The following is a 459,500-nucleotide window of genomic DNA, read 5'->3' as shown; positions in this document are numbered from 1 at the left end:
AACGGCGGCCGTAACTATAACGGTCCTAAGGTAGCGAAATTCCTTGTCGGGTAAGTTCCGACCTGCACGAATGGCGTAACGACTTCCCCACTGTCTCCAGGATATGCTCAGCGAAATTGAATTCTCCGTGAAGATGCGGAGTACCCGCGGTTAGACGGAAAGACCCCGTGCACCTTTACTGCAGCTTCAGAGTGGCATTAGGAAAGAGCTGTGTAGCATAGGTGGGAGGCTTTGAAGCATTGGCGCCAGCCGATGTGGAGCCATAGGTGAAATACCACCCTGCTGTTTTCTGATGTCTAACTACGTACCGTGATCCGGTACTGGGACCCTCTGTGGCGGGTAGTTTGACTGGGGCGGTCGCCTCCTAAAGAGTAACGGAGGCGCGCGATGGTAGGCTCAGGACGGTTGGAAACCGTCTGCAAGAGTGCAATGGCATAAGCCTGCCTGACTGCGAGACCGACAGGTCGAGCAGAGACGAAAGTCGGTCATAGTGATCCGGTGGTCCCTCGTGGAAGGGCCATCGCTCAACGGATAAAAGGTACGCCGGGGATAACAGGCTGATGATTCCCAAGAGCTCATATCGACGGAATCGTTTGGCACCTCGATGTCGGCTCATCACATCCTGGGGCTGGAGCAGGTCCCAAGGGTTTGGCTGTTCGCCAATTAAAGTGGTACGTGAGCTGGGTTCAGAACGTCGCGAGACAGTTTGGTCCCTATCTGCCGTGGGCGTCGATACTTGAAAGGAGTTGCCCCTAGTACGAGAGGACCGGGGTGAACATACCTCTGGTGTACCTGTCATCCTGCCAAGGGTGCCGCAGGGTAGCTATGTATGGACGGGATAACCGCTGAAAGCATCTAAGCGGGAAGCCTCCCTTGAGATTAGGTATCTTAGAGTCGTGATAGACCATCACGTTGATAGGCCGGGTGTGGAAGTGCGGTAACGCATGAAGCTAACCGGTCCTAATAACTCTGTTCACGCTTGATGAATCCCACCATCAACGACAGGCCTGATAATCATCAGGCCCAAGTTGATCAAAGAACGTCATCACAGCCAGACAAACAAACATCGATTAACCCGCAGGCCACATTGCTTGGTGGCCATAGCGTCTGTGACCCACCCGATCCCATCTCGAACTCGGCCGTGAAACCAGACAGCGCCAATGGTACTAACGCTCAAGCGTTGGAAGAGTAGGACGTCGCCAGGCATTGTAGCCTGCGGGCAAAAACCCATCACAATACATCAAATGCCGCTGCCGGACAAAATCCGAGCGGCGGCTTTCGTGTCTCTAGTCACCAGAGATACAACACAACGCGGGGTGGAGCAGTCCGGTAGCTCGTCAGGCTCATAACCTGAAGGTCGTAGGTTCAAATCCTACCCCCGCAACCAACATCCAAAACACTGCTATCATAAACGCTAAACGCCGCAGGCCTGCGCAGCACCTTGCTCAATGAAGGCGACCCGTGAGGGGCTACGCCGTCACTGAGCTTGATCCATTTATCTCAGCAATCTTTTGCAACATCGCTGATACGGTTCAGCAATCTGACTTCTGCAGACAGGTTTGAATAAGAATCAAACATAATGTTACGCAGGAGAATTCATGTTTAAACCGGGAGTAGGGCTGGCGCCTGTGTTGCTGGCCTGTTCGGCTTGTGCGCCTTCTGTGAATGCGACGCCGGTCAGCCAAGCCAGCGCAGTGCAGAATAAAGCTGTCAACACTTGCCAGTGGAGCAAACCGCGTTGCGCTGTGAAAACCAAAACTGCGACACAAAATCAGGTATCAGACAGCGAGGTTTCACACCGGCGTGACAGCTGTCTGTGGAAGAAGGTGCGCTGCAGGAAGCCTTAGCACTGCAAGGGCTCTATAGGCTCTTCCTTTCTATTGTTTTTCAATTGCCAAGTGCGAGCCTGTTTGATGCCTTCGACAACGACCATTTTTGCCCATATTCTCATTGCTGCAACCTCATTGATTGCGGCCCCCTTGGCGGCGCAGGCGCAATCATCGCCGGGTGTCTGGCTGGACGTTGTAAGCGATGAAAGAGTGCGTGGCCTGAGTTGGAGCGATGGCAAGGCGGCGGGCCAGATCTATGTGGATGTGCCGATAGAGGGGCCATTCAATATCTCGGCACAGGCCACCACTTTGCGCGGCGCTGTTCGTCACGGCGGGGCAGATGCCGGTTTTGATCTTGCCGCAACCTATTCGGATCAGGCGAACCTTGTCCGCTGGCATGGCTCAGTTGTGGGGCATGTGTTTGCTGGTGGGCAGGGCGATCTTGATTATGTTGAACTACAAGGAGGAGCGGGGACGACGCTTGGGCCGGTAGATGTAGATATTCTGGCCAGTTACGCCCCTTCGCAGGATACTCTCGGGGGCAGCAATTTCTATCGCCGGATTGAGGCGCGTGCGGGTATCTGGGGAACACCGGTTACGGTGAAAGCCCATTTTGGACGTTCTTCCGGCCATGTCGATGATATCCTCAAATCAGAACGTTTACGGCCTGGTGGTTCCTATAATGACTGGGGGCTTTCCGCCGAATATGCGTTGCCGATCATGACGTTGAGCCTTGGCTATAGCGATACTGATATCGCCCGTGATCAGATCCGCTTTCCGGCCTCTGCGGCGCATCATGATGCCGCCTTTGTGGCAGGCGCACATTTCCAGTTCTGACCTTGCATTTTCGAGGGTTGCACCGGGTACTTCTTTTCATTCTCTCAGGAACATCACGTGCTTGCTTTCCGTTGAATGGCTGAACCAGCACAATGGAGCAGCGTGATGGCCGATACGAGAATGGAAAGTGATACGATGGGCACCATTGCGGTGCCTTCGGAACGGCTTTGGGGTGCGCAAACGCAGCGCAGTCTTGAGAATTTTCGTATCGGTGGAGAGCGTCAGCCATTGCCGCTGATCCGAGCGCTGGCGATTGTGAAACGTTCTGCCGCATTGGCGAACCGGAACTGCAAATTGTTGGAGCCGGAATATTGCCAGAAAATCGTCGCAGTCGCAGATGAGATATTGGCCGGAAAGTGGGATGATGAGTTCCCGCTGATGGTCTGGCAGACCGGCTCCGGCACCCAGACTAATATGAATGTGAATGAAGTGATCGCCAATCGGGCCAATCAGCTTCTTGGCGGGGAGCTTGGCTCCAAATCTCCGATTCACCCCAATGACCATGTGAATAAGAGCCAATCGTCCAACGACACTTTCCCAACGGCGATCCATGTCGCTGCGGTGATGGAGATCGTCAAAACGCTGATGCCTGCGCTCGAACATTTGCATGACGGCCTGAATGCGAAAGCGGAGCAATGGGCGGATATTGTGAAGATCGGCCGCACCCACACGCAGGATGCAACCCCGCTGACATTGGGGCAGGAGTTTTCCGGCTATGCCACGCAGGTGGATCATGGCTTGAAGCGGATTGGTGCGTGCTTGCCCGGTCTGTATCAATTGGCGCAAGGTGGAACGGCGGTTGGCACTGGCCTTAATGCGCCGCAAGGCTTTGCCGAGCGTGTGGCGTTCGAAATCGCCAACTTCACCAACCTGCCATTTGAGACGGCACCCAACAAGTTTGAAGCGCTGGCTGCGCAGGATGCACTGCTATTTGCTCATGGTGCGCTGAACACTTTGGCAGCAAGCCTGTACAAGATTGCCAATGATATTCGCTTTTTGGGGTCTGGCCCGCGTTCCGGGCTTGGGGAATTGGCCCTGCCCGCGAATGAGCCGGGTTCCTCGATCATGCCCGGGAAGGTCAACCCTACGCAATGCGAAGCTGTGACTCAGGTGTGCGCGCAGGTTTTTGGCAATCATGCGACATTAACTTTTGCGGACAGTCAGGGCCAGTTCGAGCTTAATGTCTATCGCCCTGTGATGGCTTATAATTTCCTGCAATCGGTCAGGCTTCTGGCTGATGTCTCACGCAGCTTTACAGACCATCTGCTGAACGGGCTGGAGCCGCGCCGGAAGAATATTGAGCGAGGCGTGAAACAGTCGCTCATGCTGGTCACCGCTTTGGCACCTTCGATCGGTTACGATAAAGCGGCCAAGATAGCCAAAACCGCTCATGAGAAAGATATGACCTTACGGGACGCCGCGATTGAAAGCGGAGATGTGACCGCCGAAGAATATGACAAGATTGTGCGGCCGGACCAGATGCTGGGCCCAGATAGTCGTGCTAGCAAGGATTAGGCGTTTCAAGGAATTATCCGATTAATTGCCAACAGTTTATTTCCCAAGACTTGTGCGGGTTCGCGTGTGCTGAATGCTTTTTTAAAGGCATTGGCGCATCGGCTCGATGTGGTTTTTGAGTAACGTCACGCAATTGTAATCCCTCCGTAGCGTGACCGTAATGTGACTTCCCTAGGGGCGCATCAATCGCACAGGGGAATTGCATAATGAAAATCCGTAATCGGGTCTTAACGACCAGCGCAGCCATTTGCGCAATCGCTGTCGCCACTCCAGTCATTGCCGGTGAAGTGACCGGTGTCGTCATCGACAGTTCTGACACGATCGCGCTTCAGGCCGCGCAAATCAGCATCGTTGAACTGAACCGCGTTGCCACGACGCAGCGCGACGGCAGCTTTATCTTTGCTGACGTACCGGAAGGCACATATACGATCCAGGCCAGCTATATTGGCGCACCCACCAAGAGCATGACGGTGGAGGTTCCCGCCCATGGCCGGGTGCGTGCCGATTTCGCCCTGGGTTCTGCCAATGATAGCGAAATTCTGGTGATGGGGCAGGGCGCCAATCAGGCCTCTGCACTTTCGCGTAAACGCGCATCAGATGTGGTCAGCGACGTGATTACACGCGACGCAGCTGGCCAGTTTCCTGACCAGAATGTCGCCGAATCCATGCGCCATCTGCCTGGCGTCAATGTTCTGAACGATCAGGGCGAAGGCCGCTTTGTGTCGGTTCGCGGGCTTGATCCGGATCTGGTTTCCACTTCAGTGAACGGCGTGAACCTGCCATCGCCGGAAAGCGATGTTCGCTCAGTTGCGCTGGACGTGATTTCGAGTGACATCATCGAATCCGTTGAAGTGAAAAAGTCGCTCACACCGGATATGGATGCCGATACGATCGGTGCATCTGTGGACATCAAGACAACCAGCGCTTTCGACCGTAAGAAGAGCTATGTCAGCATCAAGGGTGAGGGCAGCTATAACCATTATTCAGAGAAGCTGACACCCAAGGGTTCGGTCGATTTCTCCACCCGTATCGGTGACAATTTCGGTGTGACGGGTGGTCTGTCTTACTACAAGCGCAAGTTTGAAACAGACAATATTGAGGCGGATAAATGGAAGCAGAAAGACGACCTCGTCTACGCACGGGAAGTTGAGTATCGCGACTATGATGTGGAGCGTACGCGGATCAGCGGTACGCTGAATTTCGATGCCCGCCTGTCTGACACGACATCGCTATATCTGCGCGGTTTGTTCAGCCAGTTTGACGATCAGGAATATCGCCGTCGCACTACCTTCAAGCTCGGCGATGCCAATGTTTCAGGCAGTGGAACAGATGTAATCTTCACGGACGCAGGCGATGACGGTGAGATTCAAGTCAATCGCGATATCAAGGATCGTTTTGAGCGCCAGCGCATCCGTTCTGTCTCCTTTGGTGGCCAAACTGATACCGGGGACTGGCATGCGAAATATTCCACCAGTTGGTCCAAATCTTCAGAAATGGAACATGGCTCGGTCGATACAGCCAAATTCCGGCATAAATTTAAGGATGATGGGCTCAAACTGGGGTTCGATTATTCTGACCCGCGCACTCCACTATATTCGGTTATCTCTGCGCCGGATTCCTTCTATGATCCAGCGGCCTATGGTCTCGATGATCTTGGGCTGACAGCACTTTCCGACTCTGAAGACACTGAATATGCAGCCAAATTCGATCTTGGCCGGTCTTTCGCTACCGATGATGGGGAGTTCACCATTCAGGCCGGGGCTAAGACACGCTGGCGGACGAAGAAGTATAATGCGACCAATGAAATCTACGAAAATGATGATTTCACGCTGGCAGATGTTGTTGGTGACCAAACCTATCGTTTGATCGACATGTCTCCAGTGGCCAGCTATCATGGCGCCACGAATTTCTTTTTCGACAATCGTGACAGTTTCGAACTGAATGAAGCGGATACGGCGTTTGATTCAAATGCCGATGACTATTCCATCGATGAGAACGTCAAGGCAGCTTACTTGCTGGGCCGATGGGACAGTTCCACTCTGCGTGCCATCGGTGGCGTGCGGTATGAGCACACCTATAATAACATCAATGGCAATGAAGTGCTGCTGGTCGAAGAAGGTGGCGCATTGCCAGATGGCACCACAGCCGAAGATGACACAGTCCTGGTGACACCGGTCAATTATAAGCGGAAATATGGCCAATGGTTGCCAAGCCTCAATCTGCGTTATTCATCGGATGACGCTCTGGTTTTCCGTCTGGCGGGTTATCGTTCGATTGTTCGTCCGAAGCTATCCAAACTTGCTCCTCGGTTCTCGGTTGAAGAAAATGATGACGGTGAACGTGATGGTGAATTTGGTAACCCCAATCTGAAACCCTTCGAAGCCTGGAACTTCGATGCGACGGCTGAATATTACATGTCGAACAATGGTGCGATTACGGCTGCATTGTTCTATAAGGATGTGAAGAATTTCATCGTCGATACGGTGCAGAAAAACGGTACCTGGCTTGGTATCGCCTATGATGATGCCTCTATTCCGATCAATGGGGACAGCGCCAAGGTCTATGGTCTTGAACTGAGCGCCTCACAGCAATTCACCATGCTGCCAGCGCCTTTTGATGGCCTGATCGCGCAGCTTAATTACACCTATACAAATGCCACCGGTAAGGTGCCGACGGATGGTGATATCAATGAATTGCGCGATATCACTCTTCCTGCAACGTCAAAGCACACCATGAATGCCACATTGGGCTACGATAAGGGGCCGGTTAGTCTGCGCTTGTCAGGGACTTATCGCGACAAATATCTCGATGAAATCGGTGATACGGCAGCAGAAGACCGTTATGTAGACAATCACTTCCAGCTCGATCTCAGCGCGAAATATCGCGTGAACAAGAATATCCAGTTCTTCTATGAGTGGGTGAATATCAACAACGCAAAGTATTTTGCCTATAATACTCTGGGCGACCAGAAGAACCTTTATCAATATGAAGAATATAAGTGGACAATGAAATTCGGTGCAAAGGTGAGCTTCTGATGCGTAAAACAACTTATCTGATGTTGGCGAGTGTTTTGGCGCTCGCTGCCTGCAACTCCTCTTCTCAACCAGCGGGTGAAGCTACGGCTGATGCAGCGGTGAGCGATGCAGTTGTTACTGTTCAGGCCAAGGGGGAAACGCAACCTGTTGGCACTGAGAATGAAGACGCGGCTGATGATCCGGCTATCTGGCGCAATGCTGCCAATCCTGATGGCAGCCTGATTGTTGCGACTGACAAGAAGGCCGGGCTGATGGTCTATGACATGACCGGCAAGCTGCGCTTTTCCGAAAGCTCAGGCCGGATCAATAATGTCGATCTTGCCGATATGGGCGATAAGGGCGTGATTGTGGTCGCTAGTGACCGTAACGATCCGAAAAATGCCGGTCTCGGCGTATGGCGGCTCAACACGGAAAAGGCTAGTCTCACGAAGCTGGGCACCGTACCCGGCGGCAAGGGTGAAGGTTACGGCCTGTGCCTTTGGAAGCATGGTTCGGATCTGATCGCTTATTCAGTCATGAAAGATGGCAGCGTGTCCGAAATTCAAATCACGCTGGGTGACAAGGACGCGCTGTCCACCAAAAACTTGCGCACCTTGAAAGTGCCGACTCAGGCAGAAGGCTGTGTGGTGGATCAGCGCGATGGTACTTTCTACCTTGGGGAAGAAGACGCTGGTATCTGGCGTTTCGCCCCTGGCGACTCAAAGGGCACAATCGTAGCGAAGGATGATGGCAGCAGGCTCGTTGCCGATGTGGAAGGCCTCGCCCTCCTTCCCAATGGCGATAAAGCTGGCTGGCTCGTTGCATCCAGTCAGGGTGACAATGCCTATGCCGTTTATACTCTTCCAGACGTTGCTTTCGCCGGTCGCTTCAAAATCGCGCAGGGCAAGTTTGGCTCTACTGAGGAAACCGATGGAATCGATCTGATTGGTGGTTCCTTTGGTGAATCTTACCCTGATGGTCTGTTTGTCGCGCAGGATGGAGAGAACGGCGACAAGGCGCAGAACTTCAAGCTCGTTTCCTGGGCTGACATTAGCAAGGCGCTTGGCCTTAAGTAATGGACGGGCGGGTGACTCTTTAAAGAATCACCCGCTTTACTCGCACGATTGGTACGATACCGTTACTCTAACGCATCTGCCATTTGTTCTGCATCCGGGGCTTTGCTTCTGTTAAAAGAATAGCCCGTGCGCGAAGGCTCCATCGCGGACGCTCAATAAACTGACCTATAATCGGCTTCTGCTGGATTTTTTTGGACTTTATCATCGTTCAAAAGGCCCATGCTGAAATGGGCTTTTACCCCTATTGGGGGCTGTGGCGTAATCGCCGCACTTGCGAAGCAAAATGAAGGTGGGCTGATCTACAGCGCCCGGAATTCCGTTCATCTTGTGGACCTTACATATATCCCCTGTTCATTATTTCGTTACACTCGGAACTCTATGGGGCGCTAATCATTGACGGGACACGATGCGCCGCAGAAGCGAGGGGACTATAACGGGATAATCTTTTTGTCGTTCACATAGTGGTTTTTCCGCAACAATCGAAATGCCGACCGATATTTGTTTATGGACGCCTTTCGAAGCAGTCGCTATGAGTTGCGGTGGCTATAGGTCTAATAACTATGAGCGCCCTTTAGTAAGGGCGGTCGCATCAAATTTCAGGCTTCTTAAGAAGAAGCTGAAATATCGAAAGCTTGCCCTTGAGTTTTAAGGGTGAAATGAGGGAGTTACACGGATGAACCGTAACCTTCGCCGTTTATTAACGGCTAGCGTGTCGATTGGCGCGCTAACGGCTACGCCGGCAATAGCCGAGCATATTCCAGCGGATCTAACTGATGGTTCGTATACAGGTGTGGCCGATACCAGCGGCACGCTGGTCATCAGCCCAATCGAAGTTGACACAGACGGTGATCCAGTTGTTGCTGGTCAAGTGGAGGGCTTCTCTGGAGTCATCTCACGTGACGGCACCGCTGCTTCTGTCGCAGACACTGCATCAGGTCAGTTCTCGCAGAATGTGACTACAGGCGCTGGCACAATCACCAACACCGACACGCATGTTCTTGCTGGCTATGTGACTGGTGGTGCTACTGGTTCTGCTACAGTTTCGGATGCGATCACCCAGGTGGTGTCTGGTACTGCCGCAGCAACGGCAGGCCTGACAAATGCTGGCACGCTCGGCGTTTATTCAACCGGTATGGCTGCCGGGGCAACGGCTGATGCCGATGCGACACTGGACGGCGGTATTTCGCAGGAAGCGACCGCTGGTGATACAGGCGATGCTTCTGCAAGCCTCACCAACGATGGTGCTTTGTCCTTCACCACTTTGGCAACAGCCGAAGGTGAGACGGCTGCTACAGCTGATGCGGCATCTAACGATCTTGTCAGCATCTCTGCAACTGCAGGTTCAGGCACTACCGACACGCAGAATGCTTCTGTCAGCCTGACCAATTCCGAAGAAGCGACGCTTGACATCGCAACAACCGGAACGGCTACGACAACTGATGGCAATGCTACGGCTAATGCTGGAATCAATGGCGCATTTGGCCTCACCGCTTCTGCTGATGATGTGGGCAGCGCATCGGCGACCTTCAGCAATGCAGGTTCGGCTAGCGTCAAGGGCAGTGCTTCTTCAACAGTGGCTGTTGAAACAGGTACGGCCACCGGTGATGCTGAAGCAGAATCCACGGTTACTGCTTTCAACCTGACATCGACCGCAAGTAAGCTTGGCGATGCGAAGGTTGCCATCAACAATGCTGGAACATTGGAACTTGGTTCCGCTGCAACAGCAACTGCTGATGATGCTGCAACCGCAACATCTTCGCTGACCGGTGGCTCTTTGTCTGCAACGAGTGCGGATGATGACGATCAGGTCGCTTCTGCTGTGATCGACAATGGCGGCACGCTGACGCTTGCTTCCACTGCAACAGCTTCGGGCTCGGCTGCTACTGCAACCGATAACGTAACTGGCTTCACGCAGTCTGCTACATTTAACAACGGCGGAACAATCAGCAGCCCGGCAACTGCAAGCTTCACCAATAGCGGCGAAGCAAGCATGTCTGGTGTGGCTTCTGCTACGGCTGCAGCTGGTAACGCTGGTGCAACTGTTAATGGTGGCCTTCTTGTTGATCAGGACGCTGGCTCGGAAAGCGCAGATGCTTCTGCAATCTTCGACAACAGCGGCACTGTGGGTTACACGCTAGCTGCTGACGCTACATCTGTGGATGGTTCCGCCGATGCGACGACCAGTTCCGCTGGCGTAATCGCGCAGAACAGCGAAGCTGGTACGCCAGGTGAAGCAACCTCCAGCCTCACCAACACCGGTGAACTGACCGCCTCGCTTGCTGCTGACGCCAAGTCTTCTGCTGACACTGGCACGGCTGGACCTGCTACAGCAACTGCTGAGTTCACAGCTAATGCGGTGGCTCAGGATGCAGACGGTTCTGCTGTCGTTGTCGACAACAGTGGCACATTGGCATTTGACGTTGCTGCCAATGCTCAGTCTGTCGATGATGCAGATGCAACAGCAACTTTCGGCAATTTTGCTGCTGTTTCCCAGAACGCAACTGGCACTGAACCAACTGCAACCTTCGCTAATGGTGCAGACGGTACATTCAGCGCTGCCGCTACGGCAACTGCAGACGCAGTGGATGCATCGGCAACTGCAGGCGCTAATGGTGTTATGCAGACGGCTGATACTGCTGATTTCACCAATGCTGGTGACTTCTCCGTTGACGCTAAAGCTCAGCTCGGTGTTGCTGGTGAAGATGGTGCTTATACTTCCACAGCGACCACTGCTGATGCTAGTGCAACGGCAAATGGTGTGGCCCAGAACATGGTGTCTGGTGGTGAAGCTAGCTTCACGAACGGCGGCACGTTCGGCGTTACTGCAACGGCTAATGGCCTGACCACCGCTGAAGAAGGTGCCACCATCGATCCTGCATCTCGTGCGCAGGCGCAGGCAGTTGGGTATCAGAACTTGGGTGCAGCTACGGACTTCGGTCTTACGCTGACCAACACTGGTGATTTCGCGACGACAGCTTCGGCTTCGGGCGTGAATGCTTCTGCTGCAGCAAATGGCATGGTCATTCAGGCTGCTGCAGATGGCGCTCCTGATGCAGTAACTACACTCCTCGACAACAGCGGTACGATCTCGGCCACTGCTGACGTGAAGGGTGGCAGTGCCGGTGCTGGTAACGATGATGCCACTGCTGTTGCAGTGACTGTCAACGGTGCCAATGGCGCAACTGTTCTGACCAACAGCGGCACGATCTCTGCAACCGCAAGCAACGATGGCAGCCAGCCAATCTTTGATCCGGCTGATGCAACTGTCATCACCGGTTACAATGACGTGGCCACTGCAACGGCTATCCTGTTCGACGGTGCTTCCGCTGGAGCAGGCACGGCAACGATCAACAACTCCGGTGCGATCATTGCTAAGCAGCAGAAATTCGACAATGACGGCGCTTTCGACTTCGGAACCGCAATCAATCTCGAAAATGCTCCTAACGCTGTTAATGTAAACCTTAACGGTGGTGGCTCGATCTACGGTAATGTTGAACTGTCCGATGACGATAATGTCACGGTTCAGAACGGCGAAACCTCCTTCGCAGGCATCATGAACTCCGGGGCAACCCCAGTTCTTGACGGCACGCTGACGATCGCTGGAACCCCAGCAGCTGACGCGCCAGAAGGTACTCCGACGGCTGGTACTTTGTACCTTGCTAATGATCCCGCTGATGCCAACGGTCCTTCAGTGGTCAATGTTGATACTTTCAATATTGGCGCAGGTGGTACGCTTGCTCTGGGTGTGACGGAAACAACCGCCCCTCAGGTTAATGCAAACAACGTTGATATCACGGGTGCCAACCTTGAACTTCGTCCGACACAGACTGGTCTTCTGGCCAATTCTGCGACTTACGAAGAAGTCATCACCTCTGGCACGGCTATCACCGGCGAGTTCGCATCGGTTGACGCCGGAACGATCTTTGCTGATGCTGCCGCAGTTTATCAAGACGACAACACAATTGACGTTACGCTCGATCGCGTTGCCTTCAACGATACTCGCTTCACTCTGACACCAAACCAGAGTGCAGTGGCTGGTGGTCTGGAACGTGCATACGATCCAGCTACGACTGCTGATATCCGTACTCTGTATGAAGCCCTTCAGGGTCTCGACAGCGCCGATACTTATACCGCTGGCCTGTCGCAGCTCACTGGCGCTCAGTATGCAACCTACATGCAGTCACTGAGCTGGATGGGTTCGCGCTTCAACGGCATCCTGTCTGACATGGGTCAGTGCGGCGCACTGATGATGGACAACAGCGCTCTTACTTGCCGCAATGGCAAGGGGAACATCTGGGGTACCGTCAACTATGCTCAGGGTGACATTGATACCGATCCTGCCATGGACGCTCCTGGCAACGACAGCGACCAGCTCTTCGCAGCTCTCGGTGGCGATGTCGCGCTTGGCGAATACGGTCTGATCGGTGTTGGTGTGGGCTATGTCCGCAACAACTCTGACTTCACCGGTGCCAACAACGTTTCCGGCAGCATTGACGGTGACGGCTTCCAGGCTGGTATCTACGGTGCCTATGACACTGGCAGCTACTATATCTCAGCTGCTGGTAGCTACTCACAGATGAATCTGGACTCCAAGCGGGCCATTTCTGTGGGCGCTCTGTCTGGTACAGCTACGGCTAGCCCGGATGCCAAAATCTGGAATGGCGGCGTCGAAATGGGTTATCGTATGCCGGTTGGTGAAAGCTTCACGCTTACGCCATATGTCGGTGTCGACTACGTCAATGTTAAGATCGATGACTTCGTTGAAAGTGGCGTAACGGGTGCAAACCTTGCTGTTACCGATGCTAAGGACGATTACTTCACCAGTGAAATCGGCCTGAAACTCGGTGCGAACCTTGGGACCCTGCGTCCTGAGTTCAAGGTTGGCTGGCGTCATGCTTACGAGTCCGACCCTGCAATGTTCACTGCGAACTTCGCAGGTACTCCAACCTCTTCGTTCGACATCTATGGTCCAGAGCGTGACAAGGATGCGATCGTTGCTGGTGCCAAGCTTGCTGCAAATGTAGGCGAACGCACTGCGGTTGAACTCGGCTACGAAGGCTGGATGGCTGATAAGCAGCAGGTCCACTCGGGCTTCATCACGCTGCGTCATCAGTTCGGTGCGACACCGGAAGCTGCTCCGCCGCCTCCACCGCCACCGCCACCGCCACCACCGCCGCCACCACCGCCGCCACCGCCACCACCTCCGGCTCCGGTGTGCAACAAGGGTCCTTACATCGTATTCTTCGATTGGGATTCGGCAGCGGTTACGCCTGAAGCAGCAACGATCCTTGACTCGGCAGTTACCGCATACGGCAACTGTGACAGCGTTCCGATCATGCTTGCTGGTTACACCGACCGTTCGGGTACAGCTAAGTACAACCTCGGTCTGGCAGCACGCCGTAACGAGAGCGTACAGAAGTACCTCACCGGTGCAGGTATCCCGGCATCGCAGATCACGAGCCAGGCATTCGGTGAAGCTAACCCGCGCGTACCGACAGCTGACGGTGTTCGCGAACTGCAGAACCGTCGCGTGGAAATCACTTACGGTCCGGGTTCCGGAATGTAAGCGAGCCACAAGGCTTGAAATAGAAAGGGCCGGGGGGAAACCTCCGGCCCTTTTCTTATGGCTGCTATCCAAGATCGGGCATGTATTCACATGCCTTGGGCGCTATGCTAGTTGTCCGATAAGAAACAATCGCCTCGAAAGACGAGAACATGAAGCAGAAGATCGTGAAACATTTCATCTCCGTTCAAACTGTTCACGAGGCTAGCCATGAGCTCCATCTGTATTCTTCAGAACTGTACGTTTCGTCACCCCGATAATTCCCTTTTCGTTGATAATTTAAGCTTTGCCGTTTCGGTGGGCGTAACGGGCCTGATCGGACCAAACGGCAGCGGCAAATCGACAATATTGCGGGCTATGGCGGGTGAACTGTTTCCTGCTGAAGGTCAGATCACCCGAAATGGTCGCATCAGTATCTTGCATCAAGAACTGAATGATGAACTGCCTTTTACGGAAGCGCTTGGCATTCATGAGCAGCTTGCAGTTTTGTCGCGTATTGTCGAAGGGCAAGGTGATGAGGACGATTTCGCCGCTGCAGATTGGACGCTAGAAGACCGTCTTGCGCAGATTCTGCGCCAGTTTGGCTTCAGTGAAGCAGACTTCACGCGCTTAGTCGGTAGTTTCAGTGGCGGTCAAAGGACCCGGATCAGCTTGATGCGGGTTCTGCTGGAAGAACCCGATCTCGTGTTGCTCGATGAGCCAACGAATAATCTCGATCGCGCAGGGCGGGAGCTAATTTTCAATTTTCTGCGGGATTGGAATGGCTCAGCCCTTATTGCCAGCCATGATCGCGAGTTGTTGGAGATTGTGGATTCTATCATCGATCTCGCTCCTCCCGAGCCGCGCCTCTTTGGCGGCAATTGGAGCGCGTATGTGGTTGAGCAGCAAGCCGAGCGGGAGCGACGGATCAAGGAGTTGGAGCACCGCAAGCAGGAAGTCGCAACGGCTATACGTCATGCGCAAACCTCCGCGGAACGTCAGGCGCGGCGTAACAAGACCGGCAAAGCTGCGGCTGGGAGGGGAGGGCAACCAAAAATCGTTTTGAACGCCATGGCCTCGCAGGCTGAAAACAGCAGTGGCCGGCTGCGCGAGCAGGCCGCTCAACAAATTGAGATGGCGCAGGCGAATTATGATCGTGCGCAACAATCTGTTGCGGTGGAGGACCCTATCCGCATCGCATTTCCGCGATCGCAACTCCCGGCAAATCGGCAACTTCTAACCTTAGAGCAGGTCACATGTGCGTTTGGAGAAACGCCATTATTTGGCCCTCTGAACTTCTCTGTCACAGGCCCTGAGCGGATCGCGATTGTGGGGCCAAACGGCAGCGGCAAAACAAGCTTGCTCAAGATCATAAGCGGCAAACTCGCTCCAACAGCCGGCAGAGTTATTGCAAAGCGCGAGCGATTTGCCCTGCTTGACCAACATGCGAGAGTGGCTGACCCTGAGCAATCCATCCTGCATAATGTGATGCGCCAAGCACCGGAAATGGGCCGAGGGCAGGCGCATGAAATATTGGCGCAATTCGGCTTCCGAAACACTTCGGCTTTGCTTGCCGTTGATACGCTGAGCGGGGGTGAGCGATTGCGCGCCTGTCTGGCGATGATGGCGCTCGCCCCTCAGCCGCCCCAACTGCTAATCTTGGACGAGCCAACCAATCATCTCGATCTGGAGACGATCAGCCTATTGGAGGCAGCGCTGAATGACTATGATGGTAGCCTGCTGGTTGTGAGCCATGATCGTGATTTTCTGGAAAATATCGGCATCACGCGCCGCCTTGTACTGCCACAAGGTGATGTTCAGCCAGTGTGAAAAGCCGCTATCTCAAGCGTCCCATTTGAGCTGTTTCCGGTAGATGGTCGAGGGGCTTATATCGAGATTCTTTGCCGCCTCCGTTACATTTCCCTGAGCACTTTCAATCGCGATTTCGATGATAAGCCGTTCCAACTCTGCTAAAGAGCGCCCATTGACCCAATCCGCAATGTTGGCTGCGGGTTGTTGCGGAGAGGGTGGCGTCGTTGAGCCGAAGGAGGCGTGTCCCATGGGTGCGCGAGCGGCAGGGGGCTCGATTTGCCGGATTTCCAGCAATTCACCCGTTCCGGTGACAACCGCCCTGCGCACGGCGTTTTGCAATTCACGCACATTGCCGGGCCAGCTATGGTGGCTCAGCCAGTTCAGGCTATCGGGGCTGAGATCCTTAAATTCGCGATGCTCGTCCTTCGCGAAACGTTCCATAAAGGCCCGAGCGATCAGTTCGACATCGTCGCCTCTTTCCCGCAATGCAGGAAGTTCAAGCGGGATAACATTGAGGCGGTAGAACAGATCTTCGCGGAAGCGGCCCTCCGCGACTTCCAAAGCGGGATCGCGATTGGTGGCACAGACGATACGAACATCGACAGGCTCTGGATGACTGGAACCGACTTTCTGTACCATTCCGGTCTGGAGAAAGCGCAGCAGTTTGACCTGAAGTTTCAGCTCCATCTCGCAAATTTCGTCCAGAAACAATGTGCCGCCGTGGGCTTCGCGGGCTGCACCGGGGCGATGCTCAACCGCGCCGGTAAAGGCTCCTTTGACATGGCCGAAAAGTTCTGATTCCAGCAGATTTTCGGGAATGGCGCCGCAATTGACGGCGATGAAAGGAGCGGTGGAGCGCCGGCCTGAACGATGGATCGCTTCGGCGGCGACCTCTTTGCCTGTCCCACTTTCGCCGGTGATGAAGATGGTTGCCTTGGAGTCCGCGACGTTTTCGATCTGGCGGTAAACCGCCTGCATGACCGGTGAACTTCCGATGAAACCCTGGAATTGATCCCGCTTGACCGATTTGCGGACCTGCTTGACTTCGCGCGCCAGTTGTCCGCGCTCTGCGGCGTTGCGGACGGTGGTGAGCAGGCGTTCCCCGGCGACCGGTTTTACAAGAAAATCATAGGCCCCAAGCCGCATAGCGCCCACGGCCCGGGCCAGCGACCCATCTGCGGTGACGACAATAAAGCTGGTTTCACCAAGCCTTTCCCGCCAGCTTTCCAGCAACTCAAGCCCATCCCCATCGGGCAATTGCAGATCAAGCAGTACAACATCAAACGCGGCAGTATCCAGAAGGCGCCGGGCTTCGGCAAGGGAGCCGGCAATATCGATATCATGCCCGGCCGCTTCAAGCTGGGCAGCATAGCTCAGCGCCAGCGAGGCGGTATCTTCGACAATCAGGACACGGGCAACAGTCATGCAACTACCTTGAAAGTGGCGCGCGATGGATCATCGCTGGTCATTGCCAGGAGCTTACGCGGGTCTTTGTAATGCGCCAAGGCCCCGCAGATGAGGCCGTGTGCAATATGGGCGAAAGGGCGATGCGACTGGTATTCGATAATCAAAGCACCATCTTCTTCTCGTGTAGACACTTGGGGAGGTTTCGCCTCAGGGTCCAGCAGCTTCACTTCCTGGTGAATATGGGTGCCGACATGACTGAGAATCTGATCAGCATTTTTGTAGGCTGCGAGTAATTCCGGATAGAGAACAGTGAAGCGGTGAAAGAGAAATTCTCCGTACTCTCTGCAAAGTTGCTGGGCCGGGATGGATGACAATTGGCTTGCTGCTTGCACCAAAGCATTCGCATATTGCGAAGGGTAGGTGGCTACCGTGGAAAAAGCGCCATTATTGGGCAGTTTGGCTTCCGCTATCACCTGTTCCAGAAATAGCGGGCCGCCCTTGCTTTCGACAAAGTTGAGCAGCTCGGTGAAAATGATACCCTTCATGGCACATGGCTCCAGAGTGTTTTGATCTGGGAAGCCAGCTGCAAAAATCGTGCCATCAATAGGGCACGCGATACCGCCATTTCATCACGCAATCATATTCGCATCCTGCAAAAAGGAATGCAAAATGCGAAAATATCTATGCATTTTGCATGAGGTGGCATGAGGATATTACGTATTTCTACCTAAGGCGGGTTTGGCACGCTTCTTGAAATCCCTCTGGCGAGGAACGGCACATCGCCAAGAGGAGAGCGTAATGAACAGATTGATGAACATGACTGCGATTGGCACGATGATGTTGACCGCTGCATGCGTTTCAGGCCCGGCACCGCAAAATTTGAACACTGCAAGCTGGGCACCTGGCCAGATCGCTACGGGTACGGGCCACCCTCAAGGGGATTGGGTCACGGTGGCACCTGTTGGCCGCGGTGCACCAAGCTGTGACTGGCGCCAGCCGCGTGAGCTGGATCAGCTGCGCCGCGCCGCGCCATCAGAATTTCTCAATCATGCCAGCCCGCTTGCCAGCGGCGACAGGCTGCGGATCGATGTGCTGGGCGATGCAGACCGCCTGTCAGGCAATTATGTTATCGGCAGCGATGGGGGCCTGACCATTCCGGGGATCGCGCCCATTAGGGCTGAGGGCCTGTCCGAAAGTGAACTGACGGCAATTATTCGCAGCAAGCTGGTAGCCGCCAATATCATTCGCCCCTTGCGCAATGCGGTTGAGCTTTCGCTGATTGAATCTGCTGGCATTTCGGCGGCGGTTGGCGGTGCTGTTTTTGCACCTGGTGCGGTTCGTGCTGGCGAACGTAATCCTGAAACCCGAATTGGTCTGAAAGAAGGTGCCATTCGCGGGGACAGCAATGTTGGCCGTTCTGTTGCCAGTGCGATCCGTGCTGCTGGTGGCGTCCGCCCGGATGCTGATGTCAGCCGGATCTATCTGATCCGGGGCGATGCCTATATGGAAGTGGACCTGTCTGGCCTGATCCATGGCTGGGCCTCACGCGATGTCAGTGTGACGACGGGCGACCGGATTATCGTCCCCAGCCGCAATTGCTTTGACCCTGAACTGGTCCGCCCCACACCGCTGACTATTCCGGGGATTCGGGTCTATATGTCCAACCTCACCCGTAGCGCGAACAACAATGCGGGCGCGGCGATTGGCAAGGAAACCACGTCGCTACCCTATGGCACGCGCCTGCTTCAGGCCTTGGTGGCCATGAACTGCGTTGGCGGGAGTTACATGGCTTCCGATCGCCGGGCGGTTCTCATCTCGCGTAACCCCATGAACGGGCAGAGCATCGTTGTTGAACGCGACATCGAAAAGCTTGTTCGTATGGCCGACCGCGATGCGGTGAACCCCTACCTCATGCCCGATGATGCCATCGCCTGTTATGACAGCCGTTGGACCAATCTGCGTGATGCCGTGGGGCTGGTCTCCGAAGCTGTCAGCACGGCTACCCCTGCAATTCTGATTGGCCAGGCGACAAACTGATGCATGGCACCTTACCCCTTTCCGCAAAACCGCGCCGTATCATGCGAGCATGGTGGATCGTACGCGATGGCCTGCCATCGGTTGGCCGTTATCGCCGTTATATCGTGGCGATGGGCGTGCCGCTTGGCATCATCTGGCTGCTGACCGCAGCCTATCTGATGATTGCGGCGGATCGTTATGATTCAAAGATGACCCTGATTCTCCCCGGATCTGGCGTGGGTGGTTCGATGAATGTTGAATCCATCGGTCAGGCGACGGGGAGCACGGCATCGGCCTTCTCCAGCACGACGCTCAGCCCGACTGAAAATTACAAGCGTTTGCTGATGTCTGATCTCGTTCTGCGCAATGCGGCACAGAAGGCGGGGGAGGATGCTGGTGGCTTCCCAGCCCCTGACGTCAAGCTGATCGACCAGACCAACCTGATTGAAATGCGCATGTCTGGCAAATCGCCAGAGCAAGCCAGGTTGCGGATGCAATCCCTTCGCACAGCCTTTCTGGAAGAGCTGGACAATCTCAGGGCTGATGAAGCTGAAAAGCGCGAGAGCGCCGACGCGGCCCGTATTGCCGAGCTGGAAGCAAAAGTGAATGTTGCCCAAAAAGAGCTGCTGGCATTTCAGGGGGAATCGGGTCTCGTTTCGCTTGACCAATTTGCAGGACGGGTTTCAGCTCTCGATGATTTGCGCGGGCAGGAACGTGATCGCCGTACGCAATTGCGTGAAAATGGCGCCATTGCCAGCCGGCTCGCCAGCACCTTGAAAGTTTCGCTTCCGCAGGCCCGTCAGGCTATGTTGATGAAAGCTGATCCGGTGTTTCAGGAATTATTGACACGTTATGCTAAGAGTGTGGGAGAAGGAACCGAGCAAGGGGCAACTTTAGGGGCTGCGCATGGCACAATGCAGGAACTGGGGGCAGAAGAGGAAGAATTGCGCAAGGCTTTGGCATCGCGCGGTGCGAACCTGTCTGGCCTTTCCCCTGCCAAGGTTCTCGCTTTTGCTGACTTGTCCCTTTCCGAAGGCCGTGGCCGTCTTATGGAAGCGTTCGTTTCGCAAGATAGCCGTCAGGCCGGTAGCGCAGCCGCGCTCAGTGAACTTCGCCGGCAGATCGCCGAACAGGAAGGCGCGGCGGATGAACTGGTCGAAAAAGCGTCCCGTCTGGCCGACCTTGTGCGCGATGTTCGGGTGGCTGAGGCCGTTTTCAGTTCCGCTCTGGCCCGTCTCGACACCAATAAGTCAGACCCTTTTGCATCCTATCCGCTGGTCCAGACATTGGAAGCACCCAGCCTTCCGCGCAGCAAGGCTGCTCCATCGCCCGTCATCGCCCTTGCCGGAGCGATGGGTGCCTCGCTCCTTATAGTTCTGGGATTTATGCTGCTGTGGATGCGCCAACCTATCATCCGGAAAATTTTGCCGAACATCTGATCGTCGGCACGATCAAGGCGACCTGGATATTATGGCTGGTCGGAGGGCTCTATCTCGCCGGACCAGCCATAGGATGGCTCCTCACATTTCAGGCTCTGGCGCGATATTATGTCGCGCCAGGGCTTTCTGCCAAGGATCGTCCGCCCGCAGTGCCTGTGCCGGTGTGCTTCTGGTTCCTGGGTATGGCGGCAATGCTGCTTATTCTCTGGGTGGGTCATGCCAATTATGATCTGGGGGCAGGCAAGACGATCAAGTCTTCGATCGGCTGGGCCAAGGGTTGGGCGCTGCTTGGCCTGTTTCCTTTTGCTGGTGCAGTGCTGCAAATCCGACCGGAGTTGATCTACCGCGCCGTTTGCAAGCTTGGTCTGCAAACCTTGTTTATCCTTCCGATTTTTCTGGTCGCGCCCTTTGTCGGGTTGCCGGAATTGCTGTGGGTTTCGCCGCTGAAAATTCTTGGCGGGTCTGGACCGGAATATTTCGCGGCCATCCTCTATACGATTGAACCGGGTGTGGGCACGCCGCGCTGGCAGTTCTTCGCACCTTGGTCGCCTGCTGCTGGAATGGTGGCTGTGATCCATGTGCTGCTGGCAGCGCAGGAAAAAGAACTGGTCTGGAAGGTGATTGGCATAGCGGCCGGGCTGGCCATCGCCATATTCTCGCAATCCCGCCTCGCTCTGGTAGCCTTGGTGGTGATCGCGCCCTTTTGCTTTGCTGCGGCGAAGATTGACCGCCCACTAACATGGATGCTGGCGGCACCAGTGGCCCTGTTCATTGGCTTTTTTGGCCCAGACCTGCTCGAATTTGCCAATAGGCTGATGAGCGACTTTTCATCTGCGCGGGCGGATTCCAGCCGGGTAAGGGCTGCATTGGGGCGAATTGCGGTGGATCGGTGGCAAACAGAAGCGCCGTGGTTTGGTCATGGCATTGTCGAAAACGGGCCGCATCTGGTGGAATATATGCCCATCGGCAGCCACCATAGCTGGTATGGGCTCTTATTTGTGAAAGGCCTTACCGGTGCGATTGCTCTGGCCATTCCGCTATCCATCAGTTTCGCGCTCTTGTTCTGGCGGGCGCGCTATAGTGGTTTGCAGCGGGCGGGCCTTGGTATGATTATGGTGATGGTACTTTACAGCTTTGGAGAAAATCTGGAGATGCTGGCCTATCTCACCTGGCCGGCGTGGCTGGTGATCGGCATGGCACTGGGTGAGCCTCTTCGGCCAGATAGCAAGAGCCTATCTGAAGCTGTTTTCACAGAAGAAAAAGTTGAAGAGCAAGCGCTGGCCGATACCGCGCATTGATCTCATCCCGGCCTGACAGCACATAAAAAGGAAGCCCGCTTTTCAGCGGGCTTCAAGGTGGCGACCCATAGGGCTCTTATCGTGCAGTTAGCGGCCCTTCGGCTCTTCCCGGTTGGCTTTGTTGGAGGTTTTTATGCCGCCCGGGGAAGGTCGGAATTTTCCATTTGCGCGGCGCAATTTGCGGCACGGCGGTAGAGATCGCTCCAGCCTTTAACGACCTCACGCTCAAAGGAGCGGGTGGCAATCCGGCCACGATGACCGAGATCAACCAGTGGCAGGCGCATGAAATGGCGAACAGCGCGTTCAATTTCGTCTGCTGTGCCAAGGGGTGCCACAGCGCCGGCGGGGCAGAATGGGTTAACCTGTTCTGGCAGACCATCAACATCCGCCACCAGAATCGGGCGTCCGGCCATGCGCGCTTCCATGGCGACTTGCCCAAACGCCTCCCATTCGGAAGGAACGATGAGTGCATCACACTCGGTCAAAAAGGCCGGCACATCCTCGATCATACCGTGGAAATGGATATGTGAGTTACCTGTGGCAGCAGCACGCATTGCAGCTTCATCTGGCCCTGTTCCACCAAGGTGTAGCTCAATCTCATCAGGGGCAAAGCGGCTGATCGCATGGATCAGAGCGATAAAGTTCTTGGGGCGGGCGAAGCGACCATAGGCCGCAAGGCGAAGCTGTTTACCGCTTGTACGGTGTTCCAGGTCCGGAACGTCGAGCAAGCCGGGACGGCTGGACCATGGGTGGATGACGGAAACCTTGGCATAGGGCAAGGTTGCTGCCTGACGGAGCCATTCTGCTTGCGCATGAGAGACGCAGATCACTTCGTTAAAGATCGCCAATGTCATTTCCAGCATGATCCGAAAGCGCCCGTTGGAAGACACACAATGCTCTTCAAAACTGCGCGTATAGGAATGTTCGACATGGACGAGCCGAGCAGTCGGATTGCGCAGGCGCAGGCTGATGAGGAACGGTATCCGTGACCAGGAAGGCGGGAAATGGGTGATGATCAGCTCTGCATCAAAACGTGGTGCGATTTTCGTACCCTGCTTGATCGGAATGACATCCGATTGGGCAAGTGATGCCAGTTCAGGCCGGCGATGGAGTAACATGCTACGTGTGACGCCACCCATGGCAAAGTCGTCGAGCAGATGGATTGCGCGGATCATGAGATAGCTCCTTTGAGATAGGGGGCGGCCAATTTGCTGAAACGTTCGGCGCCAAGCAGACTGGCTGCAAGAACCGCGCCACTCGTCAGGCCGGTTTTGACAGGTTCAGCGAAAGCCATTTTTGGAGACAAGGCCAGTGCTTCACCGAGCAGGGAGCGCGAAAAGCGTGCATCACCAAGCTGAACCGCTCGCCGGGCCAGATAGCGCAATTGATAGGCTCGGGCTGGAATACCATGTTTGGCGACCAGCTCCGGCGCATAGGTTTCGGTTTTGCGCAGCATCCGGTTCCAACTGAGATATTGCTTCACGATGTTGGCAGACAATGCACCGGCGATGATCCGATATTGGGTCAGCAGCCCTTCGATGCCTTCGAATTTGACACCATGCTTGGCAGAGAGGCGAACCCAGAATTCAATATCTTCGGACTGGCGGAAGCTTTCATCGAACCAGCACCGGCGCGATGGTTCGGAAGGGTCAAGTGTGGCGGTCAGTTCGATGGCTGAACGGCGCATAACAGCGGCGCTGCCATTGCCGACCGGGTTGCGGCAGAGGATCTGGGCGCTGTCAATATCGCGCAATTTAGGGCGCATGGCGACAGCGAGTGCCGCCCCGGAATGATCGATCATCTGCGAGCCGGAATAGCTTACACCGACCGATGGATTGGCTTCCAGATGGATATAGTGGAGGCGTAATTTGTCGGGGTGGAAGCAATCATCGGAATCAAGCAGAGCGATATATTTGCCGCGTGATGTGGCGATCCCGGTATTGCGTGCCCCGGCAAGACCTCTGTTTTCCTGGGCGACGATGCGAATGCGCGGATCGTCATAGGAGCAGGCGATTTCCATCGAACGGTCATTCCCGCCATCATCGACGATAATGAGTTCGAAATCGGTGAAGCTCTGAGCGAGAACGGAATCGATAGCCTGACCAATATAGGCTTCGACATTGAAGACCGGCATGATGACGGAGAAAACAGGATTGTGCATGGCCAATATCCTTTCAGGCAAAATCAGGCGAAGAGATGGGGGCGGATGGTGCGTGGAATGGCAGGGGAGAGGGCTGCTCCGAGGAGCGTCAGGCCGCCCCGCCGCATGTCATCGAGATAGGCCGCAGCGTTCAGCCGCATACCGTGGATGGCAAAACCGAGCACTGTCCGGGCCGGTGCGCCTGTGCGCAGCGCGCGGCGGGTGAGGTAGCGGCAGTAGACAGCTTCGGCCGCGCCGAGATCGATTTCATCGGCATAGAGTTCTGCCAGCTCGCGCCAGCCATTGAGCATGGCGCCGAGGTTGGCAGACAGACCGTTTTCGCTCATGCGATAGTCAACCAGCACCTTATCAATGCCGCACAATTCGCGGCCTGAAGCGATCAGGCGGGCGAGCCATTCCTGATCTTCGGCATGGTTGATGCCAGAACGGAATGGACCAACCTGACGAACAGTTTCTGTTTCAGCGACCAGGTTGGATGTGGTGCAAACCGGATTTTCAGCCAGGACATCGGCAATGGTCAGCGCAGCTTTGGGTACGGTGGACCAGCTACGCGGATCACACAATTGGCCATTGCGCTCTTCGCGAAAGGCAATGCCGGCAAAGCTGGCGCTCGATGAAGGGTTCGCCTTGTGAAATGTGTGGTGGCATTCGAGCTTCGCCGGGTGCCACAGATCATCAGCATCAAGAAAGGCGATGAACTTCCCGCGGGCCATTTCAATGCCAAGGTTGCGAGCATCCGATACACCGGCATTGCGCTGGTTGACGATCCGAAGGCGCAGGTCTTGTCCGCCCATCTGGAGAGCACGCAGCAAAGTGTCGTCGGTGGAGCCGTCATCAACAATGATCAGCTCGAAATCAGTGAAGGTCTGGGCCAGTGCGCTGGCAATCGAAGCTTCAATGGTAGCGCCTGCATTATAAGCGGGCATGACGATCGAGAACTGTGGAGCAATCATGACGTGGCTTCCTGTGTTGAAGGGGCGGTAGCTGGGCGCTGCAGGATGAGGCGCAGCATGGCGGGAATGAGAACAAGGGCGAGGCCAGCGGAATATCCGGCGCAAGCCAAAGCCATGGATTGTGTCGCCCCAGCGCTGAGGCCGGTCAGGCCAGCCAGAGTGGCAAGTGCAGAAAGGCTGGTTTCACGACCTGGGAGGGACTGGGCGCGATAGGCTGCACCGATCGCACTGGCGCAAAGCAGCGGCAGCGAGGCAAGGCACAGCAGAACAAGGTAAGGGGCTGCTGGAACCCACTCTTCACCAAAGAGGAGCGGAACATAGAGTGGAGCCAGCAGCCCCTGCGCCGCGACGATGGGGCAAAGCAGCAGGAGGCCGAGGGAGAATGCCTCACGCAGGTGCTTTGCCTGATCCTGACCGTCGCGGGCCCGGCACAGCTGAGGGAAAACAACAGTGCCGAATGCGGAAACGAGTGATTGGGTGATGCCGAGGCCGGCATTGAAGGCGAAATAATAGATGCCGAGTGCTTCAACGCCGAGCATGGAGCCGATGATCAGCTTGTCCGCCTGCAACCGCAGAGCACCCAGCAATTCGGAGCCAAGAATGGCAAAACCGAAGACGTGGAAGGCGCGCCATGAGGCGTAGCCAGCGGCTGGAACAGGGGCCCAGTGCATGGCACGGCGTGCGAGCAAGGCCCAGACTGGCGCGGTGAGCAATTTGGGCAGAACGATTGCCCATGCGCTCGGCCAGATCAGAACAAGGCTCAGCGTCAGAACATGATCGCACATCGTCTGGGTGGCATTGATACGTGCCGTCGCTGCGAGACGGCCTGCGCGCATCAGCAGAAAGACCTGCACCAGCCCCGGCGGCATCAGGATATAGACCGCTGAAAGCATGGCCAGCATGGCCGCGGCCTCATTCTGATCCGTCAGCCAATAGAGCCCACCAGCAACACAAAGCTGGATCAGGGCGACCGCTCCGCAGATGCCCCAGAACAACCGATAGGCGGTGTTGCAGAGCGCATCCAATTCTTCATCACAGGCGGCGATGATGCGCTGGCCGATACCGGCATTGGTCAGAACGCGGATCAATTCGAACAGACTTAATGCCGCAGCGGCTGTGCCGAGCAATGCAGGGTCTGTGCGGCGGGCAATAACCAGGATCGTGCCGATGCGAACGATCCGCGTTGCTGCTTCGGCAGAGCCGTAGGCAGCAAGGCCAGACAGCACGGGCCGAGCGCGCTCGGGCAGATACTGTATCAGGGCAGATTGAAACGAACGCATGACAATTCCTCTTTGGTTGCCAACGCTCTTTCAAGACCCGTGCCAATTATATAAAACACTGAAAAATATAGAAAAAGATAATTGTCCAATGTGATGTGAAGGATGATCGATGCAAATTGCATCATGCATTTTGCGAAATGCGAATATTTCCAATGCAAAATGCGAAAATTAAATTTGTCGATTTTTGCAAACTGCAGAGAAATCACTTAAGATATTGAAAATATAGAATAAAATAAAAACGGCACGATGCTTGCCCATGGGCTCTCACAACATTCGATGGAGAGTCCCAATGAAAGCCATGTCTCTTGAAAAAGGTGTCGTTCTTAATGGAGAACAAGCACTAAACCTGGTTACGCAGCGCAGCCATCTGACGCTCCGTCGGGAAAACCTGTTCGGTTTGCCCCTCATTCACGCGAAGCGTACGCAAATGGCTGATGAGATCATTCGCCGCGCTGCCTTTGGGGTGCGCACGACGATCAACTTCATTAACGCCCATTGCATCAACACGCTGTATCGCGATCAAGATTATCAGCGCGCGCTAGATGAAAGTGATCTGCTGCTCCCTGATGGAAGTGGCATGAGGATCGCTGCGAAATTGAGCAATGTTGCCATGGGTGACAATCTCAATGGGACCGACCTCTTCCCCGAAATCTGCGCTTCTGCAACTCGCAGCGGCCATGCGATTTATCTTTTGGGAGGTGCTCCGGGTGTTGCCCGTGACGCTGCCTCCACAATGCAGGATCGCTACCCTGGGCTTCAGGTTGGCGGCACGATGCATGGCTATTTCAAACCGGAACATGAAGCGGAGGTGATTGCAGAGATCAACGCATCTGGCGCTGATATCGTGTTCGTCGGCTTTGGCGTTCCGCTGCAGGAAAAGTGGATTGCCCGCAATCGTGAACGCCTCAACGCATCCATTGTTCTGGGGGTTGGTGGCTTGTTTGACTATTATTCCGGACGGATCGCACGGGCCCCTGCCTTGGTTCGTAAAGTGGGTTGTGAGTGGGCATGGCGCCTCGCCATGGAACCACGCCGCTTAGCCAACCGCTATCTGGTCGGGAATGCTATCTTCCTTGCCCATGCTGCTTTCGAAGCTGCTCGGGTTCGCGGATATGTGGAGAAAATTTCTCTGGGTATCAAACGGGCGCTCGACGTCACTTTGACGGCCCTGGCGCTTGTTGCTCTGCTGCCGATTTTCTGCGCCATTGCGCTGGCAATCAAGCTTGAGGACAAGGGCCCGGTATTCTTCCGTCAGGTTCGGGTTGGTGAACGTGGCCGCAATTTCCAGATGGTGAAGTTTCGTTCGATGAAATGCGATGCGGAAACACAGCGTGCTGCCTTGCTGTCCCAATCTGAAAGAGATGGCACTTGCTTCAAAATGAAGCGCGATCCGCGCGTTACACAGGTTGGCCAGTTTATTCGTCGGCTATCGCTCGATGAACTGCCTCAACTGTTCAACGTTCTGAAGGGGGAAATGTCTCTCGTTGGTCCACGTCCTGCCCTTCCGTGCGAAGCGGAGAAATATCGCGGAACTGAATGGGAGCGCCTCGCTGGCAAACCGGGCATCACCTGCATCTGGCAAGTCAGTGGCCGTGCGGAGATCCCTTTTGAGCGCCAGGTTATGATGGACCGGGATTATCTGCAGCAGCGCAGTTTGTTGACTGATCTCAGCCTGCTTGCCCGGACGCTTCCCGCAGTGGTTTCGGGACGGGGGGCCTATTGAGTGAATTCAAGCAGCAGGGTGTTCGGCAATATGCTGTTCAAACAGATCGCCGCAGGCCGTAACGGTCGCGGCGATCATTTTTTTCAATTGTGGCTGGAAGGATGTGGCCAGAGCAATTTCCTGCTTCCTGAACAATTCAAGGCAATCGAGCAGCCCCTCGGCACCAATGTTGAGCGCGACGCCTTTCAAACTATGGGCACAGTGGCGCACGGCTTCATGGTCTTTTGCCTCCACAGCATCGCTCAGCTCTTTCCCATAAGTCGTAAGGTCATCGCACACAGCATCCAGAAGCTTGCTGCGATAGCTGGCCGGAAGGGCAGTGAAGGCCTGGCAGAAGGCATCTTTGTCCAGTACACTGACTGGAGCTTCTGCTGCGATGTCCGGTGCATTCTGCAGCACTTCCTCCAGCGCAAAACGCAAAGCGTCACGGCGGACTGGTTTGCTGAGGCAGGCGGTCATTCCAGCAGCCAGCAAACGCTCGCGCTCGGCATGAAGGCTATGCGCGGTGATCCCGATGATTGGAACATGAGCGGGCGGGCCATCTAATTCGCGAATGGTGCGCGTGGCAGTTTCACCATCCATGACGGGCATCATGACATCCATCAGCACGGCATCAAAGGACTTCTCCTTGAGCCGTTCCACCGCCAAGGCTCCATTTTCGACCGTTTCAATATGGCAACCAAGGCTTTCAACCTGACTGCTGATAACATAGCGATTGGTCGGTGTATCCTCAGCCAGAAGGATGATTGGAATTCGCCCCGAAGGCATTCGCAAGTGATCACTTTTTCTGCCGTTTTGGCCTGTCAGCGGTGCTTCCAGCAAAGGCAGATGGAGATGTAAGATACCCGGCTCTTTGATCGTGATGGAGCCATCCATGCGTTCCGTTAATCGTTTGGCGAACCGCATCGCTGGATCACCGATGCTGGCTTTTTTGCTTTTCGCGAGGTTGGCCCATTGGCCTTGATCCTGCACTGTGATGGAGATGGCCAAACCCTCGTCCCAATCGGCCAGAACCGTTACATGTGACCCACTGTCCAGGGCGGAGCCGATCAGGCAGTCAGACAATTCGCGTAAGTTCTCGGGGTCAGCCATGATCCCTTCAGGCACGGTCGGGCTGATCGTGAGTGACAGGTTATCAGCAGTCGGGTGGAGTTCCTGCCAATAGCGCTGTGTTTCGCGCAAGGCGTTATGTGCATTGATTGCAATAGGGTGAAGCGTGATGGCTGGCCTTGTCCCTTCCGCTTCCTCCAGCAATTCGCCGATCATGGCGGACAACTGTCCGGCGGAGCGAGAGGCTACGTCAATCCGCCGCTTCTCCTCCTGTGTATGCGCATCAATGGCCAGAACTTCGAGAGAGCCGGTGAGTGAAGCGAGAGGTGTACGCAAATGATGACCGACAGCGGACAGGAAACGGTCGCGTGCCTGAAGCGCTTCTTCCGCCTGACTCTTGGCGATTTCCAACTGCCTGGTTGTGCGGTTGAGTTCCCGCACGCGGCGCTCTGCCCGAAGCTGCAGCGCTTTGACCTGACGTTCAGCTTTCCGGCTATTGGTAATGTCACGGACACTGCCATAGATGCTTTGAAGAGAGCCATCCTCGTCCAGCTCTCGCCGTAAGGACCAGCGAAGCCACCGTATTCCCCGCCCGGGGTGAATAATACGATGGTCAAACTCATGAGATATGCTGGCCGGTAGGTCATGCATGAATGCATAATAGGCTTTGAACACTCGTGCTTTGTCGAGCGGATGGAGCACGCTTACGCCGGATTCTACAGTGACATCCTTTTCAGGGTCGATACCGAGCAGCCACACCAACTCATCCGAGGAAGAGTAGCTTTCCCCACTTTGCCAGTGAATTGTAGCCATTCCGGCCGTGCGTTGTGCGTAAAGCAGTTTGGCGTTTTCAATGGTCAGGCGTTGAGCGAGATCTTCTTCACGGCGCTGCAATTCCCGATTGGCGAGATCCAGCTCCCGCATTCTTTTATCGAGCACGCTTTCGGCATCAATCAGTGCATTTTGTGCGCGATTGAGGCGGCGGGCCATGATTTCCAGCCGCTGTTCAACGGGCAGGTCGTCCAGTCCGGTATGTGTCACTGCCATTGGTGCCATCCCGCTTGCCCAAAGGATCGCCAGTCTGAGCGCAGGCTCTTCCCGGCGGAGCTATTGCTCTTCATACCTGCTGATATAGCGGATGATCGTGGATGCGCAAAATGTTGCGGCTTCGGGCCTCAGCTCAGTCTTTTACGAAGGGAGCGGTGTCGCTATCCCGAAAGGCATTTCCAGAATGATAGACCGGTTTCCAGGCATTGAAGTGTCAAATGTCAGACTGCCATCCAGTGACCGGGCCACTTTTTGGCAAAGGGTAAGCGTCATCTGAGCTTTGCGCAGAGCGTCATCTTTCCCGGCGGCATGAGCGCGCTGATCAAAAAGCAGATGGGTGCGCTCAGGCCCGATGGTTTCTCCGGATTCCGTGAGTGCAAAACGCAGATTGATTGCGCTATCGACTGCATCGCCGCAGGGCCTGCAGGTCAAGATTGTGTGCTTGCGACCACTATATTTCATCAGGCAATCAGCCAGATTGAGAAGTATTTTGAATAATCGCTTCTCGTCGCCAATCAGCCCGTAATGGCATTCATTTTCGATATTCAAGGAAACACCCTGCGGTAATGCCTTTTCAGCAAACTCGTCTGCGATCATCTGAAGAAGGGCTGAAAGATCAAACGGCTTTTTGAAAAGCTGTAACCCATTTCCCCCCAAATGGGCTTGAAGTGACGCAATCTCGACCTGGCTGGAGAGTGTTTTTACCGTCACTCCAATCTGCTGAATATTGCGGTCTCGTTCCAGTTTGGACGTTTGATCTTCCATGTCTTTCAAAAGATCAGCGACGCCTGCGAGCGGGGTGCGTAATTCCTGGGTAAGCTCCTGAAGCAGGTGAAGGCGTGTGTCTGCTTTGTCGGTAGCAACCGCCAGTTCTTCACTCAAAGCATCCGCATCCTGCTCAGCTTTGGCTAACTTTCTGGCGACCCGCCTGCGTTCGGCATCAATGAATGCAAGCGCGTTGCTGGCCCGTCGCTCAGGGTCATGAGGTTTAACAAACACCCCTTGGTTTCCAGCCGAATGGTAGGCGATGGTTTCGGCATAATCGGCTAAATTATCCAGCTTCCGTGCATTTCGCCTGAGCAGCAGCAAAAGTGGAGTAACCATGAAGAAGAACAGAAAAAATACAATGAATATGCCTGTTGCCAGTTCTGTCCACGTTTTGTGAGCTTTGATCAGTTGCTCGTGCTGATCAGGGATTTCCGTTTCTAAGGGAAGCGAACTGAATGTTGTCTGGCGAGAGGTGGACTGAGGCGCATCAATTGGTAGCGCGGTCGATTGTGCCGGGATGGAGATCAGCAATATGGATGCGGATAGTAATATCCGTATCTTAACAAAGGTTTGTGCAAGCAGAGAGGGGAGTTCGTTCATCAAAACATCAATAAAAACAGAGTTCTATGAGGAAAATGAAATTAGCCATGGGCAACAACAAATCTTTGCTATCAATGTCAGGATTAGCAAATTAATCTCTTACGTGCATTTGCAATATCGCTAGGAGGCAAGCAGTCAATATTCAGAAAAATATTTCTTATTGATCTGTTTTCAGTTTCTTCGATCGCTCAGCTTGGCTTGAGAAGCTGTGAATGCAAAGCGCTCCGATAAAGCCAATGATTGCACCTAGGATGGTATCCAGCAGGCGATCAGCCATGAGCATAGAGACGTGGCTGTCATGAAGGTTAGGTGCATCTGCCAGCAATATGGTGAGCGGCGTTATGAAGATCACAGCAAATCCATAATGGCGCACGATGGCGCTCTCGATGCAGAAGTTGAGCGAGGCAATCGCCAGGGCAACAATCCATGGATCATGGGCAAACGGCGCGATCATCCAGGTTGCACCAATCCCGATTAACGTGCCTACGCTGCGCTGAATCTGTCGGCTCCAGGCCTTGCGCATATTGATGCCCTGAATCACTGCAAGGCAGCTCACGGGGACCCAATAGGGCCGGCCAAGCTCCAATACATCCGCTGCGGCAAGCGACAGAAGAACGAACAATCCGGTCAATAGCGGCACGCGCCATTCGATTCCGGCTACTGTCTGTGGAACTGGTGAAACCGGCGCAATTTGCTTCACCTTCAAGGCATAGAGGCTGTATCCCCATGCGATAAGGCAGGACAGTGCCGCACTCGCCCCCATTACGGCTACTTTGACTGGCGCTTCGGAGAGGCTGCCCGGAGTATAGGCGCCAATGGCGGTGGTCATCACGAAGAACAGGCTTCCGGGCGGGATCAGTTGGAACCGGCGGCACAGTGCGGTCGTTACGACAGCCACCAGAAAAATTATCGGCAATGTCAGGCTGGGAATGACGTGGCACAGCAACCCCAGAGCATAGCACAGCGTCAGCATTGCGCCGCAGCCTGCCACTGCCAGCATCCGGCGCGGCAGAGCAAATCGTGGCAGATAGATAAAGGTGAGCGCGCCCAATGCCCCGATGACACCGAGGTCCATCCGGCTCAGAGCTGCGCCGACGGACAAGGGGATGAAGCTGGCAAGTGCCGCACTAAATGGCATTTGCCAGGGGCGGTCACTGGGCTGGAACGTCAGCAATTCGCGGCATTCGTGAGCAAGCCAGGACTGGATGGCCCCTCGGTTCACGCCGCTGCCGTTGTCGCGCCAAGCTGTGGGATAGTGATGGTGCGCCTCCCTCCAAAATCTGTCCGCAAAACGATCAGGCCGTTTTTCTCGAAATGATCGAGCAGGCGCCGAATACGACCTGATGAGCTGGTGCCATAGGCATGGGCCAGACGATCATCATCAGGGCAGGGCTCTTCCAGCAAAGCGGCAGCGACGATGAGCATATAGGGCGCAAGCAGGTCTTCCGGCACGGACTTGCCTAGGCGCATGGCCGTTTGACGCTGCTCTTCATTCAGATGATGCAAGCCGCCAACGGCATAAGCAAAACGGCGGCGAAATTCCGTCATGCCGAGTACGGTCCCGGCCAGCCGCTGCATACGGCAACGCACGGTGAAATCCTGATACACTCCTGCCGCAGACTGATATGTTGCATCCTCAGAAGCTGCCAGCTCACGCAGGATTTCATCGATGATATGCTGGCCTTCTTCCTCAGTAGGAGGAGGGTTGGCAGGATCATCTTCCACTTGCGTGAAAGCGGTGATCCGCTCCTCCATCTCTTCCGGGCTCTGCTGCGGTGGTGGTGGGGGTGGCGGTGGAGGAGGGGCCATTTCCTCCAGCTCTGCCATCAACAGCGCTTCCATGTCCTGCGGGGACGAAGTGGGGGGCGGGATCAGGCTGGACGCTACAGCGCGTGACGATGTGCGTACTTCGCCAATGCGCACCGACACTGGGCGGCGGCAGATGGCAGGCCCCAGTGCAAGGAAGCGGCCGCGTTCGAGGTCACGGATCTGTTCAGCCTGCCGGCGTTCCATGCCGAGGAGATCGGCTGCGCGCACCATATCGATATCGAGGAATGTACGGCCCATCAGGAAGTTGGAAGCTTCAGCGGCTACATTCTTGGCGAGCTTGGCCAGGCGCTGCGTGGCGATAATACCTGCAAGGCCCCGCTTGCGGCCACGGCACATGAGGTTTGTCATGGCAGCGAGCGACATGCGGCGGGTTTCTTCATTCACTTCGCCTGCCGCGGCAGGGGCAAACATCTGCGCTTCATCCACCACTACAAGGGCCGGAAACCAATGTTCGCGCGGGGCATCAAACAGGGCGGAAAGAAAGCCCGCGGCGCAACGCATCTGCTGTTCGATTTCCAACCCGTCCAGCGCCAGAACCACAGAGGCGCGATGTTCTCGAATCCGTGCTGCCAAAGCCGTGATTTCCCGGTCGCCATAAGCCGCGCCATCAATCACGACATGGCCGAAAGGTTCAGCCAAAGTCACGAAATCGCCTTCAGGGTCGATCACGACCTGTTGGACAAGGCCAGCGCTTTCTTCGAGCAAACGGCGCAGAAGGTGGGATTTGCCAGAACCACTATTGCCCTGAACAAGCAGGCGCGTGGCCAGCAGTTCTTCGATATCGAAGGTAACCTGCTTGCCTGTATTGTCTGTGCCGATGACGATCGAAGTGTCCACAAGGGGCTGATAGCGGGCAATTGCTTCAGCCCCAAGGGGTGGCGGCAGGTTTTCCCGAGGAATCACGGTTGTCGCAATTTCTCCGGCGAAATATCAGACGTTTTCAAGCACACGCTGGCCCGGACGCACGCGCATGGCTTTGCTGCTGGCCAGCGTCAGATCGCGCTGGCGAATAGTGGACATGAAGTGCCATGCACCGTTCACCGCCTCAGGCGTCAATTCCAATGACACATAGCCGCGCTGGCTTGTATCGGTGAAGGCAAGACCTGGATTGGCGTGGCGCAAGGCATTGGCCACATCGGCTGGTGCAGCCCCTGTGATATAGGTTTCAAAGCCGGGTGAGGTGACGCTATGTCCGGCAAATTCCACCCCAACCCGGTTTTTGCCATGCATGAGGTTATTACCCCAGGCATTGTGGCTGTCCCCCGCCAGTACGACCAGATCAGCATCGGCTGCCAATGCGGCTTCATACAGACGATTGCGGGCAACGGGGTAGCCGTCCCAGGAGTCAAAGTTGAATGGGAGACCCGCCTTGGCAGCAGCAGCACCGATTTCAGCAAATTGCCGAACCTGTGCCGGGGCATTTTTGGGAATCCAGTCCAGAGTTTCTGGTGGTGAACTGAGCGTGCCCATCACCACTTGTTGCGCCATGATCTGCCATTGCGTGCCGGACTTCTTGGAATTGGACAGGCCGTTAAACAGCCACTGTTCCTGATCCTGCCCCATCAGAGTATGCGATGGGTCCATCCAGACATTGTCGCGGAAATCGGTAAGGGCTTTGGCAACATCGCCGCCATTGGCCAATGCCTCCTTCAGACTGACCTGCTTGGTGCGCGCTGTCAGGCGGGTTTCGGTGATGAAGATCGTGGCCAGATTCCCGATCTGATAGCTATCCCACGGCTTGTCGGACACCGGAAGCCATTCGCGATAGGCCTTTTCAGCAGCAGCCTTGCGAACCGACCATGGGCCTTCCGTAGCGGGCTGATGATTTTCGGCACCACCCTTCCAGCTATCATTGGCGCTTTCGTGATCGTCCCAGCGGGCGATCATCGGGAAAGCCGCATGGAGTGCCTGAAGGTCTTCATCCATGCGATAGGCAGCATAGCGCAGGCGATAATCAGCCAGCGTCACAGTTTCATGATCCGGCTGGATCAAACGGCCTGGAACGATATGGGCTGCATCGGGATATGTACCGAGATTATACTCATAAAAGTAATCGCCGACATGGATCATCAGATCGATATCATTGCGCTTGGCTGCATGGCCATAAGCGTTGAACCAGCCATAACCCATGTTCGAACAGGAAAAGAGACCAATGCCGAAGCGGGAAATATCGCCCTGCGGCAAGGTGCGGGTTCGGCCCACCCGGCTTATGGAACCATCTGGTGCTACGAAGCGGTAATAGAACCAGCTATTGGCGGGCAGATCACCAATTGTGATCTTGGCTGTGTGATCTGCATCTCCGCGAGCGGTGACGTCTCCGCCACCAACAACCTGTGTGAAGCCCGCATCACGGGCGATTTCAGCCCTCAAAGTGGTGTCATTAGGCGCGACATAGCGCGTCCAGAGCAGCACGCTGTTCTGGGTCGGCTCGCCGCTCGCAACGCCATGGGAGAAGCCCCGCGCCGTCAGAATGGCGGCGGCTCCCGGCACCGAAAGTGCACCAAGGCCCAACATGCCGAGTTTGACGAGCGATCTGCGATTGATCGAAAGGTCCATCACCGTTTCCTTGTCTTCGCTCTGCTTCAGAACTTGGCTGTCAGTTCAACGCCGTAAAAGCGCGGTTCTGCCGGGATGAAGGTTGGAATGCCGAAGGCACCACCCGTATTGCCCGCATCCAGCAGGTAGTTCTTGTTGGTGATGTTGCGGCCAAAGGCAGCGATTTCATACCGGTCGTCAGCAAAGCTGAAACCTGCACGGGCGTTGACCAGCGTCACCGCATCCTGGCTGATCAGTTCGGAGTTTGGCACTTCGAAATAGATCTTGCTGCGATAGGTGACCGAAGGCGTTGCGAAGAAACGGACGTTTTCGGTGACAGGTGCATCGACAGTAAAGCCAGCGGCAGACTGCCATTCAGGCTGCAGGCGGAAGTGATCGCCGGCATAGATGCCATTGGCTGCCTTATTGTCGATACCACCATCGATATAGCCGACATTACCGAACAGGGTCAGCCAGGGGGTTGGGCGCAGATAGAGTTCTGCTTCAACCCCAAGGTTGCTGGCAGTGCCGGCGCTTTCAGTGATGGTATTGCCTGCGCTGTCGCGGCGGGAAACCTGGAAGTTATCATATGTCTGGTAGTAGACGCCAAGCGATCCGGACACGATGCCGCTCGCCAGTTTGACGCCCGCTTCATAGTTCCAGACATTTTCGGCCGGAATATTATTGATGTTAGGCACGGCCACGCCGTCCACCTTTTTAGCAGCAAGGCTTACGGTCGGAGAACGACGACCCTTCGAAATGGTGGCGTAGACGTTGACCTGAGGCGTGATGCGATAGAGCACGTTGAAACGCGGAAGCAATGCGGTGAAATCGCTTTTGCTTTCGAACGTTTCCCCATTGGTGTTGATTTGGCCGGGAATAAGCGAACTGCCCGTGATCACCGAATTGGGAACATTGGTGACATAGCCGGATTTGCGTTCTTCATAAAGGAAGCGCGCACCAGCAGTCAGTTCGAGAGCTGGCGTTGGAATCCATGTGGCGTCTGCGAAAGCGGAGTAGCTGGAGTTCTTGCCCTTGTTTTCGAAAACCGAAGAATAAGGAAGAACGGTAGCGGCGCCTTTTGTCAGTAAGGCAGTAGCTTGTGATGCGGTGACAGTGCCATCCGCTGCGATGCAGCCGAGGCCTGGAATGAGATTGGCCGCGCATTGCAGGAAGGTGCCTTCTTCCGAAGAGAAAGGTACGCGCTGGTAATTATTCTCGTAGAAAGCATTCCAACCAACAGAGCCGCGGAAATTATCGCTATTATAAGCGAAGCGGGTTTCGTGGCTGACCTGCCAGCCATGGGATTGTTCAGCAAATTCGAGATACCAGGCGGCAGACCCGTCGGCATCGAACACTTCATCACTGTCAAACTTGCGATAGCCATTGACCATAGTCATCGTCCAATCGCCGCCGAGATCCCAATTGACGGTCAGGTTGCCATCATAAACATCGCGGTGGAGGCCGAGCTTGTCAGAACCGAGCACTTCGCCAGACAGTGGCGATCCGGACAGATTGGCCGCGCCGAAGGGGTTGGCCGGGCCGTTGGCAGTGGGGTAGGTGCCGGAAATGAACGGCGTGCCAGAATTGCGCTGACGGTCATAGGTGCCGATCAGGTCAACCGTCAGATCGTCAGTCGGGGTGTAACGCAGCGAAGCGCGGATGCCCAATTGATCCTTGGCGTATAGATCGCCCTGTGTTGTGCTGAGGTTTTTCACATAGCCATCGCGCTTTTGCCATTCAAAGGCGACGCGGCCTGCCAGAACATCATTGCCCGCGTTGAGATGCCCGGAAAGCGTCTTGGCGTTGTAATTGCCGTATGATCCGCTGATTTCGCCTTCAAACCCTTCATGTGGCCGGGCGGAAATCATGCTGATTGCACCCACAGCTGATGCCGTGCCGAACAAGGTTGCCTGCGGTCCTTTGATGACTTCGACCCGCTCCATATCGTAAATGCCCTGATAAGAGCCGCGCGAGCGGGAAATATCGACCCCGTTATAATAGAGCGTTACGCGAGGGGCCTGCTGGGCTGAGCCGCTGTCTGATGTAATGCCGCGGATCACGATCCCCGGATTGTTGGCGCTCTGTTCCTGAATGTTAAGGCCGGGAACGTAATTGGACAATTCATCAAGATCGGTCACGCCGAGGTTTTTGATTTGCTCGCCGCTCATCGCGCTGATGGTCATTGGCACGTCAATTGCGCGCTGTTCGATTTTTTGTGCGGTCACGATGATCGAATTGTCATCCATTGTCGCGTCGGCTGGTGCATCTGCGGCATCTTCGGCGTGAGCGATGGCCGGAAGGGTCGAAACCCCTGAGAGCAGAATGGCGATTGCAGTAAGGCGGCGCATGTGAATTTTCCCCTTGGGACCCTGAAACATATTATGCTGGGCTGCCAATTGCGCGCAATCGGTTACATGTTGATGGCGGGACCGTGAAATTTTTGTGACGAATATATGGCTCAATGATGGCACTGTTAGGGCGGAGCAGAGCTGAGGCTTCGACCGATCAGGAGCTGAAATTGACCTTGCTCCTTCCACTCTGTTTTGCAGGAATATTGTGCCAATCTATTCGCAAGGCTTGCATCTTTTGGCGGAAATGCACAATTCCTTCTCCCAATCACCCCAGCAGCATGGCAGCACATGAAAATATTGATCGTCGAAGATGATGGCCCTTTGCGCCTGCTGATTGCGCGGACTTTGCGTGACCACGGCTTTGAAGTTGTGGGCGTTGCGACCTCCGCTGAAATGCGCCCCATTATAGAAGCCGAAGATGTCCAGCTTGTCGTGCTCGACATCATGTTGCCGGGTACCAATGGCCTCGACATCTGCCGCTGGCTGCGCGCGCGCAGTTCCATTCCTATTATCATTATCAGCGCTCGCGCGCAGGAAACGGACCGGATCGTCGGGCTTGAATTGGGGGCGGATGATTATCTGTCAAAGCCGTTCGGCCCCGACGAACTGGTGGCACGGGTGCGTGCTGTGTTGCGCCGGGTGAATGGCGAAGTCGCCACCGGGCCGCGCACCAGCCGGATCCGCTTTGAAGGCTGGACGATTGACCGTGACCGCCGCGAATTGCTCGCCCCGAATGATATTCAGGTCCCCCTGTCGGGCGCAGAATATGATATGCTGCTTACTCTGGCAGAAGCCGCCCAGCGGGTGGTGAGCCGGGACTTTCTCCTCGAACAATCGCGAGAGCGTTTTTCGAGCGCGTCTGACCGCAGCGTGGATGTGCTGGTCAGCCGATTGCGCGCGAAGCTTGGCGCTTACGACGGTCAGGCGATTATTAAGACGGTGCGCGGAGCCGGCTATATGTTCACCCCCGCGATTGAGCGCGAATGAGACGAATCCGCCTCTGGCCAAAGGGGCTGACAGGGCGAGTGATGATTGTCCTGCTTGCGGCTATCCTGGTTGAATTTGCCGGAACGCTGCTTTTATTCGGTGAAGCTGAGCGTCTGCTTTTGCGCAGTGGTCAGGCGCACCGCGTGGCAGAACAATTGGTGGTAGCCGACCGGGTTCTGAGGCTCACGCCGGAACGCAACCGCCCCTATGTCGCGCCGAGTCTTTCCACCCGACACGTCCGTTTTGCTCTGCATGACAGTGCACCTGCAGACCTGAATGAAACGCGCATATCCAACGCTGCGCAGCAGGAAATCATCTCATGGGAGCCATCTTTGCAAGGGCGGGTGTTGCGGCTGGGAATTACCCCGTCGATCAATGGTGAGATGCCCAACCGGCTGGTCGGTGCATTACAATTGGAAGATGGCAGTTGGGTCTATTTCCATTCGCGCGAAGCGATCAGCATCTGGCGCGCGCCGCTCAATTGGGTGATATCTCTGTTGTTTCTGGCGGGCGCAGTCCTGCTGGTGGCGGCATTGCTGGTGAGAACCATGGGCGCGCCGCTGCGTGCGCTGGCATCGGCAACCGATAGTATCGGATTTGCGGAGCAGCGCATCATTATCGAAGCCAGCGGACCGCAGGAATTACGCCGATTGGCGGAAGCTTTTAATGCGATGCAGGAACGGATTGAGGAATTGCTCGAGAGCCGAACACAGGCTTTGCTCGCCGTGAGCCACGATCTTCGCACACCGCTTTCTCGCTTAAAGCTTCGCCTGCATGGGCGGATGCGCCCGGAAGACCCGGAAGCGATGCGTGCGGATGTTGAAGAGATGCAGGCGATGCTCGATTCATTGCTTGAATATCTTGGGGGTGGTGACGGTACGCGCAATGACCCGCCAACGCGTACCAATCTGGCCGCTCTGGTGCAAACGATCGCGGAAAATGCGGAGGAAGCCGGCCATGATGTCCGCTGGGAAGGACCCGCACGGTTGGAAGCAGTGATTCAGATCAGCGCCTTGGGCCGGGCAATCACCAATCTCGTCGAAAATGCGGTGAAATATGGTGAGCGTGCCGAAATCCGTTATTTTCCAGAGGGCGAGCAGGCGGTGATTGAAGTCAGGGATCGCGGGCCGGGCATTGCCCAGGATATGTTGCCGCTTGTTACACAACCCTTCTTTCGCGCTGATTCGGCGCGCGCGCGGGATACAAAAGGCTTGGGGTTGGGCCTTGCCGTTGTTGACCAGATCATATCCCAACATGGTGGTGTGCTGGTTCTGGAGAACGTAGAAAACGGCTTGATTGCGAGGATTTCATTACCCGTTGAGGGCGGATCATTTTCCCGAAATCAGAAAAAAAAGAGCGGAAATATTTTGTTACGATTTTGATGCGTTGCAGCAACGTCGACCTCCTACCTCCTTCATCACAAACGCCTGCAATGGGCTTATAAATGGAGTTGAAGATGGAGATCATTGGTGGTGTTGCTCGCTTTCAGGGCGATGTCTTTCCTCAGCAGCGCGATCTGTTTCAGGCCCTTGCCCGTGACGGGCAAAAACCGAAAACCTTGATGATTAGCTGTGCTGACTCTCGCGTTGTACCTGAATTGATTACCCAGTCAGGCCCGGGTGAACTGTTTGTCTGCCGTAATGCCGGCAATATCGTTCCTCCCTTTGCCATGAAGAACGGCGGTGTTTCCTCGGCTGTTGAATATGCTGTGGTGGCTTTGGGTGTCAGCGAGATCATTATCTGCGGTCACTCCGATTGCGGAGCAATGAAGGCGTTCTTCAACCCTGAAGCGCTCGAAACCATGCCCAATGTGAAAGCTTGGCTGTCACACGCCGAGCCAGCGCATGAAGTTGTCCGTACCTGCTATGGTCACCTTGACCATGATGAGCAGGTACAGGCCATGGTGCTTGAGAATGTGGCTATTCAGCTCGTTCACCTGCAGAACCATCCTGCCGTTGCAGCCGGTCTCGCTGCAGGCAAGCTGAGCCTCCACGGTTGGTTCTTCGATATTGAATCCGGCACGATCAAGGCGCTCGATTCCAATGGTGAGTTCCGCGACACGAACAATCCGGATGATCTGCCGGTCGCAGTGCCTGCCCGCAAGCCCCGTTCTGTTTCCCGCATCGTGAAGGCTGCCTGATTATGCCACCATTGAAGCTTTTCTCTTCGGAGCAGGGCAAGGGCACGTTTGGCCGTGATTTCGCGGCGTCATTCGTCGTGTTTCTGGTTGCCATGCCCTTGTGCCTCGGTATCGCCATCGCATCCGGCGTTCCACCGGAACTGGGTCTGGTGACGGGTATCATCGGTGGGATCGTCGTAGGTTCTTTTGCCGGTTCACCGCTTCAGGTCAGCGGCCCTGCCGCTGGCCTCGCTGTGCTGGTGTTCGACATGGTCCAACGGCACGGCATCGCCGCGCTTGGGCCGGTTTTGTTGCTTGCCGGTATTTTGCAATTTGCTGGCGGTGCCTTGCGGCTTGGCCAGTTCTTCCGCGGAGTTTCCCCGGCGGTGGTACATGGTATGCTGGCCGGCATTGGCGCGATGATCGTATTACAGCAGATTCATGTGCTGATTGATGATACGCCGCGCAGCGATGGTCTGTCTAACCTGGCCGCTATTCCGGGGGCCTTCATGGGCCTTCAGGATGATGCGATTTCCGCGCTCATCGTCGGCCTGGCTACTATCGCCACGATGGTCGGCTGGGACAAATTTAAGCCTGCTAGTCTGAAGATGATCCCCGGCGCGCTGGTCGGTGTGGTTGTCGGTACGGGTGTGGCGATGGCTGGCAATCTTGCCATTCAGCGCATCAGCCTGCCAGAGAACATCGCCAGTGGACTGACTTTGCCGAGCGTTGAGAGCGTCTCAATGCTGTCTGATCCGGCTTTGATCGGCCTGGCCTTTGCATTTGCCTTTATCGCCAGCGCAGAAACTCTGCTCTCAGCGGCTGCTGTGGATCGGATGCAGGACCGTGTGCAGTCCAAGTTCAACAAGGAATTGAGCGCACAGGGTATCGGTAACTTTCTGTGCGGTATGGTCGGTGCTCTGCCGATGACCGGGGTTATCGTGCGTAGCTCTGCCAATGTGCAGGCTGGTGCAATGACACGCCTGTCCACCATCCTGCACGGGATTTGGATTTTGGGCTTCGTCGTGTTGCTGCCCTTCATTCTGGCTGAAGTGCCGACTGCGGCTCTGGGCGGTGTTCTGGTGATGACCGGTATCAAATTGGTAAAAGTTGACGATGTTCGTCATCTCTTCGCCCATTACGGTCCGCTTCCGGCTCTCATCTGGGCGGTGACCTTCACGCTGGTGGTTACTGTGGATTTGCTCACGGGTGTTGTGGCAGGTCTTTTGATGACGCTGATCGAATTGTTGCCGCAGTTCCGCAAGATGCGCCTCAAGATCGAGGAACGCCGCCATTCTGATGATGACCATGAAATCGCGCTGGAAGGCAAAGCGACAGCCATTTCTATCGGCAAGATCGCCAGCCTGCTGGACCGGCTTCCCAATAAAGGCCGCATCCGGTTGAATCTCTCACAGCTCGACTTTGTCGACCACACCATTTCAGAATTGTTCTGTGAAGCGCTCGTGCGGCGCAAGAACAAGGGCATGGATATTGAAGTTGAACGAGGCGGGAGCAACCGTCACGACAGGATAGCCAACGCTTTAGCCTGATAGCCGGAGGGGTTGGAAGAGGTCCCCTGCTTCTTCCTAACCCTTTACTCCCCCTCCGCTTCTTGTCCGGTGGTGCCAATAGGCACCGCCGGATTTTTTATGCCCACTTCAGGCTTGAAATCGGGAACTACGGGGGGTGAGTATGCTTTAGTGAATAAAATTAGTGTAAATATGGTTTAATTTCGCTTAATGATTGCGCCCGCCGCTAATAAACAGCGCATTCTAGTTGTGATGAATGGGCGGCATTGTGAGTTTTTGAGTGCGAAGACGTAAAGGGTTGCTTGTTAAGGAGCATGCTTCGCATTTTCAGAGTCGGGGGAAGCAGATAGTGGCTAGTAAAAGTCAGCCAGATTTTGAAGAGTGGGCGCTTAATTTTGATAAGTTCTATAAATCTGCTTCGCGCGCAGAAAGTGAGTTCCTGTTTACCCATCACATGGTGAAGGGCGCACGGCGCTGGCTTAATCTTGTAGATGAATTGTTGCGTGACGACGATGGACAATCGCGCGCGCGCTGGCAAACTTTGGCCGCTATCATATTTTCCGAAGGTCCCATTGCGACCCTCGACCTGTCTTACCGCATGGCCGTGCAATGGCCTACCCTTATCCGGACTTTGAACGAGCTGGAAAAGGATGGCATGATTGTACGAAAAGTTGACCCTGCTGACCGGCGCTCGCGCCTTATTTCTGCGACTGAGCAAGGCATTACGCTGTTTAATCAGGCGCAGGCTATTCTCGACCCCAAGCGTGAAGAAGTGCTGAGCGAATTCACAAAGGAAGAACTGGAACTCGGCGCCAAGGTGTTGAACCGCTTTGTTGTGAGCTTGGAAAAAAGCAAGTCGGCCATCTGACATCGCCGGGAAATGGCCTGTCAGGAAGCGGAAATCCTTTTCAGCATGTCGAAGAGCTGGTCTTTTTCCGCGCTGCTTAACTGGCCGAGCAGAACTTCTTCATGCGCTTCGATCCGGTTGAAACTCTCTGCCAGAATGCGCTGTCCCTCTTCTGTTAGATAAAGTGATAATGCGCGCCGGTCTTGCAAGTCAGTTCGGCGCTCCACCCATCCGCGTTCATTCATCTCATTGATGAGGCTGACCATGTTGGGGCGCTGAATGTCCAGCATTTCTCCAGCTTTGCCCTGATTGATTCCAGGGTTATCCGAGATCAGAGACAGCAGGCTGAAGGAAAGGTGACGGACACCTAAACCCTCTACCGAAGCAGTGAAGTCCTTGCGCAAAATTGTCCATGCACGGCGCAATTGATAGCCGAACAAATTTTCCAACGGCCCGAAGGATAGTGTTTCCGTGCCAGCATCAGTGCTGGGCTCAGGCATGGAGCTACGGCTGTTCGCGATGGTCTTTCCCCTTTCGACGCAGTTCGTAACGACAGTGATGCTTTTTGCCAAATCCCTCGCTTGCGAGCCTGTGAGATATCCGTTATGTCACATAACAATAAGGAGAATGCTTTGGTTCTGGCAAGGTCCTATGTGGCCTGCTTGCGGCATATCTTGGCGAAGTTTTGGAGAATAGGAGCGGGCGTCGCCCGAAATCACTTATGAAAACACAGGTTTGCATTATCGGCGCTGGTCCTGCTGGCTTGCTATTGGGCCACATGCTGCGTGCAGAAGGTATCGAATGTGTGGTTTTGGAGCGGCAAACGCCTGACTACGTCCTTGGCCGCATCCGGGCTGGTGTGCTGGAGCAGATCACCGTTTCTTTGATGGAGCGGCTGGGACTGGACCAGCGCCTGAAGGCCGAAGGCTTGCCGCATGATGGCTTTAACCTTGCCGATGGTGAAAGACTGATTCACATCGATATTGCCGGGCTGACGGGCAAGCATGTCGTTGTTTATGGCCAGACAGAACTCACCCGTGATCTGATGGATGCGCGTGAAGAACGCGGCCTTGAAGTGATCTATGAGGCGAAGGATGCCGCGCTATTCGATATTGAAAGCGATGCGCCTTATGTCACGTACCAGAAAGATGGCGCTGAGCACCGTATTGATGCGCGGATCATCGTGGGATGCGATGGTTTTCACGGACCAAGCCGGAAGGCCATTCCCAATACAGTCGGCAAGGAATTTGAACGCGCCTATCCGTTCGGCTGGCTCGGTATTCTGGCGGATGTTCCGCCTTGCAACCATGAATTGATCTACGCCAATCACGAAAGAGGTTTTGCTCTGGCATCCATGCGATCCGAAACGCGCAGCCGCTATTATGTTGATGTGCCGCTGATAGAAAAAATCGAAGATTGGTCGGATGACCGGATCTGGGATGAGCTTGCTATACGGCTTGGCCCTGATGCGGCCGCTCATATCACGCGCGGGCCCAGCATCGAGAAGAGCATTGCCCCATTGCGGTCCTACGTTTTTGCGCCAATGCGCCATGGCAGCTTGATGCTATGCGGAGATTCTGCGCATATCGTTCCCCCCACAGGTGCCAAGGGGCTGAACCTTGCCGCATCTGATGTGCATTATGCGGCTGATGCCCTCATCGCTTTCTTTAAGCGCAACAATGCCGATGCCATTCCGGCCTATTCGGACAAGGCGCTGGCCCGCGTATGGAAGTCGGAGCGGTTTAGCTGGTCTCTCACCAAGCTCTTGCATCGTTTTCCTGAAGATGGTCCGTTTGAGCGTGCTATGCAGATTGCTGAGCTGGATTACATCGCGTCGAGCAAGGCAGCGCAAACCAGCATTGCCGAAAATTACGTTGGCCTGCCGGTGTGAGTGATAGGTTGAGCCGCCCCAACAAGCGGTGACCAAACGGGCTGACTAGAGAAAGGTGACCTTGGCGGAGGCGCGATTTCAACGCGGTTCCGCCCCGTTCTCTTGGCGTGATAGAGGCTTTCATCAGCGCGACGAAAGGCCTCTGTCAGCGTCTCTTCCTTGTGGAAAATAGCGATCCCGAAGCTCGCCGTAACCATATGGTCATCGGGAATGTCCTTATGGACACTGGCGATGAAGAGACGGCGAATATTCTGCGCAAGAGCGGCTGCATTTCCTCCATTGTGCCCTGGCATCAGCAGAGCGAACTCTTCGCCACCAAATCTTCCAGCCATATAACCTGTGCCCTGCAATATGCTTGCGAAATTACGCAGGACTTCATCGCCTGCCAGATGGCCAAACTGATCGTTAACCTGTTTGAAGTGATCCAGATCGCATAGGATAAGTGCATCGCCTGACTTACTTTCTTCAGACGCGATTTTATCAAATGCAGCCCGGTTTAACAGGCCTGTAAGCAGATCTCTTTCCGCGTTCGTCCGGTGTTCTGTAATCACTTCGGTGATAACCCGGCTGACGATCGTCAATACGGTAATCATTGCAAAACATAAAATTGTTACAACTAGCTTGTTGGCAGCTGCTGAATTGACGACTTCGTAATATTTTGAATTAATTGGAAATATAAAAGGGTAAACGCTTGCTCTTATGAAAAAGATTGCTCCTATGCCGAATAATGAAGAAGCTAGAAATAAATTCTGCCATTTTGCTTCAGAAACGGTGGCGAGCAGATAGGTGCTTTTCCAGATGCCTAAAGCGCAAGCGAGTTGGAAAGGGATATTCTGGAGAATGTAGGGCGTTGGTGTATATAATATCGCAATGGATAAGGCCAGAAGTGATAAATTGAAGGCATCAACCCAATAATATTGCCGATTGTCATTCAACAATGCTGAGATAGAAAAGTTGATGCAGAAAACGGCTCCTCCAAGCAGAATGATGATGAAAGCGATATAGTCTGTAGAAGACTGAGCCACGGTGAGGGCCAGCGTTTCTATAAAACAGAGAACCATCGCTAAAAAGAGCCACCCCAGCACTCTTTTATGACTGCGTAAAACATAAAAAACAGCCATGCAGAGGGTCGCAAGCACCACGAAGATGCCCGCCTGTGCGAAACCGATATCAACCATAAAATTCACGGCGAAAACCCGCCCCCCCATTAATCCTTACGTCCCAGTAATATTAATAGATGTGATTGCTGAATGTTATTGTAGAATCGTCTCAATGGGAAGCGGTCTTGTAAATGATGAGGAAGAGGCAATGGTAAAGCTGAACTTTTCGGCTATTTGATGGTGAGTAGTTCAGTCGTCGCTGATGCTTTGCATATATTCGCGCTTGATGCCTTTGTGCGAATCTTCGTTGGCACCTTTCTTCCAGTAGCTGGAAAAGTAGAGTGCTTCGCGTGGTAGTTGTTTCTCTGCCACGAAGTAGCTGCGTAGCTCACGCATGGAGGTGAATTCGCTCGCAGTCCAGGCATAGACCGAACCTTCGGGCCAGCCCTGTTGCTGCAGGGTGTTTAGTAGCAAGTCAGGGTGCTCGCCGGGGGCGGGGTTGACCACCCAATGAAGGGTCACGCCTTCGGGGTGGGCGATGTCCTGCTTGTCATCCTCATGCTGAATTTCAAGAATGGCCATTCCTTTGGCATCATCGGGCAGCCGCTCCAGATTCACGCTGATCGCCGGAAGGGCCGACATGTCACCCGTGATGACATAATGATCGTAACCGGGGGGTAGTGGTTTGGCCGGACCGGGGCCGCCCACCATAATAGTATCACCAACCGAGGCGCTCAGTGCCCATTCGGTTGCTGGCCCGGCATGGCCTGCGACATCATGCATGACGAAATCAATATCCAGCGCGTCAGCCCGCTGAGCGCGGATAGTATAAGTCCGTACAACTGGCTTTTCCGATCCGGGTGCGGGCGTAAGCCTCAGTTTGACATATCCGCCTTCCTGCCCATCGGGAAAGCCTTCAAGGCCTTCTCCCCCGATGGTGACGCGGAGCATGTTGGGTGTGATCTTTGTCTTTGAGAGAACTTCCAATTGTCTTGGAGCAGGGCGTCCCTGGGGCATAAATTATCCCTTTATAATGTTATGGCATGGCACAGACTCTATTTGTGCCGGAGGTGCGATTGCACGGTGCCTTGAGGCAAGAGGTAATGCGATGGATTCGCATTAGCAAGGCGGATGCCCTGATTTGATACGCTCTGATACACTCCGACACCCCGTTTTTCCGTGGTTTTATTCTTGGATGTGAAAAAACACGCTAAATTTGGAATATTTATAAGAGATAGCAATTTTAGGGCTGACTATCCCATGGTGGCACCTTATCTAATTCGAGCAACCGTGACGAATGACAGAGCTTTTGCGGTGTGTGAGAGCGGTGGTGGCTACACCTGAGAAGGGTCGCTGAAGCCTCACGAAGTTAGAGAGGAATGAATGATGGACCATGATTTCAAACTGCTGATTAACGGTCAGGCTGTTGACGGCGCATCCAGCTTTGACGTTGTTAATCCTGCCACTGGCAAACCTTTCGCCCAATGCCCCAAGGCTGATGAAGCACAGCTCGATCAGGCTGTCGCTGCTGCACGGGCTGCTTTCCCTAAATGGGCGGCAACACCGGTTGAAGAACGCGCGGCCATGATCGAAAAGCTTGCCGCCGCACTTGAAGCGCGCGCGGCTGAATTTGCCAGTCTGCTGACGCAGGAACAAGGCAAGCCGACTGAGCAGGCGATGGGTGAAGTCATCGGCTGCACATTCATTCTGCGCGCTTTCCGTGATCGCCGGATCGAAGAAAAAGTCCTGCGCGATGAAGGTGGCAACAAGGTCATCGAACATCGCACACCCTTGGGTGTTGTAGCGGCCATCACACCGTGGAACTTCCCGCTCATCCTGATGATGAACAAGGTTGGCCCTGCGTTGATTACGGGCAACACGATGATTGTGAAGCCAGCACCGACGACCCCGCTCACCACTTTGCTGTTTGCTGAGCTGGCCAAGGATATTCTGCCCGCTGGCGTGTTCAACGTGATTTGTGACCAGAATGAACTGGGTTCCAAGCTGACTGGCCACCCGGAAGTGGACAAAATCGCTTTCACAGGTTCCACCGGAACTGGCAAGAAAGTGATGGCTTCGGCTGCTGCTATGGTGAAGCGTGTAACGCTCGAACTGGGCGGTAATGATGCGGCAATCGTGCTGGATGATGTGGACCCCAAACTGGTTGCGCAGAAAATCTTCGATGGTGCGATGACCAATGCCGGCCAGATTTGCGTTGCCATCAAGCGGGCTTATGTACCGAGCAACATCTATGACGAATTCTGCGAAGAAATCGCTCGTATTGCCAATGAAGCGATCACGGATGATGGTTCCAAGCAGGGTACGCAGGTTGGCCCGATCCAGAACAAGATGCAGTTCGACAAGGTTCGTGAACTTCTCGACGATGCGGCAGAGAAGGGCACTGTCCTTGCAGGCGGCAAGCCGCTTGATCGCGATGGTTATTTCATTCCGCCAACAATCGTGCGCGACCTTCCCGAAGATGCCCGCCTTGTGCAGGAAGAACAGTTCGGCCCGGTCCTTCCGGTTCTGAAGTATGATGACATTGATGACGTGGTGGCCCGCGCCAACAATTCCGACTTCGGCCTCGGTGGCAGCGTCTGGTCAAAGGATGTGGCCAAGGGAACCGAGGTTGCCAAGCGCATCGATACTGGCACTGTCTGGGTGAACCAGTTCCTTGCGATTGACCCGAATATTCCGTTCCGTGGCACCAAACAGTCTGGCCTTGGCGCTGAACTGGGTGAAGCAGGGCTCAACGAATATACGCAGGCGCATATTGTGAATGCCGTCGAACTGGCCTGATCGGTTAAGACGATAGCGGATGAAGGAGGGGCGGATCAGAAATGGTCTGCCCCTTTTTCGTGAGGCCTAAGTGCCGGGGCAAAATCCTTTCTAGCGGCGGCGGATACTGTAATCGATCCTGATTCGTACCCAGCTTCCCACCTGAAGTTTGCCACCAATGCGCGGCGGGCGGACTTTGAATTGCCAGGCAGCAGCCAGAACCGCGCGGGCAATATTGGAGCCTTGGGGATATTCGCCAACCGGAACACAGTCTTCCACGCGATAATCGGCCACTGTCCGGCAGGCGATCAGCCCCCAACCCGGACCTTGAGCGGTAGAAAGATACCCGCTCAATTCATCGTCGGTCGGTTCACGATACCATGATGCGGCATACAGTGGCTCACCATTCGGAGCTGTGCCGACAACAGCGGTATCAGGCGGCCCCGAAGCTGCCGGAGCTGCCGGCCCCATGGATGGCCCCATCCGCACACCGATCTTCTTCGTAGGGGCGGGCGATGGTGTGATGTCGCTGCGGATCATCTGATCGCTGGGTAATTGGATCGGTGGTGTTGGGGCGGGGTTTATTTTTGCGACTTGTGGTGTGGCAGGTCGGGGAGGTGAAGGTGCCGGTGTTTCTGCCTTGGGTTGGGGCTTTTCAACGTTCTTTTTTGCCGGTTCAGGATCTTTTGTGTCCTGTTCAGTCACCTTCTCAGCGGGAGGGCGAACGTCAAAACTACTCATCATCACTTCGGGCTGTTCGGGCTCTGAAATGCCCGACCCAAGAGTCAGCAGTACGATCAGCAACAGCGTTTCAACCGCCAGTGCAACAATCAGCGCAGTCAGCCGTGGTCCCAGGCGGGCGCGCAGGCGCTGATGCCAGGGCAAGTCAAAATCAGGAATCTGCAGAGACAAAAAGCATCGACTCCGAAAGCTATCAGACCAGGTTAAAGCGCCCCCTGCTGCAGTGGAATTGTCGATAGTGCGCGGCGATCTACAAGACAAGGCTTGCCTTGTCTAAGCAGGAGGGAACCTGCCATCCTTTGGAGAAGTTTTAGGAAAACAATTTGGAAATCAGATAATTAGAAAATGGATGGGCTGCTTGAGTTAGGGAATTTTTTTGAGCAATATCCGCCTCAATGTTGTCACAGCTTCTTTCAGGTCATCCCTTTCATGGTCAGAAAGTTCGGCCGAAGCGATGATACTTGATGGCACATCACGGGCTTCTGTCTTCAGTGCATGGCCTTTATCGGTCAGTTCGATCAAAACCCGACGTTCATCACTCGGGTCTCGTTCACGGAAGACAAACCCTGCTGCCGCTAAACGTTTAAGGAGCGGGGTGAGGGTGCCGCTGTCCAGCAATAATTTGCGGCCAATATCACCGACAGAGATGGGGGTTTCTTCCCACAAGACCATCATCACCAGATATTGTGGGTAGGTAATGCCGAGCGGCTCAAGCAGTGGGCGGTAGGTTTTAACAATCGCATTGGCAGATGCATAAATCGGAAAGCACATCTGCTGTTCAAGCTGCAGCATGGATTCACGATCTTCAACGTCGGCAGGTGATGCCATTCCGTTCTCACTCCCCTCAAGGCCATTATGACATATTGTGTCTTACGGCATTTCCCCTGTCATTACACGTAACACAGCGATTTAAATATCCAAAGATATCAAATATCATACGCTATGTTTCGCCCATATTTGGCACAACATGGCACAGATATTTGTGCTTTTTGATGAGCTTATCCGTAGTCATGGAAGCAAGCTGACGGCCTTCGGGATACGGTGAGCGGATAGGCCGTTGGGGAAGAAACAGCACGGCCTATAAACAATTTTGCTGCCGCACTGATATTCTCATCCCCAGCAGGCTCTGCATAACCTGCCCAGATTCAGATTGAATAAAGGAGCCATGCGTGGCCGAAAAGTTTTGCGATGTAGCTGTTATTGGAGCAGGGACTGCTGGTCTGGCGGCGGAACGCAGCGCCCGGCATAATGGGGCAAAGACTTTACTGATCGATCCGGAGTTTATCGGCACTACCTGCGCACATGTTGGCTGTATGCCCTCCAAATTGCTTATCGCTGCGGCACATAATGCGCATGAGGTGGCGAAATCTGACATTTTTGGCGTGAAGACAGGTAAGGTCGAAATTGACGGCAAGGCCGTGATGCGGCGCCTAAGGGCTGAGCGTGATAAGTTTACGGCAGCCACTCGCAAGAGCTTTGATCGCTTGCCCGATGGCATAATGATCCGGGCCAGAGCATGTTTCACTGGCCTCAATAGCCTGGCGCTGGATAATGGCGATACGATCAGTGCAAAGGCTATCGTGATCGCAACAGGGTCATCCCCGTTTATACCTGAACCATATCAGGCACTTGGTGATGTGGTTTTGACCAGTGAAACGATCTTTGAAATCGACAATCTGCCAGAATCATTGGCAGTTGTTGGTGGTGGCACGATTGGACTTGAGCTGGCACAGGCTATGGCGCGGCTTGGGGTGGAGGTCACTCTGTTTGAACGGTCTGACAGTATCGGAAGCGCCGGTGATGAACAGATCACGCAGGATATTCATAAGGTTATTTCCCGCGACCTCAGTTTGAAGCTGGGGGTTGATGTGACGCCTGAAAAGACGAGCGAGGGAGTTCGAATGCGCTGGACAGGGGCGAGCGAGGGGGAGCAGGCCTACGACAAGGTCCTGGTTGCCGTTGGCAGGCCTCCGAACATCTCCGGCTTGAATCTCAAGGCTACCGGCCTAGTGCTGAACGACAAAGGTCTGCCGGAATTTGACCGGCAGACCATGCAATGCGGTGATGCGCCTGTTTTCATTGCCGGGGATGGCAATGCTGATGTGCCCCTTTTGCACGAAGCATCAACGGAAGGGGCGATTGCCGGGCGCAATGCTGTCGCTTTTCCGGCTGTTACCTCATCGCGCCGCACGCCGTTTTTCTCGATCACTTTTACGGACCCGCCGATTGCGAAACTGGGCATCGGCCCCGACGAAACGACGGTTACCGGCTGTGCATCTTACGAAGATCAGGGGCGATCTAAAGTGGAGGCACGGGCAGATGGTCATGTTCGCCTCTATGCGGAACCCAAAGAGGGCGTTTTAACAGGAGCCGTGCTGTTCGCGCCCGGAGCGGATCATATGGCGCATCTTTTGATGCTGGCGATTATGCACCGTGTCACAGCGTCAGAAATGCTGGAGATGCCGTTTTATCACCCGACACTGGAAGAGGGATTGAAGTCTGCCCTGCGTGATATTTGCAAGGCTACACCCGTTGCTCTGCCTGAAGATCGTGACAGAAGTGATCCGCCGGGTGCCTGAATTACTCAGTGGGTAGGGCTGGCCGATTGAAAGTCAGCCAGCCTGCCGTTTCATTCTGCCGCTTCAGGAATGGCAGTTTTGCACATTCTCATAGGTTCTTCACCTTCCATTGCTTTCAGCCCGAAACGTTTGAGCATTTCTGTGTCGCGATCATCGCCAGAATTGGGCGCAGTGAGGAGGGTGTCACCGGTAAAAATGGAATTGGCGCCAGCAAGGAAACATAGGGCCTGGGTAGAATCAGACATGCTCTCACGGCCTGCAGACAGGCGAACCATGGAAAGCGGCATGGTGATCCGGGCCACTGCGACGGTGCGGACGAATTCGATTTCGTCAATCTTTGCAAGCGGCGTATCGGCTAGCATATCACCCAGAGGTGTGCCTTTGACCGGGACCAGCGCATTGACCGGGACGCTTTCAGGATGCTTCGGCAGGGTCGCCAGAGTATGAATGAAGCCCACGCGATCCTCGCGCGTTTCACCCATCCCGACAATCCCACCAGAGCATACATTAATGCCAGCGCTACGCACTGTGTCGAGCGTGTTCAGCCTGTCATCCATCGTTCTGGTGGTGATGACTGAATCATAACGTTCAGGCGATGTGTCGATGTTGTGATTGTAATAATCCAGTCCGGCATCGGCCAGCATATCTGCCTGTTTCGGGGTCAGCATTCCAAGCGTCATGCAGGTTTCCATTCCCATCGCCCGAACACCTTCGACGATCTGAACGATTTGCGGCATGTCACGATCTTTGGGATTGCGCCAGGCTGCCCCCATGCAAAAGCGCTGGCTGCCGGCATCTTTGGCCTGTGCCGCGCGCTGCAGCACTTGCTGCACATCCATCAGCTTGGTGGCCTTGACCCCGCTATCGGCATGAGCGCTTTGGGAGCAATAGCCGCAATCTTCCGGGCAACCACCTGTTTTGATGGATAGCAGCGTGCATAGCTGGATCTCATCTGCGCGGTGGTTTTCGCGGTGCACAGATGCGGCACGGAAAAGCAGTTCTGTAAAGGGAAGGTCGAACAACTCAGCGATCTGTGCGCGGGTCCAATCCTGACGGGGGGCATTCATTCGGTAATCTCCATCACACCTATGCCTCGCGCTATGGCGTTTTGAGAAGCGGGTGTCAGCCCGGCAGTATCATCATCTGGGGACAGAAACAGAGCTTTGCGGCGGACGGTTCAAGGCCTCAGCACCGATCTTACCCTTCCCGCCGTTGCGTTGCCTGCAATTGCGGGAAGGGTTTTAGGTGTGCGGTCAGACGGCGGGGCGGTTGGCGATCAGTTTTTCGACTACTTCCGGGTCTGCCAAAGTGGAAATATCGCCAAGATTGCTGGTGTCATTTTCCGCGATCTTGCGCAGGATGCGGCGCATGATCTTGCCGGAGCGTGTCTTGGGCAGGGCGGGTGCAAATTGCACCACATCGGGCGAAGCAATCGGCCCGATTTCATGGCGCACCCATTTGACCAGTTCCTTACGCAGCGCCTCATCATCAGCAGCACCTGCCACGGTTGTGACATAGCAATAAATGCCCTGGCCTTTCACATCATGAGGCATGGCGACGACAGCGGCTTCAGCGACCTGATCGTGCAGCACAAGCGCGCTTTCGATCTCTGCCGTGCCCATTCTGTGGCCTGAAACATTGATCACATCGTCCATCCGGCCCGTGATCCAATAATAGCCATCTTTATCGCGTCGGCAGCCATCGCTGGTAAAATATTTGCCTTTGAATGTGCTGAAATAGGTGAGGAAGAAGCGTTCCTCATCGCCATAAACGCCGCGCATCTGGCCGGGCCAGCTATCGGCGATCACCAGCGCGCCCTCTGCCACGCCTTCCAGCACTTTGCCTTCCGTATCCACGATTTCAGGTTTCACCCCGAAGAGCGGCATACTGGCACTGCCCGGCTTCAAAGCGTGTGCGCCCGGAAGAGGCGTGATCATGTGGCCGCCAGTTTCGGTCTGCCACCAGGTGTCAGCAATCGGGCATTTGCCATTGCCAACGACGTGATAATACCATTCCCACGCTTCGGGATTGATCGGCTCACCTACAGAGCCTAGCACGCGCAGGCTCTGACGGCTGGTCTTTTCCACCCATTCATTGCCTTCGCGCATTAAGGCGCGAAGGGCTGTTGGGGCGGTGTAAAGTGTGCTGACCTGATATTTGTCGACGATCTGCCAGAAGCGGGAGAAGTCGGGATAATTCGGTGTCCCTTCAAACATCACATTGGTCGCGCCATTGGCGAGGGGGCCATAGACAATGTACGAGTGGCCGGTGATCCAGCCAATATCAGCCGCACACCAATAGACATCGCCGGGGCGATAATCGAAGGCATATTGATGCGTCATGCTGGTCCACACAGCATAGCCACCCGTCGTATGCAGCACACCCTTGGGTTTGCCGGTTGATCCTGAGGTATAGAGAATGAACAGTGGATCTTCCGCGTTCATTTCTTCGGGTTCACATTCGGCCGGCTGATCAGCTACTGCTTGTGCCCAGGTAATGTCGCGCCCATCTTTCATCGGCACATCAGCACCGGTGACTTCCAGCATGATAACGCGATCGACCTTTGCGTGATGTTCCAACGCTTCGTCGACATTGGCTTTGAGCGGGATAGTCTTCCCACCCCGGCGGCCTTCATCGGCGGTGATGACAATATCGCTGTCGCAATCTTCAATGCGATTACCCAAAGCTTCGGGGGAGAAACCGGCAAAGATGACGGAATGGACCGCGCCAATGCGCGCGCAAGCGAGCATGGTAATGGCTGCTTCAGGCACCATGGGCATGTAAATCGTAACCCGGTCACCCTTGTTAACGCCATTTGCTTTCAGTGCGTTGGCGAAGCGGCAGGTTTCTTCATACAATTCTTGATAGGTGAGCGTGCGATTGTCTTGCGTGGGATCATCAGGCTCCCAGATGATTGCTGCGCGATCCCCATGTTCGGCAAGGTGGCGATCAAGGCAATTGGCGGAGAGGTTCAGCGTTCCATCTTCAAACCAGCGGATATGGAAATCCTGCTTGTCAAAGCTGGTATCCTTCACCTTGGTGAAGGGCTTGATCCAATCAATCCGCATGGCTTCTTCACGCCAGAAAGCGTCCGGCTCTTCGATTGATTGCTGGTATTTACGCCGGTAGGTTTCCGCGTCGATCAGCGCATTTTTCGCCCAATCGTCTGGCACCGGATAGACCTTGTTTTCCATAACCAACTCCCGAAATTTTACTTTCCCTCAAAGTAGGGAGCGTGTGCGTTTCGGGCAAGCGCGTGTGTCAGTTTTTTAGGGGAAGTCCGAGCTGTTGACTGTGCTCAAGTAGCTTCAGGCTTATGTTAGGAAGTTAGCTATCCATCTGCCACAAGGCATTAAGGGCAGGCACCAAATGAGCACGATGTTCTTCAGGAACGCGCGCCAGCAATTCCTTCTCAAAGGTTTCGATACGGATCTGCGCTTCCGCCAGCTTTTGAAGTCCCAGCTCTGTCATGTTGAGGCCGAGCGATTTTCCGTCGATCGGAACACGTTCGATCAGCCCAGCATCTTCCAGACCTTTGAGCAAGGGCACCATATTGGCCCGTCGAATATCCAGGCTACGGGCAAGGGCACTGCCGGTTACGCCCGGATTGGCGCTGATGAGAATGAGTGTTGAAGCATCTACCTGACGCAGGCCGATGTCTGCCAGCCGTGTCGCAAGTTCTGCCATTGTCGCTGTTGCTGCCCGGCGCAGCGCATAGCCTGGGTAATTGGGTAAAGGATCATGCATGAGAGCAACCATAGGAATGCTTGTTGCATATAACAATCCGGATCGTTATCCAGAATAGCAATAGAACATAACAATTTTTGATTCGAAAGTAAGGAGAGCCCAATGGCAATGCCATCTCAGCCAGATCCCCGCCCACAAGAAGAAACCGTCAAATATGAAGTGAATGACGGTGTCGCATGGGTATATTTCAACCGCCCGGACAAGCGCAACTGCATGAGCCCCAAGCTCAATCGCCAGATGAAGATTGTTCTCGAAGAGCTGGAATTTCGTGACGATGTAAAGGTTCTTGTTCTGACCGGTGAAGGCACTGCCTGGACTGCTGGCATGGATCTGCTCGAATATTTCCGCATGACAGAAGCAGAAGGCCTTGGGGCCATCCGCAAGAGCCAGCGTGAAAGCTATGGCTGGTTCGAGCGTCTGCGCTGGTATGAAAAGCCCACAGTTGCGATGATCAATGGCTGGTGCTTCGGTGGCGGCTATGGTCCGCTGTTCGGCTGCGACATTGCGATTGCTTCGGAAGATGCACAGTTCGGCCTGTCAGAAATCAACTGGGGCATTCTGCCCGGCGGTGGTGCATCCAAGGTTGCGCAGGAACTCATGCCGTTCCGTAAAGCCATGTATCACGCCATGATGGGTGAAAACCTGACCGGCAAGCAGGCTGAAGAGCAGGGTCTGGTTACCGAATGCGTGCCGGCTGATAAGCTCAAGGAACGCGTGCAGGAAATCTGCGATGTTCTGAAGAAGAAAGAAACGCACGCCCTTCGCGCCACTAAGTGGACGATGCGCCGCATGGTCGACATGACCTATGATAATGGTCTGGACTATCAGATCCGTGCGCAGGAAGCGCTGCACAGCTTTGGTGGTGCCGCAGCCCGCAAGGAAGCAACGAAGCAGTTCCTGGATGATAAGAAGTTCAAACCAGGTCTGGAAACTTTCGACGTTTCGAAGGTCAATAAGGACTAAGTCCGTTATATGGGTCGAGGTTATCCACCTCGGCCCATGCTTTGTTTTGACTATGTCCGAATGGACACTTGTTTGCGCTATTTCCCCGTTTTAGGGAAAGTGCAACAATTGATCACCCCGGGTCTTTAGAGGAGACGCGGGTTTAGCTTTGTATGGGAGATATGGCTGCCATGAGCGGTATTCGCTTCACCAATGAACAGATTGACCGCTTGCTGCGCCCGAAAAGCGTTGCGGTGGTTGGGGCTTCGGATCGTCACGGTGCGTTGGGGGCTACGCTGCTCAACAATCTCGTTCAGTATGAATTCGATGGCGATATCTATCCGGTCAATCCTAAGCGTGAAGCAATTCAGGGGCTGAAATGCTATCCTTCAGTGGTGGAATTGCCTGAGGGTGTGGATTGTGCGGTGCTTGCTATTCCGCGTCCCTTCGTGCTCGATACTGTGCGCCAGCTTGCGGAACGCGGTTGTGGCGCAGTGGTAATCTATTCCGCCGGCTTTTCCGAAGCTGGTGAAGAGGGCATGAAAGAACAGCTCGAACTCGGCGAAATCTCACGTCAATATGGGATGGTGATTGAAGGCCCCAATTGCCTTGGGTGCACCAACTATATTCAACGCGTGCCGCTGACCTTCGTTGAAACCAATATGAAGACCCCACCCAAGGGCACACGCGCTGTTGGTATCGCATCGCAATCAGGCGCCATTGCTGCCGTTCTTGCGACGGTTCTGCATCCGCGTGAATGCTATGTCAGCCACTCGGTTTCCACCGGCAATGAAGCCGCTAGCGGTGTTGAAGATTACGTCCAGTGGCTGGTGGATGATGAAGATACACATGTCATCGGCCTGTATGTAGAGACATTGCGCCGTCCCGAAGCCTTTATCCGTGCCGCCCGCCGTGCGCGTGCAGCAGGCAAGCCCATCGTGATGCTGCATCCGGGGAAGTCCAACAAGGCACAGGAAAGCGCTGCCACCCATACTGGCGCGATGGCTGGTGACTACCAGTTGATGAAGGCTAAGCTGACGCGTGAAGGTGTGATCTTTGCCGATACGCTGGAAGAATTGGGCGATATTCTCACCATCGCGCTGACTTGCCCAAGCCTGCCCGGCACAGGCATGGCGGTGCTGGGTGAATCCGGCGCTCTGCGAGGCCTGGCCTTTGACCTTGCTGAAGAGATCGGCCTGCAATTGCTGGAACTTCATGATGAAGACAGCCCCGAATTGCGCGCTGCACTGCCGGAATTTGTGCCGGTGTCCAATCCGCTGGACATCACCGCGGCAGGTCTTTCGGAGCCAGAGATTTATACCAAATCGCTGACTGCTTTGCTGGCAGATGATCGCGTGGGTTCGGTGGTTGCATCCATCATTCAGTCTGATCCTGTGACATCGGAGATTAAATTTCCGGCCATTATGAAGGTGCTGCAGGATGGCTCCTTCACAAAGCCTCTGGTCTTTGCCGGGGTGGATGAAGGCGCGACTGTTCCGCAACATTACATCGATGGATTGCGCAAGGTCGGTATTCCATGGTTCCCAAGCACGGAACGCGCATACCGGGCGATTTCTCGCCTTGCAGATCTTGCCAAGCGTGATCTGACGGATCGCTCTGCCCAGCCCCTCACTGTGGCAGGCATTGATGCATTGAACGGTGTTGTGCCCGAATATAAGGCCAAGGAATTGCTGAAGCCACTCGGTCTGGCATTCCCCAACAGCCAGTTTGCGGCAACGGCCGATGAGGCTGCAGCGGCGGCTGATGCTATCGGCTATCCCGTGGTGATGAAGGCGCAGGCTGCTGATCTTGGGCATAAGAGCGACGCTGGCGGCGTGCTGCTCAACCTGAAAACTGCCGATGATGTGCGCACTGCTTTCGGTCAGATATTCAAGAATGTCGAAGCCTATAATGCTGCGATCCAGCTTGATGGTGTTCTGATTGAAGCCATGGGCAAGATGGGCACCGAAATGATCGTTGGTGCCAAGAATGATCCGCAGTGGGGGCCGATTGTGCTCGCTGGCTTTGGCGGCGTGACTGCTGAGATCCTTCAGGATGTTAAGCTCTTCACGCCTGATTTGGGTGTAGATCAGGTCAAGGCTGGCCTGCTGGAATTGAAACAGGCAGCCATCCTTCAAGGTTACCGTGGCTCACCAGCACTGGATGTAGATGCCTTGGCTCAACTGATCGTACAGATAGGGCAGGTCATGAATGGCAATTCTGCCATCCGTGAAATTGACCTCAACCCGGTGATCATTCACCCCAAGGGTGAAGGCGTTGTGGCGCTCGATGCGCTGATGCTGGTTGAACAGGACTAATATTCACCTGATGAATAAACAAAAGGCCCGACGGGGAATATCCTCGCCGGGCCTTTTCTATGCCAACTATCGCGATTAGGCGTTTAGTGTTGCACCTTGCGGTGCATCGCTTCTTCCAAAACTTTCACCAACCGATCAGGTGGGCATGGTTTTGTGCAAGCCACGGCATGCGGATAACGCGTTGCGATATGTTCCGGTTGTACGTGCCCGGAATGGAAAATGATCGGCACACCTGCTTCTGTGAGCGTATCAGCAAGCGGGTAGACTTCTCCATCTGCCGTTCTGATATCCAATATCGCACAATCAGGCATGACACGATCAATCGCTACAAAGGCGTTTTCCGTGTCAGCATAAGGGCCTTCCAGCGTATAGCCGAGATCCCGAACAGTTTCAGACAGGTCAAGAGCGATGATGAATTCATCCTCTACAACCAAGACCGTGGGCCGGCTGAGATTATCAATCTTAAGCGCCATATTCCTACTCTTCCCTGCCTTACTGGCAGTTTGTTCAGTAAAAGAATGGGGCACGGTCCCATAAGTTCCCGTTTCAGGCGGTTTGGCGGCGTCTGAAACGGTCGATAAGGCCTTAAACCTTGCCAAATTTCGCCTCAAAACCAGCAGTGTCATTCTGGGCTAGAAAACGTGCTTGTTCTGGCCAGTTATCGCGCCGGATGCGGCCTTCAAAGCGACCAAGTTGCGCGTCAATCCGATCAATTTCGGCATCGTCCCATGCGGCAATCTGGGCAAAAGTGGAGATCCCAAGCCCGGCAAGGTGAGCGCTCAGCTTGGGGCCGACACCTTTGATCCGGGTCAGATCGTCGCCCTCAGCGGAGGCAGCTGGTTGCGGGCTGGTTGGTGCCGGGGTAGCGACGGGGGCAGGGGGCGCGACTTCCGCATCGTGGTCTTGCGTAGCCTCGGGAGCCACTTTGGCAGCTTCTGCCGCTGCGGCAACAGCTTCACCCGCTCCGGCCATGCCGATGGGTGTTGTGGGCGGAATTTCGGCGGCGAAATTAGCTGGTGACGCATCGATCAGCGCTTGGTTGCGCTTGGCACGGGTGCCTTCACCAGCCGCTTCTGTGTCGCCGTCTTTCTGGATGGTCGTCTTACGTGAAGCGACGAAAATCCACCAGGCCACGGCAATCCCGATGGCAAGGGCGATAAGGAAGAAAATCCAGTTCTGCTGGATCAATTCAGTCATTGTCAGTGCTCCCGACCGTGTCTGGGCTGCGTCCCCATATCATCCAGCCCAGCGCGAGCCCGACCATGAAGGTCACCCACAGCAAGACGAATAATTCCAGCCAGATTGGCACTGAACGCAACTCCTTTGATTTCCCGACTGTCCTTAGAAGCTGTGGCGGCTTTAGCCAAGTTCCCCGTCAGGTGACGAATATTGGTCTTAGTGCGGGCCAGGTGTATCGACGGGTGTCGGTTTGATTTTTGCCGTTTGAATGACTTCGAAGTCAATTCGGCGATTGGCTGGGTCAGCTGGGTTCAACCCATCAACAGGAACAGCGGAGCCAACCCCTTCGGCGCGGATGCTATCTTCTGGCAACCCTCTGGCAATCAGAGCATTGCGCACGCTTTCGGCACGGTCGCGTGATAGGATTTGATTGAGCTTTTCCGGCCCTGATTTGTCGGTGTGCCCTGTCACCAGAACAACGCTGCCAAGGCACGGGCGCAGGGCTTTGGCCACTTCATCAATCAAGCTGACGCTCGATGGTTGGATGGTTGCCGATGATTCTTCAAACCGGATAGTCCGGGCTGCCAATAGCGCTCTGACATCATCCTGGCAGTGGCGCGGATTGATGGGCGGTTCACCGCCTTCTGCAAGGCCGTTCCCATCGGCCCAGCTTATGCCGCCGACCCCTTTGGTTCGGGCAACAGCCTTTGCAATCTGGTCGCGCTTCTTTTCATTCAATCCTTCTCCCCCTTCAAGGACCGGATGGCGGCTGGGCGCCCCACCGGGAGAGCGGAAAACGGCTGTCACGACACCTTTGCCACCTGCCTCGGCAATTGCTGCTTCAGCGCGGCGCGACAGTTCATCGGTAATCGTTGGACCGGTCAATCTACCGCCGAGAATCGCCAGAACAAAAACAGCAAGGCTACCGATTAGGATGGCTAACAAAGGTCTGTGAAGCATGGGCCAGACCATAGCCTGCAATCTCACCTTCCGTCGAGGCTATCTGCTATTTTGACGAGTTGAACAAATTCCTGCCGCCAGAAATCGCTCGGCGTGCCGGCAAGTTTTTCGATATCATCATAGGTAAATTGTGCGAGCATAGGGTCTCCGCGCAATTTCTGGCCATAGGCGGCCACAGCTGCGACAAAGGCCATGTCGCCTGCTGCCGGGCGCGCTGTGTAGAGCATAGCGCTTGGCACAGGCCGTTCGATCAGTTTCGAAACCTCTCCATTCGGAAGCTTGTAACGTAGCTTTACAAAAGCCAGCTCGCTGTTGCTGGAACTGTCAGCTGCCGGTGCCGCAGGTTCGTACCGGCGTGGTGCAACCCAGCCTTTGGTTCCGGCCATGACCACTTCATATAATGCGGTGACCTGATGCCCGGCGCCGATATCGCCCGCATCCACTGCATCATTAGCGAAATCTTCTTCCCGCAGAGCGCGGTTTTCATAGCCGATCAGGCGATATTGGCTGATCTTTGCCGGATTGAACTCTACTTGAATCTTCACGTCCTTGGCGATGGTGAACAAGGTGGAAGACATTTCATCGACCAGCACTTTCTCCGCCTCCATCGCGCTGTCGATATAGGCGTAATTGCCGTTTCCATGATCGGCGATCTGTTCCATCATCGCTTCATTGTAATTGCCGGTGCCGAAGCCAAGCGTCGTCAAAGTGATCCCGCGATCACGCTCTTTCTCGACCAGTTCGATCAAGGCATCCGGATCGCGGATGCCGACATTGAAATCGCCATCGGTCGCCAGAATAATCCGGTTCACACCGCCTTCGATCAGATTGTCTTCCGCAATATTATAGGCCAGCTGCAAGCCAGCGCCACCAGCGGTGGACCCACCAGCATTGAGCGCATCGAGCGCGCGCCGGATTTTGCGCTTGTCATTTGTGGGGTCAAGGACCACCCCGGCAGCACCTGCATAGACAACAATCGAAACCCGGTCCTGAGCGCGCAAATTGTCTGCCAGTTTGGTGAGGGCAGACTTCACCAGCGGCAATTTGTCTGCACTGGACATGGAACCGGATACGTCCAGCAGGAATACCAGATTGGCAGGGGGGCGATTGTCTCGCGGAAGGTCATAGCCGCGCAATCCGATCCGCAGGAGGCGGGTGTCCGGGTTCCATGGGGTCATCGCCAGATCGGTGCTGACGGTGAAAGGCACCTCGCGATTTTGTGGGGCCGGATAATCGTAGCGAAAATAATTGATCAGTTCTTCAGTCCGCACAGCATCTTGCGGGGGCTTTTGGCCCAGCATCAATATGCGGCGGGTGTTGGCATAAGCCCCTGTATCGACATCGACGGAGAAGGTTGAAACCGGCTCTTGTGCAACAAGGTGAACCGGAGACACCTCTTCACCCTCATAGCGCTCGCGGCCCGGATTTTGCGGGATCTGAACCGCCGGAATATACGCGCCTTGCACAGGCGCGGCACGGATCAGGGCTGGAGGTGGTGGCGGCGGAGGCGGTAGGTTTTCCGTATGGCTCGAATCGGCACGATGCCCCGTTACTGTGACATCTTGCCCACCGTTTGTAGCACAAGCGGTCAGCACCAAAGCAAATGTACTGATAGCCAGTGAACCTTTACGCATCATTCCATCCCCTCATTGCAATATCTGTAAAATCAATATGAGGGGGTGAATGATGGCTGAATATTGAATCCAGTCTATTCGTCCGCTGTTTCGATCTTTTTACGAAACAACATGCGGTCTTCAGGGCCGAAACCTTTTTTCCAGACAATAAAGCCATAAGACAGCAGAATTAATGGAATGCCAAAGGCCAGTTCCGCCCATTCCGGCAAGCGCGTAACAAGGAACCCGACGGCGCAAGCGACGGCTACGGCATAGAGCAATGACCAGCGCCAATTGTTGATCGATTCTCCAAGGATGTGACCAAGCAGAAGCGCTTTCGCCAAAGAAGAAGCGCCCAGTGCCAGCATCAGGGCCAGCGCGGCACCGCCAGCACGGTAGAGGTCGCTCAGATCATAGGCGTCAGCCAGCAGCATCACGACCACAGTGAGAAGCGCCTGCAAAACAATGGTGCCGATGGAAATCCACAAATTGCGCAGTCTGGCGACATAAACCAGCGCGGCTTCTGAAACGACGGCGGTGGCGGCTACCACTTCGGCGGCTAGAAGGAAGCCCAGTGCGCCGGTTCCGCCAACGAAATTCGGACCGACGAGGCCCATCACCCCTTCGCCGGGTATGCCAAGCGAAAGCGCTATGCCGGCCTGTGCTGCGGTGATCCAGAAGCCCACCTGGCAGACCTGCCGGGCAATCGCGGCATAGTCTTTTTCTTTAAGCTTGCGGGTAATGACCGGGCCCAGAATCGGCTCAAAGCTGGTTTTGAGTTTTTGTGGCAGGCTGGCGACTTGTTGCGCAACGTAATAGACGCCCACCGCAGCAGGCGAGGCGAACAGGCCGAGAATGAAAATGTCGAGCCGGCGGGTGCCCCATTCGATCGTATCTGCTCCGGTCAGCGGCAAACCGCGAACAGTCAGGGCGCGCATTCTGGTGAAACTTGGCGACCAGTTTTGGGGCAGGCCATAGCGGCGCAGGAAAGGAATTGCAGCGGTCAACAATGCGGCATAGATCGACGCGAGATAAGCCAGCGACAAGCCGCCTTCCGGCAATACGAAGAACAGCAAGCCTGCCATGATCGAAATCGTCCATGGCTCCACCACCGCACGTGAGCGGACAGTGGTGGCGATGTCATAGCGATAGGCTTGGGCTGCCAACAGGATTTCGGTCAGTGCCAGCGCTGGGATGGCAAGAACAAGCAGCCTGTCCAGTTCCGTATATTCGCCGCTGGGAAACATCGGTGCCGGCACAAGCCAGAGGAACAGGCCCGCAATACTGCCCAGAATGAGAGCTGCCAGCATCCCGTCGCAAACGACCCCGGAGGCAACGCCGCCTCTGCGGTCATCTTCGTCACAATCATTTTCGGATAAACGCTGTGCCAATCCGCGCTTTTCACCGATGGTGCAGACCATGGCGACCAGTTCGACAATGATCAGCGCAGAAGCAAAACGGCCCAGCGAATCCGCGCCATACATACGGCCACCGATGAACAGGAATGGCAACCGCGCAACAAGGCGCAACAGAAAGCCGAAGAAATTCGTCCGGCCGCCCTTTGCCAGAGCTGCAATATCGCCGGAATCCTTCGATCCGGAGTCCGTGACAGGCGCTGGTTTTTCGTTCAAGCGGATGGGCCTTCCGAAGTCAGCGGGCGCGATAGAAGGCTGGAAGCCAGATCACGTGCTGCACCACCTTCAAGCAGGCGGCAGACAGCTTCAGTGATTGGCATAGCTACATTGTGCTGTCCGGCAAGTTCACGCAAAACCGGTGCCGTATAGGCGCCTTCTGCCACAGTTCGGCGGTCCGTCATGAGTTCTTCCGGGCTATGCCCTTCACCAAGCGCCTTGCCGAGCGAGAAATTGCGGCTGGCCGTGGAAGAGCAGGTCAGCACAAGGTCTCCTAACCCGCATAAGCCTGCTAATGTGTCGCGATCTGCCCCCAGAGCTTCGCCAAACCGCATCATTTCAGCATAACCACGCGCGATGAGCGCGGCGCGGGCATTCTGTCCCAGCTTGAGGCCTTCCACCACCCCGCAGGCAATGGCGAGAACATTCTTCACCGCGCCGCCAATTTCAGCACCGGCAAGGTCATCGGAGTAATAGGGGCGAAAATGAGGCCGGGCGATCGTGCTGGAAATGCGGTTCCATTGCGCTTCCCCGCCGCCGCAGGCCAGCGTTACAGCCGTGGGCATCCCGGCGACCACTTCATGTGCGAAGGTCGGTCCGGAAAGAACCGCGATATCGCTCGCAGGGGCAAGGGCGCGTGCTACATCGTTCATCAGGCGGAAGGTGCCGGCTTCTATGCCTTTGGAGCACAGCACGATGTCTTGCGGAAAATGCGGCATGGAAGACAGCACTTCGCCCATTTTCTGGGCGGGTGTCACCATTAGCAATATGTCGCAATTGGCCAGCCGGGTGATGTCATCTGTTGCCAGAATTGTTTCGGCAAGCTTGGCAGAAGGCAAATAGGTTGCATTGGTGTGGTGGTGGTTGATCTCTTCCACCAGAGTGCAATCTCGTGCCCAGAGCAGCACATGGCGACCATCGGAGGCGAGCATTTGGGCCAGCGCCGTGCCCCACGCACCGGCACCGATCACGCCGACCTTCGCTGCTTCACTCTCGCTCATGCTTTCACTCCAGCTCCGCGCACGGGTTCTGCATCAGGATCGAGCGGCCAGCGTGGCCGCGCGGCAATATCCAGCGGATCGCTATGGCCAAGAGTGAAATGTTCTACTCCTGCCCAGGCGATCATCGCTGCATTGTCGGTACATAGGGCGATTGGTGGTGCGACAAAAGAGACACTGCGATTTTCAGCAATAGTTTCAAGCGCCTGACGAATGCTGGTATTCGCAGCAACGCCGCCGGCAACCACCAGAGCGGTGATCGGGCCCATGGCATCCAGCGCGATGCGGAGGCGGTCAGTGATGCAATCCACTGCGGCTTGCTGGAAGCTCGCAGCGATATCGGCAGGCGTGTATTTGCCGCTCTCATGCGCGCGCAAAACCGCGCTTTTGAGGCCAGCAAAAGAGAAATGCACCTCTCCGCTGCCGACGAGTGGGCGCGGCAGGGGGACGGCTTTGGGATCGCCTTCGCGTGCCAGCCTCTCCATCGCTGGGCCACCGGGATAGCCTAGGCCGAGGATTTTGGCACTTTTATCAAAAGCTTCGCCCAGCGCATCGTCAATCGTGGTGGCAAGGCGCTGGTAACGGCCGACACCTTCCACCCGCAGAATCTGGCAATGCCCACCCGATACCAGCAGCAGAGCATAGGGAAATTCCAGCGAAGCATCCGCAAGACGCGGGCTCAAGGCATGGCCTTCCAGATGATTCACCGCGATAAGCGGCTTGCCTGATGCCATCGCCAATGCCTTGCCAGTAACAAGGCCGACCATCACCCCGCCAATCAGGCCTGGGCCTGCGGTGGCGGCAATGGCGTCCACTTGATCAAGCGTAACATTGGCATCGGACAGAGTTGCTTCTATCAGCGGGGCGAGCCGCTCCGCATGGGCGCGCGCAGCGATTTCGGGGACCACGCCACCATAGGGCGCGTGTTCTGCTTCCTGCGAAGCGATATGCTGGGCAAGTATGCACCTGTTGCCGTCCACCAGGGCGGCGGCGGTTTCATCGCAACTGCTTTCAAGGCCGAGGATCAGCGTCATGGCGGGTTCCACTGGACTGAAATGCGAATTAGGGCAAGCAAACGCATGACAAACCCATCGGAAAACCAGCCCCGCTTGCGACTGGGCACGCGCCGTTCCCCCCTTGCTATGGCGCAGGCCGAGCAGACTCGCGCAAGATTATGCGCGGCGCATGGGTGGGAAGAAAGCGCGGTTGAACTGGTGACAGTGCTGGCTAGCGGGGACAAGGTGCAGGACCGTCCGCTGGCGGAAATTGGCGGAAAAGCGCTCTGGACCAAAGAGTTGGACGCTTGGCTCGCGGAAGGAAAAATCGATGCTGCGGTCCATTCCATGAAGGATGTCGAGACTATTCGTCCGCCCGAATTGGAAATTGCGGCGATTCTTCCGCGTGCTGACAAGCGGGACCGGTTGATCGGCGCTGCCAGCATTACTGAACTGCCAGAAAATGCGGTTGTTGGGACCAGTGCACCACGCCGTGCAGCACAATTGCTTCACGCCCGCCCTGATTGCAAAGTGGTGATGTTCCGCGGAAATGTGGCGACCCGGATGGCCAAGCTGGCAGCCGGCGATGCACAGGCGACCTTCCTTGCCGCCGCCGGTCTGGAACGATTGGGAGAGGATGGTGTGGGCCACCCGCTCGATGCGGAAGAGTGGCTTCCGGCACCCGCGCAAGGGGCGATAGGCATTGAGATTCTGAGCTCTAACAGCGCCACAAAGGAACTGATTGGCGCCATAAACGACCCTAAGAGCGCCACAGAGATATTTGCTGAGCGCGCGCTGCTTTTGGCTCTTGGCGGCAATTGCCACAGCCCGATTGCAGCGCTGTGCGAATCGGATAGCGGCCACATTACGATGCGCGCCGCACTGTTCAGTCCGGATGGGGCGGAGCGGGTCGATGGCCAGTTGCGATTTGCTGTTGAAGACACTGACGGCCCGGCGCGATTGGCGCACGACTTGTTGGCGCGGGCGAGCGCCGGGATCATCGCCCATTTTTCAGGTCAGCCGTGAACGCTCTTCCGATAGTGTCCATCCGGCCCGAACCGGGCCTGTCTGCCACAGTGGCAGGGGGCGCGGCGGAGGGCTTTGAGATCATTGGCGCGCCACTATTTGCCATTCGTCCGCTTGTCTGGGAACTGCCGGATGTCGAGCAATTTGACGGGCTGTTGATCGGGAGCGCCAATGCCATTCGCCATGGCGGGGCATTGATCAATCAATGCCGCCACCTTCCTGTCTATGCGGTTGGCAAAGCCACGGCAGAGCTGGCCATTGAATGCGGCTTTCATGTGGCGCTGGTGGGCGAAGGCGGCTTGCAGAATGTGCTCGATAGTCTGGCAGGCGAGAGGCTTCACCTGCTGCGCATTACCGGAGTTGAGCACCGCCCTTTGTCAGTGCCGCCCAGCATCACCCTGACCGAACGCATCGCCTATACCAGTGAGGCTTTGCCTATGCCGGGAGAGCTGGCCGGTGAACTTGCAAAGGGCGGTATCATCATGCTCCATTCAGGTGCAGCGGCGCAGCATTTCGTGAAAGAATGCAACCGGCTGGGAGTGAACCGCAAGCTGCTCTACATCGCCGCTCTTGCACCACGTATTGCTGAGGCTGCGGGTGACGGGTGGGCTGGCCGCCACTGCGCCGCTGCGCCGAATGAAGCGGCGCTATTGGAACTGGTTGGCCAATTGTGCCATGATTTGCGTGAAGGTTGAGGGTCGGCGGGTGATAACCGGTCTTTAAGGTTTTACCCTAGGGGGTGTTCTGGCCGGATGTTCCGTCTAAAGGATGCAAATGGAAAGTGATCTGGAAGAGCGGCTCCGCGCACGCTCGCAACAGCGCAAGATAAAACGCATCGCACCCACAGTGGGGCTGGTCGTTGTTACCTTCATAACCGGTGCCGCACTGGCTTCCGCTGCCGCCTGGCATTATGCGCCGCAATGGATCGATCTGCGTGAACCTGCGGTAAAAGACGTCAACCCGTCGCCGGTCCCGGCAGGCGATCAGGCCCCTGCGGCCGGTCCCAATCCGATCTTTCCCCCGGCAAGCGAAAGCGATGATACGCGTAATGCGGTGGAACAATTTGCCCAGCAACAAGGCGGGATCGATCAGCGGGTAACGGCGATGGAACAGCGCCTTGCCAAGCTGGATCTTCAGGCGCAGGCTGCGTCGGGCAATGCTGCTCGCGCGGAAGGGCTGTTAATAGCTTTTGCGACAAGGCGTGCGATTGAACGCGGCGCACCTCTTGGCTATCTGGCGGATCAGCTTCGCCTGCGCTTCGGTGATGCTCACCCCAATGCTGTCCGCGCCGTGATCGAGGCGTCGCGTCATCCGGTAACGCTGGACCAGTTGATCGCCCGGCTGGAAGGTTTGGCGCCCGAACTGGTTGAAGCACGCAGTGAACGCAACACACTGGGCTGGTTGCAGGACCAGATGAAAAACCTCTTCGTGATAAGGTCAGAAGATACGCCATCGCCCGCACCGCTTCGCCGGCTTGCGCGGGCGAAGCTGTTTCTTGAAAGTGACCGGGTGGATTCGGCTATTGCCGAGGTCCGCAATCTCCCCAATGCGCAGCAGGCCAGCGGCTGGATTGCTGCGGCTGAGCGCTACTCTCACGCCCGCGAAGCACTGGACCTGCTGGAGATGACCGCCATCCTCGAACCGCGCAAATTACGCGATTCTGCGGGAAATGCGGTCGAGCAACTGAGCCCTGCCAGCATTGGTCCGGAAGACGCCAATTAGAAAATTTATTGTGGCTTGGCTTTCAGCAAGGCCAGCCCGAAACCGATAAAGATTACGCCAGTCATCCGGTTGAACATCCGTTTCATAGATGGCTGGCGGAGCACACGTGCCAGCGACTTCCCACCCATCGCATAGACGCCATACCAAAACACTTCGATCACCACGAAAGTGCCGATCAACACCGCGAACTGCGGAAGCTGGGGTGCTGCCGGATTGAGGAATTGCGGAAAGAAGGCCGCGGCGAACAGGATCAGTTTGGGATTGCTCACCGCGATCGCAAAGCCACCGCTATACAGTTTGGCCAGAGAATGTGAGGCGGGCAATTCATCACTGCCAACATCAATCGGCGCAATCTTTGCCCGCCATGATTTGATGCCGAGCCACAGAAGATAGGCAATCCCGGCATAGCGCAGCACTTCAAAGGCACCCGGGAGGGCAAGCAACATGGTGCTGAGCCCTGCGGCAGATCCGGCAAGAACAAGAATCATCGCAGTCAAGCAGCCGGCCATCGCCGCCGTAGTGCGCTTGATTCCCATTTCCACACTACGCGAGAGAATATGCAGCATATTCGGCCCCGGCGTTGCCGAAAGCAGGAAGACGGAGATGGCAAACAGCCACCAGCTATGAAGGGACATAGGATAGGCTCAATCGATTGTGTGGTAGGGCAGCGCGCGCCTTATTGTTCGCGCAGCAATTCCGGCAAGTCGCCAGACATGCCGCGCGCTTCGTTCATGAAGAATGTCTTCAACGGTGAGGTGCGTTGCACCACGGCCATACCCATGCGGCGGATGGCGCTGGGAAGCTTGCCGGGAATGCCGAACAGCCATGTCAGTGCATCGGTGGCAGCGGCGACGGAGAAACCATCGAGCGCGCGCCATTCTTCATAGCGTTTGAGCATTTGCGCATCGCCCGGTTCAAGGCCAAGCTTCATCCCGTCCACCAGTACGCTGACCAGCGTGCCGACATCACGAATGCCGAGATTAAGGCCCTGGCCTGCAATCGGGTGAATGCCATGGGCGGCATCGCCCACCAGCGCCAGCCGGTCTGCGGTGATCCGTGCCGTGTGCTGAAAGCTCAACGGATAGGAGCTACGCGGGCCGTTCATTTCCACATGGCCAAAAACGCCATGCATTTTCTTTTCGACTTCGGCGCGGAAGGCCGCATCGGAAAGCGCGAGATAGCCTTTGGCGTGGGCTTCATTCACCGTCCACACCAGCGCACTGCGATGCTTGCCATCTTTAGTGTCGAGCATGGGGAGCAGGGCGAAGGGGCCATCGGAATAGAAGATTTCCCACGCCACATTGTCATGCGGTTTTTCGTGGATGATTCCGGCGATCAGCGCGCGATGCTTATAGTCCCAATGGGCCAGTTGCAGCCCGGCTTCCTTGCGGGTGGGGGACTGGCGCCCTTCTGCGGCGACCATCAGGCTGGCTTCGAGCACAGTGCCGTCCGCCAGTGTGGCCGATACGCCATGTGGCCCACGCACACGCTCCACCACATCGGCTTTGGCATGCCAGTTGATGAGGGTATTGTCTCTGGCCGCTTCGAACAGAGCAAGGCGCAGGGTCTGATTGGCGAACATCCGACCGAGTGAGCCTTCATGCTCTTCCGGCTGGAAGTCGATTCTGCCGGGGCGCATGGCGTCCGTCACCGCGATGGAGGCAATCGGGCAGCCATGGGGTTCCAGCGCATCGGCAAGGCCGATATTGGTAAACAGATTCCAGCTCGCGGTAGAAATGGCCGAGGCGCGCCCGTCAAAATTGTCAGCAGTCAGCGCAGCCGGATCAGCCCGGTCCACCACATGTGAAGTGATGCCCTTTTTTGCCGCAGCCAGCGCCAGCGTCATGCCGACAAGGCCGCCGCCAAGGATCAGAAGATCACGTTTATCGCCCATATATTCTTCCAATCGATCCAAACCCGATTGGCCTTTCCATTGCCGGTTCAGCTTCTCTGCCCTAGAGCGGCCACCACCATGCGCGCAAGGATATTAGCCATGCTTAGATTGCTCGCCATTGCCTTTTCGGCATTGATCCTTTCACTGTCTGCCGCTCCCGCGCAGGCACGACAGAACAATATTGCTGCCGAACTGGTTGCAGAAGGGCCTGCTCAGCCGGGAAAAATTGTTTGGCTGGCGCTGCATTTCCGCCCTTCTGAGGGCTGGCATGGCTATTGGTCCAACCCCGGTGATGCGGGCTTTGGGATGGAGCTGGCATGGAAGCTTCCGGCCGGCTGGAAAGCGGGTGACCCGCTCTATCCGCTGCCGCAGCAACTCGTGATTTCGGGGTTGATGAATCACGTTTATGAAGGTGATTATGCGGTTCTTGTGCCGGTTAGCGTACCGGCCGGGGCCGTTGCCGGGCGCAGTGTGCCGATCAATGTCGAAGCCAACTGGCTCGCCTGCACAGACAAGATTTGCGTGCCTGAACGCGCCACGCTGACACAAAATATATCCATTTCGGATGGCTCAAGCGATGTCACCGATCCGCGTTTTAACGGCTGGCGCGCTGCGCTGCCGCCTCCGCTCGATCAAAGCGGGACATTCGCGCTGACCAAGGATGCGCTGCGGCTGGCTATTCCGCTGCCCGCGACGATGAAACTGGCTGACCCGCATGTTTTCATCGCTCAGACGCAACTGGTGGATTATACGGGGCAACAAAGCTTTCGCCGCAAGGGGGATAGGCTGCTGATTGACATTCCGCGTGAAGGTCTGGGTGATACGCCGGGCATGGTCAGCGGAATTTTGAAGCTTGATAATGATGGCAATGGCATCAGCTTCTCCGCCAAGCCCGGTGATGTGCCGACAGGTGGTGAGCTGGTCGCGGGCGGCAGTTCTTCCAGCGCCACGCTGGCTCCGCTGTGGGTGCTGCTGGCGGGTGCTTTAGCGGGTGGTCTGCTGCTTAATATCATGCCCTGCGTGTTTCCCATCCTCAGCCTTAAGGCGCTCAGCCTTGCACGGGCCGGGGAAAGCGAAGCAGAAGCGCGGCGTGAAGGGCTGGCCTATACTGGCGGCGTGATGCTGGCCTGCCTTGCATTGGGCGGTTTGCTGTTGGCCCTGCGGGCCGGAGGGAGCCAGATCGGCTGGGCCTTCCAATTGCAGGAACCGGGCGTTGTGGTGGCTTTGTTGGTTTTGGCGAGCGTGATTACGGCCAATTTTGCCGGCCTGTTTGAACTGCCCTCCTTCTCCTTCACCCGCAGCGGTGGACGCACAAGCGCCTTTGCTACCGGACTGCTGGCAGCCTTTGTGGCGACACCATGCACCGGGCCATTTATGGCCGCTGCGATGGGGGCAGCTTTGCTGCTGCCGTGGTGGCAGGCCTTGCTGCTGTTTGCGACCTTGGGGCTGGGACTGGGCTTGCCTTTCCTCGCACTCGGCTTTGTGCCGCCCTTGCGCCGCCTGCTACCGCGGCCGGGCAAATGGATGGAGGTTTTCCGGAAAGTTCTCAGCATTCCCATGGCGCTGACTGCCTTGGCTCTGGCGTGGCTGGCGTGGCGTTTGGGCGGGGGTGCCTATGTGGCGCTGGGCCTTGTTATCGCGGTGTGCGTGGGTGTAGCGCTGGCGGCTTGGTCGCGTGGAAAGCGGCCGCTGGTCTTTGCCGCTATCGCACTGACCCTGGTTGGCATTGTTGCGCTGCCCTTCGTGCAAACCTCCGGTGCGTCGTCTGAACAGGGTTTGCTCAAGGCTGAGAAATTCTCTCCCCAAGCGCTCGCCAAGGCGCGGGCCAAGGGGCCGGTGTTCCTGTGGTTCACCGCTGATTGGTGCCTGACCTGCAAAGTGAATGAGAATGTTGCGATTGAACGGGCCGCTACACGCGATGCGTTCAAGGCCAATGGCGTTACTGCGATGAGCGGTGACTGGACCCGGCGCGATCCGGAAATCACGCGCTTTCTCACTGAACATGGCGCAGCGGGCGTGCCGCTCTATCTGTGGTATCCGGCGGGTGGTGGTGATGCGCAGAAACTGCCGCAAGTGCTGACGCCCGATAGTCTGGTGGATCTGGCGAAAGGATCGAAATAGCGTCTCGTTCAGAGCAGCGACAATTGTGCTGAATCGTCCTCTTCCTCCGCCTGATCGGCCCCTTCCAGATTGCTGAGGGTGAGGCCCATCAGGCGGATTGGTTGCGGCAGGGGCAGTAAATCATTGAGCAGCACATGGCCGATCTCGGAAAATTCCGCTTTATCGGCCACCATCCGAGGCAATGATCGGGCGCGGGTGATAAGCTGGAAATCGGTATATTTGAGTTTCAGCGTCACGGTTTTCCCACGTGCCTCTGCCCGCTCGATCCGCTCCCACACCAGTTCGACAATCGTGTCGAGCGTTTCACGCAAGGCATTTTCCTCGTGAATATCTTCACGAAAGGTCCGCTCCCCACCCAGTGATTTGCGGATGCGATGCGGGCGAACAGGGCGCAGGTCAATCCCGCGTGCGGCTCGGAAAAGATAGTCTCCGAAGGAGCCGAAATGCGCACGCAAAAATTCACGGTCTTTGGTGGCGAGGTCAGCCCCTGTTTCAATGCCCAGTTTCGCCATCTTCTCCGCGCCGCGCGGGCCAACGCCGTGAAACCTGCGTATCGGCAGGCTCTGGACAAAAGCCGCACCTTGCCCCGGCCTGATAATGCAGGTTCCGTTAGGCTTGTTCTGATCGCTGGCCAGTTTGGCGAGAAATTTGTTGTAGGACACGCCCGCGCTGGCGGTGAGCTGGGTTTCGCGCAGAATATCAGTCCGGATCAGCTCCGCGATTCGTGTCGCTGATCCAATACCGCGAATGTCATCGGTGACATCCAGATAGGCTTCATCAAGGCTCAGCGGCTCCACCAGCGGCGTATAATGGTGGAAGATTTCCCGGATTTGCTGCGATACGGAGCGGTACACATCAAAGCGTGACGAACAGAAAATAAGGTCAGGGCATTTGCGCTTCGCGGTGACCGAAGGCATGGCCGAACGCACCCCAAACTTGCGCGCTTCATAGCTGGCTGCGGCCACGACGCCGCGCCCGGCAGAGCCGCCAACCGCCACGGGCTTTCCGCGCAAAGCCGGGTTGTCTCGCTGTTCCACGCTGGCGAAAAACGCATCCATATCGACATGGATGATTTTACGCAGGCCATTAGCCTCGCCTTCGGGCGAATAGGGTGCTAACGGCTCTGGAGGGGGCGAGGGCATCATGTTGATAAAATGTAGGCGGTCAGATGGCTTTCGTCATCCCAAAAGTACTACTTTTGTTCCATCTGCTATTGTGCGGTGCAAAAACTCATTCCCTTCCACCGATCTGATCGTTAGAGGCAGCGCATGAGTTTGAAAACACCTCCCAATGCGAAAGTGATTGGCGAAAGAGAGCTGATCTTCCTTGTTGCCCTGATGATGTCCATCCATGCGTTGAGCATTGATGGCATGTTGCCCGCGCTGGATAATATGGCGCGTGAATTGCACGTGATTGATGGCAATAAGCGCCAGCTTGTGGTGGCAGTGTTCCTACTGTGCGGCGGGCTTGGCACGCTGCTGCCGGGTGCTTTTGCAGACCGTTTCGGCCGCCGTCCGGTGTTGCTATTCGCGCTCTTTATCTATTCGATACTCTCGGTGGGTGTGGCGATGGTCCACGATTTTACCACCTTGCTGGTGCTGCGCGGAATTCAGGGGCTGCTTTCCGCCGGGCTGATCGTGATTCCCAACGCTATCATCCGGGACCGCTATGAAGGCGATAAGATGGCCAAGCTGCTCTCCATCGTCGGCGCGGTGTTCATCACGGTGCCGGTGATTGCACCCAGCGCAGGGCAGGCGGTGCTGCTGTTTGCAGGCTGGCGCTGGATTTTCCTGATCCTGGCGATGTTGGCGCTGGTGGCATCGGCATGGGTATGGATTCGTCTGCCCGAAACGCTGGATGCCAACAATAAGCAGACCATCGATATCCCGGTTATCGCACGCAATATGACCACCGCCTTCTTTACCCGCGCTTCGGTTGGCTATGTGCTGGGGACCAGTCTGCTGATTGGTGCCGTGTTTGGTTATGTGAACAGTGCGCAACAGTTGATCGGCGAACATTTTGGTGCTGGTGAATGGTTTCCGGTGGTGTTTGGCGGAACGGCGGCGATGATGATCGTTTCCAGCCTCGTCAATTCGCGCATCGTTGAACGCTTTGGCGCAAGGCGCGTGTCACATACGGGCGTGCTTTTGTTCATTCTGGTAAGCCTTGGGCAAGTGTGGGTATCCCATGCACATCCCGGCCAGCTTGTCTGGTTCCTGCCTTTGATGGCGACCAATCTGGCGCTTCTGGGCTTTCTGGGGGCGAATTTTGGCTCCATCGCCATGCAGCCCTTCGCATCCATCGCTGGCGCTGCCAGTTCAATTCAGGCCTTCTTCCGCATGTTTGGTGCGGCCGTGGTGGGTCTGTTTATCGGGCAAGCCTATGATGGCACGGCGCATCCTTTTGCACTGGCTTTGCTGATCTGCTCGGTGTGCGCGCTTTTGCTGGTTCTGTTTAGCGAAAAGGGCAGATTGTTCCGCCGCTTGCATGGTCCAAGGATTGCAACAAGCGCTTCGCATCTTTGATGGTTTAAAGATAAAGATGCAGTCGGCCCTGACAGCCGGCTGCATCCATCACAGCAGCATTCAGGCCTTGGCGTGTTTCTGAAGAAGCGTGCGGGTCCATTCAGGGTAATATTTGGGCTCTTTTGCCGGGAGCAGAGCCTGCGTGAAAGCGCGGGTAACATGGCGGGCTTTGGCGGCTTTGGAAATATGCACCCGGTGATCCCAGGCATTGCCCCCGCGTTTGCGCACTTCGCGGCCAATCGCGCCATAGATATTGGCAGCAGACAGCACCGCCCAGCGCTGGCGGAAGGATAGATTTCGTGCGCCATAGCGGGCCGCGGCTTCATGATCCTCAGCCATATCGAGCATCTTCGCCACCAGCTTGACCAGCTTTTCACGATAGGCTGGCTTCATATGCTGGCCGGGGGGAATGTCCTCTTCCACCAGCCATTCAACCGGCAGATAGCAGCGACCTGCAGCGTCATCTTCATAGATATCGCGGGCGATATTGTTGAGTTGAAACGCGAGGCCCAGATCACACGCCCGGTCGAGCGTTTCATCCTCATCGGGCGAAATGCCCATCACCAGTGCCATCATCACGCCCACAGCGCCCGCGACGTGGTAGCAATAGCGCATCATATCCGCTTCACTGCGGGGGCGCCATTCTTCGGCATCCAGTGCGAAGCCATCGATCACATCATCGGCAAGCCCTTGGGTGATGCGTGCTTCCATTGCCACTTGGCCGAAGGCGTCAAAGGCGATTTCGGCGGTGGGTTGGCCTTCCAATGCCCGGTGGGTGAGGGCCCGAATGCCCTTCACCCTGCTAACATTGTTGCTCTGCTGGCTGAGCTTGCCGCCGTGATCCTGTCCGTCAGCTACATCGTCGCAGCGGCGGCACCAGGCATAGAGCAACCAGACTTTCTCCCGCGTGCTCCGGTCAAACAGAGAGGAGGCAAAGGAAAAGCTCTTGGAACCGCGTGCGATGGATTCGCGCGCTTTTTCAACCAGCACTTCACGTTGACGCCCGCCGCCGACCTGCCGGGGCGTGGTGCGCAGAATGCGCGATGGGGCAAGCAAGCGTTCACGGGCCATGGAACTTAGAGATCCTCCGCTTTCATGGCGAAGATCGGTGTGTGCGGTTCGTATGCGGCCATACGATCAAGCAGTGTGCCAAGGTCATCATCCGCGATGATGATGCCCTGATGGGCCGGGCGAATAAAGCCGACTTTGGCCATGTGATCGCGGAAGGCAATCAGGCTGTCATAAAAACCAAAGGCATTGAGAATGCCAACCGGATCATTGTGATAGCCAAGCTGTGCCCAGCTTACCGCTTCCCACAATTCATCCATCGTGCCGACGCCGCCGGGTAGGGTCAGAAAGCCATCCGAAAGGTCGGTAAAGGCCTGTTTGCGCTCATGCATCGACTTGACGATATGTAATTCGGTGCAGTCATTATTGGCGACCTCGCTTCCGGCGAGCTTGTCCGGGATAATCCCGATCACTTCGCCGCCAGCTTCCAGCGCGCCGGTGGCAAGTGCCCCCATCATACCCAGGCGGCCACCACCATAAACGACACCAATGCCGCGCTTGGCCAGCGTTTCACCCGTCTGACGGGCGAGTTCAACATAGCGTGTATCTTCCGGGGAAGCGGAGCCGCAATAGACGGCCAGACGTTTCATCACTTTAAGTCCTCAAGCATAAGACCGGCAGTGGCTTTGGCACTGCCCACGACACCGGGAATGCCTGCACCTGGATGGGTGCCTGCGCCGGTCAGGTAGAAATTCTTGATCACATCATCGCGGTTGTGGCCACGGAACCATGCGCTTTGCGTCAGGATCGGTTCGAGGCTGAAGGCACTGCCGAGATGCGAATGAAGATCATGCGCGAAATCGGATGGCGCATAATGGAACTTGGTCATGATCCGATCATGAATATCGGGAATCAGGCGGCGGCCCACTTCATCAAGAATACGCTTTTCAAGCAAGGGGCCGACTTCATCCCAATTCACCGCCAGCTTGCCCATATGGGCCACCGGCACCAGCGCATAGAATGTGCTCATCCCATCGGGGGCCATGCTCGGGTCGGTCACCGTGGGGTGGTGCAGATAGATCGAGAAATCGCGCGGCAGCACGCCATGGGTGTAAATATCGTCCAGCAGACCCTTATAGCGCGGACCAAACAGGATCATGTGATGCGGGATGCCGGGCCAGCGGCCTTCAATTCCGAAATGCACCACGAAAAGGCTGGGGGAAAAGCGCTTGGCAGACAGGCTCTTGCCCATCTTTTTGCCGCGAACATTATCACCCAGAAGATCACGGTAGCTGTGCACGATGTCGGCATTACTGGCGACCGCATCGAAACTTTCGCGCCAGCCGCTCTGTGTTTCGACTTCAGTGGCCTGTGTGCCGAGCGTGTGGACCTTCACCACCGCATCGTCCAGCCGCATTGTGCCGCCGAGCCGTTCAAACAAGCGCACCATGCCTGCGATCAGGCGATTGGTGCCGCCGCGTGTCCACCACACGCCGCCATCCTTTTCCAGCTTGTGAATCAGGGCATAGATCGCGCTGGTGGTCATCGGATTGCCGCCGACGAGCAGCGTGTGGAAGCTCAAGGCTTCGCGCAGCTTTTCGTTGGAGACATATTTGGAAACGATGGAATAGACTGATCGCCATGCCTGATATTTGGCCAGCGCAGGGGCGGCTTTGATCATGCTGGTGAAATCGAGGAAAGGCACCGTGCCAAGCTTCAGATAGCCTTCGCGGTAGACCCCTGCGGCATAATCGCAAAATTCGTCATAACCGGCGATGTCTGCCGGGTTGAGCCTGGCGATTTCCTTGCGCAATTCGACATTATCATTGGAATAGTCGAAATTGGTGCCATCGGGCCAGTTGAGCCGATAGAAGGGCATGACCGGCATCAGTTCAACGTCTTGCGCCATGTCCTGCCCGCTCAGCGCCCATAATTGCTTGAGGCAGTCGGGATCGGTCACAACGGTAGGCCCGCCATCGAAGGTGAAACCGTCTTTTTCCCAATAATAAGCGCGGCCACCGGGCTTATCGCGCGATTCGACCACAGTGGTGCGGATTCCTGCGCTTTGCAGGCGGATGGCCAGCGCCAGCCCACCAAAGCCGGAGCCGATAACGCAGGCACTTTTGCCTGTTGTGTCTATCTTGGCGGCGCTCATGCGTCCTGCCTTTCCCCGATATCGGTTCGTTTTGAGAGGATCGCCCGCAGCGCGCCTAAAATGGGCACCGGGGGTTTCCCGCAGAGAATCCGCAACCGATCAAGCCGGGTTGATCGGGCGGCGTAGAATCTCTCGATAAGGCTTTCCGGCATGGAGTAAAAGTGTTCGAACACACGATAACGTTTTTGTGGCTCCGCTGCCTTGAATAACATCTTGCCGAGGAGGCGATAATAGGCTGTTTTGTGCCAATGCTGGCGGGCGCGCTGTTCCAGCATTTGCGCGACTGCGTTTCCGGATAAGCGCGGCATATTGGCGATAGCGAGTGCCGTATTCACCGCATGGGGCAAGCTGTAGCTGGTCAACGGATGGCTGAAACCACCGCGCATTCCGGCATTGCCCACACCGGAAATGCGGTTTTCGCGCTGGAACTTGTCGAAATTGCCACCGGTAATAACAGGCAATATGCCAGTTTCCTCACCGATCGTTTCACCTTCAATACCATGCTGAGCGCAATAGCGATCCACCCGTTCTGACAGCGTGGGCTTATCAAGCCGGGGCTGATCGGCATAATAAGTATCTTCAATGAAGATCTCAGTATCGCTCAAAGGCAGGGAATAGACAAAGCGATAGCCATCCCACTGCTCAACCGTGGCATCCATGATGATCGGACGGGCGATTTTATGCGGATATTTACAGCGAATATGCCGACCATAAAATATCTGGTAGCCGCATTGCAAAGCGTCACTTTCTACTTGCCCACGGCAATCAATCACCGCGGCAGCAGTGAGAACCTCCCCGCTTGTCAGAGTGACGGTGCTATCGCTGACCTTGGCGGCATCTAATCCGTAAAACACCGTGTTATCGGGCAGCATCCGGCGCAGGATACGGTCAAAATCGACTGATCCGAGCGAATGATAAGTGGTGGGCAGCTGTCGCTTGCGGTCAGGAAAGCGCACTTCATAGCCATTATTCCAGCATGTTGCAGGGAAGGGCGCCATCAGCCGGTGGCCGGCTGTATCCAGATCGCTTCCAAACCAGCTCCAGCGGTGATTGCCACCGAGCACCATGCCGCTTTCCACAACACGGACGGTGAGTTCAGGGCGGTATTGCTGCAAAGCGAGTGCGATCAGGCCGCCAGACAGGCCGCCGCCTACAATGAGGAGGTCGATATTTGATCTATTCATGGGATCAGTTCACACAGGCTTGCAGAGATAGACGAAAACTGATGATGCAGAGCATGTTCGTCGACCTTTTGGCGGAATTTCAGCGGAATACGATTCTGACTTCACCCATGTTGTCCCAGAATTTTCAATTCAAGCTTTAACTTATAGGGGAAACTGCGCAAGGTTTGACCGCCCTGAAGGATCAGGAACAAGCAGCCTACTTACCCGTTTTCGGCTTCAAGAAGACAAGGGGTTACGTAAATTATGTTTAAGAAGCTATCATGCGCTGGCGTATTTTCGCTCGCGATTGCGGGTATGAGCAGCGCTGCGATGGCGCAGGAAGCTGATACGAATGCACCTAAGGACAATGTTCTTGAGGGTGACCATCTGACAGTTGGCGTCGGCGGCATTTATATGCCGAGCTATGCAGGTTCAGACGATTACAAGGCGGGTGTTATTCCACTTGTGCGCGGCAAGATTCGTGGTGTTCGGATCAACCCGGTTGGTGGCGGCGTGGCGCTCGATCTGATTGATGACAGCAATTCCAGCCCGAACTTTCAACTTGGCCCAGTGATTAGCCTGCGGCGCGATCGCGTCGGGCGGATAAAGGATGATGTGGTTGAACGTCTGGGTGATTTGGATACGGCATTGGAAGTCGGCCCGCAGGCTGGGATCACCTTTCCCGGCGTGATCAATCCCTATGACCAGTTCAATATCAGCGTAAATGCCCAGTGGGATGTGCTTGGCGCGCATAAGGGCATGACGATTTCGCCATCTGTGTCTTACCTCACACCCTTGAGCCGGGGCATTCAGGCAGGTCTGTCTGTCAGTGCGACTCGTGGCGATGATAATTTCATGGATTATTATTATTCCATCGATTCTGCCGGAGCTGCCAATAGCGGCCTGTCGGAATATAAAGCCAAGGGTGGCTGGCAGTCTGTCGGGGCCAATTTTATCGCCGGTTTCGATCTTGATGGCGATTTCACGAATGGCGGCTTGGGGGTTTTCGTCCTCGGAGGCTATTCACGTATGCTGGACGATGCCAAGCGTTCCCCCATCACATCGGTTCGCGGTTCTGCGGACCAGTGGATGGGCGGCGTTGGATTGAGCTACACTTTCTAAGCATCGTAAGCGGCTGATGGCCGGAAGATAAAGAGGCGCCTGGATATCCTTCCGGGTGCCTCTTTTGCTTTGTGGATGGAACCTCTCTTGCGGGCTTGCCGGGGCGGGGAAGTGGCCGCATGATGGTCCGCAATGCAATAGGGGAATATTGATGAAGCGGATAGGCATATTGGGCACCATGGTGATGGCTGCCTGCGCAAATTTGGCACTGGCGGCTCCGGCATCGGCGGAAAGCTATGTCATTCAGGCAGGCCATATTATCCGTGATGCCTCGGATGGTTTTTCCGGTCCGGCGACGATCCATGTCACCGATGGGCGCATCACCGCGATTGAAGAAGGATTTCAGCCGCTGACCGAAGGCGCCACGCTGATCGACCTGAAAACCAAGACCGTGATGCCCGGCCTGATTGACCTTCACACCCATCTGACCGGCGATCCGGGCGGCGATTATTGGCGCGAAGCGGTGGAGCCTGATGAATGGGGCGTGGTGCTTGGCACCAAGAATGCGCGTTTAACCGCCAAGGCTGGTTTTACCACCGTGCGTGATGCCGGCGGCGCGGCAGAAGCGATCTATTCGGTACGCCGCGGGACAGCCGAAGGTATTATTCCCGGCCCCCGCATTGTGGCCGCAGGCTATCCGCTGGCGATTATCGGCGGGCACGGCGACATTACCGGCTTTCGCCCTGAAGTGAATGAATTGCTTAGTTCAGGCTATGCCTGCACCGGAGCGGTGGATTGCACGGCCAAGGTGCGCAAGGCGAGCCAGAATGGCGCAGACGTTATTAAGATTACGGCGACCGGCGGTGTGTTATCGCAGCAGGGGCGGGGGCTCGGCGCGCATTTCACCGATGCGGAGATGACTGCGATTGCCGACACGGCCCATTCGCTGGGGCTCAAAGTGATGGCCCATGCCCATGGCGCCCGCGGGATTGAAGCCGCGTCACGTTCCGGCATCGATACGATTGAACACAGCACTTATGCCGATACGGCAGCACTTAAAGTGATGAAGGAACATGGCACCGTGCTGGTGCCGACGCTGATGGCGATTCAAAGCGTGGGCGAAGGGTTGGACAAGGGTATCTATACCCCGGTCGTGGAAGAGAAAATCCGGGCAGTGGCGGGCAAGCTGGGTGATGCCGTGCGTCAGGCACGCGCGATGGGCGTTACAATTGCCTTTGGCACCGATTCCGGCGTGTTCGAACATGGCCGCAATGCCGGCGAATTCGCGCTTTTGATGGATGCCGGCATGACCAGCCCTGAAGCCATCGCCAGTGCCACTACCGTGGCCGCCAAAGTGCTGGACATGGAGAATGAAATCGGCCGGCTCGCCCCCGGCTATTCTGCCGATATCATCGCGCTCGACGGCAATCCGCTCGACAATGCTGCGCTGCTGGAAAAGGTCGATTGGGTGATGGTGCGCGGCCGCGTAATCAATTGATTGAAAGTGTAATTCGTCGAATATCCATGCTGTTTGGCAGAGCGCCCCACGCGCTTTGTTCGTCCTGCCTTCATGGGCAAGACAGCTATATTTTTAGGGGGGACTGACCCATGATTTCTATTCGTATCGCTCTGCTCGGCGCCGTGGCGGCTTTGCCGCTTGCTGCCTGCGCCACTATGCAGAGCGAAGCACCCGCAACGGCCACCGCAACTGCAGAGATTGCCAGCCCATCCTCATCTGCGCATGACCGGTTGTTCGCCGTTTTCGCCGCATCCGATGAAGCCGAGCTGGCCAACAATCCGCTGAATGCGCTGTTCCGGGGCGATATGCGCTATGCCGATCATTTGGGGAATTATTACACCAAGGCCTATAATGATACTGAAAGGGCTAATGCGCAAAAGGCGCTGGCAGCGCTGAAGGCGATTGATCGCAGCTCGCTCAATGAAACAGATCAGATCGCTTATGATGTCTTCGCCTATGATCAGAATGAAGCGCTCAAAAATCTGACACCGGAAATCATTGCGCTCAATGATGTGCGCCCGATCAACCATTTCACGGGCTTCCACACATTCTACCCCACCTTCGCCAGCGGGCAAGGGGCCGCCCCTTTCAAGACGGTGGAGGATTACGAAAACAATCTGAAGCGCCATAAGGAATATGTCGCGCTGACAGATCGCTCCATCGCCAAGATGCGTGAAGGCATGGCGAGCGGGGTGGTTGAAACCAAGCTCACGATCCGCAATGTGATTGAGCAGCTCGATACGCAGCTTGCCCAGCCGCTTGAACAATCCCCTTACTGGGGCCCGGTGACGCAATTCCCGGATAGTTTTTCCGATGCGGAAAAAACCAGGCTGACTGCCGAATATCGTGATGTGATTGAAAACCAGATCTATCCGGCCAACCGTCGGATGCGCGATTTCCTGAAGACGACCTATCTGCCCGCCGCGCGTGACAGCATTGGCCTGTCCCAGATGAAGGGCGGCGCTGCGCTGTATAAGCAGATGATTGAGCAGACGACCACTCTGCCCCTTTCCCCCGATTATCTCCATAATCTCGGCCTGAGCGAAGTCTCTCGCATCAAGAAAGAAATGGAGCAGGTGAAGGCCGAAGTTGGCTTTGATGGCACGCTGAGCGAATTCTTCGATTACATCCGCACTGATCCGAAGTTTAAGCCGAAAAGCCGCGAAGATCTGACCCAGCGTTATTATGCCATTGGCAAGGCGGTGGATAAGCAAATCCCGCAGTATTTTGCGCATACCCCCAAGACACGGCTTGAAATCCGGCCCTATGAGGAATTCCGCGAGAAGTTCGAAGCGGGCGGGTCTTACCAGTCCGGCACGCCTGATGGATCACGCCCCGGTGTGTTCTATTTCAACGCCTATGATCTGCCGAGCCGCACCACGCCGGGTGAAACCACGCTCTATCTGCATGAAGGCGCACCGGGGCACCATTTCCAGATCAGTCTGGCGCAGGAAAATACCGCGCTGCCAAGCTTCATGCGCTTCGGCGGCAATACGGCCTATGTCGAAGGTTGGGGGCTTTATGCTGAAACACTCGGCTATCCGATGGGCTTCTATAAAGACCCTTACCAGCATTTCGGCACGCTGGACGATGAGATGCTGCGCGCCATGCGGCTGGTGGTCGATACCGGCATTCACGCCAAGGGCTGGACCCGTGAACAGGCGATTGATTACATGCTGGCCAATTCCGGCATGGGCCGCACCGATGCTACGGCGGAAGTCGAACGCTATATCGCCATGCCCAGTCAGGCACTGGCCTATAAGGTCGGGGCGCTGAAAATTCAGGAATTGCGTGATAAGGCGAAATCGGCCCTTGGCGCGAAATTCGATATTCGGGAATTCCATGATCAGGTGCTGAACACCGGGGCATTGCCACTGCCGGTTCTTGAAGCCAAGATTGACCGCTGGATCGCTTCCAAGGGTTAAACATTGGCTCTCCCCGGCTGGCAAGCGCTGGCCGGGGAGGCTTGTTATCGGGCACGTTTCTGGCAACAAGTGGGGATGGACAACACCTCCTCCACTCTTTGGCCCAGCCGCAAGGCCTGGATCATCTCAGCCATTATTGCGCTGGTGGCGCTCGCCATTCTGTTTGTCATGGGCCGTCCACCGATCTGCGCCTGCGGAACGGTGAAGCTTTGGCATGGTGTGGTGCAATCGGCAGAAAACAGCCAGCATATAGCCGATTGGTATACGCCCAGCCACTTCATCCATGGCCTTTTGTTCTACGCCGGAGCCTGGGCATTCCTCGTCAAATGTCAGCCTCTTACCCTGGCGCCCAAAAGCTGGGGCCTGCCGCTGGCTGTGCTGGTGGAAGCGGCTTGGGAAGTGTTCGAAAACACACCATTTGTCATCGACCGTTACCGCGATGTTACCGTGAGTTGGGGCTATGTGGGCGATTCCATCATCAATTCCATGTCAGACATCGGCTGGATGACGCTGGGCTTCCTCTTCGCTGCCCGCGTGCAATGGTGGGTGAGCGCCGGGCTGGCAGTGGTGCTGGAAGTGCTGACCGGCTTTATCATCCGCGACGGATTGGCCTTGAATGTGCTGATGCTCGTTGCGCCTTTTGATGCCGTGCGTGAATGGCAGGCCATGGCCTGACGGGATCAGGCAATCGGGATAATCTTGGGCTTTTTGGATTGCCGGTAAATCACCAGCGTTTCAAAGGTGCGGACATGCTCTTCTTCCACGAAGATGCGCCGGGTCAGCTCGTCATAATCTTCCATGCTGCGGGCAATGATCTTGACTGCAAAATCATGTTCGCCGGTAATCTGCCCTGCTTCGAGCACTTGCGGTTCCGCTTCCAGCTTGCGCATCAGATCATCCGCTGTGCTTGAACCTTCCCGCTCCAGTGACACGAGCACGATCATCGTCAAGGTCCAGCCCATGACTTGCGGGTCTACCACCGCCGTTTCGCGCAGGATAGCACGCGTTTCACGTAAGCGGCGCACACGGCGATAGCAGGCTGGCGCAGACAGGCCGACACGTTCCGCCAGATGCTCCATCGGCATCCGCGCATCGTGCTGGAGCTGTTCCAATATCCGGCGATCAATCGCGTCGAGTTTAGGGGGCGGTGCCATCTTGTGCCTGCGTGATAAATTTTATCACTTGCTTGGCAAGATCAACCGCTTTTGGCGAGAAAAAAGGCTATTGGCTTCCCAAATAGTTTCTCAAAATGGTCCCTTGGAAAGCACGTCAGCAAATGGAATTCAGGCAGGAAAACAGTGTGGTCGCGTCATTGCTCCCGGTGGTGATGCTGGTGTGCGGAATGCTGTCCATTGCCTATGGGGTGACGCTGGCCAAGCAGCTTTTCCCGGCAGTGGGGGCGCAAGGGACCACGGCGCTGCGCCTGACTTTTGCGGCTTTGATGCTGGCGGCCGTTATGCGCCCATGGCGGGTGCGTTTTTCGCGGCACACCTGGAAACCGGTGCTGTTTTACGGCCTGACGATGGGCGGCATGAATCTGCTATTCTATATGTCGCTGAGGACTTTGCCGCTGGGCATTGCACTGGCGCTGGAATTCAGCGGGCCGCTGGCCGTGGCCATCTTCTCATCACGCCGTAAAATCGACTTCCTGTGGATCGGCTTTGCCATAGCGGGTCTCGCTATCTTGCTACCCATCGGGAAGGGCATTGCCGGGGTGGATTGGGTTGGCGCGCTCTATGCACTTGGTGCAGGGGTGTGCTGGGCCTTCTATATCCTCACCGGCAGACGGGCAGGGCTGGATCATGGGGCCATGGCGACATCGCTCGGCATGATTGTGGCTGCCGGTCTGGTGCTGCCAGTAGGGATTGCCCATGCCGGGATGAGCCTCCTCCAGCCATCGGTGCTGGGAGTGGCGGTGTTGGTCGGCCTTTTATCCAGCGCGCTGCCCTATTCGCTGGAGATGTACACGCTGCGCCGCCTGCCGCCGCAAATGTTCGGCACGCTGACGAGTCTTGAACCGGCTATCGGCGCCATGATGGGGCTGCTGTTACTGGGCGAAACTCTGCCGCTCCTCCAATGGGGTGCGATTGGCCTCATCATCGTGGCTTCCATCGGCACGACGCTGACCGATATGCATGAACGGCACCGGGTAAAGCGGACGGAATTGCTGCCGGATTGAGGGGATCAGCCCTCAATCCCCGCCTCTTTCAGCACTTCCGGGCCTGTTTTCATCACGCTTTGCTGCGCGAAATCGTACCAATGCGGCTTTTCATCCACAAAGATCTGTTCACTGATCGCCATCTGTTCGGGCAGAATGAAGAGGCCTGCACTGAAGGAGTAATGGTCACTGGGCAGGTAATGATACCACAAGGACGAACCGCAAGTGCTGCAAGAAGCGCGTTCGGCCCAGTCGGATGAACGATAGGTTTGCACCGAATCTTCGCCATCGATCCGGTGACCGATACCTTTTATCCCAGCAAATGCCCCACCATTCCAGCGCAGGCACATCTGGCAGTGGCATACGGAAATCGCAGGATCGGGCTGTTCAAGAGTAATCGATACCGCGCCGCAAAGGCATTGCCCGAGCAGGAGCACATGTGTCGCAGAATCTTCGGGCATTTGGCGTTCTCCATTCCAGTGATTTGGCTTTTGCGCAAAGCTGCTCTATTGGGCGGTCACAGGCAAGGCTTGCATCTATACGGGCATATCCGGGCTTGCTGAAACTGGAAGAACTGCCAAACGTAGTCTCTATAACGCCTGTCATTTCTCGCAGGTCTATAAAAGGCACTTGTCGCATGCCGCGCAAATCTCAAAATTTCAATCCGATGGCCGATTGGCTTCAGTTGGGTGCATCTGGTATGCAGCTTTGGTCTGACGCCTGTTCGGTGATTGCACTTCGCACGATCCGTATGGCCCAGGGCGGGAAAACGGCTGAACGTGAAGCGCAATTGATGGTGGATGAAAAGATCGACGCCAATATGTCGCTTGCGATGAAGCTGGCCATGGCTGGTCCGTCCAGCCCGGAAGCCACCATGCGCCGTGCGGTTCAGCATTACAGCAAACCTGTCAAAGCAAATCGCCGCCGCCTGATGAAAGGCTGATGGGGCAGGGCGTATCTGCTCTCATTTTGCAGGCCCCCACAGGATATTCTGCCTCCCGCCTGTTCCTTGGCGGTGATGGCGGCTATGAGGTTTTGCCCATCACCGGAGAATTTATGGCTGATCTTTATCTCAAGAATCTGGAATCAGAGCGCAAGGCGCTGTGGGCAACCTGCCGCCTGAAGGGTCTTCCCCGAGACACGCCAGAGCGTATGCGTATTGCCCAGATTGATGAACAGATTGCCGCACATAAGGCGAAGAAAGCGGAGCCGAAGACTTAACGCCGGGATAGCCTGACCAGCGCTTCATCGAGAGCTGACAAAAAGCGCGAACGGTCCGATTTGGAAAAAGGCGGCGGGCCGCCCACAATGTCTCCGCCTGCGCGCAAATCCGCCATGATCGCCCGTGTGGCAATCGCCCCGCCTATCGAATTGGCGGTAAAGGGCTTGCCATTATGGGCGAGAACGGATGCGCCTGCTTTCACGCAGCGATCTGCCAGCAGAATATCGGCTGTAATCACGATTGTTTGCGGACCAGCACGTTCGGCAATCCAATCATCGGCGGCATCAAATCCGTCATCGACCACTACCCGCGTCACCAGAGGGCTCAAAGGCACGCGGAACGGTGAATTGCTGACGATGCTGACCGGCACCTTATGACGTGAAGCGACTTTGTAGACTTCCTCTTTTACCGGACAGGCATCGGCATCGACGAGAATTGTGAGGGGCGAGGCAGGGTTGGCTGTTTGCATGAACGCTGATCACTGCCGTAGCGCTGGCCACTTGTCGAGAGCACAGCCATTCCAAGCAGTCTTGCGATTTCTTCAGAACGGACGCAAATATCTCTTATGAAACCGCGCGTTTTGCCTGTTCTATTGCCCGTTCTGCTGGCAGCTTGCTCCTCCGGGGACGATCCCAGAGTTCCGGGGGATACGCTCGATTCCAAGCCATTTGCCGGAATCTCAGACAGTGAAACGCTCCATCTGACGGGCACGGAACCTTTTTGGGGCGGGGAGGCCCGGGGCACTACATTGACGTACACCACGCCTGAAAATCAAGCGGGTGAAACGATCACAGTGGACCGGTTTGGTGGTCGTGGTGGGCTTTCACTCGCTGGCAGACTGGATGGGATGCAACTCGATATTATGGTGACGCCGGGGACATGCAGCGATGGCATGTCCGATCGCAGCTATCCTTTTACGGTGACACTGAAGCTTGCGGCAGAGACTCTGTATGGCTGTGCATGGACGGACAGTCAGCCATTTAGCTTGACCAAAAACCCCTCCAAAACGCTCTGAAACCGAATTCGGATACGAAAACACGGTATTATAGTACCGTTATCGCAACTGCTCTCTTGCATGGTGCGTTGCGGTGAGACAAGTCGCTCTGCACGGAATCCTGATGGCTCGCCTGAGTTTTAGATGGTTGCCGAGGAAACAAAATCAATGAGGAAGCTCGTCCAATGAAACGTTTTGCCATTCCGCTTCTTGCCGGAGCGACGCTCGCGCTGGCAGCTTGCGGATCGGAGCCTGCTCCGGAAGCCACCGAAGCTGCTACCCCCGCTCCGACTGGCCCCGGCCCAATTGCGTCGGCTGCTGCCGATAATGCCGATCTTTCGAAATTCCTGGATGTTGTGCGTTCTGCCATGCTCGGCGGAAGCCTCATCGCCCATGGCCCTTACACTCTGTTCGCGCCGACCAATGAAGCTTTTGACCACATGCCAAAAGGCAAGCTGGACAAGCTGAGCGTGCCGGAACAGCAGAAGAATCTGGCAGCCCTCATCAACTATCACATCGTCAAAGGCGCGATGGATAAGGCTGCGCTGACCAAGGCTATCGAAGATGGCAAGGGCAAGGCTGAACTGGAAACGGTTGAAGGTGGCAAGCTGACCGCAACCCTCCAGGGTGATACGATCGTCCTGACCGATGGCAATGGCGACAAGGCCAAGGTCACCGATGACGGTACAGAAGCGTCTAACGGTTACTTGTACTCAATCGATACTGTTCTTTCCCCGCATTGATCGGACGGACAGAATAAAAAGATGAACGGGCCTCAGTGATGAGGCCCGTTTCATTTGTAGATCCTAGAGTTCTGATTTTAGCGCTTCTTCACAAATTCAGCGCGCAGAACGAGGCCTTTGATACCGGGGTATTTGCAGTCGATTTCCTGTTCGTCTCCGGTGAGGCGAATGGACTTGATCAACGTACCTTGCTTCAGTGTCTGGCCTGCACCTTTTACGGTGAGGTCCTTGATCAGCGTAACCTGATCGCCATCCGCCAGAAGATTGCCGACGGCATCACGCACTTCGACTTGCGACGATTGAGATTGCTTGGCTGCAAGTTCAGATGCAGGCATCCATTCGCCGCTTTCTTCGTCAAATACGTATTCTTCATCTGCGTTGTCGATGCTCATGGGCTTGGGTTCCTTTACTCTCTGTCAGTACGCGGCTTAGCGTCAAGACAAGGCTTTGCAAGTATAGGCGGGGAACGAGCTTTCCGAAACGTCGTTAATTGCTTGGAATACTGACCCTGCCTACCGGAGAAAGGAACGGACAATGGCCAATAACCACCCTGAACCTTCTTCCATGGCAGAAGATCAGGCGCATCGCGTAGAATTTGATGGTGGACGTAACTATTTGTCTGGAATGCGCGCTGAAGAAGGCTTTTCGAGCCCGTCAGGCGTTTTGTTTGAACAGGCTATGGCGCAGACCCGCATGGCAGTCTGCCTGTGCGATCCCAAGCAGCCGCATTTGCCAATTGTATTTTCCAATCGCGCCTTCCATCAACTAACCGGCTATTCTGAAGCCGAGGTTTCAGGGCGCAGTTGTAATATTTTACAGGGGCCGGGTACCGATCCTGTTCAGGTCGGAAAGGTCCGTAAGGCCCTTCGCCATGAAGACGTTGTGGTCGTCGAACTCCTGAATTACCGTAAGGATGGTTCGGAATTCTGGAACGCCCTTCATCTCGGTCCGATTTACGATGCGAATGGAGAACTGCTGTATTTTTTCGGCAGCCAATGGGACGTATCCGATGTTCGTGCTGCACGGGCGGAAGAACAAAACGCCAAAATGATGGCGCGCGAATTGTCGCACCGGATGAAGAACATGTTTTCGGTGATTTCGGGCATCGTGAACATCACCGGTCGTGTGCGACACATCGAGACAGAAGCGTCCGAAATCAATGGCAGAATCCAGGCACTGGGCCGGGCATATGAGACAACGCTGGATGAAGCCTCCACCGGCAGCATTGAAATAGGCCAGGCGATCAGAGCCATTCTGGAGCCTTATGATTCCGAAGAAGGGCGCCTTCACTTCCTCGGCAATGGTTTGCGCGTTCCATTCCAGATTGTGTCCTTGGTGGGCATGGTCCTTCATGAACTGGCGGCCAATGCCATGAAGCATGGTGCATGGTCTGACGATGAAGGCTCGGTCGCGATCAACTGGTTTGCGCGGGAAGATGCATTAGGTGTTCACCTCGAGGTGACATGGGTCGAGAAATGTGGACCAACTGTTCAAACACTGCCGCCAGGTGAAAAGCCCAAGTCCGGTACTGGTGATGCGATTGTAGAGCGTTTGTTGCGCCATAGTGGCGGTAAAATTGAGAGAAACTGGAACAAGCAAGGGCTGGATGCACTGGTGACTGTCCCATTGAGAGAAAAAATATGAACGCTGCGGGTTGCTCCATATTACTGCTTGAAGATGAGCCGTTGATCCTGATGGATCTGGAATTTGCCGTAGAAGACGTGGGTGCTGAGCCACTATGTGCGACCAATGTTGCACAGGCTCTGAAGCTGCTGGATAGCAATAAGGCTATCAAAGTCGCCGTGCTGGATGTCAGCCTGCGCGATGGCGAAACCTGTGCCCCTGTGGCCAAACACTTGAAGCAAAGCGGTATTCCCTTCCTGCTTCACTCCGGGGATCTTGACCGCCGTAACGAACTGGTTCGCAGTTTGGGGGCGCAGCTTGTGGCTAAACCGTCAAGCGCTGATGCGGTTGTTCACAAAGCATTGGAAGCCGCTGGCCTTGGCGATGCGTCGGGAACGCAGGGTGATGCTGTCAGTCGTGATGATATTGCGGCCTGACTTTCTTTAATTCTGCCAACAAGCGATCAATATCCGGCTTTTGGCATAGTTTGGTCCCGGGGGTCATTGTGGTGGCAGCCCCAGAGGCAATAGCCCAGCGCAGGGCAGCCGTGAGATCGTCTTCCACCATCATTCCGTGGACAAGTCCCGCAACAAAACTATCGCCTGCTCCCGTAGCGCTGGCTACTTCCACTTTGGGGGACGGTAACGCCATCCAGCCGTTTTTGTCCGCCAGTATTGCGCTCCCCGGACCGCAGGTTACGGCAACATGCTGCGCTTTGCCCTGTGTGACCAACGCATTGGCTGCCGCGCCGATGGCGGCTTTATCGGGTAATGTTGTGCCGGTCAGTGTTTCAAATTCGCTGAGGCTGGGTTTGATGCAGTAAAGTCCGCCAGCCTCCAGCGCGGCGGCAAGGGCGGGGCCAGAGGTGTCCAGTACCAACCGCACATCCTTGCGAGCGCATATAACGGTGAGCCGGCCATAGAAATCCTCGGGCACCCCGCGCGGCAGGGACCCGCTGGCGATCAGCCAGCCACCTTCCAGTGCCTCGGCCATGGCGAGCGCGCTTTGCCATTCCTCAGCGGCCACCAGCGGCCCTTCTGGTACAAAGCGATATTCCTGCCCGGTTGAGGTTTCATAAACCGCAAGGCTGCTGCGCGTATCGCCTGCAATGGGGATGGGTTTGATCGGCAGTTTCTGTACCTTCAGCAGGTCTTCCAACTGCGTGCCCGATGGCCCGCCTGAGAGGAAAGCTGCGCACACATCTTGCCCCAATTCCGCCAGAACTCGCGCCACATTGATTCCGCCACCGCCCGGATCGTGGCGCTGGTTGTGCGTGCGAACCTTGTGCGTGGGAATAACCCGCTCTGCGTCGCATGATGCATCGAGCGAGGGATTGAGGGTAAGGGTGGTGACTGTCTGTCGCATGAGTCATCTCATGCCATCGTGCGGGCGCAGTAGCCAGCCCTGGTGAACGCCTATCAGACAGGCATGGCGTGCAAAGGGGTGGATGTCAGGCGCGCAGCATCATGGCGCTTCCATGCTTTCTCGTGGAAGAAGAAAGCGATGGCATTGATGCAGGGTTCGATCAGGGCGATGCCGCCGGCCATTTCCAGCGAGCCGGTAAAGGCATAGGCGACCGAGAAACCCACTGTCAGGTGGATCGAGAGATAGGTCAGTGTTTTGGCAAGGTCACGGGGCATCAGAATATCCTTCATGCTATGAAGAACGTTTATTGCGAGTAAATCGCAATTTCTAATGCGGAAATATGCTCAGTCTGATCGGAAAAGCTACGCCGCCCGGGTGAGGGGCGGCGCACCGGAATATATTAGATGGTGTCTGTGCGGGCTTCGATGTTTTCCGGCACACCATATTTCCAATCCACCCGATAAAGGTCGAACCGGCGATCCTTCAAATTCTGCACTGCACCGCTCTGGCGGCTGGTGAGAAGATCCGCGATCGAGAGATCGGCAATCGCAATGGTTTCGGTGTTGGGGGCCGTATCTGCCGCCACACCGTCACGCGCGAAAGGGAAGTCCGAGGGCGTCAGAATGGCGCTTTCGGCATAGTGAATGTCCATATTTTCGACATTGGGGATATTCCCCACCACGCCAGATGTCACGACATAGCACTGGTTTTCGACCGCGCGGGCCTGCGAACAATAGCGCACCCTGAGATAGCCGCGCCGTTCATCGGTGCAGAACGGCACAAAGAGCAGCATGGCCCCTTGGTTGACCAAGTGCCGTGCCAGTTCCGGGAATTCGGAATCGTAACAGATCATCACGCCAATCGGGCCGCAATCGGTGGGAATGGCTTCGGCGCCATGGCCGCCCTTGATGTTCCACCAACGCCGTTCGGACGGGGTCGGGTGGAGTTTCTCCTGACTGTAAACCGCACCATCGCGCAGGAAAACATAGCAGATATTGCGGATTTCGCCGTTCTCCATCCGCGTCGGATGAGAGCCGCCGATAATGTTGATATTATAGCTGACTGCCAGCTTTTCCATGAAGGCCACAAACCGCTCGGTGTAATTGGCCACTTCCTGAATCGCTTCTGCCGGGGGGAGCGGCTTTTCCGGGATGGACAGCAGTTCCAGCGTGAACAGTTCGGGGAAGGTCACGAAATCCGCGCCATAATCCGATGCCACATCGGTCCAATATTCGACCTGTTCTTCAAATTCATCGATCTTGGAAATGCGGCGCATCATGAATTGCACGGTGGCCACGCGCACGGATGCGGGCAGGCGAGCGCCTGTGCCGCGCGCACGGCGATTGCTTTCTTCGGGCGCAAGCGGGTTGGGCCACATCATCAGCACGGCATGGCCGCCACTGGCCTTGTCATGCGGATCGTAATTGCGCAGCACGCGCTGTGGCTGGAAGCCCTGGTTGATCTGGAAATTGATGACTGAATCGCGGACCTGTTTGTCCAGCACTGCATTGAGATAGGCCTGCGGATTGGGATAGGCGCGGCGCTTGCGGGCATAGCCGGGCATCCGGCCACCAAAGACAATGCCTTTCAATTCGAAATATTGGCACAGTTCCCGGCGCTTGCGATAAAAGCGCTGGCCGATGCGCAGGCGGCGATAATCCGGGTCCACACAGACTTCGATGCCATAGAGCAGATCGCCTTCTTCATCATGGCGCATGGCAAAGCCCTGTCCGGTGATTTCTGCCAGCGTATGCGGGGCCAGCGCGATATCTTCCGAAACGATCATCGTCGCGCAATAGCCAACGACCTTGTCTTCATATTCGGCAACAAACTGCCCATCTGCAAAATTGTTGATCTGCCCCCTGACCTGCGCCGGTGTGTAGGCATCGGGCGCGCCATATACTTTGGCAGAGAGTTTGACGATGGCGGCCGCGTCCTTGGGGGTGGCTGGCCGGATGACGAGTTTTGCCTTGGTTGAATCCATCAGCAACATATAGGAGATGTCCGCATCAAGTCCATGTGTTGACTCGCATGGCTTAGCCTAAGCGTCGGAACGGCGCGCGATCAGTCCCGTTGATCTTGTAAAATCTGAAGAAACAGGAAGTATTGTTATGAAGGAAGACGTCCCCGCGTGGCTCGGCAAGGTATTGCACAATGTGCGTGCAGGTCATGGCAAGCTGACGGTGGCGCAGATCGGTGATGAGAGCCTGTTGAACAAGGGCGGATTTGCTTTGAGTTCTGCGGCTTTCAAGGATGGTGAGGAATTAGACCCTTGCTTCACCGCCGATGAAGAGGATGCCGTTGCGCCGCCTTTTGAATGGACCGCTCCGCCGCCCTCTGCGCATGAGCTGGTTCTGATCGCGGAAGACCCGGATGCGCCCGGCGAGGAACCTTTCTGTCATTGGCTCGTCTGGGGTTTGCCTGCACAGAAAGGCCAATTGCTGGAAGGGGAAACGCCGCCGCGCGTCGGCAAGAATTCACTCAAGAATTCTGAATGGGCACTGCCTCAGCCACCGATTGAAGATTCTGCGCATGACTACGTATTTCAGCTCTTCGCGCTTGACCTGCCGCTTACCGTGATGCCCGGTGCGAGCCGTAAGAAAGTGATCGAAGAGATGAAAGGCCATGTTGTGGCTGTGGCCGTTCTGACGGCGACTTACGCACGTGAGCCAGAAGACGACGACGATTGGGACGAGGACGAACTCGACTAAGGCGTCCATAGCAAAGGAAGAACCAGTCATGGCCACCAAGAACAATGCTCTCAGTAAGCCTGTTACCCTGTCTCCGCAGCTTGAAGAGCTGATTGGCAAAGGCCCGATGACACGGGCCGAAGTAACGTCCAAAGTCTGGGAATATATCAAGGCACACGATCTTCAGGCGGCCAGCGATCGCCGCAATATCGAGCCTGATGACAAATTGGGTGGCGTGATCGGGACGGAAACGATTTCGATGTTCAAGATGACGGCCGCTGTGTCCAAACATCTGAGCTAAACAGATAGCAGCCACTCCCGCCAATGGCCTGCGCCATGGGTGGGGGTGGCTAAATTTTATTGGCTTCGCGGCGCTTGCCGAACGGCCAATTGGTCACATTCCCGGTCCATAGGGCAAGCCAGATCAGCACCGGCTGTGCGATCATGCGCGGAATATGATAGCCAAGACCCAAGCCTCCATCAGGCTTTGCCATATCCATAGCGAAATGGTGAATATTGGCTGGCCAGACACACAAAGCATAAAGCGCAAGACCAACCCCTGCCGCTTGTCGCAGACGGGGGCCAAGCGGCTGCAATAGCCCTGCCGCGCCTGCCACTTCAGCCATTCCAGTCCAATAGATCACAACCGCCGGGAAGGGCACCCAGTCAGGGGTAATGGACAGGAATGGGCCGGGCATGGTGACATGCAAATAACCCGCTATCAAATAGGCAATGCCAAGCAGCCAGCGGGCTATTTTGCGTTTCAACATTCCGTCTTCCTCTGGCCATTGGCCTGTTTTTTGAGTGTGGTGAAAACGGGTCAAGGATCAGCTCATTCCTCCACCACTTCCACACCATTCCAGAAGGCGACGTAGCCCTTGATTTTTTCCGCCTTCGGCTTGGGATCAGGATAGCTCCATGCCGCATCTTCATTGCGTTCGCCATCCACATCAAGGGTGTAATATTCGGCCTCTCCCTTCCAGGCGCAGGTGCTGGTGGTATCGCTTTTTACCAGAACCAGAGGATCGACATCTTCCTTAGGGAAATAGTGATTGCCTTCGACCACGACCGTGTGGTCACTATGGGCAATAACTTGGTCATTCCAGATCGCTTGCATAGCCATCCAAACCTCCATCGCTACCCGTCTTGCCTTTTCCAGCGCAGGAAATTGTTTTCTGTTCCACCATTCACCTTGTTGGGAACGGCTTTTGCGATGAATGGATGGTGTGTGCCTCGGAATTGTACTGAGCCAGCGTAAGCCCACTTCTCACAAAGCCCGCCTTCCGGCATGAGGGGAGGATGGTTGAAAGCGATAGCGAATTCGATACTGGCGATGATGACAGCACACCGCTTCTTTTTGGGCGGCTGCTGGATGGTCAGGGCGGTGCGCGGTCCATCGATTGGCATCAAGCGCAATTGTGGGAACCGGGCAAGCCGGGGGAGATGCTGTGGCTGCATATCCACCGTAATCGTCCCGGCGTGCAGGACTGGCTCGAAAGCCATCTCGGCATTCACGAACCAACTGCTGAACTGCTTATCAGCGATTCCACCCGGCCACGGGCCTTCCGCGAAGATGACGCGCTGGTGGCCACGCTGCGGGGCATCAATTTCAATCCCGATGCAGAGCCGGAAGACATGATCTCCATGCAGCTCTGGTCCAACGGCAAATGGCTGATCACATTGCGCCGCTTTCCCTTGCAGACCCCGCGTGAAGTGGCGCAGGAACTGGATGCGGGCAAAGGTCCGGTTGATGCAGGTGCACTGGTCACATGGCTCACTGAGCTGATGATTGCCCGTATGAACCATTCCATCATCGATATGAACGATCACATCGATGCGCTGGAAGATGCGGATATTGATGGCGATGCGGAAGACATGCTCGGCCGGATTGCCACGATCCGCCGCAATTGCCTTGGCCTCAAGCGCCATATGGCCCCTCAGCATGACGCGTTGGAATCTATCGCCAGAGATGCGCCGGACTGGTTCGAAGATCACGATCGCCGAGAAATCCGCGAATCCATCGAACGGCTGCGGCGCTATCTCGATGATCTGGATATCAGCAAGGAAAGCGCGCTGGTGTTGCAGGACGATATTCGTGCCCGTGCCGTCGCCCGATCGGAACGCACAAATTACCTGCTCACGATTATCGCGGCCATTTTCCTGCCACTCAGTTTTGTGACCGGGCTTCTGGGGATCAATGTTGGCGGTATGCCGGGGATTAATCACCCCGATGCCTTCTGGATTGTAGTCGGGCTATGCGGGGTGATTTTGGTGGTGCAATTGATGCTGTTCCGCAAATGGCACTGGCTTTGATGGATTAAATCTTCACTTCCATCAGAAATTCATCGTCGCGGTGGTTGCCGACCCAGAAATCGATGTCGGCAATTTTGTTGAAACCATAGCGCCGGTAAAATTTCTGTGCGCCGAAATTTTCGCTCCACACCGATAGCTGGATCGCATCGGCCTCAACGGATTTGGCGGTGGCGAAAACCCAATCGATCAGCCTAGCGCCGATGCCCTGTCCGGTCATCGCCGGATCAGTGTAAAGCTGGCTCAGAAATATGGGCCGGCTGGCGTCAGAATAGGCTCCATAGGAAGAGGTTAGCTTGACCTTCGTAAAACCAACCAGCCTCCCATCATCAAACGCCAGCCGGTGCTGAAAGAGAGGGTCAGCGATTTCGCGCTCAACCCCCGCCAGATCATAGGCAGACTTCAGAAAGGTGTTGAGATCGGACGGATCATAGAGATGGGCAAAGGCTGCGCAAAAGCTTTTCTGCCCCAAGGCAGCCAGGGCCGGGGCATCCGCTGTTTTGGCACCTCTGAGTTCCATTCTGACCCCCTTATGTCGCTTTATGTGCCTGCTGCCGGGCAAAATCAGCCGCTATTGCGCCAACTTTGGCCAAGACAGCCTGTGACTGTGGCTCGGATTTTTTATGCACGTTGGGCAAACGGTAATAGCTGGTGATAGCAAGCGGCGGCCCGTTCGGCGGGCGGACAAAAGCTATATCAGCGTAATTGCTGCCAAAACCCTCTGCAAAAGAGGTCCCGGTCTTGTCTCCAGCAGGCCATCCCTTCGGGATGCCTCCTCTGATGCGTTGCAGGCCGGTGGAAGTTTCCTGCATCCAAGCCCATAATTTTGCACGAGAACTTTCGGAGATCACTGTGCCGGTCATCAGTTTTGCAAGCGTGTGCGCCATTGCCTCAGGCGTGGTGGTGTCATGCTCATCACCGGGTGCTACCAAGTTAAGGTCTGGCTCTGTTTTGTCCAACCGGCTGACCGTATCGCCCATATTACGCCAGAATTGGGTCATTGCTTGTGGACCGCCAAATTCACGCATCAAAATATTCGCAGCAGCATTGTCGCTGGCAACCTGAGCGGCTTTGGCAAGTTCTTCCAGCGTCAGCCCATGAGCCAGATTTTCTCGGGTTACAGGGGAATATGAGAGCAAATCCCCTTCGCTGTAATGAACCCTCTGATCGAGGTTGATTTCGCCACGATCAGCCTTTTGCAGCACCATCGCGGCGAGCGAAAGCTTGAAGGACGAACAGAGCGCAAAATGTTTGTTTTCGTTGATCCCAAACCCCTGACCGCTTTCACAATCGATAATATATGCACCCAGAATACCGGGAATACTCGCTTGCAGCTTTTCGAGCTGTTCGATCTGGCCCCCATCGGCCTTATCGTGTGTAGCAACGCTGGAATTGCGGGTGCAGGCAGCTAGAAAACTGGCTGCAATACCAGCGATGGCTGAACGCCGCACAAGCATGATGGAGGGCGAGGTTTCTGTCAGCAAACTCATGAAAACTTGTCTTTCTTTCTTTTTCCAAAGTGCATGTCGCTTTCCAACCGGGCACGGAGTTGGGCGTAGAAATCCTGCAAATATTGCCGTTCATCACCCGGTGGGCTGGATAATCCGATCTTGGTGCCGATCGTTGCTGCCACTGTTTCCAGCGTTTCTGCGTTATCTTCGCGCAAAATTCGCTCCAGCGTTTTTAATTCAAACTCGCCGTAGACTGCCAATTCTGCAGATCCGAAATGATAATTTTCGGTTGCTGTATTCTCCAGAGACATGGCTGTGCTCAACTTGGTTGCCCGGGTTTCAATGACCCAGGTTCCGGCAATCAGATCCCCTGCGCGCATCCGGTCTTTGTTAAACAACGGAAATAAAGCGAAAATCAGGAACCAAACGGTGGCTGCTCCAGCAAAGATACCGCCTTCGCCAGCCGATGCTATGCTGAAGAACTGCCACGGAAGGAACAGCTCGACATCACGCATCAAATTGCGCGCAATCACAGATTCCACCCGCAATCTGCCCCCATCACGCGACGCAACCCGTATGCCGAGGAGGCGTTTTCCTGGCGTGGCTCCTCGCGGCCCAAGTTCGAAAAACAGGAAATAACCATACCGCGCAGCGAATAGGGAAAGTAGCAGCAGAACGACTAAAACCTCTGCCAGCGGCCCATTATCTGCCGTTTTGAAAACGTTAATAGCCAGCAAAATCAAACTGATGACAACCACCAGTGTTACGGTGCCAAAGATGACGAGGTCGACAATCAGCGCGGCCACTCTGGTGCCAAAGGATGCGATCGTGGCAGGCAAGGTAATGCCTTCCGGGGTGGTAATGACACGGCGCATTTTCTGCGATGAAGTGTCGATCATCGCATAGCTATTGGCGTTTCTCATGCGCTCTCTCCGACGGATGATCGGCGGAATGCAAAGAAGTAAAGTAACCAGAACAACAGCATAGAGCCGCCAATTGCGAAACGTCCCGGAGTGCTGGAGACCAACTGCCTTCCGTAGCCTTCAAGCAGAGCAGCGATCATCAGCATCAGCACCACGCCCACCATGACCTGCGCTGCCCGCCTGCCACTTTGGGCGGCAGCTGCCATGATGGAAGCCTCTCCTGGCAAGGCCATAGAGCGGCCGATATGCAGGCCAGCCGCACCAGACAGCAGAATAGCGAAAAGCTCGGTTGTGCCGTGGATCGAGAGCCATGCGATGAAATCTGTCGTCAATCCGGCATCGTGGAACAGCCATAGCATCGCGCCCAATCCGGCCAGATTATAGACCAGCAACAACAGAGACGGGATGCCAAAGGCAAAACCCAGTGCAAAAGCGAGAATGCACACGGTTGCATTATTGGAGAAAAGGTAGCTGGCAAATACGCTCAAACCATGTGTGTTTTCAGTACCTTGGAGCGATTTTTCCAGAATAGCTTTTCCTGCACCGGGCTGACGCGTATCGGCCAATGAGCCTGGCACAAGTGCGGCGTACCACTCACTATCTTTCGCAACCAGCAGCCAGCCGACGAGCGTCCCTGCCACCATGACCGCCAAAGCGATGCATATGTCCAGCCAGAGAGAGCGCACCGCCGCGCTCCACCCGCCGCCAAGAAATTGGCGAAACCATGTCCATAGTGAACTGCGCGGCCCGTAAATCTGAAACCATGCCCTTCGGACCAGTGTTTCAAGATAGGCGAGAGCGGCCGCATCCAGCGAGGTTTCGCGGGCGACAGCCAGACTGGAAGCTGCGCTGCGATAGAGCACGGGAAGGTCGAGAATGTCGTCGTCGCTGAGTTTCCGGGTGCGGTTTTTTTCAAGCTCAGTGACGATTTTCTCGAGCCTTAGCCAATCAGTCTCGCGCTCCAGTCGGAACCTGTCAGAGCGTAGGGCCGCTGCTGCAATGTCAACAGGTGTTTCAACCTCTTTTCTGCGGAAAAAGCGTGTAATGGCTTTCATCCAATTGCCTCCGCACCTTTGGCTTCGAGGTAACGGTCGATCACCTGAAAGCCGATTGTTTGCCAAGGGGCCTCAATCACATGCACTCCCATTCGGCGCAGCCGTTCAAGTACTAGCGCGCGCTGCCGGGTGAGACGGTCTGCCATCACGGCAGTAGCAATATCATGCAGCCTGTCTGGCTCAGCCGTGGATAAAGCGCTCAATTCCGTGTCTTCCATGGTGACAAAAATCACCAGATGATGGCGGACCAATCGCCCGATGCTTTCCAGCATGAGTTCGGCTGAAGTAAGGTCGGTGAAATCGGAAAACAGCACGATCAGCGAGCGGCGTTTCAAGCGAGCTGTCAGGGTGGAAAGGGCGAGGGTGAAATTCGGCTCGCGCGGCACATAATCAAGCGATGCAGCTGCGGTTTGCAGGCGATGAAACGCATTGGTTTCAGTTATGAAAGGTGTGGCAAGGCGCGGAGTATCCGCAAAGCCGAATAGCGAAACACGGTCCCCGCCTTTCAAGGCAATAAATGAGGCGGTGAGTGCCGCCGATACGGCACGATCAATCCGAGGCAGGCCATCGACAGGTTCACACATCGCTTGCCCGCAATCGAGTGCGAAGATGATCTGATTATCTCTTTCCGCTTCATTTTCCCGGGCATAAAGAGCGGTGTGGCGCGCACTGGCTTTCCAATCGATCCGGCGGCGGTCCATTCCGGGCTGGAACTCGCTCAAAGCTTCAAATTGCGTGCCTTCCCCGCGGATACGGCGGGCAACAAGGCCGAATTGGGAATCGCGCATATAGGCTTGCAAGGTGGGGGAGCGGACGGGAGACAAGTCAGGCCAGATACGGATTTTTCGGTCCAGAGCGATAGTTCTCTGCTGGTGGGCAAGGCCGAGTGGGCCAGCCCAGCGCACCCACACTGCATCGATTGCCGCTGTGCCACGGCGCGTAGGCGTAAGTATAATCTTTCCAGACCAGATTTTCGGTTCAGGCTGATCGTCCAGAGCCGTATCCCTACGGCCTCGATGGGCCAGGCGTTCATCCATCGATAATGCAATCTGAGGCGGAGGACCTGCAATTTTCCGGCGAAGTTCAGCCATAGCCAGAAGCAGTGTAGACTGGCCGATCTCAGTGTCAGCAGGCGTTTCCAGTTTGAAATCTTCAAGTGTTCCGGCGAGCAGCCCATCAAAGGCAATCAGAACAAGTAGCATCGCCCCTATAAGCGGGGCGATAATCCACGCACCGGGTGCAACGGCACCGATCAGCACCGCCATGGGAGCGGCAATTGCGATCAATACCAAGGCTCGGGGCGAAGGGACAATCAACGCGGCGCCTCTGTCTGTTCGATAAGGGAGGCCACAAGATCTTCCACCTGCTTGCCTTCGATTTCGGCAGAAGCAGAGAGTTTGAGGCGGTGCCGTAAGCTTGCGGTGGCCAGAGATTTCACATCATCTGGCAGGACATAATTGCGTCCATCAAGCGCGGCACGGCCACGAGCCGCTTGTGCCAACACCACTGCGGCACGTGGCGATGCGCCACTGGCGATATCGCTGGTCTCCCGCGTTGCGCGCACCAGCGCTACAATATAGGCGGCCACTTCCGGCGACAGGACAACTGAACGCACCGCTTCCTGCGCACCGTGAATCTGTTGGGCATTGGCGACAGCCTCAACACCATAGGTTTCCGGATGAGGGGCACCACTGCGTTCTCCGAAACGCGTCACGATCTGTACTTCTTCTTCCATGCTGGGATAGGACACCAGCAGCTTGAACAGGAAACGGTCAAGCTGGGCTTCTGGCAGCGGGTATACGCCCTGATTCTCAATCGGGTTCTGGGTGGCAACCACCATGAAGTGTGGCGGCAGAAGATGGGTTTCGCCATCCAGTGTGACCCGCCGTTCCTGCATCGCTTCGAGCAAGGCGGCCTGCGTCTTCGGCGGTGTGCGGTTGATTTCGTCAGCCAGCAAAAGGTCGCAGAAGATCGGGCCGCGCGTCAGGGTGAACTGGCTGGTCTGGAAGTTGAACAGGTTGGAGCCGATGATATCACCGGGAAGCAAATCCGGTGTGAACTGGATGCGCCCGAAGTCGAGGCCCGTTGCACGGGTAAAGCACTGGGCAAGAAAGGTCTTCGCGGTTCCTGGCGGACCTTCCAGCAAAATGTGTCCCTGTGCGATCAGGCCGATCAGCAAATGGTCGAGGATCTCATCCTGGCCGACGATGGCCTTGCGAACTTCACTCCGGATGGCGTTGGCAAGATCGCGTGTTTCTTCCAGCGTGATGGTCATGAGCGCGACATCCTTTCAATTTTTTTGAGCGCGTTTGCAGCGCGGAGCAAGTCACGCGCATTGCGGGCGTTTTTGAGAGCTTCGACTTGCTGCGGAAATTCAAGGTCAGACATTTGCCTTGCAGTGAGTGCCCGTGCAACAGCCGCCAAGCGTTCTTGGCCATCCGTGGCGCGGATACCAAGATTATGCGCGATGCGGGCGATCATCAGTTCGGCATAGGGGGCACCCAGCAGCCGCAGGCGTTTGGCTCTTTCGACCAGTGCTGCACCGTTTCTCGCAAGCTGTGTTTTGCCAAGGGCAATGGCGGGCGCATCACGCAAGGGCGGACCAAATCGGACAAAACCGCGCCATGCGATCAGGAAGGACAGCAGGATTAGGCACAATGTTGCGGCAAGGAATGGCGGTGTGAAGGCCAGTGTGAGCAAATTTGGCGATCGGCCGAGGCCGTTCAGTGTCAGGTCGAAAACAATGGGCAAATCATAATCGTCAAGCGTGGCATTGACGATCTGCATGGCCGCGCGTGCGCGGGTCTGATCAGCCATGCCATAATTGTTCATCAAATCAGGTTCAGAGACGATCACCACAGGCCAGACGGAGTCGTCCTCTTCGCTGACTGTTTCGCCTGCAGCCTGAGCCAGCGCTGGATACCAGCCGCCATCATCAAGATATCCGGCGAGTGATTGCCCTCCAGCCGTTGAAACCAGAGAAACAAATTGGCCGGATGAGAAAGATTGAACCGCTTTTGAATCCGGGAGTGTCCCAGACAAGCCAAAGCCATGCCAAGGCACGCCAGCATCTTTCCTGATGGCACCAACTTTAAGGTCGAGCGGACCAATAGTGTCGACACCTTCACCCCATGCAGGTGGTGAGGGAGCGACAAGGTGAACCCATCCGGGCTTCACATCGGTTTCAAATTTCACCTTGAGCCGGTCCAATGGCAGTGCTGACCATTTCGGAACGATAATCAATGTTGGGCCAAGATAGCGGCGGCTTGAGATGATTTTACTGATTGCATCACCATCCGCAGAAGCCGGAGGCGTCAGGATCAGAAGAGATTCTTGCTCAAAGGCTTTCTCGCGACGCGAAAGTGTCGGTTTGATGCCCTCTTTTTCAAGCAGCGCTACGAGGGCGGAATAGCCATCCAACCCGTTGCTCGCCGCATGGCCGCTGCCTTTATTATCATCACCAGTCCAGCCTGCAGACAGGGCGTAGAGCAACAGCAGAAAAGCAGCGGCTCCAACGACCAGCATGGCCAGAACTGCTTTGGGCGAAAAGGGCGAGGATTGGCTGCCGCTCATGCAGGACGCCCCTCAAGGAGGGTGCTGGAGCCGGTCAGGGCAAATTCGGAATAGGCGGCGCGGGCGGTCAGCCAATCATCCTGATTGAGTGGACGCAGTGCAAACATACTCCGTTCCACACGCTCTGAAATCACGGAAAATGCTTCGCGCGCTTTATCTGGCAGAGCTTTCAGATGAGCAATTTCACGGGCAGTGCTGGATGGTTCAAGCAAGTCAGGCTTTGCATCACGGATCTGATTGACACTACGCTGGAGAAGCAGATGCGTCGCCTCGCCATATCGACCTTCATCTGCCAGCCGATCTGCATCTTCGAGCAGGGCCGTAGCCTGTGCTGTATCCGGAGCCCAGCCGTCTTCCTGCTCAGCCTTGAGTGGGCGATCAAGGATGAAGGGGCTTAGCAACCGCCATAGGCTATACAAAACAGCTGCTGCGAGCAGTGCCAGCAATGCCCATTTCAGGGTTGGCCAAGACACCCCAAGCGCTTCAGCCAGAGGCTTCAATAATTCGCCCAACGCCCTGAATAGCCGCGCCAGCCAATCAGGCGTTTGCGGTGCTCCCGACATTTTGATGGGAGAGAACTGAATGGCCTCGTCATGGCGCACCGCTTGCCAATGGCGTGCGAAATCATCTGCTGCCCTGGCGGTATTGTTCTGTATCGATGTGTCCGTCACGGTGTAGTTCGTGGCATGGCAAAGCCCTTACGGCAACAACGCAGTCAAACCACTCGTCTCAATCACGTTTACGCCCGAGGCGATAACTACCCAACATGCGCAACCTTTTGCAGTGGAAAGCCAGCTCTTCCAACGCTCGGTCAACTGCAGGCGTGCCGGGCAGGCCGACAATATCAGCGTAGAATTCCGCCGCCTGAAAGCGTGCGCCCTGCTGGTAACTTTCCAGCTTCGTCATATTGATGCCGTTGGTCGCAAAGCCGCCGAGCGCTTTGTAAAGTGCTGCCGGAATGTTCTTCACTTCGAATATGAAGGTGGTCATGGCTTCATCATGGCTTAGCGTTTGCGGTGCGAGAGCTTCACGCGCGAGGATGACGAAGCGGGTCGTATTGTCTGGTGCATCTTCCACGTGGTGTTCAATGATGTTGAGGCCGTAAAGGTCGGCGGCCAGAGCAGGCGCGATGGCTGCGACATGGCTCTGCTGCATCTGAGCAACATAGGCTGCTGCGCCTGCCGTATCTGCATAGGACATCGGCACCAGACCCTTGCGCCGCAGATAGTGGCGCGACTGGCCCAAGGCTTGCGGATGGCTATAGGCGGCAGTGAACGGTCCGTCTCCAAGGCCCATCAATGCGTGATGGATGGGCATGAAATGTTCACCCACAATGGACAGGCCGCTTTCAGGAAGCAGGAAATGGATATCCGCAACGCGCCCGTTCTGAGAATTCTCAATTGGAATAATGGCGCTGTCAGCCTGCCCACTTTTCACCGCTTCGATTGCATCCAGAAAACTGAAGCAGGGCAGAGGCAGGCATTCCGGTGCATATTCCATAGCCGCGCGATGAGAGTTGGCACCTGGCGCACCCTGGAAGGCGATTGCTCTGGCCGGAGATTGGGCGGCGACATCGGCCATTTTCTTGACCAGGGCGAGGGCGGGTTCGGGATAACTCTGCATAACGTACTGCCGGTAGCGGCCCAGTAGCGAAGCGACAACAGATATTGCCAAAGTTTGAACACACTTGCTTCGCTAGCTTGCGATGATTAGACAAAAGGCAAAGTTTTGTGAGGGGCTTAAGATTTCCATGACCGACCGTTTTAATACTATTGCCGGCTGGACTCTTTTTGCTGGTATCGTGGCCCTTGGGCTTTCCATTATCAGCGGACATTTCTTCAATGCAGATAGTCCGGAGAGACCCGAAAAAATGGGCTATCCGATTGAAGGTGTCGTAGAAGAAGGGGCGAGTGAAGGGCCATCGCTTGCGATGTTGCTGTCCACTGCTGATCCTGCTGCAGGCGAGAAAATCTTTGCCAAATGCACGGCCTGTCATACGATTGCGCAAGGCGGAGCGAATGGCATTGGCCCCAATCTTTACGGCACAGTTGATGAGCCGATTGGCAAGGGCAAGGCTGGCTTTGCCTTCTCCAGTGCGCTGTCAGATCATGGTGGAAATTGGACATTCGAAAATCTGGACGAATGGCTGAAAAGCCCTCGGTCTTTTGCACCAGGCACCAAGATGAGCTTCGCAGGTCTTGGCAGTGCAGAAGATCGCGCCAATATGATCGTCTATCTCAATTCCATGGGGCCGGGCGTGCCCTTACCAGCAGTTGAGGCACCAGCAGAGGCAAAGCCGGATGAACCGGATGAAGCTGTGGAAGGGGGCGCAGCTGATCCAACGGCTGATAGTGATCCGGCGGCAGCTGGCGCAGAAGTAACTGCACCGGCAGCTGCCGCTAAAAACTGATCCTGACGCGATAAGCGCTGCTTTTTTACAGCACCCGTTATTTCGGGCTTAACCGCGCGGTTTGAAACCTTGCGCGACGACATACCATTCGGAAGAACCTTTCCGGCTTGCTGGAGGCTTGGCGTGTTTGACGGTGGTAAAATGCTTCTTGAGCAGCGCAAGCAACTGCGGGTCGGTGCCACCTGCCAGAACTTTAGCAACAAATGCACCGCCCGTGTCGAGCGTTGAGATGGCAAAATCAGCGGCCGTTTCCACGAGCCCCATCGTGCGCAAATGATCGGTCTGCTTATGCCCCACCGTATTGGCGGCCATATCTGACAGGACCAGATCCGGTGCGCCGTCCAATGCTTCTTCTAACTTCTGTGGCGCGTCGTCTGCCATAAAATCCATCTCGAAGATGGTGACGCCTTCAAGCGGTTCAGTCGGCAAAAGGTCGATCCCGACGACCGCGGCCTTCGGAGAGATCTTGCGGACAACCTGGCTCCAACCGCCCGGTGCGATCCCAAGATCAACCACACGGCGCTTGTTCTTCAACAGGCTGAACTTCTCGTCCAGTTCAATCAGCTTATAGGCCGCACGGCTGCGGTAGCCATCAGCCTTGGCTTGCTTGACGTAAGGATCGTTAAGCTGCCGTTCGAGCCAGCGAACCGAGGATGCAGTACGGTTGCGAGCAGTGCGCAAGCGCTTGTCAGGATTTTGACCGGAGCGGGCCATCAGAGGCGAGCCTTTGCAAAAGAGGAGTTGTGGGCAAGAGGGATTGTTGAGGGACTATATAGCATTTATCCCTCATTCCGCTTGTTTTTATGAAGCGCTGCCTGGGTTTCAATACCTTCGGCATCCGAACTGATCAGAGAGCGCAGGATACCTTCGCGGATGCCGCGATCCGCTACGCCAAGGCGCGGAGCTGGCCAGATGTCCATGATTGTTTCCAGAATAGCGCAGCCGGCAACGACCAGATCGGCGCGTTCATTGCCGATGCAGGGCAGCCGTCGGCGTTCTTTCGGAGACATTGTAGACAAGCGCTGCGAAATGTCGCGCATACTATCAGAGGGCACTATTAAGCCGTCTACGGCTTTGCGATCATATTGTGGAAGATCAAGATGTAGGCTGGCCAGCGTGGTCACAGTGCCGCTGGTGCCCAAAAGCCGCAACTCAGGCGTTTGCGCCGATTTCACCCGTTCGGCAAAATCCGCGAAGCTGTCTGCTACAAGCTTGCGCATTGCTGCATAACGCGAGGCACGCGCAGCAGCCCCCGGCATTTCATGGCCGACGGTTTCTGTCAGCGATACCACGCCCCATGGCACAGATTGCCAGTCCAGAATGCGGGGCACCGGGCCACCCGCTTCGATCAGCACCAGTTCGGTTGAACCGCCACCAATATCGAAAATCATCGCTGGGCCGATTCCGTCTTCTAGCAGAATGTGGCAGCCCAGAACCGCAAGGCGAGCCTCTTCCTGTGCAGAAATGATATCAAGAACGATGCCGGTTTCTTTTTTGACCCTTTCAATAAAAGCGGCACCATTCCCCGCGCGGCGGCAGGCTTCGGTTGCAACAGATCTTGCGAGGTGAACATTGCGGCGGCGTAGTTTTTCGGCGCAGACCTTCAGGGCACCTACGGCCCGGTCCATAGCGACATCGCTCAGCATATTGGTTTGAGCGAGACCTTCGCCCAACCGCACCACACGGCTGAAGGCGTCAATCACGACAAAATTTTCGCCTGATGGGCGCGCAATTAACAAGCGGCAATTGTTGGTGCCGAGGTCGATTGCGGCATAGGCTTGCCGAAATTGCCTGTGAGGCGGGCGACGCCATATTTTTGGCGTGGCCGGTTCTGCCCCTTGTCTTTCACCGGAAGGGCGAGATTCCTTGGCTGGCGGGCGCGACGGTGACTTTTTGCCGCGCGGCTTTCTGCTTCTATCCCGCTTCTTTTCCGGCGGAGAAATGTCCGCCATGGTAACTGTACTTTCTTTTTATCATTCTTCCCGACCTGTGGCCGGGGACCTGACACCAAGCTAGCGAACCCGACCCCATCCGGCAAGCGTGGCTATTGGCAGAATATAATTGCAGCGAAACTACCCCTTGACGATTCGGATTAGCCCGCCTAGTTGCGCGCCTCACCGGTTGCCCCGTCGTCTAATGGTAAGACTACGGACTCTGACTCCGTCAATTGAGGTTCGAATCCTCACGGGGCATCCAAAACTTCTCGGAACAATTTGATAGCTGGGGCGCTGCGCCTTTCCATATGACTATGGAACGCCTAGGGCTGGCTATAGCTGCCTAAAGCAGTGCTTTGGAGAATGACGTGTGAGTGAACGGGACGACGAAACGATAGGTAATGAACGCGATCTGGTGGACCGTAAGTTCTACCCGGCCGAACAAGAAGCTGACTTTGCTGAGAAAAACCCGCTCATTACGCCGCAGACACAGCATCCAGCCTATCGCCTGGCGTTTCGCGATACGGAATTTCTGCTGAGAGAAGAGCTACGCCCGATGCGGTTCCAGTTGGAACTGATGAAGACGGAAATGCTTCTTGATGAAGCGCGTGTCGGATCGACTCTGGTCATGTATGGCTCTGCGCGCATTCCGCCGCCGGAAGCTGCAGAAACAGCGCTCGACAATGATCTGCCGGAAGAGCGTAAGCAGGTCGTGCGCAATCTCGTCGCCAAGTCGAAATATTATGCGGAAGCTTTTAACCTTGCGAAGATGGTCAGTGAAAAGTCCATCATCGAAGATGGTAAGCGGCAGTTTGTGATTTGTTCAGGCGGTGGTCCGTCGATCATGGAAGCGGCGAATAAGGGGGCATCTGAGGCAGGTGCGGAAAGCATCGGCCTCAATATCGTGCTGCCTCACGAACAGGCACCGAACCCCTATGTGACACCCTATCTTTCATTTCAGTTCCACTATTTCGCGCTGCGTAAAATGCATTTCCTGCTGCGCGCCCGCGCGGTGGCAGTGTTCCCCGGTGGCTTTGGGACGTTCGATGAATTTTTCGAACTTCTGACACTGATTCAGACGGGCAAGATGAAGCCCATTCCGATCATGCTGTTCGGCAAGGATTTCTGGAATCGGGTGATCGATTTCGAAGCACTGGCTGATGAAGGCACGATCAATCACGATGATCTCAAGCTGTTCCACTGGTGTGAAACGGCAGAAGATGCATGGAAGCACATTGCCGAGTTTTACGAACTGCAATGGTGATTGGATGGGGTAATGGTGCCTGAATGGGCGCCGTTACCCCTCCCGACCTGACTGATATGCCTGATGCCCCATCGGCCCATGGCCTGCCCCAAACCCGGGAGCGGCCAACATCACCTGACGAGTGAAATCGCGCGCTTCGCTGATGGCGTCCTCAAGCGTGGAACCTTTCCCCATCAAAGTCGCAATAGCGCTTGAAAGCGTGCAGCCTGTCCCATGTGTATGGCGGGTAAAGATCCGCTCATCTTCCCACACAATCTCAGGCAAATCGGGTTGCACGAGGCGGTCCATCACGGTGGGGCCTTCCATGTCACCGCCTTTGGCAAGGTAAGGGATATGGCGCAGAGCCATCTTCTGCGAACCGCCAAGAGCTTCCAGTTCAGGCACATTCGGCGTTGTCAGCGCGGCAAGGGACATCAGGCGTTCAAAAGCTGCCACGGTGTCTTCATCGGCCAGTACGGAACCACTTGTTGAAACCATCACCGGGTCGAAAATGATGGGCGCTTCCAGCCGCTCAAGCCGGTCTGCGACGATATTGGCAATATCGGGGGAGCCAAGCATACCGATTTTCACGGCGTCCACCCCGATATCATCAAGACAGGCATCAAGCTGCGCTGCAACCATATCGGCCGATAAGGCTTCCACCTTGGTCACGCCAAGCGTGTTCTGCGCAGTGATCGAGGTGATTGCGGTCATCGCATAGCCACCCAGCATCGTGATGGTCTTGATGTCGGCCTGAATCCCCGCGCCGCCGGAACTATCCGAACCGGCAATGGAGAGGATGCGGGGCGGGGCGATGTGCTGAGCTGTCATATTAATTGGCAGCTTCCTGAAGGCCGCAGCAGATAGTGTCGACAACCTGTTCGATTTCATCCCGGTCATCACCTTCTGCCATCACGCGGATTTTGGGTTCAGTGCCGGATTTGCGAATAACGAGCCGCCCTTTACCCTTCAATCGTGCTTCTGCATCGGCAATTACAGCCTGAACCTTGGGGTCAGCCAATGGATTGCCGCTGGCGTAGACCACATTCTTGAGGAGTTGTGGAACCGGGTCGAACAGATGCAGCAATTCGCTTGCGCGTTTGCCAGACTGGACCATCGCTGCGACGACCTGAAGCGCTGCAATGCAGCCATCGCCCGTGGTGGCATGATCCAGCAGGATCATATGGCCTGATTGTTCACCACCCACATTATAACCGCCCTTGCGCATCGCTTCGAGCACATGGCGATCGCCCACCTTTGCGCGGACCAAGTCCAGCCCCTTGCTGGCTAGAAACCGTTCAAGCCCAAGATTGGACATGACTGTGGCAACAATCCCGCCACCGCGTAAATGGCCACTATCCGCAAGCCGTGAGCCGATCAGCGCCATGATCTGATCACCGTCAATGGTTTCGCCCTTCTCGTCGATCACGATCAGGCGGTCTGCATCTCCATCCAGCGCAATGCCGATATCCGCGCGCTCGGCAACAACGCGTGCCTTGATGGCATCAAGGTCTGTCGAACCCACACCATCATTGATGTTCAGGCCGTTTGGCGACACGCCCATCGCAATAACTTCGGCGCCCAACTCCCAGAAGGCGGAAGGGGCAACGGTGTAGGCAGCACCGTGGGCGCAATCGACGACAATCCGCAGCCCATCTAGCCGCACTGCATCATTCAAAGTCTGTTTGATGGAATGGATATAGCGCCCGCGTGCATCATCAATCCGACGGGCGCGGCCGATCTGATCGCCTTGCGCCAGTTGCTGTTCTTCGCCCAGAGCGCGTTCAATCGCTTCTTCATCCTCATCAGAAAGTTTGAAGCCATCCGGGCCAAAAAGCTTGATGCCATTATCCGCAAACAAATTGTGACTGGCGGAAATCATCACCCCAATATCTGCGCGCATTTCACGGGTAAGGAGGGCAATGGCAGGCGTCGGCAGTGGCCCGGTCATCACCACATCCATGCCTACACTGGTGAAACCTGCCACCAATGCGGTTTCCATCATATAGCCGGAAAGCCGCGTGTCCTTGCCAATCACAACCCGATGTCGATGATCGCCGCGCAGAAAATGGCGGCCTGCAGCCTGACCCACTTTCATGGCTGTGGCGGCGGTTAGTACACCAGCATTGGCGCGACCGCGAATACCATCCGTTCCGAAATAGCTGCGTTCCATTTTGGCGGTTCTCCGAAGGTTTGGTGGCGAAGATCGATTGCTTATTTGCCATGACGCCTCCTGCATCCTATGTCACCTGCGAAATCCGGCGGACAGGGGAGTTCGATGGCCGCATCCGGCGTTTCTGACACATTGCAGGATATTAATCTTCCGGCTGGCTGGACCTTTGCCGGTTTGGTGTTGGGTCTTGGCCTCGGTTGGGTTTTGGCTGACAATACGGTCATCGCGCCTATCTTGTTGGTGGCGGGGCCTGTAGGCAAGCTTTGGCTCCAGGCCTTGCAGATGACAATCATCCCACTGGTGGCTTCGTTGCTTGTCGTTGGCATTGTCAAAATGGTCGATACAGCTCGCGCTGGAGCGATGGCCCGACGGACCCTTTCAACTTTTATCGCCATTCTGGCCTGCGGGACATTGCTGGCCTGCTTGGTTGTTCCTGCGTTATTGAATCTCTTTCCTATTCCAAACGGAGCGCGGGGAGCTTTGCAGATCTCCCACACGGATACGGTGCAACAGGTGCCGGGGTTAGGAGCTTTTTTTGAATCACTGATTGCGCCCAATGTGGTCACTGCTGCCGCGAATAACGCTATTCTGCCGGTGATTATTTTCTTTGCCGCGCTCGCAGTGGCGATTGCGCGTTTGCCGATTGCTCAACGCAAACTGCTGCATGGGTTTTTCGAAGCTCTGGGCAATGCAATGCTGATGGTTATCGGCTGGATCTTGTGGATCGCACCGATTGGCGTTTTCGCATTGGCAATCGGATTGGCGGCAAGGGCAGGTAGTGGCGCAGTGGCTGCTCTGGGGCATTATATGCTGCTGGTTTCCAGCCTTGGCCTGATCGTGCTGCTCGCATCCTATCCGCTGGCAGTGTTGGGCGGAGGTAAGCGTTTAGGACGTTTTTCTCGTGAAGTGCTTCCAGCGCAAGCGGTTGCTCTTTCAACTCAAAGCTCGCTGGCCAGCTTGCCTGCGATGCTTGCATCTTGCCGCCAACTCGGGGTGCGGGACATTTCGGCCGATTTCGTTTTGCCATTGGCTGTGGCGATCTTTCGGGCAACCAGTCCCGCCATGAATATGGCCGTGGCAATTTATGTGGCGCATCTTTCCGGTGTACCGCTGACCCCTGCTACATTGGCAGCAGGCGCCGCTGTGGCGATGATCACTACGATGGGCTCGGTCAGTCTGCCGGGTGCGGTAAGCTTTGTGACTTCCATTGGCCCCATTGCACTTGCTATGGGCGTGCCAATCGGCCCCCTGGCTTTGCTGGTCGCGGTAGAAATGTTGCCAGATCTGATGCGAACGGTAGGCAACGTCACCATGAATGTGGCAGTGGCATCCACAATAGATAGACAGTCGAATCTGGAACAGGTTTGAGAATTGTTTGCAACAGCAACTCAGCGCTTTCTCGCGCGTTGGGCTCAAGAACGACCCTTTCATAGTAACTGAAGGATGGAGAACTATGGCTTTTGAACTGATGGCACTGCCTTTTGTGGCAGACGCTCTGGCACCTGCAATTTCTGCAGAAACTCTGAGCTTCCACCACGGCAAGCACCATAAGGCCTATATTGACAAGACCAACGCTGCGATCGAAGGCACGGACAAAGCAAATGACGACCTGGAAACCGTCATTTCCAAAGCGCGCGGTAGTGATCAGGGTCTTTTCAACAATGCAGCACAAAGCTGGAACCACGGTTTCTACTGGAAGTCGCTGACTGCTGAAACGGCTGCGCCTACTGGCGATCTGGCAGCCAAGATCGACGAAGCTTTCGGTTCTTTCGATGGCTTGAAGGAAAAGCTTGCTGCAGCAGGTGCAGGGCACTTCGCCAGCGGCTGGGTGTGGCTCGCTGAAAAGGGTGGTAAACTGTCACTCGAAGAAACGCATGATGGCGATACGCTGGCTGATTCCGATTTCAACCCATTGTTGACGATCGATGTATGGGAGCATGCTTATTACCTCGATCACCAGAATGCGCGTCCTTCTTACTTGAAGGAAGTGATCGAAAAGAAGCTGAACTGGGAATTTGCCGCTGAAAATCTGGCGCGCGGTTCGGCATGGAAATATCCTGCCTAAGCCTTTCCAGGTGATATGATGAAGGCCCGCCCGCTATTCAGCGCGGCGGGCTTTTGCATATCCGGCCTATTGTTCGTGAGCTGGTTCTTCGGGATGATGCGCGGTCAGCGGATTGCTCGAAAACAGGGGCTCACCGAAAATGAAGCCGATGAGATTGGGTTTGCCCAGATGATCGATTAGGGCTGTGAGCGAAAGCAGGATGGGGACGGAAAGCAGCGCGCCAGTTACACCCCAGATCCAGCTGAAATAGCTCAGGGCAATCAGGATCATCACCGGATTCATCGTGAACTTCGCACCGAGGATAGAGGGTGTCGCCACATTGGATTCCACTGCGTGCAGCCCCAGATAGGCTGCAGCAGGGATCATTCCGACAAGCGGCGCGTCGGCCGTTCCAAGGCCAAACAGTGTCAGTAGAGCAATCATTGCCATTGGGCCGATGTAAGGCAGAAAATTGAGCAGTGCCGCAAGGCCGCCCCACATGACAGGCGCGCCCATTCCAAGTGCCCAAGCACCCAGGGCAACGATTATGCCAATGCCAAGGTTGATAAGCCCAACGGTCAAAATATAGGCTGCGACCCGATCCTGCACATCACGGATCACCCGCGCCGCTTTCAGGCTGGTTCCAAAATGCGCTCGGTCGAGAAGAAGCCGGTGACGCATTCTGACACGCGCTTCTATCATAAAGAACGCCATCAGAAAGGTAAGCAGAACTTCCAGAATGACGCTTGGTGTAGCGAATGCCAATTGTTCCAGCATGGAGGGTCCAGCCAGAACAACTCTGTCCTGATTACTGTCACCCACGATGCCGGAAATTTGCCGGTTAAGATTGGTGATCCAATCCAGGCTACCTTTCAGATGTGAGAAATGTTCACCAATTCTGCTCACCATTGCCGGAACTTCATCAAACAGGCTGACGGCTGGCTGGAGCACCGCTCCAAGTGCGAGCACCAGAATGCCCATGAAGAACAGCAAGGCGAGCAGCGAAGCGATGACATTGGGCAGGCCCAGCATAGAAAAGCGATCTGCCAGCGGAGAGAGCACAATGGTCAGCATCAAAGCTGTTACCAGCGGCAGAAAAACGACTGCACCGATCGACAGAACAAAGGGAAGGGCCAGGAACAGTCCGGTGGCTAAAAGCAGGACAAGGGCGGATACTAGGCGCAGTTCCTGAGCGGCAAAAGTCATCGCCTGCTGACCATTGTCACCATTCTGTTGAAGTGATTCATCCTCTTGAATCACTTTCTCGAAATGGCTCTTGCTAGCGGCGCTTGATGGGGGTGAAGCCCCCCTTGAGCCGTTCTGGCTACCTTTTCCCTGTTGCGAGCTCATTTGTCGCCTCACCTTTTATCCTCAGGGCTAAATGGCGGGCAACAAGGGGCGCTTCAAGCGGAATGCCCCTTATCCCAGTCAATTGAGCGAGGTTTTATTTGGCGGCTGTTGCCGCTTTGCCATAACCTGCTGAAACATGATCGAGTTCTTCGAGAATAGCTCGATGCGCAGAAGGGTCACTGATGGAGCGGTCAGGAATGTCACCATCCTCGATCATGCTGGAAAGAGCGGCGCGAGCACGACCTACACGGCTTTTGATTGTACCCACGGCGCAGCCGCAAATATTGGCAGCTTCTTCATAAGAAAATCCGCCAGCACCTACCAGCAGGAGAGCCTCTCGTCGCTCCGGCGGAAGCGTCAGCAATGCGCGGTGCATGTCTGACAGATGGATTGGTTCTTCCTGTCCGGCAGGAGCAGTCAGCACCCGTTCCGCCACTGTCTCATCATATTCACCACGAAAGCGGTTGCGGCGCATGTCCGTGAGATAAGCGTTGCGCAAAATTACGAATGTCCAAGCACGCATACTGGTGCCCGGTTCGAACCTGTCTTGCGCAGCCCATGCTTTGAGCATTGTTTCCTGTACAAGATCATCGGCCATATCCGGGCGGCCGCACAGGCCGCGTGCAAAAGCACGAAGATGGGGAGCAACTTCCGTGAGTTCGCGCTTGAAGTTGCGTTTATCTTCAGCGCTGCGTTCAGGCAATTCGCGTTTTGTGCTGCCTTTATCGCTACTCATTTCTTGTCGCCATCATCGAGTTTGGCGAGCAGGTCCATGAAACTGTCAGGCAATGGTTCATTGACCACAGAATCGTATAATTGCTTCAAACCGCTGGTCCATTCCGGTTCGCGATTATCTTTAGCAGCCGTTTTGGCTGCGGGTGATGATTTTTTGTTATCCATGCCTGTCATGCGAAAATATGCCTACCGCCCCATATATATGCGATTTGCTCCATAATCTGGCAATTTTTCTGCCAGATAACAGAGTTCACTTTCCCATTCGTTTCATTTTCTCTGATAAATCAGCCTGAGTGTGGAACGAAAATGATGCAATATGGTTCCCTGCAGACTGCCTTATTGAAATTTGGACAGCTTCTGGCAGTCGGGTGAAGATGAGTAAGACCGATCCGCTCCTGCCTACGGTCCCGCAAAACTCGGTGACGTAGGGCCAGAACGCATGTCGAGAAATGAGTTGGAGATTGGTTTGGCCGGGTCTGGCAGCAGGACAAAACGTTGGTTGGTTCGATACCCTCGCGCTGTTCCTTTGACTATTTTTCTTCTGATCGCAGCCATTACTGCGTTGAGCGTTTACGCCATTGAGAGAAGTGAAGACCAACAGGCAGCGGCTCAGCTTCGCACCCGCGCGGCGGCTATCTCATCTGCGCTTGAACGGCGGGCAAATGCCAGCAGTGCTTATCTCCGGGCAGGTGCAGCCTTGTTGGCGATGATGGATGACATTCCGGCATCCCGCTTTCGCCGCTTTGTCAGCGAGTTGCGTCTCGATGCAGAATATCGGGGTGCTGATGGCATTGGCTGGGCGCGGGTTGTCTATCCTGACGAGGTGGAAGCCTTTAACGAATCCATGAAGAGGGATGGGCCGGGCAGCATCCGCTTACACCCTCAATTGAGCCCGGCTCAGGCTTTCGCCGTGCCGGTCACTTTCCTGCAACCCGATACTCAGCGTAACCGCCTGGCATTGGGCTTTGATATGTTCTCTGAGCCGGTGCGCCGGGCAGCCATGATGGAGGCCGAACGCACATCGCGGCCTACGGCCAGTGGGCGTGTTGTCTTGCAGCAAGAGGGAGGTGACCCTGAACCGGGCTTTCTTATCTATATGCCGGTTTTCAAACCAGTCCCCGGAGGAAGAGCACTGAAGGGCTATATTTTCAGCCCGTTTAACGCGCAGGACTTTTTTGCCTCAGCTTTGGAACTGGAGGGTGCAGGCCAGTTCAGCGTGAGGATTTATGACCGGAGCGTTGCCCCTGCCAATCTGCTGGCAGAAATTGACAGTCTTCCCAACGGTAACTCTGGTATGGTGGAACGTCAGGTAGTGACAATTGCCAATCACCCATGGGTTCTGGAACTGCATGGTGGCCGCACGGATACGCTTTCTGGCCTATCTATGGCGACCTTGATTTTCGGCTTGCTGGTGGCGCTGCTGTTGACTGTTCTGATCCGTATTTTAACAGCGCAGGCAATGGAAGACCAGGCAGCATTGCGCTGGCTGGAAGAACAGGCGTCCATTCGCAATTCTCTCACACGTGAACTTAATCATCGGGTGAAGAATACGCTTGCCAATGTCCTGTCGATTATTGCTTTGACGCGCCGCCGTGCTGAGAGCCTCAACGATTTTGCCGACGGTCTCGACGGTCGTATCCGTGCCTTGTCAGCAACGCATGATTTGCTCACCCAGTCTGACTGGGGTGCGACGCCCGTGCGGTCTGTGGTTCAGGCCGAATTGCTGCCCTATGCGCAATCGGGTGACCATGAGGTCAAGCTGGAAGGCGATGAAGTTCAGCTCGCCCCGAATGATGCCCTTTCGCTGGGGCTTGCGGTCCATGAATTGGCGACCAATGCAGCCAAATATGGTGCGCTTAGCCAATGTGGCGGGCGAATTTCAGTCGCTTGGGAAATGGTGGAGCGGGATCGGGTACAAATTAAGTGGTTGGAGCGTGGCGGGCCGCCCGTTGCGGCCAAGCGTGGTCGGGGCTTTGGCACTGACCTGATCGAGAAAATTGTGGCTCATGAAGTGGGCAATCCAGTTGATCTCCGGTTTGAACCTGAAGGGGTCAGCTGCGTACTGACGATTCCTGTTCGCAAGCCGAAGCCGTTTGCTATGCGTACGCCGAAGCCAGCGCACCTCGCCAGTATCCCTGATTCACAGGTTTGAAGGCTCTTTCAGGGCGGGGCAGGATTGTCTCTGACGCAAAAAGCCGGCCTGAGAGCTAAGCTCCCGGCCGGCTTTATATCTGCCTAAAGATTAGCCCGATCAGTCGAGCGGGCGACTTGATCCAAAGAACAATGCCTGACTGATTGCAGCGCGTACCGTGTCTTCCTGGAATGGCTTGGTAACGAGATAGGTCGGTTCTGGCCGATCACCTGTCAAAAGCCGTTCAGGGTAAGCCGTGATGAAGATCACTGGCACAGACCCGATGGCGAGAATATCGTCCACTGCATCAAGGCCGGAAGAACCATCGGCAAGCTGAATATCAGCCAGCACAAGGCCAGGTGTTTCCTTGGCTACAACTTCCTGTGCTTGTGTGCGGGTTGCTGCCGTACCGCAAATATCATGGCCCAATGAACGAACCAGATCTTCCAATTGCATGGAGATCAGAGGTTCATCCTCAATGATAAGGACATTGGTGGAGCTTTCACGGTCGATTTCCGCAACCGCTTCTTGCACCAGACGGTTCACATCATTTTCCTGCACGCCCATGATTTGAGCGGCTTCACCGGGAGAGAAATCTTCCACTGTGGTAAGCAGCAGGGCCTGCCGGTTCATGGGTGTGATACGGCGCAATTGGCCCTGTGCTGCAGCTTCATGGGCTGCAGAGGGAAGGGCCTGTTCTTCATTGCCGATTTCGAGATATGCGCTCGACCATAATTTGTTGAATGCGCGATAAAGCGGAACGCGACCGCCTCTTAATGAATTAGAGAGTTCTTCGTCTGCCAAAGCAGCTTCAAGCGTTGCCTGAACAAAGGCATCGCCAGTCGCTTGCGAACCGGTCAGGGCGCGCGCGTAACGACGGAGAAATGGGAGATGTGCGGCAACTGCTGCCCCTAATGACATAAAATACCTTCCCGATGATTTCGGCGCGCATGTAACGTTTCAGGTAGCCGGCTGTTCCGGACTGCCTGAATAATTCAAACGGGCTCCTATGGGCACTGCGCCCCTCAGGTCTAACTTAGGAAGTGCTGGCCCAAAAAAAAGACATAAAAACACGTTTGGTCGGAACCAGTTATCAAGCTGGCCATTATCGCTATATCACCGCCGAGCCCCCCTCCCGTCCAAATGGCGGTGATACGATCCCGAAAGGCCTCTATTCTGATGGTTTCAGAATAGAGGCCTTTTTTCAATTGCTTATTTCGTATTCTGAGGGTTTAGCAGAATGAGCTTAACAGCCCCGAAAAAGCGCTGAAAGGGCTCTAAAGGCGCATAAAATGTATTGAGGGAAACCTAAGCGGGGCTTGAGGTGAGAGACGCTTTCAGCCTTGAAAAAATGCCGCGAGGTTTTTGCCTTGCAAGCAACGGAACCAAATGGTTGGGATCATATGGCTTAGCCATGATCGTTCCAAGATCAGCGATGCCGGCTGGAATAGCATCGGGTGCGCCCGTGGAAAATACAATCCGCGGGCGATTGGGGCCTAGCTCCTCAACCAGTTCTGCCAAGGTCCAGCCATCATCCCGATCAGATAGATGAACGTCGAGAATGATCGAGTCCGGTTTTTGATGCTCCAGCGCGGCAATTGTGCACGCGAGTGAGGCGCAGATTGTAACGTTGGTTGCCCCATGAGCGCGAAGGGTTGCCTCTATATCAAGAGCCAGTACCGGATCGTCTTCAACGACCAGAACGCTGCCTAAAGGGCTAGTAATATTTGCCTTTTTGCTTACGTTCTTCATCGTATTTTTCCTGAAGCTGACTAAGTTTTGATGCCCTCCGGATATCAGTAACTTAACGTAGGATAGAGCAGGCGAGTTCCCATCAGCCGTAGGAAATGCAAGGAAAAGGCTGCTGCAACGTGCCATCGTTCCAGCGGCCCAAATGCTCAGCTATTGAAAGAGGCAGGTCGGTCACAATGAGCGTAACCTGCAGGCTTGCATCAAAGCGGTTTCTCGTAAATCCGATATTCCCGGTTGATTGTGCTGCCGATCGCATCAGCGATAGCAATCATTCCCTGATTATCATCCAGAATCCAGCCAATTTCACTGCGGGTTGACCCATATTTGCTGATGGCTTCCCGGCGAATATATTCAATCATCATGAAAGCGAGCTGACTGGCCATTCGGCTGTTCTGGAGGCGTTTGACCACTCCCATCAACGGCACGCGCATGGTTTTGACGCGGGGATTTTTGAGCCAGCGAAGCATGGTGATCCAGCCGAAAGGAAACAGCTTTCCCTTGATCTTCAAAATCGGCTCATTGGCATCGGGCAGGGTGAGCATGAAGGCCACCGGCTCGCCATCCAGTTCAGCGATCATGATGAGATCTTCGCGCACCAGAGGGCGAAGCTTCTTGCCCATATGGGCCTTCTCTTTATCGGTGAACGGTACGAACCCCCAATTGTTGGACCATGCTTCGTTCAGAATTTCGATGATGATATTGGCTTCACGCTCGAAATGGGCGATTTCCACCTTGCGGACATTGATCCGTTCGTTTTTTTCACCCGATTTGATGATCCGCTGGAGGAGCGGCGGGAAGTCTTTGGTAATGTCTAGCTCATAGGTCACCAGCGACTTTACTGGTTCATAGCCATCGCCTTCGATCCACGCCTGATATTTGGCGTTGTGATGACCCATCATCACCGTGGCGGGATGATCATGGCCTTTGACCAGCAGGCCCGGCTCTTCCCACACGGAAAGACTCATGGGCGCAAGAACGCGGGTCATGCCCTGTTCGCGCAGCCATTCTTCGGCCCGGGCAATCAGAGCTTTGGCCGTCGCTTCATCTTCTGAATCGAGTAAACCCCAATTGCCAGTGCCCGGCCCCATGCCCTTTTCTGGTGGTTGGGTCAGTGCCAATTCGTCATAATGAGCGGAAATGCGGCCTGTGACCCGACCATCCTGATGGGCCAGAAAAAGCTGCATCTTGGCGTGATCGTGGAACGGATTCTTACCCGGCGTCAGCAATTCTACCATTTCGGATCGCAAAGGCGGCACCCAATTGGGGTCGCCAGCATTCAGCCTATACCCACAATCGATGAATTTTTTGAGATCCTTTTTGCCGTTGACCGGCGTGATGGTGATGCCACCCATGTTCAAAAATATCCTGCTGGCCCGGCAAAGCCTGTGTTTGCCGATCTGATGCTATACCGCCCTATGCCATAGCTGAATGCACCTCGCCAAGCTACGGCAGGAGGAATCTTGGTGATCGTATAAGGCGTGAATGCGAGGACAAAAGGTCGGCTTGAGCATCCAGTGAGAGCTGGAAGCATATGTGAGATAGCAGGCGAACAGATTCATGCGCGCCTGCTACCATTTTGCGGTATGACCTATGGCTATCGGGTCGCGCTTATTTGGTCGTGATGGTTGCCGAAGCCTTCCCATCTGTATCAACTGAGACTTTGCTGTCGCCGCTGTTGATTTGTGCAGAAACGCCATTCTTATCCACTGTGACGCGATTTCCGCTCTCGTCTTGAGTCGCAGAATCATTCGCCATGGGGACGCGTGGTTCGGATGTCCCGGTTGTTGTGTCTGAAGAATTTGCTTCATTTTGTGCGGGCGCTTCAGGTGCGTTGGCTTGCGAGCAGGCTGCCAATGCCAGAACTGCGCCAGCTGCGAATATACTATTACCAAATTTCATGAGACTATCCTTTCCATGAAGAAAAAATGGGCGCGAAAGCACATTGCTCCGGCCCATTTGAAACCTTCCGGTGAACCGGGGGCCTGTCGATTACATGCCGCTGTCGGTCTTTTCGGGTGCGGGCGTTGCACTCGCATCCGGCGCGGGATTACCCATTGTCGTGCCATCACCAGCAGATGGTGTGGTCATGGAAACCTGCGTCGTGGCGGGCTCCTGTGCTGCTGGCGCGTCACTGGAAGTGGCTTCCTGAGGTTCACCACCGCAAGCGGTGAGGGCCAGCATGGCAGTGCCTGCAATCGCGGGAAAAATATATCTTTTCACAGGTCTTCTCCTTCGCGGTCGTTACCATGCGACGTATTGACACGCGCATGGTTCCCCGAAACTCACTCTTCGGTGCGAATGAGAACTGTTTCACCAACCAGAAGGAAGAGGAAAAAAGGTGCCCAGGCAGACAGGAACGGCGGGTACCCTCCAAAACTGCCCATCGCTAAAGCGGCGTTATCGACTACGAAATATGTGAAGCCTAGCGCCATGCCGATAACCGCGCGAACAAACAATTGTCCGGAACGGGCGAGGCCAAAGCCAGCCACCGCGCCAAGCAATGGCATTAATATGGCGGACAGTGGGCCAGAAATCTTGTGCCACCATTTGCCTTCCAGTTCCGCAGTTGGGCGACCGGCAGCGCGCAAGGAAGAGATGGAGGCGGATAGTTCGCTCAACGGTTGAGCATCGGCATCCACCGAGTTGAGATCAATCTGGCGGGGTTTCAGCCCGCGGGCGATCAGCAAATCTTCTCCGAGTTCCCGTGTGTCGGCGCTTTGCACATCGAACATTACCGGGCTCTTCAGTAGCCAGCCGGGCGCAGCATAGGTAGCGCTGGGGCTCCGTAATTCACGGGTGATCATGCCATTTGCGTCACGCTCGTAAAAGGTGACGTTTTTCATCACGATGTCATTGCCGGAACCAGACACTAGCGCTGCGTAGAGAATATCTGCCCCATTATTGAGATAGACGTTCGAGTGCACCACGCTTTGTTTTGGTATTGGCCCATAATCCACCGCATTCCATGCTTTGAGCGTTGCTGTGGCATGGGTGACGACACGTTCGTTGAAAACGAAGGATACGCTGGACACGATTGCGGCTGTCGCCAGTAATGGAGCGAGAATTTGATGCGCAGAAAGCCCGGCGGATTTCATCGCGATCACTTCGCTGTTCTGGTTCAGTGTCGCCAGAGTGATGATGGTTGCCAGAAGCACGGAATATGGCAGGAAGCGGGACACCAACTGCGGGACGCGCAAGGTCACATAGGTCCATAATTGTGCTTCATTATTGCCGGGATAGGCCAGAATATCGGCACTTTCGGTCAGCAGGTCGAGCATCTGCAGTATGACCACCAGCATCACCAGCACCGCCAGAATTCTGACGATGAAAGTTTTGGCGAGATAGAATGTCAGCGTCCGCGAAGGGAAGAAATCAAGCGTCATGAGCATCCTCCGCAGGGTGTTCAGAAACCCGGCGAGGTTCGCGACGGAACAGCTTGGTCACAAATTTGGAAATCTTGGCAAACACCGATTCCAGTGCTCCGATAGCTTGTCCGCCCGGAACATAGGCCACGCGGTAATACATCCACAAGATCAGTGCGGAGAAGATAACGAACGGCCCCCACAGCGGTACCCATGGATCGAATTTGCCGATCATGGCCACTGACTGCCCGTATTGGTTTACCTTGTGATAGGCGACGACCATCACAATCGACACAAACACCCCCAGCGCCGAGGTGGATCGCTTGGGCGGGATTGCCAGCGCTACACCCAGCAGCGGCATCATCAGCATCATCACCACTTCCACCATCCGGTAGTTGAAACTGGCCAGGCTGGAAGTGCGCTCGGCTTTGGGAGCTTCCTTGCTCCAGCCAATTTTAAGCAGTTCAGGCAGGATATATTCGCGATCCCCTCCACGCTGGCGGAACCGTTCGATGGCTGGCAGATCGATTGGCAGATCGTGCTGGGTAAAGCTCAAGACACGTGGTGTCTTGCCTGGCGTGGTTTGGATAATCGTGCCGTCGTTCAATCGCATGATGATGGTGTTGCGATTGTCCTGATTGGCGAGAAACTGGCCTTCGCGGGCTGAGATGGCCAGAACCTGGCCGCTCTTTTCAGACACACGGGCAAAGATGCCCATCAACCGCTTGCCATTGTCTTCACTGGCTTCGATCTTCAACGCCATACGGTCCTCTAGGGTGGTGAATTCTCCCACCTTGATCGATGCCCCCAGTGCGCCGGACTTCAGTTCATATTGCAAACGTTCGTAGGAATAGCGCGAAATGGGCTGGAGGTAGCCGACAATGGCAAAGTTCAGCAGCACCATTGCAACGGTGATCAGATAAGGAACCCGCAGCAGCCGCGTATAGCTCCAGCCCACCGCGCGCATCACGTCGAGTTCGCTTGATGTGGCGAGTTTGCGGAAGGCGAGCAGAATGCCCAGCAGCAGACCCAGCGGAATGGCCAGGCTGGCATATTCGGGGATCAAGTTGAGCAGCATCTGGAACACGATGCCAACAGGCCCGCCCTGGGTAGAAACCACTTCGAACAGGCTCAACATCTTGTCGAGCATCAGCAGCGACGCCGCGATGACAAAAACCCCCAGCATCGGTACGATCACGAGCCGGAAGATGTAGCGGTCTGTTGCAGTGATGAAAGGCAAATGTCAGGCCGATTGCTTGTGGATGTTCAAAAGCGAAACTGGCCTATAGCGTCACTTGCGCCCAAGGTCATGGCGTTTGTGGCGCTGACTGTCACCAGTATCAGGCCTTTTCCAGCGTACATTGCAAGGGATGCTGATTTTCGCGCGCAAAATCCATCACCTGATTCACTTTGGTTTCAGCGATTTCATAAGGAAATACGCCACATACGCCCACACCATGCTGGTGGACCTGAAGCATAACCCGCGTGGCCTGTTCGAGATCCATGCGGAAGTAGCGTTTCAGCACGATGACGACGAATTCCATTGGGGTGTAGTCATCGTTCAACAGCAGAACCTTATATTGGCTCGGCTTTTTGGGTTTGGCGCGGGCTTTTGTGGCCAGGCCAATCTGAGCTTCATCGTCATGTGCCCCATCGTCAGCACCGTTATACTCCCCACCCATGGCAGGAAGGACAATCTCTTCAAGAGCGTCAGAGGTTTCAATGGGCCAGTTCATTGTGCCTGAATATCGTAAGGAATGGTCTGGCTGCAAGGTGTGCTTGCTTTCTTAATCGTAAATCGCTGCATTTCCTTGCCTTTTGCGAAGCAAAAACCGGGTGAGCCGATATGAAAAGGGCCAGACAATCGCAATGATCGTCTGGCCCAATGTCATGGCCGGGAAACGATGCCACCCGGCGATTGGTTTCGTGAGCGTTGGCTCAGGCTACCTTGGAGAACTTTTCCGTGGCGACAGTCATGCGGCCGGAAAGCGGAGCAATCGCGTCATTTGCCAGTTTCACCATGTCGTCGCTGCTCTTGGAGCCGAAAGCGACCATGGAATCGAAATGGCGGCGCATCAGATTGCTCTGAAGCTGGAACAGCTCGGTTGGGCTCTTCACAGCGGCCATGGCTTTCATGTCGGTGGTGGCAGCTTCATAAGCTGACTTGGCGTCTTCGACGTAAGCCTTGCTCATTTCCTGCATACCGCTGGAAAGGATCTTGCCGGCTTCAACCATGGCTTCGACATTGCCCTTGGTGAATTCGGTCATTTCACCCATCATTTCCTGGCTTTTTTCGTAAGCTGCACTGGCGCGGGCCTGAATGTCCTTCATAGCCGTGTCCATAGTGCCGGTGAATTCATTTGTTTTGGCGGTTGCCATAATTTGTTCCTTCAACTCGCTGATCGTTGCTTTGGGAGTGGTTTCTGACTGGGAAACCTTGGCTGCAACAGGGGCAGCCTTTTCCGTTTTGGTCCCCTCAGCAGGATTGGCTTTCGCTTTGCCTGTCGAGCGGGCGGCCGGTTTTTTAACGGCCGCTTTCACAGCGGTCTTTTTTTGTACCGGAGTGGCCTTGGCCGGTTCGGAAACCTTGGGCGCGGAGGAGGCCGCAGGCGCGGATGACTTGGCCGGTTCAGCCTTGGCAGCGGCAGGAGCCGTTTCCTTGGGTTTTTCCGACGCAAGTGCTTTGCTGCTGTCATCCTTGGATGATGGCAGTTTGACGCTTGTCTTCTCAGCGCTCTGGATGGCTTTGTCTTGAGACTCGTCCATAAATCCTCACTTCCTGCAAAGGCAGTTCAGGAGAGACCTTTGCTGCACTGCAATAAATATGGAGTGAGTCAGTCAGAGTCAAGGATAATTGTGCGTCGCAACATTATGTTACTTTGCTTAGGCAATTACTCTAGGTGTATGTTTCCTAACGCATTGTCACATAGCGACCCGGCGCATCCTCAATCGCCTTGTCGCCTCTGCCGCCGGGTTTGCGCTTGCCCTTGGCTGGGACTTTTTCGGGTGAAAGGCCGGAAACCCATTCGATCCAGTCCGGCCACCAGCTTCCAGCCGTTTCGCTGGCGCCAGCGCGAAATTCCTCAAGTGAAGTGACCGGTTCGGAATTGATCCAATATTGATATTTGCCCGATGATGGTGGGTTGACGACACCTGCGATATGCCCGCTTCCGGCCAGCACGAAGCGTACAGGGCCAGCCAGATGCGTGGTCATGGCGAATACGCTTTGTGGAGGAGCGATATGATCGTCGATCCCGGCCTGAATGTAACAGGGCGTTTTTATCTGCCCCAGATCAATGGGTGTATCGCAAGCGCTTAAAGCGTTGGGCTGAACCAGCAGATTGTCTCGATAAAAATCGCGCAAATAGGCTTCATGCCATTTGGCCGGAAGGTTGGTGACGTCGCTATTCCAATAGAGCAGGTCAAACGCCTGATAGTCTTCCCCCATAAGGTAATGGTTGACGACATAATTCCAGATCAGATCGGCCCCGCGCAACAGGTTGAAGGTCGCAGCCATGTAGCGGCCATCGAGATAGCCCTTGGTACTGGCCTGGCGAACCATCTCCAACTGCGCATCATCGATAAAGACTTTGAGTTCACCAGCATTTTCAAAATCGACCTGTGTGGTGAAAAAGGTGGCACTGGCGATTTTGTCACCTTCACCCCGGCGGGCGAGGATCGACAGAGTGGCGGCAAGGGTAGTGCCTGCCACGCAATAGCCTACAGTATGAACAGACGGCACTTTCAGCCGATCGCGCACCAGATCAACAACATCGATTTGTGCCTGAATATAATCGTCCCAGCCAATCTCTGCATGACTTTCATCAGCCGAGCGCCAGCTAACGATAAAGACGGTCAGGCCCTGTTCCACAGCCCAGCGCACGAAGCTCTTTTTCGGGTTGAGGTCGAGAATGTAAAACCGGTTGATCCACGGAGGAAAGATCACCAGCGGCGTGGCCATGACGCTCTCAGTCATCGGTGAATATTGGATTACCTGATAGAGCGGCGTTTCGTGGATAACCTTGCCGGGGGTGGCAGCGACATTTTTACCCAGCTTGAATTGATCTACTTTGGTGTGGGTCAACTGGCCGCGTTCAAGATCGGCGGCGAGTCGTTCCATGCCTTTCACCAGATTGGCCCCGCGCGTTTCCATCGTGCGTTCGAGCACTGCCGGGTTGACCAGTGGATAATTGGCCGGGCTCATCGCATCGAGCACGCAGCGGGTTGCAAAGCGTAATTGTTCACGCTCTTGCTCGGCCAATCCATCCACATCATCGACCATCTCCTGCACTCTTTCGGCGAGAAACAGATAGGTTTGATGAAGCAGGGCAAAGGCGGGATGTTCACGCCATGCCGGGTCGGTAAAGCGGCGATCCTTACGAGGTAAATGCGGGTTGAGCGAACCGGCACCATTCCCCTTGGGGCCAAGCCCGTATTGATCGAGAATATCTTCCCACAGCGCGACGCCTTCTTCCCACAAATTCTGTTGACGAGAAGGGTCTGTCATGGGGAATTGATCATACCATTTCTTCATCAATGCCATCCATTCGGAAGGATCGGCAAAGAAGGGAATCGGTGTCATCGGAAGTGCTTGCTGGTGGTTGAATTCCAGCCACATCTTCTGCAGCGCTGCAGCGGCATCGTTCCATTCGGCCCAGTTCTCATCGCTTGTGAGGGATGCCGTTATTTCGGGCAGGATGGTGTCCATCAACTGCCTTGCAGCATCGCTCTGCAAGCGGAGCATCTCGGTGAACAACTGGGCAGCGCGGCCAGGAAAGTCGCCAGAACTGCCTGTCGGGTTGGAATCGTTATGGCTCATCACGGGAGAGCATACGTTCTTTTACGACAATTGTGAGTAGGCAAAGGATAAAAATGATCGCTGACTGAAGGCTTCATTGCGTGAATCGTGCGTTTCCGTCACTATTGCAGCGACGCGGCAATCAAGCTGTGTCTATTCAGGAATAGTTAGAGGTCATGGAAGAAGAGTTCTACCGCATCAAGCGCTTACCGCCTTACGTCATCGCCGAAGTCAACGCGATGCGTCACGCGGCGCGTGTTGAAGGGCGGGACATCATCGACCTTGGCATGGGCAATCCAGATCTTCCCCCGCCCCCACATGTGATTGACAAATTGTGCGAAGTGGCTCGCAAGCCGGACGCACATGGCTACTCGCAGTCCAAGGGCATCCCCGGATTGCGCAAGGCCCAGGCGAATTATTATGAGCGCCGCTTCGGTGTCGATCTCGACCCCGAGAGCGAAGTTGTTGTCACATTGGGTTCCAAGGAAGGGCTCGCCACGCTGGCCAGCGCGATCACTGCGCCCGGCGATACGATTCTGGCACCCAATCCCAGTTACCCCATCCACACCTTCGGTTTCATCATCGCTGGTGCCTCGATCCGCTCAGTACCAACCACGCCGGATGAGAAATATTGGGATGCGCTGGAAAAGGCGATGCACTTCACCGTACCGCGCCCGACCATTCTGATCGTGAATTATCCATCCAATCCCACGGCCGAAACGGTGGATCTGGCCTTCTACGAGCGGCTGGTGGCATGGGCGAAGGAAAACAAGGTCTGGATCTTGTCCGACCTTGCCTATTCCGAACTTTATTATGATGGCAATCCTACGCCTTCGATCCTTCAGGTTCCGGGAGCCAAGGATGTCGCGGTGGAGTTTACCTCTCTGTCCAAGACCTATTCCATGGCCGGCTGGCGGATGGGTTTTGCAGTGGGTAACAAGCAGCTTATCGCAGCCCTGACGCGGGTGAAATCCTATATCGATTATGGCGCTTTCACGCCGATTCAGGCCGCTGCTTGTGCTGCACTGAATGGCCCGCAGGATATCGTCGACACCAATCGCGAACTGTATCACAAACGACGCGATGTGATGATTGAAGCGTTCGGCCGGGCAGGGTGGGACATTCCACCGCCCAAGGCCTCCATGTTCGCATGGGCACCGCTGCCACCAGAACTCGCCCATATGGGCAGCCTGCAATTCTCCAAGGAATTGCTGACCGAAGCCGAAGTCGCTGTGGCACCGGGTGTGGGCTATGGCGAAGATGGCGAAGGCTATGTCCGCATCGCCATGGTTGAGAATGAACAGCGTTTGCGGCAGGCCGCTCGCAATGTGAAACGCTACCTTCAGAGCAAGGGTGTCAATCGCGCCGCTGCCTGAGTAACCGAAATATCAAGAGGGGCGGCGGATCATCGCTGCCCCCTTTCTATACCTTACCTTAGCCAATCCGGCTGCGGGTTTGCGTTATCGTTAAAACAACGTTCCGCCCATTTCTCCGGCCTGCCATTGCGGGCGTTTGATCATCACCTGACTGAACAGCTCTGAGCGGAGAAATTCGTCGAGCCATGCTTGCAGGCGGGGCAGGGGTTGCGCATCGAACCATGCCCGATCCGTGGCGGCGAATTGCCTGATGAAAGGCCGGATCGCCATATCTGTCAGCATAGGCTTGTTTCCGCACAGATAGGGCTGGTCAGACAGGCGATCTTCGAGGCGCTGCAGAATGGTAAGCGCGGCGCTGCGATGTTGGACCGGATCGCTGTTATGGCGCGTTTCATATTTATAGCGATCAAGGTGATGCTTGAACGGGCCGTCATTGGCCGCGATCAGCTCCGCATCATCCCCTTCCAGCCAGCCTTCCGGATCATGTCGGGAAAGCGCCCAGCGCATGATGTCTATGCTCTCATCCACCACCTGGCCATCACTCAGCACGAGCACAGGCACAGTGCCTTTGGGGGAAGCCTCCAGCATGGCTTCGGGCTTCTCCCGCAGTTTGATTTCTCGCACCTCACATTGCGTGTGGCTCACATGCAGAGCAAGCCTTGCGCGCATGGCATAGGGACAACGACGGAAGCTGTAGAGTATCGGATCAGTCATCAGCCTTTTCTGGCAGACCTGATCCAATATGTGAAACCCCGCGCGCTCTGGCGAGCTTGGCTTGTTTCTGGCGTTCGGCGTAGCGCTGGCGCTGTTCTTCGCTCTTTTCAGCGTGGCAATGCGGACAGCTCACGCCTTCAACAAACAGTTCGGACGCGGTTTCTTCCTCGGTCAGCGGCATACGGCACGCCCGGCACAGCGTGTAATCGCCGGCATGAAGTCCATGTGTCACGCTCACCCGCTCATCGAAAACGAAGCAATCGCCTTCCCAGATGCTTTTTTCTTCCGGCACATGTTCGAGATAGGCAAGGATACCGCCTTTCAGGTGGTAAACCTCATCCAACCCCTGCGACTTAACATAAGCAGTAGCCTTTTCGCAGCGAATGCCGCCGGTGCAGAACATGGCGATCTTGGGTTGCTTGCCCTGTGCTTCAAATTCGGCCCGCTGTTGCTGAAACCACTCCGGAAATTCGCGGAAAGATTTGGTATGCGGGTCAATCGCGCCTTTGAAGGTGCCAATGGCCACTTCATAATCATTGCGTGTGTCGATCAGGATCGTGTCCGGGTCTTCAATCAGCGCATTCCATTCATCCGGTGTGACATAGGTGCCCACATCGCTGACAGGATCAATATCAGGCTGGCCCATTGTGACGATCTCTTTCTTCAGCCGAACCTTCATTCGGTAGAAGGGCATTTCGAGCGCCCATGATTCTTTGAATTCGATATTGGCACACCCCGGCAGCGCGCGAATATGGGCCAACACGGCATCAATACCGTCGGGTGTTCCGGCGATCGTGCCATTGATCCCTTCACGCGCGAGAAGCAGCGTGCCCTTTATGCCATGCTCATTGCAGCAATCGAGCAGTGGCCCCTGAATGGCAGCGATGTCCTCGAAAGGTGTGAACTGATAGAGCGCCGCGATACGATACGGCAGATTGGCCTTCGTCACCTTACAAACTTCCTGAACTAAGTGGCCCCGGTGGCCCTGAAAGGCAGCTCTTTAGCAGAAAGTGAGGCTCTCGTCATGCAGTGAGAGGATTGGGGAGAGATTCTGATTTTGGGGTGTCCACCGTTTTCAAATTAGCCGGCCGCCCTGCTGTCCAATTTTCCTGCATCCGCACTTTGGGATTGGGCGCGCACCATATTTCGCCCGTCTCATCAATCGCGGTAACCCAGATGAGGTTATGCTCCATACCGTAATCGATGACTGCGAAAGTAACACCTTTGCCCTTATCGATGACAAACACCGGGATAGGCGGATCAAGTTGCGTAAACATCGGGCTGCTCCGTTATGATAAGTGTTTGAACGAATGGATGAAAGAAAGGTCCACGCCTTTTAAAGCACTCATGCATTTTTCCGGTTACAGCAGCAGAATCCAGCAAATTGCATGAAGAGGATTGCGCAAAGTGATTCTCTTCGCTACTGGCCGCACTCCCCGCTTTGTTGGGGACTTGGCCCGATGGCGGAGTGGTTACGTAGGGGACTGCAAATCCTCGCACGCCGGTTCGATTCCGGCTCGGGCCTCCACATACATAGGGTATGAGTATTGTGGCTAAAGCCCGATGCTTATAAAGCCCGCCCAGTGCCGCTTTAGCTCAGTTGGTAGAGCACATCATTCGTAATGATGGGGTCAGGTGTTCGAGTCACCTAAGCGGCACCATTTCTCTGTTTCTCAATATCCCCCAAAGTCTTGAGTTTCTGCGCTTTTTAAGCGATATATCGTCTCTCAAAGACTGGCATTGTGTCTGCTAGTGCCCCCAAAATCCACTCGATTTGGGGGCACCATATGGCTTCCTTCCATTCTAACGAAAGGATCGCACCATTAAACCGTGGGATCAAACAGCTAATTATGGCCTTGGCGCTTTGGAAAAATAGCGCTGACGGATATGCGATTGCTTACCCGTCAGTGCTATGAATTGGCGATTCACTTTTTAGATAGTCGTTGAAATCGAGAAGCGAATCGTCGCGGGGAGGCCTGGTGCTGCGAGGTTCGAGCCAGTGGCCGCCCAATACCGCTTGCCGGTGACATTGCTGGCGTAGACACGGAAATTTGTCGACCGTCCGGCGATTATTGTATTGTAGCCAGCTCCAAGGTCGAGGGTTGTATAGCCGGGGGCATAGCCCTGATTGAGTGTATTGACGGGGCGGCGGCCGACGCGGAAAATACCGGCGTTGATGGTTAGGCCCTGAACCATCGGAACCTTGTATTCGACAAACGCAGACCCTGAAAACCGGGCGCTGTTTTCAATCCGGTTCCCGATAATATCAGCTGCCCCCGAGCGCTGCTTGGCGTCGAGGAAAACACCGCTCATCGATACAGAAAGGTTCGGTGTTATTTCACCGCTCCCTCCAAATTCGATACCCTGATAACGAGCGCGGCCATCCTGCACATAGTAACCATCGGCATTGATATAGGTGGAGGCACGGTCGACTTGGAACCAGGCGACTGTCAGCAGAAGCCGATGCAGTGGCTCCACTTTGAGGCCGATTTCACGCTGCTTACTGAGCGCGGCGGGCAATTGCTCGCCTGCGTTTTTGGCGATTTGCTGCGCAATGCCACCACTTTCGAGTCCTTCGATATAATTGGCATAAGCACTGGCCCAATTGGCCGGTTTGACCAGCACGCCATAAGACCATGTGTCCGGGTTTGTTTTATAGACACCCGTGAGGCTGCGATCGCGATAGTGGGCTTTGCGATATCCGATTGTCGCCTGTAGCCAGTCGCCCAGACTGGCTCGGTCAAAAATATAGACTCCACTGTCGCGAATGGAATCGGCAGCCTGAATGACCCGAGGTGGAATCGCTCGTTCAGGCACGGGGACCGGATCGTAGAGATTCTGCGCCATGCTGAATCGCGTAGCGGCTGGGATTTCGATGTCGCGATTATTGATAGAGGCGCCAATCAGCAATTGATGTTCGATCGGGCCGGTGGCGAAGGCTCCTGTGATATCTCCACGGTAGATGACGTTCCGGTAATTGCTGTTCTTCGTCATGGCCACCGATAGCGTTCCGTCACCAGTTCCGAGGTCATAGCCGCTGAACGAGGAATAGCGTCGATCACGCTGAAGGTAGGATTGGCCTACAGCGAAGGACGCGCTCCAAGAGGAAGAAAAGTCGTAACGGGCGCGTGCCAGAAGGTTAGTTTCCCAACCTTTCGCCTGCATCCATTTGCCACCAACATTGCGGGAAGCCGGTTGAGCTGCTGGCACAGTGATATGGCCATTAACTGCCGAGGGCAGGACATATTCGGTGGGTTCGGTGATCGTTTTGTAGATATAGCCGGCGTCGAATTGAAAGCTGAGCTTGTTCGTCGCTTGCCAGTCAAACGCTGCCGATGAAAACCATCTATGGCCATCGGTGCGGGCAATGCCGGTCTCAAGCGATGCACCTCCGGCATTCACACGCACACCCGCGTTACCCAGTGGTCGGCTGATATCTATCGCACCGCCGATAGTGCCGTGATCGTCACCGAAAATTTCCAGCCCGGTTAAAGGGTCGGCTTCCGGCCGTTTGCTGACGAGATTGACGACACCTGAAGGGGAGGCGAACCCATAATAGAGGCTGGCGGCCCCTTTCAGGACTTCGACCCGGCTCTTGTCCTCCATAGGCATGTCAACAAAGGTGATGACCGGTAGTACACCGTTGAGGCGAAAATTGGTTGTATTGTCGACCGGGATGCCGCGGATCGAGAGGTTGCTGTATATCGTAGTGTTGAGCTGAGCCTGGGTCACACCGGCGGTATTGCGTGCAGCGTCGAAGACAGAGCGTGCTTGTTGTGCATCCAAAACACTTTTGGGAAGCACAGTGACGGTTAGCGGTGTGTCGATCAGTCGTGAATCCCTGAACGTCCCAGCCTGAACATAGTCGGCACCGAAACTGTCAGGCCGATCTGCCGTGACGACGATATCGTCTAACTGAGGAGCGCTAGGGTCAGGCGGCGGTTTGGCCTGAGCGAACGCAGGATTGAAAGGGGCGCTGACGCAGCACAGAGCGGCGGTGACAATGGATTTTCTCATCATGACCGCTACATTAATGCAAATAATTATCATGTGCAATTCAGTATGCGTTGCACTCGCATTTATTCTGTCTGGTGCGTTGCGAACTGGATTCCTTGCCGTCAGTGATGGCGGCTTGCGCATACCGCGGCACCCCATCCTCCACTGTCCGTGGGCGTTGGGGTGATGTGTGTGATCTTGTGAGGGAACCGGTCAGGCTGGTATGGCCTGTGCCCAACCGGTTACGTCCGATCAGTCCGCGTTATATGGGCCGTCCATCTTCTTTGCGAACCAGATCACATGGCGTGGGCCTTTGCCATTACTGCGCGCGCGGACGGCGACTTCATCGACATCAAAGCCTGATTTCTTCAGGCGCAGCTTGAAACTCTCATCCGGGGCGGCGGACCAGATAGCGAGCACTCCGCCCGGTTTCAGCGCAGATTTTGCATTGGCAAGGCCTCGGCGCGAATAGATCCGGTCATTTTCATCGCGGACCAATCCGTCCGGGCCGTTGTCCACATCCAGCAGGATCGCATCATAGACGCCATTGGCGCTCATGATGAGTTCGGCCACATCGCGCATGGCGAGCTTTACGCGCGGATCTTCAAGGCAGTCACCCGTCATCTCAGCCATGGGGCCGCGGGCCCATTCGATGATTTCGGGCACGAGTTCGGCCACCGTCACCTTGGCATCGGGCTGCAATCGGGCGAGGGCGGCGCGCAGAGTGAAGCCCATGCCATAGCCGCCGATCAGCATGTGGAGCTTGGCCGGATCGTTCAACCGATCCAGGGCCATGTCGGATAAGGCTTCTTCGGAACCGCTCATCCGGCTGTTCATCAGCTCATTGCGATCGAGCTGGATCATGAAGTCCTTGCCTCGGCGGTACAGGCGCAATTCTTCGCCTCCGGGCACTTGAGCCGAGCCGAGATGTTCAAGAGGGATCATGATGTGTGCCTGTTTTGCTGAGAATAGAGTATTTCCCGGCCGATACAGCCCGACGGCCTGCTTGGCGAGTGTGATCATAGCTCGCCCCCCTTTCATATCCGAGCAAAAGCCTCTATGCAGGCTGGACCCCGGGGAGCCGCTTGGCTGAGAGGTAGGTTTCGCACCCTACGACCCGTTGAACCTGAACCCGTTAAAACGGGCGGAGGGAGTGGCTGGGCGTGCGGCATTCGTACACCTGCTCCCTTCTGTTGAGAGGAGCGTTGCGTGTGACCCCCCATGATATGTCAAGCTGGATAGCTTTGTTTACCGGGCTTTATGCTTTGGCGGTCGGCATAGGCGAATTGCGCAATCCCGGCGGCTGGGCTGTCATGCTCAAGGAATTCGAAGCATTTCATGGCTTGCGTTTTCTTACCGGCGTTATCTCCATTGGCATTGGTGGGATGATCTACCTCGCTTGCAACTCCCAAGCCCCTAGCGGGCTCGCCATCGGCATGAGCGTGGTTGGCGGACTGATGGTGGTGAAGGGGGCGCTGCTCATCGCCAGTGGGGACAGGTTCATGGGGTTCGCACGGCAGCTTATCGGCAAGGTCGGAAGCTTTCTGCCAGGCTTTGTCGTTTTCTTGGGCGCGGTGCTGATCCTGCTCGCCTTCGCCGGTCTCTAAAGTTTCACTACTTCTGTAAGGACATCCCTCATGGCCGATATTAATTCCCGTTTTGAAATAGGTGTGACCACAGGTCCGATCCGTGGCAGCCGCAAGGTCCATGTCGGGCCACATCGCGTTGCAATGCGCGAGATTGATCTGGAACCTTCCAGCGGTGAGCCACCGCTCAGGGTCTATGACACCTCGGGACCCTATACGGATGCGAATGCCACTATCGATATTTCTGCCGGTCTATCACCATTGCGCCGCGAATGGATCATGGGGCGCGGCGATGTCGAGGAATATGATGGCCGTGCGATCAAGCCTGAAGACAATGGCCAGTTGGGGCCAGACCGTTCAGGCGGCGTGCCAGCGTTCCCCAAGGTCGTGCATCGCCCGCTTCGTGCCAAGGCTGGGCAGAATGTCAGCCAGATGCATTATGCGCGTAAAGGCATCATCACGCCGGAAATGGAATATGTTGCCTGCCGTGAAAATCTCGGCAGGGCGCAGGCGCGTGAACAGATGGAGCAGGACGGCAATAGCTGGGGCGCAGCCATCCCCGACCATGTGACGCCGGAATTTGTCCGTGATGAAGTGGCGCGCGGTCGGGCTATCATCCCCAGCAACATCAACCATCCCGAAGCTGAACCCATGGCGATCGGGCGCAATTTCCTCGTCAAGATCAACGCCAATATCGGCAATAGCGCCGTGGCTTCTGACGTGGCGGCCGAAGTGGACAAGATGGTCTGGTCCACCCGCTGGGGTGCGGATACTGTCATGGACCTTTCCACCGGTCGGAACATTCACGATACGCGCGAATGGATCATCCGTAACAGCCCCGTGCCCATCGGCACCGTGCCGATCTATCAGGCGCTGGAGAAGGTTGGTGGTGTGGCAGAAGACCTCAATTGGGAAGTCTTCCGCGATACGCTGATCGAACAGGCCGAACAGGGTGTTGATTATTTCACCATCCATGCTGGTGTTCGTCTGCCCTTCGTGCCGATGGCGGCCAAGCGCGTAACAGGGATCGTCAGCCGTGGTGGTTCGATCATGGCAAAGTGGTGTCTTGCGCATCATAAGGAAAGCTTCCTTTACGAACGCTTTGACGAAATCACTGAGATCATGAAGGCTTATGACGTTGCCTATTCACTGGGTGATGGCCTGCGTCCCGGCTCGATTGCCGATGCCAATGATGAAGCGCAATTTGCCGAGCTGTACACACTGGGCGAACTGACCAAACGCGCTTGGGCACAGGATGTGCAGGTGATGATCGAAGGGCCGGGTCATGTGCCCATGCACAAGATCAAAGAGAATATGGACAAGCAGCTCGAAGCTTGCGGTGAAGCGCCGTTCTATACGCTTGGGCCGTTGGTCACCGATATTGCGCCGGGTTATGACCATATCACCAGCGGCATCGGTGCGGCACAGATCGGTTGGTATGGTACAGCCATGCTTTGCTATGTGACGCCTAAGGAGCATCTCGGCCTGCCAGATCGTGATGACGTGAAGGTTGGCGTGGTGACTTATAAGCTGGCAGCCCACGCGGCTGACCTTGCCAAAGGCCACCCGGCAGCCAAATTGCGCGATGATGCACTGTCACGTGCACGTTTTGAATTCCGCTGGCGCGATCAGTTCAACCTCAGCCTCGATCCCGAAACCGCTGAGCAGTACCACGACCAGACGTTGCCGGCAGAAGGCGCAAAAACCGCACATTTCTGTTCCATGTGTGGGCCGAAGTTCTGTTCGATGAAGATCAGTCAGGAAGTCCGCGAATTTGCTGCCAAGCAGAATTCGGATAGCTACCTCGCCAGCGAAACCATCGCCGCCGCCCTGCGTCCCGAAGATCAGAAGGGCATGGATGATATGAGCGAGAAGTTCCGCGAAAAGGGCGGGGAATTATACCTGCCTGCGGAAGATTAATTGTGTGAGGCCCGGCCACTTGGTCGGGCCTTGCCATTCTGGTGGTTTGCGGCTTGGCGCGGGATGACATTTTCTTGACCCCCTCTGCCATCTCCCGTAAGGGCTTGCCAATCCGAGGTCAGTTTTCTGCCTCGGGTAGATAGAGCTGAACATTGCCGGTTATGTCCCGGAGGGTCTCCCACTTTTGGTGGTGTGGCCCTTTATCCTTTGGGTTTCTGCGGGTTTCTGCAGAGTCCATAGGTCTCTATTGACCGGGTGAGCGATCATCCGTTGGGGCAGCCGTCAAAGTAACCCGGTGCTTGTTGTATCGGGTGGAGTGATTCGGCTCGTTTCTGTGTATCGGTTTTTCCGGTGCTGCGTTTTTCGGGGCTTTCGTGGCTCTGGTTCCTGCCTTCGGGCAGGGAGGCGTTTGAGAAACGAGCGCGCCTTGCAGGCGGTTTCCTCCATCCATGCTGTCAGGCACTGAAATCGGGTTTCGTGGCTTCTGGCTTTAACCAGAGAACGCGGTGCTCGATTTTCCGTCCGGGAACGGGCGACTGATGCGGTAATTCCACCGTTTCAGAACACACAGGTGAAGAGTACTTCATGCCGACAATTAACCAGCTGGTCCGCAAGGGCCGCGTTCCGCAGAAGGCCAAGAGCAAGGTCCCTGCAATGGAACAGAACCCGCAGAAGCGCGGCGTTTGCACACGTGTTTACACGACGACGCCAAAGAAGCCGAACTCAGCTCTGCGTAAAGTGGCCAAGGTCCGTCTGACCAATGGCCGCGAAGTCATTTCCTACATTCCTGGTGAAGGCCACAATCTGCAGGAACACTCTGTTGTTCTGATCCGCGGTGGTCGTGTGCGAGATCTTCCCGGTGTGCGTTACCACGTCCTGCGCGGCGTGCTCGATACACAGGGTGTCAAGGACCGCAAGCAGAGCCGTTCGAAGTACGGCGCGAAGCGGCCTAAGTAAGGCTCCGGCACAATTCGCCCGGAGGTTTCTCCGAGGCAGGCATGCGTGATGATGAAAATCTCCGCAGTGCCGTGTTACTTAAGGAATTTGTGAAATGTCACGTCGTCGTCGTCCCGAAAAGCGGGTCATCCTGCCCGATCCCAAGTTCAAGGATCTGGTTCTGTCGAAGTTCATGAACAACCTCATGCTCGACGGTAAAAAGAGCACTGCCGAACGTATCGTTTATGGCGCGCTCGAATCTGTGGAAACCAAGTCGAAGGCCGATCCGGTCCAGATGTTCCACGATGCACTGAACAATGTGAAGCCGCAGGTTGAAGTTCGTAGCCGCCGTGTTGGTGGTGCGACCTATCAGGTGCCGGTCGAAGTCCGCCCGGAACGCGCTCAGGCGCTGGCTATCCGTTGGCTGATCGCGGCTGCTCGTGGCCGTGCGGAAACCACCATGGCTGCTCGTTTGTCGGGTGAATTGCTCGATGCAGCGAATAATCGTGGCAATGCGGTCAAGAAGCGCGAAGATGCGCACCGTATGGCTGACGCGAACCGCGCCTTCTCGCATTATCGCTGGTAAGCTGATAAGACGAGGAATGGCGCATCGCGTCGGATTGCTTTCTGCCTTGGCTTGGTATTCTTACCGGGCCGGGCAGGGCGGTCTTTAAGCGGTCACATTTTCAACTATATGGGTGGCAGCTTCCATAACGGCTCCTCCCAACCTATCTTTCGAGGAATTTCCAATGGCCCGCAGCCATCCGATCGAACGATATCGCAATATCGGTATCATGGCGCATATTGACGCCGGCAAGACCACTACGACCGAACGTATCCTTTATTACACCGGCAAGTCCTACAAGATCGGCGAAGTCCATGACGGCGCTGCTACGATGGACTGGATGGAGCAGGAACAGGAACGCGGCATCACCATCACCTCTGCTGCCACGACCACGTTCTGGCAGGCAGAAGACGGTCAGGGTCCGGAACACCGGATCAACATCATCGACACGCCAGGCCACGTTGACTTCACGATTGAAGTTGAACGTTCGCTCCGCGTGCTCGACGGTGCGGTTGCAGTTTTCGACGGCGTTGCCGGCGTGGAACCGCAGTCCGAAACCGTATGGCGTCAGGCTGACAAGTACAAAGTTCCACGCATGTGCTTCGTCAACAAGCTCGACCGTACCGGCGCTGACTTCTACTACTGCGTGCAGTCGATCATCGATCGTCTCGGCGCAACCCCGCTGGTTCTGTATCTCCCGATCGGCGCTGAAAGCGACCTGCAGGGCGTTGTCGACCTGGTGAACAACCGCGGCATCGTCTGGGAAAATGACGGGTTGGGCGCAACGTTCAACTATGTCGATATTCCAGAAGATCTGGCCGACAAGGCTGCTGAATATCGCGAAAAGCTCATCGAAACTGTTGTTGAACAGGACGATGAAGTGATGGAAGCTTACCTTGAAGGTAATGAGCCTGATGCGGCGACGCTGAAGAAGCTCATCCGCAAGGGTACGCTTGATCGCGCATTCGTGCCCGTGCTGTGCGGTTCTGCGTTCAAGAACAAGGGCGTTCAACCGCTGCTCGACGCCGTTGTCGACTACATGCCAAGCCCGATTGACGTTCCTGCCATCAAAGGCGTTCTGCCTGATAGCGACAAGGAAGAATCACGCCCATCTTCGGATGAAGCGCCATTCTCCGCACTCGCCTTCAAGATCATGAACGATCCTTTCGTAGGCACCTTGACCTTCACGCGGATTTACTCGGGCAAGCTCTCCAAGGGCTCTGTCACGAACTCCGTGAAGGAAAAGAAGGAAAAGATCGGCCGTATGCTGCTGATGCATTCCAACAACCGTGAAGACATCGATGAAGCCTTTGCTGGCGACATCGTGGCTATTGCTGGCCTGAAGGAAACGACCACGGGTGATACGCTGTGCGATTCTGCGCATCCGATCATTCTGGAACGTATGGAATTCCCAGAGCCCGTTATCGAGCTTTCCGTGGAACCCAAGACCAAGGCTGACCAGGAAAAGATGGGCGTTGCCCTCAACCGTCTGGCTGCTGAAGATCCTTCTTTCCGCGTGTCGACAGACCACGAATCCGGCCAGACGATCATCAAGGGTATGGGTGAACTTCACCTCGATATTCTCGTCGATCGTATGCGTCGTGAATTCAAGGTTGAAGCCAATGTTGGCGCTCCGCAGGTGGCTTATCGTGAGTCGCTGGCGAAGGAAGTCGAAGTTTCCTACACCCACAAGAAACAGTCGGGTGGTTCGGGTCAGTTCGGTGAAGCCAAGGTTGTCGTCACTCCGGGTGAACGTGGTCAGGGTGTTGTCTTCATTGACGATATTAAGGGCGGTAACATTCCGCGCGAATATATTCCGTCAGTGGAAAAGGGTATGCGTGAGCAGGCTCAGAGCGGCTATCTCGTCGGCTTCCCGATCATCGATTTCACCATTCGCCTGATCGACGGTAAATATCATGACGTCGACTCAAGCACGGTGGCATTCGAAATCACTGGTCGTGGTGCAATGCGTGAAGCGGCTCAGAAGGCCGGTATCAAGCTGCTTGAACCGATCATGAAGGTTGAAGTCGTGACTCCGGAAGATTATCTGGGCGACGTGATCGGGGATCTCAATTCCCGTCGCGGTCAAATCCAGGGTACGGACACACGCGGCAATGCGCAGGCGGTCGAAGCACACGTGCCGCTGGCGAATATGTTCGGTTACGTGAATGAGCTGCGCTCCTTCACTCAGGGCCGTGCACAATACAGCATGCAGTTCTCTCATTATGACGAAGTGCCGGCTAACGTCGCGCAGGAAGTCAAGGAGAAGCTTGCTTAAGCGAGCACAAGCGTTTAGGGGCGGCGCCTGTTTCAGCGGGTGCCGTCACTTTCCCGCAGAAATCTGATTCTGAAAGACAGAAGGTTAATAGGAATGGCGAAGGAAAAATTCGAGCGGAACAAACCGCATTGCAACATCGGCACCATCGGTCACGTCGACCACGGCAAGACCACGCTGACTGCTGCAATCACCAAGGTGATGGCTGAAGTTTATGGCGGCGCTGCCGTTGATTTCGCCAACATCGATAAGGCTCCTGAAGAGCGCGAACGCGGTATCACGATTTCGACGGCTCACGTTGAATATGAAACCGAAGCTCGTCACTACGCACACGTCGACTGCCCAGGCCACGCTGACTATGTGAAGAACATGATCACCGGTGCGGCTCAGATGGACGGCGCGATCCTCGTGGTGAACGCTGCTGACGGCCCGATGCCACAGACTCGTGAGCACATCCTGCTTGCACGTCAGGTTGGTGTGCCTGCTCTCGTGGTTTACCTGAACAAGGTTGACCAGGTTGACGATGAAGAAATTCTGGAACTCGTTGAACTTGAAGTTCGCGAACTGCTTTCCAGCTATGACTTCGACGGCGACAACATTGCGATCGTTAAGGGTTCGGCTCTGGCCGCTCTTGAAGGCCGTGATGACAACATCGGCAAGGATTCCATCATTGAACTGATGAAGGCTGTTGATGAAAACATTCCGCAGCCCGAACGTCCTGTTGATCAGGCATTCCTGATGCCAATCGAAGACGTGTTCTCGATCTCTGGCCGTGGTACGGTTGTGACTGGCCGTGTTGAAACCGGTGTTGTGAACGTTGGCGACGAAGTTGAAATCGTTGGCATCAAGGACACAACCAAGACCACCGTTACCGGTGTTGAAATGTTCCGCAAGCTGCTCGATCGCGGTGAAGCTGGTGACAATATCGGCGCCCTGATCCGTGGTGTTGCTCGTGAAGCTGTTGAGCGTGGCCAGGTCCTCGCAAAGCCAGGTTCGGTTACGCCGCACACTGAATTCAGCGCGGAAGTCTATGTGCTTTCGAAGGACGAAGGTGGCCGTCACACGCCATTCTTCGCTAACTATCGCCCACAGTTCTACTTCCGTACAACGGACGTGACCGGCGAAGTGATCCTTCCTGAAGGCACTGAAATGGTTATGCCTGGCGATAACGTTACGATCAGCGTTAAGCTCATTGCACCAATCGCTATGGACGAAGGTCTCCGCTTCGCAATTCGCGAAGGCGGCCGTACCGTCGGTTCTGGGGTTGTCAGCAAGATCGCAAAGTAATATAGGCACCTCTCCGGGCGAGTCATACCAGATTCGCCCGGTCAGAATTCCGGGGGCCGCCCCTTCCTGATTGCTTCATCAGAAGAATCAGCGAGGTTGGGGCGGTCTCTTCTTTTTATTGAAGGCCACTGGCCTTCTTGGCTCTTTCGCATCGGTAGTTGGACATGGAAGCTCAGAATATCCGCATTCGCCTCAAGGCGTTTGATCACCGCGTACTCGACCAGGCCACTGGGGAAATCGCTGATACTGCCCGCCGCACGGGCGCACTTATTCGGGGTCCTATTCCACTCCCGACGCGCATCGAAAAGTTCACCGTGAACCGCGGTCCGCACATCGATAAGAAGTCGCGGGAACAGTTCGAAGTTCGCACATACAAGCGTCTGCTTGATATCGTGCAGCCTAATGCTCAGACGGTCGATGCTCTGATGAAGCTTGATCTCGCTGCAGGCGTCAACGTCGAAATCAAACTGGCTTAAGCTGGTTGATTTCCTCCCCATTGGGGAGTAACGGCCGGCCGTCCGTCAACGGCCACGAGATTCCGCCGATCTAAATATCGGCTTCGCAGATCAGGCAAAATTTGGTTTGCGATATCGGGATACCGCCGGATTTCATCCGGGACTGCGTCCCCCGTCTTGTTCCTGAATTCAGGAACACCCAGCCCGGGCGGGGCGACGTATCATATTTTGGGCTGAGCACGCCTATGCGGGATGGGCCCGTCATAGGCCTCTGTTTGAGGAGAATGGATCATGCGCACTGGCGTGATCGTGAAAAAAGTCGGGATGACCCGCCTCTTCCAGGACGATGGCAAGCATGTGCCTGTCACAGTTCTGGCGCTTGAGGATTGCCAGGTTATTTCGCAGCGTACTGCGGAGCGTGACGGTTATGTTGCGCTGCAGGTCGGTTCCGGCGTCGCGAAGCAGAAGAACGTTGCCAAGCCGCAGCGTGAACATTTTGCCAAGGCTGAAGTCTCGTTGAAGATGAAAGTCGCTGAATTCCGTCTTGAATCCGAAGAAGGATTCCTGCCGGTTGGTGCGACCATCAGTGCCGAGCATTTCATTGCCGGGCAGAAAGTGGACATCACCGGGCATACCCAGGGTAAGGGTTTTGCCGGCGCTATGAAGCGTTGGGGTTTCGGTGGTCTGCGCGCCACGCATGGTGTTTCCCTTTCGCATCGTTCGCACGGTTCGACGGGTAACCGTCAGGATCCAGGCCGCGTCTTCAAGAACAAGAAGATGGCAGGCCACATGGGTGACCGTCAGCGTACGCAGCAGAACCTCGAAGTGGTTCGTACCGACGCAGAGCGCGGCCTGATTTTCGTGAAGGGTTCAGTACCTGGTGCGAAGAATGGCTGGCTGCTTATGCGCGATGCTGTGAAGCTGTCGCAGCCGTCGGAACTTCCGTTCCCCGGTGCCGTCATCGACACGAAGGGTCCGGCCAGTGCCGCTGCGGAGCAAGCTCCCGCAGCTGATCAGAACAACGCCGTCGAAGCCAATGCTTCTGACGACGCAGGCAAGGAGGGCTGATCCGTGAAGGTGAAGGTCCAGAAACTCGACGGGAAGGCCTCGGGCGATATCGAGCTCAATGACACCGTATTCGGTGTTGAGCCGCGCGCCGACATCCTCCACCGTGTTGTCACATGGCAGCTCGAAAACCGCCGCGGCACCGCCCGTGCGGCTCGTGAGCGTAGCGATGTAGCGCGTACCGGTAAGAAATGGGGTAAGCAGAAGGGTGGCGGCACAGCTCGTCACGGCGATCGCGCTGCTCCTATCTTTATCGGTGGTGGTAAGGCTCACGGCCCGCGTCGGCGCGATTTCAATATCTCGCTGAACAAGAAAATTCGTGCACTCGGCCTGAAAATGGCTTTGTCGAGCAAGGCTAAGGATAGCCTTCTCGTGGTCGACAGCCTTGAGCTGAGCGACGCCAAGACCAAGGCTCTGGCCGCGACATTCAGTGCAGCCGGCCTGAACGGCAAAGTGCTGTTCATTGATGGTGACACGGTTGAAGATAGCTTCCGCATGGCAGCTAACAACCTTGGCAACGTCAATGTCATGCCTGCCGCTGGCGCGAATGTTTATGACATTCTCAAGCACGACACGCTGGTGCTGACCCGCGCGGCTGTCGAAAAACTGGAGGCGCGGTTCAATGGCTAAGCAGCAGATCGACGCGCGTCATTACGATGTGATCCTGTCCCCGCACATCACGGAAAAAGCGACGCTTCTTTCCGAGCATAATGCGGTGGTTTTCAAGGTCTCAAATGACGCCACCAAGCCGCAGATCAAGGAAGCGGTTGAAGCGCTGTTCGACGTAAAGGTCACGAAAGTGAACACCGTCGTGCAGAAGGGCAAGTCGAAGCGTTGGAAGGGTCTTCCCTACAAGCGCACCGACGTCAAAAAGGCTGTTGTCACGTTGGCTGAAGGCCAGTCCGTTGACATCACCAGCGGTATCTGAGGCTAGAGAAATATGGCACTCAAGAACTATAAACCAACGAGCCCGGCGCGCCGTGGCCTCATCCTGGTTGACAAGTCGAGCCTCTACAAGGGCAAGCCTGTCAAGTCTCTGACCGAAGGTAAGACTAAGACCGGTGGTCGGAACAACAAAGGTCATGTCACTTCACGTGGCATCGGCGGTGGCCACAAGCAGAAGTATCGCTTCGTCGACTTCAAGCGTCGCAAGTGGGATGTTGAAGGTACGGTTGAACGGATCGAATATGATCCCAATCGCACTGCATTCATCGCTCTGGTGAACTATGAAGATGGCGAACAGGCTTACATCATCTGCCCGCAGCGTGTGGCACCTGGCGATAAGGTTATCGCTGGTGAACGCGTTGACGTGAAGCCTGGCAATGCCATGCTTCTGTCGCAGATGCCTGTGGGCACGATCTGCCACAACGTAGAAATGAAGCCAGGCAAGGGCGGTCAGATCGCTCGCTCGGCAGGCACCTACGTTCAGCTGGTCGGCCGTGATCGCGGCCTGGTAATCGTTCGTCTGAACTCAGGTGAACAGCGTTACCTGCGCGGCGATTGCATGGGCACGGTTGGCGCCGTTTCCAACCCTGACAATGGCAACCAGACGCTGGCAAAAGCTGGTCGTCGCCGTTGGATGGGCCGTCGTCCGCTTACACGCGGTGTTGCAAAGAACCCTGTCGATCACCCGCATGGTGGTGGTGAAGGTCGTACGTCTGGTGGTCGTCATCCTGTGACACCATGGGGCAAGCCGACCAAGGGCGCACGCACGCGCAACAATAAGCAGACGGACAAAATGATCATCCGTTCGCGCCACGCGAAGAAGAAGAGGTAATCGAACATGGCACGTTCCGTCTGGAAAGGTCCATTCGTCGATCTCCACCTGCTGAAGAAAGCGCAAGAGGCGCAGGAATCAGGTGGCCGTGGTGCGATCAAGACTTGGTCGCGTCGCTCGACGATTTTGCCGGACTTTGTTGGTTTGACGTTCAGCGTCTACAATGGCCACAAGTTCATCCCCGTTTCGGTCAGTGAAGAAATGGTCGGCCACAAGCTTGGTGAATTTGCGCCTACGCGTACTTTCCCAGGCCACGCAGCCGATAAGAAGGGTAAGCGCTGATGAGCAAACAGAAAGCACCCCGTCGCGTTGCTGACAATGAGGCGCTTGCTGTCGGTACCACGATCCGTGGTTCCGCACAGAAGCTGAACCTCGTAGCGGCTCTCATCCGTGGCAAGAAGGCTGAGGAAGCTCTGAATATCCTCAGCTTTTCCAAGCGGGCAATGGCACGTGATGCGGCGAAGGTCGTCGCATCCGCAATCGCCAATGCTGAGAACAATCACAATCTCGATGTTGATACTTTGGTTATTTCCGAAGCCAGCGTCGGGAAGTCGATCACCATGAAGCGTTTCCACACGCGGGGCCGTGGTAAATCCACGCGCATCCTCAAGCCGTTCAGTCGGTTGCGCATCGTGGTTCGCGAAGTCGAGGAGGCCTGATCGATGGGTCAAAAGAGCAATCCGATCGGCCTGCGTCTGCAGATCAACCGTACCTGGGACAGCCGCTGGTATGCGGAAGGCCGGGATTATGGTCGCCTGCTGAAGGAAGACATCGAAATCCGTAAGCACATTGTGAAGTCACTGCCGCAGGCTGCGATTTCCAAGGTGGTGATCGAACGTCCGGCCAAGCTGTGCCGTATTTCGATCTACGCGGCTCGTCCCGGTGTCATCATCGGCAAGAAGGGCGCAGACATCGAAAAGCTTCGCAAGAAGCTTTCGACCATGACTGCAAGCGAAGTGAAGCTGAACATCGTTGAAATCCGCAAGCCGGAAATCGACGCCAAGCTCGTCGCTCAGGGCGTGGCGGATCAGCTGATCCGTCGTGTCGCATTCCGTCGTGCCATGAAGCGTGCAGTTCAGTCTGCATTGCGTCTTGGGGCTGAAGGTATCAAGATCGTCTGCGGTGGCCGTCTCGGCGGTGCCGAAATCGCTCGTGTTGAATGGTATCGCGAAGGTCGCGTTCCGCTTCACACGTTGCGGGCCAATGTCGATTATGCCGACGCCGAAGCACTGACCGCCTACGGGATCATTGGTATCAAGGTCTGGATCTTCAAAGGTGAGATTCTCGGCCACGATCCGATGGCCCAGGATCGCCTCATGATGGAAGCCCAGACCTCTGGCGTCCGTCCGGCGCGTTGATCTGGAGCTGAGGAAGAGCAATGCTGCAACCGAAAAAAACTAAGTTCCGCAAGGCGTTTAAAGGCCGGATCAAGGGCAACGCCAAGGGCGGTACGACGCTCAACTTCGGTTCTTATGGTCTCAAGGCCATGGAACCTGAGCGTATCACATCGCGCCAGATCGAAGCGGCTCGCCGTGCGATCACGCGTCACATCAAGCGTCAGGGTCGCCTCTGGATCCGTATCTTCCCGGATGTGCCGGTTTCCAAGAAGCCTGCTGAAGTCCGTCAGGGTAAAGGTAAGGGTTCGATCGAATATTGGGCAGCACGGGTTAAGCCGGGCCGTATCATGTTCGAACTGGACGGCGTCCCCGGTCCGCTCGCCGCAGAAGCTTTCGAGCGTGCTGCGATGAAGCTGCCGATCAAAACCAAAGTTGTGGCTCGACTGGGCGACAACTCGCACCGGGAGGGCGAATAATGTCCAAGGTGGAAGACCTTCGCGCAAAATCTGACGATCAGCTTTCGGCTGATCTTCTCGAACTGAAGCGTGAACAGTTCAACCTTCGCTTCCAGGCCGCGACGAACCAGCTGGAACGTCCTGCCCGGATCAAGGAAGTCCGTCGCGCCATCGCCCGGATCAAAACTCTTGTGAGCGAACGCGCTCGCAACAAGGCTTAAGGAGCACACGATGCCGAAGCGTATTTTGACCGGAACCGTGGTCTCCGACAAGACCGACAAGACCGTGACCGTACTGGTCGAACGCAAGGTGAAGCACCCGCTTTACGGGAAGATCATCCGTCGTTCGAAGAAGTACCATGCACATGACGAAGACAATGCTTACGGCATTGGCGAAAAGGTCCGCATCGAAGAGACGAAACCGATCTCCAAGACCAAGACCTGGAAAGTCATTGACCGCCTTCAGGCGGGTAAGACAGCAGCCGTCGAAGCCGACGTCTAAGTCTTTCGGGTCTACGGATACGAAAAAAGGGCTTTCGCTCTGCGTCGTGTCCGCTATAGGCCCACGAGATCGGGAACATGATGGGCTGTTTAGTCCATCATGTTTCGACGTAGCGTTTTTGGAACTGCCGGACTGGATCCGGCAAGCCTAACGAGAAGGAACCGGATCGATGATCCAGATGCAATCCAATCTCGACGTCGCGGATAACAGCGGCGCTAAGCGCGTCCAGTGCATCAAGGTACTGGGCGGCTCCAAGCGTCGCACCGCAAGCGTCGGTGACGTGATCGTCGTCTCCGTCAAGGAGGCGCAGCCACGCGCTCGCGTGAAGAAGGGTGACGTGCACCGTGCCGTTATCGTTCGCACGCGTAAGGATGTTCGCCGCCCCGATGGCAGCGTCATTCGTTTTGACAGCAATGCCGCAGTTCTCGTCAATAAGAACGAAGAACCCATCGGTACCCGTATCTTTGGCCCAGTGGTGCGTGAACTGCGCTCGCGTGGTTTCATGAAGATCATCTCACTTGCTCCGGAGGTGCTGTAATGGCTTCCGCAAAGATCAAGAAGGGTGACCAGGTTGTCGTCCTGTCCGGTAAGGACAAGGGCCGCACCGGCACAGTCATGCAGGTTATGCCGAAAGACGGTAAGCTCGTGGTCGACGGCATCAATGTTGCTGCTCGCCACCGCAAGCCTACTCAGGCAAACCCACAGGGCGGCATCGATCGTGCGCCTGCACCGATGGCGATTGCCAAAGTGGCTGTCGCTGATCCGAAAGATGGCAAGCCAACCCGCGTCCGCTTTGAAGAGCGTGATGGCAAGAAGGTTCGCGTTGCCGTGAAGTCCGGGGAAGCTATCGATGGCTGAGAATTACACGCCACGTTTCAAAACTCGTTATGACGATGTGATCGTCAAAGCGATGACCGAAAAATTCGGCTACAAGAATCGTCTTGAAGTTCCGAAGCTGGAAAAGATCACGCTCAACATGGGTGTGGGCGAAGCCAGTCAGGACAAGAAAAAGGTTCAGATTGCAGCCGAAGAAATGGAACTGATTGCCGGCCAGAAGCCAGTAATCACCAAGGCGAAGAAGTCGATCGCACAGTTCAAGCTGCGCGAAGGCATGCCAATCGGTTGCAAGGTGACCTTGCGCCGTGATCGTATGTTCGAATTTCTTGACCGTCTTGTTACCATTGCAATGCCGCGTATTCGCGACTTCCGTGGCCTCAATGCGAAGAGCTTTGATGGTCGTGGCAACTACGCAATGGGTCTTAAAGAGCAGATTATCTTTCCAGAAATCAGCTACGACAAGATCGATAAGGTGCGCGGGATGGACATCATCGTAACCACCACTGCAAAGACCGATGACGAAGCACGTGAACTGCTTCGCTTGTTCGGTTTCCCGTTTCCTGCTGAAGAGCAGGCCGAAAAGGAAGCGGCGTAAGCCGCTAGGAAGAGAGCTTAAGTCCAATGGCGAAACTGAGTTCGATCAATAAAAACGAGCGCCGCAAGCAGCTCGTTAAGAAATACGCTGCGAAATATGCCAAGCTGAAGGCTATCGCTGACGACAAGTCGCTCGATGAAACCGAGCGTCTCGTTGCGCGCCTGAAGCTGGCGGAAATCCCGCGTAATGCGAACCCGACCCGTGTGCGCAACCGTTGCGCCACCACCGGCCGTCCCCGCGGTTATTACCGCAAGTTCGGCTTGAATCGTATCGAACTGCGTGATCTGGCCAACAAAGGCCTGATTCCCGGCGTTACCAAGTCGAGCTGGTGAGGATCTGATAGATGGCTATGACCGATCCCCTGGGTGATATGCTCACCCGTATCCGCAACGGCCAGCAGGCCAAGAAGGATTCTGTCCTTTCTCCTGCTAGCAAGCTGCGTGCAAATGTTCTGGAAGTTCTTCAGCGTGAAGGCTTCATCCGTGGCTACACGGAAGACAGCACCGGCAAGCACCCTGCATTGCGGATCGAACTGAAATATTTCGAGGGCGAACCTGCTATCAAGTATGTCGCTCGTGTCTCCAAGCCAGGCCGCCGTGTCTATTCGGGTAGCAAAGAGCTGCCGAATGTTCGCAATGGCCTTGGTATCTCTATCGTTTCGACACCTCGCGGTGTGCTTTCCGATGCGGAAGCTCGTCAGCAGAATGTCGGTGGCGAAGTGCTGGCGGAGGTATTCTGATGAGCCGCATCGGTAAAAAGCCGGTGGCGATCCCCAGTGGCGTCACTGCCAAGATCGAAGGCCGCACTCTTTCTGTCAAAGGTCCCAAGGGCACCCTTACAATGGGTCTGTCCGATGAAGTGACCTATGATCTGGAAGATGGTCAGATCTCCGTTCAGCCAATCAACGATTCCAAGAAGTCTCGTTCCTTCTGGGGTATGCAGCGCACGCTCGTTGCCAATCTCATGGAAGGTGTGACCGATGGTTATACCAAGGTTCTGGAAATCAGTGGTGTTGGTTATCGTGCCAGCAGCCAGGGCAAGAAGCTCAAGCTTCAGCTCGGCTTCAGCCACGATGTTGATCTCGACGTTCCTGAAGGTCTCGAAGTGAAAACTCCGGATCAGACGACTGTCGAAATCAGCGGTGTTGATAAACAGTCCGTGGGTCAGTTCGCAGCCGAAATCCGGCGCTGGCGCAAGCCTGAGCCTTATAAGGGCAAGGGTATCAAGTACCGCGGCGAGTATATCTTCCGCAAGGAAGGGAAGAAGAAGTAAGATGGCAAAGCTTTCTCTTTTCGCACGCCGTCGCCGTCGCGTCCGTACTGCACTTCGTGCACGTTCGGGCCACCGTCCGCGTCTTTCTGTGCACCGCACGGGCCGTCACATTTACGCTCAGATCATTGACGATGCAGAAGGCCGCACTGTGGCCGCTGCTTCGACACTGGGCGTGAAGACTTCCGGCGCGAATCTCGATGCTGCGACGCAAGTCGGCAAGGATATTGCCGAAGCCGCCAAGAAGGCGGGCGTCACGACTGTCGTATTCGATCGCGGCGGTTACCTGTTCCATGGTCGCGTTAAGGCGCTGGCCGACGCCGCTCGCGAAGGCGGGCTGGAGTTCTGATGATGGCTGACGAAAACAACACCCAGGAAACCCCAGTAGTGGATAACGCCGGTTCAACACCGACGCCCACCACTGCTTCGACTGAAGCTGCTGACAACCAGTCTGCAGCTGCTGGCGCACCTTCGCAGCCACGTGAAAACAACCGTGGCGGCCGTGGTCGTGGCGGTCGTGATGATCGCGGCGGCAACAATGGCCGTGGTCGTGGACGTGGCGGTCGTGATGATCGCCGTGGCCGCAACCAGGACGATGATGGTGAAGAGCTGATCGAAAAGCTCGTCCACATCAACCGCGTTTCCAAAACAGTGAAGGGCGGTAAGCGCTTCGGTTTTGCAGCGCTGGTCGTCGTAGGCGATGGCAAGGGCCGCGTGGGCTTCGGCCATGGTAAGGCTCGCGAAGTTCCTGAAGCAATCACTAAAGCCACTGCTTCTGCAAAGAAGAAGATGGTTCGTGTGCCGCTGAAGGAAGGTCGCACCCTGCATCATGACGGCAAGGGCCGTTTCGGTGCTGGTAAGGTCAACGTTCGCACAGCACCTCCAGGCACCGGCATCATTGCTGGTGGCCCGATGCGTGCCGTCTTCGAAAGCCTCGGCGTTGCTGACGTGGTGACCAAGTCGGTCGGCACTTCCAACCCTTACAACATGATCCGCGCCACCTTTGACGCATTGACTGACCAGACTTCTCCGAAGTCGGTTGCTCAGCGTCGCGGTAAAAAGGTTGCTGACCTTCTGGGTCGTGGCGGCGCGACTCAGGCTGAAGCGGAAGCTGAAGCCGCTGCTATTGCGGAGTAACGCAGCATGGCGAAGATCAAGATCAAGCAAATCGGTTCACCGATCCGTCGTCCTGAAAGCCAGAAGAAGATCCTTGTCGGTCTTGGTCTGGGCAAGATGCACCGGGTTGTGGAAGTCGAAGACACTCCGGAAGTTCTCGGCGCAATCGCCAAGCTTCCGCACATGGTGGAAGTGATCAAGTAAGATCACCTTTACCAGTATGATTTCAGAAAGCCCCGGGTGAAAGCTCGGGGCTTTTTGTATATAAAGTGAGAGTGCCTTCATACGAGCTAACAGGCTTGAGTGAGGCTCTTTTCTATAAGAGGGGTTCACATGGGGGTGAAATGCCCCTATGCGGCCTGCTTCCCATTAGCGCGAACAAAGCGAAAGCGAGTGCAACTATGAAACTGAATGAAATCCGCGACAACGATGGTGCCCGTAAGTCCCGCATGCGTGTGGGCCGTGGTATCGGTTCCGGCAAGGGCAAGACATCTGGCCGTGGTCAGAAGGGTCAGAAGAGCCGTTCCGGTGTAGCCGTCAAGGGCTTCGAAGGTGGCCAGATGCCACTTCACATGCGTCTGCCTAAGCGTGGCTTCAACAATCCTTTCGCCAAGGATTATGCTGAAGTGAACCTGGGCATGATCCAGAAGTTCATCGAATCGGGCAAGCTTGATGCTGGCAAGACTGTTGATCACGAAGCACTGAAGGCTGCTGGCCTTGCTCGTGGCGGCAAGGACGGCGTTCGTTTGCTCGGTAAGGGCGAACTGACTTCCAAGGTGAGCTTCAAGGTTGCTGGTGCCTCCAAGGGCGCCGTTGAAGCGGTTGAGAAGGCCGGTGGGTCAGTCGAAGTGATTGCTCCCAAGAAGGCTGCTGAACCAAAAGCCGCTAAGTAATCCAGATAATTCGGTGGGCGGGGGTTCGACATCTCCGCCCACTGCCTATATGGGCTGCACCCGGTAAAGGGTCAGCGACGCGCTTGAAGCGGTCCCCCAAACAAGGCATTTAGACTCCATGGCATCACGCGCCGATAACATTGCGAGCAATCTCAGTCTCGCGAACTTCTCGAAAGCGACCGAGCTTAAACAGCGTATCTGGTTTACTGTCGGTGCGCTGATTGTGTTTCGTTTCCTGAGCTTTGTGCCCCTGCCGGGCGTGAACCCGTTGATTCTTGAGAATCTATACGCTCAGACTCGCGGCGGGATCCTCGATCTCTTCAACACTTTCTCGGGCGGCAGCCTTGAGCGCATGAGTCTCATCGCGCTTGGCGTCATGCCCTACATCACGGCTTCGATTGTCGTGCAGCTCGCATCTTCGCTCCACCCATCCTTGATGGCGATGAAGAAGGAAGGCGAAAGCGGCCGCAAGAAGCTGAACCAATACACACGCTACGGCACGGTATTCCTGTGCGCGATTCAGGGCTGGTTCCTGGCGTCGGGCCTCGAAGCCTATGGTGCGCAGAGTGGGATGCAGGCTGTGGTTGATCCTGGCTATATGTTCCGCGTCGGCGCAGTCATCAGCCTTGTGGGTGGCACGATGTTCCTGCTGTGGCTGGGTGAGCAGATCACTTCGCGCGGCATCGGTAATGGCGTTTCGCTCATCATTATGGCTGGTATTATCGCTCAGTTCCCGAGCTTTACTGCCAATATGTTCGAAGGTTTCCGTAGCGGTTCGATCAGTGCATTCGTCGTGATCGGCTTTATCGGCATGATCGTTGGCCTGATTTTGTTCATCTGCTTTATGGAGCGTGCGCAGCGCCGCTTGCTGATTCAATATCCCAAGCGTGCCAGCCAGCGCGGCATGATGCAGGCTGATCGCAGCCATCTGCCGCTCAAGCTGAATACCGCCGGCGTTATCCCGCCGATCTTTGCGAGTTCTTTGCTGTTGCTCCCGCTGACCATCAGCCAGTTTGCCGGTAATTCGGTTGCGGCTGACAGCACGATGGGCGGGATTGTCGTCACGCTGAACCAATATCTCAAGCATGGCGCGCCGCTTTATATGGCGCTGTATGCGGCAGGCATTATCTTCTTCTGCTTCTTCTATACCGCCGTGGTGTTTAATCCGGAGGAAACAGCTGAAAATCTGAAGAAGAATGGTGGCTTCATTCCAGGCATCCGTCCGGGCAAGCGGACCATGGAATATCTCGACTATGTGCTGACTCGCATCACCGTCATTGGTGCGATTTATCTGACGCTGGTCTGTGTGATTCCAGAATATGTCATCGCCCAGACGGGTATTCCGCTGTTCCTTGGTGGCACGAGCCTGTTGATTGTCGTGAATGTGACGGTGGATACGATCACTCAGATCCAATCCCATCTTCTTGCGCACCAATATGGTGACTTGATCAAGAAGGCAAAATTGAAGGGCCGGCTGCGTTAACGCGGCCAGCATGGGGGAGTATTAATGAATATCATTCTGCTTGGCCCTCCGGGAGCGGGTAAGGGTACCCAGTCTGGCCGTCTCGTGGAACGCCACGGTATGCGCCAGCTTTCGACAGGCGATATGCTTCGCGCTGCCGTTGCTGCGAAAACGCCGGTCGGCCTTAAAGCCAAAGCGGTGATGGATCGTGGTGAGCTGGTATCTGATCAGATCGTTTCCGATCTGATCGATGCTGAGCTGGAGAGCATGGGGCCGTCCATCGGTGCCATCTTTGACGGCTATCCACGGACAGCCGATCAGGCGCATCAGCTTGATGCGATTCTTGCTCGTCACGGTCGCAAGTTGGACCATGTGATCGAGTTGGAAGTTGACCTCGATGCGCTGATTGAACGGATCACCGGTCGTTTTTCCTGTGCGAATTGTGGTGAAGGTTATCACGACACTTTCAAACAGCCGAAGGTGGAGGGCGTGTGCGATCGTTGTGGCAGCACTGAATTCAAGCGTCGCAAGGACGACAATGAAGAGGCTGTCCGCACGCGTATGGATGAATACCGCAAGAAGACTGCGCCGATCCTGCCGATTTATGATGCGCAGGGAATTGTCTCACGCGTTGATGGCATGGCCGATATCGATGATGTGACAGCAGCGGTGGAAAAGGTTTTGAGCAAGTAAGCGTCGCCCTTTTTCTGACATGAATTTAGGAGCGGCCCCGTTCTCATCAGAACGGGGCCGCTTTGTATGTTCGCCAAGGTGAAGGGAGCCAATCACCTTGCAAAGGGCTGATTTGGAACGAGAAGCGCGCAGTCCTGCGCGGGAATGCCTCACTTTTAGCCGTTTCCGGCGTCAAAATTTTGACTTTTATCGCTCCTTGGGCTAATTACTCGCTATCGCGCCGTCTCCCCATGCTTTTTGTATGGGGCTGCTATCTATGGTGTTGACGCGGCCTGCGAATCTGCCTAAGCGCATAGCTTACATCGCAAAACTCAGTTCGGTCCGGCATGTGGCGGGTTTATGCTGCTTCAACCGGGCTTTTGCCGTTTCACGGTGTCCTGCGTTTTGTGAAGTAATACCGCTATGAGATAGGGGTGTCCGTCAGGGCTCCCTGTGGAGCATGGAGAATTAAGTGGCTCGTATTGCCGGGGTAAATATCCCAACCAACAAGCGCGTGATTATCGCGCTCACATACATTCACGGTATCGGTCCAACCACAGCCAAGGCTATTGCCGACAAGCTTGGGATTGATCATGCACGCCGTGTGCAGGATCTTTCGGATGCAGAAGTTTTGCAGATCCGTGAAACCATCGATGCTGATGTCACCGTGGAAGGCGATCTTCGCCGTGAAACGGCGATGAACATCAAGCGCCTCATGGATCTCGCCTGCTATCGTGGCCTGCGCCACCGTAAAGGCCTTCCTGTTCGCGGTCAGCGCACGCATACCAATGCGCGCACCCGCAAGGGTAAGGCTAAGCCGATCGCCGGTAAGAAGAAGTAAGCATCAGACTGTTTGTCTGAATTGCTTTCCCAGATTTTCGCACGATAGGAATATTCCATGGCACGCGAACCACAACGTATTCGCCGGCGTGAGCGCAAGAACATCTCTTCTGGTGTTGCGCACGTAAACGCTAGCTTCAATAACACCATGATCACCATCACCGATGCACAAGGCAATGCTATTAGCTGGTCCTCTGCTGGCATGATGGGCTTCAAGGGTAGCCGTAAATCCACCCCTTATGCCGCTCAGGTCGCGGCAGACGATGCCGGCAAGAAAGCTGCGGAACATGGTGTCCGTACTCTCGAAGTCGAAATCAAGGGTCCGGGCTCAGGCCGTGAAAGCGCATTGCGCGCTCTTCAGGCAGTCGGTTTCACCATCACATCTATCCGTGATGTTACGCCGATCCCACACAATGGCGTGAGGCCTTCCAAGCGCCGTCGCGTCTGATCGACCTGCTCCGCGGCAAGTCGCCGTACCGCAAAATCGCATCGGCCGCGGCGCTTCTCAAGTGCCCGCGGCCTTTGTCGCCAGAACACTACCTTAGGGGAAGTCTATGTCCGTCAATATGAAGAATTGGCAGGAACTAAAGAAACCCAACAGCCTCGACATCAAGTCCGGCGGCGACGCCAAGCGGAAGGCAACTTTTGTTGCTGAACCGTTGGAGCGCGGCTACGGCCTTACGCTCGGTAACTCGTTGCGTCGTGTGTTGTTGTCCTCGCTGCAGGGCGCTGCGATTACGTCGATCAAGATCGAGAACGTGTTGCACGAATTCTCGTCGCTTTCGGGCGTACGGGAAGACGTTACAGACATCGTGCTGAACGTGAAGCAGATCGCACTCAAGATGGAAGGCGAAGGCCCCAAGCGGCTTCAGCTTTCCGCAACCGGCCCGGCCGAAGTCACCGCTGGTGACATCGCTGTGACCGGCGACATTGAAGTGTTGAACAAAGATCTCGTCATTTGTCACGTTGACGAAGGCGCGACCTTCAACATGGAACTGACTGCTGACACGGGTAAGGGGTATGTCCCTGCCGTGCAGAACCGTCCGGCTGATGCCCCCATCGGTCTGATCCCGGTTGATTCGCTGTATTCACCGATTCATCAGGTGAGCTACAAGGTCGAGAATGCTCGTGTTGGGCAGGAACTCGATTACGATAAGCTCTCGCTGACGATCGAAACCGATGGCACCGTCACCCCGGAAGATGCGATCGCTTATGCGGCCCGTATTCTCCAGGACCAGCTGACCCTCTTCGTTCACTTCGAAGATGGTATCCCGCAGCCCACCAGTCAGATGATCGGTGTTGCCGCGCAGCCTGAAGAAAACGATGCCAACCAGCTCAACCGCTACCTTCTTAAGAAGGTGGACGAGCTGGAACTGTCTGTGCGTTCCGCCAATTGCCTCAAGAACGACAACATCATCTATATCGGCGATCTGGTCCAGAAGACCGAAGCCGAGATGCTGCGCACGCCGAACTTCGGCCGCAAGTCGCTCAACGAGATCAAGGAAGTTCTTTCCAGCATGGGGCTCCGCCTCGGAATGGACATTCCTGGCTGGCCGCCTGAGAATATCGAAGAAATGGCCAAGAAGCTCGAACAAGAGCTGCTCGGCTAATGTCATGGAAAGGGATCGATCTCAGGATCGGTCCCTTTCGCTGATTTCAAGCCTTCGGGCTGCGAAGGGTGAAGGCAGCAACCTCAATAGCTGCCAGTTTCGGGCTACCTGATACGGGCCCCCTACGAACGGAGTGAATTTTATGCGTCACGGTATTTCCCAGCGTAAGCTTGGTCGCAAGAGCGGCCATCGCACATCGCTTTTCCGCAATATGGCCGCTGCCCTCATCAAGCATGAGCAGATCACGACCACATTGCCGAAGGCTAAAGAACTTCGTCCATACATCGAAAAGCTGATCACGCTTGCAAAGCGCGGTGGTCTTTCCAACCGTCGTCTGGCGCATGCGCGTCTGCTCGACGAAACACAGCTCAAGAAGCTGTTTGATACCCTCGCTGAGCGTTATAGCGACCGCGAAGGTGGCTACACACGTATCATCAAGGCCGGTTATCGCGGTTCTGACGCTGCCCAGATGGCAGTGATCGAACTCGTGGATCGCGATGTCGATGCCAAGGGCAAAGACAGCGGCCCGGTGATGACGGAAGAAGAAATCGAAGCCTGATCGCTTCGACAGAACATTCAGGAAACGGCCGGGGAGCGATCTCCGGCCGTTTTTGTTTGCCGGTAACTACGCTTTGCATTGGCTGCCATTGCATCATTCGTTTCATCAGCTACTTTCTCCGCCAACATTGAGGTTGGAGAATTTGAATGCGCAAAGCCCATTGGCTCGCCCTTGCCGGTATCGCCGCCAGCATTTCCTTACCGGTTGGAGCACAGGACATGAATGCCCCCCCATATCCCGAAACCCGCCGCGGCGATGTGGTGGATAATTTGTTCGGAGAGAAGATTGCTGACCCCTATCGCTGGCTGGAGGAGGATGTCCGCGAGAATAAGGAGGTGGCCGATTGGGTGGAGAAGGAAAACGCGGTTACCAATGCCTATCTTGCCAAGCTCCCAGCGCGGAGCTGGTTTGAAGGGCGGATTGGTGAACTGTATGACTATGCACGCTACTCTACCCCGGTGAGCGCTGGCGGGCGTTATTTCTACACCTATAATTCCGGCCTTCAGAACCAGTCTCCGCTCTATGTTCGCGACGGGCTGAATGGCGAGCAACGTCTGCTGATTAACCCCAATGACTGGGCCGAGGATGGCGCCACTGCGTTGAGCGGGTGGGATGTTTCGCCTGATGGCAAATATCTACTCTACAGCGTGCAGGATGGCGGGACTGACTGGCGTATTCTGCGGGTGCTTGATGTCGATACAGGTGAAATCCTCGAGGACCAGATCCGCTGGGCCAAATTCACCAATCTCGATTGGGTAGGCTCTGAAGGTTTCTTTTATTCACGTTTCCCAGAACCCAAGGAAGGCGAAGACTTTCAGGCGCTGAATTATAATCAGGCGGTGTATTTCCATCGCCTCGGCACGCCGCAGTCTGCTGATGAGCTGGTCTATTCCACGCCGGATAATCCCAAAGAAGGGCACACCGCACAAGTCACCAGTGATGGGCATTGGGCGATCATTACCAGCTCGCTCGGCACGGATGCACGTTATCAGGTGCATGCAATTGATTTGACCAAGCGGGGCACGCTGGGTTGGCAGGCCCGCCCACTGATTACCGGGTTCGATAATGATTGGAGCCTGATCGACAGCACGGGCGATACACTGTGGTTCAAGACCAATTATGACGCGCCGCGCTATAGGGTGTTGAAGATCGACCTGGCCGCCTCTGCGCCACAGTGGCAGCCAGTCGTGGCAGAGAAGGCAGAACCAATCGCCAGCGCTTCCCTGGTTGGTGACTCGCTGATCCTGTCTTATCTCAAAGACGCCAGTTCCAGAGCGATGGTTTATGACCTGTCGGGGCAGTTGAAGCGCGAGATTGCTTTTGATGGGCTGGGCACCGCCAGCGGTTTCTACGGTGATCCGGCGAGTGACGAAACCTTCTACAGTTTCACCAGCTTTAACCGTCCGGCCACGATCTATCGCTATGATGTCGCGAGCGGCAAGAGCACGATCTTCGCCGAGCCAGAGCTGGCCTTTAACCCGAATGACTATACGGTTGAACAACGCTTCTATGCATCGAAGGACGGCACCAAGGTGCCGATGTTCATCGTCCGCCGGTCTGACATTGCTTCCAGTGGGCGGGCTGTGCCGACATTGCTCTATGCCTATGGCGGGTTTGATATTTCGATCACGCCAGCGTTTTCTCCTGCCAATATGGCGTGGGTTCAGGCAGGCGGTGCTTTTGCTCTCGCCAATATTCGCGGGGGCGGGGAATATGGCAAGGCCTGGCACGATGCCGGACGGCTAGCCAATAAGCAGAACGTGTTCGACGATTTCATCGCTGCGGGTGAATACCTCAAGCAAGAAGGCATCTCCACGCAGGATGGTCTCGCCATTCAGGGCCGTTCCAATGGTGGCCTGCTGATCGGTGCCGTCACCAATCAGCGCCCGGACCTTTTCGCTGCTGCTAATCCGGCAGTGGGTGTGATGGATATGCTGCGCTTTGATCGCTGGACCGCAGGGCGCTATTGGGTGGATGACTATGGCTATCCTGAAAAGGAAAAGGACTTCAAAGTTCTGCGGGCCTATTCGCCCTATCACAATATCCATTCGGGCGTGGACTATCCTGCGATCCTGGTGACAACAGCCGATACGGATGACCGCGTGGTGCCGGGTCATAGCTTCAAATATACCGCTGCACTGCAAGCGGCGGATATTGGCAATAAACCACATCTGATCCGTGTGGAGACGCGGGCGGGGCATGGTTCAGGCAAGCCAACCGATAAGGCGATTGAGGAAGCGGCCGATATTCTGGCCTTCTTCGCCTATTGGACGCATCTGACACCCGGGCGTTGATGTTCATATAAGTATCATTATTTATGAACAATTGCTGTCGTGCGAGTTCAGGCAGTTCTCAGCACGACACTGATATTTCTTTCAACAGATCGGGGCACAGTGCTCCGGCCTGTTGGAGGAAAACCTATGAAACCCTTTGTAAAAACTGTCATTGGGACTGCTGCAGCGGGCGCGATGGCACTGAGCGCTGCCAGCCCTGCTGCTGCCCGAGGTTATGAACGGGATCGTGATGGCCTGAGCGCTGGCGAAATCATCGCTGGGGCATTGATCATCGGCGGTATCGCTGCCGTGGCCGCATCGAGCAAAAACAACAACCGCTATTACCGCGGCGACAACTATCGTTATCGCGATGATTATCGCGATCACAGGCGTTATCGTGGAAGGCATTCAGCCCGTCGTGCGGTTGAGCAATGCGTCTATGCGGCTGAGCGCACCGCATCGCGCTATACCCGTAGCCGCGCCGATGTAACCCAGATACGCGATGTCGATCGACGTGGGGATGGTTTCCGCGTGAAAGGCAATCTGGTGGTAAATGACAATTATCGTGGCCGTGGCTATCGCAACAAGCGGGATAGCGGACGATTTACCTGCGAATTTCGCCGGGGCCGCGTGGTTGACGTCAACTACAGAGGTATTCGCGGCCTGTGAGGCTTCGGTAAGAGAGCTGCGCAGACCAGACGCGCAGCTCTTTTATTCCGCGTGGGCGTAGGTCGGCAGGCGCAGGTTCCAGAACAGTGCTGCACCGCGCATCCCGAAACCACCGACCGCAGCCACTGCCCAGGTGATAGCATTGGGGAGTTCGCAATATACACCCACTGCGCAAAGGCTTGCCGAAACGGCAGCCGGGGTGATGTACAGTTCCCGCCGCATCAGGATAGAAGGAACGCCCGCCACCACATCGCGGATGATCCCGCCAGCGCTCCCGGTGAGAACCCCCATCAGAACCGCCGGGACGGGGGCGACACCCCAACCCAGCGCCTTGGCAGTGCCCAGCACGGCAAAGGCGGCAAGGCCTGCGGCATCGGCCCAGAGGAGCAAATCATTCTCCCACTGGCGGCGCGGGGTGAACCACACCACGGCTGCCGTCACCATGCACAAAGGTGCAACCCACGGGTCACGCATCCAGAATACCGGTGCACCGATCATCAGATCCCGCAGCGTTCCCCCGCCAACGCCAGTCATCAGGGCGAAGAAGGCCATGGTCACCAGATCCTGCCTTAAGCGGGCAGCCAGCAGCGCGCCGGTTATGGCGAAAATAGCTGTGCCAGTGAGGTCGAGCCACTGGGGAAGGATCAGAGGGATGTCTGTGGCAGTCATGATGCGGCCTTAACCGGTTTCCTGTGCGGAAGAAATGTGAGCGATCTTCACAAGATGGAAGTGAGCCAAACAAAAGGAGCGGCGAAGGCTGTGCCTTGCCGCTCCCTTGTGCCCGTTTGGTGACCTGATCAGATGTGGATCGGTTTTCCCTGAACGGCCATGGCGGCTTCCTTGACGGCTTCCGAATGGGTCGGATGCGCATGGCAGGTATAGGCAATATCTTCCGAGGTTGCCCCGAATTCCATCGCCTGAGCCGCCTGGGCAATCATTGTGCCGGCAAGGCTGGTGATGATCCACACGCCCAGCACACGGTCGCTTTCCGCTTCGGCAATGACCTTCACGAAACCATCCGTGTCGCGGTTGGTCTTGGCCCGGCTGTTGGCCATCATGGGGAACTTGCCCACCTTGATGGTGTGGCCAGCTTCCTTGGCGGCTTCTTCCGTCAAGCCAACGCCAGCGATTTCCGGCATGGTGTAAACGACGCTGGGGATCACGGCATGATTCACAATGCCGGTCTGGCCAGCGATGTTTTCCGCCACGGCAATACCTTCATCCTCAGCCTTATGGGCGAGCATGGGGCCGGGGATCACGTCGCCAATTGCCCAGATGCTTTCAACCTTGGTGTTGAAGATGCTGTCTGTTTCGATCTGGCCGCGCTTGTTTGTTTCAATGCCGACAGCATCAAGGCCGAGGCCATCGGTATTGGGCTTGCGGCCAATCGCCACCAGTACGCAATCGGCTTCGAGCACTTCAGCGTCGCCGCCTACTGCTGGCTCAACCGTGACCTTCGCCGTGTCGCCATTGACGTCTACGCCGGTGACCTTGGTGGAGAGCTTGAGTTCCATGCCCTGCTTCTTGAACAGCTTGCCCGCTTCCTTGCGGACTTCGCCATCCATGCCGGGAAGGAGCTGATCGAGATATTCGACCACAGTTACCTTGGCACCGAGGCGGCGCCATACAGAACCCAGTTCAAGGCCAATCACGCCGCCGCCAATGACGACCATGTGGCCGGGAACCTTGGAAAGTGACAATGCACCGGTGGAATCGACCACAACGCCCTTGTCATTATCCACCTCGACACCGGGAAGCGGGGTCACGGAAGAACCGGTGGCAATGACAATATCCTTGGCAGAGACGGTCTCTCCCGCCACTTCCACGGTATGGGCATCCTTGAAGCTGGCGTGGCCTTTCAGCCAGGTGACCTTGTTCTTCTTGAAGAGATATTCAACCCCGCCGGTGAGTTCCTTTACAGCCGTGCTCTTCTCACCCAGCATGGTATCAAGGTCGAGCGTGACATTATCTGTCTTCACGCCGAATTTCGCCAGAATGCCGCCATGGGCTTCTTCGAACAGTTCCGAACCGTGAAGCAGGGCCTTGGAAGGGATGCAGCCAACATTGAGGCAAGTGCCGCCAAGCGTTTCACGGCTTTCAGCGCAGGCCACTTTGAGGCCAAGCTGCGCCGCGCGAATTGCAGCGACGTAACCACCCGGCCCGGCACCAATCACGAGAACATCATAGTCGAAGGTCTGATCAGCCATTCTATGTCTCCCCCGGGGCCTTCCCGGGATAATCTTGCAGCAAAGTAATGGGCCCCGGCAAGGGTACCGGGGCCGGTTTGTTCTTTAAAGGTCGATGAGGATCCGCATCGGATCTTCAATCGCGTCCTTGATAATCTTGAGCGCGGTAACCGCCTCACGACCATCGATAATACGGTGATCGTAAGAAAGTGCCATATACATCATCGGCTTGATGACCACCTGGCCGTTCACGGCGACAGGGCGCTCTTCAATCCGGTGCAGACCCAGCACGGCGCTCTGCGGAGGGTTGATGATCGGGGTCGACATCAGCGAACCGAACACACCGCCGTTAGAGATGGTGAAGGTGCCGCCCTTCATATCGTCCATGGAAAGCGAACCGTCTTTCGCCTTCTTGCCGTAATTGGCGATGGCGAGTTCGATTTCCGAAAAGCTCATGCTCTCGACATTGCGGACCACCGGAACGACGAGGCCATTCGGCGCGCTCACCGCGACGGAAAGATCGATGAAGTCATGATAGAGGACTTCATTGCCTTCAATCTGTGCGTTGACCGCAGGTACATCCTTCAGTGCAAGGCAGGCAGCCTTGGCAAAGAAGCTCATAAAGCCAAGGCGCACATCATGCTTCTTGGCGAAGAGATCTTTATACTGGTTGCGTGCTTCGATCACGGCCGACATGTCGACATCGTTGAACGTGGTCAGAAGGGCAGCAGTGTCCTGCGCGCTCTTCAAACGCTTGGCGATGGTCTGACGCAGGCGGGTCATCTTGACGCGCTCAACCTTGCGGCTTGGGCCAGCAGATGGCGCATCAGCGGCAGGAGCGGAGGTGGAACCTGCAGAGCCATTGTCCTGCTTGTTCTTGGCAGCGGCCAGCACGTCTTCCTTGGTCAGACGGCCATCTTTGCCCGTACCCTTAACGGTGCTGGGATCAATGCCATGCTCAAGCACTGCGCGGCGCACGGCCGGGGACAGTGTAGAGGACGCATCCACCTTGCTATCATCCGAAGCAGATGATGCAGCTGCCGGGGCAGGGGACGCAGACGGAGCAGGAGCTGCTTCGGGCTTGCGTTCCTTGGTATCTTCCGGGCCAGCGCTGGGCGAACCGTCTTCGATCGTGGCGATGATCGCGCCGACTTCCACCGTGTCACCGACTTCAGCCTTGTAGTCTCCCATCACGCCAGCGACTGGCGCGGGGACTTCAATCGCCACCTTATCGGTTTCAAGGCTGGCAATCGGCTCGTCCAGAGCGACTGCTTCACCGGGCTTCTTCAGCCATTCACCGATGGTAGCTTCGGTGACAGACTCACCAAGTGTGGGAACTTTGACTTCATTGGCCATAGTCTTGTCCTCAGGCCTTCCTGCTTTGATTGCCGTTGTTTTGTGCCATCCCGCCATCGGCAAGGCCGAGCGCGATGTTGACGAGAGCTTCTTGCTGCGCCTGATGACGCTTGGCGAAGCCAGTTGCCGGTGATGCTGATTCATCGCGGCCCGCATATTTTGGGCGCTTGCCATGATGACCAGCAGCGGTCAGCGCATCTTCGATCCGATCCTGAACGAAGAACCAAGAGCCGTTGTTCTTCGGCTCTTCCTGACACCAGACCACTTCTTCCAGATTAGCCATGCGCTTCATCCGTTCAGCGAGCGGTTCACCGGGAAAAGGATAGATCTGTTCGATCCGCACGATGGAAACATCGTCCAGCTCTTCATGGTCGCGCTTTTCAAGCAGATCATAAGCGACCTTGCCTGAACACAGGACCAGACGCTTCACCTTTTCATCCGGAATGTCCTTCGTGTCAGACATGATCCGGCGGAAGTGGCTGTCACCCAAAAACTCATCCGCGGAGGATTTCGCCATCGGGTGACGCAGCAGCGATTTCGGCGTCATGATGATCAAAGGCTTGCGGAACGGGCGCATCATCTGGCGGCGCAGAACATGGAAATAATTCGCGGGCGAGGTGATGTTGCAAACCTGGATATTGTCATTCGCGCAGAGCTGCAGGAAGCGTTCAAGGCGGGCAGAACTATGTTCCGGGCCCTGGCCTTCATAGCCATGCGGCAGAAGCATCACGAGGCCGTTTGCGCGAAGCCATTTCGATTCACCGGCGGCGATATACTGATCGATGATGATCTGCGCGCCATTGGCAAAATCGCCAAATTGCGCTTCCCACAGAACCAGCGTTTTCGGGTCAGCAAGGGCAAAGCCATATTCAAAGCCCAGCACGCCATATTCGGAGAGCGGGCTGTCATAGACTTCAAACTTGCCATGGGGCAGCGTGGTGAGCGGGATATATTTGCGCTCATCCTTCTGATCGACCCAGATGGCATGGCGCTGAGAGAATGTTCCGCGGCCTGAATCCTGACCGGACAGGCGAATACCGAAGCCTTCGGTGACAAGGCTGCCATAAGCAAGCGCTTCGGCTGTGGCCCAGTCAAACCCTTCGCCAGATTCGAACATCTTGGCTTTGGCAGAGAGCACGCGGCCCAATGTCTTATGGATTTCAAGATCTTCAGGGACGGTCGTCAGCGTGCGGCCGAGACTGTCAAACAGCTTGCGTTCAATGGCCGTGTGGACATTGCGGCGGGCAGTTTCAGGATCGGCAGGCTTGTGCAGCCCGCTCCAGCGCCCGGCGAACCAGTCTGCTTCATTGGGCTTGTAATCTTTCGCAGCGTCAAATTCTTCGGCGAAAATATCGTCGAATTCCTTGCGCACAGCCGGTGCATGGCCTTCATCGATCACGCCTTCCTTCAGGAGGCGATCCGAATAGATCTCGCTGACGCGCGGATGATCCTTGATCTGCGCATACATGAGTGGCTGCGTGAAGCTGGGTTCATCGCCTTCATTGTGGCCGAAGCGGCGATAGCACCACATATCGATCACAATGTCGCGCTTGAAGCGCTGGCGATATTCGATGGCCAGCTTGCAGGCGAAAGTCACCGCTTCGGGATCATCGCCATTCACATGCAGGATCGGAGCCTGAACGCCCTTGGCCACATCCGAAGGATAAGGCGAAGACCGGGCGAATTTCGGACTGGTGGTGAAGCCGATCTGGTTGTTGATCACAAAGTGAATGCAACCACCGGTGTTATAGCCACGCACGCCGGACAGGCCGAAACATTCCCACACGATACCCTGGCCAGCAAAGGCCGCATCGCCGTGGATCAGCACCGGCAGAACCGTTTCATGCTTGTTGAGGTCTTCACGGAAGGCTTGCTGCGCACGGACCTTGCCGAGCACGACCGGGTCCACCGTTTCGAGATGTGACGGGTTGGGAACCAGCGACATATGCACCTTGATACCGTCAAATTCACGGTCGGTGCTGGTGCCGAGATGGTATTTCACATCGCCTGAACCGCCCACATCGTCAGGATTGGCAGAGCCGCCTGAGAATTCGTGGAAGATCACGCGATAGGGCTTGGCCATCACATTGGCGAGCACGTTCAGGCGGCCGCGATGGGCCATGCCGTAAACGATTTCGCGCACACCCATCTGGCCGCCATATTTGATGACCGCTTCAAGCGCCGGAATCATGCTTTCACCGCCATCGAGGCCGAAGCGCTTGGTGCCGACATATTTCTTGCCGAGGAATTTTTCATATTCCTCGCCCCGAATGACGGCAGACAGAATGGCGCGTTTACCCTCGTCTGTGAATTCGATGACCTTATTGGGGCCTTCAATCCGATCCTGAAGGAAGCGGCGTTCCTCCACATCGGAGATATGCATATATTCAAGGCCGACCTTGCCGCAGTAATTCTTGCGGAGGATCTTCACCAGCTCACGCGGGGTCGCCCATTCGAGGCCGAGCGTGCCCGCAATATAGACCGGGCGGTCCAGAGCGTCATCGGTGAAGCCATGCCATTCGGGCTTGAGATCATCGGGCAGGACGCGCTCAGACAGATGAAGCGGGTCGAGTTCGGAAGCGAGATGGCCGCGCACCCGGTAGGTGCGGATCAACATCATCGCCTGAACGGAATCGGATGCAGCCTGTTCGATGGTCTTGTCATCAACAGGTTTGCCAGCTTTCTTCGATGCTTCCTTGACCGCGATCTTGAGGGCGAGGGGATCAAGCCCCTGCGTCAGATCATCACTGTCAGCCGCATCGGTCAGCGGCCATTTGGCACTTTGCCAGCTTGGGCCGGACTGAGGCCCCGCATCCAGGTCTTCCTGGGTCAGTTCTGGTAGGAAATCTTGCGTTTCATTACCCATTTGGGGCCACCTTCAGCCGCCGGCGCCTCGGCCGGACGTAAATAGCAATAGAGGGAGCCGGGCGCTGCAACCTGGCCCGGCTCCCTTTAAAATCAGACGAGTTCCTTGAGGACCGCGTCAAGCGTGGTGCCAAGTTCGCTCGGCGAAGCAGCAACGCGAATGCCTGCTTCTTCCATCGCTGCGATCTTGTCTTCCGCGCCGCCCTGGCCACCGGAAACGATAGCGCCAGCGTGGCCCATGCGGCGGCCCGGAGGCGCCGTGCGGCCAGCGATGAAACCAGCCATCGGCTTTTTACGGCCGCGCTTGGCTTCGTCCTTGAGGAACTGAGCGGCTTCTTCTTCAGCGGAGCCACCGATTTCACCGATCATGATGATGCTCTTGGTTTCATCATCAGCCAGGAAGAGTTCGAGCACGTCGATGAAGTTGGTGCCGTTGACCGGGTCACCACCGATGCCGACAGCTGTTGTCTGGCCAAGTCCGATATTGGTGGTCTGGAACACAGCTTCATAAGTCAGCGTGCCGGAACGGGAAACCACGCCCACGGAACCCTTCTTGAAGATGGAACCGGGCATGATGCCGATCTTGCATTCACCGGGTGTCAGAACGCCGGGGCAGTTCGGGCCGATCAGGCGCGACTTGGAAGCTGCCAGGGCCCGCTTCACGCGAACCATATCGAGCACCGGAATGCCTTCCGTGATCGCGACGATCAGTTCGACTTCCGCATCGATCGCTTCAAGGATCGAATCCGCTGCGAAGGGCGGTGGAACGTAGATCACGCTGGCGGTGGCGCCTGTAGCGTGCTTGGCTTCGGCCACAGTGTCATAAACTGGCAGACCGATATGGTCCGTGCCGCCCTTGCCGGGGGTCACGCCAGCAACCATCTGGGTGCCGTAGGCCAGTGCCTGTTCAGTGTGGAACGTGCCAGTCGCACCCGTCATCCCTTGCGTGATGACCTTGGTGTTTTTGTCGACGAGAATACTCATTGATCGGTTAACTCCACGATGGAGGCAGAAAATACGAGGCCGTGTAAGGGCAACTCTGCGAAAGGGCCGGGCAACTTTGCGTCCGGCGCAGCATAAATGACTTCCATATCAGTATGATCGGGCGTGAGGCCCGGTTCCCAGCTGAATATCTGGATGGGCATGTCTTCCGATGGTTCGGAAGTGGGGGTACGCCCCGCCCAAGCAGTAAGATCGGCTTCACCGATCGGAGCCGTCGCATCGAAGTCGTAGATACGGCAGCCCCTGGATTCAAAACCAGCGCCACGGACGCCGGAAATCACCATGTACAGATTGCGGCCGGAGACATTGCGGCGATATGTACCGCCATCCAACATCTCGAGTTCGCTCTGTTCATCCAGAGCGCCGCGACCAAACTCGATCAACTGGCCAAGTTTGGTCTCGGGCGTTGCGTCGAATGGCTCCCAGCCCGCTGACTTTGCCGCCGCAGCAGCAGCGTCAAAATCAGCAATCGGCGCGCAGCTTGCTTGGAACACACCGAGCACGTTATCCGCCGGATAGGCGGGAGAAACGCTCTGTGTTGCAGCGGCTGCGGCCAGAAGAAGGCTGGAGAACATGATGGCTAAGCTGCCTTACGCCAGCGAGCTGTCAATTGCCTTGCAGGCTTCGAGCAGTTCCTTGACCGCATCGATGGAAACCTGAAGGTTGGACTTGGCTTCATCATCAAGCGCGATTTCCACGACTTCTTCAATGCCATCGGCACCGATCATCGCTGGCACGCCAACATAAAGGCCATCCACGCCATACTGGCCGGTGAGATGTGCTGCGCAAGGCAGGATGCGCTTCTGGTCGCCCAGATAGGCTTCAGCCATCGAAATGGCAGAAGCAGCAGGGGCATAGAATGCAGAGCCGGTCTTCAGCAGGCCAACGATTTCACCGCCGCCCGAACGGGTGCGCTGAACGATCGCGTCAATGTTTTCCTTGGACGATTTACCCATCTTGATGAGGTCAGGAATGGGAATGCCCGAAACGGTCGAATATTCAACCACAGGAACCATCGTATCGCCATGGCCGCCCAGAACGAATGCGTTCACGTCGCGAATCGATACGTCAAATTCCCAGGCAAGGAATGTTGCGAAGCGAGCCGAATCAAGCACGCCAGCCATGCCGACGACCTTATTATGTGGCAGGCCGGAAAATTCACGCAGCGCCCAAACCATCGCGTCGAGCGGGTTGGTGATGCAGATCACGAATGCGTCAGGTGCGTGGGCCTTGATGCCTTCGCCGACGGACTTCATAACCTTGAGGTTGATGCCGAGCAGGTCGTCGCGGCTCATGCCGGGTTTACGAGGCACGCCTGCGGTCACGATGATGACATCGGCGCCGGCGATATCTGCGTAATCATTGGTGCCGGTGACCTTGGCGTCGAAACCCTGAACAGGGCCGCACTGGCTAAGATCGAGGGCCTTACCCTGAGGAATGCCTTCAGCAATGTCGAACAATACGACATCGCCCAGTTCTTTCTGAGCAGCGAGATGAGCCAGCGTGCCGCCAATGTTGCCAGCACCGATAAGAGCAATTTTCTTGCGGGCCATGAGTCTTCAGTATCCTTCCGCGAGGCGGGAGCTGGTTGCCGTCATACATGGCCTGCGCCCCTGCTTCCCGCAAAAGGGGTGGGCAGGCCTTAACATTTCGGTCCGTAGGACTGCATGACCCCCATTGCAACCGTTAAAAGTGCGAAGTCTCTGGTTATTAAATATAATGCGAACTAATAGCAATAGTGCCGTTGCTCACGCAGAGGGTGGCCCAGGGCGTGACTATTTCGCCAAGCTGAACAGCTATTTTGTAAAGCGGCATTGAGCGTGGTCAGGCACCGCCTCAGCCGACCAACCTTTTTGAAGGTGGGCTTTCCAGCTCCTGCGCCAAAAGCATGGCGGCGAGATAGTCTGGCACGGCTCGGCTGAAATAATAGCCTTGTCCAAGCGTGCAGCCGGCATTGCGAACAGTGTGAACCTGTTCGATCGTTTCGAGGCCTTCTGCAACGATGTCCATTTCCAGTGTTGCGCCCATTTCGGCAACGGCGCGGATGATGGCGTCGCTCTTGATCCCGACATTCGGGCCGGAGACGAAGCTGCGATCAACCTTGATCTTTTTGAAGGGAAATTTGTTGATATAGCCGAGTGAGGAATAGCCCGTGCCGAAATCATCGAGCGCAAAGCGCACGCCCTTGGCAGCCAGTTCATCGATAAAGCGCGCGGTGTGCTGATTATCGTCGAGGAACAGGCTTTCCGTCACTTCCAACTCAAGGCGCGACGGATCAAGGCCGGCATCGCGCAGGGCGGTGAGGATTCCCAGCGCTGCACCCGGTGCCCGGATTTGGACCGGGGAGAGGTTTACGGCAACGCTCACCCCTTCGGGCCATTGAGCGCAGGCCCGTGCTGCCTGTGCGGTGATCCAGTTGCCCAAGGTAATGATGACGCCGGTTTCTTCCGCCACAGGAATGAACTCATCGGGGCGCAATTCGCCCTTTTCTGGGTGGAACCAGCGCACCAATGCCTCAAATGCCCGGATGCGACCTGTTTCCAGATCAACAATAGGCTGAAAGAAAATGGAGAGTTCATCACGCTGCAGAGCTGCGCGCAATTCTGCTTCGATTTCCTTCTTGCGTACCAGATTGCGTGTCATCGAAGCGTCGAAGAAGCACACCTGATTCCGGCCGCTGATCTTGGCATGATAGAGTGCAAGGTCAGCGCTTTGCATGAGCGTATCGATATCCGCGCCATCATCGGGCAGTAGCGCCACACCCATGGATGTGGCCGTTTCGATCCGTTCCCCGTCAAGCCGCAGTGGACGGCGAATATCTTCCAGAATGGCCATGGCAAGATTTTCGCAAACGCAGCGATCTTCCACCTTGCAGACTACGATGAATTCATCGCCACCAAAGCGTGAGATAGTGGCGTCTGCAGGTGCGCGGGCGCGCAGGCGACTTGCCACTTCTGCCAACACACGGTCACCCACAGGGTGGCCCAGCGTGTCATTCACTTCCTTGAACTTGTCGAGATCAAGCCACAGCAGCGCCATCTGTTCGCCATCGGGCAGGGACATCAGCTTTTCGACCAGCTCATGATTCAAGCCAGCGCGGTTGGTGAGGCCGGTGACGATATCGGTGCGCGCCAGATCGCGCATCTTGTCTGCCATTTCGGCACTCGCTTCGGCGGCCATGATCTGTTCTTTGAGCACGTTGAAAATGTTCATTGTGATCGAAGACATCGCCAAAGTCATGAAGATCAAGAGCGAACCCAGCGCGATCAGGCCGATTGTGCCGATATAGAAACTCACTGCAATGACAGGGAGCAGGGCGAGCAACAATTGGCCAATGGCGATCAGTGGCCGGCCAGCGTTACGCGATGCGATGGCCACGCCATATGCCACCGTGTAAACCACCACCAGCACTTCAACATGGCTGTTGGTCCGTTCCAGCAGGGTAAAGGCCCCCACCAGACCAGAGGCAAAGGCGAAGCTGAAAGCGCCCACTTCGTAAAGCAATTCGAGCGTTTTGGCGTCGCGATTCAGATTGAAGCGGGCGACATGGGAGGCCATCAAAACGCGGACGATGCCGATCAGGGCCAGCATTGCGGATACTGCAGCCAATGGCACACTACGGGTCACGTAAACCGCTGTCAGGCTCGCGCAGACACCGCAAAATGCACCAAGTGCAAGGCTCATAGGCTGGGTGTAAAGGGATTCGACCAGCTTGTGACGGACGCGCTCATCGCGTTCATCGGCACTGAACATCCCGCCCAGCATATTATCCAGAATATAGGTCAGTCGATTAATTGCTTCGCTCCTCTGATGAGGAGGCATAGAACAGAATTGGTCACTGACTCGTTAACATTGGTGTTCCTAGATTTCAGCGGGTTTGGGAACTTTTTTCGATTCACTGCTGCAAAGCGTATTAATTTGTCGGTCAAGAGTTCTGCAAACCGCTGACCACCAACGGAAACCCTCTTCATCGCCTGCAAAAAATGCGTCTTCCAAATGATGGCGGGCATGAGATGCTGCGGATATTCCCTGCTCACTGAACAGTCGCAAGGCTGCTTGCAGAATGGCATCGATGTTGCCTGTCGAGTCGTTATCGTTGCAGGCAGGGTTCTTGACCGACCGCATTATCATGCGATGCGGGCTATAGATCACTGCATGTCCCGATGCAGAAAATCGTATGGCCATGTCAGTTTGCCTCCAACCAGGCGGCCAAAACGTCAGCCGCGAGCAGGGTTCTAGAGCAGGAGGTTGAACTTTAGCTTTTCGCTTATGGTAAGTACGGGGTTAAAAACACGTACGGCTGGCCGCTAGCGCGCTCAGGGTTTCGCAATCCATTGGCCGGAATTGGCATATTGCGGATTAATCTGCGATTTGGGTGGCAGATTACCGACAAATAGAGCGTCACCCCCGCGCTGGCGGATGGCGTCTGAATAGACCGGCGCTGCTACACGTTGCGGTGCAGGTGCGGTCTGGCCACTGGCAGAGGGTCTACTGGCAGAAGGCGGTGCCTGATTGCCCGTTGCGGCCATGATACCGGCGTTAAATTCGCGTGCCAGTTCCACCGGATCGGGGGCGGGAGCGCTTGATGCCGCAGCCCTGACGCCGGGCAGGGGTTCATGCCCGTGATAGACCTGCGTGAAGCTGGCCTTCATCCCGGCAACACCGCGCCAGCGATAGAATTGGTGCATCCCGATGGCAGCGGCTGGATCGAGCGATGCAGCCCAATAGGGATGAACTTGTAAAGTATGATAATGAGTCGCCAAGCCAATCGGGCGGTAGACTGACCCTGCCAGTGCCTGTGCCGCGATCTTTTCCGCCCGGTCCCACCATAGGCGAGCGGGTTTGCGCGCCATGGAACCATCACAGGTGAAGGAGAACTGGCATCCTGTTTCCCGTTCCGACCCTTGAAACACGACCCCGCAAACAGAATTTGGATAGGCCGGATGGGCCACACGATTGAGCACAACCTGGGCCACAGCACGCTGGCCGGCATCCGATTCGCTGGCCGCTTCATAATAGATTGCCATGGCAAGGCATTGCTGGGCTCTCGCTCCGTCCAATGCTGTTCCGGCAAGGTGGAAGGGGCGAGCGGCTGAGCCTGCCAGATCGGCTGTGTCATCGCCGCTGTTTTGCACCGCCTTCGAGAGCGGAAGCGGGTTGGTCGTATCACTATCGAGATAATAAAAGGCAGAGCCGGGGAAGCTTTCTCCCGGTGTCTCAAACGCCATGGGTTTAACCGCCAGGGGGGCTGTTTGGCTGCTATGGCCGGGATACCAGGAATCTGGCGCAGCAATGGCGGCGACGGTGGGTAGGGCAATCGCCGCCCCCAGACTGCTGATACCGAGATAGAGCATTCGCCTTGCCTTGCGCTGCTGTTTACGCTGGTTCAGCGCTTCCACCCAGGCGTGGGCGTTTGGCGCAGTTCCGCTATGGCGCGCAGCAGGTGCGCGTTTTGGTCCCCAAAGCGGGCCAAAGGCAGGGCGAAAGGAAAACTTCAAAAAATACGATCCAGAATATCAGCGGCGACTCGCCCGCAACATTATGTTCAGGCAGAGCCATCTATGTGCCTCCTATTGCATAATAATCCTTACCGGGAGCTTTCACGCAGTGCTGTGCCAGTCTGAAACGAACCGTTGTGATGTGGCATTGTGCATAGTTTTCAATAAGATGTTTAGCTTAGCTGTCGCCGGTGGAAATCACCCGTGGCAGCACTGGCGTTCTTGATGCGTTCTGGTTACGAAGACGTATGGATCCTATCATTCTTATTGTCGTGTTGTTGGTTGGCCTCGTGATTGGGGCTGCTGGCGGTTGGTTCACAGGTTCGCGGCCTGCTGCTGAGTGGCAGGCGAGGTTCAAAGCTCGCGACGAGGAGGCGCGCGATCTGGGGGAGAAGCTGTCGCGCATGGCGCCTGAACTGGCCACCATGAGCGACCGTGCCTTGCGCGCAGATCGTCTGGCACAGCAGCTCGATGACGCTCGCGAAGAATTGACGACACTGAAAGCGCAGGCTGCTGGCTTTGAAGAACAGAAGAAGCTTCTCGTCGAAGCGCGGGAAAGCATGTTGAAGGAATTCCAGAATACCGGATCGCGCGTTTTGGGGCAGGCGCAGGAAGATTTTCTGAAACGTGCGGCTGAACGGTTCGGCCATGCAGAGAAAAGCTCAGAAGAGAAGATCAAGGCGCTGCTGGTTCCGGTAGGCGAAAAGCTGCGCTCTTATGAAGAACAGGTTACGCAGCTTGAGGCCAAGCGGGTTGATGCCTTTGGCCAGCTTGCTGGTTTGATTGAATCCATGCGGGTGGGGCAGGAACAGGTGCGGCAGGAAGCTGCCCGGCTTGGTAATTCCCTGCGCAATGCCCCCAAGGCCAGAGGGCGCTGGGGTGAACAGCAATTGCGCAATGTGCTGGAACAATGCGGCCTTGCCGAACATACCGATTTCGAGCTTGAACAGTCGATTGAAACCGAAGAAGGCCGCCTGCGTCCTGACGCGATCGTCAATGTGCCGGGGCACAAGAAGCTGGTGATCGATGCGAAGGTTTCGCTGAACAATTATCAGGATGCATTCGACGCCGATACGGAAGAGCTGCGCGATATTGCATTGGCCGCCCATGCCAAGGCGATGCGCAACCACGTTCAGACGCTGGGCACCAAGAGCTATCAGAGCCAGTTTGAAGATGCGCCCGATTATGTCGTGATGTTTGTACCGGGTGAGCATTTTGTAGCCGCCGCACTGGAAAAAGATCCGGAATTGTGGGACTTTGCTTTCAAGAACCGGGTGCTGCTCGCTACGCCGACAAACCTTGTGGCTATTGCCCGCACGGTGGCGCAGGTCTGGCGCCAGGTCGGGCTGGCTGAAGAGGCCAAGGAAATTGGTCGGCTGGGCGGCGAACTCTATGATCGCATGGCCAAAATTTCCGAAGACCTTGGCAAGATGGGAACGCATCTTGGCCGCGCTGTGAGTTCTTATAATGATTTTACGCGTAGTTTTGACACAAGAGTTCTGGTGTCAGCGCGCAAATTGCGTGAAAAGCATGTTGAGATTGGCAAGCGTGAAATTTCTGATGATATAGCGCTTGTCGAAGGTGTTCCGCTGCATGCCAGCCTTGCATCACCATCCCCAGACGCCACCCGGCCAAAGGCCGAAGGCGAGCAAGACCCGGAGTGAAGGACTTAAAATGAAATGGCCTGTTGTGATCGTACTCGCCTTAAGTCTTCAGGCGTGTAACCGGCAAGATGATGCGCCGGTCGATAAGGTCGTTGCAAGCGCTGAGGACATCGCTCAAGCTGTGACCAAGCAGCCGGAAATTCCCTTGGCCAAGGGGCCGTATGCCCCGCGTGATACTTGTTTCAACGTCAAGGGGGCTGATGCCTTTCGGGTCAAGCTGGCTCAGGTTGTAAAGGATCGTGATGTTGATGGCATGGTTGCACTGGCAGCCAGCGATATCAAACTTGATTTCAATGGTGGCTCCGGGTCTGAAGAATTGCGTCGCCGATTGGAAGATGACCAGTGGAACCTCTGGGAAGAGCTCGATGAGTTGATGGGCTTGGGTTGCGCCACCAACAATCAGGGCGGAATCACGCTGCCATGGTATTTTGTTCAGAATTATGGATCGATTTTGCCGCAAAATGGCATGATCGTGACGGGTGAGAATGTCCGCGTGATGAAAGAACCCCATGCCGATGCCGAAACATTGCGGCGCATCTCATGGGATATTGTAAAGATCGATCACCTGATGCCAGATGATCGCTATCAGCCTGTCACTCTGTCCGATGGTGAAAAAGGCTATATCGATTCTGATAGATTGCGCAGCCTGCTCGATTATCGCCTGGTCGCTTCCAGCCGCAATGGCAAATGGAGCATTACCAGCTTTACGGCTGGCGATTGAGCTGCTGCAATACCGCTTTATGGCCGCTTGACTGCAAGGTCAGGCGGCCATTTTCGATTGTAAGAGTAGGACTGGCCACCAATAGGGATTGCAGCGCCTGTTCCTGTTCAAACAGCCCGATATCGCGGCATTCCATCCGTGTCTGACCAAAAGGGCCCGCGATCAGCCTGCGCTCTTCAACCCGCCACTCACCCTTGATCTGATTGCAGCCTATATTGGCGCTGAGGCTGTTGCTTGAAAAGGTAAGATCGGCGCTTTTTTCACCAACAGGCTTTTCGCCATCCAGCTCTGTGACGCGCCATCTGGTGTCTGCCAATTGATGATCCGCGCTTGGCCGGATGGCACAGGCGCTCAGGCTGAGCAGCAAAACGCAAGAGATGGACCAACGCATGAACTGCACTCTAGCCGCGCTAGAATGAGCGCACTCTTAATGAAGTGATAGATATTTGTGCAGCGCGAAAAAAGATGGTGCTCAGAAAGCTAGGTCAGGCCGGGTCAAGCGTTTCCAGCACTTCATAGGCCAACACGGCACCGGCCACTGCGGCATTAAGGCTGTCTGCACGGCCGCGCATCGGCATGGTGACGCGCAAGTCACAGGCCATTTCATAATTTTCCGGTAATCCACGCGATTCATTGCCTACCATCACAAAGCAGGGGGCCTGATAAGGCGCAGCGCGATAGGGCTGGGCTTCACGCAAGGATGCAGCCACCAATTGGCCTGCGCCTGCACGCAGCCACGGTTCGAATTCCTCCCACCGGGCTTGCGCAACGCATTGGGTGAAAATCGCCCCCATACTGGCGCGTACTGCTTCGACCGAAAACGGGTCGGCACAATCATCGATCAGGATCAACCCGCCGGCGCCCACCGCATCGCCCGTGCGCAGCATGGTGCCCAGATTGCCTGGATCGCGCAAAGCCTGTGCGACCAGCCAGATTTTTGCGCTGTTGCGATCAATCTGATCTAGCCCGGTATCAAATTCGGTAAAAATTCCGGCAATGGCCTGAGGATTATCCTTGCCGGTGATCTTGGCGAGGATATCAGGCGATGTTTCGATGATTTCACCGCCCGCCTGTTCCACGGCGGCTTCCAATTCGCTGAGCAGTGGGTGGCTCTCACGCGCTTCGGCCATCACCAGCGTTTCAGGCAGTTTGCCACTTTCACGCGCATCGGTCAGCAGGCGCAAACCTTCGGCCAGAAAGCGGCCTTCCCGTTTGCGATGCTTCTTATCCCGCAAGGAGCGAAGATATTTGACGGTGGGGTTCGAATAGCCGGTAATCGTGCGGCGCATGGAAAAATTCAGTCCTCGCCGAAACCAGTATCAATCAGGGCGACCAGTTCGGCAAGCTGGGTTTCGGCATCGCTGCCTTCGACACTGATGGTAATTTCATCGCCCTTGGCAGCACCAAGCATCATCAATCCAAGGATCGACCCCCCTGCAGCACTGTGGCGGTCTTTCGTGACTTGCACATTGGCGCCTTGCATGGCGGCCACTGTGCCAACGAATTTTGCGCTGGCCCTTGCGTGCAGGCCCCTTTTATTGACGATCAATACTTGCGCGCTGACCTTGCTCAAGCGGTTACTCCCCCATGCGGACCGTTTGCCGGCCTCAGACCTCTTGCCCCAGAAGTTCTGAGGCGATCGTGATATAGTTCTGGCCTGCATCGCGCGCGGCGGCAACGGCTTTTGTCAGTTCCATCGTCTTGCGGGCTCCCGCCAGCCGGATCAGCATCGGCAGATTGATCCCGGCGATCACTTCAACCTTGCCTGTTTTCATCAAGGAAATCGCCAGGTTGGACGGTGTGCCGCCAAACAAATCGGTGAGGATGACGCAGCCTTCGCCATTATCGACAGCGTGGATTGCGTCATCAATTTCCTGCCGCCGGGCTTCCATATCATCGTTAGGGCCGATGCAGACGGTGGCGACGGCTTCCTGTTCCCCGACGACGTGTTCCATCGCGCGGACGAATTCCTGGGCCAACTGGCCATGCGTTACGAGAATCATGCCGATCATGCGTTTGCACAACCTATCATGTCAGAGCCAGCGACGCGCCAATGAGCGCGGAAAAATGAAAGCATGGTCACGGCTGCTGTGGCCCTTCTGTAATTTCGACAGCGCGAGACGCCAGGTTACGATGCAATACCGTGGGCGAAAAACCTGCCTCACGCAAGGCCTTGGAAATACGTTCCGCAATATTGACTGAGCGATGTCTCCCTCCGGTACAACCAAAGGCGATATTGACGTAGCTTTTGCCCTGTGCGGCATAGAGGGGCAGCAATTCCAGCACCAGATCACGGATCTTGGGATAGGTGCTGATAAAGGATGGGTCCGCTTCAATATGGGCACCGATGGGTGCATCAAGCCCGGTCATGGGGCGCAGTTTCGGTTCCCAATGGGGATTATCGAGATAACGCATGTCAAATACGAGATCGGATACCGGCGGAACCCCGCGCGAGAAGGCAAAACTGGAAATTGTGACCGTCATCGCCTGACCGGAGGTGCCGGCGAACTGTTCCCGCACAGCCTGCTTCAGCTCATTGGTCGAATAATTGGTGGTGTCCACCAGCATATCTGCCCATCGGCGCAAGGGGCTGAGCAATTCGCGCTCTGCTGTGATGCCCGCGCCTACCGGCATATCCTTGGCCAGATGATGGCGGCGGCGGGTCTCGTTAAAACGGCGGACCAGCTCATGCGCTGCGCAATCGAGAAACAGGGTGGAAATCAGCAGATCATCGCGGCCTGCAAGGTCTTTTACCCGCTCAATCAGATCAGCGGGGACAAAACCGCGTGTGCGGCAGTCAAACCCGATGGCCAGTGGCGGGGAGGGGTCGCTGCTCGCGCTGGGAGGCGGGATCAGGCGATCCAGCAGGCGGACCGGGAAATTGTCGATCACTTCCCAGCCCAGATCTTCCAGCTCGCGCAGGGCGGTGGTTTTTCCGGCACCGAGCATACCGGTGACGAGGAGAATGCGTTGCCGCTTGTCAGGTGACTGGCTAGTCATGGCCGCTGTGTGCCCCCCTCAGCGGGAAAAGGGAAGGGGGCAATAATATTCTGCACATGGTTGTTTTTGCAAAGGTCTGATTAGTCGAGGGACAGGCCGTGGAGTTGCAATGCCCATTCAGCACGCAAGGCCAGCACGGGGCTGTCGGGATAGAGCTGGATCAGCGGCAGGCGCACTCCGAATCTCTCCACTCTTTCAGCCTCTTCAACAAAGCGCGGAGCATCAGGGGCAAGCCTGATGACCAACGCGATTCGCGCACAGGTGGTGGGGAGGGTGACAAGGCCCACATTGCGGATTTCGATCAGCCCCGCGATATTGGGGGCAGGGTTTGCCCAGAGCGCGTCGTCTTTTCGGGTCAGCGCCACGCCGTCGTCACCAATCAACTGTGCGCCACGGTCGATAAGCGCGAGAGCAAGGCTGGATTTGCCGCAGCCAGGTTCCCCTTCGATGAGCAGTGCCCGACCTTTGATCGCCACGCAGGAGGCCTGGTGAAGCATCATCGTCATACGGCGGGTAGCTCCAGCACAAGGCAGGCCCCATTTTTTCCATCGATTCTGTCGCACGCCGTAAGACGGCCATCATGGGCTTCGGCAATAGTCCTTGCGATGGCGAGGCCAAGCCCGCTGTGGTCGCCAAAATTCTCGCTGTCGGGACGCACGGAGTGGAAACGCGCGAAGATCTTGTCCCGTTCATTATGCGCGATGCCGGGGCCTTCATCGGCGATCGCCAGTTGTACCATTCTGTCCGGGTGGCGCAGAGTGATGAGAATGCGCCCGCCGGGGGGGGAGAAAGACACGGCATTATCGAGCAGATTGCCGATCACCCGTTCCAGCCTCAATGGCACGCCCATGACTTGTGCTGTGCCGTAGCCATGATCGACCAGCACTTCGCAATCGCGATTTTCGCCGCGCCCTTCGCGAGACTGGAGGACATTGCCAATGAGTTCCCCCAGATCGATTGGTTCGAAAGTTGCCCGGCTGAGTTCTGCATCGATCCGGCTGGCTTCGGCAATCTCGGTTACCAACCGGTCAATCCGGCGCACATCATGCGCGGCAATTTCTGTAAGCTGGCTGCGCAATTCAGGATCATCGACCTTTTCCAGCGAATCGATGGCACTGCGTAAGGAAGCGAGCGGGTTCTTGATCTCATGCGCGACATCGGCCGCGAAGGTTTCCACCGCGTCGATCCTCTGGCGCAGGGTTGTGGTCATATCGGAAATAGCGCGGGCGAGGAGGCCGATCTCATCGCGCCGCTTCGCCATGCGTGGCACTTCCACCCCGCGATCCCGGCCCCGTCGTACCCGCACAGCGGCCCGCACAAGCATCCGCAGGGGCTCAACAATGGTACGCGCCAGATAGAGCGAAAGCTGGATCGAAATAAACAGCGCCACCGCCACAATAATCGCCAGCGTCTGGCGTGCATTGCGCACCGATTGCGTGATGTCGAGCGCATTGCGGGTGGTGAGCAGTGTCGTGCCGGAATGAAGCGGTGTGGCTGCCGTAATCACTGGCGTGCGGTCGGGGGCATAGCGCAGCCTGGTCTGTGTCTCGCCACTCTTTTGTGCCGCTTCCACTTCGGGGAAGGGCAAATCCCCTTCGCGTGGCGGGGTATAGGCAGGCACATCTTCTGCCCGCACCAGCCAGTCGATCCCCCGGTCCAATGCACGGGCCACATCCTGCAGCCATGGTTCGGTTTGGGGGTCGATGAGCTGAAATGTTGGCCCGGACATGATGAAATTGTCTTTCAGCAATTGCCCGGTGGGGCTGTAAAGCTGGAGCCGCATCTGCTGTTCGCGCCCGATCTTGACCAGCAGTTCCTCCTGCCGCGTCTCGCTCACCCCGGTCAGTGCTTCAGCGGTAATCTGCGCTTCGGTCAGCGCCAGTTTGAACCTTTCATCCAGCAATTGCCGACGATAGGAATCGAGGAATAACAGGCTCCCGCCCAGAAGAATCAGGGCGATGAGATTGACTGCCAAGATACGCGCCGTCAGCGAAGTGCTTAAAGGAAAGGCCAGCCTTTCCAGCCGCCGCCCGCGCAAATAGGTTTCAGCCATCGGTGAAACTATAGCCTGCCCCATAGAGGGTTTCGATCGCGCCGAACTGGCCATCCACTTCGCGGAATTTGCGGCGCAGGCGCTTGATATGGCTGTCCACCGTCCGGTCATCCACAAAGATGTCATCCGGATAGGCGGCGTCCATCAATTGGTTACGGCTTTTGATGACGCCGGGGTGGAGCGCCAGCGCTTCCAGAATGAGAAATTCAGTAACCGTCAGCCCCACTGGGTCGCCATCCCATGTCACCATATGGCGGGCCGGGTCCATTTGTAGCCGCCCGCGCACCAATATTCGGGATGTTGTGGCAGGTTGAACGGTATCTGCGTTCTCTCCGCCATCTGCATCGGATACAGGGGAGGCCCGCCGCAGAATCGCATGAATACGCGCGATGACCAGCCGCTGGCTGAAAGGCTTGGCGATATAATCATCCGCCCCCATCATCAGCCCGGCCTCTTCGTCCTGCTCATCATCCTTACTGGTGAGGAAAATGACTGGCAGCATATGCGTTTCGCGCAAGCGACGGAGCAGCTCCATCCCATCCATCCGGGGCATCTTGATGTCGAATACGGCGAGATCCGGCGGGTTGTCCCGCAGCGCCTTCAAGGCGGTTTCTCCATCGGAATAGACCCGCGTGGCAAAACCTTCTGCCCGAAGCGCAATGGAAAGCGTGGTCAGAATATTCCTGTCGTCATCAACCAGCGCAATCACCCGCTGATCTGCCGGGATCGGCATGTTTGTATCGAGAGGGGGAGCGGAATTGAGTGGCATGGGGCGTGAGATAGCCGATCATTCTCCACTCTGCACGTGAATATCCTCCACGAGGATGGCGTATTCCAACAGCTGCCTGAGGCTAAATGGATACAAATGCCATAGTTTGCGCATCATAATTTATCTCTTTTGGATGATGCTACGCATAATCATTGGCTCTGGCCGTCCATTGGCTGGCGCTGTCACAGTATTTGTCTGCTCAGTCTATAAATAGAATTATCTAATTCAATCGATTAAGTAAGCATAAAATATGTGCTATTATGCAAAATTGACGGATCGTGTCGCGCATACTATGCGCAATCGGCAAGGGATATTCCTTAGAACGCCTTTTTTTACGCCTATTTCTGGACCAGACGGAGACAGCAGTGACCGCTTCCCTATCCAAACCCCTTTCCGATCAGGGTATTACTACCGAGGCTAAGATTCTCGCGAATCTTGGAACATCCGCCCTTGTAGAAAATGCCATTCGCAACGGTGAAGGCCGGTTGGCGAAAGATGGCCCGCTGGTTGTTGAAACCGGCAAGCACACGGGCCGTTCGGCCAAGGATAAGTTCATCGTCCGGAATGCCGAAACCGAAGATACGGTGTGGTGGGGTAAGGTGAATGTCCCGATGACGCCGGAACATTTTGCGGCCCTCAAGGAAGACTTCTTTGCCGAACTGGCGAAGAGAGATACGCTTTATGTCTCGGATCTGTTTGGTGGTTCACAGCCTGAACATCGCGTCAATGTGCGCGTGATCAACGAACTTGCATGGCATAACCTCTTCATTCGGACGCTGCTGGTCCGGCCTACGAAAGAAGAGCTGGCATCATTCGATCCTGAATACACAATCATTGATCTGCCCAGCTTTCAGGCAGACCCGGAACGCCACGGCACGCGCAGCGGCACAGTGGTCGCAGTCAATCTGGAAGAAAAGCTCATCCTGATTGGCGGCACCAAATATGCCGGCGAAATGAAGAAGAGCGTCTTTGGCATTCTCAACTATCTGCTGCCGGTAAAGGGTGTGATGCCCATGCATTGCTCCGCCAATATTGGCGCTGATGGCAAGACGGCAGTGTTCTTTGGCCTGTCCGGTACGGGCAAGACCACGCTTTCCGCTGATGCCAGCCGCACCCTCATCGGTGACGATGAACATGGTTGGTCGGATACGGCAGTCTTCAACTTTGAAGGCGGCTGCTATGCCAAGATGATCAAGCTTTCGGCAGAAGCAGAACCGGAAATCTACGCCACCACCAAACGTTTCGGCACGGTGCTTGAAAATGTGGTGATGGATGAAGAAACCCGCACGCTCGACTTTGACGACAACTCGCTGGCGGAAAACAGCCGTGGCGCCTATCCGATCGATTTCATTCCCAATGCTTCGGAAGAAAATCTTGGCCCTGTGCCATCCAATGTCATCATGCTGACGGCTGATGCATTTGGCATTTTGCCTCCGATTGCCCGCCTCACGCCCGATCAGGCAATGTATCACTTCCTCTCCGGCTACACGGCCAAGGTGGCTGGCACGGAAATCGGCGTGACCGAACCGGAAGCGACCTTCTCCACCTGCTTTGGTGCACCTTTCATGCCGCGCCATCCAAGTGTTTACGGCAATTTGCTCAAGGAACGGATCGCCAAGGGCGGTGTGTCCTGCTGGCTGGTCAACACCGGCTGGACCGGCGGCAAATATGGTGTTGGCAGCCGTATGCCGATCAAGGCGACCCGCGCTTTGCTGAATGCCGCGCTGGATGGTTCGCTCAATGATGCGACCTTCCGCAAGGACCCGAATTTCGGCTTTGAAGTTCCAGTATCGGTGCCGGGTGTGGATGATGCCATCCTCGATCCGCGCTCAACCTGGGAAGATAAGGAAGAATTTGACGTGACCGCGCAGAAGCTGGTTCAGCTTTTCGTGGACAATTTCTCCGAATTCGAAGCCCATGTCGATGAAAGCGTCAGGCAGGCTGCTCCACAAGGCGCCTGAATGAACAGCTCTGCCAGACTTTGCCTGAAACAATCCGGGGGGTGGGAACAGGTGAAGTCTGGCGGTATTGTTTAGGTAGACCTTAAAAAAGGAAACCCAAGCATGAGCATTTTTGACAGTCTGATGGGAAGTTCAGGCACTCACCCTACTGTGGCAAATATGGCTGAGAAGCTGGGCATTAGTCCGGAAATGGCAGAAAAGGCGATTGCCGCACTGGCTAAGGCGCATCAGCAGCCCGGTGACACGGTTGAAAGTGCTGCGGGTGCAACCGGCCTTTCCACCACCATCATTCAGCAGATTGTGGAACAGATCGGGGGCGAAGGTTCGCTCACTGAATTTGCCAATATCCTCGATAAGGATGGCGATGGAAATCCGCTCAACGATGTAATGGATATGGCGAAGGGTTTCTTCGGCAAGAAGTAATCTCCACGCAGTTGCGCAAGCGCAGCTCCCAACAAAACCCCGCGCAAAGCCACTGGATCGGGCTTGGCGCGGGGTTTTGCGTTTTAGGTGCTCTTTTGAGCCGCTTCAGGCCCTGTTAGGTTACGCTAGACTGCCTTGTGTCACCTATCATGAGCAAGCCTCAGGCCGCTTCGCCTTTGATATAACGGCCCACATTCTTGGCCAGAACGTCGAGCGGGACATTGCCGCCCTTGACCACAGCATCGTTGAAGCCCTTGATATCGTAGGATGATTTCATCGTATCCCTGGCCAATTGGCGTTGACGCAGAATTTCGTTCTGCCCCACCTTATAGCCGCAAGCCTGACCCGGCCAACTGCAATAGCGCTCCACCTCGGAGACGATTTCTTCAGGGGAATCGCCATTGCGTTTGACAAAGAAATCAATGCCTTGCTGGCGTGTCCAGCGCTTGGCATGAATGCCCGTATCCACCACCAGACGGCAGGCCCGGAAAGACTGGTCCTGCAAATATCCCAACCGCCAAGCTGGGTTATTCGTATAGGCCCCAAGCTCATCCGCCAGCTTCTCAGCATAGAGCGCCCAGCCTTCAGAATAGGCATTAAACGCCAGAATTGAGCGGATCAGCGGCAGTTGATTGGCATATTCACCTTGCCAGATATGCCCCGGAATCGCTTCATGATGGACCAGAGTGGGCAGTGTATAGCGGCGATGCAAATCAGGTGTGCGCAGATTGATCCACATCCGGCCCGGAATCTTGCCGTCCTTAGAACCCGCCCCGCCATAGGCGGTTGGGGCACCCAGTTCCTCGGCTGGAGGAATGCGGCGCACTTCGAGGTTAGGATCGACTAAAGTATTGAAAGCACGCGGCATTTGCGCCTTGATCCAGTCAATCCGCTCATGGATGAACTCCATGATTTCAGCACGGCCCGGGTCGCCTTCCTTGAACTGAAAGCGCGGATCAGTGCCCAGCTGGGTCATCCGGTCCCCCACACTTCCGGTCGTATATCCCAGATCGCGCAGGATCGGGTCCATTTCCGAATGGATTTCCTCTAACTGTTCCAGCCCGGTCTGGTGAATTTCATCCGCCGACTTGTCGGTTGTGGTACTGGCCCGCAGCGCCCAGGCATAATATTCATCGCCATCAGGCTGCGCCCACATGCCCGCATCATCCTTGGCAATGGCGCGCTGTTGCTTGAGTTCGTTAAGCTGCGCGGCCAGTCCTTCGGTAATCGGGCCGGTAACCAGACGGCGGGCCGGAGTGTCCCAGTCACCGGGAATATCGCTTGTCCGTCTGACCAGCGAGGTGACCATGCTGCCGCCGTCGCGGGTATCCGCCAAAGTCGCTTCCATCTGCGTGATAGCTTTATCAAGCAGGAAGGCGGGCGGCACTAGGCCCATTTCGCGTGCGGAGCGAATACGTTCCAGCTCACCAGAGAGAACATCGGGAATCTGGCTCAACCGGGAGATATAGGCTTGGGCATCGGCTTTATTGCGCACCGGATGATCGGCATCCATAAAGCGCGGCAGGTCGATATAGGCACCCACATTCTGGATCACGACATAGGGCGTGTTGCGCCAGCCGCCGACAGCCACATCGCCATAGGGCAGGGCAAGCCCGTCCAAGGCAGTGGAGTAAGCGCTTTGCACCACTTCAAGGCTGGTGCGCGTTTTGGCATCGAGTTTTGACGTATCGACTGTATTTACGCGGGCGAGGCCTTCCCGCAAGGTTGCGGCAAGGGCGGCTTGCCCGGCTGGTGATGGATCGGCCAATTCCCCACGCAAGGCCGCATGTGCGCCCGTGTCTACCCCCAGCGATGTGGCTGTGCCGGGCATATGCTGTATCAGATCCCACGCGAGACCATCGAGGAGAGCGGCGGCTGGCTCCCCTTCTGCAACAGCCTTTGTCGCACACGCAGGGAGCGTAGACACGGTCAGTGTGGCGCCAAGCCCGGCGAGGGTCTGGCGGCGGGTCAGATTTGGTATAGTGAAGGTCATGCGCGATGTTTGCGAGATTGACGATAAACTGTCAAATAGCGGTTCAAAATCGCAGAATGAAACGGGTATGAAGGGTTAGAACCATGGATTTAGCGCTGTCTCTTATGGTCCTTTGCGCCGTGGTTCTGATCGCCGGGGCGTTGATTTTATGGCGCCGGAAAAGCGCTCCCAAGACAGTATGGCTAATGCTTGTTCTGGCCTTGGTGATGATCGTGAATGTGGCCATTTGGACCTTGCCCGATACCGATGGCGTCAGCCCGCTGGAACAGACCGCCCAGCCAGATCCGCTTCTGGAATGAGAAAGGGGGCGGCGCTTTCAAAAACGCCGCCCCCTTAAGGTCAACATGCAGTAATTCCGCTGATGCGATTGATTATTTAATCGGGCAATCCGGCGACATGCGGAAGTCGAGATAATTATCGACTGAGCTCATCAGTTCTTCAAGTTCATTTTCGAAGAAGTGGTTCGCGCGGGGGATCTCGTCATGATGGATCGTGATGTGCTTCTGCGTGCGCAATTTATCGACCAGCTTCTGCACGGCGGCAGGCTGAACAACCGTATCGGCCAGACCCTGAATCATGATGCCGGAAGCCGGGCATGGTGCAAGGAAAGAGAAGTCATACATATTGGCCGGAGGGGCCACCGAGATGAAGCCGCGAATTTCCGGGCGGCGCATCAGCAATTGCATACCGATCAGCGCGCCAAAGCTGACGCCGGCAATCCAGGTGGTCTGCGCTTCGGGGTGGATGGACTGCACCCAGTCAAGCGCAGAAGCGGCATCGGACAATTCCCCAACGCCGTTATCAAAGCTGCCCTGGCTGCGGCCAACACCACGGAAATTGAAGCGCAATGTCGCAAAACCGCGATCGGCAAATGTCTTGTACAGACGTTGCACGATACGATCGTTCATTGTGCCGCCACCCTGCGAATGCGGGTGGAGAATCATCGCGACAGGAGCGCGAGGGCGGGAGGCGGGTTTGAACCGGCCTTCCAGACGGCCTTCGGGGCCGGGAAAGATGACGGATGGCATGGGTCGTCTCTCGAAAAGGAGGTGGTAAGGCGCGCAGGTGGCGCACCACGAATTGCTGGCTATATAGTACCTCAGCACCATTTCGCAATTCCATAAGGTTCGCCAGAGCAATCTCGCGTAAATATTTGTGCCTCAACGCATCTATCTCGACCATGCCGCCACCACCTCCATGCGCCCCGAAGCCGCCGCAGCCATGGCGGCGGGCCTGTCTATCTGGGCCAATCCCTCCAGCCCTCACGCTGAAGGACGCAAGGCGAAACAGGCACTTGAAGATGCCAGACGCGATGTTGCGGCTGCGCTGAACTGGACGGGTGAAGTGATCTTCACGGCCGGGGCGAGCGAATCTGCTGCACTGGCTGTGCAACAGGCCAAGGGCGGCAAACGATTCGTCAGCGCGGTAGAACATGATGCGATTTTGAAGTCCGCTCCCGATGCGGTGATTGTGCCGGTGCAGGCGGATGGTTCGGTAGCTGAGGATGATCTGCGCGCGGCTTTGGCGGGTGAGGATCGTCCAATTGTCGCGATCCAGAGCGTCAATTCAGAAACCGGCAACCAGCAGCATATTCCTGCGCTGGCTGAGATTGTTCATGGCTGCGGCGGCATGTTGATTGTCGATGCGTCGCAAAGTGCGGGCAAAATGCCGCTGCCTGATGGGGCAGATGCGGTGATCGTGTCGGGCCATAAATTGGGCGGTCCGATTGGTGTGGGGGTCTTGCTGCTGAGGGATTTCGCTTTGCTGGAGCCTATGGGCGGGCAAGAGCGGGGTTATCGCCGGGGCACGGAGAATGTGCCCGCGGCTCTGGCTCTGGCCGCAGCGCTGAAAGCCTGTGGGACGCCTTATTGCGACCCTGATGTGCTCGCACCGATTCGTGATACTCTCGCTCCGGCTTGCAAGGAGCTTGGCGGTACGCGGCTTGCCGATCATGTGGCATCACCCACGCCCTTTGTGGAATCGCTGGCCATGCCGGGCATCTCTGGCAGTGCGCAATTGATGCGCTTTGATATGCTGGGGTTTGCCATCAGTCAGGGAAGCGCGTGTTCTTCGGGCAGCTTGCGCGGCAGCCATGTGTTGCAGGCGATGGCGCTTGATCCGGCCATTGCAGAAAATGTGATCCGGGTCAGTTTTGGCTGGAATACGACGCGTGATGAGGTGGAGCATTTCTGTGCAGCATGGATTGCCATGGCGCGGGAAGGGCGAGACAAACCCATATGATCTATTGCGATTATCAGGCAACCACGCCTTTGGCCCCCGAAGCGCGTGAAGCGATGCTGCGCTGGCTTGATGGGCCGGAGGGGGGCGGGTTTGGTAATCCTCACAGTCCGCACCGTATGGGGCGGCAGGCTGACGCCGCCGTGGAAGTGGCGCGGGAAAGAGTGGCGGCGCTGTTCCCGGCAGGCGGTCAGGTGATTTTCACCAGCGGTGCGACCGAGGCGATTAATCTGGCGATGCGCGGTTCGGCAGAAGCTGGAGACAACCGGCCTGTTGCTGTTTCAGCGATAGAACATGCAGCGGTTTTGGACACGGCGCATTCACTTGGTTGCCCGGTTGCTGTTTTGCCAGTGGATCACACTGGGCTAGTCGATTCATCCGTTGCTTTGCCGGATGAGGCGCGGCTCGTCGCGGTGATGCAGGTCAATAATGAGATCGGCACGATCCAGCCCTGTGCACAGCTTGCGCAGCGGGCGCGCCAGACTGGAGCCTTGTTCTTGTGCGATGCTGTTCAGGCAGCGGGCAAGATGGATTTGCCGCAAGCTGACCTGATCGCAGTCTCGGCGCATAAATTGCACGGCCCCAAGGGGATCGGCGCCTTGTGGATTCGTGATGGCGTGGAACTCCACGCGGTGCAGACGGGTGGCGGGCAGGAAGGAGGGTTGCGATCTGGCACACTCAGCCCCGCGCTCTGTGCAGGTTTTGGCATGGCGGCCAAACTGGCGGTTGAGCGGCGGGCGGAGGATGCAGCACAGATTGACGCCTTGTGGCACCGGGCGCGTGATCTCTTTGCAGGGTGGACGTTGAACGGCAGCGAGACACAGCGCTGGCATGGCAATCTCAACATCCGCCGGGAAGGACTGGATGTGGCGCGATTGATGAGCGATGTCCGGCAAGTGGCGTTTTCAGCCGGATCGGCCTGCGCCAGCGGGTCAGGACGGCCTAGCCATGTGCTGCAAGCGCTCAGTCTTAAAGAATCCGAAGCAAAGCAATCTATTCGTTTGGGATTTGGTCGTTACACGACGATGACGGAACTTGAACAAGCTGCAAATATGATTAATGATGCTGCGGCGCAGCAAGGATAGGTTCCATTAAAGTCCTCTTCATTACCAGCGATGATCGTAAAATCGAAGCCGAAGCCCGGCCGGGTGATCGGCTGTTGGAAGTTGGACAGGCCGCAGGAATGCCGCTCGAGGGAACCTGCGAAGGGCAGATGGCTTGCTCTACCTGTCATGTGATTCTTGCAGAAGAATGGTTCGCCAGATTGCAGCCCGCCAGTGAAGAGGAAGAGGATATGCTCGACCTTGCCGCCGGTGTGCAAAGATTTAGCCGCTTATCCTGCCAGATTGAACTGACGGAAGAACTCGACGGCATTGAAGTGTTCGTTCCGGCCGAAGCGCGCAACGCTCAAAGATATTGACTGGCTGTAAAAAACCCCGCTCTCGGCATCGCGAGGAGCGGGGCTGATTTATGTCGCTTTGAAGCCCGGTTCAGGCCGGTTCAGTAACTTTAGCGTCCTTTAAGGCTGCGATCAGTGCCTTTGAAAAGGCTGGAATGTCATCAGGATTGCGGCTGGTGATCAGATTTCCGTCCTGCTGGACTTCCTTGTCTACCACGCTTGCGCCGGCATTTTTGAGATCGGTCCGCACCGATGGCCAACTGGTGAGCGTTTTCCCGCGCACCACGTCAGCCTCTACCAGCATCCACGGGCCATGGCAGATGGCCGCCACCGGTTTGCCCGATTGCGCGAAATCACGCACCAGGCTGACAGCTTTGCCGTTCATCCGCAGAATATCGGGGTTGATCTGCCCGCCCGGTAGCAACAGGCCGGCAAAATCAGCAGCACTGACCTCATCAACCGTTTGGTCGACCGAGACACTGTCACCCCAGTTCTTGTCGTCCCATCCCTTGATGGAACCACTTTCCAGACTGACGATCACGGTTTCGAATCCGGCTTCTTCCAGATTGGCCTTGGGTTTCATTAATTCAGACTGTTCAAAACCGTCTGTGGCGAGGATCATGATAGGCTTTGTCATAAGGATAACTCCTTGTTTTTCATTTGATCCTGCAACGGATGGGGAAAGCGATATGTTCCCTCTGGGCTGCGAGCTGTGGCGGTGATAGGACTAACAGCATGGTGACCACCGTTGATGACGAAAAGGACCCTTTCGACGCGATCGTCGACGCTCCTTTCGATAGTGCTCTGTCTGAGCGATACCTTGTTTACGCATTGTCCACGATCACGGCGCGTTCGCTGCCTGATCTGCGGGACGGGCTGAAACCTGTTCATCGCCGCCTGCTTTGGGCGATGCGCCAGATGAAGCTCGATTATAACAGCGCTTACAAGAAGTCGGCGCGTGTTGTGGGCGATGTCATCGGTAAATATCACCCCCATGGCGATGTGGCGGTGTATGATGCCATGGTCCGCTTGGCGCAGGACTTCACGCTGCGTTATCCGCTGGTCGAAGGCCAAGGGAACTTCGGCAATATCGATGGCGATAATGCTGCGGCCTATCGTTATACCGAGTGCCGCCTGACCAGAACCTCGATGAATCTGATGGCTGGCCTTGATGAAGGCACGGTCGATTTCATCCCGACCTACAATGGTGAAGAGCAGGAACCGGAGATTTTCCCCGGTCTGTTCCCAAATCTGCTGGCCAATGGGGCGAGCGGTATTGCGGTAGGTATGGCGACGTCCATCCCAAGCCATAATGCGGCTGAAGTCATTGATGCCACGCTGGAATTGATCGACAATCCACAGGTCGAGCATGAGCGGTTGATGGAGTTGTTCCAAGGGCCGGATTTTGCCACGGGTGGGTTGATTGTTGATAGCCCGCAATCCATTTCGCAGGCCTATGCAACGGGCCGTGGTTCTTTCCATGTGCGTGGCCGTTTTCATGCTGCGGAAGCTGAGAATGAGGCGGATCGGGAGACCGGGATTGAGCGGCTGGGCGGCGGGCAATATCAGCTCGTCATCTCCGAAATTCCGTACATGGTGCAAAAGGGTAAGCTGATCGAACAGATCGCGCAGCTCATTGCCGATAAAAAGCTGCCGATTCTCGAAGATGTGCGCGATGAAAGCGATGAACATATCCGCATCGTGCTGGTGCCACGCAGCCGCAACATCGACCCTGAGCTGTTGAAGGAAAGCCTTTATAAGCTCACCGATCTGGAAAGCCGCTTCAGCCTGAACCTCAATGTGCTCGACGCAACGCGCACGCCGATGGTGATGGGGCTGAAGGAATTGCTTACCCATTGGGTGAGCGCACAGATCGACATTTTGCAGCGTCGCACACAGCACCGTCTGGATAAGATTGCCGCACGGCTTGAACTGCTCGAAGGCTATATCATCGCCTTCCTCAACCTTGATAGAGTGATCGAAATCATCCGCACCGAGGATGAGCCCAAGCAGATCATGATGGCCGAATTTGCGCTGACTGATCGTCAGGCAGAAGCCATTTTGAACATGCGCTTGCGGTCTTTACGCAAGCTTGAAGAAATGGAACTGCGCCGCGAACATGCGGAACTGCTGAAAGAGCGGGAAGAGCTGGAAAAGCTGCTGGAAAGCCCTGCTCGCCAGCGTACACGCCTAAAGCGGGATTTGCGCGAAATGCGCAAGCAATATGCCGAAGGCACGGCCATCGGCAGGCGCCGCACGACCATTGCAGAGGTCTCTTCTGCCGTTGAATTCAGCATGGAAGCCATGATCGAGAAAGAGCCGATCACTGTCATCCTGTCTGAAAAAGGCTGGATCAAAGCGGCTAAGGGCCATGTGCCGCTGGATGGCGATTTCAAATTCAAGGAAGGTGATGGCTTTGCTTTTGCGCTCCATGCGCAAACGACAGACAAGCTCCTTCTCGCAACCGATAATGGCCGTTTCTATACACTTGGTGGCGATAAATTGCCCGGTGCACGTGGCTTTGGTGAACCGCTCCGCAATACGCTGGATATCGAAGCCGACGCCAAAATCATCGCAATGATTGTCCACAAGCCGAAGTCGCAACTGCTGTTGGCAAGCTCTGCGGGCAAGGGCTTTGCTGCGGTTACGGATGAATTGCTCGCTGAAACCCGCAAAGGTCGGCAGGTGGTAAATCTTAAGGACAAGGTGAAACTGGTCGTGGTGCATGAAATTGCGTCAGAGCACGATCATGTTGCCGTGGTGGGCGATAATCGCAAGCTCGTGCTGTTCAGCCTTGAAGAGCTTCCGGTGATGACCCGTGGGCAGGGTGTCACCTTGCAGCGTTATCGGGACGGTGGATTGTCCGATGTTACAACTCTCAAGCTCGAAGATGGCCTGAGCTGGACGATGGGCGGGGAAACCGGCCGCACGCGCACAGAGGAAGATGTCTGGCAGTGGAAGGTCGCGCGTGGCGCGGCTGGCCGTTTACCTCCCAGAGGATTTCCTAAGGATAATCGCTTCTGAATATGAAAAGGGCCGGCATAAACCCGGCCCTTCAAATAACCCGTTTAATCGGGCTTAATTGGTCTTGGATGCTGCCTGCTCACCAATAGCCTGCTCAATCTGCGCAGCGGTGGCACGAACCATCAAGGTTCCACGTGCATCAACAGCGAAATATTCCTTTGGCAATGTCACCGGACCTTGAGGGCGCTGGACGACCACATTGTCATTTTCAACGCTCTCAATTGTTCCCAGTGGCTGCTGGTCTGCTGTCTTTACAGCGGCACCTTTGACCAGCGCCTTGTCACGCTGCTCATTGATCTGTGCCATCTGTTCCGCAACCTTGGCTTCAAGCTGGGCCTTGGTGATGTTCAGCGTAGGGCCTTTGTCGCCATTTGCGAAAATCTGTGTCGGCAGCGGAATCTGATTTTTCCCAGTGTCCAGCGTCACAACGCTGGAAGTAGCCGATTCAATCGTACCGATAGGATTGCCGTCAGAGCCGTACACGGTTGCGCCTGTTGTCAGGGCAGGCGCTGTCGTGCCAGCGGTGGGGGCTGCGGGTGTTTGCGGGGCTGCCTCTTGGGCATGTGCCATCGCGGGAGCCAGAGCAAGGGCGGCTGCCGTTGCTGTCATACGGGCAATGTTCATACCTCGGTTCCTTCTCTTATTACGATCCGTGCTGCTTCTACCTTTTCCTCTGATGAGGAACAGTGAAATGCAACGAACACGGAAGGGGTAAAGCGGAATGAGGCTTGCTGTTTCCTGAAGTTCTGGAAAAGCCGGACCAGCCGTGCCGCCATTTCCACGAAACGAGAATGCACATATTTTGGGAGGTGCATTCTCATTATGCAGAAATGGCGGTGGAGAGGCTTAGTTTACAGTGGCAGCACTGCGGTTATTGCGGGGGTTACGGCGCTTCTGTCCGTCATCCCGGCGCGGTGCCCCGCCATCATTGCGCCGTTTGCTGTCACCGCGTGGCTTGGCAGCAACCACTGCTTTTGGACGACGTGGCTGACGTGGGCCGCGCGGCTTGCGGGGTTCATCACCTCGCTCTGCACCGGCTGGTGCACGTGATGGCTTTGGCAGAGCTGCAGCCAGTTCCGTGAAATTGGCTGGCAGAGGAGCCGGGGTCAATTGAACGCCTGTCAAACGCTGAATATCGCGCAGATAGGCTTTCTCGTCCGGCGCGACATAGCTGATCGCGATGCCATCGCGGCCGGCACGCGCGGTGCGGCCAATCCGGTGGACATATTGTTCAGCCACATTGGGCAGCTCGAAATTGAACACTGCGCTCACACCGGGAACGTCAATGCCGCGCGCGGCAATATCGGTCGCTACCAAAACAGGCACTTTGCCATCACGGAAGCCATCGAGCGCGCGGGTGCGCTGAGCCTGGCTCTTATTCCCGTGGATGGCAGCCGCGTTGATGCCGGCTGCTGCCAGATGGCGAACGATCCGGTCAGCGCCATGCTTGGTACGGCTGAACACAAGGCAGCGTTCGATTTCGCCGCTTTCCAGGCCCTTTTTCAAGGAGATGGTCAGAAGCGCTGTCTTTTCCGGCTGGTTAATGAAGGTCGCATATTGCTCAACCCGTTCGGCAGTGGTGGATTGCGGTGCGATTTCAACCCGGACCGGATTGTTGATGAAGCGCTTGCCAAGATCAGCAATAGCCTTTGGCATGGTGGCGGAGAAAAACAGGCTCTGGCGTTGCTGTGGCAGCATTCCGGCGATTCTGGTGAGCGGCTTGATGAAGCCAAGATCCATCATCTGGTCAGCTTCATCGAGTACGAAGATTTCGACATGGCGCAAAGTCAGGGCGCGCTGATCGATCAGGTCGAGCAGGCGGCCGGGTGTCGCAACGAGGATATCGCAGCCAGGAACCAGCTTCTTGGCCTGCTTGCCAACCGGAACACCACCAAAAACACAATGAACGGACAGATCGAGATAACGCGCATATTCACGCATATTCTCAGCAATCTGTGCTGCAAGTTCACGGGTCGGTGACAGCACCAGCATACGGCAGCCGGCTGGATTGCGGCGATTGCCCGATGCCGCCAGGCGGTGGAGTGAAGGCAGAGAGAAAGCGGCGGTTTTGCCGGTGCCCGTCTGCGCGATACCCAAAAGGTCGCGGCCTTCAAGGAGGGACGGGATAGACTTGCGCTGAATCGGCGTAGGCTCTGTATAACCCTTACTGTTCAAGGCGCGCAAAATAGGTTCGGCAAGGCCGAGTTCTTCAAAATAGGACATGCAAATGCTCTTCATAAGCGCCAAACGGGTAATAACCCGGGCGACTAGGATCGACCAGGCGACCCATGCGTGAAGAGGGAAGCTTGAAACGAGGCTTTCCGTAAGTCATCTGCGGGACCCATGTCACAAGACCAGGGCTCACGCTCACAGTTGATTGCGCGCAATATACGCGCCGGAAGCAAGGGCCAGATAGGCCTAGGCATGTAAAAAGGCAATCGATTAAATTGCAACACCGTTTTTGCGAGCAGGCAGGGGCTTCCAGATCAGCCCAATTCTTCATCCAGTATCGCTTCCACACGGGCACGATCGGGGAAGTTTTCGGTGACCCATCTGTTTTGCACTGTTTGTAGAATTCGCGCCACTTCAGGGCCAGCTGCAACACCGCGCTGGACGATTTCGCCGCCTTTCATCGGGAATTCCGGGATATCCCAATCGCGCAAGGCTGAAATGTCAGAACCGATCAGCAGCAGGCGATCTATCGCGCAGTCCTTGCCATGACGATAGGCGAGTGCGCGCGGGGAAAGCGCATCTTCGGGGCCACGATCAGCAATAGAGCCAAGCCTTTTGCGCTGTTCACGCGATAAGCGCAGCCGGGTGCCGAATGCCTCAGCAGCCTTGCGATCAGGTGGCAGCAAGGCGCCTAGTCGACGCAGGGCGGCTGGCTGAATATCATTGGCCCGTTCCTGCACCATCAGGGCATCAAGGCTAGCCAGTTCCTGCTCGGTGGTTTCAGACAGAATGACTGGCAGCACGCCGCGTTCAAACATTCGCTGGAGCGTGGCGGAAGGATCAGGCAGGCGCAACAGGTTGAGCAGTTCCATCGCTACCCGTTCGCGGCTGAGGCCCTTCAGCGTTTGTGCCAGTTCAGCGCAGGCTTCCTCGGCTTCGTCATCCAATATGCTGCCAAAGCGGGCCTGAAAGCGATAATAGCGCAAGATGCGCAAATGATCTTCACGGATACGCTGGCGAGCATCACCAATAAAGCGCACGCGGCGCTGATCGAGATCATCCAGCCCGCCGAAATAGTCCGAGATTTCGAGCGTTTCGGGATGGGCATAAAGCGCGTTAATGGTGAAATCACGCCTTGCGGCATCATCCTTCCATTCGCTGGCAAAAGCGATGGTGGCGCGGCGGCCATCGGTGGCCACATCACGGCGCAGTGTGGTTATCTCCACTACGCCTTGCGGCAACACGGCGGTGATGGTGCCATGTTCTATGCCAGTGGGGACAGATCTGATCCCGCATTCCTTGAGCTTGGCCATCACATCATCAGGCATAAGCGTGGTGGCGCAATCGACATCGGCCACATCCACACCCAGCAGCGTATCGCGCACGGCACCGCCAACATAGCGCAGGTTTTCAGCGCCGAGGCAGGTGACCAGATCGGCCAGATCAGCCCGTTGTGTCCAGAGGGCGGGGGGCAATTTGGGCATGTTACAGATTTTCCCATGCAAGGCGGCGCGAGAGATTGGCGATGATTGCAGCCGTCACTCCCCAAATGCGATGACCTTGCCAATTGATTTCGAGATAGTGGCGCTGATAGCCCTGAAACAGGCCTTGTTTCTGCACATGGTTGGCAGGATCGAGAAGGAAGCTCAGCGGGGCTTCAAACCATTCGGATACTTCGCGCGGATTGGGAGCAAGCGGCAAATCTGGCGGGATCATCCCCAGCACGGGCGTCACGTCATAGCCTGAGCCGGTGATAAAACGATCGCTGGCACCAATGACGGATACATCAAGCGGGTTAATCGCCAGTTCTTCCTGTGCTTCACGCAAAGCGGCTTCGATGGAATCTTCACCCGGGTCCAATTTGCCACCCGGGAAAGCGACTTGCCCCGGGTGGGCGCGCATATTTTCAGGGCGATGGATCAGCAGCACGCCGGGTGTGGGCCGATTAGTGACGCCAATCAGTACAGCAGCCGAGCGCAGGCGTTCAGGTGCAAACTGACGGTCTGAACGAAGGTCAGGCAATTCAACCCCGTGCCCTTCATCGAACAGACGCTGCAATCGGTTCAGTAGATCAGTCATTGTGGTTTCAGCGAAAAATGCGCAGCCTGGCTGGTGACAGTCAGATCATCGCTCTGCTCTATCGCCAGTTCGGCAAGCTCCACCCATGTGGACCGGTTGAGGCGCGCTTCGCAGCCATGCCGAACTGAAAGGTAAATGGCGGGGCATTCAGGATCGCCTTTTGCTCGCAAAGGGTGGTCTGGCCCGGCGATCACGAGATCATCTGTGTTGAGGCGGAAGGCAAGAGCATCGCCTTTACGCTCCATTTCCACCGCCATGAACGCAGCATCTTCAACTTCGATATGCTGGCGGCATTGAGGGGTGACGAGGTAATATTCCCCGTCAGTCGCATCGCGCATCAGCAGGCTTGCAAAGGCGCGGACCATGGCGGGGCGGCGGATCGGGCTGCCTTCATGCAGCCATGTGCCATCCGCTGCAATCCGCATTTTGCTGTCGATGGTTTCAGCAGGGTGCCACTGATTGATCGGGGGCAAGCGCCGCGCCTTCACTGCCTCGGCAATGTCGAGCAGTGAGAGCTTTGAAAGGTCTTGAGGAAGGTCATAAGGCATTGCAACAGGGCGATGCCAGATCGCTTCACCCGAGCCAAGGGCCTAGAACACCTTCACGTGGTAGCACGAGGGGGTTGGTGTGCTGAACCAGCAGGCGGGCGGGGTCCCAGGGGCCGGGCAACGTCCACCCACCGGTATGCTGCGCGGAAAAGCCGAACAGGCGGCCATAATAATCATAATCGCCAATCAGGACGAGCGGCAAAGGCGCTTCGGCGCGCATCGATCCCATCATGCCGAGCATCAGCGCCTGGCCAAAACCTTCGCCCTGCCGGTCGGGCACTACAGCTACGGGGCCGACCATCAACATCGGATGTCTGCGCCCACCGGGAGCAGTCAGCGCAACCGGCCAGACTTGAATCGTGCCTACAAGAAAATCCTTATCATCTAGCGCGGCGAAACTGAGGCCCGGCAACCACTCCACCCCTTCACGCACCTTATAGGCGGTTCGCTCATGCCGATCCTCGCCAAAGGCGCGGTCAAGCAGTTCCTCGACCAACACAGGATCGATGTTTTCGAGCGGAATCAGGTTGGGTGTTATGTTTGCCATTATGGCGCGCGCCGATACGCTGCACTCATGCGCAAGGCAATGAAATTGAAACTCACACCCTGAAAGCCCTTATTGCTGCGGCGTCAGATGGAGCAGCTTTGCAGATTTGCCATCTTCGATCACCCACAATGTTCCATCACCGGCTTCAGCAATGTCCCGAAGCCGGTTGTCGAAACTATAGCGGGCTATTTCCTCCGCTTTTTCAGGGTTTGCGACTGAGACGCGGCTGATCGATGTGGTCTTGAGATTGGCGATCAGCACCTGCCCTTTCCATTCAGGCCAGAGCTTGCCACTGTAAAAGATGAAATCACCCGGCGCGATGACAGGCGTCCAACTGATGGCTGCTTTTTGCAAGTCAGGGCGCGTAGACGGGTCGGGGATGGGGTCGCCATTATAATCATCGCCGCCAGACACCAGTGGCCAGCCGTAATTCTTGCCTTTTTCGACCAGATTCAACTCATCCCCACCGGCAGGCCCATGCTCCAGATCCCACAAACGGCCTTCGCTATCGAATTTCAGGCCCAGCACGTTGCGGTGGCCGTAGGACCAGATCTGATCCGATACACCGCCGCGATCGGCAAAGGGATTGCCGGGGGCTGGCGTGCCATTAGGCAGCAAGCGAACAATCGTGCCTAGCGTATTGGAGAGATCTTGTGCCGGGTCTTTCTTTTGGCGCTCGCCAGAGGAAATAAAGAGATACTGGCCATCGGGTGAAAAGGCGATCCGGTGGGAATAATGACCACGGCCCGATACTTTGGGTGTTTGCCGCCAGATCACCTGCAAGCCATCGATCGAGCAGCTAGTGGTGCCATCGCAGGACAGTTTGCCGCGCCCGACGGCAGCACCGCGCGTATCGCCAGCCCCTGCCTCCGCCCAACTGAGGTAAACCATGCCGCTTTGTGCATAATCGGGTGCAAAGACGATATCGCCCAATCCACCTTGGCCACCATAATCGACTTTGGGAATGCCGCTTGTTACGGAGCCGATCTGGCCGCTTTTGGGGTCATAGAATTTGATTGTGCCGCCGCGCTCGGTGATGAACAGGAGGCCTGTTCCCGGCTCGACAGCGATGGCCCATGGTTCATCAAAAGTGGCCGTCTGTTCAATTTTGAACGGTATGGCGCTGTCACTTTTGGCGGCTGCCTGAACGGCCGAATTGTCGCTATTGGCATCGCTGCAGCTTGCCATGCCAAAAGCGGCAGTTGATAGGAGGGCGGCAAAAAGGCGAAATTTGGTCATGCTCTCAGGAACTCCCCATTCACAATTTGCCGCCGGTCTCCTGGAAGGCGGTCTGGTCTTCGGTGTCGACGAAGCCGGTCGAGGGCCACTTGCTGGCCCCGTTGTCGCTGCAGCGGTGTTATTGTGCAAGCCCCGTCCATCCGGGTTGGATGATTCCAAGAAGCTCTCGGCCTCCAAAAGAGCTATGCTGGAAGAGCGCATCCGGCGGCGCTGCGCCTTTGGCATTGGCGTGGTGGAGCCAGAAGAGATTGACCGGCTCAACATTTTTGGTGCGACGATGCTGGCAATGACACTGGCGGTCAGCCGCCTGTGTGATGTGCTGGCGCAAGAACCCGATGAAGTGCTGATTGATGGCAATTGCACGCCACAGGGCAGGGTCGCGGAATGGCGGTGGCAAGCCCGCGCCATTGTCGGCGGGGACGGGATTGAACCGTCCATCGGTGCGGCATCAATCCTCGCCAAGGAATATCGTGATCGTATCATGTGCGAAGCTGCAAAAGTGTATCCGCATTATGGCTGGGAACGAAACAAGGGATACGGCACAAAGGATCATATGGAGGGCCTGCGCACCCATGGCCCGACACCGCTACATCGCCGAAGCTTCGCTCCTGTGGCTCAACTCGACTTGTTTGGGTGAAAAGAGTCTTCCAAGCCACACCCCCTACATATCGAGTCATGCCATGGGCTGGAGACTCTAGATGATGTGAGGGACTCGTTTCGTTCTCCTCAAAACAGTCAATTTTTCAAGCGACTCGTGGGAATCTCCGGGGTTGACGCGAGCGCCGAATGGACTCATGCCTGTGGATAAATCACAAAGGGGCATAATAGTCGCATGGGCGTTCTTACTAAAATCCGTGAAGCCAAGACAGAACCAAAGGTCACTCTGCCGGTCGGGCAGATCCTTGATGGTGACTGTGTTGAGGCGATGCGGTCCTTGCCTGATGCGAGTGTCGATCTGGTTTTTGCTGACCCGCCGTATAACCTCCAATTGGGGGGTGATCTCAATCGTCCGGATGGCAGCCATGTCGATGCGGTCACCAATGATTGGGACAAGTTCGATAGCTTTGCTATCTATGATCAGTTCACGCGGGACTGGCTCACCGAAGCACGCCGGGTTCTGAAACCCGACGGCGCATTGTGGGTGATCGGCTCTTACCACAATATCTACCGCGTCGGTGCGATCCTGCAGGATCTCGGCTTCTGGCTGCTCAATGATATCGTGTGGCGTAAATCGAATCCTATGCCCAATTTTCGTGGCACACGTTTCACCAATGCCCATGAAACGCTGCTTTGGGCATCAATGGGTGAAAAAGCGCGCTATCACTTCAATTATACAGCGATGAAGACCCTTAATGATGAGCTGCAAATGCGCTCTGACTGGGTGATCCCGATTTGCAATGGCGGTGAACGCCTGAAGCGTGATGGCCACAAGGTTCATCCGACCCAGAAGCCAGAAGCGCTGCTCTATCGTGTGCTTCTTGCCACCACGGATAAGAACGACATCGTGCTCGATCCCTTCTTTGGCACCGGTACCACAGGGGCGGTGGCCAAGCGTCTGGGGCGCCAGTGGATCGGTTGTGAGCGTGACGGTTCCTATCGCGATGCTGCATGGGAACGGATCGAAAGCGCTTTGCCACTTGATGAAAGCGCGCTCGCAACAATGCAAAGTCGTAAAAGCGCGCCGCGCGTTGCCTTCGGATCGCTGGTCGAAGCGGGTATGATTGCGCCGGGTACGGAGCTGTTTGACAAGAAGCGGCAATATTCGGCCAAGGTGCGCGCAGACGGTTCGCTGGAAAGTGGCACGGAAAAGGGCTCTATCCACGGTGTTGGCAAGGTGTTGCAAGGTGCGCCAAGCTGTAATGGCTGGACCTTCTGGCATCTTGAGCATGAAGGCGCGACCAAGCCACTGGATGCCTTGCGTCAGACCTATCTCCTCTCCATTGAGGACTGATGCAGAGAGTCTACATCCGGCCTATCGGCTTTGCCGCAAGCCCACAGAGTGAAAATGGAAATGCCGTCCGTCTGGCGGGCGGCATGGCCTATGCGCATCGCTTTGCCGTCACTGTACGGGAAAATGGCGAGGTCGTTCGGCGTGATCTGGTGGCCGCCGATGACATGGCGCAAGCGCTGGGCAGGCTGCCGGATGCGCTGGGGGCTGAGGCGGAATTGCAGTGGTCCAATCTGCGCATGGCGCATCTTCCCATCACATGTGGGGATCGGATCGTGCGGCTGGACCAACCGCAGATCATGGGCATTTTGAATGTCACGCCGGATAGTTTTTCGGATGGCGGCAAATTCCTCGATAATGCGGATGAAGCCCATGGTCATGCTTCAGCCATGCTGGAAGCAGGAGCGGCCATCATCGACATTGGTGGTGAATCCACCCGCCCCGGTGCAGATCCTGTCTGGGAAGGGGAGGAGATCCGCCGCGTCGCCCCGGCAATTGAATTTTGTGCCCGTATAGGCGCTGCGATCAGCGTGGATACCCGCCGTCCGGCGGTGATGGAAGCGGCGGTGGAGGCCGGTGCGCACATCATCAACGATGTGTCGGCTTTGAACCACGACCCCCGCAGTCTTGAATATGCCGCCGCCAGTGGCAAGCCAGTGGTCCTGATGCATGCTCCAGGATCGGGCGAGAATCTTCATGCCAATGCAATTTACGCAGATGTGGTAAGCGATGTTTTCGAATGGCTTCGTGCCCGTCGAGATGCTGCTTTGGAAGCGGGCATTCCGGCAGAAAAGATTATTCTCGATCCCGGTCTTGGCTTTGGGAAAAGTCTGGCAGAGAATTTGGCGCTTATGAACGCGCTCGCACTGTTTCATGCGCTGGGCCATCCGCTTCTGCTGGGCGTTAGCCGCAAGCGAATGATTGGCGCCTTGTCGCGTGAAGCAGAGGCTGATCAGCGGCTTGCCGGATCACTGGCTCTGGCACAGGTGGGAATGAATGCCGGGGTGCAATTGCTGCGGGTGCATGACGTGGCAGAAACCATCCAGACCCGTGACGTGTGGCGGGGATTGCGCGATGCTGCGTTAACGGATTTTGCCGATCAGCCGTAATAATATGAATTGATAGGCGGTTTAATTCTCAAGCCGCATTATCAATCCCAAGATCGCTCAGCTTGCGATATAGCGTCGAACGGCCAATGCCGAGACGGCGCGCCACTTCCGTCATCCGCCCACGGTAATGGCCGATGGCCAGCCGAATCACATCCGCTTCGATTTCTTCAAGCGGACGCAAATGCCCGTCATCAGTATAGAGCATCACGCCCACGCCCTCTTGGCTGGGCTTGTGAGGGTCTTCTTCCTGCTCACCCAGCATTTCGCTGAGCTGCGGGAAATCCTGTGCAGTAAGCGCATCGCCATCACAAAACACTGCCGCGCGGAACAGTACAGCCTGAAGCTGGCGCACATTGCCTGGCCAATCGAAGGCTGCGAGCAAAAGCAAAGCGCTGTCTGTAATACCGAGAGGACGAAGCCCGGGCTGTTCACCGATCCGATGGAGGAAATGGCGCGCCAGTGCAGGGATATCGCCGGAACGTTCACGCAAAGGCGGCAAAGCAACCTTTGTAGAAGCAAGCAATTCATAGAGGTCTGAGCGGAAATGGCCAGAATTGACCAGTTCTTCCAGTGGCAAATTGCTGGCGGCGATAATGCGAACATCCACCCGGAAAGAGTGCTTCGCCCCAACGGGCCGAATTTGATTGCTGGACAGTGTTTTCGCCAGACGCTCCTGCATATCCGGCGTCAAACGGTCTATTTCGTCGAGCACAAGCGTGCCGCCGTCATTTTTTTCAAAAGCGCCGATCTGCCGTTCAAAAGCACCGGGAAAAGCGCCTTTCTCATGGCCGAAAAGGATCGACTCCAGCGAATTGCCGGGGGCACTGGTGATATTGATGAGGCGGAAAGGAAGCTTAGTGCGCGGGCTGGCAGCATGAATGGCGCGGGCGAGCATTTCCTTGCCTGTACCGCTTTCCCCTTCGATCAGAATGGAACCATGGCCACGTGCGGCCTTGGCGGCTTTGGCCAGTGCATCGCGGAATGTTGGGGCGGTGCCGATCATCGCATCGAATTCGAGCATCGCCGGCATTTTTTCAGTCAGCGGAGTGAGTTCATCGCGGCGTGTATTGGGAGTGGCGGCGCTACGAAGCGCTTGCACTAATCTGTCAGGAGATGCTGGTTTGACCAGATAATCGGTCGCTCCGGCGCGCATGGCCTCCACCGCCAGCAGTGGTGAAGTGCTGGTGGTGAGCATCAGAATGGGCAGAGCAGGCCGGCTCTTTTTCAATTCTGTGATTAGTTCGCAAGCATCGCTGCCCGCCGCGCCCTGATCGAGGATCACGGTGGAAATTTGCATCCCTTGACGGGTGTCGAGCGAGGAAAGGGCATCTTCCGCATTCTTCACGACCATCACCCGCCAACCCTCACGTCCCGCCAGAGCGGTGATAAGACGGCTCTGCGCAGGATCATTATCGATCAGCATCAGGAAACGGTGGTCGGTGTCGGCCATAAATTAAGCTATTCCAGTTTTCCTCATAAAAGCGACTTAAACTGCTCTGGTAAAGAGGGGATTAAGCTGAATCTTGAGGCTTGAGCGAATAGGCTTCCCCGGATACATGCTAGGTAAGAGGATTATCAAGGAATAAGATGATGTCTGCCAATGATATGAAAGCTGCCGAGAAGACCTACGAACAGTTTATCGGAACATTGAAATGGTCAGTTCCCTTGATTGCTATTCTGGTTGCCTTTGTCGTCATCGCCATCTCCTGATCCATCTGACGCGATAATCTGTGCAAAAGGTGGCTCTCAAGCAAAGACTATAGCTTTCAGCAGGGTGGACGACTACGCGCTTTTCCAGATAGATATCTCTTAAAGCTACCCGGCTGCCGTCACAGCTGTGTCATTTGAGATATGATAAGGGGCGTCGCATTGCAGAAACTTGGATTGATCGGAGGGATGAGCTGGGTCTCAACCCGTACATATTACACGCATATCAACCGGATCGTTCAGTCACGCAAAGGGCACAAGTTTAGTGCCCCGCTCCTGATCGAAAGCCTCGATTTCTCTTTGCTCTACGCTTCTGAAACGTCCCAGCAATGGGATAATGCTGCCCAATTGCTGATCGATTCCGCCAACCGGCTGGAACAGGCCGGAGCAGCGGCGCTGATCATCGGCGCAAACTCCATGCACCGCGTGTATGACCGTGTGCGCTCCGAAGTGACTATTCCTATCATCCACATCGCTGATTGTGTTGGTGAGCGTATGAAAGCCGATAAGGTGACGAATGCAGCACTGATCGGCACCAGCAATGTGATGACCGAAAGCTTCTTTCGTGAAAGACTGGTGTCTCACGGGATCGATCTGGCACCACCGACGCTTGAAAATCTTGGCCAGCTTGATCGGATCATCTATGATGAATTGATGGTTGGCAAAGTCACGCGGGATGCCGAGCGTCGGCTCAAAACCATGATTACTGTCAAAGAGCAGGAAGGTATTGAAGCCATTGTGCTGGCCTGCACAGAGCTTGAGCAGATTGTTGACGTTGATGCCAATGTTCTGCCGATTTATGACACTACCCGCATTCATGCTGAAGCGGCTGCCGAATGGATTTTGGGCACTGCATAGTTTGGTGTGCATCGCTTCACAATCATTGCCAAGGTGGCGTGCAGCTTATAGCGAGCATCCATGAGTTCAGCGCCCTACGCCGCCGACCCGTCCCGTTCACGCGGGCGGGAATTTTCCGAAAAACGCGGGGGCATGCGCGGGCCGCGTAGTGAATTCCAGCGCGATCGTGATCGGATCATCCATTCGATCGCATTTCGCCGTCTCGCTGGCAAAACGCAGGTCTTCATTGCCCCTGATGGTGATCATTATCGGGTACGCCTGACCCATAGTCTTGAAGTCGCACAAATTGGCCGGGTGATTGCCCGCACCCTGGGACTTGAGGAAGATCTGACCGAAGCCCTCTGCCTGGCACATGATATAGGCCATCCCCCTTTTGGCCATGCTGGTGAAGATGCACTCAATGAAGCGACTGCCCCACATGGCGGGTTTGACCATAATGCCCATTGTCTGCGAACGCTGATGCGGCTGGAGAACCCCTATTGCGATCATGTGGGGCTGAACCTGACATGGGAACTGCTGGAAGGCCTCGCCAAGCATAACGGCCCGGTTGCCAATCCCGGCTGGGCGCTGGCGGAGCTTAATGCAGAGTTCCCGCTGGAACTGAATGAATGGAGTTCACTGGAAGGGCAGGTCGCGGCGCTGGCGGATGATATCGCCTATGATAATCACGATATTGATGACGGCTTGCGAGCCGGGTTCCTGGAGTTGGATCAGCTTCTGACTCTGGACTTCGTGGCCGATCAGTGGCGCGATGTGGAAAGGCTTTTTCCCCATGCGGCGCGCGATACCCAATTGCGCGAATTGGTACGCGGCCAGATCGGCCTAATGGTCAATGATCTGATTGCTGAAACCCAGCGCAATCTGGCTGGTCTCAATACGCTGTCAGACATTCGCGGGGCAGGGCGGCAGCTTGCTTGCTTCTCACCTGAAATGGCATTGCAGGAACGCAGGCTCAAAGCGTTCATGTATGAAAATCTCTATTATCACCCGGAACAATTGGCGACGTCCAAGCGTGCGAAAGCGGTGATCGGGCGGCTTTATGCTGCCTATCATGCGGAGCCTGCGCTGATGCCGGGTGACTGGTCGAATAGTATTCCCGATAGCGAACCGGGGAAGAGCCGGCATATCCTTGATTTTATCGCCGGTATGACAGACCGTTATGCGATGGAGCAATATCGCAAGATATTTGGCGAAACGCCGGAAGGGCTTTCCAATGTCTGACCGGCCGCGGGTGTTGCTGGTCGGTGCAACGGGCCTGATCGGCATGCATGTTATCCGGTCGCTCGAGGGCCGACAGAAATGGGATCTTATTGCCCTCAGCCGTCGCGAAAGTTCCTTGCCCAAAGGCGTTCGGATGGAAATGCGTATTGCGCAAACCGGACAATGGCCACAATTGATTGATCGGATCATGCCGGACAGTGTGATCTGTGCGTTAGGAACCACTTGGGCAAAGGCGGGCAAGGATGAGGCGGCCTTCCGTGCGGTGGATCAGGGGTTGGTTCTGGCCGTGGCGGATGCTGCCAGAAAAACGCAGGCGCGCCAGTTTGTGCTGATTTCCTCCGTTGACGCCGATGCCGCGGCCAAGAGTTTTTACCTGCGGGTAAAAGGCGAGGTTGAGCAGGCACTGCACGGAAAGGGTTTTGCCCGGCTGGATATTATTCGCCCCGGTCTGTTGCGTGGTGAGCGCGGGGCAGAACGCAGGTTGATGGAGCGCTTAGGGATAGCTCTTAGCCCGCTGACAGATATGGTTCTGCACGGCGATGCACGTCGCTATCGGTCTATTTCTGGCGACATGGTAGCCCGTGCAGCCTTGCAACTGACCATGGAAAAAGCGGCTGGGCGCTTTGTCCATCAGCATGACGATATTATCCGTCATGCACGTCAGTTAGCTCAAAAAGAGTGTTGAAATGAAGCAGAATGCGCCAGCCGCCTTACGCAATCGGGGCCCAATTGCAGATGTGTTGGCGCAGGAATTGCCCGCCTTTGGAACCGTGCTCGAAGTAGCGAGCGGCACGGGGGAGCATGTCGTTTATTTCGCGCAACGCTTTCCTGATATTCACTGGCAGCCGAGCGACCCTGACGAGCAGGCCCGCGCCTCTATTGCGGCTTGGGCGAATGACGAGGGTCGGCAAAACATAGCAAACCCTATCGCGCTCAATGCGGCAGGCGATGTATGGCCGGAAATTAAGGTGGATGCGATCGTGTGCATTAACATGGTCCATATCAGCCCATGGGCCGCGAGCGAGGGCTTGATGGCTGCTGCCGGGCGATTGCTGGCAGAAGGTGCCCCGCTGATACTGTATGGCCCTTATCTTGAACCAGACGTCCCAACCGCACAATCAAACCTCGATTTCGATGCATCATTGAAGCTGCGTAATCCTGAATGGGGTATCCGCCCTATAGGTGCGATGGATCGTTTGGCGCAGGCTAATGGAATGGAACGGAAGAAACGTGTTGCCATGCCAGCCAACAACCTCATTCTGGTCTATCGCAAGAGGTCATGAAAAACCCGCCAGATGATGTCTCACCGGCGGGTTTGGTGTGAATGCCGGGTGATCTCGCTTAAGTAGCGTCATCAACCGTATTGGCGGCGGACTGGATGTCTTCACCAGCGCCGCGGACAGTGTTGCAGGCCGCAGTTGACAGGGCCATCAGGCCAACTGTTACGGCGAGAATAAATTTACGCGACATAGTCGAGGTCCTTCCTCTGCTTTTCTTCAGAGGATCAACTTCTCGCGCGAATTTAGGTTCCGGGGTCCGCCAGGCGTTTGCGTTTGCCTATTCGGCCGAGATAATGTTCCCGCCAGGCGATGACTATTCCCGCGACTATGATCAGGGGTGCGCCAATCCATGTGCTTGCAGACGGAAGTGTGTGCCAGATCAACCAGCCGTAGAGTGTGGCCCAGAACAGGGATGAATAATCCATCACAATGACACTGGCGACTTTACCAAAGCGCAAGGCTGAGGTGAGCAATATCTGTCCGATGGTTCCGGAAACGGCCATTCCCATCAGCAGCAACCATTCAAAAGGCGTATGCCGCGTAATGACGAAGGGCAGGGCGACTACGGTGATTGCCGTACTGAAGGCGGCAAACCAGAAGACGATGGTTAGCGGGCGCTCGGTCTTGTTGAGGTCGGCAATCTGAATGGAAACCACTGCCACCATGAATGCGCCGCCAAGGGCAACACAAGCTCCGAAAAGCGGGATGTGCCCGCCACCCGGTTGTGCGATCACCAACACACCAGTAAAGCCGAGGATCACTGCCGCCCACCGGTAAATGCCAACGCTTTCCTTCAACACCAATGTGGAGAGGATCACTGCCCAGATAGGAGCGGTGAAGCTCATTGTCGTGGCTTCAGCTAGCGGGAGCAGCATGACACCGCCAAAATTGAGCACCATGCCAAGCAGTCCGAAGCCTGCCCGTCTCGCATGGCTCCAGGGCCGTTTCGTGGCCAGGGCTGAAACTCCAGCGGTTGAAAGCAACCAACCCAAAATGATCGGCAAGGCGACAAACTGCCGCCAGAACAAAATCTCGATCAGGTTGATGTGATGTTCACCCGCTACCTTGATAAGTGCTGACATGGTCGCCAGTGCAGCTACGGCGCCGAGCCGTATGAGCAACGCCATGCCCGGCCGATTGCGGTTTTCCGAAGAGGTCATCAAGCCCTCCCTTAAGCGGATAGAGTGGGCAATCAAGCACCGATCTGGCAATCTTGGTCGCCGGGCGCTTGCTGTAGAACCGCAATGGCACCATATCGCTGCTCATGTTCTCCGAGCCGCAATTTCTGATGTTTGCCAGCGATGCCGTATGGCTCGCTATATGGGGTAGTGTGTGCCTGTTTCTGGCGCTGCTGGCTATGCTGGCAGAGCATCGGCGCAACAAGCGCAAGTCCATTGATGCGGTGGGCTGGGTGCCGTGGACGACCGTTTTTGTTTTGCTGGCATTTCTCGGCGCTGGGCTTTTGACACTATCTGCCAAAGCCCTGTTTGGTCACTGAGTTAGAGGCATGCCTCCAGATAGGCCTGATCAAAACCGAACTGCCGGGCTTTTTCCAGCGTATAAGGACGCAAGCCGGATGACCGGTATTCACCGATGATCTTGCCGTCTTCATCTTCATCGAGATATTCGAATTTGAACAATTCCTGCGTCACGATCACCTCGCCTTCCATCCCGATCACTTCCGTGATGTTGGTTGTGCGGCGGGAACCATCACGCAGGCGCTTCACCTGAACGATCAGATCGACACTTTCGGCAATCTGGCGGCTGATGGCTTCTTTTGGGATCTTGATGTCCCCCATCAGAATCATGTTTTCCATCCGGCCAAGGCATTCACGCGGAGAGTTGGCGTGCAATGTGCACATGGAGCCATCGTGCCCGGTGTTCATCGCAGCAAGCAGGTCAAAACACTCCGCCCCGCGAATTTCGCCAAGGATGATCCGGTCTGGCCGCATACGCAGTGCGTTTTTCACCAGATCACCAATGGTAATTGCGCCTTGCCCTTCAAGGTTCGGCGGGCGGGTTTCCAGCGGCAGCCAATGGGGTTGTTGCAGGCGCAATTCTGCCGCATCTTCAATCGTCAACACACGCTCGCCCGGATCAATCATCTTGGACAGAGCATTGAGCATGGTGGTTTTGCCTGAGCCTGTACCACCTGAAATCACCACATTCATCCGACACGCTCCAGCGATTTTGAGCGCGGTGCACATCGCTTCATTCATCGAGCCGAAGCCCTGAAGCATATCAAGCGTGATGGGTTTTTCGGAAAATTTACGGATTGAGATCGCCGTGCCGCGCAAACTTAGCGGTGGCACGATTACGTTCACACGGCTGCCGTCTTTCAGACGGGCGTCGGCCAGTGGTGTGGTCTGATCAACCCGTCGGCCTACTTGATTGACGATTCGCTGGGCAATCTGAAACAGATGTTGTTCATCCCGAAAGCGGATCGGGGCAAGCTGCAATTTACCCTTGCGTTCGACATAGGTCTGGTCCGGGCCATTGACCATGATATCGGTGATATTGGGGTCCTGAAGCAATTCTTCCAACGGGCCAAAGCCCAGCAATTCATCGATCAGCACCTTTTCCAGCGCGAATTGTTCACGTCGGTTGAGCGTCACTTTTAATTCAGTGAGCACTTCCATGATGATTGGGCGGAATTCTTCTGACAGCTCATCTTTGGACAGAGTGGATGCGGCTTCAGGATCAACCCGCTCTAACAGGCGTGGGAGAACCTGTTCCTTGATTTTATGGACGCTGGCTTCAAAGCCGCCAACTTCAGCGACGCTATCGTTAACGGAGTTCGCTCGTTCCGCCAGGCGTGAGAGCGCATCATCAACTGCTGGCGCGCGCTCCACCGATTTCGCCCCTGCACCCGGGCCGCCCGGAGTGAGCGGATCACCATCGGATTGTTTGGAAGTAGGTGCCGGGCCTTTCATCGGCCGGGCTACACCGAAATTCGGTCGCGCAGCAGGCTGGAGATTGCCTGTACCGTTCTTGCGTCCGAAGTTGCTCATTCGTTCATTCCTGGTCATTCGGGAAGCACAGCCATCACGGGCCGGGCTTTTACTTTTCAACGTAATCTATGCGCTCAACGATTAACCCAGCATAAAGCCCCAAACTTTGAAACTTCCCTAATGAAGCTCGAGGTTTACGTGCACTAAGGCTCTGGATAATTATCCGCGAAGTTGCAGCGAGCGAATAGATGAGTTCTGGCTCAGGAGTGTTTATGCCAGCTATAGGGCGGGTAGTAGCGACCTGAGCTGCCCAGATCACTTAAGGCCTTGCTGATGAGCGAGGCACATGCCTAATCGGTGCAAAACAATCTGGGAGCTTGGATATCTCGATACATCATACTGAACGGGCCGGGTTGCTATTTGTGCTGGCCGGGTTTTCGCTCCTCGCAGTGGGTGATGCCATCATCAAGGGTATGGCGCATATGTGGCCCCCAACGGCGATGGCGGCGACGCGCTATATTCTGGCAGCAATCGTCCTTTCTGCGGTGTTGATCTATAGGGAAGGCTGGGGCGCATTGCTCCATATGCCAAAGGCACGGATGCAGTGGGTCCGGGGTGCAGCGGTGGCGCTTTCCAGTATCGCTATCTTTGCGGCTGTCTGGCTGATGCCTTTAGGCGAAGCGATCACGATCACCTTTACCCAGCCTATGCTGACGGCGCTTCTGGCGGCGTTGTTTCTGGGCGAGAAGCTGCGCCTGCCGGCGATCATCGCCACGATCGTGGCTTTTGCAGGCGTGGTGGTGGTGATCCGCCCAAATTTCATGGTGCTGGGGCCTGCGGCTCTGTTGCCATTGGCTGCGGCGTTGGGAATGGCCGTCTTGATCATCAGTAACCGCGCCACATCAGGCGTGGCGAGTGTTCTTGCAATGCAGGTTTATCTTTCAGTCACGGCGTCGGTGGTGCTGACACTGGCCACCATTGCAGGGCATTTCAGCGGTGTGGAGGCGCTCCACATGCATTGGCCGGCCTGGCATGTCTTTGCACGCTGTGCCTTTATCGCCTGTAGTGCCACGCTGGCGCATTGGTGTATCTATATGGGAACGACCAAGGCCGGTGCTGCGGCTGTCGCTCCCATGACCTATGGTCAGCTTTTGACGGCCGTTGCCTTGGGGTGGATTTTCTTTGGCGATGTGCCTGATGGCATGAGCCTGCTTGGTGCGGGCATGATTGTCGGTGCCGGACTTTACCTGTGGTGGGAACGTCGACCACGCAAGTCACTGTCCGTTTGAACCCATTCATGGTGGTAGAAGATGAAGTACAAGGCTGCTGGTTATGCGGCAGGCTATTGGGGAAGCGGGTGCATTGGCATCACACTATCCCCAAGGCCAAGCGGGGGCGGGAGACGGTTCCAGTCCACCCTATTTGCCACCGAACCATTCATGCGCATTTTACAAATGCAGAGTTGGCCCGAACCCAGGGGGCACGCGATGCTCTGTTGGAAAATGCACAAATTGCGCGCTTCATTCGCTGGGTTGCGGGCAAGCCACCTGATTTTCATGCACCTACGCGCACCAAATAGGCCTTCAAAGGTGTGAGTTGCAAAACATGCAACACCTCTTGCAGTTAAGTCGTTTGTGCGAATCCTGCAACTCACCCATACGGAACAGGCCTTTCAGGCATCCTCTCCCAAACTTATTCAGCCCGGTCTTTTGGCCGGGCTATTTTTTTGTCTGTTCGAGAGCGGGCAGTCTCATCGCTCTGGCCCAAAGAAAAAGGGCCACCCGAAGGCAGCCCTTTCTTAAATCATGCTGGGATCAGACGATCAGTCTTCGACATGTTCGGCAAGAACCGTCAGGCCCTTGTCGCCCACTTCAGCAAAACCACCACGCACCTGGATATTCTCCGGCTGGCTACTGGCAGTCTTGAAGACCTGAATCATACCATCAGCAATGGTCGACATGAAAGGCGCATGGCCTTCCAGCACCCCGAATTCGCCTTCCGTACCGGGGACGACCACCATGTGGACTTCCTCGGAGCGGACCAGTTTGGCCGGGGTGACGAGTTCGAAGTGAAGAGCCATGATGCTTAGGCTTCCTCAGCCATCTTCTTGGCCTTGGCGACCGCTTCATCGATCCCGCCAACCATGTAGAAGGCGCTTTCTGGAAGGTGATCATACTCACCTTCAACTACAGCCTTGAAGCTCTTGATCGTGTCTTCGAGCTGAACGAACTTGCCCGAGATACCGGTGAAGACTTCAGCCACGTGGAACGGCTGTGACAGGAAGCGCTGGATCTTACGAGCGCGCTGCACGGTCAGCTTATCTTCTTCTGACAATTCATCCATGCCGAGAATGGCGATGATGTCCTGCAAAGACTTGTACTTCTGAAGCGTTTCCTGAACCTTACGAGCCGTTTCGTAGTGATCGGTACCAACAACGCGCGGTTCGAGAACGCGGCTGGTGGAATCGAGCGGGTCAACGGCTGGATAGATGCCCAGTTCGGAGATCGCACGGTTAAGCACGGTCGTTGCGTCCAAGTGGGCGAAGGAGGTGGCAGGAGCCGGATCGGTAAGGTCATCGGCAGGCACGTAAATAGCCTGAACCGAAGTGATCGAACCCTTGCTGGTGGACGTAATACGTTCCTGCAGCTGACCCATGTCAGTGGCGAGCGTTGGCTGATAACCCACGGCCGAAGGAATACGGCCGAGCAGTGCGGACACTTCCGAACCAGCCTGCGTGAAGCGGAAGATGTTGTCCACGAAGAACAGCACGTCCTGGCCTTCTTCATCGCGGAAATATTCCGCCATGGTGAGGCCGGAGAGAGCCACGCGCGAACGGGCACCCGGAGGTTCGTTCATCTGGCCATAAACCAGCGCAACCTTGGAGCCTTCCGAGATGGCATTGCCATCTTCGTCCTTGGCGATAACGCCAGCGTCGAGGAATTCGTGGTAAAGGTCGTTCCCTTCACGGGTACGTTCACCAACACCTGCGAAAACAGACACACCACCGTGGCCCTTTGCGATGTTGTTGATCAGTTCCTGAATAAGAACCGTCTTGCCCACACCAGCACCGCCGAACAGGCCGATCTTACCACCACGAGCGTAAGGTGCGAGAAGGTCGATGACCTTGATGCCCGTTACGAGAATGGCAGCTTCGGTGGACTGTTCGATGAAGGGAGGTGCTTCAGCGTGGATCGGAGCGGTCTTTTCAGCGCCGACAGGGCCACGTTCGTCAATCGGTTCACCGACGACATTCATGATGCGGCCGAGTGTCTTCGGGCCGACCGGAACAGAGATCTGTTCTCCGGTGCTGGTGACCTTCTGGCCACGGGTGAGGCCGTCTGTGCCGTCCATAGCGATGCAACGCACGGTGTTTTCACCGAGATGCTGTGCCACTTCAAGAACAAGGCGCTTGCCATTATTGTCGGTTTCGAGAGCCGACAGGATGGACGGCAGTTCGCCTTCGAAAATCACGTCAACAACAGCGCCGATGACCTGGCTGATCGTGCCGTTGGGATTCTGGTTTAACACGGGGGCGGTAGCCATGGATTCTTCCTTAGGTTGATGCCTTAGAGCGCTTCGGCGCCCGCAATAATTTCGATCAATTCAGTGGTAATCGCGGCCTGGCGGCTGCGGTTATACTGAATGGTGAGCTTGCTGATAAGATCGCCGGCGTTGCGTGTGGCACTGTCCATGGCGTTCATGGATGCGCCTTGCTCGGAAGCGGCGACTTCCAGCAATCCACCGAAAAGCTGTGTCCGGATATAACGCGGCAGCAATTCTTCGAGGATTGCTTCTTCACCCGGTTCATATTCAACCACACCATCAGCCGCAGTGGCCTGCGCTTCAGGGGCGGGGACGGGAACCAGTTGCTGAACGGTTGGGATCTGGACCAGCGCAGATTTGAAATGCGGGTAGATCAGATGCGCAACGTCATATTTGCCAGCTTCATACATGCTGAGCAGCTCATTCGCGATGGCCTCCGCCTCTTCAAAGCCGGGGGTGCGAACGGTAGACGTATCGAAATGCGTGCCGATCTGATCCGAGAACTGGCGCTTCAGCGGCGCACGGCCCTTTTTGCCGACCAGATAAAATTCGACGCTTTTGCCTTCTTCCATCAGGGCGCGGGCCTTGGCTGCAGCTGCGCGCACAATAGTCGCGTTCAGGCCACCGCACAGACCCTTGTCCGTATTGACGACGACAAGAAGGTGGCGCTTGGTAGAGCCGGTTCCGGCGAGCAGTTTTGGCGCGCCATCCTTGCCCCCAACCTTGCTTGCCAGGCTGCCCATTACATTTGTCAGGCGTTCCGCATAAGGGCGGGCAGCTTCGGCAGCAGCCTGCGCCTTACGCAGCTTCGCCGCGGCAACCATCTGTTTGGCCTTGGTGATCTTCTGGGTCGATTTGACCGAGTTGATACGACCTTTGAGTTCCTTGAGACTGGCCATAGTCAGTCCTTAAGCTCCGTTACTTCGACCAGCTTGGGTTCTTCCCGCAACCAATTTTCATAGTGGGTGAAAACAGCGCGAGTATAGTCCTGAGCGTGGTGATAGTCGAAAGCTGCGCGATCCGCCCAACGTTCGAAAATGTAGATGTTCGGGGACCCGTCCGCAGCGCGGCAAGGCTCGAATTGCTCACATCCCGTCTCTGCCCGCGTCAACGGCACAATTCCCGCAACCGCAGCCTGGGCATCATCAAGATGCTCAGGCTTTACGGGGATTGTTGCAAAGACGGTGTAGCTCATCAGGCGAACTGCTTGGCGAAGGCGTCGAGGGCCGCAACAGTGCGATCCTTCACATCACCTTCGAATTTCTGGCTTGAACGGATATCTCCGAGCACGTCAGCATGTTGCGAACGCATGAAGCTGAGCATTTCCGCTTCATATTCGGTCACCTGATCGACTGCGATGGCATCGAGATAGCCATTGGTGCCAGCGAAGATCGACACGGTCTGCTCTTCAAACGGCAGCGGTGAGAACTGTGCCTGCTTGAGGAGTTCGGTCAGACGAGCACCGCGATTGAGCAGCTTCTGCGTAGCCGGGTCGAGATCCGAACCGAACTGGGCGAAGGCAGCCATTTCACGATATTGGGCGAGTTCGAGCTTGATCGAACCAGCGACCTTTTTCATCGCCTTGGTCTGAGCCGAACCACCCACACGCGAAACCGACAGACCGACGTTAATCGCCGGACGAATGCCCTGATAGAACAGGTCCGTTTCGAGGAAGATCTGACCATCGGTGATCGAAATCACGTTGGTTGGAATGTAAGCAGACACGTCGCCAGCCTGCGTTTCGATGATCGGCAGAGCAGTCATCGAACCCGAGCCATTGGCTTCGTTCAGCTTGGCAGCGCGTTCGAGCAGACGGCTGTGCAGGTAGAAAACGTCACCCGGATAGGCTTCACGGCCTGGAGGACGACGCAGCAGCAGCGACATCTGGCGATAGGCATTCGCCTGCTTGGAAAGATCGTCATAAACGATCAGTGAGTGCATACCGTTGTCACGGAAGAATTCACCCATCGCGCAACCGGTATAGGGTGCGAGATACTGAAGCGGAGCGGGTTCCGAAGCGGTTGCCGCCACAACGATGGAATATTCCATCGCACCATTTTCTTCGAGCTGACGAACGATCTGCGCCACGGTGGAGCGCTTCTGGCCGACAGCAACATAGATGCAGTACAGCTTCTTGTTTTCATCATCGCCCGCATTCGGGCCCTTCTGGTTGATGAAAGTATCGATGGCGACAGCGGTCTTACCGGTCTGACGGTCACCAATGATCAATTCGCGCTGGCCACGGCCAACAGGAACCAGAGCGTCAATGGCCTTGATGCCGGTCTGCACAGGTTCGTGAACCGATTTACGCGGGATGATGCCTGGCGCTTTGCTTTCGACGCGCGCACGCTGATCGGAAACGATCGGGCCTTTGCCGTCAATTGGGTTGCCAAGAGCGTCAACCACGCGGCCGAGCAGGCCCTTGCCAACGGGAACGTCCACGATGGTGCCGGTCCGCTTGACGCTGTCGCCTTCCTTGATGTCGGAGTCCGAACCAAAGATCACGACACCGACATTGTCAGCTTCGAGGTTGAGGGCCATGCCCTGAATGCCATTGGCGAATTCGACCATTTCACCAGCCTGAACTTTGTCGAGGCCGTGGATGCGGGCGATGCCATCACCAACGGAAAGCACGGTGCCGACTTCGCTGACTTGCGCGTCGGTGCCGAAATTGGCGATCTGGTCCTTAATGACCTTGGAGATTTCTGCGGCGCGAATTTCCATTTTCAGCCTTTCATCAGCCCTTCATCGCGTGGGCGAGAGTATTGAGACGGGTCCGGATCGAATTGTCGACCCGCTTGGAACCGATAGTGACGACGAGCCCACCCAGCAGATCCGGGTCAACGCTCGTATGAATCTTAACATTGCGACCTTCGCGTGCCTTCAGCTTCTGTTCGAGAGAAGCGATCTGGTCTGCACTGAGGGCATGGGCGGTGGCCACTTCCGCTGTGACTTCGCCACGCTGTTCAGCGGCGATGGTCTGGAACGCACGAATGATCGCGGCCAGCTTGGTCACGCGGCGGTTTTCAGCCAGCACGCCCAGGAAGTTGCGCGTGATGGGCGAAATCGCCAGCAATTCGGCAATACCATTCATCACCTTGCCGAGATCAGCACGGCTGATTTCAGGATTGTGAATCAGAGCACGCAGTTCAGCCGATTCGGCCAGTGCGTCCTTGAGTTTAACAAGATCAGCTTCGACGGCGGTCACATTGCCGGATTCTGAAGCTAGGTCGAACAAGGCCAGGGCGTAACGCCCGGCTAGGCTGGCCTGAATACCGGCGGAAAGCTCCACGCGTAAAACCCCTCTCACTATCCGAAGAAACGGAAAACTATGTCACTACCAAATCGGACACGCCAAAAGGCTCCTCGGTAGGACTGGCGCGCGACTACCACCGAGGGGCTGGTGATGCAACCCGAGTCGCACTCCAATTTGCCCCAGAGTGACAGAGTGTGGCCAAAATATTGCAGAGTCAGCGCTCTTAGTTCTCGCTTACGTTGCACTTATACACCAGCCTTTCGTTGGGCTTGACCGGAAGCACGGCAAGAACACTGTTCTGCCGATTGCCGAAATCACTCACGGCTGTTTCGTCAGCACCACAAGTGGGGGCCTTATATTCTGAGCGGGCAGATCTTGCGGCAGCCATTTCCTTATGGCCAAGGAGATAGCGGTCCACGCGATATTCCTTGCTGGCGGGGTGATAGCTGGCAATTGACACAGCCGCTTCATTATCGGGCACCAGAATGCGTGACCAATCGCCATTGGCCCTGCCATATTGGGTTCGGCCGTTGACGCAGCCTTCATCGGTCCAGGTGAAATCCACACTGTCATCGGCTGCACTGGTCACCCGGCTGCGTGAAATATCCAATGTGCAGGAGAGTTTCTGCTGTGTGCCGGCGTTGGCGATAGAGGCGGGCACTTCTGGTTCGCTGGCTGGGCTTTCGGAGCGCATTGCACTTTCTACCCGATCATCCAGATCCGCAAAGCTGGGGCGCATCGCCCATGCTGCAGCGGAACCCAGCAGGAACACAAAGGCAATACCGCCTGCGATCATGGCCGGGCGATGTTTCTCACGCTGATAGGAAATCAGCCCAAAGCCGCCTGCGCCAAATGCAATCATGAGGAGGACCGTGGCCAGAGCCATCCCATCTTCGCGTTCCTGAATCAGGGCGAACTGTTCTTTGCGCTGAACACTCTCGCGGCGGCGGGAAAGAGCATTGGCTTCATCTTCACGAGAGATGCGCGCATTCATCTGCTGCTGCTGTGACCTTTCGCGTTCCGCCTGATCGAGATCGGCGAGGCTGCGACAGGGCAGGCTGTTGACTTGCGGGGTAATGTTGTTGGCGCGAAGGAAGGGGAGTAGCTCGCGATTGGAAATAGCGAAAAAGAACTCAGCATCGGCGCCATCGCTTTCGGCGCCGAAGGAATTGACGCCAACCACGCGCCCACAATTGTCGAGCAAGGGGCCGCCACTGTTTCCACGTGCGATGGGCGCAGTGTGGAGCAGCGTGTCAAAATCACGCGTCGGCCGGTCACCGGAAAGGAAGCCGGTGCTTTTAACAGGAGGCTGGGCCTTGAAAATGTCATCCATACTGAGGCCCTGCGCCCGGTCTACATTCATCGGATAACCGACCGCTGTGACCGAGCCAGAGTCATTATCTGGATTGCCTGACAATGTGAGTGGCGCAAGGTTCAGCGCGCTGGTTGTGGCAATCAGCGCCAGATCATTGCGCTTGGATACAGTGATGAGCCTTCCATAAACCGCCTTGCCGCCATCTGACGGCACAATCCCAATTGCCAGATCTGCATTGTTGCGTGCTTCTTCCACCACATGCGCATTGGTCACGATTCGCTCCGGCGTGACGGCAAAGCCAGACCCGTGCGACACCGGATAAACATCGCCACCATCGCGTTCGACAATGATGATGCGGACCACACCGCGCGCGGCAGCGTCAATGTCGGATCGTTCCGCATGAGCGGCGCTGGTCACGGCACATAGGGCTACCAAAGTCATAATGATTTTGGTGAAGCAGATTGCGGGAAGGGAGGATATTTTGTCAGTCATCGCGGCCTTTTTCGCCTGCCTTTGGTTTGAGCGCAAGAATCGAGACGCTCTCATGTGACACTTTCTCTATAGTAAGAGCCATGATGATGGGTGATCTTTTGGACCATACGGCCATGGAAGCCGCTTTTGCTGCACGAGACCGGGCAGCCGATGGGTGCTTTGTGGTTGGTGTGTTGACGACCGGTATTTATTGCCGCCCCAGTTGCCCGGCTCGCCGGCCCAAGCCGGAGAACACCCGGTTCTATCTGAAGGAAGAAGATGCGCAGGCTGCGGGCCTGCGCCCCTGCAGAAGATGTCGGCCCGATGAAGTGGCGCGAGACAGGGCGGCGATTGATCGGGTGCTGGCTTTGTTAAAGCGTGACCCCTCAGCGCATGGTCTGGATGCGCTGGCGGATGAGGTGGGCTATTCACCCTCGCATCTCCAGCGATTGTTCAAGCGCGATATTGGCCTGTCCCCTGCCGCTTATGCCCGCGCTTTGCGCAGCCAAAGGGCGCAAGACATGCTGCAAGGGGCAAGCGATGTAACAGACGTTATATATAAGGCGGGTTTTGAAAGCCCCTCCCGGTTTTATGCAGCAATGGAAGGCAGGCTTGGCATGACACCCTCTGTATGGGCCAAGGGCGGCGAAGGCATGACGATTCGCTGGGCGCTGGTGAAGACTTCTCTGGGCGAGATGTTGGTCGCGGCGAGCGATAAGGGCGTATGCCGCCTGGCGTTCAATACGCCGGCCGAAGATCTGGTAAAGACCTTCCCGCGTGCAACGCTGGTGCCAGGTGGGGATGCCTTCACCGAACTACTGGGAAAGGTGATTGCTGCAGTTGAAAGCCCAAGCGATGTATCGGATATTCCGCTCGACGTGCAGGGCACCGCTTTTCAGGAACGTGTCTGGCAGCAATTGCGGCTTATCCCCAAGGGCGAAACGCGCAGCTATGCAGAGCTTGCTGCGGCAGCGGGCAATCCCAAGGCGATGCGCGCGGCCGGTAGTGCCAATGGGGCCAATCCGGTTGCGGTGCTGATTCCCTGCCATCGGGTTATCCGGGCAGATGGTTCTATCGGCGGCTATGCTTTTGGGACAGCGATCAAGGAAGAACTGCTGCGCCGTGAAAAGGGTGAGAGCTGATCCGCGCTAAACAAAGCTGTAAGGATCAATATCCACACCTACGCGGACACCTTGCGGGAATTTCAATGCGCCTAGCCATTCGCGGATGATGTTCTGGACCTGCGCCGTGCGCCGAGCATTGATCAACAGGCGATAGCGATAGCGTCCACGCAGCAAAGCCATCGGGGCAGGGGCCGGGCCGAGCACCATCACATCGGGTAGGTCTGGCCGTGATCCCCCAATTGCACGGGCAGCATCACGCGCTTCGGCTTCATCTTCAGATGAGACAATAATCGCCGCCCAGCGCCCGAACGGCGGGGCACCGGCATGGCGGCGGGCTTCGGTTTCGGCACTGTAAAAAGCATCGCGGTCCCCAGCGGCGAGTGCCGCAATGACCGAAGCTTCGGGATGGCGCGTTTGAAGCAGCACTTCACCCGGTTTCGATCCGCGCCCCGCGCGCCCGGCAACCTGTGCCACTTGCTGATAGGTCCGCTCCGCTGCGCGCAAATCACCGCCTTCAAGGCCTAGATCAGCGTCAACTACACCCACCAGAGTGAGTTCGGGGAAGTGGAAGCCTTTAGTAACAAGCTGCGTGCCCACAATCACATCAATGGCCCGCCCTTCCGCCTGTGCGACAAATTCGGCGGCCTTTTCCGGCGAATTGAGCGTGTCGGATGTCACCAGCGCCACGCGGGCTTCAGGTAAAATCTCACGCACTTCATCCGCGATCCGTTCCACACCAGGGCCGCAGGCGACAAGGCAATCCTCGGTGCCGCATTCCGGGCAGGCTGGCGGGGGGCGGGTTTCATGGCCGCAATGATGGCAGGTGAGGCGGTTCGACAGGCGGTGTTCCACCAGCCATGCGCTGCAATTAGGGCATTGGAAACGGAAACCGCAATGGCGGCACAGGGTGAGCGGCGCATAGCCGCGCCGGTTGAGGAACAGCAAGGATTGCTCACCCCGCTCCAGTCGCAATTTCATCTCAGTCACGAGCGGCGGGGCCAGCCAGTGCCCACGTTCAGGTGGGGTTTCACGCAGATCGACAATGGAAATTTCCGGCATCTGCGCCCCGCCGAAGCGGCTTTCCAGATCGACCTTTTCGTAAATCCCCGCTTCGGCCATTTGCAGGCTTTCCAGCGCAGGCGTCGCACTGGCGAGGACCACGGGAATTTTCTCAAACCGCGCGCGCATCACCGCCACATCGCGGGCATTATAGCGCACGCCGTCATCCTGCTTAAAGGACACCTCATGCGCTTCATCCACCACGATCAGGCCCAACGCAGCATAGGGCAGGAACAATGCAGAACGCGCGCCCACAACCACTTGCGCGCGCGCCTTGGCATCGCCATTGGCAATCGCGCGCCATGCGCGGCGGCGCTCTGTGCTTTTGAGTGAGGAATGCCAGACAATCGGCGCCACCCCGAAGCGCGTTTCAAACCGGCGCAGGAACGCCTCAGTCAGCGCAATTTCGGGAAGCAACACCAGCACTTGTCTCTCATTCGCCAGCGCTTCGGCAATGGCTTCGAAATAGACTTCCGTTTTGCCCGAACCTGTCACCCCATCGAGCAGGAAGGGCGTGAATTGCCCGCCGCGCATGGCATGGATAAAGCGGTTTGCTGCTTCTTGCTGGCTTGGGTTGAGCACCGGCTGGGCGAAATCCGCCAGCGCACGAGGGTAGGGCCGGTCACAATCCACCTCGACAGGTTCCAGCACCCCTTGAGTGACCAGACCGCGCAAGACGCCCACGCTCACACCCGCCAGTTCGGACAATTCGCGCATGGTGGCCTGCTCACCCTGAAGCGCGTCCATCGCCTTTTCACGCTGCGGGGTCATTCGGTCAGGCTCGCGGTCACCCAGCCGATATTCGGTCATCGTGGCCGGGCCTTTCAGCGCCCCGCCACTAGCCAGCACCATCCGCGCGACAGAGGCGAGCGGGGCGCAATAATAGTCGGCGGTCCATTCTACCAGACGGCGCAATTCGGCACGCAAAGGCGGCACGGGCAGCTTGCCCAGCAGTGGCCGCAGCTTGTGATCTGGAACCGTGGCAGCAGGTAGTCGTTCGGTTTCCCAGACAATCCCGGTGATTTGGCGGGGGCCAAGCGGTGCCAGCACCACAGAACCGGGCCCCACCTGCATTCCATCGGGAACACGATAGTCGAGCGGGCCTAATGCGGCATTGAATATGACAAGTCGGACGCGGTTCATGAGACGCTGCCTATATGGGCAGTTAGGGCATCGCGCTACAAGCGCCAAGATAAAGAGGTCGCTCTGATGGGTGAAATGGTTTTGAATGAAGGCACGCAAGGCATGGCAAAAGCTACTGTCGGACGGCGCAATTTTCTCGGCAAGGCGCTGATGGGTGGTGCATTGGCAACCAGCCTGCTTGCCCTTCCGGCCTGTCAGAGCATGGGAGGATTTAGCCTGACTGAAGCTGTCCGGCGGATGCTGTTGATTTCCAGCGACCGTGCCTTTGCGCAATTAACCGCACCGGGCGGTTTTTGGGATGAACAGGTCGCCAAGGTCGGCTTTGGCAACATGCTCGGCGCGCGCGGTGATACGCTGTCATCCATCCTCACATCGGCCTTGTTCAAATCGCGGCTGGAAGATGCCTTCGCCGATATTGCCATAGACGCATCCTACCGTGCGGCCCCGGTGGTGACAGAAGCGGTCAAAACCATCGGTATCAGCAATGCGCTGGCCCTCATCAACGGCGGGCCGACGGCGGCGACCAGTTTCTTGCGCCAGAATATGAGCCAAAGCTTGCTGGAAATTCTGGTGCCCGAAGTCAGCGACGCCTTGCGTGTGGCGGATGATCCGCTGGTAGGCCAGGCCCTGTCCGCTCTGACCGGCATCAACATCGCCGGAGCGGCCCGCAGTTTCTCAGCTGAAGTGGAAAACGCCATCTGGAATCAGATCGGCGTGGAGGAAACAGCGATCCGTGCCAACCCGTCGAGCACGCAAGATCCGATGCTGATTAGCGTGCTGACGGGGGCAAAGGGCCTGAGCCGCTAGGTCATAAAAGAGATAACTAACCCCAATTTTCGTCATTCCCGCGCAGGCGGGAATCCAGTTGGCAAAGGTAAAAAGCCGAAGCCGTTGTGCAGAAATGGGGAGCAGGCGCCCCTAAGGCAGCTTGCGCTTGTTCATCTGCGTTGCATCTGGATTCCCCCCTGCGCGGGAGTGACAAGGGTATTTAGACTATTTCTGTATTGGGAGAAGCGCAGGAAGCCGAAAGGGCACTTCCGACGAAAACCCAAAAACCGCGTTCCCACTTTCGTCATTCCCGCGTAAGCGCGAATCCAGCAGCAATGCCATCAGGAAGTGCAACCTGGCCTTTGTGGTCCCCGCCTGTGCTGGAATGATGAAGGTAGATAATCGGCTTTCTTTGCCTTTCACCATGACCAGCATCATAACGCTTGAATAGAGGGGGTGGCACTGGCGGGCCTTGGCTCTTATAGCAGCACCAACAGACTCAAACTGCCCGACCGGAGCCACCATGAAATTCTTCGCTGACACTGCCGACACTGCCGCCATCAAGGATCTTGCTGCAACCGGTTTGCTGGATGGTGTCACCACCAATCCTTCGCTGATCGCCAAATCCGGCCGGGATTTCATGGAAGTGACCAAGGAAATTTGCGGCCTTACCGATGGCCCGGTTTCTGCTGAAGTTGTCGCTCTCGATCATGAGACGATGATGAAAGAGGCAGAAGTCCTGCGTAAGATCGCGGATAATGTCTGCATCAAGGTGCCGCTGACGATTGATGGCCTCAAGACCTGCAAGGCGCTGACCTCTGAAGGCACAATGGTCAATGTGACGCTGTGCTTCTCGGCCAATCAGGCGCTGCTGGCTGCCAAGGCTGGCGCGACTTTCGTGTCACCTTTCGTAGGCCGTCATGATGACAATGGTTTTGATGGCATGTCGCTCATTAGCGATATTCGCCTGATTTATGACAATTACCTGTTTGAAACCCAGATCCTTGTCGCATCTGTGCGTCATGCGACCCATGTGCTGGAAAGCGCGCGGATCGGTGCGGATGTTGCCACTATGCCGCCTGCCGTTATCAAGGCGCTGGCCAATCATGTGCTGACCGACAAGGGCATTGAAGGCTTCATGGCTGATTGGGCCAAAACCGGCCAGTCCATCATCAAGTAAGCAATTTGGCTGAAGAAACACCACTTGATCGGTTCCGGCTCGCGCTGACAGGTGCCACCCGTGCGCTTGGGCGCGACCCGGAAGCTGATGTGTCCTGGAGCCAGGACAAGCCGCAGGATGTGGGCAAATCCATGCGTGTGCCGATGCCTGCGCGCTCGCTTCCTGCCGAACAGGTCCGCGAAGCACGCGGCGCGGCCGATAGTTTTGCACTGAAAATGCGGTTTCACGATGATGTGATGCATCGCCGGAATATGCCCACTGAACCCAAGGCTCGGGCCTGCTACGACGCGATTGAGCGGGCCCGTTACGAAGCCCTGGGTGAAAATAATTACACCGGGATTCGGGACAATCTGGAAAGTGCGATCGTCTCGCGCACGAAGAGTGATCCGATCTCCAAGGCCCAAAATTTCGAGGACGTTCCGCTCCAGACCGCGATTGGCCTGATGCTGCGGGAACAGCTTACCGGGCAGCCGATCCCTGAAGCAGCGCGCGAAGGCGTGGAACTGGTCCGCGAATTCGTTGAAAGCCGGACGGGGGATGATTTTGAACGTCTGACGCAATCGCTCGACGATCAGAAAGCCTTTCAATCGCTGAGCCTTGATTTGCTGAAGCATCTCGACCTTGTAAAACAGGAAGAGGACGACAATTCCGGCGAACAGGACGAAGGCGAAGAAGAAAGCGGCGATGAGGAGCAGGAACAGCCTGACGATCAGGATGATTCTGCGGATGAATTGCCGTCACAGGATGTCTCCGGCGAAAGCTCCGAAAGCGAAGACGGCAGCGAATCCGATCAGGAAAATTCGGGCGAAGACGATGTCGGTGACGGCGAAGGCGGTGATGAGGGCGAAGATGGGGTGCTCCCCATGCGCGCCAACCGCCCCTGGACCATGGACCCGGACACGTTCGAATATACCAGCTTCACCACAGAATTCGATGAAGTCGTTGAAGCGACTGAACTGTGCGATCCGGAAGAATTGCAGCGCTTGCGGGCCTATCTTGATAGCCAGTTGACGGGGCTTCAAGGTGTGGTGACACGTCTCGCCAACCGCTTGCAGCGCCGCCTGATGGCGCAGCAAAACCGCGCATGGGATTTTGATCAGGAAGAAGGCCTGCTCGACGCCGCAAGGCTGGCGCGGGTGATCGTGTCGCCCGGTTCCTCGCTCTCCTACAAGGTGGAGCAGGACCAGGAATTCAAGGATACCGTCGTCACACTGCTGATCGACAATTCCGGTTCCATGCGTGGGCGGCCCATTTCTATCGCGGCGATCAGTGCAGATATCATGGCCCGCACGCTGGAACGCTGCGGTGTGAAGGTCGAAATCCTCGGCTTCACCACGCGCGCCTGGAAGGGGGGGCAATCCCGCGAGAAGTGGCTCAACAGCGGCAAGCCTGCCACGCCGGGCCGGCTCAACGATCTGCGCCACATCATCTACAAAAAGGCTGACGAGCCGATGCGCCGCGCGCGCAAGAATCTCGGCCTGATGATGCGCGAAGGTCTGCTCAAGGAAAATATCGACGGTGAAGCGCTGCTCTGGGCGCATGAGCGGATGCTCAGCCGGTCAGAAGATCGCCGCATTCTGATGGTGATTTCCGATGGTGCGCCAGTCGATGATTCGACGCTGAGCGTGAACAATGCGGGCTACCTTGAAACCCATTTGCGCAAGGTGATCGACTGGATCGAGAATAAGAGCCCGATCCAGCTTGTCGCTATCGGTATTGGCCATGATGTGACCCGCTATTACAAACGCGCGGTGACGATTATGGATGTTGAGCAATTGGGCGGCACGATCATCGAACAACTCGCTGATCTGTTCGAGGTGGAGTGAAGGGCGGGGGCCTTTCCTGCCAGCTCCTGCTTGACCAGTGCCACTGCTTCGGGCCAATGCGCTGGCATGACTGATACCCCGCTCAAGCTGTTCAATTCGCTGACCCGCCAGCTGGAGACATTCCAGCCCGTCCACCCCGGTGAAGCGCGGGTCTATAGCTGCGGGCCGACGGTCTATAATTACCCCCATATCGGCAATATGCGTGCCTATGTGTTTGCCGATGTGCTGGGGCGCACGCTGAGTGCCAATGGCTATAAGCTCACTCATGTCATCAATATCACCGATGTCGGCCATCTGACCGATGATGCCGATGCGGGCGAAGATAAGCTGGAGAAGGCCGCCGCCGCCAATGCGCAATCCATCTGGGACATCGCGCAGCATTATACGGAAGCTTATTGGGCCGATATCAAAGCGCTCAACATCCGCCAGCCCGCCCATTGGTCCATCGCCACCGATTATATCGAACCGATGATCGACTTTGCCAAAAGCATCGCGGACAAACATTGCTACGAATTGCCCTCCGGCCTTTATTTCGATGTTTCGACCATCGAAGATTATGGGCGGCTGGCACGAGCAAAGACTGACGATGAAGGCGAAGGCCGGATCGAAGCGGTGGATGGCAAGCGCCATGCGGCCGATTTTGCCATCTGGCGCAAGACACCCGAAGGCGAAAAGCGCCAGATGGAATGGGATTCTCCGTGGGGAAAGGGGGCTCCCGGCTGGCATCTGGAATGCTCGGTCATGGGTGAGAAGCTGCTCGGCTTTCCCTTTGATATTCACACTGGCGGGATTGACCATCGTGAGATTCACCACCCGAATGAAATCGCGCAGAATCAAGCATTTTGCGGCTGTGGTGGGCTGGATGATCCGCTCCATTCCGGAGCGCGGATCTGGATGCACAATAATTTTCTGGTCGAACGCTCTGGCAAGATGAGCAAGAGTTCAGGCGAATTTTTGCGCCTGCAATTGTTGATCGACAAGGGATATCATCCGCTGGCCTATCGCCTGATGTGCCTGCAGGCGCATTATCGCAGCGAACTGGAATTTAGCTGGGATGGCCTTGGTGCAGCGCTCACCCGGCTGAAGCGTATGGTGATGGTGGCGGAGCGGCTTGCCGATGCGGAAGAGGGGGGCAAGATTCACCCGAAATTCCAGCCGATGATCGATAAGTTCGATGCCGCAATGGCCGATGATCTTAACACTTCTATTGCGCTCACTGCGATGGAAGAAGCTTTGGCGGTGAAGAAGGTCACGCCGGAAGCCAAGCGAGCTGTAATCGCGCAGATGGATGCGGTGCTGGGCCTTGGTTTGCTCAAGCTGACCCGTTCAGAGTTGCGGATCAGGCCTAAATCAGCGGCAATGACGGAGGATGCGATTACGAGTGCGATGGAGCGCCGCAGTCAAGCACGTGCTGCAAAAGACTTTGCTGCTTCAGACTCGATTCGTGATGAATTGGCCGCGCATGGCGTGGAAGTTATGGATGGTGACCCACTGGGTTGGGAATGGTCGCTCGGCTGATAGTCTGCTGGCGCGGCGTAGCGCCTTTATCTCTGCCGATCTGATTGCGACGCGCTGCGACCCGAAGCGCGTATGCGAAGAGGGTGTTCGCCCTCATGCAGCCTCTCGCTTTTATCGAGCAGGCTTAGGTGCATATGTTCAATTGTCTTCCAGCAAAAGTAGCTCCGCTGTCACGACCATGTGCGGTTCGGGCAGCATAGTGTGATCTACGGCAGAGATGGTTGCATCGGCCACCAATTGCCCCGGAATCGTAAATTCATGCTCTGGAAGCTGCGTGATGAAATGTTCGGCCGCTTCCACCGCCTGTAGCCCATGGAAGCCCAGCGTGACCGTATGGCGTGCGCCAGTAAAGGTGATACTGGCCCAGCCTTTTTCCTCGTGGCGAAGCCACTCAGCACGGCCTTCTGTTAATAGATCGATGGCTTTACGCAGATGTTCCGTAGTGCCTCGCCTGATCATCCGCGATTGAGAGAGGCTTGTTTCAATGTGCATGAACATGTTCCCGATAGGTCTGCATGAAACTTTCGATCCGTTTCTCTGTCCCGCCGCGCGGGATACGCCCGTTGCGCAGATCAATGACGAAACGTGGATCATGGGCCGCGAGGCGACCAAATTTGGTGGCGGGCATTCCCGTGCTGCGTAGGAAAACCTCTATTTTTCGAATGAGCATCTTACCCCTTTCTGCCCTAGGCATCTGACGAATCAGTGAGGTACGAAGAGATTGCGAAGGAAATCCTACTTGTCTAGGAAAAATCCTATAGTATAGAGGTGCTCCAACGAGGGAAGAACCACAAATGTCGTCTAGCTTTCAGGATAAACTTGCTGAACTTGCTAAAAAATCAGGGGTTAGTCTTGCGTCCCTATCCCGTATGATCGGCCGTAATCCGAGCTACCTTCAGCAGTATATCACGAAAGGCAGCCCTCGGAGGCTGGAAGAGCGCGATCGTGCTAAGTTGGCCGAGTTCTTTGGTGTGCCGGAAACCTACCTTGGTGGGCGACGAGAGAAATCCTACGATTTTCCTGCTGCGCGCAGGAAATCCGACTGGGTCGAAGTTCCGCGCCTGGCGCTCGGTGCTTCTGCCGGGCCGGGGGTGCTGGGGGCAGAGGAAATGGTCTTCGATACATTTCGTTTTTCGCGGCGATGGCTGAGGCAGCAGGGGCTGGACCCTGCCATGTTGTCGGCGATTCGTGTGGTGGGGGACAGTATGGAACCGCTACTCCGCGACGGGGATGAAATTCTTGTGGACCGTAGCCCGGTGGGGTTCCGCGAAGGAGTGCATGTTTTGCGGTTGGGGGAGGCCCTGCATGTCAAACGTGTGCAGGCAGGGCCGCCGGGGCGCATTGTTCTGATCAGCGAGAATCAGGCCTATGCGCCGATTGATGTCGCCGTGGATGAAGTGGCGCTGATCGGGCGGGTTGTGTGGAAGAGCGGGCGTTTATAGCAAGGGGCTCCGTTCTGGCGTTGCAATCGTGATGTGGTGTGGCCACATTCTCGCCCATGACTGGAACTTCCCCCTCGCCCTTGCGTGCCGCCCTTATTCCCGTAACCCCGTTGCAGCAGAACTGTTCGCTGATCTGGTGCAGTGAAACCATGCGCGGTGCGCTGGTGGACCCGGGCGGTGATCTGCCCAAAATCAAGGAGGCGGTGGCCAAATCCGGCGTGACGCTGGAAAAGATCATTATCACCCATGGCCATATCGATCACTGTGGCCAGGCAGGGATTCTGGCGAAGGAGCTGGGTCTGCCCATTGAGGGGCCGCATGAGGATGATCGCTTCTGGATCAGCCGGCTGGGTGATGACGGGGCCAAATATGGCATTCAGGGTGAGATATTTGAACCGGACCGCTGGCTTGCAGATGGCGACACGGTGCATGTCGGCAGGCTGGAACTGGAAGTGATCCATTGCCCGGGGCACACGCCTGGGCATGTGATATTTTTCCACCGGCCGACTCAATTCGCCTTTGTCGGTGATGTGATTTTTGAAGGATCGATTGGGCGAACCGACTTTCCCTTGGGGAATCACCAGGATCTGCTTGATTCGATTACAAAGAAACTGTGGCCTTTGGGCAATGGGGTGACCTTTGTTCCCGGCCACGGACGGCCCAGCACCTTCGGTAAAGAGCGCCAAAGCAACATGTTTGTAAGCGATAGCGTGATGGCGGCGCAAAATATGGGGCAGGCGTAACACCGCGCGCCGCTTGCAACTTGCCGAGAAACAGTTATATGGCGCGCCTTCACCGGATGGCTGGCCCTTCGCCGTCGCCCTTGCGCGAAGCGGGGGCTTGGACTAGGCCGACCACCAGAAACAGTAGTTTATTCAAGGAACAGGTGCCGCAATGGCTGTCCCTAAAAGAAAAGTATCGCCACATCGCCGGGGCAATCGCCGGTCGCATGACTCGCTCAAGGTCGAAGCATTCCACGAATGCTCCAACTGTGGCGAACTTAAGCGCCCACACAATCTTTGCACGCATTGTGGCCACTACAACGGCCGCGAAATCGTCTCGGTCGGGCTGTAAGCCAGCTCAATCGGACCGGAGGATAAGCGCATGAGCCTACCGCGTATCGCAGTGGACGCGATGGGCGGGGATGAGGGCGTGCGCGTGATGGTATCTGGCGCGGCCTTGGCCCGCCGCCGTCACGAGCAATTCAAATTTCTGCTTGTTGGGGATGAAAAGCGCATCAAAGCTGCGCTAGACAACCACCCCAATATGCGGGGATCCTCTGAAATCCTGCATTGTGACGATGTTGTCGGCAGCGATGAGCGGCCGACACAGGCTTTGCGTCGTGCCAAGACGACCAGCATGGGCCTCGCCATTGACGCGGTAAAACGTGGCGATGCCGGGGCGGCTGTTAGTTCGGGTAACACCGGGGCGCTGATGGCAATGAGCAAGCTCTCCTTGCGTACTCTGCCGGGGATTGACCGTCCTGCGCTGGCGGCTTTGCTACCCACGCTGGGCGACCATGATATGATCATGCTCGATCTTGGAGCCAACACCGATTGCGACGCGCGTAATCTGGTGCAGTTTGCCATCATGGGCGCAGCCTATTCGCGAATCGTGACGGGGCAGGCTTTACCACGTGTGCGGCTGCTTAATATTGGCACGGAAGACATCAAAGGCACCGATGTCCTTCAGGATGCTGCGGCAAAGCTGCGTTCGGCAACCGGCCTTACCATGCAATTTGAAGGTTTCGTCGAAGCTGACAAGATCAGTCGCGGCGATGTCGATGTGGTGGTGACGGACGGCTTTTCCGGCAATATTGCCCTGAAAGCTGTTGAAGGCGCTGCCCGTTTTGTGGGTGACCTTCTGAAGCGCAGTTTCATGTCATCTTTGCGCTCGAAGATCGGCTTTCTGATCTCGCGCCCGGCGACTGACCTTCTGCGGCATCATCTCGACCCTAACAATCACAATGGCGCGGTTTTTCTTGGGCTGAATGGCGTGGTGGTCAAATCGCATGGCAGTGCCAATGCAGTGGGTGTTGCCAATGCTGTGGCGGTGGCTGCACGCCTGCTGGAAGATAATCTGACCCAGCGCATTTCGACCGATCTTGCCGAGCTTGGCGAAGAACGTCTGCGCGAAACATATCCTTCGGGAGCTGCTAAATGATCCGTTCAATCATCAAGGGGTCAGGCTCTGCTCTGCCACAAAGGCTCGTCACCAATGAAGAGCTGGCACAGAAGGTCGACACCAGCGATGATTGGATCAGAGAGCGCACGGGCATCACTCAGCGCTATATAGCGGGCGAAGGTGAAACCACTGCAAGCCTTGCCACTGATGCTTCGCGCCGGGCGCTGGAAGCTGCTGGCATTGACGCTTCGGCAGTGGATCTGATTGTTCTGGCCACGGCAACGCCGGACCAGACGTTTCCTGCCACGGCCACCAAGGTTCAGGCGGCGCTCGGCTGCAAGGGCATTCCCGCATTTGACGTGCAGGCTGTATGCTCTGGGTTTCTTTACGCATTGGCGACGGCTGATTCGATGATCCGGTCGGGAATGGCGCATTGTGCATTGGTGATCGGTGCGGAGACATTCAGCCGTATTCTGGATTGGGAAGATCGCACCACTTGCGTTCTTTTCGGGGACGGTGCCGGTGCCATTGTGCTTAAGGCAGAAGACGTCGCTGAAGATGGGCCGGGTGTTCTGACAACCAAGCTTCACGCCGATGGTGCACATAATGATATGCTGTTTGTCGATGGTGGGCCTTCGACCACGCAAACTGTGGGCAAAGTCCGCATGAAAGGGCGTGAAGTATTCCGCCACGCGGTGGTGAATCTCGCTGAAGTTCTCACCGAAGTGCTCGACAGTTCAGGCTATTCTGCCCAGGATGTCGACTGGGTGGTGCCGCACCAAGCCAACAAGCGCATTTTGGATGCAACGGCCAAGAAGCTTGGCCTTGCGCCTGAGCGGGTTGTGGTGACGGTCAATTCCCATGCCAACACCTCCGCAGCCTCAGTTCCGCTGGCTTTCGACGTGGCGATGCGTGACGGGCGAATCAAATCAGGGCAGCTTGTCATGTTCGAAGCTATGGGCGGCGGATTTACCTGGGGTGCCAGTTTGGTACGCATTTAGGTTAACGTTTGGTTGAAATACGTTTACGATTATCCAGAGCTCTCATTGCAATTGATATATAACAAGCTAAAAAGGCGGCATTGGGTCGCTTTCAATGCTTTTAGATGAGAGAACGATGGACAATATGCGATCCGTTGGGACGTTGACGCGAGCTGACCTTGCCGAGACTATTAACCGGAAAATGGGCTTTTCTCGTGCCGAGAGCTTGTCGATGGTTGAGTCTATTTTAGAGAAAATGTGCCAGGCGTTAAGCGACGGTGAAAATGTCAAAATCTCCGGTTTTGGCAGCTTCGTGCTGCGTGACAAGACAGAGCGTATTGGGCGGAACCCCAAAACGGGTGTTGAAGTTCCGATTACACCACGCCGCGTGATGACATTTCGTGGCAGCCAGAAACTCAAAGACCGTATTGCGGCGGGTTCTTGATGGCAGGCAGTCTTCCTTCCCTCGAATTTGATGATGGCAAAGATGCCGATGCCCTGCGCACGATTGGCGAAGTTGCCAAGGCATTAGGGTTGAAACAGCATGTGCTTCGCTATTGGGAACAGCAATTTCCGATGCTCGACCCGCTGAAACGAAGCGGTGGCCGACGATATTATCGCCCAGCAGATATTCTGCTTGTTCAGTCAATTGACCAAATGGTTAATGGAATGGGCTTTACTCTTAAGGGTGCACGGTTGGCGCTCGAAAAGGGTGAAGTGCCTGCCTCCCACATTGCTGAAAAAGCGGTTGCCGATAAACACTCTGTGCAGGATGTATTGATGCAATTGCGTAAAATTCGTTCGCAGCTTTCTGCGGCTCTCTCTCACTAGAGAAGCAGCGTTAATCTGAATTGGGACCACGAAAGTGTTTGCGGGTTGAAACACGGTTTCAACCCGTGACTTGCGGCCCCAATTCCGGATCAAGATCTCGCGGTCGAGCCAGATAGACCAGACTCCCACATCCCACATCGCAATCGGCCCAATCATCAATATTGAGCTTTAATACCGCATAGGTCGCAGTTGGGTACTTCTTGGCTACGGCGGATAGCAGGTCATTTCGCTGATCCTCTGCCACCAGTTCCAAAATCAATTGCTGTAGCCCCGGATTATGCCCTGCAAGCAGTAAGCGTTCCGGATTGCCAGTTGTGGCTTTGAGCAAGTCGATCAGGCTTTGCGCATCGGCGAGATAAGCACGTTTTTCCCACGTGATGGGGGCATCCACATGGGCCGCTTCCAGCGTGCGTTTCACCCGCGTGGCAGGGCTGGCCAGAACCTGATCCCAGTGAATGCCGTGTTTACGAATATGGTCGCCCATCACTTTAGCGCCGCGTTTGCCGCGTTCGTTCAGACCCCGCTCGAAATCGCGCAAGGCCAGATCATCCCAATCCGACTTGGCATGGCGCAGCAGGCCGAGACATTTCATGCTGAGATCATCTTCCGGCACTCACCCTTCATTATGCTGTGGCGCCATCGTATCGGCGGCTTCAGTGTGCCCGCCAGAAACACCGAGCGCCACACGATGTAAAGCATCCTCTAGCGGAAGCCGGATCACCGGTGTTCCATTCGGGAAAGCGGTGAGCAGGCGTGAAGGGAAGGCGGGAGACAGGACAATGAAGTGCCCCCGGTCATCCTTGCTACGGATCAGCCGCCCGAAAGCCTGCGCCAAACGAGCACGGATAATCCGGTCATCATAGGCTGAACCACCGCCTGCCGCGCGCCGCGCACGGTGAAGAATCGATGGCTTGGGCCATGGCACCTGTTCCATCACCACGCAGCGCAGGCTGTCGCCCGGCACATCCACTCCATCGCGCAAGGCATCGCTGCCGAGCAGCGAAGCACGTGGGTCATCACGGAAAATATCGACCAGCGTGCCCGTGTCGATCGGATCGACATGCTGGGCGTAAAGCGGCAGGCCATTGCGCGCCAGCCGGTCTGCAATGCGGCCATGCACGGCGCGCAACCGGCGGATGGCGGTGAACAGCCCAAGCACCCCGCCGCCGCTTGCCTCAATGATCCGGGCATAGGCTCCGGCGAGAGCGGAAAGATCGCCTTTCTTCACATCGGTGACGATCAGAACTTCGGCATTATTGGCGTAATCAAACGGGCTTTCCGCTGCGGACAGGCGCGGTTTCACATCGATATGGGCGACGCCTGAACGATTGATCGCAGTGCCCCATTCGATACCATCTTCGCCGCGTTCCGATAGGGTGGCGCTGGTCAGCATTACGCCATGTGCGGGTTCCAGCACTGTTTTGGCAAAGGGCTTCATCGGATCGAGAAAGCGCCGGTGGATACCAATGTCATATTCGCGCGCTTCGGAGCGATCGACCGCGAGCCAGTCCACAAAATCAGGATCAGTCGCGCCGCCCATCCGGTTGAGCAGCGATTCCCATGCGGTGAGCGTTTCAATCCGCCAGTTGAGTGAACTGCGCACACCTTCAACCCGCGCCCGTCCGGGGCCATCGAGCCAATCTGGCGGATTTTCCACCATCGCTTCAAGCTGGAGGGCGAGCTTCATCAATGGCGAACGAATGGCGGCAAGGGCGGATTGCGCATGGCCGGCTACTTCAACAAAATTGCCTTCAAGCTGGGCGGCTTCGGTTTCAATGCCATAGCCCATTTCCTGCCCGCCGCTTTCATCGCGGGCGTAGGTGAGGGCGCGCACGGCCCCCAGCAATTCCTCTATCGGGCCGGATGGCGTGCCATCGGCCAGCCGTTGCAGCCAGCCACCGGAAGGCAGGCATTCCGCCGCCTCGCAAGCATCGGTGACACATTTTGCCCCGATCTCGTCATAAGAGGCCACATCGGCAAGGCGCGCAGAAAGCCCGCGGCGGCGCCCGCGTGATCCGCGTTCCGGCCCTAAGATCCAGCGGCGCAGCTCAATCGCTTCCATTCCCGTCAGCGCAGCGGCAAAGGTGCTGTCAGCGGATTCGAAAACATGATGGCCTTCGTCAAACACGATGCGGGTGGGGCGCAAGGCATGGTCGCGCCCGCGTGCAGCATTGATCATCACCAGAGCGTGATTGGCGATCACCAGATCAGCTTGTGCTGAATCGCGCGCTGCCCGTTCGATGAAGCATTTGCGGTAATGCGGGCAGCCCGCATAGACGCATTCCCCGCGTTGATCGGTCAGCGAAGTGATCCCGCGCTTGCGGAATAAGGTGCCCAGCCAGCCCGGAAGATCGCCGCCGATCATATCGCCATCAACGGTATAGGCGGCCCAACGCGCAACCAGTTGAGCCAACACGGCCGCCCGGCCGCCAAAGCCGCCTTGCAATGCGTCTTCCAGATTGAGCAGGCAGAGATAGTTTTCACGGCCCTTGCGCACCACCACCGGCTTACTGCCATCGGCGCGTCGAGCACCCCAAGCGCGCGCGCTCTCACGGCGAAGCTGGCGTTGCAGATTTTTGGTGTAGGTTGAGACCCAGACGGTGCCTTGCGATTTTTCCGCCCAAAGCGAAGCCGGCGCAAGATAGCCGAGCGTTTTGCCAACGCCAGTCCCGGCCTGTGCCAGCAGCACATGGGGGCGATGTTCGCGGTTGCGAGGGGCAAAAACATGCGCCACTTCGCGCGAATAGGCCCGCTGGCCTTCGCGCTTTTCAGATCCCTCGCCAGTGAGATGTTCCAGTCGCGCTTCCACTTCCATTTCGTCCATCAGGACTTGGGCGGGTTGTGGACGTTCAGGATTTTCCTCCCATTCTGGCAGACGGGAGAAGAGCCAGCGTTCTGCCCGGTCAGGCTGCGCGATATGGGGCTTCAAGATATTGGCCCAGGGCCAGCGCATCCGGGCGAGCGGCTGCAAAATGCTCCACGCGCCTTCGCGTTCGGCCCATTCCTCACTTTCGCACGTTTCCAACAGTTTGCCCGCTGCCTGTTGCAGCAATAGCGGAACACCATCATCGCTGGCAGGTTCTTCCAGCCCTAAAGCATGGGCCAAGCCCTTTGGTGTTGGAACAACAAAGCGTGCCGGATGAATGAAAGCAAACAGCTCAAGCAGGTCAAGACCCGAAAGGTCAGGATAGCCCAGCCTCGTTGCCAAAAGTGGCGCGTTCAGAATCAGCAGTGGCGTATCAGCAGCCGACATCACAGCTTCGCCTTTGGCGACGCTGCGGGTCGCCCCATTGGCATCGCGCAACCATGTGCCAGCATGGCTCGCATGGAGTGCAGGAAGGGGCAAAGCGGGCATGAATTGAGAATGCGATAAGGGCCGCCGAAAGTAAACGGCAGCCCCGATGTTTTCCATGTTGCTTTCGACCCTTTCAGCGTCCTTTAAGTTCTTTTAGGTGTCTTTCAGTCGCTGTTAGGTGTCTGTGGAGGCACGTTCATTCTGGCTTATTTTCCTGACAGCTCCAGTTCTGCGGATCGTTGGGATTGCCCGATTGAAAATGCGCGACCTTCGGAAAGGCGCAGAGTGGGCGGGTGATGGATTGATCGCCTTTGGTGGCAACCAGTCTCTCAGGAGCCTCACCGCTTTGTGACCAGCGGTCCATCGCCATTAAACTGTCGAGCATGTCGGCCCCCGGCCCGCCATGGCAATGCTCCACACCCGGCAGCTCGAAATAGCGCATATTGTGAGCTGCGGCGGGGCTGGTGCGGAGCGCTGAACGGACATAATCCGCTGTCCCAACCGGGCTGGGGCCGGGATCATTCTGGCCATGCCACAGCAGCAATTTTCCGCCCTTACTGAAGAAGGCAGAGAGGTTCGGATTGTCCGCCTCATACATTTCAGCAAAGGCGCTGGAGCGCGCTTTTAGCACGTCGCTGCCTGACATCTTGCTGTAATCAAAGGAGGTTCTTTCAAACAGTAAAGGCGTCAGCCCCGTGATGCCACCACCTCCAGTGCTATCCATCCCTGACCCGTCCGTGGCCATAAAGACGCTCCACCCAGCTTCGCCACCACGGTTCAAAGGGAACATCGCCCAGCTTCCATCGGGCGCTTTGATGCCGTCATAAGCCACCTGCAAAGCCGTAGCTTGAGCGGGTTGCAAGCACTGAGCGCTCTGCCCCTTTTTGCAAATCAAAGCGGCAGGTTTCCAATCGCATTGTTGCGGATCAGTGATGATACCGTCGGCCAGCCCATCATTTTTGTCACACGCCGCTACGCTGGCCTTCTGAGCCAGTTGGAGGTCCGCCTGAGACATGCCTGCACCCGGTCGGGCAAAGAGGTTGTTACGCAAGATAGCGCTCGTCTGGACTTGCAAACTATAGACCGGAGCGCCAGCAATGATCCCGTCATAATCTTCCGGAAAACGCTGCGCTTCCATGAGTGCCATTCGCCCTCCAGTGGAGCAGCCCTGAAAATACGCTTTGTCATGAGGTTTGCCATAATATTGAGAAATCAGACGTTTAGCGCTGGTTGTCATCTCATGGACGGCCCGCCATGCGAAGTCAGTGATGGCCTCCGGATTGCTTGTCCAGCCCATGTTCCAGGGATTTGTGCCGGGATGCCCTCCGTCTGTCTGGGCCGTGGCAAAATTGCGCATCAGACCTTGGGCCGCGCTTGCCAGTGTCACATTGCCAGCCCAGCCGCCTCCACCCAGACCAAGGAGCTTGCCATTCCAGTTTTCCGGTAATCGATAGACCACTCCGATGTTTGAGCCGGCTTCTGTTGAGAGCTTGGCTGTGACTTCGCAATAGGCTGGAAGCCTGGCCTCTTCATCTGCTGCAATCCAGCGCGTTGAAACGGTTTGAGCGCCAAATTCTGCGGCATCCACATGAGCGCAGGAGGCTGCTGAAGTAGTTTGTGCAGCATTTGGATTTACGTTGAAAGTGGCCGCTGGTTCTGTTTGTGGAGCAGTGCAGGCCGCAACAAACATGAGCCCAACCCATGCGGTGCCTATCTTTAAACGCATATTACTCTCCCCATTTTTATGGGAAGAGTAATAGCATGTAACACTCGTTAGGAAAAAGCGATGCGTTAAGCGTCTGTTTTTTCAGGCTGAGCCAATGGCACGGGCTCTTTGAAAGTATGGGTGATATAGGGGAACGGAATTTCGATTTCCGCATCATCCAGTGCTTTTTTGATCGCAAAAACCACCTGACTCTTCACCAGCAAAAAGTCGTGCTGCTTGCTGTCTGTCCACCAGCGGACAAGGAAATCCACTGAGCTTGCTCCAAATTCAGTGGCATACACATCCACATTGCGATCAGGTGCCAAGGCTTCGATAGATTCTACAGCTCTACGAATAGTCGCAGCGGCATGATCGAGATCCGTATCGTAGGATACGCCAACGATCATGTCGTTCCGGCGATAGGCCTGGTCGGTATATATCTTCACTGCATTCTTGAAGATCATGGAGTTTGGCAGGATCGTCAATTCGTTCGAGTAATGGCGAATATGTGTTTCGCGCAGGGTGATTTTCTCAACCTTGCCGAGCACACCATTGGCTTCCACCATATCGCCGATCTGCATCTTCTCGCGCAGCATGATGAGCACGCCGGCGAGGAAGTTTTCAAAAATGTCCTGAAAAGCAAAACCAATCGCAACAGCGCCAACGCCAAGGCCTGCAACCAGGCCACCGGCCGTCATGCCGGGCAGGATAATCGTCAGGGCGATCATCAGGCCGGCAAGCCAAACGGCAAGCTTTACCAGCGTATTCAGCAACTGCTTCAAATCTTCACGAACATGCGTGCGGCTGACAAGCTTGCTCACTATTTTCACGGCAATGCCTGCCAGGATCCAGGTTATAACCAGCACGATAACCGCGATAACCAGGCTGGGCAGGGTGGCGACGAACCCGGTTGCCATCGCCTGCACCTGATCTTCCAGTGTCTTGATGTAATTCACGTAAACTTCCCCTGATGGCTCTGCCCCATAATGACTAGCGGTTGGCCATTGTTCCGTAAAACTGGCATTTCTGTCGCTTCTCATTGCGCTTGGGCCTTGCGGAATGCCCTTCCTTGAGCGAAAGGCGAAGCCATGTTTGACGAAGATATCACCGCCGCCGCCCAAACCTCAAAAACCTGGCCGTTTCAGGAGGCGTTGAAACTCGTCAAACGCTATCCCAACGGGAAACGCGACGCTGAGGGTAATCTTGTCCCTGTCCTGTTTGAAACAGGGTATGGCCCATCGGGCTTGCCACATATCGGGACTTTTCAGGAAGTTCTGCGCACCACTTTGGTCCGCCGGGCTTATGAAGTGCTGACCAATGGCGCGCCCACTCGTTTGGTTGCGTTCAGCGATGACATGGATGGCCTGCGCAAAGTTCCGGATAATGTGCCCAACCGTGAAGTCTTGAGTGAAGAACTCGGCAAGCCGCTCTCCCGGATCACCGACCCTTTTGGTACGTTTGAAAGTTTCGCCCATCATAACAATGCGATGCTGAGGGCCTTTCTGGATCGCTTTGGTTTTGACTATGAATTTATCTCTGCATCATCGCGCTATGACAGCGGAGAGTTTGACGACGCGTTGAAGAACGTTCTGCGCAATTACGGTGCCATCATGGATGTGATGCTGCCCACTCTGCGTGAAGAACGCCGCAAGACCTATTCCCCCATTCTGCCGATCAGCCCCACCAGTGGTATTGTTCTGCAAGTGCCCGTCGAAGTGGTTGATGCGGACAAAGGCCTCATCCGGTTTGAAGATGAAGGCGCCATGATTGAACATTGCATTTTTGGCGGTAACGCTAAGCTGCAATGGAAAGTGGACTGGGCGATGCGCTGGGTAGCACTGGGCGTCGATTATGAAATGTATGGCAAGGATCTCACCGATTCTGGCACCCAATCCGGCAAGATCGCCAAGATTTTGGGCGGGCGCCGTCCTGAAGGCCTGATCTATGAGCTGTTTTTGGACGAAAATGGTGAGAAGATTTCCAAGTCCAAGGGGAATGGTCTCACCATCGATGAATGGCTGCGATACGGGACAGAGGAAAGCCTTGGCTTCTATCTCTTCCGTGAACCCAAAAGCGCCAAGCAACTCCATATCGGTGTGATTCCAAAAGCAGTCGATGAATATTGGCAGTTCAGGGAGCGTATTCCCGAACAGGCTGCGGATAAGAAGCTTGGTAACCCTGTTTGGCATTTGCTCCGGAGCAATGGCTATCAGGGAGGAGATGGCGATACTGTTCCGGTCACTTTCGGCCTGTTGCTTAACCTCGTGGGCGTTTTGGGTGCAGAAGCAGATCGCGATCAGGTGTGGTCCTATCTCGGTAATTATATCGAGAATCCCACACCGGAAGACCATCCGGCGCTTGACGTGATGGTGACCAGTGCGCTCGCCTACAATCGTGACTTTGTAGCTCCAACGCTGAAAAAACGTGCGCCTACTGCAAATGAAGCAGAAGCTCTCAAGGCTCTGGACGCAGAGCTGGCCAAGGCAGGGGACGACACGTCAGCGCAGGATCTGCAAACGGCGGTGTATGAAATCGGCAAGCGTGAGGAATTCGGTTTCGAAAATCTGCGCGACTGGTTCAAAGCCTTGTATGAAACGCTGCTCGGCTCCAGCCAGGGGCCGCGTATGGGCAGCTTCATTGCCCTTTATGGCGTTGCCAACAGCCGCAAGCTGATCGCAGAAGCTTTGGCTCGTTAAGCGACTTCAATCCCTCTCTCGTGATCAAAGACACGAGAGAGGTTTTGTTCTGTCACCCCCAAGGGCGGGTGCGATACCATTTTGTAATGATATATTTGACGCCTTTGATAACGGGCGTTCCTGCGTGGGCTGTCCATGTTGTTGGCACGCCTTTGCGGTCGGCATTATTCCAAATCAATAGAGCGCCCTGTTGCGGTGCGATGGAAAGGCCTAGGTGAGGGAAATCTGTTGCGCCTCCCTCTTCGACGTCATTCAGGAAGACCATCGCGGTAATGCTGCGTTGTCCGCCGCGTTTTTCTTCGGCTGGCCAATAGTCGCCCTCGGGATAGAACCAGTCGCAATGGGTTCTGAATTCCTGTCCCGGCTGATATCGCTGGCCTTGCATGGTTTCACCAAACGCAGGCTCAATGCCAAGCAAATCATCAAAGCGACGTTGAATGCGCTTGATGAAAGGATCATGCGGATTGACGTTGCCGGAATAGGAGGTGCGGAAGCTGGATCTCTTTCTGTCTTCAAAAGTGGCTGACGGCTTTGCAACTCGATCGATCATTTCGATCAGCCTCTCGCACTCCTTCTCGTCGAGAAAGTCCCCGACGGCAAACAGCTCTATCTGATCATTTGGAACGCGGTAGACATTGGGGTTGCTGGTCAACCGCTGGCGGACCTGCTCACCAATCCTGGCGAGACCAGCCTGATCCGGGACTTTTGTTTTCTGCTTGAACATATGGTGGCTTACTATCCGAGATGGAATGGCAATCGCAAGTGGGGCTTGCCCTCGTGAAAAGTCGCGTTACCGTCCTGCATCAAGGGCAAGGAGGCAGGAGTGCAAACAATGCGACAGTTTCGGTATTCACTCGGTGCAATGATACTGCATTGGGCTATTGCCATCGCGGTTATTGTTAATTGGCGATTAGCATCGAGCGCGGAAGGCGCTCCTAAAGAGCAGGCCATGGCGCTCATGGGAACGCATAAGGCGCTGGGCATCACGATACTCGCGCTGACAATATTGCGGATCATTTGGCGTCTTACCCATACACAGCCCCCTATGTCGTCCATGCTGAAAAAGTGGGAAGTGACATTGGCCAAAACCATTCACGCCATCTTCTATGTTTTGCTGATTGCCTTGCCGCTGCTCGGCTGGATTGCAAATTCATCCTTTGGACGCGGCGTTGATATGTTTGGCCTGTTCACTATTCCGCCACTACCAGTTGCAGATGATCCCAAGGTTGGTGGTTCGATTTATGATATTCATAAGGTGCTTGGAACGACCATGATTCTTTTGATCGCACTGCATGTTTTAGGCGCGTTGAAGCACCATTTCTTCGACAAGAATGGCGAGATATACCGTATGCTGCCTTTCGGAAAAGTGCAGGCCTGATGATGTAGAAAGCCCCGCAATCCAAGGATTGCGGGGCTTTTCATTTCACCAGAAAAAGTCGTAAATAACGTCTTCGACTTCCCCTGTATATGTGTTCACCAGAAGAACGTCGTCATAATAGCGCACCCAGCGATAGGGGCCATAGACCTCCGGCAGGCGATACTGCCAAGGATCGTCGATCCAATAGCGGTTCGAATAGAAGAGCGAGCCAATAGTGATTCCGATAGACAGGCGCCGATAACGATAGTCCCGATAGGGCGAGTAATATCGGTCGACGTGGTACACCCGGCGATTGTGCGAGCGATGGCGATACCAGTCATAACGCGAATTGGAACGCCACTGGCGACTCCACCGCCGGTGTTCTCGCTGAATGTCTCGGTAGCTGTCACTGTGCCTTTGACGATAATCTCGGTGATCTCGACGGTCGCGATTCTCTGATCGCCGTGCATCGCGATACCGCTGATCGTTCCAGTCACGATATTCCTGACGGATCGTTTCTGAACGGCGTGTTTCACGGTTTCTGTCATCACGAGACTGGCGAGAGCGGCGATCATAGTTGCGCTGACGATAATCCTGCCGATCCCTGCTCGATGATGTGTCCCGACGGGTTTGACGGCGGCGATCATCGGAAGAGCGCTGCGACCTGTCGCTCCAACGTTCTGTGGACGCACTTCTGCTAGCAGAACTGGCCGTTGTGCCATTTGTGCGATTGATCGTTTCGGCGTTGCTACGGTTACGCTGTTCGCGCTGAGCAGAACGCTGAGCGGCTGCCTCTGCCCTACGCTGCTGTGCAGCGCGCTGCACTTGCGAGACACGACTTTCACTGCGTTCGGCGCGCTGATTGTCCCGGCCGCGCCAATCCGGCGCGCTGGCTGCCTGGGCGGGCAATGCCGAAAGGGCTAAAGATAAGGAGAGAGCTGTGGAAGCCGTCGTCCTGAACAATTTGATGAGCTGCATTTCCGGCATCCCTTTGAGGTAAGGCGTAAAATCAAGCCTTGTCATGCACCCCATTTATCTGCTTTCAGCTTTCTGTTCACTGAACTAAGTATTTTTCTTAACGAAAAGGGTGGTCCCCGCATCATCTCACGAAGATTAATGACTTTAAGATATATGGGTGCGATGTGGTGGACCTTTGCTGCATCGGGGGTTAGAGCCAGCTTATGAGGCTATTCTCACGTAAGCTTGAAAAACTAGCATCTTCGATTCCAACCGATTTACAGGAATTGCAGGAATGGCGGAGGCGTCTTGCGACGCTTGCTGGCGCTTTGCTGATTGGCTTGGTCGCAATTGTGTTTGCCTGGGCAGGCGATTTTGCGCAGAATCAGTTCAATAAAATACAGAGTGCAGAGCCTTACAGCCCTCTCATTCTGACCCCGATTCTGTTTGTTATCATCGCAGCCGTGACGAGCTCCGTAGCGCCAGAAGCACGAGGGTCCGGCATCCCGCAGGCCATTGCCGCAAGCCGTGATCCGGAAGGTTTGACCGCCAAGGGCTTACTGTCTTTGCGTGCAGGGATTGCCAAATTGTTCCTGACAGTCGGAGCAATGTTCGGCGGTGCATCTGTGGGGCGTGAAGGGCCAACGGTGCAAGTTGGCGCGGCAATCATGGTGCAAATTCACCGGTTGTTCGGTGTCCGCGTAACGCCGGGTGTTATCATCGCAGGCGGTGCGGCTGGTGTGGCTGCAGCTTTTAATACACCGCTTGCCGGGATTGCCTTTGCCATTGAAGAACTGGCCGTGGCCTATGAGCAACGAGTGGCCATCATCGTGATGGGCGCAGTGATGATCGCGGGTCTGACCAGTCAGGGCATCTCTGGCGACTATGTGTATTTCGGCCATCTTTCCACGTCAGGGTTGCCTCTGACGGTTATTCTGGTGGTGGCTCCTTTAGCAGGTTTTCTTGGTGGTTTGGCCGGGGGCCTCTTCTCTCGGCTCTTCCTTGCTTGCAATGGATCACAAGGCAAATGGCGGGCTGTCCTCAAGAAACGCCCCTTGGTGACAGCGCTGGTATGTGGCCTGATTGTCGCCATTGTCGGGGTGGTTTCGCATGGTGCCACTTGGGGCACGGGCTATGAACCTACCCGTGCTTTGCTTGAAGGTAGTGATGGAGACTTCTGGTTTGGCCCTGCTAAATTCATCTCCACAATAGCCACCAGTGCCAGCGGAGTTCCGGGAGGAATCTTCGCTCCAGCCTTGGCAGTTGGGGCGGGTCTGGGCAATTTGCTGACGCCATTTTTCCCCGCAGAACATGCCGGGACGGTGATCCTTTTGGGGATGGCGGGCTATTTCGTCGGGGTGGTTCGTGCGCCTTTGACGGCGGTGATCATTCTGTCTGAAACGACTGGCACAACCGACGTTATTCTGCCACTTTTTGTCACTTGTCTGATCGGTGACTGGGCCGGTGGCCTGATCTGCAAGCAGCGCCTCTATCATGCTCTGGCGGCTGATTTCATGACTGGAGGAGAGAAGGTTGCAGCTTCTGGGAAACGCCTGAAACAGCCTGAAAATGCCGCTCCAGTAGATACTGAAAAGGACTGAAGCGGTGCCGAAAGGCACCTAAAGGCACCCACCGGCCCACAACAAGTGCAGACCGGTGGGTGATGTCATCATATTCAGTCGCGCGTCAGTTTCTTGTAGGACAGCGCCGTCGGACGGTCGGCGGCATCGCCAAGACGGCGGCGCTTGTCTTCTTCATAATCTGCGAAGTTGCCTTCGAACCATTCGACGTGGCTATTGCCTTCGAATGCCAGAATATGCGTGGCCAGTCGGTCAAGGAAGAAGCGGTCATGCGAGATGACCACGGCGCAACCGGCGAAGTTTTCGATCGCATCTTCCAGAGCGGACAGCGTTTCGACGTCAAGATCGTTGGTCGGTTCGTCGAGCAGCAGCACGTTGCCGCCTTCTTTGAGCATCTTGGCCATGTGGACGCGGTTGCGTTCACCGCCTGAGAGCTTGCCAACATTCTTCTGCTGGTCCTGCCCCTTGAAGTTGAAGGCCCCTACATAGGCGCGGGTGGACATATCGTGGCCATTGACCTTCATGTAATCGAGGCCGTCGGAAACTTCTTCCCATACATTGTTCTTGGGGTTGAGATCGCCACGGCTCTGATCGACATAACCCAGATGCACGGTTTCACCGATTTCGATGGAGCCGCTGTCGGGCTGTTCCTTGCCAGTGATGATCTTGAACAAGGTGGATTTACCCGCACCGTTCGGGCCGATCACACCGACAATGCCGCCGGGTGGCAGCATGAAGGACAGATCTTCGAACAACAGCTTGTCGCCATAGCTCATGGTCAGGTTCTTGGCTTCAATCACCTTGCCGCCGAGGCGTTCAGGCACCTGAATAACGATCTGCGCCTTGCCGGGCTTGCGATCCTTCTGGGCATCCTGAAGCTGTTCGAACTTGCGGATACGGGCCTTGGACTTGGTCTGGCGGGCCTTGGGGCTCTGCCGGATCCATTCCAGTTCTTCCTTGAGCGATTTCTGGCGGCCTGATTCCTCACGCTCTTCCTGCCCAAGGCGCTGGGCCTTCTTTTCCAGATAGGTGGAATAATTGCCTTCGTAAGGGAAATATTTCCCGCGATCCAATTCCAGAATCCAGCCCACTACATTGTCGAGGAAGTAGCGGTCGTGGGTGATCATCAGCACCGCACCGGCATATTCCTTGAGGTGATGTTCCAGCCATTCCACGCTTTCGGCGTCGAGGTGGTTGGTCGGTTCGTCAAGCAGCAGAATGGAAGGCTTCTGGATCAGCAGGCGGGTGAGGGCGACACGGCGCTTTTCACCACCGGAAAGCTGTTCCACTGAGGCATTGGATGGCGGGCAGCGCAGCGCTTCCATCGCCAGTTCAAGCTGACTGTCGAGCGACCATCCATCCACGGCATCAATCTTGCCCTGAAGGTCGCCCATTTCTTCCATCAGCGCATCGAAATCGGTGTCATCCTGCGGGTCACCCATTTCGGCAGAAATCGCATTGAAGCGATCAACCATATCGGCGGTTTCGCGCGCACCGTCCTTGACGTTTTCAAGCACGGTTTTGGCCGGGTCCAGCTCAGGTTCCTGTGCCAGATAGCCAACAGTGATGTTTTCACCTGGCCATGCTTCCCCGGTGAAATCGGTATCAATTCCGGCCATGATCTTCATCAGGGTCGATTTACCGGCACCGTTCGGGCCGACGATGCCGATCTTGGCACCCTGATAGAATTGCAGATTAATGTCAGAGAGAACCGGCTTTTGTGCGCCGGGGAAAGTCTTGGTCATGCTTTTCATGACATATGCATATTGGGCGGCCATGCGTGGTCCTTCGGCTCGATCTATAGTGTCTGTTTGAGATTTGGGCCTGCAAATAGAATGTGTCGCCGCTGGGGGCAAGCATAAGCTCTGTTTTGGCGGGGGAGGGGTATGTCGCTTCTGGATTCCCGCCTGCGCGGGAATGACGAAAATGAGGTAAGCGCTATAAGAGCCTCGTCATTCCCGCGTAGGCGGGAATCCAGTCACCTCAGCAACCTCCAGCAACCACAGCCCCGAAACCCCCTTGGCAGCAGCGCTCCGCCTGCTAGCTTCGTTGGCCATGAAACTATCGCACATGCTCCTCGCTTCGGCTGCCGCCTTGCTGGCCGCGCCGGTTTTGGCTCAAACCCCTTCTGTCAGCGCGGCTGAACAGGATAAGCTCGATGCTGTCGCCGATCAGGCGCTGCAATCGGATGCGTATGCCTGGGATTTCGTTGAAGGGCTGACGACCGAAGTTGGCCCGCGTCAGTCGGGCACTGCGGCAGAACAACGCGCGCGCGATTGGGCAAAGAAATGGCTCACCGCGCAAGGCTTTGCCAATGTGCGTGAAGAGCCGTTCATGATGAAAACATGGGTGCGCGGCGTAGAGAAGGCTGAGGTTGTTTCACCATTCCCACAGCCGCTGACGCTGGTGGCGCTGGGCAATTCGGCGGCGACGCCTGCTGATGGCATCACTGCGCAAGTGGTAGGGTTTGATTCTTATGCCGCATTGGAAGCGGCTCCGGCAGGGAGCCTTAAGGGCAAGATTGCCTTTATCAGCCACCATATGAAGCGCACACAGGATGGTTCAGGTTATGGTTTTGCCGGGCCAGTGCGCTGGACCGGGCCGGGGCTGGCGGCGAGCAAGGGTGCGGTGGCGGCGGTGATCCGCTCGGTCGGCACTGATAACCACCGCACGCCGCATACTGGCGGCACCAGCTTTCCCGATGGGGTGGCCCCTATTCCGGCTGCGGCACTTTCCAATCCCGATGCGGATAATCTGGCGCGGATGCTGGAGCGGTCCGATGATGTCAAACTTCATCTGGTTCTGACTCCGCGCAATTTGGGCGAAACGAAATCGGGTAATGTCACGGCAGAAATCGTCGGGCGTGATCCATCCTTGCCGCCCGTTCTGCTCGCCTGCCATCTCGACAGCTGGGATCTGGGCACTGGCGCGATTGATGATGGGGCAGGGTGCGCGATTATTGCGGCGGCGGCGCAGCATGTGGCCGAGGCGGGGCAGCCTTTGCGGACGATCCGTGTGTTGTTTGCTGGCGCTGAAGAAACTGGAGTATGGGGCGGGAAGGCCTATGCCAAAGCTCATGCGAAGGAACCCATCGCTGTGGGGCTGGAAAGCGATTTTGGCGCAGACCGTATCTGGCAGATACGAACCAATTTTGCTGCCGGGAATGAAGCGTTGCACAAGGCTTTGATTCAGGCGGTGGAACGGTTTGGGGTCGAAGGCTCCACGGCCATTGCGGATAATGGCGAAGATCTGACCATCATTCATGACCAGAAAACCGGTCATGTCGATCTGGCGCAGGACGGCACACATTATTTTGATCTGCACCACACACCCGATGATACGCTGGACAAGATCGATCCGGTACAATTGCGCCAGAATGTTGCTGTCTGGACGCAGGTTGTCGGCCTTTTATCGAATGAAGCTGGGCCTATCAAACCTGATTGATAGAGGCCGGGGCATATGAGCGGGCCGGCGACAGGGGGATTTAATGGATCACGGCAATGATGATGAACTGACGAAGGTCCATCCGGATCATGTCAGGGTTTTGCGCATCCAATCTTTTGCTGCGGGGGCTTTTTGCGTCATTGCAGCGGTGATTGCCGGCCTGATTTTTCCCCCTGTGCGGTGGTATGTCATCGCTTTGGGGGCGGCATTGGCGCTGTTCTGGATTATCCGGCTTCCGGCCCGGCGCTATGCGCATAAGGGCTATATGATGTCGGGTGATCGGCTGCGTGTGGCCAGGGGGATGCTGTTCCGCAGGGATACGGTGGTCCCTTTCGGGCGGGTGCAGCATATTGATGTGACGCAGAACCCGCTTGAACGGTTCTATGGCCTAGCCACTCTGGTGGTGCATACGGCGGGAACGCATAATTCCTCCGTCGCTTTGGCCGGACTCAAGCGTGCTGACGCTGACGCTATGCGCGAAGATATTCGTCGCCATATCAAGCGGGAAACTCTGTGACCGGGGAAGGGGGCATTCCACCGTATCAGGGGCAGCGCACCAGCCCATTGGGCTTTATCGTGCAAGTGGTGGAGAATCTACGCAAGGCGATTCTGCCGATTATAGCCCTCATGTTTGGCTCACAACAATTTGGCGATACCCCTGTGGTGGTCGGCCTTCTGATCGGTTTGGCGATCATCGTGTTCAACGTTGCTGTGGCTTGGCTGGGTTGGACTCGCCGGCGCTATTTCGTGGGCGATGAAGATGTTCGTGTGGAAAGCGGCATTTTCAGCCGGGATGCGCGATCTGTTCCTTATGAACGGATTCAGGATGTTAGCCTTGAACAGAAATTGATTCCCCGCATTTTGGGGCTGACCAGCATTTGTTTTGAAACCGGCGCTGGCGGCAAGGATGAGCTGAAGCTGAGCTTTGTCACCCAATCTGAAGGGGAGCGCCTGCGTACATTGGTGCGCGAGAGACGTGAAGACCATGCGCTCGGCTCAGCGCGGCAAGAGGCCAGGGCGGAAGCGGCGACTGCTGCTGCTGGTGTTGCGGAGCCTGAATCGCGGCTGCTCTTCACGATGGGGCCGGGGCGGCTGGCTCTGTTTGGCCTGTTTGAATTCTCGCTGATTATCTTTGCATTGCTGGCCGGTGCTTTGCAGCAGCTCGATTCCTTCCTGCCTTATAGTGTTTGGTCGCTTGATGACTGGAGAGGGTTTGCCAGCAGTCAGATGTCCTGGATTGGCGCCTGGGGAGTGGTTGGGCCGGTTATTGTCGGCACGGTGGTTACAATCACCATCGGCTTGATCGGATTGGCGACGGGGATCGCGCGAACCGTCGCACGCGATTGGGGGTTCACGTTGGAGCGCAATGCGCGCGGTTTCCGCCGGCGGCGGGGGTTGTTCACCCGGACCGATGTAGTGATGCCGGTGCACCGTGTGCAGGCGGCGAGAATTACCACTGGTTGCCTTCGCCGATTGTTCGGCTGGCACGGGCTCAAATTTATCAGCCTGGCGCAAGATAGCGGCTCTGAAAGCCATGTGGTCGCACCTTTTGCCCAAATGGATGAGATATGGCCGATTGTCCGTGAAGCAGGGTTGAGTGCACCTCCGGCAGATGCCCGCTGGCATTTACCCAAGTCTGACCGCTGGGTTGTGCTGGGAATCCTCGGAGCCATACCTGTGCTCGCAATGATCGCATTTCTGGCGATGGAAGGGCGCTGGTTGCTCGCTTTGGCTGCCGGGTTGGTTGTCTTGCCCATGCTGGGGTTACGCCAATATTTCTCTTTCGCCCGGCATCGCTATGCAGTGGGGGTGAGGCAGATCTTTGTTCGGGAAGGGCTGGTCACGCCTGAACTGGTCATTGCACAGCAAATCCGTTTGCAGACGGTCGAAATCGCTCGTGGCCCGCTGGGGCGCTGGCTGGGCTATTGCACGGTCCATTTTGGCCTTGCCGGGGGGAAGCTTTCGATTCCCGGAGTCCCGATTGCAGAGGCCTTTGCGCTGCGGGAATCGGTGCTCAATTCCATTGCTGCGGTGGACTTTTCTGACCTTCCACAGTGAGGGTTCCTCAACTCACCGTATTTAATGCAATGCTTGCGGCAAGATGAACGTGCCGCACGACCGGTTGCGGGCGGGAGGTATTCCATCTCAGATGACATAATGTATCAGCGTCCTCGGATCGAAACGAGGGACGTGAACATGCTGTCATTTGGGCCAATTTCCGCACGAGCAAGCAAACTGTTTGGAAAAACACATTGGCTTGCGGCGGGTCTCGCCCTGACGGCGGCAGTAGCCACACCTGTACAAGCATCTCCACTGCAATGTGTTCCCTATGCCCGCGAATTGTCGGGCATTTCTATTCATGGCAATGCGAAAACATGGTGGGCACAGGCCGATGGCAAATATCGCCGCGGTCAGACACCCAAGGTCGGAGCAGTGGTTGCATTTGCCCCAACCGGAGTGATGCCGCTGGGTCATGTCGCAGTGGTCAGCCAGATTATCGATGATCGCCATATTGAAATCAGCCATGCAAATTGGTCACGCCCCGGCCTTATCGAAAATGATGTGATGGCGGTGGATGTGTCCGAGGATGGCGATTGGAGCGAAGTACGCGTCTGGTACGGCCCGAGCCACACATTGGGTGCAAGAACCAACCCGGTCTATGGCTTCATCTATAATGAAAAGCCGCAGCCTCAACTGCAGGGCAATGTGGAAATCGCCATGCAGGATGTGAGCGTCAGCGGCTGAACAGGCTAAGGGCTGTTATAGCATTACCGGCAGCGCATGGCGCGCCGGTTGCAGCCAACTTCATTCCATCAAATATCAGAACTTCAAATAAAATGAGCCGGCCGCAACATGCGGACCGGCTTCAGCCATTTTTACCAAATCGAAATATTGGAAAATGGTCGGGGAGATAGGATTCGAACCTACGACCCTCTGGTCCCAAACCAGATGCGCTACCAGGCTGCGCTACTCCCCGATCCGCAGCCCCTTTAGGATCACCCTTTTCAGGAAGCAACAACAAAACGGCCATGATTTGTCATTTTTTACGTTTATCCACAGCAGTGCTTAATTCTGCTGAATAAAGTCTGCTGCGCGTTCCCCGATCATGATGCAGGCGGCATTTGTATTGCCTCCCACAATGCGTGGCATCACCGAAGCATCGGCAATTCGCAGGCCCTGAATCCCGCGAACCCGTAATTTCTCGTCGCAGACGGCATCAGGATCAGATTGCGGCCCCATTGCACAGGTGCCGACCGGGTGCATGGCGGTGTTGATGGCATTACGCACCCATGCGTCCATTTCCGCATCACTTTCCACATTGGCACCGGGCATTTTCTCACCCGTCAGAACATCGGTGAGGGGGGCAGTGGCCATCAGGGCGCGCATCTGGGGGATGAGCCTGCGGAAGAAGGCCCGGTCGCCTTCGGTGCTCAGCACATTGGTGAGGATACGTGGCGGCTGTTTCGGGTCGGCAGAGGCAAGCTTCACCCATCCACGGCTTTCAGGCCGCAGGTGGACGCAGGCCATCGCCACCGTATCTTCGATGTGTTTACGCCATAGCGGCCCCCAGAGGCGGGCAAAGATCGTGGTCGGCTGGAACAGGCATTGCGCATCTGGCCGTTCCAGATCGGGTCTCGTTTTGACAAAGCCATTGGCGATCACCGGAAGGCTGGCAATCAGCCCTTTCTGATTGGTTATCCAGCGAAGAACCGACACTGCCATCCGATCAATCCGAAGATCGGGATTCAGCGTCACTTCGTGCTGCGCGCCATACATCAGGCCGATGGAGGGGTGATCCTGCAAATTGCGACCCACGCCGGGCAAATCATGCACCACTTCAATCCCGTGTGTGCGCAAATCAGCGCCTGCGCCAATGCCAGAAAGTTGGAGCAATTGCGGTGTGTTGAATGCACCGCCGCACAGGATAATTTCCCGATTGGCGGTCAGGCGCTTGGGGCCAGTGGCATCATCAAAATGTACCGCCACCGCACGACCATTTTCAATTTCGATCTTAGTGGCATGGGCACCGGTGATGATTTTGAGATTAGGGCGCCGTTTGGCTGGGTCCAGAAAACGGGCCGCCGTGCTTCCACGGGTGCCTTGATGGACGCATAGGTCTGGCGTGCTCCAGCCTTCCTGCTCTGCGCCATGATAGTCATCCACATAGCGATAGCCTGCATTTTCAAGTGTTTGCTGAAAAATGGGGTGCAGCTTCATACTGGCGGGGTGTTTGCTGATAGTCAGCGGACCACCTTTGGCGTGATAATGGTCTTCAGGCCCCCAATGGTTTTCCGACTTCTTGAAGAAGGGCAGCACATCTTCATAACCCCATCCGGCAAGGCCAAGCTGGCGCCATTCATCGTAATCGCGCGCGTGGCCCCGGGCATAAAGCATCCCGTTGATGAGCGATGATCCGCCCAATCCCTTACCGCGTGGCTGCCGCAGACGGCGGTTGTTGGCGTGGGGTTCTTCTTCGCCCTGGTAATTCCAGTTGAAGCGCTTGTCTGCCATGACTTGCGGGAAGGCGAGCGGCATGACCAGCTTGATCCCGCGTTCATCCTTGCCCGCTTCGATCAGGGCTACTCGCGTGGTGGGGGATTGTGACAGGCGCGCGGCCAGCACCGCACCGGCAGATCCGCCGCCAACAACGATGTAATCAGGGGCAATAGACATCACGCGGCCTCCGGCTTGGGTGTTTGATCAGCGGGCAGACTGCGCCCGCGAATGATGTCGCTCGCTTTTTCGGCGATCATGATGGTGGGTCCATTGGTGTTGGCTCCGGGGACATCGGGCATGATCGAGGCGTCGACCACACGCAATCCTTCAATCCCGATGACCCTTAATTCAGGATCGACCACGCTATTGGAGGCAATGCCCATGGCGCAGGTGCCAACCGGGTGCTGGGTCACGCCAGCGGTGGCGCGGATATGGGCGTCTAGGTCATCATCGCTGGTGCAATCCGCACCGGGGAGGGTTTCCTGTTTCACCAAGGAAGCTTGCGGTTCGGTGGCGTAGATTGTGCGGGCCATACGAATGCCGGCACGGGCGGTGGCGCAATCGGCTTCATTGTCGAACAGGTTGAACTGTATGGCGGGCAGATCATGCGGATCGGCCGATTTCAACCGCACCCAGCCACGTGACTGGGGGTGCAGCAGGATTACATCGGCAGACAGGACATGCGGTGGTTCCTTGCGGAAGCCGGGAAACCAAAGGTTCGAACCGATCTTCACCGGATTGGCGAAGAGCTGAATATCCGGCCGGTCGAGCCGGTCATCAGTGCGCAGCATTGGATTGGCACTATTTACCTGGCGGGAGAATGGGCCGCTGCCGAAGAGATACCAGCGCATCACGGACAGAGTGGCCCGGTCAAAGCGCAATTGATTGACGAAAGTGATCTTGCCATTGGCGGCAAATTCCAGCGGCACACGGGGATGTTCGGACAGATTTCGCCCCACACCGGGGGCATCGAGCACCATATCAATCCCATGTTCGCGCAAATGCGCTGCCGGACCAATACCGGAGAGCATGAGCAATTGCGGGGAATTGTAGGAACCGCCCGACAGGATCACTTCACGTTTTGCGGTGATCGTTTCGATTGTACCGTTCACTTCCACTTCAACCCCGGTGGCGCGCTTGCCTTCAAAGGTGATGCGGTGGGTGAGGGCATTGGTGCGCACGGTGAGATTGGGACGCGCCATCGCGGGTTTGAGATAGGTCTGATAGGTAGAAGCGCGGCGACCTTTTTCATCAATCGTCAGCTCAACGCGCGAAGCGCCTTCTTCATTACCGGAATGAATGTCTTCGGTGATCGGATATCCGGCACGTTCAATCGCTTCCATCAATTCATAGTGCAGCAGATTCTTGTCGGAATTGCGGGCGATGGGCAGGGGGCCATCGCCGCCATGCACATCGCTTGCTCCGCGCCAACTGCGTTCCAGCTTGCGGAAATAGGGGGCGACATCGGCATGGCTCCACCCCCGGCACCCTTTTTGCGCCCAGCCATCAAAATCCCGGCTGTGCCCACGCATATAGACCATGCCGTTGATGGAAGAGGAGCCCCCCAGCATCTTGCCGCGCGGCAAAGGCAGCACGCGGTTGTTGCAATAGGGTTCCGGCTCGGTGCGCATGGGCCAGGTGTATTGAGGGTCCAGCAAGGCTTTCAGAAAACCCAGTGGCATACGAATGAGAAAGTTCTCAGCCTTCTCTGCGCCGCCGCCTGCTTCGAGCAGAAGCACGCGCACATCCGGGTCTTCTGTCAGCCGTGCTGCCAGAACCGAACCGGCAGACCCGGCGCCGACGATGACATAATCGTATTCACTCACCAGACATCCTCTCAATCTTTTGCACCTGATTTTTATGGTAAGTGGTGCTTACAATTCTTATGCCGGTAAATGATCAAGGCTACAAGCATTGGGAGAGAGTCAATTATGAGTGAAGATCTGAACAGCCGGGTTGCCGCGCTACAGGCGCAATGGAGTACATCTCCAGCCAAAATGCTGATTGGCGGACAATGGCGCGAATCGCAAAGCGGTGAGACTTTTACAACCGAGAATCCCGCCACGGGGAAGATCCTCTCGCAAGTGGCTGCGGCGGGTGAAGCGGATATCAACGATGCGGTGGCCGCTGCGCGTAAAGCGTTTGAAAGCGGCCCATGGCCCAAGATGAAGCCCGATCAACGCGCCAAGCTGCTGCTCGATCTGGCTGATCTGATCGAGAAAAATGGTGATGAGCTGGCTCTTATCGAAACGCTCGATGTCGGCCGCCCGATTCAGTTCAGCCGGATGATCGACGTGGCCGGGTCTGTGGGCCAATTGCGCTATAATGCGGGCTGGGCCACCAAGCTGACCGGCGAAACGCATGAAGTCTCTGCGCCGGGGGAATGGCTTTCCTATGTGCTGCGTGAACCGATTGGCGTTTGTGCCCAGATCGTGCCGTGGAACTTCCCACTGGTAATGGCTGTGGGCAAGCTTGCCCCGGCGCTGGCGGCTGGGTGCACCGTGGTGCTGAAGCCTGCTGAACAGACCCCGCTTTCTACATTGCGTCTCGGCCAGCTCATTCAGGAAGCGGGCATTCCAGACGGCGTGGTGAATATCGTCACTGGCCTTGGCCGCACGGCTGGCGCTGCGCTCGCTTCGCATATGGATATCGACAAGGTGGCCTTCACAGGTTCCACCCAGACAGGCCGGGCGATCATTGATGCCTCCAAAACCAATTTTAAGCGCGTGCAGCTTGAACTGGGCGGCAAATCGCCAACCTTCATCTTCGCGGATGCGGATTTGTCCAAGGCGATTCCGGCAGCGGCCATGGGCATTTTCTTCAATGCAGGGCAAGTTTGCGCCGCAGGCTCTCGCCTGTTTGTTGCCGAAGAAGTGGCCGATCAGGTGCTGGAAGGTGTGGCGGGCATGGCCAAGATGCTGAAAGTCGGCAACACGCTCAATACAGATACGGTGATTGGCCCCTTGGTCAGCAATATCCAGCTTGAACGCGTGACCGGCTATGTCCAGTCGGGCCAGTCCGAAGGCGCAGAGGTGCTGGTCGGCGGCAAGCGCAAGGAAGGCGATGAATATGCCGGTGGCTATTATGTCGAACCAACTGTGCTGGTCGAAACCAAGGCATCGATGAAGGTCCGCAAGGAAGAAATCTTCGGCCCGGTTCTGTGCGCTGCACGTTTTTCGGCAGATGAAGATGTTGAACAACTTGCAGCCTATGGCAATGAAACCGAATTTGGCCTTGCTGCTTCCATCTACACGAATGACATCACCAAGGCACACAAATTGGCGAGGCGTTTGAAGGCGGGGTCAGTGCGGATCAACGGTTCGCCGGGTGTCGATCCGGCATTGCCATTGGGTGGTTATAAAGCCAGCGGCTGGGGCCGTGAAAATGGCAAGTCGGGGATCGAAGCCTATACGGAACTGAAGTCCGTGACGGTGGGCCTCGGCTGACGATCTGCTGGCTCGGGTCAGGGGCGTTTTTTGGTGCCGAATTCACCTCTCAAGCATTCCAGTTTCATGGTTGAAACGATTGAAACCCTCTATGAGAAGATGGAAGCTGCGGTGCGTGATCTCGATTTCGAGGAAGCGGCACGATGCCGAAACGCTATCAATCTGATGCGTAGCGGCGCCACGGCGGAAGAGGCCGCCCAAGCCGATGCCTCTGGTCTTCAGCGCCAGCAACCTGGCGCTATGGGCCTTGGCACGAGCCAGCAAAAAGTTACTCCACCCAAAGGCTGGAAGCCGCCCCCCAAACCCGATCCGATGACCAGGGGCAGGGGGCGGCGTCGGTCAGACAAGACCTGACGCTTCACCGGCTCGCTGGCTCGAAACATCACCATCCACGTCCACTGATCATTCGCTTATAGACGGGAAAATCTTATGTCTCATGATACGAACACCACTCAGGATATTGCACGCATCTTTGCCCTGCAGCGCAAGGCACAATGGGATGTGAAAGCCTCTACGGCAGAGCAGCGCAAGGCGAAGCTCGCCAAGCTCAAAGCGGCAGTAGAGAAACACGCCGATGATATTGTTGCAGCGGTGCAGAAAGACACGCGCAAGCCGGAAGGCGAAATCCGCGTCACTGAAGTAATGAATGTCACTTCCAATATTCAGCGCAATATCGATCATCTCGATGACTGGATGAAGCCGACTCCGGTCGAACCGTCCATGAATGCTGACGATAAAGCGATGATTGTGCCAGAAGCGCTTGGCGTGTGCCTGATCCTTGGACCATGGAATTTCCCGCTTGGCCTGACCTTCGGCCCGCTGGCGGCGGCCATTGCGGCTGGCAATTGCTGCATGGTGAAGCTGACTGACCTCTGCCCGGCTACGGCAAAGATTGCAGGCACTATCATTCGCGAGATATTTGACGAGAGTGAAGTCGCTCTGTTTGAAGGCGATGTGAGCGTTGCTGAAAGCCTGCTTGAGCTGCCCTTCAATCACATTTTTTTCACGGGCAGCACCCGTGTTGGCAAGATTGTGATGGCAGCCGCTGCGAAGCATCTCGCCAGCGTGACGCTTGAACTGGGTGGCAAATCCCCGGTCATTATCGACAAGGGCGCCGATATTGAAAAGATCGGGGCGGACCTTGCTTCAGCCAAGCAGTTCAATGGCGGGCAGGCCTGCATCTGCCCGGATTATGTCTTCGTGCCCGAAGCTATGCAGGGCCAGTTGGTTGATGCGTTCAAGGCGAACCTCCAGAAAAACCTCTATTCTGATAGTGGCGAGATCAAGAAAGACAGCATTGCGCAGATCGTCAACGAACCCAATTTCCGCCGGGTGAAGGGCCTGTTCGATGATGCTGTGTCGCAGGGCGCCAATATTGCCGTGGGCGGCGAAATGGATGAAACGGATCTCACCGTTCACCCCACATTGCTGACCGATGTCACGCCGGAAATGAAAATTTTGCAGGAAGAAATCTTCGCGCCGGTTCTGCCGGTGATGACATATGACAATCTCGATCAGGTCATCAGTTATATTGAAGACCGCGACAAACCGCTGGCGCTGTATATGTATAGCCCGGATGAAGCGAATGTGGAGAAGGTGCTGAATCGCACTTCATCTGGTGGGGCGACCATTAACGGCGTCTTCTCGCATTATTTGGAAAATCGCCTGCCCTTCGGCGGCGTGAATCAGAGTGGCATTGGCAGCTATCACGGCCACTTTGGCTTCAAAGCCTTCTCGCATGAGCGGGCCGTTTATCTGCACCAGTAAACTGCATGATCAGAGCGACCGGCATCGTGCCGGTCGCTCTGACATTGCTGCGCATCAATCACCCGGGGCGATGCGCAGTTTCAAGCCATCAAGTTCGCTGGTGAGCGGAATCTGGCAGGACAGGCGAGAACTCTCCTGGCGGTGGTCGGACCCATCCAAAAGGCCATCTTCATCTTCCGACATGGCCGGCAGCTTTGGCGTGAATGTGGGGTCAATCACCACATGGCATGTCGCACAGGAACAGCATCCGCCGCACAGGGCCTGCAACTCGCTGAACCCATTATCGCGAATAGCCACCATCAGTGAACCTTGCGGTTCGACTGGGACTGCGCGAGTTTCACCTTCCAGCGTTTCAATATTCAAAGTAATCATGCAGAAGTCTCCGTCCGGCACGGCAAGGCCGCGCGGTGTTGGTGGTGATGAGTTTTGTTGAAGGGGATCGGCCAGCAGGATTAGCTGTGGAACTGGGCCTCTGGCTCTTGTCCCCTATCCGTGAGTTCTGGTTCGGCGCTTTGATTCAACGCTTTACGAAATCTCTTCCTGACCAACCACGGCTCCAGCCAGCGGCCAAAGCAGAACAGGGCGGCGAAAATTCCGGCAAACACATAGGCTGCCTTGGGTGAGTGTGTTCCTTCTTCTTCTTCCTCGCCCTCTTGCTTTTCCCGCTGCTTCTTTTCCTCCAGCGTTTCCGGGGCAGGTGCGCCCAGCATCTGATCGATCACGTTTAATTGCTGAGGCTCTTTGTCTTTCTCCGCGTCCTTTTCCTTCTTGGCCTTCGCCGCTGCCTTTTCGGCTTCGGTTGGGCGTTCAAGTTCTGAGATGACTATCGTGGCTTGCGCAAAGGCGAGGAACAGCAGGGGGGCGAGGAACACCAGCAGTAAGGCAGGGCTGGTCAGCCTGTAACGGAGGCGGGACTGGCCCTTCTCTTCCACCACTTTCAGCGTACCCTTGGTGAAGGTGGCCAGCCTGTCCTGTGCTGCCGGGTTTTCTTTCCTATAGGTCAGCGTGTTGCCATCAACTTCATACTCTGTGCCGCTTGTTTTCAAGAGGGGATCAAGCCTTGCAAATGTGCTGGCGGGCGATCTCGGCGGGTCAAGCACCACATAGCCTCTGGTTGTCCAGATCCAGTCGATGAAAGGCAGTTTCAGCACTCGGAGATTCTCCAGCGGGTTTCAGGCACAGAGCTGCCCGTTCTCCCACGCCAGTTGCGCGGGAGAGGTGGGATGGACATTGCGGGACGTTGGTGGGAAGTGTCGGGCCGGAGTGTTATGCGGTTTGGGCGTTGCCCGGCCGACGGAGCCGGCGCTGAACCCACTCTTTCGTGGTTTTGTACCCTTCGGTGAAAGGGTAAACCATGGTTTCACTGATCTGCATACGACGGCCGCCTTCCATGCCGAGCTTCTCTGCTTCACCATCAATGCAGGTGCCGAAGAGACGGTCGAAAATGATCCAGGTCGAACCGTAATTGCTGCGGCTGGCTTCGAAATCCTGTGAATGATGCACGCTGTGGTGTTCCGTCGTGTTGAACAGGAAGCGCCACCATTTGGGCGTGTTGAAGCGCACATTGATGTGCTGATAGGTACCAATCGCCAGCCCCAACGTACCGGCCAAGAGAGCCGCACGGGGCAGAAAGTCAAAGAAGCCACCGATTCCAAGGCCAATCAGGAACAGTTCAACCGGATTACCGACAGCACCTTTGTTGATGTTGAGCTGGGTGATGTAATGATGCGGCGCGTGGGTGAGCCACAGCGGGTACCAATTGTGCATTCCCCGGTGCATCCAATATTGCCCGAAGTCGAAGATGAGCGATATCATCAGCGCCTGCACCAGCAACGGCAACCCGGTGAACCAGCTGAATTTGTCCCAATCATAGGCGCCTTGGATGGCTCCGATGATTGCGCCGTCACCGATATAGACATCGACCATCCGCAAAACCGTGTAGCCAAGTCCGACATAGAAGAGGTCTGTACACAATTCCTTCCAGGTGAGCTGCCAGCTCTTATGACGCGGATTGATCAGCTCAATGCCGATCAGCAGGACCCTGAAGGAAATGCCAATGATGATGGCGGTGGTCGCGACAGCGAGAGAATTGGGTGCGTAATACCAGAAGGCGATGAGCGAGAAGAGGACAAAGGGCTGAAAATAAGTGAAGATGAAACGCTTCACCGGGCCGCCTTCTACCTTGGGAATGTTCTCCCATCCCACGGTGACAGGCGCATCAGCCCCTATGATCCTATTTCCTACACGAACACCGGCCATATTCCCTAACCCCCATCATCGTGAGCGTGGCAATCCGAGCCGTTTCGCGCGGGATGGAAGGTGGTGATCGCCAAGCCTCCTACTGTCGTCCCAAACGAATATCGTACACGGACTCCATCAACCGGGCCGCTGATTGGCCCGGCATACTTCAGAATCTCTCCCTGAGAACGTCGTATCTTATCGCTATAGAATGACAGGCTATCGATATTAACGAATGCGTCAAGAGTAATAATGTATTCAAATTACCAGAGATGCACTTTTATGGAAATGATTGTTCAGCCGCGCGCGACATAGGGCCGCCAGCCACCCAAAGCGGTGATATCCTCCGCTCCATCGGTCGCGCGGGGTTCGGAAACGAAACCTTTTACGCTTGTTCCGTCGGACAGGGTAACGGTGCCAATGGCCAGCGGAGCCGGAACTTCGGCTACAAAACTGCCGAAAGCGGCCACATCAAGTTCATAAACTTCAACCGCGATTTCCGCGCCATCGTCGCTATGCACCAGTGCGGGCTTGGGCGGCACGCTGTTGGCGATGGCGTAGAGGCGATAGTTGGGCGCTGTCTGGAAAGCTCCGACGAATTTTGCATCGCGTGAAGTCAATTGCCAGTGGAGCGGCATATCCTTGAGGTGCGCGCCGACGACAGCCAGTTTCACAGTTTCCATTTTTCCCTCCAGATCAAGCGGGGGCGGGGCGGGCAAATCCGCCTTCGCCAGATAATCCTCGGCTGCATCCATCAACCCCGTATCGCTTCCGGCAGGGCCGATCAGCGTGATGCCGAAGCCGGTACCATTGGCACGAGCGCCAGCAGGCAGCGCGATGGCAGCCATGTCGAGCAGGTTTACGAAATTGGTGTAGAGGCCAAGATTGCTATTCAGCGCGACTGGTGCAGCCAGTAGTTCTGCCACCCGGTAGGTTGTGCCGGTGGTCGGGAAGGCCAGCATGTCGACCGACTGCCACATTTCCTCCGCTTGCCGCTGCAATGCGGCCAGGCGATATATGCCATTGAACAGGTCCACAGCCGATATGGCGCTGCCGGGTTCCACAACAGTGCGCACCGTATCGTCAATCGCAGCGGGATTTTCGGCCAGTAATTTGGCAAGGGCGGCGGTGCGTTCTGCCACCCAGGGGCCGCTATAGAGCAGGCTTGCAGCTTCATTGAGGAAGGCAATGTCGAGTTCGACAACCTCACTTCCCGTTCCCAATACATCGAGCGCTTGCTGATAAAGATATTCGGATTGGCCATCACCGAACCAGCCACGCTGATCGGGACGCGGCACGCCGATGCGTTTGGGCTGAAGCGGGCGGGTGGCGAGTGGTTTGGAATAGGGGTCGCTCGCATCAAAACCGGCGATCACACGATCCACCAGTCGCGCATCGGCAACACTATCGGTGAACACGCTGATGCAGTCGAGAGTGCGGCAGGCAGGCACAAGGCCCGTCGTGCTCCAGCGCCCTTTGCTCGGCTTCAGACCGACAAGGTGGTTGAACGCAGCAGGCACACGGCCTGAGCCAGCCGTATCGGTTCCGAGGGCGAAGGGAACCAGCCCCGCTGCCACGGCCACGGCAGAGCCAGAACTGGAGCCACCGCTGACATAGGCGCGATTATAGACATTGCGCGGGATGCCATAGGGGCTGCGCGTGCCGACAAGGCCTGTGGCAAATTGGTCAAGGTTAGTCTTGCCGACACAGATCGCCCCGGCTTCCAGCAGCTTCACGGTTGCAGTCGCAGATGCCTCAGGCTGATAAGCGAAAGCGGGGCAGCCTGCAGTGGTTTCGAAACCGGCAACGTCAATATTGTCCTTCGCGGCGAAGGGCACGCCTGCCAGCGGAAGCTGTTCACCAGCGGCAACGCGGGCATCGACGGCGCGAGCGGCAGCGATAATAGCGTCCGGCGCGGCGCGGCTGATCCAGGCTTGCGGCTGGATTTCATCATAGGCTGCAAGGCGGGCGAGTGTATCCTCCGCAATGGAAACAGCGCTGCGGGTGCCATTATTGACCGATGCAGCAAGGGCGGTGGCGCTCTGTCGGGTGAGGTCCGTCATGCGCGGCGTGTCAGCGCAAGGAGAGGCGCACCCGGTTCAATCGCCTGACGTTCCTGCATGTAGAGCGCGGAGACTGTGCCCGCGCTGGGGCTTTCCAGTGAACATTCCATCTTCATTGCCTCTATAATCGCGACCACATCACCGGCTTCAACTTCATCGCCTTCCGAAACCAGTAACTTCCAGACATTTCCGCCGAAAGGGGCCTCCACCAGATCAGCGCCTTCGGGTACTTCAATGGCGGGAGCGTTCAGCTCTGCACCGGAGGAATCTTCGATCAGTTCAGAAACCCGATCAAACTCACCATTGCGCTGCCATTCCGCCCGCTCTTCATCGAAGGCGGCTTGCCGGGTTTCCTGAAACGCATCGATGGATGATGCATTCTCGGCGAGGAACTTGCGATAATCTGCCAGGCGGAATTCGGTTTGCTCAACCTCGATTGAGCGGCGCCCGGTGGGAAAATCGCGGCGCCATTCTTCCAATTCCTCAGCGCTGACTTCGAAGAAGCGAATCTGGTCAAAGAAGCGTAGCAGCCAGGGCTTACCGTCCTTGAACACATCGGTCTGGCGGTAGGTGTTCCATACTTGGATGGTGCGGCCAAATAGCTGATAGCCACCGGGCCCTTCCATCCCATAGATGCACATATAAGCCCCGCCGATGCCGACAACATTGGGCGGGGTCCATGTGCGGGCTGGGTTATATTTGGTGGTGACGAGACGGTGGCGCGGGTCCACCGGCGTGGCGACTGGTGCGCCGAGATAAACGTCGCCCAGTCCCATCACGAGGTAAGTGGCATCGAACACGATGTCCTGCACCGCGTCGGCATCTTTTAACCCGTTAATGCGGCGAATGAACTCGATATTATCCGGGCACCAGGGCGCATCATCGCGTACGGCGGCCATGTATTTTTCGATTGTCTCGGTGATCGCCGGGTCGCGCCAACTGAGCGGAAGATGGACGATGCGTGAAGGAATGGTGAAATCCTCCAGATCGCCCAATTCGTTCTCGGCGTCCATCAAGGCGGCAAGGGCGCCAGCCTGATCAAGCACATTATCGTCAAAATGAAGCTGGAGGGAGCGGATGCCCGGCACAATATCGACCACGCCGGGCAGTGCCTTGGCTTCAAGCACTGTCATCAAAGCATGAACGCGGATGCGCAGTTCGATGTCGAGCACGATTGGCCCATATTCGACCAGAATATTCCGGTCGCCCTGCTGCCGGTAGAAGGTGCGCGGGCGCAGGCCGTCTTCCGGGGTTTCGGCAAGAATGGGGGACAGGTCGGCGATGTCCCGGACGATGTCGCCCGCATCGGCAGTGCCAGAGCTGAGCGACAGCGGCGCGCGGTTGGCGGCCTGTGCATCCTCAATATTGACTGGCACAAAGCGCAACCGATTGCCGGGTGCAAGCTGGCCGATTTTCCAACGGTCTGCTGCGATCACCACAAAGGGGCACACGAAGCCGCCTAGCGATGGCCCGTCTGGCCCCAGAATGATCGGCATGTCACCCGTGAAATCAACTGCGCCGATGGCATAAGGATTGTCGTGAATATTGGATGGGTGAAGGCCAGCTTCGCCGCCATCCTTGCGCGCCCATTCGGGTTTCGGACCGACAAGGCGCACGCCGGTGCGGTTGCTGTTGTAATGCACCTGCCACTCTGCCTCCAGCACAGAGGCGATGTCGTCTTGCGTGAAGAAGTCGGGCGCGCCATGTGGGCCATACATCACCCGCAAGGTCCAGCGATTGCCGAAATCGGGCGATGGTGTGGCAGGCTCGATGGCTGTATCGGCCGCCATTTGAGCCAGATGCAATGTGTCGCCAGCCAGCAGGCGGCGCGCTGCATGGCCGCCAAACTGACCGAGTTCAAATGTACTGCGGCTATCGAGATAGGGGGGAATGTCTAACCCACCTGCAAAGAGGATATAGCCGCGCATCCCGCCACCTGAAACGCGGCCCATAGAGAGCGTTTGTCCGGCAGCGACATCGAAAGGTGTGCCGCGTTCGATGGGCATGTCGTCCAGTTTTGCGCCGAAATCAGCCCCGGTGATGCACAACCGTGCGGGGGCATTGAAGAACAGTGTCGGCCCGGTGAAGGTGACTTCCAGACCCGCCATTCCTTCCGGATTGCCAAGGCGCATATTGCCGACACGGAAAGAACGGTCATCCATTGGCCCTGAAGGCGGTACGCCGATTGACCACAAACCTTCACGGCCCGGCCAATCCTGCACGGTGGTGGCCGTGCCGCCGGAAACAACGCGGATACTGTGCGGATTATAGCCGATAGTATCGAGCATCCGGGTGGAGACGTTACCTGAGGTGAAACGTTCGTCCCGCAGCACGTCGCGCAGCCAGCGCAGATTTGTCTCGATCCCGTCAACGCGGGTTTCATCGAGCGCACTCTGCATGGCTTCGATGGCGCCTTCGCGTGTTTCGGCGTAGGTAATCAGCTTGGCGATCATCGGATCATACCATGCGCTGATCGTGCTACCCGCTTCGCACCATGTTTCCGAACGGATGCGTTCGGGGAAATTGATGGAGGTCAGTGTGCCGGTGGTGGGGCGATAGTCCAGCGCTGGATCTTCGGCATAGAGGCGCACCTGCACCGCATGGCCCCGCGCAACCGGCGGAGCCCGGTCCATAAAGGCATAGTCACCCGCTGCACCACGGATCATCCATTCAACAAGGTCAATGCCCATCACTTCTTCAGTGACGCCATGTTCAACCTGCAAACGGGTGTTCATTTCAAGGAAGAAAAATTCTTCCCGCTCAGCATCAAACAGAAATTCGACTGTCCCGGCAGAGCGATAATGCGCAGCTTTCCCCAAGCGGACGGCAGCGGCGATCAGATCGCGGCGGACAGCGGAAGAAAGGCGTGGGGCGGGGGCTTCTTCGACAACTTTCTGATTGCGGCGCTGGAGCGAACAATCGCGTTCTCCCAGCGGCATCACCCGGCCTTCGCCGTCGCCGAAAATCTGCACTTCAATATGGCGCGCGCGGGCGATGTAGCGTTCAAGGAACACACCAGCATCACCGAAGCTTCCAGCGCCTTGGCGGGCAACGCCGGCAAAACCATCACGCACGGCGGCTTCATCTTCGCAAATACGCATCCCGATGCCGCCACCGCCAGCGGTGGCTTTGAGGATGACGGGATAGCCGATTTCGTTGGCAGCTTGTGCAGCCTCTTCCTCATCCGTCAGCAGGCCAGTGCCGGGGGCCAGGGGTACACCTTGTTCCTCAGCTAAGGCGCGGGCGCTGTGCTTGAGGCCGAAGGTGCGGATATGATCGGGGCGCGGGCCGACAAAGACAATGCCTTGTGCCTCACAGGCTTCCGCAAATTCGGCATTTTCGGCCAGAAAGCCGTAGCCCGGATGGATATAGCCTGCGCCGGTAGCCTTGGCGGCGGCTATGATGGCGGGGATGTTGAGGTAACTTTCTGCCGCCGCAGCAGGGCCGATACAGACAGCAATGTCGGCCTGCGAGACATGAAGGGAATCTGCATCCGCTTCGGAATACACCGCGACAGAGCGCACTCCCATCTGGCGCAGCGTGCGGATAATCCGGGTGGCGATCGCGCCTCGGTTTGCGACCAGTACCGTTGCCGCACTCATGCAGTCACGATCATCCGCACTGAAGTGGGGTTGAAGGCGTTGCAGGGATTGTTGATCTGAGGACAATTGGAAACCACCACGATTATGTCCATTTCAGCGCGCAGGTCGACTGTGAGGCCGGGCGCTGAAATGCCGTCCACGATGCCGAGTGAACCGTCTGGTTCGACCGGCACATTCATGAAGAAGTTGATGTTGGAGACCATGTCGCGCTTGCTGCGGCCTTCGGTCAGATTGGCTTCAAGGAAATTCTCGACACAGGCGTGCTGGGCCTTGGTATGATGGCCATAGCGCAGTGTGTTGGATTCACATGAACAGGCCCCGCCAATCGTGTCATGATAATCCACCGATGTGTCGGTGATCGTGGCCATCGCGCGCCCTTCGTTTGAACGAAGCACTGCACCTTTGCGCAGGAACAGATTGCCTTGCGCGGCGACAGTATCCTGTGCGCTGTAGCGTTCCGTATCGTCAGCGGCGCTGTAGAGCAGGAAATCCACCGCCTGATTGCCTTCCAGATCGACGATACGCAGCGTCTGGCCCGCTTTGATGTGGTGCAACCATGGTGCGCGTGCAGGCACGATTTCATCATGGACAATGGTGCCAGCAAGGCCCTCGGTTCCCGTGGAGTTGGTCATGGTTCGGGCTTTCGTCCTCTTTAGCGGCGGTAGTAATCTTCGACGTTTTTGAAGGCGCGCAGGCCTTCCGGTGTGGCGCTGCGGACGGGGTCTGCCTCATCCGTCACAGCGCCGCGCCAAGCCGATGCGCGCAGCGGCGTCACAGCCCATTCATCACGCGGGTCGAGCACATGCGGGCAATTGGCGATCACTACGATCACGTCCATCTCAGCGCGCAGGATGATTTTGCGACCAGCTTCATATGGCCCAACCAGCGGTGTAATCGTGCCGTCAGCCTCAATCCGCGTGCCCTTGAACAGATTGACACAAGGGTGAACATCGCGCCGTTGCAGGCCATGTTTGGCGGAGCCGAGCAAAAGCCGGTCCCGGCCATTAGGGAAGGCGCCACTGTTGCGGCCTTCGCCATATTTCGCTGCGTTGGTGGAGGCGTTTGAAGTGCCGCAGAAAGCATCATGCGTTTGCGCCTCATCTTCCACAATGCTCATCAACACGCGCCCCATATCGGAGAGCAGCAGCTTGCCCGCGCCCAGATAGGCGTTCCACTGGACCTTCACCGTATCTGCAACATTGAGCCGTTCGCTTGGCATTTCGGCATTATAGATCAGCAGCGAAGCGCAGGCGTCCCCTTCAAGGTCGATCAGGCGCAAGCGGGAACCACGGGAAAGTTTGCGGGTGGCATAGCCACCTGCGGCAATCGTCTCTTCCCACACCAGATCCCCTGCCGACACATCAGCCGGCAAATCGTCGGCGACGGGCGGCAGAACCGGCATAGCATCGACGATCGTCCCTTCCATCGCTCTGGCATGGTCGCGGGCGGCGAGAGGATTGGCGAGGTTTTGCGTCATGCGGCGGCAGTCTTTCCGGGTTTCCCCTTTTGCGGCACAATATTGCCATTGCCATCTGCTTCAGGCTGATTGTGAAGCTGTGGAAGCAGGGCGGTGGTGGTGAAGAGCTGGAGCTGGTGCACCCCGCGAATGCGGCGCATGGCATCGCACAATTCTTCCAGCCGAACAGCGGGACCCTGCACCAGCAGAACTTCAAGCGACTGGTCATCCTCAAGGAAGACATGCTGCGAAGAGATGACTTCCTTGAGAAAATCAGATTGTGTCAGCGCCAGTTCCTGCCGGATGCTCCCGCGATCCCCGCGATAAACCAGTGTGATGGTGCCAGCGAGCAGTTCTTCGGGCCGGGTGCGGGCTTCGTGATCGGCCAGCGCGTGGCGGATCAGTTCTGCGATAAGCTGCGAGCGTGAGGGTAAGCCGCGCTCCTCTACCATCGTATCAAGCTGGCGAAACAATTCGGCAGGGAGGCTCATGCTGAGGCGGGCCAGGCTGGTGGGTTCGGTAGCCATGAGTTTGTCTTCTCAATTATTATTAGTTCTGTCAATCGTAATACTACGATTATTTTCGGGGTGATGCTCGATGCTTTTGGCCGTGCTGATTTCGCCCGCAGAAGCGGTTTTGCGGGTCAGTGCGAGATCATAAACGACGGTGGCACCAAAACGCTGCGGAGCGTGGGGATCGTGCCGCCATTTGTCCAGCGTGAGCACCCGTGTTCCAAGGCCAAATGCCTCACCAATGTCATGCGTGACCATGATGACGGTGAGCGAATAGTCGTTCCACAAACGGGTGATCAATTTGTGCATGTCGGACCTGATGCCGGGATCAAGCGCACCGAAAGGTTCATCCAGCAAGAGAATGCGCGGTCGCTTGATAAGTGCTTGTGCGATGGCAAGGCGTTGCTGCATTCCGCCCGACATCTGTGCCGGGTAAAGGTGAAGATGATCGCCCAGTCCCACTGCCTCCAGCATCTCTTCAGCCTCGGCAATGGCAGCGCGGCGCTTTGCGCCAAATAGTCGCGCAGTGATCGGCGCTTGCGCGCATTCCAGCCCGAACAGTGTGTTGCCGAGTACGGTCATATGCGGGAACACGGAATAGCGTTGAAATACGACGCCGCGATCAGGTTCGCACTCTGGCTTAAGCGGCACACCATCGAGCGTGATACTCCCGCGTGACGAGGTGTCCTGACCCAGTACCAGACGCAGCAAGCTGCTTTTTCCGGCGCCGGATGGGCCGATAATGGAAACGAAGGACCCTTCCTCTATTTCCAGATTGATGCGTTCGAGTACGACCTTGTCGCCATATTCGATCCATATGTCTTGCAGGCTGAGGAGCGTGCTCAATGCCTATCTCCATGCGCCCAGCCAAACAGGCGATGGCTGGACCTGACCAAGAGGAAATCAGTGACCGCAGCAAGCAGGGCGATCCATGCAACATAGGGCAGGATCACATCCATCGCGAGATAGCGGCGGACGAGGAAGATGCGATAACCAAGCCCAATGTCGGCGGCGATAGCCTCGGCGGAAATCAGGAATACCCATGCCGGGCCCAGCGATAAGCGCACGGCTTGCAGCAGCCGCGGCATCGCTTGGGGAAGGGCAACCCGCAATATGAGCTGCCAGGTGCTGGCCCCAAGTGTCTGTGCTTTCACAATCTGTTCACGCGGCAGACTGCCAACATGCCCGGCAATGTCGCGGATCATGAAGGGGGCGATACCGATAACGATAAGCGCAACCTTGGCGGTTTCGCCCAAGCCAAAAGCGATGAAGAGGATCGGCAGCAGAGCAATCGGCGGAATAACTGCAATGCCGGTCACCAACATCCCAAAGGTTGCCCGAACGGGAGGAAGAATACCCAGCACCAGCCCGACAAGCAGCGCACTAAGCGTGGAAATGGCAAGTCCCAGTCCAAGGCGCTGGAGGCTGGCCAGCGTATCGGCCCAGAACAGGTAACGCCCCGAGAGCGGATCAGGTTCGATCACTAAGGCACGCATTGCATCCACCATTTGCCCCGGCAGTGGTAGGATCTTGTCTGCCGGATTGATCGCATGGCGATCCGCAGCAAAAATCAGGTAAACAATGATAAGTATCAGGATCGGGGCAATCCCCATGAGCAGGCTATTGCCCCGTCCGATCCTTTGATTGATCCAGCGCATTATGCGTTGATCCTGTTTTCACCGCGACCCCGTTTCACCCGATCACAAGCCCCCATCAGCGGCCATCTTCATGAAGCTATCGTCAAAACGCAGCGTGATCCGGTCTTTGTCGCCCAGTGTTTTGCCGCCGGGGAAGGACATGCCCACGGCATTAGCCGAACTGGCTCCTTGACCAAACAGCCCTTGCGCAAAGCTGAAATCGCGCACCCTGGTCATGGTCTTGATCAGAGCAGGATCAGTTGTCGCTGCGACCGCTTTTTTCGGGTCTGCATAAAGATAGGTTGTGGCAAGTTGTTCATTGAAGAGCTTGGGCGTGGTGCCGGCGAGTTGTGCCATGGCCGCGCGGGCGGCTTCGCCTTCCTTATCCTGACGCTGCATCAGAGCGGTCGTTTCGTACCAGATGCCTGCCAGTGCCTTGCCGAGATTGGGGTTGGCTTTGAGCGTGGCTGTATCCACCACCATAAGGTCAAGAATTTCACCCGGAATATCGGCCGAACTGAAAACTTCATGGGCGCCTGGCTCTTGCTTCATCGTCAGCAATTGCGGGTTCCAGGCCACCGCTGCTGTGACATCAGGCGAACTGAAAGCCCCTGCAATATCAGCATCGGCTGTGTTGACCGTCCGCACATCACTCATTTTCAGTTTGACGGATTCAAGCGCGCGAGCGAGCAAATAGTGCGACACCGAGAGCTCGACCAGATTGACCTGACGACCTTTAATATCAGCGAGGTTGCTGGATCCTTTAAGCAGTACTCCGTCATTGCCGTTAGAGTAGTCACCAACGATAATGGCGCTGGTGTCCTTGCCGCCAGCGGCCGGGATGGTGAGTGCGTCCATATTGGCAACGGTCACCCCATCGAGCTGACCGGCGGTGTATTGGTTTACCGATTCAACGTAATCATTCACCTGCACGATATCGATCTTGATGCCGTATTTATCGGCCCATTTCTTCACGATGCCCGCTTGCTGGGCATAGGGCCAGGGCATCCAGCCAGCATAGATAGACCAGCCTATCTTGAACTCAGTCTTAGGTTTGGCTTTTTCCTCAGTCGCTGGTGAGCATGATGCCATGATGAGGGAGCATGCCAGCATCGCCGCTGCCCCCGCTCGACGAATCCCGTTCAACATAGGTGAATCTCCTTTCGCAACTGCAGCATTGCGAGAAAATTCCGGCTTGTCCATCATCAATTTATTACCATTGCGATTTTTTGTAATATCCATATGGTGTGCCCTTCAAGTGAGCGGGGGCGCAGATCACTCGGGCTTGGGGAATATTTTGGGGGAGATGTTTCGAAGGCGGTTTCTTGCCGCTGAACCAGCGGCTTTGCCCGGAGTATTCGATGCCTCAAACGCCGAACTCATCCATTAATCCTGCAAATCCGCGGATCGTCAACTCGGCAACCTCGCGTAGCTTCCCTAATGGCAATCCAGCACTTGGTTATAATCGTGCAGGAGTGCGCAATACGGATTCCGCCGTGCCACTGCATCCGGCTGAGCCGGTGGTGCATGACTATACCAGCGATGGGCCTGCGCCGGGGAGCATCAGTTTTCGCTGGGCCTATGGTTCCAACGTTGCTGCCAAGAATCGTGATCCACGCGTGCAGGTGGTCCAGTATAATGAAGATACTTTCGTCATGCGGGAGAATGTCTGCGTCCATTGGGAAGCGCCGTTCACCTACCTTCTGTTCGGCAATAAGGGTGCGCTGCTGATCGATAGCGGGGCTACTTCAAACGCGAAATACTACCCTTTGCGTGAGATGGTTGATGCCCTCATCACCCGTTGGGGGCAGGCGCGGGGCAGGGCGAAGGTGCCTTTGACCATCGCGCTGACCTCCGGGGAAGATGTGGCGCAAAATCAGGGGTTGTCGCAATTTGCCGGACGGCCTGACACAACTATCGTCCCGCCGCCACTCGCTTTGATGAAACGCCATTATGGGCTGGCAGGAAGCTGGCCTTCCGGGACCGGCGCGATCGATCTGGGTGATCGGGTCATTGATGCGATCCCTACCCCCGGCACGCATAAGGATGGGGTGAGCTTTTACGATCCCTATTGCGATTTCCTGTTCACGGGCGACCTGCTGTTCCCTGGCCGGATCAATATCAGCAATGAAGGTGATTACGTCGCCTCGCTGGAGCGCTTGCAGGCCTTTGCTGCGAGCCACAGTGTAAAATGGGTGATGGGCGGGCACATCGACATGATGTTTCTGCCGGGCAAACACTATCCGCGCTTTGCCACCTATAAGCCATATGAGCGGGTGCTGGAAATGGAGCCTGAGCTGATTGCTGAGGCGCTGCAATATGCCCGCGAAGCGCGTGGTCAGAAGATCATGCTGATCCGCCCTGATTTCATCTTGTTCAACGGTATCAGCCCGGACCAGCGGACAGGGGTGTGGCCAGAGGGTGTGCCCCGTATCAATCCACCTCATCCCTTTTAAGTCGCGAGAGGACTTCCCATGGATCGCCGCACTTTCCTTTCCTACAATGCTGCCGCTGTCGCCGTGCCGATGGCGCTGACCACTTTCAGCGATGCCGCCAAGGCCGCCACGCGACCGGAACCGATCGACTTCACCAGTAATTTGCCAGCACCCGGCAGCTTTCCTGATAAGTGGATCTGCGGTTCGGAATCGCTGATGGACAACACTGATCCGCCGGTGCAGGTCCATTGGTATAACGCCCACACAGCCATCCTGCGCCAGAACAAGGCCTATAGCTACGAAGCACCCTTCGCCCCGCTCTATTTCGGCAATGACCGGGTGCTTTTGCTGGATGAAGGCTACACGTCGTTACGCAATGATTGGGATCTGCGCGGCGTGGTGGATGAGTGTATTGCCCATTGGTGCGCGCGCAATGGGCGTGATCCGGCTAGCCTGGAACTGCTGGTCGCCTTCAGTCACCTGCATGATGACCATTACGCTGCGGTCAATCAGTTCGCGGATCGCCCCAACACCCGATATATGGGGCTGACGCATGAGGAGATGCTGGGCTTTTGGGGGATGACCAACTTCCCGGAAGAACGCGTGTCGCTGGACCTTGGTGGGCGCGAAATATTGATTTGGGGATCACCCGGGCATGTGATCTCCGAATTTGCCTATTACGACAGCTATACGCAGATCCTTTACACGGGCGACATGTTCTATCGTGGACGCTGCTATATCAGCTTCTGGCAGCCATGGCTCGACAGCATGAAGCGTCTCATCGATTTCGTAGATACCTATCCGGTGACCCATGTGATGGGCTGCCATGTCGAGATCAGCAAGGATGGTGTGGACTATCCCTATGGCCTCACCTGGCAGCCGGATGAAGCCCCCGTTCAGATGAGCGTGCAGCAACTGCGGGAGACCTATGAATATGCCAAAACCGTCCCTGGACCGGGCATCTATTTCACCGGCACGGTCTTTCTTTGCGTTGAAACACGCAGCCTGACGACGATCGACGTCAATCCTTACAGCTATAGTTAAGTCCGGGGCCACCTTCCCAAGGAGCATTGCCATGAAGCGTTCGATGATTTTGATGCCGTTCCTCGCCGTAGCCTGCACGCAGGAACCTCCGATTGCTTCAACTCCCGCTGAACCGGCTGCACTGGCGTTTGAGGAAAAGGTTATCAATGTTCCTGGCTTTGCAGACTTTTTGACGGTTGATGGTAATACAGTGTGGACCACCAATGATGGCCGGGTGGAGCAATGGTCCACCACTAAGAAGCTGGCCAGCGTTGCAGTGCCAAGGCCTTGCGGAACAATGACATTGGATTTCGGCTCCCTCTGGGTAGCCAATTGCCAGGGCGGCGAGGTGTACCGGATTGATCCTGAAACATCCGCAGTGCTGGCAAAAATCCCTGCAGGAATGGGGCCGAGCGGTGAATTGAACATCGTTGCCACTGCCGGGGCCATCTGGGCACCTGACCAGACTGCCGGAGCAATCTCCCGCATTGACCCTCGAACCAATAGCGTGGTCGCCACCATCAAGGTCAGCCCTGCCACCTCTTACCTTGCTGCTGGTTTCGGTGCACTTTGGGCGGTCAGTGGAAAAGCGGGCACACTCCAGCGGATCGACCCTGCAACCAATACTGTGACCCATACCATCAAACTTGGGGAAATGCCCGGCTTCCTCGCCGCAGGGGAAGGCGCAGTGTGGGTGCAGGAGCAGAAAGACGGTACGCTTGCGCGGATCGACCCGAAGACGGTGGAAGTCATCACCCGGATCAAGGTCGGGGAATCGCTCAAATGGGGGGATATTGATACCGGCGGCGGCAAAGTCTGGCTGCGGACAACCGATGATCAAACCTTTGTGGTGATCGATGCGAGCACCAATGCCATCCTCGCGCGTGAAGGTAAGCCTGAAGGCAGTGGCGCGCTGCGCTACACGCCCGAGGGTATCTGGACGAGCGCACATGATGTGCACACGCTGACGTGGTGGGCTGCTGAGAAAGACTAGCCAATATATGTGCGATTCGCTGAGCCGTTGATAGATTATTACGTGAAACTGCCGTTTAGAATTCACTCCGTCACGCTCAGCGCTTCCAAAATCCCTATTGTGTACACAAAAAACCTTGAAATTCTGCGAATGCGAACGAATTTTGCAATGCAATAAAAACGCTCAATTAATACTCTTGACGGTTTAAGTAATATCTATAGCGTGTGCTCTATCGCCGCGTAGAATGGCTGATAGGGTGAGGATCTGCAGCATTGAGCCGGTTTCTAGCTCGATAATGGAGATTGTTTATGGACAAAGCAACGGACCGTCATAGCTCCAAAGTGGACGCCTATGGTGTTGCTGCCGAGTCAGTCGCGCAACCCTCTCAAGCGTATACAAATGTGCTGGTGAACCTTATTCCGCCATTGACTGTTGGTGCGGTTGTCCTTTTTTGGCTGCTCTCACCACGGAGCCTGACGGAAAATCCTCTGTCGATCATGATAGCAGGTTTTGTCATCAGCTTTGCCCTGCTGGGGTTAGAGAGGTTGTTTGAGCGGCATGAGGGATGGCGGCTGACGTGGAAGGAATTTGCCACCGATCTGTTTTATGTTCTCCTTGTCTACACCGTGATCGGCTGGGCCACAGAGACCTTTGCTGATGGGCCGCTGGCTTCTCTCAAGGGCCAGCTTGGCATCACAACACCCTGGATCATGCAGATGCCGCTGGTGCTACAGGCAGCGCTGATCATCTTCCTGATCGAATTTGGGCAATATTGGATGCACCGCGCGATGCATGATTGGTATCCGCTATGGCTGACCCACGCGCCGCATCACCATGTCACGCAGCTCAATGCGATGAAGGGCTTTGTCGGCAATCCGATCGAGTTGTTCCTCATTAGCCTGAGCATTGTGGCGCTCTTGGATGTGGATAGTGTGGCGCTGTTCTGTGCATTGAGTGTGCTGGGTGTAATTTCCGGCTTTGCCCATGCCAATATCCGATCCGATCCCCCGCTTTTCTATTCCTACATATTCACCAGCATCCGTCATCACAGCCTGCACCATACGGCGCTGAGTTATGAAGATACGCGGTGCAATTATGCGAATTCCCTGATCCTGCTTGATCGCATCTTCGGCACCTATCGCGAAGGGGAATCCAGCATCGTCGGGCAGGATGAACGCAAACGGCTGTCGATCTGGGAACAGTTCATGTTTCCGTTCCAGCCGGTCATAGAAAAACTGAAAAAGAAACGCGGTGCGGAGACTGGGGCCGCAAAGGGGGAGCCATGAGAATGCAACCAAAGGTCTAGGTCGGATCGCCAGGTCACGCTGCATGACAGCAACCCGATAACGGGAACGGCAAGGCGGCACTTAAGCGCAAATTCTGGAACACAAGTCCGGCTCCGGCTCGCTTCGGGGTGTGGGAGGACTCAACTCAAAAATTGGGGGCAAGAATGACAAGTCGCATACAGTTCAAGGTCGGTCTTCTATCCGCAACCTTCATTTCAAGTGTGATGATGGCAGTGCCAGCCATGGCCGAAGATGCCACCGCAGGCGTGGCCGCAGACAGCACTGTGGCAGATGATGAGGACACCATTATCGTAACCGGTACACGCCGCGCCACGACACTAATGGATACGCCGATCAACATCACCGCCATTGGCGCAAACGAACTGAACAGTGAGCGGATCGACGATATTCGCGACATTTCTGACTTCATTCCCGGCATGACCGTTTCCGACACTGGCGCCGGAACCACAGGTTCTATCGTTCTGCGCGGCCTCAACGCTTCGGATGTGGGCGACGGTGGCACGAATTACGATGACTCACTGGGCATTTATCTGGGCGAAGTGCCGCTTTATTATGACTTCAAACTGCTCGATATTGAACGGGTCGAAGTCCTTCTTGGTCCGCAGGGGACATTGTTTGGGCTTGGCACGCTGGCTGGTAACATCCGCTACATCCCCAATCGCCCCAATGCGACATCGTTTGAAATGGCTGCGCATGGTCGCACCTATGTGAAGTCGCATAGTGGCGACATTGGTTATCAGGTTGATGCGATGGTCAATGTACCGATCGTGCAGGACCACATCGCCTTCCGCACCTCGACCGGATATTATTATGATCCGGGTTTTATCGACTATCCATTGCTGGTGAAGGAACCGGGTGTATCGCTGCCGCAACCAGACGGCCCCGACAGCATTTCGGAGGCGGGATACGACGCAAATTTGTACAAAAAGAAAGATCTCAATTTCGAGAAGACTTTCACCACCCGCAACCAATTGCTGCTGCAGACCAGCGAAGATCTGAAGCTGACCCTGACCTATGCCTATCAGCAGACCAAGACAGATGGCGCACAGTCCAACAGTGCAGGGGTGCTGGGTACTGGCCGCTATGAAAATGCCAGCCGCTTTGAAGAGCCGGTCAATCGCCACGCCCATCTGGCCAGCGCTGAAGTCAATGCCAATATCGCGGATATCGTAGATCTGGTCGCCACCGGTGCCTACACGGAAACAGTCTATCACGGGAAGGCCGACGTCACCGATCTGCTGCTTGATCTCGACTATGATTACGAGTTGTTCCCCGCCTTTGCCGCGTGGAATGAATCCGATACCAAGCGTAAGCAGAAGAATGCAGAAATCCGCTTTGTTTCACGCCATGGCGGGCCTTTCCGCTGGGTGCTTGGCGGGTTTTACAATGAAAACAAATATCATAGCGACTATGCAGAGCATATTCCGAACCACCCATGGGTGGATGCAGCAAGCAACCCGGAAGCGCTGGAATATGTCAGCTATGTTGAATCGAAAGTCACCGAAAAGGCGATTTTCGGTGAAGGAACTTTCAACGTAACTCCCCAATGGCAGCTCACGGCTGGCGCGCGCTATTACAAATATACCTCATCCCTCTCTGGCGCTGCTGCACTTCCGGTACTGGGGGACCCGCTCAGCCCTTATGACTTGCCTGCCAATGGTGGTAAGGCCGGGAAAAGTGGCTGGGTATGGAAGTTCAATAGTTCTTACAATTTCAGCCCTGACTTCATGGTCTATGGCACATATTCCAAGGGCTATCGCATTGGTGGCCCCAACCGGGTGGCACCATGCCCGGCGGATATCAAACCGGGTCAGCAGATCATCTGCGCCCTGCCGGACGAAATGCAATATGGCCCGGACACGACGAAAAACATCGAACTCGGCACCCGGATGCAATTGCTGGATCGAAAGGTAACGCTGAATTTCAACCTGTTCCACATCGACTGGAAGGGCATTCAATTGGATTCAGCTACGCTCTACGGTGCGACCGGGATCACGGTGAATGGCGGCTCCGGAAAATCGAAGGGCTTTGAAACCTCCTTCTCTGTGCGGCCTGCAACCGGCCTTTCTGTACAGGGTACCTATTCCTACACCGATGCCAAGCTGACTGAGGATGTCCCCGGTATTCTCACAATCCGCACGACGCCGGGTGACTATTCCAACCGGTTTACCCAGCTCGACGCATTGTCAGGTGATCGTCTGCCAGGTTCTGCCAAGCATTCAGGCAGTCTGGGCGCGACATACACCATGCCGCTTGGTGATGGAGATCTCACTGCCAACTGGACGGCAACCTATCGTGGCAATATCGTTACACGGCTTGGTTGGGACCGGGCTTATGGCGATAAGCTTCCGGGCTACACAACACATCGCGCATCGCTCACCTATGATTGGGACGATTTCAGCCTGACCCTTTTCGCCAATAATATTTTCGACAAATATGCGGTGGTCTCGGTCGCCAATGACCGTTCTCGGATTGGTGTGAACGATGGCGTAGCGGTACGCTATTATCGCCAAGCCGTTCTCAACCCTCGCACTGTTGGGATCGAAGGGCGCATGAAGTTCTGATCTACTGATCTCGTAGGAGAGGCCATGCGGGGCGCTTGTGGGTAAACCGGCAAGCGCCCCGTTTGATTTTGGACTAAGTAGCGCTGCCTTAATCCAGCGCGATATTTTCTGCCTCAAACCATGCGTGCACCGGTTCCAGATGCTGTGCGTGGACACGCCATTTTCCGATAGCATCCGAATTGAGCGGGCGCCGAACCTGAGCGGCACTCGGCGTTGCCACGGCGGCACTGTTCTGGTGGAAGGACAGGCAGGCCGCATCCCATTCAAGGCCGCAATGGTCCAGCAAGCGGCGCGTCTGTGCCTCCTGATCGGCCACCAGTTCTTCGTAAGATAATTCCAGCACGCGGCCAGGAAAGAGCTGCCGCCACATGGCCATCAAGCGGTTAAAGCGGGCGTAATAGCGCGCCGTGTCCATCAGATCGTAGGAATAGGCGTAATAGGCTGACTGGCTGGCAAACAAATTCTTATAATTGCTCCACACCGTGTCCATCGGATTGCGGCGCAGGCAGACAATGCGGGCATTGGGCAGCGCGCGGGCAATGTGGCCGATATAGAGGAAGTTGGCGGGCAGTTTGTCGGTAAAGCGGGGCTTGCCAGCGGGGCGATGATGGCTGGCCTGCGCTATATAAGCAGCACCCAGATGTGCCGGATCAATTCCGTGGCTTGTGGCGATTGTTTCCGGATCAAGCACTGTGCGCGATGGTGTGCCCGCAAGCCGCTTCACCGCAATGGGCATGGCTTGAAGCTCTCCTGCAGAACCCACATCGGAATGCGAGGATATGATCCGGTCCACCAAAGTCGTTCCGGTGCGCGGCATACCGACGATGAAAATTGGGGCGTCGTCTGGCGTTTTTGAACTGGAGGCAACGGATTGTGCCGGATCAGCGAACAGCGCTTCTATCGCGTCAAAGATCGCCTCATCCTGCGCAAAGCTGTAGCCAATACTTCGCTTATGGGCGTCATTCGCGGCAGACAGGTGAGTGAAGGCTTCGCTATCGCCGAGGTCTTCCAACTCTTTCGCCAGCGCATAGTGAATACGGAGCGCATCATCAGAATTGCCAGCGTGCAAAAGCGCCGTCTTCAGCCTTGTGACGTGATTGTTCTTCGCAGTCTGCCGGGAGAGAATGGCGAGGGCATAATGGGCCCGTGCATTGCCGTGATCGGCTGCGAGCACATGCTCATAGGCGCTGCGCGCCTCTTCCACACGGCCGGTAAAGCCGCAAGCCGCAGCGAAATTATAGCGATAATCGCCATTGTCAGGTTCAGAGGAAACAGCCTTGCGGAATGGTTCAATCGAGCCTTCATGATCGCCCAGACGGGCCAGAACGCAGCCGATGGTATCCAGTGTGCGTGCATCATCTGGATTGAGCGCAAGGGCCTTACGTGCAGTCTCTGCCGCTTCACCATCGCGGCGCAACAGGCTGAGCAGCCTTGCTAATTGGGCGACATGCTCTGCCACCGGCCCTCGGTCCACCGCAGCCTGAATCAGTGGGATAGCCTTGGCCACCTGTCCGGTTTCCGCAGCGGCAATGCCAAGCAGGAAGTAGCCGGCTGGCTGGCTGGTATCTTCGAGTACCAGCGCTTTTGCCGCCGATGCCGCTGCACCGGGGTCGCCGCGCTTCAGCGCGCTGCGGGCCTGCGTTTCCAGCGAATTAAGAGAAGTTTGCAATGGAGGGCTCGTCTGTTTCATGGCGAGCCCAACATCACATTAGTGCTCAGCGGCTGGAAGCGAGCTGAACCTGCGATGGGTTGGCTGCCATTCGGGTTTCGATCTGGTTGCGAATATTGGCCAGAACTTGCGTGCGGCATTCCTGTGCCTGTGCATCTGCGTTCAGATGGACTGAAGCAAGACCATCGCCGCAAACGGCACGCGCGGCTGCATCCATACGGATGGCGAGGCGGTTCTGTCCGTCCACAGTGGAGAGGTCCAGCCCATCGAGGCGGAGCGCCACCTTGTCCTGAACGAAAGGATCGGGAGTGGAATTTGCCATAGCCGGCGCAGCAACTGCGCACATTGCCAGGGCCATAAGGCCTGCCTTCATCATCATCGTCTCCTGCAAAGTCATAACACCGCTCTGCGGCGGCTATCTTTGGGGATATGCTCATACCGGTGTGGATGCAAGGATCGACGAGTGAATTGCAGCGTTTCAGGAGATACTGACCTCTATTGAGGCGAGCGATGTGATATCGCCCAGCAAGCCAATCGGCAATCGGGTGGTGGCGGATGTGATGCGGTTTGTTTCCGGGTTGCGCAGCGAGACGTCCAGACTCCGAGCACGTGGGGCGGACATCTGTCGAACCGCTTCAACCGGCAGAACGATGCGCCATTTGTTGCCCCCTTCTGCCTTCATATCCTGCCCGTTGAGGCTGATAATCGTGGCGGGGTCGTCACGATAACCCGATATTTCCAGACAGCTTTCTGCGCCGCAACGGACCAGTTCGGTTCTGGGCGAAAATTGTGCCCATGCCGGCGAAGCGATGGACCCCATCGCAATAGTGCCAAGCAACAGGCAGAATGACCACGACCGCATGCAAACCTCCTCACTTCGCGCCTGGAAAGACGCGGATTGCTGAAGTTCTCCTGCGGATATTGTTTTTGTAATTGCTGCAGATGCTAAGAGAAATGTGCGCTGCGTCAAGCGTTTAGAATGGGGAGGTGATCCCAAACGAATAGGCTGCGCTTTATAGACCGATCTTAGCAGCCATCTAATCAGCGAACTGTCTGAAAAGATGGTGGGCGCGGCAAGGATTGAACTTGCGACCCCACCTGTGTGAAGGAGGGGGGTGCGGACAATTGCGGCTTTACCTGAACGGAAAAAACCGTAAAAACAAGCGTCAATGGTCGTGGTTGTTCACCGCCGTTTTACAGGTTTTTTACAGGATTTTTGAGGAAGGGTGGTTCGGGGAGAAGATGCCTGATCTGAGCCGCATTGGGGAACGGGAAAGGTTGGTGCCGAAGGACAAGGGCGATCCGCATTGGCAGCGCCTTCGCCAAGGCTGTTACCTCGGATACAGTCCGTCATTGAAAAAGGTCGGCGGGACGTGGTTTGCCCGCGCCTATAATCCGGATACCAACCGTTATTCGCGCAAGTGTCTCGGAGGCTACGGGAAGCTGAGCGGACACGACGTTTTCAAGCAGGCAAAGGCCGATGCCGAAACCTGGGCTGATACCGTGGAGAGCGGAGGGGTTCGCGCCGCCAGTCTCGTGACGGTTTCGGATGCTTGCGAAGCATATTTACGAGAGAAACCCGGTGCAATTGCAGAGGGCGTCTTCCGACGCCACGTCTATTCCGATCCGATCGCAAAGGTGAAGCTCGACAAGCTGCGGAGGCATCATTTGCGCGCATGGCGCAAACGGCTGGAGGAGACACCTGCTTTACTCACAAGGAGCAATAAGGGGGAAAAACGCTGGAAGGAACGCGAGAAGTCAACTGTCAATCGAGATATGGTGCCGTTGCGCGCAGCCTTAGGTCAGGTGCTGTTGGAAGGACCGCCGAACACAGAAGCTGCATGGCAAGAAGCTTTAAAGCCACACAAAGGTGCCGATAAACGTCGTCCATTGTATCTTGATAAAGCAGAACGGAAGCGATTGATCGATGCGATGAGCGAAGAAGCTAAGCCGTTCGTCAAGGGCCTCTGTCTGCTACCACTTCGCCCAGGCGCGCTCGCAAAGCTCACGGCTGGCGAATTCGATGTGCGCACTCGTTCGTTGATTGTCGGCTACGATAAAAACGACAATCCTCGCCAAATTTCGCTGCCACCCGTGATCGCCGATTTCTTTGCCAACCAAGTGAAGGGTAAATTGCCGGGCGCCTACATTTTTTCGCGACCGGGTGGAGAGCATTGGAATAAAGACGCTTGGAAACACCCAATCAAGAAGGCTGTCGGCCGATCCGGACTGCCAGGCGCCGTGTCCGCCTACACCATCCGCCATAGCGTCATCACGGACCTCGTGCGGGCCCGATTACCTATCCTTACAGTCGCACAGCTGTCCGGCACGAGTGTCGCAATGATAGAAAAGCACTATGGGCATCTCGTGCGTGATGATGCCGAAGAGGCTTTGGCGACGCTTGCGTAAAGAAAATTGGAAAATGCGGACAGCATCTAGGTTGTCGTTGGTCGCATTTTTCGGCCAATCTATTCGCATGCCTTGACGAGCTCTACATCGCACTAGGCCAATTTGGCTGCGTGCCGATGACGAACTACACGGTAATTGATAGCCAAGGGTAAGTTGGCACAGGCAAGCGGATGACTCCTCTTCAACTTGCCAAGCTTGATCAGGAACATAATGAGAGAAATGGAATATTTTAGAAAGATTTAGAATCTAGCAAGGGCTGAGAAACCCGCGTTGCTAGCGTCGCTTATGCGAGCATCTCCGGCAGTGCGAAAGCCGGGACGAGAAACAGTGAGAATTTATACCAGCGAAGCCTTCGAGACGAATACCTGCTCAGCCAATATTGCTGTTGAAGAAAATATTGAAGCGATGATCCTTCTGGATGGGTTACAGCCATCGATTTGGTGCGGTTATAGCAACGCAGCAAAAGCGATTGGTAGGGTCTGGAATGGTGCCAGCAGCTTATCGTTCGGAATTGCTCGTCTGAAAGCTGGCGAAATGTCGGCCTTGCTTTGTCATCTTACAGAGAAGCTCGAAGCACTTGGTGACGACGGCATTGCGTTGCCAACTCGAAATAGCGTGCGGCTGGTGGAGGCGCATGTAACTAACGACGAGCTCCTGATTGTCGACTTCACTATCGACGGCGTTTGTATTCCCATCGCTTTCCCCGACCATCTTTTCCACGAGCGCGGGCGCGATTGGAAAGAGTGTCTCTCAGTTCGCTATCTTGAACACGTCGACGCAGCTCGAAAGCATCGCAAGGAGCTGTCAAAACGCGATATAGCTATGCGTAGCAGCTTCGCGGCGTTGGTCAGGAATATCGGACACGACTGTCGAGGGGCGTGGCTCCGAATGAGTCCCATTAGTTGCCTAAGCACGATTGGTTTCGACCGTGACCCATATGACCATGCGTTGGTCATATGGGATGAAAAGCTCGACGAAAAGTTGGAGGGATACACGGTTTGGAACGCCAGAGAATTGCGTAGCTTAGCTCCGATTTATAGGAACGATCAGCGTCGTTTATTCAAACGCCGCAGCAAAACGAGAGAAGCTAGCGCCTTGGGCATGGTTGATACCGTCACCGAGGCTCTCCTTCAGGCTTTAGGTAGACAGGCCGAAGGTGTCTGGGCGGAGTGCGTGGAAAAAATGAGAAGGGGTGAGGAAATAGGCTTTTCGCATCTCGGTAGGAACGGAGCCGAGTATCTTTTTGAATTTCGACAGGGTGTGCTTTCGTGCTCAATCCGGTTCAATGGTGGCATCTATACGGCTGGACGACTTCAGTTAAATAGCGAATTGAATGAAACTCTCTATGCCTCAGCCAAAGGGCGGCTCCTCTCTGATTTCGTTGATCATCCGGCTTTCCGACAGTCGAAAGTGAAGATTAGCAAGGTTAGTAGGTATCAGGGTGCTACTGAGCTTCACCACCAAATTCGGACGAAATTGATCTATCCTCAGGTTCAATCCATTGCTCGTCCGATAGGTGGGTGATGGAAAGGGAAGCTCTCGACAAACAAGGGACTTCGCGTTGGGTCCTTCGATTGCAATGAGGATCTAAGAGGAGCGCTAGATGGCGGTGAAGCGGTTAACTAAATCCCAGGCACACCGGCTCCTGAGCGAAGAGCTCGAACGCGTCGGCTGGGATGGACCGTCGACATTTACGGTTGAGGATGGCTCTCGTCCCCATACCCATGACCTTGATTGGTGGCACGAGCGGACACCGGGAAACGAACGTGCGGACACGCGGCGCAATGTTGCTTATCTGAGCGCCTATCACCGCATTGCCGAGCCGCTCGGCGGCAGAATGTTTGCGGGAGGCTTGCTGCTTGATCGCAGAAAACTTTGGATGGATCGATCTGTGATGAGTCGTCTTGAACGGGATGGATATGTTGTATGGGTCAAACCAGATCGAGGGGAACCCTGGTTCGAGATTACGGATGCAGGCCGCATGCTAATAGAAGAAGATGGTGGCGAACCGGGTTGACCTTGCTAACCCTTGAGAATGAACAGCTTCTATAAGTCCGGGGATCCGCTTTATCCCGAAGCGCTCAAGCAAAAGCAGCGAGAGTTGCGCGATGGTTTTCCGCTACCCCTTACGCTGCGGGTTCATCGGGCGCTGAGCTGGCTCAGGCGCGCCGAGAATGAAAAGGACGATCTCGACGTCCGCTTCATCCTACTTTGGATCCTCTCCATCCTTTTTGATCGCCTTTATGTGCTGCGCAACCAGCTCGTGCATGGCGGTGCCACTTGGGACAGCGGCGCAAACCGTAACCAGGTGCGAGACGGGGCATCCCTGCTTGGCTGTTTGCTGCCTGTATTCATAGACCTGATGATGGACAATCCGGATGCCGAGTGGGCGATGCCGATGTATCCAGTGGTTGAAGAGTAAGAGGCTTGGCGGGCGAAGACTGGACTGCCCCGGAGATCGATGCTGCCGTTGCGGACTATTTCGCAATGCTAACGGACGACATCGCAGGAATTCGTTACAATAAGGCTGCGCACAATCGAGGGTTACAGAAGGCGAACCTTATTGCTTCGCTTGCTGAGCTCTGTGTGAAGATGCTCTCCCATCGGCCTTCGAGTGACGCATTAGGCGTGGTCGTGCCTCCTTTGCTCACGGTAGTGGACTAGGCGAAAGATGGCTCGCATGGCGAAGCTCGACCGTTTGCTCACTCTAGTTAAGGCACTTAGCGAAAGTGCGGAAGGCCTAACGCTTGACGAAATGGCGCATGAGATTGGCGCGGACCGCCGCACCGCCGAGCGGCTGCGCGATCTCATCCTCGTCCATTTCGACCTCGAGGAGACGATCGAGGATCGCCGCAAGCGCTTTCGCACATCAGCTGCACTCCGCCCTGCTGTTGGGCTTGTCCTAGTAATGGCTTATATGCTTCTTACCATCCTTGGCCCCTTTTGGACCGGGTAAATCAACAGCACCTGCTACGATCATCGCTTGATACTGCTCCCATAAAGAAGTCTGATCGCGACCTTCGAGCAGGTCGAAATTAAGCTCGCGCCAGAAAGCTCTTTGCCTACATGGCAGGGACCGGAAGCTCGTTCAGTTCTAGGCGAGCCTCGGCCCAGTTCGGATAGTTCTTTGTGAGAAGTTCGAAGAATTTCGGGCTATGGGTTGGTTCGAGAATATGGATCATTTCGTGGACCACTACGTATTCAAGTAGGTCGCGGGGCTTCTTCACGAGCTCGGTGTTCAATCTAATCGTGCGCTGCGCAGCGTTACAACTGCCCCACTTCGTTTTCATTCGTTGGAGGAAGTAATGTTCGACGGTTACGCCCAAACGCGGCTCCCATTTTTTGATTATGGGCGGGAGGGCTTGGTGCAAAAGACCGAGGTGCCACCGATGAATGATCTCGGCCCGCCTTGATGCGTCTGACCCAGGCCTGACACAAAGATGGATGGTTCGATGGTCAACGGTCACACCTTGTCGACCTTCGCGCTCTTCGACCTTTAGGAGGTGACGCCTTCCCCAAAGATAATGGCTTTCGCGTGTCACGAACCGCCGCGGTGACTCGCGAACTTGGCCCCGGAATCGCTCCTGCTGCTTTCGTATCCAGCCTAGGCGTGTAATGGCGTAGGCGCGAGCCACTTCGATCCGTGTGTCAGTCGGTGCAACGAGTGTGACGCGACCTTCCGGAGGATGAACTGAAAGGTGGACATTCTTCACTGCCTTTCGGGTCACTGCGATCGACAAGTCAGCGATTTCGATTGTCTCGACCATCAATACCCCGGTTGGCTCTTGATGATTTTGAAGATCGCCATGGTAGCATCACGGTCGCGGTCGAAGAGGGGGAACAGTGTGTTTTTAACTTCCTTTTCTCGGATGGGATCGCCTTTCCATCCTGCGGGCGCGCGCTCGCGGACAGCGATGTCCACTTCGAGTGCTAGATTTGCTCTTTCATCATCATCTGACGGACAAACGAATGTCGTTGCCGGGAGCGCTGTCAAGTTGCTGTAGATCACAGCGGCTTCACGGTTGCCTTGAAGCACCGCCGGTAGCCCCGGATCGGCTTCCTTTTCCGCTAGCTTCCGAACCAGTTCCTCGGCTTCGCGAAGAAACTCTTCGTAGGCCTCCGCACTCTCGCGAGCATGCTTGATTAGGTCCTCGAGCAGTTTGGACATCTCCTCATAGAAGCGCGGATCGGTTAGTTGCTCGCGGATGATCGTCTTGCGGATATTATTGATGATCCCCTCGGCGATCGCGTTCTTCGAAAGCTTGCCTTTCTCGTTGAGCTGTTTGGCAATGGCATCGTGGATTCCGGTTTCAATGATCGCTTCGGTGAGCGATACCTTGGAGAGCGTTCCAAGAGTGTTGGCCGCCTCTGCCTCAATGTAAGTGTTCAGGAGATGCCGCATGTCCGCCTCGTAGGGCTTGATGTCGAGCTCCTCTCCCGAGTGTCGCTTGACCGCTGCGCGCAAGTCCGCATACGCCTCGACTTCTCCAACTATCTCGGCCTGCTCTGTCGCTGAGTATCCCGCCTCTTCTAGGTTGGCGGCCAGCGCACCATACGCTCGCACGAACGAGGCAACCGACTTGTAGAAGGCGATCCGCAACGGTTCCGTCTCTAGCAGCGCCTCGGGGCTACCGGCATCGCCGCAGAAATATCGCAGGAACTGCTCGACCTCGCGAGGCGGCGGAACGGGTTCGCATAAATAGTGCAGTTCCTCGCGGATAGCATCCAGCCGCGCCTTACCTTCTTCGAGCCATTCCTTGATCGTGACGTTATTGTCGCCGCCGTCCCCTTGGTCGACATCGAGCTCGTCGGAGCTGTAGATTGCGATTGCCTCTTGGACCTTCCCGAACAGCTCCTTGAAGTCGACAATGTAGCCATATTCCTTATCGTCGCCATCGAGTCGGTTGGTGCGGCAGATCGCCTGAAAAAGATTGTGATCGCGCAGCGTGTCGTCGAGATAGATGTAGGTGCAACTTGGGGCATCGAAGCCGGTGAGAAGCTTTGAGACGACGATGATCAGCTTCATGTTCGCTGGCTCATCGATGAACCGTCGCTTGATCTCCGTTTCATAGGCTCCGGTGCTCTGACCGCTCGCGAGCACAAAATTCGTGTAAGTGTCGAATTTGTAGCGTTCATCGCTCTTTGCAGGTTCACGGGAGACCGCGTTGTGGTTCGGCTCGAATGAGGTGACGATCCCCACTTGGCCAGCCAGACGGGTGCCCTGAAAAAGCCGGAAGTATTCGCATGCATCGCGAATGGAATCGGCGACTAGGATCGCTGTGCCGCGATCATCTGACAGGCGAGGCTTGAGATCGAAGTCCTTGACGATCTCAGCAACGATACGCTGTTTGCGACCTGTCGAACTGAGTAGCTCTTCCATCCTCGCCCACCGCTTGCGAAGAACTGCCTTCTGATATTTGTTCAGGCCCTTAGTCTGCTTCTCGAACCAAGCGTCGATGGCAGCTGGGTCCGTCATTTTCTGCGGCACGTCGCGGGCTTCGTATTTCAGGTCGAGGACCACCTTGTCCCGCACGGCTTCCTGAAACTTGTAGGTATGGATGTAGGTCCCGAACACGTCTCGCGTGGTCTGCCGGTCTTTCTTCAGGAGCGGCGTGCCGGTGAAGCCTACGAAGATCGCACCCTCCAACCAACGCTTCATCTGTTTGTTCATGTCACCGCCCTGCGTGCGGTGACACTCGTCCACGAAGACGTAGAACCGGCCGTGCACCTTTGGCGGCGGACCCGATAGGTCGGTCGTGTCGAATTTATGGATCAGTGCGCAGATCAGGCGGGGCGAGGGGGAACGAAGCCAGCTCACGAATTGATCCCGCTTCGTCACCCGCGGAGAGGGTGCATCGGCTGCGGTGACACCGGCGTTTCGCATCACGCCCTCGATTTGCTTATCGAGTTCGTCCCGGTCAGTAACGATGAGGACACGCGCATCGGGATCGTGTTCTAGTATCCACTTGGCCAGCAGCACCATGAGGATACTCTTGCCCGAACCCTGCGAGTGCCAGATCACGCCGCCTTCGCGTTTTGCCAGCCGTTCCTGGGCCAACTTTACGCCGGTGAACTGATGCTGCCGTGGCACCTTCTTCTGGCCGGCGTCGAAAATGACGAAGTGCCGGATCAGGTCGAGAAGGCGCTCCTTGCGCAGCATCTGACCAACTGGCCGGTCCAGCAAAGCACCTGGAGCGAGATCGTCGGTTGGCGGGTCCTCGTCACGCCATTCCACGAAGTAGGTTTCGGGCGTTCTCATTGTTCCATAGCGCAGCCCTTGGGTGTCGTTGCCGGCGAGCAGCAATTGCGCGGTGGCGAAGAACGGGGCGTTGAATATCTCTTCTTGGTTGGAGATCAGCTGCCGGATCCCATCGCCGATCTCGACAGAGGAGCGCTTTAATTCGATTACAGCGACTGCAAGCCCGTTCAGGTATACTACGAGGTCGGGACGCCGCTCGTGGCCGCCCCTAATGGTCACCTCTTCTGCCAAAGCGAAGTCGTTGGTGTCCGGGTTATCCCAGTCGACCAGATGGATTGTCTTGAAGGGCTCGTTGGCTGAGGTCTGGACGTCCACTCCATAGCGCAGCAGCGTGTAGGTGCGCATGTTCGCCTGGTAGAGCGTGGTTCCGGTGACCTCGATCGCCTGCATCAGTTTGGTCAGCGCCGCGTTGATCTCGTCAGACGTGTAACCGCGCGCAATCAAGTTTGCGCGTAAAAGCTCGGGCTCGACGCAGCGGTTCTTGTCGCGCTTGGACCAGTCACCGAGATAATCATAGCCGAGACCGCCGGTCGCTTCGGGCTCAGTGATGAAGCGCACCAGGCGGTCCTGCGTCACCCGTTCGCTGCGGGGCCGGTCAAACATCGACAAGCTCCTTGGTGGCGTCTTCAACATTCTCAATTGCAAGACGCACGCGGCCCGTCAAAAGCGCCTGCATCATTGCCTGCTTGAGCGACTGAGTTTTCTTAATTCGAGCCTTTAGCAAAGCGAGTTCCTGATCTGCCGCCGTTATGACTTCTGCGATAGCCAGTTGCTCATCGACGGGTGGCAAAGGGATCTCCAAGCGAGCGAACTGTTGGCCGTTTATACCGGGTTGCCCGCTGCGCATGGAAACAGTTTTCACCCAATTCCAATAGGATCTAGTAGTGGTGTAGGCAGCAAGAAATTTCGATACTAGTTTTTCAGGATTGGGACGGGCTAAAATCAGAAATCCCGCGTATACAAGCTGCCCATCTTCTGGGTCGTATAGATAGGTTTTGCCAGTCGTGGCGCCGGTTCTTGCAAAAACTATGTCGCCTGGTTTTAGAACGTAGCGAGTGTTGTGCGATTCCACGCTCACCGGCGGCTTAGGAAGGTAATCACCTTCTTCCGTAATGTCCGTAATACGAATGTATCGGGGCAGGGTGTCAGAGAGAGGAACTGCGGGCGCATTGATGCCATAGCTAGGCGGCGCAGTTAAACAATCTCCCAGCTTTGCGAAGCTCCATTGCTCTGAAAAGCCTGCTAGTCGCTGCTCTCCGCTGAGTAGGCGCTGCATGGTGGCGGTGCGCAGGTCGCGCTTCTTGGCGAGCAGCTTGGTCAACGCCCCAATCATCGCATCCGTATCCGCCAGCGCCCCCGCAATTGCCTTTTGTTCGGCTAGGGGAGGAGCTACGATCTGCAGTTTCTTGAACGCCGGCATGTAAATCGTATTGTGCGTGCTCCCGGCCATTAACCTTCGCCACGTCGACCCCATCGCCCGGAAGAGATGCACGAGGTATTCATTATAGAGGTCTGGGCCGCAGATATAGTTGGCAAAGTCTTGACTGGTGGCCATCGGCTTCGTCATTATTGAAGCCTTGCCGACGGTTGCCGTGCGCGAAAATACGACTGTGCCTGCAGGAAGAAGCCTTGCGGACGATCGTGCAAGCCCAAGTTCACTGATCTTAACTGATGTGTCGGCGATGAAGGTATGTTCGAGTGCCAAGGTGTCGTGCAGTGACACCCATGGAACCGTTCCGTCCCAATATGCCGCCACCTTCTTGCTTGGTGTGTGGCCACTCTCGAGTTGAGCGTAGTCGGATATCGGACGATAATCCCAGGTCTCAGGGATGACCCCCGTTTCGACACGCTTGTATCCGGGCTTCAATTCCATGCCGCACTCATGGCTTTTAGATGACCGGCGACGCGCGCCGAAAGCGCTTCGAGCTCTTCCTCCAGCCGTGGTAACGGCGTAGCATAGCGTTCTGCGAGTGTTTGGACGCGAGACGCAAGGGTTTGGGCGACGCGCTGCACTTCGCCGAAAACCCGACCCTCGACTGTCGCTAACCACTTGTCGGCAACGACCAGTTCCTTGACCTCGTCCGCGCTCAGTTTCCCGTATTTCGCGTGGATCAGCTTCCAGAGCTTGTCCTGCGCCGCCTTGCGCTGCTTCTTGGTCTGGGCAAGCGCGTTCATTCCCTTCTTGTAGGCTTCGAGAGCCGCTAGCTCATCTGCGAAATCCGGGTCATCGCCGATCGCTTCCATCCGCGCGTTGAGCGCCTTGGCCACGATCTTCTGCTTGTCGCCTTCGCCCTCGATCACCTCGGAGAGCAGGCCGTCCTCGCCCCAACCTTCCTCGATCTGCTCGGCAAGATCCTGCTCCAGTTCGGTGATGTGCGCGTCCAGCTCGTCAATCGCGGCCTGCTGGGCTGCGAAGTAGCGAGCCACCATGAGCCGCGCCGGAACCAGGTCGGACGTGAAGCGGCGTTTGCCCAGCATGTAGTCACCCGGCTCGGGCCATTCCATCTTCCCGCTCTTGCCCTTGCGCTTGACGATTTCGCGCGGCTGCACGCCATCGACCCAGCCAACGGCCGCGATCAGATAAGTGTCATCCTGCAGGGCCTCAGCCCAGTAATCCATCAGGTGCTGATACACGTCATAGTGGTTGAGCATCGGGACATCCCGGAAGGCTTCCAGCAAATCCTCGGAGATATCTTCAATCAGCTCTTTCGGATTGTCGCCGGCAGCGAAGCTACGGCACGTCGCATCCGTCCTTTCGCGCCACGCAGTAAAGACTTCTCCGGCCGAGGCCGCGAACCGCCCGAATTCGGCGTCGGCCCTAATCGCATCTTTCACCGCTTCAGCGGGGAGCTTCATCGCAAGATAGCCGGGCCGCAAATCGTCGAACAGCTCATTGCGAAGGCCAGGCATGACATCCCACCAAGGCTGAAGCGCATCCACATCTCTTGCAGGAATGCCGCCGTTGAGATGCGCGTCGATATCGTGAATATCTTCCGGCTCGGACGTGTCGATGTAGCGCGCGAGGTTCAGGTTGAAGGCGTTTCGCTCATCCATGATCTCATCGAACGGGACCATGCGGGCGTATCCCGTCGCGGTCTCGCCCTTGCGGAAAGTGTCGACAATCCGGTGTATGTCTTGTTCGCGCAGGCGGTTCTTGGGGCCATCCTTGCGAGACCCTTTGGATGCGTCGATCATGAAGATCCCGCGGCGAGCCGCAGCGTTTTCTTTATCGAGCACGACTAGGCAGGCGGGGATCGTCGTCCCATAGAACAGGTTTGCCGGGAGCCCGATGATCGCCTTCAGGTAGCCAGACCGCACCAGCGCCTCACGTAATGGCCCTTCCGCATTGCCGCGGAACAGGACGCCGTGAGGGAGGACGCAGACCGCCTTGCCTGTGCTGTTCATCGAGCGGATGATATGGAGCAGATAGGCGTAGTCCCCCTGCTTTTTCGGCGGCGCTCCCCAGACGAAGCGGTTATGAATGTCCGCGACCGCTCCATCTTCGTCGTAGGAAAAGCCATTGCTCCAAGACTTGTCCGAGAAGGGCGGGTTTGCGACGACGTAATCGTAAGTTCGCAAGCGCTCGTTTTCCAGGAACTTGGGCGACGTCAGCGTATTGCCAGGCAGGATATTTGCGGTCGGGAAGTCGTGCAGGATCATGTTCATGCGGGCAAGACCGGCGGTGGTTACATCCTTCTCCTGGCCTTCCAGCGTGATCCGTTTGCCCGCTTCGGCGGCGACCTTGAGCAGCAATGAGCCGGAGCCACAGGTAGGGTCATAGGCGGTGGTTCCGGCGACGGAATTTTGGGGGGAGATGCCGATAACTTTTGCGATAATGCGACTGACTTCGGACGGCGTATAGAACTGGCCTTTGCTCTTGCCGCTCTCCGTCGCGAAGTGCCGCATCAGATATTCGTAAGCGTCTCCAAGGATGTCGTCGTGATCGGCACGGTTCTGCGCGAAGTCGAGGTCGGGACTGTTGAAAATCGCGATCAGGTTGCTGATCCGCTTCTCTTTCTCACTACCATCCCCAAGCTTGTTCGGATCGTTAAAGTCCGGAAAGTCGGTGCGAGCTAGCCGTTCGTTGGCTTCGACAAGCGGTTGAATGACCTGAGTGTTGATGAGATCGCCGATCTCCGGGTTACCGGTAAGCGCCACCATGTCATCAAAGGATGCGCCTTCGGGGATGACGATCGGAGGCTCCATGTCGTCGCTGTTCGCATATTTGTCCGACACATATTTGATGAACAGCATGAAAAGGACGTAGTCCTTGTATTGGGTCGAATCCATGCCGCCGCGCAGCTCATTACAGGACGCCCAGAGCGATGAATAAAGGTCGGACTTTTTGACGGCCATGAATGTTCTTTCTGCGATTGCTCGGCTCGCGATGTTCGTTGGTCCATGACAGGACCCGCGCCATTGCTCTGCTCGCCGCTGGCTTGATTTGAGGTGCTTGTCTCGCAGATAACGCCACGGCTCCAGCCGCGTCCAGTCCCAACGCAGCGCGGATCAACTACTTGGAGGTTGCGCAATTGGCGCTCAAAGGCTTAGTCGGTCTCGGCCACCGTCTGCTCGACCTCGACAGCATTTGGCTGCAAGACTTCTTCGTAGATTACACGAGAGAGCGGTTTGATCGTTTGGATGTCCATGGTCGCTCCCATCATCACGTGGAGACGGTCATGAAGAGCTTTTTTCGTTGGGAAGTTTCCAGCATTCAATCTTCCAGCTTTGGCTAGCTGAATTGCCGCTACCCAGAACGGCGTCCAATCATCCTGAATCCGCTTTTTCCCGCGCTCTGGCTTCGATGGTTTTCGTTCGGCGACAAAGCTCTCGACGGCGTCCTCATCGAACACAATATCGCTCAAGCGTATTGCAGGGTTTTCGCCTTGGCTCTCTAGTTCAGCTCTACCCCAAGTCCACACAGCGGCTTGCTGGGTCTGCTCTTCGATGCGCAGCCAATAACGTTTGATTTTAGCGAATTCGCCCGCATGGCCAGTTTCCAAGTAGAGCACCGTTGCAGTCCCCTGGATGCGGCCCCGGGCGACAGCATCTCCGAACTCGGTCAAAGCTTTCTGAGGGTTCTGGCATGTGAGCAGGAGCGAATGAGCATCTGGAGCTTTCATTCGCGGTGTCTCGCACGCTGATGGTTAGCAACTCGTTATTGGCTTACTTTGGGTGTGTTCTGATCACCTTCAAACCAAAAAAGCCTAAAAGCCCCCTTGGGCCCCGGTCGGATTCACCGCACTCAGCCTCGGTATGGTGCTCCGAACGCGGCCGCAAAAGTCCGCGCATGAACACCCATGTTTTACAGGCTTTTTACAGGGAAACATCGCCCATCTCTTCTAAGTCTCTGAAAAGATGGTGGGCGCGGCAAGGATTGAACTTGCGACCCCACCCGTGTGAAGGGTGTGCTCTACCACTGAGCTACGCGCCCGTTCTGGCGATGCTTGACTTCGCTCAGGACAGGGGCGGGCCTTTGCCATGCTGACCGGGCAATGGCAAGGGGAATCCCGCCCCTTTGGGCTCTCAATTGCTACTCAGGTGAAAAACAGCTTTGCCAACAGCATTTTCAGGCTGCCGGGTTTGTCTTGGTCAGGTGCTGCCGGGGCATAGTCTGACGTGCTGCATTCGAGGCAGCGCGCCTGCATTCCCCGGGCTGACAGCAGATTGTCCAGATCTGCCATGACCCGTGTGGACAGGTGCCTCTCGCGATTTGCGAAAAGGCCGACCATATCCGTGCTGGCTTTCTGGGAATCGCTGTTCAGCATTTGCTGGACGATTTGTGTGACCGGATCGACGGGGTCGGCGAGATAGACCGGGTGCCAGTCGCCAGCTTTCAATTTGGCTTGCCCAGCCACCCAATCCAGCGCCGATTGCATATCGCCAAATTCATCGATCAGGCCAAGCTGACGAGCAGTGCCGCCATCCCAGACCCGGCCTTGTGCCACTTCATTGATCTGTTCCTTGGTTTTGCCTCGTGATGCCGCCACAAGGCCAAGGAAGCGATCATAGCCGCTTTCAATGCTGGCTTGAATCATGGTTTCAGCTTCCGGTGTGAGGCCTGCCAACATATTAGGTTGTCCGGAAAGGGGAGTGGTGCTGACGCCATCCGATGTCACGCCCCAATCAGCGAGCGTATCTTCAAACGTCGGAACAATGCCGAAAATGCCGATCGAACCTGTGATGGTTTCAGGCTCTGCAAAGATACGGTCAGCCGGTGTTGAAACCCAAAAGCCACCGCTCGCTGCGACATTCCCCATGGAGACGGCAATCGGAATTTTCCGTGCTTTCTGGCGCATGATGGCGCGGCGAATTTCTTCTGAGCCAGTGACTGAACCACCGGGAGAATCCACACGGATCACAAGGCCAGCGAGATCTTTATCAAGTGCATCATCCAGCAGGCGGGCAATGCGGTCACCACCGGCAGTACCGGGGCCAGCATTGCCATCCGTGATTTCGCCAGCGATCGTGATGACGCCAATAGGCTTGCCCTTGGTGGAAAGGGGGTTCGCTGCAAGCCAGGGGTCCAGCTCGGTCATGGCAAAACTGCCGGGTGTTTTGTCGAGGCGGTCTTCGCCTACGATCTGTGCGATCCTCTGGCCCCATTCAACACGAGTGCCGATACGGTCTACAAGGCCTGCGGCCAAGGCGGCCTTCGGCAGATCGCCTTTGCTGGCGTTCACCCATTCGTCAATATTGCTGGTGGCCATGGCAATATTTGCCTTGGCGCGAGCCTGTTTGACATTCGCCTGCCATTCTTCCCACAATGAACCATAGACGGCGCTTGCATTTTCACGGGCGGCAGGTGACATGTCGCTGCGGATATAAGGCTCAACCGCGCTTTTATAGGTGCCCACGCGGAAAACATGCGCGTGGATTTTCAGCTTGTCGAGCAGAGCGCCATAATAGAGCCGCTTACCCCCGAGGCCGGAGATGACTGCGCCACCCATCGGATCAATCCACACTTCGCTGGCATGGGCGGCCAGCATCAGGGAATCATCGGTATAGGCCAGAGCGTAGACCAGGACGGGTTTCTTCGTTTGGCGGAAACGATCGAGAGCTGCGCCGATACTCTGCATATGAACCTGTCCGCCACCGGTGAAGGTGGAAAGGTCCAGTGCGATGGCCTTGATCCGGTCATCCTTGGCGGCGTTGTCAATTGCCCGCACGAGATCGCGCTCGGCAAATTCCCTGGTCGGCACGGCTGAGGAGAGCAGGGCATTGAGCGGATCGATCAGGGATGGTTCTTCGACCACACTGCCATCCAGATCGAGGAGCAGCGCGCCTTCATGAACAGCGGCCGGGCTGGGTCGCACACTCAGCGCGGCGAACAGCAAACCAAAGAACAGCAACAGAAAAAGTAGCGCCAGTGCATCCTTGATCCCAACCAAAAGGCGCCAGACCTTGCCCGCAAAACTCATATGTGAACCGCCTCAAAAGCCAAAAACACAAATCTATTCCTTGGTTCTAGGCGTGGATTGCGTGATGTTCCACCGGAAACGACTTGAGCGACATACCGCGCTCGATTAAGGGCATGGCTTTAATGAACGACACGCCACAAAACTCGCCTTACACGCACTATCCAGCCAGCCACTATCCGGCCGGTGGACAGGCGTTCCCCCATCGTGATTTGCTGGGGATTGGTCACCTTCAGACCCACCAGATCCATTATCTGCTCGATGAAGCAGAACAATGGGTGCACCTCAATCGCCAACCCAAGAAGCATAATGATGCGCTGGCGGGTTTGACGATTATCAACGCCTTCTTCGAAAATTCGACCCGGACGCTGCTCTCGTTCGAGATTGCGGGCAAGCGGCTGGGCGCGGATGTGGTCAATATGCAGGCCGCGCAGTCAAGCGTGAAGAAGGGGGAGACGCTGATTGATACAGCGGTGACGCTGAACGCCATGCGCGCCGATGCTATTGTCATTCGCCATGGGTCCAGCGGGGCCGTGGCGCTGATTGCGGATAAGGTCGATTGCCCGGTTTTGAATGCCGGCGATGGGCAACATGAACATCCCACACAGGCGCTGCTCGATGCGCTGGCTCTGCGCACAAAATTGCGCGAGCGGGGGCGCGAGGAATTTAACGGGCTTGAAGTAGTGATCTGCGGAGACATTCTGCACAGCCGCGTCGCCCGCTCCAACGCGCTATGCCTCACCGCTCTGGGGGCCAAGGTGCGCTTTTGCGCGCCGCCTGCCCTGATGCCGGAAGGCGCAGGGGAAATGGGCGTGGACGTGTTCCATGATTTTGATGCGGCGCTGGATGGGGCTGAAGTGGTGATGATGTTGCGGCTTCAGAATGAACGGATGAAGGGGCAATTCATCCCGTCTCCGCGCGAATATCGCCATCTGTTTGGCCTCACTGAAAAGCGGCTGGAACGGGCGCGCGATGATGCGATCATCATGCATCCCGGCCCAATGAACCGCGGCGTGGAGATTGACAGCAATGTTGCTGATCTGGCCGGCCGGTCGATCATTACCGATCAGGTTGAAATGGGTGTGGCCATTCGCATGGCCTGCCTCGATGTGCTGACACGGCGGTCTCGCGGAGTGCCCGGTTGGGATGCGCAGGCTCAAAAGGGGCAATGGGTATGAAACAGCCACGTCCTCTCGTCATTACAGGCGGCAAACTGGTTCTGGCAGATGGCATCCGCCCAGGCGGTTTGCGCTGCGAAACGGGCCGCATTGTTGCTATCGGCGATGTCACCCCGCAGGAAGGTGATGCCATTGTCGATGCCCAAGGCGCACTGATTGCGCCGGGGCTCGTCGATTTCGGCGTCTTCGCGGTTGATAAGCCGGCGTTTCATTTCGGTGGCATTACAAGGGCGGGGCTGATGCCCGACCAATCGCCCCATCTCGATCATCCGGCACGTGTTCGCTTTGCGGCACAAAGCGGGAAGCCCGATTTCTGGGTTCATCCCTTTGCCGGTGCCACTATGCGGCTGGAAGGCGAAAGCCTCGCCGAATTGGCGCTGATGCGCGATGCGGGTGCCCGCGCTGTGGCGACTGGACGGCGCTGGATCGGCGATAGCGGCATTATGTTGCGCTTGCTCCAATATGCGGCCATGCTCGATCTTGTGGTGGTGGCCCATGCTGAGGATGCCGGGATTGTCGGCAGCGCGGTGGCGACATCCGGGCTGATGGCGACGCGGCTTGGCCTGCCGAGTGCTCCCAGCGAAGCAGAAGCCCTGGCAGTTGCCCGAGATATTGCGCTGGCTGAACTGGCAGGCGCGCGCCTCCACTTCCGCCAGATCACCACGAAATCCGCGCTGGACCTGATCCGCGCCGCTAAACAACGTGGGGTCAAGGTAACCGCAGGCGTCACCCCGGCGCATTTCATGCTCTCCGATCTTGCGATCAAGGATTTCCGCACCTTTGCACGCCTTTCCCCGCCATTGCGTGAAGAAGCGGACCGTGTGGCGGTGGTGGAAGCCATCGCCGATGGCACGATTGATGTGGTGACATCAGGCCATGACCCGCGCGGGCCGGAAGATAAGCGCTTGCCTTTTGCTGATGCAGAACCAGGCATGGCAGGGGCCGAAACGCTGCTGGCCATGGTGCTGACGCTGGTGCGCGATGGAGCCATCACGATGGAGCGCGCCTTTGATCTCGTGGCCTCTAAGCCTGCCCAATTGCTTGGGGTTCAAGCGGGCGCGTTAGTTGAAGGCTGGGAGGCGGACATTGCTCTGATCCAGCCTGAAAAGCCATGGATCGTGGATTCTGAAAAAATGGCTGCCGCTGCGGGCAACACCCCGTTTGACAAGCAACCTGCTCAGGGCCGGGTCACAGCATTATGGAAAGGCGGCGTCGCGGTCGATTGACCGCTACCACCTGTTGCACCCGGAAAATTCAGCGCATCGCCACTGTTGCAACAGTGGCGATGGTGCCGGGCAAAGGCTTTGCTTTGCTGTAAGCGAGGCACCCTTGGCCGCCAGCCTGGAAGGACTGGCAGGTAGATGCTGCGGTTGTTTGGTCAAAGCCGTTTGCTGCGACACGCCAGTAAGTTTTGCCCGAAACACGCGCCTTGGTCATCACCAGTGCATGCCCTTTCAAGGCAGGCCATTTCGCCTGATAGCTGCCCCAGGCACGCCGGGCGTCGCTTTCACTCGTGAAACTGCCAAGCTGGATAAGATGGGTGGAGGCCGGTGTTTTCTCAGACAGAGGGGCAGCTTTGCTGGATAAGGGTGCGCTCCTGGTGAATTGCGCAGGAGCAGTTTCTGCCACCAAAGCTGGCGCAGCTTCTGCCGAAACATGCTTCTTTTCAGAGGTTTGTGGAATGGCCCTTTGGGCACGGTGATGTGGGGGTTCCACATTAGCCAGCTCAGAGGGTGGCGCTTCATTATGCGCGAGATAGGGGGAGTGTGCCCGTACCAGAGCAAGCTCTACCGGTTGGCCCCTATCGCTAAAATCAGGTTTCACATCCAGCAGTTGTGCAATCGGCAGAGCGGGTTGCTGGGCGAGGGCCATCGCTGCCCATTGTTCCATCCGCGTGCCCAATTGATCGGGCGGGACATCCTGCGCGGCCAGTGCCCTTGCTTCACGCCATTGCCCTGCCAGCGCATAGGCCAGCGCGAGATTTTGCCGGATGCGCGGATTATTTACGCCAGAACGGATGGCAACGGATAAGGTGGCAATGCCGCGCCGCGTATCGCCCGCCAAGGCAAAGGCAAGGCCCGCATCCGCCGGGTCAATACTGTCAGAGCGCTGGTCCAGTAACTTTATCGCAGCAGGAGCCTGCCCACTGCCGATCAATGCCAGCGCCAATTGCAACGTGGTGCGGTTGCTGTGATCGCCCAGTGTCAGCGCATCTTGTAATGTTGTTGCAGCGGCCAGAAAACGGCCTGAATCGAGATAGGCTTTGCCCAATATGGCGCGATAGGCGGGGTTATTAGGTTCAGACCGCACGGCCGCTTCGGCGTGGCGAACAGCCTTGCCGTGTTTGCCCTGAGCCAGCATCACTTGTGCGGTGCTGGCTGAAGTATCGGCCCGCTCAATAGAAGCCGTGGTGCATCCGCCAAGCGAAATGCTGCACAGGGCCGCAAGTGTGAGATGGCGAACCATTGCGGAGCGCGCCAAAGTTATCGCATCGATAATGAGTTTGCCCCTTTCGCGTTCGGCAGGTGAGCTTACCTTACGTAAGCACCTGCAAGTTCAGTGTTGGATCATTCCAAAATACCCCTAATTTATTCTTAAGCGCGGGCGGAAAAACCCATGGGTATAAGGATTTAGGAATAGGTGCACTGCCCCGCTTCTGAACAGAAAGCCGAAAGTTTTTGCTCGGGGTGATGCCCTGTGCCAATCCCTCAGGTTAATACGGTGCGGTTCAATAAGGGTGGAAGAGTGATGCGGTTGAAATTTCGCGGTCTTGCCTTGGGGCTTAGCGCGTCCTTACTTTTTGCCGCACCGGCTCTGGCCACGGTCAAGGATGGCGTCGATGCGTGGAGCGATGGTGACTATGCCACCGCCGTTGCTGAGTGGCGTGAACCTGCTGCCCAAGGTGACGCTGATGCCCTGTTTAATCTCGCGCAGGCCTACCGTCTTGGACGCGGGGTGCCGGAGAATAAGGCGCAAGCAGAGCAGCTTTACAAACAAGCGGCTGCCAAGGGGCACATTCGCGCTGCTGATACATATGGCCTGATGTTGTTTCAGGATGGCCGGAGGGAAGAAGCTTTGCCACTGGTGGAAGCGGCTGCAAAGCGGGGCGATCCACGGTCGCAATATTTGCTTGGCATTGCCTATTTTAACGGCGATTTCGTGAAAAAGGACTGGGTACGGGCCTATGCCTTGCTGACCCTCGCCAATAGCGAAGGATTGCCGCAAGCACGCCCTGCCATTGCCCAGATGGATGACTATATCCCTCTGAATCAGAGGCAGGAAGCCGCCGGGCTTGCCTCCTCCATGCGCGCTGAAGCTGATCGTCAACGCCGTCAGGTGCTGGCCTCTGCTGATCTTGCTGCCAATGAAGATGCGCCGGTGAATAAGGCAAGCGCCCCGCAGCCTGCCGAAACACGTGCCGTTGCGCATTCGCCTGCTTCATCTGCTCCCACCAGCGATAGCATAGCCGTGGCTGAACAAGCGCTGGAAGATGCGCATCTGGCCAAGGGTACGGAAAACCCTCGTGATGCCGGGGCCTTTTTTGCCAAGGGCAATGGTACTGCACTGGCGCAGACTGTCGCCGCTGCGCCCAAACGGACCATGCCTGCACCTGTGAAGCCCGCACCTGCTTCCAAGCCGGACGGTGCGAAAGAGCCACGGCCCGTAGGTGCTTCGGCACAGGTGAGCACTGTCTCGGCTGGCGGGAAATGGCGTGTGCAGCTTGGAGCTTTCTCGGTACCCGGTAATGCAGAGCGTTTATGGGCTCAATTGCACAATCGCCCCGAATTGCGGGGCCATCCCAAATTACTCGTTCCGGCTGGTCGGGTGAATAAATTGCAGGCTGGCGGCTATGCCAGCCGAGGCGCTGCACAAAGTGCCTGCAATGCGCTCAAGCAAGCAGGGCAGGATTGCCTTGTGACTTCCAACTAAAGCGATAAACACAGGCGCATCTGGATGAGGGGTGTGCCGAATGAGCGATCATGACGATTGGGCGGTGGAGGGTGAACTGCCTGAACATCCGGTAGAGCGGGGAGAGCGGCTGGTGTCGCTCGATCTCATTCGCGGAATTTCGGTGCTGGGCATCCTGTTCGCCAATATCACTGCCTTTGCCCATCCCATGCTCGCTTATTCCTGGCCCGGTGCTTTACCGGGCGGGGGCAATATGGCGGATGATATCATCTGGCTTATTCAGTTCATTTTCGTGGACGGGAAATTCCGGGGCCTTTTCTCGCTGCTGTTCGGGGCGGGGATGATGCTGTTTATGGAACGCGTCTGGGCTCGCGGCGGATCGCGCTGGTTACAGGCAAGGCGGTTGTTCTGGCTGATGCTGTTCGGTCTTGCCCATTTCTACCTGCTCTTCATCGGGGACATTCTGTTCATCTATGCCATTTCCGGCTTCTTCGCCTTGCCGATGCTTCGTTGGACAGCCGCGCGGCAATTGTGGAGCGGGTTGATCTGGTACGTACTGGGCTCGCTTGCCCTGTCCGGTCTGCTTGGAGCAACCGCAGCGCTTGAAGCCAATCCTACAGCCTCACTGGAGCAATCTCAGCAGTTGAGTGATGGCTGGCAATCGAGAGTGGATGAAGCGGCGGAAGAAACCGAAGTCATCCAGAATGGCGATTATGGCGATATCCTCAACTATCGGTTTTCTAACCAGAGCGATCATCTGGCAGAATCGATCTTTACCATCCTGTTCGAAACGCTCCCTCTGATGGTTTTGGGGATGGGTCTGTATCGCTTAGGTTTCTTTCAGTCGCTTTCTGTCACGTCTCGATATGTCTTTTGGGGCTGGGTTGGGGTTATTGGCGGCGCTGTTTTAAACGGTTTTTTAGGCCTGTGGGCGATGGAGACAGGCTTTGCACCATTCCTCACCCAGTTCATTTTTAACGGTCCGTCAGCCTTTCCCAGACTGGGGATGATCCTTGGAATTGCTGCCCTGCTGACCGCCTGGACGCCTCTTATTGCCAACAGTTGGCTGGGCAGCCGATGTGTTGCAGCCGGGCGCATGGCCTTTAGCAATTACATCGGCACTTCGCTGCTTATGTTATTGATTTTTCAGGGCTGGGCTGGGGGGCTTTATGGACAATTACATCGCCTGCCGCTTCTTCCGATTGTCCTGCTTGGCTGGGCGCTGATGCTCATTTGCTCGAAACTATGGCTGGATAAATACCGCTATGGCCCATTGGAATGGCTCTGGCGCTGCCTCACTTACGGGACATTATTTGCTATTAAGAGGTAAGCGCATCCTAGGAGGAATGAGAATATTTCGCATTAAGGCTTGCTACTGCAATCCAGTCGCATTAGCTTGGTTACAAGCCAAGGAGATTCGATGTGATTGTATGCGTGTGCAACGCGATCCGGGAATGCGAACTACGTCGTGCTGCGCGGCTCAATCCGGGCAATGCCGATGCTGTATACTCCACTTTGGGTAAGCGTCCACAATGCGGCCAATGCCTCGATGAAGCAGAAGACATTCTCTTTGAAGAACGCGATCTGGAGAGCCAGCAAACGCTCGCCGCGTAACTGGATTCATTCTGCTAACCATTAGCAAAACCGCAGATTTCCTTAGTTTTTTACCCTTATTTTGCTTCCTTTTTCTTGCCAAATGACGCGCGAATCGCGCATGAGTCAGGGGCGTTATTACAAAGGAATTGCATATGAAGGGCGACCCCAAGGTCATCGATTATTTGAACAAGGCGCTCACTAATGAGCTGACCGCGATCAATCAGTATTGGCTGCATTATCGTACGCTCAACCATTGGGGCGTGCATAAGCTGGCGGAATATGAGCGGGGCGAATCCATTGATGAGATGAAGCACGCTGACATTCTCGCAGAACGCGTGCTGTTCCTCGAAGGTCTGCCAAACTTTCAGGCCTTGCATAAGCTCAAAGTGGGTGAAACGGTTGAAGAGATTCTTCGCGCCGATCTTGCCATGGAAATGGAAGCTATTCCGCTGCTTAAGGAAGCTGCTGATTATTGCCAGCAGATCAAAGACTTCACGTCCGGCCAGATTTTCGAAAGCATTCTGGCGAGCGAAGAAGAGCACGTCGATTTTCTGGAAACACAGTTCGACCAGATCGAATTGATGGGCCTGCAAAATTACGTGCAGCTTAACAGCAGCTACGCCGCTGAAGGTGGCGCGGGCGCCTGAGGCTGGAAGTTCACCTGAAAAGCGATGCGGGTACTATTCGACATCGCTTTTCAGGAGGCCGTTTCATAACTTGCGGTCCTAATAGTTTGATTGCCTGATAGTTTCTGAGGCTCTTCAGCGGCTATAATACAGCAATTACGGCCACTGCACTTGGCTTCATAGAGTGCCTTATCGGCTGCCTTTGCCAAATTTTCCCACTCTTTGCTGCAGGTGCTGAGTGAGGCGCCGAGGCTGATCGTTGCCGCTATGGCAATGCCATCAACCTCGGCAGCATGCTCTGCAAAGGCCAGGCGAAGGCGTTCTGCAGTTTCCATTAGCATGGCGCGGTTTTGACCTGTCACCACGCAGGAGAATTCCTCACCACCTGTCCGGAAGACGTTTTCGCTACCTATCGTACGGCAGGCGATTGTTGCCGCCAGTTTGATAATTTTATCGCCAAAATCATGGCCATACTGATCGTTTACACGTTTGAATCGATCAATATCGAATGCGATGCAGCCGATAAGTGTATCATCAACCAAATCGCTCTTCAGTGTTTCGATCCGCTTATCCAGAGCACGCCGATTGCCAACATTTGTGAGTGGGTCCATCAATGCCAGTTGATAATTTTCAGCAGCGACCTTTTCTCGCTCAAGTGCGATCATAAAGGTGGTCACTAGCACCCCGTGGATCACGACAAGCAATGCAAAGATGGAAATCGACCACCAGGTTGGCGAAGCGGGGCCTAAAGGCGCTGGTAAAAACAAGCCGAGTGGCGTGCGGGCAAGGTTAATTCCGGCATATACCGCAAATATCCAGAACAACATGACTGCAGAAGGTAGATTCGGTGTCGTGACCTTGCGAAACTCACGTGCCGATAGCCAACTTAAAGTAGCGATAACGAGTGCATAGACGGCTTGGGAAACGAGTAGAACCGTTGCGCTATGGTCGTAGAGCAGGGTGAAGAGAAACCAGCTCACAGCCATTGCGATGACCGGCAAGACGTAGGGCTTTCGCCCACACATCACCCGACTGGCCTGCCAGGCTGCGGCATAGCTAAAGACAATGGCTGAGTGCCCAACCCTTACTGCCCAGAAATATCCGAAAAACGCCGGATAGGCGAGCAAAGCGCCTGCTATGACGCCGGATGCGAAAGGAATGACATACCAGGCGTGATTGAGCCTGCGGCTATCCTTGATCCAGAAGAGCAAGAAAATAACGAGAATAATGCCGGATAATGCGGTGGCACATGCAATAATGGTGGTAACGTCGGGAACGTTATATCCTGAGAAAGAAGGGTCAGGCCCTGGCGCTGATAATGGATATGCCAAATGCGAAATCATCCCTTTCGCTCGCAGAAGGCTCTGAAAGCTAAGCGGTTTCTACGTAATTATAGCCCTCATTCCCATGGATTTGCCACGGAAAGCTCAAAATAATTCTATTTGAGGTGAGCTATTCGTCCGTTTCATCTTCCAGTGCATGCATATCCGCGTCGGAGAAGCCGAAGTGATGGCCCACTTCATGAATTACGACGTGGCGAACCATATCAGCGAGTGAGCATTGTCGCTGACGCTGTTCGAGCAGCAGGGGGCTGCGGAACAAGCGGATGAGCGGGGGCAGGTCTCCAGACAGCCAGATCGACTGCTTGTCGAGCGGATGGCCTTGATAGAGGCCGACCAATTGCCATGAATCTTCGAGGCCGACAGCTCCTAAAGCTTCAGTATCAGCAAATTCTTCGACCCGGATCTCGATCTCAGTCAAATGTTCGGCAAAAGGTGCAGGGATGCAGGCGAAAACCCGCCGAGCGAGTGTTTCGATTTCTTCGGCCGAAGGGCCGGGCATGGGGTTGTGTTCCATACCCGGCATATAGGGTGCTTCACTTATTCGCGTAAGGGTTCTTCGCGCTACGCATGTTCAGACGCACTGGCACCGCACCAAAATCGAGATCTCGCCGGATGCTATTCATCAGATAGCGTTCATAGCTTTTTGGCAGGGCATCCAGCCTTGTACCGAACACCACAAAAGTCGGCGGCCTGGTCTTGTTCTGAGTGATGTAGCGTAATTTGATCCGCTTGCCACCGGGAGCCGGGGGCGGGTTAGCGGCCAGAGCATCATCGAACCAGCGGTTGAGCGCTGAAGTTGGAATGCGCCGGCTCCAAGCTTCGCGTACCTCGAAGGCTGCGTTGAGCAGGGCATCAAGGCCCTTTCCGGTGACAGCAGAAACTGCAATCAGGGGAACGCCGCGCAATTGGGCAAGGCCTTCTTCAAGCGCTCCGCGGATACCATTGAACAGCGAACTCGGCTCTTCGGCCACATCCCATTTATTGATGGCAATGATCAGCGCCCGCCCTTCTTCAAGGACCAGATTGGCGATCTTGAGATCCTGCGCTTCCAGCCCGCGCGTTGCATCAAGCAGGAGAACAACAACTTCAGCATAATCGATGGAGCGCTGCGCATCGACTACGGACATGCGCTCAAGCTTCTCAGTAACACGCGATTTTTTGCGCATCCCGGCTGTGTCGACAAGGCGGATTGGGCGCTTCATGCCCGTTTTGGCATCATCCCACACCCAGTCCACCGAGATTGAATCGCGGGTAATCCCGGCTTCCGGGCCGGTCAGTAGCCGATCTTCCCCAAGGAAGCGGTTGACGAGCGTTGATTTCCCGGCATTGGGCCGGCCAACGATGGCAAGGTGGAGCGGGGCAAAGGCATTGTGTTTACCGTCCACCACTTCGCCATTTTCATCAAGTTCCACAGGAACATCGACTTCTGGCGGTTGAATCTCACCGTCAGCTTCTTCTGGCTCAGCCTTTTCAAGCAGCGGCTGCAAAGCTTCAAACAGTTCAACCATGCCTTCGCCATGTTCAGCGGAAAGCGGCACGGGTTCACCCAAACCGAGGGCGTAGCTTTCCAGCAGACCAGCATCGCCGGTTTTGCCTTCAGCTTTGTTGCCGACCAGTACGACAGGCACATTCTCGCCGCGCAGCCAGCGTGCAATTTCTTCTTCGAGTGGTGTGATACCAGCGCGCGCATCGAATACGAACAGCGCAACATCGGCACCTTTCAGTGAAACTTCGGTTTGCGCGCGCATCCGACCGGGCAGCGAACTGGGATCGTCATCTTCCCAACCTGCAGTATCAACGGCAGTAAATTCCATATCAATCAGGTGGGCAGCGCCAAAGCGGCGGTCACGCGTCACACCCGGCTGATCGTCAACCAGCGCAAGGCGCTTGCCAACTAACCGGTTGAACAGCGTCGATTTTCCGACATTCGGGCGGCCAATAATAATGACCTGAGGTGATTTTTGCTTTTTCATGGCGATTCGCGACGTGGCGACTAGTTGCGCACTTGGCAAGTCAAAGCGTTCAACAGTGGGAAGGTTGGCGCATTCCGATCGCGATGTGATGTAGCCAAGTGACGGGTTCTTAAGCACTTATGGGGACGATCAAAAGTTAATATCGATTTACCATAGGCTGATAGCGGGCACTAAGATTCGATGGTGCACACAGGGGCATGATGAAATATGCCCTTTATTCGTCGATTATCGCCTCATTGGCTGTTTCTTCCATGCCTGCCGTGGCAGGCCGCAGCAGTGTGCCGGACTATTCCGGTGAGTTGCCCGCTTATGTACATAGTGTCGACTATGCCCGGGACGTGTCTGGAATCACGATTTACGGCGATGCGATGACATGGTGGAACAAGGCGGCGTTACATTACAAGCGCGGCCATAGTCCGAAGGTCGGGGCGGTTATGGCGTTCAAACCTCACGGAAATCTGCGGCTTGGCCATGTGGCGACGGTCAGCAAAATTCTCGACAAGCGCCGGGTTTTACTGCGCCATGCGGACTGGTCGCCGATCAACGGACAGCGCGGGCAAATTGAAAATGATGTGTTGGCGGTGGACGTTTCCCCGCGCAATGACTGGAGCGCTGTTAGGGTCTGGTATGCTCCAAATAACGATCTGGGAGCGACAAAATGGCCGGTTTACGGCTTTATTTACAATGATGGCTCACCCTTGCCGCGCGTTGTGCCACCACAGCGCAAGCTCGTTGCAGCGCCTGTTCAGGTGGCTCGATCAGATACACAGAAGGACACAAGGGAACCTAAGGTGACTTCAAGGTCCGCCTCGACGACCTTTCAGGCGGCTTTCAGCGATTTCTGACTCGACGGCTGAGCCGAGTCAGAAAATCCGATCCTGAAAAGTGATCAACCAGCCTTGGCTATGGGTGGATTTTCACCGAGGTCTTCATACCAGGCTTCAACCGGCCCCTTGAGCTTGATCGTCAGTGGATTGCCTTTGCGATCCATCGTCTTGCCCGCCTGAACGCGAACCCATCCTTCAGAGATGCAATATTCATCCACATTTGTGCGGACGACATCCTTGAAGCGGATACCAATGCCGCGTTGCAGCTTATCGGCATCGAAAAATTCGCTGCGTGGATTGATGGCAAGGCGATCTGGTGGCACGTCTGATGGGTTGCCGGAAGGCGCATTGGCCGTGTCTTGGTTGGTTTCTTCGGTCATGGTTGCCGCTTAGCCATCAACTTCAGGAAAAATCAATCCGGTGGAAGATTGATTTCAGGGGTTGAAGGCGTGGCGGGCGCTTTTTCGCCGCCTGTTTTGCCCGGCTCAATGACATCGCTCTTTCCGGGCTTCACTTCATCAGGCTGTTCGGGCGTCACTTCATCGGGATGATCACCGGGGTTGATGCTGTCATCTTCCATGGTCCGGTCAAAGCTGGCTTCATGCGATCCGGGGTAATCGCTGTCTCCATTGTCCATCGCCAGGGTTGATGCTTCTTCAGCGTCGGCATGGGGATCAATCGCCGGCGGAGTGGATGGCGGGACGTGTGGTTCGCGATAATCTTTTTCGGAATAGTCGTTCCGGTCCATTGTGCGTCCTTTCTGCTGGAAAAACCAGCAAGGTGGCGTAACAGGGGTACAACGGTGCAAGAGGTTGGCGTGTTCCGGCAAAAATATCACTTTATGCCGTTTTGCTTGCCCTTTTTGTTCAGCCCTTATAAGGGCGCTTCCCTGTTTCTCAGGTACAAAGCCTGTATAGAGTTCATAGCCGCGGGCGTGGCGGAATTGGTAGACGCGCTGGATTTAGGTTCCAGTATCGTAAGATGTGGGGGTTCGAGTCCCTTCGCCCGCACCAGTACTGGCATCCGGGGCCAGATCAGAGTTTGGAAGGCATTTAATGCAGATCGTTGAAACCACCAATGAAGGCCTCAAGCGTGGCTATACGCTGACGATTACAGCCGGCGACATCGAAGCGCGCATTGACAGTGAAGTCAAAAAAGCAGCGCCGCAGGTTCGTATGCCAGGCTTCCGTCCGGGCAAGGTTCCGGTCAACCTCGTTCGCAAGATGCACGGTGAAGCACTTCATTCCGAAGCACTGAACACCGCTGTTCGCGAATCAGTCGATCAGCTTATGCGTGAAAAGAAGCTGCGCCCTGCGCTGCAGCCCAGCGTTGATCTCGATAAGGATTACGCCGAGGGTAAAGACGCCAAGCTGACCGTTGAACTCGAAGTTCTGCCTGAAATTGAAACGCCATCGGTTGAAGGCCTGAAGCTTGAAAAGCTGAATGTGCCGGTTGCTGATGAAGCAGTTGATGAAGCGCTGGCCAAGCTCGCTGAAAATCAGAAGAGCTACAAAGATGCTGCCAAGACCAAGAAGGCCGCTGAAGGCGACCAGCTGATCATCGATTTCGTCGGCAGCATTGATGGTGTCGAATTCGAAGGCGGCAAGGCTGAAGGCGCTGCGCTCGTCATCGGTTCCGGCCAGTTCATCCCCGGCTTTGAAGAGCAGCTCAAGGGTGTGAAGACGGGTGAAGAAAAGACCATCACGGTCACCTTCCCGGCAGACTATCAGGCTGAACACCTCAAGGGTAAGGATGCGCAATTCGCTATCACTGTCCAGCAGGTCAAGACGCCAACAGAAACCAAGATTGACGAAGATTTCGCCAAATCGCTTGGTATCGACAATCTTGAAACGCTGAAGAATCTCCTGCGCGGCCAGCTCGAACAGGAAACAGCCAATCTCACCCGCACGCAGATGAAGCGTCAGCTTCTTGATACTCTGGCAGGTGACTATGATTTCCCCGTGCCGCCAAGCATGGTTGAAGCAGAATTTGCCCAGATCTGGCAGCAGCTTCAGCAGGAAGCCGCACGCGAAGAAAACCCTGAAGAAGCGATGAAGGAAATCGAATCCGAGAAGGACGATTACCGCAAGATCGCTGAACGCCGTGTTCGTCTCGGCCTGCTTCTGTCCGAAATCGGCCAGTCCAACGGCGTTGAAGTGACGCAGCAGGAAATGCAGATGCTTCTGCAGCAGGCTGCTCAGCAGTACCGCCCTGAAGATCGCCAGCGTTTCTTCGAATATGTGCAGCGTGAACCCATGGCTCAGGCCCAGCTTCGCGCTCCGCTATACGAAGACAAGGTCGTCGATTTCCTCTTCGAAAAGGCTGAAGTGACTGAACGCGATGTAACGCGTGAAGAACTGGAAGCTGCGATCGAAGCGGAAGAAGGCGAAGAGGCTGCAAAGCCAGCGGCCAAGAAGGCTGCGCCTAAGAAAAAAGCTCCGGCCAAAAAGGCAAGTGCTGCCAAGGCTGACGATGCAGACACTGAAGCGAAGCCAGCAGCCAAGAAGGCTCCGGCCAAGAAAGCTGCCGCCAAGGCTGACGATGCAGACGCTGAAGCAAAGCCCGCTGCGAAAAAGGCTCCAGCGAAGAAGGCTCCGGCCAAGAAAGCTGCTAAGGCTGATGATGCAGACGCCGCTGCAAAGCCAGCAGCGAAGAAGGCCCCGGCCAAGAAGGCTGCTCCTAAGAAGTAAGCTATTCGGGCAGGCCTCGGTTCGGGCAGGCCCTGCGCCGCAGCCTGAAACAAGCATAGCGAAACGGGCGATCCAGCAATGGGTCGCCCGTTTTGTGTTGTGGGCTTAGCTTTCTTTGACAGGAATATCCGCGCCACTGTCTTCATGGCGGTGTGCATCAGCCTTCTCTGCACACCACAGCAATTGCCCTGCTGTCAGCCCGTGGATGACAATGGATAGTAAAATGGTAAAAGAGACACCGGCCCACAGCTCTGGCAATTGCTGAAACTCACCATGGTTCTGGGCATAGGCAAGGTAGTAGATCGATCCGACACCGCGGGCTCCCAGGAAGGCAACTGTCAGCTTGCCCGGCCATGGCAGGGCGTTGATCATTTCCCCCAGAAAACCGGTGACAGGGCGAATCACGAAGACCAGCAGCACTGCCATTATCACGATGGGCCATGAAAGCCCGGCAAGCACGCCTTTGGCCAGCATTCCGCCGAAAGCGAACATCATGATTACCAGCACGATCTTTTCGATCTGATCGATGAAATGGTGACTGATCTTGTGATATTCGCTGCGGTTTTCGCGCTGGCGGGTGGTCACAGCGGCCACGAACACGGCAAGGAAGCCATATCCGTGAACGACTTCCGCCACGCCATAGGCCAGCAGTGAGCCGCCCAGCACGATGAGGCCTTCACTGGTGGTGTAACTTTGTGAACGCTGCTTGTTCTTGTCAGCATCGCCAGCGTGTCTTTCAAACACATACCATGCAGCCGCGCGACCAATAAAGTAACCAACCGCCAGACCCAGCAGCACGCGCAGCACCAGATCGTTGAGCAGCCATTCCACGCTCCAGCCCCCCAGCGATGTCATGCCTACAGCGGCGATAGCGAGGAAGGTGAAGGGGAAGGCGAGGCTGTCATTAAGGCCTGCTTCCACGCTGAGTGAGAAACGGATATCGTGGCGTTCATCTTCACCCGGCGGCCCAACTAATACGCTGCGGGCAAAAACGGGGTCAGTCGGCGCGAGAACAGCTCCCAGCAGCAAAGCACCCGCAGGAACCAGTCCGATCACCCACCAGCTCCACAGAGCGACAAGAGCAATGGTCAGCGGCATAGTAATGAGCAGCAAAGGCCAGACCTGCTTCCAGTTTGGCCATGTGACCTTGCGATCAATCGCGATGCCCGCTGCCATGAGCGAAACGATCATGATGAATTCGGTTGCATATTCGAGAGCGACCGAATCGAATTTGTCACGCGCCGGGTTAATGTCCGGCAGCCCGAGCGGCAGGCTGAACGCGATGAAGCCGATGGCGACATAAATAATCGGCAGTGAAAGCCAGCGGATGCGGGAGAGCCATCGCTGAAGGCCAACAGAAAGCGCCAGCCCGAGGCCGATCAGAACGAAAAGAAATATGCGCGGATCCACCAAAGCCCCTGAGTTTAAGAACTTAGAGGCAATTCCTGCGCTGGTTGAAAGGTTCCGAACCCAAAGGTTGGATGCCATAGAAAAAGGGCGGGTTCGGCACCCGCCCTGACTATATAGCGCTTAACTGATAAGCGCCGGGGCGCCAGCCATAACCTTGCAAAAAGGCAGGCCACCGCCCGGAAGTGTTAAGCAGCGTCTTTGATCTCAACCAGCTTCAGGCCGAAAGTCAGATCTTCTCCGGCGAGCGGGTGGTTGCCGTCTGCTTTCACGGATTGCTCACCCACCTCAGTCACCACCAGATTGACGGTGGAGCCATCCTGCTGCTGGGCTGAAAGGGTCATGCCCGGTTCCGGCTGCGGTTCTGGCGGCAGGTTTGCGCGAGGAATTTCGATAACCATTTCGTCACGGCGCGGACCGAATGCGTTCTCGGAATCAACTTTGACTGTTTTTTCCGAGCCAACTTCCATGCCGGTGAGGGCGCTTTCGATCTGCGGAAGAATTTCGCCGCTGCCGATGGTGAGCGTCTGCGGGCCTTCCTGTTCGGTGCCGCCGACGACTGTGCCGTCATTCGTGTGGACGACGAAATCAATAATTACGGTGTCGCCATTTTTTGCAGTCTGCATAAATTCCTTTCGGGTAGGAGAATCGGCGCTCAAAACGCCGAGTGACAGGTGCCCTTGATCAGGCACGCGATGGCCCAATGATCGCAATGATGGGCGCAGTAGTCAAATCGGGGCGTTTTTGTGAGCATTTCCAGCCCTCAGATATGAGCCTTAAACACCCTATGTGCTTGGCTCGGCGCTTGCGATGTGGTGAATAATGCTGTGGTTGGGCCAGCGATCAAATGGAACTGCTGGGGAAATGGATGTTAATTCCCTTGAACATCGCCCCGACAGTAGCGACATAGGCCTTCGACCTTCAAAGATGAGGAATTTCATGATCGATCTGTTTGGCTCTTCGGGCGAAACCCACGGCACTCAGGGCCAGTTTACCCGTGATCCGGTAACAGGCGCGCTTGTTCCGGTTGTTGTTGAAAGCACTAGCCGGGGTGAACGCAGCTTCGACATTTTCAGCCGTCTGCTGCGTGAACGCATTGTCTTCGTTACCGGTCAGGTGGAAGACAATATGGCGTCGCTGATTGTGGCGCAGTTGCTGTTTCTCGAATCGGAAAATCCGTCCAAGCCGATCAGCATGTATATCAACTCGCCCGGCGGTGTGGTGACAGCTGGCATGGCGATTCATGACACGATGCAATATATCAAGCCGCGCGTTTCCACCGTTTGTGTGGGGCAGGCTGCTTCGATGGGCAGTTTCCTGCTGGCCGCGGGTGAACCGGGTATGCGGATCGCATTGCCCAATGCCCGCATCATGGTGCATCAGCCATCGGGCGGTGCGCGTGGTATGGCTTCGGATATCGAAATTCAGGCGCGGGAAATCCTGCGTATCCGCAAGCGGATGAACGATCTGTATGTAAAGTACACAGGTCAGAGCCTTTCAGACATTGAAAAGGCAATGGATCGCGATACTTTCCTCGAAGCGGAAGAAGCGATGAAGTTCGGTCTGGTGGACAAGGTTTTCGAAACCCGCCCTGAAACCGAACAAGTCGGTGATGAAAGCGGCTCAGGCGGTGCTCCTGAATAAATAGGGGGCCGTCAGGATCTTGATGCTGCGCAGTTTCAGGTGGATTTGCCCCGCTAAAAGCAGGGGGTTGCGCCAGGGGGCTGTAATCGCCACCTGAATTGTGTAGCATTTTGGCAACCTTGTATTTTCAGGCTGGAGTAAGCTCCAGCCTTTAAGGTTGGCCCGATTGATATTGAAATTAACGGAGTTACACTCCGTTATTCCCTTCAGGCGAATCCCGTATGAAGGGCGCAGGACAAAGGCATGACCAAATTGAGTGGATCGGATAGCAAGAGCACACTTTACTGCAGCTTCTGCGGCAAGTCGCAGCACGAAGTAAGGAAGCTCATCGCCGGCCCGACCGTCTTCATTTGCGATGAATGCGTTGAATTATGCAATGACATCATCCGCGAAGAAACCAAGGGCGGGCTTGCCGGCAAAAAAGACGGTGGAGTTCCAACACCGAAGGAAATCTTCGAAACGCTGAGCGATTATGTGATCGGGCAGGATCGCGCTAAGCGCGTTCTCGCGGTTGCTGTGCACAATCACTACAAGCGCTTGAAGCATTCTGGTAAGTCTGGCGATGTTGAACTGGCGAAGTCAAACATCCTGCTGGTTGGCCCCACGGGTTCGGGCAAGACGCTGCTGGCACAAACGCTCGCGCGCACTTTTGATGTGCCGTTTACGATGGCTGATGCCACCACGTTGACCGAAGCTGGCTATGTTGGGGAAGATGTCGAAAACATCATTCTCAAACTGCTTCAGTCATCCGACTATAATGTCGAAAAGGCGCAACACGGCATCGTCTATATTGACGAGATCGACAAGATTACCCGCAAGTCGGAAAATCCATCGATCACGCGCGACGTATCCGGTGAAGGGGTGCAGCAGGCTCTGCTCAAGCTGATGGAAGGCACCACTGCGTCGGTTCCTCCTCAGGGCGGCCGTAAGCACCCGCAGCAGGAATTCCTGCAGGTCGACACGACGAACATCCTGTTCATCTGTGGCGGTGCCTTTGCAGGCCTTGAGAAGGTGATTGCAGATCGTTTGCAGAAGCGTTCAATCGGCTTCGGTGCGCATGTGTCAGATCCTGACAAGCGCCGGGTTGGTGAACTGCTCCAGAAGTGTGAGCCCGAAGATCTGCTGAAGTTCGGTCTGATTCCGGAATTCGTTGGCCGTCTGCCGGTGATCGCGACTTTGAACGATCTCGATGTTGAAGCGCTGGTGATGATTCTGCGTGAACCCAAGAATGCGCTGGTGAAGCAGTATCAGAAGCTCTTCGAACTCGAAGATGTTGATCTGACCTTCACGGATGATGCTCTGGTGGCAATTGCCAATAAAGCCATCAAGCGTAAAACGGGTGCTCGTGGCCTACGGTCTATCGTCGAAGGCTTGTTGCTCGATACGATGTTCGATTTGCCGAGCATGGAAGGCGTTTCGGAAGTTGTGGTCGATGGCGATGTTGTCGAAGGCCGCAAGGAACCGGTTCGGGTTCTGGGCAACGCCAAGAAAAAGGAAGAGGCCGCGTAAAACTCGCCTCTTTACTGAGTGATTAAAAATGCCCGCTTTTCCCATCGGAAAAGTGGGCATTTTCATGTGTGACACTATCTTCGCCGCCATATTGTGACGCAAATCATATTCGACGGGTGGTTCAGACCCGGTGGCTGCTCTCCAATGAACAGTCACCCAGCGCCATTTCCACCTGAATGGTCGTGTGCCCAATGCCAAAACGATGCTCTAGCTCGTGAGCGACATCGTGCAGAAAAGGATCTCCTGGATGGCCTGCTGGCATGACCAGGTGGGCGGTGAGCGCAGTTTCGGTGGTGCTCATCGGCCAGATATGCAGATCATGGATCGCATCCACACCGTCAAGTTTACCAAGATAGGTGGACACTTCCTGCTCATCGATTCCCTCTGGCACGCCGAGCAGGCCCATCTTCACACTGTCTTTGAGCAGGCCCCACGTTCCCGCTGCAATAACAAGCACGATAATGATGCTGGTGACGGGGTCGATCCATGAAGTGCCGGTCCACAAAATCAGCAGTCCAGCACCCACCACGCCGACTGATACCAGCGCGTCCGCTGCCATGTGCAGGAAGGCACCGCGAATATTGATGTCATTCTTGCGGCCCCCCATGAACAGCAGGGCCGTCCCTGTATTGATGAGCACACCGATGCCGGCCACCACTATCATGGTCATGCCTTCGACCGGGGCGGGGGCAATAAAGCGCTGTATCGTCTCGTAGAGAATTGCGCCCAATGCGATCAGGAGAAGCGCGGCATTGCCCATGGCGGCGAGGATCGAACTGGATTTATATCCATAGGTGAAGCGGGCGCTGGGCGGGCGTTGGCTGGCAATGCTGGCACCCCATGCGATCAGCAGGCTAAGAACATCGGACAGATTATGGCCTGCATCAGCGACCAGAGCCATCGAGCCTGAAATGATGCCAAAACCGGCTTCAACAATTACAAAGACAGAGTTGAGGACCACCCCGATTGCAAAGGCGCGGCCATAGTTCGCTGGAGCATGAACGTGCCCATGATGATGCCCGTGGCCATGGGAATGCCCATGATGGCCGTGCTGTTCTGCCGAGTCCCGCTGATTTTTCATGAGAATCGAAGTAACAATGCCGTTGACCGACGACAATGATCCTTTTGGGTGCAATGCAGCATTTTTATTGCGGATCGCTTGCAAGAACGCTTGAAATTGCGTGATAAAAATGCCGCACTGGGGTGATAAATGCGTCAGCAGAACCTGATACATCAGCGGGGAAATACCTAATTATTGGCTCAAAATGGAATATTCCATATAAAAATCATATAGTTGGATTGGTTGACGCTTTAGTTCCCAAAAATGTCAAACTGTCTTCTCTTAGTCACATTTGACGGGCTAAGGCGCGCATCAGAGGCAAGCGCCGGGCTCAAGAGAAGCGCAGCCACACACAATTTTATGTCTGAGACAGTTTCTAAGACAGATAGGGATCAGCAAATGAAGAAAATTCTTTTCCACAGCAGCGCATTGGTGGCGCTTGCGATGCCAGCAATGGCTCACGCACAGTCAACCGGTTCAGTGGACTTCCAGGACGATGAAATCGTCGTCAGTGGCACAGCGCTGAAAGATGTAAACGGGATTGAAATTCCTAACACGCCTAAGGCGAAGCAGGTTCTGGGTGAAGAAATCATCCGTGCACAGCGCCCTGGTCAGACCGTCAATGATATCATCAATCTGGTTCCAGGCGTCAGCTTCCAGAACAACGATCCTTGGGGCTCTGGCGGTGGTGACTTCACCATCCGTGGCTTTAAGTCTGACCGTGTTTCTCAGACGCTTGACGGTATTCCGCTGAACGATTCTGGCAACTATGCCATGTACACCAACCAGCAGATTGACCCTGAAATTCTGCAGTCGGTGAACGTCAACCTCGGCACGACCGACATCGACAGCCCGACCGCTTCTGCCGTTGGCGGTACAGTCAACCTGCGTACCCGTGTTCCTAATGAAGATGCGTCTGTCACGGCATCTGCCAGCTACGGCAACATCCTCAGCCCCGGTTCGGGCAACCGTCCGTTCCACCGTTTCTTCGGTATGTTCGATACGGGTAGCTTCACATCTTCGGGTACTCGCGCATTCTTCTCCGCCAGCCAGACCGGTTATGATAACCCGTTCAACAATTACGGCAAAGTTGAGAAGAAGCAGTTCAACGGCCGTATCTATCAGCCGCTGGGCGACAATGGCGATTTCATCTCCATCGCTGCGCATTACAATGAAAACCGCAACAACTTCTTCGGCTCGCTGAAGTTCACTGGTGAAGGCGACACGACCGATCAGTTCCCTGACACCAAGCGCGCTCGTTTCTATGACATCAACTACCCTTGCGTAACGGCCAGTGCCAATGCAGGTGTTGCTGACAGTCCGAACTCCTGCGGCACGGAATTTGACCGCCGTTACAACCCATCTGACACGGGCAACATCCGTATCGCTTCGCGCTTCACGCTGGCAGACCGGTTGATCCTTTCGGTTGAACCTAGCTTCCAATATGTCAAAGCCAATGGCGGCGGCACCAGCAAGATGCGCGAAGGTTTCTACACCGCAAATGGTCAGCAGCTTACCGGTGTCTTCGGTGGTTCCTACTATTTCGGTCGCGACCTGAACGGTGACGGCGACACGCTGGATATCGTAACAGGTCTTCAGCCGAGCCAGACCCGCACCAACCGTTATGGTGTGATCTCGTCACTCGCTTACGAAATCAACGACAACAACCGCGTTCGTATCGCTTACACACTTGATCATGCACGCCACCGCCAGACGGGCCAGGCAGGCATGGTGAAGTCCAATGGTGAACCCTATGATGTGTTCCCAATGGATGATGCCTTGACCGATGCCAATGGTGTTGAACTCAACAAGCGTAACCGTAAATCTTACGCGATTTTGAACCAGGTTTCGGGCGAATATATCGGCACTTTTGGTGGTCTGAACCTCAACCTCGGTTTCCGCGCTCCATTCTTCACACGTAAGCTGAACCAATATTGCTATACAACCAGTGCAGCCGGTTATGTTGACTGCATTGCAAGCGGTGCCGCAGATGCTTACGAAGCAGCCAAGCCTAACGCAATTGCTCCGCTGTCGCGTAAATATAAGTACGACAAGTTCCTTCCGAACGTCGGCCTGACTTACGAATTGGCCCAGAATACCTCTGTATTCCTGAACTACGCCAAGGGAATTTCCGTACCCGGTACCGATCCGCTGTATGACTCGCTCTATGTGGCCGATAAGACCGAAGCGCGTCCGGTTCCAGAAACCACAGACAGCTTCGATGGTGGCTTCCGTTACCAGAGCGGCCGTATTCAGGCGCAGGTCGGTGGTTATTACACCCGTTATAACGACCGCCTCGCATCGTCCTATGATCCGATCACAACTGACACGATCTACCGTAATCTCGGCCGGGTGGACAAATGGGGCGTAGACGGCAGCATCGCTTACAAGCCAACACCACAGAGCATGCTCTATGTGTTCGGTTCGTGGAATGACTCCGAAATCAAGGACGATATTCAGGACGGTGTTGATGCTGACGGTAAGCCAACCTACCTCGCTACAGGCGGCAAGAGCGAAGGCGGTGCGCCTAGCTGGAGCATTGGTGGACGTGGCCAGGTCGAATTCGGTGATCTGCGTCTTGGCGCTCAGGTCAAGTACACCGGTTCACGTTACCTGAACGACATCAATACCGTGAAGATTGATGGCTACACGATTGTTGACCTCGATGTTCGTTACAACGTCACGGACACAATCGCTGTCCAGGCCAATGTCAGCAACCTGCTTGATGAACTCTATGTCGGTAAGGCCACCAGTGGTCTCGATTCGACGAGCGAATATGTTCAGATCGGTGCACCGCGTGCGGCCAGCATTTCTCTGATCATCGGTTACTAATCCCACACGGGCTTAGCTCGAAAAACAAGCGCGGGAGGGGCAACTCTCCCGCGCTTTTTTGTGTCTTTTGAGAGGGCTGTGGGGCTCGTTCCCGGAAATCCACAGATGATCCTGGCGCCAGGCTGACCGGCTCTGGACGAATCTCATGCGCTGGGCTTACCGGCAAGGCATGAGCATTATCGCAACCATCATGAACACCACCACCGGCCGCCCCATCCAGAAGATGAAATTCGGCCGGATGCCCAAACCATGGGCCTCTTTTAACCTCGAAACCGGCGAACTGGTACAGGCGGAGCGCGTGGATGTGGGCAAACCCGCACCCGGAAAGTTCATTGCTCCAGTGGAAGTCTGGGTCACACCAAAGTCTGACGATTGAGCCAGATTTGGCTATCGAGCAAGGCCTGAGAAGAACCTCAAGAGATGAGAAAGGGATCTAGGAGCACCTAAAAGGTGTTAAGCAGGCCCAAAGGACGTGTATCCCAGATCACCTGCCGCTCCACCCAATTCAGGCCTTACTGATAGACGCAAGAATCCAACTCATCACGCCGAACGATTCTGATCCGCCTTTGAATCGTATTGCCATAGCGCCGTGTGAAGCCTGACGGGCTGACTACGGCGCGTTTCTTTGGCTGGGGCAGGGCTGCTGCCATGCGGGCGGCTTCAGAGCGGGACAGGCGGGCAGCGCTATGCTTGAAATAGCGTTGTGATCCCGCTTCAATACCATAGGTGCCGATGCCGGTTTCCGCGACATTGAGATAGACTTCCATGATCCGCCGCTTACCCCAGATGCTTTCGATCAGCAGGGTGAACCAGGCTTCCAGCCCTTTGCGGATATAACCGCCATCCTGCCACAGGAAGACGTTCTTCGCGGTTTGCTGCGAGATGGTCGAGCCACCACGAATTTTTCCACCCTCGGCATTATGCTGGATAGCTTTTTCGATGGCTTCGCGATCGAATCCATCGTGGGTGCAGAATTTGGCATCTTCTGCGGCAATTACTGCGCTGACCATATTGCGATCAATCCGCGAGAGCGGCACCCAATCCTTGTTGTAGCCATTTTCATCCAGCAGCATGGTCATGGTGACCGGCGGCGGGACAAAGCGCAGCACCACGACAAGCCCGACACTGATGATGCAGAACCAGAGAAAGGCGAGGGCGATGAAACGGGAAAGTTTAAGGAGCATGGCGTCCTGAGTTACCGAGTGAGCGCCAGCCATGCAATCGGACGATCACATATATCCATCATCGTGCGCATGAAAAACCCCCGAGGCGGCGGGCCACGGGGGTTGATCGATCATGCTGTGATGAGAGGCGTGCCTTAGGCATCCACTGGCAGCAGCTTTTCACCGGCAATGCGCTGCATGGCTTTCTGAAGCTTTTCAAACGCACGCACTTCGATCTGGCGAATCCGTTCGCGGCTGACATCGTAAACCTGCGACAATTCTTCCAGTGTCTGTGGATTTTCCGTCAGGCGGCGCTCAGTCAGAATATGCTGTTCACGATCATTAAGGCTACCCATCGCTTCGATCAGCATGGAATGGCGCACCGTGGCTTCCTCCGCATTGGCGACGGTTTCATCCTGCAAAGGACGATCATCCGTAAGCCAATCCTGCCACTGGCCGGACCCTTCTTCATCCGAACGCATGGAGACGTTGAGTGATGCATCGCCGCCCATCATCATCCGGCGGTTCATGTTGATCACTTCCTGTTCGGCCACGCCGAGGTCGGTTGCGATCTTGGTCACGTCTTCCGGGCTGAGATCGGAATCTTCATATGCTTCAAGATTCTTCTTCATCCGGCGCAGATTGAAGAACAGCTTCTTCTGCGCGGCGGTGGTGCCCATTTTGACCAGGCTCCAGCTACGCAGGATGAATTCCTGCATCGAGGCCTTGATCCACCACATCGCATAGGTGGCGAGGCGGAAGCCGCGATCGGGTTCGAATTTCTTTACGCCCTGCATCAGGCCGACATTGCCTTCGGAAATCAGATCGCTGACGGGCAGGCCATAACCGCGATAGCCCATGGCGATTTTCGCCACGAGACGCAGATGGCTCGTCACCAGTTGTTTTGCAGCGTCGGGATCACCATGTTCCTGATAACGCTTGGCAAGCATATATTCCTGCTCCGGCTTCAGAAGGGGAAACTTCTTGATCTCGGACAGGTAGCGGTTGAGGCTGTTTTCGCCACCCAGGGCGGGCACGCTCAGCGCTGTGCTTTTTTTAACATTGCTCATTTTACCTAAACCTTTCTTGCGTCGACCGCTTTTCGCTGACCCCTGTTGAGCATCCGCTGGTCGCGGCCACGTCTTGTCCATCCCTTATACACGAAATTAAGATGGATTTGTTCTCATTTCATCGATCTAAATGAGTGATTTCGTCGATCAGTTCCCGCATATCCTCTGGCAGCGCGCTTTCCAGATGCACTTTTTCACCTGTTACGGGATGAATAAACCCCAAAACCGCAGCGTGGAGCGCCTGACGGCGGAAGTCGAGTCGGGAAAGCACGGGCCTGATCCTCGAATTGTTGCGTCCATAGACAGGGTCTCCCAATAGCGCATGGCCGATGGACGACATGTGAACGCGCACCTGATGCGTGCGCCCGGTTTCAAGCCGGCATTCAATCAAGGATGAATGGTCGAGGTTTTGAATGGTTTTGAAATGAGTGACGGCATGTTTCCCGCGAGCTGAGTCGGGGCGCAGCACGGCCATTTTCTTGCGATTGCTGTCCGATCTGCCAATCAAACCGCTTACCGTGCCAGCAGAGGGGAGAGGATGGCCGTTCACCACGGCCAGATAGACCCGTTCAAGAGAATGATCGGCAAATTGCCGCGCCAGACCTTCATGCGCCACATCGTTTTTGGCGACTACCAGCAAACCAGAAGTATCCTTGTCGATCCGGTGGACGATACCGGGCCGGGCCACGCCGCCAATGCCCGACAATTGGCCCCGGCAATGATGGAGCAGTGCATTCACCAGCGTACCGGTTGGATTGCCAGCGGCGGGGTGGACGACCATCCCGGCAGGCTTATCCACCACAATCAGATGGGCATCTTCATAAGCAATGTTGAGGGGGATATCCTGCGGCCTGGCTTCGGGTTCGGTTGCTGGTGGCACCGTGATGGCGAAGCGGCTTCCGGCCAAGGTCTTCACTTTGATCTGGGTGGCCACGGCATCATTCAGCATTACGCAGCCTTCTGCGATCAGGGCTTTAACCCGCTCACGCGACAATTCTGTCGCATCGCTCAATGCCTTGTCCAGACGTTGGCCACTCTCAGTGAGTACACCTTGGATGATAGTATTTGCCCCCATATTGATACAGATGGGCAGCGATATTCAGCGTGACAAGGCAAGGACACGGCAAATCACCAGTTCATCGATCATTATCCGCAAAAAAGCGTTGATAGCCATCTCCCAAGCGGCAGAAAGGGCGTTTCCGGAGGAAGCCTGTGGGCTTTTGCTCGGGGAGAATGGCTCTATTACATCAGCCATTGCCGTGGCCAATGTGGCGGCTGAGCCAACCCGGCATTTCGAAATTGAACCGCAGGCACTCATCAATGCCTATCGGGCACAGCGGCAGGGCGGGCCGCAAGTGATCGGCTATTTCCATTCACACCCTGTGGGCAGGGCTGCGCCTTCCGCAACCGATCAGGCGATGGCGTCAGGTGATGGAAAGGTGTGGGCGATTATAGCGAAAGGCGATGTAACGTTCTGGACGGACGACCCCGAGGGTTTTGCCGAGCTTTCCTATCGTGTTGGAGACAGCTAAGGCATTGCAAAACCATAACTGTCTGATGCGAAGGGCATGGGCAATGTAAAAAGCGATTCAGTTGCTTCGCATTGTGCTTGTCTTTTTGCGTCGGAACATTGCATTGCGTCGCCACTCTGGCCCATTGCGGGCCTTCCCGAGATATAGAAATACCGGACTTCATATGACAGTTTCTCCCGCCCATCTTGCTTCCCTTCTCTCTTCGCGCCTGTGCCACGATATGCTTAGTCCTGTAGGTGCGCTGACCAATGGTCTGGAGTTGCTGTCGGAAGAACAGGATGACGAAATGCGGCAGCGCTGCTTCGAACTTCTGGAGCAGAGCGCCCATATCAGCGCCAGCAAGCTCAAATTCTTCCGTCTGGCCTATGGTTCGGCGGGCAGTTTTTCCGAATCCGTTTCACTGGAAGAACCCCGTGCGCTCATCATGGCACTGGCGGGTGATAATGGCCGGATCACCGTGGAATGGCATGTTGGTGGCACCAAGATGAGCAAATCTGCGGTGAAGATCCTTTTGAACCTCGCTGCGATCGGGATTGAAGCCCTGCCACGTGGCGGCAAGCTCGAAATCGCTGGCGAAATGGGGCAGGACGCAACGGAAATCGTGGTTCGTGCATCGGGTGCGCGGATTGCTTTTGATGGCACTGTGGGGCAGGCTCTGGATGGTTCGCTGGACGACCGCCAGATTTCAGCCCGTACCGCGCCTGCCTATATGATCTATTTGCTGGCCGATGAATGTGGCGGCGGTATTCAGCATATGCTGCAGGATGATGCGCTGATTATGGGCGCGGTTCTGCCACAAGCATGATTCAGGGGTGATATGCAAGAACTGATCCACCACGAGCGGCCTTCGCCCAATTTTAATGAGCGCAAGCGCCCCATCTCCATGGTGGTCCTGCATTACACCGGAATGCGCAGTGCAGAAGAAGCGCTGGAACGGATGTGCGATCCGGCGGCGGAAGTTTCTGCCCATTACATGATCGACGAGGAAGGCATTGTAACGCGCCTCGTGGCCGAAGATAAGCGCGCCTGGCACGCCGGGCGTTCTTACTGGCGCGGCGAAACGGATGTTAATTCGGCCAGCATCGGGATTGAGCTGGTCAATCCGGGGCATGAATGGGGCTACCGCCCCTTTCCCGCAGCGCAGATGGACGCGCTGATTCCTCTGCTGGCAGCTATCGTTCGCAAATATGACATTCCGCGCGCCAATGTGGTGGGCCATTCGGACATCGCCCCGGCGCGCAAGGATGATCCGGGCGAATTGTTCGATTGGGAGCGAATCGCCCGCCATCGGCTGGCGCTCGCCCGGCCTGATGTGACGCTGGGTGATCCGTTTGAAAATGAAGGCGCGCTCTATCTCGCGCTGGAACGCTTTGGTTATGACATTACGGATGGCCATGCTGTGATACGCGCTTTTCAGCGGCGTTGGCGGCCTGAGCGGATCGATGGCGAAATTGATTTGGAAATAGGTGCGCTTCTTTTTGCGTTGTTGCTTGATCGTGACCGCGGAAAGACTAGGTAGCGTTCCACGCCAGGGGGCCGGGCAACCGCGTGGGAACTTTATGGTCCTTCGAGGAAAGTCCGGGCTCCACGAAACAAGGGTGGCGGGTAACGCCCGCCGACCTCCGCAAGGGGGTTAGGGAAAGTGCCACAGAGAGCAAACCGCCAAAGGGGCCTTCGGGTCTCATGGTAAGGGTGAAAGGGTGCGGTAAGAGCGCACCGCGCAACCGGCAACGGAAGCGGCATGGTAAACCCCACCCGGAGCAAAACCGAATAGGGGCGCCGCGCCAGCGCAAGCTGGCAGGTCTGTTTCGGACCGAGGACGCCCGGGTTGGTTGCTTGAGCGCACGCAGCAATGCGTCGCCGAGATGAATGGTTGCCCTTTGCGGTCGCGTCCTTTCAGGATACGGGCCGCTCTGACAGAACCCGGCTTACAGGCCCTCTGGCGTATTGATCCTGTCAGGCTGGTTCGAAATGCTCTGGAATCCACGCCTCAGCAGTGATTGCGCCGCTTTCATCCTGCCGCGTTTGCAGGAACCGGCGGCTACTGCCTTCGAGCACCAATGCGGTGAGCCTGCCGCTTTCAAAAGCACCGGTATCAATACCGATTCGATTCCCACGATCCTGCGCATCCTGCGTGATCGTATGGCCATGCACCACAACATGCTCATGCTCTTGCGGGTGTGACAGGAAAGGTTCACGAATCCAGCGCAAATGTTCGCCCTTCTGATCTGCCAGCGGGGTGTTGGGGAGAATGCCAGCATGAACGAAGAGGTAGTCACCAATGACTATGCTCTCTTCGAAACTGGCGATAAAGTCGCGATCTTCCTGAGGAATGCCAGCTTCCATCAACACTTGCGTTTCAGCAATATCGGCACGGCGTAAAGCAATGGGATCAAGACCGAAACTCAGCAGTGTTTGCTTGCCGCCATGGCGCAGGAATGGCCGCAGCACATCCTTATCTTCAAAGCTGGCGAGGAACATTTCCTCATGATTGCCACCGAGAATACGTACGTCGCGTTCGGATTGCAGCTTACGGGCAAGATGCACCATGCCAGCACTGTCCGGCCCGCGGTCCACCAGGTCACCCAGCAGGATCAGAGTCGTTTGGGCTTTTCCATGTGCTGCATCGTCCGCATCGATCACCTTCAACAGCGCTTCAAACAGGTCCAGCCGCCCATGAATATCCCCCACTGCATAAACGCGGCGGCCTTCGGGAATCTGGGCATGAATGACAGGCTGAGCGGGTTCGGCAGTGCCTCTGCCGAGCAATTTGTTGAAGAAATTACGCATGGATAAGTGTGTCGATAACGCCCTGTTTGGAGCTAGTGTTTGAAAAGTTTCGATAAACCAGTGTGGCCAATTCGATATAAACCCATGCTGAATGTGATGCGCAAAGTCCACAGCTGTCCACTATATCTCTTCGCATGCGCAATATAACTTGTGTTATAACCGCTCTACGTGCACTTTCATTGCGTGCTCAAGAGAGATCGCCCAACAAATGATGGCGACCCGGAGCGCGCAGGTGGGACTTAGGCAGAATTTTTCGCAATTGAGGGAATTGCCCATGCTTATGTCCGTCCGTGGCCTTTTGGCTGCAGCTGTTGTTGGTGGTGCTGGTTTCACCGCTATGCCTGCAATGGCACAAGATTCTGATTTTACGCTGTCTGCGAACACAGCTATTGTCAGCCAGTATCGTTTTCGTGGTGTTGACTATTCTGGTGGCGATATTGCGATTCAGGGCGGTGTTGATGTCAGCCATTCCAGCGGTATTTATGTTGGTGCTTGGGGGTCTTCGCTCGATGAAGACACAGTAGGCTATGGCCATACCGAACTCGACGTTTACGCCGGTTGGAACGGCAATATCACCGATGCGGTGAGCCTTGATGTCGGTGCACTCTATTACCTCTATCCCAATGCCCCGGATGTACCGGGCACGGATTATGACTACATCGAAATGCATGCTGCTGGCAGCTTCACAGTAGGTCCGGCAAGCGCCACTGTCGGCGTAGCTTATGCGCCGAAGCAGAATTCGCTGGGCGACAATGACAACATCTATTTCTACACGGATCTCGGTTTAGGCGTACCCAATACGCCCGTGTCACTGTCTGGCCACCTTGGCTACACCGATGGCAACTTCCTGACCTATACGAATGACGGTAACGCCTTCGATTGGTCGGTGGGTGCAAGCTATGCGCTGACTTCGAACGTCAGTGTCGGTGTGTCCTATATCGGCGCTCAGGGCGATTACGCACCGGGTGCTTACCGCTTCACACGCGATGCGGTTGTGGCAACGCTCGGCGCCAGCTTCTAAGCTTCACGCGCCAGAATAACGCCTGAAAAGGCCCGCCCCGGAAGCGAGGCGGGCCTTTCCTGTTGATGGGGCTTCGATTTGCGGGCTGGGCTTGCTAGGTGCTGAGGTCAAGCTCTCACCCTCCGGAGTCACAAGCCATGACCAAATTCCTCCATACGATGATCCGCGTCACCGATGCAGAAGCCACGCTCGCCTTTTTCAAATTGTTGGGCATTGAAGAAGTGCGCCGCAAGGATAGTGAACAGGGCCGTTTCACTCTGATCTTTCTTGCAGCTCCTGGTGAAGAAGGCATTGCTGAAGTTGAGCTGACCTATAATTGGCCTGCTGAAGATGGCAGCCCGGCTGAAACCTACACTGGCGGCCGCAATTTCGGGCATCTGGCCTATGAAGTGGATGACATTTACGCAATGTGTCAGAAGCTTGCCGATCACGGTGTGACGATCAATCGCCCGCCTCGCGATGGCTACATGGCCTTCATCAGAACGCCTGATAATATTTCCATTGAATTGCTGCAGAAGGGCTCAGCGCTGGCCCCGCAGGAACCTTGGGCCAGCATGGAAAATACCGGTAGCTGGTAAGCACCCGCACGCATTTTTACAGTCAGTATTAATAAAAAAGGGCGGCTCCCAATGCAGGGGCCGCCCTTTTGTTTGTTCGCTTGTAAGCCTTCAGGCGGCTTTGTTGGCTGGCTCTGCATTTTTTGACGGAGCGAAGCGCAGGATCGCAAAGCCCAGCAGGGCAGAGACGATCGAGCCGCCCAGCACGCCCAGTTTAGCCTCTTCGACCAACAGCGGATATTGCGGGAAGGCCAATGCGCCGATGAACAGGCTCATGGTGAAGCCAATGCCGCACAGTACGGCCATTCCCCAGATCTGCATCCATGAGGAATCCTCTGGGCGCTTGGCAAAACCAAGCTTGTGAGCAATGACGATACTGCTGAAAATACCGACCTGCTTCCCGATAATCAGGCCCCCGGCAATGGCCAGTGGAAGCGGGGCAAGCAAGCCTTCCATCCCAATATCTGCCAGTTCGACACCGGCATTGGCGAAGCCGAAGAGCGGTACGATCAGATAGGCATTCCAGCCGACAAGGCCATGTTCGATATTCTCAAGCAGGCTATGACCATCGCGGCGGCGCAGCGGAATGGTCAGCGCGGCAGCCACACCGGCAATCGTTGCATGAACACCGGAGTTGAGCACGCAGAACCATAGCACCAGCGCGCCGATGATATAGGGCCAGATGCGGTCCACCTTGAAGCGGTTCATGCCGAACATCACCCCGGCTACCAGCAGCGATATTACCAGCCAGGCCAGTTTGATATTTGCCGTATAGAACACCGCGATAATCAGCACCGCACCGATGTCGTCCACAATGGCCACTGTCAGCAGGAACAGGCGGAGGGGGGCTGGCACGCGATTGCCAAGCAGGCCCAGCACGCCCATGGCAAAGGCAATGTCAGTCGCGGCTGGAATGGCCCAACCGCTGCCAAGCTGAGGCTCGCTACCGGCCAGAATGAAATAGACCAGCGCCGGGGCGGCCATCCCTGCCATGGCAGACAGGATCGGCAAGCGGCGTTGCGCCGGGTCTGATAAATTGCCCGTAATGATCTCGCGTTTCACTTCCAAACCGACGACGAAGAAAAAAATCGCCATCAAGCCATCGTTGATCCACAGATGCAGATTGTCGAGCTTGGCAATCGGCGTCCAGTCAAGCGTCCCATGGAACAGCTGGTGATAATCATGCGCCAAGGGTGAGTTGGCCACGATAATTGCGATCAGCGCAACGACGATGAGCAGAATGCCTTCAAACGCATCGCTGTTAAACAGCGCTTTGAAGGGTCTGGCGGCGGCGGAAATGATAGTAGGTTGAGACATTGCCTTTTCCCTTTCGCAATTAGCGCAAGGTTGCAACCCTTGGTCGAGACTATTTGCTAAAAATCGACATGCAACGTAGCCTTATGGTTAAGGGATCAGGGGGCAGGACGATGGAAACGGGGGTTTTTCCACTTTTAGGCTGGCTGGCGATGGCGGAAAGGGAGTTGCTGCTTTTCGCTGGTGTGTTCCTGTTGATCGGCGTGGTTGATGAACTCGCGATTGACTGCATGTGGCTGTGGATGAAGCTTACCGGGCGGATCAGAACGCGCAAAGTGTCGCGCTTGGCTGCCGAAAGTGCATCGCTGCTGGGGCCTGCGGCGGTGCTTATCCCGGCGTGGCAGGAAGATGGGGTGATTGGCCATACGATCCGCCATGCCCGCGCCGTTTGGCCGCAGAATGCGCTGACGCTGTTCATCGGCTGTTATCGCAATGATCCCCGAACAATCAAAGCAGCTTTGCATGCGGCCCAAGGTGATGGGCGGGTCAAGGTCGTCATCCACGATGTCGATGGGCCCACCACCAAGGCGGATTGTCTCAATCGGTTGATGAAGATGCTTGTCGCAGAGGAGCTTCTTCGCGGCACACCCTATCGGATGGTCATGCTCCATGATGCAGAAGATATGGTCGATCCGGCAGCGCTGGCGCTGTGTGACCGGGCGTTGGAAGATGCTGATTTCATCCAGCTTCCCGTCCTGCCACAGCCTCAGGCTGATTCGCGTTGGGTTGGTGGGCATTATTGCGAGGAATTTGCCGAATCTCACGGCAAGGCTTTGCCTGTTCGCGCTGCATTGGGGGTGGGTGTTCCGGCAGCTGGTGTGGGCTGCGCTTTTTCGCGCAAGCTGTTGAAGCGAATGGCGCACCAAAATCGGCACGGTGCTGTTTTTTCGACCGATTCGCTTACCGAAGATTATGAACTGGGATTGCGGGTTCACCAGATGGCGGCGAGGTCCCTGTTTTTTCGCGCTCGGGGTGAGGATGGGCGGTTGATCGCAACCCGCGCCTATTTTCCTGACCGGCTGGAAAATGCCATTCGACAGAAAAGCCGGTGGTTGCAGGGCATTGCCTTGCAGGGTTGGGATCGACTCGGATGGAGTGCACATCCACTCGAAATATGGATGCGTTTGCGTGACAGGCGCGGCCCCTTCGCGGCAATCGTCCTCGCAACCAGCTATGCTCTACTTTTGTTAATCGGTGTGATGAGCGTGATGCGCTGGCTGGGTGTGTTGCCACCTTTTCCGGAAGATTGGTTTCTGCATTTTCTGATTCTTGCCAATATCTTCGGGCTGGGGTGGCGCATTGTGATGCGATTTGCCTTCACCGCGCGCGAATATGGCTGGCTGGAAGGATTCCGAGCCATAGCACGTATTCCAGTCGCCAATATCATCGCGATTATTGCCGGGAAACAGGCGTTGCTGGCCTATATTAAAAGTATGAGTGGTGTCGCCCCGAAATGGGACAAGACGTATCATCATGCTCACCCAGCAGATATTTGTAGTAAAAATGATGAATGAGAATGGGGATTCTTAGTGGCGGGCAGCCAGTTTATATTATTAGCCTTGTGATTGTCACATGGGTTATGTTTCGCTTTACTGGGGAAAGTGTTTGGTTGCCTGTGTATTCCCAGAAAGAAAGCGATTATCAATTTACGGCTGAACCACCTAAACTTACCGAACAAGGCGTTATAGATGACTCTGCGCTGATTGAAATTGACCGGCGTCTTGCACAATTGAATCAGCGGTTGGACACTATCGGACGCGATGCTGCTGACTTGGCGCTTATGGCAACGCCAGCGCAAACCGGCACGTCCTACTTCGATACGCCGGTTGAAATGGCTCAGAACCAGCCTTTTGTCCGGACGGCCCCGTCGCCTGCATCGCGCCCTCTGCCAGCAGAACGTTTTGCTGACGAGGTGCGGCCAGCAGCGCAATGGCGCAGTGATGAGAGTGCCAAGCAGCCACGGGAGCTTGCGGCGCTGGCCTATGCTGATCCGGCGGGGCCGGGGGCAAGGCGCGCCATACCGCCCCGTCAGCGCGAACCCCTTCTTCCACCGGCAGGAATCCTGCCGCAACGGGGTTCGACAGAAGAGCCTGCAGGGCAGAAACGCTGGTCTGCTGATGGCTGGCTGCTCTTGCGTCCTGATGACGATACAAGCGCGGCATCCTCGCAGCCATCCTATGGTCGCAGTCAGGCAGGGGCGGTGCTGCGCTATCGCCTGGCGCCCGGAAGCGACCATCGTCCTTCTATCTATGGCCGGTTTTCAGGGGCTTTGCAGGGCGTTGAAGAAAATGAAGCGGCGGCTGGCCTTTCTATTCGTCCGCTCAAAGATGTTCCCTTGTCTTTTTCGGTGGAAGGCAGGGTGTTGAGAAGTAATGGCCGGTATTCCGTGCGGCCGTCTGCTTTTGCCGTAACGGAATTTCCGCCGTTAGAATTGCCCATGGGACTGCGTGCGCAAAGCTATGTGCAGGGTGGCTATGTTGGCGGCAAATGGAAGACGGCTTTCCTTGATGGGCAGGCGCGGGTGGATGGCCAGTTGCTGCACGCAGGCCCGGCTTCTGTCCGACTCGGAGTGGGGGCATGGGGTGGGGCGCAAAAGGGCAGTGCGCGCATAGATGCAGGGCCAGGTCTTGCTGCACAATTTCGGCTGGGTCGTACTGTGATGCAAATGGCGGCAGATTGGCGGTTTCGGCTGGGCGGCAATGCACAACCCGGCTCCGGCCCGGCGCTGAGTGTGTCAGCAGGCTTCTGAAACGTGTGATTTACCCACTTTCGCTGCTTTTCTCTCGCGCAGGACTGGGCTAGTCCAGCGGTCATGGATGTTTACCTCCCCATCGCCAACCTCGCGGTCAACGGACTGGTCATCATCCTGTTGGGTGCGGCAACCGGTCTGCTCTCAGGTATCTTTGGTGTCGGTGGTGGCTTTCTCACCACGCCTCTGATGATCTTTTATGGCATTCCGCCAACAGTTGCGGCGGCCTCTGCGGCCAGTCAGGTGACAGGCGCAAGCGTTTCGGGCGTTTTCGCCCATCGCCGCCGGGGCGGGGTGGATTATCAGATCGGCTCGGTGATGGTGGTGGGCGGTGTGATCGGCACCGGCATTGGCGCTGCTTTGTTCAATCTGCTTCAGGCATTGGGACAGATCGATACGGTCATCAATATTCTCTATGTTGTGCTCTTGGGCACCATAGGCTCGCTGATGGGACGCGAAAGCCTGCAAACCATGCTGAGCAAGAACAAAGGCACCAAGCGTGCGGCCAAGCGCCGCCACCATCCGTTGGTGGCCAGCCTGCCATTGCGCTGGCGCTTTTATCGCTCGGGCCTGTATATTTCGCCATTGGCGCCGCTGCTGCTGGGCCTGTGCGTCGGTATTCTCACCATGCTGATGGGCATCGGCGGCGGATTTATCCTTGTGCCAGCCATGCTCTATATTCTGGGTATGAGCGCGAATGTTGTGGTGGGAACATCGCTGTTCCAGATTCTGTTCGTCACCATGGTCACTACCATGATGCACGCTCTCACCACCAAGGCGGTGGATGTGGTGCTGGCGGGCCTGCTGCTGGTCGGCTCTGTCACCGGCGCGCAATTGGGGTCGCAATTTGCGAATAAAGCCAAACCTGAAGTTCTGCGTCTTATTCTTGCGCTGATCGTGCTGGCAGTGGCGCTGCGGATGGCCTTTGGCCTTGGTATCCGGCCGAGCGAGGTTTATTCTGTGGTGCCGCTATGAAGCGGCTGATCTTTCTGGTGGTGGCCTTCTTTGCGCTGACGGCGCAGCGTGATCCGATCCTGGTTCCCGAAGTTTCACAACATGATGTTCAGGTGCGGCAGGGCTTCACCGGCACTGAGCTGCTCCTGTATGGCGCGATTCTCGACCCCAGCGGCAACCGTTCAGCAACGCCTTATGACATTGTGGTGGTTCTCAAAGGACCGACCGATGCCATCCAATTGCGCGAAAAAGCCAAGGTGTTCGGCATTTGGGTGAATGCCGAAAGCACGGCCTTCCGCTCAGCTCCGTCTTATTTTGCTGTGGCCAGTTCGCGCCCGATTAACGAGATTGTGGATGAACGAACAGCGGCGATTTACGAGCTGGGCCTTGATTTCATGCAACTTTCCCCGATTGGGGCGATCAATCCTGATGAACAAACCCGCTTCAAGGACGGGCTGATCGATCTGCGCAAACGGCAAAACCTCTATCAGCAGGATATGCATGGCGTAAAAATCAGCGAACATGTGCTCTATAACGCGCGGATCAAATTGCCGTCCAATGTGCAGACTGGCACCTATACGGCTGAGACGTTTGCGATCAGCAAAGGCCGGGTGATCGCCTCTGCCACGGCAGAAGTGGAAGTTCGCAAAGTGGGCCTTGAAGGTCTGGTGGCACAATATGCTCAGCAATATTCCTTGCTGTATGGTCTCTTCGCCGTGGCGCTTTCGGTCTTCATGGGGTGGCTCGCCGGGCGGCTCTTCTCGATGGTGTGAGCAAGGCTCCCCGCGCTCATGCGGCGCTGTGTTGACAGCTTCTTAACGTAAAATTCCCTATAGTGCTCCGAGACTTGCTCGTGTTTTCGAGCGGATAAGATCAGGGACGCGACATGACGGAATTGGGAGAATCCTCACCCGGAAATGCTTCGGGCGAAGGGCCATTCGCAGCGAGCGGGTCTAGTTTTACCCCCGCTTCAGAAGGCGCTGCTCTTGGAGAGCCCATCGGATCGGTGCTGGATGTATCGGGTAGTGGTTCCCGCATTTTCCTCGATATGGAGCGTTTGCGAGAATATGCGGCCCATCCAGACAGTACTCTGGCGCAGGCAGGGCAGGTCGGCACACAGGTCAAAATTCGTTGTGACAGAGGCTGGGTTGTCGCCAATCTGCGGGATCAGATACAGGGCAGCCATGAAGGTCGGCATGGTGTCCTCGCCAATATCGACTTTCTGGGAGAAGCCGATGAAAGCTTGCAGCGCTTCCGGCGCGGCGTCACGCGATTCCCGAGGGCCGGATCACCGGTCTATCCCACCAGCAATTCGGATATGCGGCAAATTTATGCGTCTGACGGGCGATCATCGATTCAGGTTGGGACAGTGTATCCGACCAGCGATATCCGCGCCGGGGTCTATATTGATGCGATGCTGGGCAAGCATTTCGCCCTGCTGGGCTCTACGGGCACAGGCAAATCGACGGCCGCTGCGCTGATCCTCCACAGGATTTGCGAAAGCTCGCCTGAAGGTCACATCGTGATGATCGATCCTCACGGTGAATATTCAGCCGCTTTCCGCGATACGGGAGAAATCTTCGACGTCGACAATTTGCAGATGCCTTATTGGCTGATGAATTTTGAAGAACATTGTGAAGCCTTCCTCACATCATCAGGAGATAGCCGGCAGGAAGATGCTGATATTCTGGCAAAATGCCTGTTGAAAGCACGGGCGAAAAACCGGCTGGCGGAAACTCTGGGCAAGGTCACAGTGGATTCGCCCATCCCCTATTTGCTGTCTGACCTGACCAAATATCTGCAGGATGAAATGGGCCAGTTGGAAAAGGCAACCTCCTCGGTACCTTATCTGCGTATCAAGTCCAAGATTGACGAGTTGAAGAGCGATCCGCGTTACAGCTTCATGTTTTCCGGCATGTTGGTCGGCGATACGATGACCAAGTTTCTCGGCAAGATTTTCCGTATGCCAAGTTCTGGCAAGCCGATTTCGATTATCGATGTGTCTGGTGTCCCCTCTGACATCACCACGACGGTGGTGGCCGTGCTCAGCCGCTTGATGTTCGACTTTGCCATTTGGGGCCGGAAGGAGGGTACCAGCCCGCTGCTGCTGGTGTGCGAGGAGGCGCATCGTTATGTGCCCAATGAACGTAATGCCGATGGCAGTTCAGTGGGCCGGGTGCTGTCACGCATTGCCAAGGAAGGCCGGAAATACGGGATTTCCCTGGGACTGATTACACAGCGCCCGTCTGACCTTGCCGAAGGAGTGCTGTCGCAATGCGGCACGATTATTTCGATGCGGCTCAACAATGATCGCGATCAGACCTTTGTGCGTGCGGCCATGCCAGAAGGTGCGCGAGGGTTTCTCGATACCATCGCTTCGCTGCGCAATCGCGAGTGTATTATCTGCGGGGAGGGCGTGACCGTGCCGGTGCGAGTGGCGTTTGATGATCTGGAAGAAGCCAAGCGCCCGGCATCTGAAGACCCCAGCTTTTCAAGCCGTTGGCGAGAGCCTGGGAGCGATATGGAGTCGCTCGACCGGATTGTGCATCGCTGGCGCAGTCAGGGCAAATGATCTTCGGGGGAAGTAAGCCGCTCCCCCTGAAGTTCGATTACATATTGGGAGCAAAGCGCCCGGCGGGCTCCCCGTCGGCATTGCATTGTTCCTTCGCCTCTTCTTCGCTTTCGGCCATGGCCCGTTGCCGCCAGCCGGGGCGGCGGTAAAACCACCATGCCATGATCAAGGCGACAACAGCACCGACCGGGAAGGAAATCCAGATCGCGTCAGAGCCGAGCCAGTCGTAGGTGAGGTAATAGAAGCCAAGGCGCACCGGATAGAGCGCGATGCCCAGAATGACGAGCGGCACCATCACCACCCCGCCTGCACGCATCGTGGCCGTGAATACCATGGTCATGCCAAACAGGATGAAGTTCCAACTGGCGATCAATTGAATGTGGCGACCTATGGCAACGGCAGGGCTATCCGAACCGAGGAACAGCTTGAGAGCGGCTTCATCGAATACCAGGAGGATGACGGTGAGGAAACCGGTCATCACCAGATTGACCAGCAGTCCGGCGCGGGTGAGCTTGTCCAGCCGGTCCCATTGCGAGGCGCCGATATATTGCGCGGCCATGGCCGATACTGCGCCGCCGATCGCCATGGCAGGCATCTGAATGTAGGTGAACAATTGCATTGCCGCGCCGTAAGCTGCCGTCATCAGCAGGCCTTCGCGGTTGACGAGGCCCACCACGATAATTCCGGCAGCTGACATCAACAGCATTTGCGCGCCCATCGGCACGCCTTTGGCAATGATGAAGCGCAGTTCTTCCCGGTCAGGAATGAGATAGCGGAGTTCTGCCCCGCGCAGGCGCAGCGGGATATCCTTGGCGTAAACATAGGCCACCATCGCCACAAAGGAGATGACATTGGCGATCACGGTGGAAAGAGCCGAACCCAGGATTCCCAGCTTGGGGAAGGGGCCAAAGCCGGAAATCAGCATGGGGTTGAAGATGATGTCCAGCAGCACGGTCAGCCCCATGAACATCAACGGCGTGCGCGAATCACCCGCGCCGCGCAGGCCCATGCTCAAGATGACCGACACCATCACTACCGGCATGGCGACAAAGATCATCCTGAGATAATCGAGCGCCAATTGCCAGGCACCGCCCGGCGTTTCCAGCGCATCAAGCAGCCATGGCGCAGTGATCCAGCCAATGGCGGACACGATCAATGACAAGAGGAAACAGAAGCCGACGGCTGTGCCGAATGTGCGCCGCGCACCATCCAGATTATGCGCCCCATATCGTTGGCCGATCTTGACCGTGCCAGCCATGCCGAAACCAAAAGCCGCAGCCGAAATCAGGAACATGATGATATTGGCGTTGGCCGTGGCTGCCAGCGCTTCTTCACCTATCAGGCGGCCAACCCAGATGGAATTGGCCGTACCACTGAGCGATTGCAGAGAATTGCTCAGCAAAGTGGGTAAGCTGAAAAGCACCAGCGTGCGCAGGATAGGCCCTTGGGTCAGATCGCCCCGCATGGGGGCACGCGCTGCTTGTTCGCTCATGTCCCTCTAGTGTCGCCAAACAAGCGAATGTGCAAGCGCTTGGACAGAGTCAATTTCTCCGAAATGCAGATTTCTGCCAGCCAGCTCTCGCGCTGCTCCAGTGTCTGGGCGTCTGTGCCTTCGGCCATCAGCATGATCTTGCTTCGAGGGATGGCATAGTCGCGCTGAAGGTCGAGCACTTGCGCGACATCTTCCGGCTCAGCGATCACGAATTTGAACGTGGCGCGCGGTTCTTGCGCCCAATGTATCAGCCGTTCGGGAATAAGCGCCAATTCAGCAGGGTTGCCTGAATGGGCAAGCTTGGGGCTGACATTATATTGGCTGACCAGCGGATCGAGCGCAGCGTGGGGCGCAACGCTGCCATTGGTTTCGATTTCGACGATGATACCGGGCAAATGTGCCAGCATCCGGGCAAGGCCGGGGCCTTGAAGCAGGGGTTCACCGCCAGTGATAATCAACCGGTCCTGCCCGAAAGAGGCAACCCGCCGGGCGGCGTCATCTTCGTTCAAAGTGAGCTGGTTGGCCGCGCGGGCATAGGTCGGGTCGCGGCGATGAGGGCGATTATCGCCTTCGAAATGCCAGGTGTAGGCCGTGTCACACCATTCGCAGGCGAGATTGCAGCGCGACAGACGAATGAAGGTGCAAGGCTTGCCCATGCTCGGCCCTTCGCCTTGCAGCGAGGCGAAGATTTCCGGTTCACCCGGTGTGGTGGTGGCGAGTGTTAAGGGCATGTGTTCCGTTCAATTGTGGGTTCGCCCGACCAAGTATCTTCATTCCCCAAGCCGCTATCGTCATTCCCGCGCAGGCGGGAATCCAGGGAAGACCAGTACAGTCCGTTCTGGCCCCCCGCCTTCGCGAGGGTGACGAGGATTTGGTTGGGGCGTGTCTTCATTAGCCCAAACGTGTCAAAGCCGCTTCAAGGCGCAGGGCTTCGGCATTGTGCTGATCGTAATCGGCTCTGGCCTTTTCCACCGCTTCGGGCTTGGCCTTTTCGACGAATTTCGGGTTATCGAGCCGTTTGGCGAGAGAATCGCGTTCCTTTTCAGCCGCAGCTTTGGCTTTGGTCAGGCGGGCTTTCTCGGCTTCCACGTCAATCACACCGTCGAGCGGGATGATAAAGGCATCCGTTCCAGCGGCAATCTGCATGGCGGCACCTGCTGGGGCATCACCAAATTCGACTGGCGTCAGGCGGGCGAGGCGTTCGACAGCCGCAGCGCTGCGTTCCATCACGCTCTTGGCGAGATCGGACGGCTCCGGGCAGAAGGCAGCCAGCTTGGCACCGGGAGAAATACCCAGCTCATTCTTGGCGGCGCGAACGGCGGTGGTAAGCTGAATCACCCAGTCAATCGCATCAATGGCAGACTGATCCACCTGCGCTTCCGGAGCGGGCCATTTGGCCAAAATCAGCTCATATTCTCGCTCACCCTGAGCATGCCACAATTCTTCAGTGATGAAGGGCATGAAGGGGTGCAGCATCACGAGGATCTGATCGAGCGCCCAGCCAGCCACCGCGCGGGTTTCCTTCGCCGGCATGGCATCGGGATCACCCTGGAACACCGGCTTGATCAGTTCGAGATACCAATCGCAGAAGGTCGCCCATGTGAACTGATAAATGGTGTTGGCGGCGGCGTCGAAGCGCAGATCGGCCATCGCCTTGTCGAGCGCTTCAGCGGTTTTGACCACTTCGCCGATGATCCACTGATTGGCAGCGAGTTTGGCTTCTGGCGCGGCAACGCTGCTGCTGGCGGTAATGCCATTGGACTGGCAGAAGCGTGTGGCGTTCCATAGCTTGGTTGCGAAGTTGCGATAGCCTTCAACGCGGCGTTCATCCATCTTCACATCGCGGCCCTGACTTTCCATCGAGGCCATGAAGAAGCGCAGCGCATCGGCGCCATATTGGTCGATCAGGGTCAGCGGATCGACGACATTGCCCTTGGATTTGGACATTTTCTGCCCATCGGCTGCACGCACCAGCCCATGGAGATAGAGCCGCTTCCACGGCACTTCGCCCATGAACTCCATCCCCTGCATCGCCATGCGCGCATCCCAGAAGAACAGAATGTCAAAGCCTGAGATCAGCAGGTCATTGGGGTAATGTTTGCGGACCAGTTCCGTGTCATCCGGCCAGCCAAGTGTGCCGAAGGGCCAGAGGGCGGAAGAGAACCACGTGTCGAGAACGTCTGAATCGCGGGTCAGCTTTCCTTCGTCATTCCCACGAAGGTGGGAATCCATTTCAGCCGTGTCTGCTGGATTCCCGCCTGCGCGGGAATGACGATTGGCTTGTTCGGAATGACGATAGAGGGCGTAGGCTTCTTCTTCTGTCTCAGCGACGAAGACTTCGCCATCTTCGGTGAACCAGGCCGGGATCTGATGGCCCCACCAGAGCTGGCGGCTGACGCACCAGGGCTGGATGTTTTCCATCCAGTTGAAGAAAGTCTTTTCCCAAGTTTTGGGGACGATTTCGATCCGCCCGTCACGCACCGCCTGCATGGGTGGTTGGGCAAGCGTTTCGGCATCGACATACCATTGATCGGTCAGCCATGGCTCGATCACCACACCGCCGCGATCACCGAATGGTGTGGCGACCGTGCGCGGTTCTGCGTCGTGCAGTTCTTCTTCGCCATCCTTGTTTTTGGTGATGTGCGGGATGAGGAAACCAGCTTCCTTCATCCGCTCAACCACCAGCTTACGGGCATCGAAACGGTCCAGACCGAGAAATTCTTCCGGCACCAGACCATCCGCTGTCTGGACAACACACGCCTCTGCGTCGAGCATGTTGAGCATGTCAGCCGGTTTGATCCCGGCGCGTTTGCCAACATCGAAATCGTTGAAATCGTGCCCCGGCGTGATCTTCACCGCACCTGAGCCAAGTTCCGGGTCAGCATGTTCATCCGCAACAATCTTGAAGCGGCGTCCGGTGATCGGCTGGAGAATTTCCTTGCCGATGACGGAGGCATAACGCTCATCTTCCGGATGTACCGCCACGGCCATATCAGCGAGCATGGTTTCAGGGCGCGTGGTGGCCACTTCAATATAATTGCGGCCATCATCCAGCGTCACGCCGTCTGCCAGCGGATATTTGAAGTGCCAGAAACCGCTTTTCACATCGCGTGTCTCGACTTCGAGATCGGAAATGGCGGTTTTCAGCTTGGGGTCCCAATTGACCAGCCGCTTATCGCGGTAAATCAGGCCCTTATTATAAAGATCGACGAAAACCTTGATCACCGCCTTGGAGAAATGTTCATCCATGGTGAACTGTTCGCGGCTCCAGTCCATGGAGCAGCCAAGGCGGCGCATCTGGCGGGTGATGGTGCCGCCGGATTGCTCTTTCCATTCCCAGACATGTTTGAGAAAAGCCTCGCGCCCGATCTCGGCGCGCTTGATCCCTTGGGATTCAAGATTGCGCTCCACAACCATCTGCGTGGCGATGCCGGCATGGTCTGTCCCGACCACCCACAGGGCATCTTTGCCTTTTAATCGCTCATAGCGGATCACAATGTCTTGTAATGTGTTATCAAGCGCATGGCCGATATGGAGCGAGCCGGTCACATTCGGGGGAGGGTTTACAATCGTAAAGGGTGTCGCATCTGGGCGTTCCGGACGGAACAGCCCGTTTTCTTCCCAATGGGTATACCACCGCGTTTCAATGGAGGCGGGGTCGAATGTGGTATCAAGCTGGCTGGTCATAATGGCCAAAGCCTTTGCCAGCGCGACTGGCTTAGGGCAACTCGTTGTTTGCCTTGTGGATGCCTCAATTTCAGATCATAGCACGTAATGATGCGTGAATGGGCTGATTTTACTGTCGAAGAGGGGGGCGGTCGTAACTGCGTTACGCTGCAAGGCCCCCTTACTATTGCGAGCATTGCGGTGGTTGACCGCAAGCTGCGCGACTATGATGATTCTGTGCAAAGCGTTGATCTGGCTCAGGTAGATTCGATCGATACGGTTGGTGCCTGGGTGATTATGCGCTTCGCGCGCGATAAAGATGCCGAAATCATCAACGCCAGCGATCAGGCGAAGCGGCTTATTGCTGCAGTGGAAGAAAGCGCTAGCACTGCACCTCTCGCACCGCCCCGGTTAAGAGCGCTGGAGCGCGTGCCGGCGGAAGTGGGCGATAAGGTCGTCGATCTTGGCTGGGGGGTTACTTCGGTTGTTGGCTTCCTGGGGGCGATCATATCGTCCTTCGGCACTTTGATTCGCCACCCTTCGCGTTTTCGCTTCAAAGCCTTGGTGCGCCAGTTGGAAGTGGTTGGCGTGTCTTCGCTCGGCATTATCGGGCTGATGAGCTTTCTGATCGGCATCGTGATTGCCCAGCAGGGCGCCGCGCAGCTCAAGCAGTTCGGTGCCGAGATTTACACCATCAATCTCACCGGTCGGCTGGCCTTGCGCGAATTGGGTGTTTTGATGACCGCGATCATGGTGGCTGGCCGCTCTGGTTCTGCCTTCGCCGCGCAGCTTGGCACGATGAAGCTCACTGAAGAGGTGGACGCGATGCGGACTATTGGCGTTTCCCCGATGGAGGCGCTGATTATCCCGCGGGTTCTGGCAGCGGTTCTGATGATGCCGTTGCTCGGATTCTTTTCATGCATGGTGGCGATTGTCGGCGGCGCGTTTGTAGCTGATCTGACGCTGGATATTCCGTTCCTCACCTTCCTGTCCCGCATTCAGGAAGTTGTGCCGACATATGATTTGTGGGTCGGCCTTATCAAAGCGCCTGTTTTTGGCCTGATTGTTGCTCTTTCCGGCTGTTATCAGGGGATGCAGGTGAAGGGCGATGCAGAACAGGTGGGGCTGAGAACAACCCAGGCGGTGGTGCTGGGGATCTTTATGGTTATCGTGCTCGATGCCTTCTTCGCCGTGTTCTTCAGTGAGATTGGTTGGGCATGATGGACGAGACTCACACTGACGACACGCTGCGCGAAGAGATTGAGCAACAGGTTCATGATGAGACCCTGATTGAAGGCGCAACCGATTTTGACAGCGATTATCCGATCGTGATCGAAGGATTGCGCAACAGTTTCGGCTCACAAAATGTGCATGAAGACCTTTCGCTGAAAGTAAAGCGAGGCGAAATTCTGGGTGTCGTGGGCGGGTCTGGTACCGGCAAATCGGTGCTGATGCGCTCCATCATCGGGCTGCAAATTCCTGATGCAGGGACAATCAAGGTATTTGGCCGCTCGATCACCGAGGCTGAACCGGACGAAGAAATCGGCGTTCGTTCGCGTTGGGGTGTGTTGTTTCAGGGCGGCGCTCTGTTCTCAACCCTCACCGTGGGGGAGAATGTCGAAGTACCGATCAAGCAATTCTATCCGGAAATTTCCGAGGAATTGCGCCAGGAAATTGCCCGTTACAAGGTAGTCCTGTCCGGCCTGCCGGAAGAGGCAGCAAGCAAATATCCGGCGGAACTCTCCGGTGGTATGAAAAAACGCGCTGGCCTTGCTCGCGCTTTGGCCATTGATCCGGCCCTGTTGTTTCTGGATGAACCGACCGCTGGCCTTGATCCGGTGGGGGCTGCCAAATTTGACGAGCTGACCCGTGAGTTGACCGATACTCTGGGCCTCACGGTCTTTCTCATCACGCACGACCTTGATACGCTTTATGCGATCTGTGATCGTGTGGCTGTATTGGCTGATAAGAAAGTTATCGCCGTTGGCACGATCCCGGAATTGCTGGAAACCGATCATCCGTGGATTCAGGAATATTTTAACGGTCCCAGGAGCCGGGCTGCATCTGAAAGTCATGATCGCAGCGAACACAAGCTCAAAAACAACGCCTCAGAAGCGGGAACGCAATCCGGGGCGAAACGTGAAGCGATGTCAGACGTTGACACAGATGATGGCGCGCAGGATCTGGCCGCAAAGAGTAAGGCCATAGACAATGATGCAAGCTAAAGGGCATAGGGCAAGCTAATGGAAACGCGGGCAAACCATATCTGGGTCGGCGCGGTGACGCTGGTGCTGCTGGCAGGGCTGGCGGCGTTTGTCGTCTGGCTTGCACAGCTGGGCACGCAGGACCGCAAGGAATATGACATCTTCTTCGCACAATCGGTTGGCGGTTTAGCGAATGGTTCGGAAGTGACATTTTCCGGCGTTCCGGCAGGTCAGGTGAAAGATATTGATCTGTGGGAGAAAGATCCTGAATATGTCCGCGTGCGCATCAGCGTGCGGCGGGAGATTCCCATCGTACAAGGCACTACGGCTACTATTCAGGGCAGCTTTACCGGAGTTTCGACCATCCTGCTTGATGGTGCCGTAAAGGGCGCTCCGCCGATTTTGGAGCCGGGGCCAGAAGGTGTTCCGGTCATCCCGACAAAGCCGGGTGGTCTGGGTGAAATTCTTGCCAGTGCACCATTGTTGCTTGAACGGCTGGCGACTTTGACTGAGCGGCTCACCAAGACTCTGTCTGACGAAAATCAGGCGTCGATCCAGAAGATTCTCGCCAATACAGCGCGAATTAGCGATGGGTTGGCCGATGCGACACCACAGATCAAAAATACGCTGACGGAATTGCAGGGGACGCTGGACCAAGCCACCAAGACCTTGGCTGCGTTTGAAACCACACTCAATACAACGAATGACGTGATCAATAAGGACGGTGCATCGGTTGCTGATGAATTGCGCAAGACGCTGGCTTCCGCGCGCAAGACATCTGATGCACTTCGGGCAACGCTGGATGAAACCACGCCGGCTGCCAAGCAATTCAATAGCCAGACATTGCCTGCCGCAGAGGCCACATTGCGCGATCTGCGTGAAACGAGCGAAGCGCTGCGCAAGGTGACTGAGAAGATCAACAATCAGGGCGCTGGCTCGCTGCTTGGCGGGACGAAGCTGCCGGATTACAAGAAGTGAGAGGTTTTCGGGGCATGACTGGCAAGGATGGCATGAAGTCCGTTTTTCGCGGGATCGTAATGGCTTCGGCTGCGCTGGCGCTTGCTGGCTGCATCAGCTTTGGCAAAGATCCGCCGGACAGCCTGTTGACGCTAACCCCGGCAAAACTCGCTCCGGCGGGTGCGTCGACGATCGGCACCAAGAGCGCGGCTATTGCCATTATGGGGATCACTGCGTCGCAGGAACTCAATGTGAATCGTGTGCCTGTCCAAGTGAATGCATCCAGCCTTGCTTATCTCAAGGATGCGTTCTGGGTTGATAATCCAACGACGCTGTTCTCCCGGTTATTGTCAGAAACGATTCAGGCAAAAGGCAATCGTCTGGTTGTCAGTAACGCAGAGTTGCAGGCTGGTGCGCCTACGCGTCTCTCTGGCCAATTGCTGGAAATGGGCTTTGATGTCCCAACACAAAGCGTTGTTGTGCGTTTTGATGCGACCTTGCAGAACAAGAAGGGCGAGATTCTGACGCGCCGTTTTGAAAGCGTGCAACCGGGAATCAAGGCCGATGTGGAGCATGTCGGCCCTGCCCTGAACACTGCTGCCAATGATGTGGCCAATCAGGTTGCAGAGTGGGTCGGCTGATTATTGGATGATCGGCTGCCCCCACTTTGCAAATAGCGCAGTGGGGGCGGCGATACAGGCAGGCGGGTCATAGGCTGTGGGCATATAACTGCCTCTCACCTGCTCATCTGAACACAGACAGGGTGTATGTTTTCAGCCCTGCCGAACGAGCCGTGCGAAATCGGCCGCTTGGGTGAAAGACTTCAGCCGTGCAGCGCGGGTTTGTGCCGCTTCAGCTTCCCAACCCCATAATTCAGCCTGCCAGTCTTCTTCCAGATTGGAAATGGTGAAGAGGGCTTCGGCGTCAGCGCCATCCTCCAGCGCTGCCAGGCCGACGATCAGCGATGCTGCAATGGAAGAACAGGTCTGCAAGGCGGATAGCGTGAAATCATCATGCTGGGCCACCACATCGCGTAAGGTCTTGAGGCTATTAATCGGCTGGGGGCGGTGAATAACGCCGCTGATCCGTTCAAAACGGATTTGGTGGCGCTGTTCAGCCTGCGTGACAAGCGGTTCCCATTGCTTTTCCTGCCGTTCAAACAGCGCATCATCGGGTTCACCGCGATAGCAAAGCGTATCGCTTTCGCCGAAGGTCAGTATTTTGGCGATAACCGTGTCCCGCTCAGGGCCGATGATGTCGATAGCGTAATCGGCAAGGTCGCGCAGGATGAATGTGGCAGGATCGAGCTTTTCGCCTTGTGCGTCCCATTCAGCGGCAAGGTGCTGTGCCAGTTCGGCTGAAGGGACAATCTGTGCCGCACCGGCTGAAGTCTTTATACCGCGCCCATCCAGCGTGACCTGATGGCCGTTATCAACCTGCGTTACACCGACAATTTTGTAGAAACGTTTCAATGGCATCCGCCCCCACTGCGCCATTTACGAGCGAGATAGCGCGTTCCGCCAAACATGACGAGAATGCCAAGACCCGCCAGGACATAGGCCACTTCAATCGGAGCGGAGATTTCCTTGTAATCAATCATCAGGGCGATGAGGATGAGGGCAATGCCCACAAGCCGGACCAATGCGATGATGAAAAAACGGCCCTTGGCAGGATCAGCCACGGATCAATTCTCCTAATTCGGTTGCGTTCTGGGCTACGGCAACAGCGCCGGCAGCAAGAAGCTCGGCTTCTTCATGATAACCCCAAGATACACCAATGGCCCGCACGCCAATCGCTTTGGCCATTTCGATGTCATACACCGTGTCTCCGACCATCACTGTATCAGGGGCGAGGGCAAAGCCTTCTGCCATGGCGGCTTCCAGCATTTCCGGGTTGGGTTTGGATGGGTGGCGATCAGCCGTTTGCAGTGTAGTGAAAAGATCGCTGAGGCCATGGGTCGCAAGGCAGCTCTTCAGGCCGCGATCCGATTTGCCGGTCGCCACGCCCAGTACCCAACCGGTTTTATGAAGATCGCGCAACAGTGCTTCGATTCCGTCGAACAATGGTTCGCGTAAAGAGCCCTCCAACCGCGCCTGCCGGAAGGCAGATTTATAGGCCTCAACAATATTTGCCTGTGTTTCGCTTTCCGCAAAGGGGGCCAGCAAGCGGATGGCTTGCGGCAGGCTGAGGCCGACAATCCGCCGAACATCATGCCTGTCAGGCGCGGGCAGGGCGTTTTCTGCAAAGGCACATTCCATCGCCGTGCAAACTGCGGCCTGCCCGTCCACCAAAGTCCCGTCGCAATCAAAAACGGCGAGGCGAATGCTCATGATTTAGCGCTTGCCTTTCTTCGGAGCAGCCGTGCGGACAGGCTTTTTCTTATTCAGAAGCGCTTTGGGCACAGGGCTTCCCTTGCCCTTTTTGGGTCCGGACTTCTTGGGCGGGCCTTCAGGCTTGCTGCGACCGGAGGACCGATCAATCGGCGTGCCATCAGCACGCTTGCGGCGTTCGCCCCGGCGTTCCTTGCGGTATTGCTTGGCATGTTGCTTGGCGACATGCTTCTTGGTGGCCTTGTCCATCGGCGGGGGGCCTTGTTCCGGTTCGGCCATGCTGAGGCCGGTGTCGAAACCGAGCTGTTCCATTGAAGCCGCGAAATGCTCAGGCAGTTCTGCCGTCACGTCCAGCGTCGTGCCATCAGGTGCATCGATAATCAGGCGCCGGGCATGAAGGTGCATCTTGCGGCTGATCGTGCCTGTGAGGAAGGAGTCAGGCCCGCCATATTTGCCATCGCCCACGATGGGGTGGCCAATCGCGGCCATATGCACACGCAACTGATGGGTGCGGCCGGTCATCGGCTGTAATTCTACCCATGAGGCGGCATTGCCTGCGCGTTCGACGACACGATACAGGGTTTTGGCGGGTTGCCCATTTTCCATATCGACATGCATCTTCTCGCCGCCCGTTCCGGGTTGCTTGGCCAGCGGTGCTTCGATAGTGCCATTGGTGACATCGGGAACGCCAACCACCAGCGCCCAATAGATCTTCTTGGCAGACCGCCCGGAAAACCGCTTGGAGAAAAAGGCCGCGCTGCCTGCTGACCGGGCAACCAGCAAGACGCCAGACGTATCCTTGTCGAGCCGGTGAACAAGGCGAGGGCGTGGTTCATCCGCCCCGGCATAAGCGTCGAGCAATCGATCGACATGTTTGGTGGTCTTGGTGCCGCCTTGGGTGGCAAGGCCCGGGGGCTTGTTGATGATAATGGCGGAGCGTGTCTGACGGATGAGCATTTCTTCCGCTTCAATCCGTTCTTCAGGGCTCAGGTCTATGACCTCGCGCTGTTTGGAAGGTGTATCTCCGCCCGGTGGTACACGGATGATCTGACCGCTTTCGATCCGGTCATCGGGTTTGACGCGCTTGCCATTAACCCGAATCTGCCCCGTCCGCGCCCATTTGGATACCGTGCCAAAGCCGATCTGGGGCAAATGGCGTTTGAACCAGCGGTCCAGACGAATATCGTGGTCATCATCAGCAACCGTGAATTGGCGTACCTGATCAGTCATCCTGCCACTCGCATTACAATAAGGCCTATATAAAGAGCGGCGAGGCCAGCCAGCAGGGAAACCCCTGCATAGGTTACAGCCATGGCGCTTTGCCCGCGTTCCACCATCAGCATCATTTCGAGGCTGAAAGAGGAAAAAGTTGTGAAGCCGCCCAGAAGGCCAACTCCGATGAACAGGCGCGTCGTTTCCTGGCTGCTATGGCCATGCCGGGCCAGAAAGCCAGTCAGAAGACCCATAAGCATACTGCCCAGAACGTTGCAGGCCAATGTCGCCCACGGGAAAGTGGTGACAGCGTGCACGCCCATTGTATGGGTGATGAAACGGCCGAGCTGATAGCGCGTGACGGCCCCGATCCCGCCGCCGCAAGCGACGAAGAGGGAGGCTGACAAAGGTGAAGGAGTTGCCATAATTCCGCCCCTTATACGTGCGACGCCCCGGTGGGAAGCCCTGCGGCGAGACAGGACGGGGTGCTTGTGGCTCTATTACTGCTTGAATCGCAGTGGTTCAGCCCCCATATAGAGTGCAATTGATGAAGGCCTGCTTACCGTTTGGTTGTGGGTGTTGATCGGAATGTCTTGCCAACAGTTTTGTTTTGGCTTAGAGGCGCGCCGGTTAGGAGCCGATCCCTAATGCGGATTCGGCGCTTTTTTTGTTAGTTTCTCACAAGGTAGAGCCCCCATCGGTGGCGGGCTGCTTTGACCGGATTTCCAGAGGTGTTTTAGTTTATGCAGATCATGGTTCGCGATAACAATGTGGAACAAGCTCTTCGTGCGCTGAAAAAGAAGCTTCAGCGTGAGGGTGTGTATCGCGAAATGAAGCTGCGCCGTCATTACGAAAAGCCAAGCGAAAAGCGCGCCCGTGAAAAGGCTGCTGCTGTTCGCCGCGCTCGCAAGCTTGAGCGCAAGCGCGTTGAACGTGATGGTGGCAAGTAAGGCGTTAACCGCAAGACTTGCTTGAACCCGTTCTCGGGTTAGGCCAAAGGGGCGCGGGAGAAATCTCGCGCCTTTTGCTTTTCAGGCCTGTATATAGTGCTTTTAGGCCCGACCTTTTGTTTTTCAGGATAATGCTATGACGGAAATCACCCGCGTCCCGCTGCAACCGATCAAGAAGGGTTCGCTCACGAAGCTCTGGATCGGCGTTGCTATCGTTCTTCTGGCTGCCGCTGGCATCGCTTATGCCGTTGCTCCGCATGTGCAGCAGCTTGCCAATGGCGTGACCTTGCAAGTGATTGAAGAAGGTACGGGCGTCTCACCGAGCGACACGGATATGGCTTTGGTGAGCTATCGCGGCACATTGCCCGACGGCACCGTGTTTGATGAGAATGAGCGTGCACCTCTCGCCGTGAACGGTGTGGTTCCGGGCTTCTCCACGGCTCTGAAAGCTATGCAGAAGGGCGGCAAGTACCGCGTCCATATCCCTGCCGATCAGGGTTACGGTGCTCAGGATCGCGGCCCCATCCCGGCCAATAGCGACCTCACTTTTGAAGTGACGCTGCTTGATTTCATGAGCCAGGCTCAAATTCAGCAGATGATGCAGCAACAGCAGATGATGCAGCAGCTTCAACAAGGTGGTGGTGCTCCGGGTGGCCAACCGGCTCCCGGCCAGTAAGCTGAATGCCCAGCCATAATATGGCGCGTCGCTTGAAGCGCGCGCCAGTGGCTGATACTCCGCCAAGCATCACGAATTTCTTAGGAAAAGGGCGTAAGACTTATGTCCGTCGATAGGGCCACTGTGGCCAAAATCGCGTCTCTCGCGCGCATCAATATGAGCGAGGCTGATCTCGACACGATGGTGCCTGAGTTCAACACGATCCTCAATTTTGTGGATCAGCTCAGTGAAGTGGATGTGTCCGGTGTTGAACCGATGACCGCCGTCATCCCCAACAAGCTGCGCCTGCGCGCAGATGCAGTGAATGCTGACCCGCTCACCGGCGGCGGCATCAGAGACAAGATTTTGGCCAATGCACCAGTTGCCGAACATGGCTTCTTTGGTGTGCCCAAAGTCATCGAGTGACGCGCGTGATTTCTCGTCATTCCCGCTGCGGAGTGGCTGCTACCTATCTCGGAATATCAGGACACGAATTGTGACCGAACTCACTGAACTGGGCATCAAGGCCATCCGCGAAGGCGTGAAAGCGGGGGACTTCTCCGCGCGCGAAGTTGCGGAAGGCTTCAATGCCAATATCGCCTCAGCCGAAGCGCTGAACGCTTTCATCACCGCCACACCTGACCATGCCCTGAAAGCCGCTGATGCGGTTGATGCCGCGCGTGCTAAGGGCGAAGAACTCGGTTCCATGGCGGGCGTGCCCATCGGCGTGAAGGATCTCTTCGCCACACAGGGCGTGCAGACCTCTGCCGCGAGCCATATTCTCGAAGGGTTCAAGCCCGAATATGAAAGCACCGTCAGCCGCAAATTGTGGGAAGCGGGTGCGGGGATGCTCGGCAAACTGAATCTCGATCAGTTCGCCATGGGCTCTTCCAATGAAAGCTCCTATTTCGGTGAAGTGGTCAGCCCCTGGCGCAAGCAGGGCAGCGATGCGAAGCTGGCTCCCGGTGGCTCATCTGGTGGTTCCAGTGCTGCGGTTGCTGCGCGCCTTGCGCCTGCGGCCACTGGCACGGATACCGGCGGTTCGATCCGCCAGCCAGCGGCCTTCACCGGCATCACCGGTATCAAGCCGACCTATGGCCGTTGCTCCCGCTGGGGCATTGTCGCCTTTGCATCCTCGCTCGATCAGGCGGGGCCGATGGCCAAGGATGTCACCGATTGCGCGATCATGCTGGAAGCCATGGCCGGTTTCGACCCCAAGGATTCCACCAGCCTTGATCTGCCGGTGCCCGATTGGGAAGCGGCGCTCAGCTCTGATCTTACGGGCAAGAAAATCGGCATCCCCAAGGAATACCGGATGGACGGCCTTGCCGCCGATGTCGCCAAGGCATGGGATGATGGCATTCAGTGGCTGAAAGATGCCGGGGCCGAAGTGGTGGATATCAGCCTGCCGCATACGAAATATGCGCTGGCGTCTTATTACATCATTGCCCCTGCGGAAGCCTCCTCCAACCTCGCGCGCTATGATGGTGTGCGTTATGGCCTGCGCGACCTTCCCGAAGGCGCAAACCTTCAGGACATGTATGCCGCCACCCGCGCGGCCGGTTTTGGTGATGAGGTCAAGCGCCGCATTCTGATCGGCACCTATGTGCTGTCCGCTGGTTTCTATGATGCCTATTACACGCAGGCCCAGAAGGTCCGCACGCTGGTGCAGCGCGACTTTATGAGCGCGTTTGAACAATGCGACGTGATCCTCGCGCCGACAGCCCCCACAGCCGCCTTCGCGCTGGGTGAAAAGACCGGCGATCCGCTGGAAATGTATATGGGCGACGTGTTCTCAGTTCCGGCGTCACTGGCGGGCCTTCCGGCCATGTCCGTGCCCTCGGGCCTCAACGCAGACGGCCTGCCGCTCGGCCTGCAGATCATCGGCAAGCCCTTCGACGAGCAGGGCGTGCTGAATGCTGGCCTTGCATTGGAAGAACGCGCTGGCTTTACAGCTAAACCGCAGAAGTGGTGGTGAGATGAGCAATTATCGTATTCAGGGCGCAACGGGTGAATGGGAGGTCGTTATTGGCCTTGAAGTTCATGCGCAGGTCACATCTGAGGCGAAACTGTTTTCGTCTTCCTCGACGCAGTTTGGTGCTGAGCCGAACACGCAGGTTTCGCTGATTGATGCGGCCATGCCCGGCATGTTGCCCGTCCCCAATCAGGAATGCATCCGTCAGGCGGTGCGCACCGGCATGGCGATCAACGCGCAGATCAACAAATATTCGCGCTTTGATCGCAAGAACTACTTCTATGCCGATTTGCCGCAGGGCTATCAGATCAGCCAGCTTTATCACCCCATCGTGGGCGAAGGCGAATTGCTGATCGAAGCGGATGAAAAGGCCGGCCTGCCTGAAGACAAGGTGATCGGGATTGAGCGCATCCATGTTGAACAGGATGCGGGCAAGCTGATGCATGATCAGCATCCGACGATGTCCTATGTCGATCTCAACCGTTGCGGCGTGGCGCTGATGGAAATCGTCAGCCGCCCGGATATGACTTCGCCTGCCGAAGCCGGGGCCTATCTCGCCAAATTGCGTTCGATCCTGCGCTATGTCGGCTCTTGCGACGGCAATATGGATCAGGGCTCGATGCGGGCAGACGTGAACGTTTCCGTCCGCCGCCCCGGTGAAGAACTGGGCACGCGCACAGAAACAAAGAATGTGAACTCGGTCCGCTTTGTGATGCAGGTGGTTGAGGTCGAAGCACAGCGTCAGGTCGATCTGATCGAAGATGGTGGCACAGTGGTACAGGAAACGCGCCTGTTTGATCCCACCAGCGGCACCACACGCTCTATGCGCAGTAAGGAAGATGCGCATGATTATCGCTACTTTCCCGATCCCGATCTGCTGCCGGTAGAGTTGGACGATGCGTTTCTGGAAGATTGCAAGGCCAGCCTCCCGGAACTGCCGGATGCCAAACGCGCGCGTTATATCGAGAAATTGGGCCTGAGTGTTTATAATGCCCGTGAACTCACCGCTGAGGTGGAGACTTTCGGCCGGTTTGAAACGCTGCTGGCTGAAACGGCGAAAATTCTCGGCAAAGATGAATCGGCGCTCGCAACACAGGTGGCCAATTGGTCGCTTTCCATTGCGCCGGGCGTTCTGAAATCCTTGGGCGATGAAGCCAATCCGGCCTATTCCACTGCTGAAGCGCAGGCGAAAATCCTCAAGATGCAGGATGCCGGCGAAATTTCGGGCGGTCAGGCCAAGGAAATCTACGAGATTGTCTTGAAAACGGGCCGTGATGCGGAAGAAATTGCCGAAGCCGAAGGGCTGAAGCAGGTCTCTGATACGGGCGCAATCGAAGCCAAGATCGATGAAGTTCTGGCGGCCAATCAGGACAAGGTGGAACAATATCGCGGCGGCAAGGACAAGCTCTTCGGCTTCTTCGTGGGACAGACCATGAAGGCAATGCAGGGCAAGGGCAATCCAGCCGTGGTGAACGAACTTCTGAAGCAGAAGCTCGGCTAAGCAAGGCTGATCAATGAGCGCGCCTTCCTCCAAGCGCGGCATGGCCATGGTGCTGGTCCACCCTGAAATCCCCGGCAATACCGGGGCGGTGGGCCGCACCTGCGTCGCGCTGGATCTGGAACTGATTTTGATACACCCGCTGGGTTTCGAAATTTCGGACAAAAGGGTGAAGCGCTCTGGCCTCGATTACTGGCAGCATATCCGGTTGACGGAATTTGCCAGTTGGGACGATTTCATCGCCGCGCGCGCTCCGCGTGATGACCAGCTTTTTCTGTTTGAAGAATATGGTTCACGCAGCTTTTATGAGCCGACCTATCCTGATGATGCCTATCTGGTGTTTGGCCGGGAAACGAAGGGTTTGCCCAAAGAGATTGTGAAGGCGCATGAAACGCGGCTGTTTCATCTGCCGATGCGCTCCGACAAGATTCGCTCGCTCAATCTGGCCAATACCGCGACGGCGGTGGCCTATCAGGCCTTGCGCGGGCAATATTGCGGATAGGCCAGACTATCAGTGGATATAAAAGGGCGGCTCCGATTGGGCCGCCCTTTTGTTTGCTGGTGAAGGCGCTTACTGCGCGCCACCCTCAACATATTGCACCGGAATGCCGAGATCCTTGAGCTGCGGTTCAACCACTTTACGGTCGCCCACCACCACGATCACCATCTTGCCGGGCTGGAGATAGGTGCTGGCAGCGGTGTCGATCGCTGCACCATCAATCGCTTCATAAATTGCCGGGAGCTTGGTGTAATAATCATCGGGGCGGCCAAATTCGGTGTTCTCGATAATCGCGCCCAGTACTTGCCCATTGGTTTGGAAACGGTTTGGAAGACCGCGAATATTGCCTTCCGTCACGCGCTGAAGCTCAACTTCATTGACCGGGTCCTTGGCAGGGAATGCGGCCATATCAGCAAGGATCAGCTTGATGGAATCGCCTGTCCGGTCAGCCTGCACAGGTGTTGCCACTTTGAAAGCGCGTGGCCCCATGCTGTCGGTGATGGCGCTGCTGATGCCGTAGGTCCAACCCTTGTCTTCGCGCAAATCGCTGTTGAGGCGGGAGAGGAAACCGTTGCCAATCACTTCATTGGCCAGATCAAGCGCTTCGAGGCCCTTGTCATGCCCGGTGATGGGTAGAACCCGCCCGAAATAGAGCACACTTTGCGGGGAGTTGGGCCGGTCGATCATGATGATGCGCTGCTGCGCACTGGGGATCGCGCCGGTAAGATCCTTCACTGGCTTGGCGGAAGCGGGCACGGCCCATTGGCCAAAAACCTTCTCCAATTGCGGTTTCAGCTCTGCCATTGTCACATCGCCCACTACGGTGATGCGGGCGAGGTCCGGGCGCAGCCATTTCGCATGGGCTTGTTCCAGAATGGCGGGTGAGAGCGCTTCCACAACTGCGGTCGTGCCCAGCGCGCCTACTGTGCCATAGGGGTGATGGTCGCCATACAGAATTGGCCCCATAGCCCGTTGAGCCAAGCCAAAGGGGGATGCCTCGGCTTGCGCAATATCGGCCAGGCGCTGCCCCTTCACCCGATCCACTTCAGAGGCCGCAAAAGCGGGGTTGCGCGTGACATCGGCCATTAGTTCAAGTGATGGGGCAAGATTGGAGGTGAGCGCTGTCAGCATCACAGTCGAGTTGTCGAGGCTCGCTCCGGTGGAAAGTGATGCGCCGAGGCGTTCCTGTTCCTCTGCAATCTGGATTGCGCTGCGGGTGGTGGTGCCTTCCATCAGCATGTCCATCATCATGGACTGCGTACCAGCACTTGCCTGCCCGTCCGCGGCGTATCCTGCATCAAATTCAAGCGCGATGCTGACCTTGGGAATGGCCGTTCGGCGGGCAAGGGCTACTTCAATGCCATTGGACAAAGTCGTGCGTTCAATCGCCGGGAAAGTGAGGGCAGGGGTGTCGCCCAATGCGGGCGGCGTGCGCTTTTCGGCCTTCACCGCTTGTGCCGTTGCGACGGTTTTGTCGGGCTTGGCTGGCTTGGCCGCAGGGGCGGTGCCATCATCGCTCCACCCACCCATGGTCGCGCCATCTTCGGTCCGTTCACCGGGCACGATTGCCAGACTGTAAACCGGGCGTGACAGCCAGCGCTGCATGGCCGCTTTCACTTCTGCGGGCGTAAGGCTCGCCATTTGCTGAAGCTGTTTCTTATAGAGGTCAGGATCATCGGCGTAGAGCAAACCTTCCGCAAGAGTTGCGCCCTTGCCGGAAAATCCGCCGACCAATTCGAGTGCGCCAATTTGCTGGGAGACAATTTCCGTGGCAGCGCGGGAAAGCTCATCAGCATTGGGGCCTTGCTGCACGAATTGTGTGATAAGCTGATCCAGCCTCTGTTCCGCTTTTGCTCGGTCTACGCCGGGTTTCACATCCATCTGCACTTGAAGAAAGCCAAGCTGTTCATGCTGCTGAGCGGAGGCCGATACGCTGACAGCCAGCTGTTCATCACGTACCAGAGCATTGTCGAGCCGCGAACTCGCCAGCCCACCCAATACATACATGCCAACCGAAAGTGGAACGGAATCGGCGCTGGTGAGCGCAGGGCCTGTCCAGGCGCGGTAAATGCGGGTGACGGGTACCTGGTCGGTCATTTCCCGGCTGACAGGCGCCGCCAAAGTGACGGGTTCGGCGGAGATTTTGGCCACTTCCGGCCCGCGCGGAATATCGCCGAACCATTTTTGAACCTTGGCCTTCGCAGTGGCCGCATCAATATCGCCAGCCAGTGCCACTACGACATTGTTCGGACCATAGTGGTTGATAAACCAATTGCGCACATCGCTCAGGCTGGCAGCGTCAAGATCGGCCATCGAACCGATGGTGGAATGGCGATAAGGATGGCCTACTGGCAGCAAGCCGTCACCAATCGCATATTCTGCAAGGCCATAAGGCTGGTTGTCGCCCTGGCGCTTTTCATTCTGCACCACGCCGCGCTGCTTATCGAGCTTGTCCTGACTGACCGCGCCGAGCAGGTGACCCATCCGGTCACTTTCCATGAACAAGGCCAGATCAACCGCGCCAGTGGGGACGGTTTCGACATAATTCGTCCGGTCATACCAGGTGGAGCCATTGGTGCTGGTTGAACCGGCAGCTTCCAGCGGAATGTCGAAATTAGGCACGTTTTCACTGCCACCGAACATCAGATGTTCAAACAGATGGGCAAAACCGGTCTTGCCTTCAGGTTCGTTCTTCGAGCCGACCCGGTAATAAATGGTGACGCCAACCACCGGCGCTTTCCGATCGGTGTGGACGAGAGTGGTCAGGCCATTGGCAAGCGTGAAACGTTCATAGGGAATATTCACCTGATCGACGAGTTCGGAAAGTGGTGCTGCTGCGGCTGTTTGTGTCGGGGTTTCACCTGGCTGTGTGATGGCGGGTGTTTCGCGTGCCACTGCCGGTGTGGAGGATATGGCAAGGCATGCCAGTACAAGAGGAAGAGCAGCGGAAAGCTGAAAACGGCGCATCTGTTAAAGCCCCTAAAGAGAATCAAGGCATGTTTTTAACACGAAACGTGTCGCTTCAAAATGAAAGGCTTGGGACAAAACTGCGATGGTTCGTGCTTTTTCAAAGCATGAAATGCTCAGTTAAATACTTGAAAATAAGGTTGGTCGCGATTTAACGCAGTGGCATAAACATATTGGCGTTCAGTCAAAGCTCAACCAATATTCAGGAGACCTCATGCCGCAAAATAATTCCCGTACGTTTGCTTTTGCTCTGTTAGCTGGATCGCTGCTGGCGCTTCCGGCACCCGCTTTTGCGCAATGGGGTAACCTGCTTGGCACGGTGAAGAAACGTGTGGAGAAGGAAGTCGAGCGGACGGTTCGCGGTGAAGAAGGCGCTCCGGCTGAACAGATGGATCAGGATCAGCCCGCTTCATCCAGATTGCAGATCAATGAGGGTTTCGATTTTACGCCTGGCACCACTACGCTGGTTCAGGATGATTTCGCTGATGTGAAAATCGGTGCGATGCCAGCGGAGTGGAAAACCAACGGTTCTGGCTCGGTTGTCAGCGTCAATGGGTTGCCCGGCAAATGGCTGTCGTTGCAGAAGTTTGCCACCTATAAGCTGGAAACCCCGCCCCAATTGCCGGCGAATTTCACCATCGAATTCGATATTGTGGTGGCGGCGGATCAAACGCGTGACCTTAGCGGAATGCCCTTTGGGTTTACCGCGAATAACAGCGTCCGTTCCTATGTGCAGGATGCCTATAATGATGCGGGTCTGGCTGTGGTGAATACCAATTATAGCGGCAACACTACCGTTTCCAGTAGCGTGACGGATTATTTCCACTCGCTGAGTTTTAACTATTCCTCCTACGCTAATCGGGTGATGCATGTCTCCATTGCGGTAAAAGGAGATCAGATGCAGGTCTATTTTGATCGCACGAAGATCGCCGATGCGAGATTGTTCAATGACAATCCGGTCAAATATTTCTTCATCAGCGCACCCATCAATATGAACCACGGTGCGAATGTCCTTTTTGGAAATTTCCGCATCGCAAGCTGATTTTGGTGGGTTCATTCCAGCAAGCGCAAGTTTCCTTTCCGCCTCAGTCAGCACCGTGCATTTTGCCCGAAATTCGAATTCTGGGCATTGAGTAAGGAATATCCAAGAGGGGCAGGAATGGCTTCAGTCTGCGCTATTGGACAGTGTGACCTCTGCCTTCGATGTGCATCGCTGGGGTAATACAGAGGGCCTGGCAAAAGATTCGTGTCATCGGCACTTGTGTTGCTAAATCGCAACACTATCTGAATGCGGAAAGGAATAGGGATACACTATGAATCTCGAAAAATTCACTGATCGGGCCAAGGGCTTTCTCCAGGCCGCCCAGACCGTTGCTATTCGCATGAATCACCAGCGGATTACGCCGGAGCATGTGCTGAAGGCTTTGCTGGAAGATAATGAAGGCATGGCGGCCGGTTTGATTCAGCGTGCGGGCGGCAATGCGAAATTTGCCAGTGATGAGGTGGACGCGGCGCTGTCGAAAATCCCGGCTGTGTCGGGTGGTGGGGCGCAGGCTACGCCGGGGCTCGATAATGATGCTGTGCGTGTGCTCGATCAGGCTGAACAGGTTGCCACCAAATCAGGTGATAGTTTTGTAACGGTGGAGCGCCTTCTGCTCGCACTCACACTCGCCAAGACCACCAAGGCCGGGCAGGCGCTTGCTGCGGCCAATGTGACCCCTGAAGCGCTGAATAAGGCCATTGAAGAACTGCGTGGCGGCCGCACCGCGGATTCTGCCAGCGCAGAAAATGCCTATGACGCGATGAAGAAATACGCTCGCGATCTGACCGAAGCGGCACGTTCCGGCAAGCTTGATCCGGTGATTGGCCGTGACGAGGAAATCCGCCGAACAGTGCAGATTCTCGCCCGCCGAACCAAGAACAATCCTGTGCTGATTGGTGATCCCGGCGTGGGTAAAACAGCTATCGCGGAAGGGTTGGCGCTGCGCATTGCCAATGGCGATGTGCCCGATAGCCTCAAGGATCGCACGCTAATGGCGCTCGATATGGGGTCTCTCATTGCGGGTGCCAAATATCGCGGCGAATTCGAAGAGCGGCTGAAGGCTGTGCTTGATGAAGTGAAGGGCGCTGATGGCCACATCATCCTGTTCATCGATGAAATGCACACGCTGATCGGAGCGGGCGCTTCGGAAGGTTCGATGGATGCAGGCAATCTCCTGAAGCCAGCGCTGGCGCGGGGTGAACTCCATTGCATCGGGGCCACCACGCTCGACGAATATCAGAAATATGTTGAGAAAGACCCTGCATTGCAGCGGCGCTTCCAGCCTGTTTTCGTTGATGAACCGACAGTGGAAGACACGATTTCGATCCTGCGCGGGCTCAAGGAAAAGTATGAGCTGCATCACGGTGTGCGCATCACTGATGGTGCAATTGTGGCTGCGGCGCAGCTTTCCAACCGCTACATCACTAACCGGTTCTTGCCAGACAAAGCCATCGATTTGATGGATGAGGCGGCGAGCCGCATCCGGATGGAAGTGGAAAGCAAGCCAGAGGAAATCGAAAATCTTGATCGCCGGATTATCCAGCTCAAAATCGAAGAATCTGCGCTGACCAAGGAAAGCGACACGGCTTCCAAGGATCGCCTCACCCATTTGCGGGAAGAACTGGCTAATCTGGAGCAGCAATCGTCTGAATTGACGACCCGCTGGCAGAATGAGCGCGACAAGATCGCAGCAGAAGGCAAGATCAAGGAAGAACTGGATCACGCGCGGATTGAGCTGGAACAGGCTCAACGCAGCGGTGATCTCGCGAAGGCGGGTGAACTGTCTTACGGCAAGATTCCTCAGCTTGAGAAGTCTCTGGAAGCGGCACAAGCGCTCGCCAGCACGGCGATGCTGCGCGAAGAAGTGACTGATGAAGACATTGCCTCCATCGTCAGCCGGTGGACCGGTGTTCCGGTTGACCGAATGATGCAAGGGGAGCGGGATAAGCTCCTCAAGATGGAAGAAGTGATCGGCAAGCGGGTCATTGGGCAGTCGCAAGCGGTTGAGGCTGTGTCGCGCGCTGTGCGCCGTGCACGGGCCGGTTTGCAGGACCCGAACCGTCCATTGGGCAGCTTCCTGTTCCTCGGGCCTACGGGTGTCGGCAAGACGGAATTGACCAAGGCCTTGGCAGAATTCCTGTTCGATGATGATACGGCGATGGTGCGGATCGACATGAGTGAATTCATGGAGAAACACGCAGTTTCCCGCCTGATCGGTGCACCTCCAGGCTATGTTGGTTATGATGAAGGTGGTGTTTTAACCGAAGCGGTGCGCCGTCGTCCCTATCAGGTTATCCTGTTTGATGAGGTCGAGAAGGCGCATAGCGATGTCTTTAACGTGCTTCTTCAAGTGCTTGATGATGGCCGTTTGACTGATGGGCAAGGCCGTGTGGTGGATTTCTCCAACACGCTGATCATTCTGACGTCCAACCTTGGCAGCCAGTACCTTTCCAATCTGGAAGAGGGGCAGGACGTGGCCGATGTCGAACCGCAGGTCATGGAGGTTGTGCGTGGACATTTCCGGCCCGAATTCCTCAACCGGCTGGATGAGATTATTCTGTTCCATCGCCTTGGGCAGAGCGACATGGCACCGATTGTCGATATTCAGGTTGATAGGGTCCAGAAACTTCTGGCCGATCGCAAGATTGTGCTCGACCTCACTGATGCGGCGCGGCGCTGGCTGGGCCGGGTGGGCTATGACCCTGTCTATGGCGCAAGGCCGTTGAAGCGCGCGGTTCAACGATATTTGCAGGATCCTCTGGCAGACAAGTTACTGCGCGGAGACGTGCCGGATGGGTCAACTTTGCACATTGATGAAGGCGATGGTGAGCTGAACATCACTGTTGCTTGATTAAGTCCTCTTCCTCGCATAGCCGGATGGAAACACATGCCATTCGCTAAGCGAGGGAGAGGAAGAATATGAAAATTGATCAATCCATTGCGGCTATCGTGACCGGCGGCGCTTCGGGCTTGGGTGAAGCTTCAGCCCGGGCGCTGGCGGAAAAGGGCGCAAAAGTCGCCCTCTTTGACCTGAATGAAGAGCGTGGGACACAGATTGCCGCCGAGATTGACGGCACTTTTTGCAAGGTTGATGTTTCGGATGAAGCATCGGTTGATGCCGGTTTTGCCAAGGCGCGTCAGGCGCATGGGCAGGAGCGGATTCTGGTCAATTGCGCTGGCATCGGCACCATTGGCAAGACTGTGCGGCGGGACAAGGAAACAGGTGAAATCAGTCACTTGCCTGTTAGCTTGTTTCTCAAAACACTGCAGGTCAATCTGATGGGCACGTTCCAGTGCATCGCCAAATCTTCGGCGGGCATGATGACACTGGATGGGTTGGAAGATGGCGAGCGCGGGGCGATTGTCAGCACCGCTTCCGTGGCGGCGGTAGATGGCCAGATCGGGCAGGTGGCCTACTCTGCATCCAAGGGCGGTGTAGTGGGCATGACGCTGCCGATTGCGCGCGATTTGATGAGCGAAGGAATCCGCGTAAACACCATACTTCCGGGGATTTTTGCCACACCTTTGATGGCTGGGTTACCCGAAAAAGCGCAGGTTTCACTGGCCGCTTCGGTGCCGTTCCCCAAACGTTTGGGCAAGCCGGAGGAATATGCCAATCTGGTTTTGACCATGGTGGAAAATGGCTATTTCAACGGCGAATGTGTGCGATTGGATGGCGCAATTCGGATGCCGCCACGCTAAGGCAGAATAGGGCCTGAAAGGCACTGAAAAGAACCTACAAGAACCGAAAGGGTGTTTAAGTGGTGGAGAATGGTTGGCATATCGGGGTGATCGGTGGCTCAGGACTCTATGCCCCCGGCAGTCTGGATGACGCGCAATCCATATCTGTCCAAAGCGCCTTTGGCACACCTTCCGGCCCGGTCACCACCGGCACGCTGGAAGGGGTGCGCTTCACTTTTCTGGCGCGCCATGGTGAAGGGCATCGCTTGCCTCCTGGAGCGATCAATTATCGCGCCAATGTCGATGTGTTGAAGCGTTGCGGGGTGACGGACCTTGTGGCGCTGTCCGCCATCGGTTCCTTGCGCGAAAATATGGCGCCCGGCGAATTTGTCGCGGTGGACCAGTTGATCGACCGTACTGTTCAGCGCGAACGTAGTTTCTTTGGGGAGGGGATGGTCGCCCATGTCAGCCTTGCTGACCCTACTTGCCCGCAATTGTCAGCTCATTTGGCCAGTGCTGCGGAAGGAGCCGGTGCGAGCGTCCATCGTGGCGGTTGCTATGTGGCGATTGAAGGTCCGCAATTTTCCACCCGTGCGGAAAGCCATATGTACCGCCAGTGGGGTGCCGATGTCATCGGGATGACGGCCATGCCCGAAGCGCGGCTCGCCCGTGAAGCGGAGCTGCCTTATGCGCTGCTGGGTATGGTGACCGATTATGATTGCTGGCGCGACAGTGGGGAAGCGGTTGACGTGGCGCAGGTCATGCAAGTCGCGCGGCAAAATGCGGAGACGGCGCGGGCCACTTTGCGCCATCTCGCCAGAGCTTTGCCGCCGATACGGCCAGCCAATCCGATTGATACTGTCCTTGACCATGCCATTATGACTGCGCGCAGCCATTGGGATGGAAAAATGGCTGCCCAGTTGGATGCTATTGCCGGTAGGCTTTTTCACGCAAGTTAAGTACGTTAAATATTGTTACGAATGAAATAATATTATCTTGCAATCATATGCTGCCTGTATCAGAGACGGCCTGCTATGATTGAATACAACCGCCTGTCCGATTTTCTGCCCTATCTGCTTTCGATCACGTCGAATGCTGTCAGCGCGCGCATTGCTGCTGAATATCATGACAAGGTGGATCTTAAAGTGCCCGAATGGCGGGTGATGGCGGTACTCGGTGATGCGGGAATGTTGACCCAGCGGGATCTCACCCGGCTGACCGTGATGGACAAGGTTGCCGTCAACCGCGCGTGCAAAGTGCTGGAAGACCGCGGGTTGGCCGTGCGCAAACCCAATGATGAGGATGGTCGGTCTCATTTGCTTGAACTGACGAAAAGCGGGCAGGCGATGCATGATGAGATTATGCCCATCGCGCAGGAAATGGAACGCCGCCTCTTCGCCAATTTCACGGATGAAGAATGTGAGACTTTCAAACATCTGCTGAATCGTGTTCGCAAGGAAGTGAAAGATCTCGACATGAACGGCCTGTTCGGCGGCAATTTCGGGGTCCGTTAAGCACTGCTTTTCAGCTATGGTAAGGCGGGTGGTGCTCACCCACCCATGGCACCACCTTCGCTGAACGCCTGGCTGATTGAACAGGCTGCCGGCCCTAGAATAATCACGAAGAGCACCGGCAGAATAAACATGATGAGCGGCACCGTCATAATGGCTGGCAAACGCGCTGCTTTTTCTTCCGCCCGCATCATGCGCTCATTACGAAATTCGGCAGAGAGCACGCGCAAGGCAGAGGCGAGGGGAGTGCCGAAGCGTTCGGTTTGCACCATGGTGGTGACTACCCCGCGAATAGCTTCCAGATCGACGCGGTAAGCCAGATTTTCAAACGCCTGTCGCCTTTCGGTGAGAAAGGATAGTTCGATCGAAGTGAGGGCAAATTCATCGCCCAGTTCAGGATAGGCCCGCCCTAATTCGCGGGCCACACGGCTGAAGGCGGCGTCCACTGTCAGGCCGGCCTCAGCGCAAATCACCAGCAAATCCAGCGCATCGGGAAGCCCCCTGCGGATGAGATTGGTGCGTTTGGTGATCTTGTTCTTAAGGAAGATATCCGGCCCTTTATATGATCCGATCAGGAAGACGGCAAAGGCGATAAAGCGCTTGAAGGCACCCCATTCCGGGAAAATCTCCACCCAATAGAGTAGCGCTGCCGTCGTCAGACCCACTGTAAGCGGCAGCATCATCCGGGCGAAAATCACCGCTACAGCCCATTCCTTATTGCGATAACCGGCATGGGCGAGCTTCTGCTGGACTTCAGCCAATTGGCTATCTTGCAAGACCTTGAGCTTTTCCAGCCAGCTTTTCAGCTTTTCCGTGGTGTCATTGCGGCGGACAACGCGGCGGCGCTTGGAGGTTACGGCGACGATGCCGGCCTTCAATTCTTCCCGTCTTGCGTTCAGTGCTTTGACACGGCCAGCCATTGGATCGCGAACCGTCACGGCAGCATAGATGGCCAGCAAGACCGCGCCTGCCGCAATCCCGGCAAGGATCGTGCCGACAAGGACGACATCAAAGCCCAACAGGGTGGGGGTAGCTTCGGCATTCATGACGTAACCCTCCCCTGATTCAAATTTCGAAACTGACCATTTTGGCCATGATAAAGGCACCGATGGCCATCCAGATCATCGCGCCAAGCCCGGTGACGATCAGCGGATCATCCGTGAAAAAACCGCCGACATAATTGGGATTCACAAACCAGATCATGATGAAGACGAAGAAGGGCAGCGATCCGACGATATAGGCTGATGCCTTGGATTCTGAACTCATGGCGCGAATCTTCAGCTTCATCTGGGCGCGTTTGCGCAAAACATCACTGAGATTGGCCAGCGTTTCACCAAGATTGCCACCCGTTTCGCGTTGAATCGCAAGGGTGATGACGAAGAATTGCAGCTCCGGCAGGGCGAGCTTGTTTGCCGTTTCCTGCAATGCTTCTTCCATCGTGCGGCCGATTTTCATTTTTTCCGTAACCGTCCGAAACTCTTCGCCCACGGGGCCGGGAATTTCGGAGGAAATCACCATCAGCGTTTCAGCCACCGGCAGGCCGGCACGAAGCCCGCGCACGATGAGATCAATCGCATCGGGGAACTTCACGATGAAATTATCGAGCCGTTTGTTGATCAGGCGGTTCACCACCATATGTGGAATCCCTGCGCCAAACAGGATGCCGAGCAAGAGCGAGAGGAAAAGCGCACCGGTTTGCAAATAGGCCAGCAAGGCGACCACCAGCGCGATCCCGCCCGATACATAGGCATATTGGTTCAGCGTCCAGTCTTTGCCGGCGCGTTTCAGGCGCAATTGCAGAGCTTTGGCGCGTGAATTGGCGGAACTGCCGCCTTTCACCTTGGCACGGCGTGATGCGATGGCTTTTTTGAATTGCGATTCAACCCGGTCAACCGTGCTTTCAGAATAGCGGGCACGCAGGCTTTCCAAACGGCGCTGGCTTTCCTTGGCAGGGGAAGGGCCACCTGCCAGCAGATAGACCAACACCACCAGCAGCGTGAGGCCAAAGCCAAACAGAAGAAGCGGCAACAAGCCCATAGTCAGCGGCGCACCTTGGCAGGCTTGCTGTTATCCGGTTTTTTCGACAGCCAGCTTTTGAGATCGAATTTACCGAGCAGGGATGTGTCTGCGCTCTCCTCCGGCGTGATTTCCTCTCCATCGGCCAAAGCAGCAATGGCCTTCGCCAGCTCATGGATAGGTGTGATGTTTTTATTGCCGGAATTGGCTTCGAGCAGTGTCTGGCCCAATTTGGCCGCCGTGGTTGCTGCCTTGTAATCATAGGGCACGAGATAGTTGATCGTATGCTCGATTGAACTTTGGAAATCACTCTGGCTGATTTCGCCCCCGGCGCTCTGAACCTTGTTGGCCACGATCAGAATCTGGGCTTCCGGCGCATTGCTTTTCAGCCAGGACAGCAGGCGGATTGTGTCCCGTGCGGAGGCAAGGGTCATTTCCACCACCAGCACCACCACATCCACTTTGGCCAGCAATTGCGGGAAGTTTACCAGAATGCTGCGCGGCATATCGATGACCATGATGTCGAAGGCGTCGCGAAATTCATCCTGAAGTTGAACAAATGCGGTGCCATCGGTCAGCAGGGGTTTGCTGAGGGAACATTCAGCTGACATGATAGCGAGCTGGTCTGTCGCATAGGTGGAAGCGCGTTCAAGAAACAGGCTGTCAATCCGGCTGGGATCATCAATCGCATCGGCAAGGCCGCGTCCCGGTTCCAGATCGAGCGCCAGCGCATCCGTTCCAAAATGCACATCAAGGTCGAGCAGGCCTGTGGATTTGGCGTGGGTAGAGCTGAAGTCCCATGCCAGCGATGTGGCCAGCGATGACGCACCAACGCCGCCGCGTGTTCCGATGACGGCGGTGCAAATGTGCGGGCTGGCTGCTTCACCGGGTACTACGCGCGGTGTGGTGAAAATCGCCAGTGCCTGTTTCAGTGCATCGCTGACTTGCGCGGGCTGAAGGGGTTTCAGCAGATAATCATGAATGCCGCTTGCCAGAAGATCACGATAGAGGCGCACATCGTTGATCTGCCCTATTGCAATCACCACTGTGCCCGGCTCGCACACTTCAGCCAGTGCGTTGATGTCGTTCAATGGATCTCCGCATTCGGAGAGATCGACCATCAGGATGGCCGGGCTGGACGCGATGGAAAGCGATTGCACGGCATTGCGCAATCCGCCTTTGGCGACCTTCTCAGCGGCCCAGCCCATTTCCAGCGCGATGGGTCGAATGGTGTCAATGCTGACTTCGTCACACATAAAGGCGGCAAAAGGATCACGATTGGCAGGCAGGCCGTTTTTCATAGCTCAATTGTCCTCTGTGGTGCTGGTGGCCTTCGCGCCTTTGAGGAAGTTGAGATCCTTGGTCACATCAACGGCGGTGGTGGGCTGTGTGCGATAGGCCTCAATAGCCTTGTTGGAGGTCATGATCTGTGTGCTGCCAGTATCACTTGCGCCGCGCACAAGGTCTTCCGGGTCAGCTACCATTGCAGCCAGATTGGCATTGGTGGCGCAGCCGAAATTATTCGCCGTTTCATTGCCGAAATGAGTGCTGTAGCTTTCCTGCCAATCGGGGCAACCGGGCACTGATGCGGTGGAGCGGGCGAGCGTGACCCGCACAAGTCCCGGTTCAACGGGCTGGAGGTCGGCTGGTGAAGGGGGGCTAAGCTGCAGGCCATAGCGCGCCGCCAATTGCGCAACATCGCTTGCAACCCTGCCGCCGCCGGCCGGGTCTGTTACTGAAATACGGTCGCCATAACCCAATTCCATTGCTGCAAACCATCCAGCAAGCCGCTGCTGTTCCTGCTCTGGGAGGCCGTTGCCATTACGACGCAAATCTATGGCATAGTTGGCGCGCTGCACCACCGGTTGTTTGACCGAATAGAGCGAACGGTTCTCTTGCGCAGTGCCGCAGGCGGCAAGCGCAAGCCCCAGAGCAAGGGGGAGTGCGGCGCTGCACAGGCGGGTCATAGAGCGATTGGCAGGATGGGGCATCCAGATGACCTTTCTCAATTGAAATCAAAGCCGGGCTTGGCGGCTTCTGAAGAAGAGGAGTCTTGCTGGCGATTGCGCGCCTCTGGCTGGATTTCACCAAAGGCGGGGCGCTGATCTTGTGAGGGGGCAAGCCTTGGCTTGGGCCGGCTTTCTCCGGGCGTGCCATCGGATTCCTGCCCGAGGAAGAACTGCTGCCCGGTGGTGGGTGCTTTGAAGCCATCTGTCGGCAGCACAATGTCATTCGCATTCACCGGCTTCACCAGATAGGGCGTGACCACGATCACCAGTTCGGTCTGGCCTTTTTGAAACTCGCTCGATTTGAACAGGTTGCCGAGGATCGGCAGATCACCGAGCAGGGGGGCTTTGTTGATGGAATTCTGCGCGCTGTTGGACAGCAGGCCAGCAATCATGAAGCTCTGGCCGGAACCAAGCTCTACCGTGGTTTCAGCCCGGCGCACGGTGAGAGCGGGAATCTGGAATCCTTCAATGTTCACGGCCCCTTCGCTGGTCAGTTCGGACACTTCGGGCCGCACGCGCATCGAAATCCGCCCATTGCTCAGTACCGTGGGCGCATAGCTGAGGCTGACACCATATTTGCGATATTGAATCGAAATACCGTTATTATTGCCGTTACTGATGGGGATGGGATATTCACCACCCGCCAGAAATTCCGCCGCTTCGCCCGACAAAGCGGTGAGGTTGGGTTGAGAGAGTGTTGTTACCAGACCGTTCTGTTCGGCAAGGTCCAGCGCGCTCGAAATATCAAGCCCGAGGAATTTGCCAAAGCCACCCAGCGTGGTGCCATTGCTGATTCCGCTGACAGAACCGCTGGCACTGCTGGAGATCGCACCATTGCGACCTTGGGAAATGCCAAATTTGAATCCACCAGTCGTATCGGTGGTTTGCAGATTTGCCCCCAAAGCGCGTACCAGCGTGCGGTTCACTTCGGCAAAACGAACCTGAAGATTGACCTGCAACGGCGTGGCAGTGCGCAGGCGGGAGACCACATTCATGCCGTCCCCCAAGAAAGCCTTTGCCAGCCGCTCGGCCTCGGCAGCATCTTCGGGTTGCGCGACCGTGCCGGTGAGCAGAACCATATTGTTGCCCATCGTGGCGACAGATATCTGCGCATCGGGCATCGCCAGTGTCATCATCTGGTCAATGCTCTGGATATTATTGCCCACGCGAATATTGGCCGACCAGATGATGTCACCAGCAGCATTGGAGGCATAAAGCGTGGTTTCACCGCCCGATTTGCCGAAAACATAGAGCTGCCGGGCCGATTTCACCTTCACATCGGCAATCGCATCATTGGCGATGAACACATCCGCCATAGAACCTGGCACATTAACCAATTGCCCGCGCCCGATGGATAGTGTGACATCCTGTGATGGAGAGCTGGCAGACTGCGCATCCACCTGCGTTGCGGGCAATCCTGCCACACCGAATATGGCGCAACCGGCGGCCAGACAGGCCTTGAGGACCAAGCGTTTCGCAGGAGTACTTCCTGATTTTTGCGGGGTTGGTTGAGGGCTTGCAAAGAGATGCTGAGCTTTCATGATGATCACTTCCCGACCGGAACGGCAACAGTGTCATTCCCACGCGAAACCCGCACAACCGGGCCATTTCGGGCAGGCGCAGAGGTGCTGTTTGCAGCTGTTGCCATATTGGGCATAACCATAGCGGGCTGGCTCTGCTGGTTAGTGTTGGTTTGGGGTGGCATGGAACGGCGCTGGAAGCGGGACACATCGCCGCCCGTCACATAGGTGCTGCGGCTATCTTGCGGACGGGACAGCGCGGTTTTGAGAATTTTTTCCTCTTCATCCGGCGTTGCATCGGCGGGCAATTCAATGTCGCCCGAAGCAATGGCTTCTTCCAGTTCTGATTGATTATCCGCAATGGAGCGCAAGGACAGGCTGAGCGTGCCCATGGTTTGCGCCACGGCCACCTTCTCAGCGATGCGCGGAGTGACCTCCAGCGTCACATTGCTGAAACCCGGCACAGCGGTTTTGCCATCTTCGGTTTTGGCCGGGGCAGTGGTGCGGTCGGTTGCCAGAACACGCAGATTCCGCAGCACGGTTTCTGCGGTATTGAGCGGCTGGCCTTCGGTGCCGGAAATCGTCTGAGTGAGCACAAGGTCCACCCGGTCTCCGGGAAATACGAAACCCGCCACACCAGTATTTTCGGAGACGGGAACGGTGACGGCGCGCATCCCTGGACCAAGCGCGGCAGCAAGGAAACCGCGATCACCGGGGGCGACCAATGCCCCTTTGGTGACAGGTTCACCTGCCGTTATAGCAAAGCGAACCACCGTTCCCAACAGGTCGGACATATCGGCAGAGCCCTGAAGAAAATACGCATCTTTCACCAGGCCTTTGGGCCAGGCCTGAAAGCCTATCGCGTCAGCCGTGATGATGGTGCCTACCGGCAATGCCTTGTTGGCTACCAGCACTTTAGGGCCGACAGGAACTTCCTGCGCAGCCGATGCTGTTGGAGCCGAAGCGCCAGTAAACATGCTCCTTGCTGCAAGGGCCGTCGCAATCGCAACGATCAATGCCCCAACGAGCAGAATGAGCTTTCTTCTATCCATGGTGCTGGGCACCCCCTTGCGAACCCTTTGATCTATAAGGGGGACCCTAGATGGTTAATGGTTAAAAACTCGTTCCATCTGTTTATATGCTTAGGGGCGCGGGGGGTGGGGGCTGGTGCCTTGGGCTGAGCTGATCGCGATAGGCATTGGCCAAGGACAAGGGGTGTGGTTACATCGCTACGCTGTCATCGATGGCCCATTTTTCCAAAATTGTGCCAGAGAACGTGCAAGGCCTAACCACTCTTCCGCCAAACTTCGCCCCGCCTTTCCCGAAGGGAAGCGGTCTCTTCCGTCGTCGTCTTCATATGGATATCGCCCTCGGGCAATTTCATACTTCGCTTTCTGCCGATCTTTAATGGACTCAAGAAGTTCTGAATGATGCGGCGATAAGTGGTCGTTCAATGCTGCAAAGTCGATTTTAGGAAGTTTCTGTAATTGAGCATGATGGCCATTATAGGCATGTTTATAGGTTTCGAAGTCTGGGCCAGATTCATCCCTTACGGGCGGATGGGTAACAATTACGTGCATTGACTTAGGGTCAAAACCCAATCAGCCTCTTGAAAATGCGCATGTAGGTTGATTCAAGGAGGTTCCAAACTGGATGGAGGCTCCCCTCGATGTCGCGCTCGTTGTTCTGGTTATCGGATGCTGCTTGGCAGGCGATCGAACCTCACTTGCCAAAGAACCAGCCTGGAGCCCGGCGCGTCGATGATCGCCGGGTAATTTCGGGCATTCTGCATGTCCTGAAGTCCGGCTGCCGATGGTGCGACTGTCCTGCGGACTACGGGCCGTCCACGACGATCTACAACCGTTTCAATCGCTGGTCACGGCGGGGCTTCTGGACGAAATTGCTCGATGCCTTGGCCGAGGCGGGTGCGGTCACGAAGAGCACCGCGATCGATAGCACCTACATCAAAGCCCAGCGCTCGGCGTTTGGCGGAAAAGGGGGCGCCAGACGCAGGCCATCGGCCGTTCTCGCGGTGGCTGGACAACCAAGGTCCACGCCCTGACCGACGTGCTGGGCCGACCCTATGCCCTCATGCTGACCCCCGGCAATGTCAGCGACGTGAAGGCTGCGCCGGCGCTGCTCGAACGCGCGGGCCGTATGCGCTACCTGCTTGGCGACAAAGGCTACGATGCCAATAGCTTGCGCAAGACCCTGCGCGAGAACGGCACCAGTCCTGTCATCCCCGGTAGGCGCAATCGCAAGCGCACCATTCGCTATGATCAGCAGCGTTACCGAGGGCGCCACCTCATCGAGAACGCCTTCTGTCGCATGAAGGACTTCCGCCGGATCGCCACTCGCTACGACAAGCTCGCCGCCAACTTCCTGTCCGCCGTGGCGCTGGCTACTGCCGTCGCGTTCTGGTTATGATGGAATTAGAGAAAAGCGCAGTTCATGAACGACGACCAAAACACATCTAGCCCATACCTGCCACCCGGCACGGCGGTCCGTTACGACGGCCTTGAGGAGGGTGGCCCCGAGTATGGGACCATCGTCCACTGCTGGTTCGACGACGAGATCGGCGCTCACGACTGCTATGTCGCCTTCTTCGGCGACAAGCAGCCGATGGGGAAGCCAATCGAGAAACCCTATATCCTGCGTTACGCGTCCACATCGCTGACCGTCATCGAGACAGCCGCTGATTGAGTCCGAACCCTAAGTATCAGTTCTGTTGCTATAAAACTAAGATGATGCACTACAAACCAGTCTGGAACGGAGAGCCAATGCGCCGATTTCTCGTCCTGTTGCTTGTAAACCATTTCGGCTGCTTCAAGATAAGCCTTCGCCGCATTAAAAACCGGGTTTAGCTCCTCACCTCTGCTCATCTTATAGGTTTGCAATTCATCATTTGTGATTGACAAAACCTGTCTCCAACAACGGCAATCAGTTGCTTTTTCAGTCGCGTTACACACTATTGTCAAATTTAATGAATTTGGGAAGAGTGCCTTTCCGGTCAACAACAGTTGCATTACTGCCGTTCGATCAGCCTTCCCGCGCATTTAAAAAGCGGCCATGGAATGCTCTTGGCTTCCACCAACGCCGCCTAAGGCAAGCTATTCGGCAGATAGTTACCTGCGATGATCCACAGGCCTGCAATGGCTATGGCGATTCCATAGGGAATGGCGATCTTGTCTTTGCGTTTGCGCATCAGGTGCCAGGCGGCGAAGATAATGGTTAGCAGGCCACCCAACAGGGCCATCATCACCACCAGTTTCCAGAACAGTGCGGGCTTGATCCATAGGGCCAGCGCGGTCAGCAGTTTGACATCGCCTCCACCCATGGCGCGCAAGGCGAAAAGGCCTGCCAGAATCGCGAAGGTGAGGAGGGCCAGGCCAAGCTGGATGGCGATGTCTGGCCACAAAGGCATGGCGCTGGCGATCCAGAAAGCAGGCGCGCCAATGGCGATTGATGCGGTGAGCCAATTGGCGATTTTGCGCGCATAAAGATCGGTGATTGCAGCAATGATGAGCGCTATGCTCAAAGCGATCAGCAGGCCATAGGTGATTACATCAGGTGTCATTTTAGGCCTCTAGTGCTTTGCGGTGATGTTCGTCAGTAAAGAGCATCGCTTACCAAACAGTAACCATGGCAGGAGGGCGCCATTCGCTCTGAAGTTCCGCCTTTGATACGGCAAGATAATGGGTTCGACCGTCGCTCTATTCCGGCAGAAGCGGTGGAGAGCGTGTGGCACGCGAGCGACGGCCATGCGATTCGCCGGATTGACTGGCCCTGTTCCCCTGGTGTTTCGGATCAGGCCCGTGGCTCCATCCTGTTTATGCCGGGGCGGGGCGATGCTTATGAGAAATATCTCGAAACACTGGACCATTGGGCCGGGCAGGGCTGGCAGGTCAGCGCGGCGGATTGGCGCGGGCAGGCAGGCTCCGGGCGGTTGGGGGCAGATGCCGTCACCGGCCATGCGGAAGATTTCACCCATTGGGTCAATGATCTCGCTGAATTGTGGGACGAATGGGTGCAGCAAACACCGGGGCCGCATGTGCTGGCCGGGCATTCCATGGGCGGGCACCTCACATTGCGCGCCGTGGCCGATGGCGTGGTGAAACCCGATGCGCTGATTCTGTCGGCCCCCATGCTGGGTGTCTTCCCGCAATTTATACCGAGCGTGGTGATGCATGGCGCGGCGTGGGTGATGACCCTGCTGGGCGATTCGCGCAGACCGGCATGGAAATGGAGCGAAAAACCTGGCGAATTGCCATCCGGGCGCGAAGCTTTGCTCACCCATGATATCGATCGCTATAATGATGAAGCATGGTGGCGCGCACAAAGGCCCGAACTGGTGATGGGGCCGGGAAGCTGGGGGTGGGTCCGCAGTGCCTTGCGCTCCATTCGCCGGCTGGAAGGTAAAGGCGTGCTGGAAGCCATTCAAATCCCTGTCTTTATTCTGGCAACGCGGGAAGACAAACTGGTCAGCTATGCCGCGATCCGCCGCGCGATAAAGCGTTTGCCCAATGTCGTTCCACTGATCTTTGGGGCCGAAGCGGCGCATGAAATCTTGCGAGAAAGTGACCCGGTTCGCAATCGCGCCCTTGAAGCGATCGACGATTTCCTCGATCTGCTGCCAGCATCATGAGTGAACATTTCAGGATTGCCATCATTGGCGCTGGCATGGCTGGTGCCAGCCTCGCTGCCGAAACCTCCGTAAAAGACAGCGTTGTGCTGCTGGAGGCAGAGGACAGGCCGGGCTATCACGCCACGGGCCGTTCTGCCGCTTTCTGGACCGAAAGCTACGGCGGGCCGCTGATTCAGCCACTTACCAGCGCATCGGGTAGCTTCTTACGCGATGGAGGATTTCTGAAGGATCGCGGCGGTCTGACCATGGCCAGGAGCGATCAGGAAGAAGCGCTGGAAGAGTTCGTGCATGAATTCTCCACCGCCGGGGTCCAGATCGAATGGCTGACCCGCGCGCAGATGGAAAAGCTGGTTCCGGGGCTGAAGAGTCAGTGGAAATATGCCGCCTATGAACGCGATTGCAGCGATATTGATGTCGGCGCGCTGCATCAGCATTATCTGAAACAGGCCAAGGAACAGGGCACGGAGCTGCACTGTCAGTCGCAAGTTTCATCGATTACGCGGACGAGTCGCGGCTGGGCGCTGGAAACGCTTGGCGGTGAACGCTTCACTTGCGAAGTGCTGGTCAATGCCGCTGGGGCATGGGCCGATAAGGTGGCCGGGCTTGCTGGCATCACACCCATTGGCATCACACCTTTGCGCCGGACTATGGTTCAGTTGAGCGTCGATCCTGCGCCATCGCCTGATTTGCCACTGACCTTTGATCTGGATGGCTTGTTCTATTTCAAGCCGGAAAACGGCAGTCTGTGGCTCAGCCCGCACGATGAAACACCCAGCGAACCAACTGACGCGGCGGCTGAGGAAATGGATGTGGCCATCGCGATTGACCGGCTGGAACAGGCGGTGGACTGGACGGTTGAGCGGGTCGAACATCGCTGGGCAGGTCTGCGCAGCTTCACGAAGGATCGCTTGCCAGTGTACGGCTTTGACCCTGAAGATAGCGCCTTCTTCTGGTTCGCCGGGCAGGGTGGCTTCGGCATCCAGACAGCCCCTGCGGCGGCTCGGCTCGGTGGGCAATTGATCCAAGGCCGATCACGCGATCACATGACCCGGAATCTTGCCCCAGATCTCTATTCCCCGCAGCGGTTCCGCTGAAAAAACCATCCCGGCACATTGCGTCCGGGATGGGACTATGCTGCGTGATTAATCCTGTTCGCTGGCGATAGCGTCTGCCGCATCGCTGGCGAGCTTGTCCACCCGTTCATTCTCTTCATGACCCGCATGGCCCTTCACCCAGTGCCATTCGACCTTATGCGGAGCAACGGCAGCGATGAGTTCGTGCCACAGATCATCATTGCGAACCGGCTTTTTGCTGGCGGTAACCCAGCCTTTTTTCTTCCAGCCATGGACCCATTTGGTGATCCCATCGATGACATATTTGCTGTCTGAATAAAGATCGACCTGGCACGGTTCGATCAGCGCGTTGAGCGCCTGGATCACCGCCATCATTTCCATGCGGTTGTTGGTTGTTTCCGCTTCTGCGCCGGAAAGTTCTTTTTCATGTTTCCCCATGCGGAGCAGAGCGCCCCAGCCACCGGGGCCGGGGTTGCCCTTGCAGGCACCGTCGGTGAAGATTTCTACGCGTTTCATGTGCGTCCCATGCCTCAGGCGGAGGCTGGAGGGAAGGCTCCGGGGAAGGCCTTTGCGCCATTCTGTGCGTAGAATTGCAGGCGGCGGGCGAAATCCATCGGATCTTTGCGCGTTACCAGCGCATCGGCGGGTGTGTTCAGCCAGTCATAAGCGCGGGTGGCGATAAAGCGCATGGCCGCCGCTTGCCCCAGAACAGGCAGGGCTTCGCGTTCTTCGCCTGACAAGGGGCGGCGCGATTGATAACCCGCCATCAGGGCCTCCGCCACGTCGCTACGGAAGGAGCCATCAGCGCTGAAACACCATGCCGCGTGGGTAACGGCCAGATCATAGGCAGTGAGATCATTGCAGGCGAAATAGAAGTCGATCAGCCCGCGCACTTCATTACCCAGCATCAACACATTGTCGGGGAAGAGATCGGCATGGATCACAGATTGCGGCAAGTGAGCGGGCCAATGGTCTGAAATGAAAGCAATTTTTTCAGCGACAAGCGCGGGAAGCGCCGGGTCAATACTGGCAAGGCCTGCATCTCCGCATTCGGCAAACAGTTCACGCCACGCAGGCAATCCCATGGAATTGGCGCGGCTTTGCGGGAAGTCTGCGGCATCAATATGGAGGCCTGCCAAGGCTTCCCCCACTGCCGCAGCTTGTGCCGGGGTAGGGGTGTCTATCGAAACACCGGAGAGGAATTCAATCAAAGCCACGGCTTTGCCGTCCACCATGCGGAAGGCTGCGCCATCACGATCATGAATCGTGCGCGGCACCGGGCTACCCTTGGCGGCCAGATGATCGAGCAAACCGAGAAAAAACGGCAAATCTTTGAGGTCCAGCCGAGTTTCATACATCGTGAGGATGAAGCGCGCCTCGGTTGTATCAATCAGCCAGTTGGAGTTGGACACCCCTTCCGCAATGCCTTTGGAAGAGATAACTTCCCCAACATCATAATGGCCAATCAGGCGTGCAAAATCGTCCGCGGAAAGATGCGTATAAACGGCCAAGGTTCAGTATCCTCTCAGGCGAGTTCGCGGGGCAGTTTGAAGACCATGGTTTCTTCAGCCGAAGTCAACGTGTGTTCTTCAACCACGCGCCATTCAGAGAGCTTGTCCACCACTTCACGCACCAGCTCTTCGGGGGCCGAAGCACCGGCGGTAAGGCCGATGGTGCCCACGCCATCAAGCCATTCGGGCTGGATTTCATAGGCGCGTTGAATCAGCTTGGCAGCTGTGCCGCAGCGTTCTGCTACTTCCACCAGGCGTAGTGAATTGGAGGAATTGGGCGCACCGATCACCAGCACCAGATCGCTGCCCGGTGCAATATCCTTCACCGCAGCCTGCCGGTTGGAGGTGGCGTAGCAAATATCTTCACCTCTTGGCCCTACGATATCGGGAAAGCGTGCCTTCAATGCTTCGATAATGGCCTGTGTGTCATCCACTGACAGAGTGGTCTGGGTGAGGAAGGACAGTTCTGTCCCTTCAGGCAGATTAAGGTTGGCGACATCTTCCACCGTTTCCACCAGTGTCATCTGCCCGGCATCGACCTGACCGAATGTGCCGATCACTTCCGGGTGGCCCTTATGGCCGATGAAGAGAATGTGCCGTCCGGCCGCAATCTGGCGTTCAGCCTGGCGATGAACCTTGCTGACGAGCGGGCAAGTGGCGTCCACATAGGTGAGCTTGCGCTGTTCTGCCTCGGCCGGCACCGATTTGGGCACGCCATGGGCGCTGAACACCACAGGGGCATCATCGGGAACCTGATCCAGCTCCTCCACGAAAATGGCGCCCTTGGCCTTGAGCGAATCCACTACATAGCGATTATGGACGATTTCATGCCGCACATAGACCGGCGCGCCATAGCGTTTCAGCGCGCGTTCCACGATCTCAATGGCGCGGTCCACCCCTGCGCAAAAGCCGCGCGGAGCAGCAATCAACAGGGTAAGGGGCAATTTTTCGCCCTGTGTGGGCGTATTTGGAAAGGGCGCGTTCATGGGACTGTCTCTAGCGGTTGTCGGCTTGCGGCGAAAGAGCTAGGACCGCTACGACTGCCTTGAAAGGGAATATTGATGAAATTTCGCCGTCCTCTCCTGATCGCGACGATTGCAGCCGCTGCTCTTGGTGGGTGCCGTTCAGAAGGCGATCTCGTAGTGGAACAGGGTGTGGGCATCACCGCTCTGCGCTCTGTTTGTCCGGCTGTTGGTATCCCCGACTATACCGGTGATGTAACCCTGTTTTCGCCCGAAAACGCCCGCACGGAAGATGCTATTGATGTGGTTGCGACCATGACCAATGTGCAGAGCCATTGCGATGATACGGGCTCCAAGGTCTACGCCACCGCCACTTTTGATGTCTATGCCACGCGCACCAACACGCAAGGCGCCCGTTCTGTACAATTGCCCTATTTCTCCACCGTGATGCGCGGTGGCAGTGCGGTTGTCTCCAAGCGCGTTGGCACGGTGACGTTGAACTTCGCCAATGGTGAAGCCCGCGCCCATGCCACGGCTTCTGCCGGTGCCTATATTGATCGCGCTGAAGCCACTTTGCCGGAAGATATTCGCGAGAAGATCACGCGCAAGCGTAAGGCTGGCGATGCCGATGCAGCGATTGATCCGCTGACCGATCCGGAAGTGCGGGCTGCGCTGAACCGGGCAGATTTTGAGCTGCTGGTCGGCTTCCAGCTTACCGAATCGCAAATCGCTTATAACGCGACCCGATAGTGGGTGATGGGGAAGAAGGTGGCATTTGAGATGCACCACCTTCTTCCCCCGCTGCGAATTAACCGCTAACGGGCAGGCATGTCCGAAACGCAAACTCTCCATGCGGCATTTGCCGCCAAGATCGATGCAGTGCTTGATGCGCTGGAAGCTGAAGCCGTTCTGCCCGCAGGTGTTGCGCGCGGCAATGTGGCGGTGGAGCCTCCGCGCGACCCTGCTCACGGCGATCTGTCCACCAACGCTGCCATGGTGCTGGCCAAGCAGGCCAAGACCAATCCGCACGCTCTGGCGGAAAAGCTGGTGGAAAAGCTCTCCACCGATCCGCTGATCGAAGCGGCTGAAATTGCTGGCCCCGGTTTCATCAACCTGCGCCTTGATGATTCGAACTGGCTGCGCGAGATCGAAGCCATCGCTGCCTTGCAGGGCGATTATGGCCGTTCCACGCGCGGGGCAGGCCGCACAGTGAATGTCGAATATGTTTCTGCCAACCCGACCGGTCCGATGCATATGGGCCATTGTCGTGGTGCAGTGGTGGGCGATGCGTTGGCGGCGCTGCTCGAATATGCCGGCCATCCCGTGGTGCGCGAATATTACGTCAATGATGCGGGCGCTCAGGTGCAAACCCTCGCCCGGTCCGCGCATTTGCGTTACCGCGAAGCATTGGGCGAAGATATCGGCGAAATCCCGGAAGGCTTTTATCCCGGCGATTATCTGAAACCTATCGGTAAGGCGCTGGCGGATGAATTTGGCGATTCCTATGTCGGCGCGCCGGAAAGCGAATGGCTCACCATTTTCCGCGAAAAGTCAGTCGCGGCGATGATGGACATGATCCGCGCGGATCTGGCCATGCTGGGCATTCACCACGATGTCTTTTCATCCGAAGCGGTGTTGCAGGCGGCTGGCAAGCCCGAAGCGGCTGAAGCATGGCTGCGCAGCCATGATCTTGTCTATGATGGCCTGCTAGAAGCGCCCAAGGGCAAGGTGCTGGAAGATTGGGAAGCGGTGGAATTGCCGCTGTTCCGCTCCACCCGCTTCGGCGATGATCAGGACCGTCCGATCAGGAAGAGTGACGGCAATTGGACCTATTTCGGCGCTGACCTTGCCTATCACATGCAGAAGGCCGAACAGGCTGACGAATTGATTGATATCTGGGGCGCAGATCATGCCGGCACGGTCAAGCGGATCAAGGCCGCTGTAGCTGCGCTTTCCGAAGGTCAGGGCAAGCCGATCCCTTTCGATGTCAAGCTGGTCCAGATGGTTCAACTCCTGCGCAATGGCGAGCCGGTGAAAATGTCCAAACGCTCGGGCAATTTCATCACCATCGCTGACATGGTGGAAGAAGTGGGCAAGGATGTGGTGCGTTTCACCATGCTGACCCGCAAGCCTGAAGCGCAGATGGATTTCGACTTCGCCAAAGTGGTGGAAGCGAGCAAGGATAACCCTGTCTTTTACGTCCAATATGCCCATGCGCGGATCAGCTCCACCTTGCGCAAAGCAGCGGCGGAAGGGATTACGCCATCGGGCGATCACCTCGATCTCCTGGGCGTGGATGAAATGTCTCTGGTCAAGCAGGCGGCGCAATTCCCACGGCAAGTGGAAGCGGCAGCACAGGCACGTGAACCACACCGGATTGCGTTCTATCTCTATGATCTGGCGGCAGCGTTCCATGCCTATTGGAATCTGGGCAATGACGATGCTGAAAAGCGCATCATTTTGACGGATAATGTTGATCTGACCGCCAGCAGACTGTTCCTTGCGGTGCAAGTTGCGCAAGTAATCCGTAATGGTCTGGCTCTGCTGGGCGTGGAGGCTGTCGAGGAGCTTTGAGCCATGAATGGACACAATGGCCGCGGCGATAAGAGCCCGTTTGAATCGGGTGGCATGATGAATCTGGGTGATCCGTCGCGGGATGCGATGGCTTTTGGCGATGATGAACGTTTGCCATGGCTGGAAGCAGATGAGGAAGAGGATGCAGGCGCGATCGATTCCACGCGCCTCATCGGTTTCGTATTGGCCGGGTTCCTGCTGATCGTGGTTATTGTGGGCGGGTTGTGGTGGTATTTTCACGCCAGTGACGACACGACTCTGGTGGCTGATGGCAGTACGATTGAAGCTCCCAAGGGTCCGTATAAGACCAAGCCCAAAGATCCGGGCGGCATGACCTTTCAGGGTACCGGCGATACCAGCTTTGCCGTGGGCGAAGGTCAGACCCGTGAAGGCCGCGTAGCTGAACGCCCAATGGACCCTGCGCCTCAGCCTGTTTCGGGCGAAGGAGAAAAGCGCACTGCCATTGCCGCTGACAGTTCGGAAAGTGTCAGCGGCGTGGGTGTGCAGGTCGGGGCCTATGTCACCAAGGAAACCGCACAGCAGGGCTGGGTGGAGCTGGTTCGCCGCTATCCGGCATTGCACGGTGTGCGGCACCGGATCGTGGAAGGGCAGGCTGATATTGGCCATGTTTTCCGTTTGCAGGCAGTCGCTGCCACCCATGCGGAAGCCAATACTCTGTGCAATACGCTCAAGACACAGGGCGCAGCCTGCCAGGTGAAGTTCTGAATCTTGTTGAAGCGCCCCGGCTTTGGTCGGGGGTGATGGAGCGGGGGGCCAAGCACCCCCGCAACTCTCCCAGTCTTGCGCTGGGGGACAATAGCTGCGAATCTGATATCTATGACACCTGCGATTTTTGGCCTGTCTGGCCCTGTTCTCACCGCTGACGAACGTGCCTTCTTTCAGGATAGCGATCCGGCGGGGTATGTGCTTTTCGGCCGTAACGCGCAAAACCGTGAGCAATTGCGCACGCTGACGGATGCGCTGCGGAGCATTCATGGGCGGGATAATCTCTATATTTCGGTGGATCAGGAAGGTGGCCGGGTAGCCCGGATGAAAGCGCCTGAATGGCGGACTTATCCGGCGGGGGCGGTGTTCGACCGGCTCTATCACCTCGCCCCGACCAGCGCGATTGAAGCGGTGCGATCCAACGCCCATGCGCTGGGTCTCGATCTGGCTGAAGTGGGCATTACGGTGGATTACACGCCGCTGCTCGATATTCGCCATGAGGGCGCGGATGAGGTGATGGGCGACCGGGTGTTCGGCGCTGATCCGCTGCAAGTGGCCGCTCTTGGCAGGGCAAGCTTGCAGGGCCTTGCCCGTGCTGGCGTGGCCGGGTGCATCAAGCATATGCCAGGCCATGGCCGCGCCACGGTGGACAGCCATAAGGAATTGCCGACCGTTATCGCCAGCGCGGAAGAGCTGGATGCAGACCTTGCGGCTTTCCGTCCACTGGCCAATGCGCCGATCGGGATGACCGCGCATGTCCGCTATCCGGCATGGGACGGGGACAATCCCGCCACGCTCTCTCCCACTATTATCAAGGATATCATTCGCGGCGAGATCGGGTTTTCCGGCCTGCTCATCACCGATGATGTCGATATGGAAGCACTGTCTGGCACAGTACCGGAGCGGGCAGAACAGGCTATTGCTGCGGGTTGCGATCTGGTGCTTAATTGCTGGGCAAAGATGGACGACATGCAAGGTATCGCGGCGCGTCTTCCCGCCATCAGCGATGGTGCGAAGGGGCGCCTTGATGCGGCGCTTGCCAATACGCATGTGACTGCGCCTGACGATCTTTCGGAGCAACAGGAAGCCTTGCTTGCAAAGCGCGATGCGCTGCTCGGGCTGGCGGAGCAGACTGCGTGAATGATGCAGGCTGGGCCGAAGATGCGCCGATGGGTGGCGCAGATACCGGCACTGGCCTGCCTGCCGCCGAGACCGCGCCAGAAGACAAGCTCTATCTCGAACTGGATGGATGGGAAGGGCCGCTTGATCTGCTGCTTGATCTCGCGCGGCGGCAAAAGGTAGATCTGAAAAGGATTTCCATTCTCGAACTGGTCGATCAATATCTTGAATATATCGATCATGCCGAAGCCCTGAAACTGGAACTGGCGGCAGATTATCTCGTGATGGCGGCGTGGCTCGCTTATCTCAAATCCGCGATGCTGCTGCCCAAGGAAGAGCAGGAAGATCCAAGCCCGGAAGAACTGGCACTGCGGTTGCAATTGCGGCTCCAGCGGCTGGGCGCAATGCGCGAAGCAGCGGCGCGGTTGATGGCACGCGACCGGTTGGGCCGCGATGTGTTTGCGCGTGGGCGGCCGGAAGGCTTGCGGGTGTTGAAGCGCAATCAATGGGAATGTGACTGGTTTTCACTGGTGCAGGCTTACAGCCAGATTCGCGCGCGTAACGAACCGGTGGTGCATATGGTGCGCGAACGTCCGGTGATGAGCCTCGATACGGCCTTGGAGCGGGTCGCCTCCATGCTGGGTGTGACGCTGAAATGGATAGAATTACGCGAATTTTTGCCCGATGCTGCCGAAGCGCGGTTGCGTAAATCTGCCCTGGCATCCAGCTTTGTCGCAGCGCTGGAACTGGCCCGCATGGGCAAAGCTGAATTGCGGCAGGATAGCGTGTTTGGGCCGATCCATTTGCGGCGCATTGTCTCATGAGTGATGAAGAGCAGCCAGACGATCTGATCCGCGCAGTGGAGGCGGTTCTGTTCGCTGCGGAAGAGCCCATGACGCCCGAAGCGATCTCGGCGCATTTGAACGGTGCAGACGTGCGCGATGCCTTGCGTGACCTTCAAGCGCATTATGCGAAGCGGGGCATCCATCTGGTAGAGCGGGGGCGGCGCTGGCAGTTTCAGACGGCGCCTGACCTTGCCCATTTATTGCGGCCAGAGCGTGAGCAAATCCGTCGCCTTTCCCGCGCAGCCACGGAAGTTCTCGCCATTGTCGCCTATCATGAACCGGTGAGTCGGGCAGAAGTGGAATCCATTCGCGGGGTGCAGACCGCCAAGGGCACGCTTGACGTGTTGATGGAAGCTGGCTGGGTGCGGATTGCCGGGCGGCGCGAAGTGGCAGGACGGCCGGTGATTTATGCAACTACACCCGAATTTCTTAGCCATTTTGGCCTGTCGAGCCGTCGTGACCTGCCCGGAATTGCTGAATTGAAAGCGGCCGGGCTGCTTGATCCGGTGGATGAAGCCTATGATGCCTTGATGGGTGAAGGCGATGAACCGAGCAAAAACTCCGATCAATCCGGCCAATTAGAAGACAAATCGCGGTCTTCGCTGGAAAAGACAGATGATAGCGCGTAGATAGGGTGGAAATGCTATTGGAGTTTTCCCTGTGAATGTAGGACCGTTTCAGATCCTGATCGTCGCACTCGTTGTTCTCGTGCTTTTCGGCCGTGGCAAGATTTCGGAAATGATGGGCGACTTCGGCAAGGGCGTGAAGAGCTTCCGTCAGGGCCTTAGCGAAGATGATCATGGTGCATCCACCACCTCAAAACCAGCCCAGATTGAAGGGCCTTCTCATGAAGCAAAATCTGCTTCTGAAGCGGCGGCTGATCCTAAGCCTGCGCCGGTTTCGACCGACAAGACTTCCCATTGATCAGCTGACTGAGCGCCACCTATGTTAGATATCGGCGCCAGTGAGCTGCTGATGATTGTGATCGTGGCGATTCTCGTCATCGGTCCCAAAGATATGCCCATGGCTCTGCGGCAGGCAGGGCGTTGGATCGGCAAAATCCGCCGTGTCTCCAACCATTTTCGTACCGGTCTCGATGCGATGATTCGGGAAGCGGAAATGGAAGATATGGAGAAGAAGTGGCGGGAACAGAACGCCAAGATCATGGCCGAAAACCCATCCCCTCCCATGACTGAGATGGAAGCGGGTGCTGTGCCTGTATCCTCCACCGGTCATGCAGTGGATGATGCTGATCCCAAAGCGATGCCGTCGCCTGACGATAGCGCCGGGGCGGGTGCTGAAAGCCGCGCGCTGCCCAAACCGCAAGTGGATGCGCCGGTGACAGAACCTGCCGCAACCGATCCGGCAAAGCAGCCCAATGTCACTGAAACGCTGTCGAACGGCGAGAAATTGCCGCTCGATCAAGCCTCTTCCAAATCGTAAGATCCGCCATGGCTTTTCAGCTTAGAGACATTGACGATACGCAAGCACCGCTGCTTGACCATCTGATCGAATTGCGCGGTCGGTTGGTGCGCTGTGTGTTGGCGCTGGCAGTTACTTTCGCTTTCTGCCTGTATTTTGCTGACGATATTTTCGGATTTCTGGTCCGCCCGCTCACTGCCGCTTTCCCGGCAGGCGAAGGCAAGCTGGTATATACCAAGCTGTATGAGGCCTTTTTCGTCGAAATTAAGGTGGCGCTGTTCGCGGCCTTTTTCATCAGTTTCCCGATCATTGCCAATCAGCTTTGGGCCTTTGTTGCACCGGGGCTCTATGCCAAGGAAAAGCGTGCTTTCCTCCCATTCCTGATTGCAACACCGGTGCTTTTCACCCTTGGTGCATCACTTGCCTATTTCGTGGTCATGCCGATGGCCTTCAAATGGTTTCTCGGCTTTGAAGGTGTATCGGGCGGGTTGAAGCAGGAAGCACTACCCGCAATGGGAGATTACCTTTCATTGGTGATGCAGTTCATTCTGGCTTTTGGGATCAGCTTCCTGCTGCCGGTTCTGCTGATGCTGCTCAACCGCGCCGGATTGGTCACGCGGCAGCAATTGGTGGCTACGCGCCGCTATGTTGTGGTGGGTGTATTCATCGTCGCTGCTGTGATCACGCCACCTGATGTGGTGACTCAATTGCTGCTCGCTGCACCATTGCTGATCCTGTTCGAAGGCTCCCTGATCATGATGTATTTCAGCGAGAAGAAGGAAGCGGAAGAACGCGCAAAGGCTGAAGCGGATGAAAAGGACGCTGGGGAAGAAGCCAATAGCGAGGCCTGATCGCTTGCTGGCCAGCTCTTCCGGCAAAGGAAAAGCTGGCTAACATTTATCATCTCCCGGCTTTTTCCTCGCGCTTGTCGTTTTTCGGCGGAGGGTCGCTAATGTCCTTCCTGGCATCATAGACCTTCCGGCCCCCGATCCATGTTTGCAGCACGGTGGTGCTGCGGATATCTTGCGCACTGCTGAGCATGGGGTCACGGTCGATCATCAGGAAGTCGGCTTGTTCGCCTTCCTTCAATTCGCCAAATCGTCCCTCGGCAAAGCCGGCATAGGCACCCCCTGCCGTATAAGCCGCGAGCGCTTGTTCACGTGAGACTGTTTCTTCAGGGTGCCAGCCTCCGAAAGGCTGACCATCCGCATCTGTACGAGTCATCGCAGCGGCTATTCCGGCGAAGGGGTCGGGCGCTTCCACCGGCGCATCGGACCCGAAAGCCACCGGTGCCCCGGCATCATGGATAGAGCGCCAGGCATAGGCACCGGTCAAACGATCCGGCCCAAGGCGAGCTTCCGCCATCACCCGGTCAGACGTTTCATGCACCGGCTGCATGGAAGCAATGGTGCCATAACGGCCAAAGCGCGCAATATCTGCCGGATCGACGATCTGTGCATGTTCAATCCGCCAGCGCCGGTCTCCCTTATAGGTTTCCGACATTTCCTCGATCGCGTCGAGCACTTCGGCATTGGCACCATCGCCAATGGCATGAACCGCAACCTGGAAGTGATCCATTGCCGCGCGGCTCATCAAATTGCGCAATTGCGTGCCATTGAGCAATTGCAGCCCGGTTTCGCCGGGTGCGTCTGAATAGGGGGCTTTCAACCAGGCCCCGCGTGATCCCAGCGCGCCATCAAGATAGAGCTTCACCCCGTTCAGTCGCAGTCTGTCATCATAGAGCCACGGTGTCGGGCCTGTGCCGCCAATCAGGATCATATCCGATATGCTGGAGGCGTAGGACATGATCCGCACCGTCAGCCGGCCTGTGTCCCCGGCGCGGCGAAAGGTCATCCAATCGTCAATTGAGGTGCCCATATCGGCCACTGCGGTTACGCCATGGCTGAGGAGTTCCTGCTGCGCTTTGTAAAGAGCAAGATCGCGGTCTTCCGGGCGGGGCGGGGGGATATCATCCGATACCAGCGCCATCGCGCCATCCACCAGCACACCAGCGGGCTGTTTGGACCCTGCGATACGTTCTATCCGTCCACCTGTCGGGTCAGGGGTTGCGGCGGTAATACCGGCTTCTTTCAGCGCCTTGCTATTAGCCCAACCAGCGTGGCCATCCACTCTTTCGAGAAAAACGGGACGGTCAGGCACGGCAGCGTCGAGTTCCGCCGCTGTGGGGAAGCGGCCAAGCGCCCATTGTTCCTGATTCCATCCCCGGCCAATGATCCATGGCCGGTCAGGATAGCGCGCAGCATAAGCGGCAATCTTTTGCTGTGCCTCGGCAAGCGAATGCGTGTCTGACAGGTCAAGCGAAAGAGCGGCAAGGCCTATGCCCATCAAATGAACGTGGGAATCTATCAGGCCCGGAATCACTGTCCGGCCCTTGCCATCCTCGTGATAATCCACGTCCTTGGGTGGCTTGTCCTTGCGCTTCAGGATCTTGGCAATCCGGCCATCATCACCGATCACCATGGCGGTGAAATGGGTGACATCGCCATCACGGTCCACCGTCATGCCGTTGATGTTATCGACCAGCGTGTCCGCGAGGGCCGGTAGGGGGAGAAGCGCCGGAAGCACCAGCGCCACTCCGCCAAGCAGTCGGGCAATCATCTTTGTGTGATCTCCGGCAGGTGACGGATCAGGGCGCTGGTATCCTGTCGTGCGCCGCCTTTGGCCTGCACCTGTGCATAAAGCTGGTCGACCAGCGCAGTGATAGGCATGGAAAGGCCATTCGCGCCGCCTTCTGCCAGAGCAATGGCGAGATCCTTGCGCATCCAGTCAATTGCGAAGCCGAAATCAAATTCGCCTTCCGCCATCGTGGCCCAGCGGTGTTCCATCTGCCAGCTTTGCGCCGCGCCGCCAGAAATCGCTTCCAGCACCTTGGCCATGTCGAGACCGCTGCCCTGGGCAAAACGCACGGCTTCGGACAAGCCGGCCAGCGTTCCGGCAATGCAGATCTGATTGGCGGCTTTGGTTGCCTGACCTGCGCCAGTATCACCAACATGGGTGATCCGCGCAGCATAGGCTTCCATGATGGGGCTGGCCGCTTCCAGAGCTTCCACACTGCCGCCACACATGATCGACAGTGCGCCTTTCTCTGCGCCTGCCTGCCCGCCAGATACAGGCGCATCCACCGCCTTCACTCCGTAGGGCTCAGCCGCTTCGGCAATTTGCCGGGCAAGCGCGGGGGAAACCGTTGTGTGATCGATGAAGAGCGCGTCCCGATCCATCGAGGCCAGCGCACCCTGATCGCCCAGCACCACTTCGGCAAGGTCGGCATCATTGCCAACGCAGGTGATGACTGCATGTTGGCCAATCGCCGCCTGTGCAGGGGTCGCCGCCATATGCACCGAGAGGTTTTCATTGAGATGCGCGCCCAGCCAGTCTTCGGCTTTGCTGGCAGTGCGATTATAGACAGTGACCTGATGGCCAGCGCGGGCGAGGTGGCCAGCCATGGGAGTGCCCATTACGCCAAGGCCAAGAAATGCGATACGTCTGTTTTGGGTCATGCCTGCACACCTGAAGGCTCTGCCGTGCGAAAGCAATCCTGCATATTGTGTGAGGGTTTCCCTTGGTCGCAATTTTAGTCTACGGGCGGCGCACTATGAGCCAGACTATCACCACATCCGACGCGCTGACCTATCAAGATGTTTGCGCCGCTGCAGAACGGATCGGGGGCGCTGTTGTGCGCACTTCGACACAATATAGCCGCACGCTTTCGAAGATTACCGGCGCAGATATCTGGCTAAAATTTGAAAACCACCAGTTTACAGCCGCTTATAAAGAGCGCGGCGCGCTGAACAAATTGCTGCTGACAGATCCGCAAGCACTGAAGAAGGGCGTTATCACCGCGTCTGCTGGAAATCACTCGCAAGGGCTATCCTATCACGGCACCCGCCTTGGTGTGCCTGTAACCATTGTCATGCCGCGCACGACTCCGACTGTGAAAGTCATGCAGACCGAACAGGTCGGCGGCAAGGTTGTGCTGGAAGGCGAAAGTTTTGATGAAGCCTATGCCCATGCCCGTAAGCTGGAGCAGGAATTGGGGCTGATTTTTGTGCACCCCTTCGATGATCCTGATGTGGCGGCGGGGCAGGGCACTGTCGCGCTTGAAATGCTGGCTGATGCGCCGGAAATCGATACGCTGGTCGTGCCGATTGGTGGTGGTGGCTTAATGTCTGGCATGGCCACGGTTGCTCGCCATATCCGCCCGGATATGCAGGTGATCGGTGTACAGGCCCAGCTTTACCCATCGATGTATGACCATGTGAAGAAGCAAGGGCTGCCCTGTGGCGGTGATACGCTGGCAGAAGGTATTGCGGTGAAGCAACCGGGGGCATTCACCTCGCAGATCATTGAAAAGCTGGTGGATGACATCGTCCTGGTGGAAGAACCGCAGCTTGAACGCGCTGTTTCGCTTTGCCTCCAGATCGAAAAGACCGTGGTTGAAGGCGCGGGTGCTGCCGGCCTTGCTGCGGTGATGTCTTACCCCGAAATGTTCAAGGGCAAGAAGGTCGGGCTGGTGCTGTGTGGCGGCAATATCGACACACGCCTGCTGGCCAATGTGCTGCTGCGCGATCTGGCGCGTTCAGGCCGCCTTGCCCGTTTGCGCCTTTCTTTACAGGATCGCCCGGGTGCTCTGTTCAAGGTAATGCGCGAATTTGATAATCATCAGGTGAATATCCTGGAAATCTACCACCAGCGGATTTTCACGAATCTTCCGGCCAAGGGCCTCGTGACCGATATTGAATGCGAAGCGCGCGATTATGGGCAGATTCAGGCACTGATGGCGTCGCTGCAAGCCAAGGGTTATGCTGTTACCCAACAAGAGCTTGATTGACCGAAATTCGGGCAGTCTGTCCGATTTTTTGGCAATAAGTGTAAATAAGTTCTGCAATTTGCCCAATTAAAGGTTAAGGTTCATAACGTAACTGATATGGAGATTTCGTGATTTTCTGTGTCAGTACCCATAATGACCCTTTTTGGAGAGGACCGCCAAAACCGTGACGGCCCCGACGAGCTTTCCGCGTTTCTTCGTCACCAGTTCGGCGCCATGCCCGTATCTGGCGAACAGGGTTGAGCGGAAGGTTTTTACCGAACTCAAAGGTCCCCATGCGGAACAGTTGAATGAGGCTTTGGGGCGCATCGGATTTCGCCGGAGCCAAATGGTTGCCTACCGCCCAAGTTGCCAGAATTGCCAAGCCTGTATTTCGGTACGGGTTGTGGCAGGGGAATTTAGACCTTCGTCCACGCAGCGCCGTGATTTTCGTCGTAACAGCGATCTTATCGTCAGCGAATGCCGCCCTTGGGCCACCAGCGAACAATTCGAATTGCTGCGGAACTATCTTTCCAAGCGTCACCCCGACGGAGGGATGGCCGCGATGGACGAGATGGATTTCGCTGACATGGTGGAACACACGCCTGTTTCGACCTGTGTGACAGAATATCGGGAACCTGACGGTTTAGGTGGGGCAGGGCGTCTGGTTGGCGCTTGCCTGACAGATCGGCAAAGTGATGGATTGTCGATGATCTACAGTTTCTACGACCCGGAACTGCAGGATCGCAAAGGGCTTGGGAATTATATCATCCTTGATCATATTCATCGCGCTGCTGCCGATGGGCTTGATTACGTGTATCTTGGATATTGGGTCGAAGGTTCACGCCAGATGCAATATAAAATCCGCTATCGGCCGCTGGAAAAACTCGGGGGAGAAGGCTGGCAGCGGTTTGGCGAGGAAGAGCAGTCTGAGCTTATCGCTACTGCGCTTTCCAGCAATCAAGACAAAGCCCCCGCAATCAGCGGCGGTAGCAAGGACGGCACCCCCGGTGGCCAGAGCCAGTATAAAATTTCCTGATACGCCGGTCTATCGCTCCACACTTTTCCTTCTTGCTTCGGCTGGAGGGATGATGCTGCCGGCGGTGGTCCATGCGCAAAGTCTGGAAGATTTGATTCCGGATTCAGCGGTGGCCAATCCTGACGGCTGGGCGCAGCAGGGCGTGCCATCTGATCAGCAGGTTACTCCCAGTATAGTGCCTGCAACACCCGATGGCGCAGCCGCAGATGTGACTGTGCCTGCACAAGTGCCAAATCCGCCATCTGTTGATAATCTGACCGAGCTGGACCAGGAGACGCCACTGGATAATATGCCGCTCGTCACGGTGGAATGGCCAGACGAGAATGAGCCGGTGATGATCGCGCCATTGGCGCCTGACACGGACATTCAGTTCGTTGAACTGGAACGCAATTCTCCAACTCCCCGCTCGCGCGATATTGAGAAGATTTCCAACGAGCTGACTCTTGCCTTTCTGACGAATGACAAAGAGGCATTCCCCGAGAAGAATGCGTTTGTTTCCCGCTTCAAATCCCTCTCCACTATTGTCGACCTTGATGATGGAGACAGTGTCGGAAAGCTCGCCGCACAAGCCAATAAGGATGAAGAGATGTTGCAGCGCTTGTTGCGCATCTATGGCTATTACAATGCGCAGGTTATGAGCACGGCTGGTGATGGTGCGGCTGGGGGGCAGACCGCTGATCCCAGTGTTCGTTTCAATATCATACCGGGCAAGCAATATGTTTATGGTACGATTGACCTGGCCCAGCTTGAACAAACCGGCAGCGATTACAAAACATTGCGGAGCAAGTTTGCGATTGAGCCGGGTGATCCTGTATTGCAGGACAAGATCGTGGATGAGGTGGCAAACCTTGGCACGGCGCTTGGCGAATCTGGCTATGCCTTTGCGGATGTCGGGGCTCCGGAACTTCTGATCGACCATGAACGGGAACAAGGTGATCTGACCGTTCCGGTAGAACCCAAGGGCAAATATGTCTTCGGCCATGTGACCAGCGACATGCCCGATTTCATGTCCGGCACGCATCTTGAAAAGATTGCCCGATTTAATGCCGGCGATCTGTATCAGACCAGCGATCAGGAAGATTTGCGCAGCGCTATTCAGGCAACTGGCCTTGTCTCCACCATCGATATCAAGAAAGTCGAAACGTCGCCACCACAAGGGGATCAGCCAGGCACGGTGGACCTTGCTGTATCGATGACCAAGGCGCCGCTACGCACTGTTGCAGGCTCCATTGGTTATGGCACGGGTGAAGGCGCAAGGATCGAAGCAAGCTGGGAACATCGCAATCTCTTTCCACCTGAAGGCATGTTCAAGGTGCGCGGAATTGGCGGCACGCAGGAACAGCTCCTGGGTGTGACCTTCCGCCGCAATAACGTGACCGGGCGTGATCGTATCCTGACATTGGATGCCTATGCCACCACCGTGAACCGCGATGCCTATTATGCGCGTACCGCGACGATTCAGGGGACTTTTGAACGGGTTAGCACAATCCTGTTCCAGAAAAAATTCAGCTATTCCATAGGGTTGCAGTTGATTGGTACGCAGGAGCGTGAATCATCAACCGATGAGATCAAGCTGCCGCGTGAAACCTATTACATCGCCGCTGTGCCGCTGTATGGTCAGATGGACACATCCAATGATCTGCTTGATCCGGATCGCGGTTTCCGCCTTGCAGCCCGGATTTCACCGGAAGTATCCCGCACCCATGGTGCGCAAAGTTTCTATTCCCGCAACCAGTTTGACGCGAGCTATTACAAACGCATAACCGGCAGTGTGGTTTTGGCAGGTCGTGTGAGGTTTGGTTTCATTCCAGGGGCATCGCTCGACAAGATCGCCCCGTCGCGCCGCCTGTATGCTGGTGGTGGCGGTTCCGTTCGCGGTTATGGCTATCAGGCTATTGGCCCGCGCAATGCGGCAGGCGAAGCCGCAGGCGGGCGTTCTCTGACAGAGCTTTCGATGGAAGCGCGTATCCGAACCGGCTTTATGGATGGTGCCGTTTCCATCGTGCCGTTTATTGATGCCGGGGCAGTTGATCGCAGTTCTACCCCGGAATTTGATGATATCAAATTCGGCGCTGGCATTGGTATCCGTTATCACACCAGTTTTGGCCCGATCAGGGTCGATTTTGGGGTGCCGCTCAATCCAGAACCTAGCGATGCGCCCGTCGGTGTGTATGTCGCGCTTGGGCAGGCCTTCTGATGAACGAAGGAGAAGTGCAGGCTCCGGATGAGACAGGCACTGCCGAGCCGGTAAAGCGCCGCCGTGGGCCCATTCGGTTTGTTCTGCGCTGGAGCGCGCGGGTGGTTTTCGCCCTGCTGGGAATTGTCGCTCTGGCAGTAATTTTCCTGCACACACCACCGGGTCGGCAATTTATTGTCGATCAGCTTTCATCCTACGCGCCCGCATCGGGTTTGAAAGTGGAGGTGGGCGAAATCGATGGTTCTGTCTTATGGGGCAGCACGCTCAAAGATGTGCGTTTTTTTGATAAGAATAACAAACTCTTCCTGGAAATTCCTGAGGTCGAACTGAACTGGCGGCCTTATAAATTCCCGCTCATCGGCCTCGATATTCGCCATCTGATCGCCCATGATGGTACGCTTCATGCCGTGCCGCAATTTGTGCCCGGCAATCCTGATGCGCCCATTTTGCCCGATTTCGATATTCGGGTCGATCAGTTCGTGGTTGATAATCTGCATGTGGATAAGGGCGTGGCCGGGGATGAGCGGACGGTCAACCTAAGGGCTAAAACCAATATCCGTGATGGATTGGTCTATTTCAAAGCCAATGGCTCCCTCGGCGGTGGAGACCATCTGGCCGCATTGATTCATGCACAGCCTGACCGCGACATCTTCAAAGCCGACGTCAATATTGATGCGCCGGCTGACGGGCTGATTGCGAATTTATCCAATTCTACCAAAGGCTTCATGATTGATATTCGCGGGGATGGCACGTGGAAGCAATGGGACGGGGCCATTCTAGCAAAACAGGAAGAGAAGCGCCTGGTGGCGTTGGCACTGCATAATAGCAACGGCCAATATACCATTGCAGGCCAGATCCGGCCTGAAGGGCGAGTGAAGGGCCTTGCTGGCAAGGCGCTGGGTGATCTGGTGTCAGTGGGCGCTGTTGGAACGCTGAAGCAAAGCACTCTGGCAGGTAATCTGGCATTGCGGAGCAAGGCACTGACACTGGATACGGGCGGTGCGGTTGATCTGAACGATAAGATATTCCACGATTTTTCTATCAAGGCGAAGCTGGCTGACCCCTCATTAATGGGGGGCAGCACAAAAATTGGTAATGCTGAACTGAATGCGACAATGAACGGTGCATTCGATAATCTGTCAGTGCAGCATCAATTGCGGATTGGTGAGATTGATCTGGGCAAGACCCATATCAAAGGCATCACCCAGAACGGGGTTGCGCGCTATGATGGCACCCGCTGGAGCGCGCCGCTGGATCTGAGGATCAAACGGATCGTCACGGGCAATAAAACCATTGATCCGCGGCTGACAAATGGCCGAGCAACAGGTCTGCTTCAACTCAAGGGCGATATGCTGACGGCAAGCAGTCTGCCAGTTACATTTGACAATCTGAAAGCCACGCTGGCTCTCAAAGCTGATCTGGCCAAGTCCAATGTCGAAGTTTCTGGCCCGGTGGAAGCGCGCGGCTTTGTACTGGACAATATTGGCACGCTCGATCTCGGGGCGAAGTTTCGTTTCCGTCTCAATGATGGGCCATGGACGCTGAGAGCCAATGTCACCGGGCGGATGCCACGCGTAACCAACGGAACGCTGGCAGACATCGCGGGCACCAATATTCGCTTTAATGGTGGATTGGGGCTGAGCAACACCGGCCGGGTGGAGGTCGATAATTTCAAATTGCGTGCAAGTAAGCTGCAACTCGATCTCAATGGCCGGATGGGTGGCAATGACGCAACGCTGGCTGGGACTGGTCGCCACACAAAATACGGACCTTTCACCATTGAAGCGGAGTTGAACGCTGATGGACCGCGTGCGGTGCTGGTGCTGAAAGACCCGATGCCTGCTGCCGGGTTGAAGGATGTGCGTGTAGCACTGACCCCGTCGGGAGACGGATATGCGATTGAAACCGAAGGCAACTCACGCCTGGGGCCATTCAACGGGGCATTGCAATTGACCATGCCCACCGGTGAGCCAACGCATATTGATGTGCAGCATTTTGATATCTGGAAAACCTCGCTCACCGGCGGGGTGACGCTGCAAAATGAAGGGGTTCTGGGTACACTGACGCTTTCAGGTGGTGGTCTGGATGGGCGCGTGGCGTTCTCTCCGCGTGATGGCGGGCAGGGTGTCGAGGTGAATTTGGCGGCCAATAATGCCGTGTTTGCCGGGCCAACCCCTGTCGCGATCCGCCGGGCAACGATAACAGCCAGTGCTCTTCTTAAAGAAGGTGCGACGACAATTAACGGTTCGATCCGCGCGCGCGGCCTGTCTTACGGCTCCATGTTCATCGGCAGCCTCGCTGCCCAGGCACGGGTGCAAGATGGCACGGGCCTGTTCGATGCACAATTGACCGGGCGGCGCGGAAGCCGTTTCGAATTGCAGATGCAAGGCAAGGTGACGCCCGATCAGGTGATTGTGGCAGCCAAGGGTGCTTATGGCACTCAGGCGATTGATACGCCGCGCCGCGCCGTCCTGAGCAAGCGTGAAGATGGTGGCTGGACTCTGCAGAAGAGCCAGCTCTCCTTTGGCAGCGGCTTTGTGATTGTAGAAGGGAATTTCGGCGGGGAACGTCCAACTGAAGCATCTGTCAAACTGGCCAACATGCCATTGTCCCTGATCGATGCAGTGGCCGATGATACACGATTGGGCGGAAGTGTATCCGGCGCGATTGATATCAAGAGCAGCGAAGAGCATGTGCCAACTGGCAAGGCGCGGCTGATGGTGAAGGGGCTGACCCGTGCAGGCCTCACCATGTCATCACGGCCCATCAATCTGGCGCTGGTCCTGGATCTGTCGCCAACATTGTTGCAAACCCGGGCGGTCATCAATGATGGCACCGCAACCAAGGGGCGTTTGCAGGGACGGATTGCCAATTTGCCTGCTGATGGCAATCTGATCGAACGTTTGCAGGCAGGCAATCTGCTGGCGCAATTGCGTTATGCCGGACCGGCCGAATCCCTGTGGCGGCTGCTTTCGATTGAAGTTTTTGACATTACAGGTCCAATGCGTGCCGCAGCGGATGTAGGCGGGAGCTTGAAGAATCCGCAAGTGCGCGGCTCTCTTCAGGCTGACAATCTGCACCTCACCAGCGCGATTACCGGAAGTGATGTAACCAATCTGCGCGCACGTGGCACGTTCCGTGGTTCGCGTCTCAATATGACCACTCTGGCTGGCACAACCGCAAATGGCGGAACGATAGCGGGCAGCGGCTTTGTCGATCTGGCCGGGCTCGGCAAGAACCGTGGTCCGGTGATTGATTTGAGACTGTCTGCCAAGCGCGCGCAGGTGGTGAAGCGCAAAGGCATGGGGGCTACGGTTACCGGACCAATACGGATCATGTCTAACGGGAGTGGTGGAACCATCGCTGGCCGTCTGCAGATCAACGCGGCAGAGTGGACGCTTGGCAGAGCAGAGGCTGAAAATAATCTGCCCGATATCCAGATCCGCGAAATTAATCTGCCAGCCGATATTGCTCCGGCCGATACGCCCGGCGAGCCATGGCGCTACCTCATCGATGCTAAGGCCAAAGACAATGTGAAGGTTCGCGGCATGGGGCTGGATAGCGAATGGAGCGCAGATTTACAGTTGCGCGGCACGACGGACGATCCGAGGATTGGCGGCACGGCCAGTGTGATACCACGACAGGGCTTCTACAGTTTCGCCAGCACGCAGTTTGATCTGACGCGCGGCCAGATTGATTTCGATGTAAATGGCCCGATTGACCCGCGTCTTGATATCACCGCGACATCCTCCGATGTAGCCAATCTCGATGTGACTGTCCGCGTGACCGGCAGCGGTGAACAGCCGACTGTATCCTTCCAATCCACGCCTTCTCTGCCCGAGGAGGAAATTTTGGCGCGGCTGTTGTTTGGTGGTTCTATCACAGACCTTTCCGCGACCGATGCAATCCAGTTGGGCGCTGCACTGGCAGCGTTGCGCAGTGGCGGCGGTCTGGACCCGATTAACAGCCTGCGCAGTGCGATTGGGCTTGATCGTTTGCGCATCGTTGCCGCTGATCCGACGCTGGACCGGGAAACAGCGGTGGCGCTGGGTAAGAATTTCGGACGGCGCTTCTACACTGAAATCATCACCGACGGGCGTGGCTATAATGCGTCTACGGTAGAATTCAGGGTGACAAGCTGGCTTTCACTGCTGGCGTCGATATCGTCGATCGGCCGCGAGGGTGTGTCCGCAGAAGTCAGCAAGGATTATTGACGAGCCTTGTGGCGCATATTGCCCGTGCAGGATCAGTCGCTTGGTGTCATATCTTTCAAAATGCCGTCGATGGGGAGGATTACCCCATTGCTCGCCATAATAGCGGGCCCTGCGATATGAGCGCTGGTGCCATCTGCTGCGGTGGCGGTGAATGTTTCACCCTGTTTGGAGAAGGTGACGTAATGGCCGCCCATGGTCCGCATGGATACTGGCTTACCACCAGAATTTTCGATGGCATTTTTTATATCTTCGAGTGAAAAATATCCGGGCAGGATATGGTCACGCAGGATGGCCATCATCGCGGGGCGTTGATTGTCCTGTTGCAACAATCCGCCGGCCTTACCCAATTTGCTGAAGGCCTCATCGCGCGGAGCAAGCAGCGTATAGGATGCGATGCTATCGAAGATAGGCGCAAGGCCGTCATCTTCAACTTCGGTGGCGAGAATAGTGAGGCCAGGGGCATCGGCAATCTGTGCGGCCATTGTCTCCTCTGAGACGTTGGCAGCTTTCGTTTGTGTCTCCTCAGAACTCTTGCCGCTGCAACCGCAGAGTGAAAGAGATGCAAAAAGAGCGAGGCATAGACATTTCGAGCCGCGCATGGGTGGGTACCTCACTTGGGTCAGGACGGAATCAGTTCGATTGCAGATGTGATGCGGCGGGTTTTTGGGTCAACCTGATAGATGTAGCCATCGCTATACCGATAATGTGCCTGGTCACTATCAGGGTATTTCGCGCGATAGGCATAAGGAATGTTGTAAATATCATAGCCCGAAGGCAGCGGCTGACCGACGATGAAATCACTGCCTGTTATCAATGCGGCGATCGATGTGATGAGCTGATTTTCCGGGTCAATCCGGTAGATGATGTGATCGATCAGGCGATATCCGTCGGAACTGCCAAGATTGAAGTAAGCGCGGTAATAGTCAGGCAGATTGCCGGATTTGAGTTGGCGCGGCCATAGATGACCGGGGGACAAAGCCCCTCCCGGAAGCGGGAAATAGCCATTGATTTGATTGTTGGCGGAAACTTTGACCAGATACCCTTTTTCGTAGAAAAAACGGCCTGTTTTTGAGGTGTTTAACCCCCACCAGTCTGGGTGTGGAGAGAGAAAGCGATAAGGTGCCGGGGCCTGATTTTTTTCGATCTGACAGGCTTCAGCAGATTGAGACAGGGCTTGCGGGCATCCGGGGATCAATGCAGACGGCGCATTCCCCTTGCTGATTGCCGTGGTGAAACCGATACGTGTATAATAGCGACGATCCCCGTCTTTACCGGCTGGCTTCTCTTCATTCGCTCCGACATGGCGGCGTGGGAGCGACGCTGCAGGTTCCCGAAATCGGGAAGTTTGCGTGCCGGGTGGAGAGGGCTTGGCCTCTGCCTGATCGGGCGCGTCATCATGGGCTGGAATATCAACGGACAGTTTGGCCGGAGTAAGGTCACGCTTGTCGAGCGAGGCAGAGGCAGTTTGGGCCCCACCGGTATTGCTTGCGCCATTAGCCTCATCGCTCTGAACAATGGTGCGACTGTTTGATGTGTCATCGGGCGCCTGCTGCCCAGTCACGGGTTTCGGGGCAATTCCAAGCACGTCTGCTTTTTGCCGTGGCCGTCCTTTAAGGTCTTTCAAAGCACTGGGGCCAAGGGTGTCAACGAAACCAACACCATCACTTTCCAGCGGTTGGGGCGTTGGCGCAGCATGCAGCGCAGCACTTCCCATCAATGCGATCAAAACCGCACCTGTGAAGCTGTTGCGCATGAATAAACTCCCTTTCATGTCCGTTAACCGTTCAACTGCGGCCTATGTTCCAGCAGAGTGAGGATAGATCGCAAAAGTTAAAATCTGTCGCTTTTCAGCCACTCTGAACATTATTTAGGCAGTAATTTTCTCTCCTTTCGTAAGTTTAATGCATCTCACCACGATAGAGTTTTGCTTCAGCAGCGCGCCGTTTCTCCAGCCCTTTCAGAACCTTGCCGCCAGCGCGCGTCCAGCGAGCAAATTCTGCTGCTGCGCCTGCGTAGTCTCCTGTGCGATGTTTGCGGGTGAGTGTCGCGCGCGAAATAGCACCTGTGTTGTAGTGAAACGATATCAGTGCATCGAATTGTGCCTGGCTCGTCGGGGCATCGCCAAGCGCTGTACTGACTTCCTCTGCATAGCGAACAAGGTCGCAAGATAGCCGCTCATCGCACTGGCTTTGCGTCCACAATGTACCGGGGCCAATGCCAGAACCGGTTGCACCCCAGCCGATCGTCCAGGGGGCACCACCCGTGCCGGGATCAGGATAGGCTTCAATAAGCCCGTCATCCCGGCGTCTGGCGCAACCTTCAAACTGCTTGATGAGTGCTATGCCTGCGCTGCTGACCCGCATCGGGCGGGGAGGGCTAAGCGCTGCTTCGATACGCTGCATTTCATCAGGCTTGAGAGGCCTGCCGATGATGTCGGTGAGGGTGGGAAGCAATTGGGGGAAGTGCATGGCCGGTCTCCGTCCAGTGAAGGAGTGATCAGGGCTAGCTTCAGGCAATTCCTGTAGGAAAGTGTTTTCTTTCGCAATGTGTGGGCTGAGCGCACGAAAAAGGGGCGCCCGGTTTGACCCGAACGCCCCTTTTCAAAGCGATAATCTCAAAAGATCAGGCGCTGTAATACATGTCGAATTCAACAGCCGATGGTGTGGTTTCGAAGCGGATTACATCTTCCCACTTCAGTTCCATATAGGCATCGATCTGTTCCTTGCTGAACACATCGCCAGCAAGCAGGAATTCGTGATCGGCTTCGAGCGCGAGCAGAGCTTCACGCAGCGATCCGGCAACGGTTGGAACCTTGGCGAGTTCTGCTGGTGGCAGATCATAGAGGTTCTTATCCATCGCATCACCCGGATGGATCTTCTGCTGGATGCCTTCAAGGCCAGCCATCAACAGAGCCGAATAGGCAAGGTATGGGTTCGCCATGGCATCGGGGAAACGGAATTCCACGCGCTTGGCTTTTTCACCCGTGCCGTAAGGGATACGGCAAGAAGCAGAACGGTTGCGAGCCGAATAGGCCAGCAGAACCGGCGCTTCGAAGCCCGGTACCAGACGCTTGTAGCTGTTGGTGGTCGGGTTGGTGAAAGCGTTCAGCGCCTTGGCGTGCTTGATAACGCCGCCGATGAAATACAGGCAGTTTTCGCTGAGGCCAGCATAGCCGTTACCTGCGAAGGTTGGCTTGCCCTTTTCCCAGATCGAAATATGCGTGTGCATACCCGAGCCATTATCATCCTTGATGGGCTTGGGCATGAAGGTTGCGGTCTTGCCATAGGCATGGGCAACCTGATGCACGACATACTTATAGATCTGCATACGGTCAGCAGTCTGCGTCAGCGTGCCGAAGGTCAGGCCGAGTTCGTGCTGAGCAGCGGCCACTTCGTGGTGATGCTTGTCGCAAGGCAGGCCGAGTTCGAGCATGGTTTCGACCATTTCGGCGCGAATATCCACGGCGGAATCGACAGGTGCAACCGGGAAATAGCCGCCCTTGACGCCGGGGCGGTGGCCCATATTGCCGGTGTCATACTGCTTGTTGGTATTGGTCGGCAGTTCAACGTCGTCGAGTTCGAAACCCGAACCGCTGTAGCTGTCATGGAAGCGCACATCGTCGAACATGAAGAATTCAGCTTCAGGGCCGACATAGACAGTATCACCGATGCCGGTGGTCTTGAGGTAGGCTTCAGCGCGCTTGGCGGTTGAACGCGGATCGCGCGAATAGAGTTCACCGGTCGAAGGTTCAACGATGTCGCAGAACACAACCATCATCGGCGTGGCGCTGAAGGGGTCCATATAGACTTCTTCAAGGTCAGGCTTGAGGATCATGTCGGATTCGTTGATCGTCTTCCAACCAGCGATAGAAGAGCCGTCAAACATGAGGCCTTCTTCAAGCTCGTCTTCGCCGAGAGCGCTGGCGACCATCGAAAGGTGCTGCCATTTGCCCTTGGGATCGGTGAAGCGAAGATCTACCCATTCGATCTCCTCATCCTTGATCCGTTTAATGATTTCAGATGCAGTGGCCATAATCTTCCTTCCTTAGAATGGAATGTTGGAAAGGGCCGCAATGATGACCTCGGCGGTTGTCATTGCGAGCAATAGGGAACGCGATCAAATCGCGTCGTTGTTCTTTTCACCGGTGCGAATGCGCAACGCGGATTCAATGTTGGTGACGAAAATTTTGCCATCGCCGATGCGTCCGGTCTGGGCAGCAGCAGCAATGGCTTCCACCACACGTTCAGCGATTTCGTCTGACACGACGACTTCCAGTTTCACCTTGGGCAGGAAATCGACGACATATTCGGCACCGCGATAGAGTTCGGTATGGCCTTTCTGTCGGCCAAAGCCTTTGGCCTCGGTCACGGTGATGCCGGACACGCCCACTTCATGGAGCGCTTCCTTAACTTCATCGAGCTTGAACGGCTTGATAATAGCTTCGATCTTTTTCACGTAACCTCTGAACGAATTTCCGGCGCAATAGTTCGTTGTGGTTCGCCGGTCCGAAATACATCCCCGAACTCATCTCAAAGTGAATCACTTCAAGATTCGTGCCAAGGCGCTCGCGCAAGGTCTAGCCAATGCGGCGCTCCGGGGGAAGGGCGGATTCGTAAGTAAAGTGAAGCGAAGCGGCGATTTTGGCTAAGAATCCTGCGCCAAAAATCGCCGAAAGTTGCCTAAAATTCTGGCACGCTCATGCTGTAAATTTGAGCAGCTACAGGCGTAGGCCCTTTGTCTCTTCCACACCTGCCATGATGTTCAGTGACTGAACTGCTGCACCGCTGGCCCCTTTGCCGAGATTGTCGAGCAGGGCGACCAGGCGCGCCTGACTGCCTGATTTATCAGCAAACACATGCAGCTCCACCCGGTCTGAGGCGTCAAACGAGCGACGTAATAATAATGCACCATTTTCCGGTGTAGCGCCCATCTGGACGATTGGGCTGCCTGCATAGAAGGTTTTGAGTGATTCGCGCAGCGCATCGGGTGTTGCTGCCGCGCGCATGGCTTCCAGCGGAAGCGGCACTTCCACCAGCATTCCGCGCATGGCCGGAATCACGGATGGCGCAAAAATGGGGGCGTGGGTGAGGCCAGCATGGCGCTGCATTTCGGGCAGGTGCTTATGATCGAGAGACAGGCCATAGGTGCGAAAGGCAATGTCCTGGTCGGCTTCGAATTGCGCGATCATCGCTTTTCCGCCGCCGGAATAACCTGACACGGCATTGATTGTGTAAGGCCAGTCTTCCGGCAATAGGCCTTCGCGCACCAAGGGGGCGATAAGCGCGAGGAAACCGGTGGGGTAACATCCCGGATTGGACACACGCATGGCATTGGCGACAGCTTGATGGCCGACCAGTTCCGGGAAGCCATAGGTCCACCCACTCGCCACGCGATGGGCCGAGGATGCGTCAATTACACGGGTGGTATCATTGTCAATCATCGCCACTGCTTCACGCGCTGCATCGTCGGGCAGGCACAAAATGGCGAAATCAGCAGCGTTCAGTGCATCTCGGCGGGCTTGCGGGTCTTTGCGCTGCGTATCATCGAGAATCATCAGCTCGAATTCGCTGCGGTTGCCGAGCCGTTCGGCAATTTCAAGACCGGTCGTGCCAGCACCACCGTCGATAAACACTGTTTGTGCCATCAGGAAAGAGGCTCCAAATGATCAAGATGAACATAACCGACCGGCCCTTGCGGGCCTAGGCAACCCCAACCCCAACCAGCAGAAATGTCGAGCAGTTCGAAACTGTCCCCTTCCATCAGGGTGCAGATTTCACTGGCAGTATCAGACGGGGCTGACATCAGGCGTGCGCCGCCGGGCATGACTATGCGGGGTTGTGGCACCGCATAATGCGGCACAAAATAACGCCCGGCGAGTGCGATATGCGCCAGATCACCGCGCAAGGGCAGGCTTTGCGGATCAGGCTTGGGCACAGCTCCGGCAAGGATAAAAGGCCCCTTGGGAAGGTGCTGTGCCGTAATGTCTTTATCGCTTTGGCTCACCGCTTGGTCTCGTGCCGGAGTTATAGGAAAGCGCGCCGCTTAGCGTTCCTGCGGCGCGGGGGCAAGTTATGGCGCTCGCTTTCCAGCAAGTTGCATTCACCCAAACCGTGATTGGAGCATGTGCCAGGCGGCCCGCAGGCCCAGCGCTTCGCCGCCCTTCGGTCTGCCGGGTTTGGCGGCCGGACGCCAGGCATAGGTATCAAAATGTGCCCAATCGATGCCTTCGCCAACGAATTTATCGAGGAAAAGCCCGGCCACGCTTGCCCCGGCGAAGGAATTGCCATGGGCATTGTTGGTGTCGGCCATATCGGATTGGAGCCATTCGGAATAGGCATCATGCAATGGCAAGCGCCACACTGCATCGTCATGTGCCCGGCCACTGGCGATCAGCGCATCTGCTGTTTCATCTTTCCGGGCAAACAGGGCAGGAAGGTCAGGCCCCAGCGCAACCCGCGCCGCACCGGTGAGGGTGGCAAAATCGATAATCAGTTCAGGCTTTTCTTCCGAAGCGCGCGCCAGAGCATCGCCAAGGATCAGACGACCTTCTGCATCGGTGTTGCCGATTTCAACGCTCAACCCCTTGCGGCTGCGCAATACGTCGCCGGGGCGGAAGGCGTTTCCGGCAATGGCATTTTCCACCGCAGGTACGCAGCAATGGAGCTGCACGTTAAGGCCCGATTGCATGATCAGGCCAGCCAGAGCGAGGGCATGGGCTGCACCGCCCATATCCTTTTTCATGATCAGCATACCGGAAGAAGATTTCACATCCAGACCGCCGGAATCAAAGCAAACACCTTTGCCCACAATGGCGAGGCGGGGGGCATTTTCCTTGCCCCATGTCAGCTCAATCATGCGCGGGTCATGTTTGCGGGTCGCCGCGCGGCCCACCGCGTGAACCATCGGATATTCCTGCTCCAGCGCATCACCGCGGGTGACTTTGAGCGCAGCGCCATGCTTTTGGGCGAGAGTTTCGGCCTGTTCTTCAAGCGCGGCTGGCCCCATGTCTTCGGCTGGCGTGTTCACCATATCGCGCACGAGGTACACCGCCTGCGCTTCAGCGATGGCAGGGGCGATGGCTTTCACATCCTTGGTCAGCAGAATGCGCGGGCCTTCCGCATCGTCGCTCTCCTTATAGCGGGTGAAGCGATATTGCGCCGTCTGCCATCCATGGAGCGACGGGCCGGGTTCGCCCGACGCCAGACGATAGGTGCCAGCAGGCAGAACTTCAGCCAGTTTCGCCATGCACCAGCTTGAAAGGCTGGCAGGGTTGGCCACACCGCCCACGGCGAACCAGCTATCACCTTCAGGGACAATGGCGGTTTCATAGCCTTTGCCGCTGAACTTTTGTGCGTTAAGTGCTGCGCGCTGTGCTGCATTCAGCTTTTTGATAAAACTATCGAAGCCGTCTGCATTGATAAGGTGGAGGGCGATCGCATCCTGCCCGCGATCAGTCTGGATCAATTCTGCGTTCATGGTCGTTGGGTCAATCTGTCTATATCAAATGTATCAAGCCGGTCACCATATGGTGTGTAAAGGCCGGTGTAGAAGGGAATGGTTCATGAAGCGACTTGTTTCGGTTTTTGCAATGGCTGCATTACTGTCAGCCTGTTCGGCTGGTGCGAACAAGGCCGATGACGCTGTAGCCAATGCGGAAGCTGGCGCCAGTTCCAGCGCAAGTGCGACGGCTTCTGCTGATGGATCTTCGGCCAGTGCATCTATCAGCGACGTCAAAGGCCGTTCGGTCAAGGTCGATACGGATCTGATGCAGTTTGAATATAGCTATCCGGGCAAGGCGGCTGCCATTCCCAAACTATCCAAATTGCTGGATCGGCGTCTTGATGAAGCTGGCCAGGAATTGGAAAAGTCGGCCACGGAAGGGCAGGCTTCAGCCAAGAAAGATAATTATCCCTATCGCGCCTACAGCAATGTTGTGGAATGGAGCGTGGTGACTGATTTGCCCGATTGGCTCAGCCTTTCTTCTACCAATTACAGCTATACGGGCGGTGCCCATGGCATGACCGTCTTTGATAGTCTCCTGTGGGACAAGAAGGCGGAAAAAGCGCTGAACACCATGGATGTCTTCATATCCGGCCCAGCGCTTGCGAATGTAGTGAAAGATGCGTTCTGCGATCAACTGGACAAGTCCCGGTCTAAAAAGCGCGGTGAAATCGTGAAGCGCGATGAAGCAGATCCGTTCACATCCTGCATTGACCCGGTGGACAATTCGACAGTTATCCTCGGCTCCTCCAACGGGAAGAGCTTTGACCGGATCGGCTTTCTGGTCCCCGCCTATAATGCCGGACCTTATGCAGAAGGCTCTTATGAAGTCACTCTGCCTGTGACGAAGGACGTGATCGCAACGGTGAAGCCACAATATCGCGCAAGTTTCAGCGCGAAGAAGTGACGCCTCGCAATTTGTCGGTTCCATCGCTACATGGGTTTCCATGACCGAATATCAGCATGTCGATGGAACCGAAACTGTCCTCCGGGACGGCACAATCAAACTGCATGGGCCGGAAGGCTTCGAAGGGATGCGCAAGGCGGGCCGTCTTGCCGCAGAAATCCTCGATGCGCTAGCCCCGATGGTGCAGCCGGGCGTCACCACCGCCCAGCTTGATGATGCCGTGCGGGAGATGACGCTGGATGCAGGCGCGGTTCCGGCCACGCTTGGCTATCGCGGCTATACGCATAGTTGCTGCATTTCCTTGAACCATGTGGTCTGCCACGGCATTCCGTCGAGCAAGATCATCAAGGAAGGCGATATTCTCAATATCGACGTGACCCCGCTGCTTGATGGCTGGCATGGCGACACGAGCCGCATGTATGTGGCAGGCGAAGCCTCGATCAAGGCCAAGCGGCTGATCGATGTGACCTATGAATGCCTGATGATCGGTGTGGATATGGCCCGGCCGGGCATCCGCCTTGGTGACATTTCCGCCGCGATCCAGAAACACGCCGAGAGCCATCGTTATGGCGTGGTGCGTGAGTTCTGCGGCCATGGCCTTGGCCGCCTGTTTCACGATTCCCCCGAAGTGGTCCACGCAGGCCGTGCAGGAACCGGGCCGGAGCTTAAACCGGGCATGTTCTTCACCATCGAACCAATGATCAACCTCGGCAAACCGGGCGTGAAAATGCTCAACGACGGCTGGACTGCCGTAACCCGCGACAAATCGCTCACCGCGCAGTTCGAGCACTCGATCGGCATCACAGAAACCGGGCGCGAAATTTTCACCGAAAGCCCCAAGGGCCTGCACAAGCCGCCTTACGGGGTGTGAGTTGATCTCTAAAGTATCTACAAACACACTGCATGATGCGGTGTGTTTGCATTTGTGCGCGGTGACGGGGTCGATATAAGTTTGATATGGCCATACCAAACTATCAGCAGCTTATGCTGCCTCTGCTAAAAATAGCGGCAGTTGGAGAAACGCGAGTTCCGATAGCTGCGGAAAAAATCGCTGATGATCTCGGCCTAAGCGAAGAAGAACGCGAAGAATTGCTTCCGAGCGGCACCCAGCGATTATTACACAATCGGATACATTGGGCCAAATTTTACATGTCAAAGGCCGGGCTTATCGACAGTCCAAGAAGAGGCGTGTTTTTAGCTTCTGCTGAAGGTCGCAATTTGCTGGATCGCCAACCGTCGGAAATTAACGTCGACTTGTTGAAGGCATACCCAGCATATGCTGAGTTTGAAGCAAAAATGAAACGGCCAGATGAGAGTGATGCTGAAGAAAGTGAAGATCTCATAGCGGATACCTCAACTCCCGAAGAGCAGATTGATAGTGCTCATAGAGTGCTCAACAACACGCTCAGAAGCGATTTGCTCAATCGTATTCTTGATCAGACTCCGGCATTTTTTGAACGCATTATCGTCGAATTGCTCGTGGCGATGGGCTACGGCGGCACTCATGAAAATGCTGCGCGTGGTTTAGGCAAGTCGGGCGATGGCGGTGTAGATGGAGTCATTGACGAAGATCGTTTGGGGCTTGATCGTATATATGTTCAAGCAAAGCGCTATGCTGCCGAAAATTTGATCGGACGGCCTGAAATACAGGGCTTTGTCGGCAGTCTGGTAGGCTTGGGGGCCTCTAAAGGCGTGTTTGTCACCACATCGACTTTTAGCAGGCATGCCAAAGATTATGCGAATGCACTTCAGCAGCGGATCATTCTGATCGATGGCCAGCGTTTGACTGAGTTGATGATCGAATTTGGAGTCGGCGTGCGAGTGAGCCGTATTGTTCAAGTTAAGCGCCTGGACGAAGACTTTTTCGAAGTTTGATCGAACTACTGCTGCGCAAAGCGTGCCAACGTGCCAACAAGTAATCTCACCCCTCACGCGCTGCTCTGATCGCGGCTCCGCCTGCGAAGGGGGCGGCGGCTATCAGGGCGAGGCTGATGGCTGCGGTCAGGGCAAGGCCGCCTTCGCCTCCGGTGGAGAGGCTTCCGGCACCGAAAATGAGCAGCGGCACGGCGAGCGGGATCACCAGCAGGCCGGACAGGGCTGCGCCCGATCGCAGCGAAACGGTGAGCGCGGCAATGATGATGCCGATCGCGGCAAGGCCGGGCGTTCCGGCGAGCAGGCCCAGCTCCACTATGCGTAAAGTGGCCCCGTCAATGCCGAGCAGGGCAGCAGCCGGGAGGGTGGCGAGCATCAGCGGCGGGCCGAAGCTCAGCCAATGGGCGATCATCCGCACGGCCACCACCAGCTCTTCGGAAATGCCGCGCAAGGCCCATTGGTCAAAGAAGCCCTGCTCCACATCGGGGGCAAGCAGCCGGTCGAGCGGGAGGATGGCGGCGAGGAGTGCCGCGACCCAGATCACGCCGCCGCCTGTCCGGGCGAGCAAGGGCGCATCCGGACCCACGGCAAAGGGATAGAGCATAGCCACGGCAAGGAAGAACAGCAGCGGAAGCATGGTGCCGCCGCGTCTCCCTCCACCGCCATGGGCACCGGGCGTCAACAGCGCCAGATCGCGCTTGAGCAGGGCCAGAACTGCGCTCATGCGGCGTATTCGCCCAGCATCAGTTTTGTAAGGCCGGGCATGGCAAAGGGCTGATGTGAGGCGATAATGGCAATGCCTCCGCTGGCGCAGTGTTGTGCTACCATGCTTTCACATGTTGCAACGGCATCGCTGTCCAAACCGTTCAGCGGTTCGTCGAGCAGCCAGATCGGCGCGCCCTGTCCGGCAAGGCGGGCAAGGGCGGCCCGTTTGCGTTGCCCGGTGGAAAGATAGCGCACAGGGACATCGGCAAGCGGTTCAAGCCCTAGCTGCTCCCAATGGCTTTGCGCGCTGGCATCAATCCGGCTCCAGAAATCGAGGGCCTTGCCCAAGGGCAGATGTTCATCGAGTACGGGGCGTTCATCCAGCAGGCCTATAGCGCCCATGCGGTTAATCACTCCGGCATAGGGGCGGCGCAATCCGGCAAGAATGCGGATCAGGCTGGATTTGCCGATGCCGTTTGGCCCGGCAAGATGAAGCGCTTCGCCGGAGGAAAGCGCCAGTGACAGGCGGCGGAACAGCAATCGTTCGCCGCGTAAACAGGCTATATCATCACCAGTAAGGCGGCACTCTTCCATAAGCCCAAGCGTTAGGCCAAAGGATCACCAGCGACAAGTTCAGGAGAAAGAAGCCATGGGTATTTCAGCTTTGACCGATAGCGAACGCGCACAGGCATTGGCCGAGCTTGGCAAATGGACCCTGCGTGATGACAGCAAGGCCATCAGCCGCAGCTTCCAATTCGCCGATTTTAACGAGGCTTTCGGATTCATGACCCGCGTCGCCTTGCTGGCGGACAAAATGGACCACCACCCGGAATGGTCCAATGTCTATAACCGGGTGGACATCACGCTCACCACCCATGATGCGGATGGATTATCAGAGCGTGATGTCACCATGGCCAAAGCGATCAACGCTTATTGAATCAGCGCACCAATTCCTTGCCGGTCACGATTTTGGCGGTGGAGGCGGCAACAGTCTCCCCCATCGCCTCAGCGCGGCCACCAAGGCAATGAGCGAGGAAGTTTTCCGCAATGGCGTTGAATGCGATGTTGTTTTCAGGCCGGGCAAAGCCATGGCCTTCATCGGGGAACAACACATAGGTGACCGGCACGCCGGCTTGTTTCATCGCATCGACAATCTGATCGCTTTCGGACTGCTTGACGCGCGGATCATTGGCACCCTGGCCGATCAGCAGCGGCTTGGTGATCTCGCTTGCCTTATAGAGCGGTGAACGCTCTTTCAGCAGTGCCTTGCCGTCATCCGTGTTGGGATTGCCCATGCGTTCATGAAACTGGGCGATCATCGGTTCCCAATAGGGCGGGATCGTTTCCAGCAGCGTCTCAAGGTTGGACGGGCCGACAATGTCCACCCCGCAAGCAAAGCGATCACCCGTTTGGGTGAGGCCTACCAGCGTTGCATAGCCACCGTAAGAACCGCCCATGATGGCGACCTTGTCCTTATCGGCAATGCCGCGTTCCACCGCATAATCGACCGCATCGATCAGATCGTCATGCATCTTGCCCGCCCATTCGAGATTGGCAGCGGTGATGAAATCCTTCCCGAAGCCGGTCGAACCACGATAATTAACGGAGAGTACCGCATAGCCCCGATTGGCGAGCCATTGATGTGCCCGGTTGAAACCATAATTGTCGCGTGCCCAAGGGCCGCCATGGACCAGCAGAACCATCGGCACGGGATCGTGAGGCGTTCCAGTGTTTTGCGGGTCAGTGCCTGGCGGCAGGGTGAGGTAGCTTGGCAGCACCAGCCCATCGCGCGCAGTGATTTCCAGCGGATGCATCGGCCGGAGCGGTGCGCCTTCCAGTTCGGGCCTTGTGGTGTAGAGCAATGTCAGTGTCTGTGCATTGCGGTCATAGAGGTAAGAACGGCTGGGCGCGACCAGTGGGTCATTCCACACGATCCAGCGGTCATCGTCGTCCGTGCGAGATGAAATGCCAAATTCGCCTTCAAGCTGTTCACCAAGCCAATCGAGTGAGGCCTTTATGTCTGAATCCAGCACGACCCATTCATTGACAAGATAATTGACCGAATAGGCCTGCACTTCACCGGTTTTGGGATGCGCCAGGGTGCCGCCAATATCGGCCTTGTCATTCTCTGCAATGATGCGCTTTTCACCCGTTTCGCTGTCCTGTGCAATCAGCGCCGCGGTGTTGCGCCCACGGCTGTCGATCCAGTAAAGCGTCTTGCCATCCACCGTGTAGCCTGCCGGGCTGGTGGTGAGGGCATCTTCCAGTGCGGTGGTTTCGCTCGGCGTTTCGGCAATGGTTGTGCCGTTCGTAATCTCGAAGAAATCCATCCCCCCGCTGGCATTGGGGCGCATAGCCCAACGCAGTGTCAGGCTGTCATCTGCAAGGAAGGATACGAAGCCCGGATTTTCCATGACCAGCGTCAATTCGCCGGTATGGAGGTTGAGCCGGTGGACATCATGCAGCCGCGCATCGCGATTGTTGAGGCCGACCAGAATGGAATCGCGGATCGTTTCGGATGTGCCCATGATCTGCACGCGGGTATTTTCGAAAGGCGTCAGATTGCGCTCCTCCCCGCTGGCTATGTCGATGCCATAGAGGAGGAAATTCTCATCCCCGCCTTTGTCCTGCACATAGAGGAGGCTCTGTGAATCCGGAGACCAGAAATATTGCGGAATGGGCCGCTCGGTCGCGTGGGTCATCAGCTTTTCCGCCGAGAGATCATCCGCCGGGGCGATCCAGACATTCATCACGCCCTGATCGGGGGCCATCCAACTGATCCATTTTCCGTCGGGGCTGATCTGCCCTCCTGCGCGGGTCGGATTGCCATAGAGCGAATCGCGGGGGATCAGGGGAATGGTGTCGAGCTTGGCCGGGGCGTTCATGAAGTCTCCCTTGGGTAGTGATTGGGAGCTTTATCTGGAGACGATCACCCTTCCGTGAAAGGGGGCGGCACAAGAATATCGGTATCAGAGCGCGGGATTGTTATAACAATGCCAGGTGAAGATCGCCAGCGCACCACGATGGGGCCGCCAGCTCTCTGCCAGCGCGCGGGTTTCTTTTTCGCTCGGCCGTTCTGGCAGGCCGAGAAGTTTGCCAATACCGATCTGCACCGCAAGATCTCCTGCTGGCCAGATATCGGGCCGCCCTTCGGCAAAAAGCAGGTAAATTTCAGCGGACCAGCGGCCTATCCCCTTGATCTTGATAAGCTCTGCGATGGCCTCTTCATCATCCTGCGGCAGATCATCGAGATCGAGTTCACCGCTCACCACCAATTCGCACAGGCTGCGGGCATAGCCCTGTTTCTGGCGGGACAGACCACAGGCGCGCAAGGCATCGAAATCCTGCGCCAGCAATTCCTCCGGCAGCATGTCTTCGCCAAGCAGTACTTCGAGCTTGTTCCACACGCTGGCGGCGGAGGCTACGCTGACCTGCTGGCCGACAATGGTGCGCAACAAGGTGCGATAACCGGTTGGGCGAATGCGCTCTTCCGGATAGCCGGTTTGTTGCAGTGCTGTAGCAATGGAGGGTTCACGGGCCGCAATCGCGTCCAGACTTTTGCGGATTTGTGCGATTTTAAGTCCCATAGCGCGCATACTCCTTTGCGGCATCTTGCCAAAACCCGGCCAATTGCCCTAGCTGCCCCCAATTGCGGCAGACCAGCCGCTTGCCAATACAGGGAACCGACCGCAATGCCCAAACTGATCGTCGTCAATCGTGATGGTGAAGAACGCGCAGTTGAAGCTGATTCCGGCCTCACCGTGATGGAAGCCATTCGGGACAATGGTTTTGATGAATTGCTCGCCTTGTGCGGTGGTTGCTGCTCTTGCGCAACCTGCCATGTGCATGTTGACCCGGCCTTCAAGGACAAGCTCCCTGCCATGTCTGAAGATGAAAATGATCTGCTCGACAGTTCTGATCATCGTGATGAAAGCTCACGCTTGTCCTGCCAGATCAAGCTGACCGATGATCTGGATGGCCTGCGTGTTACGATCTCTGAAGAAGACTGATTTCTTGAGGCCCAAGCGTTACTGCGTTGCCTAAGCAGGAAGGACACCCTAACTCATAGGGCATGACTGTTCTTCCTGCATTACATGACACGCTCAAACTGATCGGCAACACACCATTGGTGCTTTTGAAAGGTCCCAGTGAAGCAGCCGGTTGCGAAATTTATGGCAAATGCGAATTCGCCAATCCCGGGGCCTCGGTTAAAGACCGTGCGGCCCTGTGGATCATTCGGGATGCCGAAGCACGCGGGGCGCTGAAGCCCGGCGGCACAGTGGTTGAAGGCACTGCGGGCAATACCGGGATCGGGATTGCGCTGGTCGCCAATGCGCTGGGTTACAAATCCATCATCGTGATGCCTGAAACGCAATCGCGCGAAAAGATGGATACGCTGCGCGCATTGGGCGCTGAACTGGTTCTGGTGCCTGCTGCGCCATACAAGAACCCCGGCCATTTCGTTCACACATCGCGCCGTCTCGCAGAAGAAACCGAAGGCGCGGTCTGGGCCAATCAGTTTGACAATACTGCCAACCGCAAAGCCCATATTGAAAGCACAGCCCCTGAAATCTGGGAGCAGCTTGAAGGGCGGGTTGACGGGTTTACCTGCGCCGCTGGCACGGGCGGCACCGTTGCTGGCGTGGGCCTTGGACTGAAGGCGTTTGATGAAAACATCACCATCGCTTTGACCGATCCTTATGGCGCAGCGCTTTATAATTATTACGCCAATGGCGAATTGAAGGCGGAAGGCTCTTCTGTGGCAGAAGGGATCGGGCAGGGCCGGATCACCGCCAATCTGGAAGGTGCACCAATTGACACGCAATTTCGCATTTCGGACGAGGAAGGCCTGATATGGGTCGCTCGCCTGCTGCGCGAAGAAGGCCTGTGCCTTGGCCTGTCATCCGGGATCAATGTCGCAGGCGCGGTGGAACTGGGCAAGAAACTGGGTCCGAATGCACGTGTCGCCACGATCCTGTGCGATACGGGTTTCCGTTACCTGTCCTCGCTCTACAATCGGGAATGGCTGGAATCGAAAGGGCTGCCGGTTTTCGACTGGCTGCGTTAATCTTCACACGCTAATCTGGAACAGATGGCTACAAATCCTAACAATATGCCCGGACTGGATTCGAAAGGGGCGCGCAATGCTGCCCCTCTCGATATCTCGCGCAAGCAATCTGTTCAGCGTTTGCAGGTGGGCTTTGCTGGGTTGGCGGTTATGATACTGCTCGTCGGATTGGCGAATATTGTGATCGATCAGGCGCAGCAGACTCAGTCTACTGCGGTTCCCGAAGCAGCCCCCACGGTTGCGCCCAAGGATATATCGCAAGGGAGTGACCCTCTGGCTGATGCAGGTGTGGTGCCAGACCTTCCGGCAGAAAAGCCCAAAGACGTGTCGCCTGAGCCGAATATGCTGCCGGAATCGGGCGATGTGGAACCCACACAGATTATACCTTAAATGCTCGTTCTTTTCAGCCTGTGCAGCGCTTATTGCTCTGCTTGGGACTGCGGGGATGGCGAATGCTGCTGCGGCGGAAGCTGCCTCTTCTCAACCTCAGCATGAGAAGCTGGCCCTGATGGGGACTATTCCCATTTATTGGGGAGAGGCAGCAGATCTGGCTGACGTGATCAACGGCACTGCTGAGCCACATTGGGCGAGGGCCGTGCTGGAAGAGACTTATGAGCTTGAGCCTGTCAGCCTGCTCGATGCAGAGGTGCTGTCTAAGCAGCATAACCTCCTGCTTGCTCAACCGCGGGCACTTTCCCCGTCAGAGAATGTAGCGCTGGATGATTGGGTGAGGGACGGTGGGCATGTGCTCATATTCGCTGATCCGATGATGACGGGCCATTCGAATTATCCGATTGGCGACCGGCGGCGACCTCAGGACGTGATATTGCTTTCACCCATCTTGCAGCATTGGGGGCTTTCGCTCTCATTTGATGAAAGCCAATCCTCTGGCGTTCAATCCGATGAGGATGCGGGGGTTTCGCTTCCGGTGCAATTGGCTGGGTCTTTTGCCCTGCAGACAGCCGCTTCGGGTGCTGAATGCAAACTGCGCTTCAGCGGATTGCTTGCCGATTGCCAGATTGGCGCAGGACGTGCGATGATTTTGGCGGATGCGGCGTTGCTGAATCCCGACCCGCTCACAGATTCTGTGGCGGATGATCTGCGTTTCCTGATGCATTGGGCCTATGCCACTCGCGACCTGGGGAAATCACGGGATTAGGTCATAGTTTTGTGTGATTTCGGGGAAAATGCGGGACAGGGTGGAATCACCCCGCCGCATCTTACCGGAAAATAAGAGAAAACCACCATTTTCCGGCAGGATTTCGTTAAGTATTATAGAGCAGGTATTCTATCTAAATTCGTTTAAAAACAATGATTTAAAATGCTATCCCCGAAAATCCCCTGTTTTCCCCTTCCATCCCGCCCTTTCACGGGTTAAGACTTGCTCTATCGGGTAAGTTTCCTGGCATGCGCTCTTTGAATTGAGTGTTTGGCCGTGCGGTTGCACGCGCCTTGCGAGGGGGCTTGTGCCGATGGTGTTTAAACAGGGTGAAACGGGGGCGCTGGCTCAGTGGCCGAGACGCAGCCAATTGGATATAGTGGACAAGCTTTTTCGCTTCGCGGCGAAAAGAGCCGCTATGTTCTGCCGCCAGCGTTTCGTAAGCCTGTCACCGAATCTAGCGGTGGCCGCATTCTGTGCATTGCCAAGCATGAACGCTGGAATTGCCTGACTGGCTTTGGCCTTAGCCGCCGGGGCGAACTTGAAATCCAGATTGATCGTGAAGAAGAGCGTGCTCTGCGCCTTGGTCGTGATTTTGACCGCGATCTGCGGGCGATGCAGCTTTACGGCTTTTCCCAGCTTCCTTTTGATGCCAGCGGCCGTTTTGTGATGCCCGATCATTTGACGGAACTCGGCTGCCTAGAAAAAGGCGTGTTCTTTCAGGGTGCTGGCAGCTTCTTCATGCTGTGGAGCCCGGTAGAACTCTACAAGATGGGTGAAGGCTGGGAGCCTGCGCAAGCGGCCTGTCGTCAACTCGAAATCGAAAATGAAACAAAGGGGAAAAAGGCATGAATGCTCCCCATATTCCGGTGCTGCTTGATGAAGTGATCGCTGCACTTGCGCCGCAGCCCGGCGAAGTGATGGTCGATGCGACCTTCGGTGCCGGTGGTTACACCCGTGCATTGCTGGATACAGGCGCAACCGTTCACGCATTTGATCGCGATCCCGATGCTATTTCTGCTGGCCGCGAATGGGCTGAAACACAGGAGAATCCACCGCGCCTTGTTCTCCATGCACGTCGCTTCTCTGAAATGGTTGAAAGCCTTGGCGAAGCCGGAGTTGAACGGGTGGATGGCCTGACCATGGATATTGGCGTGTCTTCCATGCAGCTCGATCAGGCTGGGCGTGGCTTTGCCTTTTCGCAGGATGGGCCGCTGGATATGCGCATGAGCCAGGAAGGCGATAGCGCTGCCGATTTCCTGAATACAGCCGATGAGAGCGACATCGCCGATGTGCTGTTCCAATATGGGGAAGAACGCCAGTCCCGCCGCGTTGCCCGCGCGGTTGTGGCCGCACGTCCACTGGAAACGACCGCGCAATTTGCTCATGTGGTGCGCAAGGCTCTTGGTTATCGCCCCGGAGCGCCCAAAGATCCGGCTACACGCAGCTTTCAGGCTGTGCGTATTCATGTGAATGCAGAGCTGGAAGAGCTCGATGCAGGTCTGCGTGCGGCGGAACGTTTGCTCTGCCCCGAAGGGCGGCTCGCCGTTGTGAGCTTTCACAGTCTGGAAGATCGGATCGTAAAGCGGTTTTTGCGCGAAGCGTCCGGCGGCAATGCGCGGGGGTCGCGCCACATGCCGCTAATGCCGGATCAGAATAATGCCGTGTTCTCAGATGTGTCCAAGGCCATCCGCGCCACGGATCAGGAAATCGATAGAAACCCACGTTCGCGCTCTGCCACTTTGCGCAGCGCCCGCCGCACCTCAGCACCATTAAGGGAGGTCGTATGACACCGCAAAGCCGCATTCGCCGTATTGGCTGGATCGCCGCTCTCGCCCTGTGTACGGGGCTTTACCTCATGCTGCATTTGAAGGTCCATGCGGTGAGAAGCGATGTCGTGCGCGCGGAACGTCAGATTGTGGGGCTTGAAAACTCCAAGATGCTGCTCGAAACCGAATTTGAAACCCGTTCCAGCCAGCAGCAACTGGCCAATTGGAATCGGTTGGAATTTGGCTACCGTGCGCCTGATTCCGCTCAGTTCATTGAGAATGAGCGCCAGTTGGCAAGTCTGGGCACGCCGCGTGCTGTCGGCGCGCCAGAGCCGATCCGCGTTGCCCGCAATGGCGATGCCAATGGAGCCCCGCCATTTCCACAATTCGTTTCACCGCTGACCGGCAAGCCGCTGGATGAAGCTTTGGTTGAAACCGGCGGTTCGGCACATAGCGGACGTTCAGGCGCGCGCCTTGGTGGTGGCCCGATGCGGATTGCATTGGGGGCTGTAGCGGGGGGTGGTACTGAATGACCTCACTCACAGCGAGTGCTGCTTTGAGCAAAGGACGAGGGCAGCTCGTTCATATCAGACAGCATTCGCTGCTGACGGCCCGCTTGCGGCTGTTGCTGGTCATCGCCGGGTTTACGCTGGTCGCTTTGGCGGCCCTTTTGCGTTTAACCTATATTGGCTTTGTGCAGCCTGCGCCGCAGACTCGCTCTCTGGCAGAAGCGCTGCTCCCTTCGCGCGGGGAGATTACCGACCGGAACGGGGCTCCGCTTGCCCGTGCCTTTCCAGCCTATGCGCTGTGGTATAATCCCAAGGCCATGGGCGACAGTGGCTCTCCACTGGTCAAGTCGCCCGAGAAAGTGGCTGCGAGGCTGAAAGCAATTTTCCCCGACCTTGATGAAAAGCAAGTTGCGGAACAGCTCGCCAAAGGAAAAGCGGGTTATCTGCGCCGCCGAGTTTTGCCTGAAGAAGCCAATCAGGTGCATGAAATTGGCGAAGTCGCACTGGAATTGCCGCAGGAAACAGACCGCTATTATCCGCAAGGTAATATGGCGGCCCATGTCCTTGGCTATGTCGCGGCCGATGGGCATGGCCGTGTAGGCATGGAGCAGGTGCTCGACAAAGTGCTGACCGATCCGGCCACTCGCGGTACACCGCAAAAGCTTTCCATCGACATGCGGGTGCAGGGCGCGCTCGAAGATGAATTGCGGCGCGGGATGCTGATGGTGGATGCCGTGGGTGCTGCTGGCATTGTGCTTGATGTCGATACGGGCGAGGTGATGGCACTGGCCTCGCTGCCGGAATTTGATCCCAACAAGATCGATGCGGCAGGTGAAAAGAACATGTTCAACCGGGTGACTAACCAAGTTTACGAACTGGGTTCGACCTTCAAGCCTTTGAGCGTGGCAGCAGCGATTGATGCTGGTGTGGTGACGGATCTGTCCAAACGCTATCAATCGCGCAAGCCCATTGCGATTGGCGGCTTCCACATTCGGGATAGCCACCCGATGGGGGACACGTTGAACGTGCCTGAAGCGCTGATTCATTCGTCCAACATCGTCACCGCGCAAATTGCGGATGAACTGGGCCCCAAGCGTTTGAAGAAGACAATGGCGGACCTTGGTATGAATGAACGGCCCTATATCGAACTTCCGGCTCGGGGCTTTCCGATCTGGCAGAAAAGCGACTGGGGCCGGTTGCGCGGTATGACGGTCAGCTATGGCCATGGTATTGCGGTGACGCCACTGCATCTGGCTTCGGCCTATGCGGCAATGGTCAATGGCGGAATCTGGCGGCCGGCGACTTTGCACAAGCTTGGGCCGGGCGAGGCACCACGTGGCCGCCGGGTGTTCAAGGCGAGCACTAGCGCTCGAATGAATCAATTACTCCGCATGATTGCGGTGTTTGGCACGGGCCGGAATGCGGATGCGCCGGGCTTTCGTGTGGGCGGTAAAACCGGGTCGGCGGAAAAGCCGGGCAATGGCGGTTATCGCCATCATACGCTGGTTTCGACCTTCGCCGCAGCCTTCCCGATGGATAAGCCGCGCTATGTCGTGATTGCCATGCTGGATGAGCCCAAAGGCACGCAGGCCAGCTCCTATCAGCGTACGGCTGCATGGAACGCAGCACCTATCGTTGGACGACTTGTCCCCCGAATTGGTCCTATGCTGGGGGTGAAGCCTGACAGTTCACGCGATATTGACCTCTCCGATCTGAGGCCGTTGGTGCATGGAGGTGAGTAATGAAGCTGGCGAAACTGTTGCAATCCGTAGGGCGCAATAGCGAAGAACATCTGGATCAGCAGGTAACGGGATTCGCTATCGATAACCGCAAGGTTGCCCCCGGCACAGTATTCGGCGCATTTCAGGGTGCCAAGGTAAATGGCGAGGATTTCATTCCTGCCGCTATTGCTGCCGGGGCCATTGCCATCGTTGCGCGGCCTGAAGCCAAAGTCGAAGGCGCGCTGCACATTGCCGATGACGAGCCGCGCCGGGCGTTTGCATTGCTTGCCGCACAGTTTTTCCGCCCGGTGCCTGAAACGATTGTGGCGGTGACCGGAACCAACGGCAAAACCTCCACCGCCGAAATGACCCGTCAGATCTGGCGGATGACTGGGGAACGTGCGGCGTCCATTGGCACGCTGGGTGTGACAACACCGGATGAAAGCGTTTCTACCGGCCTCACCACGCCCGATATTGTGACCTTTTTGTCCAATATGACGGGCCTTGCCCGTGAAGGGGTGAGCCATGTCGCCTATGAAGCATCAAGTCACGGTCTGTCCCAGTTCCGCAATGAAGGGCTGCCCGTAAAGGCTGGTGCTTTCACCAATCTTAGCCGCGATCATCTCGATTATCATGCCGATATGGATGATTATTTCGCAGCCAAGATGCGCTTGTTTGATGAAGTGGTCGTGGATGATGGTGTGGCAGTCATCTGGGCCGATGATGCTTGGTCTGCTAGGGCTATTGCCCGTGCACAGCAACGCGGATTGCAGGCTTTTACTGTCGGCCAGCAGGGCGAGAGCATTCGCCTGCTTGATCGGCAGGCGGGGCAATTGGGTCAGGAATTGACCCTCAGCTTTGATGGTGTTGAGCGCAAGGTGAAGCTTTCGCTCATCGGTGCCTATCAGGTTTCCAATGCGCTGGTTGCGGCGGGTCTGGCGATTGCTACTGGCAGCGATCCGGTGCGGGTATTTGATGCGCTGGGCCGTTTGCAGCCGGTGCGTGGACGGTTGGAGCGCGCGGTGATTACTGCCGTCGGCGCACCGGTCTATGTCGATTATGCCCATACGCCTGATGCGCTTGGCGCAGCCATTGAAGCCTTGCGCCCGCATGTTGCAGGCAAGCTCATCGTGGCCTTTGGTGCAGGCGGGGACCGGGACAATGGAAAGCGCGCGCCGATGGGCAGCGTGGCGGCTGAACTGGCGGATGTGGTGATCGTCACTGATGACAACCCGCGTGGTGAAGATCCGGCCGCAATTCGCGCGCAAGTGCTTGAAGGCGCACCCGAAGCTGTGGAAATCGGCGATCGCAGGGAAGCCATTTCCGCCGCAATCCGCCAAGCTGGCCCTCAAGATATTGTCCTGATTGCAGGCAAGGGGCACGAGCAGGGCCAGATCATCGGCTCAGGGGAGGCAACAAAAGTGCTGCCATTTGACGATGTAAGCGTAGCGCGTGAATGCGCAGCGCAGGCGGGGGTTAACGCATGAGCGCTGTCCGACAGGTTCTCCATTGGCCGCAGCGCAAACGCGATGCGTTGCCGATCAGCCTGTGGGATGCACCCTCTCTTGCGACTGCGGTGGATGGTGTGGCCAGCGGCAGTTTCCGTGTTTCGGGCGTCGAAATTGACAGCCGTGATGTCAGCCCTGGTGATCTGTTCTTCGCATTGCGCGGTGAATCCATGGATGGGCACCGCTTTCTTGATAAAGCCTTCGCCAATGGGGCTACAGCCGCAATTGTTGATCGTCCGATTGACTGGCCACATATCCTTGTCAGCGATACCAATGCCGCCTTGGAAAAGCTCGCAGCCGCAGCGCGGGCACGGGTTCGCGGGCAAATTATTGGTGTGACCGGCTCTGTCGGCAAGACGGGGGTGAAGGAAGCGATTTTCGCGGCGCTTGAGCGTTCCAGCCGGGGCGCGGCCCATCGCTCCATCCGCAGTTATAACAACCATGTCGGTGTACCTTTGAGCCTCGCACGGATGCCCGCACGCAGCCGTTATGGCATTTTTGAAATGGGGATGAATCACAAGGGTGAGATTGCCGGATTGACTGCGCAGGTGCGCCCCAATGTGGCGGTCATCACCACCATCGCTCCCGCTCATATTGAAAATCTTGGCTCTGAAGAAGCGATTGCCGATGCCAAGGCGGAAATCTTCGCTGGCATCGTCCAGGGCGGTACAGCGGTGATCCCGGCAGACAGTGTCCATTTTGAACGTTTGCGCAATGCAGCGCTTGGCTGTGGCGCAAAAGTTCTGAGCTTTGGCCGCTCACGTGATGCCGATATTCGCCTGCTTGATGCTATCCCAGCGGCCAATGGCGGTTCTCTTGTCACCGTGGCGCTCGGTGATGAACGCCTGTGCTACGGTGTGGCGGAACCGGGTGATCACTGGATTTCCAATTCGCTTGCGGTGATGGGCGCGGTGAAGGCGGCCGGTGGTGATCTGGGTGCAGCCGGGCTGGCACTGTCCGAAATGGGCGGCCTCAAAGGGCGTGGCGCGCGGCATAAGGTTCATGCCCCCGGTGGCCATGCCTTGTTCATAGACGAAAGTTACAACGCCAATCCGGCTTCCATGCGGGCCACTCTGGCGCAATTGGGGCAGACGCCCGCATCGCGCCGTATCGCAGTTCTTGGGTCTATGAAGGAGCTTGGAGATTTCGCTGAAGGCTTCCACGCGCAGTTGGCAGAACCGCTGCTGGAAGCTGGAGTGGATTTCGCCGTGCTGGTTGGTGACGAAATGACGGCCCTCGCGCGGGAATTAGACCACAATGCACAAAAGGCGCTTGGCAAGGTCATTCCCTTTGCCCATTGCGCCGGACCGGGCGAAGCTATTGCAGCATTGGAGGAATTTGGTCTCCTTGCTGGTGATGCCGTTCTCGTCAAAGGATCGAATTCGGTGGGGCTGGGGCGCGTTGTTGCGCACTTCACCGCCAGGGAAAACTAATGCTCTATTATCTTGCACAATGGGTTGGTTTTGAAGGCGTTCTGAACCTTATCCGGTATCAGACCTTCCGCACCGGCGCAGCTTTGCTGACCGCTTTGCTGATCGGTCTCGTGATTGGCCCGCGCTTCATCAATATGCTGCGTATTCGGCAGGGTAAGGGCCAGCCGATTCGTGAAGATGGCCCCAAAACGCACCTCGCCAAGCGGGGGACGCCCACCATGGGCGGATTGATGATTCTCATTTCGCTGACCATTTCCATGCTTCTGTGGATGGACCTGGCCAATCCTTTCGTCTGGGCCTGTATCGCGGTAACGCTGGGTTTCGGGTTGATCGGCTTTATGGATGATCTCGATAAGGTGACGAAGGCCAGCCACAAAGGCGTTTCAGGCAAAGTGCGATTGTTGCTGGAATTTATCGTGGCCGGCATCGCTTCGTGGATCATTGTCAGCCAACTCAGCACCAATCTCTATGTGCCATTCTTCTCGGACCGTGCCATTCCGCTGGGGCCGTTTTATTATATTTTTGCAGCGGTTGTGATCGTGGGTGCCGGCAATGCGGTGAATCTGACTGACGGGCTGGACGGGCTGGCCACCATGCCGGTTATCATCGCAGCGGGCACTTTTGCGATTATTTGCTATCTTGTGGGCCGGGTCGATTATTCCGCCTACCTCGGTATCCCTTATGTTCCGGGTGCGGGGGAACTGGCTATTCTGTGCGCTGGCATCATGGGAGCAGGGCTTGCTTTCCTGTGGTTTAACGCGCCACCCGCCGCCGTGTTCATGGGCGACACGGGCAGCCTTGCCCTGGGCGGTGCCCTGGGCGCTATCGCCGTGGCCGCGCATCATGAAATCGTGCTGGCAATTGTTGGCGGTCTGTTTGTTCTGGAAGCGGCTTCGGTGATTATTCAGGTCTTCTTCTTTAAGCGGACCGGCAAGCGGGTGTTCCGCATGGCCCCCATTCATCATCATTTTGAACAGCTTGGCTGGGCTGAAAGCACAGTCGTGATCCGCTTCTGGATTGTGTCGATCGTTTTGGCCATTATCGGCCTTGCGACATTGAAACTGAGGTAAGCAGCGCCAGTGATCACATCACCTGCCTTTTCGGATAAGAATTACGCGGTCCTCGGGCTCGCGCGATCCGGGCTGGCCGTTGTGGAGGCGCTTCTGGCCAGCGGAGCGAGTGTTACTGCATGGGACCGGCAAGACAATGCGCGTGATCAGGTGGCGGGCCGTGCGACATTGGCCGATCCGCTGGAAATCGACCTTACATCCTTTGACGCGGTGATCGTGTCCCCAGGTGTGCCACTCAACATTCATCCGATTGTTGGGAAAGCCCGCGCTGCCGGTGTTCCGGTGATCGGGGACATTGAACTGTTTGCGCAGGCCCGCGCTGATCTGCCGGAACATCGGGTGATCGGGATTACCGGGACCAACGGCAAATCCACCACCACCGCACTGGTTCATCATTTGTTTGAGCAAGCCGATGTTCCGGTGCGGATGGGCGGGAATATTGGCCTGCCGATTCTGGGACAGCACCCGCTGGAGCCTAATGCGCAAGGGGCAGGAGTCTATGTACTGGAGCTTTCGAGTTATCAGATTGACCTGACCCAAACGCTGGCCTGCGATGCCGCAGCACTGACCAATATCTCACCCGATCACCTTGATCGCTATGATGGTTTTGCCGGATATGCAGCCAGCAAGGCCCGGCTGTTCGCTATGCAACAGGCAGACCAATTTGCGGTGTTCGGTTGTGCCGATGCTGAAACCTGCGCCGTACAACAAGCCGAAACCGCACGCCGGAAGCGAGGCCGTGCTGTGTGTGTGTCACCAGAAGGTTGGGCTGATCTGCAACAGAACTGGCCGTCACTTCAGGGACCGCATAATTTTCAAAATGCCATGATCGCGATTTCTCTGGCGCGCGAGTGTGGCCTGTCTGATGAACAGATATCCCAAGGCCTTGCGAGCTTTTGTGGCCTTCATCATCGGATGGAGCGGCTGGGCGAATATGACGGTGTCCTTTATATCAACGATAGCAAAGCCACCAATCCCGCCTCCACTGCGCCAGCGCTGGCAGCCTTTCCCCCTGCACCAGAACGGCGGATTCACTGGATTTGTGGCGGCTTGCCCAAGTCAGACAGTCTGGATGAATGTGCGCCTGCCTTTGGTAATGTGGTGGCTGCTTACACGATAGGTGAAGCTGGCCCGCATTTTGCCCATCTGCTTGAACCGGTGATGCATGTTGAACGCTGTGAAATGCTGTTTGAAGCTGTTCACCGTGCCAAGGCAGCAGCCAGGCCCGGCGATGTTGTTCTATTCTCACCGGCCTGCGCCAGTTTCGATCAGTTCCGCGATTATGAAGTGCGCGGCGATACATTCCGCGCCATTGTCGAAAATCTAGCCGAAGATGAAGAAGGCATCTGCAGATTGACTGGCAGGCCGAAAACATGACCACGGCCCGTCCCTATATCCCCCGCGCGGGTGAACCTTCTTCGGCCAGACCTAAATTCCCGCAAAACCGTAAGACAATGCTCAAAATCTGGTGGCGTGAAGTCGACCGGGTTTTGTTAGGGTTGGTCCTCGCGCTAATGCTCATCGGGTCTGTGGCGGTTGCCGCGGCATCGCCTGCCAGTGCACGCCGCCTGTCCACCTCGCATACCGATCTCGGGGACCTCTATTTCTTCTGGTATCACCTGCGCTGGCAGTTTCTGGCCATTCTGGTGATGCTGGGCGTGTCCATGTTTCCGCGTGAATGGGCGCGGCGGATGTCCATTTTGCTATGCGCGGCAATGGTTCTGGCGCTGTTTCTGGTGCCCTTTATCGGGGTCGAAGTGAATGGTGCCAAACGTTGGCTGAATTTCGGTATCCGCTTTCAGCCGAGCGAATTCTTAAAGCCAGCCTTTGCCATCGCTACGGCCTGGATATTGTCCTGGCGGATGCGTGACCCTAACTTGCCGGTCATCATGATCAGCGGCGCTTTGCTGACAGTCGTTTGCGCTTTCATGATGATGCAGCCTAATCTGGGTGACACGATCCTGTTTGTGGGCTGCTGGCTGGTCATGGTGATGCTGGCGGGCCTGCCGATGCAGGGCATTGTCTGGTTGGGCGGTGGCGGCGTGGCGCTGCTCGCTACAGCCTATATGTTTTACGACAATGCCCGGCACCGTATCGATGCCTTCCTTGGCGGCGGCACGGCTTACGATCAGGTGGACCTTGCCCGCCGCACGCTCATGGCTGGCGGCTGGACCGGCAGCGGTTTATGGCTCGGTATTCGCAAGATGAGCCTGCCTGAGGCGCATACAGACTATATCTTTTCCGTCATCGGGGAGGAATTTGGCCTGCTGATTTGCGGTCTGGTAGTGCTCGTTTATCTGGCCATTGTCCTCAGGGTGCTCATGCGGTTATTTGATGAAGATGATTTGTTTACCATTTTGGCTGCATCTGGTCTCATCACATTGTTTGGCGGGCAGGCATTCATCAATATCCTCGTGAATTTGCAGCTTTTCCCTTCTAAGGGCATGACTTTGCCCCTCGTGAGCTACGGGGGGTCATCCACTATCGCGCAATGCTTCACCATCGGCTTGCTTCTGGCGGTGACACGGCGCAATCCCTTCCTGAGCCGCGCTAAATTCTCGCTGCGTGGCGCCTTGGAAAAGAGACCTGCTGCATGACTCGTGCAACGAAACATTATGTTCTCGCCGCTGGCGGGACAGGTGGCCATCTGACACCTGCTTTTGCGCTGGCCTATGAACTGGATCGGCGCGGCCATCATGTCGAACTGATCACGGATCGGCGCGGGGCGGAAATTCCCGGTAAGCCGGATTTCCTCACAGCCCATATTCTGCCAGCGGGGCGCTTCGGCAAGAACCCGCTGAAATGGCCTCAGGGTATTTCAGCAGTGATGGAAGGTCGGCGCATGGCGCTGCGCCTGTTTGATAGTTTTCAGCCAAGCGCGCTGGTGGGCTTTGGTGGCTATCCGGCTTTGCCTGCGCTTTTGGCCGCTAGCTCGGCTGGTCTGCCAAGCGTGATTCACGAACAGAATGCCGTGCTGGGCCGGGTGAACCGGTTGCTGGCAGGCAAGGTCAATGCTATTGCCACATCCTATCCCGAAGTGGACCGCTTGAAGCCGCAATATGCAGGCAAGGTCGAACTGGTGGGCAATCCGGTGCGCCCTGCGGTGCTGGCATTGCGCGAAGAACCGTTCCCGCCTTTCATCGATGGCGGCTTGCTGCGCGTTCTGGTGACGGGCGGGAGCCAAGGCGCGCGCGTATTGTCTGAAGTGGTGCCTGATGGTCTGGCGATGTTGCCGCCTGCCCTGCGCGCGCGTCTGCAAATTACGCAGCAATGCCGCCCGGAAGATCTGGAAGCGGTGCGCAAGCGTTATGCCAGCCATGAAATTCCGGCAGAGTTGGCGACATATTTCGAAGATATGGAAGCGCGGCTGGCAGACGCCCATCTGTTTATTGGCCGGGCAGGGGCCTCGACCATTTCCGAACTGACTGCTGTCGGGCGTCCGGCTATTCTCATTCCGCTGCCCATTGCAACCGATGACCATCAGGCGGCAAACACGCGCGAGATTGTGAAGGCGGGTGGTGCCCGTGCAATCCGCCAGCCCAATTTTACTGCCAAGGAACTGGCCAAGCAGATTCAGGCGCTGGCTCAGCATCCTGAAACGCTGGCCAATGCAGCCCATGCTGCATGGAATTGTGGCCGCCCGGATGCGGCGGAGAAGCTGGCTGATCTGGTGGAGAGCTTTGGCGGGGCGCCCATTCAGGATGTGATCCGCGTGAACACAGGAAAAACAGCGACGCAAGGCAGCCCTAGCGGTGCCGTCGCAACTCAGGAGATGTCCGAATGAAGGGCGTAGCCACAGATATTGGCACGATTCACTTTGTGGGCATTGGCGGTATCGGCATGTCCGGTATTGCCGAAGTGATGCACAACCTTGGCTATAGCGTTCAAGGATCAGATATTGCTGAAGGGGCGAGCGTTCAGCGCCTGCGCCAGCGCGGCATTCCGATCTATATCGGCCATGCCAAGGATAATGTGGATGGGGTGGCCGTGGTGGTGACCTCTACCGCCGTGAAGCGCGATAACCCCGAAGTGGCCGCAGCGCTGGAAGGCCGTATTCCTGTGGTGCGCCGGGCAGAAATGCTGGCTGAGCTGATGCGCTTGAAAAGTACCGTGGCCGTAGCTGGCACGCATGGCAAAACCACCACCACATCGATGGTGGCGGCGCTGCTGGATGCTGGCGGGGTGGACCCCACGGTTATTAATGGCGGGATCATTGAAAGCTACGGCTCCAATGCGCGGCTTGGTGATAGTGACTGGATGGTGGTGGAGGCCGATGAAAGCGATGGCAGCTTTTTGCGGCTTGATGGCACCATTGCGATCGTCACCAATATCGACCCCGAACATCTCGATCATTACGGCTCCTTCGAAAAGGTGAAGCAGTGCTTCGTCGAATTCATCGAAAATGTGCCCTTCTATGGTGCGGCGATGCTGTGTATCGACCACCCGGAAGTGCAGGGCCTGATCTCGAAAATTCGGGACCGCCGTGTTGTGACCTATGGTTTTTCAGCGCAAGCCGATGTGCGTGGCGATAATGTGCGCCCGCATGTGGGCGGCAATCTGTTTGATGCGGTTATTCGGGAACGCGATGGCACTTTGCGGCGGATTGAGAATATCGATCTGCCGATGCCGGGTCGCCACAATGTCCAGAATGCGCTTGCTGCTGTGGCTGTGGCGCTGGAAATGGGCTGCGCAGAAGATACGATCCGCACCGGTTTTGGCAAATTCAGCGGCGTGCGCCGGCGCTTTACCCGTGTGGGTGAAGTGGCAGGCGCGACGGTGATTGACGATTACGCGCATCACCCGGTGGAAATTCGTGCTGTGCTTGCGGCCGCGAGGGAATCGTCGACCAACCGGGTGATTGCCGTGATGCAGCCCCATCGCTTCACGCGTTTGCGTGATTTGATGGATGAATTTCAGACTTCGTTCAACGATGCGGATAAGGTCTTCGTGACACCGGTCTATGCTGCCGGGGAATCGCCGATTGATGGCGTTGATGCAGAACATCTGGTGCAAGGCCTCAAAGACCGTGGGCATCGTTCGGTGCAAACGATCGCCGGGCCGGAAGAGCTGGCCGAGCAGTTGGCGGTTGCGATTGAACCGGGCGATTTGATTGTTTGCCTTGGGGCAGGGGATATTACCCGCTGGGCGGCCAATCTTGCTTGCGACATTTCCGGCCGGAAAGAGCTTTCCGCATGATGCAATATGGGGATCATATTCCCACCGGGGTTGGTGATGCGCCGGGATCCGGCGAAGCCCTTCCGCCTGATGGTGACATGCCGACTAATGTCCGTGGTAAGCTGACTCGTAATGCGCCGCTGGCCAAATTGGTGTGGTTCAAAACAGGCGGCGCGGCGGATTGGTTGTTTGAACCTGCTGACCGGGCCGATCTGATGCACTTTCTTGAGCAATTGGAACCGGGCATACCAGTGATGGCGCTGGGCCTTGGGTCTAACCTCATTATCCGTGATGGAGGGGTTCCGGGCGTCGTGATCCGTCTTGGCAAGACATTTGCCAAAGTCAGCGAAGAGGGCGATTGCGTGCTTCGCTGCGGCGGCGGGGCGAGCGGTATTCTCGTCTCTTCCAAAGCGCGCGATGCTGGTATTGCGGGCCTCGAATTCCTGCGCGGTATTCCGGGCACTGTGGGCGGCTTTGTTCGCATGAATGGCGGAGCTTATGGCCGCGAAGTGGCCGATATTCTGATTGATTGCGATGTGCTGATGCCGGGCGGGGACTTTATGGTTCTGCCTGCGGGCGATCTGCAATATTCCTATCGCCACTCGGCCTTGCCCGATGGCGCGATCGTGACATCTGCGCGTTTTCGCGGCACGCCGGGCGATCCGCAAGTGATCGGGGCAGAGATGGACCGGATTGCGCAAGCGCGTGAAGAAAGCCAGCCTTTGCGGACCAAAACCGGCGGCTCCACGTTCAAGAACCCAGCTGGCCACAAGGCATGGGCTTTGGTCGATGCGGCCGGATGTCGCGGCCTGAAACTTGGCGGTGCACAGGTCAGCGAAAAACACACGAATTTCCTCATCAATACAGGTGAGGCCACCAGCAGTGACATTGAAGGTCTGGGCGAAGAAGTTCGCCGCCGGGTGTCTGAAACGCAAGGCGTTTCGCTGGAATGGGAAATCAACCGGGTAGGACGTCCATGAACAACACCCCAGCATTGCCGAAAGATCTCCACATTGCTGTTCTGATGGGCGGCTGGGCCAATGAACGGCCTGTCTCGCTCATGTCCGGCAATGGGGTGGCCGATGCGCTGGAAGAGCGCGGGCACCGCGTGACCCGGATCGACATGGACCGCAATGTCGCCGCACGGATTGCCGAAGTGAAGCCGGATGTGGTGTTCAATGCCCTCCATGGTGTGCCGGGTGAAGACGGCACTGTGCAGGGTATGCTCGATCTGATGGGCATTCCCTATACCCATTCGGGCCTTGCCACTTCCGTTATTGCGATTGACAAGGAACTGACCAAGCAGGCGCTGGTACCGCATGGCGTGCCCATGCCCGGTGGCCGCGTGGTGAAGAGCGAAGAGCTGTATCGCGGTGATCCGCTGGCCCGGCCCTATGTGTTGAAGCCGGTCAATGAAGGGTCTTCGGTTGGCGTGGCGATTGTCACGCAGGATAGCAATTTTGGCGATCCAATTGCGCGCGATGCCGAAGGGCCATGGCAGCATTTTGAAAGCCTGTTGGCGGAGCCCTATATTCGTGGGCGCGAACTCACCACGGCTGTGCTGGGCGATCAGGCGCTGATGGTGACTGAACTTGTCCCCAAGTCTGGCTTTTACGATTTCGATGCGAAATATACCGATGGCATGACAGAGCATGTCTGCCCGGCGCATATTCCCGACAATATCGCAGAATTGTGCAAGGAATATGCCCTGAAGGCGCATCGCTTGTTGGGTTGCCGTGGCACCAGCCGGTCTGATTTCCGCTGGGATGATGAACGGGGCGAAGAAGGGTTGTTCCTGCTCGAAACCAATACGCAACCGGGGATGACGCCGCTCAGCCTTGTGCCTGAACAGGCGCGGCATTGCGGCATTTCTTATGGCGAACTGGTGGAAATTGTGATTGCAGATGCGCTTTCCTTCTTCGGTAAGCCTGAGGGGGCAAGCCCCGACTCATGAGCCAGAAGATCAGCCGGAAATCGCAAGGGGTCCGCCGGCAGGCGCGTGCGCAGGATACCAAGCGGCAGGTCCGCAAAGCGCGTGCGCAAACCAACAGTTTCCTGGATGCGCTGATGCGGGTGCTGCCCTTTACCGAGCACCAATTGCATCAGATTTTCCTGACCTTGATTATCGCCGGGGCCGTGGCTCTTGCGCTTTTTGTGGCGAACCTGGCTGGCTTGAACCTGCTGGTGCAGCAAAAGATCGCCGATGTAGCCGCGAGCGCTGGTTTTGAAGTGAAGCGGGTGGAAGTGCGCGGGGTGAAGCGCATGAACGAACTTAAGGTCTATGAGCGTGTGCTGGGCGAGAAAGACCGCGCCATGCCGCTGCTTGATATAGAGGCTGTGCGCCAGAAATTGCTCGATCTTTCCTGGGTTAAAGATGCCCGCGTATCGCGCCAATTGCCCGATACGGTGGTGATAGACATTGTTGAACGCACCCCTCATGCAGTGTTGAAATTGCCCAACCGGCTGATGCTGATTGATGCAACCGGCCATATGCTTGAGCCGGTTTCTGCGGCAAAAGCCAAGGGAATGCTGGTCATCAGCGGGACGGGGGCGGACGATCAGGTTGAAGCCTTGTCGCATCTGCTCGATACGGCACCCGCTCTCAAACCGCAGGTTGCTGGTGCTGAATGGGTCGGCAATCGCCGGTGGAATCTTACTTTCAAGACCGGGCAGTTGCTGGCTCTGCCGCAGGGAGAAGAGAAGGCCGCAGGCGCGCTGATTTCCTTTGCTCGGCTGGATGGGGTAAACCGCCTGCTGGGTGGCAAAGTAATCTCTTTTGATATGCGTACGCCTGAACGTATCTATATGCGTGTTCCGGGGCGGGCCGATGCTGATACGCTGGAATTGAAGGGGGGCACGTGATTGGCTAGCCAGCAACGCATCTCGCGCGTGATTGGCGCGGTCAATATCGGGTCGTTCCGAATTTCTGCCATCATTGCCGGTATCACCGAGAATGACGAGCTGATCGTTCTTGGGTCCGGCCACCGGGCTGCGCAAGGAATTAAACGGGGACATATCACCGATATGTCTGCTGCGACCTATGCCATCCGCGATGCGGTGGAGCGAGCCGAAAAACTGGCAGAAACCGGCGTTTCTTCGGTCTGGGTCGGCTTGTCCGGCATCGGGCTGGACAGTAAAGCGGAACATGAGGAAATCGAGATCGGCGGCCGCAAGGTTGAAGATGACGATATTCGCCTGCTGCTTCAGGCGGCAAGAGACGCGCTGGAGCCCGATGGCCGCACCGTTCTTCATGCCCAACCGGCCTTCTATACGATTGACCGGCTGCATGGTGTTGCCAACCCCAAAGGCCTTTATGCAGAGCGGCTGGGAGTGGATGTCCATGTTATGCTGGCCGATGGTGCCCCATTGCGTAATGTCACTGAGGTTGTGCAAAGTGCGCATCTGGAAGTGGATGGCATTATCGCATCGCCGCTGGCGGCGGGTTATGCCTGCCTCACACCGGAAGAGCGCGATCTGGGGGTCGCGCTGGTGGAACTGGGGGCCGAAGTCACCAATGTTGTGCTCTATGTCGGTGGAATGCTGGTGGGCCTCAAAACCATCCCGATTGGCTCCACCGATATCACCGATGCAATAGCCTCCGCCTTTGGTATTCGCCGGTTTCAGGCGGAACGTCTGAAATGTGTTTCAGGTTCTGCGATTGCCAGTCCGACAGACCACCGTGAGATGATTCCAGTGAATGGCCCCGGAGAAGACCGTATTGGCCCGATTGCGCGCGGGGCCGATGATCGGAACAGGATTCCACGGTCGGAGCTTATTTCAGTGGTCACTGGCGAGCTTGATAAGCTGATGAGCGAGGTTGGTCGTTCGCTAAAGGCCATGGGCTTCACTGGCCCGCAAGGGCAATTGGTGGTGTTGACCGGTGGCGGTGCAGAATTGGCGGGCCTTGCTGATTATGCGCAAAGTTCGCTCGGTTGCCCGGTAAGAATCGGTAAACCCCCGCAATTGCGAGGTCTGCCCGAAGCACATTCGACTCCGGGTTTTGCGACATTGGTTGGCCTGGTATGCTATGTTGCTGAAGCACCAGCAGATATTCGTAATATGGGGCAGCGATCGCAAAGCCATGACGGAACCGGCCTGTGGGGCCTTGTCGGCCGGGTTATGCGCGCTGTGAAAGAGTATTTTTGATGCGGCAAAAAGGCTTCCTGCTGTGGAAAACGGCAATTACCTTTTGCACGTGTGATTCGCTTTGTGGCACAAGTCATTGCAACTGTAGTTTTATTGCCTCCCTGGAGAGCTTGAATGAGCATTAATATCGGCCCACCATCGGTTGAAGAGCTGCGCCCTCGCATCACGGTGATTGGCGTTGGCGGGGCCGGGGGCAACGCAATCGCCAATATGATCGCCGCGAATATCGAAGGCGTCGATTTTATTGTCGCGAATACGGATGCGCAGGCGCTGAACAACTCTGTTGCCGATCACCGTATTCAGCTTGGCCCGGAAATTACCCAGGGTCTTGGCGCAGGTGCGCGCCCTGAAGTGGGCCGTGCCGCCGCTGAAGAAACAGTGGAAGATCTGGAACGTGCGCTGGAAGGCGTCAACATGGTCTTCATCGCAGCAGGCATGGGCGGCGGAACCGGAACGGGTGCTGCGCCGGTGATTGCAGAAGTCGCCCGTCGCATGGGTGTGCTGACCGTGGGCGTGGTGACCAAGCCGTTCTTGTTCGAAGGCACACGCCGCACGCGTGCTGCCGATTCTGGCATTGAAGAGCTGCAAAAGCACGTCGATACGCTGATCGTCATTCCGAACCAGAACCTGTTCCTGATCGCTCAGGCTGACACCACTTTCAAGGAAGCCTTCCAGCTTGCCGATGAAGTGTTGCAGCAGGGCGTTCGCTCCATCACTGATCTGATGGTGATGCCAGGGCTCATCAACCTCGACTTTGCTGACGTTCGCTCCGTCATGGGTGAAATGGGCAAAGCGATGATGGGCACGGGCGAAGGTGAAGGCGAAAACCGCGCACTGGAAGCGGCTGAACGCGCCATCGCCAACCCATTGCTCGACGGTGTGTCGATGCAGGGCGCGAAGGGGGTGATCATCTCCATCATCGGCGGCGAAGATATGCGCCTGCTTGAGGTGGACGAAGCAGCCAATCACATTCGCGAATTGGTTGATCCTGATGCCAACATCATCTGGGGTTCAGCCTTTAATCCTGATCTGGAAGGCAAGATTCGCGTTTCTGTGGTAGCTACCGGGATCGAACAAACGGTTGAAATGGCAGATAAAGCCAGTCAGCCTGTAAATACATCCGTATCACGCGGCCCCAAGAAGCCCTCTATCGCTGTTCCGGGGCAATTGCCTTCGGCTGAAAGTGAAGAGCGCCAGGCTGCCAGCCGTGCCGCGGCTGTGGAAACACCGGCTGTTGAAGAAGATGTAGAGGATCTGCTCGATCTTTCGCTGGCAGATGAAGCTGAGCCGGATGATAGCAATACGCCGGAGGATGAATTGCAGCTCGATTCTGGCAGGCTGACTGCACCTGAAGGCAATGAAGCGGATCAGGCCCGCCCCCGTCATCCGATGTTTGGCGGCAATCCTGCACCGGCTACGCGGGCCCAGCCTGCGCCTCAGCCAGCGCCACAAAATCCTGCGCCAGGGCCTGCCTCAAGTGGCGGTGGCAGCACATTGTTCGAACGGATGGCTAATCTCTCTCGCAACAATGCAGTTGAGACAGAAAGCGATGACAATGAGGAAGATGAATCCTCCTCTCTGCGCATTCCACGCTTTTTGGGTCGGCAGAATAACCAGTAAACAAGACCGGATGATGGGACGGCCCGCTTTATTCGCGGGCCGTTCAGACCTTTTCTGCTAAGAGGGCAGGCATGGTCAGATCAACGGATGGGGAATCTATGCGGCACCTTGCTTTGCGGAAAGGACATTTCTTCCGCCAATTGGGTTTGGGTGCTGCACTCATTATTTGCCCGACGATGCTGCAGGCGCAAGGCGTTTCTCGCCCGGTGGTGCAGCCATTGCCCCCGGCAGCTTCTTCCGACCTGAGTAACGCTTTGAAGGCGCTGGCCCGCAATTCTCAGGATGTCGATGCACTCATCGCGGCTGGGGATGCGGCGGTTCGGTTGGATGATTATGATGCCGCGCTCGGCTTTCTGGGGCGCGCGCAATCCATTTCCCCCAATGACCCCCGGATCGATGCCAGTCTGGCGGTTATGGCCTTACGTAAGGATCAGCCGGTTGAAGCTTTAACGCTGTTCGACAAGGCCGAAAAAGCCGGCCTTGCGCTGGATTCCTACGCTGCCGACCGCGCCCTGGCCTATGATCTGGTGGGTAACAATACGCGCGCGCAGCAACTTTATCAGCAAGCACTCAGGGCTGACGCGAATAATGACGAACTGCGCCGCCAACTGGCGATGAGCCAGGCGATTTCAGGCAATCGCGCTGCGGCAGAGGCGACTTTGCTGCCAATGCTGCAGAAACAGGATCTTGCGGCCTATCGCACCCGGGCTTTTGCCCTCGCGGTGCTGGGGGATACGGAAGAAGCGGTGTCCATCGCGCAGACGATACTGCCCAAGACATTGTCCGACCGGATCGCGCCTTATCTGCGCTATATGCCACGCCTCACCAAAGCGCAGCAGGCAACTGCGGCCAATCTCGGAAAATTCCCCGATGCGGACAAGATCGGGCGTGAAGACCCGGCCCTGCGCCAGTTTGCCGATGTGGGGCAGCAGACCGGATCGGGCGCTCAGGCAATGGCCAACGGACGGGCGAATGTTGAAACGGCCGCAGTCGATACCAGGCGAAACAGTAAAGGCCGCACACGGGCGGAGCGGAATTCTGATCGCTTGACGCCAACCGGGCGTCCGATGGGTTCGCGCACGACTACTGCTCAGTCGGCAACAACCAAGCTCACGCCGGGGCGGACGCCGATCAAGGCGGAGCCGGAGCAGGTCTCTGCTGTGCCTCAGCCTGCTTCGGGTGAATTGCCTCCGGTTGAGTCAGCCTCGGCAAAGTCGGCAGAGGTGGCGGTGGCGCAGAATCGTTCTGCACCTGCCCAAACACCTATTCGCCGGGAATCTACGCTCCCGCCTTCGCCGCAGGTTGTTGCTGAACTTCAAAAGATGCGTTCCGATCCGGTGGTGCAGGCTGTGCCGCAGAAAACGCCCGTTCTGGCGCAGCAACAGCCATCACCAGAGCCCATCCGTCCCGTGCCTGAGGAACAGGCCAAGGCGGAGACGTTAAGCTCGGCATTCAGCGATTTCACTTTGCCGCCTCAAAATCAGCGCGTTGTTCCCAGCGGGGCAGTGGATATCACCAAGATCACACCAGCGCGCCCGCAACCCAAGCCAAAAGAACCACCCAAGCCCAAACCGCCAGCTTTCCCCAGCCGCAATTGGGTTCAGGTGGCGACCGGTAAAAACGTTTCTGCTTTCAAATTTGACTGGAAACGCATCAGCAAGAAAGCCGATGGGCTGTTGGACGGCAAGAAGACCTATACTGCCAAATGGGTTGAAGCTAACCGATTGTTATTTGGTCCTTTCCCCAGTGAATCCGATGCGCAGGATATGGTGACGCAGCTCAAGAAGAAGGGCGTTGATGCCTTTACCTTCACCAGTGCCGAGGGTGAGGAAATCAAGCCTCTGAGCTAGGGGATATGCTGCCAAGCATGTTTGCCCAAACTAGCAAATGTGTCCTATAATTGTCCGCAGGTTCTGCCGGGCTTTTGCACAACTTGTGCACAGGCTTATGGGGTTTTACCCAGCAGTGCCACGGTGCTGCATTGCCTTCGTGGCAGGAGCGGGCGCAAAAAGCCATGGAGATGGTGGGGCAGTAAACGGGATTTAACCATGAACGTCGGCAAAAATCCGATTGAAGAGATACATGATTGCGCGCCGGTGGATATGCTGGCGCAGCTTTTTGAAGCGCATGGCTGGCCGTGCGAATCTCTTGGCGAAGACGAATTGAGTGGTGAAATTCAGGGGGCCTGGACGCAATATCAATTGCGCGCTGTATGGCGTCAGGAAGATCGTGTTTTGCAGCTCCTGTGTATGCCCGATATCCGCGTGCCTGATGCGCGTTTGCGCAGTTCTTATGAATTGCTCGCCTTGGTGAATGAGCAATTGTGGCTCGGGCACTTTGATCTTTGGGCCAATGGCGGCATTCTGCTGTATCGCCACGGTGTGATGCTGGGGGACGATGGCTTGCTCAGCCTGCCGATGGCGCAATCAGTGGTGGAGTCAGCCGTCGCGGAATGTGACCGATTCTATCCGGCTTTCCAGTTCCTGATGTGGGGTGACAAGACGCCCAAGGAAGCGTTGGAGGCGGCACTGGTTGATCCGATGGGTGAAGCCTGAAGCGCTGCCTCACGCTTGATTTTCCGCCTGATTGCGCCAGTTTTCCTTTGTTGGGGGTGACTTGGCGCGTTCCATCAGGCACATGGTGAGGCATGAAAAAACTTGATTCAATTCTCATCATCGGTTGCGGCAACATGGGCGGAGCAATGCTGGATGGCTGGCTAGCTTCCGGAATGTCGCCGAAAACCTTCACTGTTGTTGACCCAAAGCGGGAAGAATTGCCCGACGGCGTGCGCCTGCTGCGCGAATTGCCGGAAGGGGAAAGTTTCGATGCTATTCTGCTCGGCGTGAAGCCGCAGATGCTCGGCAATGTGGTCAAGGATGTCGAAAAACTGGCTGGGCCGGATGTGGCCATGTTGTCCATCCTCGCAGGCGTGCAGCTTGATACGCTGGCCAAGCGCTTCCCGCGCGCGCAAAATGTCCGTGTGATGCCGAATCTGGCCGTGGCTCTGGGCAAAGCGCCGGTGGCATTGGCCGCTGAAGGTCTGTCAGACGAAGACAAGCAGGCGATCACCGATTTCATGGATCCGCTTGGCACGCCAGAATGGATCGGTGAAGATACGTTCGATCTGGTGACCGCGCTGGCAGGCTCTGGCCCCGGTTTTGTCTATCGCTTCATTGATGCGCTGGCCAAGGGCGCAACCGCGCAAGGCCTCGCGCCCGATCAGGCAGAACGTCTGGCTGTGGCCATGGTGGAAGGCGCCAGCGCGCTGGCCTCCAATTCGCCGCATAATGCCGGTGAACTGGCGCGCCGCGTGGCCAGCCCTGGCGGTGTGACGCAGGCCGGGCTTGATGTGCTCGACAAGGATGACGCGCTGGTGAAGCTGATGGAAAACACGCTTGCTACAGCGCGCGATCGCAGTGTTGAAATGGCTGAAGAGGCCCGCGCGAAAGATTAAAAGGCGCGCCGGACGGGTTTGAATGTAACGAAACATTTCAAAATGTCCGGTATTCCTTGATAATTGGCGCGTGAAAGACGATATTGGTTGAGGAACCGGCCCGTGTTTTCGGGCTTTCAATGGAGTGTTATTCAAATGGCAAATTGGAACGACCCTCGGACGACCCAGCGGGGTATGGGATCGTCTCCGAGCCTTCGGGGCGAAGTGTCCAGTTCAACTTATGATGCTGGTCTTCGTAGCTATATGTTGTCGATCTACAATTATATGGCGTCCGGCGTGCTGCTTTCCGGTGTGATTGCGCTGCTGTTCGCGCGCACCGGCATCGCTTTGTCTGTGATGACAAGCGGCCTTGGCTTCGTTGTGATGCTTCTGCCGCTGGCTTTCGTGTTCGCGATGAGCTTTGGGGTGAACAAATTCTCCACCGGCGCGCTGCAAGCGATGTTCTGGGGCTTTGCTGCCTCCATGGGCATGTCACTTTCCACGATCTTCCTCGTCTATACCGGCGGTTCGATCGCGGCGACATTCTTTGCAACTGCTGGTGCTTTTGCTGGTCTCAGCCTCTTTGGTTACACAACCAAGAAGGATCTGTCCGGCATGGGTAGCTTCCTCATCATGGGTGTAGTTGGCCTGTTGATCGCAATGGTGATCAACATGTTCCTCCAGTCGCCCGGCCTGATGTGGGCTGTGAGCTTCCTTGGTGTGCTGATCTTTGCTGGTTTGACCGCATATGATACGCAGACTCTGAAGCGTCAGTATTATGCCATCCGTGGTACGGAATTTGCCGGCAAGGCTGTCATCATGGGTGCGCTGCGTCTCTATCTCGACTTTATCAATATGTTCCAGTTCCTGCTTTCCTTCATGGGGCAGCGCAACTGAACCAATTGAAATATTGTTTTTATTATGCCCGGAACTCGTCGCCGAGTTTCGGGCATTTTCTTTGCAAGTTTTGTGCGATAGGTTACACAGTGTATTCTTGGGAAAGGCGCAGGCTACTACTGAAGTAGAATGAGTTGCCGGGAGAAAGCAGAGAAAAAATGTTGTCTATTCGCCGTTTACCTATTCGCAAAACAGTCGCCGTGGCGGGATTGGCCACATTGGCTGCTTGCGCAACGCCTGAGCCACCACCGCCACCGCCGCCACCTCCTCCGCCACCTGTACAGGCTGCTATTCCATCACGGCCTTTGCCACCGGGTGGGGCATCGCCGATGATGACTATTCCAGCGCGTGGCCCGGATGGCGTGCGTGATACGGTGAATAAGAATATTGATCCGGCGCAGGTCACATGGAACATGCGTTCAGGCTTCAATGTCGCGGCGCTGAATTGCACAGAGCAACGCTATCAGCCAATCGTTCTGGCATACACCAAGATGCTGACGAATGAGAAAAAGCGCCTCAGTGCCGCCAACAAGGCGCTGGACGCACAATATCGCAAGAAATACGGTCGTAAATCCACGGCTGAGCGTGAAGATTATATGACCAAGGTCTATAATTATTTCGCTCTCCCCCCGGCGCATAGCTATTTCTGCGAGGCAGCTCTGGCAGCGGCGAATAATTACATGCTGATGTCGCCGCCGGATATTGATGCTTTTGCCTCCACCACACTGGTTCAGTTTGAAGCGGCATTTGATCGGTTCTTTACCGATTACGAAGATTACCGTGTAGCGGTTCAGTCGTGGGATGCGTCCTATGGCGCACGATATGGCGCATCGCAGCCCGGTTATGTGTCAGCCAATATGCTGTCGGGTGAAGAACATTCAGACAATGGCGCCGCTGGAAGCAGTTAAACCCTGCGCAGCTTGCATATGTTGAAAGACGGGGGCGGGGTGGAGATTACCCCGCCTCTTTTATAGGGCCTGCAGGCAAGCAAAGCGCGCGCACTTGCATTGGCGGGCAGTATCTCTATAGAAGCGCGTCAATCGCGAGTTCTGTCTGGTGCCTGAGCGCCATTCGGCCTCCGCTTTGATCCTGCCAGCCGGTCTGGCGGATTTTCGCAATATAATTCGGGCGCATGGATTTGTCTGGCAGCAGGCAGGGGAATGGCGCTTTTTTGCGGTTCGGGGTAAATTCCCTTCCGCTTGTTCTTCGGACAGATTAGACAAAACCCATGCATTTTCTCGATCAAGCCAAGATTTACATCCGCTCAGGTGCTGGTGGTCCCGGTGCCGTTAGCTTTCGGCGTGAAAAATATGTCGAATATGGCGGCCCTGATGGCGGCAATGGCGGGCGTGGCGGCGATGTCATTTTCAAAGCCGTCCATGGTCTCAACACACTGATTGATTTCCGTTATTCCCAGCATTTCAAAGCCAGGCGCGGTGAACATGGCATGGGTAAGGACCGCACAGGCAAGGGTGCCGAAGATCTGATCATCGAAGTTCCCGTTGGCACGCAGATCCTGTCGGATGACAAGGAAGAAGTGCTGGCCGATATGGTTGAAGAAGGCCAGACGGTCACCTTGCTGGAAGGCGGCCTTGGCGGGCGCGGTAATGCCAGTTATAAAACCTCCACCAATCGTGCCCCGCGCCAGCACCAACCGGGTGAACCGGGGCAGGAATTGTGGGTATGGTTGCGTTTGAAGCTGCTTGCCGATGCGGGGCTTGTGGGGCTTCCCAATGCTGGCAAATCGACCTTCATCAATCAGGTGAGCAATGCGCAGGCCAAGGTTGGCGATTATGCCTTTACCACGCTGGTGCCCAAACTGGGTGTGGTCAGCCATAAGGGCCGCGAATTTGTGCTGGCCGATATTCCCGGCCTGATCGAAGGCGCTGCCGATGGTGCTGGTATTGGTGACCGCTTCCTCGGCCATATTGAACGCTGCCGCGTGCTGATCCATCTGGTGGATATCACCGGCTCTGATCCTGCCGAAGCCATGCGCATCGTGGAAGATGAGCTGGAAGCTTACGGGGCGGGGCTGGAAGGCAAGCCACGGATTGTGGCGCTGAACAAGCTTGATCTTGCAGATGAAGAGCTGTTTCAGGGCTTCGCCAAGGAATTGAAAGAGGCCGGTGCAGATAAGGTTTTCCCGATTTCCGGCGCAACCGGGGCCGGGATTCCTGAGCTTCTTGATGCGCTGCTCAGCTATCTTCCGCACAAGACCACGACCGAGCACCCCGGCAATGAAGTGGAATCAGAAGGCGAAGAAAAGGAATGGTCGCCGCTCTGATGGCTATGTGAAAGAGATGGAACGTTCCGGGGTGTCGATCTGTTAGGATAATAAGCCCCGGGAGGGCGGTTCTCATTCACTCAAAGCTCCGCTAAAGGACCGGCCATGTCTATTGCAAAGCTATCCGATCTCGCCGATCCCATCAAAACCCCACGACTGGTCTTCAAGATCGGTTCATCCCTCCTCGTCGGAAAAGACGGGGAGGTTCGCAATGTCTGGCTGAACAGCCTGGCAGGGGAAATATCGGAAGCCCGTAAGAGAGGGCAACAAGTTCTCGTCGTCAGCTCAGGCGCGGTTGCGCTGGGCGCTGCCAAGCTCGGCCTTGAAAAAGGTGGGCGCGGTTCGCTGGCTGACAAACAGGCTGCCGCTTCGGTGGGCCAGATTGCACTTTCCGGCCTGTGGGCACAATTGCTGTCCCAATATGGCCTCGTCGCCGCGCAGCTTCTGCTGACGCTGGAAGACCTCGAATATCGCCGCCGTTATCTCAACGCCTCTGCCACGATGGGCCGCCTGTTGAAGGCTGGCACAGTGCCGGTGATTAACGAGAATGACTCCATCGCCACCAATGAATTGCGGTTTGGCGATAATGATCGTCTGGCCGCCCGTGTGGCGCAGGCTGGCCGGGCGCAGGCTGTGGCGCTGTTTTCGGATGTGGATGGCCTCTATGACCGTAACCCGAAAGACCCGGACGCCAATCTGCTCGACACGATCAAGGGCGTGACGCAGGACCATCATGAAATGGCCAGCGGCGATTCCAGTTCGGGCGTCGGCACGGGCGGTATGACCTCCAAACTGCAGGCGGTGGAAATCGCTGAACGCGCCGGCATTGCGCTGGCCATCCTCAACGGCCTTGAAGATGCGCCTTTCCGCAATGCGCTGGAAACCGATACCGGCACGCTGTTCCTGCCGCGCCGCCATGATACGGCGCGTAAAGCCTGGCTCGGCGGTCGTCAGCGGATGCGCGGCACTTTGGTGGTGGACGCTGGTTGCGCCAAGGCATTGCTGGAAGGCGGCAGTATTCTGGCCGCTGGTGTCACCGATGTACGGGGTAATTTCACGCGCGGCGAACCTGTGGCGGTGGAAACCGACGATGGGGACCGTATCGCGCAAGGCATGGTCGAATATGACCGGGAAGATGTCGATAAAATCATGGGCCATCGCAGTGAAGAGCATGAAGATCTGCTCGGCTATTCCCCTCGCTCAGCGGTGATTCACCGAGATCAGTTGGTGGTTCTGTGACAATAGCTGTTACTGGCGCGACGGGTTTCGTCGGCCAGACGCTGCTTGAAGAAGCCGCAGCGCAAAATATTCCGATCCGGGCTTTGACGCGCAAAGCTCAGCCTCCGCGTGTGGGTGTTGAATGGGTGACAGGTGATCTGGCTGATCGCCGCGCCCTCAAACGCCTGATGCGCAATGCTGAGGCGGTGATTCATGTGGCAGGCGTGGTGAATGCGCCGGACCGGATGGGCTTCCAGAAAGGCAATGTCAGCGGCACGCTGCAAGTGGTGGAAGCCGCTGTGGCAGCAGGTGTGCCGCGTTTTGTCTTCGTATCTTCCCTTTCTGCGCGCGAACCGGGCCTGTCAGACTATGGCGCGTCCAAACGCCATGCTGAACGGATCGTTGGGGCCAGCGGAATGGATTGGACCATCGTTCGCCCGCCCGCCATCTATGGCCCGCGCGACAGGGAAATGTTCGAACTGTTCCGCGCCGCCAAGTGGGGCGTGGTCCCGATGCCGCCCGAACAGGGCAGTGCTTCGGTGATCCATGTGGCAGACCTTGCTCGCTTGTTGCTGGCGCTGCTGCCTGCGCGCGGTGATGTACTTCACGCCACGCTGGAGCCGGATGACGGGCGCGATGGCGGCTGGTCCCATGGTGAACTTGCCCGTGCGATTGGTCGGGCGATGGGGCGCAAGAATATATGGGTGCCGCATCTTTCGCAAAGCACATTGCAACGGATCGCCAGGTTTGACAGCTTCATCCGGGGCACAGGCGCCAAACTCACCCCCGACCGGGTCAGCTACATGTGCCACCCGAACTGGGTCTGCACCCCTGAAATGGCCCCACCGGCAAGCCTGTGGTCAGCCAAAGTGGACACGGAAGAAGGCCTTACCCAAACCGCTGAATGGTATCGCGCGGAAGGCTGGGTTTAACAATATTGATTATAACAATCTAATAATTCTATAATGTTAATGAAAAAATTCCTAAATACACCTTTGTGATTTTCTGTTGCGTGGGGGAAGAGGATGGTCACAAGAAACAAAAATGGAGCTTTGACTCAGCTTGAAAGATCAATTGTCAAAGCGTTGCTTGCCGAAGGCTGGCGCAATCAAGATATTCAAGCTTTAGTAAACGTTGGACGAAATGCTACAATTAATGGTGCGCGAATAACAGAAGTTAAAAATGACGACGGGATTCGTTGCAGTGATGAAGAAGAAGTCGAATTTTTTAAGATAAAAAAGAATTCATATGACTATAAGACAGGTTTAAATGTCTTTGATGATGAGCGCTTAATACGAGCTCGTGAATCTATGATTTTGGCTGTTCAAGTTTTTAACAGTCCTACAACGCTATTTAAAACCGAAGTTTTTACCATTCTTGCAAATGTAGCGTGGACATATCTTCTTCACGAATTTTACGAACGGAAGCATGTCAATATAGTTTCATCAGATGGACGATCACTTTGGGACCTATATACGTGTGTGACCTAGCCCGGAATTAAGCCCGGTCTTTGAAATACTCACGCACGAAATCCAGTCCCTTCCGGGTGATCTTGAAGCCGCCACGGATATCCTGCGCATACCCCTGATAGATGAAGTTAGATTTGCTGTTTTTGTGCGATTTGAGGTTGCGCACGATTTGCGAAAACTTGGAGTCCTTCCGGCTTTCGTTGGCCGCCAGATGTTCGTCTGGGAGCGCGATGTAATCCGGCAGCGCCTCAATCATGGCTGAAGTCTTCATTTCGCCCTCAGGCTGCACAGACAGGACCAAGAGCGCGTATTTCCAGAGGTCTTTGGTAAGGTCAATTTCAACCGGAACAGTTGCCTTCGGCTCATTTAGCGGTTGCTCAATGCGCTGCTGAGGCTCCACAGCCCGCATGCGCTGCTGCTTACGTTCCTGCCGGGCGATCTTCTTCACATCCTCGGCAACGGGAAGGTCTTCAGGCATGATACCGCTGAGTTCCCGCATGGTTTGGCGGACTTTCAGGCCGACCTCATAGTGCGCGTTGCAGGCCGCTTCTTTGCCTTGGATTTTCCGTTCGCGCAGCTTCTCTTCAGTTTGCGTAATTCGAAACAGGTTCGCTGCCAGTTCCGTGCTTCCCATGTGGTCGAGAATTTGGGCGCGCTTCGGCAAGCGTTTGTAGGAGCGGATTTCATCAACGCCCCTTCCACCGTAGAGACCTTGATACCCTCGGTTATGAAACTTTCCGAAGTCCTTGTTCTGGACTCCGGCACCCTTAGCGGCACTTGCAAGAAGCTTGTTCTGCTCGACCACTTGATTGCGCAGGTAGAGCCGCTGCTGGTTCTCAGTGAGAGAGCCGAAATCCACGCCATCCTCGTCTTCCAGTTCTTGGCGGCGCGTCTGGATTGCAAAATAGTTTTGGGCGAAGCTGATGGGCCGCTTACGGGGATCGCCGTTTTGCGCGATCAGGTAGCAGGCATATCGGTCGAGGTGGATGTTATCGCGCTCGCGCTTAGCGCCAGAGCCAATTTGGACCATATCGGTGACGTCAACGAAATGGTCTTCTGGATCGAGCCGCATTTGGCGACAGGCGGTCTTCGCCTTTTCGACAGTCGAAAGGAAGTTCCGATAGTCCGCATAGCCTAGAAGCACAGCCAGTTCGCGTGCGGTCCAAAACTGGTTCCCGTCCTCGGTTTCGCGGGCTGCTGCCTCGAACGCCGCCAACAGCGTATCGATCGTTTCTTCCGGCAAATCAGCTGCGACCAGAGCCGTTACTTCATCCGGGTCTGTCTGCGCGATGCGTTCCATTGCCTCCTCGAAATCGAAATCAAAGTCGACAGGGCCATCAAGCTTGCGATTGTCCGTCATGCGATCAGTTCCTTGTAGGTGAGGCGACCTGTCGTCTGTTCCAGAAGGGCGTTCACGCGCTCGCCCGCTTCGATTTCGCGCTGGTTGAAGCGCCACGTCATTTCGTTGAGGTAGCGGCTCAAGTGCTTAGGCGAGAGCCAGTGATGGATGCCAATCACCTGCCGCTTGAACAGCGCCCACACGCTCTCAATGCCGTTCGTATGAAGGCAGTAATTGCGAACATACTCGCCCGCGCTGTGGTTCACGCGGTGATGGGTGAATCGGTCGCTCAATCCGTTGAAGCTAACGTGCTCGTCGGTCATCACGGTAGAACCGGGGGCGACAATACTGTTGATCGCGCCCTGCACGTTCTTGGCGCGCAGGTTCGGAAGCGTGCCCGTAACGAGGTCTCCATCCCGCTTCAGAACGCCAAGGACGATAGCCTTGCCTTTACCGCCCTGCTTGCCACCCGTGCGCTTGCTGGCGTGCTTGTTCTTTTCCTTGCCGCCAATGAAGGTTTCGTCGGCTTCAATCTCACCGTCTAGAGGGCGGTTGAACGACTTGGTTTGGGCGGCGTAGCGAAGGCGGTGGAGCATGAACCACGCGGTCTTTTGCGTCACTCCAATGTCGGTCGCAAGCTGCGTGCTGGCGATGCCTTTCTTGTGATTGGTGAGCAGCCAGACCGCTAGCATCCATTCCCGCAGGCCGATCTTGCTGTCCTCAAAGATCGTGCCGACCTTGATCGAGAACCGCTTACGGCATTTGCCGCACTTGTGTGTCCGCCCATCCTTGAAGTGATAGACCTTGGTAGCGCCACAGTGGGGGCAGTAAGCCCCATGCTTCCAGCGGATCGCGGTGAAATGATCAATTGCGGACTGCTCGTCCGGCATGGCCCGCATCATCTGGATCAGGCTGGTAAACTGCTGTTTCTTAGGGGCACTCGTTTCCATGCCCTCGTTATGGCAGGGAAATCAGATTGGGTCAAGCAGATATATAAGCCCTATCACTTTTACTGAGCCAAATGCTAAAGAGGCATGACTGCCCATTAAGTAAAGGCATCAAAGATAACCTCCAAGCTTTGAAAATATTACGTGATGACGTTGAACATAAATTATTAGGTCGAGCTGATAAGAAGTGGCTGGCTCTTTTTCAGGCGTGCTGCTTAAACTTTGATAAAATAATTTGTGAATTATTTGGAGAAAGATTGACTCTTTCACATGAGCTTTCTTTTGCTCTTCAATTTTCCAAAATTAATTTCGATCAAGCTAGTACTATAAATAGATATGAAATACCTGCGCATATAGAATCTACAGACGCTCGATTATCAAAAGATATGACTGAGGAACAAGCTGCTGATATTGAATATCAATTTCGTGTGGTTTATACGTTGGACGCTGTAACGAAGGCACGTTCCCATTTCCAATTTGTCCAACCTGCCTCTGCTGAAGGTAAAGAAATTCGAAATGTTTTAGTCCAGCATAAGCTTGCCGATCATTTATATCCACATAAGCCAAGCGATGTGATTGATGCTGTAGTTAGAGAATCAGGCAAAAATTTTAATCAGCATAATCACACTCAAGCTTGGCGTAAATTCAAGGTGCGCCCAAAAAAAGGAGCTGACCAACCTGAAAATACTAATCGAGACTTTTGCATTTATCATGCTGCGCACGATGATTACACATTCTCTGATCAATGGGTTCAATACTTAGTATCACAGGTAAATGATGAAAAAAAATTTCAAGAACTTACTTCATTTAAGTTGAGGTAATTTCATCAAAACGCCGGTTCATATCCCGGAGGGAGTAGGCCGTCGTCTTTTCCGCCAGCGTCGGGATTATTCGGGCTGTGGATGCCGCATTCGGTTTTGTCCCATCCGGCCCAGCGGCCTGAGCGGGGGTCTTCTCCCGGCGCGACCTTGTTGGTGCAGGGCATGCAGCCGATCGAGGGATAGCCTTGTTCCACCAGCGGATGGCGGGGCAGGTCGTGTTCATCCATATAGGCTTGCAGATCAGCGGCCTGCCAATCGATCAGCGGGTTGATCTTGAGGCGCCCTTGCGCGTCGGAATGGTCGATTTCAAACCGGGGCAGATTGGCGCGGGTGCTGGACTGGAAGCTCTTGCGGCCGGTCAGCGACGCATCATAGCCGGTCATCGCCTTGGCCAGCGGGATGACTTTACGAATTTCGCAGCAACCATCCGGGTCCCATGACCAGCGCAGGCCGTTTTCGTCCTTTTTGGCGAGGTCTTCTTCATCCGGTGTCAGATTGATGAGATTGGTGAGGCCCAATTTGGCCACCAGCTCATCACGATAGGCCAGCGTTTCCGGGAAATGCTTGCCCGTTTCAAGGAACAATACCGGGGTTGCAGGATCAACCTGTGCAATGAGGTGCAGCAGCACGGCGCTTTCCGCGCCAAAGCTGGAAACAGCCGCCACATCACCGGCCAGCCCGTCTTTCAGGACCGCGTGCAGCACGTCCATCGTGCCCTTCTTGCTGAACATGCGATTGAGACGAATGGCGTCCGCTTCGGTGAAGCGCGGGCCGGTGTTGATCCGGTCCACTACCCTGTCAGCGCTCTGATCGGTGATGGTGGTGCTGTTCATCATTATTTACCTTTGTGCCGCAGGTTCCAGATCGGCTGGCGATCATCGGCTGCGGCCTGATAGACTTCGGGCCAGCGGTTGAACGCGGCCTTCACGTCTTCTTCATCAAGCGGGGCATTGGGGGCAAAAGCGTCAAACCCGCAGCGCTTCATGTGCGAAAGCTGATCCACCAGCACATCGCCCACGGCGCGCAATTCGCCGGTATAGCCTTCTTCGCGCAGGATGCGGGCGGCGGAATAGCCGCGCCCATCGGTGTAAGCCGGGAAGTTCACTTCCACGAGCGCGATCCGATCCAGATGCGGCAGCAATTGGCGCGCATCATCACCCGGTTCAATCCGCACGGCCACGGCGTTGGTCTGGCCGAGGAAAGCGTCCACGGTCACGGCAGGATCACTCACCTGCGCATCATCGCGGAAACGGATCTGCACGTAATTTTCAGGGGCGGTCTCAGTCATAAAGGGCTTCCTTGAAAGGGGCCATGCCAATGCGGCGATAGGTATCGAGGAAGCGTTCGCCATCGTGGCGTTCGCGCAGGTAAACATCGGTGGCCTTTTCCACCGCATCCACCACGCCATCTTCATCAAAGCCGGGGCCGGTGATCTTGGCGAGCGAAGTATCTTCGCCTTCCGAACCGCCGAAGGAGAGCTGGTAGTTCTCCTTGCCCTTCTTATCGACACCCAGAATGCCGATATGGCCGGCATGATGGTGGCCGCAGGCATTGATGCAGCCCGAAATCTTGAGCTTCAATTCGCCCAAGGTTGCGCCCTTGCCATTTTCATCGAAGCGGCGCGAAATCTTCTGCGCCAGCGGGATGGAACGGGCATTGGCAAGGCTGCAATAATCAAGGCCGGGGCAGGCGATGATGTCACCCACCTGATCGAGATTGGCCGTGCCAAGGCCAGCGGCTTCCAGCCTCGTCCAGATAGCATGGAGATCGGCTTTCTTTACATGTGGCAGCACAATGTTTTGCGTGTGCATCACGCGCAATTCGTCGAAGCTGTATTCGCGTGCCAGATCAGCGATCAGGTGCATTTGTTCGGCTGTGGCGTCACCGGGGATGCCGCCTACCGGCTTCAGGCTGATCACCGCACTGACATAGCCAGCCTGCTTGTGCGGATTGGTATTGGTATCAACCCATAGCGCAAAATCAGGATCGGAACGGTCTACTTCGTCAGACAGGCCTTCTTCAAAAGCGGGGCCTTCGAAATAGGTCTTGATCCGTTCAATCTCGGCGAGGGGCGGTTCCACGCCCTGATCGAGCAGGTGCTTGAATTCTTCTTCAACCTGGCGGGTATATTCTTCCTTGCCCAGCTCATGGACGAGGATCTTGATCCGGGCCTTGTACTTATTGTCGCGGCGGCCATAGCGGTTGTAGACCCGCAGGCAGGCTTCAGCATAAGTGATGAGCTGGTCAATCGGCACGAAATCGCGGATCAGCGGGGAAATGAACGGCGTGCGGCCCATGCCGCCGCCGACATAGAAGCGCGCACCCACTTCGCCATCATCATTGCGCAGTATGCGGATGCCGATGTCATGCAGGCGCATGGCGGCACGGTCTTTTTCCGACGCGATCACGCAGAATTTGAACTTGCGCGGCAGATAGGTGAATTCCGGGTGGAAGCTCGACCATTGGCGCATCAATTCGGCATAAGGGCGCGGATCGATCACTTCATCGGCAGCAGCGCCGGAGAAATGGTCTGAACTGATGTTGCGGATGCAATTGCCGCTGGTCTGGATGGCGTGCATTTCCACCTTGGACAGATCGGCCAGAATATCGGCCGCATCTTCCAGCTTGATCCAATTATACTGGATGTTCTGGCGGGTGGTGAAATGGCCATAGCCACGGTCATATTTGTCGGCAATGTCAGCCAGCGCGTGCATCTGCGTGCTGTTCATCGTGCCATAGGGTACGGCTACGCGCAGCATATAGGCATGAAGCTGGAGATAGAGCCCGTTCATCAGCCGGAGCGGCTTGAACTGGTCTTCAGTCAGATGGCCTTCAAGGCGGCGGCGGCACTGGTCGCGAAATTCCTCGACACGGGCATCGACCATCGCCTGATCATATTGGTCATATTGGTACATCAGATTACCTCGTCGATCGCAGCAGGATCGTTCGGCTTGAGAGTGAGGTCAGCGCGGACCGTGGGGCCAAGCGCGCGAATACGGTCTTTGATATGGGCCGGGCGGACGGAGCCGTTGGGCAGCTTTTCACCATCAATGGCATAGGGCACATTCACCCGGCGGGCGGCTTCTTCGCTTGCCAGAATGGTTTCAAAATCGTCGCCAGCGTCCACGGCATCGTTCACATTGAGGGACCAGTTCTGGCCGTCCCACCAGACGACCGCGCCGGTCTCCAGATTATTGCCCGTAAGGATCTTCATGGCTGCGCCTCCAGCGCGAGTTGTTTGAGCGCCGCTTCATCGCGGCTTGCAGTGACATCCCCGATCACGATCAGTGCAGGGCTTTGAACTTTGTTGGCCTCGACCATTTCAGGCAGGCCAGCGAGGGAACTGCGCAGCACCCGCATTTCCGGGCGTGCGCCATTCTCGATCACCGCCACGGGCATAGCGGGAGACAGGCCATCTTCCATCAATTTTTCGGCAATCATCGGCGCAGTTTTTACGCCCATGTAAATTACGAGTGTGCGGCCTTTTCCGGCAAGGCCCGCCCAATCCTGATCTTTCAGGCCCTTGCACTGGCCAGCCACAAAACTGACGATGCTGGCATGATCGCGATGGGTCAGCGGAATTTGCGCTGCCGCTGCCGCGCCATTGGCTGCGCTGATGCCGGGGACAATCTCGACATGCACGCCCTCAGCGCGGGCTGCTTCAGCCTCTTCCCCGCCGCGCCCGAAAATGAACGGGTCACCGCCTTTGAGGCGCACCACATCACGTCCAGCCTTCGCTTCAGTAACCAGCAGGGCATTAATGTCATCTTGGGGCAGGGTATGCTTCGAACGGCGCTTGGCCACCGAGATGAGCTTGGCGCCTTGCTTGGCCATGGCAAGAATTTTCGGGTCCACCAGACCATCATGCACAATCAAGGATGCGCTCATCAACAACCGCGCTGCACGCAGCGTCAGAAGATCGGGATCACCGGGGCCTGCGCCCACGAGATAGATTGTGCCTGCCTGTTCCATGAAGGTGAGATGGCGAGGGCAGACACGAAGTGCCAGCGAGAATGGTTTTGGCAGGGGGTAGTTGAGCTTTAGCGCAAGCGAAGCGGGGCTTTCATTGGCAGGTTGGCCCAATGTATCTTTGTGGTGCTGTTGAAAGCGCTTGTCGTGCTGTTAGGTTGCTTTGTGTGCCCGTCAGGTCATCTTGAAGGATTGGCGACAGGCGGCGTCATTCTTCGGATTTTCTGGGCGGAAGAGCATCGTCACGCTTTTCCATTCGTTGGGCAATAGCGGCGATAAGGTGCTCAAATTGTTCATTCCCACGCAGATTAATGTCGCGCTGAGGGAAGGGGATTTCAACGTCATGTTCCTTGAACAGCCACCACAAATTCTTGAGAACTTCCGACCGGACATTGCCCACGCCTTCTTCCGGATCATCGATCCAGCACTGGATGACGAAGTTCACCGAACTGTCCCCATAAGAGTCCAGCCAGGCCGAAGGCGGCGGGGTTTCAAGGACACGCTTTGCCTCTTTGGCGGCCTGCATCATCAATTCTTCCGCCAGCTTGATATCAGCGTTGTATGACACGCCAACCGGCACCTGAATCCGCACAACCTTGCTGGAATAGGACCAGTTTTCCACCTGATTGATCATCAATTGTTCGTTTGGAATCAGATACTCACGGCGATCCCGCGTTGTCACTGAAACTGCGCGAATGCCGATTTTGCGAATCTGGCCAAAGGTGGAATTGCCCGCCTGATCGGACACCGCAATCACATCGCCCGGCTTGATCGAACGGTCCATCAGCAAGATGATTCCGGCGATCAGATTGCCGAAGGTTTTCTGAAGGCCAAAACCGATGGCAAGGCCAAAAGCGCCGGAAAACACGGTAAGAGCGGTCAAATTGATGCCCAGAACATCAATTGCCATCAGGATGGCAACCGCCCAGACGATCAGCGTTAACAGCTTCTCTCCCAGCACCTGCTGGGTCGGGCTGAGGCGAGTCAGCCGGTTGAACATACTATGCGCCAGCCTGCTGCCAATGCGGGCAAAAATGATCGTCGCTGCGATGACCATAAAGACCAGCAGTGCGCTCCACACCGAAATGCGGGTAGAGCCGACCGTGAAGCCAATCGCATCGAGCTTATTGATGATTTCGCCGACAGTCATGCTGTGCTGAGTCACAGCATCCCTGATACTATCCGCAGCGCCTACCGCATCATCAGGGGCGGGGGTGGCCGCTGCGGCAGGAGCATTACTGGCTGCCGATGAGGCCACTTCACTCCCTTGCGGATTTAACAGCATATCTATTGCTGAATTTCCGCTGGAGGAAGTGGCTGCATCGGTAGGAGCTGTCATTTAAGGTCCATTTTTTCAAAAGCTTGGGCAAGATCAGACTGTAGATCATCTGGGTCTTCAAGGCCAATGGCCAGCCTGATGCCGAAGCGATCTTCTCGCTCCACACCCGCTGGTGGCCATGAAGTTGCACTGCGCGCGCGGCTTGGCTCAAACGGTGTGGCCAGACTTTCAAACCCACCCCAGCTATAGCCGATGCCGAACAGTTCCAGCGCGTCTATAAAGCGTGATTGTGCCTGCACATCCGCGCCTTTCAGCAAAAAGCTGAACAGGCCGCAGCCACCTGTGAAATCACGTGCCCACAGATCATGCCCAGGTGCGCCCGGCAGCATCGGGCACATCACGCGCGCTACTTCAGGCCGCTGTTCAAGCCACTCAGCCAGCTTCAGCGCTGTGGCCGTGGAATGTTGCAAACGGACGTGCATAGTGCGCAGACCGCGCAAGGCCAGCGCGGCATCATCGGGGGATACCACCATACCCAGCGCCTGAGACTTGATTCTCAGGCGTTTGTAAAGTTCTTCGCCCGCGGCAACGCTGCCCATCATCAGGTCGGAATGGCCGCCAACATGTTTGGTCAGCGCCATGATTGTAATGTCACACCCATGGGTAAGCGGGGTAAAGCCAAGTGGCCCGGCCCATGTATTATCAATCAGGCTGAGCGCGCCATTTGCGCGCGCAATAGCAGCCAGTTTTGGCACATCGCACATTTCAAGCGTCAGACTGCCGGGTGCCTCGAACAAAACAGCTGCGGTTTTGGGGCAGAAACAATCGGCAAACCCGTCCACATCCAATGGGTCGAAGAAGCGCGTTTCAATGTTGAAATCGGCCAGCAAGGTGCGGGTTAAATCCCGGCTTGGTTCATAGACATTGTCTGTCATCAAAAGCACATCACCGGCTTTCAGCACGCCAAGCAAAGCCCCGGAAATGGCAGACACACCACTGGGATAAAGCAGCGTTCCGTAAGCGCCTGGTTCCAACTCGGTCAGCGCTTCTGCCAAAGCCCATTGGGTGGGTGAACCACGCCGGCCATAGTGAAAGTGACCGTCTTCATTGGGGTGGCCACGCCGAAGATCCTGAGTGGTTTCATAAAGATGCGTGCTAGCGCGCCAGATGGGCGGATTGACTACCGGCCATGTCCAATCCTTGCGCCGCCCGCCGCTGACCACCTTGGTGGCGGGTTTGCTGCTGTTATGTGCGCTCATGCTGCGGCCCCTGTCGCTTTGGGAGTTTCAGGGTCAACGGCCCATTCGCTCCAGCTTCCATCATACAAGGCAACATTACCCTTGCCCATCAGATGAGCCGCGAACAGCAGGACTGACGCCGTGACGCCACTACCGCATGTGGTGATGAGGGGTTTGGCAAGGTCAATGCCAGCCTGTTCAAACACTCTGCGTAATTCGGTGGGGGATTTAAACGTGCCATTGTCATTATAAACTTCAGTGAAGGGCAGATTGCGCGAGCCGGGAATATGACCGCTGGCCACTCCGGGGCGGAAATCCGGGATTTCCCCGCTGAAGCGTCCAGCATCACGGGCATCGAGAAGCTGCTCGCTGCCGCTGGCGCAATTGCGCAGAATATCCCCCTTGCTGCGAATGCTGCCATCGCCGGGCTGTGGAGTGAAGTCTGCAGCCATCACCGGCGCTTCACCGTCTTCCAACGCTCTGCCTTCAGACCGCCATTTGCCCAACCCGCCATCCAGTATCGCGCATTTTTTCATCCCATGCATTCGCAGGTTGAACCACGCCCGCGCTGAGGTTTTCACGATGCTATCATCATAAAGAATGACTGTGCTGTCTTGCCCAACGCCCAGTGCGCTGAGGCGCTGTGCCACCTGATCTGCGTTCGCCAGCGCATGGGGAACGGGGCTATCCTTGTCGGTCAGGCTAGCCAGATCAAGAAAGCGAGCACCGGGAATATGGGCATTGGCAAATTCTGCTGCGGCATCGCGTTCAGCAGTGGGGAGGTGGCTTGATGCATCAAGGATGATACAATCGGGATGGTTAAGATGGTTGGCGAGCCATTCGGTCGAGACAAGAGATTCCATGGCTCAATTGGTATACTTTGCAAGACAGCGCGTCGAGGGGCGAGTTGTCTCGCCCCTCGATAAGATCATCAGGTGAATGCTCGTTGTGCCAGATCGGTAAATACACGCGGGCCTTGATCCAGGCGGAACGGCTGCAACCCACCACCGGCACGTTCTGAGCGAAGCCCGATCATCGATGTTTGCAGTGCAGTCTGCGGCAAGCCGTCTGCTATGATGCGAAACCTGACCAGCGGGACAAACAAGGCGCTGTTACCTTGCCGGATGGGTCTGATCTCACGAAATGGCAGACGAAACTCTTCGTTGAAAACATAGCTGCCGCCAGCCGATATCTCGTCGATCCGTTCCAGCACGTCAAAGTCATGCGCTTCGCTTGCGATCTGCTCTTCGCGTGTCAGTGATGCGTGGGCACCAATCATATTCCCCGTCAGGATGAGATTGCGCAGCGGCACCTCCCCCATATTGGTGATCATCAAGCGGTAGCTCAGCGTTGCATTGATGAGAGTCAACGACAATTCGCGGGCCTCCATCGCCAACCGCAAAGGTCCATCCTGCGTAATATTGGCAAGGGTGTCGGCCGGGGTATCAGCGGTTGCCGGTGGCGGAGATGGCGCAGTGTCGTCCGGCGTTGCTGCTGGTTGCGGCGCGGCCGGGACACGCGGGCGTTCTAACAGAAGAGGTGTCTGGTTTGCCTTCTCACGCTTCCTCCACAAGAAGCCGCCCAGCGCCATGATCGCGATAATGGCCAGCCCTAGCAGCCAGGGCCAGAACGATGCGCTGCCACTATCAGAGGATGCCACTTCCGGCGTGGGCGCTGTTTCGGCCGGCACGGGTAGGGGTGTCTGGGCTGTTGGTGTCTCTGCCGGTGCAGGAGTGGGGGTTGCGACAGGTGCGTTTTCCGGCAACGCGGCATCGGGTGTTGTTTCGGCTTCGCGGCTGGTCTGCGGCCGAGGAGTGGGTGTCGGCTCTGCTTTCGGCTTGCTTGGTGACCGCGTTGCAGGTGCCGGAGTCGGGCTGGTTGTTGGCTTGGGCGTCGCTACAGTTTTTGGAGTCGGCTCAGCTTTTGGCGTGGACGTGGGCTTGGGGGTAGGAGTCGCGTTTGGAACCGTGGGAGCTGGCACATCATCAACAACCGGGCCTTGAACCTCAGGCGTTTGATCGGACGACGGGGGCAGCTTGAAGCCGGTCACCGAATCTTGTGCTGCCAGTGCTGGCGATGCGATCAGTAGCGCTAGGCTTGGGAGTAGTAGGTGGCGAATGGTCATGGCTCGAATGTTATGCGCCTTAAATAGCGCCAAGCGGGGATGCGCTGAATAGCGCGTGATTTATCTGCGTCAAACCGGCCACTTGTATGAAAGCACCGATCAGGGCATCAGCGTTGCATGAGTGACACTCCCGACCAGACCGGCCCCCTGCACTTGGGCCAGCAGAGCGCGCTTCCTGCATCGCCAGAAGCAGCCGTGCTCGATTATGTGCCAAATCCGCGTAAGGGCAGCCTGTATCTCGTGCGCTTTGCAGCACCTGAATTTACCTCTTTATGCCCAGTGACCGGACAGCCGGATTTCGCCCATCTGGTGCTTGATTATGCGCCGGGTGAAACCATCGTCGAATCCAAGAGCCTGAAGTTATTCCTCGGTTCGTTCCGCAATCACTGCGGTTTTCATGAGGATGTGACGGTTGGCATTGGTCAGCGCTTGTTCGATGAAATGAAGCCGCGCTGGCTGCGCATTGGTGGTTATTGGTATCCGCGCGGCGGTATCCCGATCGATGTATTCTGGCAGAGCGGTTCGCCGCCTGAAGGCTTGTGGGTGCCCGATCAGGGGGTCGCATCCTATCGCGGACGGGGCTAAGCCTCGAGCAATTCAGATACAAAGCCCGGATAGCGCAGGCGCGAATTATACCGTCTCACCATTTGGCGAAGTGTTTCGATCACCAGATCGAGTTCCTCTTCACTATGATGGCGCATGATGAAAGCCTGCGCTTCCAACACATGCCGGTAATATTCCGGAAAAGTTTTCAGCCCCAGGGGGGTGATTGTGTAAACCCGTTCCCGTTTATCGCTGGGGGAGCGTTCCCATGCGATCATGCCACGCTTTTCCAGCCCGTTCATAATGACGGCGCAAGTGGATGGGTCCAGCCCAAACAGGCGGGAAAAGGTGCCTTGCGTCACGGATGCGCGATGGCGCAACAGGAACAGAAGAGAGAATTGGCGCAAGGTGATGCCCAACCCCTTCGTGCGCACCACGCATTCTGCCTGTAAGGATTGCAGCAAACGGCGGGATAAAAAGCTCGTTGCAACAGTAAGGTCGGTGCTCGTACATTTTGCGTCGCACAGCCAGAGGGGGGCGGCTGTCTCGCTGTCACAGCCCAGTTTTATGAGAATGGTCAGAAACTGCTGATATGTATCGGGTGCTGCTTCTTGCAGCTTTTGCTGGAGTGTCTCGAACCCGCTTCTCAACTGACCGACCTCGGCGGACATGTCATCACTCAGGTGAACCAGTGAAACTCGCCTGTCTGTTGAGGAGGGTTTTCGGATCATCCGCCCCGCTTTTTCCAGATTGCTGACAATGTAGGCCGTGGTGGATTTATCATTACCGGCAGAGCGGGCGAGCTGAATTTGAGACATCGGGCCAAAGCGATCGATGAGTAGAATCAATTCGGCCTGCGACAAGGTTACGCAATCACAGAGGTCAGCGAAGAGTACCGTACAGATCTGATCAATTCGCGCTGCCAAAAAACCCGGTTTAGCCAGGAAGTGGCGCATCAATTCAGAGTCCGAATTAAAATGGCGCACGGTAGGGGTTGGGTCTGCAGTCTTCATTGTCTCGGTTGTGATGGATATATCCCCCCTGACTGATAGCTGCTAATGTAAAAATTAGAAAGCTATTAGAAGTCATCGCTACACAAGCATTTTTGCTTTTCCACCTACCTGCGATGCACAGGCCTTCGTTAACCTGAATGTGCACGCTTTCATGTGCTTGAAACGCAATTTAGTGAGCAAAATTAGAGATTTCGTTAACTGTACTGCTTTATAGAAGTGACCCAGTAAGTGTGGAAAGTCCATCCGGGCATGTTCTACACTATGCCCTTGAAAATATATAAAATCATAACGGGAAGTGATTATGGGTCGCATCATTTACGCAGAAGATGATGAAATCGTCGCGCAGGTCGTGATTGATGCTCTTATGAAGGCAGGTCACGCGGTTGGCTGGCTGCCTGATGGAGAAGAGGCGTTGCGAGCCATGCAGTTTCGTGCCCCAGACCTCGCTATTCTCGATCAGATGATGCCATCAATGAATGGTGGTCTGGTGATGAGGGAAATGCGCGTCACCCCAAGCCTCGTGAGTGTGCCAATCTTGATGTTGACGGCGATTGATGCGCAGGAAAGTGAAAAGATCGCGTTTTTCGAGGGGGCAGATGATTATATGACCAAGCCCTTTGATGCCGATGAGCTGGTATTCCGTGCTGAAGAACTCATGATGCAGAAGATGCGCCGGGCGCACCCTCAGACCCTTAACCGTTGATCGGTTGTCAGGAGAGCCCCTTTCAGCAGCTCTCCTGAACATTTCTGCTTGATTACTGCCCCAGTTTCAGAGCTTCACTGATCGTGAAGAACATATCACTTTGATCGGTAAGGCCAGCGAAATTGGCTGCGTAGGGGCCGAATGCCGCTACCCGAAGCTGGGTTCCGGTGTGGCCCTGATGGCCCACTTCCGCTGTCGCATAATTCACCGTCATAACCGCATCATCCGCCGTGATAAGGGAGCGCGTCAGGCCGGGTGACTTGCTGTCATTTGCAATAATCTGGCTGGTATGGGCGTGATCTGCTGTAACGATGACCAACGTATGCCCATCCGTCTTGGCGAAGTTGAGAGCGACCTGCACCGCTTCATCAAGATCAACCGTTTCGCCAATCTGGCCGCAAGGATCAGCCTGGTGATCCTGCTTGTCGATTGATGCGCCTTCAACCTGCAGGAAGAACCCCTTGGGGTTAGTCTTCAGCAGGTCGATTGCTTTGCTGGTCATGGCAGCAAGCTTGGGAATGTCGCTTGTGCGCTCAGGATTGATGGAGCAGCGTACAGGCGTGTCATCCAGATTGCCATGATAGGTGGCGTGTGGGCCTGTCCAGCGGGTGGGCATGTTGTCATCAGAGAACAGGCCGAGGAGTGGGTGTTCTTGATCTGCTTGCGTCACACTGTCGAGAGCGGCTGCGTTGCGCACGATTGTATATCCGCGCTTCTCGGCTTGTTCGAACAGGGTCTTGCCGGCCCATTTCCCCGCGCGTGCTTTCTCCGCGAATGAAGCAGAGCCACCGCCCAGAGTTACATCCGGCCTCGTATCAAGCAATTGTTCAGAAATAGAGCCCGCACCGCCGTTCTCCAGCGCATTGGGTGCGCATTTTTCGGCAGTGACGGAGGGGCTGTAGCATTTGCGTTGAAGCACATGGGCGACTTGCGCCGCTGGAGTGGCATCCTGAATGGCGGCGGTGGAAACATCGCCCGTGGCATAGCCTGCCTTTTTCGCGAGCTTCAGCAAAGTCGGGTGCGGCTGGCCATGGATATCGACCGAGATGGCGCCATTATAGGTTTTTACGCCAGTTGACCATTCGCTCGCAGATGCAGCGGAATCGGTCACATAGTCTGGTTTCCCGGTCTCGCGATCAAGTGAATAATGGGTATATTGTCCAGTGATGGGGAGGGCGTCGATTCCTTCGAAAAAGCCGCCTGCGCCCTTGGCGTAATTGCGCGCTACGGTGATTTCTGAATCCCCCATGCCATCACCAATCAACAAGATGACATTGCGGACTTCGCCATTCTGAATCAGCGCACGAAGCTGATCCGTCATATCGCCCTTCAGTCGTCGTGCTCCACCTTTCTCGCTCAGTACACCTTGAGCTGCACGATCAAGATCAGGGCTATCCTGCGCCACTGCAGGACAGGAAAGAGCCAGCGTAGCGGCAAGCGCAGTTCCCATCAGGGCTGCACGAAAGGATAGAGGCATTAAGAACTCCTGAAAACGATATCGCGAAAGGCAAGGCTGCGCCATTCCGTGTATCTGTGACAGGGTCATGACAAGCGACGCAACTTCTCCGCAACTGTACTGATGGCGGAACTGAGCGCGGCCGATACGGCCAGCATAGCAGCCATAATGCTTGGGCTGCGCTCAGCAACGGGGGGGGCTGATTTCAAGCCTGTAGCGCTCTGGCCCTCGCAACAGAGTTGCGCGTTGACGGTTTCAAGACAAGCGGGCTTTTGTTCGTCAAAGTGTCGGGAGTGTGGCAGGCAAGTCTTAGGATAGCATCCGAGCTTCAAGCCATCCAACGCTAACTGGAAGAACAAGCGATCACCCGGTCAGGCAACGTCTTCACTAGCTTTACTGCATGATGCGACAGTTCTTTCTGTTCAGGAGGTTGCGATTCAGCCAGTTGAACTACGCTATATATGTATTCCTACGCATTCATTTTGGCGTCACATATAGGCTGACAGCATTCAAGACTGATACCGGCTGGAGTAGTGAGGTTACTTCTGGTGTGAGTTTTTGTCACTATCTTCGCGCCAGCCATCCCAGTCGCGTATCATGGGCTGACCACATCTTTGGCAATTCGTTCTGTAATTAGCTCCATCATGGGCAACGCGGTGCCGATTTATTTTGTGTCCAAAATAACGGCACAGAAAGTTAGCGATCATGATTTTTCCGTTTATCCCTAATCGATAAGTTCTGATATAAATACTTGAATAATTCTATATTTCGCATAGCAAATTGAATTTGCTTGAAGAATTTTTATAATCCCGTGAGATAATTTTGTTATAGCGACGATTAACCCTCCTGTTAATAGGCAATGATCGGGTGAAAATGATCGATTTTAACGTCACGCCCTAAAGTTATGATTAGGTTCGTTAATTTTTTTATATTAATTTTTCGGTTAGTATGATTTTATTAATAGGTCTGTTAAGTTAAATTTTAACCATATTCCAACATTTTGTTTTCATTAGGTTTTCCGGGCCCTGTGGCTTCACCTGCGATCAAGTCTCACTTTGTTCCTCTCCGCCTTTCGCCTCAGATGCTGCTTGTACGCATTTCAGACCTCTATGAGATGAGGCTGTCCTCCCTAGGTGCTGACCCAAGCCAATATGAACCTTGAGAAAAATAAATTGCCTCCTGCTTGCAGATGCTTTCTAGGCGCTGAATTATTGTTTCTCTCGATCAGGTTTTGCGTATCGTCATGCGTAATATTGAAGAAGTTTTCGGCTCTGAATCCAGTGAGAAGGCCGATCCACAGCAAGTTTCTCCAGCCACGCAATCGACCGAGAGCTTTGCGAGATTTGCTCTACCGATTCGGGAGCAGGATACGCTTCGGCAAGCCGTCACTGCGGCCTATCGTCGCCCGGAGCTGGATTGCCTGGAAGCTTTGATCCCGATGGCAACGCTGCCAGATGCTGTGCGCGACAATGCTCGGCGCACAGCAAAGCGGCTGGTGGAAACCATTCGCGCCAATCCACGCCGTGGCGGTGTTGAAGGTCTGGTGCAGGAATATGAACTGTCCAGCGATGAAGGCGTGGCGCTTATGTGCCTTGCTGAAGCGCTGCTGCGGGTGCCGGACAAGGCAACTCGCATGGCTCTGGTGCGGGACAAGATTGGCAGTGGCAATTGGCAGTCGCACCTCGGTGATGGGCGGTCGCTCTTCGTTAACGCTGCCACTTGGGGGCTGGTGGTGACGGGTAAGCTCGTTTCCACCGTGAATGAGCGTGGTCTGGGCCGCGCCTTGGCCCGGCTGGTGTCCCGCGCAGGCGAACCGGTCATCCTCAAAGGCGTGGATGTGGCGATCCGCTTGCTGGGCGAGCAATTCGTGACTGGTGAGACGATCGAGGAAGCTATCCGTCGCGGTGCCAAGATGGAAGCCAAGGGCTTCACCTATAGTTTCGATATGCTGGGCGAAGCGGCGATGACGGCAGAAGATGCTGCGCGTTATTATGCCGATTATGAAAATGCCATCCATGCCATTGGCAAAGCTGCTGGCGGGCGAGGGCCGATTGCTGCATCGGGTATTTCGATCAAGCTATCCGCGCTGCACCCGCGTTATGTCCGTTCTCAGGCAGGCCGGGTCATGGGTGAGCTTCTGCCGCTTGTGAAGCAATTGGCCGTGCTGGCCAAATCCTATGATATCGGCATCAACATTGACGCCGAAGAGGCTGACCGGCTGGAACTTTCGCTTGATCTGCTGGAAAGCCTGGCGCTTGATCCTGACCTTGTGGGCTGGAACGGGCTTGGCTTTGTGGTGCAGGCCTATGGCAAGCGCTGCCCCTTTGTCATCGACTGGATTATCGATCTGTCACGCCGGGCTGGCCGCCGGATGATGGTGCGCCTTGTTAAAGGGGCCTATTGGGATGCAGAGATCAAGCGTACCCAGGTTGATGGGCTGGAGGATTTTCCGGTCTATACCCGCAAGCTGCACACCGATGTGGCCTATATTGCCTGTGCCCGGAAGTTGCTCAGCGCGCCAGACGCGGTGTTCCCGCAATTTGCCACACATAATGCCCAGACCATGGCGACCATCTATCACATGGCAGGTGAGAATTTCGCACCCGGTGATTATGAGTTCCAGTGCCTCCATGGCATGGGTGAACCGCTGTATGAGCAGGTGGTCGGAGCTGACAAACTCAATCGCCCCTGCCGGGTTTACGCACCGGTCGGCTCGCATGACACTTTGCTGGCCTATCTCGTCCGCCGCTTGCTCGAAAATGGCGCGAACTCTTCTTTTGTGAACCGCATTGGTGATCCGCAATTTCCGGTGGAGGATCTGGTGCAGGACCCGGTCGCTCTCGTGGCCTCACAATCTCAGCCCGGCAGCCCGCATGAACAGATCGCTTTGCCATCGGACATCTACGATGCGAGGCGCAATTCTCGCGGAATTGATCTTAGCAATGAAGCCGCGCTGGCTGACCTGGCGACTGAGATGCGGCTCAGTGCGCAAAATCTGTGGCAGGCGTTTCCCGCGTCGGGCGGATTGGAACCTCGCAATGTGCTCAACCCGGCAAACCACGAGGATATTGTCGGGCAGGTTTCAGAAATCGCGCCAGCTCAGGCTGCTGCTTTTGTTGAACGCGCCAAGGCAAGCCGCTGGTTGGAGGAACCCGTTTCTAGTCGTGCAGCCATGCTCGAAACTGCGGCAGACATTATGCAAGCGCGGATGCCGCAATTGATGGGTGTGCTGGTGCGTGAGGCTGGAAAGTCTGCCGCCAATGCCATCGCTGAAGTGCGCGAAGCAATAGATTTTCTGCGCTATTATGCCGAACAGGCGCGCGGATTGTCTGGCGATCATGTCGAGCCACTCGGCCCTGTTGTGTGCATCAGTCCGTGGAACTTTCCGCTGGCGATTTTTACAGGCCAGGTGGCAGCGGCATTGGCGGCTGGCAATTCCGTGCTCGCCAAACCAGCTGAAGAAACCCCGCTGATCGCAGCCGAAGCTGTGCGGATTCTGCACAAAGCAGGCATTCCCGAAGACGCGTTGCAATTCGTGCCTGGTGATGGCGCGGTGGGGGCGGCACTCATCAATGCCCCCGATACGGCGGCGGTCATGTTCACCGGCTCCACTGAAGTGGCGCGGCTGATACAGGCGAGCCTTGCTGGCCGGGTTTCAGAACGGGGCGAACCTCTTCCACTGATCGCAGAAACCGGCGGCATGAATGCGATGATGGTCGATTCCACCGCTCTGGCTGAACAGGTGGTAGGCGATGTCATCATTTCGGCATTCGACAGTGCCGGGCAGCGCTGTTCAGCGTTGCGCATCCTGTGTCTGCAGGAAGAAATTGCTGATCGGACATTGGTGATGCTGAAGGGTGCCTTGCGCGAAATGCGCGTCGGCAATCCGGATCAGCTGGCCAATGATATTGGCCCGGTTATTACGGCAGAAGCGCAGGCGAATATTGAAGGGCATATCGCTGCGATGACGGCGCTTGGCCACACAGTGGAGCGCAGCCCGATTGATCCGTCAT

General features: G+C 56.2%; 429 protein-coding genes, 7 tRNA genes, 2 rRNA genes, 1 other RNA gene and 1 riboswitch (1 of these 440 running past the window's edge). Of the genes, 230 read left to right on the top strand and 209 right to left on the bottom strand.

The features are described 5' to 3' along the window. From GRI39_RS08410 to GRI39_RS08370, 9 genes are all read left to right on the top strand, one after another. Window positions 1-983: ribosomal RNA gene (locus GRI39_RS08410) — 23S ribosomal RNA — on the top strand; the annotation flags it as partial. 107 nt (window positions 984-1,090) lie between these two features. Further along, window positions 1,091-1,205: ribosomal RNA gene (gene rrf, locus GRI39_RS08405) — 5S ribosomal RNA — on the top strand. A 105-nt stretch (window positions 1,206-1,310) separates the two neighbouring features. Beyond that, window positions 1,311-1,387: transfer RNA gene (locus tag GRI39_RS08400), tRNA-Met, on the top strand. A gap of 526 nt (window positions 1,388-1,913) precedes the next feature. Further along, complete coding sequence (locus GRI39_RS08395) at window positions 1,914-2,666, top strand: TorF family putative porin (protein ID WP_160739203.1); 753 nt, start codon at window positions 1,914-1,916, stop codon at window positions 2,664-2,666. A 105-nt stretch (window positions 2,667-2,771) separates the two neighbouring features. Then, window positions 2,772-4,181 carry a class II fumarate hydratase gene (fumC, locus tag GRI39_RS08390; RefSeq protein ID WP_160739202.1) on the top strand — a complete coding sequence of 470 codons (1,410 nt, stop codon included), beginning with the start codon at window positions 2,772-2,774 and terminating at the stop codon, window positions 4,179-4,181. Between the two features lie 206 nt (window positions 4,182-4,387). After that, window positions 4,388-7,216 carry a TonB-dependent receptor gene (locus GRI39_RS08385; RefSeq protein ID WP_160739201.1) on the top strand — a complete coding sequence of 943 codons (2,829 nt, stop codon included), beginning with the start codon at window positions 4,388-4,390 and terminating at the stop codon, window positions 7,214-7,216. Next, window positions 7,216-8,271 carry a phytase gene (locus GRI39_RS08380; protein ID WP_160739200.1) on the top strand — a complete coding sequence of 352 codons (1,056 nt, stop codon included), beginning with the start codon at window positions 7,216-7,218 and terminating at the stop codon, window positions 8,269-8,271. Before GRI39_RS08385 ends, GRI39_RS08380 begins: the two co-directional genes overlap by 1 nt. Before the next feature lie 673 nt (window positions 8,272-8,944). Continuing rightward, complete coding sequence (locus GRI39_RS14770) at window positions 8,945-13,837, top strand: autotransporter domain-containing protein (RefSeq protein ID WP_160739199.1); 4,893 nt, start codon at window positions 8,945-8,947, stop codon at window positions 13,835-13,837. A 207-nt stretch (window positions 13,838-14,044) separates the two neighbouring features. Beyond that, on the top strand, window positions 14,045-15,643 hold the full coding sequence (locus tag GRI39_RS08370; protein WP_160739198.1) for an ABC-F family ATP-binding cassette domain-containing protein: 1,599 nt from the start codon (window positions 14,045-14,047) through the stop codon (window positions 15,641-15,643). A gap of 12 nt (window positions 15,644-15,655) precedes the next feature. Here GRI39_RS08370 and GRI39_RS08365 read toward each other — a convergent pair whose 3' ends face one another. Together GRI39_RS08365 and GRI39_RS08360 are read right to left on the bottom strand one after the other, a co-directional pair. Continuing rightward, a complete protein-coding gene (locus GRI39_RS08365; protein WP_211371491.1) occupies window positions 15,656-17,050 on the bottom strand; it encodes a sigma-54-dependent transcriptional regulator in 1,395 nt (464 codons plus the stop codon). Next, window positions 17,047-17,577, bottom strand: a complete 531-nt coding sequence (locus GRI39_RS08360) for a heme NO-binding domain-containing protein (protein WP_160739197.1) — start codon at window positions 17,575-17,577, stop codon at window positions 17,047-17,049. Before GRI39_RS08360 ends, GRI39_RS08365 begins: the two co-directional genes overlap by 4 nt. Window positions 17,578-17,830: 253 nt before the next feature. On the opposite strand from GRI39_RS08360, the gene GRI39_RS08355 reads away from it, so the two are divergent. The 3 genes from GRI39_RS08355 to GRI39_RS08345 are packed head-to-tail and all read left to right on the top strand — an operon-like array spanning window position 17,831 to window position 21,785. Then, the gene (locus GRI39_RS08355; protein ID WP_160739196.1) at window positions 17,831-19,069 is read left to right on the top strand and encodes a polysaccharide biosynthesis/export family protein; all 1,239 of its coding nucleotides are present in this window, start codon (window positions 17,831-17,833) and stop codon (window positions 19,067-19,069) included. Beyond that, window positions 19,069-20,487, top strand: coding sequence for a GumC family protein (locus GRI39_RS08350; protein ID WP_160739195.1), 1,419 nt, complete (start codon window positions 19,069-19,071; stop codon window positions 20,485-20,487). The genes GRI39_RS08355 and GRI39_RS08350 overlap by 1 nt, the downstream gene beginning before the upstream one ends. After that, a complete protein-coding gene (locus tag GRI39_RS08345; RefSeq protein ID WP_160739194.1) occupies window positions 20,442-21,785 on the top strand; it encodes an O-antigen ligase family protein in 1,344 nt (447 codons plus the stop codon). The genes GRI39_RS08350 and GRI39_RS08345 overlap by 46 nt, the downstream gene beginning before the upstream one ends. 131 nt (window positions 21,786-21,916) lie before the next feature. On the opposite strand, the gene GRI39_RS08340 is transcribed toward GRI39_RS08345, so the two are convergent. The 4 genes from GRI39_RS08340 to GRI39_RS08325 are packed head-to-tail and all read right to left on the bottom strand — an operon-like array spanning window position 21,917 to window position 26,179. Next, the gene (locus GRI39_RS08340; protein WP_160739193.1) at window positions 21,917-22,960 is read right to left on the bottom strand and encodes a glycosyltransferase family 4 protein; all 1,044 of its coding nucleotides are present in this window, start codon (window positions 22,958-22,960) and stop codon (window positions 21,917-21,919) included. Further along, window positions 22,957-23,946 (bottom strand): glycosyltransferase family 2 protein, encoded by a 990-nt coding sequence (locus GRI39_RS08335; RefSeq protein ID WP_211371490.1) that lies wholly within the window; start codon window positions 23,944-23,946, stop codon window positions 22,957-22,959. The genes GRI39_RS08340 and GRI39_RS08335 overlap by 4 nt, the downstream gene beginning before the upstream one ends. A gap of 23 nt (window positions 23,947-23,969) precedes the next feature. Beyond that, entirely contained in the window at window positions 23,970-24,899 is a 930-nt protein-coding gene (locus tag GRI39_RS08330) for a glycosyltransferase family 2 protein (RefSeq protein WP_160739192.1), read from the bottom strand. Next, window positions 24,896-26,179, bottom strand: coding sequence for an oligosaccharide flippase family protein (locus tag GRI39_RS08325; RefSeq protein ID WP_160739191.1), 1,284 nt, complete (start codon window positions 26,177-26,179; stop codon window positions 24,896-24,898). Before GRI39_RS08325 ends, GRI39_RS08330 begins: the two co-directional genes overlap by 4 nt. A gap of 289 nt (window positions 26,180-26,468) precedes the next feature. Between GRI39_RS08325 and GRI39_RS08320 the strand changes: the two genes are divergently transcribed. Then, entirely contained in the window at window positions 26,469-27,902 is a 1,434-nt protein-coding gene (locus GRI39_RS08320; protein ID WP_246204966.1) for a WecB/TagA/CpsF family glycosyltransferase, read from the top strand. Between the two features lie 6 nt (window positions 27,903-27,908). Here the strand turns inward: GRI39_RS08320 and GRI39_RS08315 are convergent, their stop codons facing one another. The 6 genes from GRI39_RS08315 to GRI39_RS08290 all read right to left on the bottom strand — a co-directional run bounded on the left by GRI39_RS08315 (window position 27,909) and on the right by GRI39_RS08290 (window position 38,083). Continuing rightward, window positions 27,909-29,999, bottom strand: coding sequence for a response regulator (locus tag GRI39_RS08315; RefSeq protein WP_160739190.1), 2,091 nt, complete (start codon window positions 29,997-29,999; stop codon window positions 27,909-27,911). A gap of 141 nt (window positions 30,000-30,140) precedes the next feature. Continuing rightward, window positions 30,141-31,367, bottom strand: a complete 1,227-nt coding sequence (locus tag GRI39_RS08310) for a sensor histidine kinase (protein ID WP_160739189.1) — start codon at window positions 31,365-31,367, stop codon at window positions 30,141-30,143. A gap of 157 nt (window positions 31,368-31,524) precedes the next feature. Further along, window positions 31,525-32,589 carry an FUSC family protein gene (locus tag GRI39_RS14765; protein WP_160739188.1) on the bottom strand — a complete coding sequence of 355 codons (1,065 nt, stop codon included), beginning with the start codon at window positions 32,587-32,589 and terminating at the stop codon, window positions 31,525-31,527. Then, on the bottom strand, window positions 32,586-34,034 hold the full coding sequence (locus GRI39_RS08300; RefSeq protein WP_160739290.1) for a helicase HerA domain-containing protein: 1,449 nt from the start codon (window positions 34,032-34,034) through the stop codon (window positions 32,586-32,588). Before GRI39_RS08300 ends, GRI39_RS14765 begins: the two co-directional genes overlap by 4 nt. Before the next feature lie 93 nt (window positions 34,035-34,127). Further along, window positions 34,128-35,753, bottom strand: coding sequence for an alkaline phosphatase D family protein (locus GRI39_RS08295; protein ID WP_160739187.1), 1,626 nt, complete (start codon window positions 35,751-35,753; stop codon window positions 34,128-34,130). Between the two features lie 26 nt (window positions 35,754-35,779). Next, entirely contained in the window at window positions 35,780-38,083 is a 2,304-nt protein-coding gene (locus tag GRI39_RS08290; RefSeq protein WP_160739186.1) for a TonB-dependent receptor, read from the bottom strand. A 291-nt stretch (window positions 38,084-38,374) separates the two neighbouring features. Between GRI39_RS08290 and GRI39_RS08285 the strand changes: the two genes are divergently transcribed. From GRI39_RS08285 to GRI39_RS14570, 5 genes are all read left to right on the top strand, one after another. After that, on the top strand, window positions 38,375-39,073 hold the full coding sequence (locus GRI39_RS08285) for a response regulator (protein ID WP_160739185.1): 699 nt from the start codon (window positions 38,375-38,377) through the stop codon (window positions 39,071-39,073). Beyond that, entirely contained in the window at window positions 39,070-40,455 is a 1,386-nt protein-coding gene (locus GRI39_RS08280) for an ATP-binding protein (RefSeq protein ID WP_160739184.1), read from the top strand. The genes GRI39_RS08285 and GRI39_RS08280 overlap by 4 nt, the downstream gene beginning before the upstream one ends. Before the next feature lie 62 nt (window positions 40,456-40,517). Next, window positions 40,518-41,213: a carbonic anhydrase gene (locus GRI39_RS08275; protein ID WP_211371489.1), complete on the top strand. Its 696-nt coding sequence runs from the start codon at window positions 40,518-40,520 to the stop codon at window positions 41,211-41,213. 2 nt (window positions 41,214-41,215) lie between these two features. Beyond that, the gene (locus GRI39_RS08270; protein ID WP_160739183.1) at window positions 41,216-42,742 is read left to right on the top strand and encodes a SulP family inorganic anion transporter; all 1,527 of its coding nucleotides are present in this window, start codon (window positions 41,216-41,218) and stop codon (window positions 42,740-42,742) included. Between the two features lie 259 nt (window positions 42,743-43,001). After that, the gene (locus tag GRI39_RS14570; protein WP_160739182.1) at window positions 43,002-43,589 is read left to right on the top strand and encodes a MarR family transcriptional regulator; all 588 of its coding nucleotides are present in this window, start codon (window positions 43,002-43,004) and stop codon (window positions 43,587-43,589) included. Window positions 43,590-43,609: 20 nt separating this feature from the next. Here the strand turns inward: GRI39_RS14570 and GRI39_RS08260 are convergent, their stop codons facing one another. Next, window positions 43,610-44,068, bottom strand: coding sequence for a MarR family winged helix-turn-helix transcriptional regulator (locus GRI39_RS08260; protein WP_160739181.1), 459 nt, complete (start codon window positions 44,066-44,068; stop codon window positions 43,610-43,612). Window positions 44,069-44,289: 221 nt separating this feature from the next. Here GRI39_RS08260 and pobA point away from each other — a divergent pair, with 221 nt between their 5' ends. After that, window positions 44,290-45,459, top strand: coding sequence for a 4-hydroxybenzoate 3-monooxygenase (gene pobA / locus GRI39_RS08255; protein ID WP_160739180.1), 1,170 nt, complete (start codon window positions 44,290-44,292; stop codon window positions 45,457-45,459). Here pobA and GRI39_RS08250 read toward each other — a convergent pair. Further along, window positions 45,438-46,637: a GGDEF domain-containing protein gene (locus GRI39_RS08250; protein ID WP_246204990.1), complete on the bottom strand. Its 1,200-nt coding sequence runs from the start codon at window positions 46,635-46,637 to the stop codon at window positions 45,438-45,440. The genes pobA and GRI39_RS08250 overlap by 22 nt on opposite strands. Before the next feature lie 171 nt (window positions 46,638-46,808). Next, window positions 46,809-47,576 (bottom strand): siderophore-interacting protein, encoded by a 768-nt coding sequence (locus GRI39_RS08245; RefSeq protein ID WP_160739178.1) that lies wholly within the window; start codon window positions 47,574-47,576, stop codon window positions 46,809-46,811. Window positions 47,577-47,945: 369 nt separating this feature from the next. Between GRI39_RS08245 and GRI39_RS08240 the strand changes: the two genes are divergently transcribed. Beyond that, window positions 47,946-49,358 (top strand): aldehyde dehydrogenase family protein, encoded by a 1,413-nt coding sequence (locus GRI39_RS08240; RefSeq protein ID WP_160739288.1) that lies wholly within the window; start codon window positions 47,946-47,948, stop codon window positions 49,356-49,358. A gap of 90 nt (window positions 49,359-49,448) precedes the next feature. Here the strand turns inward: GRI39_RS08240 and GRI39_RS08235 are convergent, their stop codons facing one another. Further along, complete coding sequence (locus GRI39_RS08235) at window positions 49,449-50,249, bottom strand: hypothetical protein (protein ID WP_160739177.1); 801 nt, start codon at window positions 50,247-50,249, stop codon at window positions 49,449-49,451. Window positions 50,250-50,441: 192 nt separating this feature from the next. Then, on the bottom strand, window positions 50,442-50,906 hold the full coding sequence (locus tag GRI39_RS08230) for a MarR family winged helix-turn-helix transcriptional regulator (protein WP_160739176.1): 465 nt from the start codon (window positions 50,904-50,906) through the stop codon (window positions 50,442-50,444). 341 nt (window positions 50,907-51,247) lie between these two features. Here GRI39_RS08230 and GRI39_RS08225 point away from each other — a divergent pair, with 341 nt between their 5' ends. Continuing rightward, window positions 51,248-52,657, top strand: a complete 1,410-nt coding sequence (locus tag GRI39_RS08225) for a dihydrolipoyl dehydrogenase (RefSeq protein ID WP_160739175.1) — start codon at window positions 51,248-51,250, stop codon at window positions 52,655-52,657. A 50-nt stretch (window positions 52,658-52,707) separates the two neighbouring features. Here GRI39_RS08225 and bioB read toward each other — a convergent pair whose 3' ends face one another. From bioB to GRI39_RS08210, 3 genes are all read right to left on the bottom strand, one after another. Then, entirely contained in the window at window positions 52,708-53,724 is a 1,017-nt protein-coding gene (gene bioB, locus GRI39_RS08220; protein WP_160739174.1) for a biotin synthase BioB, read from the bottom strand. A gap of 186 nt (window positions 53,725-53,910) precedes the next feature. Continuing rightward, window positions 53,911-55,851, bottom strand: a complete 1,941-nt coding sequence (acs, locus tag GRI39_RS08215; protein WP_160739173.1) for an acetate--CoA ligase — start codon at window positions 55,849-55,851, stop codon at window positions 53,911-53,913. 133 nt (window positions 55,852-55,984) lie between these two features. Continuing rightward, window positions 55,985-56,404, bottom strand: a complete 420-nt coding sequence (locus GRI39_RS08210) for a MarR family winged helix-turn-helix transcriptional regulator (RefSeq protein WP_160739172.1) — start codon at window positions 56,402-56,404, stop codon at window positions 55,985-55,987. A 102-nt stretch (window positions 56,405-56,506) separates the two neighbouring features. Here GRI39_RS08210 and GRI39_RS08205 point away from each other — a divergent pair, with 102 nt between their 5' ends. Then, on the top strand, window positions 56,507-57,367 hold the full coding sequence (locus GRI39_RS08205) for a p-hydroxycinnamoyl CoA hydratase/lyase (RefSeq protein WP_160739171.1): 861 nt from the start codon (window positions 56,507-56,509) through the stop codon (window positions 57,365-57,367). 170 nt (window positions 57,368-57,537) lie between these two features. Further along, complete coding sequence (locus GRI39_RS08200) at window positions 57,538-59,664, top strand: acetate--CoA ligase family protein (protein ID WP_160739170.1); 2,127 nt, start codon at window positions 57,538-57,540, stop codon at window positions 59,662-59,664. Between the two features lie 83 nt (window positions 59,665-59,747). Here GRI39_RS08200 and GRI39_RS08195 read toward each other — a convergent pair whose 3' ends face one another. The 7 genes from GRI39_RS08195 to tsaD form a co-directional block, all read right to left on the bottom strand. Further along, window positions 59,748-60,137, bottom strand: a complete 390-nt coding sequence (locus tag GRI39_RS08195) for a response regulator (protein WP_246204965.1) — start codon at window positions 60,135-60,137, stop codon at window positions 59,748-59,750. A gap of 112 nt (window positions 60,138-60,249) precedes the next feature. Beyond that, the gene (locus tag GRI39_RS08190; protein WP_160739169.1) at window positions 60,250-60,861 is read right to left on the bottom strand and encodes a hypothetical protein; all 612 of its coding nucleotides are present in this window, start codon (window positions 60,859-60,861) and stop codon (window positions 60,250-60,252) included. A 198-nt stretch (window positions 60,862-61,059) separates the two neighbouring features. Continuing rightward, on the bottom strand, window positions 61,060-61,728 hold the full coding sequence (locus tag GRI39_RS08185) for an OmpA family protein (RefSeq protein ID WP_246204964.1): 669 nt from the start codon (window positions 61,726-61,728) through the stop codon (window positions 61,060-61,062). Between the two features lie 98 nt (window positions 61,729-61,826). Next, window positions 61,827-63,440 carry a vWA domain-containing protein gene (locus tag GRI39_RS08180; protein WP_343033313.1) on the bottom strand — a complete coding sequence of 538 codons (1,614 nt, stop codon included), beginning with the start codon at window positions 63,438-63,440 and terminating at the stop codon, window positions 61,827-61,829. 71 nt (window positions 63,441-63,511) lie between these two features. Further along, entirely contained in the window at window positions 63,512-65,047 is a 1,536-nt protein-coding gene (locus GRI39_RS08175; protein ID WP_211371488.1) for a lipopolysaccharide biosynthesis protein, read from the bottom strand. Continuing rightward, window positions 65,044-66,048 carry an NAD(P)H-dependent glycerol-3-phosphate dehydrogenase gene (locus tag GRI39_RS08170; RefSeq protein WP_160739167.1) on the bottom strand — a complete coding sequence of 335 codons (1,005 nt, stop codon included), beginning with the start codon at window positions 66,046-66,048 and terminating at the stop codon, window positions 65,044-65,046. The genes GRI39_RS08175 and GRI39_RS08170 overlap by 4 nt, the downstream gene beginning before the upstream one ends. Beyond that, the gene (gene tsaD, locus GRI39_RS08165; RefSeq protein WP_160739166.1) at window positions 66,045-67,079 is read right to left on the bottom strand and encodes a tRNA (adenosine(37)-N6)-threonylcarbamoyltransferase complex transferase subunit TsaD; all 1,035 of its coding nucleotides are present in this window, start codon (window positions 67,077-67,079) and stop codon (window positions 66,045-66,047) included. Before tsaD ends, GRI39_RS08170 begins: the two co-directional genes overlap by 4 nt. A gap of 45 nt (window positions 67,080-67,124) precedes the next feature. Here tsaD and hemC point away from each other — a divergent pair, with 45 nt between their 5' ends. From hemC to GRI39_RS08150, 3 genes are all read left to right on the top strand, one after another. Next, the gene (gene hemC, locus GRI39_RS08160; protein ID WP_160739165.1) at window positions 67,125-68,066 is read left to right on the top strand and encodes a hydroxymethylbilane synthase; all 942 of its coding nucleotides are present in this window, start codon (window positions 67,125-67,127) and stop codon (window positions 68,064-68,066) included. Further along, window positions 68,063-68,761 carry a uroporphyrinogen-III synthase gene (locus GRI39_RS08155; RefSeq protein WP_160739164.1) on the top strand — a complete coding sequence of 233 codons (699 nt, stop codon included), beginning with the start codon at window positions 68,063-68,065 and terminating at the stop codon, window positions 68,759-68,761. Before hemC ends, GRI39_RS08155 begins: the two co-directional genes overlap by 4 nt. 79 nt (window positions 68,762-68,840) lie before the next feature. After that, a complete protein-coding gene (locus tag GRI39_RS08150) occupies window positions 68,841-69,788 on the top strand; it encodes a hypothetical protein (RefSeq protein WP_246204963.1) in 948 nt (315 codons plus the stop codon). A gap of 5 nt (window positions 69,789-69,793) precedes the next feature. Here GRI39_RS08150 and GRI39_RS08145 read toward each other — a convergent pair whose 3' ends face one another. Both GRI39_RS08145 and GRI39_RS08140 read right to left on the bottom strand, forming a co-directional pair. Next, entirely contained in the window at window positions 69,794-70,423 is a 630-nt protein-coding gene (locus tag GRI39_RS08145; RefSeq protein WP_160739163.1) for a LysE family translocator, read from the bottom strand. Window positions 70,424-70,464: 41 nt separating this feature from the next. Beyond that, complete coding sequence (locus tag GRI39_RS08140) at window positions 70,465-71,682, bottom strand: FAD-dependent monooxygenase (protein WP_160739162.1); 1,218 nt, start codon at window positions 71,680-71,682, stop codon at window positions 70,465-70,467. A gap of 99 nt (window positions 71,683-71,781) precedes the next feature. Between GRI39_RS08140 and GRI39_RS08135 the strand changes: the two genes are divergently transcribed. Further along, on the top strand, window positions 71,782-73,803 hold the full coding sequence (locus tag GRI39_RS08135) for a protein-disulfide reductase DsbD domain-containing protein (protein ID WP_246204962.1): 2,022 nt from the start codon (window positions 71,782-71,784) through the stop codon (window positions 73,801-73,803). Window positions 73,804-73,811: 8 nt separating this feature from the next. Here the strand turns inward: GRI39_RS08135 and dinB are convergent, their stop codons facing one another. After that, complete coding sequence (gene dinB / locus GRI39_RS08130; RefSeq protein ID WP_160739283.1) at window positions 73,812-74,945, bottom strand: DNA polymerase IV; 1,134 nt, start codon at window positions 74,943-74,945, stop codon at window positions 73,812-73,814. 126 nt (window positions 74,946-75,071) lie between these two features. Between dinB and GRI39_RS08125 the strand changes: the two genes are divergently transcribed. Further along, the gene (locus GRI39_RS08125; protein WP_160739160.1) at window positions 75,072-76,328 is read left to right on the top strand and encodes a multidrug effflux MFS transporter; all 1,257 of its coding nucleotides are present in this window, start codon (window positions 75,072-75,074) and stop codon (window positions 76,326-76,328) included. 60 nt (window positions 76,329-76,388) lie between these two features. Here the strand turns inward: GRI39_RS08125 and GRI39_RS08120 are convergent, their stop codons facing one another. From GRI39_RS08120 to crtY, 4 genes are read right to left on the bottom strand one after another with little or no spacing between them, the layout of a single operon-like run. Then, window positions 76,389-77,399 carry a phytoene/squalene synthase family protein gene (locus GRI39_RS08120; protein WP_160739159.1) on the bottom strand — a complete coding sequence of 337 codons (1,011 nt, stop codon included), beginning with the start codon at window positions 77,397-77,399 and terminating at the stop codon, window positions 76,389-76,391. Between the two features lie 5 nt (window positions 77,400-77,404). Next, window positions 77,405-77,986: an LOG family protein gene (locus tag GRI39_RS08115; RefSeq protein ID WP_160739158.1), complete on the bottom strand. Its 582-nt coding sequence runs from the start codon at window positions 77,984-77,986 to the stop codon at window positions 77,405-77,407. After that, window positions 77,986-79,491 carry a phytoene desaturase gene (locus tag GRI39_RS08110; protein ID WP_160739157.1) on the bottom strand — a complete coding sequence of 502 codons (1,506 nt, stop codon included), beginning with the start codon at window positions 79,489-79,491 and terminating at the stop codon, window positions 77,986-77,988. Before GRI39_RS08110 ends, GRI39_RS08115 begins: the two co-directional genes overlap by 1 nt. Continuing rightward, window positions 79,488-80,675 carry a lycopene beta-cyclase CrtY gene (crtY, locus tag GRI39_RS08105; RefSeq protein WP_160739156.1) on the bottom strand — a complete coding sequence of 396 codons (1,188 nt, stop codon included), beginning with the start codon at window positions 80,673-80,675 and terminating at the stop codon, window positions 79,488-79,490. Before crtY ends, GRI39_RS08110 begins: the two co-directional genes overlap by 4 nt. A gap of 243 nt (window positions 80,676-80,918) precedes the next feature. On the opposite strand from crtY, the gene GRI39_RS08100 reads away from it, so the two are divergent. The 4 genes from GRI39_RS08100 (at window position 80,919) to GRI39_RS08085 (ending at window position 85,835) form a co-directional block, all read left to right on the top strand. Continuing rightward, a complete protein-coding gene (locus tag GRI39_RS08100; protein ID WP_160739155.1) occupies window positions 80,919-81,776 on the top strand; it encodes a MipA/OmpV family protein in 858 nt (285 codons plus the stop codon). Window positions 81,777-81,927: 151 nt separating this feature from the next. Next, a complete protein-coding gene (locus GRI39_RS08095) occupies window positions 81,928-83,214 on the top strand; it encodes a metal-dependent hydrolase family protein (RefSeq protein ID WP_160739154.1) in 1,287 nt (428 codons plus the stop codon). 110 nt (window positions 83,215-83,324) lie between these two features. Continuing rightward, a complete protein-coding gene (locus GRI39_RS08090) occupies window positions 83,325-85,160 on the top strand; it encodes a DUF885 domain-containing protein (protein WP_160739153.1) in 1,836 nt (611 codons plus the stop codon). Between the two features lie 3 nt (window positions 85,161-85,163). Further along, on the top strand, window positions 85,164-85,835 hold the full coding sequence (locus GRI39_RS08085) for a DUF2585 family protein (RefSeq protein WP_343033312.1): 672 nt from the start codon (window positions 85,164-85,166) through the stop codon (window positions 85,833-85,835). A gap of 5 nt (window positions 85,836-85,840) precedes the next feature. On the opposite strand, the gene GRI39_RS08080 is transcribed toward GRI39_RS08085, so the two are convergent. Beyond that, on the bottom strand, window positions 85,841-86,314 hold the full coding sequence (locus GRI39_RS08080; protein ID WP_160739152.1) for an Lrp/AsnC family transcriptional regulator: 474 nt from the start codon (window positions 86,312-86,314) through the stop codon (window positions 85,841-85,843). Window positions 86,315-86,436: 122 nt separating this feature from the next. Here GRI39_RS08080 and rhtA point away from each other — a divergent pair, with 122 nt between their 5' ends. Further along, window positions 86,437-87,339, top strand: a complete 903-nt coding sequence (gene rhtA / locus GRI39_RS08075; RefSeq protein WP_160739151.1) for a threonine/homoserine exporter RhtA — start codon at window positions 86,437-86,439, stop codon at window positions 87,337-87,339. Between the two features lie 5 nt (window positions 87,340-87,344). Here the strand turns inward: rhtA and GRI39_RS08070 are convergent, their stop codons facing one another. Further along, a complete protein-coding gene (locus tag GRI39_RS08070; protein WP_160739150.1) occupies window positions 87,345-87,779 on the bottom strand; it encodes a GFA family protein in 435 nt (144 codons plus the stop codon). A gap of 176 nt (window positions 87,780-87,955) precedes the next feature. Here GRI39_RS08070 and GRI39_RS08065 point away from each other — a divergent pair, with 176 nt between their 5' ends. Further along, a complete protein-coding gene (locus tag GRI39_RS08065) occupies window positions 87,956-88,261 on the top strand; it encodes a hypothetical protein (protein WP_211371487.1) in 306 nt (101 codons plus the stop codon). Further along, window positions 88,261-88,539, top strand: coding sequence for a hypothetical protein (locus GRI39_RS14385; RefSeq protein ID WP_170324276.1), 279 nt, complete (start codon window positions 88,261-88,263; stop codon window positions 88,537-88,539). Before GRI39_RS08065 ends, GRI39_RS14385 begins: the two co-directional genes overlap by 1 nt. Here GRI39_RS14385 and GRI39_RS08060 read toward each other — a convergent pair. Further along, window positions 88,536-89,009 carry a YaiI/YqxD family protein gene (locus tag GRI39_RS08060; RefSeq protein ID WP_160739149.1) on the bottom strand — a complete coding sequence of 158 codons (474 nt, stop codon included), beginning with the start codon at window positions 89,007-89,009 and terminating at the stop codon, window positions 88,536-88,538. The two genes, GRI39_RS14385 and GRI39_RS08060, sit on opposite strands and share 4 nt — an antisense overlap. 96 nt (window positions 89,010-89,105) lie before the next feature. Between GRI39_RS08060 and GRI39_RS08055 the strand changes: the two genes are divergently transcribed. Together GRI39_RS08055 and GRI39_RS08050 are read left to right on the top strand one after the other, a co-directional pair. Then, window positions 89,106-89,555, top strand: coding sequence for a COG3650 family protein (locus GRI39_RS08055; RefSeq protein WP_160739148.1), 450 nt, complete (start codon window positions 89,106-89,108; stop codon window positions 89,553-89,555). A gap of 164 nt (window positions 89,556-89,719) precedes the next feature. Continuing rightward, window positions 89,720-90,277, top strand: a complete 558-nt coding sequence (locus GRI39_RS08050) for a fasciclin domain-containing protein (RefSeq protein ID WP_160739147.1) — start codon at window positions 89,720-89,722, stop codon at window positions 90,275-90,277. 77 nt (window positions 90,278-90,354) lie between these two features. Here GRI39_RS08050 and GRI39_RS08045 read toward each other — a convergent pair whose 3' ends face one another. After that, a complete protein-coding gene (locus GRI39_RS08045) occupies window positions 90,355-90,669 on the bottom strand; it encodes an alkylphosphonate utilization protein (protein ID WP_160739146.1) in 315 nt (104 codons plus the stop codon). A 142-nt stretch (window positions 90,670-90,811) separates the two neighbouring features. Between GRI39_RS08045 and GRI39_RS08040 the strand changes: the two genes are divergently transcribed. Further along, on the top strand, window positions 90,812-91,921 hold the full coding sequence (locus GRI39_RS08040) for a PAS domain-containing protein (RefSeq protein WP_281351833.1): 1,110 nt from the start codon (window positions 90,812-90,814) through the stop codon (window positions 91,919-91,921). Further along, entirely contained in the window at window positions 91,918-92,337 is a 420-nt protein-coding gene (locus GRI39_RS08035) for a response regulator (RefSeq protein WP_211371486.1), read from the top strand. Before GRI39_RS08040 ends, GRI39_RS08035 begins: the two co-directional genes overlap by 4 nt. Here GRI39_RS08035 and GRI39_RS08030 read toward each other — a convergent pair. The 3 genes from GRI39_RS08030 to GRI39_RS08020 form a co-directional block, all read right to left on the bottom strand. Beyond that, the gene (locus GRI39_RS08030) at window positions 92,312-93,265 is read right to left on the bottom strand and encodes a 1-phosphofructokinase family hexose kinase (protein ID WP_160739145.1); all 954 of its coding nucleotides are present in this window, start codon (window positions 93,263-93,265) and stop codon (window positions 92,312-92,314) included. The genes GRI39_RS08035 and GRI39_RS08030 overlap by 26 nt on opposite strands. Window positions 93,266-93,318: 53 nt before the next feature. Next, window positions 93,319-93,540 (bottom strand): DUF2061 domain-containing protein, encoded by a 222-nt coding sequence (locus GRI39_RS08025; RefSeq protein WP_160739144.1) that lies wholly within the window; start codon window positions 93,538-93,540, stop codon window positions 93,319-93,321. 125 nt (window positions 93,541-93,665) lie between these two features. Next, entirely contained in the window at window positions 93,666-95,249 is a 1,584-nt protein-coding gene (locus tag GRI39_RS08020; protein WP_160739279.1) for a carbon-nitrogen hydrolase family protein, read from the bottom strand. 127 nt (window positions 95,250-95,376) lie between these two features. Between GRI39_RS08020 and GRI39_RS08015 the strand changes: the two genes are divergently transcribed. Beyond that, complete coding sequence (locus tag GRI39_RS08015; protein ID WP_160739143.1) at window positions 95,377-95,976, top strand: YbhB/YbcL family Raf kinase inhibitor-like protein; 600 nt, start codon at window positions 95,377-95,379, stop codon at window positions 95,974-95,976. 28 nt (window positions 95,977-96,004) lie between these two features. Continuing rightward, window positions 96,005-96,256 (top strand): SWIB/MDM2 domain-containing protein, encoded by a 252-nt coding sequence (locus tag GRI39_RS08010; protein ID WP_211371485.1) that lies wholly within the window; start codon window positions 96,005-96,007, stop codon window positions 96,254-96,256. Window positions 96,257-96,305: 49 nt separating this feature from the next. On the opposite strand, the gene GRI39_RS08005 is transcribed toward GRI39_RS08010, so the two are convergent. Both GRI39_RS08005 and GRI39_RS08000 read right to left on the bottom strand, forming a co-directional pair. After that, complete coding sequence (locus tag GRI39_RS08005; protein ID WP_160739142.1) at window positions 96,306-96,725, bottom strand: DoxX family protein; 420 nt, start codon at window positions 96,723-96,725, stop codon at window positions 96,306-96,308. A gap of 62 nt (window positions 96,726-96,787) precedes the next feature. Then, complete coding sequence (locus tag GRI39_RS08000; RefSeq protein WP_211371484.1) at window positions 96,788-97,078, bottom strand: DUF427 domain-containing protein; 291 nt, start codon at window positions 97,076-97,078, stop codon at window positions 96,788-96,790. A 176-nt stretch (window positions 97,079-97,254) separates the two neighbouring features. Here GRI39_RS08000 and GRI39_RS07995 point away from each other — a divergent pair, with 176 nt between their 5' ends. After that, window positions 97,255-98,268, top strand: coding sequence for a zinc transporter ZntB (locus tag GRI39_RS07995; RefSeq protein ID WP_160739141.1), 1,014 nt, complete (start codon window positions 97,255-97,257; stop codon window positions 98,266-98,268). Window positions 98,269-98,272: 4 nt separating this feature from the next. On the opposite strand, the gene GRI39_RS07990 is transcribed toward GRI39_RS07995, so the two are convergent. From GRI39_RS07990 to GRI39_RS07950, 9 genes are read right to left on the bottom strand one after another with little or no spacing between them, the layout of a single operon-like run. Beyond that, complete coding sequence (locus tag GRI39_RS07990) at window positions 98,273-98,785, bottom strand: GNAT family N-acetyltransferase (protein ID WP_160739140.1); 513 nt, start codon at window positions 98,783-98,785, stop codon at window positions 98,273-98,275. Window positions 98,786-98,795: 10 nt separating this feature from the next. Further along, complete coding sequence (gene bla, locus GRI39_RS07985) at window positions 98,796-99,755, bottom strand: class A beta-lactamase (protein ID WP_160739139.1); 960 nt, start codon at window positions 99,753-99,755, stop codon at window positions 98,796-98,798. Continuing rightward, window positions 99,752-100,639, bottom strand: coding sequence for an RDD family protein (locus GRI39_RS07980; protein ID WP_160739138.1), 888 nt, complete (start codon window positions 100,637-100,639; stop codon window positions 99,752-99,754). Before GRI39_RS07980 ends, bla begins: the two co-directional genes overlap by 4 nt. Further along, complete coding sequence (locus tag GRI39_RS07975) at window positions 100,636-101,694, bottom strand: stage II sporulation protein M (RefSeq protein WP_160739137.1); 1,059 nt, start codon at window positions 101,692-101,694, stop codon at window positions 100,636-100,638. Before GRI39_RS07975 ends, GRI39_RS07980 begins: the two co-directional genes overlap by 4 nt. After that, on the bottom strand, window positions 101,691-102,959 hold the full coding sequence (locus GRI39_RS07970) for a DUF58 domain-containing protein (protein ID WP_160739276.1): 1,269 nt from the start codon (window positions 102,957-102,959) through the stop codon (window positions 101,691-101,693). The genes GRI39_RS07975 and GRI39_RS07970 overlap by 4 nt, the downstream gene beginning before the upstream one ends. Window positions 102,960-103,006: 47 nt before the next feature. After that, window positions 103,007-103,969 (bottom strand): AAA family ATPase, encoded by a 963-nt coding sequence (locus tag GRI39_RS07965; RefSeq protein ID WP_160739136.1) that lies wholly within the window; start codon window positions 103,967-103,969, stop codon window positions 103,007-103,009. Next, on the bottom strand, window positions 103,966-105,267 hold the full coding sequence (locus tag GRI39_RS07960; RefSeq protein ID WP_160739135.1) for a DUF4350 domain-containing protein: 1,302 nt from the start codon (window positions 105,265-105,267) through the stop codon (window positions 103,966-103,968). The genes GRI39_RS07965 and GRI39_RS07960 overlap by 4 nt, the downstream gene beginning before the upstream one ends. After that, window positions 105,264-105,938 carry a hypothetical protein gene (locus GRI39_RS07955; protein ID WP_160739134.1) on the bottom strand — a complete coding sequence of 225 codons (675 nt, stop codon included), beginning with the start codon at window positions 105,936-105,938 and terminating at the stop codon, window positions 105,264-105,266. Before GRI39_RS07955 ends, GRI39_RS07960 begins: the two co-directional genes overlap by 4 nt. Before the next feature lie 58 nt (window positions 105,939-105,996). Next, window positions 105,997-106,890, bottom strand: coding sequence for a prephenate dehydratase (locus tag GRI39_RS07950; protein WP_160739133.1), 894 nt, complete (start codon window positions 106,888-106,890; stop codon window positions 105,997-105,999). 127 nt (window positions 106,891-107,017) lie between these two features. Here GRI39_RS07950 and GRI39_RS07945 point away from each other — a divergent pair, with 127 nt between their 5' ends. Next, entirely contained in the window at window positions 107,018-107,677 is a 660-nt protein-coding gene (locus tag GRI39_RS07945) for a c-type cytochrome (protein WP_160739132.1), read from the top strand. Between the two features lie 48 nt (window positions 107,678-107,725). Here the strand turns inward: GRI39_RS07945 and GRI39_RS07940 are convergent, their stop codons facing one another. Then, window positions 107,726-108,391 carry an RlmE family RNA methyltransferase gene (locus GRI39_RS07940; protein WP_160739131.1) on the bottom strand — a complete coding sequence of 222 codons (666 nt, stop codon included), beginning with the start codon at window positions 108,389-108,391 and terminating at the stop codon, window positions 107,726-107,728. Between the two features lie 65 nt (window positions 108,392-108,456). Beyond that, window positions 108,457-109,629, bottom strand: a complete 1,173-nt coding sequence (locus GRI39_RS07935) for a Ppx/GppA phosphatase family protein (protein WP_160739130.1) — start codon at window positions 109,627-109,629, stop codon at window positions 108,457-108,459. A gap of 170 nt (window positions 109,630-109,799) precedes the next feature. Between GRI39_RS07935 and GRI39_RS07930 the strand changes: the two genes are divergently transcribed. Together GRI39_RS07930 and GRI39_RS07925 are read left to right on the top strand one after the other, a co-directional pair. Then, a tRNA-Gln gene (locus GRI39_RS07930) sits at window positions 109,800-109,873 on the top strand. Between the two features lie 108 nt (window positions 109,874-109,981). Continuing rightward, window positions 109,982-110,875 (top strand): LOG family protein, encoded by an 894-nt coding sequence (locus GRI39_RS07925; RefSeq protein ID WP_160739129.1) that lies wholly within the window; start codon window positions 109,982-109,984, stop codon window positions 110,873-110,875. A 33-nt stretch (window positions 110,876-110,908) separates the two neighbouring features. On the opposite strand, the gene thiD is transcribed toward GRI39_RS07925, so the two are convergent. Continuing rightward, a complete protein-coding gene (gene thiD, locus GRI39_RS07920; protein WP_160739128.1) occupies window positions 110,909-111,685 on the bottom strand; it encodes a bifunctional hydroxymethylpyrimidine kinase/phosphomethylpyrimidine kinase in 777 nt (258 codons plus the stop codon). Window position 111,686: 1 nt separating this feature from the next. Next, window positions 111,687-113,027: a phosphoglucosamine mutase gene (glmM, locus tag GRI39_RS07915; RefSeq protein WP_160739127.1), complete on the bottom strand. Its 1,341-nt coding sequence runs from the start codon at window positions 113,025-113,027 to the stop codon at window positions 111,687-111,689. Between the two features lie 105 nt (window positions 113,028-113,132). Between glmM and GRI39_RS07910 the strand changes: the two genes are divergently transcribed. Together GRI39_RS07910 and GRI39_RS07905 are read left to right on the top strand one after the other, a co-directional pair. Next, window positions 113,133-114,395 (top strand): dicarboxylate/amino acid:cation symporter, encoded by a 1,263-nt coding sequence (locus tag GRI39_RS07910; protein ID WP_160739126.1) that lies wholly within the window; start codon window positions 113,133-113,135, stop codon window positions 114,393-114,395. 85 nt (window positions 114,396-114,480) lie between these two features. Then, the gene (locus GRI39_RS07905) at window positions 114,481-115,092 is read left to right on the top strand and encodes a superoxide dismutase (protein WP_160739125.1); all 612 of its coding nucleotides are present in this window, start codon (window positions 114,481-114,483) and stop codon (window positions 115,090-115,092) included. Window positions 115,093-115,158: 66 nt separating this feature from the next. Here GRI39_RS07905 and GRI39_RS07900 read toward each other — a convergent pair whose 3' ends face one another. From GRI39_RS07900 to GRI39_RS07890, 3 genes are all read right to left on the bottom strand, one after another. Then, window positions 115,159-116,331 (bottom strand): AI-2E family transporter, encoded by a 1,173-nt coding sequence (locus tag GRI39_RS07900; RefSeq protein ID WP_343033311.1) that lies wholly within the window; start codon window positions 116,329-116,331, stop codon window positions 115,159-115,161. Window positions 116,332-116,515: 184 nt separating this feature from the next. Continuing rightward, entirely contained in the window at window positions 116,516-117,157 is a 642-nt protein-coding gene (locus tag GRI39_RS07895) for a sigma-70 family RNA polymerase sigma factor (protein ID WP_246204960.1), read from the bottom strand. After that, on the bottom strand, window positions 117,154-117,330 hold the full coding sequence (locus tag GRI39_RS07890; protein WP_343033310.1) for a NepR family anti-sigma factor: 177 nt from the start codon (window positions 117,328-117,330) through the stop codon (window positions 117,154-117,156). Before GRI39_RS07890 ends, GRI39_RS07895 begins: the two co-directional genes overlap by 4 nt. 352 nt (window positions 117,331-117,682) lie before the next feature. On the opposite strand from GRI39_RS07890, the gene GRI39_RS07885 reads away from it, so the two are divergent. Then, a complete protein-coding gene (locus GRI39_RS07885; protein WP_246204959.1) occupies window positions 117,683-119,308 on the top strand; it encodes a CHASE domain-containing protein in 1,626 nt (541 codons plus the stop codon). A gap of 99 nt (window positions 119,309-119,407) precedes the next feature. Here the strand turns inward: GRI39_RS07885 and GRI39_RS07880 are convergent, their stop codons facing one another. From GRI39_RS07880 to GRI39_RS07835, 10 genes are all read right to left on the bottom strand, one after another. Further along, window positions 119,408-120,208, bottom strand: coding sequence for a response regulator (locus GRI39_RS07880; protein ID WP_160739122.1), 801 nt, complete (start codon window positions 120,206-120,208; stop codon window positions 119,408-119,410). A 387-nt stretch (window positions 120,209-120,595) separates the two neighbouring features. Next, window positions 120,596-121,039, bottom strand: coding sequence for a response regulator (locus GRI39_RS07875; RefSeq protein ID WP_160739121.1), 444 nt, complete (start codon window positions 121,037-121,039; stop codon window positions 120,596-120,598). 200 nt (window positions 121,040-121,239) lie between these two features. Then, window positions 121,240-122,391, bottom strand: a complete 1,152-nt coding sequence (locus tag GRI39_RS07870) for an N-acetyltransferase (protein WP_160739120.1) — start codon at window positions 122,389-122,391, stop codon at window positions 121,240-121,242. Window positions 122,392-122,647: 256 nt separating this feature from the next. Next, a complete protein-coding gene (locus GRI39_RS07865) occupies window positions 122,648-122,938 on the bottom strand; it encodes a lipoprotein (protein ID WP_160739119.1) in 291 nt (96 codons plus the stop codon). 90 nt (window positions 122,939-123,028) lie between these two features. Continuing rightward, window positions 123,029-123,259, bottom strand: coding sequence for a hypothetical protein (locus tag GRI39_RS07860; RefSeq protein WP_160739118.1), 231 nt, complete (start codon window positions 123,257-123,259; stop codon window positions 123,029-123,031). A gap of 62 nt (window positions 123,260-123,321) precedes the next feature. Continuing rightward, a complete protein-coding gene (gene lptG / locus GRI39_RS07855) occupies window positions 123,322-124,422 on the bottom strand; it encodes an LPS export ABC transporter permease LptG (RefSeq protein ID WP_160739117.1) in 1,101 nt (366 codons plus the stop codon). Further along, complete coding sequence (locus tag GRI39_RS07850) at window positions 124,412-125,641, bottom strand: LptF/LptG family permease (protein ID WP_160739116.1); 1,230 nt, start codon at window positions 125,639-125,641, stop codon at window positions 124,412-124,414. The genes lptG and GRI39_RS07850 overlap by 11 nt, the downstream gene beginning before the upstream one ends. Window positions 125,642-125,741: 100 nt before the next feature. Continuing rightward, window positions 125,742-126,083: an ATP-dependent Clp protease adapter ClpS gene (clpS, locus tag GRI39_RS07845; RefSeq protein ID WP_160739273.1), complete on the bottom strand. Its 342-nt coding sequence runs from the start codon at window positions 126,081-126,083 to the stop codon at window positions 125,742-125,744. Window positions 126,084-126,339: 256 nt separating this feature from the next. After that, window positions 126,340-127,167 carry a phasin family protein gene (locus GRI39_RS07840; RefSeq protein ID WP_160739115.1) on the bottom strand — a complete coding sequence of 276 codons (828 nt, stop codon included), beginning with the start codon at window positions 127,165-127,167 and terminating at the stop codon, window positions 126,340-126,342. Between the two features lie 145 nt (window positions 127,168-127,312). Next, window positions 127,313-129,220, bottom strand: a complete 1,908-nt coding sequence (locus GRI39_RS07835; protein ID WP_160739114.1) for a PHA/PHB synthase family protein — start codon at window positions 129,218-129,220, stop codon at window positions 127,313-127,315. A gap of 155 nt (window positions 129,221-129,375) precedes the next feature. Here GRI39_RS07835 and GRI39_RS07830 point away from each other — a divergent pair, with 155 nt between their 5' ends. Continuing rightward, complete coding sequence (locus GRI39_RS07830) at window positions 129,376-130,575, top strand: LL-diaminopimelate aminotransferase (RefSeq protein WP_160739113.1); 1,200 nt, start codon at window positions 129,376-129,378, stop codon at window positions 130,573-130,575. 90 nt (window positions 130,576-130,665) lie between these two features. Here GRI39_RS07830 and GRI39_RS07825 read toward each other — a convergent pair whose 3' ends face one another. The 3 genes from GRI39_RS07825 to GRI39_RS07815 form a co-directional block, all read right to left on the bottom strand. Continuing rightward, complete coding sequence (locus GRI39_RS07825) at window positions 130,666-131,289, bottom strand: glutathione S-transferase (RefSeq protein WP_160739112.1); 624 nt, start codon at window positions 131,287-131,289, stop codon at window positions 130,666-130,668. Beyond that, complete coding sequence (gene trhO, locus GRI39_RS07820) at window positions 131,282-132,238, bottom strand: oxygen-dependent tRNA uridine(34) hydroxylase TrhO (protein ID WP_160739111.1); 957 nt, start codon at window positions 132,236-132,238, stop codon at window positions 131,282-131,284. Before trhO ends, GRI39_RS07825 begins: the two co-directional genes overlap by 8 nt. 73 nt (window positions 132,239-132,311) lie before the next feature. Then, a complete protein-coding gene (locus GRI39_RS07815) occupies window positions 132,312-132,566 on the bottom strand; it encodes a hypothetical protein (protein WP_160739110.1) in 255 nt (84 codons plus the stop codon). A 177-nt stretch (window positions 132,567-132,743) separates the two neighbouring features. On the opposite strand from GRI39_RS07815, the gene GRI39_RS07810 reads away from it, so the two are divergent. After that, a tRNA-Cys gene (locus GRI39_RS07810) sits at window positions 132,744-132,817 on the top strand. A 57-nt stretch (window positions 132,818-132,874) separates the two neighbouring features. Continuing rightward, window positions 132,875-132,950: transfer RNA gene (locus GRI39_RS07805), tRNA-Thr, on the top strand. Between the two features lie 271 nt (window positions 132,951-133,221). Here the strand turns inward: GRI39_RS07805 and GRI39_RS07800 are convergent. After that, on the bottom strand, window positions 133,222-135,309 hold the full coding sequence (locus GRI39_RS07800; protein ID WP_160739109.1) for a TonB-dependent siderophore receptor: 2,088 nt from the start codon (window positions 135,307-135,309) through the stop codon (window positions 133,222-133,224). Window positions 135,310-135,537: 228 nt separating this feature from the next. Further along, a complete protein-coding gene (locus tag GRI39_RS07795) occupies window positions 135,538-136,230 on the bottom strand; it encodes a spermidine synthase (RefSeq protein ID WP_160739272.1) in 693 nt (230 codons plus the stop codon). A 119-nt stretch (window positions 136,231-136,349) separates the two neighbouring features. Further along, window positions 136,350-136,455, top strand: a riboswitch (TPP riboswitch). Between the two features lie 41 nt (window positions 136,456-136,496). Between GRI39_RS07795 and GRI39_RS07790 the strand changes: the two genes are divergently transcribed. The 35 genes from GRI39_RS07790 to GRI39_RS07620 all read left to right on the top strand — a co-directional run bounded on the left by GRI39_RS07790 (window position 136,497) and on the right by GRI39_RS07620 (window position 162,239). After that, complete coding sequence (locus tag GRI39_RS07790; protein WP_160739108.1) at window positions 136,497-136,892, top strand: hypothetical protein; 396 nt, start codon at window positions 136,497-136,499, stop codon at window positions 136,890-136,892. A gap of 30 nt (window positions 136,893-136,922) precedes the next feature. Beyond that, window positions 136,923-138,791, top strand: a complete 1,869-nt coding sequence (thiC, locus tag GRI39_RS07785) for a phosphomethylpyrimidine synthase ThiC (RefSeq protein ID WP_160739107.1) — start codon at window positions 136,923-136,925, stop codon at window positions 138,789-138,791. Window positions 138,792-139,376: 585 nt separating this feature from the next. Next, entirely contained in the window at window positions 139,377-139,748 is a 372-nt protein-coding gene (gene rpsL / locus GRI39_RS07780) for a 30S ribosomal protein S12 (protein ID WP_047820267.1), read from the top strand. A 94-nt stretch (window positions 139,749-139,842) separates the two neighbouring features. Continuing rightward, window positions 139,843-140,313 (top strand): 30S ribosomal protein S7, encoded by a 471-nt coding sequence (gene rpsG, locus GRI39_RS07775; RefSeq protein WP_160739106.1) that lies wholly within the window; start codon window positions 139,843-139,845, stop codon window positions 140,311-140,313. A 163-nt stretch (window positions 140,314-140,476) separates the two neighbouring features. After that, window positions 140,477-142,570, top strand: coding sequence for an elongation factor G (gene fusA / locus GRI39_RS07770; protein WP_160739105.1), 2,094 nt, complete (start codon window positions 140,477-140,479; stop codon window positions 142,568-142,570). A gap of 93 nt (window positions 142,571-142,663) precedes the next feature. After that, window positions 142,664-143,854, top strand: a complete 1,191-nt coding sequence (gene tuf / locus GRI39_RS07765; RefSeq protein WP_160739104.1) for an elongation factor Tu — start codon at window positions 142,664-142,666, stop codon at window positions 143,852-143,854. Between the two features lie 164 nt (window positions 143,855-144,018). Next, complete coding sequence (rpsJ, locus tag GRI39_RS07760) at window positions 144,019-144,330, top strand: 30S ribosomal protein S10 (RefSeq protein WP_034905023.1); 312 nt, start codon at window positions 144,019-144,021, stop codon at window positions 144,328-144,330. A gap of 270 nt (window positions 144,331-144,600) precedes the next feature. Then, window positions 144,601-145,377 carry a 50S ribosomal protein L3 gene (gene rplC / locus GRI39_RS07755; protein ID WP_160739103.1) on the top strand — a complete coding sequence of 259 codons (777 nt, stop codon included), beginning with the start codon at window positions 144,601-144,603 and terminating at the stop codon, window positions 145,375-145,377. Between the two features lie 3 nt (window positions 145,378-145,380). Further along, window positions 145,381-146,004, top strand: coding sequence for a 50S ribosomal protein L4 (rplD, locus tag GRI39_RS07750; protein ID WP_160739102.1), 624 nt, complete (start codon window positions 145,381-145,383; stop codon window positions 146,002-146,004). After that, a complete protein-coding gene (locus GRI39_RS07745) occupies window positions 145,997-146,302 on the top strand; it encodes a 50S ribosomal protein L23 (RefSeq protein ID WP_160739101.1) in 306 nt (101 codons plus the stop codon). Before rplD ends, GRI39_RS07745 begins: the two co-directional genes overlap by 8 nt. Window positions 146,303-146,314: 12 nt before the next feature. Next, window positions 146,315-147,151: a 50S ribosomal protein L2 gene (rplB, locus tag GRI39_RS07740; protein WP_160739100.1), complete on the top strand. Its 837-nt coding sequence runs from the start codon at window positions 146,315-146,317 to the stop codon at window positions 147,149-147,151. A 6-nt stretch (window positions 147,152-147,157) separates the two neighbouring features. Then, window positions 147,158-147,433 carry a 30S ribosomal protein S19 gene (gene rpsS, locus GRI39_RS07735; RefSeq protein ID WP_160739099.1) on the top strand — a complete coding sequence of 92 codons (276 nt, stop codon included), beginning with the start codon at window positions 147,158-147,160 and terminating at the stop codon, window positions 147,431-147,433. Beyond that, the gene (gene rplV, locus GRI39_RS07730) at window positions 147,433-147,810 is read left to right on the top strand and encodes a 50S ribosomal protein L22 (protein WP_160739098.1); all 378 of its coding nucleotides are present in this window, start codon (window positions 147,433-147,435) and stop codon (window positions 147,808-147,810) included. Before rpsS ends, rplV begins: the two co-directional genes overlap by 1 nt. A 3-nt stretch (window positions 147,811-147,813) precedes the next feature. Then, window positions 147,814-148,509: a 30S ribosomal protein S3 gene (rpsC, locus tag GRI39_RS07725; protein ID WP_160739097.1), complete on the top strand. Its 696-nt coding sequence runs from the start codon at window positions 147,814-147,816 to the stop codon at window positions 148,507-148,509. A gap of 20 nt (window positions 148,510-148,529) precedes the next feature. Then, window positions 148,530-148,964 (top strand): 50S ribosomal protein L16, encoded by a 435-nt coding sequence (rplP, locus tag GRI39_RS07720; RefSeq protein ID WP_160739096.1) that lies wholly within the window; start codon window positions 148,530-148,532, stop codon window positions 148,962-148,964. Further along, complete coding sequence (rpmC, locus tag GRI39_RS07715) at window positions 148,964-149,164, top strand: 50S ribosomal protein L29 (RefSeq protein WP_170324278.1); 201 nt, start codon at window positions 148,964-148,966, stop codon at window positions 149,162-149,164. Before rplP ends, rpmC begins: the two co-directional genes overlap by 1 nt. Window positions 149,165-149,174: 10 nt before the next feature. After that, a complete protein-coding gene (gene rpsQ, locus GRI39_RS07710; protein ID WP_160739095.1) occupies window positions 149,175-149,444 on the top strand; it encodes a 30S ribosomal protein S17 in 270 nt (89 codons plus the stop codon). A 169-nt stretch (window positions 149,445-149,613) separates the two neighbouring features. Beyond that, window positions 149,614-149,982, top strand: coding sequence for a 50S ribosomal protein L14 (gene rplN, locus GRI39_RS07705; RefSeq protein ID WP_160739094.1), 369 nt, complete (start codon window positions 149,614-149,616; stop codon window positions 149,980-149,982). Continuing rightward, window positions 149,982-150,302: a 50S ribosomal protein L24 gene (rplX, locus tag GRI39_RS07700; protein WP_160739093.1), complete on the top strand. Its 321-nt coding sequence runs from the start codon at window positions 149,982-149,984 to the stop codon at window positions 150,300-150,302. Before rplN ends, rplX begins: the two co-directional genes overlap by 1 nt. Beyond that, a complete protein-coding gene (rplE, locus tag GRI39_RS07695) occupies window positions 150,295-150,876 on the top strand; it encodes a 50S ribosomal protein L5 (protein ID WP_160739092.1) in 582 nt (193 codons plus the stop codon). Before rplX ends, rplE begins: the two co-directional genes overlap by 8 nt. A 26-nt stretch (window positions 150,877-150,902) precedes the next feature. Continuing rightward, window positions 150,903-151,208 carry a 30S ribosomal protein S14 gene (gene rpsN / locus GRI39_RS07690; RefSeq protein WP_160739091.1) on the top strand — a complete coding sequence of 102 codons (306 nt, stop codon included), beginning with the start codon at window positions 150,903-150,905 and terminating at the stop codon, window positions 151,206-151,208. A gap of 11 nt (window positions 151,209-151,219) precedes the next feature. Beyond that, complete coding sequence (gene rpsH / locus GRI39_RS07685; RefSeq protein WP_160739090.1) at window positions 151,220-151,615, top strand: 30S ribosomal protein S8; 396 nt, start codon at window positions 151,220-151,222, stop codon at window positions 151,613-151,615. After that, window positions 151,615-152,148 (top strand): 50S ribosomal protein L6, encoded by a 534-nt coding sequence (rplF, locus tag GRI39_RS07680; protein WP_160739089.1) that lies wholly within the window; start codon window positions 151,615-151,617, stop codon window positions 152,146-152,148. Before rpsH ends, rplF begins: the two co-directional genes overlap by 1 nt. A 1-nt stretch (window position 152,149) precedes the next feature. Continuing rightward, window positions 152,150-152,494, top strand: a complete 345-nt coding sequence (rplR, locus tag GRI39_RS07675; RefSeq protein WP_160739088.1) for a 50S ribosomal protein L18 — start codon at window positions 152,150-152,152, stop codon at window positions 152,492-152,494. Between the two features lie 2 nt (window positions 152,495-152,496). After that, a complete protein-coding gene (gene rpsE, locus GRI39_RS07670) occupies window positions 152,497-153,282 on the top strand; it encodes a 30S ribosomal protein S5 (protein WP_425482328.1) in 786 nt (261 codons plus the stop codon). 6 nt (window positions 153,283-153,288) lie between these two features. After that, window positions 153,289-153,465 (top strand): 50S ribosomal protein L30, encoded by a 177-nt coding sequence (gene rpmD, locus GRI39_RS07665; RefSeq protein ID WP_160739087.1) that lies wholly within the window; start codon window positions 153,289-153,291, stop codon window positions 153,463-153,465. Between the two features lie 197 nt (window positions 153,466-153,662). Next, the gene (gene rplO, locus GRI39_RS07660; protein ID WP_160739086.1) at window positions 153,663-154,154 is read left to right on the top strand and encodes a 50S ribosomal protein L15; all 492 of its coding nucleotides are present in this window, start codon (window positions 153,663-153,665) and stop codon (window positions 154,152-154,154) included. Between the two features lie 118 nt (window positions 154,155-154,272). Beyond that, complete coding sequence (secY, locus tag GRI39_RS07655; protein ID WP_160739085.1) at window positions 154,273-155,637, top strand: preprotein translocase subunit SecY; 1,365 nt, start codon at window positions 154,273-154,275, stop codon at window positions 155,635-155,637. Between the two features lie 24 nt (window positions 155,638-155,661). Continuing rightward, the gene (locus GRI39_RS07650) at window positions 155,662-156,309 is read left to right on the top strand and encodes an adenylate kinase (RefSeq protein WP_160739084.1); all 648 of its coding nucleotides are present in this window, start codon (window positions 155,662-155,664) and stop codon (window positions 156,307-156,309) included. Window positions 156,310-156,760: 451 nt separating this feature from the next. Then, the gene (gene rpsM / locus GRI39_RS07645) at window positions 156,761-157,129 is read left to right on the top strand and encodes a 30S ribosomal protein S13 (protein ID WP_160739083.1); all 369 of its coding nucleotides are present in this window, start codon (window positions 156,761-156,763) and stop codon (window positions 157,127-157,129) included. Window positions 157,130-157,186: 57 nt separating this feature from the next. Then, window positions 157,187-157,576 carry a 30S ribosomal protein S11 gene (gene rpsK, locus GRI39_RS07640; protein WP_046902269.1) on the top strand — a complete coding sequence of 130 codons (390 nt, stop codon included), beginning with the start codon at window positions 157,187-157,189 and terminating at the stop codon, window positions 157,574-157,576. Between the two features lie 106 nt (window positions 157,577-157,682). Further along, on the top strand, window positions 157,683-158,738 hold the full coding sequence (locus GRI39_RS07635; RefSeq protein WP_160739082.1) for a DNA-directed RNA polymerase subunit alpha: 1,056 nt from the start codon (window positions 157,683-157,685) through the stop codon (window positions 158,736-158,738). A gap of 142 nt (window positions 158,739-158,880) precedes the next feature. Next, window positions 158,881-159,297, top strand: a complete 417-nt coding sequence (gene rplQ / locus GRI39_RS07630; RefSeq protein ID WP_160739081.1) for a 50S ribosomal protein L17 — start codon at window positions 158,881-158,883, stop codon at window positions 159,295-159,297. Between the two features lie 146 nt (window positions 159,298-159,443). Further along, a complete protein-coding gene (locus GRI39_RS07625; RefSeq protein ID WP_160739080.1) occupies window positions 159,444-161,591 on the top strand; it encodes a prolyl oligopeptidase family serine peptidase in 2,148 nt (715 codons plus the stop codon). 126 nt (window positions 161,592-161,717) lie between these two features. Beyond that, the gene (locus GRI39_RS07620) at window positions 161,718-162,239 is read left to right on the top strand and encodes a hypothetical protein (protein WP_160739079.1); all 522 of its coding nucleotides are present in this window, start codon (window positions 161,718-161,720) and stop codon (window positions 162,237-162,239) included. A gap of 42 nt (window positions 162,240-162,281) precedes the next feature. Here GRI39_RS07620 and GRI39_RS07615 read toward each other — a convergent pair whose 3' ends face one another. From GRI39_RS07615 to GRI39_RS07570, 10 genes are all read right to left on the bottom strand, one after another. Then, the gene (locus GRI39_RS07615; protein WP_160739078.1) at window positions 162,282-162,908 is read right to left on the bottom strand and encodes a trimeric intracellular cation channel family protein; all 627 of its coding nucleotides are present in this window, start codon (window positions 162,906-162,908) and stop codon (window positions 162,282-162,284) included. A gap of 128 nt (window positions 162,909-163,036) precedes the next feature. Beyond that, window positions 163,037-164,446: a dihydrolipoyl dehydrogenase gene (gene lpdA, locus GRI39_RS07610; RefSeq protein WP_160739077.1), complete on the bottom strand. Its 1,410-nt coding sequence runs from the start codon at window positions 164,444-164,446 to the stop codon at window positions 163,037-163,039. Window positions 164,447-164,530: 84 nt separating this feature from the next. Then, window positions 164,531-165,781, bottom strand: coding sequence for a 2-oxoglutarate dehydrogenase complex dihydrolipoyllysine-residue succinyltransferase (odhB, locus tag GRI39_RS07605; protein WP_160739076.1), 1,251 nt, complete (start codon window positions 165,779-165,781; stop codon window positions 164,531-164,533). Window positions 165,782-165,791: 10 nt separating this feature from the next. Further along, the gene (locus GRI39_RS07600) at window positions 165,792-168,647 is read right to left on the bottom strand and encodes a 2-oxoglutarate dehydrogenase E1 component (protein WP_160739075.1); all 2,856 of its coding nucleotides are present in this window, start codon (window positions 168,645-168,647) and stop codon (window positions 165,792-165,794) included. Between the two features lie 92 nt (window positions 168,648-168,739). Next, window positions 168,740-169,630: a succinate--CoA ligase subunit alpha gene (gene sucD / locus GRI39_RS07595; protein ID WP_160739074.1), complete on the bottom strand. Its 891-nt coding sequence runs from the start codon at window positions 169,628-169,630 to the stop codon at window positions 168,740-168,742. Continuing rightward, window positions 169,627-170,223 (bottom strand): hypothetical protein, encoded by a 597-nt coding sequence (locus tag GRI39_RS07590; protein ID WP_160739073.1) that lies wholly within the window; start codon window positions 170,221-170,223, stop codon window positions 169,627-169,629. The genes sucD and GRI39_RS07590 overlap by 4 nt, the downstream gene beginning before the upstream one ends. A 15-nt stretch (window positions 170,224-170,238) precedes the next feature. Continuing rightward, on the bottom strand, window positions 170,239-171,201 hold the full coding sequence (gene mdh / locus GRI39_RS07585; protein WP_160739072.1) for a malate dehydrogenase: 963 nt from the start codon (window positions 171,199-171,201) through the stop codon (window positions 170,239-170,241). A gap of 283 nt (window positions 171,202-171,484) precedes the next feature. Beyond that, window positions 171,485-173,470 carry a putative bifunctional diguanylate cyclase/phosphodiesterase gene (locus tag GRI39_RS07580; RefSeq protein ID WP_246204957.1) on the bottom strand — a complete coding sequence of 662 codons (1,986 nt, stop codon included), beginning with the start codon at window positions 173,468-173,470 and terminating at the stop codon, window positions 171,485-171,487. Between the two features lie 39 nt (window positions 173,471-173,509). After that, a complete protein-coding gene (locus tag GRI39_RS07575) occupies window positions 173,510-173,833 on the bottom strand; it encodes a hypothetical protein (protein WP_160739071.1) in 324 nt (107 codons plus the stop codon). Between the two features lie 131 nt (window positions 173,834-173,964). Continuing rightward, the gene (locus GRI39_RS07570) at window positions 173,965-175,146 is read right to left on the bottom strand and encodes a cell wall hydrolase (RefSeq protein WP_246204956.1); all 1,182 of its coding nucleotides are present in this window, start codon (window positions 175,144-175,146) and stop codon (window positions 173,965-173,967) included. Window positions 175,147-175,394: 248 nt separating this feature from the next. Here GRI39_RS07570 and GRI39_RS07565 point away from each other — a divergent pair, with 248 nt between their 5' ends. Together GRI39_RS07565 and GRI39_RS07560 are read left to right on the top strand one after the other, a co-directional pair. Beyond that, window positions 175,395-176,810, top strand: a complete 1,416-nt coding sequence (locus tag GRI39_RS07565; RefSeq protein ID WP_160739070.1) for a DNA recombination protein RmuC — start codon at window positions 175,395-175,397, stop codon at window positions 176,808-176,810. 10 nt (window positions 176,811-176,820) lie between these two features. Then, window positions 176,821-177,531 (top strand): hypothetical protein, encoded by a 711-nt coding sequence (locus tag GRI39_RS07560; RefSeq protein ID WP_160739069.1) that lies wholly within the window; start codon window positions 176,821-176,823, stop codon window positions 177,529-177,531. Here the strand turns inward: GRI39_RS07560 and GRI39_RS07555 are convergent. The 8 genes from GRI39_RS07555 to GRI39_RS07520 form a co-directional block, all read right to left on the bottom strand. Then, window positions 177,515-177,922, bottom strand: coding sequence for an META domain-containing protein (locus tag GRI39_RS07555; RefSeq protein WP_160739068.1), 408 nt, complete (start codon window positions 177,920-177,922; stop codon window positions 177,515-177,517). The two genes, GRI39_RS07560 and GRI39_RS07555, sit on opposite strands and share 17 nt — an antisense overlap. A gap of 94 nt (window positions 177,923-178,016) precedes the next feature. After that, complete coding sequence (locus tag GRI39_RS07550) at window positions 178,017-178,820, bottom strand: TrmH family RNA methyltransferase (protein ID WP_160739067.1); 804 nt, start codon at window positions 178,818-178,820, stop codon at window positions 178,017-178,019. Between the two features lie 8 nt (window positions 178,821-178,828). Continuing rightward, on the bottom strand, window positions 178,829-179,104 hold the full coding sequence (locus tag GRI39_RS07545) for an HPr family phosphocarrier protein (RefSeq protein WP_246204955.1): 276 nt from the start codon (window positions 179,102-179,104) through the stop codon (window positions 178,829-178,831). Between the two features lie 34 nt (window positions 179,105-179,138). Next, the gene (locus tag GRI39_RS07540; RefSeq protein WP_160739065.1) at window positions 179,139-179,543 is read right to left on the bottom strand and encodes a PTS sugar transporter subunit IIA; all 405 of its coding nucleotides are present in this window, start codon (window positions 179,541-179,543) and stop codon (window positions 179,139-179,141) included. Window positions 179,544-179,610: 67 nt separating this feature from the next. Then, the gene (gene rapZ, locus GRI39_RS07535; protein WP_160739064.1) at window positions 179,611-180,531 is read right to left on the bottom strand and encodes an RNase adapter RapZ; all 921 of its coding nucleotides are present in this window, start codon (window positions 180,529-180,531) and stop codon (window positions 179,611-179,613) included. Between the two features lie 80 nt (window positions 180,532-180,611). Further along, a complete protein-coding gene (locus tag GRI39_RS07530) occupies window positions 180,612-181,037 on the bottom strand; it encodes an HPr kinase/phosphorylase (RefSeq protein WP_246204954.1) in 426 nt (141 codons plus the stop codon). Further along, entirely contained in the window at window positions 181,034-182,584 is a 1,551-nt protein-coding gene (locus tag GRI39_RS07525) for a sensor histidine kinase (RefSeq protein ID WP_160739063.1), read from the bottom strand. Before GRI39_RS07525 ends, GRI39_RS07530 begins: the two co-directional genes overlap by 4 nt. Next, entirely contained in the window at window positions 182,577-183,317 is a 741-nt protein-coding gene (locus GRI39_RS07520; protein WP_160739266.1) for a response regulator transcription factor, read from the bottom strand. The genes GRI39_RS07525 and GRI39_RS07520 overlap by 8 nt, the downstream gene beginning before the upstream one ends. A gap of 401 nt (window positions 183,318-183,718) precedes the next feature. Here GRI39_RS07520 and GRI39_RS07515 point away from each other — a divergent pair, with 401 nt between their 5' ends. After that, a complete protein-coding gene (locus GRI39_RS07515; protein WP_160739062.1) occupies window positions 183,719-185,314 on the top strand; it encodes a phosphoenolpyruvate carboxykinase in 1,596 nt (531 codons plus the stop codon). Between the two features lie 102 nt (window positions 185,315-185,416). Next, entirely contained in the window at window positions 185,417-185,737 is a 321-nt protein-coding gene (locus GRI39_RS07510; RefSeq protein WP_160739061.1) for a hypothetical protein, read from the top strand. A 160-nt stretch (window positions 185,738-185,897) separates the two neighbouring features. Here GRI39_RS07510 and GRI39_RS07505 read toward each other — a convergent pair whose 3' ends face one another. Continuing rightward, window positions 185,898-187,730 carry a DUF885 domain-containing protein gene (locus tag GRI39_RS07505; protein ID WP_160739060.1) on the bottom strand — a complete coding sequence of 611 codons (1,833 nt, stop codon included), beginning with the start codon at window positions 187,728-187,730 and terminating at the stop codon, window positions 185,898-185,900. Window positions 187,731-187,813: 83 nt separating this feature from the next. On the opposite strand from GRI39_RS07505, the gene GRI39_RS07500 reads away from it, so the two are divergent. After that, a complete protein-coding gene (locus GRI39_RS07500; protein WP_160739059.1) occupies window positions 187,814-188,029 on the top strand; it encodes a hypothetical protein in 216 nt (71 codons plus the stop codon). 72 nt (window positions 188,030-188,101) lie between these two features. On the opposite strand, the gene GRI39_RS07495 is transcribed toward GRI39_RS07500, so the two are convergent. Next, on the bottom strand, window positions 188,102-188,758 hold the full coding sequence (locus tag GRI39_RS07495) for an alpha/beta hydrolase (RefSeq protein WP_160739058.1): 657 nt from the start codon (window positions 188,756-188,758) through the stop codon (window positions 188,102-188,104). Between the two features lie 127 nt (window positions 188,759-188,885). Here GRI39_RS07495 and GRI39_RS07490 point away from each other — a divergent pair, with 127 nt between their 5' ends. The 3 genes from GRI39_RS07490 to GRI39_RS07480 are packed head-to-tail and all read left to right on the top strand — an operon-like array spanning window position 188,886 to window position 191,388. Beyond that, window positions 188,886-189,971 carry an aminotransferase class V-fold PLP-dependent enzyme gene (locus GRI39_RS07490; RefSeq protein WP_160739057.1) on the top strand — a complete coding sequence of 362 codons (1,086 nt, stop codon included), beginning with the start codon at window positions 188,886-188,888 and terminating at the stop codon, window positions 189,969-189,971. Further along, window positions 189,968-191,053, top strand: a complete 1,086-nt coding sequence (locus GRI39_RS07485) for a cysteine desulfurase family protein (RefSeq protein WP_160739056.1) — start codon at window positions 189,968-189,970, stop codon at window positions 191,051-191,053. The genes GRI39_RS07490 and GRI39_RS07485 overlap by 4 nt, the downstream gene beginning before the upstream one ends. Window positions 191,054-191,058: 5 nt before the next feature. Then, a complete protein-coding gene (locus GRI39_RS07480; RefSeq protein WP_160739265.1) occupies window positions 191,059-191,388 on the top strand; it encodes a 2Fe-2S iron-sulfur cluster-binding protein in 330 nt (109 codons plus the stop codon). A 70-nt stretch (window positions 191,389-191,458) separates the two neighbouring features. Here GRI39_RS07480 and GRI39_RS07475 read toward each other — a convergent pair whose 3' ends face one another. Then, complete coding sequence (locus tag GRI39_RS07475) at window positions 191,459-192,004, bottom strand: type 1 glutamine amidotransferase domain-containing protein (protein WP_160739055.1); 546 nt, start codon at window positions 192,002-192,004, stop codon at window positions 191,459-191,461. A gap of 98 nt (window positions 192,005-192,102) precedes the next feature. Here GRI39_RS07475 and parC point away from each other — a divergent pair, with 98 nt between their 5' ends. Beyond that, complete coding sequence (gene parC, locus GRI39_RS07470) at window positions 192,103-194,391, top strand: DNA topoisomerase IV subunit A (RefSeq protein WP_160739054.1); 2,289 nt, start codon at window positions 192,103-192,105, stop codon at window positions 194,389-194,391. 54 nt (window positions 194,392-194,445) lie between these two features. Here parC and GRI39_RS07465 read toward each other — a convergent pair whose 3' ends face one another. From GRI39_RS07465 to GRI39_RS07435, 7 genes are all read right to left on the bottom strand, one after another. Continuing rightward, window positions 194,446-195,015, bottom strand: a complete 570-nt coding sequence (locus GRI39_RS07465) for a hypothetical protein (protein WP_160739053.1) — start codon at window positions 195,013-195,015, stop codon at window positions 194,446-194,448. A 222-nt stretch (window positions 195,016-195,237) separates the two neighbouring features. Beyond that, entirely contained in the window at window positions 195,238-196,614 is a 1,377-nt protein-coding gene (locus GRI39_RS07460; RefSeq protein WP_160739052.1) for a DEAD/DEAH box helicase, read from the bottom strand. A gap of 263 nt (window positions 196,615-196,877) precedes the next feature. Next, window positions 196,878-198,047, bottom strand: coding sequence for a CCA tRNA nucleotidyltransferase (locus GRI39_RS07455; protein WP_160739051.1), 1,170 nt, complete (start codon window positions 198,045-198,047; stop codon window positions 196,878-196,880). Between the two features lies 1 nt (window position 198,048). Next, window positions 198,049-198,642, bottom strand: coding sequence for a CoA pyrophosphatase (locus tag GRI39_RS07450; RefSeq protein WP_160739050.1), 594 nt, complete (start codon window positions 198,640-198,642; stop codon window positions 198,049-198,051). After that, entirely contained in the window at window positions 198,639-199,190 is a 552-nt protein-coding gene (locus GRI39_RS07445) for a DUF1285 domain-containing protein (protein WP_160739049.1), read from the bottom strand. Before GRI39_RS07445 ends, GRI39_RS07450 begins: the two co-directional genes overlap by 4 nt. Window positions 199,191-199,215: 25 nt before the next feature. Next, window positions 199,216-199,737 (bottom strand): GNAT family N-acetyltransferase, encoded by a 522-nt coding sequence (locus GRI39_RS07440; protein WP_160739048.1) that lies wholly within the window; start codon window positions 199,735-199,737, stop codon window positions 199,216-199,218. A 69-nt stretch (window positions 199,738-199,806) separates the two neighbouring features. Beyond that, complete coding sequence (locus tag GRI39_RS07435; protein ID WP_160739047.1) at window positions 199,807-200,976, bottom strand: PQQ-dependent sugar dehydrogenase; 1,170 nt, start codon at window positions 200,974-200,976, stop codon at window positions 199,807-199,809. On the opposite strand from GRI39_RS07435, the gene GRI39_RS07430 reads away from it, so the two are divergent. From GRI39_RS07430 to folP, 3 genes are all read left to right on the top strand, one after another. Beyond that, the gene (locus GRI39_RS07430) at window positions 200,975-201,613 is read left to right on the top strand and encodes a ribonuclease HII (RefSeq protein ID WP_160739046.1); all 639 of its coding nucleotides are present in this window, start codon (window positions 200,975-200,977) and stop codon (window positions 201,611-201,613) included. The two genes, GRI39_RS07435 and GRI39_RS07430, sit on opposite strands and share 2 nt — an antisense overlap. A 195-nt stretch (window positions 201,614-201,808) precedes the next feature. After that, the gene (locus GRI39_RS07425; RefSeq protein WP_160739045.1) at window positions 201,809-202,927 is read left to right on the top strand and encodes a site-specific DNA-methyltransferase; all 1,119 of its coding nucleotides are present in this window, start codon (window positions 201,809-201,811) and stop codon (window positions 202,925-202,927) included. Then, window positions 202,924-204,033: a dihydropteroate synthase gene (gene folP / locus GRI39_RS07420; RefSeq protein ID WP_160739264.1), complete on the top strand. Its 1,110-nt coding sequence runs from the start codon at window positions 202,924-202,926 to the stop codon at window positions 204,031-204,033. Before GRI39_RS07425 ends, folP begins: the two co-directional genes overlap by 4 nt. Window positions 204,034-204,061: 28 nt before the next feature. On the opposite strand, the gene GRI39_RS07415 is transcribed toward folP, so the two are convergent. Then, the gene (locus tag GRI39_RS07415) at window positions 204,062-205,483 is read right to left on the bottom strand and encodes a sigma-54-dependent transcriptional regulator (RefSeq protein ID WP_160739044.1); all 1,422 of its coding nucleotides are present in this window, start codon (window positions 205,481-205,483) and stop codon (window positions 204,062-204,064) included. A 137-nt stretch (window positions 205,484-205,620) separates the two neighbouring features. On the opposite strand from GRI39_RS07415, the gene GRI39_RS07410 reads away from it, so the two are divergent. From GRI39_RS07410 to GRI39_RS07390, 5 genes are all read left to right on the top strand, one after another. Beyond that, window positions 205,621-205,743: an aa3-type cytochrome c oxidase subunit IV gene (locus GRI39_RS07410; RefSeq protein ID WP_246204953.1), complete on the top strand. Its 123-nt coding sequence runs from the start codon at window positions 205,621-205,623 to the stop codon at window positions 205,741-205,743. Between the two features lie 159 nt (window positions 205,744-205,902). Next, on the top strand, window positions 205,903-206,598 hold the full coding sequence (locus tag GRI39_RS07405) for an aspartate/glutamate racemase family protein (RefSeq protein WP_160739042.1): 696 nt from the start codon (window positions 205,903-205,905) through the stop codon (window positions 206,596-206,598). A gap of 60 nt (window positions 206,599-206,658) precedes the next feature. After that, the gene (locus tag GRI39_RS07400) at window positions 206,659-207,819 is read left to right on the top strand and encodes a deoxyguanosinetriphosphate triphosphohydrolase (protein ID WP_160739041.1); all 1,161 of its coding nucleotides are present in this window, start codon (window positions 206,659-206,661) and stop codon (window positions 207,817-207,819) included. Continuing rightward, window positions 207,812-208,504 carry an NAD-dependent epimerase/dehydratase family protein gene (locus tag GRI39_RS07395; protein ID WP_160739040.1) on the top strand — a complete coding sequence of 231 codons (693 nt, stop codon included), beginning with the start codon at window positions 207,812-207,814 and terminating at the stop codon, window positions 208,502-208,504. Before GRI39_RS07400 ends, GRI39_RS07395 begins: the two co-directional genes overlap by 8 nt. 1 nt (window position 208,505) lies before the next feature. Further along, complete coding sequence (locus GRI39_RS07390; protein ID WP_160739039.1) at window positions 208,506-209,102, top strand: DUF938 domain-containing protein; 597 nt, start codon at window positions 208,506-208,508, stop codon at window positions 209,100-209,102. A 58-nt stretch (window positions 209,103-209,160) separates the two neighbouring features. Here the strand turns inward: GRI39_RS07390 and GRI39_RS14710 are convergent, their stop codons facing one another. Together GRI39_RS14710 and GRI39_RS07385 are read right to left on the bottom strand one after the other, a co-directional pair. Next, window positions 209,161-209,289 (bottom strand): hypothetical protein, encoded by a 129-nt coding sequence (locus GRI39_RS14710; RefSeq protein WP_281351830.1) that lies wholly within the window; start codon window positions 209,287-209,289, stop codon window positions 209,161-209,163. Window positions 209,290-209,341: 52 nt separating this feature from the next. Further along, window positions 209,342-210,259 (bottom strand): DMT family transporter, encoded by a 918-nt coding sequence (locus GRI39_RS07385; protein ID WP_160739038.1) that lies wholly within the window; start codon window positions 210,257-210,259, stop codon window positions 209,342-209,344. A gap of 104 nt (window positions 210,260-210,363) precedes the next feature. Between GRI39_RS07385 and GRI39_RS07380 the strand changes: the two genes are divergently transcribed. Beyond that, a complete protein-coding gene (locus tag GRI39_RS07380) occupies window positions 210,364-210,597 on the top strand; it encodes a hypothetical protein (RefSeq protein WP_246204952.1) in 234 nt (77 codons plus the stop codon). Between the two features lies 1 nt (window position 210,598). Here the strand turns inward: GRI39_RS07380 and GRI39_RS07375 are convergent, their stop codons facing one another. Next, entirely contained in the window at window positions 210,599-212,110 is a 1,512-nt protein-coding gene (locus GRI39_RS07375; protein WP_160739037.1) for a TadA family conjugal transfer-associated ATPase, read from the bottom strand. 317 nt (window positions 212,111-212,427) lie between these two features. On the opposite strand from GRI39_RS07375, the gene GRI39_RS07370 reads away from it, so the two are divergent. Then, complete coding sequence (locus GRI39_RS07370) at window positions 212,428-213,339, top strand: DMT family transporter (RefSeq protein ID WP_211371482.1); 912 nt, start codon at window positions 212,428-212,430, stop codon at window positions 213,337-213,339. 533 nt (window positions 213,340-213,872) lie between these two features. On the opposite strand, the gene GRI39_RS07365 is transcribed toward GRI39_RS07370, so the two are convergent. The 7 genes from GRI39_RS07365 to GRI39_RS07335 all read right to left on the bottom strand — a co-directional run bounded on the left by GRI39_RS07365 (window position 213,873) and on the right by GRI39_RS07335 (window position 220,656). Then, window positions 213,873-214,130: an ATP synthase F1 subunit epsilon gene (locus GRI39_RS07365; protein ID WP_160739036.1), complete on the bottom strand. Its 258-nt coding sequence runs from the start codon at window positions 214,128-214,130 to the stop codon at window positions 213,873-213,875. Window positions 214,131-214,135: 5 nt separating this feature from the next. Next, a complete protein-coding gene (atpD, locus tag GRI39_RS07360) occupies window positions 214,136-215,593 on the bottom strand; it encodes a F0F1 ATP synthase subunit beta (protein WP_160739035.1) in 1,458 nt (485 codons plus the stop codon). Window positions 215,594-215,616: 23 nt separating this feature from the next. Beyond that, a complete protein-coding gene (locus GRI39_RS07355) occupies window positions 215,617-216,492 on the bottom strand; it encodes a F0F1 ATP synthase subunit gamma (RefSeq protein ID WP_160739034.1) in 876 nt (291 codons plus the stop codon). Window positions 216,493-216,494: 2 nt separating this feature from the next. Next, window positions 216,495-216,788 (bottom strand): putative quinol monooxygenase, encoded by a 294-nt coding sequence (locus tag GRI39_RS07350; RefSeq protein WP_160739033.1) that lies wholly within the window; start codon window positions 216,786-216,788, stop codon window positions 216,495-216,497. After that, a complete protein-coding gene (gene atpA, locus GRI39_RS07345; protein WP_160739032.1) occupies window positions 216,788-218,317 on the bottom strand; it encodes a F0F1 ATP synthase subunit alpha in 1,530 nt (509 codons plus the stop codon). Before atpA ends, GRI39_RS07350 begins: the two co-directional genes overlap by 1 nt. A gap of 13 nt (window positions 218,318-218,330) precedes the next feature. Continuing rightward, window positions 218,331-218,885, bottom strand: coding sequence for a F0F1 ATP synthase subunit delta (locus tag GRI39_RS07340; RefSeq protein ID WP_160739031.1), 555 nt, complete (start codon window positions 218,883-218,885; stop codon window positions 218,331-218,333). Between the two features lie 187 nt (window positions 218,886-219,072). Further along, a complete protein-coding gene (locus GRI39_RS07335) occupies window positions 219,073-220,656 on the bottom strand; it encodes a S1C family serine protease (RefSeq protein ID WP_246204951.1) in 1,584 nt (527 codons plus the stop codon). A gap of 83 nt (window positions 220,657-220,739) precedes the next feature. Here GRI39_RS07335 and GRI39_RS07330 point away from each other — a divergent pair, with 83 nt between their 5' ends. Next, complete coding sequence (locus GRI39_RS07330; RefSeq protein WP_211371512.1) at window positions 220,740-221,777, top strand: bifunctional transcriptional activator/DNA repair enzyme AdaA; 1,038 nt, start codon at window positions 220,740-220,742, stop codon at window positions 221,775-221,777. 6 nt (window positions 221,778-221,783) lie between these two features. Here the strand turns inward: GRI39_RS07330 and GRI39_RS07325 are convergent, their stop codons facing one another. Next, complete coding sequence (locus GRI39_RS07325; protein ID WP_160739029.1) at window positions 221,784-223,961, bottom strand: primosomal protein N'; 2,178 nt, start codon at window positions 223,959-223,961, stop codon at window positions 221,784-221,786. A 66-nt stretch (window positions 223,962-224,027) separates the two neighbouring features. On the opposite strand from GRI39_RS07325, the gene GRI39_RS07320 reads away from it, so the two are divergent. From GRI39_RS07320 to cysS, 4 genes are all read left to right on the top strand, one after another. Beyond that, window positions 224,028-224,768: a DUF4197 domain-containing protein gene (locus tag GRI39_RS07320; RefSeq protein ID WP_246204950.1), complete on the top strand. Its 741-nt coding sequence runs from the start codon at window positions 224,028-224,030 to the stop codon at window positions 224,766-224,768. 484 nt (window positions 224,769-225,252) lie between these two features. Further along, entirely contained in the window at window positions 225,253-225,909 is a 657-nt protein-coding gene (gene fsa / locus GRI39_RS07315; protein WP_160739028.1) for a fructose-6-phosphate aldolase, read from the top strand. 5 nt (window positions 225,910-225,914) lie between these two features. Beyond that, entirely contained in the window at window positions 225,915-227,735 is a 1,821-nt protein-coding gene (cobT, locus tag GRI39_RS07310; RefSeq protein ID WP_160739027.1) for a cobaltochelatase subunit CobT, read from the top strand. Between the two features lie 66 nt (window positions 227,736-227,801). Next, window positions 227,802-229,253 (top strand): cysteine--tRNA ligase, encoded by a 1,452-nt coding sequence (cysS, locus tag GRI39_RS07305; protein WP_160739026.1) that lies wholly within the window; start codon window positions 227,802-227,804, stop codon window positions 229,251-229,253. Between the two features lie 138 nt (window positions 229,254-229,391). Here the strand turns inward: cysS and GRI39_RS07300 are convergent, their stop codons facing one another. After that, a complete protein-coding gene (locus GRI39_RS07300) occupies window positions 229,392-229,745 on the bottom strand; it encodes a hypothetical protein (RefSeq protein ID WP_246204949.1) in 354 nt (117 codons plus the stop codon). Next, window positions 229,735-229,923, bottom strand: a complete 189-nt coding sequence (locus GRI39_RS07295) for a hypothetical protein (RefSeq protein ID WP_160739025.1) — start codon at window positions 229,921-229,923, stop codon at window positions 229,735-229,737. The genes GRI39_RS07300 and GRI39_RS07295 overlap by 11 nt, the downstream gene beginning before the upstream one ends. Window positions 229,924-230,047: 124 nt before the next feature. Between GRI39_RS07295 and GRI39_RS07290 the strand changes: the two genes are divergently transcribed. From GRI39_RS07290 to GRI39_RS07260, 7 genes are all read left to right on the top strand, one after another. Next, entirely contained in the window at window positions 230,048-230,695 is a 648-nt protein-coding gene (locus tag GRI39_RS07290) for a LexA family transcriptional regulator (protein WP_160739024.1), read from the top strand. Window positions 230,696-230,751: 56 nt separating this feature from the next. Further along, entirely contained in the window at window positions 230,752-231,438 is a 687-nt protein-coding gene (locus GRI39_RS07285) for an MBL fold metallo-hydrolase (protein WP_160739023.1), read from the top strand. A 151-nt stretch (window positions 231,439-231,589) separates the two neighbouring features. Continuing rightward, a complete protein-coding gene (rpmF, locus tag GRI39_RS07280) occupies window positions 231,590-231,769 on the top strand; it encodes a 50S ribosomal protein L32 (protein ID WP_160739022.1) in 180 nt (59 codons plus the stop codon). 30 nt (window positions 231,770-231,799) lie between these two features. Continuing rightward, on the top strand, window positions 231,800-232,858 hold the full coding sequence (plsX, locus tag GRI39_RS07275) for a phosphate acyltransferase PlsX (protein WP_160739021.1): 1,059 nt from the start codon (window positions 231,800-231,802) through the stop codon (window positions 232,856-232,858). Then, window positions 232,855-233,820 carry a beta-ketoacyl-ACP synthase III gene (locus GRI39_RS07270; protein WP_160739020.1) on the top strand — a complete coding sequence of 322 codons (966 nt, stop codon included), beginning with the start codon at window positions 232,855-232,857 and terminating at the stop codon, window positions 233,818-233,820. Before plsX ends, GRI39_RS07270 begins: the two co-directional genes overlap by 4 nt. Window positions 233,821-233,944: 124 nt before the next feature. Further along, complete coding sequence (locus tag GRI39_RS07265; RefSeq protein ID WP_160739258.1) at window positions 233,945-234,244, top strand: integration host factor subunit alpha; 300 nt, start codon at window positions 233,945-233,947, stop codon at window positions 234,242-234,244. Next, the gene (locus tag GRI39_RS07260; protein ID WP_160739019.1) at window positions 234,244-234,630 is read left to right on the top strand and encodes a MerR family transcriptional regulator; all 387 of its coding nucleotides are present in this window, start codon (window positions 234,244-234,246) and stop codon (window positions 234,628-234,630) included. Before GRI39_RS07265 ends, GRI39_RS07260 begins: the two co-directional genes overlap by 1 nt. A 58-nt stretch (window positions 234,631-234,688) precedes the next feature. Here the strand turns inward: GRI39_RS07260 and GRI39_RS07255 are convergent, their stop codons facing one another. From GRI39_RS07255 to GRI39_RS07240, 4 genes are all read right to left on the bottom strand, one after another. Next, the gene (locus tag GRI39_RS07255) at window positions 234,689-235,243 is read right to left on the bottom strand and encodes a SixA phosphatase family protein (RefSeq protein ID WP_343033308.1); all 555 of its coding nucleotides are present in this window, start codon (window positions 235,241-235,243) and stop codon (window positions 234,689-234,691) included. After that, window positions 235,244-237,985 (bottom strand): ATP-dependent DNA helicase, encoded by a 2,742-nt coding sequence (locus tag GRI39_RS07250; RefSeq protein WP_160739018.1) that lies wholly within the window; start codon window positions 237,983-237,985, stop codon window positions 235,244-235,246. Between the two features lie 136 nt (window positions 237,986-238,121). Then, window positions 238,122-239,651: a tannase/feruloyl esterase family alpha/beta hydrolase gene (locus GRI39_RS07245; RefSeq protein ID WP_160739017.1), complete on the bottom strand. Its 1,530-nt coding sequence runs from the start codon at window positions 239,649-239,651 to the stop codon at window positions 238,122-238,124. A 65-nt stretch (window positions 239,652-239,716) separates the two neighbouring features. Continuing rightward, window positions 239,717-240,670, bottom strand: a complete 954-nt coding sequence (locus GRI39_RS07240) for a mechanosensitive ion channel family protein (RefSeq protein WP_211371481.1) — start codon at window positions 240,668-240,670, stop codon at window positions 239,717-239,719. Window positions 240,671-240,718: 48 nt separating this feature from the next. Here GRI39_RS07240 and GRI39_RS07235 point away from each other — a divergent pair, with 48 nt between their 5' ends. Continuing rightward, the gene (locus GRI39_RS07235; RefSeq protein ID WP_160739016.1) at window positions 240,719-242,326 is read left to right on the top strand and encodes a lysine--tRNA ligase; all 1,608 of its coding nucleotides are present in this window, start codon (window positions 240,719-240,721) and stop codon (window positions 242,324-242,326) included. A gap of 52 nt (window positions 242,327-242,378) precedes the next feature. Here the strand turns inward: GRI39_RS07235 and GRI39_RS07230 are convergent, their stop codons facing one another. Continuing rightward, window positions 242,379-243,050 carry a prolyl hydroxylase family protein gene (locus GRI39_RS07230; RefSeq protein WP_160739015.1) on the bottom strand — a complete coding sequence of 224 codons (672 nt, stop codon included), beginning with the start codon at window positions 243,048-243,050 and terminating at the stop codon, window positions 242,379-242,381. A gap of 108 nt (window positions 243,051-243,158) precedes the next feature. On the opposite strand from GRI39_RS07230, the gene GRI39_RS07225 reads away from it, so the two are divergent. Further along, window positions 243,159-243,704, top strand: a complete 546-nt coding sequence (locus tag GRI39_RS07225) for a cytochrome b (RefSeq protein ID WP_160739014.1) — start codon at window positions 243,159-243,161, stop codon at window positions 243,702-243,704. A gap of 45 nt (window positions 243,705-243,749) precedes the next feature. Here the strand turns inward: GRI39_RS07225 and GRI39_RS07220 are convergent, their stop codons facing one another. Further along, window positions 243,750-244,706 (bottom strand): RcnB family protein, encoded by a 957-nt coding sequence (locus tag GRI39_RS07220; RefSeq protein ID WP_246204948.1) that lies wholly within the window; start codon window positions 244,704-244,706, stop codon window positions 243,750-243,752. Between the two features lie 158 nt (window positions 244,707-244,864). On the opposite strand from GRI39_RS07220, the gene GRI39_RS07215 reads away from it, so the two are divergent. Next, window positions 244,865-246,241, top strand: coding sequence for a chloride channel protein (locus tag GRI39_RS07215; RefSeq protein ID WP_160739013.1), 1,377 nt, complete (start codon window positions 244,865-244,867; stop codon window positions 246,239-246,241). A gap of 74 nt (window positions 246,242-246,315) precedes the next feature. On the opposite strand, the gene ettA is transcribed toward GRI39_RS07215, so the two are convergent. Beyond that, on the bottom strand, window positions 246,316-247,998 hold the full coding sequence (ettA, locus tag GRI39_RS07210) for an energy-dependent translational throttle protein EttA (protein ID WP_160739012.1): 1,683 nt from the start codon (window positions 247,996-247,998) through the stop codon (window positions 246,316-246,318). A 277-nt stretch (window positions 247,999-248,275) separates the two neighbouring features. On the opposite strand from ettA, the gene GRI39_RS07205 reads away from it, so the two are divergent. The 4 genes from GRI39_RS07205 (at window position 248,276) to GRI39_RS07190 (ending at window position 252,409) form a co-directional block, all read left to right on the top strand. Continuing rightward, the gene (locus tag GRI39_RS07205) at window positions 248,276-249,664 is read left to right on the top strand and encodes a M20/M25/M40 family metallo-hydrolase (RefSeq protein WP_160739011.1); all 1,389 of its coding nucleotides are present in this window, start codon (window positions 248,276-248,278) and stop codon (window positions 249,662-249,664) included. 43 nt (window positions 249,665-249,707) lie between these two features. Next, on the top strand, window positions 249,708-250,181 hold the full coding sequence (locus GRI39_RS07200) for a PH domain-containing protein (RefSeq protein ID WP_160739010.1): 474 nt from the start codon (window positions 249,708-249,710) through the stop codon (window positions 250,179-250,181). Next, the gene (locus GRI39_RS07195) at window positions 250,178-251,722 is read left to right on the top strand and encodes a PH domain-containing protein (protein ID WP_160739009.1); all 1,545 of its coding nucleotides are present in this window, start codon (window positions 250,178-250,180) and stop codon (window positions 251,720-251,722) included. Before GRI39_RS07200 ends, GRI39_RS07195 begins: the two co-directional genes overlap by 4 nt. 138 nt (window positions 251,723-251,860) lie before the next feature. Beyond that, a complete protein-coding gene (locus GRI39_RS07190; RefSeq protein WP_160739008.1) occupies window positions 251,861-252,409 on the top strand; it encodes a CHAP domain-containing protein in 549 nt (182 codons plus the stop codon). 155 nt (window positions 252,410-252,564) lie between these two features. Here the strand turns inward: GRI39_RS07190 and GRI39_RS07185 are convergent. The 3 genes from GRI39_RS07185 to GRI39_RS07175 all read right to left on the bottom strand — a co-directional run bounded on the left by GRI39_RS07185 (window position 252,565) and on the right by GRI39_RS07175 (window position 255,987). Then, window positions 252,565-252,641, bottom strand: a tRNA-Pro gene (locus GRI39_RS07185). Between the two features lie 89 nt (window positions 252,642-252,730). Next, window positions 252,731-254,338, bottom strand: coding sequence for a GMC family oxidoreductase (locus GRI39_RS07180; protein WP_160739007.1), 1,608 nt, complete (start codon window positions 254,336-254,338; stop codon window positions 252,731-252,733). Continuing rightward, a complete protein-coding gene (locus GRI39_RS07175) occupies window positions 254,338-255,987 on the bottom strand; it encodes a GMC family oxidoreductase (RefSeq protein WP_211371480.1) in 1,650 nt (549 codons plus the stop codon). Before GRI39_RS07175 ends, GRI39_RS07180 begins: the two co-directional genes overlap by 1 nt. A 105-nt stretch (window positions 255,988-256,092) precedes the next feature. Here GRI39_RS07175 and GRI39_RS07170 point away from each other — a divergent pair, with 105 nt between their 5' ends. The 3 genes from GRI39_RS07170 to GRI39_RS07160 all read left to right on the top strand — a co-directional run bounded on the left by GRI39_RS07170 (window position 256,093) and on the right by GRI39_RS07160 (window position 259,374). Next, a complete protein-coding gene (locus GRI39_RS07170; RefSeq protein WP_160739006.1) occupies window positions 256,093-257,607 on the top strand; it encodes an aldehyde dehydrogenase family protein in 1,515 nt (504 codons plus the stop codon). 66 nt (window positions 257,608-257,673) lie between these two features. Continuing rightward, window positions 257,674-257,961 carry a UvrB/UvrC motif-containing protein gene (locus GRI39_RS07165; RefSeq protein ID WP_160739253.1) on the top strand — a complete coding sequence of 96 codons (288 nt, stop codon included), beginning with the start codon at window positions 257,674-257,676 and terminating at the stop codon, window positions 257,959-257,961. A gap of 75 nt (window positions 257,962-258,036) precedes the next feature. Beyond that, the gene (locus GRI39_RS07160) at window positions 258,037-259,374 is read left to right on the top strand and encodes an aldehyde dehydrogenase family protein (RefSeq protein ID WP_160739005.1); all 1,338 of its coding nucleotides are present in this window, start codon (window positions 258,037-258,039) and stop codon (window positions 259,372-259,374) included. 54 nt (window positions 259,375-259,428) lie between these two features. Here the strand turns inward: GRI39_RS07160 and GRI39_RS07155 are convergent, their stop codons facing one another. From GRI39_RS07155 to GRI39_RS07105, 11 genes are all read right to left on the bottom strand, one after another. Further along, window positions 259,429-259,746: a 2Fe-2S iron-sulfur cluster-binding protein gene (locus tag GRI39_RS07155; RefSeq protein ID WP_160739004.1), complete on the bottom strand. Its 318-nt coding sequence runs from the start codon at window positions 259,744-259,746 to the stop codon at window positions 259,429-259,431. An 80-nt stretch (window positions 259,747-259,826) separates the two neighbouring features. After that, window positions 259,827-260,525 carry a hypothetical protein gene (locus GRI39_RS07150; protein ID WP_343033307.1) on the bottom strand — a complete coding sequence of 233 codons (699 nt, stop codon included), beginning with the start codon at window positions 260,523-260,525 and terminating at the stop codon, window positions 259,827-259,829. Window positions 260,526-260,640: 115 nt separating this feature from the next. Next, the gene (locus GRI39_RS07145; RefSeq protein WP_160739003.1) at window positions 260,641-261,633 is read right to left on the bottom strand and encodes a sterol desaturase family protein; all 993 of its coding nucleotides are present in this window, start codon (window positions 261,631-261,633) and stop codon (window positions 260,641-260,643) included. A 275-nt stretch (window positions 261,634-261,908) separates the two neighbouring features. After that, window positions 261,909-263,675 carry an allophanate hydrolase gene (gene atzF / locus GRI39_RS07140; protein WP_160739002.1) on the bottom strand — a complete coding sequence of 589 codons (1,767 nt, stop codon included), beginning with the start codon at window positions 263,673-263,675 and terminating at the stop codon, window positions 261,909-261,911. Continuing rightward, entirely contained in the window at window positions 263,672-267,277 is a 3,606-nt protein-coding gene (uca, locus tag GRI39_RS07135; protein WP_160739001.1) for an urea carboxylase, read from the bottom strand. Before uca ends, atzF begins: the two co-directional genes overlap by 4 nt. Continuing rightward, entirely contained in the window at window positions 267,274-267,909 is a 636-nt protein-coding gene (locus tag GRI39_RS07130) for an urea amidolyase associated protein UAAP2 (RefSeq protein ID WP_160739000.1), read from the bottom strand. The genes uca and GRI39_RS07130 overlap by 4 nt, the downstream gene beginning before the upstream one ends. A gap of 20 nt (window positions 267,910-267,929) precedes the next feature. Next, window positions 267,930-268,754 carry an urea amidolyase associated protein UAAP1 gene (locus GRI39_RS07125; RefSeq protein ID WP_160738999.1) on the bottom strand — a complete coding sequence of 275 codons (825 nt, stop codon included), beginning with the start codon at window positions 268,752-268,754 and terminating at the stop codon, window positions 267,930-267,932. Further along, on the bottom strand, window positions 268,751-269,260 hold the full coding sequence (locus tag GRI39_RS07120; protein WP_160738998.1) for a CopG family ribbon-helix-helix protein: 510 nt from the start codon (window positions 269,258-269,260) through the stop codon (window positions 268,751-268,753). The genes GRI39_RS07125 and GRI39_RS07120 overlap by 4 nt, the downstream gene beginning before the upstream one ends. Before the next feature lie 12 nt (window positions 269,261-269,272). After that, entirely contained in the window at window positions 269,273-270,091 is an 819-nt protein-coding gene (locus tag GRI39_RS07115; protein ID WP_160738997.1) for an ABC transporter ATP-binding protein, read from the bottom strand. Next, window positions 270,088-270,903, bottom strand: a complete 816-nt coding sequence (locus GRI39_RS07110) for an ABC transporter permease (protein WP_160738996.1) — start codon at window positions 270,901-270,903, stop codon at window positions 270,088-270,090. Before GRI39_RS07110 ends, GRI39_RS07115 begins: the two co-directional genes overlap by 4 nt. A 42-nt stretch (window positions 270,904-270,945) precedes the next feature. After that, entirely contained in the window at window positions 270,946-272,031 is a 1,086-nt protein-coding gene (locus tag GRI39_RS07105) for a putative urea ABC transporter substrate-binding protein (protein WP_160739251.1), read from the bottom strand. Window positions 272,032-272,243: 212 nt separating this feature from the next. Between GRI39_RS07105 and GRI39_RS07100 the strand changes: the two genes are divergently transcribed. The 5 genes from GRI39_RS07100 (at window position 272,244) to GRI39_RS07080 (ending at window position 279,184) form a co-directional block, all read left to right on the top strand. Next, window positions 272,244-273,338: an MBL fold metallo-hydrolase gene (locus tag GRI39_RS07100; protein ID WP_160738995.1), complete on the top strand. Its 1,095-nt coding sequence runs from the start codon at window positions 272,244-272,246 to the stop codon at window positions 273,336-273,338. A gap of 18 nt (window positions 273,339-273,356) precedes the next feature. Beyond that, on the top strand, window positions 273,357-274,361 hold the full coding sequence (locus GRI39_RS07095; RefSeq protein WP_160738994.1) for an MBL fold metallo-hydrolase: 1,005 nt from the start codon (window positions 273,357-273,359) through the stop codon (window positions 274,359-274,361). A 31-nt stretch (window positions 274,362-274,392) separates the two neighbouring features. Then, window positions 274,393-275,334: a Vgb family protein gene (locus GRI39_RS07090; protein WP_246204946.1), complete on the top strand. Its 942-nt coding sequence runs from the start codon at window positions 274,393-274,395 to the stop codon at window positions 275,332-275,334. A 287-nt stretch (window positions 275,335-275,621) separates the two neighbouring features. Then, on the top strand, window positions 275,622-276,599 hold the full coding sequence (locus tag GRI39_RS07085) for a sterol desaturase family protein (RefSeq protein WP_160738993.1): 978 nt from the start codon (window positions 275,622-275,624) through the stop codon (window positions 276,597-276,599). 164 nt (window positions 276,600-276,763) lie between these two features. Further along, window positions 276,764-279,184 (top strand): TonB-dependent receptor, encoded by a 2,421-nt coding sequence (locus GRI39_RS07080; protein ID WP_160738992.1) that lies wholly within the window; start codon window positions 276,764-276,766, stop codon window positions 279,182-279,184. Between the two features lie 88 nt (window positions 279,185-279,272). On the opposite strand, the gene GRI39_RS07075 is transcribed toward GRI39_RS07080, so the two are convergent. The 3 genes from GRI39_RS07075 to GRI39_RS07065 form a co-directional block, all read right to left on the bottom strand. Beyond that, the gene (locus GRI39_RS07075) at window positions 279,273-280,874 is read right to left on the bottom strand and encodes a tetratricopeptide repeat-containing sulfotransferase family protein (protein ID WP_160738991.1); all 1,602 of its coding nucleotides are present in this window, start codon (window positions 280,872-280,874) and stop codon (window positions 279,273-279,275) included. A gap of 25 nt (window positions 280,875-280,899) precedes the next feature. After that, the gene (locus GRI39_RS07070) at window positions 280,900-281,250 is read right to left on the bottom strand and encodes a UrcA family protein (RefSeq protein ID WP_246204944.1); all 351 of its coding nucleotides are present in this window, start codon (window positions 281,248-281,250) and stop codon (window positions 280,900-280,902) included. A gap of 81 nt (window positions 281,251-281,331) precedes the next feature. Next, window positions 281,332-281,715, bottom strand: coding sequence for a hypothetical protein (locus GRI39_RS07065; protein ID WP_160738990.1), 384 nt, complete (start codon window positions 281,713-281,715; stop codon window positions 281,332-281,334). A 263-nt stretch (window positions 281,716-281,978) separates the two neighbouring features. Between GRI39_RS07065 and GRI39_RS07060 the strand changes: the two genes are divergently transcribed. The 5 genes from GRI39_RS07060 to GRI39_RS07040 all read left to right on the top strand — a co-directional run bounded on the left by GRI39_RS07060 (window position 281,979) and on the right by GRI39_RS07040 (window position 286,218). Next, window positions 281,979-283,262 (top strand): tyrosine-type recombinase/integrase, encoded by a 1,284-nt coding sequence (locus GRI39_RS07060; protein ID WP_246204943.1) that lies wholly within the window; start codon window positions 281,979-281,981, stop codon window positions 283,260-283,262. 327 nt (window positions 283,263-283,589) lie between these two features. Then, the gene (locus GRI39_RS07055) at window positions 283,590-284,786 is read left to right on the top strand and encodes a hypothetical protein (RefSeq protein WP_160738989.1); all 1,197 of its coding nucleotides are present in this window, start codon (window positions 283,590-283,592) and stop codon (window positions 284,784-284,786) included. A gap of 79 nt (window positions 284,787-284,865) precedes the next feature. Beyond that, the gene (locus GRI39_RS07050; protein WP_160738988.1) at window positions 284,866-285,279 is read left to right on the top strand and encodes a hypothetical protein; all 414 of its coding nucleotides are present in this window, start codon (window positions 284,866-284,868) and stop codon (window positions 285,277-285,279) included. Window positions 285,280-285,297: 18 nt separating this feature from the next. After that, entirely contained in the window at window positions 285,298-285,684 is a 387-nt protein-coding gene (locus GRI39_RS07045; protein ID WP_160738987.1) for a hypothetical protein, read from the top strand. Window positions 285,685-285,942: 258 nt separating this feature from the next. Next, entirely contained in the window at window positions 285,943-286,218 is a 276-nt protein-coding gene (locus tag GRI39_RS07040; protein WP_246204942.1) for a hypothetical protein, read from the top strand. A gap of 106 nt (window positions 286,219-286,324) precedes the next feature. Here GRI39_RS07040 and GRI39_RS14830 read toward each other — a convergent pair whose 3' ends face one another. The 7 genes from GRI39_RS14830 to sppA all read right to left on the bottom strand — a co-directional run bounded on the left by GRI39_RS14830 (window position 286,325) and on the right by sppA (window position 296,942). Beyond that, window positions 286,325-287,029: a M48 family metallopeptidase gene (locus tag GRI39_RS14830; protein ID WP_160738986.1), complete on the bottom strand. Its 705-nt coding sequence runs from the start codon at window positions 287,027-287,029 to the stop codon at window positions 286,325-286,327. Then, on the bottom strand, window positions 287,029-290,124 hold the full coding sequence (locus GRI39_RS07030) for a type I restriction endonuclease subunit R (RefSeq protein WP_160738985.1): 3,096 nt from the start codon (window positions 290,122-290,124) through the stop codon (window positions 287,029-287,031). Before GRI39_RS07030 ends, GRI39_RS14830 begins: the two co-directional genes overlap by 1 nt. After that, a complete protein-coding gene (locus tag GRI39_RS07025; protein WP_160738984.1) occupies window positions 290,117-291,394 on the bottom strand; it encodes a restriction endonuclease subunit S in 1,278 nt (425 codons plus the stop codon). The genes GRI39_RS07030 and GRI39_RS07025 overlap by 8 nt, the downstream gene beginning before the upstream one ends. Next, the gene (locus tag GRI39_RS07020; protein ID WP_160738983.1) at window positions 291,385-293,877 is read right to left on the bottom strand and encodes a type I restriction-modification system subunit M; all 2,493 of its coding nucleotides are present in this window, start codon (window positions 293,875-293,877) and stop codon (window positions 291,385-291,387) included. Before GRI39_RS07020 ends, GRI39_RS07025 begins: the two co-directional genes overlap by 10 nt. A 191-nt stretch (window positions 293,878-294,068) precedes the next feature. Then, on the bottom strand, window positions 294,069-294,644 hold the full coding sequence (locus GRI39_RS07015; RefSeq protein ID WP_160738982.1) for a hypothetical protein: 576 nt from the start codon (window positions 294,642-294,644) through the stop codon (window positions 294,069-294,071). A gap of 236 nt (window positions 294,645-294,880) precedes the next feature. Further along, window positions 294,881-294,955 (bottom strand) — tRNA-Val (locus GRI39_RS07010). Window positions 294,956-295,058: 103 nt separating this feature from the next. Continuing rightward, window positions 295,059-296,942 (bottom strand): signal peptide peptidase SppA, encoded by a 1,884-nt coding sequence (gene sppA, locus GRI39_RS07005; protein ID WP_160738981.1) that lies wholly within the window; start codon window positions 296,940-296,942, stop codon window positions 295,059-295,061. Between the two features lie 122 nt (window positions 296,943-297,064). On the opposite strand from sppA, the gene GRI39_RS07000 reads away from it, so the two are divergent. Then, the gene (locus tag GRI39_RS07000; protein WP_160739247.1) at window positions 297,065-298,117 is read left to right on the top strand and encodes an aspartate carbamoyltransferase catalytic subunit; all 1,053 of its coding nucleotides are present in this window, start codon (window positions 297,065-297,067) and stop codon (window positions 298,115-298,117) included. Next, window positions 298,114-299,343 carry a dihydroorotase gene (locus GRI39_RS06995; RefSeq protein ID WP_160738980.1) on the top strand — a complete coding sequence of 410 codons (1,230 nt, stop codon included), beginning with the start codon at window positions 298,114-298,116 and terminating at the stop codon, window positions 299,341-299,343. The genes GRI39_RS07000 and GRI39_RS06995 overlap by 4 nt, the downstream gene beginning before the upstream one ends. 28 nt (window positions 299,344-299,371) lie before the next feature. Here GRI39_RS06995 and GRI39_RS06990 read toward each other — a convergent pair whose 3' ends face one another. After that, window positions 299,372-300,583, bottom strand: a complete 1,212-nt coding sequence (locus GRI39_RS06990) for an SPOR domain-containing protein (protein WP_160738979.1) — start codon at window positions 300,581-300,583, stop codon at window positions 299,372-299,374. A 282-nt stretch (window positions 300,584-300,865) separates the two neighbouring features. Here GRI39_RS06990 and GRI39_RS06985 point away from each other — a divergent pair, with 282 nt between their 5' ends. From GRI39_RS06985 to bfr, 4 genes are all read left to right on the top strand, one after another. Next, entirely contained in the window at window positions 300,866-302,047 is a 1,182-nt protein-coding gene (locus GRI39_RS06985; protein WP_160738978.1) for an SPOR domain-containing protein, read from the top strand. A gap of 40 nt (window positions 302,048-302,087) precedes the next feature. Next, window positions 302,088-303,356, top strand: a complete 1,269-nt coding sequence (locus GRI39_RS06980) for a DUF418 domain-containing protein (RefSeq protein ID WP_160738977.1) — start codon at window positions 302,088-302,090, stop codon at window positions 303,354-303,356. 92 nt (window positions 303,357-303,448) lie between these two features. Continuing rightward, entirely contained in the window at window positions 303,449-303,640 is a 192-nt protein-coding gene (locus GRI39_RS06975; RefSeq protein ID WP_160738976.1) for a (2Fe-2S)-binding protein, read from the top strand. A 134-nt stretch (window positions 303,641-303,774) separates the two neighbouring features. Then, entirely contained in the window at window positions 303,775-304,269 is a 495-nt protein-coding gene (gene bfr, locus GRI39_RS06970; RefSeq protein ID WP_160738975.1) for a bacterioferritin, read from the top strand. A gap of 50 nt (window positions 304,270-304,319) precedes the next feature. Here bfr and GRI39_RS06965 read toward each other — a convergent pair whose 3' ends face one another. The 3 genes from GRI39_RS06965 to der form a co-directional block, all read right to left on the bottom strand. After that, window positions 304,320-305,591 carry a GGDEF domain-containing protein gene (locus tag GRI39_RS06965; protein WP_160738974.1) on the bottom strand — a complete coding sequence of 424 codons (1,272 nt, stop codon included), beginning with the start codon at window positions 305,589-305,591 and terminating at the stop codon, window positions 304,320-304,322. A 109-nt stretch (window positions 305,592-305,700) separates the two neighbouring features. Further along, on the bottom strand, window positions 305,701-306,090 hold the full coding sequence (locus tag GRI39_RS06960; protein ID WP_160738973.1) for a metallopeptidase family protein: 390 nt from the start codon (window positions 306,088-306,090) through the stop codon (window positions 305,701-305,703). A gap of 34 nt (window positions 306,091-306,124) precedes the next feature. Continuing rightward, the gene (gene der, locus GRI39_RS06955) at window positions 306,125-307,564 is read right to left on the bottom strand and encodes a ribosome biogenesis GTPase Der (RefSeq protein WP_160738972.1); all 1,440 of its coding nucleotides are present in this window, start codon (window positions 307,562-307,564) and stop codon (window positions 306,125-306,127) included. Between the two features lie 197 nt (window positions 307,565-307,761). Here der and GRI39_RS06950 point away from each other — a divergent pair, with 197 nt between their 5' ends. Further along, entirely contained in the window at window positions 307,762-308,409 is a 648-nt protein-coding gene (locus GRI39_RS06950; RefSeq protein ID WP_425482327.1) for a CHAP domain-containing protein, read from the top strand. A gap of 44 nt (window positions 308,410-308,453) precedes the next feature. Here GRI39_RS06950 and GRI39_RS06945 read toward each other — a convergent pair whose 3' ends face one another. Both GRI39_RS06945 and GRI39_RS06940 read right to left on the bottom strand, forming a co-directional pair. Next, window positions 308,454-308,771 carry a DUF3297 family protein gene (locus GRI39_RS06945; RefSeq protein ID WP_160738971.1) on the bottom strand — a complete coding sequence of 106 codons (318 nt, stop codon included), beginning with the start codon at window positions 308,769-308,771 and terminating at the stop codon, window positions 308,454-308,456. 32 nt (window positions 308,772-308,803) lie between these two features. Further along, complete coding sequence (locus GRI39_RS06940) at window positions 308,804-309,139, bottom strand: hypothetical protein (protein ID WP_160738970.1); 336 nt, start codon at window positions 309,137-309,139, stop codon at window positions 308,804-308,806. 180 nt (window positions 309,140-309,319) lie between these two features. Here GRI39_RS06940 and GRI39_RS06935 point away from each other — a divergent pair. Then, window positions 309,320-309,404 (top strand) — tRNA-Leu (locus GRI39_RS06935). Window positions 309,405-309,446: 42 nt separating this feature from the next. Further along, the gene (gene tig / locus GRI39_RS06930; protein ID WP_160738969.1) at window positions 309,447-311,081 is read left to right on the top strand and encodes a trigger factor; all 1,635 of its coding nucleotides are present in this window, start codon (window positions 309,447-309,449) and stop codon (window positions 311,079-311,081) included. A gap of 105 nt (window positions 311,082-311,186) precedes the next feature. Here the strand turns inward: tig and GRI39_RS06925 are convergent, their stop codons facing one another. Both GRI39_RS06925 and GRI39_RS06920 read right to left on the bottom strand, forming a co-directional pair. Further along, a complete protein-coding gene (locus GRI39_RS06925) occupies window positions 311,187-312,491 on the bottom strand; it encodes a cation:proton antiporter (RefSeq protein ID WP_343033306.1) in 1,305 nt (434 codons plus the stop codon). Window positions 312,492-312,676: 185 nt separating this feature from the next. Continuing rightward, window positions 312,677-313,114 (bottom strand): FKBP-type peptidyl-prolyl cis-trans isomerase, encoded by a 438-nt coding sequence (locus tag GRI39_RS06920; protein ID WP_160738967.1) that lies wholly within the window; start codon window positions 313,112-313,114, stop codon window positions 312,677-312,679. Between the two features lie 313 nt (window positions 313,115-313,427). Here GRI39_RS06920 and GRI39_RS06915 point away from each other — a divergent pair, with 313 nt between their 5' ends. Both GRI39_RS06915 and clpX read left to right on the top strand, forming a co-directional pair. After that, window positions 313,428-314,132, top strand: a complete 705-nt coding sequence (locus GRI39_RS06915) for an ATP-dependent Clp protease proteolytic subunit (protein WP_160738966.1) — start codon at window positions 313,428-313,430, stop codon at window positions 314,130-314,132. Between the two features lie 243 nt (window positions 314,133-314,375). Next, a complete protein-coding gene (clpX, locus tag GRI39_RS06910) occupies window positions 314,376-315,641 on the top strand; it encodes an ATP-dependent Clp protease ATP-binding subunit ClpX (RefSeq protein WP_160738965.1) in 1,266 nt (421 codons plus the stop codon). A gap of 121 nt (window positions 315,642-315,762) precedes the next feature. Here clpX and GRI39_RS06905 read toward each other — a convergent pair whose 3' ends face one another. Further along, entirely contained in the window at window positions 315,763-316,722 is a 960-nt protein-coding gene (locus tag GRI39_RS06905; protein WP_160738964.1) for a cation diffusion facilitator family transporter, read from the bottom strand. Between the two features lie 378 nt (window positions 316,723-317,100). On the opposite strand from GRI39_RS06905, the gene GRI39_RS06900 reads away from it, so the two are divergent. Further along, complete coding sequence (locus tag GRI39_RS06900; protein WP_160738963.1) at window positions 317,101-319,533, top strand: TonB-dependent receptor; 2,433 nt, start codon at window positions 317,101-317,103, stop codon at window positions 319,531-319,533. 169 nt (window positions 319,534-319,702) lie between these two features. After that, a complete protein-coding gene (locus tag GRI39_RS06895; RefSeq protein WP_160738962.1) occupies window positions 319,703-319,909 on the top strand; it encodes a hypothetical protein in 207 nt (68 codons plus the stop codon). Between the two features lie 136 nt (window positions 319,910-320,045). Here GRI39_RS06895 and mtgA read toward each other — a convergent pair whose 3' ends face one another. From mtgA to GRI39_RS06880, 3 genes are all read right to left on the bottom strand, one after another. Further along, on the bottom strand, window positions 320,046-320,717 hold the full coding sequence (gene mtgA, locus GRI39_RS06890) for a monofunctional biosynthetic peptidoglycan transglycosylase (protein WP_160738961.1): 672 nt from the start codon (window positions 320,715-320,717) through the stop codon (window positions 320,046-320,048). Between the two features lie 134 nt (window positions 320,718-320,851). Continuing rightward, a complete protein-coding gene (gene rpoH, locus GRI39_RS06885) occupies window positions 320,852-321,766 on the bottom strand; it encodes an RNA polymerase sigma factor RpoH (protein ID WP_160738960.1) in 915 nt (304 codons plus the stop codon). Window positions 321,767-321,884: 118 nt separating this feature from the next. Continuing rightward, window positions 321,885-322,841 (bottom strand): RluA family pseudouridine synthase, encoded by a 957-nt coding sequence (locus GRI39_RS06880; RefSeq protein ID WP_160738959.1) that lies wholly within the window; start codon window positions 322,839-322,841, stop codon window positions 321,885-321,887. Here GRI39_RS06880 and GRI39_RS06875 point away from each other — a divergent pair. The 4 genes from GRI39_RS06875 to rnpB all read left to right on the top strand — a co-directional run bounded on the left by GRI39_RS06875 (window position 322,822) and on the right by rnpB (window position 325,245). Next, on the top strand, window positions 322,822-323,298 hold the full coding sequence (locus GRI39_RS06875; RefSeq protein ID WP_246204941.1) for a M67 family metallopeptidase: 477 nt from the start codon (window positions 322,822-322,824) through the stop codon (window positions 323,296-323,298). The two genes, GRI39_RS06880 and GRI39_RS06875, sit on opposite strands and share 20 nt — an antisense overlap. Before the next feature lie 163 nt (window positions 323,299-323,461). Continuing rightward, a complete protein-coding gene (locus GRI39_RS06870) occupies window positions 323,462-324,103 on the top strand; it encodes a histidine phosphotransferase family protein (protein WP_160738958.1) in 642 nt (213 codons plus the stop codon). A 12-nt stretch (window positions 324,104-324,115) separates the two neighbouring features. Further along, complete coding sequence (locus GRI39_RS06865; RefSeq protein ID WP_160738957.1) at window positions 324,116-324,817, top strand: N-acetylmuramoyl-L-alanine amidase; 702 nt, start codon at window positions 324,116-324,118, stop codon at window positions 324,815-324,817. Between the two features lie 9 nt (window positions 324,818-324,826). Next, window positions 324,827-325,245: RNase P RNA component class A (gene rnpB, locus GRI39_RS06860), an RNA gene on the top strand. A gap of 9 nt (window positions 325,246-325,254) precedes the next feature. On the opposite strand, the gene GRI39_RS06855 is transcribed toward rnpB, so the two are convergent. Beyond that, on the bottom strand, window positions 325,255-326,088 hold the full coding sequence (locus GRI39_RS06855; protein ID WP_160738956.1) for a metallophosphoesterase family protein: 834 nt from the start codon (window positions 326,086-326,088) through the stop codon (window positions 325,255-325,257). A gap of 274 nt (window positions 326,089-326,362) precedes the next feature. Between GRI39_RS06855 and GRI39_RS06850 the strand changes: the two genes are divergently transcribed. Both GRI39_RS06850 and GRI39_RS06845 read left to right on the top strand, forming a co-directional pair. Beyond that, window positions 326,363-327,109: a TorF family putative porin gene (locus GRI39_RS06850; protein ID WP_160738955.1), complete on the top strand. Its 747-nt coding sequence runs from the start codon at window positions 326,363-326,365 to the stop codon at window positions 327,107-327,109. Between the two features lie 137 nt (window positions 327,110-327,246). After that, window positions 327,247-327,687 (top strand): VOC family protein, encoded by a 441-nt coding sequence (locus GRI39_RS06845; protein WP_160738954.1) that lies wholly within the window; start codon window positions 327,247-327,249, stop codon window positions 327,685-327,687. A gap of 90 nt (window positions 327,688-327,777) precedes the next feature. Here the strand turns inward: GRI39_RS06845 and nhaA are convergent, their stop codons facing one another. Beyond that, on the bottom strand, window positions 327,778-328,983 hold the full coding sequence (gene nhaA, locus GRI39_RS06840; RefSeq protein ID WP_160738953.1) for a Na+/H+ antiporter NhaA: 1,206 nt from the start codon (window positions 328,981-328,983) through the stop codon (window positions 327,778-327,780). 110 nt (window positions 328,984-329,093) lie between these two features. Between nhaA and GRI39_RS06835 the strand changes: the two genes are divergently transcribed. The 5 genes from GRI39_RS06835 to GRI39_RS06815 all read left to right on the top strand — a co-directional run bounded on the left by GRI39_RS06835 (window position 329,094) and on the right by GRI39_RS06815 (window position 335,255). Next, window positions 329,094-330,494 carry a glycosyl transferase family protein gene (locus tag GRI39_RS06835; RefSeq protein WP_160738952.1) on the top strand — a complete coding sequence of 467 codons (1,401 nt, stop codon included), beginning with the start codon at window positions 329,094-329,096 and terminating at the stop codon, window positions 330,492-330,494. Window positions 330,495-330,589: 95 nt separating this feature from the next. Further along, the gene (locus tag GRI39_RS06830; RefSeq protein WP_160738951.1) at window positions 330,590-331,729 is read left to right on the top strand and encodes a hypothetical protein; all 1,140 of its coding nucleotides are present in this window, start codon (window positions 330,590-330,592) and stop codon (window positions 331,727-331,729) included. Window positions 331,730-331,792: 63 nt separating this feature from the next. Next, entirely contained in the window at window positions 331,793-332,704 is a 912-nt protein-coding gene (locus GRI39_RS06825; protein ID WP_160738950.1) for a sulfite exporter TauE/SafE family protein, read from the top strand. Continuing rightward, window positions 332,701-333,456: a TIGR02186 family protein gene (locus GRI39_RS06820; protein WP_160738949.1), complete on the top strand. Its 756-nt coding sequence runs from the start codon at window positions 332,701-332,703 to the stop codon at window positions 333,454-333,456. Before GRI39_RS06825 ends, GRI39_RS06820 begins: the two co-directional genes overlap by 4 nt. Before the next feature lie 113 nt (window positions 333,457-333,569). Next, window positions 333,570-335,255, top strand: coding sequence for an ATP-binding protein (locus GRI39_RS06815; RefSeq protein ID WP_160738948.1), 1,686 nt, complete (start codon window positions 333,570-333,572; stop codon window positions 335,253-335,255). Window positions 335,256-335,292: 37 nt separating this feature from the next. Here the strand turns inward: GRI39_RS06815 and GRI39_RS06810 are convergent, their stop codons facing one another. The 3 genes from GRI39_RS06810 to GRI39_RS06800 all read right to left on the bottom strand — a co-directional run bounded on the left by GRI39_RS06810 (window position 335,293) and on the right by GRI39_RS06800 (window position 340,434). After that, window positions 335,293-336,747: an MATE family efflux transporter gene (locus GRI39_RS06810; protein ID WP_160738947.1), complete on the bottom strand. Its 1,455-nt coding sequence runs from the start codon at window positions 336,745-336,747 to the stop codon at window positions 335,293-335,295. Then, a complete protein-coding gene (locus tag GRI39_RS06805; RefSeq protein ID WP_160738946.1) occupies window positions 336,744-337,478 on the bottom strand; it encodes a 7-carboxy-7-deazaguanine synthase QueE in 735 nt (244 codons plus the stop codon). The genes GRI39_RS06810 and GRI39_RS06805 overlap by 4 nt, the downstream gene beginning before the upstream one ends. 160 nt (window positions 337,479-337,638) lie before the next feature. After that, window positions 337,639-340,434 (bottom strand): valine--tRNA ligase, encoded by a 2,796-nt coding sequence (locus GRI39_RS06800; RefSeq protein WP_160738945.1) that lies wholly within the window; start codon window positions 340,432-340,434, stop codon window positions 337,639-337,641. A gap of 90 nt (window positions 340,435-340,524) precedes the next feature. Between GRI39_RS06800 and GRI39_RS06795 the strand changes: the two genes are divergently transcribed. Genes GRI39_RS06795 through GRI39_RS06780 form a run of 4 tightly spaced genes read left to right on the top strand, consistent with a single transcriptional unit; the run spans window position 340,525 to window position 344,215 of the window. Beyond that, window positions 340,525-341,634, top strand: coding sequence for an ABC transporter permease (locus GRI39_RS06795; protein WP_160738944.1), 1,110 nt, complete (start codon window positions 340,525-340,527; stop codon window positions 341,632-341,634). Beyond that, on the top strand, window positions 341,634-342,638 hold the full coding sequence (locus tag GRI39_RS06790; RefSeq protein ID WP_160739244.1) for an ABC transporter ATP-binding protein: 1,005 nt from the start codon (window positions 341,634-341,636) through the stop codon (window positions 342,636-342,638). The genes GRI39_RS06795 and GRI39_RS06790 overlap by 1 nt, the downstream gene beginning before the upstream one ends. Before the next feature lie 18 nt (window positions 342,639-342,656). Then, a complete protein-coding gene (locus tag GRI39_RS06785) occupies window positions 342,657-343,595 on the top strand; it encodes an MlaD family protein (protein WP_160738943.1) in 939 nt (312 codons plus the stop codon). Window positions 343,596-343,627: 32 nt separating this feature from the next. Continuing rightward, window positions 343,628-344,215 carry an ABC-type transport auxiliary lipoprotein family protein gene (locus tag GRI39_RS06780; RefSeq protein WP_246204939.1) on the top strand — a complete coding sequence of 196 codons (588 nt, stop codon included), beginning with the start codon at window positions 343,628-343,630 and terminating at the stop codon, window positions 344,213-344,215. Window positions 344,216-344,347: 132 nt separating this feature from the next. On the opposite strand, the gene GRI39_RS06775 is transcribed toward GRI39_RS06780, so the two are convergent. From GRI39_RS06775 to crcB, 5 genes are read right to left on the bottom strand one after another with little or no spacing between them, the layout of a single operon-like run. Then, window positions 344,348-345,052, bottom strand: coding sequence for an ATP12 family chaperone protein (locus GRI39_RS06775; protein WP_246204938.1), 705 nt, complete (start codon window positions 345,050-345,052; stop codon window positions 344,348-344,350). Further along, window positions 345,043-345,255, bottom strand: a complete 213-nt coding sequence (locus GRI39_RS06770) for a hypothetical protein (protein ID WP_160738941.1) — start codon at window positions 345,253-345,255, stop codon at window positions 345,043-345,045. Before GRI39_RS06770 ends, GRI39_RS06775 begins: the two co-directional genes overlap by 10 nt. Continuing rightward, window positions 345,248-345,904 carry an HAD-IA family hydrolase gene (locus tag GRI39_RS06765; protein WP_160738940.1) on the bottom strand — a complete coding sequence of 219 codons (657 nt, stop codon included), beginning with the start codon at window positions 345,902-345,904 and terminating at the stop codon, window positions 345,248-345,250. The genes GRI39_RS06770 and GRI39_RS06765 overlap by 8 nt, the downstream gene beginning before the upstream one ends. Window positions 345,905-345,907: 3 nt before the next feature. Continuing rightward, window positions 345,908-347,134, bottom strand: coding sequence for an RluA family pseudouridine synthase (locus GRI39_RS06760; RefSeq protein ID WP_160738939.1), 1,227 nt, complete (start codon window positions 347,132-347,134; stop codon window positions 345,908-345,910). Continuing rightward, the gene (crcB, locus tag GRI39_RS06755) at window positions 347,131-347,541 is read right to left on the bottom strand and encodes a fluoride efflux transporter CrcB (RefSeq protein WP_160738938.1); all 411 of its coding nucleotides are present in this window, start codon (window positions 347,539-347,541) and stop codon (window positions 347,131-347,133) included. The genes GRI39_RS06760 and crcB overlap by 4 nt, the downstream gene beginning before the upstream one ends. Before the next feature lie 318 nt (window positions 347,542-347,859). Between crcB and rpsU the strand changes: the two genes are divergently transcribed. The 6 genes from rpsU (at window position 347,860) to GRI39_RS06725 (ending at window position 352,696) form a co-directional block, all read left to right on the top strand. Then, on the top strand, window positions 347,860-348,066 hold the full coding sequence (gene rpsU, locus GRI39_RS06750; RefSeq protein WP_160738937.1) for a 30S ribosomal protein S21: 207 nt from the start codon (window positions 347,860-347,862) through the stop codon (window positions 348,064-348,066). A 136-nt stretch (window positions 348,067-348,202) separates the two neighbouring features. After that, a complete protein-coding gene (locus tag GRI39_RS06745; protein ID WP_160738936.1) occupies window positions 348,203-348,742 on the top strand; it encodes an FKBP-type peptidyl-prolyl cis-trans isomerase in 540 nt (179 codons plus the stop codon). A 102-nt stretch (window positions 348,743-348,844) separates the two neighbouring features. Further along, a complete protein-coding gene (gene gatC / locus GRI39_RS06740; RefSeq protein WP_160738935.1) occupies window positions 348,845-349,147 on the top strand; it encodes an Asp-tRNA(Asn)/Glu-tRNA(Gln) amidotransferase subunit GatC in 303 nt (100 codons plus the stop codon). Window positions 349,148-349,217: 70 nt separating this feature from the next. Continuing rightward, a complete protein-coding gene (gene gatA / locus GRI39_RS06735; RefSeq protein ID WP_160738934.1) occupies window positions 349,218-350,699 on the top strand; it encodes an Asp-tRNA(Asn)/Glu-tRNA(Gln) amidotransferase subunit GatA in 1,482 nt (493 codons plus the stop codon). Between the two features lies 1 nt (window position 350,700). Further along, window positions 350,701-352,197, top strand: coding sequence for an Asp-tRNA(Asn)/Glu-tRNA(Gln) amidotransferase subunit GatB (gene gatB, locus GRI39_RS06730; RefSeq protein WP_160738933.1), 1,497 nt, complete (start codon window positions 350,701-350,703; stop codon window positions 352,195-352,197). Window positions 352,198-352,210: 13 nt separating this feature from the next. Further along, complete coding sequence (locus tag GRI39_RS06725) at window positions 352,211-352,696, top strand: tRNA (cytidine(34)-2'-O)-methyltransferase (RefSeq protein ID WP_160738932.1); 486 nt, start codon at window positions 352,211-352,213, stop codon at window positions 352,694-352,696. 69 nt (window positions 352,697-352,765) lie between these two features. Here GRI39_RS06725 and GRI39_RS06720 read toward each other — a convergent pair whose 3' ends face one another. Then, window positions 352,766-355,660, bottom strand: coding sequence for a M16 family metallopeptidase (locus tag GRI39_RS06720; RefSeq protein ID WP_160738931.1), 2,895 nt, complete (start codon window positions 355,658-355,660; stop codon window positions 352,766-352,768). A 214-nt stretch (window positions 355,661-355,874) separates the two neighbouring features. On the opposite strand from GRI39_RS06720, the gene GRI39_RS06715 reads away from it, so the two are divergent. The 5 genes from GRI39_RS06715 (at window position 355,875) to GRI39_RS06695 (ending at window position 361,897) form a co-directional block, all read left to right on the top strand. After that, window positions 355,875-356,702, top strand: a complete 828-nt coding sequence (locus GRI39_RS06715; RefSeq protein WP_160738930.1) for a hypothetical protein — start codon at window positions 355,875-355,877, stop codon at window positions 356,700-356,702. A 271-nt stretch (window positions 356,703-356,973) separates the two neighbouring features. Continuing rightward, window positions 356,974-359,553 (top strand): ATP-dependent chaperone ClpB, encoded by a 2,580-nt coding sequence (gene clpB, locus GRI39_RS06710; RefSeq protein WP_160738929.1) that lies wholly within the window; start codon window positions 356,974-356,976, stop codon window positions 359,551-359,553. A 68-nt stretch (window positions 359,554-359,621) separates the two neighbouring features. Continuing rightward, a complete protein-coding gene (locus GRI39_RS06705) occupies window positions 359,622-360,404 on the top strand; it encodes an SDR family NAD(P)-dependent oxidoreductase (RefSeq protein WP_160738928.1) in 783 nt (260 codons plus the stop codon). Window positions 360,405-360,466: 62 nt separating this feature from the next. Beyond that, window positions 360,467-361,342, top strand: coding sequence for an S-methyl-5'-thioadenosine phosphorylase (mtnP, locus tag GRI39_RS06700; protein ID WP_343033315.1), 876 nt, complete (start codon window positions 360,467-360,469; stop codon window positions 361,340-361,342). A 75-nt stretch (window positions 361,343-361,417) separates the two neighbouring features. Next, window positions 361,418-361,897, top strand: a complete 480-nt coding sequence (locus tag GRI39_RS06695) for a MarR family winged helix-turn-helix transcriptional regulator (RefSeq protein WP_160738927.1) — start codon at window positions 361,418-361,420, stop codon at window positions 361,895-361,897. 35 nt (window positions 361,898-361,932) lie between these two features. Here GRI39_RS06695 and GRI39_RS06690 read toward each other — a convergent pair whose 3' ends face one another. The 7 genes from GRI39_RS06690 to GRI39_RS06660 form a co-directional block, all read right to left on the bottom strand. Continuing rightward, entirely contained in the window at window positions 361,933-362,940 is a 1,008-nt protein-coding gene (locus tag GRI39_RS06690; protein ID WP_160738926.1) for a type II secretion system F family protein, read from the bottom strand. A gap of 19 nt (window positions 362,941-362,959) precedes the next feature. Further along, window positions 362,960-363,931: a type II secretion system F family protein gene (locus GRI39_RS06685; protein ID WP_160738925.1), complete on the bottom strand. Its 972-nt coding sequence runs from the start codon at window positions 363,929-363,931 to the stop codon at window positions 362,960-362,962. Window positions 363,932-363,933: 2 nt separating this feature from the next. Further along, the gene (locus GRI39_RS06680; RefSeq protein WP_160738924.1) at window positions 363,934-365,211 is read right to left on the bottom strand and encodes a pilus assembly protein CpaE; all 1,278 of its coding nucleotides are present in this window, start codon (window positions 365,209-365,211) and stop codon (window positions 363,934-363,936) included. A 3-nt stretch (window positions 365,212-365,214) separates the two neighbouring features. Then, window positions 365,215-365,901 (bottom strand): CpaD family pilus assembly protein, encoded by a 687-nt coding sequence (locus tag GRI39_RS06675; protein WP_246204937.1) that lies wholly within the window; start codon window positions 365,899-365,901, stop codon window positions 365,215-365,217. A 14-nt stretch (window positions 365,902-365,915) separates the two neighbouring features. Continuing rightward, window positions 365,916-367,460 carry a type II and III secretion system protein family protein gene (locus tag GRI39_RS06670; RefSeq protein WP_160738923.1) on the bottom strand — a complete coding sequence of 515 codons (1,545 nt, stop codon included), beginning with the start codon at window positions 367,458-367,460 and terminating at the stop codon, window positions 365,916-365,918. 5 nt (window positions 367,461-367,465) lie between these two features. After that, window positions 367,466-368,491: a Flp pilus assembly protein CpaB gene (cpaB, locus tag GRI39_RS06665; protein ID WP_160738922.1), complete on the bottom strand. Its 1,026-nt coding sequence runs from the start codon at window positions 368,489-368,491 to the stop codon at window positions 367,466-367,468. 177 nt (window positions 368,492-368,668) lie between these two features. Next, window positions 368,669-369,040 (bottom strand): hypothetical protein, encoded by a 372-nt coding sequence (locus tag GRI39_RS06660; RefSeq protein WP_160738921.1) that lies wholly within the window; start codon window positions 369,038-369,040, stop codon window positions 368,669-368,671. Window positions 369,041-369,108: 68 nt separating this feature from the next. Here GRI39_RS06660 and GRI39_RS06655 point away from each other — a divergent pair. Together GRI39_RS06655 and GRI39_RS06650 are read left to right on the top strand one after the other, a co-directional pair. Then, window positions 369,109-369,866, top strand: a protein-coding gene (locus GRI39_RS06655; RefSeq protein ID WP_160738920.1) for an IS5 family transposase whose coding sequence is annotated in 2 segments (ribosomal slippage) — window positions 369,109-369,448 and window positions 369,448-369,866 — 759 coding nt in all. Because the reading frame shifts where the segments join, the coding sequence is not laid out codon by codon here. 24 nt (window positions 369,867-369,890) lie between these two features. Beyond that, window positions 369,891-370,142 carry a hypothetical protein gene (locus GRI39_RS06650; RefSeq protein ID WP_160738919.1) on the top strand — a complete coding sequence of 84 codons (252 nt, stop codon included), beginning with the start codon at window positions 369,891-369,893 and terminating at the stop codon, window positions 370,140-370,142. A 397-nt stretch (window positions 370,143-370,539) separates the two neighbouring features. Here the strand turns inward: GRI39_RS06650 and GRI39_RS06645 are convergent, their stop codons facing one another. Continuing rightward, window positions 370,540-371,016 carry an A24 family peptidase gene (locus GRI39_RS06645; RefSeq protein ID WP_160738918.1) on the bottom strand — a complete coding sequence of 159 codons (477 nt, stop codon included), beginning with the start codon at window positions 371,014-371,016 and terminating at the stop codon, window positions 370,540-370,542. 102 nt (window positions 371,017-371,118) lie between these two features. On the opposite strand from GRI39_RS06645, the gene GRI39_RS06640 reads away from it, so the two are divergent. Both GRI39_RS06640 and GRI39_RS06635 read left to right on the top strand, forming a co-directional pair. After that, a complete protein-coding gene (locus GRI39_RS06640; protein ID WP_160738917.1) occupies window positions 371,119-372,084 on the top strand; it encodes an alpha/beta fold hydrolase in 966 nt (321 codons plus the stop codon). Continuing rightward, the gene (locus GRI39_RS06635) at window positions 372,081-373,178 is read left to right on the top strand and encodes an NAD(P)/FAD-dependent oxidoreductase (RefSeq protein WP_160738916.1); all 1,098 of its coding nucleotides are present in this window, start codon (window positions 372,081-372,083) and stop codon (window positions 373,176-373,178) included. The genes GRI39_RS06640 and GRI39_RS06635 overlap by 4 nt, the downstream gene beginning before the upstream one ends. 48 nt (window positions 373,179-373,226) lie before the next feature. Here the strand turns inward: GRI39_RS06635 and rnhA are convergent, their stop codons facing one another. From rnhA to ispH, 3 genes are read right to left on the bottom strand one after another with little or no spacing between them, the layout of a single operon-like run. Further along, window positions 373,227-373,673, bottom strand: a complete 447-nt coding sequence (gene rnhA, locus GRI39_RS06630; RefSeq protein ID WP_160738915.1) for a ribonuclease HI — start codon at window positions 373,671-373,673, stop codon at window positions 373,227-373,229. A 14-nt stretch (window positions 373,674-373,687) separates the two neighbouring features. After that, on the bottom strand, window positions 373,688-374,668 hold the full coding sequence (gene thrB, locus GRI39_RS06625; protein WP_160738914.1) for a homoserine kinase: 981 nt from the start codon (window positions 374,666-374,668) through the stop codon (window positions 373,688-373,690). A 14-nt stretch (window positions 374,669-374,682) separates the two neighbouring features. Beyond that, the gene (gene ispH / locus GRI39_RS06620) at window positions 374,683-375,654 is read right to left on the bottom strand and encodes a 4-hydroxy-3-methylbut-2-enyl diphosphate reductase (RefSeq protein ID WP_160738913.1); all 972 of its coding nucleotides are present in this window, start codon (window positions 375,652-375,654) and stop codon (window positions 374,683-374,685) included. 75 nt (window positions 375,655-375,729) lie between these two features. Here ispH and GRI39_RS06615 point away from each other — a divergent pair, with 75 nt between their 5' ends. The 9 genes from GRI39_RS06615 to tatC all read left to right on the top strand — a co-directional run bounded on the left by GRI39_RS06615 (window position 375,730) and on the right by tatC (window position 383,167). Continuing rightward, window positions 375,730-376,380: a hypothetical protein gene (locus GRI39_RS06615; RefSeq protein WP_160738912.1), complete on the top strand. Its 651-nt coding sequence runs from the start codon at window positions 375,730-375,732 to the stop codon at window positions 376,378-376,380. Window positions 376,381-376,458: 78 nt separating this feature from the next. Then, on the top strand, window positions 376,459-378,204 hold the full coding sequence (gene argS / locus GRI39_RS06610) for an arginine--tRNA ligase (RefSeq protein ID WP_160738911.1): 1,746 nt from the start codon (window positions 376,459-376,461) through the stop codon (window positions 378,202-378,204). Window positions 378,205-378,207: 3 nt separating this feature from the next. Beyond that, window positions 378,208-378,930 (top strand): SPOR domain-containing protein, encoded by a 723-nt coding sequence (locus GRI39_RS06605; protein ID WP_246204936.1) that lies wholly within the window; start codon window positions 378,208-378,210, stop codon window positions 378,928-378,930. Window positions 378,931-379,041: 111 nt separating this feature from the next. Next, window positions 379,042-380,070 (top strand): beta-N-acetylhexosaminidase, encoded by a 1,029-nt coding sequence (nagZ, locus tag GRI39_RS06600; RefSeq protein ID WP_160738910.1) that lies wholly within the window; start codon window positions 379,042-379,044, stop codon window positions 380,068-380,070. A gap of 29 nt (window positions 380,071-380,099) precedes the next feature. After that, window positions 380,100-380,873 carry a segregation and condensation protein A gene (locus GRI39_RS06595; RefSeq protein ID WP_160739239.1) on the top strand — a complete coding sequence of 258 codons (774 nt, stop codon included), beginning with the start codon at window positions 380,100-380,102 and terminating at the stop codon, window positions 380,871-380,873. Next, the gene (gene scpB, locus GRI39_RS06590) at window positions 380,870-381,523 is read left to right on the top strand and encodes an SMC-Scp complex subunit ScpB (protein WP_160738909.1); all 654 of its coding nucleotides are present in this window, start codon (window positions 380,870-380,872) and stop codon (window positions 381,521-381,523) included. The genes GRI39_RS06595 and scpB overlap by 4 nt, the downstream gene beginning before the upstream one ends. A 31-nt stretch (window positions 381,524-381,554) precedes the next feature. Further along, window positions 381,555-381,818, top strand: coding sequence for a twin-arginine translocase TatA/TatE family subunit (gene tatA / locus GRI39_RS06585; protein ID WP_160738908.1), 264 nt, complete (start codon window positions 381,555-381,557; stop codon window positions 381,816-381,818). 21 nt (window positions 381,819-381,839) lie between these two features. Beyond that, a complete protein-coding gene (gene tatB / locus GRI39_RS06580) occupies window positions 381,840-382,337 on the top strand; it encodes a Sec-independent protein translocase protein TatB (protein ID WP_160738907.1) in 498 nt (165 codons plus the stop codon). An 8-nt stretch (window positions 382,338-382,345) separates the two neighbouring features. Next, entirely contained in the window at window positions 382,346-383,167 is an 822-nt protein-coding gene (tatC, locus tag GRI39_RS06575; protein ID WP_160738906.1) for a twin-arginine translocase subunit TatC, read from the top strand. A gap of 49 nt (window positions 383,168-383,216) precedes the next feature. Here the strand turns inward: tatC and GRI39_RS06570 are convergent, their stop codons facing one another. Both GRI39_RS06570 and GRI39_RS06565 read right to left on the bottom strand, forming a co-directional pair. Continuing rightward, window positions 383,217-384,935 carry an amidohydrolase gene (locus GRI39_RS06570; RefSeq protein ID WP_160738905.1) on the bottom strand — a complete coding sequence of 573 codons (1,719 nt, stop codon included), beginning with the start codon at window positions 384,933-384,935 and terminating at the stop codon, window positions 383,217-383,219. After that, window positions 384,932-385,834: an NAD(P)-dependent oxidoreductase gene (locus GRI39_RS06565; RefSeq protein WP_160738904.1), complete on the bottom strand. Its 903-nt coding sequence runs from the start codon at window positions 385,832-385,834 to the stop codon at window positions 384,932-384,934. Before GRI39_RS06565 ends, GRI39_RS06570 begins: the two co-directional genes overlap by 4 nt. A 95-nt stretch (window positions 385,835-385,929) precedes the next feature. On the opposite strand from GRI39_RS06565, the gene GRI39_RS06560 reads away from it, so the two are divergent. From GRI39_RS06560 to GRI39_RS06545, 4 genes are all read left to right on the top strand, one after another. After that, window positions 385,930-387,165 carry a threonine ammonia-lyase gene (locus GRI39_RS06560; RefSeq protein ID WP_160738903.1) on the top strand — a complete coding sequence of 412 codons (1,236 nt, stop codon included), beginning with the start codon at window positions 385,930-385,932 and terminating at the stop codon, window positions 387,163-387,165. Window positions 387,166-387,328: 163 nt separating this feature from the next. Further along, window positions 387,329-388,180, top strand: a complete 852-nt coding sequence (locus GRI39_RS06555; RefSeq protein ID WP_160738902.1) for an arginyltransferase — start codon at window positions 387,329-387,331, stop codon at window positions 388,178-388,180. After that, on the top strand, window positions 388,152-390,377 hold the full coding sequence (locus GRI39_RS06550; protein WP_343033305.1) for an autotransporter assembly complex protein TamA: 2,226 nt from the start codon (window positions 388,152-388,154) through the stop codon (window positions 390,375-390,377). Before GRI39_RS06555 ends, GRI39_RS06550 begins: the two co-directional genes overlap by 29 nt. Next, the gene (locus GRI39_RS06545; protein WP_160738901.1) at window positions 390,377-394,591 is read left to right on the top strand and encodes a translocation/assembly module TamB domain-containing protein; all 4,215 of its coding nucleotides are present in this window, start codon (window positions 390,377-390,379) and stop codon (window positions 394,589-394,591) included. Before GRI39_RS06550 ends, GRI39_RS06545 begins: the two co-directional genes overlap by 1 nt. Before the next feature lie 32 nt (window positions 394,592-394,623). Here the strand turns inward: GRI39_RS06545 and GRI39_RS06540 are convergent, their stop codons facing one another. From GRI39_RS06540 to GRI39_RS06505, 8 genes are all read right to left on the bottom strand, one after another. Beyond that, window positions 394,624-395,073: a fasciclin domain-containing protein gene (locus GRI39_RS06540; RefSeq protein WP_160738900.1), complete on the bottom strand. Its 450-nt coding sequence runs from the start codon at window positions 395,071-395,073 to the stop codon at window positions 394,624-394,626. Window positions 395,074-395,210: 137 nt separating this feature from the next. Continuing rightward, complete coding sequence (locus GRI39_RS06535) at window positions 395,211-396,344, bottom strand: hypothetical protein (RefSeq protein WP_160738899.1); 1,134 nt, start codon at window positions 396,342-396,344, stop codon at window positions 395,211-395,213. A gap of 145 nt (window positions 396,345-396,489) precedes the next feature. Then, window positions 396,490-397,059 (bottom strand): lysozyme, encoded by a 570-nt coding sequence (locus GRI39_RS06530; RefSeq protein WP_160738898.1) that lies wholly within the window; start codon window positions 397,057-397,059, stop codon window positions 396,490-396,492. A 154-nt stretch (window positions 397,060-397,213) separates the two neighbouring features. Further along, window positions 397,214-398,623, bottom strand: coding sequence for a type I glutamate--ammonia ligase (gene glnA / locus GRI39_RS06525; protein ID WP_160738897.1), 1,410 nt, complete (start codon window positions 398,621-398,623; stop codon window positions 397,214-397,216). Window positions 398,624-398,707: 84 nt separating this feature from the next. Further along, complete coding sequence (locus GRI39_RS06520) at window positions 398,708-399,046, bottom strand: P-II family nitrogen regulator (protein ID WP_160738896.1); 339 nt, start codon at window positions 399,044-399,046, stop codon at window positions 398,708-398,710. A 262-nt stretch (window positions 399,047-399,308) separates the two neighbouring features. Then, window positions 399,309-400,235, bottom strand: coding sequence for an N-acetyl-gamma-glutamyl-phosphate reductase (argC, locus tag GRI39_RS06515; protein WP_160738895.1), 927 nt, complete (start codon window positions 400,233-400,235; stop codon window positions 399,309-399,311). Next, complete coding sequence (locus GRI39_RS06510) at window positions 400,235-400,594, bottom strand: hypothetical protein (protein WP_343033304.1); 360 nt, start codon at window positions 400,592-400,594, stop codon at window positions 400,235-400,237. Before GRI39_RS06510 ends, argC begins: the two co-directional genes overlap by 1 nt. Window positions 400,595-400,690: 96 nt before the next feature. Beyond that, entirely contained in the window at window positions 400,691-402,067 is a 1,377-nt protein-coding gene (locus tag GRI39_RS06505) for a leucyl aminopeptidase family protein (RefSeq protein WP_160738894.1), read from the bottom strand. Window positions 402,068-402,152: 85 nt separating this feature from the next. On the opposite strand from GRI39_RS06505, the gene GRI39_RS06500 reads away from it, so the two are divergent. The 3 genes from GRI39_RS06500 (at window position 402,153) to GRI39_RS06490 (ending at window position 404,873) form a co-directional block, all read left to right on the top strand. Beyond that, window positions 402,153-402,998, top strand: a complete 846-nt coding sequence (locus tag GRI39_RS06500) for a DUF4163 domain-containing protein (RefSeq protein ID WP_160738893.1) — start codon at window positions 402,153-402,155, stop codon at window positions 402,996-402,998. Between the two features lie 40 nt (window positions 402,999-403,038). Then, on the top strand, window positions 403,039-403,869 hold the full coding sequence (gene map / locus GRI39_RS06495; protein WP_160738892.1) for a type I methionyl aminopeptidase: 831 nt from the start codon (window positions 403,039-403,041) through the stop codon (window positions 403,867-403,869). 86 nt (window positions 403,870-403,955) lie between these two features. Then, the gene (locus tag GRI39_RS06490) at window positions 403,956-404,873 is read left to right on the top strand and encodes a restriction endonuclease (RefSeq protein ID WP_160738891.1); all 918 of its coding nucleotides are present in this window, start codon (window positions 403,956-403,958) and stop codon (window positions 404,871-404,873) included. A gap of 46 nt (window positions 404,874-404,919) precedes the next feature. On the opposite strand, the gene GRI39_RS06485 is transcribed toward GRI39_RS06490, so the two are convergent. Together GRI39_RS06485 and ccmA are read right to left on the bottom strand one after the other, a co-directional pair. Next, window positions 404,920-405,594, bottom strand: a complete 675-nt coding sequence (locus GRI39_RS06485; protein ID WP_160738890.1) for a heme exporter protein CcmB — start codon at window positions 405,592-405,594, stop codon at window positions 404,920-404,922. Then, entirely contained in the window at window positions 405,591-406,169 is a 579-nt protein-coding gene (gene ccmA, locus GRI39_RS06480; RefSeq protein ID WP_160738889.1) for a heme ABC exporter ATP-binding protein CcmA, read from the bottom strand. The genes GRI39_RS06485 and ccmA overlap by 4 nt, the downstream gene beginning before the upstream one ends. Here ccmA and GRI39_RS06475 point away from each other — a divergent pair. Further along, window positions 406,168-406,512: a 4a-hydroxytetrahydrobiopterin dehydratase gene (locus tag GRI39_RS06475; RefSeq protein WP_343033314.1), complete on the top strand. Its 345-nt coding sequence runs from the start codon at window positions 406,168-406,170 to the stop codon at window positions 406,510-406,512. The two genes, ccmA and GRI39_RS06475, sit on opposite strands and share 2 nt — an antisense overlap. A gap of 1 nt (window position 406,513) precedes the next feature. Here the strand turns inward: GRI39_RS06475 and GRI39_RS06470 are convergent, their stop codons facing one another. Then, complete coding sequence (locus GRI39_RS06470; protein ID WP_160738887.1) at window positions 406,514-408,460, bottom strand: S9 family peptidase; 1,947 nt, start codon at window positions 408,458-408,460, stop codon at window positions 406,514-406,516. 84 nt (window positions 408,461-408,544) lie between these two features. Next, on the bottom strand, window positions 408,545-409,162 hold the full coding sequence (locus GRI39_RS06465; protein ID WP_160738886.1) for a DNA-3-methyladenine glycosylase family protein: 618 nt from the start codon (window positions 409,160-409,162) through the stop codon (window positions 408,545-408,547). A 105-nt stretch (window positions 409,163-409,267) separates the two neighbouring features. Here GRI39_RS06465 and GRI39_RS06460 point away from each other — a divergent pair, with 105 nt between their 5' ends. The 29 genes from GRI39_RS06460 (at window position 409,268) to GRI39_RS14375 (ending at window position 440,075) form a co-directional block, all read left to right on the top strand. Next, window positions 409,268-409,585: a 2Fe-2S iron-sulfur cluster-binding protein gene (locus GRI39_RS06460; RefSeq protein ID WP_160738885.1), complete on the top strand. Its 318-nt coding sequence runs from the start codon at window positions 409,268-409,270 to the stop codon at window positions 409,583-409,585. Between the two features lie 62 nt (window positions 409,586-409,647). Next, window positions 409,648-410,643 carry a cysteine synthase A gene (locus GRI39_RS06455; protein ID WP_160738884.1) on the top strand — a complete coding sequence of 332 codons (996 nt, stop codon included), beginning with the start codon at window positions 409,648-409,650 and terminating at the stop codon, window positions 410,641-410,643. Window positions 410,644-410,667: 24 nt separating this feature from the next. Beyond that, window positions 410,668-411,033 (top strand): hypothetical protein, encoded by a 366-nt coding sequence (locus tag GRI39_RS06450; RefSeq protein ID WP_160738883.1) that lies wholly within the window; start codon window positions 410,668-410,670, stop codon window positions 411,031-411,033. 55 nt (window positions 411,034-411,088) lie between these two features. Next, window positions 411,089-411,802 (top strand): Gldg family protein, encoded by a 714-nt coding sequence (locus GRI39_RS06445; RefSeq protein ID WP_160738882.1) that lies wholly within the window; start codon window positions 411,089-411,091, stop codon window positions 411,800-411,802. Window positions 411,803-412,153: 351 nt separating this feature from the next. Further along, window positions 412,154-412,654, top strand: a complete 501-nt coding sequence (locus GRI39_RS06440; RefSeq protein WP_343033303.1) for a division/cell wall cluster transcriptional repressor MraZ — start codon at window positions 412,154-412,156, stop codon at window positions 412,652-412,654. After that, a complete protein-coding gene (rsmH, locus tag GRI39_RS06435) occupies window positions 412,651-413,592 on the top strand; it encodes a 16S rRNA (cytosine(1402)-N(4))-methyltransferase RsmH (RefSeq protein ID WP_160738881.1) in 942 nt (313 codons plus the stop codon). The genes GRI39_RS06440 and rsmH overlap by 4 nt, the downstream gene beginning before the upstream one ends. Further along, a complete protein-coding gene (locus GRI39_RS06430; RefSeq protein ID WP_160738880.1) occupies window positions 413,589-414,104 on the top strand; it encodes a hypothetical protein in 516 nt (171 codons plus the stop codon). Before rsmH ends, GRI39_RS06430 begins: the two co-directional genes overlap by 4 nt. Then, window positions 414,101-415,822, top strand: a complete 1,722-nt coding sequence (locus GRI39_RS06425; RefSeq protein ID WP_160738879.1) for a peptidoglycan D,D-transpeptidase FtsI family protein — start codon at window positions 414,101-414,103, stop codon at window positions 415,820-415,822. The genes GRI39_RS06430 and GRI39_RS06425 overlap by 4 nt, the downstream gene beginning before the upstream one ends. Further along, window positions 415,822-417,288 (top strand): UDP-N-acetylmuramoyl-L-alanyl-D-glutamate--2,6-diaminopimelate ligase, encoded by a 1,467-nt coding sequence (locus tag GRI39_RS06420; RefSeq protein WP_160738878.1) that lies wholly within the window; start codon window positions 415,822-415,824, stop codon window positions 417,286-417,288. Before GRI39_RS06425 ends, GRI39_RS06420 begins: the two co-directional genes overlap by 1 nt. Beyond that, window positions 417,285-418,742, top strand: coding sequence for a UDP-N-acetylmuramoyl-tripeptide--D-alanyl-D-alanine ligase (locus GRI39_RS06415; RefSeq protein ID WP_160738877.1), 1,458 nt, complete (start codon window positions 417,285-417,287; stop codon window positions 418,740-418,742). The genes GRI39_RS06420 and GRI39_RS06415 overlap by 4 nt, the downstream gene beginning before the upstream one ends. Further along, window positions 418,742-419,812 (top strand): phospho-N-acetylmuramoyl-pentapeptide-transferase, encoded by a 1,071-nt coding sequence (gene mraY, locus GRI39_RS06410; RefSeq protein WP_160738876.1) that lies wholly within the window; start codon window positions 418,742-418,744, stop codon window positions 419,810-419,812. Before GRI39_RS06415 ends, mraY begins: the two co-directional genes overlap by 1 nt. A gap of 9 nt (window positions 419,813-419,821) precedes the next feature. After that, window positions 419,822-421,189, top strand: a complete 1,368-nt coding sequence (gene murD, locus GRI39_RS06405) for a UDP-N-acetylmuramoyl-L-alanine--D-glutamate ligase (RefSeq protein WP_160738875.1) — start codon at window positions 419,822-419,824, stop codon at window positions 421,187-421,189. Further along, complete coding sequence (locus GRI39_RS06400; protein WP_160738874.1) at window positions 421,186-422,409, top strand: FtsW/RodA/SpoVE family cell cycle protein; 1,224 nt, start codon at window positions 421,186-421,188, stop codon at window positions 422,407-422,409. Before murD ends, GRI39_RS06400 begins: the two co-directional genes overlap by 4 nt. Then, the gene (murG, locus tag GRI39_RS06395; protein ID WP_160738873.1) at window positions 422,406-423,596 is read left to right on the top strand and encodes an undecaprenyldiphospho-muramoylpentapeptide beta-N-acetylglucosaminyltransferase; all 1,191 of its coding nucleotides are present in this window, start codon (window positions 422,406-422,408) and stop codon (window positions 423,594-423,596) included. The genes GRI39_RS06400 and murG overlap by 4 nt, the downstream gene beginning before the upstream one ends. After that, window positions 423,593-425,008, top strand: a complete 1,416-nt coding sequence (gene murC, locus GRI39_RS06390) for a UDP-N-acetylmuramate--L-alanine ligase (RefSeq protein WP_160738872.1) — start codon at window positions 423,593-423,595, stop codon at window positions 425,006-425,008. Before murG ends, murC begins: the two co-directional genes overlap by 4 nt. 77 nt (window positions 425,009-425,085) lie before the next feature. Then, window positions 425,086-425,967, top strand: a complete 882-nt coding sequence (murB, locus tag GRI39_RS06385; protein ID WP_160739235.1) for a UDP-N-acetylmuramate dehydrogenase — start codon at window positions 425,086-425,088, stop codon at window positions 425,965-425,967. Next, entirely contained in the window at window positions 425,964-426,941 is a 978-nt protein-coding gene (locus tag GRI39_RS06380; protein WP_160738871.1) for a D-alanine--D-alanine ligase, read from the top strand. The genes murB and GRI39_RS06380 overlap by 4 nt, the downstream gene beginning before the upstream one ends. After that, window positions 426,938-427,849 (top strand): cell division protein FtsQ/DivIB, encoded by a 912-nt coding sequence (locus GRI39_RS06375; protein WP_160738870.1) that lies wholly within the window; start codon window positions 426,938-426,940, stop codon window positions 427,847-427,849. The genes GRI39_RS06380 and GRI39_RS06375 overlap by 4 nt, the downstream gene beginning before the upstream one ends. Beyond that, entirely contained in the window at window positions 427,850-429,133 is a 1,284-nt protein-coding gene (gene ftsA / locus GRI39_RS06370) for a cell division protein FtsA (protein ID WP_160738869.1), read from the top strand. 114 nt (window positions 429,134-429,247) lie between these two features. Then, on the top strand, window positions 429,248-430,753 hold the full coding sequence (ftsZ, locus tag GRI39_RS06365; RefSeq protein WP_160738868.1) for a cell division protein FtsZ: 1,506 nt from the start codon (window positions 429,248-429,250) through the stop codon (window positions 430,751-430,753). A gap of 71 nt (window positions 430,754-430,824) precedes the next feature. Next, window positions 430,825-432,603 (top strand): SPOR domain-containing protein, encoded by a 1,779-nt coding sequence (locus GRI39_RS06360; protein WP_160738867.1) that lies wholly within the window; start codon window positions 430,825-430,827, stop codon window positions 432,601-432,603. 198 nt (window positions 432,604-432,801) lie between these two features. Further along, entirely contained in the window at window positions 432,802-433,308 is a 507-nt protein-coding gene (locus GRI39_RS06355) for a type III secretion system chaperone family protein (RefSeq protein WP_160738866.1), read from the top strand. A 92-nt stretch (window positions 433,309-433,400) separates the two neighbouring features. Beyond that, the gene (locus GRI39_RS06350) at window positions 433,401-434,207 is read left to right on the top strand and encodes a pyrroline-5-carboxylate reductase family protein (RefSeq protein ID WP_160738865.1); all 807 of its coding nucleotides are present in this window, start codon (window positions 433,401-433,403) and stop codon (window positions 434,205-434,207) included. A 135-nt stretch (window positions 434,208-434,342) separates the two neighbouring features. After that, window positions 434,343-435,083 carry a Bax inhibitor-1/YccA family protein gene (locus tag GRI39_RS06345; RefSeq protein WP_160738864.1) on the top strand — a complete coding sequence of 247 codons (741 nt, stop codon included), beginning with the start codon at window positions 434,343-434,345 and terminating at the stop codon, window positions 435,081-435,083. 158 nt (window positions 435,084-435,241) lie between these two features. After that, complete coding sequence (locus GRI39_RS06340) at window positions 435,242-435,991, top strand: hypothetical protein (protein ID WP_160738863.1); 750 nt, start codon at window positions 435,242-435,244, stop codon at window positions 435,989-435,991. A gap of 320 nt (window positions 435,992-436,311) precedes the next feature. After that, the gene (gene obgE, locus GRI39_RS06335; protein ID WP_160738862.1) at window positions 436,312-437,367 is read left to right on the top strand and encodes a GTPase ObgE; all 1,056 of its coding nucleotides are present in this window, start codon (window positions 436,312-436,314) and stop codon (window positions 437,365-437,367) included. Window positions 437,368-437,472: 105 nt separating this feature from the next. Next, window positions 437,473-438,606: a glutamate 5-kinase gene (gene proB / locus GRI39_RS06330; protein ID WP_160738861.1), complete on the top strand. Its 1,134-nt coding sequence runs from the start codon at window positions 437,473-437,475 to the stop codon at window positions 438,604-438,606. Beyond that, window positions 438,603-439,517: an NAD-dependent epimerase/dehydratase family protein gene (locus tag GRI39_RS06325; RefSeq protein WP_160738860.1), complete on the top strand. Its 915-nt coding sequence runs from the start codon at window positions 438,603-438,605 to the stop codon at window positions 439,515-439,517. Before proB ends, GRI39_RS06325 begins: the two co-directional genes overlap by 4 nt. A 93-nt stretch (window positions 439,518-439,610) precedes the next feature. Continuing rightward, window positions 439,611-440,075, top strand: a complete 465-nt coding sequence (locus GRI39_RS14375) for a DUF3644 domain-containing protein (RefSeq protein WP_170324275.1) — start codon at window positions 439,611-439,613, stop codon at window positions 440,073-440,075. 7 nt (window positions 440,076-440,082) lie between these two features. On the opposite strand, the gene dinD is transcribed toward GRI39_RS14375, so the two are convergent. Both dinD and GRI39_RS06315 read right to left on the bottom strand, forming a co-directional pair. Next, on the bottom strand, window positions 440,083-441,414 hold the full coding sequence (dinD, locus tag GRI39_RS06320) for a DNA damage-inducible protein D (RefSeq protein ID WP_211371477.1): 1,332 nt from the start codon (window positions 441,412-441,414) through the stop codon (window positions 440,083-440,085). Continuing rightward, window positions 441,411-442,343 carry an IS1595 family transposase gene (locus GRI39_RS06315; RefSeq protein WP_211371476.1) on the bottom strand — a complete coding sequence of 311 codons (933 nt, stop codon included), beginning with the start codon at window positions 442,341-442,343 and terminating at the stop codon, window positions 441,411-441,413. Before GRI39_RS06315 ends, dinD begins: the two co-directional genes overlap by 4 nt. Window positions 442,344-442,414: 71 nt before the next feature. On the opposite strand from GRI39_RS06315, the gene GRI39_RS06310 reads away from it, so the two are divergent. Further along, on the top strand, window positions 442,415-443,161 hold the full coding sequence (locus tag GRI39_RS06310; RefSeq protein WP_343033302.1) for a DUF3644 domain-containing protein: 747 nt from the start codon (window positions 442,415-442,417) through the stop codon (window positions 443,159-443,161). A gap of 5 nt (window positions 443,162-443,166) precedes the next feature. Here the strand turns inward: GRI39_RS06310 and GRI39_RS06305 are convergent, their stop codons facing one another. From GRI39_RS06305 to GRI39_RS06265, 9 genes are all read right to left on the bottom strand, one after another. Then, on the bottom strand, window positions 443,167-443,994 hold the full coding sequence (locus GRI39_RS06305; RefSeq protein ID WP_160739232.1) for a phosphoadenylyl-sulfate reductase: 828 nt from the start codon (window positions 443,992-443,994) through the stop codon (window positions 443,167-443,169). A gap of 2 nt (window positions 443,995-443,996) precedes the next feature. Next, the gene (locus GRI39_RS06300) at window positions 443,997-444,449 is read right to left on the bottom strand and encodes a DUF934 domain-containing protein (protein ID WP_160738859.1); all 453 of its coding nucleotides are present in this window, start codon (window positions 444,447-444,449) and stop codon (window positions 443,997-443,999) included. Next, on the bottom strand, window positions 444,442-446,076 hold the full coding sequence (locus GRI39_RS06295) for a nitrite/sulfite reductase (protein WP_160738858.1): 1,635 nt from the start codon (window positions 446,074-446,076) through the stop codon (window positions 444,442-444,444). Before GRI39_RS06295 ends, GRI39_RS06300 begins: the two co-directional genes overlap by 8 nt. Beyond that, a complete protein-coding gene (locus GRI39_RS06290; RefSeq protein WP_160738857.1) occupies window positions 446,076-446,375 on the bottom strand; it encodes a DUF2849 domain-containing protein in 300 nt (99 codons plus the stop codon). The genes GRI39_RS06295 and GRI39_RS06290 overlap by 1 nt, the downstream gene beginning before the upstream one ends. Continuing rightward, complete coding sequence (gene cobA, locus GRI39_RS06285; protein ID WP_160739231.1) at window positions 446,372-447,133, bottom strand: uroporphyrinogen-III C-methyltransferase; 762 nt, start codon at window positions 447,131-447,133, stop codon at window positions 446,372-446,374. Before cobA ends, GRI39_RS06290 begins: the two co-directional genes overlap by 4 nt. A 205-nt stretch (window positions 447,134-447,338) precedes the next feature. Beyond that, on the bottom strand, window positions 447,339-448,469 hold the full coding sequence (locus GRI39_RS06280; RefSeq protein WP_246204934.1) for a mechanosensitive ion channel family protein: 1,131 nt from the start codon (window positions 448,467-448,469) through the stop codon (window positions 447,339-447,341). Beyond that, a complete protein-coding gene (gene metC / locus GRI39_RS06275) occupies window positions 448,466-449,668 on the bottom strand; it encodes a cystathionine beta-lyase (RefSeq protein ID WP_160738856.1) in 1,203 nt (400 codons plus the stop codon). Before metC ends, GRI39_RS06280 begins: the two co-directional genes overlap by 4 nt. After that, window positions 449,665-450,510, bottom strand: a complete 846-nt coding sequence (gene sseA / locus GRI39_RS06270; RefSeq protein ID WP_160738855.1) for a 3-mercaptopyruvate sulfurtransferase — start codon at window positions 450,508-450,510, stop codon at window positions 449,665-449,667. The genes metC and sseA overlap by 4 nt, the downstream gene beginning before the upstream one ends. A 68-nt stretch (window positions 450,511-450,578) precedes the next feature. Beyond that, the gene (locus tag GRI39_RS06265) at window positions 450,579-451,772 is read right to left on the bottom strand and encodes a hypothetical protein (protein ID WP_160738854.1); all 1,194 of its coding nucleotides are present in this window, start codon (window positions 451,770-451,772) and stop codon (window positions 450,579-450,581) included. Between the two features lie 117 nt (window positions 451,773-451,889). Between GRI39_RS06265 and queF the strand changes: the two genes are divergently transcribed. Then, window positions 451,890-452,357, top strand: a complete 468-nt coding sequence (gene queF / locus GRI39_RS06260) for a preQ(1) synthase (protein WP_160738853.1) — start codon at window positions 451,890-451,892, stop codon at window positions 452,355-452,357. Here queF and GRI39_RS06255 read toward each other — a convergent pair. Then, window positions 452,354-453,328 carry a MarR family transcriptional regulator gene (locus tag GRI39_RS06255; protein WP_160738852.1) on the bottom strand — a complete coding sequence of 325 codons (975 nt, stop codon included), beginning with the start codon at window positions 453,326-453,328 and terminating at the stop codon, window positions 452,354-452,356. The two genes, queF and GRI39_RS06255, sit on opposite strands and share 4 nt — an antisense overlap. A gap of 301 nt (window positions 453,329-453,629) precedes the next feature. On the opposite strand from GRI39_RS06255, the gene GRI39_RS06250 reads away from it, so the two are divergent. Then, complete coding sequence (locus GRI39_RS06250) at window positions 453,630-454,031, top strand: response regulator transcription factor (protein ID WP_160738851.1); 402 nt, start codon at window positions 453,630-453,632, stop codon at window positions 454,029-454,031. 52 nt (window positions 454,032-454,083) lie between these two features. On the opposite strand, the gene phoA is transcribed toward GRI39_RS06250, so the two are convergent. Both phoA and GRI39_RS14825 read right to left on the bottom strand, forming a co-directional pair. Beyond that, window positions 454,084-455,508, bottom strand: a complete 1,425-nt coding sequence (phoA, locus tag GRI39_RS06245) for an alkaline phosphatase (RefSeq protein WP_246204933.1) — start codon at window positions 455,506-455,508, stop codon at window positions 454,084-454,086. A 518-nt stretch (window positions 455,509-456,026) separates the two neighbouring features. After that, complete coding sequence (locus GRI39_RS14825; RefSeq protein WP_425482326.1) at window positions 456,027-456,194, bottom strand: DUF1660 family phage protein; 168 nt, start codon at window positions 456,192-456,194, stop codon at window positions 456,027-456,029. A 536-nt stretch (window positions 456,195-456,730) separates the two neighbouring features. Between GRI39_RS14825 and putA the strand changes: the two genes are divergently transcribed. Beyond that, a protein-coding gene (gene putA, locus GRI39_RS06240; protein ID WP_160738850.1) for a trifunctional transcriptional regulator/proline dehydrogenase/L-glutamate gamma-semialdehyde dehydrogenase crosses the window boundary here: on the top strand, window positions 456,731-459,500 show its 5' portion. The gene runs 920 nt beyond the window's last position; 2,770 of the gene's 3,690 nt are visible here — the first part of the coding sequence; its start codon is at window positions 456,731-456,733; the stop codon falls past the right edge of the window.

The sequence above is a fragment of the Altericroceibacterium indicum genome (assembly GCF_009828105.1).
GTDB classification, from domain to species: Bacteria; Pseudomonadota; Alphaproteobacteria; order Sphingomonadales; family Sphingomonadaceae; genus Altericroceibacterium; species Altericroceibacterium indicum.
This window is presented reverse-complemented; position numbering and strand designations above follow the sequence as displayed.

Coding starts and splice junctions, on each gene's coding strand:
- GRI39_RS08395 (WP_160739203.1), top strand. CDS start 1,914: ATGCCTTCGACAACGACCATTTTTGCCCATATTCTCATTGCTGCAACC.
- fumC (WP_160739202.1), top strand. CDS start 2,772: ATGGCCGATACGAGAATGGAAAGTGATACGATGGGCACCATTGCGGTG.
- GRI39_RS08385 (WP_160739201.1), top strand. CDS start 4,388: ATGAAAATCCGTAATCGGGTCTTAACGACCAGCGCAGCCATTTGCGCA.
- GRI39_RS08380 (WP_160739200.1), top strand. CDS start 7,216: ATGCGTAAAACAACTTATCTGATGTTGGCGAGTGTTTTGGCGCTCGCT.
- GRI39_RS14770 (WP_160739199.1), top strand. CDS start 8,945: ATGAACCGTAACCTTCGCCGTTTATTAACGGCTAGCGTGTCGATTGGC.
- GRI39_RS08370 (WP_160739198.1), top strand. CDS start 14,045: ATGAGCTCCATCTGTATTCTTCAGAACTGTACGTTTCGTCACCCCGAT.
- GRI39_RS08365 (WP_211371491.1), bottom strand. CDS start 17,050: ATGACTGTTGCCCGTGTCCTGATTGTCGAAGATACCGCCTCGCTGGCG.
- GRI39_RS08360 (WP_160739197.1), bottom strand. CDS start 17,577: ATGAAGGGTATCATTTTCACCGAGCTGCTCAACTTTGTCGAAAGCAAG.
- GRI39_RS08355 (WP_160739196.1), top strand. CDS start 17,831: ATGAACAGATTGATGAACATGACTGCGATTGGCACGATGATGTTGACC.
- GRI39_RS08350 (WP_160739195.1), top strand. CDS start 19,069: ATGCATGGCACCTTACCCCTTTCCGCAAAACCGCGCCGTATCATGCGA.
- GRI39_RS08340 (WP_160739193.1), bottom strand. CDS start 22,960: ATGATCCGCGCAATCCATCTGCTCGACGACTTTGCCATGGGTGGCGTC.
- GRI39_RS08335 (WP_211371490.1), bottom strand. CDS start 23,946: ATGCACAATCCTGTTTTCTCCGTCATCATGCCGGTCTTCAATGTCGAA.
- GRI39_RS08330 (WP_160739192.1), bottom strand. CDS start 24,899: ATGATTGCTCCACAGTTCTCGATCGTCATGCCCGCTTATAATGCAGGC.
- GRI39_RS08325 (WP_160739191.1), bottom strand. CDS start 26,179: ATGCGTTCGTTTCAATCTGCCCTGATACAGTATCTGCCCGAGCGCGCT.
- GRI39_RS08320 (WP_246204966.1), top strand. CDS start 26,469: ATGAAAGCCATGTCTCTTGAAAAAGGTGTCGTTCTTAATGGAGAACAA.
- GRI39_RS08315 (WP_160739190.1), bottom strand. CDS start 29,999: ATGGCAGTGACACATACCGGACTGGACGACCTGCCCGTTGAACAGCGG.
- GRI39_RS08310 (WP_160739189.1), bottom strand. CDS start 31,367: ATGAACGAACTCCCCTCTCTGCTTGCACAAACCTTTGTTAAGATACGG.
- GRI39_RS08295 (WP_160739187.1), bottom strand. CDS start 35,753: ATGGACCTTTCGATCAATCGCAGATCGCTCGTCAAACTCGGCATGTTG.
- GRI39_RS08290 (WP_160739186.1), bottom strand. CDS start 38,083: ATGCGCCGCCTTACTGCAATCGCCATTCTGCTCTCAGGGGTTTCGACC.
- GRI39_RS08285 (WP_160739185.1), top strand. CDS start 38,375: ATGAAAATATTGATCGTCGAAGATGATGGCCCTTTGCGCCTGCTGATT.
- GRI39_RS08280 (WP_160739184.1), top strand. CDS start 39,070: ATGAGACGAATCCGCCTCTGGCCAAAGGGGCTGACAGGGCGAGTGATG.
- GRI39_RS08275 (WP_211371489.1), top strand. CDS start 40,518: ATGGAGTTGAAGATGGAGATCATTGGTGGTGTTGCTCGCTTTCAGGGC.
- GRI39_RS08270 (WP_160739183.1), top strand. CDS start 41,216: ATGCCACCATTGAAGCTTTTCTCTTCGGAGCAGGGCAAGGGCACGTTT.
- GRI39_RS08260 (WP_160739181.1), bottom strand. CDS start 44,068: ATGCCTGAGCCCAGCACTGATGCTGGCACGGAAACACTATCCTTCGGG.
- pobA (WP_160739180.1), top strand. CDS start 44,290: ATGAAAACACAGGTTTGCATTATCGGCGCTGGTCCTGCTGGCTTGCTA.
- GRI39_RS08250 (WP_246204990.1), bottom strand. CDS start 46,637: ATGGTTGATATCGGTTTCGCACAGGCGGGCATCTTCGTGGTGCTTGCG.
- GRI39_RS08245 (WP_160739178.1), bottom strand. CDS start 47,576: ATGCCCCAGGGACGCCCTGCTCCAAGACAATTGGAAGTTCTCTCAAAG.
- GRI39_RS08240 (WP_160739288.1), top strand. CDS start 47,946: ATGGACCATGATTTCAAACTGCTGATTAACGGTCAGGCTGTTGACGGC.
- GRI39_RS08230 (WP_160739176.1), bottom strand. CDS start 50,906: ATGGCATCACCTGCCGACGTTGAAGATCGTGAATCCATGCTGCAGCTT.
- bioB (WP_160739174.1), bottom strand. CDS start 53,724: ATGAATGCCCCCCGTCAGGATTGGACCCGCGCACAGATCGCTGAGTTG.
- acs (WP_160739173.1), bottom strand. CDS start 55,851: ATGGAAAACAAGGTCTATCCGGTGCCAGACGATTGGGCGAAAAATGCG.
- GRI39_RS08210 (WP_160739172.1), bottom strand. CDS start 56,404: ATGCATGATCCTTTACCCAATTACCCAGGCTATGCGCTGCGCCGGGCA.
- GRI39_RS08205 (WP_160739171.1), top strand. CDS start 56,507: ATGGCAATGCCATCTCAGCCAGATCCCCGCCCACAAGAAGAAACCGTC.
- GRI39_RS08200 (WP_160739170.1), top strand. CDS start 57,538: ATGAGCGGTATTCGCTTCACCAATGAACAGATTGACCGCTTGCTGCGC.
- GRI39_RS08195 (WP_246204965.1), bottom strand. CDS start 60,137: ATGGCGCTTAAGATTGATAATCTCAGCCGGCCCACGGTCTTGGTTGTA.
- GRI39_RS08190 (WP_160739169.1), bottom strand. CDS start 60,861: ATGACTGAATTGATCCAGCAGAACTGGATTTTCTTCCTTATCGCCCTT.
- GRI39_RS08180 (WP_343033313.1), bottom strand. CDS start 63,440: ATGATGCGTAAAGGTTCACTGGCTATCAGTACATTTGCTTTGGTGCTG.
- GRI39_RS08170 (WP_160739167.1), bottom strand. CDS start 66,048: ATGAGCGAGAGTGAAGCAGCGAAGGTCGGCGTGATCGGTGCCGGTGCG.
- tsaD (WP_160739166.1), bottom strand. CDS start 67,079: ATGACGCTGATCCTCGGCCTTGAAAGCAGTTGCGATGAAACCGCCGCC.
- hemC (WP_160739165.1), top strand. CDS start 67,125: ATGACAAACCCATCGGAAAACCAGCCCCGCTTGCGACTGGGCACGCGC.
- GRI39_RS08150 (WP_246204963.1), top strand. CDS start 68,841: ATGGAAAGTGATCTGGAAGAGCGGCTCCGCGCACGCTCGCAACAGCGC.
- GRI39_RS08145 (WP_160739163.1), bottom strand. CDS start 70,423: ATGTCCCTTCATAGCTGGTGGCTGTTTGCCATCTCCGTCTTCCTGCTT.
- GRI39_RS08140 (WP_160739162.1), bottom strand. CDS start 71,682: ATGGGCGATAAACGTGATCTTCTGATCCTTGGCGGCGGCCTTGTCGGC.
- GRI39_RS08135 (WP_246204962.1), top strand. CDS start 71,782: ATGCTTAGATTGCTCGCCATTGCCTTTTCGGCATTGATCCTTTCACTG.
- dinB (WP_160739283.1), bottom strand. CDS start 74,945: ATGCCCTCGCCCCCTCCAGAGCCGTTAGCACCCTATTCGCCCGAAGGC.
- GRI39_RS08125 (WP_160739160.1), top strand. CDS start 75,072: ATGAGTTTGAAAACACCTCCCAATGCGAAAGTGATTGGCGAAAGAGAG.
- GRI39_RS08120 (WP_160739159.1), bottom strand. CDS start 77,399: ATGGCCCGTGAACGCTTGCTTGCCCCATCGCGCATTCTGCGCACCACG.
- GRI39_RS08115 (WP_160739158.1), bottom strand. CDS start 77,986: ATGAAACGTCTGGCCGTCTATTGCGGCTCCGCTTCCCCGGAAGATACA.
- GRI39_RS08110 (WP_160739157.1), bottom strand. CDS start 79,491: ATGAGCGCCGCCAAGATAGACACAACAGGCAAAAGTGCCTGCGTTATC.
- crtY (WP_160739156.1), bottom strand. CDS start 80,675: ATGAATAGATCAAATATCGACCTCCTCATTGTAGGCGGCGGCCTGTCT.
- GRI39_RS08100 (WP_160739155.1), top strand. CDS start 80,919: ATGTTTAAGAAGCTATCATGCGCTGGCGTATTTTCGCTCGCGATTGCG.
- GRI39_RS08095 (WP_160739154.1), top strand. CDS start 81,928: ATGAAGCGGATAGGCATATTGGGCACCATGGTGATGGCTGCCTGCGCA.
- GRI39_RS08090 (WP_160739153.1), top strand. CDS start 83,325: ATGATTTCTATTCGTATCGCTCTGCTCGGCGCCGTGGCGGCTTTGCCG.
- GRI39_RS08080 (WP_160739152.1), bottom strand. CDS start 86,314: ATGGCACCGCCCCCTAAACTCGACGCGATTGATCGCCGGATATTGGAA.
- rhtA (WP_160739151.1), top strand. CDS start 86,437: ATGGAATTCAGGCAGGAAAACAGTGTGGTCGCGTCATTGCTCCCGGTG.
- GRI39_RS08070 (WP_160739150.1), bottom strand. CDS start 87,779: ATGCCCGAAGATTCTGCGACACATGTGCTCCTGCTCGGGCAATGCCTT.
- GRI39_RS08065 (WP_211371487.1), top strand. CDS start 87,956: ATGCCGCGCAAATCTCAAAATTTCAATCCGATGGCCGATTGGCTTCAG.
- GRI39_RS14385 (WP_170324276.1), top strand. CDS start 88,261: ATGGGGCAGGGCGTATCTGCTCTCATTTTGCAGGCCCCCACAGGATAT.
- GRI39_RS08060 (WP_160739149.1), bottom strand. CDS start 89,009: ATGCAAACAGCCAACCCTGCCTCGCCCCTCACAATTCTCGTCGATGCC.
- GRI39_RS08055 (WP_160739148.1), top strand. CDS start 89,106: ATGAAACCGCGCGTTTTGCCTGTTCTATTGCCCGTTCTGCTGGCAGCT.
- GRI39_RS08050 (WP_160739147.1), top strand. CDS start 89,720: ATGAAACGTTTTGCCATTCCGCTTCTTGCCGGAGCGACGCTCGCGCTG.
- GRI39_RS08045 (WP_160739146.1), bottom strand. CDS start 90,669: ATGAGCATCGACAACGCAGATGAAGAATACGTATTTGACGAAGAAAGC.
- GRI39_RS08040 (WP_281351833.1), top strand. CDS start 90,812: ATGGCCAATAACCACCCTGAACCTTCTTCCATGGCAGAAGATCAGGCG.
- GRI39_RS08035 (WP_211371486.1), top strand. CDS start 91,918: ATGAACGCTGCGGGTTGCTCCATATTACTGCTTGAAGATGAGCCGTTG.
- GRI39_RS08030 (WP_160739145.1), bottom strand. CDS start 93,265: ATGCGACAGACAGTCACCACCCTTACCCTCAATCCCTCGCTCGATGCA.
- GRI39_RS08025 (WP_160739144.1), bottom strand. CDS start 93,540: ATGCCCCGTGACCTTGCCAAAACACTGACCTATCTCTCGATCCACCTG.
- GRI39_RS08020 (WP_160739279.1), bottom strand. CDS start 95,249: ATGGATTCAACCAAGGCAAAACTCGTCATCCGGCCAGCCACCCCCAAG.
- GRI39_RS08015 (WP_160739143.1), top strand. CDS start 95,377: ATGAAGGAAGACGTCCCCGCGTGGCTCGGCAAGGTATTGCACAATGTG.
- GRI39_RS08010 (WP_211371485.1), top strand. CDS start 96,005: ATGGCCACCAAGAACAATGCTCTCAGTAAGCCTGTTACCCTGTCTCCG.
- GRI39_RS08005 (WP_160739142.1), bottom strand. CDS start 96,725: ATGTTGAAACGCAAAATAGCCCGCTGGCTGCTTGGCATTGCCTATTTG.
- GRI39_RS08000 (WP_211371484.1), bottom strand. CDS start 97,078: ATGGCTATGCAAGCGATCTGGAATGACCAAGTTATTGCCCATAGTGAC.
- GRI39_RS07995 (WP_160739141.1), top strand. CDS start 97,255: ATGGTTGAAAGCGATAGCGAATTCGATACTGGCGATGATGACAGCACA.
- GRI39_RS07990 (WP_160739140.1), bottom strand. CDS start 98,785: ATGGAACTCAGAGGTGCCAAAACAGCGGATGCCCCGGCCCTGGCTGCC.
- bla (WP_160739139.1), bottom strand. CDS start 99,755: ATGAGTTTGCTGACAGAAACCTCGCCCTCCATCATGCTTGTGCGGCGT.
- GRI39_RS07980 (WP_160739138.1), bottom strand. CDS start 100,639: ATGAGAAACGCCAATAGCTATGCGATGATCGACACTTCATCGCAGAAA.
- GRI39_RS07975 (WP_160739137.1), bottom strand. CDS start 101,694: ATGAAAGCCATTACACGCTTTTTCCGCAGAAAAGAGGTTGAAACACCT.
- GRI39_RS07970 (WP_160739276.1), bottom strand. CDS start 102,959: ATGGCGGTGCTGATCGGTGCCGTTGCACCCGGTGCGTGGATTATCGCC.
- GRI39_RS07965 (WP_160739136.1), bottom strand. CDS start 103,969: ATGACCATCACGCTGGAAGAAACACGCGATCTTGCCAACGCCATCCGG.
- GRI39_RS07960 (WP_160739135.1), bottom strand. CDS start 105,267: ATGAGCGGCAGCCAATCCTCGCCCTTTTCGCCCAAAGCAGTTCTGGCC.
- GRI39_RS07950 (WP_160739133.1), bottom strand. CDS start 106,890: ATGCAGAGTTATCCCGAACCCGCCCTCGCCCTGGTCAAGAAAATGGCC.
- GRI39_RS07945 (WP_160739132.1), top strand. CDS start 107,018: ATGACCGACCGTTTTAATACTATTGCCGGCTGGACTCTTTTTGCTGGT.
- GRI39_RS07940 (WP_160739131.1), bottom strand. CDS start 108,391: ATGGCCCGCTCCGGTCAAAATCCTGACAAGCGCTTGCGCACTGCTCGC.
- GRI39_RS07935 (WP_160739130.1), bottom strand. CDS start 109,629: ATGGCGGACATTTCTCCGCCGGAAAAGAAGCGGGATAGAAGCAGAAAG.
- thiD (WP_160739128.1), bottom strand. CDS start 111,685: ATGACAGCTCAGCACATCGCCCCGCCCCGCATCCTCTCCATTGCCGGT.
- glmM (WP_160739127.1), bottom strand. CDS start 113,027: ATGGAACGCAGCTATTTCGGAACGGATGGTATTCGCGGTCGCGCCAAT.
- GRI39_RS07910 (WP_160739126.1), top strand. CDS start 113,133: ATGGCCGCATCCGGCGTTTCTGACACATTGCAGGATATTAATCTTCCG.
- GRI39_RS07905 (WP_160739125.1), top strand. CDS start 114,481: ATGGCTTTTGAACTGATGGCACTGCCTTTTGTGGCAGACGCTCTGGCA.
- GRI39_RS07895 (WP_246204960.1), bottom strand. CDS start 117,157: ATGAGTAGCGATAAAGGCAGCACAAAACGCGAATTGCCTGAACGCAGC.
- GRI39_RS07890 (WP_343033310.1), bottom strand. CDS start 117,330: ATGACAGGCATGGATAACAAAAAATCATCACCCGCAGCCAAAACGGCT.
- GRI39_RS07880 (WP_160739122.1), bottom strand. CDS start 120,208: ATGTCATTAGGGGCAGCAGTTGCCGCACATCTCCCATTTCTCCGTCGT.
- GRI39_RS07875 (WP_160739121.1), bottom strand. CDS start 121,039: ATGAAGAACGTAAGCAAAAAGGCAAATATTACTAGCCCTTTAGGCAGC.
- GRI39_RS07870 (WP_160739120.1), bottom strand. CDS start 122,391: ATGGGTGGCATCACCATCACGCCGGTCAACGGCAAAAAGGATCTCAAA.
- GRI39_RS07865 (WP_160739119.1), bottom strand. CDS start 122,938: ATGAAATTTGGTAATAGTATATTCGCAGCTGGCGCAGTTCTGGCATTG.
- lptG (WP_160739117.1), bottom strand. CDS start 124,422: ATGACGCTTGATTTCTTCCCTTCGCGGACGCTGACATTCTATCTCGCC.
- clpS (WP_160739273.1), bottom strand. CDS start 126,083: ATGGGTGGGGAGTATAACGGTGCTGACGATGGGGCACATGACGATGAA.
- GRI39_RS07840 (WP_160739115.1), bottom strand. CDS start 127,167: ATGGACGAGTCTCAAGACAAAGCCATCCAGAGCGCTGAGAAGACAAGC.
- GRI39_RS07835 (WP_160739114.1), bottom strand. CDS start 129,220: ATGAGCCATAACGATTCCAACCCGACAGGCAGTTCTGGCGACTTTCCT.
- GRI39_RS07830 (WP_160739113.1), top strand. CDS start 129,376: ATGGAAGAAGAGTTCTACCGCATCAAGCGCTTACCGCCTTACGTCATC.
- GRI39_RS07825 (WP_160739112.1), bottom strand. CDS start 131,289: ATGACTGATCCGATACTCTACAGCTTCCGTCGTTGTCCCTATGCCATG.
- GRI39_RS07815 (WP_160739110.1), bottom strand. CDS start 132,566: ATGTTTACGCAACTTGATCCGCCTATCCCGGTGTTTGTCATCGATAAG.
- GRI39_RS07800 (WP_160739109.1), bottom strand. CDS start 135,309: ATGATGAGAAAATCCATTGTCACCGCCGCTCTGTGCTGCGTCAGCGCC.
- GRI39_RS07795 (WP_160739272.1), bottom strand. CDS start 136,230: ATGATCCCTCTTGAACATCTCGGCTCGGCTCAAGTGCCCGGAGGCGAA.
- thiC (WP_160739107.1), top strand. CDS start 136,923: ATGGCCGATATTAATTCCCGTTTTGAAATAGGTGTGACCACAGGTCCG.
- rpsL (WP_047820267.1), top strand. CDS start 139,377: ATGCCGACAATTAACCAGCTGGTCCGCAAGGGCCGCGTTCCGCAGAAG.
- rpsG (WP_160739106.1), top strand. CDS start 139,843: ATGTCACGTCGTCGTCGTCCCGAAAAGCGGGTCATCCTGCCCGATCCC.
- fusA (WP_160739105.1), top strand. CDS start 140,477: ATGGCCCGCAGCCATCCGATCGAACGATATCGCAATATCGGTATCATG.
- tuf (WP_160739104.1), top strand. CDS start 142,664: ATGGCGAAGGAAAAATTCGAGCGGAACAAACCGCATTGCAACATCGGC.
- rpsJ (WP_034905023.1), top strand. CDS start 144,019: ATGGAAGCTCAGAATATCCGCATTCGCCTCAAGGCGTTTGATCACCGC.
- rplC (WP_160739103.1), top strand. CDS start 144,601: ATGCGCACTGGCGTGATCGTGAAAAAAGTCGGGATGACCCGCCTCTTC.
- GRI39_RS07745 (WP_160739101.1), top strand. CDS start 145,997: ATGGCTAAGCAGCAGATCGACGCGCGTCATTACGATGTGATCCTGTCC.
- rplB (WP_160739100.1), top strand. CDS start 146,315: ATGGCACTCAAGAACTATAAACCAACGAGCCCGGCGCGCCGTGGCCTC.
- rpsS (WP_160739099.1), top strand. CDS start 147,158: ATGGCACGTTCCGTCTGGAAAGGTCCATTCGTCGATCTCCACCTGCTG.
- rplV (WP_160739098.1), top strand. CDS start 147,433: ATGAGCAAACAGAAAGCACCCCGTCGCGTTGCTGACAATGAGGCGCTT.
- rpsC (WP_160739097.1), top strand. CDS start 147,814: ATGGGTCAAAAGAGCAATCCGATCGGCCTGCGTCTGCAGATCAACCGT.
- rplP (WP_160739096.1), top strand. CDS start 148,530: ATGCTGCAACCGAAAAAAACTAAGTTCCGCAAGGCGTTTAAAGGCCGG.
- rpmC (WP_170324278.1), top strand. CDS start 148,964: ATGTCCAAGGTGGAAGACCTTCGCGCAAAATCTGACGATCAGCTTTCG.
- rpsQ (WP_160739095.1), top strand. CDS start 149,175: ATGCCGAAGCGTATTTTGACCGGAACCGTGGTCTCCGACAAGACCGAC.
- rplN (WP_160739094.1), top strand. CDS start 149,614: ATGATCCAGATGCAATCCAATCTCGACGTCGCGGATAACAGCGGCGCT.
- rplX (WP_160739093.1), top strand. CDS start 149,982: ATGGCTTCCGCAAAGATCAAGAAGGGTGACCAGGTTGTCGTCCTGTCC.
- rplE (WP_160739092.1), top strand. CDS start 150,295: ATGGCTGAGAATTACACGCCACGTTTCAAAACTCGTTATGACGATGTG.
- rpsN (WP_160739091.1), top strand. CDS start 150,903: ATGGCGAAACTGAGTTCGATCAATAAAAACGAGCGCCGCAAGCAGCTC.
- rpsH (WP_160739090.1), top strand. CDS start 151,220: ATGGCTATGACCGATCCCCTGGGTGATATGCTCACCCGTATCCGCAAC.
- rplF (WP_160739089.1), top strand. CDS start 151,615: ATGAGCCGCATCGGTAAAAAGCCGGTGGCGATCCCCAGTGGCGTCACT.
- rplR (WP_160739088.1), top strand. CDS start 152,150: ATGGCAAAGCTTTCTCTTTTCGCACGCCGTCGCCGTCGCGTCCGTACT.
- rpsE (WP_425482328.1), top strand. CDS start 152,497: ATGGCTGACGAAAACAACACCCAGGAAACCCCAGTAGTGGATAACGCC.
- rpmD (WP_160739087.1), top strand. CDS start 153,289: ATGGCGAAGATCAAGATCAAGCAAATCGGTTCACCGATCCGTCGTCCT.
- rplO (WP_160739086.1), top strand. CDS start 153,663: ATGAAACTGAATGAAATCCGCGACAACGATGGTGCCCGTAAGTCCCGC.
- secY (WP_160739085.1), top strand. CDS start 154,273: ATGGCATCACGCGCCGATAACATTGCGAGCAATCTCAGTCTCGCGAAC.
- GRI39_RS07650 (WP_160739084.1), top strand. CDS start 155,662: ATGAATATCATTCTGCTTGGCCCTCCGGGAGCGGGTAAGGGTACCCAG.
- rpsK (WP_046902269.1), top strand. CDS start 157,187: ATGGCACGCGAACCACAACGTATTCGCCGGCGTGAGCGCAAGAACATC.
- GRI39_RS07635 (WP_160739082.1), top strand. CDS start 157,683: ATGTCCGTCAATATGAAGAATTGGCAGGAACTAAAGAAACCCAACAGC.
- rplQ (WP_160739081.1), top strand. CDS start 158,881: ATGCGTCACGGTATTTCCCAGCGTAAGCTTGGTCGCAAGAGCGGCCAT.
- GRI39_RS07625 (WP_160739080.1), top strand. CDS start 159,444: ATGCGCAAAGCCCATTGGCTCGCCCTTGCCGGTATCGCCGCCAGCATT.
- GRI39_RS07620 (WP_160739079.1), top strand. CDS start 161,718: ATGAAACCCTTTGTAAAAACTGTCATTGGGACTGCTGCAGCGGGCGCG.
- GRI39_RS07615 (WP_160739078.1), bottom strand. CDS start 162,908: ATGACTGCCACAGACATCCCTCTGATCCTTCCCCAGTGGCTCGACCTC.
- lpdA (WP_160739077.1), bottom strand. CDS start 164,446: ATGGCTGATCAGACCTTCGACTATGATGTTCTCGTGATTGGTGCCGGG.
- odhB (WP_160739076.1), bottom strand. CDS start 165,781: ATGGCCAATGAAGTCAAAGTTCCCACACTTGGTGAGTCTGTCACCGAA.
- GRI39_RS07600 (WP_160739075.1), bottom strand. CDS start 168,647: ATGGGTAATGAAACGCAAGATTTCCTACCAGAACTGACCCAGGAAGAC.
- sucD (WP_160739074.1), bottom strand. CDS start 169,630: ATGAGTATTCTCGTCGACAAAAACACCAAGGTCATCACGCAAGGGATG.
- GRI39_RS07590 (WP_160739073.1), bottom strand. CDS start 170,223: ATGTTCTCCAGCCTTCTTCTGGCCGCAGCCGCTGCAACACAGAGCGTT.
- mdh (WP_160739072.1), bottom strand. CDS start 171,201: ATGGCCCGCAAGAAAATTGCTCTTATCGGTGCTGGCAACATTGGCGGC.
- GRI39_RS07580 (WP_246204957.1), bottom strand. CDS start 173,470: ATGCCTCCTCATCAGAGGAGCGAAGCAATTAATCGACTGACCTATATT.
- GRI39_RS07575 (WP_160739071.1), bottom strand. CDS start 173,833: ATGGCCATACGATTTTCTGCATCGGGACATGCAGTGATCTATAGCCCG.
- GRI39_RS07565 (WP_160739070.1), top strand. CDS start 175,395: ATGGATCCTATCATTCTTATTGTCGTGTTGTTGGTTGGCCTCGTGATT.
- GRI39_RS07560 (WP_160739069.1), top strand. CDS start 176,821: ATGAAATGGCCTGTTGTGATCGTACTCGCCTTAAGTCTTCAGGCGTGT.
- GRI39_RS07555 (WP_160739068.1), bottom strand. CDS start 177,922: ATGCGTTGGTCCATCTCTTGCGTTTTGCTGCTCAGCCTGAGCGCCTGT.
- GRI39_RS07550 (WP_160739067.1), bottom strand. CDS start 178,820: ATGCGCCGCACGATTACCGGCTATTCGAACCCCACCGTCAAATATCTT.
- GRI39_RS07540 (WP_160739065.1), bottom strand. CDS start 179,543: ATGATCGGCATGATTCTCGTAACGCATGGCCAGTTGGCCCAGGAATTC.
- rapZ (WP_160739064.1), bottom strand. CDS start 180,531: ATGACTAGCCAGTCACCTGACAAGCGGCAACGCATTCTCCTCGTCACC.
- GRI39_RS07530 (WP_246204954.1), bottom strand. CDS start 181,037: ATGACGATGATGCTTCACCAGGCCTCCTGCGTGGCGATCAAAGGTCGG.
- GRI39_RS07525 (WP_160739063.1), bottom strand. CDS start 182,584: ATGGCTGAAACCTATTTGCGCGGGCGGCGGCTGGAAAGGCTGGCCTTT.
- GRI39_RS07520 (WP_160739266.1), bottom strand. CDS start 183,317: ATGCCGATCCCGGCAGATCAGCGGGTGATTGCGCTGGTTGATGACGAC.
- GRI39_RS07510 (WP_160739061.1), top strand. CDS start 185,417: ATGAGCATTTTTGACAGTCTGATGGGAAGTTCAGGCACTCACCCTACT.
- GRI39_RS07505 (WP_160739060.1), bottom strand. CDS start 187,730: ATGACCTTCACTATACCAAATCTGACCCGCCGCCAGACCCTCGCCGGG.
- GRI39_RS07500 (WP_160739059.1), top strand. CDS start 187,814: ATGGATTTAGCGCTGTCTCTTATGGTCCTTTGCGCCGTGGTTCTGATC.
- GRI39_RS07495 (WP_160739058.1), bottom strand. CDS start 188,758: ATGCCATCCGTCATCTTTCCCGGCCCCGAAGGCCGTCTGGAAGGCCGG.
- GRI39_RS07485 (WP_160739056.1), top strand. CDS start 189,968: ATGATCTATTGCGATTATCAGGCAACCACGCCTTTGGCCCCCGAAGCG.
- GRI39_RS07475 (WP_160739055.1), bottom strand. CDS start 192,004: ATGACAAAGCCTATCATGATCCTCGCCACAGACGGTTTTGAACAGTCT.
- parC (WP_160739054.1), top strand. CDS start 192,103: ATGGTGACCACCGTTGATGACGAAAAGGACCCTTTCGACGCGATCGTC.
- GRI39_RS07465 (WP_160739053.1), bottom strand. CDS start 195,015: ATGAACATTGCCCGTATGACAGCAACGGCAGCCGCCCTTGCTCTGGCT.
- GRI39_RS07460 (WP_160739052.1), bottom strand. CDS start 196,614: ATGTCCTATTTTGAAGAACTCGGCCTTGCCGAACCTATTTTGCGCGCC.
- GRI39_RS07455 (WP_160739051.1), bottom strand. CDS start 198,047: ATGCCCAAATTGCCCCCCGCCCTCTGGACACAACGGGCTGATCTGGCC.
- GRI39_RS07450 (WP_160739050.1), bottom strand. CDS start 198,642: ATGACTGATCTACTGAACCGATTGCAGCGTCTGTTCGATGAAGGGCAC.
- GRI39_RS07445 (WP_160739049.1), bottom strand. CDS start 199,190: ATGCCTTATGACCTTCCTCAAGACCTTTCAAAGCTCTCACTGCTCGAC.
- GRI39_RS07440 (WP_160739048.1), bottom strand. CDS start 199,737: ATGGCAAACATAACACCCAACCTGATTCCGCTCGAAAACATCGATCCT.
- GRI39_RS07430 (WP_160739046.1), top strand. CDS start 200,975: ATGCTCTCAGGAACTCCCCATTCACAATTTGCCGCCGGTCTCCTGGAA.
- GRI39_RS07435 (WP_160739047.1), bottom strand. CDS start 200,976: ATGACCAAATTTCGCCTTTTTGCCGCCCTCCTATCAACTGCCGCTTTT.
- GRI39_RS07425 (WP_160739045.1), top strand. CDS start 201,809: ATGGGCGTTCTTACTAAAATCCGTGAAGCCAAGACAGAACCAAAGGTC.
- GRI39_RS07415 (WP_160739044.1), bottom strand. CDS start 205,483: ATGGCCGACACCGACCACCGTTTCCTGATGCTGATCGATAATGATCCT.
- GRI39_RS07410 (WP_246204953.1), top strand. CDS start 205,621: ATGATGTCTGCCAATGATATGAAAGCTGCCGAGAAGACCTACGAACAG.
- GRI39_RS07400 (WP_160739041.1), top strand. CDS start 206,659: ATGAGTTCAGCGCCCTACGCCGCCGACCCGTCCCGTTCACGCGGGCGG.
- GRI39_RS07395 (WP_160739040.1), top strand. CDS start 207,812: ATGTCTGACCGGCCGCGGGTGTTGCTGGTCGGTGCAACGGGCCTGATC.
- GRI39_RS07390 (WP_160739039.1), top strand. CDS start 208,506: ATGAAGCAGAATGCGCCAGCCGCCTTACGCAATCGGGGCCCAATTGCA.
- GRI39_RS14710 (WP_281351830.1), bottom strand. CDS start 209,289: ATGTCGCGTAAATTTATTCTCGCCGTAACAGTTGGCCTGATGGCCCTG.
- GRI39_RS07385 (WP_160739038.1), bottom strand. CDS start 210,259: ATGACCTCTTCGGAAAACCGCAATCGGCCGGGCATGGCGTTGCTCATA.
- GRI39_RS07380 (WP_246204952.1), top strand. CDS start 210,364: ATGTTCTCCGAGCCGCAATTTCTGATGTTTGCCAGCGATGCCGTATGG.
- GRI39_RS07375 (WP_160739037.1), bottom strand. CDS start 212,110: ATGAGCAACTTCGGACGCAAGAACGGTACAGGCAATCTCCAGCCTGCT.
- GRI39_RS07365 (WP_160739036.1), bottom strand. CDS start 214,130: ATGGCTCTTCACTTCGAACTCGTCACCCCGGCCAAACTGGTCCGCTCC.
- atpD (WP_160739035.1), bottom strand. CDS start 215,593: ATGGCTACCGCCCCCGTGTTAAACCAGAATCCCAACGGCACGATCAGC.
- GRI39_RS07355 (WP_160739034.1), bottom strand. CDS start 216,492: ATGGCCAGTCTCAAGGAACTCAAAGGTCGTATCAACTCGGTCAAATCG.
- GRI39_RS07350 (WP_160739033.1), bottom strand. CDS start 216,788: ATGAGCTACACCGTCTTTGCAACAATCCCCGTAAAGCCTGAGCATCTT.
- atpA (WP_160739032.1), bottom strand. CDS start 218,317: ATGGAAATTCGCGCCGCAGAAATCTCCAAGGTCATTAAGGACCAGATC.
- GRI39_RS07335 (WP_246204951.1), bottom strand. CDS start 220,656: ATGACTGACAAAATATCCTCCCTTCCCGCAATCTGCTTCACCAAAATC.
- GRI39_RS07330 (WP_211371512.1), top strand. CDS start 220,740: ATGATGGGTGATCTTTTGGACCATACGGCCATGGAAGCCGCTTTTGCT.
- GRI39_RS07325 (WP_160739029.1), bottom strand. CDS start 223,961: ATGAACCGCGTCCGACTTGTCATATTCAATGCCGCATTAGGCCCGCTC.
- GRI39_RS07320 (WP_246204950.1), top strand. CDS start 224,028: ATGGGTGAAATGGTTTTGAATGAAGGCACGCAAGGCATGGCAAAAGCT.
- fsa (WP_160739028.1), top strand. CDS start 225,253: ATGAAATTCTTCGCTGACACTGCCGACACTGCCGCCATCAAGGATCTT.
- cysS (WP_160739026.1), top strand. CDS start 227,802: ATGACTGATACCCCGCTCAAGCTGTTCAATTCGCTGACCCGCCAGCTG.
- GRI39_RS07300 (WP_246204949.1), bottom strand. CDS start 229,745: ATGCACATTGAAACAAGCCTCTCTCAATCGCGGATGATCAGGCGAGGC.
- GRI39_RS07295 (WP_160739025.1), bottom strand. CDS start 229,923: ATGCTCATTCGAAAAATAGAGGTTTTCCTACGCAGCACGGGAATGCCC.
- GRI39_RS07290 (WP_160739024.1), top strand. CDS start 230,048: ATGTCGTCTAGCTTTCAGGATAAACTTGCTGAACTTGCTAAAAAATCA.
- GRI39_RS07285 (WP_160739023.1), top strand. CDS start 230,752: ATGACTGGAACTTCCCCCTCGCCCTTGCGTGCCGCCCTTATTCCCGTA.
- rpmF (WP_160739022.1), top strand. CDS start 231,590: ATGGCTGTCCCTAAAAGAAAAGTATCGCCACATCGCCGGGGCAATCGC.
- plsX (WP_160739021.1), top strand. CDS start 231,800: ATGAGCCTACCGCGTATCGCAGTGGACGCGATGGGCGGGGATGAGGGC.
- GRI39_RS07270 (WP_160739020.1), top strand. CDS start 232,855: ATGATCCGTTCAATCATCAAGGGGTCAGGCTCTGCTCTGCCACAAAGG.
- GRI39_RS07265 (WP_160739258.1), top strand. CDS start 233,945: ATGCGATCCGTTGGGACGTTGACGCGAGCTGACCTTGCCGAGACTATT.
- GRI39_RS07260 (WP_160739019.1), top strand. CDS start 234,244: ATGGCAGGCAGTCTTCCTTCCCTCGAATTTGATGATGGCAAAGATGCC.
- GRI39_RS07250 (WP_160739018.1), bottom strand. CDS start 237,985: ATGCCCGCTTTGCCCCTTCCTGCACTCCATGCGAGCCATGCTGGCACA.
- GRI39_RS07245 (WP_160739017.1), bottom strand. CDS start 239,651: ATGCGTTTAAAGATAGGCACCGCATGGGTTGGGCTCATGTTTGTTGCG.
- GRI39_RS07240 (WP_211371481.1), bottom strand. CDS start 240,670: ATGAGAAGCGACAGAAATGCCAGTTTTACGGAACAATGGCCAACCGCT.
- GRI39_RS07235 (WP_160739016.1), top strand. CDS start 240,719: ATGTTTGACGAAGATATCACCGCCGCCGCCCAAACCTCAAAAACCTGG.
- GRI39_RS07230 (WP_160739015.1), bottom strand. CDS start 243,050: ATGTTCAAGCAGAAAACAAAAGTCCCGGATCAGGCTGGTCTCGCCAGG.
- GRI39_RS07225 (WP_160739014.1), top strand. CDS start 243,159: ATGCGACAGTTTCGGTATTCACTCGGTGCAATGATACTGCATTGGGCT.
- GRI39_RS07220 (WP_246204948.1), bottom strand. CDS start 244,706: ATGACAAGGCTTGATTTTACGCCTTACCTCAAAGGGATGCCGGAAATG.
- GRI39_RS07215 (WP_160739013.1), top strand. CDS start 244,865: ATGAGGCTATTCTCACGTAAGCTTGAAAAACTAGCATCTTCGATTCCA.
- ettA (WP_160739012.1), bottom strand. CDS start 247,998: ATGGCCGCCCAATATGCATATGTCATGAAAAGCATGACCAAGACTTTC.
- GRI39_RS07205 (WP_160739011.1), top strand. CDS start 248,276: ATGAAACTATCGCACATGCTCCTCGCTTCGGCTGCCGCCTTGCTGGCC.
- GRI39_RS07200 (WP_160739010.1), top strand. CDS start 249,708: ATGGATCACGGCAATGATGATGAACTGACGAAGGTCCATCCGGATCAT.
- GRI39_RS07190 (WP_160739008.1), top strand. CDS start 251,861: ATGCTGTCATTTGGGCCAATTTCCGCACGAGCAAGCAAACTGTTTGGA.
- GRI39_RS07180 (WP_160739007.1), bottom strand. CDS start 254,338: ATGTCTATTGCCCCTGATTACATCGTTGTTGGCGGCGGATCTGCCGGT.
- GRI39_RS07170 (WP_160739006.1), top strand. CDS start 256,093: ATGAGTGAAGATCTGAACAGCCGGGTTGCCGCGCTACAGGCGCAATGG.
- GRI39_RS07165 (WP_160739253.1), top strand. CDS start 257,674: ATGGTTGAAACGATTGAAACCCTCTATGAGAAGATGGAAGCTGCGGTG.
- GRI39_RS07160 (WP_160739005.1), top strand. CDS start 258,037: ATGTCTCATGATACGAACACCACTCAGGATATTGCACGCATCTTTGCC.
- GRI39_RS07155 (WP_160739004.1), bottom strand. CDS start 259,746: ATGATTACTTTGAATATTGAAACGCTGGAAGGTGAAACTCGCGCAGTC.
- GRI39_RS07145 (WP_160739003.1), bottom strand. CDS start 261,633: ATGGCCGGTGTTCGTGTAGGAAATAGGATCATAGGGGCTGATGCGCCT.
- atzF (WP_160739002.1), bottom strand. CDS start 263,675: ATGACGGACCTCACCCGACAGAGCGCCACCGCCCTTGCTGCATCGGTC.
- uca (WP_160739001.1), bottom strand. CDS start 267,277: ATGAGTGCGGCAACGGTACTGGTCGCAAACCGAGGCGCGATCGCCACC.
- GRI39_RS07130 (WP_160739000.1), bottom strand. CDS start 267,909: ATGACCAACTCCACGGGAACCGAGGGCCTTGCTGGCACCATTGTCCAT.
- GRI39_RS07125 (WP_160738999.1), bottom strand. CDS start 268,754: ATGACGCAAAACCTCGCCAATCCTCTCGCCGCCCGCGACCATGCCAGA.
- GRI39_RS07120 (WP_160738998.1), bottom strand. CDS start 269,260: ATGGCTACCGAACCCACCAGCCTGGCCCGCCTCAGCATGAGCCTCCCT.
- GRI39_RS07110 (WP_160738996.1), bottom strand. CDS start 270,903: ATGCGCTGGATCAATCAAAGGATCGGACGGGGCAATAGCCTGCTCATG.
- GRI39_RS07105 (WP_160739251.1), bottom strand. CDS start 272,031: ATGTTGAACGGGATTCGTCGAGCGGGGGCAGCGGCGATGCTGGCATGC.
- GRI39_RS07100 (WP_160738995.1), top strand. CDS start 272,244: ATGCCTCAAACGCCGAACTCATCCATTAATCCTGCAAATCCGCGGATC.
- GRI39_RS07095 (WP_160738994.1), top strand. CDS start 273,357: ATGGATCGCCGCACTTTCCTTTCCTACAATGCTGCCGCTGTCGCCGTG.
- GRI39_RS07090 (WP_246204946.1), top strand. CDS start 274,393: ATGAAGCGTTCGATGATTTTGATGCCGTTCCTCGCCGTAGCCTGCACG.
- GRI39_RS07085 (WP_160738993.1), top strand. CDS start 275,622: ATGGACAAAGCAACGGACCGTCATAGCTCCAAAGTGGACGCCTATGGT.
- GRI39_RS07080 (WP_160738992.1), top strand. CDS start 276,764: ATGACAAGTCGCATACAGTTCAAGGTCGGTCTTCTATCCGCAACCTTC.
- GRI39_RS07075 (WP_160738991.1), bottom strand. CDS start 280,874: ATGAAACAGACGAGCCCTCCATTGCAAACTTCTCTTAATTCGCTGGAA.
- GRI39_RS07070 (WP_246204944.1), bottom strand. CDS start 281,250: ATGACTTTGCAGGAGACGATGATGATGAAGGCAGGCCTTATGGCCCTG.
- GRI39_RS07065 (WP_160738990.1), bottom strand. CDS start 281,715: ATGCGGTCGTGGTCATTCTGCCTGTTGCTTGGCACTATTGCGATGGGG.
- GRI39_RS07050 (WP_160738988.1), top strand. CDS start 284,866: ATGGCGGTGAAGCGGTTAACTAAATCCCAGGCACACCGGCTCCTGAGC.
- GRI39_RS07045 (WP_160738987.1), top strand. CDS start 285,298: ATGAACAGCTTCTATAAGTCCGGGGATCCGCTTTATCCCGAAGCGCTC.
- GRI39_RS07040 (WP_246204942.1), top strand. CDS start 285,943: ATGGCGAAGCTCGACCGTTTGCTCACTCTAGTTAAGGCACTTAGCGAA.
- GRI39_RS14830 (WP_160738986.1), bottom strand. CDS start 287,029: ATGGTCGAGACAATCGAAATCGCTGACTTGTCGATCGCAGTGACCCGA.
- GRI39_RS07030 (WP_160738985.1), bottom strand. CDS start 290,124: ATGTTTGACCGGCCCCGCAGCGAACGGGTGACGCAGGACCGCCTGGTG.
- GRI39_RS07025 (WP_160738984.1), bottom strand. CDS start 291,394: ATGGAATTGAAGCCCGGATACAAGCGTGTCGAAACGGGGGTCATCCCT.
- GRI39_RS07020 (WP_160738983.1), bottom strand. CDS start 293,877: ATGGCCGTCAAAAAGTCCGACCTTTATTCATCGCTCTGGGCGTCCTGT.
- GRI39_RS07015 (WP_160738982.1), bottom strand. CDS start 294,644: ATGAAAGCTCCAGATGCTCATTCGCTCCTGCTCACATGCCAGAACCCT.
- sppA (WP_160738981.1), bottom strand. CDS start 296,942: ATGAGTTTTGCGGGCAAGGTCTGGCGCCTTTTGGTTGGGATCAAGGAT.
- GRI39_RS07000 (WP_160739247.1), top strand. CDS start 297,065: ATGAACGACACGCCACAAAACTCGCCTTACACGCACTATCCAGCCAGC.
- GRI39_RS06995 (WP_160738980.1), top strand. CDS start 298,114: ATGAAACAGCCACGTCCTCTCGTCATTACAGGCGGCAAACTGGTTCTG.
- GRI39_RS06990 (WP_160738979.1), bottom strand. CDS start 300,583: ATGGTTCGCCATCTCACACTTGCGGCCCTGTGCAGCATTTCGCTTGGC.
- GRI39_RS06985 (WP_160738978.1), top strand. CDS start 300,866: ATGCGGTTGAAATTTCGCGGTCTTGCCTTGGGGCTTAGCGCGTCCTTA.
- GRI39_RS06980 (WP_160738977.1), top strand. CDS start 302,088: ATGAGCGATCATGACGATTGGGCGGTGGAGGGTGAACTGCCTGAACAT.
- bfr (WP_160738975.1), top strand. CDS start 303,775: ATGAAGGGCGACCCCAAGGTCATCGATTATTTGAACAAGGCGCTCACT.
- GRI39_RS06965 (WP_160738974.1), bottom strand. CDS start 305,591: ATGATTTCGCATTTGGCATATCCATTATCAGCGCCAGGGCCTGACCCT.
- GRI39_RS06960 (WP_160738973.1), bottom strand. CDS start 306,090: ATGCCCGGCCCTTCGGCCGAAGAAATCGAAACACTCGCTCGGCGGGTT.
- der (WP_160738972.1), bottom strand. CDS start 307,564: ATGAAAAAGCAAAAATCACCTCAGGTCATTATTATTGGCCGCCCGAAT.
- GRI39_RS06950 (WP_425482327.1), top strand. CDS start 307,762: ATGATGAAATATGCCCTTTATTCGTCGATTATCGCCTCATTGGCTGTT.
- GRI39_RS06945 (WP_160738971.1), bottom strand. CDS start 308,771: ATGACCGAAGAAACCAACCAAGACACGGCCAATGCGCCTTCCGGCAAC.
- GRI39_RS06940 (WP_160738970.1), bottom strand. CDS start 309,139: ATGGACCGGAACGACTATTCCGAAAAAGATTATCGCGAACCACACGTC.
- tig (WP_160738969.1), top strand. CDS start 309,447: ATGCAGATCGTTGAAACCACCAATGAAGGCCTCAAGCGTGGCTATACG.
- GRI39_RS06920 (WP_160738967.1), bottom strand. CDS start 313,114: ATGCAGACTGCAAAAAATGGCGACACCGTAATTATTGATTTCGTCGTC.
- GRI39_RS06915 (WP_160738966.1), top strand. CDS start 313,428: ATGATCGATCTGTTTGGCTCTTCGGGCGAAACCCACGGCACTCAGGGC.
- clpX (WP_160738965.1), top strand. CDS start 314,376: ATGACCAAATTGAGTGGATCGGATAGCAAGAGCACACTTTACTGCAGC.
- GRI39_RS06905 (WP_160738964.1), bottom strand. CDS start 316,722: ATGAAAAATCAGCGGGACTCGGCAGAACAGCACGGCCATCATGGGCAT.
- GRI39_RS06900 (WP_160738963.1), top strand. CDS start 317,101: ATGAAGAAAATTCTTTTCCACAGCAGCGCATTGGTGGCGCTTGCGATG.
- GRI39_RS06895 (WP_160738962.1), top strand. CDS start 319,703: ATGAGCATTATCGCAACCATCATGAACACCACCACCGGCCGCCCCATC.
- mtgA (WP_160738961.1), bottom strand. CDS start 320,717: ATGCTCCTTAAACTTTCCCGTTTCATCGCCCTCGCCTTTCTCTGGTTC.
- rpoH (WP_160738960.1), bottom strand. CDS start 321,766: ATGAGCAATGTTAAAAAAAGCACAGCGCTGAGCGTGCCCGCCCTGGGT.
- GRI39_RS06875 (WP_246204941.1), top strand. CDS start 322,822: ATGATAGTATTTGCCCCCATATTGATACAGATGGGCAGCGATATTCAG.
- GRI39_RS06880 (WP_160738959.1), bottom strand. CDS start 322,841: ATGGGGGCAAATACTATCATCCAAGGTGTACTCACTGAGAGTGGCCAA.
- GRI39_RS06870 (WP_160738958.1), top strand. CDS start 323,462: ATGACAGTTTCTCCCGCCCATCTTGCTTCCCTTCTCTCTTCGCGCCTG.
- GRI39_RS06865 (WP_160738957.1), top strand. CDS start 324,116: ATGCAAGAACTGATCCACCACGAGCGGCCTTCGCCCAATTTTAATGAG.
- GRI39_RS06855 (WP_160738956.1), bottom strand. CDS start 326,088: ATGCGTAATTTCTTCAACAAATTGCTCGGCAGAGGCACTGCCGAACCC.
- GRI39_RS06850 (WP_160738955.1), top strand. CDS start 326,363: ATGCTTATGTCCGTCCGTGGCCTTTTGGCTGCAGCTGTTGTTGGTGGT.
- GRI39_RS06845 (WP_160738954.1), top strand. CDS start 327,247: ATGACCAAATTCCTCCATACGATGATCCGCGTCACCGATGCAGAAGCC.
- nhaA (WP_160738953.1), bottom strand. CDS start 328,983: ATGTCTCAACCTACTATCATTTCCGCCGCCGCCAGACCCTTCAAAGCG.
- GRI39_RS06835 (WP_160738952.1), top strand. CDS start 329,094: ATGGAAACGGGGGTTTTTCCACTTTTAGGCTGGCTGGCGATGGCGGAA.
- GRI39_RS06825 (WP_160738950.1), top strand. CDS start 331,793: ATGGATGTTTACCTCCCCATCGCCAACCTCGCGGTCAACGGACTGGTC.
- GRI39_RS06820 (WP_160738949.1), top strand. CDS start 332,701: ATGAAGCGGCTGATCTTTCTGGTGGTGGCCTTCTTTGCGCTGACGGCG.
- GRI39_RS06815 (WP_160738948.1), top strand. CDS start 333,570: ATGACGGAATTGGGAGAATCCTCACCCGGAAATGCTTCGGGCGAAGGG.
- GRI39_RS06810 (WP_160738947.1), bottom strand. CDS start 336,747: ATGAGCGAACAAGCAGCGCGTGCCCCCATGCGGGGCGATCTGACCCAA.
- GRI39_RS06805 (WP_160738946.1), bottom strand. CDS start 337,478: ATGCCCTTAACACTCGCCACCACCACACCGGGTGAACCGGAAATCTTC.
- GRI39_RS06800 (WP_160738945.1), bottom strand. CDS start 340,434: ATGACCAGCCAGCTTGATACCACATTCGACCCCGCCTCCATTGAAACG.
- GRI39_RS06795 (WP_160738944.1), top strand. CDS start 340,525: ATGCGTGAATGGGCTGATTTTACTGTCGAAGAGGGGGGCGGTCGTAAC.
- GRI39_RS06790 (WP_160739244.1), top strand. CDS start 341,634: ATGGACGAGACTCACACTGACGACACGCTGCGCGAAGAGATTGAGCAA.
- GRI39_RS06785 (WP_160738943.1), top strand. CDS start 342,657: ATGGAAACGCGGGCAAACCATATCTGGGTCGGCGCGGTGACGCTGGTG.
- GRI39_RS06780 (WP_246204939.1), top strand. CDS start 343,628: ATGAAGTCCGTTTTTCGCGGGATCGTAATGGCTTCGGCTGCGCTGGCG.
- GRI39_RS06775 (WP_246204938.1), bottom strand. CDS start 345,052: ATGCCATTGAAACGTTTCTACAAAATTGTCGGTGTAACGCAGGTTGAT.
- GRI39_RS06765 (WP_160738940.1), bottom strand. CDS start 345,904: ATGAGCATTCGCCTCGCCGTTTTTGATTGCGACGGGACTTTGGTGGAC.
- GRI39_RS06760 (WP_160738939.1), bottom strand. CDS start 347,134: ATGACTGATCAGGTACGCCAATTCACGGTTGCTGATGATGACCACGAT.
- crcB (WP_160738938.1), bottom strand. CDS start 347,541: ATGGCAACTCCTTCACCTTTGTCAGCCTCCCTCTTCGTCGCTTGCGGC.
- rpsU (WP_160738937.1), top strand. CDS start 347,860: ATGCAGATCATGGTTCGCGATAACAATGTGGAACAAGCTCTTCGTGCG.
- GRI39_RS06745 (WP_160738936.1), top strand. CDS start 348,203: ATGACGGAAATCACCCGCGTCCCGCTGCAACCGATCAAGAAGGGTTCG.
- gatC (WP_160738935.1), top strand. CDS start 348,845: ATGTCCGTCGATAGGGCCACTGTGGCCAAAATCGCGTCTCTCGCGCGC.
- gatB (WP_160738933.1), top strand. CDS start 350,701: ATGAGCAATTATCGTATTCAGGGCGCAACGGGTGAATGGGAGGTCGTT.
- GRI39_RS06725 (WP_160738932.1), top strand. CDS start 352,211: ATGAGCGCGCCTTCCTCCAAGCGCGGCATGGCCATGGTGCTGGTCCAC.
- GRI39_RS06720 (WP_160738931.1), bottom strand. CDS start 355,660: ATGCGCCGTTTTCAGCTTTCCGCTGCTCTTCCTCTTGTACTGGCATGC.
- GRI39_RS06715 (WP_160738930.1), top strand. CDS start 355,875: ATGCCGCAAAATAATTCCCGTACGTTTGCTTTTGCTCTGTTAGCTGGA.
- clpB (WP_160738929.1), top strand. CDS start 356,974: ATGAATCTCGAAAAATTCACTGATCGGGCCAAGGGCTTTCTCCAGGCC.
- GRI39_RS06705 (WP_160738928.1), top strand. CDS start 359,622: ATGAAAATTGATCAATCCATTGCGGCTATCGTGACCGGCGGCGCTTCG.
- GRI39_RS06695 (WP_160738927.1), top strand. CDS start 361,418: ATGATTGAATACAACCGCCTGTCCGATTTTCTGCCCTATCTGCTTTCG.
- GRI39_RS06690 (WP_160738926.1), bottom strand. CDS start 362,940: ATGAATGCCGAAGCTACCCCCACCCTGTTGGGCTTTGATGTCGTCCTT.
- GRI39_RS06685 (WP_160738925.1), bottom strand. CDS start 363,931: ATGGGCTTGTTGCCGCTTCTTCTGTTTGGCTTTGGCCTCACGCTGCTG.
- GRI39_RS06680 (WP_160738924.1), bottom strand. CDS start 365,211: ATGAAAAACGGCCTGCCTGCCAATCGTGATCCTTTTGCCGCCTTTATG.
- GRI39_RS06675 (WP_246204937.1), bottom strand. CDS start 365,901: ATGCCCCATCCTGCCAATCGCTCTATGACCCGCCTGTGCAGCGCCGCA.
- GRI39_RS06670 (WP_160738923.1), bottom strand. CDS start 367,460: ATGAAAGCTCAGCATCTCTTTGCAAGCCCTCAACCAACCCCGCAAAAA.
- cpaB (WP_160738922.1), bottom strand. CDS start 368,491: ATGGATAGAAGAAAGCTCATTCTGCTCGTTGGGGCATTGATCGTTGCG.
- GRI39_RS06650 (WP_160738919.1), top strand. CDS start 369,891: ATGAACGACGACCAAAACACATCTAGCCCATACCTGCCACCCGGCACG.
- GRI39_RS06645 (WP_160738918.1), bottom strand. CDS start 371,016: ATGACACCTGATGTAATCACCTATGGCCTGCTGATCGCTTTGAGCATA.
- GRI39_RS06635 (WP_160738916.1), top strand. CDS start 372,081: ATGAGTGAACATTTCAGGATTGCCATCATTGGCGCTGGCATGGCTGGT.
- rnhA (WP_160738915.1), bottom strand. CDS start 373,673: ATGAAACGCGTAGAAATCTTCACCGACGGTGCCTGCAAGGGCAACCCC.
- ispH (WP_160738913.1), bottom strand. CDS start 375,654: ATGAACGCGCCCTTTCCAAATACGCCCACACAGGGCGAAAAATTGCCC.
- GRI39_RS06615 (WP_160738912.1), top strand. CDS start 375,730: ATGAAATTTCGCCGTCCTCTCCTGATCGCGACGATTGCAGCCGCTGCT.
- argS (WP_160738911.1), top strand. CDS start 376,459: ATGTCCGAAACGCAAACTCTCCATGCGGCATTTGCCGCCAAGATCGAT.
- GRI39_RS06605 (WP_246204936.1), top strand. CDS start 378,208: ATGAATGGACACAATGGCCGCGGCGATAAGAGCCCGTTTGAATCGGGT.
- nagZ (WP_160738910.1), top strand. CDS start 379,042: ATGACACCTGCGATTTTTGGCCTGTCTGGCCCTGTTCTCACCGCTGAC.
- GRI39_RS06595 (WP_160739239.1), top strand. CDS start 380,100: ATGGGTGGCGCAGATACCGGCACTGGCCTGCCTGCCGCCGAGACCGCG.
- scpB (WP_160738909.1), top strand. CDS start 380,870: ATGAGTGATGAAGAGCAGCCAGACGATCTGATCCGCGCAGTGGAGGCG.
- tatB (WP_160738907.1), top strand. CDS start 381,840: ATGTTAGATATCGGCGCCAGTGAGCTGCTGATGATTGTGATCGTGGCG.
- tatC (WP_160738906.1), top strand. CDS start 382,346: ATGGCTTTTCAGCTTAGAGACATTGACGATACGCAAGCACCGCTGCTT.
- GRI39_RS06570 (WP_160738905.1), bottom strand. CDS start 384,935: ATGATTGCCCGACTGCTTGGCGGAGTGGCGCTGGTGCTTCCGGCGCTT.
- GRI39_RS06565 (WP_160738904.1), bottom strand. CDS start 385,834: ATGACCCAAAACAGACGTATCGCATTTCTTGGCCTTGGCGTAATGGGC.
- GRI39_RS06560 (WP_160738903.1), top strand. CDS start 385,930: ATGAGCCAGACTATCACCACATCCGACGCGCTGACCTATCAAGATGTT.
- GRI39_RS06545 (WP_160738901.1), top strand. CDS start 390,377: ATGAACGAAGGAGAAGTGCAGGCTCCGGATGAGACAGGCACTGCCGAG.
- GRI39_RS06540 (WP_160738900.1), bottom strand. CDS start 395,073: ATGGCCGCACAGATTGCCGATGCCCCTGGCCTCACTATTCTCGCCACC.
- GRI39_RS06535 (WP_160738899.1), bottom strand. CDS start 396,344: ATGCGCAACAGCTTCACAGGTGCGGTTTTGATCGCATTGATGGGAAGT.
- GRI39_RS06530 (WP_160738898.1), bottom strand. CDS start 397,059: ATGCACTTCCCCCAATTGCTTCCCACCCTCACCGACATCATCGGCAGG.
- glnA (WP_160738897.1), bottom strand. CDS start 398,623: ATGGCCACTGCATCTGAAATCATTAAACGGATCAAGGATGAGGAGATC.
- argC (WP_160738895.1), bottom strand. CDS start 400,235: ATGGCACAAACAGTGTTTATCGACGGTGGTGCTGGCACGACCGGTCTT.
- GRI39_RS06505 (WP_160738894.1), bottom strand. CDS start 402,067: ATGAACGCAGAATTGATCCAGACTGATCGCGGGCAGGATGCGATCGCC.
- GRI39_RS06500 (WP_160738893.1), top strand. CDS start 402,153: ATGAAGCGACTTGTTTCGGTTTTTGCAATGGCTGCATTACTGTCAGCC.
- map (WP_160738892.1), top strand. CDS start 403,039: ATGACCGAATATCAGCATGTCGATGGAACCGAAACTGTCCTCCGGGAC.
- GRI39_RS06490 (WP_160738891.1), top strand. CDS start 403,956: ATGGCCATACCAAACTATCAGCAGCTTATGCTGCCTCTGCTAAAAATA.
- GRI39_RS06485 (WP_160738890.1), bottom strand. CDS start 405,594: ATGAGCGCAGTTCTGGCCCTGCTCAAGCGCGATCTGGCGCTGTTGACG.
- ccmA (WP_160738889.1), bottom strand. CDS start 406,169: ATGGAAGAGTGCCGCCTTACTGGTGATGATATAGCCTGTTTACGCGGC.
- GRI39_RS06470 (WP_160738887.1), bottom strand. CDS start 408,460: ATGAACGCCCCGGCCAAGCTCGACACCATTCCCCTGATCCCCCGCGAT.
- GRI39_RS06465 (WP_160738886.1), bottom strand. CDS start 409,162: ATGGGACTTAAAATCGCACAAATCCGCAAAAGTCTGGACGCGATTGCG.
- GRI39_RS06460 (WP_160738885.1), top strand. CDS start 409,268: ATGCCCAAACTGATCGTCGTCAATCGTGATGGTGAAGAACGCGCAGTT.
- GRI39_RS06455 (WP_160738884.1), top strand. CDS start 409,648: ATGACTGTTCTTCCTGCATTACATGACACGCTCAAACTGATCGGCAAC.
- GRI39_RS06450 (WP_160738883.1), top strand. CDS start 410,668: ATGGCTACAAATCCTAACAATATGCCCGGACTGGATTCGAAAGGGGCG.
- GRI39_RS06445 (WP_160738882.1), top strand. CDS start 411,089: ATGGCGAATGCTGCTGCGGCGGAAGCTGCCTCTTCTCAACCTCAGCAT.
- rsmH (WP_160738881.1), top strand. CDS start 412,651: ATGAATGCTCCCCATATTCCGGTGCTGCTTGATGAAGTGATCGCTGCA.
- GRI39_RS06430 (WP_160738880.1), top strand. CDS start 413,589: ATGACACCGCAAAGCCGCATTCGCCGTATTGGCTGGATCGCCGCTCTC.
- GRI39_RS06425 (WP_160738879.1), top strand. CDS start 414,101: ATGACCTCACTCACAGCGAGTGCTGCTTTGAGCAAAGGACGAGGGCAG.
- GRI39_RS06420 (WP_160738878.1), top strand. CDS start 415,822: ATGAAGCTGGCGAAACTGTTGCAATCCGTAGGGCGCAATAGCGAAGAA.
- GRI39_RS06415 (WP_160738877.1), top strand. CDS start 417,285: ATGAGCGCTGTCCGACAGGTTCTCCATTGGCCGCAGCGCAAACGCGAT.
- mraY (WP_160738876.1), top strand. CDS start 418,742: ATGCTCTATTATCTTGCACAATGGGTTGGTTTTGAAGGCGTTCTGAAC.
- GRI39_RS06400 (WP_160738874.1), top strand. CDS start 421,186: ATGACCACGGCCCGTCCCTATATCCCCCGCGCGGGTGAACCTTCTTCG.
- murG (WP_160738873.1), top strand. CDS start 422,406: ATGACTCGTGCAACGAAACATTATGTTCTCGCCGCTGGCGGGACAGGT.
- murC (WP_160738872.1), top strand. CDS start 423,593: ATGAAGGGCGTAGCCACAGATATTGGCACGATTCACTTTGTGGGCATT.
- murB (WP_160739235.1), top strand. CDS start 425,086: ATGCCGACTAATGTCCGTGGTAAGCTGACTCGTAATGCGCCGCTGGCC.
- GRI39_RS06380 (WP_160738871.1), top strand. CDS start 425,964: ATGAACAACACCCCAGCATTGCCGAAAGATCTCCACATTGCTGTTCTG.
- GRI39_RS06375 (WP_160738870.1), top strand. CDS start 426,938: ATGAGCCAGAAGATCAGCCGGAAATCGCAAGGGGTCCGCCGGCAGGCG.
- ftsZ (WP_160738868.1), top strand. CDS start 429,248: ATGAGCATTAATATCGGCCCACCATCGGTTGAAGAGCTGCGCCCTCGC.
- GRI39_RS06360 (WP_160738867.1), top strand. CDS start 430,825: ATGGTCAGATCAACGGATGGGGAATCTATGCGGCACCTTGCTTTGCGG.
- GRI39_RS06355 (WP_160738866.1), top strand. CDS start 432,802: ATGAACGTCGGCAAAAATCCGATTGAAGAGATACATGATTGCGCGCCG.
- GRI39_RS06350 (WP_160738865.1), top strand. CDS start 433,401: ATGAAAAAACTTGATTCAATTCTCATCATCGGTTGCGGCAACATGGGC.
- GRI39_RS06345 (WP_160738864.1), top strand. CDS start 434,343: ATGGCAAATTGGAACGACCCTCGGACGACCCAGCGGGGTATGGGATCG.
- GRI39_RS06340 (WP_160738863.1), top strand. CDS start 435,242: ATGTTGTCTATTCGCCGTTTACCTATTCGCAAAACAGTCGCCGTGGCG.
- obgE (WP_160738862.1), top strand. CDS start 436,312: ATGCATTTTCTCGATCAAGCCAAGATTTACATCCGCTCAGGTGCTGGT.
- proB (WP_160738861.1), top strand. CDS start 437,473: ATGTCTATTGCAAAGCTATCCGATCTCGCCGATCCCATCAAAACCCCA.
- GRI39_RS14375 (WP_170324275.1), top strand. CDS start 439,611: ATGGTCACAAGAAACAAAAATGGAGCTTTGACTCAGCTTGAAAGATCA.
- dinD (WP_211371477.1), bottom strand. CDS start 441,414: ATGACGGACAATCGCAAGCTTGATGGCCCTGTCGACTTTGATTTCGAT.
- GRI39_RS06315 (WP_211371476.1), bottom strand. CDS start 442,343: ATGGAAACGAGTGCCCCTAAGAAACAGCAGTTTACCAGCCTGATCCAG.
- GRI39_RS06310 (WP_343033302.1), top strand. CDS start 442,415: ATGCTAAAGAGGCATGACTGCCCATTAAGTAAAGGCATCAAAGATAAC.
- GRI39_RS06305 (WP_160739232.1), bottom strand. CDS start 443,994: ATGAACAGCACCACCATCACCGATCAGAGCGCTGACAGGGTAGTGGAC.
- GRI39_RS06300 (WP_160738859.1), bottom strand. CDS start 444,449: ATGACTGAGACCGCCCCTGAAAATTACGTGCAGATCCGTTTCCGCGAT.
- GRI39_RS06295 (WP_160738858.1), bottom strand. CDS start 446,076: ATGTACCAATATGACCAATATGATCAGGCGATGGTCGATGCCCGTGTC.
- GRI39_RS06290 (WP_160738857.1), bottom strand. CDS start 446,375: ATGAAGATCCTTACGGGCAATAATCTGGAGACCGGCGCGGTCGTCTGG.
- cobA (WP_160739231.1), bottom strand. CDS start 447,133: ATGGAACAGGCAGGCACAATCTATCTCGTGGGCGCAGGCCCCGGTGAT.
- GRI39_RS06280 (WP_246204934.1), bottom strand. CDS start 448,469: ATGACAGCTCCTACCGATGCAGCCACTTCCTCCAGCGGAAATTCAGCA.
- metC (WP_160738856.1), bottom strand. CDS start 449,668: ATGAGCGCACATAACAGCAGCAAACCCGCCACCAAGGTGGTCAGCGGC.
- sseA (WP_160738855.1), bottom strand. CDS start 450,510: ATGGAATCTCTTGTCTCGACCGAATGGCTCGCCAACCATCTTAACCAT.
- GRI39_RS06265 (WP_160738854.1), bottom strand. CDS start 451,772: ATGACCATTCGCCACCTACTACTCCCAAGCCTAGCGCTACTGATCGCA.
- queF (WP_160738853.1), top strand. CDS start 451,890: ATGAGTGACACTCCCGACCAGACCGGCCCCCTGCACTTGGGCCAGCAG.
- GRI39_RS06255 (WP_160738852.1), bottom strand. CDS start 453,328: ATGAAGACTGCAGACCCAACCCCTACCGTGCGCCATTTTAATTCGGAC.
- GRI39_RS06250 (WP_160738851.1), top strand. CDS start 453,630: ATGGGTCGCATCATTTACGCAGAAGATGATGAAATCGTCGCGCAGGTC.
- phoA (WP_246204933.1), bottom strand. CDS start 455,508: ATGCCTCTATCCTTTCGTGCAGCCCTGATGGGAACTGCGCTTGCCGCT.
- GRI39_RS14825 (WP_425482326.1), bottom strand. CDS start 456,194: ATGATCGCTAACTTTCTGTGCCGTTATTTTGGACACAAAATAAATCGG.